Below are 461373 nucleotides of genomic sequence, written 5' to 3' on the forward strand. Positions count from 1 at the left end.
GACCGGGTGCCGGATGACGCCGACGCCATCGACGCCGGCCTCGACGACGTCACCGGGCCACAGCCATTCCTGCGGGCTCATCCCGGCGCCGACGCCTTCGGGCGTCCCGGTCGCGATGATGTCGCCGGGCTCGAGGGTCATGCCGGACGAGATGTCGGCGATCAAAGCCGGAATGTCGAAGATCATGTATTTGGTGTTGGAGTCCTGCTTCATGACGCCGTTCTTGGTCAGCCAGAGCCTGAGATCATGCGGATCAGGAATCTCATCCGCGGTCACGATGCAGGGGCCGAAGGGCGCGTAGGTGTCCATGCCCTTGGAGAAGATCCACTGCCCGGCACGGCGATTGTCGCGCGCGGAAATGTCGATCATCACGGAGTAGCCGAAGACATGATCCATCGCCTTCTCGACCGGGATGCGGGTCGCGGTCTTGCCGATAATGACGGCGAGTTCGACCTCCCAGTCGAGTTGCCGGGTCATCCTGGCATTGTGCTGGATCGCGGCGCCCGGCCCGATCACCGAGGTCGGCGGCTTGGAGAACACGACCGGCTGCTTGGGCAGATCCTTGTCGGTATCGAGGCTCCTGGCGGATTCCGCTACATGCGCGCGATAGTTCAGCCCGATGCCGAAGATGTTCTTGCGCGGGCGCGGGATCGGCGCTTGCAGCTTTACGTCCTCGACCGCAACCGCCGAGCCGGCCGGGAATCGGCCATTGGCGTCCTCCAGTGCATCGCTGAGCGCAGGCAGTAGGGTCACGCTGTTGTCGATGAACGACAGCATATCACTCGGCCATGTTACACCGCTGGACGCACCAAGGTGCTCGACATCGACGACCAGTCCATTGACGAGGGCTCCAAGACGGGCGCCGCTTGAGCCCAAAGTGTAGGTGACAAGGCGCATGAAAGCTCGATCCGCTTTTGGGTTGGGTTCTGCGAAATAATGTCAGGCCGCGACCGGCTGATGGCCGGCATTGTCGCCATAGGCTTCTTCCCGGTAGAGGCCGAGCCCTTCGATGACGGGGAGATCGTTGAAGCAAAACAGGCAGGCGTCTTCACTTTCGGACGCGTTGCCGTGCTCATGCCAGGCCCAGGAGGGAACGCAGAAGATGTCGCGCTCCCGCCATTCGAACCGCTTGCCGCCGATCACGGAATAGCCATGTCCTTTGGCGACCTGGTAGACGAAGCTTCCGGTGTGGCGGTGCGATTTGGTTCTCTCGCCCGGCCGCAGCAGCTGCATGCTCGCGCCGATGGTCTGCATCACATGGCCGCCGGTGACCGGATTGACATAGTTCATCAGGATGCCGTCATAGGGCGATCCGTCGGTGGCGGCGGCGTATTTCTGCAGGGATTCGTAGGTCGGCTCCCACTCATATTTGAACATCGGCGAATAGCCGTTCGCCCATCGCGAATCCGCCGGCCGCAGACCCGGATTGCCCCAGGTCCTGGTCATATCGTCGACGGGATAGCGGGAATCCTCCTGCTGTATTTTCGGGTGCACGACGAAGAAATTGGCCTCCAGCGCGTTGACCAGCGGAATGTCGAGCCCGTCCTGCCAGATGCACACCGAGCCGTCTGCCTCGACGCCATGCTCGTGCCAGGTGCCGTTCGGCGTCAGCACGAAATCACGCGCGCCGAGCGTCATCTTGTGGCCGTCGACGATGGTATAGGCGCCCTCGCCTTCCATGATGAAGCGGAGCGCCGAGGCCGAGTGCGCGTGGGCGGAGGCCACTTCGCCCGGGTGCATCACCTGCAAACCCGAATAGAGCCAGCCGACCGCGGCCGACACGTCGCGGCGACCGGGATTGCTGAGATAGATTACCCGCCGTCCCGCCTTCTCCGGCGAAACCAGCTCCACGGAGCGCAGCACGTGCTCACGCAGATCGCTGTAGCGCCAGAGCACAGGAACGGACGCCGACTGCGGCTGCCACGGCTCGATCTTGTTGGCGACCGTCCACAGCGCGCCGGCCTCGAACTTCTCGAGATCCCTGTAGTAGGCCTTGAGCTCCGGGGTATCCTCGACATTGGCCCGGCCGATGACGTTCTCGCCCATCCTGTCCTCCAGGTCTTATCTCAGTCTCATGCAGTCCTGTCGCCGCGTCCACGACTGTCGTCCTGGCCTTCGCCAGAACGACGGTGATGAGGGATCGCGCTTCAAGTCCCATCATTCCGTCCTGCCTGGGATTGAGACGAAGCTCACCTGCTCCGCGACGTCGGCCGCTAGGCGTTCGTCGTCCGAAAGGCCGAGCGGTGCCAGCGGCCGGCGATTGACCCGCAGATCGAAGATGTCGAACCGGTTATAATGCCCGACGATGTCGTGCATCTGCTTCGGCTGAATGCAGCGCTCGAGGTCGATATCGGCATAGACGACGCCTTCATCGTCGATCAGCGGCGCGCCGACGACGCGGCCATCGGGTCCGATCACGCCGGAGAATGCGCTCGACTTACGCTGCAGGCGCGCCCGCGCATCGTGCACGACGGTCTCCATCGCTGCGATGATCTCCTCGGAGACGGTCGAGCAGGAAACGATCGTGAAGATCTTTCCCTCGAAGGAATGGGCGATGGCGCGCAGCTTGATCGCCTCCGCCATGTCGTAGTCCGGCGGCGCGACGGGAAGCGAGATGTAGCTTGCGACGTGAACCAGCTCGCCCTGCCCGAGCAGCGCGAAGCGCGCGAGCGTGTTGGTGTTCTCGCCGCAGGCGAGCCCGCCGAGACGCCCGATCTCGGTGTCGTAGACGCGCAGGCTCGAGCCGTCGCCGCCGGTCCAGGTCAGCTTCTCTGCCCAGGTCGGCACCAGCTTGCCGTGCTTGCCGAGCAGCGTTCCGTCCGGGCCGATGAAGACCAGCGTGTTGTAGATTGCGCCGAGCGACACCGGACTGCGCTCATTGACGCCGAGGACGACGTAGCACCCGCTATCGCGCGCCGCCTTGCGTACGACGTCGATCTCGGGGCCCGGCACCAGCACCGACGCCTTGACGAGCTTCTCGAACCAGGCGCTTCCGGTGACGGGATCGGTGATCCAGTTCCAGTAGGGATAGCCGGGCACGAAGACTTCGGGGAACGCGACCAGCCGTGCACCGTTCGCCGCGGCCTCACGCACCAGTGAGGCAGCCTTGTCGACGGTCGCGGCAGCGTCGAGAAAGACAGGAGAAGCCTGGACGGCGGCGGCTCGAAAGCGCGGCAGCTTCAGCATTGGCCCTACCCTGTCGCCGGCTCATAATCGTCGCCTGGAGCAAAGCCCATGGCGGGCACAGCGTTTGACTTACTTTACATGTAAACGTATGCTATAGCATATTTCTGGAGGGTGCAATGGCTGAACGGTCTTTTGCTCGCGAGGTCGAGGATCTCCGGCTCGGCGACGGCGACACCTTCCGCGGCGAAGGCATCCTCGCCATCACCAAGGCACTTCTGCAATCCGGTGTCTCTTATGTCGGCGGCTATCAGGGCTCGCCGATCTCGCATCTGATGGACGTGCTGGCCGACGCGAAGGACGTGCTCGACGATCTCGGCGTCGTGTTCCAGAGTTCCGCCAATGAAGCGGCGGCGGCGGCGATGCTTTCGGCTTCGGTGATGTATCCGCTGCGCGGCGCGGTGGCGTGGAAGTCGACCGTCGGCACCAACGTTGCCTCCGACGCGTTGGCCAATCTCGCCTCCGGCGGCGTCACCGGCGGCACCATGATCATCGTCGGCGAGGATTACGGCGAAGGCTCCTCGATCATGCAGGAGCGCACCCATGCCTTTGCGATGAAATCGCAGATCTGGCTGCTCGATCCGCGCCCCGATCATGAATGCATCGTCAATCTGATCGAGAAGGGCTTCGAGCTCTCGGAGGTCTCCAACACCCCTGTGATGCTGGAGGTGCGCGTCCGCGCCTGCCACATGCACGGCAGCTTTGCCTGCAAGGACAATGTCAGGCCCGCCCACACCATCAAGGACGCCCTGAACAATCCGAAGCGCGACGTCGGCCGCATCGTGCTGCCGCCGGCGGCCTACGAGCATGAGCAGGAGAAGATCAGGACGCGGATGCCTGCAGCGATCAACTTCGTCCGCGACAACAGGCTGAATGAATGGATGGGGCCGAAGCAGGGCAAGGTCGGCATCATCATGCAGGGCGGGATGTACAACAACGTCATCCGCGCGCTGCAATATCTCGGGCTGTCGGATGCCTACGGCAACACGCAGGTTCCGCTTTACGTCATGAACGTCACCTACCCCGTGATCGACACCGAGGTCGCCGAATTCTGCCTCGACAAGGACGCCGTCCTGATCGTCGAGGAAGGCCAACCGGAATATCTGGAGCAGGCGATCAACACCGTGCTGCGCCGCAGGGATATCCAGGCGCGTGTCCACGGCAAGGACGTGCTGCCGATGGGCGGCGACTACACCGCGCAGGTGCTGCTCGGTGGCATCAGAGAATTCATCGAGAAAACCGAACCGCGGCTGCTCGGCAACCGGCCGCCGGCGCCGGACGCAAGCTCCGTGCTGGGCCAGCCCGAGGTCGAGAAGCTGAAGCACGTCGTGCCGGCGCGGCCGCCCGGGCTCTGCACCGGCTGTCCGGAGCGGCCGATCTTCGCCGCCATGAAGCTGGTCGAAAGCGAGCTCGGCGAGCACCATGTCTCCGCCGACATCGGCTGTCACTTGTTCTCGATCCTGCCGCCCTTCAACATCGGGGCGACCACCATGGGCTTTGGCCTCGGCCCGGCCTCGACCTCGGCCTTCAACGTCAAGGCCGACAAGCGCTCGATCGCCGTGATGGGTGACGGCGGCTTCTGGCACAACGGCCTGACCAGCGGCATCGGCAACGCCGTGTTCAACAAGCATGACGGCGTGTTCGTCATCGTCGACAATTACTACACCTCGGCGACCGGCGGTCAGGACATCCTGTCGTCGCGCGCGATCAGCAAGCGGCGCAACACCAACAACTCGATCGTGCAGGCCGTGAAGGGCATCGGCGGGCAATGGGTCCGGCAGATCGACCGCACCTACGATGTCGGCCGGATGCGCGACACGCTGAAGGAGGCGCTGACGACCAAGGAGCAAGGCCCCAAGGTCATCGTCGCGTCCTCCGAATGCATGCTGAACAAGCAGCGCCGGGTGAAGCCGCAGATCAGCAAGGCGATCAAGGACGGCGTACGCACCGTCAAGGAGCGCTTCGGCGTCGACGAGGACGTCTGCACCGGCGACCACGCCTGCATCCGCCTCTCCGGCTGCCCGTCGCTCTCGGTCAAGCAGCTCGACGATCCCCTGCGCGACGATCCCGTCGCGGCGATCGACAATTCCTGCGTCGGGTGCGGCAATTGCGGCGAGGTCGCGGACGCGGCGGTGCTGTGTCCCTCGTTCTACCGCGCGGACGTCATTCACAATCCGACCGGCTGGGACAAGTTCAAGTCCAAGGTCGCCATGGCCGTCATCGGCTGGCTGCAGCGGCGGCGCGATCGCCGGCGTCCGGCCCTCGAGGCTCTGGCGTGAGAGCTCTGGCATGAGAGACGAAACGGTCAAACTGGCGCTGCCCGCCGCAGGTGATGCGACCGAGCGGCCGATCTCGATCGCGATCGTCGCGATGGGTGGCCAGGGCGGCGGCGTGCTCACCGACTGGATCGTCCAGCTCGCCGAGAACCATGGCTGGGTTGCGCAGTCGACCTCGGTGCCCGGCGTCGCCCAGCGCACCGGCGCCACGATCTACTATATCGAGGCGATGCCGCCGCTCGACGGCCGCAAGCCTATCCTGTCGCTGATGCCGACGCCGGGCGACGTCGACGTGGTGATGGCGGCGGAATTCATGGAAGCCGGCCGCTCGATCCTGCGCGGCCTGGTGACGCCGGACCGCACCACGCTGATCGCATCCAATCACCGGACATTCGCGATCGGCGAGAAGATCGCACCGGGCAACGGCATCGCCGACCAGGGCGCGGTGACCGGCGCCATCGGGGTCGCCGCCAAGACCGAGATCATCTTCGACATGAACGCGCTGGCGATCGCCAACGGCAGCGTGATCTCGGCCGCGATGTTCGGCGCGCTCGCAGGCGCCGGCGTGCTGAGTTTTGGCCGCGAGAGCTATCTCGACGTGATCCGCGCCGGCGACAAGGGCGCACAGGCCAGCGTCCGCGCGTTCGAGGCTGCGTTCGACCGCGTGCAGTCGAAATCCCCGGAGCCGACGCCGCCTTTGAAATCGAAGGCGCCCGACACCGCCCCCGCTCCGGCTGCGCTGGATCCCCATCTTGCCGGCCTCGCCGCCCGGCTGACGCAGGAGTTGCCCGCGGCCGTGCAGGCGATGGGCCGCGCCGGGCTGAAGAAGGTCGTCGATTTCCAGGACGTCGCCTATGGCGGCGAATATCTCGATATCCTCGGCAAGCTTCACGCTGCTGATCGCAGCGCCGGCGGCGCCGAGCGCAACTTTGCCTTCAGCGAGATCGCCGCAAAATATCTCGCCAACGCCATGACCTATGACGACGTCATCCGCGTTGCCGATCTCAAGACCAGATCGGGCCGCCGCGCGCGGATCGAAGGCGAGCTCGAACTATCCGAGGGTCAGGTGCTCCAGACCACCGAGTTCATGCATCCCCGCATGGAAGAGGTGATGGGCATGCTCCCGGTGGGCCTCGGCCGCTGGCTTGAAGCGAGGCCGCGCCTGCTCGGTTGGCTCGATCGCCGAGTCAACAAGGGACGCCGGATCCGGACCTACTCGCTGCCCTGGTTCCTCGCGCTCTATGCCGTCGGCGGACTTCGCGGCATGCGCCGCCGCTCGCTGCGTCACGCCATCGAGACGGCGCATCGCGACGAATGGCTCACGGCCGCGACCGAGGCCGTCCGAACCAACTATCAGTTGGGCGTCGAGATCCTGCAGTGCCGACGCCTCGTCAAAGGCTATTCCGACACCCACAGCCGCGGCCTGTCGAAATTCGACAGGACGCTGGCCGCGATCAAGCTGGTCGCGCCGCGCGAGGATGCCGCCGACTGGGCGCGCCGGCTGAGGGAAGCCGCGCTGAAGGATGCCGCCGGCAACGAGCTCGACGGCGTGATCCGGACCATCAAGAGTTTTGCGTGATGCCGGCAGCACTCAAGGAGAGCACCGCCCCCGCATACGGCCAGATTGAAACCCGGCTGTGGCTGCAACTGCTGTCGCTGCACGGCGAGCTGTTTGCGTCGCTGAATTCGATGCTGAGCTCGGAATTCGGGTTGTCGCTGGCCAAGTTCGACGTGCTGGCGCAGCTCGACCGCTACCGGGAGGGCCTCGCGCTCGGACAGTTGTCGCAGAACCTGAAAGTGTCCGGCGGCAACGTCTCCGGCCTGGTGCAGCGCCTGGTGGCTGACGACCTGATCAGCAAGGAGATGTCGAGCGAGGACCGCCGGTCGTTCATCGTGCGCCTGACGCCGAAAGGCGAAGCCCTGTTCAGGAAGGCGGCCGACGTGCACAAGCGGCATCTCAGCGAACGGCTCGAAAGTATTCCCGCCCGGGAGCTGGAGACCGCACTGTCGGTGCTGCGGTCCCTCGCCTCGAAACTCGGCAGCGAAAGCAAGAAGCAGGGTCGCAGGACATAATGGCCAAAGACTCCAGGAGCAGATGGAAATCCGGTCCACCGCGGACACGGGACCAGCTGCAAAGCTACATTCCCTATCTCTTCAACCGGCTCGCCAATCGCTGGAACCTGGATCAGAACCGCGATCTCAGCGAGCACAACATCAACAACGTCGTGTTCCGGACGCTGTCGGTGCTGTTCATCTACAAGACCCTGACCGTCAACGAGATCGCCGTTTTGGCCGTCACCGAGCAGTCGACCGCGAGCCGCATGATCGAGTCGATGGTGTCATCGGGTCTCGTCAAGCGCGAGATCGCAGAAGAAGACCAGCGTCGCCGCGTCGTCGGACTGACCGCGGAGGGTGAGGCGCTGCTGCGCAAGATCTGGCCGATCATGGAAAAAAATTACGACCGGCTGACGGTGGGCATCGATCCCGACGAGATCGAGGTGTGCGCCCGGGTGCTGGCCAAGATGGTCGAGAACATCCGCCAAAACCAGATCTGATCGCCGCGATCAGGGACTGAGGCCGGCCAGGCTGGTGCCGCCGCAGACGTAGAGTACCTGCCCGGTCACGAAGTCCGAGCGCTCGTCGAGGAAGAAGCGGATCGCGTGCGCGACGTCCTCACGCGAGCCGAGCCGCCCGACCGGAACGTTGCGCGCCATCTTCTCCTGCTGCTCGGAGCCCTTCGGGACGATGCCCCAGAAATTGTCGGTCAGGATCGGACCCGGTGCGACCACGTTGACCGTGATCCCGCTCGACGCCAGCTCCAGCGCCCACGTCCGCGCCATGCCGTGCACGCCGGCCTTGGTCGCGGAATAGGCCGAGCGCGTGGCCGCGCCCATCGCGGCGCGCGAGCTCACGAACACGATCCGCCCGAACCGTCGCGACCGCATCCCTTCCATCGCGGCCTGGGTCAGCAGCATCGGCGCGCCGAGATGCAGCTGCGCCAGCGTCAGGATGTCTTCCGGCTTCGCATCGGCCAAGAGGTTCGGCAGGATGATTCCGGCATTGTGCACGAGGCGATCGATCGCATGGTCGCGGCAGATCTCCTCGGCAATGGCCCGCGTCTCCGCGATGTCGGTCAAATCGGCGCGATAGGCGGTGAGCAGCTCGTTGGTCCAGTCTGGCTTCTCCAGGCCGACCGAGATAACCCGCTGTCCCTCGCCGACGAGCTGCTTCGCCAACGCCTCGCCGATGCCGGAATTGCCGCCGGTGATGAGTGTGGTGCGGGTCTGGCTCATGATCACTCCTGCCGCCGCTTGAGGTCGCGCAGATCGAAGAAGGCGCCGTCGCGCATTAGTCTCGCGACGAAATCCTTCAATCCGCCGCGCTGGATCTTCTCGGTCGCGGTCAGCGGAAGCCGATCGACGAACGCGATCCAGCCCGGCGCCTTGTAATAGGCCATCTGCTCGAGGCTCCAGCGCACGATGTCCTCGGCGAGCGCGCGGTCCGCGCCCGGCTGCTCGGCGATGATGACCGCCGCGACCTCGTCGCCGCGCACTTGATCGGGCGTCGCTGCGACCGCGGCCTGGCGGATCGCGCCATGGCGGTTGAGCACGGACTCGACCTCGACCGCGGCGATGTTCTCGCCGGAGCGGCGGATCACGTTCTTCTTGCGATCGACGAAATGCAGATCGCCATCGGCATCGCGCGACACGATGTCGCCGGTATGCAGCCAGCCGTCCTTCCAGGCTTCGGCGGTGGCCTCCGGGTTCTTCAGGTATTCCCTGAAGAAGCCGAAACGGGGATCATCCCCCGCGTGCCGCACCAACAGCTCGCCCGGCATTCCCGCCGCCGCATCGCGGCCGTCGTCGCCGACGATCCGGACCTCGACCTCCGGCGCCGGACGGCCGAAACAGCTGGTGCCGACCTTGCGCGGCTCGGCATTGGCGGCGATCACGCCGCCGCTTCCGGTCTCGGTCATCGCCCAGGCCTCGAGCAGCGGGAAGCCGAAGCGCTCCTCGAACGGCGCATGCAGCAGCCTGTCGACGCCGGCGCCGAAGCCGAACCGCACGCTGTGCGCACGATCATCATTGGTCGGCGGCGCGCTCATCAGCATCGAAGGCATGACGCCGAGATAATGCAGGCAGGTCGCGCGGCTGTCGCGCACCGATTGCCACCAGCTGCGCGGATGGAAGCGATCGAGCATCGTCAGGCTGCCGCCGACCGTCAGCATCGCCATCAGCGACACCGCCATCGCATTCATGTGGAACAAAGGCAGCGGCGTGATCATACGCACGCTATCACCGCCGAGATCGATCAAGCCGCCGACGTCGCGATACCAGTCTCCAGAATACAGGAAATAGGTGTTGGTCAGCACGCAGCCCTTGGGCTGGCCCGTCGTCCCCGACGTATAGAGCAGCGCGCATTCGCTCGCACCGTCGCCGGCGTTCGCCGGCCGCGCGCCACCGAACGGGGCCGGGATCTCGCCGCCGTCGGTCGCGACCGGAATCGGCCGGCCGGCCTGGCGCGCCGCCGTCTCGACCTCGTCGCGCCGCCTGGCGAGCACGAAGGCAGCATTCATCTCGGAATGCGCGATGATGTATTCGAGCTCGCTGACCCGCAGATCCGGGTTGATCGGCACCACGGACACACCGAGCGCGTTCAGCGCGAACCACAGCTCGACGAACAGCGGCCGGTTCTGCAGCAGCAGCCCGACCCGATGGCCTTCACCGTAACCGCGGCTCGCGAACGCCGCGCGCCAGCGCTCGACCCGCTCCAGCATCACGCGATACGAGATCTCCCCGGCCGCGATGCCGTAGATCTCGGCCGTCTCGGGCAGCACGTTGAGGAAGCCGGCCTCGCCGCGGTAGAGGGCGGTCTCGCGGAAGCGGGCGTAGACGGTGGTCGCTGCGGTCAAGGCGCACTCACATGAAAAGCTGGATATTGCCGAACGGCGCGTCGAAATTCACGAGGTCGATGCGCTTGAGCCTGATCTTGAGGTCATCGCCGACCCGGACCAGATCGTGCGACGCCCATCCCGAAAAGCGTTCCAGCGCGTCGCCGCGCGTCTCGGTGTAGATGTAGGAGGTCTTTGCCCTGAAGATGCCGGCCGCCGGATCGCAGGCCAGGATCTGCGGCGCCTGGAGCAGATGATGGCAGCGGCTCTTCGGCTTCTGGCTGAAGGTGCGCTCGCCGGCCAGCCGCTCGATCCGTACCTTCATCAACAGCAGATCCTCGTACATCAGCGACGGCTGCAGCACCGGGTCCTGCTGCTGCCACTCCAGCGGCATCCAGTAACGCCCTTCGGGGTGGAACAAATCGAGCCACGCCTGCCACTGCATGGTGTCGAGCAGGTCGGCTTCCCGATAGATGAAATCGGTAATCGTCTTCTCGGTGATCATTCCGCGGCCTCGCCGGGCTGGTCCATATCCATGGTCATGAATTTGGCCCAGGCATGGAACTGGTTCCGCATCTGGCGCTCCGACGTGCCGTTGATGACGGCGGTGACGTCGGGCTCCTCGTCGCTCTCGTAGAGCCGGCGCAGATTGACCCACTGATTGCCGTTCGTCTTCAGCCCTTCCTGGGCCCGCTCATACATTTCGAGATCGTCGTGCCCGACGATCGAGGTCGGTGCGTTGATGAAGCGATTATACATCAGCGCACGCTCGTAGAGCTTGTCGGGCGCGCCGACCAGCCGATAGACCCAGCTCTCCACCAGCGTCCTGTCCACCGCGATCGGGATGAAATTGCGCAGGATCTGCACCGCGCCCTTGACCATGATGTTCGGGAAATAGACCGTGTTGTGCCGAACCTCGCCCAGAATCTCGTGCGCCCGCTTCTCGCCATAGGTTGCGATCATCTGGTCGAGATAGCCCTCGACGTCCGAATAGTTCGAATGGATCGAATTGGCGACGCCGGTATGGCCATGACCGTTGGGCCAGATCCGGATGCCGCTCTGCTCGTAGAACTCGTACGGGCTCATGAAGGGGCCATAGAGCTGCACCGCCATCGGCGTCTCCTTGGAGTCGCCCTGTTCGCGTTGCCAGACCTTGATGGCGGTGCCGGCCGAGCTCTCATGCGCCACCATGGGATGGCAGGTGTCGGTCTGGTTCTCGACCAGCATCTTCCAGTTGCAGGTGTGCATGTAGCGAATCGGCGCGGCCATGACGGCGAGCTTCCCTTCCGGCGAGCGGTCGACCATGTTGTCGATGGTCGAGAGGCTTTCGCCAAAATAGTCCTCGAAGCCGATGCCGTTTTCGCTCAGGCGCGCGAAGATGAAATCCCGATAGACCACGACATTCCTGATCCGCGACAGCCCGTCGTTCGCCTGGGTGTCGGTGAATCCGGTGCCCTCATAGCCCTTCTTCAAGGGGATCGCGAGCAGCGAGCCGTCGGTCTTGAACGACCAGGCATGATAGGGGCAGCGGAAGAACTTTCCGGTGTTGCCGCACGGTTCGGAGGCGATCTTGACGCCCTTGTGCGGACAGCGATTGTAGAACAGGTGGATCGAGCCGTCGGTATGGCGGCTTGCCACCACCGGCTGCCGGCCGACAGTCGCGGTGATGAAATCGCCGGGTTTCAACAACTGGCTGGCGTGCCCGACATAGATCCAGCTGTTGGGAAACAGATGCTCCATCTCGAGCTCGAAGATCTCAGGATCGACATAGACGTCGCGATGCACCTCGGCGTCGCGCACGAGCCCGCCGATCGCGCGGGCATCCTTTCCGTATCTCGCCATGGCGCCTCTTGCCTCCGCTCAGAGATCCAACACAAGCCGCTCCGACTTCGCACGCGACACGCAGATCTGCATGACCTTGTTGGACGCCTTCTCGTCGTCGCTGAGAATGACGTCCCGATGGTCGGGCACGCCCGCGATCACGCCGCACTGGCAGATGCCGCAATCGCCCCGCCGGCAATCATAGAGCACGTCGAGCCCCGCCGCTTCCAGCGCCTCGATGATGCTCTGGTCGGTCGCAACCGTGATGACCTGCCCGGTCGACTTGAGCTCGATCTCGAACGGCCGGTTCGCAGAGCTTGGCTGCTCCGCCTTGAACAGCTCGAAATGGATGCGGTCTGCCGGGATGCCCTTGGCAAGCGCCGCGGCCTTCACCGCGTCAATCATGCCGGCAGGCCCGCAGACATAGACGTGGGCACCTGCGGGCGCATCGCCGAGCGCAGCCGCGATATCGAGGCGGGACGCATCGCTGTCGTAGTGGACCGCCAGGCCCTCCGCACAGATCGCCTGCAGCTGCGGCAGGAAAGCCAGCAGCCCGGGCATGCGTCCGGCATAATGCAGGCGAAACCAGTTTCCTTGCGCCTTCAGCACCGCCGCCATCGATAGGATCGGCGTGACGCCGATGCCGCCGGCAAACAGCAACGCCGGCGCGGCACCCTCGTGAAGAGCGAAATTGTTGAGCGGCGCGGTCGTTCTGACGACGTCGCCGACCTGAAGGGCATGGATGAACTTTGAGCCGCCGGCTGAGGTTTCCTCGCGCAGTACCCCGAGCGCCACAGTGCCTTCGGGCAGGTCCGGCAGCGCCATCAGGGAATACGGCCGGTCCCCTCCGCCCGGCAGCAACACGCGAACATGCGCACCCGCTTGCCACTCCGGCACGGCACCGCCCTCCACGCCGAGCACCACGCTGCGAATGACCGACGTCTCCGCAACGATCGACTGCACTTTGAGCTTGAGCGGATGCGCGTCCATTCGGGCATCTCATATTATATGAATTTGCATATTTTTATACATGTAATAATTACCTGTCAATCGCCGCTATGGCGGCCGCGGATCCCGGTCCTGCCGTCGCGTCGCGCGGCTTGAAAGCGTGATCTGCGACCGACCGCTCAGAAGAACTACTTAGAAAGACCCTGGGAACACTTCGAACGGAAGCCGTATTTTCATCCCTTATCCGTGGACCCGGCCGCCGGCTCGCTCAGGTTGGCCGAGCCTTGTTTTCGCCACCTGGTTTTCGCACCTGGACCCAATCTCGGAGGTCGCCACATGACGCAAGGCCACGTCTGGTACGTCTCCTTCGTTGATCAACGCGATGCTCCACCCGACAGGCATGCGCGAAGGACTGCGACCTTCAAATCCGAGCAGGAAGCGAAGCAGTTCACCAGGACGCTGGCGCAGGACCAGAGAGTGAAGAGCCTTTCGGCCGGAACGATCAATCCGCACCAGCCAAAACGGATCGTCGGATCCAGAGAAATCGACCGGTGGCTCGGCGACATTTAGTACCGCAATCCCGCGGACGCCAATTGCGGTCAGTGCGAATGTTGCCGAGCGGCGGTCGCTTCAGCTTCCGCAGCAAGCTCACGACATTGATGCGACCACGTCCAGCATCACCTCGGTCGCGCCGCCGGCAATGGAGAGGATGCGAGCGTCGCGCGCCACACGCTCGATCGGGCTCTCCCGCATGACGCCCATGGCTCCGTGGAACTGGACGCACGCATACACCACCTCGTTGACGAGTTCGCCGCAGAGAGCCTTCAACATCGAGATCTCGCGCATGCAGTCGTCGTCCGCCGCCATGCGCCAGGCGGTAGCATAGAGAAGCGCGCGGCTTGCCTCCACCCTCGCAGCAAGCATCGCAAGACGCTGACGGATCGCCTGCAAGTCCCAAAGGACGCCTCCGAATGCGCGGCGCGTTTTCACGTAAGTGAGGGTCATATCGATCGCCGCCTCGGCCATCCCGATCGCCATGGCGGCGAGCACAAGGCGCTCGTTCTGCAAGTTGCGCATGATGGAGTAGAAGCCCTGCCCCTCCGCGCCGAGCACGTTCTCGGCAGGAATGCGGCAACCCTCGAAGACGAGCTCGGCCGTGTCGGAGGAGCGCCAGCCGAGCTTGTCCAGCTCGCGAGCCACGCTGAAGCCCGGCGTGCCCTTCTCGACGAGGAACATCGTGATCCCGTTGCTCCCTGCCGCAGCATCAGTCTTGGCCGCAACACAGTAGAGATCCGCACAGACGCCGTTGGTGATGTATAGCTTCGTACCATCGAGCACGTAGGAGTCGCCGTCTCGGCGCGCGCGCGTGCGAATGGCCTTCACGTCCGAGCCCGCATCCGGCTCCGTGATGGCGATCGCGGTGATCACCTCGCCGCTCACAATGCCCGGCATCCAGCGAGCGCGTTGGGATTTGGTGCCGTCGTGAAAGACATAGCTGGAAGCCATCTCGGCCTGGACCAGCATTGCGTCTGCGGCGCCGCCATAGGTGGAGCGCCCGAGTTCCTCTGCGAAGACCGTCGATGCGACGGCGTCCATCTCGGCACCGCCGTACTCGGCCGGATAGCGGATGCCGAAGAAGCCAAGTTCGCCCATGCGCCGCAGGACCGGACGCGGGATGCCCCCCGCCTCCTCCCAGCGATCTGCACAGGGCTTGATCTCCTCCTCGACAAAGCGGCGGACCTGGTCCCGCAAGAGCTCATATTCCGCGGCCGCCCAAGGCAGCCCCGGTTCTTGCTGCGGTACCCAAGCTTTGTCCATCATCGTCGTCCGTTCCATGAGTCCAACTCAAGGTCCAGACCGGATCGGCGCCCTGAGCATCAATTGCGGCCCTTGCAATAGACTAGAGTTCGATTTCCTCTCGCGGTCCGCCCGAGGGTGAAGCAGCTCTGGAATCGGCCACCCAGCGCATCCCGTCGATCACTTCCGCGAGTTCAGCTACGGTCGGGCGCTCGAACAGGTTGCGGAGCTGCACGTCGACGCCGAAGGTCTTTCGCATGCGCGCCACCGCTCTCACGACCAGGAGCGACTCCCCGCCGAGGTCGAAGAAGTTGTCGTGGCGTCCGATCGACTTGAGCTTGAGAAGACCGCACCACAGGGCGGCCAACGCCTTCTCGGTCTCCGTTGACGGGGCGGCGAACTCGTGTGCCGGCTGAATGCTGTCCGCCGTCGGCTCGGGAAGCGCCGCGCGGTCGATCTTGCCGTTGGACGTGAGCGGCATACGTTCGAGGCAGACATAGTGCGTCGGAACCATGGACTCCAGGAGTTCTTCGGCAAGGTGGGCGCGCAGCTCCGCCACGGTCAGAGGTTTCGAGGCGACATAGTAGGCCACAAGTCGCGTGATTGCGCCATCTTCCGCATTCCCCACCGGAGTGGGAACGGCGACGACAGCGCATTCCTGAACGTGGGGCTGCTTGAGAAGCCGCGCTTCGATCTCGCCCAGTTCGATACGCGTGCCGCCGACCTTCACCTGATGATCGACGCGGCCGAGAAATTCCAGGCGCCCTTCCGAGCTCCAGCGGGCAAGATCGCCCGTCTTGTACAGCCGCAGCCTCGAAAAGCCATCTCGGGGATCCGTAACCGTGCGGAAGCGCTCTTCAGTCAGATCGGGGCGATTGAAATAACCTCTCGCGAGACCATCGCCTGCGATGAACATCTCACCGATGACGTTGCGGCCGGTCGGCTGATATTCCTTGCTGAGAACGTAAATTCCCGCATTGGCGGCCGGAACGCCGATCGGCACCGACGCTGATTGATCCCGGTCTGAGTCGAACCGATGAATCATGCAGCCCACTGTGGCTTCGGTTGGTCCGTATTCGTTATAAATCTCGACAGGATGAGGGATGGCTTTCGTGATGTCGCGCGCCAGCTCGGTCTTGAAGTCCTCGCCGCCCACGATGAACTTGCGCAATCTCGTGGCCTCGAGATCGCGGTCGCGGATCATCGCGAGATGCGCCGGCGTCAGCTTGATGATATCGACGGCATTGTCATCCACGACCTTGAGCACGACCATGTTGCTCAACCCGGGATCGCCAAGATAGACCACGATTCGGCCACCGGTAATGAGCGGCGCGAAGAGCGTTGTGACGGTGAGGTCGAAGGCGAGAGATGAGAAAAGCGGCCAAGCGAGAGGCTGGCCGGAACTGTACACACGCGCGGCCCACCAGATGTAGTTCACAAGGCTGCGGTGCTCGATCTCGACGCCCTTGGGAGTGCCGGTCGAGCCTGAGGTGAAGATGATATAGGCGATGCCTGCCGACGTCGCGGCGGACGGTCGGGCCGAGCCTGGCTGATCCAGGATCGAAGCGAAATCAGCGTCGAGCACGAAAATGTCGGCAAGGTCCGGAGAGACGACCGACTGCAGACGCGTTTGAGTGATGACCACCGGCGTTCGCCCGCCGGTTCCGCCGGAAATGTCTTTCAGGATCGTAGCAATGCGCCCTTTCGGCGTCGCCGCATCAATCGGCACATAGGCCGCGCCTGCCTTGAGGACGCCCAGGATCGCGACAACGACCTCGATGGAGTGTTCCATGAAGACAACGACGATCCGACCCGGCCCCGTGCCTTTTGAACCCAGATGCGCGGCCATCTGGTTGGAGCGTTCGTCGAGTTGCCGATATGTCAGCATCGTATCGCCAAACCGGATCGCTTCAGCATCAGGACTGAGCATCGCTTGATCATGGAAAAGATCGACAATCGTCCTGTCCGATGGGTAGTGCGCCGACGTGGCGTTGTACTCGACGACCAGCGCCCGATGATCGGCATCTTGCAGCGCAGGAAGCGCCACACTTTCCGCTACGATAGGCAGGACTTCATTCATGAAATGCGCTCCCATCCGGCAAGCCAAAATCAGATCACGTCAATCGTTGAGCTTCTGCGTTGCCTGGCGATAAAGCTCTGCGACGGCAGGTGCGTCAGGCTCTTTCAGCATGGAGACTTCGTCGCAGTCGTCGGGGCCAAAATAGAATTCGGCATCGGGCGCCACCAGCCGCCATCGATGAGGTGCCGCGCCCGATCGCAGCCAGGCCCTGTTCGGAAGGAAGATGCATACGCGGCCTGAGTACGGAGTGGGAATATACCGCCGAAATGCCGCCATCGCCGTGGATTTCAGCAGAGCTCTGCTGGCCAGCACCGGATCCGTCGCGGCAGGCTCCTTGCGCACGAGGCGCATGAAGGCGCGCTCGCGAAGGCGGCTGCCGAAATATCGAAGACGCGCGCCAAATGTCGGCAACTTCGCCGTCGATCTCCGGACCGATCGGATCGTCTCCCAGGCAGTGAAGTACAGCAGTCGCGGCAATTCCTGATGGGTGGCGGGGTGAAGGGGACCAAAGAGAGCGACGCACGGAATATCCGCTCCGCGCTTTGTGAGGGCTTTAGCCAGTTCGAATGCTGTTGGACCGCCGGAGCAGTAACCAGCGATGACATACGGACCGACCGGCTGATACTGCAGGATCTGGCGGGCGAAGTACTCGGCGATATCTTCGACGCGGTCCATCGGCTTGCTCAGCCCGTCGAAGCCGGGCGGTTGAAGCGCATAGAACGGCTGATCGCCGCCCAGATGCTTCGACAGGTCCGAGAATGAGGCGGGCGCTCCGACATGCCCGGGTACGGCGTAAATTGGCGTGCGTGTTCCGCGCGACTGCAAAGGAATGATGGCAGGCTGTTGCGTGGCCGTGGCGGTGGCCAGGTTCAGAAACGCGATGATCTCACCCTTCCGCCCCTGCAATTGATCGCGAAGCTCCGCCGTCATCGCGCCTGCCGGAGCGCTGCACCGCAACCGATCGCCCTCGACCCAGACCTTGATGTCCTTGACCGCGAGGTCTGCAAGCAGTTCCGAAAACTGCATCACGCGCGCTTGCATAGGCTATTCCCGTGTTCTCGACTGCGACCGCGAAGTGTCTCAAACAAGCGCGGTTTGGAATGAAATTGCATGCTTTCGAGCAAGTTGGCCAAGCTTCTCGCTATCCTCGATGAATGATTACATCGGGGAAACTGCAGTCCGGAGGACCATTCATTTCCGAACAACGACGCACCCGAGATACCCCGTTTTGGGTATGAAACTTCGGACACCCCAATCCTTGTCGTCCGAAGAACCGGGATGTCCCAAGCCGCATCCCAGCCCCTTGGAAATAGCCTCCAGCCGCGTCCAGCGCCGGAAGAAGCCTGCCAGCCGGTCGTCCGGACCGAGGGCCGCATAGGACTCGTAGTCGGAGGCGGAAAAACACAGCGCGGCGATCTCGTCCGCTTCGGGCACGGGGCGAATTGCCTCGATGTCCACGCCGACCTCCTGCCCGGTCGAGAGCGCGATGACCGCTACATCTTCGGATCGAGAGACGCTGAAGCGCAAATTGCGAGAAGGCATCCGGTGTGAGAGGTGGGGTTTTCCCAGCTGTCCATATTCCAGTTCGACATCGGACGGCGCGATCCCCAACCTGGAAGCGAGGACCTGGCGCAGCTGTCCACGGCAAGCGATGAAGCGGCGGCGGTCCCGCTCCGACTTCAACCATTCAGCGCGCCTGCGTTCCGCTTCGCTGAGGAAGGCGCCCATCGCGCGAACGATATCGTGCCTCACTTCGAGCATGCATGCGAGAACCTCCAGGCGATCATCCCCGAGAACCGGCACGATGATCCCACCCGCAGGCTCAACTCCTCTATCAAGGAGGCCCGGAACGGGCGCTGCCGGCTCGACAAGAGTCTGACTGACGTCGAATTCGGCGGGCTGCAACCATCGAGGCCCCGAGCGGGCCAGGGCAGCATGAAAATTCTGGTTCGAAGCCGACGCGCCACGACCATCGGACCCGCCGGCACCGGAACGTCGGGTAAGGTCGAGCTCAGGCCAGTCAGGCGTCATACCTGAATTCCGATCGCAGGAGCGCTCGTGCGCACCGGAGCATTCCTTCTGGAGCGGCCGCTCCCGTTCACGCGAATTTTCTCCGATTGAACAATCACGCAAGCGCGAAAACAAGCAGCCCTGGTGGATATTTAGATGTATGGCTGACTACATCGAAAGGTACATCAAAAGACCTGTGCCCCCTGACGTTCGTTCGCCTTGGCTTCCGGCCCAATTGTCGCGTGACGGCGTTCGTGCGCTGTCGCACCCGAACGCCAGGTCGGTTGATATCCTGCCGAGTCAAAGAGCTCGCGCGTCAATCGGGAGGCAAGGCGCTTTGCCCTGCGTATGAGACCGCGAGCGTAGCAAGAGCCGTCCTGTTGCCGATCTCGAGCTTGCGAAAGATGTGGTGCAGATGAACCTTGATGGTGCCGTCCGTTACCCTCAAACGACGGCCAATCTCCTTGTTTGACAACCCCTCCGACACCAGACGCATGATCTGACGCTCCCGGTCCGTCAGTACGGCAAGATGCTTCTCTAAAATCGCGGACTGCCCAGAAGAGATCGCGACCTCGCTCGAAGGCGCAGGCAGCATCCTGTGGCCGTCCGCGACTTGCCGCAATGTCTGGAGAAGAGTTTCGGGCTCCTCGTCATTCAGGATGACGCCAAAGGCGCCCATTTCTGCCAACATGGTGAGGTCGCGATCCTCGACGGAGGTTGCGAGGAACACGAGCCGAACCGCAGGAGTCCGGGAATTTGCGATATCGAGCAATGCCTGCCCAAAAATGTCAGGCATCGACATGTCCAGAATGGCGATATCGGGCGCAAGAGCGCGAATTGCACTTAGGCAACTCGCACTATCGCTGCATCGAGCAGCGACCCCGAAATCACGTTCTGCTTCCAGCAGATAGTTCAGGCCTAATAAAACAACGGGATATCTGCTAGCAATAACTACGCGACTGAAATGCATTTCGGCCAATCCTCAGTTCCCACTTCAAATCGGCGCCCCCAATATCGATCCCCACGCTACTTCAATTTGGAGCATTCAACTAAAATTTTGGCATCGCGGCTAGGCCGAATTCCGCCGTTTTACAATCTTAGATTGCGCAGCGATATCGACGCCCCCCTAAGCGAGCGCTGTTCGACCGGTCTGCGGAGATCGCGCCCCGTGAAAATACGGACGTGATATTACGAGCGACATCCCAACGAATGTCTATAACCAACGGTATATAGGGATATTGGGGATTAGCATCTAATATTAGTAAATCTTTTGACGCATGCTCAGGGCTTTTTCGCCCCAAATTTCTGTCCAAGCGACCGGAATTTGAACAAGCAATTTTCAATGCGTCGCTCTGTTTTGGCTTGGCAAGCCATCCAAGAAACGAGTCGGATTCAACCGATGAGCCTGTTTCATTTTTTGTAGCGTCCAGGAGAGTTCCATGAGACGACAATATTCTTTTTCTATTGTGCTTGGTGGTGAAAACAGTCTTCGCAAAGAAGGTCTCGCCAGAATTCTAAATTCCGAAAATTTTCAAGTCTTTGCTTCAATTTCCGATGCAGACGATTTGCCTGGCAAGGCCAATGTCGGAAGCGATTCAGCCTGTCCGGCACTGTTCCTGGTTGTTCACAGTGGCGATGATTTCGCACCTACAATCGAGCAGATCGAGTGCTTCAAGCGCCGTCACGCGGATGGACGCATTGCTGTCGTCGCAGATCACTATCGATTGAGCGAGTTGACTGCTGCGATCCGAGCTGGCGTCACCGGCTATTTCATCGACGTGATGAACTGCGATGCGTTCATCAAGTCCATCGAGCTCGTCATGATGGGCGGAACGGTATTACCGACCGACTTTTTGACGTCCGCTCTTGAAATCGAAAAGCGCGACGCGGACGGTGTCCCTCCACGCCTCGATGATAGTCAAGCCACGGCGAACGGCGACAGCAGGCTCGCACAGCAGCTTTCGCCGCGAGAAATCTCCATTCTCCAGTGTCTGATCGAAGGCGATTCCAACAAGTGCATCGCACGCAAGATCGATATCGCGGAAGCTACGGTGAAGGTCCACATCAAGGCGATCCTCCGCAAGATTCGTGTTCAGAACAGAACACAGGCGGCGATCTGGGGGCTGAACCATCGACCTATAGCTCGGCCATCAAGCGCGACGGCGTACCCGGCCGCTGACGCAACCGAGCGCCTCCTCCCACCAAAGAGAGAACTTCCTAAAATCGCGAGGACAGGGCGGCCCGCGCCGCTCGGTTCAATTGACCATGCGGTCAATTACTTCGAAGTTCCTCTTACGAACGGCCACGCCCGCAAGGAAATCGGTTCGAAGGCCGAGGGAGCGATCCGACTGCGGAAATAGCCGAAATTGGTTCGGCCACCCGCCGGGGAAGCTTTCGACCGGATATCTCGAGCCGGAGTTCGTGCCACATCGATGGATGCGGCACCCATCGATGTGGCGATCGGCACCATTGGTGCCGGCCGCTTTGGTGTTGGCGCAAACGCCTGACGCGGGCGTTGCCAGGACAACCGCAAATGCCTGGTGATCGCGCGCGTGCAGGCGCGGAACGGAAATGGAATCAGAATGATCCTGTTGACCGGAGGCGCCGGCTATATCGGGTCACATATCGCAGTCGCCCTACTCGACTCCGGGCTAGATGTCGTTGCAGTCGACAATCTCTGCAACAGCAATCGCGCATCGCTCGAACGGGTGCAGGACATCTGCGAGCGATCGCTCGTATTCCGGCATATCGATATCTGCAACGAGGAGGCGGTCTACGAGGTCCTGCGCACCCACGGCGTGACCGCGGTCATTCACCTCGCCGGGCTCAAGGCGGTCGGCGAGTCCAACACTCAACCCATGACGTACTACCAGAACAACGTTGTTGGAACGATGCGGCTGGTGTCGGCGATGTCGCGTGCCGATGTGAAAACGCTGGTCTTCAGTTCCTCCGCAACGGTTTATGGTACGCCCGCATACCTGCCGCTGGACGAGAAGCACCCCGTCGGCCCAATCAATCCGTACGGTCGCACAAAGTATTTTGTCGAAGAGATTCTGAGGGATCTCCATGGGTCCGACAGCGATTGGCGGATCGCCATCCTGCGCTATTTCAATCCGGTCGGCGCCCACGAAAGCGGACTCATCGGAGAAGACCCGCTCGGCGTACCCAACAATCTGTTGCCACTCGTGGCGCAAGTCGCCATCGGGCGACGTCAGAAGCTGCACGTTTGGGGAAATGACTACGATACCCCAGATGGCACCGGCATCCGCGACTTCATTCATGTCGTCGATCTTGCATCCGGACATCTGAGCGCCTTGAGCGCGCTGAAACAACCCGGCGTTCTGACCATCAATCTCGGAACAGGAAGCGGCAGCAGCGTCCTGGAGGTGGTGAAAACATTCGAGACCGTGAGTGGCCGGCCAGTTCCTTACGTGATTGACCAACGCAGGAGCGGTGATGTCGCGATCTGCTACGCGGATCCGACGCTCGCAAAAAATCGGCTGGGCTGGACCTCAAGGCGATCACTCACACAGATGTGCACGGATCATTGGCGCTGGCAGATGCAGAACCCGAGTGGCTATCGCGGCAGCTAGACGGCAGCCTGCAAGAAGCGCCGATCCACTGCCGGCCACGATCCGAGCCGGCAGCTCGGCCGGATGTCGGCGGGACCGCCCTGACCTCCTCCAGCCCCGGTACAGCGGGCCGGGAGGCCGTGCCTGGCGTTCGCCGGTTGGTCCCGCTGAGTGGCCCTCTGCGGCGTGCTGCCAGCTGCGGACAATTCGACCTCGCTCGAGGAAACGTCGTGGTCAGCCCCTGGACTGGCTTACCGTCCCCTTACGGAGGCAGCCGATGCCACGAACAATATCTCCGGGGAATTTGTCGGTCCGGCGACGAAAACGAGCCAGCGACCGCCGCAGGCGCGGCCATGCCATTTCCAGAATATTGTCGCCGACGAGCGCCACTTCATTGGCGCGACTTCCACGCCGCGAGACGCTGCCCCAGCCGCGGTCCGTGCCCCGACTTGCGATGACGTGCACGCTCTCCGCGTAAGCGACATCAGGCCGGCGTGCCTGGCGCAGCAGATCATGCACGCATCGAGGCCCAAATGCCTCATTTTGGATTCCGGCGTGTTTCGATGAGTTCGCAAACGACGCTGCACGACCACGCTGCGCCGGTGAAGCGATTGATGACTATTGCAGTGCTGAGGCCTGAACTCGACACCGAGTAGACGCCGCCGCTCAGAAGCCCCGCGATTGCGATCGCGAGTGCGATGATAGCCAACCGGCCCACAGTCCTCTCCGGGGATGCTCCAAGTCAGCAGCGAGGTTTGACCGCTTTCGGGACGTTTTGCTGACCTAATATGCGGTACTCATTTTGGTAATCGAAGATCCGCACTGAAGGACGCCGAACAACGAGGCGGGCCGGCTCGGAAAGCGCTTCGCTTGCTGCCGGTCGCCGGACCGCTCGTGCCGGCACGAACACCCGTTCAGGCGCAGCTACCTTCGTGGCATTGCAGCGAACGGAATATTCGCGATCGACCGGATGGCTCGTAGCGCGAATGCGAAGAGAAGAGCGGGAACCACGCGGATCCCGAGGGGGCGTTCGCAGACCAATGCAGCCCACTCTCGAACGTTCGAGCCCGTCAGGATGGGCGGATCGACATCGTGAAGATCAATTGCTTCACGAGGACAACGTGACACAGGCCGACCATCGGGCCGGCCTGTGGTATCTACCCGAGGCGCCACGTAGGCGCGCCGGCGCAGACGAACCGCGCGCGGCCGAGCCGTCCTTTAGCTCTGGGGCTTGGTCAGGAACGAGTTCTGTGTCCACGCAGGGCCACTCATGGCCACGGCGATCATACCGCCATTGGCCCCACCCGAGCTGCCCGCCAGATACTGGTTCAGCAGCGCATAGCTGTTGCTCTGCTGAGACGCGGCGGCCGTGCCTTGGTCTCCCCACCAATTGGTCGTCTGCGGCGCGGCGCCTGCCAGCGTACCGGTGTCAAATCCGAAACGCGAAAAATCCATGCTTGGCAGGCTTGCAGCGCTTGCGCCGGTCACTGGCGCCGACCAACCGGACGCCGATGTCGGCGCCAGGCCCATCGCTCCCATGGCGCCCAGGACGCTGGGGTCGGTCGTTGTGGCAGCCGCCACCGGGCTCACCACTGCGGTCGCCGGCGAAGTGGCGTCCGGCGTTACAGTCGGCGCGACAATACCGGTTGGAGCTGTGGTCGCAGTTGAGGTAGTGGTTGGGTCGGTCGTGGTGCTCGTGGTCGGCTGCGTCGGCGCCGATGTCGCCGCCGATCCCGTCAACAGCGTCATGTTTCGGTAATCGACCGCAACGGTCTCCGGCGCCGTCGACCGATAGACCCCGTACTCCCAATTGGTGGCCTGCCCATAGCCCAAGGGGCCGCTGTAGTTCACGACCTGGGTCCCGTTGATCGAGACCTTCAAATACCCGCCACCGGTGTTCGAGACGTCGGCCTGTATTTGAATGTTGTTGTACACGCCCGTCTTGATCGGATTGGGATCAGTCCAGAGCGTGAGCATCTGCACATTGCCGGCCCCGTTGCTCGGATCCTGGCCCGGCTGCACATATCTGGCGACGACCTGCAGATGATCGCCGACAAGCTGGATCGCAAACGGCGGCGAGGTGCCGACGCCGCTCGCGTTATCATCATTGTGCATCTGGCCGACGATGAACCAGCCATCTGCCGTATTCGTAAATGACCCGTTGGGGCCATTTGCCTCCACCATGAACTGATAGTTCAAGTTGATCGGAGTGCCGCCCGGAATGTTGCCCGCGCCTGAAACCTCGGAGCGGTCGACAGATGAGTCGTCGTACCAGGCATGATCACCCTGGTGGACCTCGAAACGCAGAGTTTGCGGGTCAGGATTGGTCAGGCTGTAGCTCGTGCTCGCATCCTGCACGCCGTAGACGTCGCCCCCGATCGAAAACCTCGTCATCGGTGTGGAAGAAAATGATGTGATTGTCCCAGTCGTATCCAATTCAGACCTCCGTGGGTCGCAGAGATTCTTCTCTTTTGACGTTTACAAGGGAATTCCACTGCCGCGCAGCGCGAAGGCGCGCGACATACCACGCGCTCGCAACGCCTTGCGCCACGAGCGGATTTCCAATGTATCGCGGTGACCGCCACACATTCCGTTGCAGTGGGATTGCCCCCCGACTGCTAGGCTCGATTGGTTAATCAGGGAGTATGGCGAAAAAAATGAGCTAGCATGGCGACAATGAGAAGCGCGGCTCAGGCCTGCCGTTAAGCTAAAATTCCCCGGATAACGCAGAAGCCCGAGCGTTTGGGCGTCGCGCCGATGACGTGAAACGTCGGCGTGGAATGACAATGTTTCGGCCGCGAGATATCGTGTCGTGGTTGCCTCGCCCTGCCCACCGGTCGGACACCAGCAGCGCATCGTCGCGTTAGCCGGGGCCGAAAATCATATACAGCAGCATCGTGCCCACAACGGCTGTCCAGCCGATCGAAGCGGCAACGGCCCACACCTGTATCGGCATTGGACGGTCCTTTGCAATTCAGTGAGCAAAACGAAGAGGCCGCTGGCGCTGGACAGCGACCTCTTGGACCCGATCTCAAATGAACGTCTTGGAAATAAAATCACCCGCCGAAGGTCCGCCGTCATTAGACGACGAATTGGCAACGACGTGAAGCCCAGCACGCCCGATACCCAGCGAAACTATTGAGACGTTGCGAGATCGACACACCATCTGCTCAAGCACCGCAGCCTGTCGGGGAGCGAATCTCGACTTCCTCATTGAGCCTTCAGCAAAATCTGCCCTTTCCCAGGCAATTCGCAATTTGTCCCATTTGGCGCCCTCTTCGCGCCCACTTGGCGCCGTCTTGACCTCCCAGAACTGCTTCCTCCGGAGAGCTTTTACGCACGGTTAAAGCTTCGAATCGTAAATTCCGGGTGGGGACCTGTCGAGGAAAAGCGCATGGGACAATTACGCCACCGCGTGGTTCAGCGGGATACTCTCGAAGCGCGGCTTGCAGAGCGAGCCAGAGAGCTTCGGGACGAAGCTGCAGCGCTCGCCCCCTGTGCCGCCAAGGAAGCGCTGATCAAGCTCGCCCGGTACGCAGAGACAAGTGCACGTTTGAGCGCGAGGCCATCCTCGCCGCGACTCATGCCGAATTGAATGACGGAAACCAATCCCAGGACTGCAGAGCAAGGCCGCCTTATCTGGCGGCCTTCTTCATTTGGTTCTGCCCGGTCCGTTACACCGAGGCTTCATAGCCGACGTCCTCGATCGAGCAGACTGCGCCCGCGTCGCTCGTATCATACGGTAGGGCCAGGAAACTGTTGCGCTCCTGATGAGCGGGGTACCTGCCGCTGCTCCGCCGGAAAGAAACAGCCCCGATCTGGGCGATAGACCGGGGCCGTTACCGGGGTGCGAGACTCAGGGCCTGAACTCACCCCGTCTGAATTACACGGGGTGTTGTTGTCCCAATGATGGTGCGCCAATGGCCTAATCCGCTCCTGCGGGTGGCCTAACTTGGACGGCTCCGACCGTGTCGCTGTCCGTATTCAGCCGCCGTCGGTCAACCTCGACCAATGACTTTACGTCTCTCTCGAATTTCGTCACCAGCATTCTGCAATTGCTGCGGCGCGCTAATACCTTTGCGCCAAGAGGCGACGTGCTGTTGCACCTCTTGGTCGGGACTAGTTCAGAATGGCAATTTGCCGCAGGCGTTTGCCGATTTACCGTGTCCCCAGTCGTGCGGATTGGCGGACACCCACACCCCGACCAGACATATCGTGCGACAAGGGATCGCCGCTCCAGCCTAGGGAGCGACGGTCCCGCCCAGTTGAGGAGCGATCAGCTCACTCGAAAGTGGAGTTTTGGAATAGCAACCCTCACTAGCGCGAAAGCAAGATCGAGGCCCGCGTTGACCAATCGAGACGGCACGCTTGAGCGACAAACCATCAAGGGTTTTCTCGGGATCGAGAGCTCCGATGACGGGCTGGCATTTAGAGTTGATGTTGATGCCGATCATGGCTCGGCCATTTGGACTATTCCATACAAGCACGCGATCTGGTTGGCCCAGGCGATACTGGAGATTTCGCCAGTCGCTGTTGGCAGGCAGACTGCCGGCGGCGCTGTGGAAGGGACCAATCTCGTCGGTGAGCGTCTCAACGTAGAGAGAACCCGCGTGCTTGTGAAGGTGCGCTCCGATCATGCTGCGATCTCCGCTCAGGGCGTCTGGTCGTCCGACCAGACACCGGGCACCACAATTCTGATGGTCGACCAGTCGATCGCCGCAGATCTGGTCGAGCAACTCGGAGCGTTCCTGGTCTCGGCTCAGGCTCTATCTCGACCATCGTAGCCGTTCTCACAATTGCGGAAATGGTGCGCTCAAAGCGCGATGGCTGCCAGAGCGTATCGCGCCGGAGCGCCGGCGCCAGCCGAAAGCTAGCCGCTCGCAGCCCCCTCGGCACAGTCGCGCCGAAGGCGCAAGTCGCGGGAGTAGGTAACCAGAAAGGGTCCGCATATCGGTGGAATTCCAGATATAGTACCGCTATCCGCCCGCCCGAGGCGACGGTCGCAGGCGCCCAATGACGTGACCGCCAGAAGGATACGTGTGTGACCAGGCTCGCCCGATCATTGGACTATGCGCGATCGTTGCAGCAGGGCCCTTGTTCTCTCGTCAAAGCGCGCTTGCGGCCCCGCGGTGTTGAACAAGCATGAGCATGCCCGATGCCGTCACCGATGTGAGCCTGGAGGCCTTGAAGAGCATTGCCTGGCTTGAGACCGCGTGGAAGGAGCTCGAAGCTCGGGCCCCCCACTCGTTCTTTTTGTCTTGGCTCTGGATCGGCACCTGGCTACGGCATATTCCGGATGGCACGCAGCCGCACGTCCTCGTCGCACGGTCGTCAGGCAAGATCGTCGGGTTGGCGATCATTGGCCGGCGGAGAGCCTGGAGTCTTGGGCCGCATGCGCGGGCACGTTGGCTGCTCAATGAATCCGGAGATTCCCGTTTCGACCGGCTGTTCATCGAGTGCAACAGCATTCTTGCCGAGCAACCGGACACCATTATCCCGGCAGGTCTCGACGCGCTGATGTCCCACTTGCGCCGGTCGGACCAGTTGGTGCTTTCCGGAATTGATACTGACCTCGAGTTGGCCGCTTGCCGCGCGGCGGGCCAGACGGGGCTCGTCAGCGAGGAGAAGCACGCCGATACCGCCCTGTGGGTTGATTTCGCGAAAGTCCGTCAACAAAAGAAGGATTATCGCGCCACGCTGGGCCGCAGCACTCGCCAGGCCGTGAGCCGTGCCATGAGATTGTACGCCGAACGAGGTCCCCTTGAATTCCGGATCATGGAAACGACGAGGGAAGCCTTGGCTGCGTTCGATCTGCTGAGCGACTTTCATCGATCGCGATGGGGACGCAAGGGCGCTTTCGCCAATCCGGGCTTCCGCCCGTTCCACGAGGATCTCATCGCGCGCGGAATAGCCACGGGAGCGGTCCGCATCTCACGGACGCTGGTCGGAGGCCAGACGATTGGGGTGGTTTACAACTTCGTGCATGACGGCCGAGTCCTGAACTACCAAAGCGGCTTTCTCTATGAAAGCGATGGCCGGCTCAAGCCCGGACTCGTCAGCCATGTGCTGGCCATCGAGGACAGCGTCGCGCGCGGGGAACGCGGTTACGATTTCCTGGCTGGCGGCGCAGGGCACAAGGCCCACCTGGCAAATAGCGAGTATGCCATGAAGTGGATCGCGATCGGCAGAGACGGTCCTGAACGCCACATCGAGGCGAAGCTCCGCGAGGCCAAACGGACGCTACGAACGATCGTCACGAACCTGCCCAAAAAGAAGCTGCGGCTCTTCGGGGCAGCAAGTGCAAATTGAGCTTCCTGGCCACCCAGCTGCCTAAACGTTATCAATGGCCTCAATATGCACGCCCTTCACCGCCCTTCCAGATGGATCATCCATGCTCGCAAACTGCTGCGACCAGAGGAATGCGGTCGGCGTCGAACACGCGATCGAGGGACCGACCGGGACGGTCAGGCAGGCTGCCGGATTCCTGAAAATGCTGTCGAAGATGGTCCTGTAGAAATATCCCTCCTTCGAGGTCGGCGTCTGCTTCGGAAAGCGCTTGTCCGCCTCCGCGAACATCTGATCCGAGACTTTGCCTTCGGCATGATTCCGCAAGCACTCGATCCAGCTGTACCCGACGCCGTCCGAAAACTGTTCCTTTTGACGCCACAAGATCTCCTGCGGCAACAGGTCGGTAAAAGCCTCCCGCAGTATGCCCTTTTCGATCTTCGCACCGGGGCACATTTTTTCGGCAGGGTTTATCGACATCGCGTAGTCTAGGAATTCCTTGTCCAGGAACGGTACACGCGCTTCGACCCCCCAGGCAGCGGTTGCCTTGTTCGCGCGACAGCAATCGTACCTGCTCAGCGCAAAGAGCTTTCGAACGGTCTCCTCGTGGAATTCTTCCGCTGATGGGGCCATATGGAAGTAGAGATAGCCGCCAAACACCTCGTCGGCGCCCTCCCCAGACAGCACCATCTTGATGCCCATTGCCTTGATCTTGCGCGCCATCAGATACATCGGCGTGCCGGCACGAATGGTGGTGACATCGAAGGTTTCCAGATGCCGGATCACATCGGGCAATGCGTCCAACCCGTCCTGCACGGTGAATACAACTTCATGATGGACCGTGCCGATGTGAGCCGCCACCTTACGGGCATACTTCATGTCGGGCGAATTTTCCAAGCCCACGGAGAACGAGTGCAGCCTTGGCCACCAGGCCTCCTCGGTCTCGCCAGACTCGATCCGTTTGAAGCGGTGCCGCGCCGCGAGCGCTGCGATGAGCGAGGAATCGAGCCCACCAGAAATAAGTACCCCGTAGGGTACGTCGCACATCATTTGCTGTTTGACTGCGGTTTCGAGCGAAGTCCGGAGCTCGTGCAACGACGCCTTCTCGGTTGGAACCACATGCGCCCACTCCGGATCGTACCACCGAACGAATTCGCGGGCTTTGCCGCTATAGTAATGTCCCGGCGGAAACTCCTGGATCGTCTCGCACACCGGATCGAGAGCTTTCATTTCGCTGGCGACATAGGTCACGCCGTCCCCGCTCCATCCGATATAAAGCGGCACGATGCCGATGTGGTCCCGGGCGACGAAGAACTCGCCGGTACGTTCGTCGGAGAGGGCAAACGCAAAAATGCCGCTCAGCATCTTGCACAGAGCCGGTCCGTACTCGTCGTAGAGATATAGGATAATCTCGCAGTCTGATTTCGTTTTCCAATCGTGCGGCCGCTTCAGTGCGTCGCGCAGGGCGACATGGTTGTAGATCTCTCCGTTCACAGCCAACGCCCGCCCGGCGACGACGTCGAGGAGGGGCTGAGCTCCGTGCTCGACGTCGACGATGGAAAGGCGTTCGTGCGCGAGCATCGCGCGTTCGCTGGAATAAATGCCACTCCAGTCCGGCCCACGGTGCCTGACCGTCTTTGCCATTTCCAGCGCCCGGTTGCGCGCAGATTCTAACGGTTCTTTGAATTCGAATATGCCGACGAAGCCGCACAAGGTGACTAGCCCCTCCGATGCCGGCTGATCTATCCCGCCACAATCAGCGATCCCCAACAGTGGCATTGAATTCGCAAGCTGAACAGCACACCATCCGAAGTAACCAGAATGCGTTGAGAGGTTGCCCGGAGGTAGGCGCCGTGCCGCGCCTTCAGAGCGGCGACGAGATCGGTATACGGCAGACGATGCCGACGAACATTCCGGCGGAGCGAGGTACCCCCGGCGTGGCGTAGAGATTGTTCGCGGCGGATACCTCGCGCGCCGTGCCTATGTGTCAGGGTGTCCGAACGGATCCCGTGATCTGCGGGACAGTTAATGAGGCCCAGCCTCGATTGCCCGCAGACGAGAATGCCTGGTCGCTGGGCCGCTCAACAACGACGCCAAAAGCTGTTGCCTCAACGTCTGAGCTGCGATGCGCCGACCCGGATCGCGTCACCGTCGATCCGGGCCTTTCCAACTTCCGCATGGGGCCTGCCTAGCGCCCGGCTTGGTCCGGCGGCACAAGGCCTCGCCTAGCAAGACGGCTGCTTACCGTTCCCGCAACGCTTCCTGCTTGTACTTCGCCAGCGGCGAGAGCAGATAGCTGATGATCCTGCGCGTACCCGTCTTGATCTCGACCGTCACCGCCATGCCCGGGCTGAGCTTGACCAGCTTGTCCTCCACTTGCATGTGGGTCCGGTCAAGCGAAACCCGCGCAGCATATTCCAGCTCCTGACCTTTCGGCTCGCTGCTGCTCGACGTGGCGCCCGACGGGCGGTCATTCGCCCCCTGCATCTTGTCGCGCGTGATGGCATCCGTCGACACGCTGAGCACGTCGCCATGGAGCAGTCCGTAACGCGTGAAGTTGAAGGTATCGATCTTGATCTCCGCCGCCTGCCCCGGATGGACGAACCCGATGTCGCGGTTGGAGAGCATGGCCTCGATCTCGAGCTGACTTTCGCTGGGGACCACCACTGCGAGCGCCTGAGCCGGGGTCACCACGCCGCCCACCGTATGGACGGCAAGCTGCTGCACGACCCCGTCGACCGGCGCGGTCAGACGCTGGAGCTTGGTGCGCCGATCCGCCTTGATCACCTCCTGCGCCGCGCTCGCAGCCTTCTGCTCTGCCTTCGCAAGCGCATCATAGGTCGCGCGGCGATACTCCGCGGCAGCCTTTTCCTTGGTTTCCTTCAGGAGCGCGATCGCCGCATCGGCTTCGCGCAGCCGGCTCTTCTGCAGCACGAGATCCTGCTGCATGGCGACCAGCTCCTGATACTCGGACAGATAGACGACCTTGGAAGCCAAGGCCTTTTCGACGAGGCCCTTGCGGATATCGACCCTCTCCTGCAGCACGGGAATGGTTGCTTCCAGCTTGGCAACACTCGCCGATGTCGTCTCCCGCTCCGCTTCCTTCTGTCCTTGCTGCCGCTCGATTTCAGAAAGCTTGGCATTCTGCTCGGCGCGCTCGCTGATCAGGAACTGGCGATGCATCTCGATATCGGCGGCGCTGGCGTTCTGCGGAGCACGGAAGGCTGCGAGCGGATCGGGCGCGAGTGCCGCCCGCAATCGCGCTGCGTCGAGTTCGGCCGCCAGCAGATCGCTCTTCTGGCGCTCCTGGTCGGCTTCCGTCATCGTCGGATCGAGCTCGATCAGAACGTCGCCGGCCTTCACGCTCTGGCCGTCGCGGACCTTGATGGCGCGGACCACACCGGTTTCGAACGGCTGGATCAGCTTGGTGCGGCCGCCGGGCACGATCTTGCCGGTCGCCGTGGCGACGATATCAACGCTGCCGAGCGTCGCCCACAAGAGCGCGATGCAGAACATTGCGATGATGCTCGCTCCGATCGCACGCCCGATCGGTGACGGCGGCGATTCGGCGATTTCGAGCGCCGCCGGCAGAAATGCCAGCTCGTGCTCCCGGCGCCGGAGTTCGCGCCTCGGAAACGGGACGATATTGCGACTAGCGGACGTCATGGATACCAGCCTGCAGGTAATGAAGGTTCGCGTAACGGCCATTGGTCTGGATCAGCTCATCATGGCTGCCGTCCTCGACGATGCGGCCATGCTCGAGCGTGATGATCCGGTCGGCATTGCGCACGGTCGACAACCGGTGAGCGATAACGATGACCGTCCGGCCGGCGGAAATCCGCCTCATGTTCTGCTGGATCGCGCGCTCGCTCTCGTAATCCAGCGCGCTGGTCGCCTCGTCGAAAATCAGGATGCGCGGATCGGTGATCAGCGCGCGCGCGATTGCGATACGCTGGCGCTGTCCGCCGGACAGGCTGCTACCGCGCTCGCCCACGATGGTGTCGTAACCCTCGGGCAGCTCCAGGATGAAGTCGTGCGCGCCGGCCAGCATTGCCGCCTCGATGACGCGTTCCATCGACATGGTCGGATCGGTCAGTGCGATGTTGTCCCGGATCGTGCAGTTGAACAGCACGTTTTCCTGCAGCACGACGCCGATCTGGCGCCGCAGCCAGCTCAGGTCGACCATTGCGAGGTCGACGCCATCGACCAGTACGCGTCCGCTCTCCGGAACATAGAGACGCTGGATCAGCTTGGTGATGGTGCTCTTGCCCGACCCCGAGGAGCCCACGATGCCGATGACCTGGCCCGGCTCGATGCTGAACGACACGTCGTGCAGCACCTCGGGGCCGTCGATGCGATAGCGGAACGTCGCGTGCTCGAACCTCACCTGGCCGCGGATCGGCGGCAAGGCGGCGCGGGACGGAGTGAAGCTCGGCTCCGGAATGGTGTTGAGGATGTCGCCGAGACGATCGATCGACAGACGGGCCTGGTGGAAGTCCTGCCAGACCTGCGCAAGCCGCAGCACCGGCGTGCTGACGCGCGCGGCCAGCATGTTGAACGCGACGAGTTCGCCGACGGTCAGCTCTCCGCCAATCACCAGCCGCGCGCCGAAGTAAAGGGTCGCGGCGATGACCAGCTTGTTGATCATCTGAACGGCCTGGCTCGCCGTGTTGTTCAGGCTGAGCACACGGAAGCTTGCGGCTACATAGCCGGCGAGCTGCTCTTCCCAGCGGCGTTGCATCTGCGGCTCGACCGCCATGGCCTTCAAGGTCTCGACGCCGGTGACGCTTTCGACCAGGAAGGCTTGGTTCTCGGAGCCGCGATTGAACTTTTCATCGAGGCGCGCGCGGAACAGCGGCGCGGCTCCCGCCGATATGCCGATGTAGAACGGGAAGGACGCGAGCACGATCCAGGTCAACGTCGTCGAGTAGTAGAACATCACGACAAGGAAGACGACCGTGAAAAGAAGGTCGATGACCAGCGTGAGCGCCGAACTCGTCAGGAACTGGCGGATATTCTCCAGCTCCCGGACACGGGCTACCGAATCCCCGACGCGGCGAGTCTGGAAATAGGCGATCGGCAGTGCCATCAGGTGGCGAAACAGCCTGGCACCGAGCTCGACATCGATACGGTTTGTCGTATGCGCGAACAGATAGACGCGCAGCGTCTCGAGAATGGCTTCGAACACAGTCAACACGACGAGGCCGATGACCAGAACGTCGAGCGTGCTCATGCTTCGATGCACCAGCACCTTGTCGATCACCACCTGGAAGAACAACGGTGAGACGACGGCGAAGATCTGAAGGAAGAACGACGCCGCCAGCACTTCGCTGAGCAGACGGCGATACTTTTGCATGGCGCCGACGAACCAGGCGATATCGAAGCGTCGCGCGAGATCAGTCAGGCCGGCGCGCCGGGCCATCAGAATGAGGCCACCATCCCAGATGGCCTCGAGCTGGGCCTGGGAAAGCGTTTCAGGGCGCGGAGACAGCGGGCGCTGAACGAGAAGCTTGCCGTCGATGAGCTTGCCGAGAATCAGGAAGCTTCCGTCGCGCAGCAGTGCAATTCCCGGCAGCGGCGTGACTGCAAGTCTGTCCCAACTGGTCCGCTGCACCCTCGCCTTGAGCCCGAACTCCTTGGCGCAGCGCAGGATTTCAGTAACGCCGAGGCGCGCCGCGCCGACCCGGTGGTGGATTTGGCCGGGGTCGGCAGCGATTCCGTGGCAACGCAGCAAGATCGCGAGCGCAATGAGCCCGGATTCATCGGCGTCTTCGGGGTCGATGCCCGCGGCCGTGGATCCGGTATCCGCTGCCTCGTTCGCAACATCGGCGGAAGCTGCAAAACGCGACCGCATGCCGGACGCCTTCGTCAGCAAGGTATCGCGGGCCTTCGTCGAGCCGTCGCGGACACGCATCAGGAGGCCACCGGCGCGGCGCATCAGGCCGGCACCCAGGCCAACTGCCCGGGCGCGGATGTCGGCAATCGCGTGACGTGCGCGGTGCGCGAGGCCCTGTGAGCCGGGCGAGATCAAGCCGCCATCCCAGATCGCTTCAAATTCGGCGCGTGTCATCCGCCGCGGATGCGACGAGGTCGGGTGCAGCACAAGCGCCACCTGGTCCTCGATTTTTCCTAGAAGCAAAAATCCGCCGTCACGCAGCGATGCGATCCCAGGCAACTGGATCCCCGCCAGCCGCGGCCAATCCATCGTCGTTGCACGGACTTTGACCCCAAAGTCGTGCGCGCAGCGAAGCATTGCGCGGATGCCTATCCCATCGTCTCCGCAGCGATCGCGGAGCTGATCTGGTTCAGTGTTCACGCCATGAAGGCGCAGGAACAGAGCCAGCGCTCGAAACCCCAGATCTGATGGTGCGTGGGCATTTCCGTTCTGGATCGCCATTTCGTTACTCTACTCCTCGCGGCTAGCGGCCGCGTTCGTGGTCCTTTGCATGCACATGGAATTCCAATGACGCCTATCCGAGGATATGCGACACACGCGTGCTCGCAGCCAAAACGGCGCAAGCAATCATCAGAGCGTTAGGGCCTCGAACCGCGAGGAGATTTCAGCGCGACGGGATATTTGAAATTGCCCCCCCGACTGGCTGAGCAGGTTGGTTAACGAGCAAAAATGGCGAAAAAACTTTCGAATTGTGGATTTATGCATACGCAGGTTGTGCCCGAAAACTGACCTAAACTCAGGCGTTTTACGCTCACAATGAAGTATCGAATCGGAATCCTTGCGACGATTGTCCGCCAAACGGCGGCGGCCGGCAACTCTCCGTTGTGGATTGGTTTTTCAGCCTCCCCTTCGCTGCGCCCGCCAATCTTGCCGCGTACCGCCCAAAAATTGACGGTGCCGCACCCGGGCGCAAGGTGCCCGGGTGCGGCAGGTCGTCAGTGGTGCGGCTTCGTCAGGAACGCGTTCTGCACCCAGGCGGCGCCATTCGAAACGGCCGCCGCGATCTGACCGCCGTCGACCCGACCAGAGCTACCCGCCAGATACTGGTTCAGCAGCGCGAAGCTATGGCTTGCGTGGGACCCCTTGGCCGCATCGTAATTCGCCAAAGAGGTGGTCTGCGGCACGGTAGCTGCCAGCGTGTTGCTGGCCGAGCTCAGGTGATGGTGGTGCCCATGGGCCTGGCTTGTCGTGCTCCCTGAGCCCGTCGTGCTCCCCGAGCTCGTGGACGGCCGAGGATCCGTTACGGTGATGGTCTGCGGCGTCGCCGACGTCACAGCGCCGGTAGCCGGATCGGTCGCGCTCGCCGTCAGGGTGAGAGTCGCGACCGGATGAGAATTGCCGCGGTAGTAGGATGTCAGCGTCAATCCGCTGGCGACCTGCGCAGAGCTCAGCGTGATGTCGCCACCCCTGAACGTCGTACCATCGCCGGTCGTGATCGTCTCATATCTCGGCAGCCCTTTGATGTTCAGGCTGACTTTATCGTTGGGATCGGTCGTGGACAGCGTTGTCCCCAGGTCGACATGACCACCTCTGCCGTTCACCGTGAGCGAAGTGTCCGCGACGGAGAGCACCGGCGTAGTCACCGTCGGCGTCGACGGAGTTGTCGGAGTGGTCGGCGTCGTCGGTGTGGTTGGCTGCGTCGGCATGATGGGCGTGTTCGAGATCTGGAGACCGGAGAACGTCTTCACCGCGCCCGAGAGATCAGCGGCAAGTCCTCCGGAATCCTTGATGCTCACGCCGCTCGCGAGATTGACGCCGGTGATGGCGAGCGCCGAGGTGTTGGTATTCGTCGACGCGACCGTCGTCTGGAAGGTTAGCGTATTTGTCCCGGAGCCACCAACATAGGTGGCGCTGGCACCATCATTGAGCGACAGCGTCGGCTTGCCTGTGACGGTCACGGCCTCGCTCAAGGTGAGCGTCAACGTGACGACATCACCGACATGCTCGGTTCCGGTGCCCGGCGAAGCGGACGCCTGCGTCACCGTCGGTGCGACGTTCGGGGTGGTCGGCTGCGTCGGTGTGGTCGGCTGCGTCGGCGCCGACGTCGCCGCCGATCCCGTCAACAGCGTCATGTTTCGGTAATCGACCGCAACGGTCTCCGGCGCCGTCGACCGATAGACCCCGTACTCCCAATTGGTGGCCTGCCCATAGCCCAAGGGGCCGCTGTAGTTCACGACCTGGGTCCCGTTGATCGAGACCTTCAAATACCCGCCACCGCTGTTCGAGACGTCGGCCTGTATTTGAATGTTGTTGTACACGCCCGTCTTGATCGGATTGGGATCAGTCCAGAGCGTGAGCATCTGCACATTGCCGGCCCCGTTGCTCGGATCCTGGCCCGGCTGGACATATCTGGCGACGACCTGCAGATGATCGCCGACAAGCTGGATCGCAAACGGCGGCGAGGTGCCGACGCCGCTCGCGTTATCATCATTGTGCATCTGGCCGACGATGAACCAGCCATCTGCCGTATTCGTAAATGACCCGTTGGGGCCATTTGCCTCCACCATGAACTGATAGTTCAAGTTGATCGGAGTGCCGCCCGGAATGTTGCCCGCGCCTGACACCTCGGAGCGGTCGACAGACGAGTCGTCGTACCAGGCATGATCACCCTGGTGGACCTCGAAGCGCAGAGTTTGCGGGTCAGGATTGGTCAGGCTGTAGCTCGTGCTCGCATCCTGCACGCCGTAGACGTCGCCCCCGATCGAAAACCTCGTCATCGGTGTGGAAGAAAATGATGTGATTGTCCCAGTCGTATCCAATTCAGGCCTCCATGGGTCGAAGAGATGCTTCTCTTTGACGCTTACAAGGGAATTTACGGCCGCAGCGCGAAGGCGCGCGACATACCACGCACTCGCAACGCCTACGCCACGAGCGGATTTCCGATGCATCGCAGGATCAACTGCGTGCACATTCCAATGCAGTGCGAATCGCCCATCCCCAACTGCTGGGTCGGCTGGTTAATGAGCGAGTATGGCAAAAAAATTTTCTAAAATGGCGATAGTTTGAAACTGCAAAGCCGGCGGCGCAGGTGGCATGTACTTGTCGTTGCAGCCAAATTCCGCGTCATGGCAGTGACGGAGCAAAAAAGTTCTCCACTGATCAAATCCATCTCGGCAAGCGCCATCGCGAATGCTGCAGGTCGCGCAACAAAGCACAATCGAGTCGCAAACACTGCGGATCGCGGAGCGCTCGCAAACCGCGCCCACCATAATCAGTTCGACCGGGCGCCGTCGGCAGGCTCTTCCGCGTCGCGGTGATCCTTGCCGCCCGCTCGCGCCGCATCGGTAGCGGCACGATCAGCCGCAGACGAAACAAAACGTTCGAGGCCTATCATTCAAACCTTGCACAACCCGAATTCGGTTGCGCCACATCTCGCTTGAGCGGGTCCGCTCGTCGCTGGATGAAATCCGGTCCGCTTCTGCTGGCCGAGGCCGCGCCGGAAAAGATCCTCAGCATCTTCGCTGGGTCGAACATCACACGTCGCGGCGGAGCGCGCTGCGCAGCGACCTCGCGGCCAAGTCGAGAGGACAATATGACGCAATCTCCAAGGATTACTCCGCCTTACCCATTGAGGGTCATCCGCGGCCACAGCAATGTCCGGAAACAAGAAGCTGGCAGGGATCATGTGCGGGATTTTTGGCTGGGCACTTCGGGGTAAGCACCGACAAGATTACGACACTCTTGTCCGCCTCACCAACCTCATGAAGCACAGGGGCCCCGACGGCGCCGGCTACTGGCAAGGCGACACTGCCGGCGGATGCCATCAAATCAGCTTGGGGCATAGGCGTCTCTCGATCATCGATCTCGAGGGCGGCGCCCAGCCGATGTGGAGCGCTGATGGCTCGATCGGTCTCGTACTCAACGGAGAGATCTATAACTACGTTGAGTTGCGCGAGGAACTCGTCTCTCTCGGACATGCTTTTCGTACGTCCTCCGATACGGAAGTGCTGATCGAAGCCTACCGGGCATGGGGACTGGACTCGATCAGGCGTTTCCGCGGCATGTTCGCGTTCGGGCTATGGGATGCGAGGACCCAACAGCTTGTCCTGGCACGCGACCCGTTCGGCAAGAAGCCGCTGTTCATGGCCGAGCACTCAGGTCTTTTGTTCGCCTCGGAAATCGCCCCCCTGCTCAAGTTCCCGGGCATGAATACCCGGATCGACCCGCATGCCGTCGGGCATTATCTCCTCAATCGATATGTCCCCGGACCCGGGACATTCTTTCAAGCCGTGCGCAAGCTTCCCCCGGGCTGCTACCTGGTGTGGCGCGAAGGACGCACGAGCATCGCCCGGTACTTCGTACCGCCGTTGGCGACGGCAGAACCCGATATCACGGACTTCGGCGAGGCGGTCCGGTTGTTCAAGGCGACATTCGATGATGCGGTGCGCATGCGCACGCGGAGCGACGTTGCGTTTGGAGCATACTTGTCTGGCGGAATCGATTCGTCTGCCGTCGTTGCCGCTATGGTCCGTCATAGCCCTGAGCGCGTGCGGACCTTCTCAGTCGGCTTTCGTGAAGCCGGCTACTCCGAGCTTGATCACGCCCGCAGCATTGCCCGTAAATTCGACACCAATCACGAGGAAATCGTGCTGGAGCCGCACGACTTCCTGAAGAGCTGGCCGACCGCCGTGCTGCGGCGCGGCGCCCCTGCGGCCGAGCCGGCCGATATTCCAGTTATGATGCTGTCGCACATGGCCTCGAGCAGCGTGAAAATGGTCCTTACTGGAGAAGGAGCGGACGAACTTCTGGGCGGCTATCCCAAACATCGAGCCGAGTTGTGGATCGAACTCTACCAACGACTGGTGCCGCAGGCCGTTCACGACCGCATCATATCACCGGCAATGCGTGCGCTGCCGTACGATATGCGTCGCGCCAAGATCCTGTCTGCTGCAGCGGGCGAGCGGGATTGGCCGAGCCGGATGCAACTCTGGTTTGGCGGCGTCTCGCTTAACGAACGGGACCGCATTGTCGGACGCGCCCTGCCCGTAGCGCCGCCCGATTCCCATCCGTTCTCAATGGCCGTCGGGTCGAATGTCCGGCGAACGTTGTTCTTCGATCAGACGTCGTGGCTACCCGACAACCTCCTTGAACGTGCTGACCGAATGATGATGGCGGGCTCAATTGAGGGCAGGATGCCATTCATGGACACCAGTCTCGCCAGGCTCGTGGCGCGGTTTCCGGACAGCTTCCTGGTCGGTCGGAGCGGCGGCAAGTCCGTACTGCGAGCCGCGATGCAGCACGCTCTTCCACCGGGGATTCTGACGCGCAAGAAGATCGGATTCCGCGTGCCAATCGAGGAGTGGTTTCGCGGTCCTTATCGCGAATTCATCTCCGATTTGCTGGTATGCGACGGTGCGCGCGTGGCATCCTTCTGCAACAGGGATGTCTTGAGGCAGCTGGTCAACGAGCATCTTGCCCGCCGTCAAAACCACGAAAAGGTGCTTTGGTCGCTGGCCAACCTGGAGCTGTTCTTGCGCGCCTTCAAGCCGTCCAGTCTGGAAACTCTGGCGAGGCATTCCGTTCGGGAGCCGATTTGAACACCCAGGACACCGTCGATACCGCGATCGGAACCAAGCACAACATTAGACCGGGGCTTGGCCAGACGTTGCCGCGAATGAGAACGACCAAGCGATCAATCGACCATATCGCTCGTGGTCGCGCCGTGCCATGTCGCGCGCGCTCTCTTGCATGCCACTTTCCGATAAAGGCAGAGATATGCATCGCGCATCGCATCAAGTGAGAATGTCGTTTCAACGCGCCGACGTCCCGCGGCACCCAAACGATCGGCGAGTTCAGCATCGTCGAGCAGTTTAAGCACACGATCGGTCAAAGCACCGGCGTCATGACTCGGTACAAGAAAGCCGGTCTGCCCCTCCACAACCAACTCGGAAGTGCCCCCGTCGTCCGTTGCCACGACCGGCTTACCCAATGCCATGCATTCGGTGATTGCGTTGGAAATGCCCTCTCCGTGCAAACGGCTATTGGTGGCGAGAACACCGACGGTGAAGAGATTGGCGATGCTCTCTATGTCGTTCTGCCGCCCCAGGAACTTTATGCGATGCGAATGTTCGGTCGGAATGCTAGCGCGTACCTGCTCCAGCGTCGCACCGCTGCCGACAGCCAAAAACGTTACATCCTCCCGAAGACGGCAAATGCGGCCCGCCATCTCAACGAAGGTCGCATAGTCCTTTCTGGGTGTGAAGTTGGCGACCATCCCGACAATATGGGGCGTCGCAATCCCCAGAATGGCGCGAAGCTCGGTCTCATTCTTCAGGTTCGAGACCCTTTCCGGACTGAACCCGTTGTAGATGCATAGACCTTTGCGCTCGGGAATCCCGTAGGCCGCCAGGCCTGCGCGCGAGTTGGCAACAACAACATCGGAGAACGGGATCGTCAGCTTGCCTCTCAAGTACCCCTCAGTCCACAGCGTCATATGCGAGGGCGCATCTCGCACGAACCCATTTACGAAAGCGGTCCCGCACACCTTCGTAAGCGGCGCCGCATAGATCGAGCACATCGAGCCCCACGAGTGGACGATATCGATTTTCAGGTCGGAGACCAGCTCATACAAGCGCTTGAAAAGGCGCAAATCCTTCTTGCCTCTCCGATTGAGCTGAATGACTTGCGCATGTTCTCGATCAATTTCGAGGCAGACCTCGTCCTTGTCCATGACAGCGACGAATGACTCTATGTCGCGGTGAGCGGCAAGTCCTTTCAGCAATTCGACGACTTGTCGTTCCTTCCCTCCCGGGCCGAGACGTTCGATAAGGTGCAATATGCGCATCTCAACGCCCTCCCGAGTGAACTGAGTCAGTCCACCTCGCAGTGAGTGATTCAGCGCAACATTCAACGTTGCGACCCCAGAAGCATATGAGCTGCCGATTGAATGCCGCTGATGCGCGCCTCGAATCTGGCTGTCGTATCGAATTGCCCTCCAACGCCGATGCGAGGAAGCGCAAAATGATCCGATTTCGTATCAGACAGGTGCCCATGCCGCGTCGTCACTGCGGTTGAAAAGCCGATGTCCTTTGCAAAGCCCGCTTCCCTGGGGCCACATGCCTTGGAGTCACCGTAAGGATAAGCAAAGTGCTGGACTGGCAGCTGCAGCAATTGCTCCAGATAGCGGCGGTTATCTGCCATCTCAGCCCGTGCGGACTCGGTATCAAGGCACGACAAGGCGGCATGCGAGCCGGTGTGCCCGCCGATCGACACCAGAGGATGCCGCGCCAAGCCTTGAAGCTCGCGCTCATCCAGAAAATAGGCTTCATTTAAGGCCGACAACGACAAACCTGCCTTGTTGAACGTTGGAGCAAGCATTCCGATCCGGTTGTAGTCTTGATGAATCCACTCAGTCACCTCGTTCAAACCCGCCATCTTTTCGCGTAGTCGGGGGCAATGGACTCGCCGGTCCATCGCATCGATCGTTACGGTGTCTTCCGAGCGAAACATTTCACGCAAACCCAGCCACCAGGCCTGCAGCGTCCGCTTCGGCGCGCCAGTGGGAACGTAGATCGTGAACGGAGCGCTGTATCGCTCGAGAATTGGAAGCGCGGTCGCGACATTGTCCCGGTAGCCATCGTCAAAGGTAAGCACCGCATAGCGGCCGCCCGCCCCCGAATCTGACGCCAATCGATCGAGACACGTCGCTAGGCTCACAATCTCCCACCCTTCTTGCCGCAGCCAATTGAGCGAATATTCAAAGAGGGCGACTGAAGTCCCGGTCATCAGTTCCGAGCGGCTATCCTGCTGGATCTCGTGGAACATTAGAATAGCCGCCCGGCCGGCAAAGATCTTGCGGAATGCCGGCATCAGGCCAGACCAACGGGCCATTTCGATCATGCCGTTCGTGAGAACCTGCTTCACTCCAGCTCACCCTGTGAACAACGGCCCCCGCGTCGCGCTGGCCAAAGCGGCGCCCGAGGCAAACGACGTTTGCTCCGCGAAGCTCCTCGCCATTATCCGCTCCGCAGCAAGCGCCCGCCCTGCGCCCTTGCCCTAAAGCTGGAGATGACGTCGGCATATACCGCGACGATCCTTTCCACGGTGAGTGCCTGATCGTATCTCGCCACGGCCGCCCGCCCCTTAAACTCGCCGCTCAGCGACCAATCAAAGGCATCTCGCAGGCTGCGGGCAATCGTGCCGGCGTCCGGTGGACATATCCACGTCCCCGCGATGCCGTTCAACTGCTCACGGACGTCGCCGACATCGGTCGACACCACCGGAAGATTGCACCCCAGCGCTTCCTTGATGGAGGTCGGTGACCCCTCATAGTCCGAGCTGAGAAGCAGGGCGTTTGCCGCGCTGTAGTACCAGGGCATTTCCTCGTTCGGCACATTGATGACAGTCATCAACTGCGCGTCGACGCCTTCCTGCACCAGCCGGTCGACCGACGCGCGTGCCAGGTCATATCGCTTCTCAGGGCGTGCCGGATCGAACGGAAACATGACGATGAATTTGTCGTTGGGCCATCGCAGCCGCGCCCGCGCTTCGTGACGATCGTACGGCTTGAATACGCCGAGATTGACCCCGCAAGGAATCACGATTCCGGGAATCCGCTTCCGCATCTCCTCGGACACGACGACAATGGCGTCGGCGAAATGCGACACCAGTTGTGTGGACAGCCCTTCAAGGACATTCCCAAGTACGTCGGTCCCGTGCAGCGTGATGACGAGCGGCGCCCGCAGCCGAAACATCGCGGGATAGGCCGAATATCCATAGTGAGCATGGACGATGTCGTATGTCGTCACGCCTGTCATTCGCACGACGTCAAAGGCGCCCTTCAGATAGTTCAGCTTGGACCGGGAGCCGACAATATTGATTACGTCGACCGTGTGGCCGAACCGGCGCAGCTGCTCTACCTGCTGGTACACGAAGGCTCCGGAGCCTGGTCTCTCCGGGCTCGGATACATATTGGTGACACAGAGGACCCTCACGCCTACTCCCCCGATGCCGTGGCAGTGCCGCCGGCCCCGTTGAGCTTTCGTCGGATTTCCGCAGGGACGCCCGTCACGAGCGTGTTGTCAGGCACGTCCTTCGTCACCACTGCGCCGGCGCCGACGATAGCGCCAATACCGACTCTGACGCCCGGCAGGAGATTGGCTCCCACGCCGATCGCCGCCCCGCGCGCGATAGTGGGCCCGAGCATCGGCGAGCCGTCGTAGCCGTTCCGGCCGATCGCGTTGTCGTTCGAGGTACCGACGCAACCCGAGATGAACACGTCGTCTTCGATCCTCATGTTGCCGGCCAGCCAGGTGTGATCCTGCACCCGGACGCGATCGCCAATGCGCGTGTTGTAATTGACCGTAACGTAACGTCCGACAACCGTCTTCGAGCCGATCCGCGACTGTTCACGGATCGAGGCCCCGTCACCGATCAGCGTCCCCGCGCCGAGCGAGACGTCGTAGAAAATGACCGCGTGAGGTCCGATCGAACAATCTGCGCCGATATCGATCCATGCTTCAAAATGCGGTGCCCGCGACAGCGCGCCGGCCCCCTTGGGCACCTTCCCGATATAGGCTCCCGGGAAGATCTCGACGTTGTCCCCTATTCTCGCGCCGCTCTCGATCACGACATGCGGGTGAATGACCACCCTGTTGCCGATCGTGACATCTGATCGCACCACGGCGAACTCGGCGATCACTACATCCACGCCGATCGCCTCGGTCTCGACCACGGCCCGTGAACTAATCCGGTTCATCCTCACACCTTCCCGCCGTCGGCGTGCATCGGGACGGGCCTCCGCTGCAGTTCCTGGTGGCTGTCGCGGTCCGCAACGGCAAGCACAGTCGCGGCGATACGGCGCACCTGGTCGCGCGTGAGCTCGGGGAACATCGGTAGCGACAATGATCGAGCGGCCATCGCTTCGCAGCAGGGCAGGTCTCCCTGCTTGTAGCCGAGATAGGCGAACGCTGGCTGTAGATGCAGCGGCAACGGATAGTGGATTCCGCTCGCCACGCCGACCTCGTCGAGCCGCTTGCGCATTGCGTCCCGCTCGTTCGTGGTGATCACGTACAAGTGGTAGACGTGCGTGGATCCCGTTCGGACGAACGGTGTCTCGATGCCCGGGTGTCTCAATTCCGCAGTATACCACTCCGCAGCACGCCGCCGATGCTCGTTCCACTCGTCCAGGCGCCGGAGCTTGACCTGCAGAACTGCAGCCTGGAGAGCATCGAGCCGACTGTTGAAGCCGACCTCGGCGTGATGGTAGTGGGTCGTTCGACCGTGATCGCGCAACCGTTCGATCCGCTCGGCAATCGCTGCATTGTTGGTGGTGACGGCTCCCCCATCACCGTATGCCCCGAGGTTCTTTCCCGGGTAGAACGAAAAGCAGGCTACGTCGCCAAGCGCCCCGGTTCGGATCCCGTGATATTCCGCTCCATGCGCCTGGGCTGCGTCCTCAATCACAAAGAGGCCGCGCCGCCGTGCAATGTCCTTGATCGGGCCCATGTCGGCCGGCTGGCCAAAGAGGTGAACTGGAACGATCGCCTTGGTGCGACTGGTCAGGGCGCGCTCGATCATCCCCGGATCGATCGTCTGGGTATCCGGATCGATATCGACGAATACCGGCTGCGCTCCTGTCGCTACGATTGCCGCAGCGGTGGCGATGAAGGTATGGGCGGTCGTAATGACCTCGTCGCCTTGACCAACACCCAAAGCCCGCAGCGCAAGATGAAGCGCGTCCGTGCCGCTCGCCACGCCACGCGCATAGGACACCTGGCAAAACGCGGCAAAATCTCTTTCGAACGACGCAACCGCTTCGCCGCCGATGAACTGCGTGGATTCGAGAACACCGCGAATTGCGTCGGCCACCTCGTCCTTTAGCGTCGCATATTGTGCCTTGAGATCTACGAACGGAATTTTCATTTTCCAGCCTCACCAGGATTCATTTCTATCACTCGAAAATCTCATCGAGCACCACGGCCCCGCAGCACCGCGGGAACCGTCAGGGCAATCAGCTTCAGATCGGTCCACACCGTCCAGTTCATTGCATACTCGACGTCCATCTCGAGCATCGCGTCCGGGCCCAGGCGACCACGGCCGCGAACCTGACAAAGTCCGGTAATGCCGGGCTTCACGATATGCCGTTGATGATGCCAGTCGCGGAAGTACGCGAGTTCATAGGGAATCGCGGGCCGCGGACCGACGATACTCATTTCGCCTCGCAATACGTTGACCAGTTGCGGCAGTTCGTCGACGCTGGTTCTCCGCAGCAACCGCCCCACGCGCGTCACGCGAGGATCATCTGTCAGCTTGTATGGCGCATCCGGATCGTTCGAGAGGACCTCCTTCGCCCAAACCCGCCGGATCGCGTCGCGATGGATGTTTTCGTCGGCGTTGTGATAAAGCGTCCGGAACTTGAGGCAATTGAAGGGCTTCTCGTCTCGTCCGACCCGGCGCTGGCAAAAGATCGCCGGCCCGGGACTGTCGAGGCGGATCGCGATCCACACCGCTACGAGAAACGGGGCCAGCAAGAGGATCGCGGTGACGCTCACAGCGATGTCAAGCGCCCGCTTAACGAATTCCCGCGGGCTCGCCTTCCATCGCAAGGCTTCATCTAACGACAATTTCCGCAGCCCCCGCCGACGCGTTCCGCCGCAGAAACGCCGGTTGATGTGTTCCGTTGCCACGGTGCTCCTGGTTGAGGCGCAGACATTCCGATGCAGCTTCGAGCGCTTCGACGACGCGCAAGCCATGCGCTCCGTTCGCAACGGGCTGCGTCCCGGTCTTGATTGCGTTGACGAAGTCGAGCAACTCGAGCTTCAGCGGCTCGCTGCTGGATATCGCGGGGATATGAACGTCGCCATGGTGATAAGCCGACTGGAAGTCGGCGTATGAATCTCCGTTGATCCGCGGTCTGAAGCGCTTCTGGTAAACGCGGACCTTCTCGGACGGCTCGACGTCGTCGAACACCAGCATCGCATCGCTTCCGACGACCGTGATCTGGCGCACCTTGACAGGGTCCAACCATGAAACATGCACATGGGCGGTTGGCCCGCTCTTGAAGCCCAACTTGGCGTAAACGACATCCTCGACGTCCGGCAGAACGTGCGCGCAGCCCCAGGCGCCGATGTTGTGCGCGACCTCCTCGAGCAGGAAGAAGATGATCGAGAGGTCATGCGGCGCCAAATCCCACAGGACATTGGCATCGGGCCGGTAGAGACCGAGATTCAGGCGCCGCGAGTCGATGTAGTAGAGCTCGCCGAGAGAGCCGCTCCGGATCATCTGGCGCATGACACCCACCGCCGGATGGTACTCGAACGTGTGCCCGACCATCAGCACGCGCTTCCGTTCTTCGGCCATCGCGATCAGTTCGCGGCAATGCGCGCTCGTCATGGCCAACGGCTTTTCGACGAGCGCGTGCTTTCCCGCGTTCAGCGCTGCCCGCGCCAACTCAAAGTGAGTCACCGCCGGGGTCGCTATGATCACCCCATCGATCGAAGGATCATCCAGAATCGCGTCGAAATCGTGCGAAACAGCGACCGACGGATACTGTGATTTTACATATTCCAGTCTGTCAGACCGCGTGTCGGCGGCCATCGACACCCTTGCGCCGATATCGTGGCCAACGCGGATGTGTTTTGCGCCCCAGTAGCCGCAACCGATGACGGCGAGCGACGGGCCGGATTTTGCGGCATGAATTTCCGCGCCGGCGGTTTGGTCCTGAATACCAATCAGGCCCGGAACAAGCTTGGAATATAATTGGTTCGACATGTTTGTCACGATCACGCCAGAGGAAAGCAAGAGTGAATGTCAGTATCCTCACGAGCACGGTTATCTCGCCATGTTGGCTCCCTGTTTGAAGGCCTTAGCGTGCGTTCGTGCAGGATATCCGCTCGGGCGCGCACGCCGCTGTAGAACTCGGATTATGGCGCACGCCCATCGGGGGTACCCCGGCCCCTGCGCGGACTGCGGGCGAGCTTCGCACGCAGCGCAATGGCCGCACCGGGTGCATCAAGGAGTTGCGGCACCGCGTTGTAATTCATGAATTTTTTGACTTGCAGCGCCGGTCGCACGTGCCGACGGAGATCGGCTCGGCGCCGTCGTCCCTCGTTACGGCTGCCCGCCCGTCCCACGTGCGGAACTGGCCCCCGGCAATCCGATGCCCCAGGGCCGGAAGCGGCACGTTGCGTTCCGCCGAATGATAGTGCTGCGGATTGATGCCGCCGGATCTGCACGTCACCTCGTCACCCCGAGGAGGAGCCAATCCGATCACGATACGGCCGCCCTACCGCCTACCGCAGATTAGTTGGCGGCAAGCCCTATGCGCATCTGTGCTTCAGTGGAAACCCGGTCGCCTATCGTATAGGACTCCTCAAAACACGGGGTACAAGCGCGAGGTCAGGAACGATCGGCACGATGTCCCAGCCTTGCCCAAGAGTAGCCTTGCCCAAGAGTAGCCTTGCCCAAGAGTAGCCTTGCCGAAAGATGGCGCAAACCCAAGGATGAGACGTCGACGCTATGGACAACGGCTCTTCGATCGCGCTCCTGCTCCATGAGGACGCTCTATCGCCCAATGATTGCCATCTGTCGGAAATTCTCGATCTCTTTGAAATTCCGTGGACGACGCTGACAATCGCCGAAGCGAACGGGGACAATGTTGCCGCGCTGACAGCGGGTCATCTGCAATTCTCCATCCTGACTTCCGCACCCTGTCTCGCCGAAGTCCTGCAGCGCTGCAAGACAGAGGCGCTCCCGACCTGGTTGGCCGCCGCCGCTTCGATCTTCGTCTATGGATTTCAGGCAACGGATCCTTGCCAGGCCCTCCTGCGCCAAATCACGGGAGACCCCGCGGCGGAAGTCCGCGACTCCAATCCGTGGCCGATGAACGCATCGGTCACCGATGCTTTTCCGGAAATGTGCGGCCCAATGTCCGGCCTGCAGATCCGATTGGAGCGTGGCGCCGCCGATGCCGCGCTCGTCATCCGCAACAGCCAGTTACAAAGCATCGTCGGAGCGCCCGACGGACACCTGTTCGCCGGGTTCACCAATTGCGGTGTCCGCTTTTTTGTCGACTCTTCGCTGACGATGGTGGACATCCGCGAACGCACCGCAACCTACTTTGACGTGAAAAAGCGTTTTGCCGGCGCGGTGCCAATCGTGATGTATCTGAAGTGGGCGTTCCGCGACGTCTGCTTGGCGGCAACCGAAACCAGCGCTTGCCTGATCATTGACGATCCGCCTCTGTGGCCACGATACGGTCTCCTCGATTTCGACGAGCTGCTGCAGCTCGCCGACAAGCTGACATTCGCAACGACCGTTGCCTTCATCCCATGGAACTGGCGACGAACAAATCGCCGGACTGTGGCCGCCTTTCGGGAAAGCAAAGGGCGATTGTCCGTCTGCGTGCATGGCTGTGATCACACCCGTGGTGAATTTGCCGCCCGCTCGCTCGAGCTGCTCGACAAGAGGCTGAAGACCGCCAGACTTCGAATGCAGGCCCTTCGCAACACGACCGCGCTCGACCACGAAAACGTGATGGTCTTCCCACAAGGGGCTTTCTCGCCAGAGGCCGCCTCGGCACTCAAGCGGAATGGCTTCATCGCGGCAGTCAACACAGAGGTCGCACCAGCCAATAACGCGCCGAACGGAACGACGGTCGCAGACCTCTGGAGCGTCGCCATCGTCCGGTATGGCAGCTTCCCGATTTACACGCGACGCTACATTGATCACGGCATCGAAAACTTCGCATTTGACGGAATTCTGGGAAAACCGTGCTTCATTGCCGGGCATCACGACCTCCTCCGCGGCCACGGCAGCGAACTGGCGGCATTCCTTCGGCAGCTCGCGGCCTTGCGATGGACCCTTCGTTGGCGGCCTCTCGAGGAAGCCGTTTGCCGCAGCTACAGCATTCGCCCCAACGGTGAAGCAATCGCAGTAAGGATGTTTGCTGAACGGCTTCTTTTCGAAAACAGCGAGGAAGTGACGCGACGGATCTTGGTCACGAAGCGGGAACCACAGCTCGCCTCCCTGAAGGGGATTACAGTCAACCAAGACATGGTCCCTTATGAGCACCTGGACGGATGCGCTCGACTGATGGTCGATGTCCCTCCCGGTGGCTCGGCCGATATACGCGTTTATCACAGGCAGCTGGACGTCTCCCCCGATTCAGACTCCATCCGATACCGGCTCGGGGTGGCGCTTCGGCGTTACCTATCCGAACTCCGCGACAATTACGGTTACCTACTTCGCCTCCGCGTGTAGCGGTCGCGGTACGATTTGAATCGCGAGTTTCGTGGCCGCCCCTCCGCGAACAGTTCGGCGATTCCCACGTTCGATCCACTTCCGCCCGCGATCAACAATGAAAGGTCGGACAGCCCCCTTTCAGGCCGTCCTCTTCTTGCCAAAACCGGAATAGGTAGCCCGAAAAAGTTGCGGTTCTGCGGGCCTGAACGAATACAATTGCGACGTAGTTTGAAGTCCCTGGTGATTGCGATCCCCGGTCTAAAAGCCAACCCCCAAGCAGCCGTCAGCGTTGCCATCGCAACCTGTTGCGCATGATGGATCAGAATGAAAATAGCCGTGTTCGGACTCGGTTACGTCGGAATGACGACAGCCGCTTGCCTCGCCAGGCAAGGCCACGAAGTCATCGGCGTCGACATCAGCGATGAAAAGATTGCGATCGTCAATGCGGGCAAATCTCCAATCACGGAGCCCGGTCTCGATCAACTGGTCGAGTCCGCTGTCCGAAAGCGCCTGCTGAGCGCAACAAAGGACGCGAGCGGGCACCTCGACGCGTGCACGTTGGCCATAGTGTGTGTGGGAACACCGAGTGCGCCGGACGGGTCCCACAACATGAGCTTCGTCGCCGAAGTTTCCCATCAGATTGCCGACCTAGTCAGCCCCACTCGCACGACGCCGCTGACCGTCGTGTTCCGTTCCACGATGCGGCCCGGCACAATCGAGGATCTGGTCCTGCCGATTTTCGAAGGCGCATTGAACGGCAGAATGGACCTCGTCGAGGTTGTCTACAATCCCGAGTTCCTGCGCGAATCGGTTGCGATCGAAGATTTCTTCAATCCTCCAAAGATCGTGGTTGGAACGAAGGACGGAGAACGGTGCACGGCGCTTGACGAACTGAACGCAAACATCGCAGCACCCGTCTTTTTCACGACCTATCGTACTGCAGAGATGACCAAGTTCGTCGACAACTCGTTCCACGCTGTGAAGATTGCGTTTGCCAACGAAGTCGGCCGCGTCTGCGACAAGCTCGGCATCAGCGCAGCCACCGTTCACAAGATCTTCGTCTCCGACACCAAGCTCAACGTCTCGCCGTATTATTTAAGGCCGGGCGGCGCATTCGGCGGCTCCTGCCTGCCCAAGGACGTTCGTGCGCTCCAATACATCGCAAGCGACGTCGGGGCGCACACCTGGCTCGTGGATTCTGTGCTCAGATCGAACGACGAGCACAAGAATTTCCTGTTCGAAAATTGCCTGAAGGCAGTCCCGCCTGGCGGACGAGTGCTTATGCTGGGGCTCGCCTTCAAGGAGAACAGCGACGATCTTCGCGAAAGTCCGAATATCGACCTGGCTCGCAAGTTCCTCCGCTTGCACATCGGCCTGTCGATCTACGATCCACACGTCGAGCCATCGAAGCTGCTGGGGCAGAACCTCGGCTATGCGTTCTCCAATCTGCCCGCGCTCCGCAAATTGCTGATCCCCAAGTCCGCGGCCGAAGCGGAGCTATTCGACCTTGTCATAGATACCCGAGGGTGGGCGAAGCAAATGGCGCTGAACGCAAGACGGGTCATTGATGTCAACACTCTCTCATGACGACACCGTAACCGGCAGCTCCGAACAAGCGGGCGTCGGCTCGGTTCGCGGCCGGGTCCTGATCATCGTCGAGAATCTTCCAGTCCCGTTCGATGTCCGGGTGTGGGCGGAGGCGACCACGTTGGTACGGCATGGCTACGAGGTGTCCGTGATCTGTCCCAAGGGACCGGGCGCAACGGCCTCGTTCGAGATGCTCGAGGGAATAGCAGTCTATCGCCATTGGATGCCTGCAGAAGGTCGTGGCGTGCTGGGCTACGCAGTAGAGTACAGCGTGGCGTTGTTCTGGGAGTTCGTGCTGAGCTTGAAAGTTCTAGCAACGCGCGGATTTGACGTCATCCACGCGTGCAATCCGCCGGATCTCATTTTCATCGTCGGTGCATTTCATAAGTTTCTGTTCGGGAAGTCGTTTGTTTTCGATCAGCACGACGTCAATCCAGAACTCTACGAAGCGAAATTTGGGCGTCGTGGCTTTCTTTGGCGCGTTATGGTTGTGCTCGAACGCATCACATTCGCATTGTCGGACGTATCGATTGCTACCAACCAATCGTATCGTACTGTTGCGATAGAACGGGGCCGAATGAGCCCGGATCGGGTGTTCGTCGTTCGCTCCGCTCCGAATGTCGCCCGCGTTCGCTCACTTCCGCCGGACCCTGCCTGGAAGAAGGGGCGACAGTATCTTGTCGGATATGTCGGTGTTATCGCGCGACAGGAGGGGCTCGACCTGCTGCTGGATTCGATCAGGCACATCCGCAGGACGCGGAACCGCGACGATATCCAGTTCGTGATCGTCGGCGGCGGACGGGAATTGGAGGAGCTCAAGAAGCTTGCGACGGCGCTCGAACTGGATGACGTGGTCACATTCACCGGCCGTGTCGATGACGACACGCTGTTCACCATCCTGTCGACGGCCGACGTCTGTGTGAATCCGGACCGCCCCAGTGCGATGAACGACAAGTCGACGATGCACAAGATCATGGAGTACATGACGTTGGGTAAGCCCATCGTCCAATTCGACCTCACAGAGGGCCGCTTTTCGGCAGGAGATGCATCGCTGTATGTGCAGAATGCGGACACCGCCGAATTCGGCGACAAAATATTGGAGCTCTTGGAAGACCCGGCGAGGCGCGAAGCCATGGGTGCATTCGGTCGGGAACGGATTGGTGGCGAGCTCGCCTGGCATCATGCATCGACGAAGCTTTTGGCGGCTTATGAAAAAGTATTCAAGCTAAGGGATAGATGACGACAGGGACCGCTGCTTTTACATTTCGCTGGACGCCCCGTTCCCGCGATCAGGACGTTGCGCACCGTGGGTCACGGTTGCTCTGACGATACCGGCGTTAACGACCCGGTCGTTATCATCACATTTCGGTAGTTGACGGCAGTGGTCTCGGGTGCCGACGACCGATAGATTCCGAATTCCCAATTGGTGCCGACGCCATAGCCTAGCGGCCCGCTGTAGTTCACGACCGGTGTCCCGTCGATCCAGACTTTCAGGTGGCCAGTCGGGTCATTCGAGAATTGGGCCTGCACTTTCACGTCGTGATACTTGCCGGTCACGATCGGGTTGGGGTCGGTCCAGAGGGTCCTGGTGACGACGAAGCCTGCGCCGTTGCCCGGGTTCTTGCCCGGCGGGCAGTAGCGCGCAAGCACCTGCAGGTGATCGCCCCGCATGTTCAGCGCGACCGGAGGCGAGGTTCCCACGCCCGAGGCGTCGTCGTCATTGTGCCACTGTCCGACGATGAACCAGCCGGTCGCGCTGTTTACGAACGCCCCGTTGCTACCATTCGCCTCCACCATGAACTGGTAGCTGAGCGTGGTTAGCGTGGCGGCCGGATAGGTTACCGTGGAATTGATCTCGGAACGATCCACGGCCGAGCTGTCGTACCAAGCATGGTCGCCCTTGCGGACCTCGAAGCGCAGGGTCTGGGGGTCGGGATTGGTCAAACTGTAGCCCTGGTCTGCAACGTGAACGCCGTAGCTCACGTCGCCGATCCGAAAGCGGGTTCGCGGTTTACCGGAGAATGACGTGATCGACGAAGCAATTGCTCTACTGGTCGCCGTATTGCTGTCGGTGCCCGCAACATTGTCGGTCTCGACCGATGGGCCCTCGGCCAATAGCCTTCTCTGACCACCGGCATTGGCAAAGCTCGATGTCGATTCATTGGAGACTTCCGCCACGCTCCCAGCGAGCGCAAAGATAAGAGGTAAGACTATTCTCATTGCCATCCCGTTCGGTCCCGCAACCGCCACAAAACGGCGGTCATACGCAATCGTAACCCATTCAAATCTCGATACAATTTATCGGGGGACTCAATCGAGGGAAAATAAGGACTACCGCCAGGCGTCGCATCACGGCGGCTCAGTGCATAACAGCCGCACCCGGTTGCCTCGACCTGGCCACAAGGGGCGTCAAAGCCGACATCAACTCGTCAGTCTTCACCATCGGGGAATGATTTGCCTTGACATAGATCTGGCATCGCCGGCTGAGCGTGTCGTATTCACCCGCGTCCATGTTCCAAATCTCACTCACAGATCTTGAAAGCGTCAACTCGTCTTCAGCTGAAACGCCGAGAGCATGGCGCTCGACAATCGCGTCCGGATCGACATGCCGGCGCGTCACGATGGGTGCGCCGACGGCGAGCGCCTCGAGAAATGCGTTTGAGAAGCCTTCGAAATCCGATGTACAGAGAAGCATTGCCGCTTCTGATAGAAACTGTTGGACGTCGGCGCGCCGCACATAGCCAACCAACTCCACGTTTGGCAGCTGACGCAAGCCATTCAAGGCGTCCAACGTCGCTTGATCGGTATTGGGCGAGGTCATCCCCGCCACGCGAAACTTGACGGCCGGCAATGCCTTGGCGATCCGAAACAGCAACGGCAGATTCTTCGGATAGCGGAAGACACCGAGCCAGGCAACGTATCCGCGTTTGGCGCGCGGCAAAGGAGCGGCCGCGTCCTCCGCCACTGCAAACGGATTATGAAGGACGTGCACCGGCTTGTCCGGAAAGAGCGCGGCCAGCTTCCCGCGTTGGTACTCATTCTGACAGAGAAATCCGGCTGTATGATGCCGGGCCCACGAGTACGATATCCATTCATGAGCTGGAAGGAGCGCCTTGCATCTTTCATCGACATCTATGTCGCTTACAACGCGATAGACGAACGGAACCTTTAGTTGGTCGGCGACGAACGCCATGATGGCGGTATGTATCCCACATACTCCCTGGACCAGGATATCCGGGTGATAGCTGCGGGCGGCCGCCAGTACTTTCGGGATATACGAATAGAAATACTTCGCGACCCGAATCCCGCGATCGGGATCATAAGTTTCGATAAGCTTGATTTGCTGTCCCGAACCAACATGCTCCAACGCCCCCTTCCAGGTGAGGACGGCGGTCTCGTGACCGGCATTTTGAAGCGCGCGTAGCCATACTGCGAGCTCGATCGCCCACCCGCCGATCGGATAGTTTTCGTCTTTCATCAGATAAGGAATGGAAAAATCCATCGAGAGAATACGCACCCCGACACCTCGTGCCTAATGGGACCGCAACATAAAACGACGCTCGGCGACAGGTAGGTCGCCTTGCGCAGCGAAGGGGCGGGCACTTCCGTCATCGAGCACGAGATCGTCCTGCGTCAGGCTGACAACACGATATCCCCAATCTCGCTACCCTCCCCTAGCTCGGCCACCACCTCAAACTTGTTCGCGCAGCTCAGCCGGAAGAGCGTGCCGTGGTTAGTGCCGTTCGCAAGCGTTCGGTTCACGATGAGGAACGAACCGGCACCGACCAGGCGATCCCGCAGATTGTTGACGGCGCGGCGCAACTGCGCTTCGTTGAAATAGCCATGATTGAGCAGATTTGACACGCGGATCGCGTCGAACCGGCCGCGCAGTCGAGCAGGGTTCGGCGCCAGAATATCATCCTCGGCAAAACTCAGCCGAGCGTCGTCGCGCGCACGCGGGTTCACCAGAAGGACATCCCTTCCCCCTTCCCGCATGTTCGTCAGCGGCAGCAGCACGCCGGCAAGTGTGTTGAGCGCGGCGACCACGAATCCAGTGCCCTTGAGAAAATCCCGGGGACCATTCAGGTACCAACGCACCGGACGATTGGCAACGATGTGCTGAAGCACCTTGCCGTCACGATCGAGAAGAACCTCATATCCCGGCAACAGACGCACGAGGCTCCCGCGCATACACAGATCGGTCGCCAGAATCTTCGCATCGATGTCAGCGCGCGTTAGGGCATCGGCCCATTCGAGTGAGGAAATCCCTGATGATACGCCGACGTCCATGATCTGGCTCGGTTTGCTGCCCAGCTTCTTCCACTCACCGATAACCAGCATATTGAGATCATCGAGGCGATGATGATCAGTGGTCTTGTAGGTACCGTTCCGCAAGCGGATTGAGGCAAAGAACGCCGCCTCCTGTGTCTGCGTAAACGCATCAGCTTCCGTCAAGAAATTCCTTGCATTCAAAGCCACGCCGTCCCCAAAATCTCTGGAGAAGCGCATCAGGACCGCCATGTACCGCACCCTCGGCTCGTCTCTCTCAGGATCGCTCGAAATCTATCGACTGAAGGCACACGGCTCTCGGTGCGCCTCCTTTCGCTCGCAAGCATAAGCTTTTGGATCGATATGCAGCTCGACCCTTTCGGATTACCCATTCTCGATCACAGCAAGGGCCGGGCCAGCCGGATCCGAATGTGCGCAGACCAAGGAGAGCTCTGCAGCCCTCTGGAAGCGGCTTGTCTCGCTTGCAGATTGCAGCCGCATGCGGCGGCGGATGGCGCCGGCAGCGGCGGTGATTTCAACGGTTGACGACTTCGCTACCGGAACTGCCGTCTTCTTGCTAGAAATGCTCACATGGTCCAATCCACTGGCCACCTGCGGCACTCCACGTCAATGCTTCTCGACGCCGGCCGTATCGCGTTGCTCATCATCATGGGCAGCATCGCGACCCTCTCGGCTGCGCGTGCACAGAACGGCGCGCCCTCGGGCAGCAGCGACGGCTTCGAACAGCGCATGCAGCGTATCGTGAATGGACTGCGGGCTGACATCGCAGGCGCTGCCCCGATGAAGCTTGCGGATCGGATGAACGAGCTGCACGTTCCTGGCGTCAGCATGGCGGTGGTTCATGGCGGCGTCGTCCACGCGCGCGGGTTCGGGATTGCCACCATTGGTGGTCCGCCTGTAACGCCTGATACTCTGTTCCAGGCAGCGTCGATCAGCAAACCGGTGACCGCTGTAGCGGCGCTCGCGTTGGTTCAAGCCGCGAAGCTCGATCTCGACAGCGACGTCAATCTATTCCTCAATACCTGGAAGCTCCCTGCTAACTCGTTCACCGATCAGTCGAAGGTTACACTTCGAAGGCTGCTGAATCATTCGGCTGGCATAACCGTTCCTTATTTTCCGGGATATCCTGCCGGCACACCGATTCCGTCGCTCGTCGACGTTCTCAACGGCGCGTCGCTGTTGTGTCGCGACCTAACCCGGTTCCGGCCGCCATCGCACGATAGGTTTGCACTATGCGGCTCTGCAAATACCGCGCCTGTCGTTGTCGATCATGAGCCTGGCACACGGTTCAAGTACTCCAGCGGCGGCTATGCCATTGTGCAGCAACTGCTCGTCGACGTGACCGGCAAACCGTTTCCAGATTTGCTAGAGGACGTCGTCCTCAGGCCGTACGGGATGACCCACAGCAGTTTCCTGCAGCCGCTGCCCAAAAATGAAACTCCCATGGCCGCAACACCCTACCGAGCGACCGGCGAGCCGGTGCCGGGCGGTCCGCATGTCTATCCCGAACTGGCTGCCGCGGGATTGTGGACGACACCGACTGACGTTGCGCATTTTGCTCTCGGTTTGGTCCGCGCCTGGACCGGTCGCGATGCTCCCGTCCTGTCCCAGGCTACGGCTCTCCAAATGCTCACACCCGGCCTTGGCAACTACGGCCTTGGCCCGATTGTATTGGGGGTCGCGCCGCATCGACGAATTCTGCATGCAGGCGTCAACGATGGGTTCGTCAGCTTGATGACGATGTTCGAAAATGGAGATGGCGCTGTCATCATGACGAACGGAGATCAAGGCGGAGAGTTGGCCAACGAACTGATCCGCAGTATCGCAACCGAATACGATTGGCCGGATGGCCAGCCGAAGGCCCACTGACGAGTCGACGTTCCGCCTTGGCTCGTCACCGGGCTTCGCTCGCCGTCGCGCGCTCCCGCCAATACTCAGGCAACTCCACACGAAGCGGATCGCCGTCCGTCACGCACCGAGAACTCCCCATTCTCTCCGGACCTCGGCCAGTGTTCGATAGTATCCGGTCACAAACAACATCGCGACATAACCCACCAGAACGGCAACCGGACCAACCAGCGCAGCAACAGGCACCGGCGCGTGCAGCAGGTCAAATGAAAACCGCACCAGTATTGCCGCCGACACCGACGCGACCAGAATTAGTCCGAGATTCTTCCAATCTTGCAACCTTGCGATCGGAATGCTCATGACCTTTGAAAGTCTTCTCAGAAACAGAACGTACACAACGAAGGTCGTGAGTACCGACCCGATCGCCGCACCTGGCAAACCGTAGTACCAGACGCCGGCCAGGCTCGTTAGCACTGCAAACGGCAGGATCGCAGCTTCGTACCGCATGTTGGCCGATCCCTGCCCAAACACATTGAGCAGAGTGGTAATCTCGGTCGAGATCAACGTTTGTATCAAGTAGATGCGCAGCACGGGAGCACCACTCACGTACTCCTTCGTAAACAGCAACTGAATGACCTCGTCCGCAAAGACGAACAGTGCCGCGATCGCAGGGAACATAACCGCACTGATGATAACGTTGCCCTGATTGTTCAGCCGCAACAGTTCTTCGTGGCGTCCAAGCGAGTGGAAATGACTCATCCGCGGCAAGAGCAAATTCCCCAGCCCGCCTCTCAAGACTTCGAACGGCATAAGGAGCATGGTTGCAATCGAAAAAATGCCAAACATACCCGACGAGAACATCGTCGCGACAATCCACAGTTCCGCCTGCTTCCGTATGCTCCAAAGCAGACCGGCCACACCGAACGGAAGGGCGTAGCGAAGCTGCGCGCGGAACTGCTCCTTGTCGATTGGAAAAATTCGAATGCCGCAATTGCGCGCAATGAAGACAGCAAGAAGCACCAAGCGCACGCCAGCGGCTATCAGAGCAGCGATGAGTACCTCTTCAAATCGATGGAAAACGAGTGCTGCGGAAATTATCAGCACGGCTCTTAGCACGGATGAAGCCAAGATGGCCTGCGCTTGCCAGCGGATCTGCCCGACGGCGTTGGGGACCACATCCAGCAACAAGCCCAAGTTCCAGACAAACAGGAAAATCGCCAGTAACAGACCATGGTCGTGCAGCAGATCTTTCATGCCCGTTGGAAGGGCATGACGAAAGACAACGATGAGAAGCAGCGCAAACGTCGTCGTGGCGAGCAGGAACAGCACCGTCTGGCCGACGTAGATTCGGCGTCCCTCCGCATCCAGCCGGACAAAGAAGAAAAGCAGGCTTCGGGGCATATTGAAGGAAAACAACAGGGCTACCGTCGTCACAAGCAGCCAGAACAGCCTGTATTCACCGAACGCCGTGGGACCGATCGTTCGCACCAGAACGATCGGCGTCAACAGCATGATGACCTGCTCGGTGTACTGTGCAGCCGAGAGCAAGATTCCTTGACGCAGTATGGATGCCATGAATCAACGACCTCGCGACGGCGTCGACGACCAGAAGCGCGGATCGCGATCGGCAAACCTTCCAGGAAGACCGTCAGAACTCACTGAGTGACTTCCAGAAGCACGGGACAGCGCGATCGCACGAATCGCCCAACAGTTTGATGGCAATCGGATCACTCTCGCCTCACCCTTCTCGCACTACTCCTCGTTAATCTCGAACCGAGGGCAGCCATGACCGAACCTCTCGCGGCACTCATACCGAGGCCAACAGCGCATCCATGTCACGAGCGACCTTTTTCCACGTGTAGTGCTCCAGCATGACTTTTCGAGCACTCTGGATCATGGAATGCCGAAGGCCTTCGTCTTCGATCAGCAGCCCGATCGCTGCCGCGATCTTCTCGGGCTCGTCGGCTCGCATGTAATCGACGCCTTCTCGCGCCATGCCGAGCGCTTCAATGCCCACTCCCGTTGAAACCACGGCCAACCCCATGGCAAATGCTTCAAGTACCTTGTTCTTCAATCCACTGCCAATTCGCATCGGATTTACCATGATCGGGTACTCAGCGAGCACCGAGCAGATATCTTCGACGAAACCAGTGAGGCGAATGCCATCGTCCCGCTTCGCTTCCTCCAGAATCCAGCTCTCGGCATCCTTGCCCACCACGCACCACTCAATTCCGGCCGGAGCCAGGTACGGTCGATAGACGTACTGGTAGAAAAACCGGACCGCATCACTGTTTGGTTTGAAGGCAAGGTTGCCCCAAAATGCCACTCCCCTCCGCTTGGCGACACGCGCATTTGCGTCGAATGTGTCCGCCAGGTCCGGCGAGACCCCGTTCGGTACCGTGCTAACGTTCGCAGTCCTGCCAGACAGCCTGCAAACAGTATCAGAATCTGCATCATTGACGGTCGTGACGTGGTTGAACCAGACCGGCAAACACGCCTCCGCCCTTGCACGGCGCGCGAGCATCAGGCGCGCGTCGAGACGCGTTTTCAGCTGCGCGGGCCACGGCGGAAAGAACTGCATTTGTCTGGTCAGCGTCAGCACTTCACTGTCAATGAGATCAAAGAGTATTGTCTTATCGCCCGAAAACGGCCGGACGAACTCTGCAAGCACGAGGCAGAAGACGATCATGTGATCGATGCTGTTCTCTTCGCAGAAGGCGGCTATCGCTTTGATGACCGTTGAAAAGTGATCCGGATAAGAGAGCGAGAAGTAGTCGGACTCATTTCGACGGAAGTGCCTCCTCAGTGAGGGCCTGCGAGCCGGAAACTTCGGCGTTTCCGCAATCTTCTTGAAGACATCGGACAAGCCAACCAAGCTGGCACTGGACGCGTCTGTTGAACCGAGGTTCACCGTCAGAAGGTACAGTTCATGCAGCTTCGCCAATTCCCGGCACAAGTGCCACACACGCAGGTCATGGCCGTTGGTCAGGCTTGCGAGCGGCTTATGCGTTACGACCAGGATGCGCGTCACGACAATTCATCGACTTTCGACTGGGATAGGCGGAACCGGGCACAGCATGATGCGGCCAGGGCCTTGACCCATCTGGTGGAGTCGAGCTTTCCGGTTCGGATTTGAGCCCATTTGGCTTTCCGGTGCAACGGGAGGCGGCGCCCCAGTGGAGCGACCGGTCTCACTGCCTTGCTCTTTGTGAGTAGTACTTCGACGTCGACTGGTCCCGTAAGCCGGGAGCGGCCGCGAATCGGTGACCGACGCACCGCTCGCTCACAAACGCTATGGCGTGTGCGACGGGGATCAAGGCACTGGGGCAAGCGCTACTGGGGCAGCGGACATTCATCGGGGATGATGAAGAAGTTTCCTGTGAAGTTCTTGCGGCCGGATCCGGCGGGTTGGAGCGCGCCATGCTCGTAGCCGTACATGCGATAGCGCTCGCTTTCGAACATCGCACGAATCTCGTCGCGGTTCTCGGGCTTCCATATCTCGCAGAAGATGAGTGGCCGGCAGCGCCTTATCAGCTCCATGCCTCCTTTCAGCACCTCGGCCTCGAACTCCTCGACGTCGATCTTGATCGCGTGCACATCCGTGCGTGTCTTGAGCTCCGGGACATCGTCGAGAGGCTCTATCTTGATCTGAAAGCGGATGCCCTCCTTGTATTCGGAATGCCCGTCATCGACTTGGCACAGTGCGTGTCGTTTGATGCCGCCTATCACGGGCATGATCATCGGAAGCGCTGCAGCCTGACGGCCCAGGCCGCATTCGTGAACCGTCACGTTTGCGAGCGTGTGCTGCGCGACCACGCGCGTCAGACTCCGGAAGTTCTCGGGCCCCGGTTCGAACGCATGCACCCGGGAGCCCGGCTTCGTGGCCGCCAGAAAATAGGCGGTCACCCCGATATTGGCGCCGATGTCGAGAATCACGCCGTCGTTCGGCACCATATTGAGAAAGTACAGGAAGTCGGCCTCGTAACGGAACGCCTTAATCGTAGCGATGCGCGCTTGAGCGACGAAGAAGAGGTAGTTGTCAAACCCGAGCGCGCCGATGAGCAGACGCTGCGTGAGACGCTTGAGCGGCCCTATCACCGGAGCGTCCTCTGCTCGCCCAACCTGTTCGAGCGCCGGTCCTCTCCATCGAAGCCCTGTTGCCCCCGGTCGCACGACACCTCACTCGAGCCGTAGATGGCCGCGCCATGCCTCGTAATTTCGCATGACGGTGCCGTGTTCGTACCGTCCACGCCGGCGCGACCGCAAGAGAACGGGATCTCGATTGTTTCAGTCAGGCTGTTGCCAACCGTCCTCTCCCGCTCGGACATGGTCACGCTGAAATCCATCACTGTTGGAACGATACGAGGTTGAGTATCACCATTAGGCGGGCTCGATCACTTCGTTGCAAGTCGATCACCGGCTCGGAGACGGAGAACTTGAGCTACCTCCACTGGCTTGTCATCGCGGTTGCGGTGCCTGCGTCAATCACAGCCTCGACGAACGGTCTCCGGATCCCTCGGACCTGCTTCGTGCTGCACCAGCGTCAGGCTGCCGGGGCTTACCCAAAGCGACAATTCATCGGCAACGACCGTCGTCGTCAGCCGCTCATGCCGAGGTTTGGCGCGCGCGCGAAGACAGGCGCGCCAGGTTGACCATCATCGCGATGAGAGGAAACAGGTACATGTTCTCGAACGACGGAAACACCTCCCGCTCGGTAAACATGCTGATTCCATAGCCGACGATGCAAGCAAACAAGGCCCAGTAGAGGTCGTTATGCAACCGTCGGCCGACGCGCCAGGCGGTTGATATCCCGATGCACATGAAAACGAGAAGAATGCCGGTCGCTATCGCTCCACAGTCGAGAAAGAAGTCGATAATGGCGTTGTGTGCATGAGTGGCTTGGATGAGCGCTCCCGTGTACCAAGCTTCACTGGTTATGATTCCGGACCGACCAGCGCCGAACAGAAACAGGCCGAGATCGCTCGTCCATTCGTTGAGCAGCGGTATCCAAATGAAATCGACGCGGCCAGTAAGCAATTCATCAGCCGACACGTCCGACGTCCCGTCGAAACCAATGGAAAGGATGGCATCCATGGTTGGCGCGATCCAGAGAACGGATGCGATGACCACCATCGCGGCGCCGACAGCCAGGACGGCGAACTTGCGTTTGTAAAGCAGAATTAGAACATAAGAGCCCGCAACGGTTAGGAGCGCGCTGCGCGATGAGAGTAGAAGGAGCCCCAGAAGCGACAAGGCGACGGGCACTATCCAGAATGCGCTGCGCGTAAGCGCCTTGTACAGCAACAAAGGCGCCGTGCAGATGTATATAGTGCCCATCGTATTGTAGTGGATGCCGAAGTAGGCTTCGCACAGTCCATTAACGGATGCACGCCCTGAAAGTGCGGCGGAGGGATTCATGGCGGCGACGAAGATGAAGCTCGCAGATAGGAGTAGAATCGAAACGCAGATGACATTGACGACGGTCTCAATCTCCGGGAATGAGCGACATCGCTTCAGAATGAAAAGAAACGGCAACATGTAGAACGCCGGAACCATGCCGTATGACATGACGTAATCCAGATAGGACTCTGGAAATACATCCGGGAGGCGCTCATGGAGCAGAGGGGCGTTCGGGATCGATCTAGCGAAAGCAATGGCGAAGGTTACGAAGTAAAGCAGAAGAACGCGGATTGACGTTCGTTCAATCTTGTCGGTCGCTGACAGGATCGACACTCGGAATAGCAAATAGACCAAGACTCCCGCCGACAGCAGGTTGAAGGGCTTGCCGCCTTGTATGCCGAACAGGTTCGTATTGACAAACGGCACTCGCTGAAAGGGCAATATGAAAACAATCGCCAGAAAGAGCCATTTTGCACCTTCGCCGAGCGAGTACGCTGACGCGTGACGATAGGGAGTTCCGCCGCTATGTCTTAGCGCAACGCTCATGACGGGCCGGCTCCTTGCGCTCCAGCTTGACCGAACTCGGGCGCATGGCTTCGCGGTACGCAGCGGCGTCCGACCCGTTGAAACTCACCTCGGGTGCGGTCGGCACCACAAACTCTGCACCGTGCTCGCCGGGTCAAGGCGCCATCGTGCCAGATACCGATCACCCGATGGCGCCTGCCCGTCCGCCGTTCAACACAACGTATCTCTAGCATGTCTGAAAATGGCTGCTCCGCCCTCACCCCGCACCCGTAAGGCGTACCGGCCTGGTCTTCGTCGATGTTTCGGATTGATGATCCGGTCGAACCGTGTCCGGCGCGGGCCACTCGGCTCCATCATCGTGCCCGCGCAAGAGGTCCCACGCAGCGAACTGGATGTGACCTTCCATCAGATCCTGCAGCACAGCGAAGGCGAGGCCGAGAAGCAGTCCACCGAGGAGCGCTATTCCAAGCACGGTCTTGGGCTTTGGCGAAGCGGCCCTCAGGGGAGGCAACGCCTGGGTAATGAGACTCGCAGCGAACACCGGCGAGGACTGCTGTCGCGTAGCCTCCAGCCTGCGCAGCATGTGACGAAAATTGTCATAAGCGCTTTTGGTCGATTCCGCAGCGGCCGCCAGCCTATCCATATTGGCAGCGGACTCCGGCGCATCTTTTCTGCTTTTACTGAAGTCCTCGAGCGCCTTTTGCGCAGCTGACGCTTGGGTGCTCAAGCCATTCAGTCGATCCCGGACCCACGTCTCATCTTGCAACGAGCCGCCCTGGTCCATTTGATGAGTAATGTACTTTTCTGCGACGGCGTTCAGAATCTGCGCTGCCCGATCAGGATCTTTGCAGCTGAAGGTGAGTTCGACAAGGTAAGTCGGGCCGACGCGCTTGGCGGTAAGCCTTTGCCCGAAGGATTCCACGGCGTAACGCATGGCGCTACCCTGGCCTTCCGGTCTGGTCCAGCCGAGCAGATGCGATACGGACAGCACGCTACTACCCTGGCTTCCTGCAAATTCCGGATCCGTCGCCAGGCCAAGCTTCTCGATCACGGCACTCGCGATGCTCTCAGACCTTATGATTCCGATCTGGCTCTCGACAATCGTCGCGACTGCCGCAACGTCGCCGGGGGTCGCTTTCGAGTCGACGATAAGTTGCGCCTTGGCTGTAAAGGTGGGCACCGCCATGATGAGGTAGAGCACGGCAACGCCAAGCGCTGCGCAGCACAGCAGAAATATGGTCAACAGGCGTCGCCGTATGAAGGCCACAACCGCCAGCAGGGAAATGACCGGCGTAGTATGAAACTCCGGCGGCGGCGGGTTGTCCCGGTTCGCCCAATTGTCCGTTGTATTCTGCAACATAATCGTACCAGCGCTGATGATTGGAGTTCCGTTGCGGCGACCAGTTCAACAAGCGCAAGGGGGCTCACGGAAGGACGCAAGCTTAGAGGGAGGTGCGGCCGGCTGAATCACATCAATAGACATTCATGCACCTTTTCAGACAAGGTAGCTGGCCGAAGCCGGCGCATGGCCACGGCATCGACCTCTGATAGACGAAGACCGCAATATGCGCCGAAGTCACGCTGGCGACGAGTTCGGCAGCGGTCATAGCCAGTGGCGCCATTGCCCGGCCTGACGGCACTTGCTGAATTCACCCAGCTGCCGTGGACCGGATGCACCGGAAAATTGGCGGAGGCCGGCGAATTGGTGAAGAACGCATCGTTCATGGCACTCTACGGCCCAATCGCACATTTCCTGCTGAATCAGTACATTCCGGGTCATGGCTTGGGAAAGGCAATAAATGGGTAATTACGATGGTCCATTGAGCCGCGGCACTGCCGGACTAAATTCGGCTGCCGATCCGCTTGTTCGCACATCCCAATGGATCTGATGCAACTTCGAATTGACGATCAACAGGGCCGATCAATCGAAAATGCGGGCGGGAAGCCTGCCTTGCCGCAAATGAGGAAACGAACCCCAGGTTTTCCGATCGTCCGCCTCGATGGCCGCCTGAACGTCAGCGATGGTGACGTGTTGGTATGCCGACAGATTCCGAGGGTTTCATCCTGGTGACCACGTCGCAAAGAAAGTTGCCGTCATGCCGAACTCCACACCGCGCAAGCGTTTCAGGCCCACCATCCTGGGCAACGACCTCGGCGGTTGCATCAAATGGGGCTTGGTCGTCCTCGGCTTGACGATTTCAGTGGCCCAAGCGAAAGCCGAATATCTCGTCAATACCGGGGATGTGCTGGAGGTCGCGGCGGCGGGCGTGCCGGAGCTGCGATCTCGTGCAGCCGTGCAGACGGACGGGAACATATCGTTGCCGCTCGTCGGAGTGCTTCAGGTAGCCGGCCTGAGCCTACCGCAGATCCGAACCAAGGTCGGCGCCGCACTGGCAAACAAGGTGTTTCGACAGAGAAGTCCGGACGGGCGTGAAAGCGTCATCGTGATCGATGCGGATGAAATCACTGCGACCGTGGCGGAGTACAGGCCGATATACATCAATGGCGATGTCTCGAAGCCGGGTCAGTACCCTTACCTTCCGTCAATCACCGCACGTCAACTGATAGCGCTGGCGAGCGGTTACGACATCATGCATGTGAGAATGAACAATCCGTATCTCGATCTGGCGGACCTGAGAGCCGAATATGGATCGCTTTGGACGGAGTTCGCCAAAGAGCAGGCGCGGCTGTGGCGTATCAAGACGGAACTCGGAGATGCGACCCAGATCGCTCCAAACGCTGCGAGGGAGGCACCGATAGCTCGATCGGCGATTTCAGACATCTTCAACGCGGAAACGGAGTATCTGAAGGCGAAGCAAAGCGACTATCAGCAGGAGAAGGAGTTCATCCAGCGCGGCGTTCGGCAGGGAGACGATGAAGTGCGCGTGCTGTCCGAGCAGCAAAAGAGGGAGGAAGAGGGATTTCAGTCGGACCAGGAAGAGCTGCAGAAAGCGCAAGATATGTTCGCCAGAGGCACCCTGACCAGCCCGCGCGTCACGGATGCGCGTCGGGCGGTTCTGCTGTCGTCGACCAGGAAGTTGCAAACCTCTGCGCAACTGCTGCAGGTCAAGAAGCAGCAGGATGAACTCGTCAGAAGGCTGACCAAGCTCGATGATCAGCGGCGACTTGACCTCCTGCGTGAGCTGCAGGACACGAGCTTGCGGCTTAACCAGGTTCGCGAGAGGCTGCAGGCCGTGGGTGAGAAGATTCAGTACACCGCGATGGTTCGATCGCAGCTTGTGCGAGGAGCGGGCAGCAAGCCCGACATTACCATCATCAGGAAAGGCGCGAACGGGCCGGAACAGATTGTCGCGAGCGAAGACACCGAGTTGCAACCAGGCGACACGGTCGAGGTCTCCTTGCGATACCAGGATCTTCCAGACGTACCTTCGCGAAAGCTGAGCGGCTTGGGCCCGTCACCGGCGACGGGCCGAACTGCGGTGACGGAAGCTGAGCCGCCTTCAGTCGGTGTCAGATGACGAGGTCGGTCCGATCGGTCGTGTCTGCAGACATTAGCGATGCAGCGCGTCCAGCCGAGCTTTCGCATCCTTGATTCCAGCCGCATCGGCCCTGGCATACAGGGCTCTTGCTTTGCTCGCATCGCCGCGAGTGCCGTAAGTTCCCCATTTCGCCAAAACCAACGGATCGTAGGTTTCTGCCAGTGCGAAGCTCGCCTGGGCGCTGCCCATCTCGACGGCGCGCTCGAGCACAAGCCGCGCCGCGCCTACATCGCCCTGCCGGAGCAGGGCACTTGCACGCAGGACCAGCCCTGCCGCTTCGGTAACCTGCTCGGAAGCAGGCTGAGCAACAGCGGGAGCCGGATTGGCAACCGCTGCGATCGAGCTGGACTTGTCCGGGCCAGGCGAACCGGTCGTCAGGACATCCGGCGCAGCGCCGATCTCCTTGCGCCCCTGCGCCTCATACGCTTGGATCGCGCTCCGCGACAGGAAGAAGTTCTGCGCCTTCACGCCTGCGCTCTCGGCGCGCAATTGCCTCAGCTCGGCAGCGCCGGCTTCTGCTGCCTTCGTCTGCAGCAATGCATCCTCGCTTGCCTTCGCGGCCTTCGCCGCCTGGGCCTCATTATCGCGACGCGCTGCCGCCAGGTCCTGTTCCAGCCGCATCGACCGCTCGCGTTCCTTTTGCAGATCCGCCGCGCCGCTCTTCGCCGCAGATGTCAACCGGGACAGATCCTCGACCGCTTTGGCTACCAATGCAGTCTTGGACTCGACATCGCGCCGCGCCGTCGTCAGGTCCTGCTCCAGCCGTGCCGACCGCTCGCGCTCCTTTTGCAGATCCGCCGCGGCGGTCTTGCCCGCTGTTTGCAGTCGGGATGATTCCTCACCTGCCTGCGCCACCAGCGCGGTCTTGCTCTCGAGATCACGTCGCGCCGCCAACAGATCCTGCTCCAGCCGTGCGGATCGCTCACGCTCCTTTTGCAGGTTGGCTGCAGCGCTCTTGACCGCCGCTTGCAGCAGGTTCTGCACCTCTGCCGCGCCGTTCTCCTTCTCCCGTTTCAATCGGGCTGCTTCATCGCTTGCTTTCGCTGCCAGGGCGGCTTGCGCTTCGACATCACGGCGAGCCGCCGCGAGGTCCTGCTCCAACCGGGCCAATTGTCCGTCGGGTGAGGCCTTGTGAGCTGAAGCCGCGGCACCCTCCGCCGCGCGCCTGAGCTCCGCTACTTCTTCTCCAGCCTTAAGGGCCTGCGCCTCGTATGCGTATATCGAGCTGCGCGCCTGGGACAGCTCCAGGGCCAGCGCGTCGGCCTTCGCGCGCGACTGCTTCAGATCGACGGCCACGGCTTCCACCGACAGCTTCTGACGCGAGAGCTCCTCGCCCGCCTTTGCCGCCAGCGCCGTCTGGGCCGCCAGATCGCGCCGCGCCGCCGCGAGATCCTGCTCCAGCAGCGCGGACCGCTCCACCTCCTTCTGCAGGTCCGGCGCTCCGCGATCTCCCGCGGCTTTCAGGCGGGATGCTTCCTCGCTCGCTTTCATTGCAAGCGCGGTCTGAGTCTCCAGATCACGCCGCGTCGCCGCGAGATCCTGATCCAGCCGCGCAGACCGGTCGCGTTCCTGCTGCAAGTCCGCCGCGTCCCTCTCCTGCGACTGCCTGAGGCGGGACGCCTCTTCGCTTGCCTTGGTCGCGATCGTGGTCTGCGTCTCGAGCTCGCCTCGCGCGACCGCGAGGTCCTGCTCGAGACGTGCGAACCGCTCCGGGTAGCGATACGGACCGGCATCGCTCGCAGTCGCTTGTCCGAGTTCGGCTGGTTCTCCTTCAACCGCACGGACTTGAGCTTCGTAGGCCTGGACTGCACTCCGCGCCAGGGAAAGGCCGGGCGCCGGCACTCCGCCCCCTGCTGGCGCCTGGCTGGTCTCGGCCGCGCCGATCTTGCCCGACCGCTTCAGCTCTAGAACCTCCTCGCCTGCTCGCGCCGCCAGCGCGGTCTGGACCTCGAGATCGCGTCGCGCAGCCGCCAGATCCTGCTCCAGCCCTGCTGCCCGCTCGTGCGCCTGCTGCAACCCGTCCTGTACCCCCTCGCCACCCTGCACGGCCTGCTTCACCCGGGCGGCGTCTTCGATGGCCTTATTGGCCAAGGCAGTCTGGACCTCGACGTCGCGTCGAGCCGCGGCAAGATCCTGCTCCAACATTTCCGCCCGCTCGCGCTGGTGCTCGATGCGCTGCAACAAGCCAATGTCGAGCCTTGCGGCCGAGAGTTCGCAGGACAGGCTCTCACCCGAATTGGGCACCTGGTCCGAGGCAGGCCCGCTCTGGTCGCGCGCTCCCTGCACCGTCAGCACCCGCCGCTCGGTACTGCCTTCGTCTCCCGTCCCGACTTTGGAGTTGCCGCCCTTTGCCGCGGCGGCCGAATTGGTATTGCGAAGGGCCGTCGTTTGCTGCGCATCCGCCGCGAGACGAACCGCATCGGGCGACGCCCGTGTCACTTCGGGTACCCACGCAGTCGCGAGCATGGCGACGGTCGTCGTCCACAGGAGCACGGGCTGTGCAACACTGGGCAGACCTCGCGGCGGCGCGCCTGAGATGTCGCAGGCGGGGCCTACTTCAGCATCAGCGAGAACCGTGCGATCCATCCGCAATCACCTTTCGTATGGCAACACGATCTACCGAGGCGAGGCGTCAAGTCCCCCACCCTCGGCGCAAGGCCACAATTCCGCATTGCGGCCCTTTCCGGACAAGGTTGTGCGTCACGGCTTTACATAGGACCAACCCTTTTCCTGCAGCTCCATCACGCGCACGACGCCGGACTTCACCACCTCCGCCTGACGAATGATCGGGATGTCCTTCTTCTCGGCACTGTGCATTTTTTCCTGAGTATTGCCGCAGGCCTTGAACGAAATTTCCGGCGTGCTTAGCGCCATCTCCTCAATTCGGGCCTTCACGGGCGACGTGTCCTCGCGAAGCATGTGCAGGCCGGGTCCGAACGTGACCACCTCGATCTTCACCTTCTCGCCGAGTTCCTTGTAGTATTGCGCGACGTTGGTCGCATTGTTGAGTGCGAGATTCATGGCAGCAGGGTCGTTCGTATTCACTTGCAGGATCAGGTTGTGCGCCTTGGCGTCGGATGGAATCCGGGCGTTGGCGTTGAGAATGGATCGCTCTTTCTTGCGAGCGGCCTCCTTGCGCGCGACACGGGTTTTTGCCGTGACATGTTCTGCAGCGGTGCTCGCTGTCATTGGCGTCCAATAACGTCCGCCGCCCTGCTCAGCCGCAGCGTAGGGAGCGCCAAGCAGGATCGTTGCGGCTCCGATGGTCGCTATCGTCAAAATATGTTGAAACACTCGCATGATGCCTCTCCTATTGAGCACACGTCATTAAATCCTCTATCCGTTCGGCTTGGCGGCCGGTTGCGGCCACTTGCAGGCGGCGGAGATCCTCGCGCGCACCGTATCCAGACCAACCAACGGAAACACCGCGTCCAGCGCGGAACCAGCACGGGACGCAAGGTGAATAGCCAGAGTTCCGCGGTCCGGAAGCGACTGCAGCAAGCGCATCACGTCGCCGCCGAATGCTACGCCGGTCCCGGACGCCGGCACGGTTGCATCGATCTGCTGCGGTTGACCGTCGTTGATACGATAGGCAAGCGTATATCCGTCGGTGCGACCGGACACGTGCGATCCACCGACGATCAATTCGCTCCGTCCGCCACGGCAGCGGATCGAGAGCGTCATTCCGCTTTCGCCGATACCATCGCGAGACGCCGTCGTGGCAGTAGCAACGGGTGAATAGTCGAGAGGCGATGTCGTCACGCTAATGACCCAGTTGTTAGGCTGGGACGGCGTTGACGTTCGCGGCAGCTTGTCGGAGCACTCGATCCCTTCCGGGCGCTCCATGGAGGAGCAATCACGAAGCTGAGCAATGCGACGAGGTCCCTCCGCTTGTGCCGAGGCAATACCGCTTGCCAGCAAGACTCCAGCCACGATGCGGATCGCCGCGCGTCTCATTGCGATGGATTTGTGGCGGCGCGCGGCTCGCGATCGAGCCATGCCTGCGCCGCAGGGAAACGCGTCAGGCCAGGAACGGTCGCCGCGAGATTAATGGTCTTCCACTTCTGGTCGAAGCCGGGCTGCTGCAGCTTGTCAACTCGCGAGAACAGGGACTCCACGAAGCGCGCAAGGCGCTCGTAGCGGTTCGACTTGACCGGGAAGTTAAAGGCCACCAGCGCGGTCGGCACCGCGATTGTCGCGATGTGATCGCCCGGCTTGATAAGATTGGGATACTCCGCGGCGTCTAGCGAGGCGGGAAGATAGAAGTCCTCAAACTTCTTGTCATAGGGGACGGGCAGGAATTTGAATCCGGGCTCCCAGCGGCCGCGCACGAACGCGTCCACGGGCTTGGAGGTGATGAAGACGACCGCGGCCATCTCACCTTTGCGCATCTGCTCGAGCGCGACTTGATGAGGAATGAAGGTTTTTTCTACGTCGAGACCAAGCCGGCTGAAGATCAGCGGTCCCGAATAGGCCGCGGCAGTCCCCAGGTTATTGAAGTTGACCTTCTTTCCAACGAGATCGTTCAGGCTCTGAACCTCGGGGCGAACGAAGATATGGAGTTCGGACGGAAACAGGTTCAGCACGTAAGCCAGCCGTTGCTGGATGTCCGGCACCTGGCTCTTGTATTCATCGAGCACGTCGGAATTGATGATGGCGGCATCGATGCCGCGCAAATAGAGCAACGAGTTCACGTTCTCAGTCGGACCACGTGTCACGACCGGCAAGACGTGCAGCTTGTCGCCATCGTCCACAACGCGCGCCATTTCGGCTGCAAGGCGAATGGGTGCGCCCTCGAGCAGGCCACCGGCGAGGCCGATAGTCCAGGCATTCATCGTCACTTGCGGCTTCTCTGGCTGAGGCTCTCGCCGCAACTGACGAGATGCAGCAGGTTGCGCCTGCACACCCGCGCCGAATAGCGGAACGCTCGTGAGCACCAGCATCGCGAGCACGAGCAACGGACGCAATCCATCTCTTCCGGTCGGAGGCACTGCTGCACTCATTCTGCCCATCTGGCTCTGCCCTCGCCAATCCGAAATTTCCTCGTAGTTTCGTGCAGTTCGCCCTCGCGCGCCATTTCCCCTTGGAGGAGCCCGCCTAACCCTTCCGGATTATGCGCTGTGCCACCCGGACCTGACGCAGCAACCGAAGCGCTTTGCCTTCGGTGAGGTGATTTTCTTGGGCGATGCACGCGTGAAAATTGCATCCCGAACGAGAAAGATCGCCCGTTCCACCGGGCTGCTGTCGACGCAGATCTCATGATGTCTCGAGTTGATCGTGAGTCGGGGTGTCTCTGCGACGGACTTGCGCACACTGCATGTCCGACAGAATACCCCGGAATTTCCGACCCGCTCTCTGCAAACAAAGGTAACTAGTCTACGCCCGCTTCATTGCCGCGGGATCAGATTGTTCATTGCACGCCTTTGATCGCTCGCAAGATGCGGACCAAGGCATGAGCTTTTTACTGCGGGAGGCCTTATGGTCTTGGATAGGTCGCGCCGCGCGCAAGACCGATGACGATGCGAGTACGCATCGCAAGATGCTGATCCGCGCCTTTCCATGCAGAGCAGCTATTCGGTGCGCATCGTCGCCTTCCACGCTGCCAGGAGACTGCGCAAAGTCGCGACCGAAATCATTGAAGCGGCGCAGAGACAGCGGCGAGAGTCTTCCTTGATCTCTGCAATATTTTCTTGGGAATGGCCGGGGGCTGTCTGCCCGTCACCGGTCTCGCATGGAGACGAAGATGACCGACGAGCAGCTGATGCGGCTGAAAGTCTACGGGAACAATGTCGAGCGCTATCGCCGATTACTCAAGGGCAACCTGACCGAACAAGAAAGAGAATTCGTCGAACGGCGCCTCACCGAGGAACAGTTGGCGATCCAGAGGCTAAGGACGAATGGCCTCGTACATGGCGCGTCGAAGATGACGTGAACGGATTGCTTCCTCTGCAAGATCATCGCATCACGCTGATACTGACTGCAGTGCCGGTCTGCGGCTGGTAAATGAAAAACGAGCCTGTCGAGAAGTTCCTAGCTTGTTCCAAAGGCTCAGCAAGCAATGGTGGTCCTTAACGATCAGCAATCACAGTCGAATTCAGCAAAGGCTTGGTTTGCTCAACGAAGCCTCGTTCCCCGAGGTCTCTTTCTGTTCATATACCTTACTAGGTAACACTGGCGTCATTTGTTCGCGGTCTGTTTCGCCGACACGACGCGAGACAGTCGATCACGGCTAGTCTAGGCCGGCGCATTGTCCCCAGGCGTCGGCAGAGCTTCGGTCAACGCCTGCTTTATGCGTTCGGCCTGCTCCTTCGTAAGCTTCTCGGCAAAGCGGCCACCTCTTTCGAGCTGCGCCGGCCCCTTGAGTTTTCGGTCATAAACCATCCAGTCGGTGCTTCCCTTCCGAACGAGGAATCTAGGGTATACGGGCGCGGCGAGCTTCAACGATACCTCCCAATCGGTCAGTCCACGGGTCTCAAAAATGCACGCCCGGTGACGGTTCTTTCCTAAACTGGGACACTGAAATTCCCAGCATCACCTCTAGAGCAAGGGCTATGCCGATACACCCGATCTCGGCGAACCAAGCCACGACCTCTCACATGGCAAAGACCTTCAGGTCGCCGATCCTCCGAAGTCGCGCCTTGCATGACGTCGAGCCAGATCGTTTTTACGGCTCGGCCATCCGCGCTGCGGGGCCCGCGCGATGTCACCCGCTATAGGCAAGCGGTTGGCCAGTGCGGCCCTGAAACCCACTCCAAGATGAGAGCGATCGCGGGCTGTCGACTGGAGGTCGCAGTCAAAGCGTCTGCGGCCTCTCCGTGCTGCTTGTCGTGATGGCGGTCGCGCAGATCAGCGCACTGACCACGGCCATGCCGATGGTTGCGGCTTGTTGGCTTGCGGGCGCGCCGGCTTGTGCGCCTGTGTGACATTGGTCGGCCGCCGCGGACGCGGCAATGGTACTTCGGAGGTTGCTTTTGGTTGTTCTGACGTCTGCTCAGGCACTTCAGCATCCACCTTTGGTGGTGAGGCGTTAGCGATCAGACGGGCCAACTGCTCCTGGCTTGCGCTGAGCCGCTCGGTGAGCGTCTTGCTGTCTTGCGCCATCTGACTTTGGACAGCCTTGATCTCGTCGATGACATTGTTGTTGCGTGCTATTTCCGCCTGGCCCGCCGTGATTTGCCTTGCCACGCTATCATTGTCGCGGACCAGTTGGTCTTGCCTCAACTGCAGCCTTTCGACCGCTTGCCTTAAGGCAGCGAGGTCGCGCGCCATCGGTCCGAGCTGCTGTGCCAGGTCGGGAGAAAGTGCGACGGAGGTCGGCGCAATGTCTTTCGGCGGGACTTGTGTCAGCGGCGCAGGCCTCGAAGAGGGCACGACCGCCGTACCAGCGGAGGACCACCACCAGACACCGCCACCGATGGATGCCAGCAATACAAGACCGACGGAGGCAGGGTAGCGCCAGTCTCTCAATCGTCGAATAGTTGCTAGCGGCGCACGAGGCACCTTCATGCCGGTCGGCGGGCTCGAAGGGCTGACTCCCGCTTCGCGCGCGAGGTTCGAAAGCTGCTCGTCCAAACTCGCGAGCCGCCCTTCCGCAACCTTGTTGTCCAGCGTGGAGTCCATTTTTGGCGCTCCGTATCAAGACCAATCTGATCCGACTGAAAACAGAACCAAGGGCAATAGTTGTCCCGACTGAGCGGTCATCGAAGTAGCAAATGGGAAAGCGGGTAGCGTACTTCAGCTCAGGCAAGGAGGGAAGTGGCTCTGCCCTCGGTGATCATCAACCGGGAGAGCTCCTTGGCCTGGGTCAAGTCGCAACTTCCCGCTGCACGACCGTCGCTCGCTGGGCGCAGCCGCCCGGTAAAGACACGACCGACACGATGCTTAACGATCGATATGGACGCAGCTCGGCGGAACGTCACCCATCAGAACACTGCGCAAGCAATACTCCAGACGCTCGCAGCCATAACCATCCTTATCCCGTTCTGACGAACGTCCATTCGGGGACTTCAAACGGTAGCCCGCGGGCCGATGGGTAATGGGAATAGCCGCCGAGGAGATCGCTGAGCGCGGCCACTGCCGAGTGATACGATCCCAAATTCTCCTCCTCGAAGTAGAAGTGAAATCGCCCGTTCGATGGCACGATGCGAAACGTGCCACCCTTGGAGCGGAATTCCCAATAGCCTGGCGTCATTGTCGCAACCAGACACACGGCCGACCGGTCCTTGCGGCCGCGAGCATGTGAACCAACCTAACGACATCGCCAGGATGGAGGGACTGAGAAGACATATGAAGCGCGCCTCCGAATCGCGATGATTCTACGGCGGAGGGGCATTGTCAGCCAAAGCGTTGACCGACTTATCCATCGACTTTCAGAACGGGGCGTCTAACAGCGCCCGAAAGATTGTTGGTCGGTAGGAGCGCGGAATATTGCGAGGGCAATACGTGCCGTGGCATGCCCCGCGGGACATGCCTGGTTCGGCCAGGGCCCCAATGGCCGGCCGAGCATGCAGACGCCCGAGACCTCCGCCCGAGCCGCAGGCCTTTGCCGCGGTCCATGCCCAAGAGCTCGGTCAACTTGGTTGCGGCGCCTCTCAATCAGGCATCCACCTGATCGAGGCCGGATCGGCGGGACGCGTGGTGGTGTAAGTTACCAGATCGCATCCTCGCTCGACGAGGAGATCGGCAACTTCGATGAAGCCTTCGTCACCCCCGTCCTGCGAGCTATGAAAGGTAACATCGCTCATGGACACATGCTGGCTCGTCAGCGAAAGCCTGACCATTCCCTGATGGTCTCGAATTGGCCTGCAGATTGGGATGAGTCGTGCCTCGAAGTTGGTCGGGTGATAGGGCGTGAGACGCAGGTTCTTGTAGAAGGTTCGGTCACCCTCGATCGACAGCACGCCCTTGCACGCCGCCGAGTTCACCATGAGGCCGCGGATCGATGAATCCGACCCGATGTGGATCGGATACGTCTCGCCGCGTTCCAGCCGGACACCCGAAAACGCAATCAACCTCGACGAGTATTCGACCAGTCTGCCCGCTATTTGATCCTTGAGCGGCACGCGCTCGTAAGACGTGAACGCAAACGTGCGTTTGCACTTGGCAGTCTCCGCCGTCCCTATCTTAGTCAAGAAATTGCCAAGGTGCGTCGCTATCACACCCGACAGGAATTCGGCCGGATGACTGCCGTCTGCATATAGTTCCTTCGCGTCCACCTTCCCGGACTTGGCGACGGCGGCGATGACGTCCCGGACATCGAAGTAGTACCAGTCATGCTTCTGGCAGACGGAAATACAGGCGGAGATGATCGTCCTTGATGCGTTGATGTCGCTCACCGGTATGCAAACAAAAACCGGCTCGCAATTGGCGCGCTTGGCGGAATGCCCAATCCACTCGACCCACCTCACAACATCGTAGTAATCGATCGCATTGGCAGAAAGCAGCGAAAAATCGATCACGCACGTATCGACGATGCAAAACTCCGAGCCTTTGAAGAAGTCGCCCTGGGCGAAGTACGGACCGAGCAAGGACGGAGATGCACCGATCCTTGCTGATGATTTCACTTCAATTGTGTCATCGGCATCCAAGAGCTTCTGGAAAAAGCCTGCCTTCAAGATGCTGTTTGACTGTCCCACGATCGAAATGCTCAGCGACATCGGATTGACTGCCCTCAGATGGAACCGCGCAATGACATCGAAAACGCTTGATGGAGAACCTCGCAACGCCGCGTCAACGACATCAACCGTTTATGTCGCGGCGACGTTATCAATTGTCGCGGCGCTCTGTCTACCATCGGCGGGACGAGCGCAAAGTTCGAGAGCTGCATGCGACAAGACCGACACGCAATTTGCCGTAACGGCCGCCCTGCCGGACAACGCCGATGCCTTGCGCAAGTATGAACGAAATGTGTCGGGCCTGTCAGGCGATGTCTCGACGGTCTTGCTCGGCGACTCGCTGGTCGAGGCGTGGCCGAGGGAACTGGCTGCATCACTCGGCGCCGGCCCGGTGGCCAACCTCGGCGTCGGACGCGACAGGATCCAGAACACGCTCTGGTTCATCGAGCACGAACGCGAGCGGCTGCGGACGATCAAGCCAAAGTCCATCATCGTGCTGGTGGGGACCAACAACATCTATCTCGACAAGCCGTGCGGCGTGATGGAATCCTATAAGAAGCTGTTTGGGGAGATCAGGTCGCTTTGGCCGAACGGCAAGATTTTCTCGATCCAGATTCTTCCGCGCGGCGACCAGATGAAGGGAGCAGCCGAGAATATTGGATCCGTCAATGCCGAGCTGAGCAGAAGAAGCCGGGAACTCGGAATTAGAACCATCGATGCCTCCGACATCGCATGCGGACGAACAACGCCGTGCGCCAATTACAAGAGCGATCTCCTGCACCTGACGCCATCCGGATACGAGGCCCTTACCAGGATCGCCCGGGAAGGCATGGGCTCATCGTAGGCGCCCAACGAGGCTGCGCAGCAACGCGCCAACGCGGCCATCGGTGGCGCCTGGGCGCGATCCGGCCTTCTAGCTCAGCATCGAAATGATCGATTGAAGCTGATCAGACGCCGCCGTCACGAGCCCGTCGAACGACGTCTGGCCGTGCGCAGCCGTTCGCAAGATGCATTCGGCAACGGCTGCCTTGAGGCCGAACACGGATTGATCGGCCGGTACGCTTGCCATCACCGCGTCCAACGCATCACGCATCGTCTGGATCAGTTCGGAGCTGAACTTCATGGCTATCCTCCGCATGCTCAGGATAGAGCGGGCGCACGAAGCCGCACCTCACAAGCCCGCGATTCCAGATTGCGTTTTCTTAATGCGATGACAAGCCGGTGAACCAGCGAAGGGCTAGAGGTCCTTCTCGGCCAGCTTGCGGAAGTCGTCGGGCACCGAACGAACAGCCTCCAGCGCCGCCGAACCATATCCGATCGCATCCCAGCCAAAACGATCGCGGACCTTGTCGATGGCACAGTCCGCGGCCCAGCGCGCCATCCCTATCGGACTTCCAGGACGAAGCGCCTGATCGGCCAGTCCGAGCGGAAGCTCGAGCGCAAGATCCCAATGCTCCTCGAGATGCGACACCGAGATTGCCAGCAGCGAAATGATCTTCTCGCCTGGATGGTCAGCAAGAGCAGCGCGCACCAGCTTCTCGGCGAGCCTGGCGAGGATCACCGTCGTGCACACGGGCGCATCGAGCGTCATCGAGCGCGTCACCGATTTCAGGTCGGCGAAGCGAACGCGCACCGTCACGGTTCGTCCGGGCCGGGATTTCGCCCGAAGCCGCGTGGCGACGCGGTCGGCCAGATGAAGCAGCGTCGGCCGGATGACTTGCTCGGTCGCGGGCTTTCGGCCAAGCGCCGATTGTGCTCCTGCCGATCGCGCGCGCCGATGCGGCGTGAGCTGTCGGGGATCGCGATTCCAGGCCAGCGCAGCGAGCTTCTCGCCCGCCGCCGGTCCGAGCAACCGCGTCAGCGACCGCTCCGACAATTCGGCGAGTTGACCGATCGTCGTGACGCCGATCGCGTCCAGCCGTGTCCTGGTGACCGGCCCTACTCCCCACATCAATTCAACCGGCAGTTCGTGCAGGAATCCGAGCTCGGCGTCGGGATCGACGACGACCAGTCCATCGGGCTTTGCGACCTGGGAGGCGATCTTGGCCAGATGCTTGGTGCGCGCGACGCCCACGGAGATCGCAAGGCCGAGTTCTGCGCGCACGCGCCGCCGGATCGCCGCTGCTATTTCGGCGGGCGTTCCGAACAGATGCGTACAGCCGGCAACGTCGGCAAACGCCTCGTCGATCGAAATGCGCTCGACCAGCGGCGTGAAGTCGCCGATCACCTCGATGGCCGCGTCGCCCAGCCTTTGGTATTCACTGAAGTGGCCGCCGACGAAAATGAGTTGCGGGCAAAGCCGGCGCGCTTCCCGCCCCGACATGCCGCCATAGACCCCGAAAGCCTTGGCCTCATACGACGCGGCAAGCACAACCCCGCCGCCGACGGCGATCGGCTTGCCTCGCAGCGACGGCTCAAGCAGCTGCTCGACCGACGCGTAAAACGCATCCAGGTCCGCGTGAAGGATGGTGGCTGCGGTTGCCATCTCAACCGGTTCATCCCTGACCTGACCAAAACCGCTCGTCTCCGGACGCTACAATAGAGAATAGAACAAAACAAGAACATATTCAATCCCGGCCGAGAGGGAATGGTCGCGGGCGCCGGCGGTCGTCCGACGACCGTTGGGCATGCGCTGTCGTGCCAGGCATCGAAGCGGGCTGCCGGTCGCAGTCCAAGGAATCACCGCGAGGCAATCGACTAGTCGCTCGACGTCCACAGGCATTCTCTGCCGAGGACGAGCGCGACAACGCGCGGGTGTGCGTCCCGCCGCGCCAGCTCGCTCATCGGTCGCGTTGTTTGACGAACAGGCTTTTTCGGGTAGAGATCAAGGAATGACCGACCACTCGCATCAGGTGGACTTCCAGGCCGCGGCCTCCCTCTACAAATGGCCTTCTCTCAGCAATGCCCGGCGAGAGGATCGCGCGCCCTATATGATCGTCAACGGAACGCTCGACCAGTGCATTCGGGACTTCATGGGCAAGCCCGAGAAGACCCGGCATCTCTACGAGATCCGGACCACGTCGCAGCCTCCCCTCGTGCCGGATGTGCTGTCGCCCGAGCACGTGATCGAGCTCTCCAGGCTTCGCGAGTTTCTCTGAAGGGCTTCACGGATGTCGTGCGCCGGAAGGCGCATTGTTTGCCTCTGCGGGGGCCGCTAGACTTGCCCGGCTCACTGACTGACGGACGTCCGCGCCGGCATGATTGATCCGCTTCGAGGTCTTCTGCGCTCCGTACAGCGCCTGCACGCGAGCGCGGCGGCCACGCGACCGGTTGCCGGGGCATCGAGAGGCGCCACATGAGGTTCAATCTGGCGATCTTGAGCGTGCTGGCCGCAAGACCCGAGCAACGGATCCCGCTTCAAGAGGTCAGCCGCGAGGTCAAGCGCATGATCGCGGCGGGCGATGCAGCCACGAAGTTGAAGCGATCGGCAGAACTTGGCGACGCCGACGTCTTCCAATCCGGATGGGCTTCGATCAATGAGGCTGGGCTGCAGATCACGGACTCCGGCCTCGCATTATGGCGCGAGCTCGAAGCGTCCCGGATCGAACAGGAACTCGACGAGCAGGAGGCCGGCGAACCGCAGGCGGAGCACCTAGAGACCGTTGCTGCCGACCCGCGCGATGCGATCAGGAATGCCGTGATCGAACGGCCCGGCGTGATCGACCGGCCAGTCCCTTTCATGATGCAAGAGGGCCTTGACGGTCGCCCGACCTCGGGAGCAAGCCGCTCGACGGCAGCCCCCGACCTGCCCGCGCGCTCCCCGATCGTCCCCGAGCCGGCATTTGGCTCCATTCACGAGACTGACCGAAGCGCTTCCCGGCTCTCACACCTTGTGAAACGCCTCGGCACCAGCCTGCCGCGGTTTACCCGAGCGCGGCAGCGGCACTCCGACGGCGAAACGCCGGATCGGAAAAGGGTGAATGGCGCTGCAATGCCGGGGCTGGCCGTTGCATGCCTCAGCTTGATCTCGGTCGTTGCATGCGTTGCGGCAGCGATTGCACTCGGCCAGATCACTTCGCTGAAGTCGGACAACGCCGCGCTGCGGCGGGAGCTGGTCCCGCTGAGAGACCGTCTCACGCGGCTCGAACAGGACGCCGCGAAACGCGAGGCCGCGCAACAGGAGGCGCAGGACAAGCTTGGGGCGAACAAGAACGCCTCTGATGCCGGCAGCGAGCAGACTGCGCTCAACCTCTCGCGAGAGGAGATTCAGCTGATCAGGGAATACATCAAGGCGGCCCCTTCGGCCGCCGGCGGCGGGCCGCCGATCAACGTCGGCGATCCCGTCACGGGCGGAATGATTCCGTTGCCGTCGCCGCTGACGGAGAAGGCGCCACGACTGGTCGGAGCGAGATTTGCGATCCGCAACGGCGTGATCATCATCAGCACGCGAAACAGCCGCCGCATCGATGCCGTGCTGATGCCGAACTAGATCGACGCGGCGGCATCGCTTGCCGCCGCAACCATCCTACGGCTGATTGTTCGGCGGCCGCTCGATGAACTTGCGGCTTCCGTTGAGAAGTTCGAGATTGTTGGCGATGACGGGGTTGCCCGGATCGAGCGCATACGCCTTCTCGAACTTGTGTCGCGCGGCGCTGAGATTGCCGCGCAGCATCAGGGAATAGCCTTGATCGTTCAGGATCTGGACGGTCTCGCCGCCGATCCGGATCGCCTGGGCATAGGCCTGATCGGCAAGATCGAAGCGGCGCAGTCTGTCATAGCTCGCTGCGAGCCCGACCCAGGCCGTCACGTCCTTCGGCGCCTTCTCGACCGCGTCCTTGAAATAGCGCTGGGAGATCCCGTAGTTGCCGCGGTTGTATTGCTCGAGGCCCATCCGCACCGGCTCATCGGAGGGATAGTATTTGACGTCGGTCGGCTCCTGCACCGGATCGCCGCCGGGCGGATCCACCGGCGCGACGATCGCAGCTTCGCGCGTCGTGTAGTCACAGCCGGCAAGGCCGGTCGCCAGGCAGCAACAGATCAACGCTGGCGCGAGACGATGCAATCCTCGCCTCATTCCCCAATTCCAGCGCATCTCCTGCACCCTTCGAAACATCATCGCAAAACAACCTACAAAAACAGACCGCACGACCAAACACCGAGGCCGGCGCCAGAAACCCAACGTCGCATCTCCGCTTCCGAGTCCCTGCCCCATCATCCGGCCGACACCGCAGGGATTGATCGAGAAATCGACACCCCAACGGCAAATGCCAGCAGGCTGAGACCCGTCAGCTCATCACTGCTTGCCTCCAACCCCGACGGCTATCGAGCCTCCGGTCCCCGCTCCCAAGCCGGTTGTGTTGACATTCTGAATGGTGGTGACGGGCGGCGGCTGGCCCATCGCCTTGGTCGGGTCGCCCATGTCGGGAAGCTGATCGACCGGCCGCGTTGTGGTGCCGTAGCGCTTCACGGCCTCGCCTGTCCGCCGCGCATCATATGCGATCCTGCGGTCACCGACATAGGCCGGCCACGGATGGATCGTGTGGGTGACGGCATTGACCTCCTTGGCGTTGCCGGCACTCATCGTGATGGTGTCGGAACGCTGGACGTAGCGGTCCATCTCGTCATGACCGTATACGCCATAGCAGCCGCCGAGCATCAAGGGGGCGAGCAGAGCCAGATATTTGGTCGTCATCTCTCGCCTCCTCTAGTTCAGGGTTTTCACGACCGGCTGGTTTGCAGCGGCAGCCGGGAGCGGAACCGGTGCGACCGCATTGGGCGCGATGATGTGGCCGTAAGGCCCTTTCACCTCGCCGCCGGAATTGACGTAGTCGTCGTAGCGCTTGCGAACTTCCATCTGGCCATTGAGGAAGAAATCGACGTCGTTGGCCGGCAGGCGCGAGTCGAGCGGCGATGCCAGTTGCTGGCCGGGCGCCGCCGGCGCGACGAGACGCGGCGTCACGATAATGACCAGGTCGGTTTCCTCCTGCTGGTACGACTTGCTGCTGAACAAGGTTCCGAGCACCGGCACCGAGCCGATCCAGGGTAGCTGCGAAACGTCTTGCCGGTTGCGGGTCTGCAGCAAACCGGCAATCGCAAAGCTCTGGCCGTCGCGCAATTCGACCGTCGTGCGCGCGTCGCGGCGGGTCAGTGCGGGAACGGTGGTACCTTGGATCGTGATCGCATTGGCGAAATCAAGCTCGCTGACTGAGGGCTCGACGCGGAGGTTGATCACGCCGCGTGACAGCACGGTGGGTACGAAGGCCAGTTCGACGCCGAACTTCTTGTAGTCGATCGTGATGGTCGGAAAGCCATTCGTCGATTGGCTCGGGACCGGCACCGGAAACTCGCCGCCTGCCAGGAAGCGAGCGGCGTCGCCGGACAGTGCGATCAGGTTCGGCTCGGCGAGCCGGCGAAGAACCCCCTTGGTCTCCAGCGCATTGATCATCAGATCGAGCGTATTGCCATTATTGAGTTTCAATACGCTTGTGAGCAGGGTCCCGTAGGGAACGGCACCGCCGGCCAGGGTGGCAGCGGTACCGATCAACGGGAGGCCTCCGGGGGTCGGCACATAGCCGTTGCTCACCGGATCCTTGATCGGCGTGCCCGACGAGTCGGCCTGAATGCGCCCGGCTGAGGTGATCGCGCCACCCGGACCGTTTGGACCGAGGCCGGTATTGAATCCGCGTGATCCGCTGGCGTTCCCGCCGTAAAGATTGACTCCGAGATCGCGACCTGCGGACCGGGCGACTTCCAGGAATCGGACTTCGAGCATCACCTGCTGTGGCGCTGCAACGCTCATCGCGTTGACGACGACGCCGCCATCGGGAATGCTGCCCTTGGCAATCGTGAGCGCCTTCTCCGCAGCGACCGCATCGGTTGCCATGCCGCTCAGCACCACCTGGCCTTCGGATGCGGACACGCGGATGCCGCGCGTGCCGGTGCCGGCCTGGATGTTCTGCTGCAGATTTCCGATATCGAACGTCACCTCGACATCGAGAATACCGATCTGCTTCATCGAGCTGTCGAACAGGATGACGTTGGTGGTGCCGGTCTTCTTGCCTTGCACGTAGACGAGATGGTCGCTCAGCGACTTCACGTCGGCGATATCGGGCGAGCCGGCGACGATCGTCGAAAATGCAGTATCGACCCTGAAGGTGCGCGACTTGTTGACGGTCACCTTGACGCGCTGGACGTCGCTCATCTCGCTGACGAAGACGCCGCTGGACTGCGCAGCCCGCCGGTCCGCGGCGCTTGCAGATTCGGTGGAATGAAACAGGGCGATCGCAGTGCCGAACGCCATCGCGCTCAAGGCGACCAGCCCAAGTCCCGCATCAAACGAAACGCGACTTCCCATCATGCCAATCCCCTTCGTCGCGTCTCCGCGACGACCCCCGTAAATCTACGGCCTCGACGTCCCGATCACTCCCGTTAGCGCACCCACGCCGTAGAGCTTACAGTCTGTCCGACTACAAATAGTTACTTGCGAATTTCCATTCCCCGGCGCGCTGATCCGAAGCAAAAGCGCACCTCGCCCCAGACGCCAGGCCGCTAATGGCGGCTTGAAGATCATCCTCCGCTACGCCTCTTGATTGCAAGGAAAGAGCCCCGGCGGGCTGCGGCAATCCCTGAAAAAACTGTCCAATGTTGCCAGCGCGCACCACTTCCATGACCCACGCGAGCGGTCATGACCCCGCCTTGCAGCAGAGGCTGACCTGCCGGCTCTCGAACCCGAAGCATCCACCCACTCAGGATCAACGAATCGAGGCTCCTCAGAACGGAATCTTGGTCGTCACGCTCGGCGCGTTGAGCGTGGTGCCCCAGACCGGCATCAGCATCTTGAAGTTGGGCGAAGATGCCGTCACGACGAGCGGACTGCTTGTCGTCGCCGGGACGTTGAGCGTCGGCGAGAGGCCGCCATTGAACAGGAAGGGCGCAACGGCCTGTTTTGCCGCCGTCGTCGGCAGCGGATCCCCGCTGCAGCCGGTCGGCTGATTCTTCTGGATGACCGCGTTGGTGTAGCAATTGATCATCACCGCCCGGGCGCCGGCATTGGCGAGCGAGCGCAGCGACTGCAGCGTGATCGCGTAGCGTCCGAGATCGAAGATCGCGAAGATCAAAGTAAAAAGCGGCACGACGACGAGGCAGAACTGAACCGCAGCCACACCGCGCTGATCGAGCCTCCGCATCACTGCACCAACTGCACGTATTGGGGAGTCGAGGGCACCGAAGTAGACGGACACCCGCTCCCGTCGAGCGTCGCGTTGCCGTTGAAGGCGATCGAGGCAGCTATCAATTCACCACAACTGCTTCCGTTGCTCAGGGTGAGCGTCGGATTGCCTTGAAAGGTCACCGCCGCATTCGGAAAGTACATCGCCCCCGTCAAGTTGATGTTGCTCTTTCCACCAATGGTCACGGCCGTGCTGCTCAGATCATACATCGACATGTCAGCGAACAAGTATGCGTAGGGTTGCAGTACACTTGGAAGCTGCGAATTGCTTACCGATGAGTTGGCAGTGATATTGATGGTGCCTGTACCTTTCGTATCGAAACTTGCGCCGGGCAATAAAATGAACAGTGCTGAGCCCACATTGTTGGCAGCACACGCTGGCGTCGTGCTCGTCGTGCCCGTCTGGATCATCGAATTGCCCTTCAGGCTTATCGTGCCGGTGATGAAGTAGACGCCGGAACCGCACAAGGTGATTACGGTGTTTCCCGTCAGGCTGATCGTGTTCGCGCACTGGTTTGCTGTGACCGTTGAGCTGTAGGCGACCAGATTGTTACCATTTCCACAAGAAGGGAGCGTCGGCAGCGTCACGCTGTCCAACGCAGAGAACGGATTGGTGACCGGCGGCATATAGGTGTACGCGGTGTTGCAGAATGACGAGGCGCCCGTACAGCCGCCCGCGGCCGAGAGCGAACCGAGATTGATGGTCATCCCGCCGCCGGTGAAGTCGAGTGCGTTGCTGGCGGTGTCGTTCGAAGCCATGCCGCAATTGGGCGCATTGATGTTCGGGCTGCCCTGGAAGCCGATCGTGCCCGTCAGCGCCAGGGCGCATGGCGGCTTGTTCGCACCCTGCACCTTGGCAACGGCCATCGCGCCGATGGTGACGGTGGAAAGCCCGAGCATCTTCGCCAGATACGTCGGCTGCGTCTGGCTGACCTTTGCCTGAACGTAGGTTCCGGCTGTTCCGCCCCATGACGTGAGCGATGCAATCTGGACGCTCTGCGAGATACCACTCGGAAGGCTCGTTGGACATTTCGAGCCAGGATAGGATGTGTCGCCCGAATTGCAGAACGTGTTCTGCGCAGCGAACTGCTTGCCGCGATAGTCCACGGTATTCGACACGGAGCAGGAAGACGGGGCTTTCAGGCAGGCCGCTTGCAGACCGCCCGAATAGGCGGCGGCATCGGCAGCATTCTGCGCCCGCTGCTGGGTGACGTACCAGGACCCCGCCTCGCCTCCGAGCGCGAGCACGCCGATCAGGGGGATCATCGCGACCGTGGTGGCGAATCCGACCGATCCTCGGCGGCAACGGAGCACGTTACGCATGGCACACTCCTATTGAAACCGTTCGGTATAAGGCAACGTGAACGAGCAGGTATTGGTATTGCCGCTGGTGCACAACATCGTCTTCAGCACCATCGGCTTCAGAGTCACCGTCGTGCTGTACGAATAGTACTTCGGCGATGCAGTGTTGGTGCCCGAACACACGGCATTGCTGTCGCCACAAATGAGCTGGATGCTCGTAATCGGGTAACGGGAATCGGCCTTGGCGAGCGCGGCGGTCGCCCAGCTCGACGAATTCGTCACATCGGGCGGCGGCGAATACTGGATGGACTGCCCGAACGCACGCAGCGCGTCCCACGCCGATGCATATTGGTAGCCGGCGGCGGCGAGGTCGGCGAGCGGCAGAAAAACGATCATGAGCAGGAAAAGGTAGACGATCGGCATCTCCAACGCGACCGCGCCGCGCTGATCCGCGATCAGAGACCGCCTGAGGCTCACACGATTTTCCCTGCGAGGCATGGCCAATCACCAGACATAGGGGATCAATCTCCAGCGCGACGCCTCGTAGCTGGAGTATTCGGGAAGGTTGCGCCGAAGCACGTCCTCCTCATAGAGAATCCGGCAGACCTGGATGCCGATGTGCAGGATCAGCAAGGCCACGGTCACGAAGCTCAGGTGCTGCAGCACGACCCCGAGGAAAACGATCTCCTCCGAGAGATAGAGCGGATGCTTGATCCACCGGTACGGACCGGTCTGCACCACCGAACGCGCCTGCGGCACCAGACTGAACGATCGTCCGAGATGCCGGATGGTGACGAGGATCATGATCATGCCGGTCAGCACGCAGAGCGTTGACGCGAGGTTCGGCACCGCCCCTTCGGTCTTGGCGAAGAACGTGATCGTCCACGGCCAATAGGTGCCGACGAATGCGGCTATCCTCGGCAACAGGCCTTCGGCGTGTGCCTTGGCAGGCGCCCGGGTCAGAACCAGAACCGCCAGCATCAGGTAGAACACGGCGAGGCAAAGGCTCGACACGAGGGATGGCCACGGCTCGCCTGCCGACGCCCCGAGCTTGAACGTCACGGTCAGTCCCAGAAGAAGGAACCAGGCGCTGCCCAGGACCCGGGTGATCCGATCGTAAGCCGGGCCAGCCGGCAGTGTCATTGTCCTTGCACTCATCGCCTAATGACCGATGTTGGAGAATGTACGCATGAGGTGGAGGAACGGGCTCGCGCCCAGAATGATGAACATCGCCGGCAGCATGAACAGCACCATCGGGACGGTGAGCTTGGCGCCCAGCTTGTGCGCGCGCTCTTCCAGCTTGGTGATGCGCTCCCGGCGCAAGTCGGTTGCGATGCTGCGCAGCGCCTGGCTCAACGGCGTGCCGTATTGCAGGCTTTGGCTCACCATGGTGCCAAAACGACGGAGCCCCTCCGACGTGGACGCAAGCTTCTCGAATGCGTCGGCGCGGTTCGGCAGGATTCGGAGATCATCAAGAAGGCCATGCAGTACATGAGCGATCGCGGGATTGGTCTGCCGCATCTCGTCCGCCACGCGTTCCAGCGCGCTCTCCAGGCCCATGCCTGCCTCGCTGCAGACGACCAGCAGGTCGATCGTATCGGGCGTTCCAAGCCGGATCGCCGCATCGAAGCGCCGCTTCAGCACCGACAGGATCAGACGTGGGCCCACGATTCCAAACGCCACGCCAAGCAGCGTATAGATCATCGTGTCGCTGAACGGGCTTCCGATAATCTCCGCGACGGAGAAGGCTGCGATCGGAAGCATGAACATGCTGACCGTCTTGAAACCGATCCAGATCGGCAGCACGCGATAGTGATTGAACCCTGCCGATTGCAGGACCATCCGCAACTGGTCGAGGTTTTCCTGACCATAGAAGCGCCTGTAGCGCATGCCGAGCGACGAAAGCCAGCCGATCAAATCCCTTGACGAGGTCGTTTGGTCGGGAATGCCCAGCACCGCGTTCGAAACACGGGTGTTCAAGGCGCGCAGGTGCACCTCCCGGATGATCATCAGGAAGGTCGCAGCCGCGGTCATGACGGCAAGGGATGCAAGGGCGAGACCGACCGTCATAGCGCCGTCTCCCTTCTGACCATCCAGCGGATCACGAAATGCCCCATCAGGACCGAACACGCCGCATAGGCGAGCAGCACGTTTCCTTCGGGATCGAACAACAGCAGATCGATCGACTGCGGATTGATCCAATAGAGCAACCCGCCGACGATCAGCGGCGCGAATGTGAGAGCGCGCGAGGAGAAGATGACCTCTCCCGCCAACGCTTTCGCGCGAGCCGCCAGTGCAACCCGCTGGCTCACCGTCTCGCCCAGCGTCTGCAGCGTTTCCGCCAGACTGCCGCCGGTCTTCAGCTGCACCGCAAGCGTTACGGCAAACATCGCATATTCCGGCACTCGCGTTCGCTGATAGATCTCTTCCACGGCCTCCTCAGGCGACCTGCCCATATTCAGTTCGTTACAGACGATGGCAAATTGGCCGGATGTCGGTTGCGGCATCTCGCGGGCGATGGTGCGGAATGCTTCGTTGACTGGCAGCCCCGACCGCACGGTACTCGTCACCAGCTGGACCGCGTCGGGAAGTTGCTGGAAGAGTCGGTTTGCGAAGTTACGCTGCTGCCATCCGAACAGGCCGCGCACGACCAGGATGGCGACGACCGCCGCCGCAATAGCCGCTCGATAGCCGGGGAATTTCAGCACCTCGTTGAGGTAGAGGACACCGGCCGCTGCCATTCCTCCTGCAAGCAGCACGTAGACCGGGCGCACGACGTACACCATCTCGGGGCGATAATTGGTGAGGCGATTGAGCAGATTCCAACGCGAAGCCTTGGCCGCGCGGCGGATCGACACCAGGGCTGCCGCTTCAGCCGCCGGCAAGGCACTCTCGAGCCGGCGGTCCAAGCGCCGCTGGCGCGCGTCGAGCCACAGCGTATTGACCGTGGCACACAGCAGAAGCACCAGAACGATGACCAGGGGCGTCGACATCAGATCTGCCTCATCGCTTCGGCCCAGGCTCGCTCGAGCCCGTAATAGACGAGCCGGCTCTTGAATTTCGGAACCGCGTTGGTGGACCTGTAGGTGCCCGATATCCGCCCGTGAACGTCCTCATCCTTGTACTCGAACAGCGCAATGTCATTGGTGGTGATCACTTCGCCCTCGAGGCCGATCACCTCGCTGACCTGCACGATGCGGCGCTGGCCGTCCCGCATGCGTTCGACCTGAACGATGAGGTCCAGCGCTGCGACGATCTGCGCACGGATCGCGCGCGACGGCAGATTGACTTGTCCCATCTGCACCATGTTCTCGATGCGGGTCAGGGCATCGCGCGTGCTGTTCGCATGCACGGTGGAGATCGATCCGTCATGACCGGTGTTCATCGCCTGCAGCATGTCGAATGCCTCGGCGCCACGCACCTCGCCCACGACGATGCGGTCCGGCCGCATGCGCAGCGCATTCCAGAGCAGGTCACGCTGGGTCACCTGCCCCGTACCCTCGAGGCTCGGAGGCCGCGTCTCCAGACTGATCACGTGCGGCTGCTGCAGCTGCAACTCCGCGGCATCCTCGATCGTGACCACGCGTTCACTGTGATCGATGAACTGGCTCATCGCGTTGAGCAGCGTTGTCTTGCCGGAGCCGGTGCCGCCGGAGACCAGGACATTGAGCCGGCAGCGGGATGCGATCTCCAGAAGCTGCCCGATCGCAGGCGCCATCGAGCCGTTCTCGATCATTCCGGCGATGTTCAGGCGCCTGCTCGGGAATTTTCGGATCGAGATGCAGGGGCTATGCACCGAGAGGGGCGGCAAGATGATGTTGACGCGACTGCCGTCCGGGAGACGGCAATCGACCATCGGACTGGATTCGTCGACGCGCCGGCCGACCTGCGCGGCAATCTTCTGCGCGACCTGGACGATGTGGTCGTTGTCGCGAAACCGGACCGCGACCCGCTCGAGCCTGCCGCTGCGCTCGACATAGATGTTGCTCGGCCCGTTGATCATGATGTCGTTGATCGTCTCGTCGAGCAGAAGCGGACGAAGCGGCCCGTAGCCGGTCATGTCGTCCGCGATCTCCTCCGCCAGGAAGAGCTGCTCGCGGCCCGAGAGCTCCAGCCGTTCCTGGTTGGCGATACCGTGAATGATTTCCTCGATCTGCCGGCGAAGGACGTCGCGGGACACGGTCGCAGCCACCGACGGCTCGATCTGCTCGATCACGCGTTCGCGCAGCGACGACGGCATCGCCGGATGGTGCGTCACAGGCTCGTCCTGCTTCGGTGCCGATACGAACAGGCTGGACGCCGATGGCGCCACGCCCGGATCCGTCGGCGGCAAGGCCGGCGGTGCTGGCCAAACGTTTGGCGCCTCTGCCGGCGGGCTTGGCATCGCCCCGAGCATCCGCACCGGCATTTCGTCTGCGCGCCTGCCGAACTTCTTCATAGCCCGAGCCACCTCTTCCACCCCGCCTTCTTCCTGGAGCCGACACCGGTGATCTCCCGTACGATCGGAGCGAGGTGCCGCCGTAGTGCGGAGACATGCTTGAGCGCGGGAACGCCGAGGTTGACGGCCTGGGTCATTCCCTTGCCGAGGTCCGGGATGATCATGTCGGGCTCTGCGCCCAACGCCTTGACGATCGTCGCCCTGGGCAGACCGCCAGGACGATCGGCACGATTGAGCAAGGTAAAGACCCGATCCTTGCCGGCGATGTTGGTGACGGCGTTACGTAGCGCGTGCGCGTTGCGCAAGCCCGTCACTTCGGCCTCCAGCAGCACCAGCACATGACGGGACATCTGAATGACCGGATAGATCGATGCGGGGAACGGCACCGGCACATCGACAACGACGTAGTTGAACCGCTGGCGAAGCAAGCCCAGCACGTGCCGCACGCCCGCTTCGGTGATATCGAGCTTGGCATCGAGATCTTCGTCGCCCGAAATCAGGACAACCCGATCGTTCACCTCGATCGCCGCGCGCTCCAGGAACAGGGTGTCGGCCCGCATCGGATTCTCGAGCGCAATGCGGAGGCCGGGTCCAGGGCGGACACCCAGCATTACCGCGGTCTCGCCGCCCTGCAGATGCAGATCGAGCAGCGCCACCTTGGCCTTGGTGGTTTCGGCCAGTTGCAGCGCGAGGTTGATGGCGACGCTGGTCGCTCCGGCGCCGCCCTGCGCGCCACAGATCGACACCACATGCCCGCCACGGTCGTTCTGAGCGGGCGCGACCTCGCCAAGCAGCTTCGGCCGGAGCTGGTCCAGCACCATATCCCTTGTGATCGGCGTTGGGAGATACTCGGTAAGGCCGATCTCCATCAGCTCGCGATAGAAGGTGATTTCCCTGTTCTCGCCGATCAGGCACACCTTGACGTCGGGCGGGCAGACGCTGGCCAGACGCTCCAGTTCGGTAAAGGGATCGTCGATCCCGCTGATGTCGGTCACCAACGCCGACAGATCGGTGTCGGTCTCGAGCATGCGCGTCGCATGACGGATGGTGCCACGCCGGATGACTAAATTGCTGCCGTCGAGCCCCTTGCGCAGGGCTGCGGCGCTCAGCTCGTCGTTGACGAAGCAGACGATGCGGTTACGCGTGACAACGGACGTCGTCTCTTCGGGGGATTCCATCACTGCCATGTTCACACTCATCGACGTTTCTCCGGCCCCTTGCTCGCGTCACCCACCACCGCCGTCGCCTGACGGTCGACCTCCGTCACGCCGTCGCAGCCCGCAAGGACGTCGTCGTCGATATCCTGCTTCCGGACCGAGTATTGCTTGACTTCGCTGCCGGTGTAGATCGCGACCATGGTGCTTTGGCCGGCAAGCGCGCTTTGGCGCGCCAGCTCGGGCGACACATCGCAGCTCGACGTCACACCGGTATCTGCCTTGTCCCACTGCTCGGCCGCAGCGCGGACGACGAGAGAGAGCGTTCCGAGCTGCTTTGCGACGGAGACCTTCTTGACCTGATCCGGCTTGAGCTCCAGCGATACGGTCTGCGCCGTCTTGCCCGCGACCGCGTTGGTGATGGGTCGCCCGCCTTGCGCGATCTCCTGATCGATCGCGATCACGCGCACATTGGACAGAACGGTTTCGCTCACCGCCCGCCGCGCCAGATTCGCCTTCTCGAACACCTGGGTCAGCACCACATCAACGTTGTCGCCCGGCCTGATCAAACCCGAGACGCCGGTCTCCTCGTCGACCTTGATGCTGATGGCGCGGCTGTCCGGCGCCAGAACGCTGGCGAGGAAACCGCGATCCTTGGGGCGCAGGATATCCTGCAAGGTGATGGGACTGCCGGCATCGACGAACTTGCGCACCAGAGAACCGGGAAGTCCGGCCTTGGTATCGGGCGTTTCGAGGATCGCCCCTGCAGGGACACGATCCGACGCCGCCTGGCGCACGGCGAAATCCTCATCCCGGGCCAGCGCGCCTTTCGACAGCGGACGTGTCGCGACAAAGTAACCGACCGTCGCAGGCGCGGCGGGCCGCTTTTCCGCGACCGCCTCGGCAACAACCGTGTCCTTCGACTGGTTCGCACCATAGGCAATCAGCCCGAGCGCCGTAGCCGCAAGCAACAGCACCATGATGATCGAGACGCGCAGAGCGGATGACATATCAAAATCCTTTGCTCAAAATGGTCCAGATGCCGCCGCATGCGATGGCGACGCCGTAGGGCAGCGGCGCATGTCGCACGTGACGCCAGCGCTCGACCGCGTAAACCCGGCGCACCAGCGACGATCCGGCGGGTGCCAGCCTCGGATGCGGCAGACGGCGCATCAACAGATGCACCGCGGCCAGAACGCCGCCGGCCAATGCGGTTACCGTCAGCAGCTCAATCACACCGGCCAACGGGAGACCGATCGCCAGGGCAACCAGCAACTTGACGTCGCCGCCGCCGATCATTCTGCGCTGGTAGATCACGAACAGCGCCAGGAACAGGATTGCGGCGACGATCAGCGACTGGCCGAGCTGCATCGGGCTGGCCAATTGGCCGACGATCCCAAGCAGCGCGAGCGCCAGGCAAATTTCGTTTCGGATCAACCGTGTCGCGATATCGATCGTTGCGACATAGAACAACAATGCGATTTCCAGACACGAGGTCGTGGACGCAATCCAACTCATGAAAATATGTGCCTCAGAAGTGGTGGGGGGCATAAAATGATGCCCCCCTCCGAAGCGCGAACTTGCCGATTTAGGCCGAGACCGCGGTCGTAACTGCGGTTGAGATCGCGGTGATCGCAGTGCTCAACGCTTGCCCGATACCGCTGGCCGTACTCGTCCCGAATGCGGCGGCGACCGCGGCGACGACACAGGCGGCCACGATCACGTACTCGAACGACACGACGCCGTCCCTGTCCGTGCGCAGACGCAGCAGCACGTCTCTTGCCTTGATGCAATGATGCAACATGGAGCGAGCCTCCTCCTACCTTGCCGACACCTCAATCCTGTTGACGACCGTTGGCAGAGAAAATTCTGCCAACGCCGTCAATGATCGGATTTAGGCCGAGACAGCGGTGGTGAGAGCGGTGCTGATGCTGGTGATTGCGGTGCTCAGCGCCTTGCCGATACCGGACGAAGTGCTGGTACCGAACGCAGCCGCGACCGCGGCGACGACGCAGGCGGCGACGATCACGTATTCGAACGACACGACGCCGTCCTTGTCCGAGGCAAGACGCTTGACGGATTCCGAGGTCTGGATGAAGAGCTTCAGCATAGGAAAAAATCCCTTTTACGATGAATTTTACTTACGATTAATTTACGCAACTGGTTGGGGGCAAAATCCGCCAACTAAGATTTGCTTATAATCAGCCGAAAGAAAGCTGTCACCCGGTAATCCCTTGTTAACCCTACTGGCCTAGCGGCCAACACCCCTTTCCGAGCACGCCGCGCCGAAGCGCTGCGCATGAAATCCCTTAAATTATAGGAGATTTGGCATCTCACGACATTTCAATATGGCGCCCCCGTGTGAATACGGTGGCAGTCTCAGGAGCGCGCCAACGGGCAAGTTGCCGCGAAACCGACGTCCGGAATGACGGCCTCGTGTCAGGAGCAGGTCCGCGGAATCCCGCCGAGCCGGCCACAGTTCTCCGGGTGGGTTCGACGCAACTGGTCGACCGCCGGCATCGACTTGCCCGCCTCGGCCGGCGCGGCCGATAGCCTGCTGCGCTCGCCATCGAGGAGCTCTTGCCGCGCTCACGGCAAGCTCCCAACGCGAGCCTACCTGCCTCCTGCCGGTACGGACATCACACCGAGCAGCGGGTCGATCGCGACGGTTCGTATGAGGACGAGAGCATTGTCGAGGCGGCGCAGCAAACACAGCGCTGCGGATCCGCGCCCATCAGCAATCCACCCGGGGAAGCAAGGCCATCCCTCCGGCGACACTCGCAACGGCAAATCCGGTATCTGCAAAAAAGTGGTATCTCGAAATATCGCTATCGGCACAAAATGGCGCCGGTGCACCCGATTGATTTTGGATGTAGTTATGCTGGTGACGCAGTAGTCGCCTCTGGCGCAGCGGTGCGGCAGTTCGCCGACGCCGCCGCGCGGTGCGGCACTGCGCGGAGCGCCGCTCGCCCGATGAGTTCGAAACGCAACCGCGAGGGAATCCTCCGTCGCCGAATACACCGATGTGCGGCGCGGACGTAAGCGGCAGCATTCTTCTCGACGGCGACCGTTTCATCTCTATGCGGCGAGCCGGCGCCATGCTTGGACCTGGCCTTATCAATAGGCGCACGATCACTATGGCACCCGCCGCGATCGAAAATTCCGCTTCATCCCCGCCGAGTCCTTGCTCTAGGATCAGATATTTCAATCGAGCGCCTGGCATGCGCTCGAAAAGATTTTCAGGACCAATGCGTACTGCGACTGATCCGGGCCTCATGGGGACTTGAGATGACCGATCGTATTGCCCTTTTCATCGATGGTGCGAATCTGCACACGACGGTCAAGAATCTCGGCTTCGAGGTCGACTTCCGGCGATTGCTCCTGGAGTTCAGCAAGCATGGGCAAATCGTCCGCGCCTATTTCTACACGGTGGTGAGGGACGACGACGAGTTCAGCAGCCTTCGGCCGCTGGTGGATTGGCTCGATTACAACGGATATGCGGTGAGGAGAAAGGCTGCCAGGCAGCACGACGACGGCGAGGGCCGGAGGCGAATGAAGCGCAGCATCGGCATCGAGCTTGCGGTCGACGCAATGGAGATCGCGCCCCGCATCGATCATGCGTTCGTGTTCTCCGGCGACGGCGACCTGCGAGCCGTTGTTGAGGCCGTCAGGCGCAAGGGCGTGCGTGTCACCGTCGTTTCCAGCATTCGAACGAAACCTCCGATGATCGCCGATGAGCTTCGCAGACACGCCGATGCCTTCGTCGAACTCGAGAGCCTCAAGCCATCGATCGAGCGTCCAGCGCATCCGATCGCGCCGGAGTGACGTTGCGGGCGACTTTCGTCGTCGCCGGCCGGGATCGGCTCGAGACGAGGTCCTATACCGCGCGATTCTGCGTCGGCGAGCGGCCGCCGCCATCGGCGACCAGCACCGCACCGGTGACGAAGGACGCCTCGCCGGAGGCCAGGAACAGGCAGCATGCCGCGATCTCGGCGGGCTCGGCCATCCGGCCCAGCGCGATCCGCCGTTCGACGCTACGAAACTCGGCATCGGCCGTGGTGCCGTTCTGGTCCGCGAGCAACTGCATTTCATAGGCGCTCATCGGCGTCCGTACCCAGCCGGGCGCCACCGCATTGGCGCGAATGCCGTCGGCGCCGTGGGCGTAGGCCAGCGAGCGCGTATAGGCGACGACGGCCGCCTTGCTGGCGGCGTAGCTCGCGCTATCCGGGCTGGCGTTGAATGCGGCAACCGAGGCGACGTTGACGATCGCGCCGCCGCGCTGCCGGAGCAGCGGCAGCGATGCCCGGCAGACCCGCATGGTCCCCGTGAGGTTGACATCGAGCGTCCTGGCCCAGACCTCGTCCGAGACGCTGGCGGGCTGATCCGGCACGATCAGGCCGGCGGCGTTGACGACGATGTCGAGCCGCGCGCCGCAGGCGGCGACGGCATCGGCGATGTCGTCCGGACGCGTGACGTCACCCAAGACGGCCCGCCCTCCGCACTCCGCGGCGGCTGCCTGCAATTCGGCGTCACCGAGCCCGAACAGCACGACGCGCGCGCCGCTCAACGCCAGCAGCACGGCCGTGGCCCGGCCGATCCCGGTCGCTGCGCCGGTCACCAGCGCGGTTTTTCCGTCCAGCCGCGGCATCAGGGCATTATCCGGAAAAGTGGAAACCGGTTTTCCGAAGATGTCATGCTCATCTAGAGTCCCCACTGCCGTTCGACGGCAAATCCGGTCTCCGGCAGCGTCGAGCCGCCGTCGACGACGATGGTCTGCCCGGTGACGTACCTGGCCTCGGTGGATGCGAGAAAGAGCATCGCGCAGGCGATGTCGTCGGCGCTCCCCATGTGCCCCATCGGAATGAAGCGTTCGAGCTTCGGCTTGTTCTCCGGCGCGCTCATGGTGCCGCGGCCGGGCTTCTCGATGAAGCCGGCTTCGACGCCGTTGACGGTGATGCCGTCGCGCGCTAGCTCGAATGCGGCACCGCGAACGAACGCGTTGACGCCGGCCTTCGCCGCCGAGTAATGCGCACCGCCGCCCATCGCGACGCGCGCGGACACCGAGGAGGTCACCAGAATGCGACCGAAGCCGTTGGCGCGCATATGAGGGATTGCGGCCTGCGCCAGCCAGATGCTGGCGTTCAGGTTGAGCCCCAGCGTCTCGTCGAGCTTTGCTTCATCGAGCTGTTCAAGCGAGGCCCACGGACAACGGCCGGCATTGTGCACGACGATATCGAGCCGGCCGTGTTTGGCGGCGATGTCGTCAAGCATGGCACGCAAGCTGCCGCGATCGAGCCTGTCGAACGGGACACAATATGCGGCGCGTCCATCGGGTGCCAGTTCGCGCGCCAGTGCCTCGGCCACATCGAGCGTCCGGTTGGCGATCACCACGGTCGCGCCGGCCTGCGCAAGGCGCCTGACAATGGCTGCGCCGATCCCGCGGCCGCCGCCGGTGACGATCGCGACCCGGCCGTCGAGTTTGAACGGACGCGCCTGCATCAGATGGCTCCCGCGCCCCGCAGCAGTTCGATGAACTGCGCGAACACCGCCGTGTGCCTGTCGACGTCCCGCCCCGACGTCGCCGGACACATCAGCAGCATGCTGTGAAACGGCGTCACCAGGATGCCCTCGTTCATGTAGAACGCATGCAGCAAGGTCTCGAGATCGGGTTGCCGGCCGGCAATGAGGTCGGCGCCGCTGCGAGGCGGCTGTGGCATGAACATGATCTCGGCGCGCGCACCGATCTGGGTGACGTGCCAGGGCAGTCCGGCCGCCTCGATCAGCCGGCGCGCCTCCTGTGCGAGCCGGGTCGCGGTTCCGATCATCCGCTCGTAATTCGCTGAGGTCAGGACCTTATCCAGCACCGCGCGCATGGTGGCGACCGTCAACGCGTTGCCGGCGAGCGTGCCGCCGAAACCAAGATGCGCGGACTGTCGCTGGCGCGGATTGACGTGCGGCACGAGCTTCCAGAGCCGTTCGGCGATCTCCTCGCTGAGGCCGAACACGCCGGCTGGTATGCCACCCGCGATCGCCTTGCCGGCGACGAAGATGTCGGGCTCGAGCCCGTGGCTCCCGGTGTAGCCGCCCGGTCCGCAGGACAGCGTATGCGTCTCGTCGATGATGAGGACGATGCCGGTGCGGCGGGTCAGGTCGCGCAACGCCTCGTGAAAACCGGGATCGACCGGGATCATGCCGAAATTGGTCATCAGCGGCTCGGTCAGCACGCAGGCGACGTCGCCCTGCGCCAGCGCCGCCTCGAGCGCCGCGACATCGTTGAACTCGACCACCCGGCTCACGGCGTCATGATCGACGCCGTTGGGATGGATCATGTTGCGCAGGCCGACGCGGCCATCGCGAATCTCGACATGCGCCTCCTCGACGCCGCCATGGTAGCAGCCGGAGAACACCAGCACCTTGCGCCGGCCGGTGATCATGCGCGAGATGCGGATCGCGGCGCGGTTGGCATCAGTCGCCGATGTCGTCAAAGTCCAGTATTTCGGACCGAAGCGACGCGACAGCTCGGCGCCGACCCAGAGACTGTCCTCGGTCGGCAGCATCATGGTGGCGCCACGCTTGAGCTGATGCAGCGCGGCTTCCGTCACGGCCTCCGGCGCGTGCCCGCACATGCCGCCGGTGTCGCCGAGGCAGAAATCGACGTAGTCGCGGCCGTCGATATCCCTGATATGCGCCCCGTGCGCTTCCTCGACATAGACAGGGAAGCCGCCTGCCCAACGCCGCATCCAATGCGACGGGCCGCCATAGAGGAAATGTTGCCGGCCCTCTTGCCAGGCCGCGGCCGAGCGCGGATGCAGCGCCCGAAAGCGTTCCTGCTCGGCGTCGAGCAAGCGGTTCAAGACGCCCGCACGTTCGGCAGTTGCTGATGTCATAGCGCGATCCATGCGGTCTTGAGATCGGTATAGGCGTCCAGGGCGTGGAGCGACTTGTCGCGCCCGAAGCCGGATTGCTTGAAACCGCCGAGCGGCACCGTGATGTCGGCGCCGCCATAGGCGTTGACGTGCACGACGCCGGCCCTGATCGCGCGCACCATGCGATGCGCCGTCGACAGGCTTCCGGTCCACACCGCCGATGCAAGTCCATAGGGCGTCGCATTGGCGAGCACCGTGGCTTCTTGCTCGCCGTCGAACCGCGTGACCGTCAGCACCGGCCCAAACACTTCCTCGCGCCAGACCTCCATCGACGGCGTCACCTCGGCGAGGATCGCGGGCGCCATGAAATTGCCACCGCTCTCAGCGCGGATCTGCTCGCCGCCGATCAGCCGCTTTGCACCCTGCGCTTCCGCGCGGGCAACCGCATCGAGATTCTTGCGCAACTGAGCTTGGCTCGAAATGGCGCCGACATCCGACGTCAGTTCGAGGGGATCGCCGACACGGAGCTTGGCGGTCGCATCGAGCAGCTCATCCATAAAGCGATCGTAGACTTTCGACTGCACCAGCAGCCGCGAGCCGGCCACGCAGACCTGGCCCGAATTGCGGAAGATGCCGTTGGCCGAGACCTTGGCCGCATGCTTGATGTCGGGCACATCGGCGAATACGATGTTGGGTGACTTGCCGCCCAGCTCGAGATGGACCCGCTTCAGGTTTGAGCGTGCCGAGCATTCCAGCAGCCTGCGGCCGACTGCGCCCGAGCCGGTGAAGGCCAGCACATCGACATCCATGTGCAGCGCGAGCGCCTCGCCGGCCGATACGCCGCGGCCGGTGACGACGTTGAGCACGCCGTCCGGCAGACCTGCCTCGGTCGCGAGCTCGGCCAGCCGCAGCAGCGTCAGCGACGCCAGTTCCGGGGGCTTGACCACGACCGAATTTCCCGCGGCGAGCGCCGGACCGATCTTCCACGCCCCGATCATCAACGGGAAATTCCACGGCACGATGACGCCGACGACGCCGAGCGGCTCACGATGCACGAGCCCGAGCACGTCACCCGAGGTCGGCGCGATCTCGCCATACACCTTGTCGATCGCTTCGGCGTAGTAACGAATGGTACCAGCGGCCGACAGCGGTTCGGCCTTGTAGGCCATGCCGATCTCGGTGCCGTTGTCGCGCACGCCGAGCACCGCGATCTCGAGCGCGTGCTGCTCGATGAGTTCGGCGAGCCGCAGCAGCACCTTCTTGCGCTGCGCCGGTGCCGCGCGCGACCAGCTTCCCTGCTCGAAGGCCTGCCGCGCCTGTCTCACGGCAAGGTCGATATCGGCCGCATCGCCGTCCGCAATCGTCGTCAGCAGCGTGCCGTCGATCGGCGACACCACGTCGAGCCGTGCCTCGCCAAGCGCTTGCGCGGGCCGGCCGCCGATGAAGAGCTGCTGGGCCGGAATTGCGGCCGAACGTAACAGATCGATCTGGGCTTGCTGCATACGAGATCATTGTGAGGGTGACAAAAGCGGCTCCCGACCGGGGATCGCTGGCATGGCGCAATCCTCGCCAAATCAAGGCTTTGGCAGCAATCAACCGATAGGTGGATGTTGCCGCGGCCGGTGCCCTCATAGCGTGATCGCACGATGGCCGAACGCCCTGCCCGCTGGGTGCAGACCAACTCGTCCACATCCCCTCACGCCGCCGGCGAGCCGAAGGTCATGCCCGAGATCACGCAGCCCCGTATTCTTCTGATCGGCACTGGAGACACCAAGGCCGACGAACTGCTGTTCATGAGCGATTGCATCGCCCGCGCCGGCGGCACAACGATCATGATGGACATCAGCGTGCTCGGCGATCCGCCCTATCGGCCCGCGCACGACAAGCACGCGGTGGCGGCGGCTGCAGAGACCACGATCGCGGCGATTGCATCCAGCGGCGACGAAAACTCCGCGATGTCGCTGATGGCAATCGGCGCTGCGAATCTCGCGCGCCAGCTTGCGGCGCGCGATGCCATCGACGGCGTGATCGCGATCGGCGGCACGATGGGAACCGACCTTGCGCTCGACGTCGCGCAGGCGCTGCCGCTCGGCCTGCCGAAGCTGATCGTCTCGACCGTCGCCTTCTCGCACCTGATTCCGCCCGAGCGCGTCGCCGCCGATCTGATGATGATCCTGTGGGCCGGCGGCCTCTATGGCCTCAACGGCACCTGCACGGCCGTGCTGTCGCAGGCCTGCGGCGCGATCGTCGGCGCGGCCAGGAGCGCGATCAAGCCGAGCCGGGACCGGCCGGTCGTTGCGATCACCTCGCTCGGCAAGAGCTGCCTGCGCTACATGGTGGAGCTCAAGCCGCAACTCGAGCAACGCGGCTATGAGGTGGTGGTCTTCCACACCACCGGCATGGGCGGCCGCGCGATGGAATCGATCGCAGCCCAGGGCGGCTTTGCCGCAGTGCTGGACCTCAGCCTGCAGGAAGTGGCCAATCAGCTCACCGGCTCGGTGGTCAATTCAGGCGCCGACCGGCTGGAGAATGCCGGCAGAGCCGGCATTCCGCAGATCGTCGCGCCCGGGGCGATCGACATGGTCGACTTCCCGGCATGGCTTGGGGTTCCGAACGAGCTGGCGGATCGGCCGTTCCACGCGCACAACCGGCTGCTCGCGTCGGCAACGTCGGGAGCCGCCGATCGCCGCCGGATCGCTCACGCGATTGCGGAGAAGCTGGCCGGCGCCAGCGCACCGGTCGCCTTCGTGCTGCCTGCCGGCGGCATCCAGCAATGGGACCGCGCAGGCGAAGCCCTGCACGACCCCGAAGCCCTCGCCGCCTTTGTCGACGCGATGCGCTCGGCAGTCCAGCCGCCGGTCGAGCTGCACGAGATCAAAGACCACATCAACAGCGCGAAGTTCAATGAAACCGTGCTCGGCATCTTCGACCGTTGGGTTAAGGCCGGCATTGTCCGTCCCGGCCGCGCGACGGCTGCCGCATGAAGAGGCCGCTCGCAAAGGCGTTGGTGCTCGACTTCGGCGGTGTGATCTCGAAGACCCTGTTCGAGACCCATGATCTGACCGAGCGCGCGCTCGGGCTTGCTCCGTGCACGCTGAAATGGCTCGGACCATTCGCCCCCGACAGCGATCCGCTCTGGGCCGCGATGCAGCGCGGCGAGCTTTCCGAACGCGACTACTGGCTGACCCGCAGCCGCGAAGTCGGGCGCATGGTCGGCGAGGACTGGCGCGATATGGAGACTTTCGTGAAGCGTGCGCGCGGCGCCGATCCCGACACCGTGATCCGCCCGGAGGCCGTGCGCGCGATCACCCTCGCCGCCGATGCCGGGTTCCGGCTTGCGATCCTCTCAAACGAGCTCGACCTGTTCTACGGCGCGGATTTCCGCACCCACCTCTCCATCCTCAAGCGCTTCGACACCATCGTCGACGCGACCCATACCGGTATCCTGAAGCCCGATCCGCGCGCCTATCAAACCGTGCTGGACGAACTGGCGCTTGAGGCAGAAGATTGCGTCTTTGTCGACGACCAGCGCCGCAACATCACGGGCGCCGCGGCGTGCGACATGCGTACGGTGCTGTTCGATGTGCGCAATCCAGCCGCGTCCTACAGCGAAGCGCTGCGGCATTTCGGGCTGCAATTCCACTAAGAGAGCCAACATGCGCGACAGAAACTTCCTGGTTGAGAACAACGCCAAGCCGATCTGGCACCCGATGGCCCATCCTGCCGAGATGCGCGCGCAGCCGCCGCGGATCGTGATGAAGGGCGAAGGCGTCCACGTCACCGACATCGACGGCAAGACCGTGATCGATGCGGTCGGCGGCCTGTGGAACGTCAACCTCGGCTACAGCTGTGATCCGATCAAACAGGCGATCGCAGACCAGCTCAGCGCGCTGCCCTACTATTCTGGCTTCCGCGGCACCTCGAACGGTCCCTCCATCGAGCTCGCCTACGAGCTCACCGAATGGTTCAAGCCGGAAGGCATGGTGCGCGCCTTCTTCACGTCGGGCGGATCGGACTCGGTCGAGACCGCGCTGCGGCTTGCGCGGCAATACTGGAAGATCAAGGGCCACGCCGACCGCACCAAGTTCCTGGCGCTGAAGAAGGGCTATCACGGCACCCATTTCGGCGGCGCCTCCGTCAACGGCAACGCCAATTTCCGCCGCAACTATGAGCCGATGCTGCCCGGCGTATTTCATATCCCGGCGCCGTCGACCTATCGCAATCCCTTCAACGAGACCGATCCCGCCAGGCTCGCGCAGCTTTGCGCGGCGGCGATGGAGGAGGAGATCGCGTTCCAGGGCGGCGACACCATTGCGGCCTTCATCATGGAGCCGGCGTTAGGTGCCGGCGGCGTGATCGTGCCGCCGGACAGCTTCATGAAGCTGGCACGCGAGATCTGCGACCGTCACGGCATCCTGATGATCGCGGACGAGGTCGTCACCGGATTCGGACGCACCGGCGCGTGGTCCGGCTCGCGGCTCTGGGGCGTGAAGCCCGACATGATGACGGTGGCCAAGGCGATCACCTCAGGCTATTTCCCGCTCGGTGCGACGCTGATCGGCGAGCAGGTCGCGGAAGCCTTCGAAACGGACACCACCAATTTCGGCTCGATCGGCCATGGCTATACCTATTCGGGCCATCCGGTCGGCTGTGCCGCCGGACTTGCGGCGCTGGCCGAGACCCGCCGCCTCAAGCTCGACGAGAATGCCGCTGCACGCGGCAAGGACCTCGCACAGGCGCTGGCCGCGCTCAAGGCGAAGCATGCATTGGTTGGCGACGTCAGGGGCAAGGGCCTGATGGCCGCGCTCGAGCTGGTTGCCGATCGCGACAGCAAGAAGCCCGCGGACAAGAAGACGATGGCGAAAGTGGCAGATAGCGCCTACGAGGCCGGCGTGATGCTGCGCGTCTCCGGCAACAACCTGATCCTGTCCCCGCCCCTGATCCTCACCTCAGCCGACGTGAAGACGATCGCCGAAGGGATCGACGCCGGGCTCTCAGCGGCCGGCTGACAGCGCGCTGACGCAGGCCATGGCGCGCTCGAACGGCGCGCCGGCCGCCCTGTCATGGTCGAGGCAGTCGGCCAGCGATGCCGCCGACATTCGCTGGTCGGTGCAGAAGATCCGCATGAAGTCGGCCGCGAGCGCGAGCTTGCGCGGCGCAGATTGGCGCTCCCAGTCGCCGCTGCCCAGATAGAGCAAGGACGCATCGTCAGCGCCGCTTTCGGCCGCCGTGACCTTCTGCGCCACCAACAGCGTCAGCAGCGCGCCGGCTATCCCCCCGATGTGATGCGCGCGGCCCCTCATTTGGTGTCCCTGGCATTCACCATCGGCGGCACGTCGAGCGCGGGATTGCGGTCGAAGAAGTTGAATGGACGCAGCCGGAAGCCATGCCACAGCCCTGGCATGACCGGCCAATCCTCGGCGCGCGGCACGTGGCGGAAACCGACCGTATACCACAGCACGAGGTCGCGATCCTCGATCGGCCGTTTCGCCGCCGTCCATTTCGGTAGGCCATCGACGTCAGGGTTTTCGTTCGGATACATGCCTGCGGCGTAGCGCTCGTCCCTGGCGTAGGCCGAGGTCCACAGCGTGTAGGCGCTGAAGCCGGCGCGCAGCTGGATCGGATCGTCCTTGGCGAGCAATGACACGTCGGAGTGGCCGGGCATGATCTGGTAGCTCGTCCGGTAGCCGCGGCTGTTGGTCTTGCCCGTGCTCTCGATCCGGAACTGCGCGGCGTTCAATGGCATCGTGATGGGGCCTTCGGTCGCAACCGGCTTCGTTTCGATCTGCCAGAGGCTCTTGCGCTGGCCCTCATCCAGCCGGCGGACGCTGAAGCGGTCCTCGACCAGCCGGTTCGAGGTGCCGTCGACGTCCATGTCGATCCGAAAGGTCATGTAGTGATCGTGATTGACGGCGAGCAGCCGCTCGTCGACCAGCGTCCCGTAGGCCGTATCCTGCTTCGCCGTCGGATCGCTCAAGGTTCGGCTCGCGACCCCCTTGGTCGCATCGATGCCAAAAGCACCGAGCCGCACGTCGATGTTGCCGGCGCGGTCGAACACGTAGTCCACCAGATAGTCGTAATTGCCGACCACCGGCGCCATCCGCACCACCAGCTCATTGTTCGGCCGCACCTCGGCGGTGTTGTTGATCAGCTCGCTGTGGCGCCAGATCGGATCGCCGGTCGGGCGCTCGAAGATACAGACCGCGCCCTTGGAGACCACCGGATTGCCCTTGGTGTCCGAGATCGTCAGATCGAGAAAATGCGCACCCTCGGGGCAATCGATGCCGCGCTGCAATTCGCTGGAGAGCACGCCGAAACCGTACTCGCCGATGTCCATGTAGGCGCGGAACGACCAGGTCGGCGCCGGATCCATATAGGGCACGAACATCTCGCTCGCCGAGATCTGGTAGGCGATATCGCGGAACGTGCCGTGGTCGTCGTAGCGGATCAACGACAGCACCGCGCCGACACGCGGCTCGAGCCGGACATGGAACGACCAATTGTCCCAACGGACCTGGCCGCCCTCCACCTTGACATTGCTGCCCTCGGGCGCGGTGATCTCGATCGGCTTCGGTGGCTTGCGGTATTTTCCGGAGTCGGCATAGGCGTGCGATGGCGTCTGCGGCGGCGGCGGCACCACGCCGAGATCGGTCACCGACAGCACCGTCTTGCTCTTGAGATCGACCTGGGCGACGAGGTTCTCGATCGGCTTGCCCCAGAGATTGTTGACGGCGCCTGTGGTGTCGACGCAGGGCACGTTGAGCAGGCGGCGGCCCTTCATGGCGGGGTCGCTCACCGGACCGACCGTCAGCGGCAGACACATGACGTTGCGGAAATCGGTGATGCCGCGCTTGGCCATCGCGGCGATCCAGCGCGGGTCCTGCTTCGGCAGGTCGCCGGCCGACATCAGCTCGTCGATGGTCAGCGCGGCCTCATGGTCCCTGATTTCGTCCCAGCCGGCCAGGCTGCGCGCGGCGAGATCGATATGCGCCTCATAGAGATGTCCGCCGCTCAGCAAGGTCGCGGTCGCCCGGCGCGTGAACGGCTGGCCGGGCTTCCACGCCCGCACCTCGTCCTTGGGATCCTCGTCGACCGTCATCGAGACGACCCGCGTCGCATCGTCGAGCTTGCCGGCGCCGCGCAGGATTTCGGAGACCGAGCGGATTTCGTCCGTCGTGAGCCCATCCATCGGGTGCGTTGCGGCCGCCTGCGGCCACATCCTGCGCTCGGCCTGCGCGGGCGGCGGTGCCGTCATCGCCGCCGCAACCAGGCCGGCCAATACCCACCCGCCATGCCGGAAAATCAGAGCCATCACGCCCTCCACTCAAAGCCAGAACGACCAGAATACAAGCAATGGTGACGGCGTGAAGGCCAGCCTCATCCGGTAACCCGTTCCGACGCGCCCGGCAGGATGGTGGCCGCGGCCGGCCGTGGCGCGGCGCGGTGGACGTCGAGCAGCCGCACGCCGAGACGATCACGCAAGGCCGGCCAGATGCCGCGCGGCGCCACGATCATCACGACGACCGCAATGATGCCCAGCCCGACCAGATACCAGCCTCCGGACAGGCCGAGCGGCCCGGTCATCAGCTCACGCAGGCCGAAGAAGATGATGACGCCGAGGATTGGCCCTTCCAGCGTTCCGATACCGCCGATGATCACGATGAACATCATGTAGACCGACCAGTTGACGTCGAAGGCCGCGAGCGGCGCGATGAACAGATTGCCCATGAAGCTGAGCGCACCCGCCAGCCCGCATCCGGCCGCCGAGAGTACGAAGGCGACGAAGCGGTTATGGCGGACGTCGACGCCGACGCTCATCGCGGCAAGATCATTGTCGCGCACGCTCATCAGCCCGAGCCCGAAGCTAGAGGTCATCATCTTGTACAGCGCCGCGATCGTGACCAGCGTCAGGCCGCCGGCGAGCCAGAACATGGTCGGCTCGAACCAGTCGAAATCGATCAGCTTGCTGGTGGCGAGCGGCATGCCCGAGGTGCCGCCGACCGCCTGCGATTTCATCGTGAAGGCGCCGATGATCTCGGCGAACACCCACATCGCGATCGAGAAATAGGCGTCGCGCAACCGAAACAGCGGAAACGCGATGATCGCGGCGACCGCGCCCGCCACCAACGGCGCAACCGGCAACACCCAGATCGGCGTGACTTCGAGCCAGCCCGAGGTCAGGAACAGCGCATAGGCACCGAACGCGATGAAGACCTGATGGCCGAGCGACACCAGCCCGGCATAGCCCGCCAGCAGGTTCCACATCTGCGCCATCGTCAGCAGCAGCAGGCATTCGGTCGCGAGCCGCAGGAAGCCCTCGTTCAGCACGAAGGGCGCGCCGGCGATGACGGCGACCAGCACGATGACGCAGCCCAGGAGAATGGTTCGTGTCGGCATCGGCGTCACACCCTGCTCGACACGAGGCCCGACGGCCGGATCAGGAGCATGATGAAGAACAACAGATGTGCGTAGAGCAGCCCCGCGTTCGGATCGATCTTCAGGCCGATCAATTGCGCCATGCCGAGCGCGATGCCGCCGAGCAGCGCGCCCCAGAACGAGCCGAGCCCGCCGAGCACCACGACCTCGAATGCGATCAGGAGCCGCTCGGCGCCCGAGAACGGCGTGAAGCTCGACCGCACCGCGAGCAGTACACCGCCGATCGCGCCGAGCGCCAGCGACAGGCCCATCACGTAATTGTAGACCCGGTCCGGCTTGACCCCGGACAGCCGGACGATGTCGCGGCGGTCCGCAGTGGCGCGCACGATGCGCCCGAACTCGGTGTGGCGCAGCACCAGTTGCAGCGCCATGAACAGCAACGCGGCCAGCACCAGCGTCAGCAGCGGCATGATGCCGATGTTGAGCCCGCCGACCTCGAGACTGGCGCGCGACAGCTCGCCGACCTGGAGGCTGCGCACGTCGGCGCCGAACATTTCGACCATGACATTGCGCAGGATCACCGACACGCCGAAGGTCAGCAGCAGCGGCGACAGCGGATCGGGCGACGTCACCACCCGGTTGACGATGGCGGCCTGATAGAGCCAGCCGACCGCAAACGACAGCGCGATCACCGGGATCAGCATCAGCAGCGGCGAGACCTGCGGAAACAGGTTGGAAAGCAGCACGGCGCAGAACGCGCTGAGCACCATGAACTCGCCGTGCGCGATGTTGACGACGCGCATCACGCCGAACACCAAAGCGAGCCCGATGCCGAGCAGCCCGTAGAGCCCTCCCAGCAGGGCCCCGTTGATCAATGTCTCAACCCAGATCATGTTCGTTGCCGATCCTGGCTAGTTACCGAAATAGGCGTGCGTCAGCTGCTCCGGCTGCAACCCTTGCGCCGGACCGGTCAGCGACACCCGCCCCTTCAACAGGCAATAAATCCGCTCGGAGGTCGCGAGCGCGCGCTTGACGTCCTGCTCGACCAGCACGACGGCGGTGCCCTCGCGGCGGATATCGGCGAAGGAGCGATAGATCTGCTCGACCACCACAGGCGCGAGCCCGAGCGAGATCTCGTCGCAGAGCAAGAGCCGCGGGTTCGACATCAGCGCGCGGCCGATCGCCGCCATCTGCTGCTGGCCGCCGGAGAGCTGGCCCGGAAACATCCGCCGCCGCTCGTCCAGGATCGGGAACAGGTCGAACACCCGACGTAAGGTCCAGCTTCCCTTGCGCCGATTGACGCTGCCCATCAAGAGGTTCTCCTCGATGGTCAACGAGTCGAACAGCAACCGCCCTTCCGGCACCATGATCAGCCCGAGCCGCGACACCTCTTCGGCCGGCATCTGCGAGATGTCGATGCCATCGAAATGCACCGCTCCCTTGCGCTCCTCGTTGAGCCCGACCAGCGCCTTCAGGAAGGTCGACTTGCCGGCGCCGTTGGCGCCGACCAGCGCCACCGCCTCTCCGTCCGCCACGGTGAAGTTCATGTCGAACACGGCCTGGAGATCGCCGTAGAAGATCTGCAGGCCGTTCACATCAAGCAACGCCATCGGCCTTCAATCCCATATAGATCTCGCGCACCACGGCGCTGTCCATCACCTCGGCCGGCGGCCCTTCCAGCACCTTGCGGCCGAAATCGAGCACCAGGATACGATCCGAGACCGCGCGCAGCGCGTGCGGAATGTGCTCGATCCAGATCATGGCGTGATCGGCCTTCACCGACTTGATGACAGCGACGAGGCGCTCGACCTCGGGCTCGGTCAGCCCGGCGGCGATCTCGTCGAGCAGGATCAGCTTGGGCTTCGAAGCCAGTGCCTTGGCGAATTCCAGCCGCTTGCGATCGATCAGCGGCAAGGCGCCGGCGAGCTTGTCCGCCTTGCCGTCGAGCCCGGTGCGCTGCAACACCTGCATCGTCCAGTCCGACGCCGCCTCGCCATACAGGCCGGCGCCATAGGACGCCGCGACCAGCGCGTTCTCGTAGACCGACAGGTGCGGAAACGGCTGCGGGATCTGGAACGCCCGCCCGAGCCCCATCCGTGCCCTTTGGTGCGGCGGCAGCCCCGTTATCTCCTTGTCGTCGAGCATGATCGAACCGCCGTCGGCCGTGAGCAGGCCGACGATCAGGTTGAGCAGCGAGCTCTTGCCGGCGCCGTTCGGGCCGATCACGCCGAGGCATTCGCCCCGCGCCAGCGCGAAGCTGACGTTGTCGGCGACCACGATCTCGCCGAAGCGCTTGCAGAGCCCGCTGACGCGCAGAAGGGGTGCCATCTCAGGCCAGCTTGGAGAGCAGCTGGAGATCGGCCTGCTTCGGAATGAACGGCGCCGTTCCGTTGTGCACGATCAGGAGCTCGTATTTCGACTTGCCGCCCTTGGTCTTGCGCCACTGTCCGCCCGACAGCGAGGTCACCGCAACGTTCTTGATGGGCGTCCCCTTGAACTTCACTGGTCCGACCACGGTCTCCATGTCGAGGCCGGCGATCGCATCGCGCAGCGAGTTCTTGTCCTTCGGGTCACTGTTCTGCAACGCGGCCAGCGCGACTTCCCAGAGCGCGTGGGCGTAACCGATCGGCTGGGTCCATTGCTTGCCGGTGCTCTTCTCCCATTCGGCGGCGAGCTCGGCGGCGCTCTGCCCGGTCAGCGACGACTTGAAGGGATAGGCCGGCGTCCACCATACTTCGGTCGACATGCCGTCGCCACGGTCGCCGAGCGCGTTCACCGCGCTCGGGAACAGGAAGGCCGCCGCCACCGTGCATATCTGCGGCTTGAACCCGGCTTGCGCCGCCTGGTTCCACAGCGTCACCCAGTGATTGCCGTAGGTGAAGCCGGACACGATATCGACGCCGTTGTTCTTGAAAGACGACACCTGGTTGGTGAAGTCATCGGTCGCGATCTGGAATTTTCCGGCGGAGAATTCCTGATAGCCTGCCGCCGCAATGCCGCCCGGCAGACCGACCTTCGGATCGGAGAACGCTTGGCCGGCGGGATTGTCGATATAGAGCGTGCCGACCTTCTTGTTGGTATCGACCGACTGCCACATGCCGAGGAAGTTCTTGACGACGTCATCGGCGCCCCAGAAGAAATGGTAGCTGTAGGGGAAGCCCTTGTCCGGCGTCGACTTGCGCGGGAACATCCAGCCTTGCCACGGCACCATGGTCGAAATCGACGGAATGCCGCGGGCATCGGCGAGCTCCTGCACCGGAGCCTGCGCATCGCCGTCCTCGATCAGGATCAGGTCGCATTTCTCCCGCAGCACCAGCTCGCTGGCGACGACAGACGAGCGGTTCGGATCAGACTGGTTGTCCTTGAACACAAATTCGATCTGCCAGGTCTTGCCGCCGATCTTCAGCCCATCCTTGACGCGCGCCTTGATGCGCTCGTGGATCCAGGTGTCGGGCTCGGCAAACGGCGCGCGGACGCCCGAGAGGCATCCGACCCAGCCGATCTTGATGGTGTTGCCGGCGGCGCGCGCGATGTTGACCAGCGGCACATTCATGGCCGACGCAAGTCCGGTTGCGCCGGCTGCCTTCAGCAAGGTCCGCCGGTTGAGCCGGCTGGACGAGTTCGTCTTTGAGTTCTCAGTCATGTCCCTCTCCCTGAACAAAACTCTGAAGTAACTAGGCCGCGGATCGCTGGATTGCCGAACGGCTCACCGCCGCGAATTTGCACAATGTGTTTTCGATGATGTGGCGCGGGATGCCGCGCACGATGAAGACCAGCCGTGAGCGGCGGTCCGCCGACGGCCAGCCGGCAAGCGCGATCGGCGGATGGAACACGTGCTGCACGCCGTGCACCACGATCGGCGCATCGGGCTGCTCGGCGACATGCACGATCGCCTTGAAGCGCAGCAAGTCCTCGCCCCTGAGCGCCGCGACATAATCGAGCCAGCGCGCGAACGCCTCACGCTGGATCGGCTCGTCGATGATCAAGCTGTAGGAGGATACGCCGGCGTCGTGCGTGTGATGACTGTGATCACCGCAATCCGCGCCTTCGCAATCGTGATCGGCGTGATGATGCGGCGGGTTCGCCGCATGCGATGCCAGCTCGAACCAGCGCACGACGTCGGCCGAGCGGGCCGCCGGATCGAACAGCCCGGCATCGAGCACCTTTGCCGGCTCGACCATTCCATTCCGCACATGCGCGCGCGTCGCCACAGGATTGATCGCGGCGAGCCGCGCATCGAGCAGCACCAGCCCATCATCGGCGGCCAGATCGGTCTTGGTCACCAGCAGCCGGTCGGCGACCGCGATCTGCCTGATGGCCTCGTCGTGCGTCTCGAGGGTGCGCGCGCCATTGACGGCATCGACGGTCGCGACCACGCCGTCGATCCGGTAGCGGCCGACGAGCTCCGGCGCCGTCATCAGCGTATGCAGCACCGGTACGGGATCGGCGAGCCCGGTGGTCTCGACCAGCACGCGATGGAACGGCGGAATCGAGCCAGCAGCGCGGCGGGCGGCGAGATCGGTCAGTGTCTCGATCAGATCCTCGCGCACCGAGCAGCAGATGCAGCCATTGTCGAGCAGCGCCAGACGGTCCTCGCTGCTCTCGACCAGGAGGTGATCCAGCGCCACCTCGCCGAATTCGTTGATGATGGCGACGACGCCGCCAAGCTCCTTCTGGCGCAGCAGATGGTTCAGCACCGTGGTCTTGCCGCTGCCGAGGAAGCCGGTGAGCACCGTGACCGGGATCTGATCCACAGCAATCATCACGCGCTCCGCTGGTAGACCTTACGGCCCTCGAAGAAGGTCATCTCGACCCGCGTATCGGCAAGCTGATCCGGCGGGATGTCGAAGATCATCCGGTCGAGCACGATCAGGTCGGCCGATTTGCCGACCTCGATCGAGCCGATCGATTGGCCGAGCCCGGCCGCGCGCGCGGCATCGATGGTGTAGATGTCGATCACGGTGGCGAGATCGAGCGCCTGCTCAGCCCAGAGCGACTTGCCGGGAAAATCCCCGGTCGGATTTTGCCTTGTCACCATGCCCTCGATGCCCTGCCATGGATCGGGGATCGGGATCACCGGCCAGTCCGAGCCGCCGGCCATCAATGCGCCGGCCGCCTTCAGATCCTTGTTCGGCCAGAAGCGCTGCGCCCGCTCCTCGCCCATCGCGGCCTTGTGCGCCTCGAGGAAGACGGTCGGATACCAGATGATCGGCGACAGATCGGCCGCAACGCCGAGCTCGGCGAAGCGCTTGACGTCGTCGGGCGCGATATAGCTCGCATGCGCGATGTGGTGGATCAGATGGGTCGGGCCGTTGAAGCTGCGCACGACATCGATCGCGTCGAGCGCCTGCGTCACCGCGGCATCTCCCGCACAATGGATCTTCGCGGCAAGCCCAAGCTTCTCGCAGCGCCCCAGCCAGCGGATCAGATCCGGCACCGTCAGCATGGTCGATCCGCGGAAGCAGCAGCCGCGCACTGGGTCGGCCAGATAGGGCTCGTGGAAGGCCGCCGTCTTGGCGCCCGGCACGCCGTCGAGGAACACCTTCGCATAATCCGGCTTCACATGGGTGCCGCGATACTGCTCGCGCAGCGCAAACAGCTCCTCGCCGGCCTTGCCGAACATGAAGCCCGGCTCGACCACCGGCATCGCGCAGACCGCCCAGGCGGTGAGCTCGCCGCGGTCGTCGAGCCCCTTCAGCGCCGCCATGATCGGCTGCATGCTGGCGGCGTCGATGAAGGCGGTGACGCCATAGGTGTTCAGCACCGAGATCGAACGCGCCACCGCCGCGCGGTCCATCTCGGCCGTGTAGTGACCCGAAGCCGCGAGCGCCCGCTCCACCAGGCCCGAGGCGGCCTCGATCATGATCCCGGTCAGCGTCCCGGTCTTGAGGTCGCGGCCGATCTCGCCGTCGGTCGGATCAGGAGTGTCGGCCTGCACACCGGCAAGCCGCAGCGCCGCCGAGCTTGCCCAGCGATTGTGATAGGTGTCGTCGCGCAGCACGACGGGATGCCCGAGGCACGCGGCGTCGAGCAGCGCACAGGACTCCGCGGTATTCATCTCGTTCAGCAGATTATTGCCGAACTGACCGCCGACGATCCAGGCGCCGGGCGCCGCCGCTGACGCGGCCTTGTGCAAGGTCTCGGCGATCCTTGGCACGCTGTCGGCGTTGGAGAAGCGCAGCTCGTAGAGATCGGCCTGCCCGCCCATCATGATATGATTGTGGATGTCGACGATCCCCGGCATCGCCATCCGTCCACCGAGATCGACAGTCGCCGTCGCCTCGCCGATGAGCGACGCGACATCGCGCTCTTCGCCCACGGCGACGAACCGGCCGGCCTTGACCGCCGCGCACGCCGCCCAGGGCAGTTCCCGGTTCGACGTGTAGATCCGACCGTTGCGGAAGACCGTGTCGGCGAATGTCCTGGTCATGCGGAGCAACTTCTCGATTGGGGAAAGCCTGGAGCGCGCACTGTGCGGTGCACAGCGGCCGAACCGCGCACGACACCAGCGTGACGCCAAACGTTCGGCATGTCGGCATTTGGAACAATCCACCGTCCGGTGGATGCTCCGCCGCCTGCTGCGATGCTGGCCGCAGAGCCTCCCTTCGAATCCCAGCGCCAGACCGTCCTTGCGATGGTCGAAAGCGCCGAACAGGACGCCGCGCGCGTGGTCGACGGGGATCGCCTGGCAGCCGCTTGAGGAATATTTCTCGACATCCGTACCGGCCGGCGTGCGGCCTGAGCCGTTCAGCGCGATCGACTCGCCGGGCGCCAGGCGAATACAGCGCGAAGCAGTCGCCGCCGATTTCGGTCATCTGCGGCTCGACCACGCGCTGCACCGCGACCGCCGCCACGCGGCATCAATGGCGTTGCCGCAACCCGTCAACATCTCGACGGCGGCAAGCGTCGCCTGCGGATGCGAGGTTGCGGCCATGCCACGCTCGGCAACCGCCACAGAGCGGCCGATAGCCATGAAATCACGCGTGTCGGATCCTCTGATGTTGCGAGCGGGAGCCGCTCGCAACATTGTCGAATACGACACCGGTCCTTGGCGAACTGTCGGTCGGCGGCGCGGCAATCCGCAATCCACCCAACGGTGGATCGGCTGAATACGGATGGGTTCGGTTTCTCCGTCGTCGTTCCGGGGCGCGCGAGCGCGCGAACCCCGGAATGACGGGAGGGGTGCGAAAAATCAACCAGGCAGCCAAGTATTGGAGGTCGCCAGGTTTCATTCGGCTTTTCCGAATTTAACTTGACACCTGACCCAACTCAGATGTTCAATGCGCCCGTCTCACCCGACACAAGGGGCGCTTCGCGGTCGTCACGAACGCGGGTCGAGATGCGGTGGACGCTGGGTGCGCAGTTGACGAATGCGCATGAAGCGGACGGTGAAGTCGTGTGGTCCTGACGCCCTAACGGCAGGTGTCTCTTCCGATTGCGCAGGTCGCGCGTTGCGAAGACGGTGACAAGCAAGCCCAGTCTCGCCGGGGAGAGCACGAAGTAAGCCGTAGCCCATCGCGCAGGGAAAGCCGGGTTGTTCCGGTTACACCTGTGGTCCTACCCCCGAGCTTTCTACCCTTTTGCTCGGGGCCCATGGGTGCGATCGGCACCCGGCTTTCCCTGCGCCCTCTGTTCAAAAGAGGGCGGAACAAGATGCAAAGCTCGGGCAATTCATGTCGCGAGAATGCGGAGGCATGGCTCACCGGCCAGGCAACAAATTCAGTGTTATCCCGGCGGAGGCGGAATCCATAACCAGGAATGGCCATTGTTGAGCGATCGTGGAATGACGAATCCCGTTCACAACGGAGGCCGCCGAGTATCGGCCTTCGCCGGGACGACGGTGGGGGCCGCCCCCTAATGCGGCCGCGACATCAATGCCACGACGGCGGAGCGGGTCTCGACGCCGAGCTTCTCGAAGATGTGGATCAGATGCGTCTTCACCGTCGCGAGACCGATATTCAGGCACTCGCCGATCTCGCGGTTGGTGCGGCCGCAGCACAGCAGCTCGACCACTTCCATCTCGCGCGAGGTCAGTCCGTAGCGCGCCGGCTCGTCGGCGTTCGACGACAGGCGGCTGGTCAGGTTGAATTCGAGGTAGTCATGGATCTTCTCGGCAATGTGCATGCTGCCGTCGGGAATCGCGCAGCCCGGCGCCCAGAGCACGCTCATTCCGGCCACGATCCGGTCGTTGCGGCGGAAGAAGAACTCGATCATGTCGGCGACGCCGCACTGGCCGGCGAAGGCACGGTAGGTCGCCGCCTCCTGGGATGCGCATTGGCTGAGCGCGATGCTCAGCCGGGCAATTGGCCGGTTGCTCGCGGAGCGCGGATGCAACGGATCGAGCCGGTTCATCCCGGCGAGGTACTGGTCGTGGAAGCTTGGCGGAACGTTGCTCGAGAGCACGAAGCGGTTGAGGGTCAAATTGCCGTCGACCTCGTAGAACGCGGTCGCGGATCCCTCGAGAATTCCTCGCGCGAACTGAATGGCTTGCGTGGTTGCCGGATCCGGTCGGCCCAGAAGCGCGATCATGACCTACCTCCCGATGTTTCCCGATGGCGAACGTCTGCGCGTCGCGTAGCCCGGCACGCTGGGACAGACGCGGGACATAGTCAAGCAAATTGCGGGCCAAGCCGACGAAAGGCGCGTCCGGGATGCGGTTACGCCGGAGTAACCCGATGGCCCCCTCCACCATCCGGTTGATTGCGAGCGACGCGGCGCATGCGGAACTTGCAGGTCTTCCAATCTCATTGCTGGATCAAGAATGAATTCGCGTCGCATCATGGCCGCCTTCCCGTCAGCAGTCGACGAACAAGTCACGCTCGCCAACTGGCGTCAGCATCCGTTCAGCGAGTGGGGATTTCGCAACGTCCGGGAGCTGCTGCCCACCGCGAACATCGCACGCGCGCAGACGCCGACGCCGCTGTCCTTTGCACCGCGCTATCTCGACGACGTCAGCTTCGCCAACCCGCGCGGCGAGACGGTGGGCGTCGGCGAGGCGCTGCGCGCCAGCCACACCGACGGCATCGTCGTGTCGCATCGCGGACAGGTCGTCTTCGAATGGTATGCTCACGGCCTGACGCCGGACACCCCGCATCTGATCTTCTCGGTCAGCAAGTCGGTCGCCGGAACGCTCGGCGGCATCCTGGCCGATCACGGCAAGATCGATCCCGACGCACCGGTGACGCGCTACATCCCGGAGATGGAGGGATCGGTCTATGGCGGCAGCTGCACGGTGCGGCATCTGCTCGACATGAGCGTCGGCATCCGCTTCGACGAGGACTACATGGCGCGCGACGGCGATGTCATGAACTACCGGCGTTCGACCGGCTGGGAGCTGCCGGATCCGACCGTTCCGCCGAGCAATCTGCGCGACTATCTGCGCACGCTGCGGCCCAACGGCGCGCCGCATGGCCAGACCTTCCACTACGTCTCGACCAACACCGACGTGCTCGGCTGGGTCTATGAGCGCGCCTGCGGCATGTCCTATGCGAAGATCCTCTCGCAGCACCTATGGCAACCGATGGGCGCCGAGCATGACGCCTACATCACCGTCGACTCGCGCGGCGCGGCCCGCGTCGCCGGCGGCATCTGTGCGACACTGCGCGATCTCGCCCGCTTCGGCGAGATGATGCGCAATCACGGCATCAGCAACGGACGGCAGGTGGTGCCGGCCTGGTGGGTCGACGACATCAGGCAGAACGGCAATGCCGAGGCTTGGTCGCGCGGCGATCTGACCAAGGTGTTTCCAAACGGCAATTACCGCAACAAATGGTACACGCTCGACCGCGGCGAAACGCCGTTTGCGGCTGTCGGCATCCATGGCCAATGGATCTATGTCGATCCGACCCACGAGACCGTGATCGCGCGCGTCTCCTCGCAGCCGCTGCCGATGGATATCGATCTCGATCACATGTGGATGCGCGGCTATCGCGCGATCGCGGCCAGACTGGCCGGTAAGGCCTGACGGCTTGCGACGGGGGGGCGTCAACGACGACGCCCTATTCGATCGGCGGCCGCCGCGTGTGCCAGTCCGTCACCGATTGGAATGCGGCGCCGGCGCGGACCAGCACGTCCTCGGAAAGATGCGGGCCGACCAGCTGCATGCTGAGCGGCATCTGGTCCGACGCCATGCCCACCGGCAGCGTGATGGTCGGGCTGCCCGAGAAGTCGAACACCGCCGTGAAGCGCAGAATGTTCAGGAGGACGTTGGGGTCGGCGCCGTATTCGCTCATCTTGGTCAGCGTCGGGATCGGCACCGGCATCGTCGGGATCAGCAAGAGATCGATATCTTCGAACATCGCAGCGAGGCCGCCTGCGAACTTCAGGCGCTCGTGATGGATCGCCGCAATGTCGACGCCGCTCGTCGCCCTGCCTTGCTCGATCAGCTGCGCGAGGTCCGGCCCGTATTCCGACTTCCGCGACGGGTAGGTGTCCAGATGCGCCTCCGCGGTTTCCACCGAGCACATCGCAATCCACTGGCTGACCAGCTTCTGATAGGGTGGGAAATGCACCTCGCGGATGTCGGCGCCGAGATCGGCCAGCGTGCGCTCGGCCTGCACCAGCGCGGAGACGACCTGCCGATCGATGCCCTCCTGAGTGTACCTGCGATCGACGCCGATCCGGAGGCCCCTGATGCCACCGCCTGCCCCGGCCAGATAGTTCGGCACCGGCGCCCGCAAGGCGGTCGGATCGTTGACGTCCGCGCCCGCGATGACGCCGAGCATTGCTCCGGCATCGGCAGCGCTCCGGCACATCGGCCCGACATGGTCGAGCGAGTCCGCCAGCGGGAAGATGCCGTGCCGGCTGACGCGGCCCCAGGTCGGCTTGATCCCGGTCAAGCCGCAGGTCGCCGACGGAAACCTGATCGAGCCGCCGGTGTCGCTGCCGATCGAGCCGTAGCAGAGCCCCGCCGAGGTCGCGACGCCCGATCCGGTCGACGAGGAGCCAACCCAGTAGTTCACGTTCCACGGGTTGAGCGGGGCCTGAACGGCCGGATGGTGGCTGGTATAGGCCCCCTCCGTCATCTTGAGCTTGCCGAGCGTGACCGCGCCGGCGAGCTCGAGCCGGTCCACGATGGTGGCATTGAAGGTCGGCACGAACTTGGCGTGGATCGTCGTGCCGCCCGCGGTCGCCGCAAACGACGTGTAGCAGAGGTCCTTCAGGCCGATCGGAATGCCATGCAGCGGGCCGCGCCAGATGCCCCTGGCGATCTCCGCGTCGCGCTGCTTCGCCTGGGCCATCGCCCGCTCCGCCAGGACGAGCGCGTAGCCATGAAACCGGCCGTCCAGCTTCGCGATCCGGCTCAGGATTGCCTCCGTGATCTCCGAAGACTTCAGCTCGCCGCGGCGGATGAGCCCGGAGATCTCGGTGATGGACTTGTAGTGCAGTGGATCCGCTGACATGTCGTTGTGGCCGCGGCTAGAACTGGACGCCGCGCGTCAACGCGCCGTCCACGACGAGATTGGTCCCCGTGATGAAGCTCGCCGCCCTGCTCGCAAGAAACACCGCGGCGTTCGCCATCTCCTGCGGCGTGCCCATGCGGCCGGTCGGATTGAGCGCCAGTGCGGACTTGTACAGTTCGGGATTGCTGTCCTTGATCATGTTCCAGACGCCGCCCTCGAAATAGGTGTTGCCCGGCGACACCGAATTGGCCCGAATGCCCTTGGCCGCGAGTTGGTAGGCGAGCCCTTGCGTATAGTGGATGATCGCGGCCTTGAACGTGCCGTAGGGACCGCTGGCAAAATCGACCTCGCGTCCCGAGACGCTGGAGATGGTGACGATCGCCGCCGCCGTGCTCTTCTCGAGATACGGCATCGCGGCATTGACGAGCCGCACCGTGCCCATCATGTCGGTAGAGAATTCCTTCTCCCAGCTCTCCTCGTCCTGCCCGATCGAGAGCGCGCTGACATTGGCGACCACGACATCGATGCCGCCGAGCTTCGCCGCCATGTCGGCGACCCAGGCCTTCAGCGCCGGTCCGTTGGAGACGTCGACCGCACCGCCGAACGCCGCCACGCCCTTGGCCTTGATCGCGGTGACCGCGGCGTCGACGTCCGCCTGATTGCGCGCGCAGATGCCGACATTGGCACCTTCAGCCGCAAATGTATCGGCAATCGCCCGGCCGATCCCCTTGGTGCTGCCGGTGACGACAACCTTTGCTCCCTTGAGTCCCAGATCCATATCCATTCCCTCCGTTGTTATCGATTATGGAACGCACACTTCCTTGCCGCATGGCGCGGCCGGTCAAAGCAACAGCTGCGCGCGAACATTGTCCGCGTTGACGTCCTCACCGGCCAGCGATCGCGTGATCTTGCCCTTCTCCATGATGTAGCAGCGCTGGGCGATCGCCAGGATGGTGTCGAGGTTCTGCTCGACGAAGATGATCGTGGTTCCGAGCTCGGTGCGGAACGATTGCAGCGCCTCGCAGATGTGCTGCACGATCGAGGGCTGGATGCCTTCGGACGGCTCGTCGAGGATCATCAGGGACGGATTTCCGATCAGCGCCCGGCCGATCGCAAGCTGCTGCTGCTCGCCGCCCGACATGGTGCCCGCGATCTGCCGCCGGCGCTCCTTCAAGCGCGGAAAATACGTGTAGACGAGCTCCGGCAGCTTCTTGCCGTCGCGTCCGCCGATCAGCTCGCCGACCTGCAAATTCTCCTCGACGCTCATCTGCGGAAACACGTCGCGGCCCTGCGGAATGTAGCCGAAGCCGGCGCGCGCCCGCGCATCAGCCTCGAGCTGCGTCACATCCCGATCCATGAAAGTGATGGTGCCGCGCCAGCTCTGCAGCAGCCCGATCAGGCACCGCATCAGGGTCGACTTGCCGACGCCGTTGCGGCCGATCACACCGACGATCTCGCCGCGCGCAACCTGCATGCTGACGCCCTGCAGGATCGGCGTCGCGCCGTAGCCCGCCCAAAGTCCCGACACGTCCAGGATGCGATCAGTGGGCATGGGTCTTACCCAGATAGATTTCCGCTACCTTCTCGTCTTCCAGAATGGACTCGAGGCTGCCGCGAGCGAAGATCTTGCCAAGATGCAGAACGGTGACGCGCTGTGCGACCTGACGCACGAATGCCATGTCGTGCTCGACGACAAGAACCGTCATGCCCTCGGCATTGAACGACTTGATCAGTTCGCCGGTCTTGTAGGTCTCCTCCGGCGACATGCCGGCGGTCGGCTCGTCCAGCAGCAGCAATTGCGGCTGCAACGCCAGCGCCATCCCGATCTCCAGCCATTGCTGCTGGCCATGCGACAGCGCGCCGGCGAGCTTGCCGGAGTTCTCCGCCAGATTGAACAGCGCCAGCAGTCGATCCTCCTCGGCGCTGCGCTCGGCACCGGAAAGCCGCTCCTGCAGCGCGATCTGGATGTTCTGCCGCACGGGCAGTTCCTTGAACACGCTCGGCGCCTGCATCTTGATGCTCATGCCACGCTGCACCCGCGCGTAAGGACGCTCCGCGGTGATATCGACGGAGTCGAAGAAGATGCTGCCGGTGGTCGGTGGATAGAGGCCGACGATCAGTTTGAACAGCGTGCTCTTCCCCGCCCCGTTGGGCCCGATCAGGCAATGGACCTCACCGGCATTGACCGTCAGGTCGACGTCGGAGACGGCGGTCAATCCGCCGAAACGCTTGGATACGCCTTTCACGTCAACGAGGGCCATGGATCAGGTCTCATCCGATTGCAAGCGGCCGGCATCTGCCAGCGCGGGGGCCTCGTCGCGCCGCCGGCGCCTCGTCCACAAGTCGACCACGAGCTTGCCGATACCGAGCACAAAGCCCTGCGGCGCCAGCATCACGGTGGCAAGCAGCAGCACGCCCATCAGCACCAGCGCGGCCTGCTGGCTGTAGACGGTGATGGTCTGGAAGCCGAACAGCAGCAGGAACGACCCGACCAGCGTCGCGGTCAGATCATTGCGTCCGGAGAACGCGACCCAGACGATCGGCATCGCCGCCGCGGGGAGCCCGATGCTGGACGGCGTGATGAACTGCCCCCAGGACGTGTACAGCGCGCCGCTGAGGCCCGCGAGGCCGCTACCGATCACGAATGTCAGGAGCTGATACTTGCGGACGTCGTAGCCGAGCATCTCGGCGCGCTGCGGATTCTCCCGCGTCGCCACGATCACGTTGCCAATGCTCGAGTTCACCAGCATGCGCAGCGCGACGTAGACGATCACGATCAGCGCGATCATGAGATAATAGAGCGCCGATCCCTCGATGTCGAAATTGCCGACGGTGAGCGGATCCATTCCCTTCATGCCGTTGAAGCCGTTCAGCCGGGCCGGACCGATATGCCATTCCGGTCCTGCCGTCTGCCCGAGGAAGAAGGCCAGCACGAGCGTCGCCGACAGCGTCACGATGCCGAAGAAGATCCCGCTGATGCCGCCCCAGATCATGAAGTAACCGAGGATTCCCGCCGCGATCATCGCGATGACGACCGAGAGCACGAGCGCGGCGATGGTGGCCGTTCCCCCACCCATGTTGATGGCGAGCACGCCGTAACCATACCCGGCGATGCCGAAGAAGAAGGTCTGGCCGAACGACAGCATGCCGCCGTAGCCCCACATCAAACAGAGCCCGAGCGCCATGAAGATCCAGATCAGGAAGTAGGCAAAGTTGCCGACATCGTACGAATCGGCGAACACCGGATAGATCAAGGCCCCGGCCAGCACGGCAAGGAAGCAGGACCAGAAGGTCTTTCCGCGTCCGAGCGTCTGCGGACCGTCGAGCAGCTTCAACATCGGAAATTCCCGTCTAGCGCCCACGACGAACCAATACGCTGGATAGCCCTTCGGGCAGCACCCGTATGATCAGGATGACGGCAAACAGCATGCCGATCTGCCCGATGATCTGGCCATAACTTGCATTCAGCGCCATCCGGATCATGGCCAGGAATACTGCGGCTGGCGCGGTCCCGAGCAAGACGTTCGCGCCGCCGATCACCACGGTGACGAAGCTTTCGACCACGAAGGTCGCGCCCATGGTCGGGATCAGCGTCATGGTCGGCGCATAGAGCGCACCGCAGAGTCCCGCGAGCGCCGTGCCGATCCCGAAGCTGATGGAATAGATCCGCCCGGTGCGCGCACCGAGCGCCTTCGCCATCGCCGCATTCTGCATCGTGGCGCGCGCGATCACGCCAAAGCGCGTCTTCATGAAGATGATGTAGAGCCCGGCCAGCACCGCGACTGCGCAGCCGAACAGCACAAGCCGATAGGTCGAGAACGTGTAGCCCCCGATCGCAAAACTCCCTTCGGGCGTGCCGATGCCGCGCACCGCAGAGCCGACGATCAGCAGCATCGACTGCGTCACGATCAGGCTGAGGCCCCAGGTCGCCAGCAGCGAGTCGAGCGGGCGCTTATAGAAGCGGCGCACGATCAGGTACTCGACGATCATGCCGATGATCCCCGCGGTCAGCGCAGCCAGGAGCTGGGCGATCGGGAGCGGCACGCCGAGATTCACGAGCCCGACCGTCACATAGGCGCCGCACATGATAAACTCGCCATGCGCCATGTTGATGACGCCCATCATGCCGAATACGATGGCAAGGCCCGCCGCCGACAGGATCAGGAACGCAAAGACGTCGGCGAACTGATAGAATACCGAGAAGAGTTCAGCCGACATTCCACTCTCCGTGATCACGGCGCCGCATCGTTGCGGCGCCGGTTCGCCTCAAACCCGAGATGCAAAACACGAGCAAGATTCGTGCCCGCCTGCATCACGATTTGCTGGGAAGATGACTCGGCGTGTACTGGTCCTTGTCGTTCTTCTTGGTGAGATCGCAGCCGATCTCGCCCAGCCAATACGGCTGGATTGTCCCGTAGTCCTTCTCGACGGTTACCTCATGCTTGGGTCCGACAGAGATGAGGCGCATGCGGTGCGACGTGTGCTGGCTCTTCGGATCGATGCAGACCTTGCCCTCGGGGGCGTCGATGCAGGCATCGCCTGACGCGATCACCTTGCGCATGTCCTCGAGCTTGGTCGATTTGGCCTTCTCGACCAGCGCCTTGTACATGTAGAGCGCGTTGTAGGCGTTGTAGCCCATGTCGTTGATATAGAGCTCGTCGGGGAACTTGGCGTGCCAGCGCTTTTTGAACTCGTTGGCTTCGGGCGTGTCGATCTCCTCGAACCAGTTGGCCGTCGCATGCATGTTGTTGAGCGCCGGCGGCTTGAACCGCTTGTGCTCGAAGCCGAGCATGACCTTGATCGAGGACCCCATCGGCAGGTTGAGATTGGCGGCGGCCGCCTGCTCGAAGAACGAGTCCTGCGCCGCGCCGACATTGATGGTCAGCAGCCAATCCGGCTTCGCCTTCTGGATGTTCTGGATCGTCTGCGCGAACTGCGAGACGCCGAGCGGGATGAACTCCTCGCCCACGACCTCGCCGCCGAGATCCTTCATGATCTTGCGGTTCCACTCCGCCGAGATCTGGCCGAAATTGTAGTCGGCGGCGATCACGTAAACCTTCTTGCCGAACTTCTGGACCATCCAGGGGATCAGCGTCGAGAACTGCTGCTCCGGCACCGCGCCCATGCTGACCATCGAGGCATCGCAGACGCCGCCTTCATACTGGTTGGTGTAGAAGTATGGCGTGGTGGTGCGATCGACGATCGGACGCAACGCCTCGCGCGACGCCGAGGTGATACCGCCGATCAGCACGTCGACCTTGTCACGGTTGAGCAGCCGGCGGCCGAACTCCTGATAGCGGGCATTGTCACCCTGGGGATCAAGGTGAATCAGCTCGATCTGGCGGCCGAGAATGCCGCCGCTCTTGTTGATCTCCTCGACCGCCAGTTGCGAGCCGTGCAGCTTCGGCATGCCCATGAACGCGAGATCGCCGGAGACGTCCTCCAGCAAGCCGACCTTGAGCGGCGGGTCGGCCGCCTGAGCGCTACCTATTGCAGTCGTCCCGAGCACGGCACCAAGCAAAGCCATTCCCAATATACGCCCCGAATTCATCGCGATGTTCCTTGTTGAAAGATGTTGGACGTCACGCCTTGAGGTAATTCTTCAGGATCGACGCCCCCATCGTGTATTTGGGGTCGACCATGTTGCCGAGCCGCATGCGGCCGGCCTGGCTGAGCAGCATGTAGGCGTCGATCTCATCGAAGCCGTAATCGGCGCTCATCCAGCGCACGAGCTCGCGATAGGCGATCCGCGCTGCGTCCTCGAGCGGTCGTGCGCTGCCGATCGTCATGATGAAGTCGCGCGTCTCGAGCCGCGGCCAGGCGAAGCTCCAGTTCTTGATCAGATCGATCTGCAAGGTCACGGTGGCGCGCTGCTCGAGCGCGACGCCCGAGAGCTCGCCGTCGCCCTGCGTGGCGTGACAGTCGCCGACATAGAGCAGCCCGCCTTCGGTATGCACCGGAAAATAGATGATCGCCCCCGGCGCAACGTCGGGCAGGTCCATGTTGCCACCGTGATAGTCGGGTTGCAGCGAGGAGATCGCCTCGATCTCGGGCGACACGCCGATGGTGCCGATGAACGGCTCATAGGGCAGCGTGATCTTGTCGTTCCAGCGCACGCCGTTGCGGTCGACATGCAGTTTCTTGACGCGCTCCGGCAGCGGCGGATTGAGCAGCGCCGTCGATGCAGTCCCGACCAGGCCGCCGAACTCCGGAATGATGCAGGTCGTGCCGGCCGGCTGCGCGCCGCGGGTCTCGACGTCGCGGATATAGACCGCAAGGCAATCGCCCTTCCTGGCACCCTTGACCGCGATCGGCCCGCATTGCGGGTTCAGGTAGGGGAAGTTCAGCTTCGCCGTGGGGCTGTCGCTTTCGCTGGTGAGTACGCCGCCGAAGGCATCCTCGGTCTCGACGACGACCACCCCGCCCGGATCGATCGACAGCGTCGGCTTGGCATAGGGTCCATAGACGTAATGGAAGCCGCCCTGCTGCTCGATCGTCAAACTATGGGTCGTGCCGGTCGCGCCTTTGGCGACGGCCCGTCTGGCCATGATGGAACTCTTCAACCAGTCTTCTGTCATGCGAACGGCTCCTCAACTCAGATCGCGGGATGGCGCTTGTGCCAGTCGGTGACGCGCTGGAAGGCATCGCCCGCACGGACGAGACTTGCCTCGTCGAAGTGACGGCCAACGAACTGGAAGGCGACCGGACCGCCGTTCGGCGCAAAACCGCCGGGAAGCGTCACGGTCGGGCTGCCGGTCATGTCGAACGGACAGGTGAAGCGCAGCAGCCCGGTGATCAGCGACGGGTCCTCACCGAGCGCCGCCATCTTGGCCAAGGTCGGCGCGGCGAACGCCTGAGCTGGCACCGCGATCAGATCGACCGTCTCGAACAGCAGCCGCACCGCGCCGCGAAACGCTTCACGCCGCAGCACGATCTTCTGATAGTCCATGCCGGACTGTGCCCGGCCGAGATCGAGCAGGCCGGCGAGCGCCGGACCATATTCGTCCTTGCGCGCTGGATAGGTTTCTTCGTGCGCAACGGCCACCTCGATGCCGCACAGCGGGAACCAGTCCTCGATCACCGCCTTCGGATCGGGGAACGCAACGTCCTTGATCTTGGCGCCGAGATCGGCGGCAACCCGCAGACCTTCGCTGAGCACCTTGCCAGCAGCCTCGTCGGTGCCCTCGCTGGTCCAGCGCCGGTCGACCCCGATCGTCACGCCGCGCAAGTCGCCGGACAGACCACCGAGATAGTCCGGCACGGCGAGCGGCACCGACGTGGTGTCCTTGGGATCCTGGCCCGCGATCACGCCGAGGATCGCACCGCAATCGGCCGCGCTGCGCGCCATCGGCCCGATGTGATCCAGTGTTGCGGCGAGTTCGAACGCGCCATAACGGCTGACACGTCCCCAGGTCGGCTTCAGCCCGGTGATGCCGTTGGCCGCCGAGGGAAACCGGATCGAGCCGCCGGTATCGGTTCCAAGTGATCCGAAGCAAAGCCCCGCCGCGGTGGCGACGCCGGAGCCGCTCGACGATGCGCCGGACCACAGATCGGCATTCCATGGATTTTTCGGCGGATCGATCTTCGGGTGATGATCGGCATAGGCCCCCTCGGTCTGTTGCAGCTTGCCGAGAATAACTGCGCCGGCATCCTTCAGCCGCGCGACCACCGTGGCATCCTCGCTCGGACGGAAGTCGCGATGAATGGTCATGCCGTGCGCAGCCGGCGCGCCCTTGGCCCAGCACAGATCCTTGACGGCGATCGGCACGCCGTGCAGCGGCCCCTTGATCTTGCCGGAGGCGATCTCCTTTTCGGCTGCCGCGGCTTCGGCGAGCGCCGCATCACCCATCACATAAGCGTAGCTCTTGAGCTTGCCGTCGAGCTGCTCGATCCGCCCGAGCGTCGCTTTGGTCACCTCGACCGGCGAGAGTTTCCTGGCCTGGATTTGCTGCCCGATCTCAATGAGCCCGAGATAGTGAAGTTCCGTCGTCGGCATTTCTCATCCCCGCACTTGGCACGACTTGACACGACGCAAGCGCAGGCACTGCCCATCACCGCGCATGCGCCTCCGGCTTGACGACACGGACGTGTCGCCAATTTGTTTGGCGGCAAAAGCAAACAGCCACCCGCCCCTCCAAAACGAAGGTGACGAATGGCCCAAATGCCGCGGCTATGATCTATCGCGTGGGTCCGGGATCGAACGGAGCACTCTGCGCGGCGATCGGGACGTCATCGGCCAGATCGACGCGCGCAAGGTTCGACAGGAAGCCCTGTAGGAGAAAATTCTAAGGAGGTGTGCAGCGCGTTGTCAACGAGGCTGGCTGCACAAATTTCGCGAGGTGCTGCGCAGCAAATCGGCATGACCACTTGCGCCGGTCTCTGCGAAGATGGTTTCCTGCATGAAGTGCACTGAAAGTCCTCGATGACGAAGCCGTCCATTCCCGTTGGCATCATCTGCTCGCAGCACGGGCCCTATCAGGCCATGGGGCGCGAGATCCTCAAGAGCGCCATGATGGCGGTCGACGAGATCAACGAGCAGGACGAGTTCGACTTCGCGATATCGCCGCATGTCCGCGATCCCCGCGGCATCATTTCCGAATATCATACGGTCTGCGACGACCTCATTCGCAACGTCGGCGTCGAGCACATCATCGGCTGCTACACCTCGGCCTCGCGCAAGCAGGTGCTGCCGATCGTCGAGCGCACCGACCGCCTGCTCTGGTATCCGGCGCGCTACGAGGGCTTCGAATGTTCCGACAACGTCATCTATGTCGGCGCCTCGCCCAATCACAACGTGCTGCCGCTGGTACGCTACGTGCTCGACAATCTGTCGCGCGAGATCTTCTGCGTCGGCTCCAACTATGTCTGGACCTGGGAAACCAACCGCGTCACCCGCGAGCTGGTGACGGCCGCGCGGGGACGGATTCTTGCCGAACGTCTGCTCGAACTCGGCGAGAGCGCGGTCACGCACATCGTCGACGAGATCGTGCGACGCCGGCCGCCGGTCGTATTCAACACGCTGGTCGGCAGCTCGAGCTATGATTTCATCCGCGCCTTCCATGCCGCAACCCTTGCTGCGGGTCTCGACATCCCGATGCTGAGCTGCAGCCTGTGCGAGCCCGAGCTCAAGATCGCAGGTCCCGCATCGGCCGGCTGCATCACATCGTCGGCCTATTTCGAAAGCATCCGCCTGCCCGAGAACCAGGCCTTCGTCGCGCGCTGGAAGGCGCGTCACGGCGACCACAGCAGCCCGTCGGTGGACGGACAATCCGCTTATGTCGCGGTCTATCTTTTGGCCCGCGCGCTCCAGCGCGCCGGCACGTCCGATATCGGCGAGGTGCGGCGCGCCGCGGCCGGCTATCGCTACAATTCGCCGCAAGGTCCGGTCTGGATCGACGGCAGCAACAACCACTGCGTCCTGACGCCGCGGCTCGCCGTCTCCAATGCCGAAGGACAGTTCGACATCTTCTGGGAAGCCGAGGCTCCGGTTAAACCGGATCCCTATCTGACGCAGCTCGACATCGCCGCCAGCCCCGCAAGGGATGGAACGTTGCCGAATGCGCCGCATTTGCGGGTCGTGAAATGAGCAAACCATCGTCATTTTCGCTACGCGGACGCAGGGCGCTCGTCGCGATCAAGGACGAGCGTGACGCCACCATCGTCAAGCGCCAGTTCGAGCGTCTCGGGATCGACATCGTCACATGGGAGCCCGGCGCCAAGATCGACTGCCGGCCGGATGTGACGCTGATCGACGACGAGTTCCTGCCGCTGACCTCCCCTCCGCAGCGCGCATCGCTTGGACGAAGCCCGGTGATCGCCCTGCTCGGCACCGAGACGCCGAGCCGCCTGAAGCTGGTGCTCGAGCTCGATCCGGCCTCATTCCTGGTCAAGCCGCTGCGCTCGGCCGGCATCTATGCCGCGCTCGTCCTCGCCTTCGAGCGAAGCGAGCGCACCAGCGAGCTGAAGCAGCAGGTGCTCAAGCTCGAACAGCGTCTGCGGTCGCGCCGCGTCGTGCTCGCCGCCGTCCTTCAGATCATGCACACCCACGCGCTGGCCGAGCCGGCCGCCTTCGCGCTGATCCGGCGCGCCGCCATGGAGCAGCGCAAGACCATTGAGGAGCTCTCGGCCGAGATCACGGCGAACGGCGCGCTGCCCCGCGCAACCGGCTAGCGCCGGCGGCTATTTCTTCAGTTCCGCATAAAGCTGCATCACCCGTTGCGGCAATACCTCGATGCGCGGCACCCGGAGCGCATGGCGCTCGCCGAAAATGCGATCGAGCTGCGGAAATCTGTCCTCGCCGATGCCGAAGGCAAAAATATCGGTGCCGCGCCGGCGCAGCTGCTGAGCGGCACGCCGCGCGTCCTCGACCAGATAATGCGGGTCGGGCACGTCGACGTCGGACGGCTCGCCGTCGGTCAGGACCAGCAACACCCTGCGGAACGCACGTCGCCCCGCGAGGTAGCCCCCGGCGTGGCGCAACGCGGCACCGAGCCGGGTGGAATGGCTGCTGCCAAGGCCCGCGAGACGTGAACGCACGACGGCGTCCATCGGCTCCTCGAAGCCCTTGATGCGGAGATAGCGCACACGCTCGCGGCCGTCGGAGCTGAAACCGTGCACCGCGATCGCGTCATTGGCGGCCTCAACCGCCGTTGCCATGATCGCGGCCGCCTTGCGCTCGACGTCGAGAACCGTCCGGCCGCGACGATCGCGGTCCGCGGTCGATTGCGACAGGTCGAGCAGCAGCAGGACGGCAAGATCACGCGGCCCCGGCGCATCGCGCTGGTAGACCCTGGGCTCAGTGATACTGCCGGCACGTCGCTCGATCGTCAGCGCGATCGCCGCGTCGATGTCGAGCGCGTCGCCGTCGCGCTGGCCCTTGTGTCTGATGCGGCGACCGACCGAGGCGTCGCGGGTCAGCTCGGTGATCCAGCGCATCGCCTCGGCATCCGTCGAAGGGTCGAACGGCTGCGGGGAGACGGCGGCATCAGCCTCCAGGATCGTGGTCCAGTCCGCCCGCTCGGTGCGCGTGACATAGTCCCATTCCGGGTAGGTCGCGACCGGAAATCCGTCCAGCAGGGTCACCGTTGCGGCCTTCGCGCGCAGCGTCTCGTCGGGCTTCGCGTTGTCGTCGGTGGGCTGGCCATCGGCGTCGTCGCGACGCTCCATTCGCACCGAATCGACCGCAAGCTCGATCGTCTCGGTCGGGCTGTCCGGCTGATCGCCAAAATCCCACAGCGCCAGATTGTCGTCGCGATAGGCCGGTTCGACGACGTAGCTCCTGGCATTGAACTGCAGCCGCATCTGCCCGATGTCGTTGCCGAGCAGCCCGCCGATCTCGCGGCTGATGGTCGGATCAATCCAGCGGGCGGCGGCATCGGCAAACAGCGTGCGGCCCTTGGTCACCCACGCATCCGGATCCTGATAGTCCGAATCGATCAGCGCCCGCGCCAACCGCGTCATCAATCCGGCGGCAGTTGCCTGGCTCGTTGGCGTCGCACTGTGAAACGGCAACCACAGCCGGCGCAGCCCGGGCATCTCGCGCAGCGCCAGCGTCTCGACCCTTGCATCCTCGATCAGCGCGACCAGCGCGATCTGCAGCGCCTTCAGCCGTCCCACGGGAAAGCGGACCGTGGAATGCACCAGATGCGCGCCGGCATGCGCGACCGCGGCGAGATAGATGGTGTCAGTCTCCTCGCCCGCGTAACCAGGGAAAGTCTCCGGGAGCCCGATCAGGCCGGCGGCGAGCGAGGCACGCCGCGGCACCGGCGTCGGCGCTATGGCAAGCTTGCGGAAGCGCGGCTTCCTGTTCCACAGCGCGATCGTGGTTGCGGCGAGGCGCTTCTCCAGCCGTGCGAAATCATCGCCGGTCCGGCCGACCGCGAACAGCCGCACCGAGAGCGGATCGTCGAGCGCGAAATAAGAGCGCCGGCGCGATGCGCGGCCGCCGCTTGCGCGCAGGCCGGCCGAAACCCAGGCGGAAAAATCGTCGGCCCCGGCATGCGCGAGCAGCGGCTCCAGCCGGCCGATCGCAAGGCCCACCGATTCCGGGCCTGCATCCGCGAGTTGGCCAAGTGCAGCAAGAACGGCGGTGAGTTCTCCAGCGCCCGTAAGCCGGGGCAGCACTTTGGACAATTCGGTCAGCGCCCCATGGGCGGCGCGGCTCCCGGCGCTGCGGCCGATATCGCCAACAGCGCGGCCGATCGCGATCAGATCATCGATCGATCGCTGCGCCGGCCATTGCTCCGACAGTTTCAGAAAGCCGAGAACCACGGCCTGGCCGAGATTGGCCTCGAACAGGTCGTGCACCGACTCGTCCCAGGCCGCCAGACGACCGAACGGACTGATGCGCTGCAAGGCGGCCCGCGCTATCTGCACCGCCGCGGCGATCTCGTCGTGGCCGCGCAACAGTGCCGCAAGCCGGCGTCCGGATCGGAAACCATCGAGCGAACTGATTTGCGCGACCGCCACCTCCCGGCTTCCATTCACGCAGAGGCCGCAATCACGTCACGCAGCGTGTTCCTGGTGTCCACGTCGTCAGTCAGGGGAACGACGATCGTGGTTTCGCAGGCCTTTTCGAGGCTGATGCCGCATCCGATCAAGCGGCCTGCATTGACCAGCATCCGGGTCGAAGCGCCCTCGTCGAGACCCTGGCCCTTCAAGTTGCGGCTGTGCTGGGCGATCCTTACCAGGAGATCGGCGAGATTGGGTTCGATGCCGGCCTCGCGCGATACCACCTCGCTTTCCGCCGACCGGTCGGGGTAACCGAAATCCAGCGCCGCGAAGCGCTGCTTGGTGGATTCCTTGAGGTCCTTGATCGCGCTCTGGTAGCCCGGATTGTAGGAGATCACGAGCTGGAAGTCGGAATGCGCGTAAATCAACTCGCCGCGTTTTTCCAGCGGCAGCACGCGCCGATCGTCGGTCAAGGGATGGATCACGACCGTCGTGTCCTGGCGCGCCTCGACGATCTCGTCGAGGTAGCAGATCGCGCCGAGACGCACCGCCGTCGTCAGCGGCCCGTCGCTCCACACCGTACCCTCCGCATCGAGCAGCCAGCGTCCGACCAGATCCGCCGCCGTCATGTCCTCGTGACAGGCGACCGTGATGAGCGGGCGGCCGAGCCGCCATGCCATGTATTCGATGAAGCGGGTCTTGCCGCAGCCGGTGGGGCCTTTCAGCATCACCGGCATGCGGTTCGCATAGGCTGCACCGAACAGTTCGACCTCATCCTTCAGCGACCGGTAATACGGCTCCTGCCGGATGCGGTACTGGTCGAGCAGCAAAGCGGGATTGGACAAGCTCACGCCTCCCATGATCGCGCAGGCAGCCCTTCGCCACGGATTGACATCACGATGCAAGCAGTTCCTTGAGCTTGGTATCGATGAAGGCGACATCGACCGGGTTGGTCCCCGGCCCGCCCGCGAAATGGCCCCAGATCGACGGCACCGGCACGAACTTGGCGTTCTGCATGTTCGCCACCTCATTCTCGCTGTCTTCAGGCGGGAAGTAGAGATCGGTCTGCCCCGGCATGACATAGGCCTTGGCCTTGATGGCTTTCAAGGCAGCCTTGAAGTCGCCGTTATAGATCTCGTTGGCGCTGATGTCGCCGTTCTGCCAGGTCCACAGCATGGTCAGCAGGTTGTTGGGATCCTTCGGCAGGAAGAAGCCCTCCCAGAACGCCACCAGGAAATCCTCCAGCGACGAATAGCCCATCGTCTTGATGTCGAGCTGCTCGCGATAGAACGCCTGCGAGAAGCCCCAGCCGGCATAGACCCGCGCGGCGGCGCGCAGGCCGCGGGCCGGCTTGTCGGTGTACCAGCCCTCCTTCCACGCGGCATCCGCCGTGAGCGCGGCCTTGACGCCTTCGAGGAACACATAGTTGTGCCGCGAGCACTTCGCCGAGCCGCAGAACGGCGCGAGGAGATCCATCAAGTCGGGATAGAGCGCGCCCCAATGGAACGTCTGCAGCGCGCCCATCGACCAGCCGACGACCAGGCGGATGTGCTTGATGCCGAATTTCTCGGTCACTAGCCGGTGCTGGACGCGCACATTGTCGTAGGCCGTCACCTGCGGAAACCGCGGCCCGTTGTAAGGCTCCGGCGTGTTGCTCGGCGACGACGACAGGCCGTTGCCCAGCATGTTCGGAATGATGATGAAGTACTTCGCGGGATCGAGCGCCATGCCCGGGCCGATCAGCCATTCATTGTCGTAGTGCTGGCCGGAATACCAGGTCGGATAGACGATCACATTGTCCTTGGCCGCGTTGAGCTGGCCAAACGTCTTGTAGGCAAGCTTGCAGTCGCGGAGGGTTGCGCCGCGCTGCAACGTCAAATTGCCGAGATCATGGATCTGATAGTCGACGCTCATTGATGTACCCTTCTTGCTTGATTGAGCTGATCGCTTAGGCGGGACGCGCCACCTTTTCGGTCGAGGCGTCCACCCGCGCGATCGCCCCGTACACGATGCCGGCGACCAGCGCGGCTGAGATCGCAGTGGACAGCCCCGGCATCAGGTTTTCAACCGCAAAAGCGCACAGCGACCCGATGCCCCAGGCAATGAAGGGCTTCGCACGCCAGTCGACATCCGCACGCGCCTCGGTGCGCAGCAGATATTGATCGACCAGGATGATGGCGCCGATCGGCGGCACCAGGATGCCGAGCAGCGACAGCCACTGGATGAAGAACGCCCAGACGTTACCTGCCGCGACGACGATGCCGATGGCGCCGAGGATCACGGCCATCAGCCGCATATTGGTCCCGAGGATGCGCGACCAACCGGTCGCCGCATTGTAAAGACAGTGCGAGCAGACCGAGCCGAGATTGGTGTAGAGGAAGATGAATGCAAGGATGCTGAGCCAGGTCAGCTGCTTGCCGTTCATGAAGCCGAACATGTTGTCGACACCGAATGGATTGGCATTCGGCACGGCGAGCGCCGCCGTCATCACGCCGCCGACCAGCATCGCCACCAGATTGGCGAACGGAAACGCGCTGAATGTGGCGAACAACGACGCTCCCGGACTGGGCGCCCAGCGGTTGAAGTCCGCAGTCACCGTTCCGGCATCGATGAACAGCGCCAGCACCACGGTGAGGCCGACGCCCATCGACATGCTGGCCACGCCATTATTGCCGGCATAGCCAAAGATCGCAGCCGACGTCGTGGTCGACGCTGCGTCGGCGGCAACCCAGAGGCCGAGCACGACGAACAGCGGCACCGACGCCAGCCCGATATAGTGCAATCCCTTCACCCCGACGAAGGTGATCCCGATATAGAGCACGCCGGCGACGATGGTCATCGCGACATAGTTGAGGCCGTAGGTCGAGGAGATCAGCGCGCCGGTGATGCCGGTCTGCACCGCATACCAGCCGAGCAGCAGGGTCGACAGCAGGCCCGACGCCAGCACATAGCCCTTCCTGCCGAACACGATGCTGGCGATCAGCGCGAAGTTCATGCCCTTCCGCGTGCCGATCAGGCCGAGCGCACCGACATAGGCGAACATGATCAGATTGCCGATGATCATCGCCACCAGCGCATTCTTGAACCCCATGCCGAGTACCAGCAGCGATCCGGTCATCGCGCCGGTGATGATCATCGGAAAGCCCAGCCACACCATGGTGACCGAGAAGGCGCTGCGCCGGGCGCTGATCGGCACCGGCTCGTGCTCGAACTCATGACCGAGAAGATCGTCGATCTGTCCCTCGGTCTGGTGAACGATACCGCTATTCGCTTGGCTGCTCATGATAACCCCCGCTTCCCCTTGCAACAGTGTTGAGAACCGTGCCGGCGCATGATCGCGCCGGCACAGCCTGGCTTCTCAAATCAACGATGTGCGACTTTCTGGTTCGGGATGCCCTCGATCGGACACTCGTCGGTTCCGACGGTCGGACGGGTCATGGCCTCGACCATCTCCCGCGTCCCCTCCGGGTCCGTGATCCAGTTCTTGTAGAACGTGTACGGGCACACCGCGTGGCCACGGTCGCCGTCGCCGGAGTTGATCAGTCCGGTGTAGCCGCGGTGCATCAGCTTGAAGAGATGGTTCTGCGACTGCATATTGCGGCGGGCGTCGCGGATCAGCGAGACCGAGAGCTGGGCGTATTGGATGCCGTTCTCCTCGGTGCCGCACTCACCGAGCGTCCTTCCGTCGAATCCGATGAGCGCGGAATGGCCGAAGTAGGAATAGACGCCGTCGAAGCCGGAAGCGTTGGCGACCGCGACGTAGCAATTGTTCGCCCAGGCCATCGACTTCGAGATCTGGATCTGCTGCTCCTTGGCCGGATACATGTAGCCCTGGCAGCGGACGATCAGCTCGGCGCCGCGCATCGCGCAGTCGCGCCAGATCTCCGGGTAGTTGCCGTCGTCGCAGATGATCAGGCTGATCTTGAGGCCCTTTGGTCCCTCCGAGACGTAAGTACAGTCACCGGGATACCAGCCCTCGATCGGCACCCACGGCATGATCTTGCGATACTTTTGGACGATCTCGCCCTTGTCGTTCATCAGGATCAGCGTGTTGTACGGCGCCTTGTTGGGATGCTCCTCGTGGCGCTCGCCGGTCAGCGAGAACACGCCCCAGACCTTGGCCTTGCGGCAGGCGTCGGCGAAGATGCGGGTTTCCTCGCCCGGCACCGACGAAGCCGTCTCGTACATCTCCTTGGAGTCGTACATGATGCCGTGGGTCGAGTATTCCGGGAAGATCACGAGATCCATGCCCGGCAGGCCGAGTTTCATGCCCTCGACCATCTTGGCGATGTTGCGCGCGTTATCCAGCACCTCGGCCTTGGTGTGCAGACGCGGCATCTTGTAGTTGACCACGGCGACGCCGACCGTGTCCTTGCTGCTCGATATATCTCCATGCAACATGTCTCGACTCCCTTTCTGAACGATAGTTCCCGCTACACGGCCATGTGCAGCTGGATGAGATCATCGGTGAGCTCACCGATTGCGCCCTTGGCGACGACGCGTCCCTTTTCGAGCAACGCGAAGCGGTGAGACGCTCGCCGCGCGAGCGCGACATTCTGTTCGACCAGCACGACGGTGATGCCGCGCTCGCGGTTGAGGCGGGTGATCACGTCCTCGATCTGCTCGACGATGTTCGGCTGAATGCCTTCGGTCGGCTCGTCCAGCAGGATGACCTTGGGCTGGGCAAGCAGCGCCCGCGCGATCGCAAGCTGCTGCTGCTGACCACCGGAGAGATTGCCGCCGTAGCGGTTGAGAAAGTCCTTGAGCACCGGGAACAGCTCGAGCACCCACTCCTCGATGCCGTTGGCCGACTTCGCCGCAAAGGTTCCGAGCGTCAGGTTCTCACGCACGGTGAACTTCGGCAGGATGCCGCGGCCCTGCGGCACATAGGCGATGCCCGCCTTGGCACGCTGATAGGTCCGCAGCGGCGAGATGTCGGCGCCGTCGAGCGACAGGCGCCCGGTGCACCGGTCCATCAGGCCGAGGATGCTCCGCATCAGCGTGGTCTTGCCGACGCCGTTGCGGCCCAGCACCGAGAGGAATTCGCCGTTGCCGACCATCAGGTTGATGCCCTGCAGCGCGCGGCTGTTGCCATAAAACGCGTCGACGTCGGTCAGCTCAAGCATGGCTGATGCCTCCCGATCCGAGATAGGCGCGGCGGACTTCCGGATGCGCCTCGACTTCCGCCGCGGTGCCCTCGGCCAGCATCTGGCCCATATGCATCACCGAGATGATGTCGCCGATCGCCTTGACGAAGCCCATGTCGTGCTCGACCACGATCAGTGTGTGCTTGCCCTTCAGCCGTACGAAAAGCTCGGCGGTCTTGCGGGTTTCCTGTGCCGTCATGCCTGCGGTGGGTTCATCCATCAGGATCAGTTCAGCGTCCTGGGCGACCAGCATGCCGATCTCCAGCCACTGGGTCTGGCCGTGCGACAGATAGGCGGCCGGCCGGTCGAGCTGCTCGGTGAGCCCGACCAGCTCGGCGAGACGTTCAATGTCTTCCCGGCCGGAGTTGCCGATGTTCCAGCGCAGATTGCCCAGCACGGAGGTACGGCGCGCCCGCGCCACTTCGAGATTGTCGCTGACCGAGAGCTCCCGGAACACGCTCGGCACCTGGAACTTGCGGCCGACACCGGCGCGCGCGATCTCGTATTCCTCGAGATCCTGCAGCGCAGTGCCGTCGAAGCTGACGGTGCCGGCGCTCGGTTTGACCTTGCCGCAGATGATGTCGAGCGCCGTGGTCTTGCCGGCGCCGTTCGGCCCGATCAGGCAGCGTAGCTCGCCCTTGCGCACGCTCATGTTGAGCGAATTGAGCGCCTTGAAACCGTTGAAGCTGACCGAGACGTCGCGGAGGTCGAGATGCGAACTCATGTGCTGCCCTCCGTCTGGCTGACACCTCGTGCAACCGCGCTACCTGCAGCCCGTCTGCGCTGGGCAACCCAGCGCCAGGTGGCCTGCGCGAGGCCGGCGAGCCCCTTCGGCAGGAACAGCACCACAAGCACGAACAGCGCGCCCATCACCAACGTCCAGGTTTCCAGGAACGCCGCGGATTCCGACAGCGCGCCCTGCATGCCCGCGACCAGCACCGCGCCGAGGAACGCACCGACCAGGCTCTGCCTGCCGCCTACGGCGCACCACACCACCACCGAGAGCGAGAGCTGCACGCCGAGGAAGGTCGGCGAGGCGAACTCCATCACCACCGTGTAGAGCATGCCGGCGAGGCCTGCGATCGCGGCCGACAGCGCGAACACGAAGATCTGGTAGAGCGCGACGTCGTAGCCGAAGTAGCGCACCCTGCTCTCGTGATCGCGGATCGCCTGCACGATCAGGCCAGCCCTGGATTTGGTGAAGGCAAAGGCGACCAGCAGGCTGAGCAGCACACAGCCGGCGACGAGGTAGTAGGTCGCGCGGCCATAGGCATCGAACGCGACGCCGAACAGCTCGAGCTGGGCGAGATCGGTGATGCCGTTGAAGCCGCCGGTGTAGCTCTGCTGGTCGATGATCACGAGATTGATCACCACCATGGTCGCAAGCGTGATGATCGACACGTAGACGCCGGTGACCCGCCCCCGGAACATGAACCAGCCGAGCCCCGCCGCAACCAGCGCCGGCACGAGCAGGCCCGCCGCGATGGCAAAGCCGAGCGACCGGAACGGCTCCCAGAACCACGGAAGATGCTGGACGTTGTTCCAGACCATGAAGTCCGGCAGTCCGCTGACCCCCGTATGCACCGGCACGGTCTTGAGCTTCAGCGCCATCGCCATGGCGTAGGAACCGAGCCCGAAGCTCATCGCCTGGCCGAGATTGAGGATGCCGCCGAAACCCCAGGACAGCCCGAGCGATATCGTGAGGATGCCGAGCACCAGATAGCGCGCGACCTTATTGAGCAGGAAGTCGTTGTTGAGCAGCACCGGGAGCGCAAGCACCACGGCGCAGACGATCAGCAGGGGTGCAAGCTGCGCGATCAGGCGCTGCAATCCGTTGGAGTTGGAAGCATTCGACGGCATAGATGAGCGATCTGTCTCAGGCCCGCACGCGTGCGGTGAAAAGCCCCTCAGGGCGGAAACGGATGAGCACGACGATGGCGAGCAGCACGATGGCCTTGGCCACCGTGTCGTTCTGCAGGAAGGCGATGCCGCCGGAGAGTTCGCCGAGGATGAAGGCGCTCGCCACGGTGCCAGCGAGGCTCTGCACGCCGCCGAGCACAACCACCATGAAGGCGTCGACCACGTAGCCGGTGCCCATGTCGGGCGACACGCTCTTGAGCGGCGACACCAGCGCGCCGGCGAGCCCTGCAAGCCCCGCGCCATAGGCGAAGGTCAGCGCATAGACCCGCTTGGCGTTGATGCCGAAGGAAGCTGCGACCGAGCGGTCCTGGATGATGGCGCGCAGCTTCATCCCGACCGTGGTGCGGTTCATGAGCACCCAGGTCGCCCCGAACAGCGTGATCGAGACGACGAACAGGAACACCCGGTACGACGATATCGGGATGCCGAACACGTCCATGCTGTCGGACAGCGCCGGCGGCAGCTGCACATAGCGCAGCTCGCTGCCGACCATCAGCCGCACCGCCTGTTGCAGCATGATGCCGACGCCCCAGGTGGCGAGGATCGTGTCGAGCGGCCGGTTGTTGAGCAGGCTCAGCACGTAGCGCTCGATGACCCAGCCGAATGTTGCAACCACCAGGAAGATCGGAAGGAGGCTCGCGAGCAGGCCGAGCCCGAGATAGGTATGGAACACCCAGGCGGCGTAAGCGCCGAGCATCACGAACTCGCCATGAGCGAGATTGATGATGCCCATCGAGCCGTAGATGATCGACAGTCCCAGCGCCACCAGCAGCAGGATCGATCCGATGCTGAGGCCTGTGACGATTTGTTCAATGAATTGGTCCACGTCGGGATCCGCTTTCGATATTCGATTTGGTGCGTCCTGCGCCTCTCGCATGTGTGCGAGAGACCGCTTTCGTTGCCGGAAGCCGGCCGCCGGCGCCGCACGCCGACGGCCGTCGTCGGCCCCCGTCAGCTCTTCTCGACCAAGCCCTTCTCGGTGCAGGACTGCCCGGGATAGGCCGCGTAAGGCACCGGCTTCAGCCAATCCTTGGCCTCGACCAGAATCTCGAACTGGCCGTTCGACTTCGCCTGGGCGATCTTGGGCCACAGCCAGGTGTGCAGATTATCCGGCTCGATCTGGACCTTGCCCTGCGGCGCGATCATTCCTTCGCCCTTGACCGCATCGCGGATGTTCGGCGGCGTCAGGTCGCTGGTCGCGAGCTTTTCGACGGCCTGCTTGAACAGATAGGTCTGGAAGTAGCAGGCCTCCGAGACGAAATGCGTCACCTTGTCGGCGCCCCAGCGCTTCTTGTAGGCCTCGACGAACTTCTCGTTCTCGGGCGATTTGTGCACCATGAAGTACGGCGCCGAGGTGAAGTGACCGGCGGCGGCTTCGCCGCCCATCGCCGCGACCTCGTTCTCGGAGGTCGTCAGGCTCGCCATCGGCATCTTCTCGGGATCGAGACCGGCCGCCTTGTACTGACGATGCAGCGCCACCACGGAATCGCCGACCACGGTGGAGAAGATCACGTTCGGTTGCGTCGCGCGGATCTTGTTGATGACGGACGAGAATTCGGAATGGCCGAGCGGCACATATTCTTCCGCCACGACCTCGCCGCCGAGCTTCTCGAGCAGCTTCTTGCAGTAGTTGTTCTCTTCCTTCGGATAGATGTAGTTGGAGCCGATCAGATAGAACTTCTTGCCGAACTTCTTGACCAGCCAGGGTACGAACTCGTCCTGCTGCTGGTTCGGCACCGCGCCGGTGTAGATGACGTTCTTGGAGCACTCGCGGCCCTCGTAGAGCGTCGGATACCAATAGAGGTTGTTCTGCCGCTCGAACACCGGAAGCACCGCCTTGCGGCTCGCCGAGGTGTAGGAACCGAACACGCTGACGCATTTGTCGCCGACGACGAGCTTGCGCGCCTTCTCCGAGAAGGTCGCCGGATCGGACGCCGGATCCTCGACGATCGGCACGATCTTGCTGCCCTTGATGCCGCCGGCGGCGTTGATTTCCTCGATCGCAAGCAGCGTCGCTTTGTTGAGCGATTCCTCGATGATCGCAGTCGTTCCCGTCAGCGAGAACAGCACGCCGACCTTGATCTCGCCGCCCGCGGCGTAGGCGAGGTCGGCGTTCTTGATCCAGATATGCGGCAGTCCGGCGCCGGCAAACGCGCCAAGCGCCGCTGTATTCCTCAGCAAAGTCCGCCGTGAAATGCTCATCCTTAAGCTCCCTTCAGGACTGAAAAAACAAAAAGCCCTCCCGATGCGCGCTGACGCGAGCATTGGGAGGGCTTTGTTGCCGGTTGTGTCGAAGGCGGCGCTATCGCCGCCGGCCCCGCTATTGGGGCTTACTGTTGATGATCGTAGCCAAGCAGTTCGAACGAGTCAACAATCGCCGCGGCGACTGCACTTGCCGACACGCGACGATCCATCGCCTGTCGTCTGATGAATCCGTAGGCTTCGGTTTCCGGCATCTGGCGCGTCGCCATCAGAATGGCCTTGGCGCGCTCCACCGTGCGCATCGAGCGCAGATTGTCGTCGAGTTTCTCGATCTTGCTGCGCAGCCGCCGTTCGTAGCTGAACTGGCTGCGCGCCAGCACCAGGCTGGACAACACGGCATTCTGCGTGAACGGCCGCGGCAGCACCGCGTTGGGCGTCGCATGACACAGCGCGTCGGCGTGAACGGTTTCCGTCGCCGGCAGGATCACCACCAGCGCGGAACGCGCATCGCCCGGAATCCACGGCAGACGCCGCGCCAGATCCGGCGAGTATTCGCAGTACACCACGTCGGCATCGGCCGGTACGCTCTCCGGCATCGGCCAGACCTGACGCACCCGCATCCTGAACCGCTGCAACTCGCGCAGCAACATGCCGACCTGATCGTCGACCGGCGCAACCACGACGGCTGACAGATCGGCCAGTTCCTGCACCATGGTCTTGCGTCCGCCGACGTCTCGGCTCAGCGACGGCTTACGCGACTGCTCGTTCATTGGACGCTTCCTGTTTGCGTTGCACGACCATATCCGATCAGGAACGGATCCGCATGCACCGGCTCCTTCGACTGGCTGACGACATCGAACTGTCCCTGGCGGTTGGCGCGTCCGATGCGGGTCCACAGATCGGTATGACCCGACATCGGGTTGACGGTGACGGCACCTTGCGGTGCATCAAAGCTGGTGCCGAACACCATCGAGCGCAGCACTTCCGTGTCGAGCGAATTGACCTGCTCGAGCGCCTTCGCGAACAGATGCAGCTGGAAATAGGATGCCTCGGCGCACATGTTGGTGGAGATATCGGCGCCGAACCGCTTCTTGAAGCGCTGCACAAATGCGTTGTTGGCGCTGCCCTCGACACCCTGGAAATAGGAGGCGGCGGTGACGTGTCCTTCGCCGACGTCGAAGCCCATGGCGGCGATTTCGGCTTCCGTCGTGGTCAGGCTGGCGATCGGCACTTGCTTGGGGTCGAGCCCGACATTCGCGTAGGCCTGATAGAGGAAGACCGTGCCCTCCCCCACGACGGTCGAGAAGATCACATCGGGTCTGACCCGCTTGATGTCCTGGATGATCGGAACGAAGTCCTGCCAGCGTGCGTAGACGTTGACGTAGCGCTCGCCGACCACCGAGCCGCCGTTGCTCTTCAGCAGTTCCCGCATCACCCGGTTGGATTCGCGCGGATAGATGTAATCGGAGCCCACGAAATAGAATCGTGTTCCGAACGTATCCATCAGATAGCGGCACAGCGCGAGGCTGTTCTGATTCGGCGAGGCGCCGGTGTAGATGACGTTCGGCGACGCCTCGAACCCCTCATAGAGCGTCGGGTACCAAAGCAGGCCGTTGAGCCGTTCCACCACGGGCAGCACCGCCTTGCGGCTCGACGAGGTGTAGCAGCCGAAGATGGTGCTGACCTGATCCTCGACCATCAACCGTTTGGCATAGTGGCCATAGGCGGCCGAATCCGAGCCGGGATCATAGGCGACGGGAACCAGCTCGCGCCCGCAGACCCCGCCTCCCTCGTTCACCTCCTCGATCGCAAGCTGCGTGCCTTGATACTGGGTCTCCTCGATCACCGACATGAATCCGGTTCGCGAGAACAGCACGCCTATCCGCCACGGAGCGGAGGTCGCTTGAATAGGGTTCGACATGATCAGGCCCTCGACAGAATTGGAGGGACGAGAGGGATTATTGTTCTTGTTGCTCTCGAACAGCATTGCCGGGGGCGGAAGATTGCATGTCGCCTGCCGTGAGACAAGCGCCCAGGCAGCTCATCCTGTCAGCGCCGCTGACGCGAAAGCAGGCAATCGGGAAGTCGCCAGCGACGGATCACAGGTGCAGCGCACGGCGGGGCATCTATCTCAGGTAGCCCCACCGCAGGTCTGCCGCATCAAGCCTGCCGGTCACCTCGCGGACATCAACCAGAAGGTTGAGAGCCGCACAGCGATTGCGCGCTAGGCTATGCAGCTCCGATCAGGTGATGCGCCTGAATTGCAAGTGACTCCCGAACCAACGGCCGCCGTCAGCGCAGGCTCGGCAGATCGAGCCCGTTGGCGCGAGCGCATTCGATCGCGGTTTCATAACCGGAATCGGCGTGGCGCATGACCCCCGTCGCCGGGTCATTCCACAGCACGCGCTCGAGCCGGCGCGCCGCCTCCGGCGTGCCATCAGCGACGATCACCATGCCGGCGTGCTGCGAATAGCCGATGCCGACGCCGCCGCCGTGATGCAGCGACACCCAGGTGGCGCCGCTCGCACAATTGAGCAGCGCGTTGAGCAGCGGCCAATCCGACACCGCGTCGGAGCCATCGCGCATCGCCTCGGTCTCGCGATTCGGGCTTGCCACCGAGCCGCTGTCGAGATGATCGCGGCCGATCACGATCGGCGCCTTGAGCTCGCCGCGCGCCACCATCTCGTTGAAGGCAAGGCCCAGGCGATGGCGGTCGCCGAGACCGACCCAGCAAATCCGCGCCGGCAGTCCCTGAAACTTGATGCGCGCCTTCGCCATGTCGAGCCAGTTGTGCAGATGGCCGTCGTTGGGCATCAGCTCCTTGACCTTGGCGTCGGTCTTGAAGATGTCCTCGGGATCGCCCGACAGCGCCGCCCAGCGGAACGGCCCGACGCCGCGGCAGAACAACGGACGAATATAAGCCGGCACGAAACCTGGGAAATCGAACGCTTGCTTCAGGCCCATGTCCTTGGCCATCTGACGGATGTTGTTGCCGTAGTCGAGCGTCGGGATTCCCCGCGCGTGGAAATCCAGCATGGCCTGGACGTGATCGACCATCGAGGTCTTGGCCGCCGTCTCGACCGCCTTCGGATCGGCGGCGCGCCGCGCCTCCCAATCGGCGAGCGTCCATCCCTTGGGCAGGTAGCCGTTGATCGGATCATGCGCGCTGGTCTGGTCGGTGACGATGCCCGGGCGCACGCCGCGGCGCACCAGCTCCGGAAATATCTCGGCCGCATTGCCGAGCAGGCCGACCGAGACAGGCGTCCCGCTCTTCGTCGCGTCGGCAATCATCGCCAGCGCTTCATCGAGCGTCGTCGCCTGGCGGTCGAGATACCCTGTCCGCAGCCGCATCTCGATGCGGCTCGGCTGGCACTCCACGGCGAGCATCGAGGCGCCGGCCATGGTTGCCGCCAGCGGCTGCGCGCCACCCATGCCGCCGAGGCCCGCGGTGAGGATCCATTTGCCGGCGAGGCTGCCGCCGTAGTGCCGCCGGCCGACCTCGACGAACGTTTCATAGGTCCCCTGCACGATGCCCTGGCTGCCGATATAGATCCAGGAGCCTGCCGTCATCTGGCCGAACATCATCAGGCCCTGGCGGTCGAGCTCGTTGAAATGATCGAGCGTCGCCCAATGCGGCACCAGGTTCGAGTTCGCGATCAGGACGCGCGGTGCATCCGCATGGGTGCGGAAGATGCCGACCGGCTTGCCGGACTGCACCAGCAGCGTCTGGTCGCCTTCGAGCTTGCGCAAGGAGGCGGCAATCCGGTCAAAGCTCCCCCAGTCGCGCGCCGCGCGGCCGATGCCGCCATAGACCACGAGCTCGCTCGGACGCTCGGCGACATCCGGATCCAGATTGTTCATCAGCATGCGCAGCGGCGCTTCCGTCAGCCAGCTCTTCGCGCTGATCTCGCTGCCGTGGGGCGCGCGGATGATGCGTTCGTTATCCAGTCTGCGGTTCATGATGAATGTCCCTGTCGGCTACGCAAGTTTTGGAAACGGATCGGATGAAAGGGCCGCGATCGCAGCGGCTGGCAACGCGTCGGCTTCGACCAGCGATGCGGCCCGCGCGAGATCGTCGGCCATGTAGCGGTCCGCGGCGAGCGCCGGAACATGCTCGCGCAGCGCGGCAATGACTGCCGCGAGCGGCGCGCTGGTCGAGCGAGGCGCGCGCAGCGTGATGCCTTGCGCGGCGACCAGAAGCTCGATGCCGAGAATCGCCGCGAGGTTGTCGGCCATGTCGGACAGCCGGCGCGCGGCGTGCGCGGCCATCGAGACATGATCCTCCTGGTTTGCGCTGGTCGGCGTGGAGTCGATCGAGCACGGCATCGCGCGCTGCTTGTTCTCGGCATAGAGCGCGGCCGCCGTCACCTCGGCGATCATGAACCCGGAATTGATGCCGGGCTCGGGCGTCAGGAACGGCGGCAGGCCAAAGTTCAGCGCGGGATCGACGAGGGTCGCGATCCGGCGCTCGCTGGTCGCGCCGATCTCCGCGAGAGCGAGCGCGATCTGGTCGGCGGCGAACGCCACCGGCTCAGCATGGAAATTGCCGCCCGAGACGATCTCGCCGGTCTCGACCAGGACCAGCGGGTTGTCCGTCACGGCGTTGGCCTCGATCGTCAGCCCGCGCGCGGCGTGCACCAGCAGGTCGAGCACGGCGCCCGCGACCTGCGGCTGGCAGCGCAGGCAATATGGATCCTGCACACGCTCGTCGCCTTCGAGATGCGATTGCCTGATGTCGCTGCCATCGAGCAAGGCGGTCAGCGCCGCAGCTGCGGCGATCTGCCCCTCATGGCCGCGCAAGGACTGAATTTCGGGACGAAACGGCACGGTCGAGGCCATCGCCGCATCGACCGACAGCGCACCGGTCACCAGCGCGGCACGCGCCAGACGATGCGCGCGCAGCACGCCGGAAATCGCATAGGCGGTCGAAAACTGCGTGCCGTTGATCAGCGCGAGCCCCTCCTTGGGCCCGAGCGTCAGCGGCGCGAGCCCGGCAGCGGCAAGCGCTTCGTGACCCGGCACGATCTTGCCATCAAGGAATGCCCGCCCTTCCCCGATCATGACCGCCGTCATATGCGCAAGCGGCGCGAGATCGCCGGAGGCACCGACCGAGCCTTGCTGCGGCACCAACGGAGTGACACCGCGCACCAGCATGCCCTGCAGTTGCTCGATGACTTCACGCCGCACGCCGGATGCGCCACGCCCGAGCGAGATCACCTTCAACGTCATCATCAGGCGCACGATCGGCTCAGGCGTGGCGGGCCCAACCCCGCAGCAATGCGACAGGATCAGGTTGCGCTGAAGCAGCGCCGTCTGGTCGGGGGCAATACGCGTCGAGGCCAGCTTCCCGAAGCCGGTATTGATGCCGTAGGCGGGCACGTCGATCTGCGCCGCTTTGGCCACGATCTCCGCAGCCGCCTCGACGCGCGGCCAGAACGACGGATCGAGCACGATCGGTGCACCGTCGAGCACGCGTGCCAGCACGTCGAGACCGACCGTTCCGGGCGTTACGACAATCGGCGCTGCCGCATTCCTCATTGCCCCCTCCACACCCGCCGGTGCAACGGATTGAAGCCGATGCGGTAGACCAACTCGGCGGGACGCTCGATGTCCCAGATCGCGAGATCGCAGCGTTTGCCGACCTCTAGCGTCCCGGTCTCGGCGAGCAGGCCGAGCGCCCGCGCCCCTTCCCGCGTCACCCCGGCGAGGCATTCGGCGACCGTCATCCGGAACAGCGTTGCGCCCATGTTCATCGCAAGCAGCAGCGAAGTCAGCGGCGAGCTGCCGGGATTGCAGTCGGTCGCCAGTGCCATGTGGACGCCGTGGTTGCGGAACAGCTCGACCGGCGGCTTCTGGGTTTCGCGAATGAAATAGAACGCGCCGGGCAGCAGCACCGCTGTCGTCCCAGCCTTCGCCATCGCGACGGCACCGGCTTCATCGGTATGCTCCAGGTGATCGGCCGATAGCGCGGAGAATTTTGCCGCGAGTGCCGCGCCGCCGAGATTCGACAGCTGGTCGGCATGCAGCTTGACGGGCAGCCAGAGCGCACGCGCCGCGGCGAACACCCGAGCCGTCTGCTCTCCGGAGAACGCAATGCCTTCCATGAAGCCATCGACGGCATCGGCAAGTCCGGCCTTGGCCACCGCCGGCAGCATCTCGTTGCAAACCAGATCGATGTAGCGGTCCTTGTCGCCATCGGCTTCCGGCGGCAATGCGTGGGCACCCAGGAAGGACGTGCGGATCGCAATCGGGCGCAGGCGGCCGAGGCCGCGTGCCGCCGCAAGTTGCCGCATCTCGGTCTCGGCATTGAGGCCATAGCCGGACTTGATCTCGACGGTGGTTGCGCCCTCGCCGATCAGCGCATCGAGCCGCGGCAGTGCGCCGGCGACGAGCTCGGCCTCGGTCGCGCTGCGGGTTGCGGCAACGGTCGAGACGATGCCGCCGCCCGCGCGCGCGATCTCCTCATAGCTCGCGCCCTGCAGGCGCAGCTCGAATTCGTGCGCACGGTTGCCGCCATAGACGAGATGGGTGTGGCAATCGACGAGGCCTGGCGTGATCCAGCGGCCCGCGCAATCGATCCGCTCGACGGCGTCCGCATCCACGGGAAAATCCGACTGCGCGCCTGCATAGGCGATGCGGCCATCGCGCGCCGCGATCAGGCCCTGCTCGATCTCGCCGAGATCGGCGCGATCGCCACGCATCGTGGCGAGCCGGGCGTTGTGCCAGATGCGATCGAAACGCTCTGCCATGCGATCGTCCCCTTAAGGCGGGATGCTTGACTTATATGTCTAGACATATAATCGTGTCTCGGTTCTGTCCAGCCGGCATGGAAAAATGACACGACTGCATTTCGCATTCGCGCTGCTGCCCTCGGGCTGGGCCAGTGACGTGCAAATCGTGGTCGCCGACGGTGCGATCGCCTCAGTGACGGCGGGCGTTGCCCCGGCCGCCGGTGACGAGCGTCACCAATTGGCGGTTCCCGGATTGGCGAGCCTGCACAGCCACGCGTTTCAGCGCGGCATGGCCGGCCTTGCCGAACTGCGCGGCGACAGCACCGATACGTTCTGGACCTGGCGCGAGACCATGTATCGCTTCGCGCTGACGATGACGCCGGACGACGTCGCGGCCGTTGCGACTCTGCTCTATGTCGAGATGCTCGAGCGTGGCTTTACCCGGGTCGGCGAGTTCCACTATCTCCATCATGATCGCGACGGCTCGCCTTATGCCAATCCGGCCGAGATGGCCGTGCGCATCGCGGAGGCGACTGAGGCCTCCGGCATCGGGCTCACGCTGCTGCCGAGCTTCTATGCCCACGGCACATTCGGTGGCGCCGCGCCTCATGCCGGGCAGCGCCGCTTCATCTGCTCGGTCGATCAGTTCGCCACGCTGATGTCGGCGTCGCGCGAGGCGATCCGAGCACTCCCCGGCGCCAACATCGGCATCGCCCCGCACAGCCTGCGCGCCGTTGCGCCAGATGAGCTCGCGGCAATCATTCCACTTGCCGCGACAGATCCAATCCACATCCACGCCGCCGAACAGGTGCGTGAGGTGGAGGATTGTCTTGCCTGGTCAGGGCAGCGGCCGGTGGAATGGCTGCTCGAACATGCGCCCGTCGATCGACGCTGGTGCCTGATTCACGCAACCCACATGACGGATCGGGAAGTCGCCGCGCTCGCCAGCAGCGGCGCGGTTGCCGGCCTCTGCCCGGTGACTGAAGCAAGCCTCGGCGACGGCATCTTTTCGGCGCGCGAATTCCTCGCATCTGGCGGCCGGTTCGGCATCGGGACCGATTCCAACGTGCTGGTCGGGGTCGCCGACGAGCTTCGCCAACTCGAATACGGCCAGCGGCTGAAGCATCGCGAGCGCAATGTGCTCTCCGGGCGTCCGGGTGCATCCACCGGCCGCGCACTGTTCGACCACGCGCTCGCGGGCGGTGCGCAGGCGCTGGCGCAGAGCAAGGCGGGGCTCACGCCGGGCGGGCGTGCCGACATCGTCAGCCTCGACACTGCCCACCCATCCCTGGCGGGACGGTCGGGCGATGCCGTTCTCGACGGCTGGCTGTTTGCCTCGGCAAGCGACGCGATCGATTGCGTCTGGGCCGGCGGCGACAAGCTGGTCGCAGGTGGACGGCACAGGTTGCGCGACAAAGCGCGCGAGCGGTTCAATGCGAGCGTCCGGAGGCTCGTCGCATGAGCCTCGCCTCCGAACGGGCCAAACCGGGCGCGAGCAGCAAGCCGACGCTCTACAAGCGGATCAGGCTCGACATCGAGACGCGGATACTCACCGGCGAATGGCCGCCGGGCCACCGCATCCCGTTTGAGCACCAATTGATGGCGCGCTATCGCTGCTCGCGCATGACGGTCAATAAGGCGCTGTCGGAACTTGCGCAGGCCGACCTGATCGAACGGCGACGGCGTGCCGGCTCATTCGTCCGCCGCCCGCAGCATCTGTCGGCGGTGCTCAAGATTGCCGACATGCGCGCCGAGATCACCGCGCTCGGCCGCAGCTACGGCTATCAGCTGATCGATTGCCGGCGTCGCACCGCGACCGCAGCCGATCGCGCCCGGCTCGGGGTGAGCATGGCCGGCAAGGTGATCGCGATCACCTGCCGGCACAGCGCCGACAATGTGCCGTTCGCGGTCGAGGACAGGCTGATCGACCTCTCCACCGTTCCGGAAGCCGCGACGGCGGACTTTGCGCGTGAACCGCCGGGATCATGGCTGCTGCATCATGTACCGTGGACCGAGGCTGAACATACGATCAGCGCGGTTGTCGCCGACGATCGCACGGCGAAGGCGCTCGACATCGCGGTCGGCGCGCCCTGCCTCGTGATCGATCGCTACACCTGGCGCAGCGCGCGCACGGTAACGGCGGTGCGGCTGCACTATCCAGGCGAGACGCACCGGCTGGTCGCTCGCTTCAAGGGAGGCTGAGGACGTCTTGCGCGGCATAATTCATGCAATGCATCATGGGCCACCATCCACCGCCATGCGTCATGCGGCAATCCGCCGCGACTGACAAGACATCACTGAAGTGAAGACATCAACTGGGTTCAATCCATCGTTCAAGGGGTCGACAATGCGTTCCTTCAAGCTATTGCCCGCAATCGCGGCGCTGCTCGTGTCCACCACAGCGTTCGCGGATGACATCAAGGTCGGCGTCGGCATCTCCGGCTGGACCGGCTTCGCGCCGCTGACGCTCGCCAAGGAGGCCGGCATCTTCAAGAAGAACGGCCTCGACGTGACCTTGAAGAAGATCCCGCAGAAAGACCGGCATCTGGCGATCGCCTCGGGCGACATCCAGTGCGCGGCGACGACGGTGGAGACCTGGATCTCCTGGAACGCCAACGGCGTTGCGACCAAGCAGATCTTCCAGCTCGACAAGAGCTATGGCGCCGACGGCATGGCCGTGCGCAACGATGTCGCCGCGATCAAGGACCTCAAGGGCAAGACGGTGGCGGCATCGGCGCCGGGCACCTCGCCCTATTTCGCGCTGGCCTGGATGCTGAAGAAGAACGGCCTCTCGGTGAAGGACGTCACCGTGGTGAATCTGGAGCCCGCCGCCGCGGCGCAGGCTTTCGTCTCCGGCCAGAACGATGCCGCGATGACTTACGAGCCCTATTTGTCGACGGTGCGCGCCGCTCCTGACAAGGGCAAGATCATCGCCACCACGCTCGACTATCCGATCGTGATGGACACCTTCGGCTGCACCCCGAAATTCCTGACCGACAATCCGAAGGCGGCGCAGGCGCTGGCCGACAGCTATTTCGAGGCGCTCGACATGATCACCAAGGATCAGGCCAAGGCCTACGAGATCATGGGCGCGGACGTGAAGCAGTCCGGCGAGCAGTTCGGCAACTCGGCAAAGTACTTGCGCTGGCAGGACAAGGCCGCCAACCAGAAATTCTTCGCCGGCGACTTCCTCAGTTTCAACAAGGATGCCGCCGAGCTGCTGCTCGAGGTCGGCATCATCAAGGCCGCGCCGAAGGTTGAAGACATCTACGACGCCAGCTTCATCAAGTAACGCAGCCATCATTTCGGCCGGTCCCACCTCGCGAAGGCGGGCGGGATCGGCGCATGAGATACGCCTGGACAAATTGATGCGTCCCCTCGAGCCCACAACATCGAAGCAGCGCGTGGTCTACGGCCTCGCCTTCTTCGTGCTGTTCGTCGCCCTCTGGTCCTGGGCGACGTTCGGCGGCCATGTATCGAAGACATTCCTCGCCAACCCGCTCACCATGGTGCAGGAAGGCTATGAGTTGCTCGCCAAGCAAGGCTTCCTGTTCGACATCGCCATGACGATCTGGCGCGTCGTCGGCGGCTTTGCTCTTGCCGCCATCATCGCAGTGCCGCTCGGCGTGCTGATGGGCGCCTACAAGCCTGTCGAGGCCTTCCTCGAACCGTTCGTGTCCTTTGCGCGCTATCTGCCGGCGTCCGCCTTTATCCCGCTGTTGATCCTGTGGGCCGGCATCGGTGAGTTGCAGAAGCTGCTCGTGATCTTCATCGGCGCGGTGTTCCAGATCATCCTAATGGTGGCGGTCACCGTCGGCGCCACGCGGCGCGACCTGGTCGAGGCTGCGTATACACTTGGCGCGGGCGACAGCGGCGTCATCCGCCGCGTGTTGCTGCCCTCCGCGGCGCCCGAGATCGCCGAGATCCTGAGGCTGGTTCTGGGCTGGGCCTGGACCTACGTCATCGTGGCCGAACTGATCGGTTCGTCGTCCGGCATCGGGCACATGATCACCGACAGCCAGGCGCTGCTCAACACCGGCCAGATCATCTTCGGCATCATCGTCATCGGGCTGATCGGCCTGATCTCCGATTTCCTGTTCAAGGCGTTCAATGCCTGGCTATTCCCGTGGAAGCTCGCATGACCGCGCTCAGGATTGATCAGGTCTCGCGAACCTTCCCCGCTCGCGCCGGCCACGCGCCGACCCGGGCGCTCGAGCCGACCACGCTCGATGTCGGCGACAACGACTTCGTCACCATCCTCGGCCCCTCCGGCTGCGGAAAGTCCACCCTGCTCCGGATCATCGCCGGGCTCGACCGGCCGACCAGCGGCCGCGTCACGCTCGACGGGCGCGAGGTCACCGGCCCCGGCGCCGATCGCGGCATGGTGTTTCAGTCCTACACTTTGTTTCCTTGGCTAACGGTGCGCGAGAACATCGCCTTCGGCCTGCGCGAGCGCGGCGTGTCGCAGGCCGAACGCCACGACATCGCCGACGCGTTCATCCGCCAGGTCGGGCTCTCCGGCTTCGAGAACCACTGGCCGAAGCAGCTGTCCGGCGGCATGCAGCAGCGCACCGCGATCGCCCGTGCGCTCGCCAATGATCCGAAGATCCTGCTGCTCGACGAGCCGTTCGGCGCGCTCGACAACCAGACCCGGGCATTGATGCAGGAGATGCTGCTCGGGATCTGGGAGCGCGACCAGAAAACGGTGCTGTTCGTCACCCACGACATCGAGGAAGCCATCTTCCTCGGCAGCCGCGTCATCGTGATGAGCGCGCGTCCCGGCCGCATCAAGGCCGAGATCGCGGTCGACCTGCCGCATCCCCGCTCCTACAAGATCAAGACCACGCCCGAATTCGTCGCCCTGAAGGAGCGGCTGGTCGAGGAAATCCGCACCGAGGCCCTGAAGGTCGCCGAACAGGCCTGAGCGTCAGCGCCCGGTCAGTGGCTGATCATCCAGGGACGCGCGGTCGGAAAGCCCTTGGCGCCGCTCCTGGTCTTGGTCATCAGCCGCGCCGGCTTCTTCTTTCCCGAGGGAGAGCAGCAACCACAGCCCGGGCCGTGCGCGGCCTTGTATTGATCGAGCGTCTTCGGCGCGTGCCGGCTCTGCTCGTTGGTGGCATGCGCCTTGCGCTTGTCGGAGGGCATGCAGAAGAACGCCGGCGCGGTCAGGATCACTCGCGGCGACGTCGTCTCGCATTGCGGGCAGTCCTGCGGCAGGTCGCATTCCGCCATCGGCCGCATGTCGGTGAACGGGCCGCAGTCGTTGCAGAGATATTCGTAGATCGGCATTTCCTCAAATCCTTGCGCAGTCGTGTGAGATCCGGCGATGGATGCGGGGCGGCCAATACGCAGCCGTCCCGCACCCTTCGCGCAGGGATCACAGGATCACTTGTCGGGCGAGATCGGCATCTGCACGTCGCCCTTGATGTGCTTGATCGGTCCGGCAGACGACGGCATCACGTCAAAGTCGAATATCTCCGTCGGCAGCCACAGCGTGGCGCAGGCGTTGGGCACGTCGACCACGCCGGAGATGTGGCCCTGGCACGGCGCGGTGCCGAGGATCGAATAGGCCTGGGCGCCGGAGTAACCGAACTTCTTCAGATACTCGATCGCGTTCAAACAGGCCTGGCGATAGGCGATGTGGACGTCGAGATAGTGCTGCTTGCCGGCCTCGTCGACCGAGATGCCCTCGAAGATCAGATAGTCCTTGTAGTTCGGCGTGATCGGCGACGGCTTGAACACAGGGTTCTTGATGCCGTATTTCGACACGCCGTCCTTGATGACGTCGACCTTGATGTGCAGCCAGCCGGCCATCTCGATGGCGCCGCAGAAGGTGATCTCGCCGTCGCCCTGGCTGAAATGCAAATCGCCCATCGAGAGCCCGCCGCCCGGCACATACACCGGGAAATAGATCTTCGAGCCGCGCGACAGGTCCTTGATGTCGCAATTGCCGCCATGCTCGCGCGGCGGCACGGTGCGGGCGCCCTCGAGGCCGATCTTGGCCTTGACGTCGCCCTTGGCCTGGCCGGCATGCGCGGTCGGCGCGAACGGCGGATTGGCGAGACCGGGCACGCGGGTCGGGTTGGTTGCGATCAGTTCGGCCTCGCGCGCATTCCACGCCGCCAGCATCTTGGCGTCGGGCAGACAGCCGATCAGGCCGGGATGGATCAGGCCGGCGAAGTTGACGCCAGGGACGTGGCGCGACGAGGTATAGAGACCCTTGATGTCCCAGATCGACTTCTGCGCCAGCGGGAAGTGGTCGGTGAGGAAGCCGCCGCCATTCTGCTTGGAGAAGAAGCCGTTGAAGCCCCACAGGCTCTCCTTCAAGGGACCGACGTCGAGCAGGTCGACGACCAGGAGATCGCCGGGCTCGGCACCCTTGACGCCGATCGGACCCGAGAGGAAATGCACGATCGACAGATCGATGTCGCGCACGTCATCGGCGGAATCGTTATTCTTGATGAAGCCGCCGGTCCAGTCGACGGTCTCGATGATGAAGTCGTCGCCGGGGCTGACCCACTCGACGATCGGCACTTCCGGATGCCAGCGGTTATGGATCTTGTCGTTTTCGTAGGCCGATTTGCTGAGGTCGACCTTGATCAGTGTATCTGGCATCGCGATGCTCCCCTTGGGTTACTGATAGTTAGACGGACAAGTACTTGGAAATCTGCGCGGCATCGACGCTGGCGCGTGGATCGTCGCGGACGATCTCGCCGTTCTCGATGACCAGCACGCGATCGGCGATGTCGAGCGCGAAGCTCAGGACCTGCTCGGAAACGACGATCGACAGGCCCCGCTCGTCGCGGATCCGCTTCAGCGTGCGCGCCATGTCCTTGATGATCGACGGCTGGATGCCTTCGGTCGGCTCGTCCAGCAGTAGCACCTTCGGCTTGGTGGCGAGCGCGCGGGCGATCGCGAGCTGTTGCTGTTGTCCGCCGGAGAGGTTGCCGCCGCGGCGGCCCTTCATCTCGAGCAGCACCGGGAACAACTCATAGATATCGCCGGGCACTTCCGAGCCGCCGGAGACCACGAGGCCGGTCTCGATGTTCTCCTTCACCGTCATGGTGGAGAAGATCATGCGGCCCTGCGGCACGTAGGCGAGCCCCTTCGCCACCCGCTCGTAGCTCTTCATCGCGCCGAGCTCGGTGCCGTCCATGGTCACCTTGCCGCTCTTGGCCGGCAGGATGCCCATCAGCGACTTCATCAGCGTGGTCTTGCCCATGCCGTTGCGGCCCATGATCGCGACGATCTCGTTGGGCGCGACGGATACGTTGAGGCCGTGCAGCACCTCGCTCTGGCCGTAGGCGACGTGAAGATCATTGATTGCCAGCATCGCGTTGTTCCTCAGTGGCCCAGATAGACTTCGATCACCTTCGGATCGTTCTTGACGTGCTCCATCGTCCCCTCGGACAGGATCTGCCCCTGGTGCAGCACGGTGACCTTGTGCGCGATGTCCTCGACGAACTTCATGTCGTGCTCGATCACCAGCACCGAGCGGTCCTTGATGATGCGATTGAGCAATTCGGCGGTCTTGGCGCGCTCGGACACGCTCATGCCGGCGACCGGCTCGTCGAGCATCAGGAGGTCCGGGTCCTGGATCAGCAGCATGCCGATCTCGAGCCACTGCTTCTGGCCGTGGCTGAGCTGGTCGGCATAGGTGTTGAGGCGATCCTTGAGGAAGATCATCTCGGCGACCTCCTCGACCCGCTGCTTGACCGCGTCGTCGCGCTGGAAGGTCAGCGAGCCGAACACGGTGCGGCCGCGCGGGTAGGAAATCTCGAGGTTCTCGAACACGGTGAGATCCTCGAACACCGACGGTGTCTGGAACTTGCGCCCGACGCCGGCCTGCACGATCTCGTTCTCACGCAATCGCGTTAGCTCCTGGCCGCGGAACTGGATCGAGCCGGAGGTGGCGCGGGTCTTGCCGCAGATCAGATCGAGCACCGTGGTCTTGCCGGCGCCGTTCGGGCCGATGATGACGCGGATCTCGTTCTCCTCGACATAGAAGGAGAGATCGTTCACCGCCTTGAAGCCGTCGAAGGATACGGTCAGACCGGAGACCGCGAGCAGGAAGTCCTTGGGCTGGTGGCCGACGAGCATGATGGTCCCTCCTCACTCGGCCGGTGCGCCGTCGGCGATCATGCCGGCCGCCGATTTCGATTTGCGTGATGCGAACAGGCGATCGATGCGGGGCTGGATATGGTCCGCCCAGATGCCCGAGAGCCCGTTCGGGAAGGCCAGCACGACCGCGATGAACAGCGCGCCGAGGCCGAACAGCCAGAGCTGCGGGAAGGATTCCGAGAGGCTGGTCTTGGCGAAATTGACCAGCAGCGCGCCCCACACTGCGCCGAAGATCGACATCCGGCCGCCAACCGCGGTGTAGATCACCATCTCGATCGACGGCACGATGCCGACGAAGGACGGCGACATGAAGCCGACCTCGAGCGTGAACATGGCGCCGCCGATCGCGGCGAACACCGCCGCGGCGCAGAACGCGAAGATCTTGAAGTTGGCGACGCTATAACCGGAGAAGCGCACGCGATCCTCCTGCTCCCGCATCGCCACCAGGATGCGCCCGAGTTTTGTCAGCCGGATGAATTGCGCGGCGACGATGCATCCGAACAGCAGCACAACCTCGACGAAATACAGAATGAACTTGGCGTGATCGGTGCGGATGTCCCAGCCGTGCAGCGTGCGCAAATCGGTGATGCCGTTGATGCCGCCGGTGTAACCCTGCTGCCCCACGATCAGGATGGTGAGGATCGCGGCGATCGCTTGCGTGATGATCGCAAAATAGACGCCGCCGACCCGGCGCTTGAACATCGCAGCACCGATGATCAGCGCGAAGAACGCGGGAACCAGCAGGATCGCCAGCAGCGTGACGGGGAAGCTGTGGAATGGCTTCCAGAAGAAGGGCAGCGAGGTGAGCTGGTTCCAGTCCATGAAATCAGGAATGCCCGGCGTCGACTGGATCTTGGTGTTCGCGACCGACGATGCCTCGAGCTTGAGGTACATTGCCATGCAGTAGCCGCCGAGGCCGAAGAACACGCCCTGCCCGAGGCTCAGGATGCCGCCATAACCCCAGCACAGCACGAGGCCGATGCCGACGAAGGCGTAGGTCAGGTATTTGGCGACCAGGTTGAGGCGGAAGATATCCAGCGACAGCGGCAGGATGACAAGGAGCAGCGCCGCGAGCGCAAGGAAGCCGAGCAGTTCGGAGCGATTGAAAAAGCGCGAGTTGATGACCATGACCTGCCTGCTTGTTCTTATTTGCGGACCTTGAGCGCGAACAGCCCCTGCGGACGGACCATCAGGATCGCGACGATGGTGAGCAGCGTGATCACCTTGGCCATCGATCCCGACAGGAAGAACTCCAGCGTCGACTGGGTCTGCGAGATCGAGAAGGCGGAGGCGATGGTGCCGAACAGCGAGGCCGCGCCGCCGAAAACGACGACCAGGAAGGTGTCGACGATGTAGAGCTGGCCGGCGGTCGGTCCGGTCGAGCCGATCATGGTGAAGGCCGAGCCCGCGATCCCGGCGATGCCGCAGCCGAGACCGAAGGTGTAACGGTCGACCTTCTCGGTGTTGATGCCGACGGCGCCGGCCATCACGCGGTTCTGCACCACGGCGCGCACCTGCTTGCCCCAGCTCGACCAGAACAGCACGTAGGCGACCGCGATCGTGATCAGCATGGTCAGCGCCATCACGAACATGCCGTTGATCGGGATCTGGATCGAGTCGGTCGCCTGCAAGGAGCCCATCATCCATTCCGGCAGTTCGACGCCGACCTCGCGCGCGCCGAAGATCGAGCGATAGGCCTGCTGCAGGATCAGGCTGAGGCCCCAGGTCGCCAGCAACGTATCGAGCGGCCGTTTGTAGAGATGACGTATCAGCGCCCATTCGACCAGCATGCCGAGCGCGCCGGAGGCAATGAACGCCAGGATCATCGCGATGAAGAAGTAGCCGGGAAACAGCCAGGGCGCGACGTGCTGCACGGCGTTCGACGTCATCCAGGTGACGTAGGCCCCCAGGATCATGAACTCGCCATGGGCCATGTTGATGACGCCCATCTGGCCGAAGATGATGGCAAGCCCGAGCGCCATCAGCACATAGACGGAGAACAGGATGAGCCCGGCAAATCCCTGCATCGCAAGAATCGCGCCGAGGTCGCTGATCGAATAGTCGCCGAACATCTGGTCCTCCAGTCCAAGGGCATACGTCGCGACACGGCCGCGACGGCGGATCGTGGGCGTGGACGACTTCGTCCACGCCGCGATGCGTTTGAAGTGAAGTTGCGCCTTAGGCGCGCAGCCTCACTGGTAGCCCTTGGGGAACGGATCCGGCTCGACGAGATCGGCGGTCTCGTAGATCAGCTCGTACTGGCCGTCGGCCTTGGCGCGTCCGACGCGGGTCTTCGACCACAAATGGTGGTTCTCGTGGATCCGGACGTAGCCTTCCGGCGCGCCCTTGAACTCGACGCCGGGGGACGCCGCCGCGATCTTGTCGATGTCGAAGGAGCCCGCCTTCTCCACCGTCAATTTCCACAGCCACGGGCCGAGATAGGCAGCCTGGGTGACGTCTCCGATCACGGTCTTCTCGCCCCACATCTTCTTGAACGCGGGCACGAAGGCCTTGTTGTTCGGATTGTCGAGCGACTGGAAGTACTTCATGCAGGCGTAGGCGCCCGCGATGTTCTCGCCGCCGATGCCGTCGATCTCGTCCTCGGTGACCGAGATCGTCAGCAGCGTCTGCTTCGACAGGTCGATGCCGGCTGCTTTCAACTGCTTGTAGAACGCGACGTTGGAGCCGCCGACGATGATCGCGTAGATCACGTCGGGCTTGGTCAGCTTGATCTTGTTGATCACCGAGTTGAACTGGGTCGAGCCGAGCGGGAAGTATTCCTCGCCGACCACCTTGCAGCCCTGCAGATGGTTCTCGATGTGCTTGCGCGCGATCTTGTTCGAGGTGCGCGGCCAGATGTAGTCCGAGCCGAGCAGATAGAAGCTCTTGGCGCCCTTGGTCTTGTTGACCCAGTCGAGGCCGGCGATGATCTGCTGCGTCGCCTCCTGGCCGGTGTAGATCACGTTCTTGGACTGCTCGAGACCCTCATAGAAGGTCGGGTAGTACAGCATGCCGTTGTACTGCTCGAACACCGGCAGCACCGCCTTGCGCGAGGCCGAGGTCCAGCAACCCATCACGGCTGCGCATTTGTCGTTGACCAGCAGCTTCTTCGCCTTTTCCGCGAAGGTCGGCCAGTCGCTCGCGCCGTCCTCCTGGATGAACTTGATCTTGCGGCCGAGCACGCCGCCGGCGGCGTTGATCTGCTCGATCGCGAGCTTCTCGGCCTCGACCGATCCGGTCTCCGAGATCGCCATGGTGCCGGTCACCGAGTGCAGGATGCCGACCGTCACTTCGCTATCGGTGACTGCAAGACCTGTGGTGTTGACCGCAGAGGTTGCAGGAACGTCGGCAAAAGCGGGACGGCCCAGCATCGAAACGGCCGGCAAAGCAGCCATTCCCATCAAGAGCTTGCGCCGGAGCGGAGACTTCAGGCCTGGTTTTGTTTCGTCTGACATGAGCACCCCATTGGTTCGAGAACGCTTATTGATCGGGCGAGGATTGCTCACTTTTGTGCAGCGCACTGATACGTGAGATCGCGTATACTGCACCGCAAAATAGCGACGTAGGTTTTTGGTACGGGATTTGCCCGCGATCAAAGCATCGTGGACCAGGAGTTAGAAGAGTGGCAGGGCGGCAGCGGATAGACCGCGTCAGGCGCCAATACAATCAATGGGTCGCCAACCAGACGCTGGAAGACTACGCGCTGCGCTTCACCGCCAAGAGCGCGCGGCGCTGGTCCGCCGCCCGCGTCGCCAACACCGCGCTCGGCGCGATCTCCTTCCTCGCGCTGGAGGCGATCGGCGGCACCATCACGCTGAACTACGGCGCGATGAACGCCTCGGCCGCGATCCTCGTCGTCAGCGTCATCATCTTCCTCTGCGGATTGCCGATCGCCTACCATGCCGCCAAAAGCGGCATCGATATCGACCTGCTGACCCGCGGCGCCGGCTTCGGCTATATCGGCTCGACCATCACCTCGCTGATCTACGCCTCCTTCACCTTCATCTTCTTCGCCATCGAGGCCGTGATCCTGGCCAGCGCGCTCGACATGTGCTTCGGCATCCCGCGGCCGATCGGCTATCTGATCAGCGCTGTCGTGATCATTCCCCTCGTCGTCTACGGCATCACGCTGATCAGCCGCTTCCAGCTCTGGACGCAGCCGCTGTGGGTGATCCTCCACATCATGCCGTTCGCGGCGATCGCCTGGGCCAATCCGCATTCCTTCACCGAGTGGCGCAAATTCGCCGGCGAGCACGGCGATCCCGCTGGGAATCTCGACCTGCTGCTGTTCGGCACCGCGGCCTCGGTCGTGTTCGCGCTGGTGGCTCAGATCGGCGAGCAGGTCGACTTCCTGCGCTTCCTGCCGCGCGATCGCCGCACGTCGCGCAAGGCCTGGTGGATCGCGCTGCTGAGCGCCGGTCCGGGCTGGATCGTGCTCGGCGCGCTCAAGCTGCTGGCCGGCTCGTTCCTCGCCTTCTTCGCGCTCAGCCACGGCGTCTCGGCCGAGCATGCGGCCGAGCCGGCCAACATGTATCTCGAAGCCTTCCGCTACGTGCTGTCGCAGCCGGATCTCGCGATGGCGCTGACCGGGACGTTCGTGATCCTGTCGCAGGTCAAGATCAACGTCACCAACGCCTATGCCGGCTCGATCGCCTGGTCGAACTTCTTCTCCCGCCTCACCCATTCGCATCCCGGCCGCGTGGTGTGGCTGGTGTTCAACGTGGTCGTCGCGCTGCTGTTGATGGAGATCGGCGTCTACAAGGCGCTGGAGCAGACGCTGGCGCTCTACTCCAACGTCGCGATCGCCTGGGTCGGCGCGCTGGTCGCCGATCTCGTCATCAACAAGCCGCTCGGCCTGCGGCCGCAGCATATCGAGTTCAAGCGCGCCCATCTCTGCGACATCAATCCGGTCGGGGTCGGGGCCATGACGATTGCCACCGTGGTCTCGATCAGCGCGTTCTACGGCCTGTTCGGTCCGACCGCCAAGGCGCTGTCCGCCTTCGTGGCGCTCGCGGTCGCGTTCATCACGGCGCCCCTGATTGCCTGGGCGACCGACGGCAAGTATTACATCGCGCGCAAGCCGAAGCGGAGCTGGCAGAACCTTGAATCGATCCAATGCTGTATCTGCGAGCATGCCTTCGAGCCCGAGGACATGGCCGCCTGCCCGGCCTATGCCGGCCCGATCTGCTCCTTGTGCTGCTCGCTCGACGCCCGCTGTCACGACCTCTGCAAACCGCACGGGCGGATCGGCGCGCAGGTGTCGGACGCCCTGGGCACGGTGATGCCGCAGCCGATCTACGCCCGCATCAACTCGCAGCTCGGCCATTATCTCGGCGTGTTCGCGGTCTCGGCCGGTCTCGTGGCGCTGGTGCTCGGCCTGATCTATTTGCAGACCACCGCGGCCGTGCATGCCAACGAACTATTGGCCGACGTGCTGTGGAAGGTGTTCTTTGCACTGACCCTAATCATCGGTGTCGTCGCCTGGCTGTTCGTGCTGGCGCAGCAGAGCCGCCGTGCCGCCGAAGACGAAACCCGCCGGCAGACCACGCTACTGATCCAGGAGATCGACGCCCACAAGCGCACCGATGCCGAGTTGCAGCGCGCCAAGGAAGTGGCGGAGTCGGCCAACCTCGCCAAGAGCAGATACGTCGTCGGCCTCAGCCATGAGCTCCGCTCGCCGCTCAACGCGATCTCCGGTTACGCGCAGCTATTGGAGCAGGACGACAGTCTCCAGGTGCGTCCCCGCGAGCAGGTGCGCGTGGTCCGCCGCAGCGCCGATCATTTGTCGGGCCTGATCGACGGCATCCTCGACATCTCCAAGATCGAGGCCGGCCGCCTCTATCTGTCGCGCGACGAGGTGCGGCTGAACGATTTCCTCGAGCAGCTGGTCGGCATGTTCCGCCTGCAGGCCGCCGCAAAGGGCATCGACTTCGTGTTCAGACGGCCGGCCGTGCTGCCGGTCGTGGTCTATGCCGACGAGAAGCGGCTGCGGCAGATCCTGATCAACCTGCTGTCGAATGCGATCAAGTTCACGCAGACCGGCAAGGTGCAGTTCGTGGTGCATTACCGCAGTCCGGTCGCCGAGTTCGAGGTGATCGATACCGGGCCGGGCATCCAGCCCGACGATCTCGAGCGGATCTTCGCCCCGTTCGAGCGCGGCGCACTGGGCGTCAGCCAGCCGCAGACCGGTACCGGGCTCGGCCTCACCATCAGCCGCTTGCTCGCGGGTGTGATGGGCGGCGACATCAAGGTCCTGAGCACGGTCGGTGCCGGCAGCACGTTCCGCGTCAAGCTGCTGCTATCCGAGGTCACCAATCCGCGCCGCGATGCCCCGATCGATGCTCCCGTGTACGGCTATCACGGCCCGCGCAAGACCATCCTGATCACCGACGACGACCCGACCCACCGCGACCTCCTGCGCCAGATCCTGGCTCCGCTCGGCTTCATCCTGCTCAGCGCACCGGATGGGCCGGGCTGCCTTGCGCTCGCGCAGCATTGTCGTCCCGACATGTTCCTGCTCGATATCTCGATGGCGGGCATGGACGGCTGGACGGTCGCCGAGACCTTGCGCTCCGAAGGCCATCACCAGGCACGAATCCTGATGATCTCGGCCAGCGCGCTGGAGGCCCATGGCGCGCCGCTGGCGCAGCCGTTCCACGACGGCTATCTGATGAAGCCGATCGACATTCCGCGGTTGCTCGAGACCATCCGCCAGCTGCTCAAGATCGAATGGCAGTATGAGGCCGAGCAGGTTCCTCCTCCGCAATGGAAGCCCGACACGGGCTCACGCCCGCCGGTGAAATATGTCGAAGAGCTGATCAGCCTCGGCCAGCTCGGCTATATCAGGGCGATCCAGCTCAAGCTCGACGAGATCGGCAACGAAAGTCCCGAGCATACCGATTTCGTCAGCCAGATGCGCACGCTGATCGACCGGTTCGATCTTGATCAATATATGGCGACGTTGAAGACATTGCACAGCTATGACCATTGAACAGCGAAAGCGCGACGTCGCGCTCGTCGTCGACGACTCGCCGGAGACGTTGCGGCTCTTGACCGACGCGCTCGACGGCGCCGGCATGACTGTGATGGTCGCGCTCGACGGCGCCTCCGCGATGCGCATCGTCGACCAGATCACCCCTGACATCGTCCTGCTCGATGCCGTGATGCCCGGCATGGACGGGTTCGAGACCTGCAAGCGGCTGAAGCGCGACGCCGGGCTCGATGGCGTGCCGATCATCTTCATGACGGGGCTCGCCGAGACCGAGCACATCGTGCGCGGACTGGAGGCCGGCGGCGTCGACTACGTCACCAAGCCCATCGTGGTCGAGGAGATGTTGGCGCGGATCCGGGTCCACCTCGCCAACGCGCGGATGACGCAGAGCGCCCGCGCCGCGCTCGACGTCTCCGGCCGCTACCTGCTCGCGGTCAACAGCTCGGGCACGCTGTTGTGGGCGACGCCGCAGGCACAGCGGCTGCTGTCGGATACGCTCGCCGAAGCCGCCGACAATTTCGTGTTGCCGGAGCCGATGCCGCAATGGCTCGACCAGGCGCAGAAGGGCAAAGCCGGAGCGAAAACCGCGACGGTGGCGTCCTTCCCCGGCAACGAGCAGCTCCGCCTGCAATTCATGGGCAAGCTCGGCCCCAACGAATTCCTGCTGCGCCTCGCCAAGGACACCAGCGGCGACATGCCGGCCGAGTTCTCCAGCGAGCTCGGCCTGACCACCCGCGAGGGCGAGGTGCTGTCCTGGCTCTCCAAGGGCAAGACCAACCGCGACATCGCGCAGATCCTGGGTTTGAGCCCGCGCACCGTCGACAAGCATCTCGAGCAGATCTACGCCAAGCTCGGCGTCGAGAACCGCACCGCCGCCGCCGCGATCGCGGTCAACGCCAGGCACCGCAAGTCGTAGCCTGCCAGCTCTCCGCTACCGACCCGCGTCCGGAAATGGCCAATCGCCCCGGACCGTGACAGGATGGGCCGTATCGCTCATTCCTGTGGAGAATAGCCATGGATCGTCTGGCGGCGATGGAGACGTTCGTGCGGGTGGTCGAGACCGGCTCGTTCTCCGCTGCGGCGCGACAGCTTCGGGTCGGCCAGCCGGCGGTCTCGAAATCAGTCGCGCAACTCGAGGAATTCCTCGGGGTCAAGCTGCTTGCGCGCTCGACCCATGGTCTCACCCCGACCGAAGCCGGGCTCGGCTACCTCGAGCGCGCCAGGCGCGCGCTTGAAGAGGCGGCCGAGGCCGAGATCGCCGCGCGCGGCGCCGGAGCCGGGCTCAAGGGACGATTGCGGGTCTGCGCCGCCGTCACCTTCGCCCGGATCCATCTCATTCCGATGCGGCCGAAGTTTCTCGCGCAGCACCCGGAGCTGGAGCTCGAGATCGTGCTCGACGACTCCAGATCGATCTCGTGCAGGAAGGCATCGACGTCGCGCTCCGGATGGGCAAGATGACGGATTCGACGCTGACCGCGCGCCGCGTCGCGAGATGCAAGCGCCTCGTGCTGGGCACGCCGGCCTATTTCGACCGCGCCGGCACGCCGGCAACGCCAAGCGAGCTGAGCCGGCATCAGGCCGTTGTTTACCTCCGCGAGGGCAGCGTGTGGTCGTTTCAACGCGAGAGCACCGAACTCGCCGTGACGGTGCGGAGTCGATTGCGGGTGAGCGCCGCCGAAGGCGTGCGCGCTGCAGTGCTGGCCGATGCCGGGATCGCGATCGCCTCGGAATGGATGTTCACCCCCGAACTCCAGGCGGGCGCCGTGCGCGCAGTCTTGCCGGAGTGGAGCCTGCCCGCGCTCGATCTCTGGGCCGTGCTTCCGACCGGACGCGCCGCGACCGCCAAGGCGCGCACATTCGTGAACTTCTTCGAGCGCAGCTTCAATGCATAATCTTGCAACGTTTATTCCGAGCGGGAATAAGCGCTAGTCCTACGGCAGCGCTACCCTGCGCGGCCATCTCCTTTAGCTTCCTGCGTGTGAACTCAACAAGCGGACGGCGTGGCCGTCCTTCGCGCAGAAGCCCGAGGAGAACCGTCATGTCACTGCAAGCCAAGCTCGATGCCTTCAAGGCCGATTTCGAAGCCGGAAAGCCGCCCTACAACGTTCCGCCGGCCGTGATCGAGATCATGCACCGCGCCACCGCGGAGCTGATCGCATCCGGTGCCGCCCAGCGCGCCAAGAGGGCCGGCGACGTCGCTCCTGCCTTCTCGCTCCGGGATCCCGACGGCAATATCGTCAATTCGGCCGACCTGTTGAGGCGCGGCCCGCTGGTGCTCAGCTTCTACCGCGGCGTCTGGTGCCCGTATTGCAACATGGAGCTGCAGGCACTCGAAGCCGCCAAGCCGGAATTCGACAGGTACGGTGCGTCGCTGGTCGCGATCTCGCCGCAGACCGCGCCGAACAGCCGCAAATCAGTGCGCCAGAACAAGCTCTCCTTCCCGATCCTGTCCGACGCGAAGGGCCAGATCGGCGAGGCCTTCGGACTGCGCTTCCATCTGCCCGACTATCTGGTCGCGCTCTACAAGCAGCTGAAGAACGACCTGCCGACCTTCAACGACGATCCGAGTTGGACATTGCCGATGCCGGCCCGCTACGTCATCGGACAGGACGGCGTGATCCTCTACTCGGAGGTGAACCCCGACTATACCCGCCGCCCGGAGCCCGAGGACATGATCGCAGTTCTCCAGCAGGCCGCCGCCGTGAAGGCATGACAGCGCGCAGAGCAGCCGGTGGCAACCAGCCACCGGCCGCTTGCCTCGCGTAGATTATTCGCGCGCAGCCGGCGAACTCCCATCCGGATCGGCCGGCGCGCCAGAACCGGCCAACATCTCCTCCCCGGAGTGCTGCCCCTTTCGCCATTGCGCCGGCGTCACGCCGATATGGCTCTTGAAGGCGCGCTGAAAGGCAGCCTCGGACTGGTAGCCGACCATCTCCGCAATGGCGCCGGTCGAGAGCGATGATCTCTTCAACTCGTTCGCCGCAAGCGTCATCCTGATATCGGTGAGCAGATCGCTCGGCGATCGCCCGAGCTTGTCCTGGAATTGCCGGGCCAGCGTGGCGCGCGACATGTTGCAGAGACGCGCAAGCTCCGGCAGCGACCAAGCGCGCGCAGGCTGGTTGAACATGGCCGCCACCGCCGGCGCAAGGCGGGGATCGCCGACCAGTGCGAGCAGACCGTGTGACCTGTCATCGGTCTCGCTGGCAAGCCGCAGCACCAGCGCAAACATCGCCGTCGACAGCGCATCCAGCATGGCGCGGCCACCGAGATGATCGTCGGCCGTTTCGCTGCGCATCAGGGACACGAGGCCCGCAAGCTGTGCCGCCGTTCCCTTCCCCATCCGTGCGCCGGCATGCACGACGAGACGCGGCGGAAGATAGGTGCGCAACAGACGGTCGTGCGGCGGTGCAATCGCGAAATGTCCGCACAGCAAATCAAGCCGCTCGTCCGAACCCAGGTTTTCACTGATGGTGAAATTCTGTGCCGCCCGGTTGCGCGGCGGCAGCGGCGGCGCCCCGCTGCCGTCATGCATCACGTGTCGCGGATTGCCGGGCAACAGAAGAATGTCGCCGGTCTTCAGCAGCAACGGTCGGCCGCCCGAGGGATCGTCCAGGATCGCCGAGCCGGCAAGCACCGCATGATAGGGGATCTCGTTGGTCGCGCCCGGCCCCTGCTCGATGCGCCAGGGCACGCTGTAGCTGCAGCGAATATCGAGCCGCCCGCGCACCGGCATCACCTCGAATAGCCGGCTGAGCCAATCCATGGTTAATCCCCCGAGGCAGTTCATGAGACGATTGAGCATATAATCGAGCAATATGAACATTCAATGTCTCAGACCGCGATCCTATTGTCACTCCGCAATCGTTCACCACCCCAAAACAAGGAGTGCCACCATGTCCCGTCTCTCAGTTCCCAATCTCGAAGCCGATACCGGCCCGTCGGGCCAGATCTACGCCCAGATCAAGAAGGCAGCCGGCAGTGTCCCGAACGCCTATGCGGCAATTGCCGCCCATGGCCCGGCCGCGCTCAAGTCCATGCTCGCCGCCGATGCCGTGCTCGCCGGCGGCAGCCTGTCCAAGCGCGATCGGGAGATCATCAAGCTCGTGATCAGCGCCGCCGGCGGTTGCGACTATTGTGTCGCTGCGCATTCCCATCTCGCCAAGCTCGCCGGTGTGAAGGCAGACACACTGAAGCAGATCCGCGAAGGCGCGCCGACCGGTGATGCCCGTCAAGACACGCTGGTCCAATTCGTCCGCAAGCTTGCGCAGTCGAGCGGCACCGTCAACGATGAGGACTTCGCCGCGATCAAGGCCGTCGGCTACAGCGACGCGCAGCTGGTCGAGATCAGCCTGGCGTTCGCGACCATCGTCTTCACCAACGTCTTCAACCGCATCAACGACACCGACATCGACTTCCCAGCTGTCGCGTGAAGCGGCGGCGCGGTGTCCCACAGGGAATCACGACCATGACCACGCTTACCAGCACTGCTCACAATCCGCTTGTCCGTGCACTCGAACGGTCCGGCCTGCTTGCGGAGGATCTCGACTACTATCTCGTTCGGGCCGCGATGGTGATCATGTTCCTGTTTTTTGGCTACCAGAAATGGTTTCCGTACGAATTCGAACGGCTGGTCCCGTTCATCAGCAACGGGCCGCTGATCTGGTGGCTGTATCCGGCCTTCGGCCATGCCGGCGCCAGCTATTTTCTTGGCGCCTCGGAATGGACGTTCGGCGCGCTGCTGCTCGCAGGGTTCTGGGACAAGCGCTTCGGCGTTCTGGGCGCCCTCGGCTCGACCGGCACCTTCATCGCGACAGTCACCATCATCCCGTTCATGCCCGATGGTTGGGACGTTGCCGCCGGAGGCTTCCCTGCGATGACCGGCAACGTGCCCTTCCTGATGAAGGACGTCGTTCTGCTCGCCGTGTCGCTCTACCTGCTGAGGCAGGACGTGGTGCGCCTGATCAGGCAATAGATGGCGTCCACTGATCGCGATGGATCGCCGGCGCGCCTCGCGTTCGCCGGCGATCACGGATCGTAGGACCGCTGACTTCGCGACATCGCCGCCATGTTGCGATGCAGGCAAGGGCAGATCATGCTCCGACGTTACGCCATAAGCTGCTGGCGAGTTTGTGGAATGCGTCGCAGTTGCCGGTCCGTTCCTGGGCGAGATCGAACCGGCGGGGGGAGGTTCGATGTGGATCGCGTCGGGATTGCCATGCGGGAATGATCGGTCGCTCCGCCGGCCATGACCATGGTTCTGCCGTCCGGTCCGGGTTACAAGATACCGCCGGTGTTGTTCTGGGGTGGATTGATGAAGAAGGACGACGTCACGTGTCCGCGCTGCGGGGCTGGATTCCGGCGCCTTGAGCTGACATCCGGATCGGGTAGCAAGGGCGAGTATCGCTGCCCGGTCTGCGAGACGACGCTCGAGCAGTTCGGCGGTGACAAGCTCGTGGCCTACCGCCTGACGATTCAACCCTCGATCCGCGGATTGAAGGCCGGATAGCCGTCCTGCTGCGTGGACTGCCGACGCAATCCCGCCGATCACGAACGCCGCTTCAAGACATAGCTGTCCATGATCCAGCCGTGCTGCGCACGCGCATTCCGGCGCGCGGCGACAATGCGAGAGCCCACCTCGGCTAACTCACCCGCCATGATGATCTGATCCGGCATGCCGAGATAGGCGCCCCACCAGATCTTCAAGCCCACAGGATCCAGCGTCTGGAAGGCGGCGCCGCCGTCGAGCATCACGACGATGGTGTCGACGCCATCAGGCCATCCGCCCTCGCGGAGCCGCCGGCCTGTCGTGACCAGGAACGGCTCGCCAATCTCGTTGAGCGGCAGCGCATGCGCCGCGCACAGCGCCTGGATCGAGGTGATGCCCGGGATCACCTCGATCGACGGCCGCGGATCGAGCCGTTGCGCAATCCGCAGGCTCGAATCGTAAAGCGAGGGATCGCCCCAGATCAGCAAAGCAACGCGCCCCGCGCCACCGAGATGGCGCGCGATTTCCTGCGACCAGGTTGCGGCGACGGCATCGTGCCAATCGTCGACGCCCTTGCGGTAATCCTCCTCGCCGGCGTCACGCACCGGCAGGTCGAACTCGGCAATGCGCGTGCGATCATTGTTCAACGCCTCGGCGCAGATCGTTCGGCGCAAGTCGGCGAGATCCGACTTCGCGGTCCCCTTGCGCGGGATCAGGATCAAATCGGCGGCATTGATGGCAGCGATCGCAGCAAGGGTGAGCTGCTGCCTGGGATCACCACAACCGATACCGATCAGGGAAAGCGCCAGCATGGCCGTATCAACCTTGCTCCGGCGCCAGCGCGCCGAACAGGATGACCGCCGCCGCGGTGGCGGCGCCTGCATGCGCGAGCCGTTCGGCCAGCTCTGCGATCGTGGTGCGGACGATCCGCTCTTCGGTGTGGCCGAGCGACTCCGCGAGCAGCGCAGGCGTGTCGGGAGAAAGGCCATGCGCGATCAGCCTCGCGGTCAGCGCCGGAAAGGTGCGCCGGCCCATATAGACGACGGTGGTGGCCTCGGGATCGGTCAGCGCCGCCCAATTCAAATCCGCGGGCAACTCGCCGGTGACGTCGGCGCCGGTCACGAACTGGACCCGGCGCGCGGTCAGCCGTCGCGTCAGCGGAATGCCGGCCTGCGCCGCCGCGACCGAGGCCGAGGTTACGCCGGGAATGATCTCGTAGCCGATGCCGGCCGCGCGCAGCGCTTCGATCTCCTCTTCGAGCCGTCCAAAGATGCCGGCATCGCCTGACTTCAGCCGCACCACCCGCACGCCGGTCGCGGCATAGTCGACCAGCAGCCGGCTGACATGATGCTGCTTCGCCGAGAGGCGGCCGGCGCGCTTGCCGACCGCGACGAGATTGGCGCCAGCGCGCGCGAGATCGAGGATCGCGCCCGAGGCGAGATCATCATAGAGCACCACGTCGGCCTCGCGCAGCCGCGCGGCTCCCTTCATGGTCAGGAGCTCGGGATCGCCGGGGCCAGCCGAGACGAAGGAGACGAATCCGCTCATCGGTCCTCCGCAATCAGATGGAAGAACGTACCCGTGGCGTTGCCGCGCCACGATCCGGTTTCGGCTACGATCGCGCCGGTCGCATCGCGCACCACCGCAAGCGGCGTGTCCGGCTGCGCGACGATCGTCGAATAGTGAAATTCGTGGCCGCGCAAGCGTGCGCCGGGACCGTGCCCGGGCATCGCAGTGGCGAGCTCAGCGAGCCGGTAGCCGAGATGCATGCGCCGCTTGGCATAGCTGGTCTCGAGGCCGAGCAATCCGGCCATCGCGTGACGCACGCCGTCTGCATCGGTCAACGCGGCGCCCAGCACCATGTAGCCGCCGCACTCACCGTGCACCGGCTTCATCTCCGCAAAGGCGCGCAACTGGCCAAGAAATCGCGTGTTGGAAGCAAGCCGCGCCGCATGCAGTTCGGGATAGCCGCCGGGCAGCCAGCACACATCGGCGTTCGCCTCGGGGCCCTCGTCGGCAAGCGGCGAGAACGTCACGATCTCGGCGCCGGCCGCACGCCAGGCCTCGAGCATGTGCGGATAGACGAAAGAGAACGCGGCGTCGCGCGCGAGCGCGATGCGCTGGCCGGGCGGCGTGATGTCGAGGCTGCGCGCGGCCGATTGCGGCGACCAGTCGCGCACCGATCGCAACACCGCGTCGAGATCGACATGCTCGGCGACGAAGCGTGCGGCCTCGTCAATCAGACCGTCGATCTGAACCTGCTCTTCCGCCTGCACCAGGCCGAGATGACGCTTCGGCAACGCGATCTCCGCGTGCCGGGGCAGCGCACCCAGCACCGCAATGCCAGCGTCCGCCATGGCGCTGCGCACCAGTGCTTCGTGCCGCGGGCTGGCGACACGGTTGAGAACGACACCGGCAAGCCGCACGCCGGCGCGGAAGTCGCGCAATCCCGCCGCAACCGCCGCGGCGGTCTGCGCCTGGCCCGAGGGATCGATCACCAGCAGCACGGGCCATCCCATCATCTCGGCGATATCGGCGGTGGCACCGGTGCCCGAGACGCCGCGCGTTGCGACGCCGTCGAACAGTCCCATCGAGCCTTCGGCCAGCACCAGATCCGCCTCCGCGCCACGGCTTGCCAGATGCGCGATCGCCTCGCCCGACATCGCCCAGCTGTCGATGTTGACGGACGCGCGTCCGGTCGCGACGGCGTGAAAGGCGGGATCGATATAGTCCGGTCCGCTCTTCAGGCATTGCACCTTCAGCCCGCGATTGCGCCAGGCGCGCGCCAGCGCCAGGGTTAGCGTCGTCTTGCCGACCCCGGATGCAGGTGCAGAGATCACGAGCCCCGCGGTCATCGCGATGTTTCCGGAAAGCGCGGCTCGGGCCCCACCGGCCGGTAGCGGCGGTCATAGTCGGCCGCATAAAGGCGACTCTCGGCGAATTCGCCGGCGCCGAGCGTCTTGCCGACCAGTATCAGCGCGGTGCGTTCGAGCTCGGGGCCGAGCGCGGCATCGAGGCTCGCAAGCGTGGCGCGCACGATGCGCTGGTCCGGCCAGCTCGCGCGCCAGACGATCGCCACCGGACAATCCGCACCATAATGTGGCGTCAGCTCGGCGATAACCTTGTCCAGCAGATGGATCGACAGATGGATCGCGAGCACCGCGCCGGTCGCGGCAAACGCCGCGAGCGTCTCGCCGTCGGGCATCGCGCTCGCCCTGCCCGGCGTGCGCGTCAGCACCACCGATTGCGCAAGGCCTGGCAGCGTCAGCTCGGATTCCAGCGCCGCCGCCGCCGCCGAAAACGCCGGCACGCCGGGCGTGACCGAATATGGAATCTCCAACACGCGCAACCGGCGCAGCTGCTCCCCCATTGCCGACCAGATCGAGAGATCGCCCGAATGCAGCCGCGCGACGTCCTTTCCTTGCGCATGCGCCGCAGCGATCTCGGCGATGATCTCGTCGAGCGACATCGATGCCGTGTTGACGATGCGCGCATCCTTCGGGCAATGCGCCAACACGCCCGCGGGGACCAACGATCCGGCGTAGAGGCAGACCGGACAAGAGGCGATGAGATCGCGGCCCCGCAAGGTCAGGAGATCGGCGGCGCCTGGACCCGCGCCGATGAAATGCACCGTCATTCGCCGTCTCCTTCTGCGATCGCCGCAGTCGCCGCCCGATCCCGCGACACGGCCCTGACCGCGATCAAACGTGCACCGTGCCCGGCGGCTGCGACTGCCGCTGCCTCGGCGACCGAGCCCGTTCCAAACCTGGCCTTGACGAGGTCGGATTGCGTCGCGGTTTGTATCTCAGCCAACATTTCGGCGGGAATGCTCCGGATCGGCAATCCCAGTTCCTGTGCCAACGCTTGCAATGCCACCGCACCGGCCTTGTCGCTCACTGTCGCAACCGCCGCAAGGCCGTTGGGCCCGCCGGCGGCGTCGAGCGCTTCGCGCAACGACGCGACACTGGCATTGCTCCTGAATCCCAGACCCGCGACCTTCATCGGACCGCGCTCCATTGCACGATCGGCCGCGCCGCTTTCCACGAGCGATACCGGCCCAGCGGCTCGGCATGTGCGATCTCCACGCGCATCAGTTCGCCGCCAAGCCGCTGATGCAGATCGGCAAGCAGCGCCTCGGTTTCCAGCGTCACGGCATGCGCGACCAGTCGCGTTCCCGGCGCGATGCGCGACCAGATCGCATCGAACATATCGGCATCGAGGCCGCCACCGATGAACACGGCGTCGGGCCCTTCGAGGTCCGACAAGATACCCGGCGCCGTGCCCTCGATCACCGTGATCCGATGTGCCAAGCCGAAGCTCGCCGCGTTGCTGCGGATGTTGGCGGCGCGTTCGCCGCGGGCCTCGACGGCGATCGCCGTCCCGCCGCAGAGCGCCCATTCGATCGAGATCGAGCCGGAGCCGGCGCCGATGTCCCATAGCCGCTCGCCCGGCCGCGGCGCAAGCGCCGACAGCGCAAGCGTGCGGATCGGCCGTTTTGTCAGTTGTCCGTCGTGCACGAAGAGTGCCTCGGGAAGACCCGAGCTGCGCGCGATCCCCTGTGCGCCCGCCGCCTCCAGCGCAACCGCGACCGGGCTGTCGCTTGAAGCGCCGGCAAAATTGTCGGCGCAATGCTGTTTGATGGATTCGCGCGGGCCGCCAAGTGCGGACAGCGTCCATACTGATGACTGCCCCCAGCCGCGCTCGGTGAGCCAGCGCGCGAGATCGGAAGCCGCGTTGCCATCGCGCACCAGGCAGATGATCCGTGCACCACGCGCAAGATGTGGCAGCAGCCGTTCGAATGGTGCGGCGTGGAGGCCGAGACAGATGACGTTCTCGAGCCGCCAGCCCAACCGTGCCGCCGCCAGCGAGAACGTCGATGGCGCGGAATGCGCGACCCACTCGCCGGCCTGCAATTTCCCGACAAGGCTGCCGCCGACGCCATGCCAGAACGGATCGCCCGAGGCGAGCACCGCGGTCGGGCGGCCGCGGCATTCAAGCACGATGTCCGCATCGAACGGCACCGGCCAGGCGCGGCCACGATCGGTGATCCCGGCCAGCGCCAGATGCCGTTCGCCGCCGAACACCGTTTCGGCTTCACGAAGCGCCTTTCGGCTTGCGTCGGAGAGGCCGGCGAGGCCATCTTCGCCGATGCCGATGATGGTCAACCACGGATTACCCATGACGCGCGCCCTGATCCTGGGCGGAACAGCCGACGCCAATTTGCTTGCCGCGACAATCGCAAGCGCGGGCATCGACGCGGTCTATTCCTATGGCGGGCGCACCGCCTCTCCCGCCGAACAACCGCTGCCGACCCGGATCGGCGGCTTCGGCGGCGTCGGCGGTCTTGCCGACTATCTGCGTCGCGAGGGCATCACGCATGTCATCGACGCGACGCATCCGTTCGCCGCCGAGATGAGCCGCAACGCGATCGCCGCGTGCGCGCAAGCCGCAACGCCGCTGCTCGCGCTCGAACGCGCGCCCTGGAATAGAACATCCGGCGATCGCTGGATCGAGGTAGCGGACGCCGGATCGGCGGTCGCGGCCTTGCCGGAGAGCCGCGCCAACGTGTTCCTCGCGATCGGCCGCCAGCATATCGCCCCGTTCGGCAGCCGGCCGCAGCATGCCTATACGTTGCGCTTCGTCGACCCGCCCGGAGAAACGCTGCCATTGCCCGATGCCGAAATCATCGTCTCGCGCGGCCCATTCACGCTCGAGGGCGAGCTCGAAATGATGCGCACGCGCGCGATCGCGTGGATCGTCGCCCGCAATTCCGGCGGAAGTGGCGCCCGCGCCAAGATCGACGCCGCCCGTACGCTCGGCCTTCCCGTCATCATGATCACGCGGCCGCTGCTGCCCGAGAGGCCGCGGGTTGAACGCGTGCGCGAGGTGATGGAATGGCTCGGTCATCGGACCTGCCTCGGCGCATAGACCCAGCGGCCCACCCGCCGCGTCGTCGAGTTGCAGACGATCACCATCGTCCGCATATCGGCCATCTCGGGCCGCGCATCGCGCAACAGAACCGTCTCGATCCGCTGCTCGGGCGTGCTGACGGCGCGCGCGAAAATCACGATGCGCTCGCTGCAGCCCGCCTCTCTCAAGATCGCGAGCGTCCGTGCAAAGCCTTCCGGCCGGCTAGCCGAGCGCGGGTTGTACATCGCGATCGCGAAATCGGCCCCGGCCGCGAGCCGCAGGCGCTGCTCGATCAGCGGCCAGGGTTTTAGATTGTCGGACAGGTTGATCGCGCAGAAATCATGACCGAGCGGCGCGCCGGCGCTCGCCGCCGCCGCCAGCATCGCCGTGATGCCGGGCAGCACGCGGATCGGCAGGTCATGCCATTGCGGCACGCTTTCCAGCGCTTCAAACACGGCGGACGCCATCGCGAACACGCCGGGGTCGCCGGACGACACCACGACGACGTGCCGGCCCTCTGACGCCAGCCGCAGTGCCTCACCAGCGCGCTGCAGCTCGACGCGATTGTCCGAGGGATGCAGCGTCAACCCGTCGCGTGGCGGCACCCGCGTAACGTACGGCGCATAGCCCACGATGTCGGTCGCATTTCCGAGCGCTGCGGAGACCTCCGGGGTGATCAGCGCCTCGTCGCCCGGCCCCAGTCCCGCAATGGTCAGCGTGCCGGTCATGGCACCGCCTCCCTGCGCCGGCCCTGCCCGTGCACCAGCACGATCGCGAAATACGGAGCGTCGGCCTCGGCGAGATCGGCGAGCCGGGCGACGCGCTGATCGGGCATGGTGCCGCGCTCGACGAGCCATGCATCGCCGAGACGGCCCGCAGCCGCGAGTGCGCGACGGATTTTTGTCAGATTGCGGCCGGTCTTCATCACGACCAGCGCGTCGGAGTTCTGCATCCGCTGTACGAGCTCGGCCTCGGGCAGCGTGCCCATCAGCACCATGGTGACATCGTCGGCAAGCGCGATCGGCCGGCCGACCGCATTCCAGCAACCGACCATGCCGGGAATGCCGGCGACCACCTCGATCTCGATCCGACCCTGCAGGCGGGCATGCAGGTGCATGAACGAACCGTAGAAATAGGGATCGCCCTCGCAGAGCACGACGATGTCGACGGCGCGCGCAAGCCGCGCCAGCCGCTCGGTCCATTCGTCATAGAACCCGGCCAGCAGACGCGCATAGTCCGGACTGTCGAAGGCAATCTCCGTGGTGACCGGATATTCCATCGGATATTCGCTGACGCCGGCGGCGAGCATGCCTTCAACAATGCGGCGCGCCTGGCCGAGCTGCCCCCTCTTGCGAAAATAGGCGACGTGCTTGGCGGCGCGCACCACGCGATCGGCGCGCACGCTCATCAAATCCGGATCGCCTGGGCCGAGCCCGCAGCAGATGATGCGCCCCATCGCTATTCGCTCCGGCTCGCCAGCGCGTTGACGGCGGCGACCGTGATCGCCGAACCGCCGAGACGCCCCTCGACCGTCAGCGCCGGCACCGGCGGCGCAGCCATCAATGCCGCTTTCGACTCGGCCGCACCGACGAAGCCGACCGGACAGCCGATGATCGCCGCCGGCCGCGGGCAATCGGAGTGCTCAAGCATGTTGAGCAAATGAAACAGCGCCGTCGGCGCGTTGCCGATCGCGACGATGGCCCCAGCCAGATGCGGCCGCCACAGTTCGAGCGCTGCCGCGGAGCGCGTATTCCGCATCGATTGCGCCAGTGCCGGAATCTGGGGATCGCCGAGCGTGCAGATCACGGCGTTGCCGGCCGGCAGCCGTGCACGCGTGATGCCCTCCGACACCATGCGAGCGTCGCAAAGGATCGGCGCGCCCGCCTGCAAGGCGGCGCGCGCACATGCGGCCATGCCGGGCGTGAAGCGGACATGCGCTTCGAGACCCACCATGCCCGCAGCATGGATCATGCGCACGACCACCGGCTCCTCGTCGGGCGTAAACCGGGCGAGATCGGCCTCCGACCGGATCGTCGCAAAGGACTGACGATAGATCGCCGCACCATCGGTCTCATAGACGTGCGGCATCAATGGCCTCCCATCAACACGGCGGAATTTGCAACGAGGTACGAAGCGGTCAAGCCTCGCAAGACCGGCGCATCCCGCGTGGTGCCATGACGGATCAGGTCAAAGCCCTCGCATGACGCAACGAGGGTGACGTCAGCCGAACCGGACTGGGCACAGCCCTTGGCGCAGCCGGACACATGAAGCCGGGCATCGGCCGGGACAGAAGATGTGAGCACGGACGCCAGTGCGCGCGTATCGGCATGCGCCTCACGACAGCGCGGTGCGCCGCTGCAAGCGATCACGCGGAGTACGGGATCATTGGGATCAGTGACGAGGTCCGTTCCAAAGGGCATCTCATGCATCCCCTCAGCCAGCACCATCCGCCACGGCGTCATGCGGAAAGCCTGCGCGCAACCGGCGAGATGGCCGAGTGTCTGCTGCGTCAGTTGTCCGAAGGCCACGCCAACCATCGCACCGGTCGGATAGAGCCCGGGCACAGGGTCCGCCGATTGGGTTATGGGCTCGGCGTCGCCGCGAAGCGACTGCGGCAAGCTCGCACCGCCGGCGAGGTGAGCCGCCATTCGTCGCTTCTCGCCCCTGGCTCCGCCGGAGACGACGAACCATTCCGCCAGCGACAGTGCGATCTGCACGGCCTCGCTGCGCGCGACGGAAAGCCCGAATTGTGCGCCATCGGCCCGCACCAGCAGCCCGCCATTGCGACCGCGCTCGATCCGGACATCCGCCGACGCGCCGGCGAGCACGCGCTCGCTGCCATCGTCGATCGCAAATCCGAACTTGGTCGGAAGATCGAGCGACACGCCGGCGAGCGTCCGCTCGAGTTCGGCTGCGAGCGGGCGCGTGTCGTCTCCGGCACTCCAGAAGGGCGTCACCAGAATGTTGCGCTGCGCCTCAGTTTCCGAATCCGGGTCCAGCAAGCCGAACTCGGCGAGCCCGCCGATCAGAGCCGGATAACCCTCATCGTCGACGCCGCGGATCTGGAGATTGGCGCGACTGGTCAGATCGATCAGGCCGTTGCCGTATCGCGCCGCTAGCTCGGCGATCCCCGCCGCCTGCGCGGCATCCAGCCGTCCGCCGCGCGGACGGATGCGCACCACGAGGCCATCGCCCGACTGCATCGGCCGGAGCGCGCCGGGACACCAGCCCTTGATCGCGATCGCGCTCATGAGGCCTCCTGCAGCGCCGCCGCAATCGAATTGCGCCGCGTCTGCCACAGCGAGGCGTCATGCAACCGGGTGAAGCAGGTTTCGATCGCAGCCAGTGCCGCCGGGTTCTCGCACGCCATGAAAGCGCGAACGTCGTCATTGCCGAGCGTCGCGTCGTAATAGAGGTCGAACAGATGCGGCGGCACCGCGCCTGCAAGATGCGCGAACGCCGCCATATGTTCCAGCGTCGCCGCTATCTCGGCGGCACCGCGGAAGCCATGGCGCATCATGCCGGCGATCCATGCGGGATTCGCTGCGCGCGTCCGCACCACCCGGGAGATTTCCTCGGTCAATGAACGGGCATGGGGCTGATCCGGCCGCGTCGCATTGAGGTGATAGAGCGACGGGGCCTTTGCGCCGAGCCGCCGCGCCGCAGCGGCGATGCCGGCCTCGTGCGCGGCATAGTCCGCCGCCAGCAGCAGATCGGTCTCCGGCAAATCCTGGGTATGGACGAAGCTGTCGGCAGCAGCGAGCCGCGTCTCGATGCCGGCACGATCGAGCCGGATCTCGCCATCGGATGCAATGGCCCACGACGATGCCGACAGCCAGGCTTCACCGGCCGCCTCGCGTGCCTCCTGTGTGAAAACGTCAGGGACAGCCGCGATGCCGGCGCCATAGTGTCCCGGGCGAGGACCGAACACGCGCGAGATGCGCTGCCGGTAAGGATTCTCGTCCGCCTCATCGCTGCGTTCGGCCAACGCCTCGGTCGCCGCTTCGAACAGCTGCGCGAGCCCCGAGAAAACGTCGCGGAACAGCCCCGACACCCGCAGCGTCACGTCGATGCGCGGCCGGCCGAGCTCCGCCGGCGCGATGATGTCGTAGCCCGACACCCGGCCCGATCCATGATCCCAGCGCGGCGCGATCCCGGCGAGATGCAAGGCCATCGCAAAATCCTCGCCAGCGGTACGCATCGTCGAGGAGCCCCAGAGGTCGACGACGAGCCCTTTCGGCCAGTCACCGTGGTCCTGCAAATGGCGGCGCAGCAGTTCCTCGGCGAGCTTGACGCCTTGCGCATGTGCCGACGGCGTCGGCACCGCGCGCGGATCGACCGCAAACAGGTTGCGACCGGTCGGCAGCACGTCGCTGCGCCCGCGATAGGGCGAACCCGACGGCCCCGGCGCAACACGCCGCCCCGCGAGCGCATCGCGCAGCGCCGCCCGCTCCGCCTCGCCGCAAGCGCCCTGCCCGAACACATGCAGGCCGTCGCCGAACTGGCTCTCCTTGAGATCGCAGACGAAGCGATCAATCTGCGGAATCGCCTCGGCCGCGGAGACTGATGCCGCGAGACCGAGATCGTCCTCCAGTCCGGCGATGCGGGCTTCCTCGCGGATCGCGGCAATCAGGCGCTGCCGCCGCGCCGGATCGAGACCGTCCGCCGTCGAATATTCATCGAGCAAACGTTCAAGATTGCGCAAGCCCTCCGGCATCGTGGCCGGTGCCAGCGGCGGCGGCAGATGGCCGATCGTCACGGCACCGATCCGGCGCTTGGCCTGCGCGGCTTCGCCGGGATCGTTGACGATGAAGGGATAGATGACGGGCAGATCGCCGATCAGCGCATCCGGCCAGCATGCGGACGACAGCGCAACCGACTTGCCGGGCAGCCATTCCAGCGTGCCATGCGCGCCCATGTGGACGACGGCATCGATGCCCTGCCGCCTGAGCCACAGATGGAACGCGACATAGGCGTGGCGAGGCGTGCGCGACAGATCGTGGTAGTCGGCGTCGCGCTGACCGACGTCACCGCGCTCCGGCTGAACCGCGATGATCGACTTGCCGCTCCGGATCGCCGCGAAATGAAATGCGCCGTCGCGGCAATCGGGATCATCTTCCGGTGCACCCCACGCGCGCGCAAGATCGTCCTGGAGCGGCTGCGGGAGGTTCGAGATCGTCGCACGATACTCGGCCACGTCCCATGTCAGCTTCCGGTGCAGCAGCATGCCACCCAGCGACTCCACCGGCTCAAGATCAAAGCCCGCGGCCGCGAGATCGGCCAGCAACGCCTCGATCGAGGCCAGCGCATCAAGGCCGACGGCGTGCGCGATCTGATGCGGACGGCCCGGATAGTTCGAGAGCACGAGCGCAAGCTGCTTCTCCTGCACCGGTTTGCCGGCAAGTCGGTGCCAGGCTGCCACGCGCCCGACAACCGCCGCGACGCGCTCAGCATCCGGGCGATGCGCAAGATGGGCGAACTGCAGATCGGGATCGCGCTCGCCAGGCGACTTGAAACTGACGACCCCCGCGAACAGGCGGCCGTCAACCTCGGGCAGCACCACGTGCATTGCGAGATCGCCGGGCGACAGGCCGCGCAGCGACAAGGTCCAGTCCTCGCGCCGCGCCGTCGACAGCGCGACCTGGAACACCGGACAGGATGCAGCGTCGAACGGCGTCGTGCCATCGTCACCGGCCGCGGAGAACGCGGTCGCATTGACGACAGCGGTCGGTGGGCATTGCGCGAACTGTGCCCGTAGCCAATCGGCCACCCCCGCCGCCTTCAGCGAAGTAACGAACAGCCCATGGGCATCAAAGCCCTTTCCGCGCAACGCCTCGATCAGCGCATCGATCGGCGCCGTGTCGCCGGCCGCGAGATAGGAGCGATAGAAGGTTACCAGCACTCGCGGCCGGCGATCCGGTGCCGGCAGCGCCGCAACGACACCGCGCCGGGAATCATAGACCCCGATTTCGGGAAGATCGATCTCGCCGACAACCGGTCCCGCATAAAGTCCGGACGCCAGCGCCAGTTGCGCGATCACGGCCTGCGCGGCAACCGGGCCGCCCTTGTCGCACAGCAGCTTCAGGCGGCGCAGCGTCGACACCGGCAAGGTCGAGAATTCATCGAGCCGCGGATCGTCGCGGCCATCCGCCGGCAGCACGACCAGGGCGATGCCGCGCTCCTTCGCCAGCCGATGCACCGCGGCCAGTCCATATGACCAGTAAGGCTCGCCACCTATCAGCCGCACCAGGATGCCGCGTGCCTGCGACAGCGTGCGCTCGATATAGGTATCGACCGACAGCGGATGGCGCAGCTCGGCGAGATTTGCGAGCCGTAGCGACGGCAGCGCGGCGCGGCCCCGCCGCCAGCCGGCCGCGAACGCGGCGAGATCGCTGTCGGAAAACGACAAAACCACGAGATCGGCCGGATCCTGGCCGAGGTCCCTTGGCGTCGCGGTCTCCTCAAGGCCGCGGCTCTCGCGGAAGACGACGTGCATCAGACACCTAGTCGCGCCCTGATCGCGGCTTCATCGATATCGCCGTGTTCGCCGATCACGACGAGCTTCGACTGTCGCGCCCGCACGCCCCACGGCATGTCGAACTGATGTCTCACCCGCTCGCCGACCGATTGCACCAATAGCCGCATCGGCTTGCCCTCGACCGCGATATAGCCCTTGGCGCGCAGCACGTTCTGCTCGCGCGCCAGCCCCTTGATCGAGGCGACCAGCGCATCGACATCAACGATCTCCGGAAGATCGATCACCACGGAATTGAAATCGTCGTGCTCGTGTTCCTCTTCGCCGTCGTGATGCGATGGCCGCGACGCGAGATCGTTCTCCGCCGCGGCCTCAAGGCCCAGGATCACGCGGGCATCGATGGCGCCGTCGACGACGGGCAACATCGGCACCTCGCGCGGCATCTCGGCAGCTATCACCGCCTTCGCAGCGCTGATCCCCTCCGCTCCCGCAAGATCGGCCTTGGTCAGCAATACAATATCGGCACAGGCGATCTGGTCCTCGAACACCTCCGATAGCGGCGTTTCGTGGTCGAGATTGTCATCGGCCGCGCGCTGCGCATCCACCGCAACGGGATCAGGCGCAAAGCGGCCGGCGGCAACGGCCTCCGCATCAGCCAGCGCGATCACGCCGTCGACGGTGATGCGCGAGCGGATCTCGGGCCAGTCGAACGCCTTGAGCAGCGGCTTCGGCAGCGCGAGGCCGGACGTCTCGATCACAATGTGATCGGGCCGCACGGGGCGTGCGAGCAACTGCTCCATCGCCGGGATGAAATCGTCGGCGACGGTGCAGCAGATGCAGCCATTGGCGAGCTCGACGATGTTCTCGGTCGGGCAATTGGCGTCGGCGCACGACTTCAGGATCTCGCCGTCGACGCCTTCGCTGCCGAATTCGTTCACCAGCACCGCAAGCTTCTTGCCGTTTGCATTGCGGATCAGATGCTGGATCAGCGTCGTCTTGCCGGACCCGAGAAAGCCGGTCACCACGGTGACCGGAACCTTGGTGAGCGTGGTCATTCGGCGGCCTCCGGCACGACGGGAAGAGGTGGAATTCGGGCAAGCGATTGCTTGCGGAAGATTTCGGGACGGCTGCGCCACGGCACGATGCCGTCAGGCGCCGACGCATAGGCAGAGGCGCCGGCGATCACATCCTTGGCATTGGCTTCGGACAGGCGGCCGTAGACATAGGACCACCGCCCCGGCGCGCTGAGCGCGATCGAGCAGCCCTGGCTGCAAGCCGACAGGCATTCGACGGGAACCAGGTTGACGTCATCGGGCACGCCGGCCTCGACGAGGGCGGCATGCAGGCGCGCACCGGGCGCGAGTTCACCTTCGGCCAGCGTCTGGCCCGCGCGACAGGTGATACAGACATGAAGTGTAACGCTCATCGCCCTTCCTGGATTGACTGCGGGAAGCGATGAGGCACACGAACCTGACGTGAACAGATTCGTTCCCCGTCGCGGAACACCCCGTCCGCCGGTCTCAAACACACTGCGTCGGCAGGTCTCCCGGCTTGCGGAGCAGGATTTCTCCCTTGATACCCACCTTCCCGACTCCATCAGGGAATCAGTGGCTTGGGCATCTCTCCGGTCACGGTCGCGGGGGCGGCTGCGCTTTGGGCAAACCTTGCGGTCTGAGCCCTATCGCATTCCCTCTTCGCCTGTCGTAGGACAGGAACCAACGCGGGGTCACCATTCGGCCTAGCCTCGCACTTGTCAAGCCGAAGGAACGTGATGATTTCTGATGGAGATGACGCTGAGGACGGCGCCGTCGGCACCGACCCTGCACTGGATGCGCGCCATGCGGCCAAGATGGCGAAAAAGAAGGTCGCCCGCGACAAGATCATGGCGACCAAGAGCGGTGAAAAGGGCCTGATCATCGTTCATACCGGCGCTGGCAAAGGAAAATCCTCCTCCGCCTTCGGCATGATCGTGCGCTGCGTGGCGCATGGCTTCCCCTGCGCCGTGGTGCAATTCATCAAGGGCGCCTGGGATACCGGCGAGCGCCGTTTGCTCACCGGGCATTTCGGCGACCTCTGTCAATTCCACGCGATGGGCGAAGGTTTTACCTGGGAGACGCAGGATCGCGCCCGCGACATCGCGGCAGCGCAGGCCGGCTGGGAAAAAGCCAAGCAGCTGATCGCAGACCCGAGCCTGCGCATGGTCGTACTCGACGAAATCAACATCGCGCTGCGCTACGATTATCTTGATATCGCCGATGTCGTCGACTTCCTGACCACGTCGAAGCCGCCGATGACGCATGTCGTGCTCACCGGGCGCAACGCCAAGGACGAATTGATCGAGATCGCCGACCTCGTCACCGAGATGATGCTGGTCAAGCACCCGTTCCGCTCCGGCATCAAGGCCCAGCCGGGCGTCGAGTTCTGAAGCGATAATCGATCATGGCGCGCGCATTGATGATCCAGGGAGCCGGTTCGGACGTGGGCAAGTCGCTCATCGTCGCCGGCCTCGCGCGCGCAGCCAAACGGCGCGGCCTGCGCGTGCTGCCATTCAAGCCGCAGAACATGTCGAACAATGCTGCCGTGACCGTCGACGGCGGCGAGATCGGGCGCGCGCAGGCGTTGCAGGCGCTCGCTGCCGGCGTCGAGCCGCACACCGACATGAACCCGGTGCTGCTCAAGCCGGAAACCGATGTCGGCGCGCAGGTCATCGTGCACGGCAAGCGGATCGCGACCGCCCGCGCGCGCGAATATGCCGCCATGAAACCGTCGCTGATGGGCGCGGTGCTGGAGAGTTTTGAGCGCCTGAAGGCGCGCGCCGACCTCGTGCTGGTCGAAGGCGCCGGCAGCCCCGCCGAAGTCAATCTGCGCAAGTCCGATATCGCCAATATGGGCTTTGCGCGCCGGGCAGATGTGCCCGTGGTCTTGATCGGCGACATCGACCGCGGCGGCGTGATCGCGCAGCTCGTCGGCATCCAGGCGGTGATCGATCCTGATGATGCCGCAATGATCCAGGGCTTTGCGATCAACAAATTCCGCGGCGATCCGACCTTGTTCGACGACGGCTACCGCCTGATCGAAGCCCGCACCGGATGGCGCGGCTTCGGCGTGCTGCCCTGGTTCGCGCGCGCCGGCGAGCTACCGGCCGAAGATGCGCTCGGGCTGGGCGAGGCGCGCAGGCCCGGCCAATGCAAGATCGCGTTTCTGGCGCTGTCGCGGATCGCCAATTTCGACGACCTCGATCCGCTGAAACTCGAGCCCGGTGTCGATCTCGTGATGGTGCGGCCCGGCGAAGCCATTCCGGGCGACGCGCGCCTCGTCATCCTGCCCGGCTCGAAATCGACCCGCGGCGATCTTGCTTTCCTGCGCGCGCAGGGCTGGGACATCGATCTCTTGGCGCATCATCGCCGCGGCGGCCATGTCCTTGGCTTGTGCGGCGGATACCAGATGCTTGGGCAAAGCGTCGCCGACCCTGAAGGAATCGAAGGCCCGGCCGGCGAAACACGGGGGCTCGGGCTGCTCGACGTCACCACCACCATGTCCGAACAGAAGACGCTGACCCGCGTCAGCGCGGTGCATGCGGCGACCGGTCAGCCGATCAGCGCCTACGAGATCCACATCGGGCGCACCGATGGTCCGGATCGCGCGCGGCCCTTCTCGATGCTCGACGGCGCGCCGGAAGGCGCCATGTCGCGTGACGGGCGTGTTCACGGCAGCTATCTGCACGGCCTGTTCACCTCGGACGCCTGCCGAAAGGCATTTCTTGCGCAGCTCGATATCCCCGCGGCGGATCAGCCGTACGGTGCCAGAGTCGGGAGCGCACTCGACGCACTGGCCGAGCACATCGAGACTCATCTCGACGTCGACGGCCTGCTCGCGCTGGCGCGCTAGCGCCGAATGAAATCAGCTCGAACAGCGACAGCGCTGTGCTCCCTCTCCCGTTCTTCAGAGGACGTCTGCCTGATTTCGGAATATTGGAGCAATATCCGTGAGTTGCCCCAAGTCGCCTGGTCGAATGCCGGCCGCTGCCGGCTACTGTGCATGGGGTTGTTTTCGATATTTTGGCAACGTCCTCCCCGGAAGTGACCGCACGCGGGGCGAGTTGCCGCCAAGTTCGCCGCTAGACCGAAGACAGCACCGCGGAAAGGCGCGACCATTCGGTCTCATTGCCAGGCAGACCGAGGCGCAGCCATTCTGGCTTCTGGCGGAACACCCGCGACCAGATCAGCCCACGCGCAAGTCGCTCCTGCGCAGCCAGCGCATCGCCGACGTTATAGAGGCGAAACAGCGGCGTGCCGCCGAGCAGCGTCCACCCCTTCGATCGCGCCGCCATATCGAGCCTGACACAGTCGTCCGCCAGCCGCGCAATCGTCGCAATTGCCCAGTCGCGATCGAGCAAGGCCCGTCGCCCGATCGCAATCGCCGAACCCGAGACCGGCCACGGTCCCGCCATCGCCGCAAGCGCGGCGATATCCGGCTCGCTGCCGACGGCGAAGCCGAGCCGCAAGCCGGCAAGTCCGTAGAACTTGCCGAATGAACGTAGGATCAGGAGGCCTGGCTGTCCTGCTTCTGGCGCAAGCGAGATGCCGGGTACCGCGTCCGCAAAACTCTCGTCGATGACGAGCCGGCCAACGCGCGGCAGCAGCGCGAGCAGTTCGTGCCGATCATGTTGTCTGCCATCCGGATTGTTCGGATTGACTACGACGGCAAGCTCAGCCTCTGCAAGCGCGGCAAGATCGGACACTTCGGTCACGTCCCAACCGGCGGCCGATAACATCCCGGCATACTCATTGTAGGTCGGCGCAAGAATCCGCGCTCGTCCGCGCGGCGCCAGATGCGGCAGCAATTGAATGGCGGCCTGCGCACCGCCCACCGCCACGATCGGCGCGTCGGTGCCGTAGGCCTTGCGCGCCGCGGCGTGCAGCGACTCGACCTCGGATTGCGACGGCAACGCGCTCCATTGCCGCAGCTCGACATCGACGAAGGGATAAGGCACCCGATTGATGCCGGTCGACAGGTCGATCCAGTCTTCCGCGGCGCCGCCGAAGCGCTGCTGGGCGACATCGAGATTTCCGCCGTGCTCGCGCATGCGCCGCTCCTTCACGCCAGCGCCAGCGCCACGAACGCCGCGGCCAGCAGCATCATGGCGTAACGATAGAGTTTCAGCCCGGCGAGGATGTCGGCGGCGGCCGGATCGCGCGCGCCCTCGTTGAGCCAGGGCTCATCGGCGATGTGACCATGATAGATGCGGGGCCCGCTGAGCCGCACGCCGAGCGCGCCGGCCATCGCGGCTTCCGGCCATCCGGCATTCGGCGAACGATGGCGCCGCGCATCGCGCAACATGCACGACCTGGCCTGAGGGCGCTTCGGGGCAAGCAGCACGAACAGAACACCCGTCAGCCGCGCCGGAATGAGATTGGCGAGATCGTCGATCCGGGCAGCGGCCCAGCCGAACGCCTCGTGCCGCTCCGTGCGATGGCCGATCATCGAGTCCAGCGTGTTGACCGCCTTGTAGCCGAGAATTCCCGGCAGCCCGAACACCGCGCCCCAAAACACCGGCGCCACGATGCCGTCGGATGCGTTCTCGGCGAGGCTCTCGATGCTCGCGCGCGCGATACCGGCGTCATCGAGCGTTGCCGGGTCACGTCCGACAATCTGCGCGACCGCCGAACGCGCGGCCGCGACGTCGCCAGAGACGAGCGGATGAGCCACCGCCGCAACATGATCATGCAGCGAGCGCAGCGCAACCAGCGGCCACGCGAGCACACCGACAAGGACGAGGCGAATCCATCCGGATGGCAGCAATGACTGCACGGCCCAACCGACCGTCGTCGCGAGCGCGATCACCAGGATGGCAGCCGCAACACCGGCGATACGCCGAAGCGCCGGCGGATCGACGGCCCGGTTCCAGGCGGTATCGACGAGATGGATCAGCCAGCCGAGCCAGGTCACGGGATGGCCGACGCGGGCAAACAGCCAAGCCGGCCAGCCGATCAAGGCGTCCACAGCCATCGCCACCGCCATCGCTCCCGCAAAACCCACGCACCTCTCCTCACTACGATCCTCTGATGCGCAAGACGTCGGCGGAGTGCAAGCCCTCCGTGGCTGATTTCGGCTTTGTCTTTTGCCGCGATTGGTGGTTAGAGCGTTTTTGAGGCGAAACGGACACCGGTTCGCAACGGGAGACCACATGGCCGTCATTCTGATCACCGGCGGAGCCCGCTCCGGAAAAAGCCGCCGCGCCGAATTGCGCGCGCGCAGCTTTCCAGGTCAGCCGGTCTACGTTGCGACCGCCGAGGCGCTCGACACAGAGATGGATGAGCGCATCGCCAAGCATCGCGCACGGCGCGGCAGCGACTGGATCGAACGCGAGGTGCCGCTAGATCTCGTGGAGGCGCTGGCCGAGACCGATGGCGGCGGCGCAAGGTTGGTCGATTGCCTGACGCTGTGGCTGTCCAACCTGTTGCATGCGGAGCGCGACTGGTCGCGGGAAGTCGCGCGGCTGGCGGACGCTTTGCCCCGCCAGCGCAGCCCCGTCATCATGGTCACCAACGAGGTCGGCCTCGGCATCGTACCCGACAACGCACTGGCGCGGAGCTTCCGTGACGCCGCAGGCCTCATGAACCAGAACATTGCAGGTGCGGCGGACGAGGTCGAGTTCGTCGTTGCGGGCCTGCCGATGAAGCTGAAATGAGCAACACGATCGATCCCGGCAAAGGCCCCGCGATGGTCGCATTCGACGATGCGTTTCGCCGACAACTGCACGAGCTGTTCGTGTGGCGACGCGATGTGCGGCGCTTCCGGACTGATGCGCTGCCGGACGGCACGATCGAGCGGCTGATCGAGATCGCCTGCCTGTCGCCTTCGGTCGGGTTGAGCCAGCCCTGGCGGTTCGTCATTGTCGACGATGCAGCGCGGCGCCGCGCTGTCATCGAGGATTTCAAGACCTGCAACGCCGACGCGCTGCGATCCTATTCCGGCGAGCGTGCCGCGAAATATGCGGCGTTGAAGCTATCCGGCCTCGAAGAGGCGCCCGGTCATCTGGCCGTGTTTGCCGAGAAGAGCGACCAGATCGGCTCCGGCCTCGGACGTGCGACGATGCCGGAGACGACGGAATACTCGGTGGTGGCTGCGATCTGTTCGATGTGGCTTGCCGCGCGCGCGGAAGGCATCGGCCTCGGCTGGGTCTCGATCTTCAATCCAGTCCGCGTTCACGAGATCCTGGAAATACCGGCCACGTGGAAGTTTATCGGCTACCTCTGCATCGGCTACCCTCAGGGGGAATGCGACCGTCCGGAGCTCGAGCAGGCCAAGTGGGAATCACGGCGAGGTCCGGATGAATTCACCATCCGACGCTGACGGCGCACCGGTCAGTGGCGCCCCGAACAGCGCGGCCCACTGGCGCGCCGACATCACCTCCCTGGTCTTTCCGCTCCCGGAGCACGGCGTGATCTGCGCGGTGCACAGGGGCGCGTTTCGCCAGCACGAGACCTCGGCATCGGCGTGACGCCAGAGCCGTCGCGACAGGAATCATTTGAGATTCGGGGCGGAGCCTGATTAGGTTTGGTGATGCCGCCTGTTGCGCGCCGCAATTGGCGCGCCTGACCGCGGCAATGCCGAACCGACGGGGCCCGACCACCGATGATCAAAGCGCGACGGACACGACCGACGATTCGTGACGTCGCGGCCGAGGCCGGCGTCTCCGTCTCGAGCGTCAGCCGCACGCTCAATGGCGGCATCTATACCAGCGCGGAACTGCATGCGCGCATCATGCGCGCAGTGAAGCGCCTCGGATTCGAGCCCGATCAGGCGGCGCAGGCGCTGCGCTCGCGGGCCTCCAACACGATCGGTTGCATGGTGGCCGATTTTTCCAATCCGCACTACACCGGCATGGTGAGCGCAGCGGAGGAGGAATTCCAGCGCGCCGGCTTCCTCTTGATGCTGGCGGCGACCAAGCATGAGGAGGCGCGCGAGGCGACGTTCCTGTCGGCGGTGCGGCGGCGCCAGATGGACGGATTGCTGCTGTTCGCCGGCGACAATTCGCACAGGGATTTCATGAAGGGGCTCGCCACGCTCGACCTGCCCTGCGTCACCGTTGACCGCGAAGTGCCTGATAGCGTGATGGTTCGGGTCGATCACCGCGGCGGCGCGCTGGAGGCGACGCGCTATCTGATCGGCCTCGGCCATCGCCGGATCGCGCTGCTCACCGGCAGCGCCGCGGTACTGCCGAGCACGGAACGGCTCGCCGGCTATCGCCAGGCGCATCAAGAGGCGAAGATCGAGGTCGACCCGACCCTGATCCGTCCGCACATGCCGGGCGCCAACACCGCCTTCAGCTCGGTGTGCCAGTTGCTGCAGATGACGAGACCGCCGACCGCGATCATCTCGCTCGGCACCAGCATGCTTGCCGAAGTGCTCGAGGCGATCACCAGCAACGGCCTGCGCTATCCACAGGACGTCTCGATCGTGTGCAGCGGCGACACCGATCTCGCGCGCCATGCGACGCCCGCGATCTCAGCCTTGAGCTGGGACATGAACGAGGTCGGCCGCACCGCCGCGCGGCTGCTGCTGGAGCGCATCCGCGACAAGGACAAGTCCGGCAGCAGCGCCCCCGTGTTCCTGCCGACGCGCCTCATCCTGCGCCACTCCTGCGCCGCACCGGCGACAACCACGCGAGGACGGAAGTAGTCCGGCGAAACGCCTGAGTTCTGAAAACGGTTCCAGCTTTTCAGGTCGAATAGTTCCATCCACGTCATTGCGAGCGAAGCGAGGCAATCCACTGCCACCGAGTCTGCGGAACGATGCATTGCTTCGCTTCGCTCTGAATGACGGAGAGAGAGCACCCATAGCGCCGCTCTCAGCGGAGCACAAACCCTTCATATCCGCGCTGCGCGATCTGCGCGATGCGGTGGCGATAGCCCTGGCCGACATAGGGCATGAACACCCGCGGCTTGCCCGCGATATTGGCGCCCTGGTACCAGGAATTGGCCTTCGGATAGAGCGTGCGGCTGGCGGCGTCGGCGACATGCGCCATCCAGGCGCGCTCGGCGTCGGGCTCCGGCTCGATCCGCGTCAATCCCCTGGCGCGCATGCTGCCAAGACAGGCCGTGATCCACTCGACATGGTTCTCGCAGGCGTGGATCACATTGCCGATCACAGAGGGGCTACCCGGCCCGGTCACGACGAACAGGTTCGGAAACCCCGAAACCATCAGGCCGAGATAGGCGCTGGGGCCATCGGCCCACGCCTCCTTCAACGTCGCGCCGTTACGCCCGCGGATCTGCATCGCGGCGAGCGCCCCCGTCATCGCGTCATACCCCGTTGCCAGCACCAGCGCGTCGAGCGTGAACGACCGCGTCGCGGTCTCGACGCCGGTCTCGGTAACTGATGTCAGCGGCTCCGTGCGCAAATCGACCAGCTCGACATGCGGCAGATTGTAGGTCGCGAAATAGCCGGTATCGATGCAGATGCGCTTGACGCCGAGCGGATAATCCTTCGGCGACAGCGCCTCCGCCGTCGCCGGGTCATTCACGATGCCGCGGATCTTGTCGCGGACGAAATCGCAGGCGACGTCGTTGACGGCCGCGTCGGTCAGGATGTTCGGGAATGCGGTCAGGATGCCACCGCCGCCCTGTTCCCACAGCTGTTCATAGCGCGCCCACTGTGCGTCACGCTCGGGCACCGGCGCGTCGAATGCATTCGCAGGCACCCGCCCGAACTCCGGGCTCTCGAGGCTCTCGCGATATTTCGCGATCACGGGCTCGGCGGCTGCGATGTCGGCATCGGACAGCGGCGCGTTGCGCGCCGGCACCGAGTAGTTCGGCGTGCGCTGGAATACGGTGAGGCGGCGCGCCGCCTTTGCGACCATCGGGATCGTCTGCACACCCGACGAGCCGGTGCCGATCACGGCAACGCGCAAGCCGGAGAAGTCGATCTCCTGATGCGGCCACTGCCCGGTGTGATAGACCGGCCCGTGGAAACGCTCGAGGCCCGGCAGCTTCGGCTTGTTGGGCACCGAGAGATTTCCGGTCGCCATCACGCAAGTCGATGCGACGATGCAATCGCCGCGATCGGTACGGACGGTCCAGCTCTCGGCCGCCTCGTCCCAATCGGCATCAGTCACGCGCGTGTCGAAGCGGATCAGGGAGCGCAGCGCGAACCGATCGGCGACATGCTGCGCATAGCGCAGGATCTCCGGCTGGGCCGCGTACTTCTCGCTCCAGCGCCATTCCCGCCGCAGTTCCTCCGACCAGGTGTAGGAATAAAGCAGGCTCGGTATGTCGCAGCGCGCGCCGGGATAGCGATTCCAGTACCAGGTGCCGCCGACGTCGGACGCCGCCTCGATGCCGATCACCTTCAGCCCGAGTTCGCGCAACCGGTAGATCGCATAGAGCCCACCGAAGCCGGCGCCGACCACGACGACATCGCATTCGGCAACCAGCGGCGGCCTCGACCCATGATCCGGGCTCGTCTGCTCCAGTCTGCTCATTTGTCACATCTCTCCGGCCGCAGGAATATTGCCATCGGTGGGAACGCGCGCTAATCTGGAAACGTTTCCAGTCCGGAAGCGCATACGATAAACTTCGCCGGGCGTCAACGCGCCGGTCCCTCGAGGAGCGGGCCGGCGCGTACGTCACAAGGCGATCAGCGGATCATTAGGGAGTGACCCAGGGATGTTGGACGGATTTTGGCTTCGCGCATGCGTGGCGGTTGCGGCAACGATCGGTGCGCTGTCGCCGGCGCTCGCACAGACGAACTACGGTCCCGGGGTCTCGGATACCGAGATCAAGATCGGCAACATCATGCCCTATAGCGGTCCCGCGTCCGCCTACGGCGCGATCGGCCGGACCGAAGCGGCCTATTTCAAGATGATCAACGACCAGGGCGGCATCAACGGACGCAAGATCAACTTCGTCAGCTACGACGACGGCTTTTCGCCGCCGAAATCGGTCGAACAGGCGCGCAAGCTGGTCGAGGGTGACGAGGTGCTGCTGGTGTTCCAGCCGCTTGGCACCGCGCCCAATGTCGCGATCCAAAAATATCTGAACGGCAAGAAGGTCCCTCACCTCTTCATCGCATCGGGCGCGACGCGCTTCGGCGATCCCCAAGGCTTTCCCTGGACCATGGGCTGGCAGCCGAACTACCAGAGCGAGGGGCGGATTTACGCCAAATACATCCTGGACAAATTCCCGAACGGCAAGATCGCAGTGCTCTGGCAGAACGACGATGCCGGCAAGGATGCGCTCAAAGGGTTGCGCGACGGCCTCGGCGACAAGGCGAGCAGCATGATCGTTGCCGACAAGTCCTACGAGCTGACCGATCCGACGCTAGATTCGCAGATCGTGGCGCTGCGCGCCTCCGGCGCCGACATCCTGTTCACCTGGGCGGCGCCGAAGGGCGCGGCGCAGACCATCAAGAAGGTCGCCGAGCTCGGCTGGAAGCCGACCTTCTTCCTGACCTCGACGGCAACGTCGGTCGCCTCTGTGATGCGCGCCGCCGGCACCGAGCATTCCCAAGGCATCATCTCGGTCGCCTACCTCAAGGATCCGACCGACACGATCTGGCACGACGATGCGGAAACCAAGGAATGGCGGGCCTTCATGGACAAATACATGCCCGATGGCGACAAGACCAACGGCAATCACGTCTATGGCTACGCCGCCGCGCAAACTCTCGCGCAGGTGCTCAAGCAGTGCGGTGATGATCTCACACGCGAGAATGTGATGAAGCAGGCCGCCGGCCTGAAGGACTTTGCGCCGAAGATGATCCTGCCCGGGATCAGGATCAACACCAGTGCGAACGACTTCCGTCCGATCGAGCAGTCGCAGCTGATGCGGTTCGAGGGCGAGAGCTGGAAGCTGTTCGGCAACGTCATCACCGGCGAGGTCGGTAGCGAATAGCGCCGCGGTGGCCTCTGTTCAACGAGAAGTGGGACGAGACGCAAAGCCGGACAATCCGTGTCGCGAGAGCGTGCACGTATGACTCACGGACCGTGCAACGGTGCGGCCGACCTCGGCGAGGATGTTTCCGATGTTCAGCGCATCGGCATGGACAGCTTCACGCGGCATTCTCCTGCGTTGCGCGGGCATCCTAGCGCAGGATCATGACTGGGCGGCAATCAGCGGCGCTGGTTGTAGACATCGATGCAGACGGCACCCAGCAGCACGAGGCCCTTGATCACCTGCTGATAATCGATGCCGATGCCGAGGATCGACATGCCGTTGTTCATCACGCCCATGATCATGGCACCGACCACCGCCCCGCCGACCCGGCCGACGCCGCCATAGGCCGAGGCGCCGCCGATGAAGCAGGCGGCGATCACGTCGAGCTCGAAGCCGAGGCCGGCCTTCGGTGTCGCGGTGTTGAGGCGCGCTGCAAACACCAGGCCGGCGAGCGCGGCCAGCACGCCCATGTTGACGAAAGTGAAGAAGGTCAGCCGCTCGGTCTTGACGCCCGAGAGCTTCGCCGCCTTGGCGTTGCCACCGACCGCATAGACCTGCCGGCCGATCACGGTCCGCCGCGTCACGAAACCGTAGAGCGCGATCAGCACGGTCATGATGACGAGCACGTTCGGCAGGCCGCGATGCGAGGCGATCAGATAGGTGAAGTAGAGCACCGCGCCCGCCAGCGCGATGCTCTTCGCCACAAAGAACGCGTAGGGCTCGACCTCGATGCCGTGCGACTGCTCCCGCGCCCGGCTCTTGGCGCTTGCCAACACCAGCGCGAATGCCAGCACGACGCCGATCAGGAGCGAAGTCGGATAGAGCGTGCCGGCGCTCGGAAACAGCTCGGGGATGAAGCCCGACGACAGCTTCTGAAAGGTCGGCGGAAACGGCCCGACCGACCGGCCCTGCAGCACGGCGAGCGCAAGGCCCTTGAACACCAGCATGCCCGCGAGCGTCACGATGAAGGACGGAATCTTGAAATAGGCGACCCAGTAGCCCTGCGCCGCGCCGATCGCGGCACCGATCAAAAGACAGACGATGAAGGCGATCGGATAGTCGACATGGTAGGTCACCATCAGCACCGCCGCGACTGCGCCGACGAAGCCCGCGACCGAGCCGACCGAGAGGTCGATATGCCCGGTGACGATCACCAGCAGCATGCCGAGCGCCATGATCACGATATAGCTGTTCTGCAGCACGAGGTTGGTAAGGTTGACCGGCTGCAGCAGCGTGCCGTCGGTCACGATCTCGAAGAACAGCATGATCGCGAGCAGCGACAGCAGCATGCCGTAGTTGCGCAGATTGTTCTTGATGAAGCCGGAATGCCTGGGGGTCTCGGGAAGTGACACCGTCTTGTCGGTCATTGTGCTGTGCCTCCCGCCCGCGCCTCACTGGCAGGGGCGCCGCTTCCGGACATCCTGACATTGCGCATGATGGCCCGCATGATCTTCTCCTGCGTCGCCTCGCCCTTAGCGAACTCGCCGACGAAAGCGCCGTCATTCATCACACAGATCCGGTCGCAGATGCCGAGTAGTTCCGGCATTTCCGACGAGATCACCACGACGCCCTTGCCGGCCTCCGCGAGCTCGTTGATGATACAATAGATCTCGTATTTTGCCCCGACGTCGATGCCGCGGGTGGGCTCGTCCAGCAGCAGCACCTGCGGATCGGTCATCAGCCATTTCGACAGCACCACCTTCTGCTGGTTGCCGCCCGAGAGCTGCCCGGCCTCCTGATAGACGTCGGAACAGCGGATCCGCATCCGGTTGCGGTAATCGCTCGCGGCCTTCAGTTCGACGACGTCGTCGATCACGCCGCGATCAGCGACCTGACGCAGGCTCGCCAGAGTGACGTTCTTGCGGACGTCGTCGGCGAGGATCAGGCCCAGCTGCTTGCGGTCTTCAGTGACATAGGCGAGGCCGGCATGGATCGCATCCGGCACGCTGGTGAGGTTGGCCTCGCGTCCGTCAAGGCTGATCCTGCCGGAGATATTGTAACCCCAGGCCCTGCCGAACAGGCTCATGGCGAACTCGGTGCGGCCGGCGCCCATCAGGCCGGCGATGCCGACCACCTCGCCACGGCGCACCATGAAATCGACGTTCTTGATCACCTGCCGGGCGGTATGCAGCGGGTGATACACCGACCAGTTCTGCACCGTCATCACGGGATCGCCGATCGCGACGTTCCGCTCCGGGAAGCGATGCGCGAGATCGCGATTGACCATGCTGCGGATGATCCGGTCCTCGTCGACCTGCCCTGTCTTGCAATCGATACTGTCGACCGTGCGGCCGTCGCGCAGCACCGTGATCCGGTCGGCGACCCGCGCGACCTCGTTCAGCTTGTGCGAGATCAGGATCGAGGCGATGCCCTGCTCGCGGAACACCAGCAGCCGGTCCAGCAGCGCGGCACTGTCGGCCTCGTTGAGACTCGCGGTCGGCTCGTCCAGGATCAGGAGCCGCACCCTTTTCGAGAGTGCCTTGGCGATCTCGACCAGCTGCTGCTTGCCGACGCCGAGATCGGTGACGAGAGTGTCCGGCGATTCCCGCAGGCCGACCTGTGCCAGCAGCTCTGCCGTCCGCCGATACACTGCATTGCGGTCGACCACACCGAACCGCGACGGCGCGCGCGACAGAAAGATGTTCTCGGCAATCGACATCAGCGGGATCAGCGCCAGCTCCTGGTGGATGATGATGATCCCGAGCGCCTCGGAGTCGTTGATATCGCGGAACCGGCGCTCTTCGCCATCGAACAGGATCGACCCTTCGTAGCTGCCGGCGGGATAGACCCCGCTCAGCACCTTCATCAGGGTCGACTTGCCCGCGCCGTTCTCGCCGACCAGCGCATGGATCTGGCCGGCTTCCACGGTGAAACTGACGTCACGCAAGGCCTGCACGCCGGCAAAACTCTTGCTGACGTTGCGCATCTCAAGCATCGCCGTCATCGGATCATATTCCGCAACGTCACTCGGCCTCGGCACTATCAGCCCGCTCCGCTCGTCCGCCTTAGTCGAATTGCGCGCGCTTGTAGTAGCCGCTGTCAATCAGGACTTTCTCCCAATTGGTCTTATCCACCACGACCGGCTTGAGCAGATAGGATGGAACCACCTTGACCCCGTTGTTGTAGGTCTTGGTGTCGTTGACCGTGACCTCCTTCTTGCTCAGCACGGCGTCGACCATGTCGGCCGTGACCCTGGCGAGATCGCGGGTGTCCTTGAAGATCGTCGAGTATTGCTCGCCGCGCAGCATCGCCTTGATCGAGGGCACCTCGGCGTCCTGGCCGCTGATGAACGGCATCGGCTGGTCCTTGCTGCCGTAGCCGACGCCCTTCAGCGAGGAGATGATGCCGATCGACAGGCCGTCATAGGGCGACAGCACCGCGTCGACGCGCTTCTTGCCGTAGAAGGCGCTGAGCAGGTTGTCCATCCGCGCCTGCGCGGTCGCACCGTCCCAGCGCAGCGTCGCGACCTTGCCCATGCCCATCTGGCCGCTGGCGACCACGAGCTTGCCGCTGTCGATATAGGGCTTCAGCACCGACATCGCGCCATCGTAGAAGAAATAGGCGTTGTTGTCGTCGGGCGAGCCGCCGAACAGCTCGATGTTGAAGGGGCCCTTGCCGTCCTTCAGTCCGAGCGCCTTCTCGATCGATTGCGCCTGCAGCACGCCGACCTGGAAATTATCGAAGGTCGCGTAATAGTCGACGTTCGGCGTATCCCGGATCAGGCGGTCATAGGCGATCACGGTGATGCCCTGGGCCTTGGCCTGCTTCAGCGCGTCGGACAGCGTGGTGCCGTCGATCGCCGCGATGACCAGGACTTTGGCGCCCTTGGTCACCATGTTCTCGACCTGGGAGAGCTGGTTCGGGATGTCGTCGTCGGCATATTGCAGGTCAGTGCCGTAGCCGCGCTCCTTCAGCACCTTGACGATGTTGTTGCCGTCGTCGATCCAGCGCGCCGAGGATTTGGTCGGCATTGCGATCCCGACGGTCGGCTTGGCCTGGGCCATGGCGTCGCGATCGAACGCCGTCGCCGCAAGGCCGGCCAGCGCGAGCGCGAACAAGGTGGTTTTCAATTTGAACATGCTTCACTCCCTTGGTTTTTTGATTTTGGGGTACTGCCGCCTTGGACAGCGTCAATCGACCGCTATCGTTCGTGGGCCGGCGACAGATCTGCGGCGATGTCGGATCGGCGCCGGAGCCGTCACGAACCAAAACAGCGGAATGTCGGTTGAATCCATCAAGAGCGCCAAATGCTCACTCCCGCACGATCAGCTACCGGAATTGTCGGCGAGCGTCAGCGTCCGCCCGACTCTTTTTTGGTGCGGCACCGCCGCTCACAATCTTCGGTAGAAGACACCCCGAGTATCATATGGATGCAAGCATCGGCCAGCCATTTATTTAGTCAACAGAATAAATTTATTGGGGCTATGGGGATCATGAGGCGCTTTCTCCCGGAATTGCTGGCAAGTCCCGCGGTCAACCAAGTGACGCGGCACTCTTTCTGGCAACTTTCGGTAGGATTGTGCCCTCACTACGCAATGGACGCAAGAACCATTTATTTAAGCATCCGAATAAATTTCTCGGAGAGCCAGCCAGCGGCGGCAGCGGCCTTCAGGCATCGATCTGGGAGAGATCATCGACGACCAGCAGGGCTCCGGCGAAATCGTCGTCGCTGAAATAGGTGCTTCTTGTGATGACCACGGGGATGCCGGTCTGCGCGGCGGCGGCGAGACCGTTGCCGGAATCCTCGACCGCGATGCAATCCGCAGGTCCGAGCCCGAGCCGCGTCAGGACCTCGACATAGACGTCCGGGGCCGGCTTCTTCCGTGGCACGTCGTCGCCGGCGACAACAGCCTCGAACAGATCCGCCCAATCTAGCCCCAACGCGACCGACAGCAGCGCGTCGATATTGCCGTGCGAGGTCGTCGTGGCAATCGCGAGGCGCTGGCCGCAGCTGCGCGCGCCGGCGAGCCAGGCCCGCACGCCCGGCCGCAACGGGCAGCCGCCCGCAGCGATCAGCGCGGCGTAGCGCGCGGTCTTGATTGCGTGCAGGCCGGCGATGTCGGCGAATGTCAACGACGGTACCGCGTTCCTCTGGTCGAAGGCGCGAATGCGCTCCTTACCACCGGCGACCCGAAGCAGCCGCGCGTAGGTGACCTGGTCCCAGAACCAATCGAGGCCGGCCTCGGCGAACGCCTCGTTGAAGGCGCGGCGATGCACCTCCTCGGTCTCGGCGAGCGTGCCGTCGACGTCGAAGATCAAGGCACGCGCGTTCGCAATGATGTCACGCGTCCCGGCGCTCCTGATGACGGCCAGCGCCTGGTTCATCGTCCCTCGCCCGTCCCGCCGCCCCCCTTGGTGAACACGCGGCTGGCAAGCACGTCGCCGGCCTCGATCGACATCACGTCGTCGGCCGTGAGCGTGCGGTCGAGCTTCGCCACGATCCGGTTAGCCTGGCGCAGCCGGATGCGGTCGAGCGCGTTGCGGATCGAGCGCGCATTGGAGAACAACGGCTGCGCCTTGCGGATGCCGATGTACCGGGTGAACGCCTCGCGCGCTTCGGGGGAGAAACGATAATTCTGCTGCTGCAGCATCAGCTCGGCGATCCACAGCAGCTCCGCGTCCGAATAGTCCGGGAAATCGATGTGATGCGCGATGCGCGATCGGAATCCCGGATTGCTCTGGAAGAATTTCTCCATACGGTCGCCATAGCCGGCCAGGATCACCACCAGATCCTCGCGCTGCTGCTCCATGACCTGCAGCAGGATCTCGATCGCTTCCTGGCCGTAGTCGCGCTCATTCTCGGGGCGGTACAGATAGTAGGCTTCGTCGATGAACAGCACGCCGCCCATCGCCTTCTTCAAAATCTCCTTGGTCTTCGGCGCGGTGTGGCCGATATATTGCCCTACGAGATCGTCGCGCGTGACGCTGATGACATGGCCGCGGCGCACGAAGCCGAGCTTGTGCAGGATGCCGGCCATCCGCAGCGCAACAGTGGTCTTGCCGGTGCCGGGATTGCCGGTGAACGACATGTGCAGCGTCGGGAACGTCGTTGCCAGCGCCATCTTCTGCCTGATGCGTTCGACCAGCAGCAGCGAGGCGATCTCCCGGATACGCGTCTTCACCGGCTTGAGGCCGATCAATTCAGAATCGAGCTGGTCGAGCACGTCGCCGATGCCGAGGTCGGCGAATTCATGCCGGAGGTCGATGGTTGCGGGTGGTGTCTCGCGGATTTGCTCTTTAATTTGTTCTTGCGCTTGGGTCATCATCCTCTCGCTTCGAGAAAAGCTCCGTCGTCGCTGCGGCGACGACGGAGAAGTGCATCCGGACCAGACGGTCGAGGGAGCAACCCGCCTGGCTTATGAGCCCGGACGCGGTCAGTGATCGCTGTAGCGTTCACCCTCGGGGCGGCCAGCCGCGTAAGCATGCGTCGAGTAATGCAGGTTGCGTCCGGCCGCCTCCTGGCGGTCGAGCCGGAAGCCCGGTTCCTCGCGCGGCCGGTTGACAATGAAGGACAGCCGCACCGACTCCCAGCCGTGGCTGGAGTCGAAGCCGGAAATCCGGATATAGCGGTCGCCATAGACCCGCCGGCAGTCGGCGAGCTCCTTCATGATCCCTGCCGCATCGCGCAGGTCGAACATCGGAAGGCCCCACATGTCCCAATAGGTGTTGCGGGGGTGCGGATCGTCGGTGAACTCGATGTTCACCGCCCAGCCCTTGTCGAGGCAGTATTGCACCTGCGCAGCGATCTGCTCATCGGTGAGATCGGGCAGGAAAGAGAAGCAGCCTTGGGTCACGCGCATGAGAACCTCCTGTCAGACCGCCATGCTCGGCGTGGGAACGAAATCGGGCGCGTCGGTCGATTCGTAGTTGAAGGTGACGTCCTTCCAGACGTCGAGCGCCTCGCGCAGCGGCGTGCAGGTCTGCGCCGCCTTGGCCAGGATCTCCGGGCCCTCATGGACGTAGTCGCGGCCCTCGTTGCGAGCGAGGATCATGGCTTCCAGCGCGACGCGGTTGGCGGTGGCGCCGGCCTGGATGCCGCGGGGATGGCCGATGGTGCCGCCACCGAACTGCAGCACGACGTCTTCGCCAAGCAGATCGAGCAGCTGATGCATCTGGCCGGCATGAATGCCGCCGGAGGCCACCGGCATCAGCTTGTTGAGGCTGGCCCAGTTCTGGTCGAAGAACACGCCGTGCTCGAGCTGCATCGGGTTGAAGTCCTCGCGACAGATGTCGTAGTAGCCGCGCGTGGTGTTCGGATCGCCCTCGAGCTTGCCGACCACCGTGCCGGCATGGATGTGGTCGACACCGGCGAGCCGCATCCATTTCGCGATCACGCGGAACGAGACGCCGTGGCTGCGCTGCCTGGTGTAGGTCGAGTGACCCGCCCGATGCAGGTGCAGGATCATGTTGTTCCGGCGCGCCCATTTCGCCATCGACTGGATCGCGGTGTAGCCGATCACGAGGTCGATCATCACGATGTTGGAGCCGAGCTCATGGGCGAACTCGGCACGCTCGTACATGTCCTCCATGGTCGCCGCGGTGACGTTGAGATAGGTGCCCTTGATCTCGCCGGTCGCGGCCTGCGCGCGGTTGACCGCCTCCATGCAGTAGAGGAAGCGCTCGCGCCAGTGCATGAAGGGCTGCGAGTTGATGTTCTCGTCGTCCTTGGTGAAGTCGAGCCCGCCTTTCAGCGCCTCATAAACGACACGCCCATAGTTGCGGCCGGACAGTCCGAGCTTCGGCTTCACGGTGGCGCCGAGCAGCGGGCGGCCGAATTTGTCGAGCCGCTCGCGCTCCACCACGATACCGGTCGCCGGGCCCTGGAAGGTCTTCACATAGGCGGTCGGCAGCCGCATGTCCTCGAGGCGCAGCGCCTTCAGCGGCTTGAAGCCGAACACGTTGCCGATGATCGACGCCGTCAGGTTCGAGATCGAGCCCGGCTCGAACAGGTCGAGGTCGTAGGCGATATAGGCGAAGTAGCTGCCGGGCGAGTTCAGCACCGGATCGACGCGATAGCACTTGGCCCGGTACTTTTCCGCCGCCGTCAACCGGTCGGTCCACACCACGGTCCAGGTCGCGGTGGAGGATTCGCCGGCCACCGCCGCGCATGCCTCGGTCGGATCGACACCGTCCTGCGGCGTGACGCGGAACAAGGCGATGACATCGGTGTCCTTGGGCTCGTAGTTCGGCTCCCAATAGCCCATCCGCTTGTATTCCATCACGCCGGACTTGTAGCGATCCTTGCCGCGCACCGTGATCGACTGCTGCATGTTCATCGAAATCTCCTGTCGTTCGGCGCCGTCTGCTCAGGCGGCCTGGGTGATCTTTCCAATCTGCGGGTCGAGCGCGCCGGCGCGGTAGCGTCGGGCCATCTCCGGCAGCGCAACCACCTTGATCCTGGCGGCATTGCCGGCGGTGCCGAACTGCTCGAAGCGGTCACGGCAAAGCTCGCGCAGCGCATCCATCGCAGGCTTGAGGAATTTGCGCGGATCGAATTCGCTCTTCGACTGCACGGCGACCTTGCGGAAGGCGGCCGCCATCGCCAGGCGGCAATCGGTGTCGATGTTGACCTTACGTACGCCGTGCTTGATGCCGCGGACGATCTCCTCGACCGGCACGCCCCAGGTCTGCGGCATCTCGCCGCCGAACGCGTTGAACATGTCCTGCAGCGGTTGCGGCACCGAGGACGAGCCGTGCATCACCAGATGCGTATTGGGCAGCCGCGTATGGATCTCCTCGACCAAGCGCATCGCCAGGATCTCGCCGTCGGGGCGGCGCGTGAACTTGTAGGCGCCGTGCGAGGTGCCCATCGCGATTGCCAGCGCGTCGACCTTGGTGGCGCGGACGAAATCGACCGCCTGGTCAGGATCGGTGAGCAGCTGATCGCGGCTCAACTTACCTTCGACGCCGTGGCCGTCCTCCTGCTCGCCGCCGCCATGCTCGAGCGAGCCGAGCACGCCGAGTTCGCCTTCGACCGACGCGCCGACCCAATGGGCCATATCGACCACCCGGCGGGTGATATCGACATTGTACTCGTAGTCGGCTGCGGTCTTGGCGTCGGCCTTGAGCGAACCGTCCATCATCACCGAGGTGAAGCCGCAGCGGATCGCGGTGGCGCAGGCCGCCTCCTCGTTGCCGTGATCGAGATGCAGGCAGAGCGGGATCTGCGGATGCATCTCTTCAAGCGCATCGATCATCTTCGCCAGCATGATGTCGTTGGCGTAGGACCGCGCGCCGCGCGAGGCCTGGATGATGACCGGCGCATCGCAGGAAGCCGCCGCCTCCATGATGGCGAGGCCTTGCTCCATGTTGTTGATGTTGAAGGCCGGCACGCCGTAGCCGCGTTCGGCGGCATGGTCCAGCAATTGCCTTAGTGTGATCCGCGCCATCGTGGCGTCCTCCTTTCAATTCGCTCGTTGAATGAGCTGTCTTGCGGTGGCGGCGACCGCCCCTGGTGTGATGCCGAATTCGCGGTAGAGCACGTCGGCCGGCGCTGACGCGCCGAAGCCGGTCATGCCCACGAATGCACCGTCGTCACCGAGCCAGCGGGCCCAGTCGCCCTCGACCGCGGCTTCGACGCCGACGCGCGGCGCGCCGCCCAGCACTTTTGCGCGATAGTCGCTCGGCTGCTGGCGGAACAGGTCGAAGCACGGGGCCGAAACGACCGCGGCCTTCACCCCTGCTTCCGCCAGCAGCTTTGCGGCTTCGAGCGCGATCGCCACCTCCGAACCCGTTGCAATCAGGGTGACGTCACGCCCGAGGGCCGGCTCGACGAGAATGTAGGCGCCGAGCGCGACCTGGTTGTCCCTGCTGCCGTCGCGAACCGTCGGCAGCGCCTGCCGCGACAGGCAGAGGATCGACGGCGAGGTCTCTGCCTTCAGCGCGCAGTCCCAGGCTTCCGCCGTCTCGACCGCATCGGCCGGACGGAACACCAGCAGGTTCGGGATCGCCCGCAGCGCGGCCAGATGCTCGACCGGCTGATGCGTCGGCCCGTCTTCGCCGAGCCCGATCGAGTCGTGGGTCATCACATGGACGACACGGATGCCCATCAGCGCCGCGAGGCGGATCGCCGGCCGGCTGTAATCGGCAAAGCTGAGAAAGGTGCCGCCATAGGGGATGAAGCCGCCGTGCAGGGCGATTCCATTCATCGCAGCTGCCATAGCGTGCTCGCGGATGCCGTAATGGATGTAGCTGCCGTCGAGCTTGTCCGGCCGCACTGAAACCTGCGACTTCGCCAGCGTCAGGTTGGAATGCGTCAGGTCGGCCGACCCGCCCAGGAGATTGGGCAACGCTTCGGCGATCACGTCGATGACCTGCTGCGACGCCTGCCGCGTGGCGAGTTTCGGACGCTCGGTCGCGAACCGATCGACGAGCTTCGCCATCGCCTCGGCATAGGCGCAGGGCAACTTCCGGTTCAGCGCATCGTGGAACGGAGATCGCTCGCCCTTGCAGACGCTGCGCGAGCGCTCGATCCAGGCCCGCCGCGCGTCGCGGCCGCGACCGCCGAGCTCGCGCCACTCGGCAAGCACCGCATCGGGGATTTCGAAGGCCGGATACGGCCAGCGCAACGCGGCACGGGTCTTCGCTGCCTCATCGGCACCGAGCGGCGCACCATGCACCTTCTCGCTGCCCTGCCGGTTCGGAGCACCGAACCCGATCACGGTGCGGCAGGCGATCAGCGACGGACGATCGCTGGCGCGCGCCTGCCTGATCGCAGCTGTGATCGCCTGCGGATCGTGGCCGTCGATCCGGCAGACGTTCCAGCCGCTGGCCGCAAACCGCGCGCTCTGGTCGTCCGAGCAGGACAGCGAGGTGGCGCCGTCGATCGAGATCTGGTTGTCATCGAACAGCACGATCAGCCGGTTCAGCCGCAGATGGCCGGCGAGCGAGATCGCCTCATGGCTGAGGCCTTCCATCAGGCAACCATCGCCGGCGATCACGTACGTGTAGTGGTCGACGAGGTCGTCGCCGAAGCGGGCGTTCATCAAGCGTTCGGCGAGCGCCATGCCGACCGCGGTCGCGATCCCCTGCCCGAGCGGTCCGGTCGTGGTCTCGACACCCGGCGTATGGCCATACTCGGGATGCCCGGGGGTCTGCGATCCCCATTGCCTGAAAGCCCTAAGCTGATCGAGCGTCATGCGCTCGTAGCCGGTCAGATAGAGCAGCGCATAGAGCAGCATCGAGCCGTGGCCGGCCGACAGCACGAGGCGGTCGCGGTCGGGCCAGGCCGGATCGGTCGGATCGAACTTCAGGAAGTCGGTGAACAGCACGGTCGCGACATCGGCCATGCCCATCGGCATGCCGGGATGGCCGGATTTCGCCTGCTCTACCGCATCGATGGCGAGGAAGCGGATGGCGTTGGCCATCTCGTCGTGGCCGATTTCGGGGCGGCTCGCAACGGACGCAAGTGCGGTCATATCGTTCGCCTCTTTCGTTCGATCAATTGCAGGATCAGCGGGGTCAGGATGAGCTGCATCGCGAGGTCGAGCTTGGCGCCGTGAATCACGATCGAGTTGGCCCGCGACATGAAGCTGTTTGGGATCATCGAGAGTAGATAAGGAAAGTCGATGCCACGCGGGTTCTTCAGCCGGATCACGACCATCGATTCATCGGGCGTCGGGATCCAGCGCGCGATGAACGGGTTCGAGGTGTCGACCGTCGGCACGCGCTGGAAGTTGATGTCGGTCTCGGTAAATTGCGGGCAGATGTAATTCACATAGTCCGGCATGCGGCGCAGGATGGTGTCGGTCACCGCCTCGGTGGAGTAGCCGCGATGGCTGCGATCGCGGTGCAGCTTCTGGATCCATTCGAGGTTGATGACCGGCACGACGCCGATCTTGAGGTCGGCGTGCTGCGCGACGTTCACCTTGTCGGTGACCACCGCGCCATGCAGGCCTTCGTAGAACAAGAGGTCAGAGTTCTCCGGCAGCGCCTCCCAGGCGGTGAAGGTGCCGGGCTTCGCGCCATAGAGCCGCGCTTCCTCCTCGTCATGCACATAGTGCCGGGTGGTGCCGGTGCCGGTCTCGGCATAGTCGCTGAACAGCTTCTCCAGCTCCTCGAACAGATTGGTCTCGGGGCTGAAATGGCTGAAGTGCTTGTTGCCGCGCTCGGCCTCCTCAACCATCATGCTGCGCATCTCGGCGCGGTCGTAGCGGTGGAAGGCGTCGCCCTCGATATAGGCCGCGACCACGTTCTCGCGGCGGAAGATATTCTCGAACGTCTTCTTCACCGAGGTGGTGCCGGCACCGGACGAGCCGGTGATCGAGATAATGGGATGCCTGCGAGACACGCGTTCCTCCCTCAGCGGAACAGGCCGCGCCGCGCGAACAGCGGGGCATCGCTGCTCTCGAACAACGGCTCGACGGTCAGGTGGATCGCATCGACGTCGCGCACGGCGCGCGTCGATCCCATGATCAGCGGCACGCGCTGATGCGGTGTACGTGCCGAGAGTTCCAGAATGCGTGAGCGGCCGCTCGAGGCAGCGCCATTAGCCCATTCCATGATCAGCGCAATGGGATGCGCCTCGTACAGCAGGCGCAAGCGGCCTTCGCGGTAGCCCTGGCGCGCATCCGCCGGATACAGGAACACGCCGCCGCGCATCAGGATGCGGTAGGCTTCGGCCACCAGCGAGCCGATCCAACGCATGTTGTAATCCTGCCCGAGTTCGCCGTTCACGCCGGCGAGGCAGTCATCGATGTAGTTGCGCACCGGGCCGCTCCAGTGCCGGCGGTTCGAGGCGTTGATCGCGAATTCCGACGCCTCCTGCGGCACCCGCAGCTCACGTGCGGTCAGGACGAACGAGCCGGTTCGCGGGTCGAGCGTGAAACAGTCGACGCACTGGTCGAGCGCAAGCACCAGCACGGTTTGCGGACCATAGACGAAGCAGCCGGCCGCACATTGCGCCGTGCCGGGCTCGAAGAAAGTCGAGAGAACGTCGTTGCCCTTCGGCCGGATCGAGAAGATCGTGCCGATCGAGATGTTGTTTTCGAGATTGGCCGATCCATCCAGCGGATCGATCGCGACACAGAGCGGCGCATCGGGATCGAGCGTCTCTGGCAGTTCGACCTCCTCGGACAAGACAGCGGCGACCGGTGCAGTGCGCAGCGCGTCGCGCATCAGTCCGTCCGCGACGATATCGATGGTCTTCTGGCGATCGCCGTCGGGATTGATCCCGCCGCTTTCGCCGCCGATGCCGGCAAGCGGCCCGGCGGCGATGATGCGCGACAGTTCGATCGCGGCGCAGGCAAGGGCTTCGACCACCGCAACGGTCGCGGCGCGCAACGGGTTGTGCTGCGTCGGCCACTCCAGATGGGCATGCAATGCAGGACGAATCTCCACCGGCCACTCCCTTTGATCGCGCCCTCTGTCCCGAGGTGTCGAGCGGCACCGCAAGGAGTCGCCTTCGCCGTATCAACGCGCGATTTGCCGAATTAGGGAAATTTTATTATCTTTGGTCTTGGCAAAGTATTTCTTATGGAGCTTGCGATGGCCGGGAACTTCTCGCGGGACCTCACCATCCGCCAGCTGCGCGCGCTGTCCGCGGTGCACGAGGCCGGCTCGATCACGTCGGCGGCCAACCAGCTGAACCTGACGCAGCCGGCGGTGACGCTGCAGCTCCGCAACCTGCAGGCGCTGGCGGGGTTGCCTCTGATCCAGCGCACCGGCGACGGCATGGCGCTGACCGATGCCGGCGCGCATGTGCTGACGCTGATCGAACGGATCGAGGCGGCGCTGAAGGATTGCGAGCAGTCGCTCGACATGATCGCAGGCCGCAGCGGCGGCCGCGTCGCGATGGGCGCGGTCTCGACCGCGAAATACTTCGTGCCGTTCGCGATCGCGGCGTTCTCACGCCGCTTTCCCAAGATCGAGGTGACGCTGCGGATCGGCAACCGCGAGGAGATTCGCGATGCGCTGCGCGGCTACGACCTCGATATCGCGGTGATGGGCCGGCCGCCGGCCGATGTCGAGGTCGAGATGAAGCCGCTCGGCCGGCATCCGCACTTCATCATCGCCGCACCCGATCATCGGCTGGCGCGCCGGCGGCACGTCGCGACATCGGAGCTCGCCAATGAGACCTTCATCACCCGCGAGCAGGGATCGGGCACACGGATGCTGATGCAGCAATATTTCGAGCGGGTCGGATTGGAGCCGAAGCTCGGCATGGCGATGGACAGCAACGAGACCATCAAGCAGGCCGTCATGGCTGGGCTCGGCATCGCCTTCATTTCCCAGCACACCGTGTTCCACGAACTGGAGGATGGCCGGCTGGTGGTGCTCAAGGTGAAGGGCTTGCCGATCGTGCGGCAGTGGCACGCAATCAGGCGCACCGACAAGATCCTGCTGCCGCCCGCCCAGGCGATGCTGGACTTCCTGGGCAAAGAGGGCTGGCGCTATCTGCCGAACTCCCGCTAACGCCACGACATTGCGATGCCAGTTCGATCGGAAAAATCGAGTTAATGCCGTATGTTAACCATTGAAGTTCCCACGAGCGCGTGCCACATCTTGATTGCGGTCACTGGGGGACCGTATCCCTGCGAGGGAGGATGAACTGCAAAACCAGTCCCCGCCGATGCCTGACTTCAAGGCGTTATTCGAGGCGGCGCCCGGCCTCTATCTGGTGCTGACGCAGCCTGACTTTCGCATCGTGGCAGTAAGCGACGCCTATCTGCGCGCCACCAGGACCGAGCGCGCCGCGATCCTTGGGCGCGGGCTGTTCGAAGTATTTCCCGACAATCCGGACGATCCGGCGGCCGACGGCGCGCGCAACCTGCGCGCCTCGCTGGAGCGCGTGGTCCAGTTCCGCCGCCCCGACACCATGTCGGTGCAGAAATACGACATCCGCAAACCCGAGTCGGAGGGCGGCGGATTCGAGGAACGCTACTGGAGCCCGCGCAATACGCCGGTTTTCGGACCGACCGGACAGTTCACCTACATCATCCATCGGGTGGAAGACGTCACCGGCTTCATTCAGCTGAAGCAGCGCGGCGCCGAACAGGACAAGCTGACCGACCGGCTGCGCGAGCGCACCGAGCAGATGGAAGCCGAAATCTTCATGCGCGCCCGCGAGGTCGAGGCCACGCGGGAGCAGCTCGAGGCCGAGCAGAAGCTGCGCCAGGTGCAGAAGATGGAGGCCGTCGGGCATCTCACCGGCGGCATCGCGCACGACTTCAACAACATCCTGACCGTCATCACGGGCCTGATCGACATCCTCGCCGAGGCCGTGGAACATGACGCCGCGCTGTCGTCGGTGACAAAAATGATCAGCGACGCCGCCGTTCGCGGCGCCGAGGTGACCAAGCATTTGCTGGCCTTCTCGCGGCAGCAACCGCTGCAACCGCGTGAAGCCGACCTCAATACGCTGGTGCAGGACACCGCGCGGCTGCTGCGCCCGTCGCTCGGCGAGCAGATCGAGATCGATACCGCGCTCGAGCCCGACGCCTGGCCGGCCTTCATCGACCCCAACCATATGGCGACTGCGCTGCTCAATCTCGCCGTCAATGCCCGCGATGCGATGCCCGACGGCGGCAAGCTGATGCTGGAGACCAGCAACGTCATCCTCGACGAGGTCTATGCCGCCGCCAATCCCGATGTGCGGGCCGGTGAATATGTGATGGTCGCGGTCAGCGACACCGGCGGCGGAATCCCGGAGGGTATCCGCGAAAAGGTGTTCGAGCCGTTCTTCACCACCAAGGACACCGGCAAGGGCACCGGCCTCGGGCTGAGCATGGTGTACGGCTTCATCAAGCAGTCCGACGGGCATCTCAAGATTTATTCCGAAGAGGGCCACGGCACCTCGGTCAAGCTCTATCTGCCGCGCAGCATGGGCGACATGGTCGACGTCGAGCCGCCGCCTCCGGTCGACATGCGCGGCGGCCACGAATCCATCCTGGTCGTCGAGGACGATCCGCTGGTCCGCAATTACGTCAGCGCCCAGCTCGAGCAGCTTGGCTACCGCACCATGGTCACCGCCAACGGCCCGGAGGCATTGGCTGCGGTCGAGAACGGCTTCGTCTGCGACGTGCTGTTCACCGACGTCATCATGTCCGGCGGCATGAACGGCCGGCAGGTGGCCGATGCCGTGATCGCCAAGCTGCCCTCGGTGCGCGTGCTCTTTACGTCGGGCTATACCGAGGACGCGATCATTCATCACGGCCGTCTCGACCCGGACGTGACGCTGTTGCCAAAACCCTATCGCAAGGCCGATCTCGCCCGGATGATCCGGCAGGTGCTGGCCCAGCCTCCGGCATCGGCGGTGGCGGCCAAGTAACCCGACTTGTAACGCGGCTTGCTCAGGGACCAAAGCTCGAGCGGCTCTGGATCTTCCAGGTGCCGCCGAGCAGGCTCAGCACATAGAGGGAATCGTAGACCCCGATGACCGATCCGTCCTCGCGGTAGCGCGTATAGCGGACGGCGTAATGCGCCTTGGCCGGCGAGGACTGTACGAGCCTGGTCTCATTCCAGGCGCTGTGATGCCAGCCGTCCTGCTTGCGCAGCCGCTCGAACAGGTCCATCGGATTGTTGCCGGGCTGCTGATAGACGGTGACCACGCCGCCGGCGATCCGCACATGCGGGAAGTGCATCAACGCGTCCATGGCTGACGCGTCATAGCGATTGAGCGCCGCCATCCAGCGCGTCAGAATATCTTCACATCTGGCTTGGTCATCGCGCGAGATCCGCGCTTCGACGGTGTAGGTCGCGGCCGGCTCCGGCATCACGCGTCTCCGCTTTGCTTGTTGATCTGATCGGCCGGCACGGCGCACCCGAACAGGAACAGCCCGGCACAGGCCTTGGCGCGGGCCTCGATCTGCGCCCGCGACAGCGGTGGCCGATGGCCATACATCACGTCGCGTTGCGGCTGGAAGACCAGCATGCCAAGCAGCATTCCCGCGGCAGCCTGTGCGTCGTCCACTGCTAGCCGTCCCCGCCGCTGCTGCGTACCCAGCCACGCAGCCAGCGCGCCGAGGGTCCGCTGCATCGCCTTCTCGTAGAACATCTCGGCGATGTCGGGGAATTTGTCGCTGTCGGCCAGGATGATCCGCTGGAGTGCGATGACCTCGGCATCGAGTATGAGCTCGGCACAGGTCAGCAGCGCGGCCTCCAGCGCCGCCGCGATATCGCGGCCATCGCACGCGCCGAGATTAACGCTGGATATGAATCGGTCCATACGGTCCGTCACCGTGCCTTCGAACAGCGCCAACTTGGTTGGGATCAAACGATAGAGCGTCTTGGTGGAGACGCCGGCCCGGCACGCCACGTCGGCGATGCTGGCCGCCGCAAACCCGCGCTCTGAAAATTCACGCCGCGCGGCGTCATAGATCAGCGCACGCGTCTCATCGTCGGAACGAAGCTGCGGCCGCCCGCGGCCACGCCGCGCCGGCGCCGTTTGCTCTGTCTGGTCCTTGCCGTTTCGGTTCATGCGCGAGCCATGCTTTTAGATGACGACTGTCATTCTATTGACAGTCCAAATATGGGCTCTATTTTGGAAAACATCAAGTTTCCTAATTATCCCGGGTGACCGACCTCAAAATTCGTAAGGTTTCCCAGACGGATAGAGCATCAGGAGCGCCTGCCATGAGCCAACATGAAACGTCCTTCAAGGCCGAGAGCCAGGTTCCGGCCGGGGCCGGCAAGCAGTTGATCGCCAATCCGGAGGCCGCCAAGCCCCCCGCCGCCAAGGGCAAGCTACGCCGCCTGCTGATGACCGGCGCAGCTCTCGCCGTCCTCGCGGGCGGCGCCTGGTACGGCTGGGATTACTGGACGGTCGGCCGCTTCCAGGTTTCGACCGACGACGCCTATGTGAAGGCCGACAACACCACGATCGCACCGAAGGTCTCCGGCTATCTCACTGCGGTGCTGGTCGGCGACAATGAGCAGGTGCGCGCCGGCCAGATCCTGGCACGGATCGACGAGCGCGATTTCAAGGTCGCGCTTGATCAATCGAAGGCCGATGTCGCTGCCGCCGAAGCCGCGATCACCAGCAAACGCGCCCAGCTCGACGTGCAGCACTCCGTGATCGAGGCGGCGCGCGCGACGCTTGCGGTGGATACCGCGACGCAGACCTTCGCCGAGCAGGAGAACAAGCGCTACACCGACCTCGCCGGCACGGGCTACGGCAGCCTGCAGAACGCACAGCAGGCGCAGTCGCGCTACGCCAGCGCGCAGGCCGCCATCACCCGCGACACCGCAAACCTCGCCTCCGCCGAGCGCCAGGTGGAACTGCTCAAGGCCGAGATCGCCCAGGCGATCGCGGCATTGGGACGGGCCACTGCCCTGCAACACCAGGCCGAGCTCAATCTTAGCTACACCACCATCATCGCGCCGATCGACGGCGTCGTCGGCAACCGCACGCTGCGGACAGGCCAGTACGTGCAGGCCGGCACGCAGTTGATGTCGCTGGTGCCGGCTACCGGCGCCTATGTGATCGCGAACTACAAGGAGACGCAGCTTACCCATGTCCGCAAGGGCCAGCCGGTCGAGATCGAGGTCGACATGTTCCCCGGTCAGGTCGTGCGCGGCCATGTCGACAGCCTCGCGCCGGCAAGCGGTCAGGAGTTCGCGCTGCTGCCGCCGGACAACGCCACCGGCAACTTCACCAAGGTGGTGCAGCGTATCCCGGTCAAGATCGTGCTCGACGCAACCAATGTCGATTTGCGGCCGGGCATGTCGGTGATCCCCTCCATCGCGACGCTGTCGCATCCTGCCGGGGAAGCTCCGCGCTCCAGCACGTCTCCCAAGCTTGCTGTCGCCTCATTCAAATAGGTGATGTCATGTCCGACCTCGCGCTCTCCTCCCCCGCCGCGGCTTCCCCCGCTGCCACCGTGGATCCCAATCGCGCCAGCGTGACCGTCTGGATCTCGATCCTGGCGGCCATGATCGGTGCCTTCATGGCGATCCTCAACATCCAGATCACCAACGCATCGCTGCTCAACATCGAGGGCGGCATCGGAACCGGCGTCGACAACGGGTCCTGGATCTCGACGTCCTATCTGATCGGCGAGATCGTGGTGATCCCGCTCACCGACTATCTCAGCCGAGTGTTCTCGTTCCGCAAGATCATCATCACCTTCGCTACGCTGTTCGCGGCCTTCTCGGTCGCCTGCGCCTTCACCCACGATCTGCCCTCGATGATCGCGATGCGCGGCCTGCAGGGCTTCTTCGGTGGCGTGCTGATCCCGATGGCCTTTACGCTTGTCTTCACCAAGCTGCCGAAGCCGCAGCAGCCGATTGGGCTGGCGATGTTCGCGCTCGCGGTGACCTTTGCGCCGGCGATCGGCCCGACCATCGGCGGCTACCTGACCGAAAATTACGGCTGGCAAACCATCTTCTTCGTCAACGTGATCCCGACCGCTGTCATGGTCGCGACCCTGTATTTCACGCTGCAGCGCCAGCCGATGCGGCTGCATCTGCTGCGCGAGGGCGATTGGCTCGGCATCATCACGATGGCGATCGGCCTGTCGTCATTGCAGGCGGTGCTCGAGGAAGGCAACAAGGACGACTGGTTCGGCTCGCCCTTCATCGTCAAGCTCGCCGTGATCGCCGCGGTCAGCCTGACCCTGTTCATCTGGATCGAGCTTGTGGTCGAGAAGCCGCTGCTCCGGCTGCGGCTCCTGACCCAGCGCAGCTTCGGCTTCGGTACCATCTCGGCGGTGTTCGTCGGCTTTGCGCTGTTCGGCTCGGTCTATCTGCTGCCCGCCTATCTCGGCCAGGTGCAGCGCTACAATGCCGAGCAGATCGGCCAGGTGCTGGCCTGGACCGGCCTGCCGCAACTGATCCTGATCCCGCTGGTGCCGAAGCTGATGCAGCGCTTCGATGCCCGCCTGATCGCGTTCACCGGCATGACGCTGTTCGCGATCTCCTCCTTCATGAACATCCAGATGTCGCTCGACTATTCCGGCGACCAGTTTTTCTATCCGAACATCGTTCGCGCCGTCGGCCAGGCGATCACGCTGGCGCCGCTGTCCGCCATCAGCCTCGGCAGTGTCGCGCCGCAGGATGCGCCGGCGGCCTCCGGCATCTCCAACATGATGCGCAACCTCGGCGGCGCGATCGGAACGGCGCTGCTCTCGACCATCGTCACCAAGCGCGAGCAGTTCCACTCCAACATCATCGGCCAGTCCGTTCACCTCGGCCGCGACGAGGTGCGGACCCGGATCGCCGAGGTCACCAACTACTTCCTCAGCCACGGCATCTCGGACCCCGCCACCGCACACAGCCAGGCCATCGTGGCGATCGGCAACATCGTGAAGCGTCAGGCGCTGGTGCTTGGCTTCAGTGACGCCTTCGCCGTGATCGGCGTCGTGCTGGCGCTCGCCGCGATTGCGATCGTTCTGACCGGCAAGCCGAAAACCGCGGCGGGCGGCGCCGGTGCGCATTGAACGCGGAGGCGGCGGCCACGGCCGCCGCCTTGCCTCTAGCTCGCCTCGCGCAGCTTGAAGCGCTGGATCTTTCCGGTCTGGGTCTTCGGCAGCGCTTCGACAAAAGCGATCGCGCGGGGATATTTGTACGGCGCGATCGTCGCCTTGACGTGATCCTGCAACAGCTTGACCTCGACATCGTCGCTGCGCGCGCCCTGCTTCAGCACGACGAAGGCCGAGACGATCTGTCCCCGCTCCTCGTCGGGTGCGCCGATCACCGCACACTCCGCGACGTCGGGATGGCCGAGCAGCGCCGCTTCGACCTCGGGACCGGCGATGTTGTAGCCCGCGGAGATGATCATGTCGTCGGCGCGCGCCACGAATGACAGCCGGCCGTTCTCGTCGCTGACGAAGGCATCGCCGGTGATGTTCCAGCCATCGCGGACATACTTGGTCTGCCGAGAATCGGCGAGATAGCGGCAACCGGTCGGGCCGCGAACCGCCAGCTTGCCGACCTGGCCCGCCGGCAACTCGTTCATGTCCTCGTCGACGATCTTCGCCTGGTAGCCGCTCACGGGCGTGCCCGTGGTGCCGGCGACGGCGCTGCCGATTCGGTTGGTGATGAAGATGTGCAGCAACTCGGTGCTGCCGATGCCGTCGAGGATCGGCTTGCCGGTTTTCCTGGTCCAGCTCTCGAACACCGGCGCCGGCAGCGTCTCGCCGGCCGAGACCGCGAGCCGCAGCGACGACAGATCGGCGCCCTTGTCCATCGCGGCCAGCATCGCCCGATAGGCCGTCGGCGCGGTGAAGCAGATCGTCGCCTTGTAGGTCTCGATGATCCGGATCATCTCGCTCGGCGCCGCGTTCTCCAGCAGCGTCGCGGTAGCGCCGAAGCGCAGCGGGAAGATCGCCAGCCCGCCGAGGCCGAACGTGAACGCGAGCGGCGGCGAGCCGACGAACACATCGTCCGGCGTCACCTTGAGCACGTCCCGCGCATAGCCATCCGCGACGATCAGGAGATCGCGGTGGAAGTGCATGGTCGCCTTGGGCTCGCCCGTGGTGCCCGACGTGAAGCCGAGCAGCGCGACGTCGTCGCGGCCGGTCTTCACCGCATCGAACTTGACCGGTTTGTTCAGCGCGATCCGGTCGAGCTCGGCGTCGTGGTTCTGCGTACCGTCGAAGTTAACGACCTGCTTGAGGAATTTGCTGGTCTTGGCGCAGGCCACCAACTCGTCGGCGATGCGGCTGTCGGTCAGCGCCAGCGCAATCTCGGCCTTGTCGACGATCTTAGCCAGTTCGCCGGCGCGCAGCATCGGCATGGTGTTGACGACGACGGCGCCAGCCTTGGTCGCCGCAAGCCAGGCCGCGACCAGCGCCGGGTTGTTGCCGGAGCGGATCAGGACGCGATTGCCGGGCTTGACGCCGTAATTCTCCACCAGCGCGTGCGCCAGGCGGTTCGACCAGTCGGTCAATTCCTTGTAGGTGCGCTGGCGGCCGTTGCCGATCAGCGCGATGCGATCGCCCATGCCCTGCTCGACGATGCGGTCGGTCAGCTCGACCGCGGCATTGAGATAATCGGGATAGCTAAACTCGGGCCGGTCGAGCAGCAGCTTCGGCCACTGCGCGAATGGCGGCAGGTTGCGCCGCGCGAAATCGTCGACATGCCCAGATGGGCTGAGCCCGGGAAATTCACCTGACATTCGATTGCCCCTCGCTTTCCATCCAGAAAGGCCAAGACCAACATCGTATCGAGGACGCCCGGCAGCGTTCCAAACGCCAATCATTTTATACTTAAAATAATTTGGCGCAAGGGTGGAGAATGGCTGCGGCCCCTGGAATCTCAGATCTGCGTGAGCTGCTTCAGCCGCGCGACCATGTCCGACTCCGGGTCGGCGAGCGGAGCGATCGCGGTGAAATGATTGGCGTCGGGCAAGGTGCCGAATCGCGTCGTCACACCCGCTCTGCCCCAGACGTCGGCGATGGTCTGGCTCTGCCGGTGATATTCGGCACTCTCGGCGCCGCCAACCACCGCATCGAGCGTCGCGCCTGCGGGCGCTTTCCATAGCAACGGGCTCGCCGCCCTTGCCGCGTCGCGGTCGAGCCCAAGCGCCTTGTTGATGGAGGTGCCGACCAGCGGCTCGAGCTCGAACAGGCCGGAGATCGCGTAAGCAGCCCTGACCAGATTCGTCGGCAGCGACGTATCGTAGACCGGCCAATCGGTCGCGAGCATGCATGCGGCAAGATGCCCGCCCGCGGAATGCCCCGACACGACCAGCGGCCGGCCGAGTTTTGCAAGTTCGCGGCACGCCGCGCGCATCTCGCCGATGATGTCGCCGATTGAGACATTGGGGCAGAGGTCGTAGCTCGGCACCGCGACGCTGATGCCGTGGCCGTTGAGGCCCCGCGCGCAGTGGCTGGACGACGAGCCGTCCAGCGCCTGCCAATAGCCGCCATGGATGAAGACCACCAGCGGCCCGTCGCTGTTACCCTCGAACAGGTCGATGACGTTGCGGCTGCCGGCACCGTAGCTCAGCCGCCGCGGCGGGTGCTGTTCGCGATAGGCCGCGGAGTCCCGCGCCCAGCCGGCCATCAGCGCCGGGTTTTCCGGCACTCGCGCCCGGTTGTTATATTCGACCTCGTAATCGATCTCGCTCACGGCTTAAGCGGTCCTTGCCTTGGCGGAACGCTGGGCCGAGCCTTTGGCCTTGGCGAGCAGCCGCATCAGTTCGCGGATATCCTTCGGCGACAAATCGCCGAAGATATCGGCGATCCACTTCTCGTGCTCGGCCGCCATCTTGCGGAATTCGGCGCGGCCAAGCTTGGTCAGCCGGATGAACTGCACGCGGCGGTCGGTCTCCGAGGTGCGGCGATCGAGATGACCGGACTCGACCAGCCGCTCGACCAGCCCGGTGACGTTGCCGTTCGACACCATCATCCGCTTCGAAAGGTCCGACAGCGTCATGCCGTCCGGCACCTTGTCGAGCTGGGCCATCAGGTCGAAGCGCGGCAGCGTGACGTCGAACTTCTCGCGCAACTGGCTGCGTACCTCGCCTTCGATCAGCGTGGTGCAGGTCAAGAGGCGGAGCCACAGCCTGAGCTCGGTGCCGTGATCGTCCGGCAATTCGACGGCTTTGGTTTCGGAATCGAGGTTCATGCGGCGATCGTGCCTTCGCGGCGGGTCCCGGCCGGGCCGGTTGTTTTGAGCTTCAAGCAATTCGCGCTGCGCCGCAAGGACAATTGCGAATCCTGCCTGATAAGCCAGACCGATCCCTGCAATTTCTTTAAACCTCAAGCAATTGGCGCGACGCTTGCATGTGCCTCGCTGCATGGTGCTGGCTTGCCCTGGCACGACGCCACATCGCTTGCGGCGGTCGCGCGCGTCAGACTAAGCTGAGGCCAAACGGGCGGAAGCCGAAACATCACGGCGGTTGTTGGGGGAGAGACATGAAGCAATTGACGAAGCTCGTGGGATTGGCGGCGCTGCTGGGTATCGCGGCGACCCCGGCCATCGCGCAGGAGAAGATCAAGATCGGCGTGTTGGTGACGACCTCGGGCCCGGCCGCGGCGCTTGGCCAGCAAGTCCGCGACGGCTTTGCGCTCGCGATCAAGGATCTCGGCGGCAAGATGGCCGGCCGCGATGTCGAGATCGTCAACGCCGACGACGAACTCAAGCCCGATGGCGCGGTCGTCAAGGTGCGCGGCCTGCTCGAGCGCGACAAGGTCGATTTCGTAGTCGGCCCGATCTTCTCCAACATCCTGCAGGCGATCCATCGCCCGGTCACCGACAGCAAGACCTTCCTGATCAGCCCGAATGCCGGCCCCTCAAGCTATGCCGGCAAGGAGTGCAACCTGTTCTTCTATGTGACCTCGTACCAGAACGACCAGGTCCACGAGATCCTCGGCAAGGTGGCGCAGGACCGCGGCTACAAGCGCGTCTATTTGCTGGTGCCGAATTATCAGGCCGGCCGCGACTCCGTCGCAGGCTTCAAGCTCGACTACAAGGGCGAAATCGTCGAGGAATCCTACACGCCGCTGAACACGCTGGATTTCCAGCCCGAGCTGTCCAAGATCGCCGCGCTGAAACCTGACGCGTTGTTCACCTTCATGCCGGGCGGCATGGGCGTGAATCTCGTGAAGCAGTACAAGCAGGCCGGCGCCACCGTGCCGGTGCTCTCCGCCTTCACCGTCGACGAATCCACCCTGCCCGCACAGCAGGACGCCGCCGTCGGCATGTTCGGCGGCGCGAACTGGGCCCCGAACCTCGACAACCCCCAGAGCAAGAAGTTCGTCGCGGCCTATGAGGCGGCCTACAAGGGCGTGCCCGGCACCTACGCCATGCAGGCCTATGACGCGGCGCTGTTGATCGACAGCGCGGTCAAGGCCGTGAAGGGCGACCTTTCCAACAAGGATGCCGTCGCCGCGGCGCTGAAGAAGGCCGACTTCACCTCGCTGCGCGGTAACTTCAAGTTCAACAACAACGGCTATCCGATCCAGGATTTCTACCTCACCAAGGTCGCGAAGCGGCCGGACGGCAAATTCCAGACCGAGATCGTCGAAAAGGTGTTTTCGAATTATGGCGACCGCTACGCCAAGGACTGCGCGTCGAAGTAAAGATCAGGAGGAAACATGACGATGAAAGACGAGATCGCCGGCATCACACGCGCCAATGAGGGCATCCAGGGCATTTCCTGGAGCATCCTCGGCCAGACCTACGTGCCGAAGAGCCGCACCGAGCATTCCTTCTCCTGGCACGCCACCTTCCCGCCGGGCACCTTCGTGCCGCCGCACATCCATCCCGACCAGGACGAGTATCTCTATATCCTCGAAGGCAAGCTCGACTTCATGCTCGACGGCGCCGATGAATCAGCGACACCCGGCGATCTGGTGCGCCTGCCGATGGGCAAGCCGCACGGCATCTTCAACAAGTCCCAGCAACCGGCAAAGACGCTGTTCTGGGTGTCGCCGACCCGCCGGCTGTACGACCTGTTCTGGGCGATCCACAACATGAAGGAGCAGAACCCGGATGACGTGGTGCGGCTCGCCGCCGAGCACAACATCCACTTCCTGCCGCCGCCCCCGGCGTAGGACTTCGCCGTCATTGCGAGGAGCGAAGCGACGAAGCAATCCATCGTTACGCGATCGCTGAAAGATGGATTGCTTCGCTTCGCTCGCAATGACGAGGATAGGCCGCGGAATCCCCTACTGCCGCGCCACCACGCGCGCGGCGAAGCCGGCCTTCGCGGCATAGCCGCGCACGATCGCCTCGCGCGCCTCGTAGTTGAGAATGGTGTCGACGTCGGTAAAGCCCTGCGGCGCGAGTTGCTCGACGGCGTCGATCACGCCCTCCGGTCCGCCGCGCCGGTTGGAGGCGACGATGTCGGCGGTCATCGGCAGCCGCTGCCGCTCATAGGCCGCCAGGGCTTGGCGCGGATGCTCGGCCCGCGCCAGCATGTCGGCGAGGCAGCGTGCATCGAGAATGGCCTGCGACGCGCCGTTCGAGCCGACCGGATACATCGGGTGCGCGGCGTCGCCGAGCAGCGTGACGCTGCCGCTCGACCAATAGGGCAGCGGATCGCGGTCGCAGCACGGATACTCCCAGAACTCAGGCGTCGCGTTGATCAGGCCGGCGAAGTCGACCTGCGGGATCGTGAAGCTCGTGACATAGGGCATCATCTCGTCGCGCCGGCCGGGATTGGACCAGCCCTCGCGGCGCGGCGGCGGCGAGGAGCCGTCGCCGATCCGCACCAGCACCGCCCAGTTGGTGAGGCGGCTTGCCGGGCTCGAGCCCGGCGCGATCGGATAGATCACGGCCTTGGCGTTCAAGCCGCCCGCGATGATCATCGACCGGCCGGTCAGGAAGGCCGGCCAATCGGTGGCGCCGCGCCACAGCATCAAGCCGTTCCAGCACGGCCCGCCTTCATCCGGAAACAGAGTCTGCCGCACCTTGGAGTGGATGCCGTCGGCGCCGATCAGGATGTCGCCGCGCGCGGTGTGTACGTGGCTGCCGCTGCGATCGAAGAAATACGCCGAGACGCCGCCCTCGTCCTGCGTGAAGGAGCCGAGCCGGCAGCCGGTGCGGATCGCATCCGCGCCGAGCCGCTCGATCACGGCCTGATGGATCACGCTTTGCAGGCGGCCGCGATGGATCGAGAATTGCGGCACGTCGTGGCCGGCATCGAGCCCGCGCTTCTCGTGCCAGACCTGCTGGCCATGCCGCGTCAGATAGAACAGCTCATAAGTGCGGATCGCGACGTCGTCGAGCCTGTCGAGCAGACCAAGCCCCGCCAGTTCGCGGATCGCATGCGGCAAGGTGTTGATGCCGACGCCGAGCTCGCGGATCGTCTCCGACTGCTCGTACAGCTCGCAGCTTATGCCGCGCGAGCGCAGCATCAGCGCAGTGGTGAGGCCTCCGATGCCGCCTCCGACGATAATCGCCTTCATCGTCCCTTACTCCACTCACAACAGGACGCGTTTACGCTTGGATACAGGGTCGCATGGCCCGTTGCCCGACCGCAAGCGGCTTTGTCGCCCGGGACCTGGAGTGGCCTGCGATGATTGGGCTTAGGCTTAACGTTGCTTCAGCGAACTCCAATCTATCCCGTCACCCCCGCGCAAAGGCTCCGCCCTTGTCGCTGGAGGAGCGCGGAACGCGCGTCTCGAAGGGTCGACGGCCACAAGCCGGGCCGTGCATCCTTCGAGACGCCGCTTCGCGGCTCCTCAGGATGACGGGATTGGCGACGGCTCATCCTCATCAATCCGGCACCACGGCGATGGCCTGGATTTCCACCTTGGCGCGGTCCTCGATCAGCCCGGCAACCTGGATCGCGGTCATCGCCGGAAAGCGCCGGCCGATCACGTCGCGATAGACCGCGCCGATCTCCTTCAGCCGCGCGGAATATTCCTTGCGGTCGAGCAAGAACCAGGTCATCGACACGATGTGCTCGGGCCCGGCGCCGCCGGCGGCGGCGACCGCGACGATGTTGCGCAGGGTCTGGCCGATCTGCGCGACGAGATCGTCGGTCTCGAACACGCATTGCCCGTTCCAGCCGATCTGGCCCGCGATGAAAATCTGTTTGCCGCGCGCGGCCATGCCGTTGGCGTAGCCGATCGGCTTCGCCCATCCTTCCGGTTGCAGGATCTCGATCATCTCAATTGCCCTCGAAGGCGGGTTTCTGTTTGGCGGCGAAGGCCTCGAAGGCGCGGCGGAAGTCACCCGTCACCATGCAGATCGCCTGCGCCTGCGCTTCCGACTCGATCATCTCGTCGACGCCCATCGCCCATTCCTGGTTGAACATCGTCTTCGTCACGCCATGCGCGAACCACGGCCCGTCCGCGAGCGAGCGCGCCAGCTCGTGCGCGGCGGCGGCAAGCTCCGTTGGCGGCACCAGCCGGTTGTGGAAACCCCAGGCAAAACCTTCGTCGGCACTCATGGCGCGGCCGGTGTAGAGCAGATCGGCGGCGCGGCCCTGCCCGATCACGCGCGGCAACAATCCGCACGCGCCCATGTCGGCGCCGGCGAGGCCGACGCGGGTGAACAGGAAGGCGGTCTTGGCCTGCGGCGTCGCCAGCCTGAGGTCCGACGCCAGCGCCAGCATCGCGCCGGCCCCAGCGCAGATGCCGTCGATCGCAGCGACGATGATCTGCGGGCACTTGCGCATCGCCCGCACCACCTCACCGGTCATCCGGGTGAAGGCGAGCAGGTCCGGCATCCCCATCCGCGTCAACGGCTCGATGATCTCGAACACATCTCCGCCGGAGCAGAAATTGCCCTCGGCGCCGGTCAGCACGATGGCGCGGACATCGGAGGCGTATTTGAGATTGGTGAAGAGGTCGCGCAGCTCTTCATAGGACTCGAAGGTCAACGGGTTCTTCTTGTCCGGCCGGTTCAGCGTGATCGTCGCGACGCGGCCGCTGGCGTCGACCTGCCAGCGGAAGTGCTTTGCGGGATAATCCTTGAACGGACGGAGCTTTGCTTTCATCTCGGACATGATGTGTTCCTTCACCCGGTAAAGACCTCGCCGCCGGCGACAGCGACGGCTTGTCCGTTGATTGACGATGCGCCTTCGGATGCGAGCCAGAGGACGGCGTCGGCGACCTCCTCCGGCGTCACCAGCCGTTGCATCGGATTGACCTTGGCGAGCGCAGCCCGCGCCTCCTGCTCGCTGCGCCCGGTCTTGGCGACGATGTTGGCGGCGGCATCGGCCACCAGCGGCGTGTCGGTATAGCCGGGACAGACCGCATTCACGGTGACGCCGCGCCGCGCATATTCCAGTGCCAGCGAGCGCGTCAGGCCAACGACGCCGTGCTTGGCGGCGACGTAGGCCGACACATAAGCGTAACCCGTGAGGCCCGCGGTCGAGGCCACATTGATCACCCGCCCGCGACCGCGATGCGCCATCCCGGGCAGCACCGTCTGCGTCACCAGGAACACGCTGGAGAGGTTGCTCGCCAGCATATCCGCCCACAGCGCGGTATTCGTCTTGTCAAACGGCGCGCTGCCGGCCTTACCGGCATTGTTGACGAGGATATCGATCGGGCCGGCTGCAGCCTCGATATCGGCGATCCCCCTGGTCACCGCGGCCTCATCAGTCACATCGATCGACACAACGGCGCCAGCCTGCTTGCCGAGCGATGCTGCCGTCGCCTTCAGCGCATCGATCCGGCGCCCGGCAACGCTGACGCGCACGCCGGCCTTCGCGAGTGCGATCGCGGTCGCGGCGCCGATCCCGGAACCGGCACCGGTGACGAGCGCATGGGCGTTCGGCCAGAACCGTGTCATGCCTTCACTCCCGCAGCGGCGCGTTCGAGATGGGCCTCGTATTGCGACTTGCCCGACAGATACTGCTTCGGCCAGGCGATCTGCTTGACGCCGATCTTCGCGGCCTCATGCAGCGTCCATGCGGGATCGGCGAGATGCGGCCGCGCGATGGCGCAGAGATCGGCGCGGCCGGCGGCGATGATCGAGTTGGCGTGATCGGCCTCCGAGATCGCGCCGACCGCGATGGTGGCGATGCCGACCTCGTTGCGGATCTTGTCGGCGAACGGCGTCTGGTACAGCCGGCCATAGATCGGATGGTCGTCGGCCCAGACCTGGCCCGAGGAGCAATCGATCAGGTCGGCACCCGCCGCCTTGAACAGTTTTGCGAAAGCCAGCGCATCCTCGGGCGTGTTGCCGCCCTCGGCCCAGTCGTGACAGGACAGGCGGACCGACATCGGCTTGTCCTCCGGCCACACCGCACGGATCGCGCGAAATACTTCCAGCGGATAACGCGCGCGGTTCTCGATCGATCCGCCATAGTCGTCGGTGCGGCGGTTGGTCAGCGGCGACAGAAAGCTGGACAGCAGATAGCCGTGGGCGCAGTGCAGCTCCAGAATATCGAAGCCGGCGCTGGCGGCGCGCCTGGCGGCAGCGACGAACTGCTCGCGCACCTCGTCCATCTCGGCGCGGCTCATCGGCTCCGGGATCTGGCCATCGGGCAGATAGGGCACCGGTGAGGCCGACACCAGCGGCCAGTTATGGTCAGGCAGCGGCTCGTCCATGCCTTCCCAGGCGACGCGGGTCGAGCCCTTGCGGCCAGCATGGCCGAGCTGGATGCCGATCCGCGCCTCTGAATTGCGGTGCACGAACTCGACGATGCGCTTGTAGGCCACAGCCTGCGCGTCGTTCCACAGACCGCAGCAGCCGGGCGTGATCCGCGCCTCCGGCGAGACGCAGGTCATCTCGGTGAACAGGAGGCCGGCGCCGCCAAGCGCGCGGGAGCCGAAGTGCACCAGGTGAAAATCGTTCGGCACGCCCTCCTCCGCCGAGTACATCGCCATCGGCGAGACGATGATCCGGTTGTGCAGCGACAGGCCACGAATCTGGAACGGCGTCAGCATCGGCGGCGTGACGCGGTCGTTGGTGGCGGGCACGCCGCTGCGCTCTGCAAACCAGCGCTCATAGCCTTCGAGCCAGGTCTTGTCGCGCAGTCGCAGGTTCTCGTGGCTGATGCGCTGCGAGCGGGTCAGCAGCGAGTACATGAACTGCTCCGGCTCGAGCGTGTCGGCGTAGCGTGAGCCGACCACTTCGAACCATTCCATCGCGTTGCGCGCGGCGTTCTGGATCCGCGCCACGTCGACCCGTCGCAGCTCCTCGTAAGCCTTCAGCACGGCCGGAATGCTGTCCTTGGTCGCGCCGTGGATCTTGAACTGGTTGGTCAGCTCGATCGCATCTTCCAGCGCGAGCTTGGTGCCCGAGCCGATCGCGAAATGCGCGGTATGGGCGGCATCGCCCATCAGCACGACATGGCTGTTGCCGTTGAACGCGGTCCACTTGCCGCAGATCAGCCGCGGAAACGACAGCCAGGCCGAACCGCGCAGATGCCGCGCGTTGGAGACCAGATGATGCCCCTCGAGGATTTCCGCGAACACCTTCTCGCAGAAGGCGATGGACTCGGCCTGATCCATCTTGTCGAGGCCGTGGGCGAAATAGGCCTCCTCGGTTGTCTCGACGATGAAGGTCGCCGCGCCCTCCTCGAACTTGTAGATGTGCGCCTGGAACCAGCCATGCTCGGTCTTGCGGAAGTCGAAGGTGAAGGCATCGAAGGGACGGTTGGTGCCGAGCCAGATATAGCGGTTCGGCCGCATCAGCATGTCGGGCTGGAAAGTCTCGGCGTATTTGGCGCGGATCTTCGAGTTCACGCCGTCGCAGGCCACGATCAGGTCGGCGTCGGGGAATTCGAGGTCGGAATCGACCTCGCGTTCGAAGATCAATTCGACGCCGAGTTCCTCGGCCCGCGCTTGCAGGATATTGAGCAGCCGCTTGCGGCCGATGCCAACGAAGCCATGGCCGGTGGTGCGCATCCGCCGGCCCTTGATCAGGACCTCGATGTCATCCCAGTGGTTGAAGGCCTGCTCGATCGCGTCGGCGGTGACTGGGTCCCATTTGCGCATGTTGTCCATGGTCGCATCGGAAAACACCACGCCGAAGCCGAACGTGTCGTAGGGCCGGTTGCGCTCGACCACCGAGATCTGGTGCGCGGGATCCAGCATCTTCATCAGGACGCCGAAGTAGAGCCCGGCCGGCCCGCCTCCAATGCAAACGATGCGCATGGCGTTCTCCCGTTGGCTTCGGCAGATCGGGCAGGTTCCTGCCGTTGGCCGACGCGGCATATTATTTTATACTTAAAATAATTGTCAAGGCCGGGGTGAGCCACGCCCACGGCTGTCATCGCCCGGCCTTGACCGGGCGATCCAGTATTCCGGAGGCAGTCGTGATTGAACCGATAGGCCGCGGCGTACCGGATCGCCCGCCTTCGCGGGCGATGACAGCGGGGATACGCCGGTCATTGCGGGCAGCCCAAAGGGCTGAGCCCGGAATCCGTGCGCGGCGCAATGGATTCCGTACTCTCGCTTCGCGAGCCCCGGAATGACGAGAGGGAGAGGTCCGCCGCGCGGCCTCAATGCACCGCGGCGTACAGGATCTTGTCCTGGGTTGCATCCGCCGCGTCGAACTCGGCGACGATGCGGCCGGTGCGGGCAACCAGGATGCGGTCGGAGACGGCGAGGATCTCCGGCAGATACGACGAGATCACCACCACCGCCTTGCCCTCGTCGGCGAGGCGGCGGATTTCGCCGTGGATGTGCGGGATGGTGCCGACGTCGACGCCGCGCGTCGGCTCGTCGAAGAAGATGATCGACGGCTCCTGCACCAGCGTCTTGGCCAGCACAACCTTCTGCTGGTTGCCGCCGGACAGCTCGATGATCCTGGCCTTGCGCTGCAACGCGCTGATCTTGAGCCGGTCGACCCAGTAACTGGCGAGCTTGCTGCGCTTGGCTCGCGACAGCAGCAAGCTCCAGCCCTTCCGCGTGGCGAGGCTGCCGATATAGACGTTGTCGTCGACCACCATGGTCTCGAAGAAGCCGTTGGCCTTGCGGTCCTCGGTGATGTAGGCGATGCCGTCATTGATCGCCTGTCGCGGCACGCGATAGCGGATCGGTTTGCCGCGCAGCCGGATGGTGCCGCCATTGACCAGGTTGCGCTTCAGCGCGCCGTAGACGATCTTGGCGATCTCGGTGCGGCCGGAGCCGATCAGGCCGGCGATGCCGACCACCTCGCCGGCATAGACCGAGAACGACATGTTCTTGACCGCCATGCCCATGGTGACGTTCTCGACCGTCAGCACCTTCTCGCGACGCTGATGGGTCTTCGCTTTGCCGCCGTAGACCGCCTGCGCGACCTCGCGCCCGACCATATGCTGCACCAGCGCGTCGCGCGTGAGCTGCTTGGCGGGTGCCGTAATCACCAGCTTGCCGTCGCGCAGCACGGTGATGCGGTCGGCGATCTGCAGCGATTCCTCCAGCGCGTGCGAGATGTAGATGATCGAGACGCCGCGGGCGCGCAGGTCGCGCACCAGATGGAAGAAGTGGACGATCTCCTCCGGGGTCAGCGACGCGGTCGGCTCGTCGAAGATGATGATGCGCGCCTTGTTGTAGATCGCGCGCGCGATCTCAACCATCTGCTTCTTGGCAGTGCCGAGCAGCGCCACCGGCGTAGCCGGATCGACGTGGAAATTGAGCGACTGAAGCAGTTGCTGCGCCTGGATGTTCAGGGTGCGGAAGCGCGTCAGGAGCTTCTCGTTGCCGAGCTCGATGTTCTGCGCCGCGGTCATGGTCGGCACCAGGCTGGTCTCCTGATAGACCATGCAGATGCCGGCATCGAGCGCGTCGCGCGGCTGCTCGAAATTGGCGGGTTTGCCGTCGAGCAGATAATCGCCGGAGGTGAGGTTGATCGCGCCCGCGATCGCCTTGCACAGCGTCGATTTGCCGGCGCCGTTCTCGCCGACCAGCGCATGTACTTCGCCGGGATAAAGATCGAAATTCACTCCCTCGATGGCATGCACACCGCCGTATATCTTGGAGCCGTTGCTGATCCGCAGCACCGGCTCGCGGGTTGCGGATTGGGTGGCGGGCGCCGCCTGCATCACGCCGTCATTCATCGCAGCTCTCCCGTGTAGCGCAGCAGCCGTCCGGCGCCGCGCGCCGCGATCACGATGCCCGACGGCGTCGCGCAGGCGGCGGTGATACCGTGGAAGCGACCGCCGGCGCGGCTGTGCAGGCTGTCGCTGGCCTCCCCCTCGGCGTCGAGATGCACCAGCAGGCCATAGGAGCGCGGCGGCGCCCAGGGCTTCTGGATGCCGAGCGCCTTTACCCCGCCGATCTGCATCGGCTCCAGGCAATCGCTGCCGCCGGCGAGCGCCGGCGCCACCCAGTATTCGGGCGGCATCGTCGCCATCATCTCCTCGCGGAAGTCGTCTTCCTTGAGCACGAACTCGATCAGATGCGTGCGGCGCGCAAACATGCCGAGCAGCACCCCGCCATGGCCGTCCGGATGCAGCCGTGCCGGATAGCCCGGCATGTTGGCGGCGATGGTCTCGCGCGGACCAAGCCCAGCGCCAGTTAGTGCGAACCGGCTGAGGCGATGCCCCCAGCTCTCGGTGAGCCACAGGCTCTTGCCGTCGGCCGAAACCATCACGCCGTAGGGATATGGCAGGTCGCGCAACAGCACCTGGGGATTGTCGAGGCCAGCGCCGCAGCTGATCAGACGGCCACCGGCACGCTTCTCCATCAGGTCGTGCCTCCACTCGCTCGGGCGGCGGCCGGCGCTGCCTTCGACGGCGTAGATGCGGCCATCGGGTGCCGCGGTGACCGACAGCAGCCCGGCGAGCGCACCGCCGCCGGCGGCCTCCAGCCAGCGCGGCGCGGGCTTGGCGGGATCGATCGCGGCAAGCCCTCTGCCCGCGACGCAGACCAGAAGGCGGCCGTCCGGATGCAGCGCGAGCCCGCCGGCCTCATCCTCGAACTCGGCAATCACCGTGCGATTGGAGAAATCCGCGCCGCTGAGCTTCAGCACTTGACGGCCGGCGGAAACGAAGATCGCGCCGTCGCCGGCGGCGATGACGTCGTCGACGCCGGGTAGCGGCTCGCCGATCGGCATCGCGGTGTCGAGCCGGTCGTTCGGGCTCAGCGCGCCGTCGAGCGGCGGGATCGCGTTCTGGCCGCCGTCGCGGTCGATGACGCTGCGGATGTCGCGCAGCAGATGATCGAAAAAACCCATTACTTCGTCACCCTGCCTGTTACCCGACTCTTGGCGCCCCAATAGGCATCGTAGCCGGTCCAGCTGTCGTCGACGCCGTCGAGCTTGATGCGGCCGATGCGGTTGTTCTCGAGCCCGCCGAGATAGAGATAGCCCTGATGCTCGCGCATCGAGGTCAGGGTCGAGTGCGAGATGCCGGTCGGGTCCCACCACGACTCCAGCGCCTCGCCCTTCTCGTTGAACTTCAGCACGCAGCCATGGTTGAGCGCCGGCGCCAGCCACTCGTCGGTCGGCACCTGCTTGACCATGCGCAACCGGAAGCCGGGTTTTCGCGCCGCAAGGTCGAAGGTGGGCGTGCGGATGCCGACCAGCGCCAGCCAGTAGGTGCCGTCGGAGGCGCGGTTGATGTTGTCGGGGTTGCCCGGCAACTCGTCCATCAGCACTTCGGTCTTGCCCTTGTTCGGCCCCTCGATCCAGTGGCGGAAGATCTTGCATAACGAAGTCGACGCAATCAGGATCGACTTGCCGTCATGGGAGACGCAGATCCCGTTCGGGAAATAGAAGTGGTTGATCACCGTGCGCGTGGTCTTGGTCGCCGGATCGTAGCAGACGACGCGGCCGTTCGGCCGGCCCTCGAGGATGTCGAGGGTGTTGGTGGTCATCTCGTAGCGCGTGGTGCAGTCGCTGAAATAGATCTTGCCGTCGGGCGCGATGTCGAGATCGTCGGCCATGCGCAGGCGCGAGTCATCGTTCAGCTTGTACCAGGTGCGATTGGTCTCGTCGGTGACCTTGAAGATGCGACCATCGGGCGCGACGCCGTAGACGCCCATGCCGGCGACCGCGACGATCAGATTCTCGTCGCGATCGAACTGCATGCCGAGCGGCCGCCCGCCGATATGGGCGAACACCTCGCGGGTCTCGAAGTTCGGCCCGGAGAAGCGGATCACATTGCCGTCGCGGGTCGAGCCGTACAACCGGCCCTGACGGTCGAGGATGACATCCTCGGGCCCCTCGACCTGGTCGACGCCGATCGCCTGTGCGTTGATCAGCCGGTCGTTCTGCGCGTAGGGCGAGGCCGCGCCCGGCTGCACCGCGGGCGCCGAGGCCAGCGGCACGAAGGCCGGATTGACGTAGATCTTCTGGATCGCCTTGCCGCGGTTCTTCGACCATTTGACGTCGATGCCCACGGCCGCGAGCAGGATCATGCCGGTCACCGCCGAGGTGACGTAGCCCGGGATGCCCATGCGCACGAGACCATTGATCAGAAGGAAGATGATCAGCGCGCCGATCATCGCCCGCCACACCGTGCCCTTGCCGCCGGCCAGCGACACGCCGCCGAGCACCACGGCGGTCAGCGCCTGGAATTCCCAGCCCACGCCGGTGGTGGAATCCGTCGAAGCCTGGCGCGCGGCGTAGAAGATGCCACTCGCCGCGCACAGTGTGCCCGACAGCACATAGGTCATGAACAGCATCAGCCGGACGCGGATGCCGGCGTGGCGCGCTGCCTTGCGGCTGGCACCGATCGCGGTGAGATGCCAGCCATAGCGCGAGCGCGACAGGAAGATGTGGCAGATCAAAAGCACCACGAACAGCGTCGCGGCATTGACGGGAATGCCGAGCACGCTGCCGCCGCCGATGAAGTCCCAGGCGTCGCTCTCGACCGAATTGGTCGCGAACACCTGGGCGTAGCTGGTGTTGAGCAGATTGACCGAGGCGCGCAGGATGATCAGCGTCACCAGCGTGGTCAGGAACGGCCGCGTCTTCAGGAAGCCGATCAAAAAGCCGTTGATGCTGCCGAGCAGCGCACCGACCAGAAGCGTCGCCGGCACGGCCAGGCCCACCGGCCATTCTCGCACCAGCAGGAAGTAGAGCGCCGCGAAATTGCACAGCGCGAAGATCGCGCCGACCGAAAGGTCGATGCCGCCGGTGACGAGGCAGAAGCCCATCGCCAGCGCGACGAAGCCGAATTCGGCGAACAGCCGCAGCAGCGACACCGAGTTCTGCACCGAGGCGTAATCGGGAATGGTGAGCGCGAAATACGCCCACAGCCCGATCATCACCGTGAAGGGAACGACCGGCTCGAACCACTGTTTCAGCAACAGCTCCGACAGCAGGAGCCGGGGTGAGAACCGCCGCACCGATGCGGAAAAGGAATCAACTGCCATCGACATCGCCAAAGCACTCCCTGATCCGGTTTCGACGTTTCCGGATTCTGACCCTTGATACAGCCGGCGCGGGAATGCCCCCCGCGCCGGCTGTCTCGCGCCTTGTTAGTTTTTCTTGGGTAGCGCGAAGCAGGTGCCGCCGAGCGAGGCGTTCGACTTATCGATCCAGATCGGCCGCGTGTAATAGGACAGGTTCTTCGTGCCGGGCTTGTCGCCGGACATCAGCAGCGTCTCGGCTGCGAACATCAGGTCGTGGCCCTGCTCGGTCGCCTTGTAGCTGAGGAATTTGCTGAAATTGCCTGACGTGACCTGGTCGCAATCGAGCTGCGAGCCCTCGCCCGAGGCGAACACCTTCACATCGTCGATCTTGCCGGCATTGCGGATCGCCTGCGCGGCGCCCGATTCCATGATGCCCCAGAAGCCGATCGAGGCGCAGAGATCGGGATGCTGCTGGATCACGGTGGCGGTGACGTTGAGCGCAGTGTTGGCATCCCAGTTCGCCGCCTGGTTCGACACTACCTTGATGTTGGGATCCTTGTTCAAGATCTCCATGATGGCGCCGACCTGATCGACGCTGGCGGCTGCAGTCAATTCGCCCTGCACGATCTGCACCTTGCCGGACTTGCCGGAACCGGTGCCGCACGCCTTGACGGTTTCGTTCGCGAGCATCCTGCCGATCTCGCGCCAGTCGACGCCGACAAAGGCGCCGGACTTGTAGTTCGAGGCCATGTTGACCTGGATCACATGGGTGCCCTGGGCCTCGGCGCGCTTCAGATCCTTCATCAAGAGCGTCACGCTCGGATTCTGCACGATCAGGACATCGGGCTTCTGGTCGACCAGCGCGGTCAGCGCCTGCTGCATGGCGGACGGATTGTTGTTGGGGTCGCGCACGATGTATTTCATGCCGCGCCACTCGGCCTCTTCCTGCACCACGCGGCCCCACTCGTCGGAGAGCGGCACGCCGAGCGCGATCGGCAGGTAGGCGATGGTCTTGCCCTGCAGCGACTTGTCATAGGCGGCGCGCAGCTCGCGCCCGGCCTTGGTGCCTTCCTCCTGCGCCGATGCCGCAAACGGCATCGCGGCCACCGCCACCCCGGCAAGCAGCATCGTCCAGAACTTGATCGTCTTCATCGTCTCCTCCACACAAAATTCTTTTGATTGATTGGGTTTCTTTTTGATTGGCACGGCGCGCTCAGTCGCCTTGTTTCAGTCGCCTTGCCGCGCGGTCTCCTCGTCACGGGGGTGCAGCCAGTTGTCGAGCACGATCGCGGCAAGCAGCACCACGCCCTTGATGATGTTCTGCACCTCGCTGTTGACGTCCATGATGGTGAAGGCGTTGAGCAGCGTGCCGATCAGGATGCAGCCCACCACGACGCTGAACACGCTGCCGCGGCCGCCGATCAGGCTGATGCCGCCGATTACGACGACCAGCACGACGTCGAAGATCATGGTCCCTTGCGTGATCGCCATCTGCATGCTGCCCGTGGTGCCAACCCAGACCAGCCCTGCAATCCAGGCGAGCAGCGCAACCAGCACGTGCTCCAGCACGATCAGCGGACGGAGGGGAATTCCGGTCAGCCGCGCGGCCTCCGGATTGTCGCCCTGCGCATAGATGAAGCGGCCGATCGAGGTACGCGACAGGAACAAGTGCATCGCGATCGCGCAGACCGCGAACACCAGGATCGGAACCGGTATGCCGAACAGCCGTCCGGCGCCGAGATACATCAGGCCCGGCGCGTCCTTCGGCGCGTAGACCACCCAGGCCGGCGCGATCCAGAACGCGAGGCCATAGATCACGAAGCCGGCGGCCAGCGTCACGAACAGCGCTGGTGCCTCCACAAAGGCGACCATGACGCCATTGACGACGCCGATCAGCACCGCGATGGCCAGCGCCAACAGCACTGCCGTGAAAACAGGCATGCCGTTCTGCATGTAGATCAGCGCGATCGCCCAGGAACCCGCCATGATCGCGACCTCGGACAGATCGATGCCGCGGCTGATCACGATCAGCCCCATGCCGAGGCCGAGCACGCCGAGGATGGAAATGCTGCGCAGCAGATTCAGGAGATTGGAGACGGTGGCAAAACCGTTCAGGGTCAGGCCGAACACGACCAGAAGCGCGATCGTGATCAGGAGCACGATCTGCTCCTGGCTCGGTTTTGCAAACATTGAGCCCGAGCGAGATGATGCCGCAGGGACAGCAACGCCGCGCGATGGCGATTGCACGCTCATCGTTTCCTCCAGGTATTATTTTGCTTGAGACTTTAAGAGTGCCAACTCATATTCGTCAAATGCATTCGACGGATACGGATTGATTATTTCCATGCATGTACGCGACATCGATCTGAACCTGTTCGTCGTGTTCGACGCGATTTACACCGAGGGCGGCGTCAGCCGCGCCTGCTTCCGCCTCAACCTGACCCAGCCCGCTGTGAGCCATGCGCTGAGCCGGCTGCGCGCAATGTTCGACGATCCGCTGTTCGTGCGCCGGCATCACGTGATGACGCCGACCCCGCTGGCGCGCCAGATCATCACCACCGTGCGTCAGGCGCTCAACGGCCTCGAGACGACGCTGACCCACACCAACCGCTTCGATCCGGCGAAGACGCCAAAGCGGTTCGTGATCGGACTGCGCAACAATCTGGAAGCGCCGATGCTGAGCGCGCTGATCAACCGGATCAGCGCGGTCGCGCCGCTGGTCGAGATCGCCACCGTTCGCAGCGAGCGCAACAATCTGGAGCGCGAGCTTGCCGCCGGCACGCTGGACGTCGCGATCGATACGCTGCTGCCGCTCTCGACCGAGGTACGGCGCGAGCAGATCCTGACCGAACATATCGCGGTGTTCGCCCGGCGCGACCATCCCGAGCTCCGTACCCGGCTCGACAAGAAGGCCTATCTGCGCATGGAGCATGTCTGCGTGACGTCGCGGCGCAGCGGCGTGTCATTCGAGGACTTCCAGCTCCAGCGGCTAGGCCTGACGCGCACCGTGCGCCTGACCTGCCAGAATTTCGCGACCGCCTGCCATGTCGTGAGCCGCAGCAACATGCTGCTGACGGCGTCGGAGAGCGCCGCCTCGGTGCTGGAGGATCCCGGGCTGTTGCAGTGCTTCCCCTGCCCGTTCCCGATCAGCCCGCACGTCAACTATCTCTATTGGCATGCCACCGCCGAGGGCGACACTACCAATCAGTGGCTGCGCGAGCAGCTGCGCGCCGCGGCAGTGCTGCTCGCAGGCAGCCGCTTCAGCAAGAAGAACCGCCGCGCGGTCAAGGTGCGCCCCAAGGTGGGCATTCCGGTCCCGACCAGCCTCGCCGCGGAGTAGCGGCGGAGTCAGTTAGGCTAGAGTCCGCTCAGGCCGCTGTCCACCGCGAGCGTCTGCGCGGTGACATAGACGCTTTCGTCCGACATGAAGAACAGCACGGCATAGGCGATCTCCCACGCCGTCGCCTGGCGGCCGAACGGAACATTCCCCTTGCCGCGCGACGGCCGGCCGGCGCCGGCCTCGCGGCCATTCGGCGTGTCGACGAGGCCGGGATAGACCAGGTTGGCGCGGATGCCGCGCCGCGCGCCGCTATGCGCGATGTTGCGCATCAAGCCGCCGAGCGCGGCCTTGGAGGAATCGTAGACCGCCATCTGCGATCCCGCCTTCAGCGCCGCGATCGAGGAGATGAAGACGATCGAGCCGCCATCGGCGAATTTCGGCAATGCCGCGCGGCAGCACAGCATCGGGCCACGGACGTTGACGTCGTAGATCCTGTTCCATTCCTCCGCGCTGACATTGTCGAGCCCGGTCTTGCCGAAGGTGCCGATGTTCAGCACCATGCCATCGAGCCCGCCCATGGCGTGATGAGCTTCATCAATCATCCTGATGACGTCGGCCTCCCTGGTGACGTCGGCGGCGATCGCGAAGCCGCGGCCGCCGTCGGCGGCGATGCGCGCCACCGTGTCCTCGGCGGAGCCGCGGTTGAGATCGGCGACGGCGACATGCGCGCCCTCGCGCGCGAACAACAGGCTCATGGCGCGGCCGTTGCCGATCGGGTCGGTCGCGGCATCGAACACGCGCTGGCCGCCGCCGACCACCAGGATGCGGCGGCCATTCAGCCGTCCCCTGCCCGGCGCCGCGCCCGACGATTCCACACTCAGGGGGCGGACATAACGCTCCGGTTTGGGGTCTTGCGACGTCTCCGACATCCGGATCAACCCCGCTTCTTGCCGCCTTCGAACACGGCCATGCCGGCGGCCGGATCGAGATCGGTCTCGGTCGCCTCCGTCAGCCGCGCCATCATCATGTAGAAGCCGAGCGTGACGATCGCCTCGACGATCTCCTGGTCGCTGAAATGCTCGCGCATGGCGGCGAAGGCAGCATCGCCGACCCGGACCTTCTCGACCACCTCGCGGCCGAAGCCAAGCAGCGCGCGCTCGGCAGCGTCGAGCGCAGCGTCGTCGTAATTGCCGCGCTCGACGGCATCGATCTGCGCCTGCGTCACGCCGACGCCGAGCGCGATCGGCACGTGCTGGCGCCATTCATAGGCACCGCCCTCGAGCTGCGCCGCCTGCAGGATCAAGAGCTCGCGATTGACCGCCGACAGCTTCTGTTTGTGCAGGATCGAATTGCCAAGCCGCATCGCCGGGATCATGTTGGCCTCGGCATGAGCCATCATGCGGAAGATGTTGAGCTTGACCGGCATGCGGTCGAACGCAGCGCGGATGTCTCCGCTCGTGGTCTCCGGATCAATTAGAGGCAGCCTTGCCACGCGTCTCTCCCTTTTTTGCTTGTTCGTTGTTCTTGCTGTCCGTGCGTCCACCTAATGCACCGGGCCGACCGAGATCAAGCCGGCCGCCCGGCATTGCCCGAATTGCGGGGTTCAGCCATGCGGTTCCGCGCTTGAATCGACGCGCTCGGGCGGGCATAAGGGCTGCCATCTCCTTAAAAAATGGCCATAGCCCAAGGATTTGAGAAGGATTTACGATGCCCGCCTATCGCTCCCGCACAACCACCCACGGCCGCAACATGGCGGGTGCACGCGGCCTCTGGCGCGCCACCGGCATGAAGAACGAGGATTTCGGCAAGCCGATCATCGCGGTGGTCAATTCGTTCACCCAGTTCGTGCCCGGCCATGTCCATCTGCAGAATCTCGGCCAGCTCGTCGCGCGCGAGATCGAGAAGGCCGGCGGAGTGGCAAAAGAGTTCAACACCATCGCAGTCGACGACGGCATCGCGATGGGCCATGACGGCATGCTCTACAGCCTGCCCTCGCGCGAGCTGATCGCCGACAGCGTCGAATACATGGTCAACGCGCATTGCGCCGACGCGATGGTCTGCATCTCCAACTGCGACAAGATCACGCCCGGCATGCTGATGGCGACGCTGCGCCTCAACATCCCGACCGTGTTCGTCTCGGGCGGCCCGATGGAATCCGGCAAGATCCTGCTCAAGGGCAAGAAGCGCGCGGTCGACCTGATCGACGCGATGGTTGCCGCGGCCGACTCCAACGTGTCGGACGAAGAGGTCGAGGTGATCGAGCGCTCGGCCTGTCCGACCTGCGGCTCCTGCTCCGGCATGTTCACCGCCAACTCGATGAACTGCCTGACCGAGGCGCTCGGCCTCGCGCTGCCCGGCAACGGCTCGGTGCTGGCGACCCATGCCGACCGCAAGAGCCTGTTCGTCGAGGCCGGCCATCTGATCGTCGACCTCGCCCGCCGCTATTACGAGCAGGACGACGCCAAGGTGCTGCCGCGCAACATCGCGAACTTCAAGTCGTTCGAGAACGCGATGACGCTCGACATCGCAATGGGCGGCTCGACCAACACCGTGCTGCACCTGCTCGCCGCCGCGCGCGAGGGCGAAGTGCCGTTCACGATGGCCGACATCGACCGCCTGTCGCGCAAGGTGCCGGTGCTGTGCAAGGTCGCGCCCTCGGTGCAGGATGTCCACATGGAGGACGTGCATCACGCCGGCGGCATCATGGCGATCCTCGGCGAGCTCGACCGCGCCAAACTGCTCACGACCGACGGGCCGACCGTGCATGCCGCAACGCTCGATGACGCGCTGAACCGCTGGGACGTGGTGCGGACCACGAGCGACAAGGTGCGCAACTTCTACCGCGCCGCGCCCGGCGGCGTGCCGACCCAGGAAGCCTTCAGCCAGGACCGCCGCTTCGACGAGGTCGATCTCGATCGCGCCGAGGGCGTCATCCGCAACGCCGAGCACGCCTATTCCAAGGACGGCGGCCTCGCCGTGCTGTTCGGCAACCTCGCCGAGGACGGCTGCATCGTGAAGACCGCTGGCGTCGACCAGAGCATTCTGAAGTTCTCCGGTCCGGCTCGCATCTTCGAGAGCCAGGACGCCTCGGTCGACGCCATCCTGACCAACAAGGTCAAGGCCGGCGATGTCGTGCTGATCCGCTATGAAGGTCCGCGCGGCGGCCCGGGGATGCAGGAGATGCTCTATCCGACCAGCTATCTGAAGTCGAAGGGCCTCGGAAAGGCCTGCGCGCTGATCACCGACGGCCGCTTCTCGGGCGGCTCGTCCGGCCTTTCGATCGGCCACGTCTCGCCGGAAGCCGCCGAAGGCGGCCTGATCGGCCTCGTCGAGGAAGGCGATATCATCGAGTTCGACATCCCGAACCGCAAGGTCAACCTCAAGGTCGACGATGCCGAGCTGAAGCGCCGCCGCGCGGCGATGGAGGCCAAGGGCAATGCGGCGTGGAAGCCGGCCGCGCCACGCAAGCGTGCTGTCTCGACCGCGCTGAAGGCCTATGCAGCGTTCGCAAGCAGCGCGGCGAAGGGCGCGGTGCGCATCCTGCCGGAGTGATCAGCAGCGAGCTGAGCTCGACGATTCACCGCAGAGGAGCGAGGTGGCTCCTCTTGCGTCATTGCGAGCGCAGCGAAGCAATCCATCTGTCCGCACATGCGGGATCGTGGATTGCTTCGTCGCTGCTCCTCGCAATGACGACACGGCACATGGGGTCGCAGGCCAAGGCCCACGAGCAGAGGTCGGACCCGCACGGCCTGTCTGGTTCAAGCATGCAAATCGGCCGCTTCGATCCGGATGCGGTCGGCATGCAACGACCAGTCGCACAACGATTGTTCCTGGCAGAATTTGACCTTGGCCATCTCGGTCGCCTGCCCCTCGCTCAAGGCGTCGATCTCAAGCGCGCCCTGGCAGACCTCGCGCTGGCGGCCATTGCCGCCAAGCACGTCCTTCATGAACTGAACGACGAAGCGTGACATGGAACCCTCCCTGCTGCACCGGCAGAGCCCGGGGGTACCACGCTAGCACTAACGCGAAATGGGAGTGAGTTAATTCGGAAGGGCGCGTGCGAATGTTCGCAGCGGGGAAACTACGCGCCGGCCTGAGGCAGGCTGGCGGCCGCGATCGCGACGATCTGCGCGAGGCGACGGCCGATCTTGGCGGGCGCGTTGCGGAGCAATAACTGGACCTGTCGCATGACACATCTTCCTTCCGTGCCCGGAATGGTCGGGCACATCGGGAAGATGGCGATATCGGGCTAAGCCGTCGATATCTCAGGGAAAATAACAACGGACGCGTTGCCGGACGAACGCTTGGCAGAGGATTTATTGCCGCAATCGGGCTGACGGCGAAAGAGATATTCTCCGACATTTCTTAGACGCCGCCACGCCATGGGCGTTCACCACTGATACCGGACCACGCCTTTCCCGCCGTAGCTCGAGGTGGCATCGGAGAACTCGCCCTCGAACGTTGCCGCCGCCGACCAGCCGTTCAGCCATTTCATCTCGACCGACGCCGTGGTCAGTGCGGAGTCGGCGGCTTGCGCCGCGCCGTTGACGACAAAACTCGCGCCGGGCAGCGCCTGGAAGGTCGCGCCGATCGAGCGGTCGGGATCGAAATCATGCGCCCAGGCGAACCGGGTGCGCAGCGTCAGCACGCCGTCGGCCATCGCAAACGACTTGTCAGTGCGGAAGCCGAGCTCGCTGCGCTCGTCGGTGATGCTCTTGGCACCATAGGCGAGCGCGAAGGCCGCCGAGCCAACCAGCGCCCGCTCGGCATAGGCGGGCAGATCGAAGGTCGTGAACTGGCCTGCGGCATAGGGCGTGATGCCGACGCCGCCGGCCCATGGCGTGACGAAACGATAGCCGCCCTCAAGCCGGCCGGAATAGGCGTTGGCGTTGAACTCGGCACGGAGCTGGTCGAAGCCCGCGGCCGTCACGGTGCGATTGGTGGTGATGTCCTGCCAGCCATAGGCCAGGCCCGCCGAGATATAGGCCGGCCCCTCATTGTGGCGGACATAAGCGCCGGCCTGGAACAGGTCGGATCGGCCGGAGCCCATGCCGTTGACGTTGAAGTTGGTACCGCCACCAGCGAGCGCGAAACCGGCAATCGTGTACGGCGAGAACAGATAGTCGGCTCCGACGGCGGTCCCAAAGACGCTGCTTGTGGTGTTGTTCGATCCCACCGCAGAATTGCCGTCGGTGGTTTGAGAGCCGCCGAATCCGGCCGCCCACACGCTCCAGCGCGGCACGAACGGCGCCGGCGGCGCCTTGGTGAACATCGCATACGCGTCGTGTGCGCCGCTCGCGTAGCCTGGCGCTTCGTCGGCATAGCCGGCAGGTCCCGGGGTGGGCGTGGCCGATCCGGTTCGGTTCATGAAGGGATCGGTGAGGACCCCCATGAACCGGGTCATGGCGTCGAACGTGGTTTGTTGCGAGCCCGTGCCGAGCTCACCCGAACCTTGGGACAGTTGAGCCTGTGACAACGCGGCATACACCAACGGAATGCCACCAGTCGCATTGAAGTAATTGCTCAGCGCATTGCCGACCGCCTGCTGATTGGCATTGAGACCGCCGGGAATCGCGAAGTTCAGCACCAGGTTGAGATAGGCGTGGGTGGCGTCGTAGCTCAACGTATCGGTGACGTTTGCCGGCAGGTTGCTGTTGGCGAGTGTGCCAAAGGTGCCGGATACGCCGTTCGTCGCCGACAGGATCGTATATTGCTTCGAGATGTAGCTGCCATTGGCGAACGTCGCGTTGACCGTGGCCCCGCCGAGCGTCACGGCTCCGAGCACATTGGTCGATGCGGCAGCCGACGGCGTCACCTGCACGCCGTAGATCGCGCCGGATTGGAAGGCGAGATTGCCGGCGACTGTCAGCGAGCCCGTCGGGTTGGCGGCACTGCCGGGCGCCAATGTGCCGCCGATGGTGAGGGCGGTCCCGGAATTGATGTTCAGCACGATGCCGATCAGGTCGCCGACGTCTATCAGCGTAAACCTACCGTTACCCCCCAAAACGATGGCTGTGTTACCACCCAGAGCATTGACGGTCGCGGGACCGACGATGCCAGTACCACTCAAGGTGCCGCCGGCATTGACCGTCACGCTCGACGAACTGGCGATAGAGCCGTCAACCTCAAGCGTGCCGCCGTTGATAGTGGTTGCGCCGGTGTAAGAGTTGGTGCCTGACAGCGCCAAAGTGCCGCCGCCGACCTTGGTCAGCCCGCCGGCGCCGCTGATGACGCCGGAAAATGTCGTCGAGAGATTGTTGCCACCAACCGCGAGGGTCTTCGCGCCGAGATGGACATTGCCGTCGCCCTCGATCGAACCGGCCGTGGCGCCGAACAAGGCGCCCGAAATGTCGAGCACGCCGATCCCGTTCAGGATGAAGCGCGCGGTGCCGCCGCTGGCGCGGTTCTCGATGGTCGTTATGCCACCGTTATTGGTGATGGTGGCGTTGCCGGCCGTGCTCGAATCAAGGAAGTCCAAGAAGAGATTGTTGTTGATGACAGCATTGCCCGCCGTACTGCTGTCGCGGAATGTGAGGCTGAAGCGGTTGTTGATAGTGGCGCTGCCGGCCGTGCTCGCGTTCAGGAATTGTACCGCGCCAAATTGGTTACCAAATTGACTGATGTTGATCGTGGCGCTGCCGCTGTTGATGACAATGCCGGCGCCATTGAAATTGAGTGTCTGGCTCACGCCGAAACTATAGGCGGAAGCCCCGGCGTAGAAGGTCCAGCCACCGACGCTGGTGATGTTGGACGAGAACGACAGGCTGGTGACGTTCGAGACACCGAACGTGGCGGTGCCGGTCGGTACGCTTCCTCCAGTCCAGTTGATGCCGGTATTGAAATCGCGCGACCCGGGAAAGGGTCCCGCAAACGGGAATGTACTCCAACTCGCGTCCTGAGCAGCGGCCGGCAAGACCGTCACGACCAGCGCTAAAAGCGCAAACAGGCCAATCCAGTACGAAACGAGCGTTCGCCGCCCGCATAATCCTGTACCGAGGTGCCGATTCGGCCCAACAGCGATATTCCCCGACTTCACTTTCAGCCACCCCAAGCGTCCCCGCGAGACAAATTGCCGCAGTTGAGACCAAGGAGCAACGAAGGGAAGCGTTGCCTTGTGAGCTTTTCTACTACCCGTTGCGAGAAAGGCACAGCTTGAGGTTTAGTGGAGTTGCAACAGAATTGTGACCGCGCTCGATCGCATTCCGCCGCAACCAGCTACTCATAGCCCCACTCACGCCATTTGCGTGAGGGACGCACCGGCGGAAGTGTTCCCCTTGCGGCATCTCTCCCCATCAGGCCGGGCACTTGCACGATTTCTGTATATTGGAAATGTACCCCTGAGTTGCCCGACGCGTCAAGTTGCCTGGTCTAACGCCTGCAGCCGCCGGCTACTGTGCATGGGGTTGTTTTCGATATTTTGGCCCTGCCGGCCGCGGCCCGCGCAAGGGGGCAGCCTCCCCTTACCCCGGCATGAACCCGAACGCCTGCTCGAACCTTTTCGCATAGACCGGCCAGACCTCGGGATTGATGATGCGCGGCGGGCGCTTGCCGTCGAGCGCATGGAGGATCTGCTCGGCGGCGATCCGGCCCATGTTGATGCGCGCCTCGCGGGTGACGCCGGCGGTGTGCGGGCTCGCCAGCACATTGTCGAACTGCAGCAGCGGATGATCCGGCGGCGGCGGCTCCTTGGCCCAGACGTCGAGGCCTGCGCCGGCGATGCGCTGCTCTCGCAAGGCCTCTTCCAATGCCTTCTCGTCATGGATGAAGCCGCGTGCGGTGGTGACGAAATAGGCGTGCGGCTGCATCAGCGCGAATTCGCGTGCACCGATCATGCCGCGGCTCTTGCTGTCCAGCGGACAGGAGATCGAGACGAAGTCCGCGCGGCGCAGGAGGTCGTCGAGCTCGACCTTCTCTCCGCCCCGCTTCGTCATCTCCTCAGCGGTAAGATACGGATCGTAGGCGATCGCCTTCATGTGCAAGAGGCCCCTGCACAGCTCGGCGATGCGGCGGCCGACATTGCCGAGACCGACGATGCCGACGGTCTTCTCGTTCAGCTCGTTGCCTATCAGGTCGTTGCGGTTGACGTTGGCCTCGCGCCGCAGCCGGCGGTCGGACTGGATGATGCGCTTCGACAGCGTCAGCATCATGCCGAGCGCGTGCTCGGCGACCGAGTTGGCGTTGCCGCCGGACTGATTGACGACCAGCACGCCGGCTTTCGTGCAGGCATCGACATCGACGGGATCGAAGCCGGCGCCGTTCGACGACACGATCAACAGGTTCGGCGCGCGCTTCAGCAACTCGGCATGGGCATGGAAGTGCGGCGCCAGCTCGTCGCGGGCCGCGCCGATCTGATAGGCGTGCGCGTCGGCGAGAACCGGCGCGAACGTTGCCTCCGGCGTCTCGTTCTCCAGACGGTCGAGCCGGACATCCGGCCGCTTCTTCAGGATATCGACGTAGATCTCGTGGGCGAGGTATTTGACGTAGAACACGCGCTTGTTGTTGACGGTCATGTCGTGCAGCAGCTTTCAGTTTGGGAAGCCATAGAGTCGTGCGGGATTGTCGACGAGGATGCGGTGCCGGGTCGCGGCATCCAGCGTCCATTGCTGGAACAGCGTCAAAAGATGGCCGGCGTCGGGCATCTCGCCCTCGACGCGCGGATGCGGCCAGTCGCCGCCCCACACCAGCCGTTCAGGATTGGCTGATACCAGCGCCTCGTGGAACGGCCGCGCATCCGGATAATCCGGCGCTTGCCGGCTCAGGCGGTGCGCCCCCGAGAGCTTGGCCCAGCACCAGCCCTCGCCGACTGCCCGCAGCAGGCTCTGAAAGCCCGCGGTATGGATGCCGGCGGCCGCATCGGTGCGGCCCATGTGATCGACCACGACCGGCAGGCCCAGTGCCTTCAGCGTCGGGATCGTGTCGGGCAGATCCTTGACGTCGATCCAGAGCTGCAGATGCCAGCCGAGCTCCGCCATCACGTCCGCATGCATCTCGGCAACACCGAGCGGAATACCGCCGCGATAGTGCAATTGCCCGCCGCGGAAGAAATGGTTGAAGCGCAAGCCGCGGACGCCGAGCACATGCCATTGCCGCAACGTGCCCGCCGCAACATCGGCATCGGCTACTCCGACGCCGCGCAGCCGCGCCGGCTCGCGCTGCAAGGCGTCCAGCATCGCCGAATTGTCATGGCCATGCGCGCTGCCCTGCACTAGCACGCCGCGGGTAAAACCGAGTGCATCGAGCATGCCGAGATAGCTCGCGAGCGGTGCGTCGGGCGGCGTGTAGCTGCGATCGGCGGCATAGGGGAAGCGGTCGGCCGGGCCAAACACATGCGCATGGGTATCGCACGCCTTCGGCGGCAGCTTCTCTCGCGGCGGCGTCACCGGACGCGGCGGCAGGCAGGCGGGGATTTCGGACGCAGCCATCGGCTTACTCCGCCTTCATGCCGGCGGCCTTGATGATCGGCCCCCATTTGTCGTAGTCGGCCTTGATCTTGGCCGCGAATTGGTCCGGCGTCGAGCCGATCGCGATCGCACCGAGCTTGCCGAGACGCTCCTTCACCGCTTCGGTGTTCACCGCCGCGACGAAATCATGCGAGATTTTCGCGACGAGATCGGCGGGCATGTTGCCGGGTCCGAGCAGGCCCCACCACACCTCGGTGTCGTAACCCGGCACAGTCTCCGACATGCTGGGCACATCGGGCAGGAACGGCGCGCGCGAGCCCGTCGTCACCGCCAGCGCGCGCACCGTGCCGGCCTGCAACTGTCCGACCGATTCCGGCCCGTTGTTGAACGACATCGGAATCTGGCCACCGAGCAGATCGTTGATCGCGGGCGCGCCGCCCTTGTAGGGGATCGCCCTGAGTTCGATCTTGGCGAGACTGTTCAGCAGTTCGCCGGCCAGATGGGTCGAGGTGCCGTTGCCGGCATGGGCGAACGACAGGCTGCCCGGTTTGGCCTTCGCAGCAGTGATGACGTCGCCGACCGACTTGAACGGGGAGTCCGCGCGGACCAGCAGCACGTTGGGCGACGATGCCAACAGCGAGATCGGCGAAAAATCCTTGAACGTATCGTAGGGCAATTTTGGATAGAGGAACGGATTGGTGGCATGGCCGCTCGCCACCATGATCAGATTGTAGTCGTCAGGCGCGGAGCCCGCGATCGCCTGCGAGGCGATCACGCCGCCGGCGCCGGGCCGGTTCTCCACCACGATCGACTGCGTCCAGCTCTTCGACACGGCTTCGGCGAGCGTCCGCGTCAGCACGTCGACTCCGCCGCCGGGCGGATAGGGAACAAGAATATGAACGGCCTTTGCCGGGTACGGCTGCGCGGACGCGGCGCCGGCCATCATCATAGCCGCTGCCGCAATGGCGGTCCGCCAGACCCATCCGGCCATCGACGCCTCCCGTCCCGTTCCGTCCCTTGATCGTTACCGCCTGTATCGCACGCCGATCCGGCGCTGCGATGGCCGAATTGCGCAGATCGCGATGCCGCCGCGGCATGTTGACAATCGCCGGCACCACGTCAAGTTTTGGATCGCAAGCGATCATCAGCGTCGCGCGACAAGGGAGAGCAGGATGGCGGCCGCGGAACAAGCCTCGTCCCAGAAGACGGCGACCACCTGGCACGGCATCGTGCTGCAGACGCTGAAGCGGAACGAGATCAAGCTGGTGCCTTATGTGCCCGACCGGGTGCTGACCACCCTGATCAAGGACCTGCACGCCGATCCCTATTTCACGACGTTTCCGACCGCGCGCGAGGAAGAGGCCGTCGGCATCGTCTCCGGTGCCTGGATGGCCGGCACCCGCGGCGCGGTGCTGATGCAGACCTCGGGCTTTGCCACGCTCGCCAATGTGCTGGCCTCGCTCGCGGTGCCCTACCAGATCCCGCTGATCATGTTCGTCTCCGAGCGCGGCACGCTCGGCGAGTTCAATTACGGCCAGGCGCTGGTCTGCCGCACCATGCGCCCGGTGCTGGATTCGCTGGCGATGGAACATCACACCATCACCCGGCTCGACGAGCTCGAATTCATCGCCGACCGCTCGATCAAACAGGCCGTCACCACCCAGGCGCCGGTGGCGCTGATCCTCTCGCCGCTGCTGACCGGCGGCAAGACCTTCGACAAGTGAGATCAGCCATGACCAGCACACGCGCACGCAATACCAAGGTGATGAACCGGTTCGATCTCACCCAGCGCCTTGTCGCCGGGCTGAAGGACGAGGCCGTGATCGGCGGCATCGGCAACACCAACTTCGATCTTTGGGCCGCCGGCCATCGTCCAGAGAATTTCTACATGCTGGGCAGCATGGGACTGGCGTTTCCGATCGCGCTCGGCGTCGCGCTGGCGCAGCCCAAGCGCCGCGTGTTCGCGCTCGAAGGCGACGGCTCGCTGCTGATGCAGCTCGGCTGTCTCTCGACCATCGCGACCCTGGCGCCGAAGAATCTCACCATGGTGGTGATGGACAACGGCATCTACCAGATCACGGGCGCGCAGCCGACGCCGGCCGCAGGCCATACCGACCTCGTCGCGGTCGCGCTCGCCAGCGGGATCGCGAACAGCTCATGGGCTGCCGACGAGGACGATTTCGAGCGGCTGATCGCGCAGTCGAAACAGGCCCCCGGCCCGTCCCTGATCGGCGTTCGCATCGACGACAAGCCCGGCACCGGCACCACCCGCCGCGACCCCGTGCAGATCCGCGAACGGTTCATGCATGGGATGGGGGTTCGGCAGCTGCTGTAGCTAAAGCAAAGCCCCGGCGGCCCATCCGCTAACCCGCAATGTCAGGCATGCAGCAGAACGCCGCACCCATGTCGCCGGTTGCTCACTTGCGTGACGACAACGTGTGCTAGCGTCGAGTCGGCACGGTAAGCGAAGCGGCGGAATGCGGTTGTCTCACAATTTCAGGATCCTTGCAGTCTCGGCCGAGACGCGGTTTCGACACTCACAGTATCGCCGTTTGCAGAGCCGGTCGATCTTCTGGCAACTGACTTTCGTTACGCTGACGCTGATCTGCTGGGGAGAAGCCGCCACGCTGGCGGCGACCGAGCAACGACCGTCAGCGCCGATCGGCTCGGCCTGCCGACACAACGTTCCGTCGACCGAGATCGATCCAACATCTAGAACGCCCAACAGCGCGGCTCTGCCGCTCGCGATGGCTGCAGGCTCGGCGAGGGCCTTAGGCGCGCGTGAACATGCCATTGAGCTTTGGAGCCGCGCTGTGGAGCTCGACCCCGACAACCTTGCTCTCCGGATTAACCGCGCCTCGGCCTATGCGAGTGATCACAAGCTGGACAACGCCCTCAAGGATTATGATCGCGCGACAGCATTGGCTCCCGGCTCCTCGATTGTCTTCCTTGTCCGCGCTGAGATCCTGATGCGAATGACCGACTATGATCGCGCCATCGCGGATACCAGCAAGTCCATCAAGCTCACTCCCAGTAACGCCCGCGCATACCTGGTCCGTGGCCTGGCACATATGAGCAAACGCGATTACCGCAGCGCCATCTCGGATTTGGATCAATCGGTCAAGCTGGATCCCGGATGCTCAACCGGATACATGATCAGAGCGCGAACCTTCGATCTCAGCGGCGATCGTAGCCACGCCGACGCTGACTATGACAAGGCGCTTCAACTCGAATTCAGTCCCACCGATGCGATGGCCTTCTCGGGTCGAGCCGACGCCTATGCCGGCAAACGAGACTACAAGCGCGCCGAGGACGATCTCGGTCTTGCTTTGACGCTTGAGCCGCGCAACGTAGAAATGTTGCGCAAGCGCTGCGAATTCCGGGCCCTTCGGGGCGCGTTCGAGCTGGCCGACTGCGACGAAGCATCGCGAATTCGGCCTCAGGACCCCAACATTCTGGAGTCTCGCGGCCTTGTTTATCTTAAGAAAGGAGCGCCGGATCAGGCCATCGAAGCCTATGACGCGGCTGTGCGGCTCGATGCAAGGCAGCCGACCTCGCTCTACGGTCGCGCGATGGCCAAACGGGAAAAGGGAGATGTTGCAGGCAGCGAGGCCGACATCGCAGCCGCGCTGGCCATCAAGCCGAGCGTGGCAGACTACATGGCGACCATTTACGGCATCAAATAATCGAGCGTGCTGTCAACGACGTGCGCCGACCCAATCTGCTGCACCGGACGACGAGCCGTGGTCGAAATGCTGACATGGCCGACCGGTCGCAGCACATGCGTCGCTCAATTCAACCGCAACTCCGTGATGTGCCGCGGATCAGGCTTGAGTTCGCCGCGCTCGACGCGCTTGACGATGTCGGTCAGCGCGGCGTTGGCATTGCAAGCGATGCCGAGCTTCTCGCCCTCGCGCACCACAAGGCCGTTGAGGAATTCGATCTCGGTGCGGCGGCCCTTCTGGATGTCCTGGCCCATCGAGGGGCGCTGTGCCGAAGAGGTGCGCTTGCTATCCTTGAAGCGTTGCTCGTCGCAGGCGCGCATTGCGGCCTCGTCCCCCTCGCCCGCGCGTGCGATGGTCTCGGGCGGCAGGTGCAGGATCTCTTCCAGCTGATAGCCGTGCGCCTGGCCGACCCGGATCGCCTCGCTGCCAAGCCGCGTCGAGAAGCGGCGCAACGGCTCGCTTTGCAGCACCTCGCCGCCTGGGAGGCCCGTGCAGGCCGACAGCCCGTTGCCCATCACGTTGGCGACGAGCTTGGACCAGCGTTCGCCCCAGAGGTTCGAGGTCACCTTGGCGCTGTCGGAGAAGCCGACCAGGCGGCAAACTTCCTCGGCCCGCGCGGTGATGCGGCCATGCACCTCGCCGGCGCGGAACACGGTGTGGGCTGCGCCGCCCTTGCCGGCGCCGCGGTGGATGTGGCCGGGCTCGGGCAGGTTGACGGTGATGCTGCTGGCGATGCAGCCGAGCGTCTTGCCCCAGCCGACAATGCCGGCGATCGTCTCCTCGTTCATGCAGTTCTGCAGCGAGACGACGTAACCGTCCGGCGCCAGATATTGCCGGATCAGCATCGTCGCCCAAGCGGTGTCGTAGGACTTCATGCAGACAAAGGCGATGTCGACCGGCTCTTCCTTCGCCAGTTGCTGCGCGTCGGTGACGTGGAGCGCACGCACCGGCACCGAGAACTCGGCAACATCCATCGCGTGCGTCACGCGGAGGCCGTGCTTGCGCATGTGCTCGACATGCTCGGGCCAGGGATCGATGAAGGTGACGTCCTCACCCGCCTGCACCATATGCGCACCGGCATAGCCGCCGACCGCACCCGCGCCGACGATCGCGATCTTCCGACCCATGCTTCCGTCCCCTGCCCTCGACCGAGGCGGGCGCTGGCTGCGTCCGCCCATTGCCCAGCAGTCTAGGGGATCGGGCCGCCAGGCCAACCGGCCACCTCATGAAAAAAGCGTGCCCTTGCCATGCGAAAATCCCCGCAGGCGGCGAGCCCGCGAGGATCTTCGCACTCTGAAATATCGACGCGATCAGTCGATGATCTTGACGACGCGGCGGGTGCGCGGCTCCACGATCACGCGGCGATCATTGACGACCGCGTAGCGATATTCGCTGTAGCGCGGCACCGGGCGCAGCACGACGGTGTCGGGCAACGGCTCGCCGACCACGACGCGCTCACGCACCACCACCGAGGGTTCGTCGCGCGGGATCGACGTGATCACCGCATTGGGAATCTCGAGGCCGGCGCCGACCGCAGCACCAACCGTGCCGCCGACGATCTCGCCGACCGGGCCCGCGATCTCGCCACCGGTCCGCGCACCGTTCGCGGCGCCCGCTGCAGTCGTGGACTGTGCGAAGGCCGAACCGGACGCGAGCAGCGACGCAGCGGCGACAAGGGAAACGGCAAAACGCTTGTTCATAATGTTATCCTCCTCCGAGTGATGAGACGCCCCTTCAACATCGCAGGGAACGAGACGTTCCAGTTCCGGCACGGCAACTTGGGCGTAAATTCCAGTTCCGCCGCAACTTGCTTTTGTTCCAATGCAAATGAAATGCCGCTCCGGATCAGGTCCGAAGCGGCATTCATCGTTGGTTCAGATTCAAGGGTGGTTCAGCCGCTGCGCGCGGTTCATTCCGGCGGTTTTTGATCAGCGCGTCGCCTTGGCGTTCGCCGTCTCGGCGGCGGTGCGGCCACCTGCTTGATGCGGATTCGCGTCGTCCCGCCCTTGGACTCGATCTCGAACGCATTGGTCCTGCGCACCAGCTCGCTCAGGGTGCGGAAGCCGTACGTCCGCTGATCGAAATCGGACGCAAGATTGGCCAGCTGCCGCCCGACTTCGCCAAGCGTCACCCAGCCGTCCTCGCTGGCCATTTGGCCGATCACCTTCTTGAGGATCGGCGTCGCGGCATCGGGGGGCTGCAACGGCTGGGCACGCACGGCTGCGTCCTGATTGCTGGTCGCGCCGCCGCGCAAATTCTCGGTGTAGACGAACCTGCGGCAGGCCTGCCGAAAACTCTCCGGCGTCTTCTGCTCGCCGAATCCGAACACGTCGATGCCGTGCTCGCGGATGCGGGCGGCAAGCCGGGTAAAATCGCTGTCCGACGAGACCAGGCAGAAGCCGTCGAACCGGCCGCTGTGCAGCAGGTCCATGGCGTCGATCACCAGGGTGATGTCGGATGCGTTCTTGCCAGTCGTATAGGCGAATTGCTGCTGCGGGATGATGGCGTGCTTGGACAGGATGTCGGCCCAGCCCTTGGACCTCGGATTGGAGAAGTCGCCATAGATGCGGCGTACGCTGGCCTCGCCGATCTTGGCGATCTCCTCGAACAGCCCGTCGGCGATCCTTGCTGATGCATTGTCGGCGTCGATCAGGACCGCCAGACGGGGCGAACGGAGTTCGGAAGGCATGGTGTCTCTCTGCCGGGATACGATGGATCACGATTCCGCTGACGGCTCCGGAACCGGCGCGGCCGTCGCATCGGAGCACATCGCGCGTCCCAGGCATAGGGTCGCTGGCATCGCCGGGAGTTTCGCGGCGAATGCACCCTTGGATGTGATCAGATCACCTCGCCCAAATCGATCGCCCGCTTGGCGAACTCGATGGCCTTCTCGGCGGTGATCGCATCCGCTGTCGTCGTCGCCTCGTCGCGCACCGACGGCGGAGAAGCGATCCGGATCTTCTTGCCGTTCGACCGGCGGATCGTCGCACGCCAGCGATCGACATCACGCCGGTAGGCATCGATGACAAAATCCCGGTAGGTGACGCCGCTCATCAGCGGCTGAAGGGACGCCGCTTCAAAGCCGGCCGGCCGGCTTGCGACATCGCGCACCATCTCGACAATCATCTCGACGGCATGCTCGCGCGCAGCACCGGTCGCGTCCCTCAGCAAATAGCTCACCGCCGCGCCGATCTGCGCCCTCGCGCGATCGTCGCTCGCAAAATCCGAATCGACCTGAACTGACATGATGGGGAAAACGCCTCCTCCGGACCCAACACCGGATACCCCCAGGCGTCCGGCACGTTGCAACCACGAGACCTTTAGTCGGCCCCCCATTAAGGCCGAATTATCGGACAGGCCCCGATTTCTCGGATGCCGTTAACCGGGCCTTGATGCCGCTTCGAAGATGTCCGAAGCGGCATCGAACGTCGATCAGAGCAATCCCGCGCCGCGCGCCCACTTGTACTTGGCGCCCAGCACCTCGACCGGCAGCTCGGTCGAATAGGCATAGGCCGGAATGCCGTTCTGGTAGAGATATTCGGCGGCCTCCTCGACCTCGACGTCGCCGGCGAGCGAGGCGACGATCGGCTTCACGAAGCCCTTGGCCTCCATCTCCTTCTTCACCTCGACCATGTTGCGCGCGAACACCATCGGCGGCGTCACGATGGTGTGCCAGTAGCCGAGGATCAGCGCGTGGATGCGCTCATCGGACAGACCGAGCTTCACGGTGTTGACATAGGTGATCGGCGGCTCGCCGCCGGTGATATCCACAGGATTTCCGGCTGCGCCGAACGGCGGGATGAACTTGCGGAACGCCGCATCGAGGTCCGGCGGCATCTGCATCAACGACAGGCCGTTGTCGACCACGGAGTCCGAGAGCAGCACGCCGGAACCGCCGGCGCCGGTGATGATCAGGACGTTCTCGCCCTTCGGCGTCGGCAGCACCGGCACGCCGCGGGCGAACTCCAGCAGCTGCCGGAGCGAACGCGCGCGGATCACGCCGGACTGCTTGAACACGTCCTCGTAGATCTTGTCGTTGCCGGCGAGCGCGCCGGTGTGCGACGACGCCGCCTTGGCGCCCGCCGACGTACGACCTGCCTTGAGCACGACCACCGGCTTCTTCTTGGAGACGCGCTTGGCGGCCTCCGCGAAGGCACGGCCGTCCTTCAGATCTTCGCAGTGCTGCGCGATCAAATTGGTGTTGGGGTCCTGCTCGAAGAAGGCGAGCAGATCGTCCTCGTCGATGTCGGACTTGTTGCCGAGGCCAACGATCGCCGACACGCCCATCTTGGCCGAGCGCGAAAAGCCGATGATCGCCATGCCGATGCCGCCCGACTGCGACGACAGGGCGGCGTGGCCCTTGACGTCATAGGCGGTGCAGAACGTGGCGCAGAGATTGGCCGGTGTATAGTAGAAGCCGTAGATGTTCGGCCCCATCAGGCGGATGTTGTACTTCTTGCCGACCTCGACGATCTCGGCCTGCAATTCGGGCGCCCCGGCTTCGGCGAAGCCGGAGGGAATCAGCACCGCACCGGGGATTTTCTTCTCGCCGCACTCGACGAGCGCGCCGGCGACGAACTTCGCCGGGATCGCGAACACCGCGGTGTCGATCACGCCGGGCACGTCCTTGACGCTCTTGTAGGCCTTGTAGCCGAGAATCTCCGCGGCCTTGGGGTGGATCGGATAGATCTCGCCCTTGTAGCCGCCGTTGATGAGGTTCTTCATCACGGAGTTGCCGATCTTGCCGTCCTCGGCCGAGGCGCCGATCACCGCAACGCCCTTCGGCTGCATGATGCGGTTCATCGCCGCGACGATCTCTTCGGTCGGACGCGGCGCCGGGCGCGGCTTGTAGTCGAAGTCGACGACGATGCGGACGTCGGCGGCGATCGCGTTCTTGCTGGTGGCGAATACCGGATTGAGGTCGAGCTCGACGATCTCGGGGAAATCGCTGACCAGCTGCGACACCTTGACGATGACGTCGGCGAGCGCCTCGCGATTGACCGGCTCGCCGCCGCGCACGCCCTTCAGCATCTCATGCGCCTGGATGCCGTCGAGCATCGACAGCGCATCGTCCTTGGTCGCGGGCGCGAGACGGAAGGTGATGTCCTTGAGGATTTCGACCAGCACACCGCCGAGGCCGAAGGCGACCAGCTTGCCGAACGAGCCGTCGGTGATCGACCCGACGATCACCTCGGTGCCGCCGCCCAGCATCTGCTGGACCTGGATGCCCTCGATCTTGGCATCGGCCTTGTACTTCCTGGCGTTGGCCAGAATGGTTTCGTAGCTCTTCTCGGCGTCCGCGGCGCTCTTGACGCCGACCACCACGCCGCCGGCCTCGGTCTTATGGAGGATGTCGGGCGAGACGATCTTCATCACGACCGGGAAGCCCATGTCGGAGGCGATCCGCGCGGCCTCGGCGGCCGACTTGGCAACGCCCTCCTTCGGCACCGGGATGCCGTAGGCGTCGCAGACCACCTTGCCTTCGGGCGCGGTGAGGCTCGTGCGCTTGTCGGCCCTGACCGCATCGAGAATTTTGCGGACCGCATCCTTCGAATTTGACATTGGCTTCCTCCTGGGACAGATTTCGTGGCATTTGGTATGCCAAAAACGTAATTGTCAAGGTCGGCCAATGGCTAAAAATACCGAAAAATATGGGTAGCTTGACATTCTGGTATTTGGCATGCCAAAAATCTAAGGTAATTTCTTCTGCTAAGAAGACGTCTCCAAGAGGAGGAGACGAGTCGTGCCAGAACCGAAACAGACCAAGGCGTCGCCCATCATGGCTGACACAGATATCGCCATCGTCCGGATCGCCCCGGAGACGAGCTTCAAGAACAAGGCCTATGAGGCCTTGAAGGAAGCGATTCTGAAGATGGACATCTACGCGACGCCGGAGCCCGTGATGCTCGACGAGCGCGCATTGTCCGAGCGCCTCGGCGTCAGCCGCACGCCGATCCGCGAAGCGATCGCGATGCTCGAGCAGGACGGCTTCGTGAAGACCGTGCCGCGCCGCGGCATCGTCGTGGTCCGCCGCACCAAGGCGGAAATCGTCGACATGATCCGCGCCTGGGCGGCGCTGGAGAGCATGGCGGCGCGCCTGATCACGACCACCGCGCGCAAGAAGGACATCTCGGCGCTGCGCGACTTCTTCAAGGACTTCAGCGACGACCGCCTGCCGCAGGATCACGTCGAGGAATATTCCAAGGCCAACATCGCCTTCCACCAGGCGCTGATCTCGCTGTCGGAATCGCCTGTTCTGGTCGACCTCACCAACGACCTGCTGCTGCATGTGCGCGGCTATCGCCAGCTCACGATCGGCCGCAAGGACCGCACCGCGACTTCGTTGCCCGAGCATCTCGGGATCATCGAGGCGCTGGAGGCGCGCGACACCGAGCTCGCCGAAAAGCGCGCGCGCGATCACACACTCGGCCTTGCCGCCTATGTCGAGGCGCATGGCCAGGAACTGTTCACTTAACCACCCGCTTCAGACGACAACAGATCGTCCGAACAAGAACGATCAGGGAGACGATGCCGATGCTGAATACCGCTACGAAGTCCGAGGCACCGGGCACCGAGCAAGAGCTGACTGATGGCTTCCACCTCGTCATCGACGCGCTCAAGCTCAACGGCATCGACACCGTCTACGGTGTGCCGGGTATCCCGATCACGGATCTGGGCCGCATGGCCCAGGCGGCGGGCATTCGCGTGCTCTCGTTCCGCCACGAGCAGAATGCCGGCTATGCCGCTTCGATCGCAGGCTTCCTGACCAAGCGTCCCGGCGTTTGCCTCACGGTTTCGGCGCCCGGCTTCCTCAACGGCCTCACTGCGCTGGCGCATGCCACCACCAACTGCTTCCCGATGATCCTGATCTCGGGCTCGTCCGAGCGCGAGATCGTCGACCTGCAGCAGGGCGACTATGAGGAGATGGACCAGCTCGCGATCGCCAAGCCGCTCTGCAAGGCGGCATTCCGCGTGCTGCACGCCCAGGACATCGGCATCGGCCTTGCGCGCGCGATCCGCGCCGCGGTGTCGGGCCGTCCGGGCGGCGTCTATCTCGATCTGCCGGCCAAGCTGTTCGGCCAGGTCATGGACGCGGCGGCCGGCCAGAAATCGCTGGTCAAGGTGATCGACGCGGCGCCGGAGCACATCCCTGCCCCGTCATCCGTCAAGCGCGCGCTTGATGTCCTGAAGAACGCAAAGCGTCCGCTGATCATCCTCGGCAAGGGCGCGGCTTATGCGCAGGCCGACGAGGCGATCAAGAATTTCGTCGAGAAGAGCGGCGTGCCGTTCCTGCCGATGAGCATGGCCAAGGGCCTGTTGCCCGATCTGCATCCGCAATGCGCGGGTGCTGCGCGCTCGACGGTGCTGAAGGAAGCCGACGTCGTGATGCTGATCGGCGCCCGCCTCAACTGGCTGCTCTCGCACGGCAAGGGCAAGACCTGGGGTGAAGCCCCGAAGAAGTTCATCCAGGTCGACATCGAGCCGAAGGAGATGGATTCCAACGTCGAGATCGTGGCCCCCGTGGTCGGCGACATCGGCTCCTGCGTGTCCGCCTTCCTCGACGCCATGGGCGCCAACTGGTCGGCCGCACCGAGCGATTGGCTCGCGACCGTCGCCAAGAAGCGCGACGACAACGTCGCCAAGATGGCGCCGAAGCTGATGAGCAATGCGTCGCCGATGGATTATCACGGGGCGCTCGGCGCGCTGCGCACGATCATCGCCGAACGTCCTGACACCATCTTCGTCAACGAAGGCGCCAACACGCTCGATCTCGCCCGCGGCGTCGTCGACATGCACAAGCCGCGCAAGCGGCTCGACGTCGGCACCTGGGGCGTGATGGGCATCGGCATGGGCTACTCGATCGCGGCTGCGGTCGAGACCGGCCTGCCCGTGCTCGCAGTCGAAGGCGACAGCGCGTTCGGCTTCTCGGGCATGGAGGTCGAGACCATCTGCCGCTACAAGCTGCCGATCTGCGTCGTGATCTTCAACAATGACGGCATCTATCGCGGCACCGACGTCAACAGCGCCGGCGACGATCCGGCGACTACCGTGTTCGTCAAGGGCTCGCGCTACGACAAGATGATGGAAGCCTTCGGCGGCGTCGGCGTCAACGCCACCTCGCCGGACGAGCTGAAGCGCGCGGTCAATGCGGCGCTGGATTCCGGCAAGCCGACCTTGATCAACGCGGTGATCGATCCGGCAGCGGGCTCGGAGAGCGGCCGCATCGGCAACCTCAATCCTCAGAGCGTTCTGCAGAAGAAGAAGTAACCCCCTAATCCCCATCACTCCCTGCGGGTGCAGGGGCAGACCAGAGTACGGAGCAAAATATTATGACCAAGGCGCTCAAGGGCGTTCGCATTCTCGATTTCACCCACGTCCAGTCGGGTCCGACCTGCACGCAACTGCTGGCCTGGTTCGGCGCCGACGTGATCAAGGTCGAGCGTCCCGGCGTCGGCGACATCACCCGTGGCCAGTTGCAGGACATCCCGAACGTGGACAGCCTGTATTTCACCATGCTGAACCACAACAAGCGCTCGATCACGCTCGACACCAAGAATCCGAAGGGCAAGGAAGTGTTGACCGCGCTGATCAAGCAGTGCGACGTGCTGGTCGAGAATTTCGGCCCCGGCGTGCTCGATCGCATGGGCTTTTCCTGGGAGAAGATCCACGCCATCAACCCGAGGATGATCGTCGCCTCGATCAAGGGTTTCGGCCCCGGCCCGTATGAGGATTGCAAGGTCTACGAGAACGTTGCGCAGTGCACCGGCGGCGCCGCCTCGACCACCGGCTTCCGCGACGGCCTGCCGCTGGTCACCGGCGCGCAGATCGGCGACAGCGGCACCGGCTTGCACCTCGCGCTCGGCATCGTCACCGCGCTTTACCAGCGCACCCATTCGGGCAAGGGCCAGCGCGTCACCGCGGCGATGCAGGACGGCGTGCTCAACCTCGCCCGCGTCAAGCTGCGCGACCAGCAGCGCCTCGCCCACGGCCCGCTCAAGGAATACAGCCAGTTCGGCGAAGGCATTCCGTTCGGCGATGCCGTGCCGCGCGCCGGCAACGATTCCGGCGGCGGCCAGCCCGGCCGCATCCTGAAGTGCAAGGGCTGGGAAACCGACCCGAACGCCTACATCTACTTCATCACCCAGGCCCCGGTCTGGGAGAAGATCTGCGACGTGATCGGCGAGCCGACCTGGAAGACCGATCCCAACTACGCCAAGCCGGCGGCCCGCCTGCCGCGGCTGAACGAGATCTTCGCCCGCATCGAGCAGTGGACGATGACCAAGACCAAGTTCGAGGCGATGGAGATCCTCAACAAGGACGACATCCCCTGCGGCCCGATCCTGTCGATGAAGGAGATCGCGGAAGACCAGTCGCTGCGCGCGACCGGCACCGTGGTCGAGGTCGATCACCCGACCCGCGGCAAGTACATCTCGGTCGGCAACCCGATCAAGCTGTCGGATTCGCCGAGCGACGTTCAGCGTTCGCCGCTGCTCGGCGAGCACACCGACGAGATCCTGCGCGAGGTGCTCGGTTTCTCCGATCACCAGGTCGCCGAGATCCACGACTCCGGCGCCCTCGACCCGCCGCGCAAGCAGGCGGCCGAGTAAGGGCAGCCCTCAAGCAACACCATGAATGGCCGCGGGCAACCGCGGCCATTTTTCGTTTACTTGAAGGAAACGCCGCGGGGATCGGACACCAATATCGCCGTCGGCTGCAGACATCGATGAAATGGACGGCCCCGTCCGCGAGGGGCCGGAAGCCCGATCTATAGTCCCGCTTGGAGTTGGAACATTCCCAATAACATCCGGGTTCTAAAGACACCAAGCGAAGAAACCGCTGCGAGCGCGAAGGACGATGACCAATCTTTTCAAGCTGCCGACTTGGGCCGACAAAGGGCACATCCACGCCGTCGTCGAGACCCCTCGCGGGAGTTGCTGCAAATTGGAGTTCGATGGCAAGCTGCGCGCATTCATACTCTCAAAGCCCTTGATGACCGGACTGGCCTATCCCTACGACTGGGGGTTCATTCCTTCGACAAAGGCAGAGGACGGAGACCCCCTGGATGTGCTGATGATCCACGATGCCGCAACGTATCCCGGCACGGTGCTTCGCTGTAGGCCCATCGGTATTCTCGAAGTCGTGCAGGTCACCGGGCGCAAGAGGAAGAGAAACGACCGGATTTTCGCAGTCCCCGGACGCTCGCCGTTTGTTGGTAACTTGCCGGACATCCGTAGCCTTCCAGCGAGAGCCATTGTCGAACTGGAGAAGTTCTTCACCGCGACGGATGCACTCAAAAAAAAAAGAGCTCGAGTTTCTCGGATGGTACGGGCCAGGTCGTGCGATGAAGGCGATAAATCGATCTCGTTGTTAGGCATTTTCAACACTCGTACGATGGCACGTGTACGCTCGGAGGCTGTCTCTAAGAGGGCATAATCAACCGACGCGACAGCCGGCCGAGGGACGGCGCTGGCGCGTTGCAACAATTGCCCCCCCTCATAAACGTCTGATCACTGTGCTACCCTTCACTGTCCCGCTTCCGTGGGACAGATATTTTGCATCCATTTTTCAGGAGGGGAGTGCCATGCGAACTTACGTATTACCCCTATTGATCGCCACCTTTATGCCGTCCGCGTTTGCGGCCGAAGTGCCGAAGGAGGGCAACTACGACTACACCGCGTGCTGGTCCGGCACGAACAACATGATCACCTTTTCCAAGACGCACACCGCAGCAAGCTACGAAATGACGGGCGAGATCCGCAGCACGACTCCGGGTGGCATGTTTGACAAGCATACCTTCCGCTGCGTTGGCATGAATGCTTCGCTCGACGGCAAGAACACCGGCTCCACGGTGTGCGAGGCCGTTGATGCAGATGGCGACAAGCGCTTGTCGTACTTTACTCTTGGCAGCGACGGCAAGATCACCCGAGAGAATGTCGTCGGCACGGGAAAATACGAAGGCATGGTTGCAAGCGGCACGGTCCAGCCGCTCGGACCCTTTCCGGTTATCAAGGCCGGAACGTTCCAGGACTGCAATCACCAAATCGGCACCTATAAGCTGAAGTAAGACACCAGCTCCGAATGCCGCCGTTGCAGCATTGACAAGGCCGCCGGTGCTCCCGGCGGCCTTGCGCCTTGCTAGCACTTTCGTCCCTTGTCACCCGAATGCTAACGTGCGCGAACGAGATGGCACCGGGGTCCACCGATGCTCACTGACGCTGAGCCGATGGCTCCCGCCAAGGTGAGCTGGCAACCCATGCCGCAGCAGGAATTCCGGTCAGCCCGCCGCTGGCGGGTTCTCTTTTGCCCAGCGAGGAGACCCAGGTGACGGCCGAGCCCAACCCCAACCTATCCTCTCAACCGGCACGTATCCCTGCGGGAGTCTGGGCGCTGGGTTTCGTGTCGATGCTGATGGACGTCTCGTCGGAGATGATCCACGCGCTACTGCCGGTCTATCTCGTCACGGTGCTCGGCACCTCGATGGTGACGGTCGGCTTCATCGAAGGCATCGCCGAAGCGACCGCTTCCATCACAAAAATATTCTCGGGTGCGTTGTCGGACTGGCTTGGCAAGCGCAAGCTGCTGGCGGCGATCGGCTACGGAATTGCCGCCTTCACCAAGCCGGTGTTTCCGCTGGCGCCGACCGTCGGCTGGCTGATTGCCGCCCGTTTCGTCGACCGTGTCGGCAAGGGCATACGTGGGGCGCCGCGCGACGCGCTCGTCGCCGATATCGCACCCGCCGAATTGCGCGGTGCGAGCTTTGGGCTTCGGCAATCCCTCGATACCGTGGGCGCCTTCGTCGGCCCCCTGCTCGCCATCGTCCTGATGTGGATCAGCGCCGATAATTTCCGCGCGGTGTTCTGGCTTGCGGTGATTCCCGCCGTCCTCTCGCTCGCCCTGATCGTGTTTGCCGTCGAAGAGCCGAAGCGCCCCATCGACGATGACGGGACCAAAAATCCCTTGAGCTTCACCGCTGTGAAGCAACTCGGAAAATCCTACTGGCGCGTGGTCGGGATTGGCGTCGTCTTCACGCTCGCCCGCTTCAGCGAGGCGTTCCTGATCCTGCGCGCGCAAAACGTCGGACTTGGCGCGATGTGGGTCCCCGCGGTTCTGGTATTGATGAACATCGTCTATGCACTATCGGCCTATCCGGCGGGCGAGCTGTCCGACCGGATCAACCGCACCGGCCTGCTTGCCCTCGGGCTCGTATGCCTTGCTGCCGCCGATCTGACGCTGGCCACCCTTGCAAATCTCGGCGGACTGGCGCTCGGCGTAGTCCTTTGGGGCCTGCACATGGGACTGACGCAAGGCCTGTTCGCAACGCTGATCGCTGACAGCTCTCCCGTCTCGCTGCGTGGCACCGCCTACGGGTATTTCAACCTGTTGACCGGCGTCGCGATGCTTGGCTCAAGCGTCGTCGCAGGCGCACTGTGGGATGCACTTGGGCCCGCGGCCACGTTCCTTAGCGGTCTTGCCTTTGCCCTGCTGTCGCTCGCCGGACTGCTTGTCATTGAGACGAAGGTCAGGCAGGCGAGCAATCAGGATCTTTGAGGAGAGGTCAGACGACCTTGCACCCGTCTCGCCGCGTGCGTCTCAACCCTCGAGGCCACGCTTCCACAGCGGCGGCTGGTCGTCTGCGCAATGCGTTGGGCAAGTTCGGTGGCTTTTGGCTGCGGCCGATCAACCGCCCTCGCCGCCATCGGCCTCGCCTTCATCCCCCGGCACGTATTCCAGAATATCCCCCGGCCGGCAGTCCAGCTCGCGACAGATCGCCGATAGCGTCGAGAAGCGCATCGCTTTCGCCTTGCCGGTCTTCAGGATCGACAGGTTCTGGATCGAGATGCCGATCGCGTCCGCGAGATCTCCGAGGCGGCGCTTGCGCTTGGCGAGCATGACATCGAGGTTCACCACGATGGGCACAAGCATTCACCTCAGATCGTCAGGTCGTTTTCGGACTGCAGCAGGATGGCGTGCTCGAGCACGAATTTCAGCGCCATCAGGAAGATCCCGCCTGCGAAATTGCCGACGTCGACGCTGTAGCTCGGCAGGAAGAATTTGACGTCGCCGATCCGATACAGGGCATAGGCTACTACGTTGGTCGTGATCGTATCCACAAACGGCCAGACCACCAGGAAGATCCCCATCCACCAGACACCTTGCAGCGTTTCGGACACGAAGATCCGCCCATTGGCGAATCGGTTCACCATGCGATGAAGGATGCCGATCAACACCGCGTAAAACGATACCCCAAGCGCGAACAGCGACCAGAACAGCAGCTGGCCCATGGTCGACATGGTGAGCGGGTTGGCGACGATGCTGGCGCATTTCGCCTGCTCGCCGATGAGGCTTTCGGCAATCGTGGCCGAGGCCGTGATGGTGCGGTAATAGGCCAGCCACAGCACAACCAGCAACGCGGCCCAGATCACCCAGAACGCCCGATCGAGCCGGCGAAACCAAAGCTGGCGCTGCTCGCGAACCGATATCCCCATCGCACCCATCCGAAATTTTTTTGCCAAACAGCCCATTACAGCCGGGTCGCATCATGCCTTGGTAATGTTGTTGACTCAACCTTAAACGTGATTTATTTCATGTTTATCATGAAATTTTTCATGAAGAAGGTGGATGATGACCGCAATCCCAGACCAAAACGGCCCCACCAAGGCCTTGAAGCAATTGATCCACGCCCATCTCGCCCGCCGCCTGATCGTGGCCGCGTTCCACATTCCGCTGCTCGGCAGCGCCGCCGATGCCGCCAAAGCCAACGACAAGGCCAACGATCCGGCCGGCGTCTGGCTGACCCAGTCCGGTGATGCCAAGATCCAGGTCCAGCGCTGCGGCAGCGCGCTGTGCGGCCGCGTCGTCTGGCTGAAGGAGCCGACCGACAAGGCCACCGGCAAGCCGCAGCGCGACGACAAGAATGCCGATCCCGCGCAACGGACCCGGCCGGTGATGGGCATCTCGCTGTTCATCAACATGCAGCCCGCAGGCCCGAACAAATGGGCCGGCCGGATCTACAACGCCGATGACGGCAAGACCTATGAGAGCTCGGTGACGCTGGTGTCGTCGGGCACGCTGAACGTTCGCGGCTGCATGGGAACGCTATGCGCGGGCGAAGACTGGACGCGGTGAAGGGATCTGGCCCCGACCCTTCATCGGCCAAGAAGAAAAGCAAACCCAGTCACTCAAGGCCGCCGCCGCATTCGGCGGCCTTTCTTTTTTGCGGCGACGCCGACGTGAAGTCCAACGAACTTGCCCAACGTGCGGGCCGCAGACCAGCGTTGGCATCGCCTACGTCGGCCGGTACGCCGACCGGGTGCAGGTTCACTCGGTAAAGGCCAGTTTCAGCTGGAGATTCTGACCCACAGGTCCTGTGGCTTCCGCCTCCCTTTGCTCTGGTCTGGGATGCCAAGCGACGCGCCCTGTTGCATTGCACCATTCGGAATGCTGCTATGCAAACACTCCCGTTGTATCTGGCATCTGGTATACATAGTTTGACCCCAGATAGTGAGCCGGCCCATTACTGGCCTCCAGCGAAAGGGGACACCAATGTCCAAGACTACTGCCATCAAGACCACCGCCATCGCGCTCGCGCCCTCCTCCACCCTGTTCGGCCGCCTGCTGGCTTCGATCGATCGCCTCTTGATGAAGAGCGCGGAGATCTCGAACCGCAACGGCGACCTGCCGCGCTTCGGCCTCTGAGCCGGAACGATTCATCGGGGTGCGCATCGCGACATGCGACCTGGCATTCAACCTTCGACCAATGGTCCCGATTTTCGGGGCCATTTTTTTGCGCGCTGAATTACTCTCGCGATGACCGCCTGAGTCCTCTGCGGCATATTCGCACGCGACCTCCGCGACAGCTTGAACCTTGGCATATCAAATACCAAGATGACCGAGCCGCGCCACAAGCAGAATGACAAAGCGCGCACTGGGAGGATCAATGTCGGACATGGTTCAGGCAACTGCGGCCCCCGCGGCCGCGCGTGTCAGCGATACGTATCGCTGGACGCAACTTGCGATCGGCGTCGCCGCGATGGTGATGATCGCAAACTATCAATACGGGTGGACGTTCTTCGTCCCCGACATCCAGAAGAAGTTTGGATGGGATCGCGCATCGATCCAGTGGGCCTTTACGCTGTTTGTGCTGTTCGAGACCTGGCTGGTCCCGGTCGAAGGCTGGTTCGTCGATAAATACGGTCCGCGCCTCGTCGTGCTGATCGGCGGCATTCTCTGCGCGATCGGGTGGGCGATCAACGCGCAGGCGACCTCGCTGAACGGCTACTATCTCGGCATGATCATCGCCGGCATCGGCGCCGGCGGCGTCTACGGCACCTGCGTCGGCAACGCGCTGAAATGGTTTCCCGACAAGCGCGGGCTTGCGGCGGGCATCACCGCGGCCGGCTTCGGCGCGGGCTCCGCACTGACGGTGGCGCCGATCCAGGCCATGATCAAGGACTCCGGCTTCCAGACCACCTTCCTCTATTTCGGCCTCGGCCAGGGCATCATCATCGTGTTGCTCGCCTTCTTCCTGCTCGCGCCGAAGGCCGGCCAGGTGCCGGCGGTCGTGGCGAATGCCAACATCATCCAGACCCGGCGCAACTATCAGCCGACCGAAGTGCTGCGGCAGCCGATCTTCTGGCTGATGTACTTCATGTTCGTGATCGTGGGCGCCGGCGGCCTGATGGTGACGGCGAACCTGAAGCCGATCGCGGTCGACTGGAAGGTCGACAGCGTGCCGGTCACGCTGATGGCGGTGACGATGACGGCCGTGACCTTCGCGGCCACTATCGACCGCGTGCTCAACGGTCTGACGCGTCCGTTCTTCGGCTGGATCTCCGACATGATCGGCCGCGAGAACACCATGTTCATCGCCTTCGGTATGGAAGGCTTCGGCATCTGGATGCTCTACCTCTGGGGCCACGACCCGGTGTGGTTCGTGCTGCTGTCGGGCTTCGTGTTCTTTGCCTGGGGCGAGATCTATTCGCTGTTTCCCTCGACCTGCACCGACACGTTCGGCGCCAAGTTCGCGACCACCAATGCGGGCCTGCTCTACACCGCGAAGGGCACCGCGGCGCTGCTGGTGCCGATCGCCAACTACATGCAGCAGTCGTCGGGCCATTGGGACAACGTGTTCATCATCGCAGCCGGCGCCAACATCCTTGCCTCGCTGCTCGCGATCGCCGTGCTCAAGCCGTGGCGGAAAATCGTGGTCGAGAAATCGACGGCGACGGCTTAGGCAACCGCAACCCTTCAACTGACGAAAGCGCCCGGCCGACGCCGGGCGTTTTCATTTTCCGGCATCCCGTCGTCGCCAGATCAGCCTAAAGCATGCCAGTTTTGCTGCGGCGCAGTAGAAAGATGGGCTTGCTTTCTGGGATATAGTATACCAACCTCCCGCCAGCGATTGCGACGATACGCCACAAGAATTGCGACACTGGGTCACAAGAAGACCAGGCGCGCTCGGGAGGATTTGATGGTTTCCAGCAATGCTGCCGCAACACAAGCACAACCTTCGTCCAGTGGCTTCCGCTGGCTTCAGCTCGTGATGGGCATCGTCTGCATGGCGATGATCGCGAACCTGCAATATGGCTGGACGCTGTTCGTTGATCCGATCGACGGCGCGCATCACTGGGGCCGCGCGGCGATCCAGTTCGCCTTCACGATCTTCGTGGTGACGGAGACCTGGCTGGTGCCGGTCGAAGCGTGGTTCGTCGACAAATACGGCCCGCGGATCGTCATCATGTTCGGCGGCGCCATGATCGCGCTGTCCTGGGTGCTGAACTCCTACGCCGATTCACTCTCCCTGCTCTACGCCGCGGCCGTCATCGGCGGCATCGGTGCCGGCTCGGTGTACGGCACCTGCGTCGGCAATGCGCTGAAATGGTTTCCCGATCGCCGGGGCCTTGCCGCCGGCGCAACCGCCGCAGGCTTCGGCGCCGGCGCGGCGCTGACCGTGGTGCCGATCGCCAACATGATCGCCTCGAGCGGCTATCAGACCGCGTTCTTCGATTTCGGCATCGGGCAAGGCCTGATCGTGTTCCTGCTCGCCTTCTTCATCCAGAAGCCTGCGGTCACGATCCCGCCGAAGAAGAAGCAGCTCAATCTGCCGCAGACCAAGATCGACTTCACGCCGCCGCAAGTGCTGCGCAGCCCGATCTTCTGGGTGATGTATCTGGTGTTCGTGATGGTCGCCTCCGGCGGCCTGATGGCGGCGGCGCAGATCGCGCCGATCGCGCACGACTACAAGATCGCCACCACGCCGGTCTCGCTCGCCGGCTTCCAAATGGCCGCGCTGACCTTTGCGATCTCGCTCGACCGCATCTTCGACGGGTTCGGACGGCCGTTCTTCGGCTGGGTCTCCGACAATATCGGCCGCGAGCACACCATGTTCATCGCGTTCGGCACCGGCGCGCTGATGCTGCTGACGCTGTCGACCTGGGGCCACAACCCGCTGGTGTTCGTGCTGGCGACTGCGGTCTATTTCGGCGTGTTCGGCGAGATCTACTCGTTGTTCCCGGCGACCTCCGGCGACACATTCGGCTCGAAGTTCGCGACCACCAACAACGGCATGCTCTACACCGCGAAGGGCACCGCAGCGCTCCTGGTGCCGGGTGCCAGCATCGTGGCCGCCAGCTATGGCTGGCAGGCGGTGTTCGTGATCGCGGTTGCGCTCAATGCCACCGCGGCGCTGATGGCACTGTTCGTGATCAAGCCGATGCGCCGCGCCTTCATCAACGGCAACGAGGCGGCCGCAGCAGCCGAGACTGCGACGAACGCCAAGACAGCGTGAGATGCCAGCCTAATTTGACTGCCTGATTTCGGGACTTCCCGCTGAACGATGGAGGCGCACTTTGGTGCGCCTCTTCTTTTGTCGGACGGAGGGATGCCAGATACCAGAAACACCCAGAGAGCCGAATGGCCTACCCGCTCACACCGGGTCACAATCGTCTGAAACGTCAGCGTCTCTGCTATTTCGGCGATTTCCCAGTGGTAAATTCCTCTGACGGCGGCGTTGACAATTGGCATTTTGTATACCAGAGTCCTGTCAACGATAACCAAGGAGGTTGCCATGCAAGTCGGAGATATCCTGCGCAAGAAAACCCCTCGCGTTGCCACGGTGCGCATGAACGAGACGGTAGCGATCGCCGCGCAACTGATGCGCGCCAGCAATATCAGCGCGCTGGTGGTCAAGGATGTCGTTCGCACCGAGGGCAACACCGCCGTCGGCATGTTCACCGAGCGCGACGTGGTGCGCGCGATCGCCGAGCACGGCGCGGCCGGCGCCGGCATGAAGGTCTCGCAGTTCGTCTCGGTGCAGCAGCTGGTGTCGTGCACCTCAAGCGACACGCTCGAGCACATCCGTCATCTCATGACCAAGCACCACATTCGCCATGTGCCCGTGATCGACAATTACAGCCTGATCGGCGTCGTCAGCATGCGCGACATCGCGGCGGCCTTCGACGAGGAGACCGCCGCGTCGAAGAAGGACGCCGTGCCCGCGTAGCAAGCATCTCCGTTGTCGTATTACCAGTCGGGCGCTGCGTGTTCGATCAGCAGCGCCCGAACAAGGTCACGAAAGACCCCCGCCCGCCCTCGCCTGACCGCCGCGGCCCGCCATTTCCGCATAGGCGCGCCGCAGGTCGTCGGTAGACATTTGCCGGACCGGACTGCATCCTTCCCTCGACATCCAATAACAACACCGTGCGCGGCCATCCGCGTCACGGAAAATTTCGATGGAAACGAGGGCAGAATGATCAAGACACGCTTCACCGAAATGTTCGGCGTCGACCACCCGATCGTGCAGGGCGGCATGCAATGGGTCGGGCGCGCGGAACTGGTCGCCGCCGTCGCCAATGCCGGCGCGCTCGGCATGATCACCGCGTTGACGCAGCCGACGCCGGACGATCTGCGCAAGGAGATCGCGCGCTGCCGCGAGCTGACCGACAAGCCGTTCGGCGTGAACCTGACCATCCTGCCCGCGATCAAGCCGCCGCCTTACGCCGAGTATCGCCAGGCCATCATCGAGAGCGGCATCAAGATCGTCGAGACCGCCGGCAACAAACCGCAGGAGCATGTCGACGAGTTCAAGAAGCACGGCGTCAAGGTGCTGCACAAATGCACCAGCGTCCGTCACGCACTGTCCGCCGAGCGGATGGGCGCCGACGCGATCTCGATCGACGGTTTTGAATGCGCCGGCCATCCCGGCGAGGACGACACCCCCGGCCTGATCCTGATCCCCGCCGCCGCCGACAAGGTGAAGATCCCGATGATCGCCTCGGGCGGCTTCGGCGACGCCCGAGGCCTCGTCGCAGCGCTGGCGCTCGGCGCCGAGGGCATCAACATGGGCACCCGCTTCATGTGCACCAAGGAGAGCCCGATCCATCAGCTCGTGAAGGAGCGCATCGTCGCCAATGACGAGCGCGAGACCGAGTTGATCTTCCGCACCATGCGCAACACCTCGCGCGTCGCCAAGAATGCGATCTCGACCAAGGTCGTGCAAATGGAGAAAGAAGGCGCCAAGTTCGAGGACGTTCGCGAACTGGTCGCCGGCGCCCGCGGCAAGATGGTCTACGCCACTGGCGACGCCGACGAAGGCATCTGGTCGGCCGGCCAGGTGCAGGGCCTGATCCACGACATCCCGTCCTGCGCCGAACTGATCTCGCGCATCGTGAGCGAGGCGGAAGCGATCATCCGCGAACGGCTCGAGGCAATGATGTCCGGCGCCAAACGTCGGGCAGCTGAATAGACCTCCACTGGTGATCCGTCACCCTGAGGAACGCCAAGCGCGTCTCGAAGGGTCGACGGCCACCGATCGGGCCATTCATCCTTCGAGGACCGCGGAAGGACGGCCACCTCCAGCGACAAAGGCGACGCCTTTGCGCGGTGATGACGGAACTCAGAGCCATCTCGCGTTAGACGACAGCAACGAGAACAAGTCCATGAAAGCGTATGTCTACGGAACCAACGGCCCCGAAATCACCGAAGTCGCAAAGCCCGTGCCGAAGGGCACCCAGGTGCTGGTCAAGGTTCACGCCTGCGGGTTGAACCGCGCCGATCTCGGCATGACCAAGGGCCACGCCCATGGCGCGGCCGGCGGCGTCGGCACCGTGCTCGGCATGGAATGGGCCGGCGAAGTCGCCGAGCTCGGTCCCGATGCCAAAGGCGTCAAGGTCGGCGACAAGATCATGGGCTCCGGCGGCGCGGCGTTCGCCGAATACACGCTCGCCGATCACGGCCGGCTGTTTCGCAGCCCGTCGAACATGAATTTCGACGAGGCCGCCACCCTGCCCGTCGCGCTCGCCACCATGCACAACGCCGTCGTCACCAACGGCGCGCTGCAGGCGGGCCAGACCGTGCTGATCCAGGGCGCGAGCTCCGGCGTCGGCCTGATGGCGATGCAGATTGCAAAACTGAAGGGCGCAAAGCTCGTGGTGGGGTCCTCGACGGACGCGATGCGCCGCAGCCGGTTGACGGAATTCGGCGCCGATCTCGCCATTGATTCCAAGGATCCCGGCTGGGTCGATCAGGTATTGCAGGCGACCGGTGGCGAAGGCGTCGATCTGATCGTCGATCAGGTCTCCGGCCCGGTCGCGAACCAGAACCTGAGAGCAACCAAGGTCAAGGGCCGCATCGTCAATGTCGGCCGGCTCGGCGGCACCCATGGCGACTTCAACTTCGACCTGCACGCCGCGCGGCGCATCCAGTATATCGGCGTCACCTTCCGCACCCGCTCGATCGAGGAAATCCGCGCGATCTTCGACGAGGTGCGCAAGGACATCTGGCCCGCGGTCGAAGCGCGCAAGCTGCAGCTGCCGATCGATCAGGTCTACAAATTCGCCGACATCGGCAAGGCGTTCGAGCACATGGAAGCCAACAAGCACCTCGGCAAGATCGTGGTGACGCTGTAGCTGCGTGGCGACCATCAAGTTCGCGCGCGACGTTCAGCCGACCGGTCCGGGACTCCAATAATCCCCCGCAAGGGGGCTCACCTTCACGTCGCGAATGACTCCGAGCTCCAGGCCTGGATCGAAATAGCGCATCGTCCGCACGTTGAGGTCAATGATGCGGCCAGGCCGTAATGGCCCGACGTCGTTGATCTTGACGATGACCTTCTTGCCTACGGCCTCGACGAGCGCATATTTCGGCCTCGCGCCGAATTGGACCCCGCCGAACTTCTGACGCAAGCTCGTTTTGATGGCGGCCGCCCAGACCGAGCGATCATAGCGCTCGCCGGAAGCTGTGCTCGGACCGCCCTCCTCCCTGCCGGGCTTGAACGGATCGTACATGGATGCTGCGCCGACGATCGCATCCTCACAAGCGGCTTTGACGACAGCGCTTGAATGAACCGAATTGTTTTCACTTCGAGCAGCGGTGCCAGACATGGCAAGCGCAACCAGGGCGCCGCAAGTTGCGGCGCTCAAGCCGAACAGCATCATAACTCCTTGATTGATTTTCTGATCGTCGGTTCCCGATGCCGCAAGACATGATCGAGGCAACGCGGAGGCGTTCACTCGTGACAATTCGTTGCGGAGTCGTGCCAGTTCAGGCGACGGAACCATTGTGGGAACCAGAGGTCCCACACAGTGTCTTTAGTTCTCGTCGACTAAGACAGAGAATGCGTCAGCAAAATGACTGGATGGGCTGTCTTCGACAATGCGAGGCGAAACATCGATTGTATCCGCGCGGCGAGATGATGGGCTCCGCTACGTGCTACCCATCCTGCGCGCCAATCCGCCTTACGTGCTCGGCCTCACCTGCGTGATGGCGACGCCGGAGATCGCGAGCAGCCCGCCGACAATCAGCTTCGGCGTCGCGCTGTCGCCAAGAAACAACACGCTCGAGATCAAGGCGAACACCGGAACCAGCAGGCCGAAGGGAGCGATGCGGTCCATCGAACAGCGCGCGATCAGCCAGAACCAGAGGCCGAACCCGACAATCCCCCCGATAAAAATGGTGTAGGCCAGCGCCAGCCAGCCGTGTCTATCCGCCGTGACAAGGCTCGCCGCTTGTCCATGCTCGAGCAGCAACGACATCAGCAACACCTGCGGCACGGTGAGCAGCGACGACCACCCCATCAGCATCAGCGGATCAAACGGGCCGTGACGTTTGGTCAGGACGGTAGACACCGCGAATGCGAAGGCGGCTCCGACCACCAGCAGCAGCGGCAAGGCGTTCGCCGACCGGCCGGGTTCCGCTGTCAGCACCACGCCGGCGAACGCAAGCACCACGCCGACCGATGTGACGAGCGACGGCCGCTCCGCCAGCAGCGGCCAGGCCAGCAGCACGGTGAAGGCCGGCGCGAGTTGATAGGCGACCGCCGACATGCTTCCCGAGCCGAGCCCGAGGCCGACATAGAACAGCCCGAAGTTCAGCCCGCCGAGGAAGAGCGAGATGACCGCGATCGGGCCCAGTTGTTGGCGCGTCGGCGCCTTGACGAACGGGACAACCAGCAGCGCCATCGCCAAAAAGCGCAGCGCGAGGAAGAACAGCGGCGGAAACTCGGTGACGCCGACCTTGATGACCACGAACTGATAACCCCAGAGCAAGGGAACGGCCACCGCGCAGACGATCTGGATGACGGACATGGCTTCTTTCCTTTCAAGACCGATCGGTCTATATATAGGCACGCCAAACGCGAAGGCGTTCGCGGGTTCCTTACCTGAGGAAGCGATCGAGCAGCGCGTCGGCGGTGGCTTGCGAGGTGGCGCGCGCCGGAGCCGTTTTGGCGACCACGCGCAGCCCCCACAGGAAACAGATGACAATTCGGGCTGCACTCGAAGGCTCGACGCCAGCGGACAGCTTGCCCGCCCTCTCCGCACGAGAGAATGCATCCGCCACCCTGGTCTCCATGGTTTTGAAGAAGCTCGCGAAGCGACGACCGACCTCGGCATCCTGGCCAGCCAGCTCCATCGCCGTCGCCACCAGCAGGCAGCCGCGCCGGCCATTGGCACCGCACGCGCGCTCAACGTAGCCGGCAAGGTAGGCCCGCAGCCCGTCGACCGGATCTCTGCGGGGATCGAGTTCGTCATCCATCCGCGTCAGGGCATCGGCAATGTAGCGATCGAGAGCGCGCAGGAACAGCGAGTGCTTGTCGCCGAAAGCGGCGTATAGGCTGCCGCGCGAGAGTTTTGTCGCACGCAGCAGGTCCGGCAGTGCCGTGGCGTGATAGCCGCGCGACCAGAACACATTCATCGCGCGTCCGACGGCGGCGTCCATGTCGAAACTTCGCGGGCGGCCACGGGGCGCCTGCATGGTGGTTTGGCGGCTCATGATTGATATATAGACCATTTGGTCCATATATCGCAAGTGGTCGTTTCAGGTGATTTGGACGCGGAAGGCGGCTGGAGCGCGAAAGACGGCTGGGGTGGCGCACGGCGGACCACCTCCCCGTCGTCATTTGGCGTGACATTCATACAACTCTGCTGTTGCAAGTGAGTTGCGATTGCGCGTGACGACTGACACTTGATGTTCACGGTTGGCCTGCTACACCGCCGCTCATGAGCTCTTCCAGCACCAGCGCGCCCAACACCAAGACATCCGTCGCCGCGCTCTCGATCCTTGCCAGCGGCGGCATGGCCGCAGCGAAGCTCGTCGTCGGCATCGCCATCGGATCGCTGGCGCTGATCTCCGAGGCGCTGCACTCTTCGATCGACCTCGTCGCCACCATCATCACCTGGGCCGTGGTGCGGGTGTCGGACCAGCCCGCCGACGCCGAGCATCATTACGGCCACGGCAAGTTCGAGAGCGTCTCCGCACTCTTCATCATCGCCCTGCTCTACGTGCTGGCCGGCGGCATCCTGGTGCAGGCCTACAGCCATTTGCGCGAAGGCGCGCCGCCGCCTTCGATCTCAGCCATTCCGTTCATCGTTCTGATCATCGATATCGGCGTCAATCTGTGGCGCGCCCGCGCGCTGCACCGCGCGGCGCGCGACACCAAGAGCCAGGCGCTGGCCGCCGACGCGCTGCATTTCGCTTCCGACGTGATGGGCTCTGCGGCGGTGATCGTAGGGCTGGTGCTGGCGGGCTTCGGCTTCTGGTGGGGCGATGCCGCGGCCGCCATCGCGGTTGCCGTGATGATCGCCCTGCTCGGCCTGCGCATGGCGCGCGAGACGGTCGAGACCCTGCTCGACCGTGCGCCGGAAGGCGCGCTGGAGAAGGCCACCGCGGCGATCAGGGCGGTGCCGGGGGTCGTCGACGTCGAGCGGCTGCGGGTCCGCATGGTCGGCGCCACGCATTTCATCGATGCCATCGCCGCCGTGCCGCGCACCTATCCGATCGACCGCGTCGAGGACATCAAGCGCCGGGCGCAGCAGGCGATGACCAAGGCGTTCGGCGACGCCGACCTCACCTTCACTGCAGTGCCGGTGGCGCGCGACAATGAGAGCGTGCGCGAGCGCATCATGGTGATCGCGCGCAATTCCGGCCTTGCCATCCACCACGTCACCGTGCACGACATCGGCGGCAAGCTGATCGTCGGCATCGACCTCGAGGTCGACAGCGACATGGCGCTGGACGCCGCCCACGACATCGCCCACGAGCTCGAGCGCGCGATCCGCGAGGATTTTGGCGAGGACGTCGAGGTCGACACCCATATCGAGCCGCTCCAGCCGGAACTGCCCTGGGGAACCGACGCCGCGCCCGACCGCGTCGATGCCATCAAGACCGCACTGACCGGCTTCGCCGATGGCGGCGCGATCCATGACATCCATAATGTGCGGGTCCGCAACACCGACGCCGGCGAGATCGTCAACTTCCATTGCCGCGCCGAGCCCTCGATGAGTGTGATCAAGGTGCACGAAAGCGTCGACGAGATCGAACGCAAGCTGCGTCGCACGTTCCCCACCGTGAAGCGTGTGATCAGTCACGCAGAACCGGCGCGCGCGTAATTCTACGGAGCCGTTCCTGTTTCGGACTCACTTTGCGCGACCTGATTCCGTCTTGGACAAGAATTATTTCGCATTAACGAATCGTTGACTCTCGACAGGCTGCGAAATCTGGATTCAAATCATCATGATTCGGATGCGACGTGGGGAGCATCCGATCCGGGTAAAATCAGCTTAGAGCGGGGGTCTAAGGCATGGCGCGCGCGCATGCAGCGAACGCGTGCGTCCAATCCGATTCGATCAAGGGATTGGCGCAATCGATCGCAAAACCGGCCTATCACAGGCTCTTGACGGCCGAGCCTGCACTGCGCCGCGCTGTCCCTACGCTCATCATCGCCTTCCTCATCACGATCTGCCTCGGCGCCTTCGTCCAGGTGATCGACCAGAACCGGCAAAAGCGCGGTGCGATGAAGCGCGACCTTGCCGCGCTCTCCGACATCCTCGCCGAGCGCCTCGACCGCCTGACCTCGGTGCGCCGCGATCGGTTCGCCAATATCGAGCGGCTGCAGGAGCTGCTGCCCGACCTGATCCCGTCCTGGGGCATCGCCAACGGCCGCCACGTCATCATCACCAGCGCCGATCATCGCGTGCTGGCGCGCGTGCCGATGGACGGCGCCGGCGAGAACGACCGCGTCCTCGACATCGTCTCCACAGCCCAGCTGCTTGTCGCACCGAGCCAGCAGGGCGCGGTCAGCGACATGACGCTGCCGACCGGCGCCGGCGCGCTGGCGATCTCGCAGCTTGTCAAGTCGCTGCCCGGCCAGGTCGTCGTCATCCAGGAGATGAACGAGCCGATCTGGGGATCGGACGCCGCGCTCTCGGTGACGCTGTCGGCGACCACGAGCTTCGTGGTGCTGATCCTCGGCTTCGCGTTCCACTGGCAATCGACCCGCGCCCGCGAGGGCGACCTGATCAACGACGCCGTGCGCGGCCGGATCGACACCGCGCTCAACCGCGGCCGCTGCGGATTGTGGGACTGGGACCTGTCGCGCGGCCGGATCTTCTGGTCGCAGTCGATGTTCACCCTGCTCGGCCTCGACAGCCGCAACGACCTCCTCACCTTCGGCGAGGTCAACGCGCTGGTGAACTCCGACGACATCAACCTGTTCGACATCGCCGAGCAGCTGATCTCGGGCAAGATCGATCACATCGATCAGAGCTTCCGCATGCGCCATGTCGGCGGCCACTGGATCTGGCTGCGCGTCCGCTGCGAGCTCAGCCACGCTGCGGCCGACAGCGGCCTGCATCTGATCGGCATCGCGGTCGACATTACCGAACAGAAGAGCCTCGCCGAGAAGTCGGTGGAAGCCGATCTGCGACTGCGCGACGCGATCGAGACGATTCCGGAGGCCTTCGTGCTCTGGGACGCCGAGGACCGCCTCGTGCTCTGCAACTCGCACTTCCAGCGGCTGCACAAGCTGCCGGATAGCGCCGTCAGCCCCGGCACTTCGTATGAAACCGTGATCGAGGTCGGCAGCATGCCGGAAGTGCGCACCCGCCTGCACGAGAGCGGCGTGCCGGCTCCCGGTGCCCGTACCTTCGAGGCGCAGCTCGACGACGGCAGCTGGCTGCACATCAGCGAGCGCCGCACCAAGGACGGCGGCTACGTCTCGGTCGGCACCGACATCACCCGCATCAAGGCGCACGAGCAGAAGCTGGTCGACAACGATCTGCGCCTGCGCGCCACCGTGATCGACCTGCAGCGCTCGCAATCCGAGCTGGAGCGGCAGGCCGTCGAGCTCGCCGACCTCGCCGAGAAGTACTCGCAGGAAAAGACCCGCGCCGAGGACGCCAACGCCGCGAAGTCGAAATTCCTCGCCAATATGAGCCATGAGCTGCGCACGCCGCTCAATGCCATCATCGGCTTCTCCGAGATCATGGGCTCCGGCCTGTTCGGCACGCTCGGCTCGGACAAGTACGCGGAGTACTGCCATGACATACTGACCTCAGGGAAATACCTGCTCGAGGTCATCAACGACATCCTCGACATGTCGAAGATCGAAGCCGGCCGCATGAAGTTCGACATGGAGCCGCTCGACCTCTCCGGCATCCTCGCCGAGTCGCTGCGGGTGGTGTCCGGCCGCGCCGAGCACAAGGGCCTGTCGCTGGAATCGGATATCGAAAGCACCATCTCGGTCGTCGCCGACCGCCGCGCTGTCAAGCAGATCATCGTCAACCTGCTCTCCAACGCCGTGAAGTTCACGCCCGACAACGGCCGCGTGCTGGTGCGCGGCCAGATGCTCGACGACTCGATCGTGCTGCTGATCGCCGACAGCGGCATCGGCATCGCGCCGGAATCGCTGCGGCGGCTCGGCAAGCCGTTCGAGCAGGTCGAGAGCCAGCTCACCAAGAGCTATCAGGGCTCGGGGCTCGGCCTTGCGATCGCGCGATCGCTCACCAACCTGCATGGCGGCTCGATGAAGCTGCGCTCCAAGCTCGGCGTCGGCACCGTCGTCCGCGTCACCCTGCCGCGCGATCCGCGCTCGCTGCAGACGAGACTGCCGCAAGCGGCCTGAACCCCACGCTACTTTGCGAGCACCTCTTCCAGCAGGACGGAATCGCCGAGCACGGCCAGCGTCTCGCGCGGCGTGAGATGGTCGATCGCCTCATCGAAGCTGTCGCTGGCCTCGATCCGCGCACGGGCCACCGCGAGATGAAGGTCGATCTCGCCCGGGCCGCCGCGCTTCGCCGGCGGCAGCGACGACAAATGACGATGCAGCAGGCTGGAATCCTGCCGAAGTATTGCGAGTGCGGGGGCCGCGGCGCGCGCCGGCTGCGATGCCAGTTCGTTGGCGCGGACCAGCACGCGCGGTGGCTCGCTCTCCTCCGGCGTCACGAATAGCGCGCGCATCGCGGGCTTCGCCGTCCAGGCGCCAATCGGGATCGCGAACAACAGGCCGACGATGACCGGCGACATCCATAGCAGCAGCGGCAATGACACCGCCCAGGCACTTGCTGCCATCGCGACACCGCAGGCGGTCGGGACGCCGTACTTGCGATAGAGCTCACGCCGCTCGACCTCGCCGTCGTCGCGCCGCTGCGTCTGCCAGCCGGCATCGCGGCCGAGCAGGATCTCGACTACGGCAATCGACTGGAACACCATCATGACCGGCGCGATCATCGCCGAGACCAACACCTCCGCGGTGACCCCCGTCAGCGCCCGGAAGCCGCCGCCGAATTGCCGGCGCACGTCCCGCCGCGTCAGCAGCAGGATGAAGCCGAGCAGCTTCGGCACGATCAGGAGCGCCATCGTCAGACCAAACACCCACGCAGCGAGCACGGGATCCTGCGCCGGCCAGTTCGGGAATAGCGAGAAGCCCTTCGGAAAATATTCGGGGCGAATGAAGCGCGCCTGCAACGAGATCAGGATGCCGAGCAGCAGGAACGCAAGCCACATTGGAGCGGTGATGTAGGAGCCGATCCCGGTCACGAAATGCAGCCGCGAGATCCAGTGCAGGCGGCGCGTCGTCAGCACCGCGAGATGCTGCAGGTTGCCCTGGCACCAGCGCCGGTCGCGCGCAGCAAAATCCAGCAGCGACGGCGGCACCTCCTCGAAGCTGCCGCTGAGCACCGGTGCCATGTAGATGCCCCAGCCGGCGCGCCGCATCAGCGCCGCCTCGACAAAATCGTGGCTCAGGATATGGCCGCCGAACGGCTTGCGCCCGGAGAGTTCAGGCAATCCAGCCTGTTCCGCAAAGGCCTGGATCCTGATGATGGCGTTGTGGCCCCAGTAATTGCCCTCGGAGCCGTGCCACCACGCGACACCGGCGGCGACCATCGGTCCATAGAGCCGGCCGGCAAATTGCTGCAGGCGGCTGAACAGGCTGCGGGCGTTGACGATGACCGGCAGCGTCTGCAGCAGTGCCGCCTGCGGATTGCTCTCCATGGCGTGGACCATCCGCACCATGGTGTCGCCCGACATCAGGCTGTCGGCATCGAGCACGATCATGAACTGGTAGGCGCCGCCGAACCGCCTGATCCACTCCCCGATATTGCCGGACTTCCGTGCCGTGTTGTCGGCGCGATGCCGGTAGTAGAGCCGGCCACCACCGCAGGCGTCGTTGAGCGCGAGGAACGCCTGTTCTTCGGCGATCCAGATATCGGGATCGCGGGTGTCGCTCAGCACGAACCAGTCGAAGCTGTCACCCTGCCCGGTCGCCTCGATGGACTCGTAGATGGCGTGCAGGCGCGCCATCAATTGATGCGGATTCTCGTTGTAGGTTGGGAGCAGCACCGCGGTCCGGCTCGCGAGCTGTGGCAGCGGACCATCGTCGCGGATCGGTAAGGAATTCCCCTTGCGCCGAAGCAGCACGACGAAGCCGGCCAATGCCGAGGCGAACGAGAACGCGATCCAGGCGAGCAGCGCCACGAACAGCACCAGCACCATCCATTCCATGATCGTCACACCGCCGACCTGGACCACCATGTACATCTCGTAGGCGCCCGCGCCGGTCAGCGCGACGGTCAGCAGCAGCACGAACGCGCGGCGCATCAACATGCCCGCCCCAACCGACACCGGCCTGCTCACCGCGCACGGCGGCTGTCCGAGATCGGCCGCCGCCATCGCAAGCGGCTTCTCTTGCGGCAGGAAGCCGTCGGCCGCCGCCACGACGTCGGGACGCGACGAGGTGACTATGGTGTCCATCGATAGACCCAGATCTCCGAGAGCGGCTTGTCGTCCTGCGCCAGATAGGCGCGCAGCTCGATCGGATCTTTTTTGACGGCGCACTGGAAGCTGAGCCGCCAGCCGCCGGTATTCGGGTTCGGCTGCGTGACGATGTTGGTGATCTCGGCCTTCTCCGCCGTCACGACGCCCTTGATGCTGGCGGGATCGATCCCCTTCAAATTGTCGCCGAACAGGTCGAGCACGAACAGCTTGCCGTTCTCGCCATGCGCGCCGATGCCGCTGCGGGTGAAACGCGCCAGCGAATGCGGCTTCGGCGCGTCAGGTCCCCAATGCAGCCGGTAGGTGAGATTGGTTTCGCTCTTGGCCTTGAGCGGCGCCTTCGGCCGCCAGAACGCGGCGATGTTGTCGTGGATTTCCTCCTTGGTCGGGATCTCGAACAGGATCACCGCGCCCTCGCCCCAGTCGCCGATCGGCTCGACCCACAGGCTCGGACGCTTCTCGAAGCTCGATTCGATGTCCTGATAGGCGAAGAAATTCTTCTCCCGCTGCATCAGCCCGAAGCCGTGCGGGTTGATGTCCTGGAACGTGCTGATCTGCAGGTCGCGCGGATTGCTCAGCGGGCGCCACAGGCTCTCGCCCCTGCCGTTGTAGATTGCAAGCCCGTCGGAATCGTGCACCGACGGCCGGAAATCATCGACCTCGTTACGATCATTGGGGCCGAAGAAGAACATGCTGGTCATCGGCGCAACACCGGCATGCTCGAGATCGGCGCGCGGATAGAGCGAGGCCTCGACGTCGAAGACGGTGGTCTTCCCCGGTCTGATCGTGAAGCGATAGCTGGCCGCGCAGCTCTTGCTGTCGAGCAAGGCATGAATGACCAGCGAGGTCGCGTTGGGCACCGGACGTTCGAGCCAAAACGCCTTGAAGAACGGAAACTCCTCACCCTTGGCCTCGCCGGTATCGATCGACAGGCCGCGCGCCGACAGGCCATAGGTCTCGTCCTTGGCGACGGCGCGGAAATAACTCGCGCCGAGGAAGACGCAGACCTCGTCGTAATAGTCCGGTTTGTTGATCGGCGCGTGGATGCGAAATCCGGCAAAGCCGAGGTCGGTCTCGGTGAAGGCAGGCACGGTCTCGCCGAACGAGAACATGTCCTTGCTGTAGTTGACTTCGCTGACCTTGCCGTCAGCGACCTCGAATATCTGGACCTTGTTCTTGTAGAAGAAACCGCGGTGAAAGAACTGCGCTTCGAACGGCAGCTTCGCGCCGCGCCACAGCGCGCGGTCGGGCACGAAGCGGATCGAGCGGTACTGGTCGTAGTTCAGATCCGTCAGGCCATTCGGCAACTTCTCGTCCGGCGCCACGAATGACTTGGCTGCGAGGTTGCGCGCGAGCTCCCTCACCATCGATGGGTTGAAAGGCGCGTCCGACGTGTTCCCCGCGGCCGCGGCCTGCCGCTGCGGCAAGAGCATCAGTGCCGGCAACATGGCCGATCCGTGGAGTAACTGGCGACGATTCAAAGCAGCTCCTCTCGCTGACCGGGACGCCGGAAAGCAACCGCCGAACTGCTGCTGAGTTCCATATTGCCGCGCGCGGAACGATCGTCTAGCGGCGAACCATGTGCACGACTATCGCAAGCTTGAACTACGACGGAAGGGTCTCGGCTGGCTGCCGAGAGCTACTGCGTCTCCAGCTTCGGCGCGACCTCGCGCGCGACCTGCACCAGGGCCGCGATCAAGGGCGTCATCGGATCGCGCTGCGGGATCACGAGGCCGATGCTGTAGTCCACCACCGGATCGACGATCGGAATGCTCCGCACCGCATCGGCAAGGCCAAGCGTCTCGGCGAGCTTGGCCGGCATCACGCTGGCCCAGCGTCCGGTCTTCACATGGGTGTAGAGCACCAGCAGCGAGTTCGAGGTCAGCGTCGGCGTTGCCTCGGCGCCGACCGAGGTCAGCGCGCGGTCGATGATGCGGCGGTTCTGCATGTCCGGCGTGAGCAGGCACAGCGGCACGGTGCCGACTTCCTTCCACGTCACCTGCTTGCGGTCGCCGAACATCGCATCCGGCGCCGTCAGCAGCCGATAGCTCTCATTGTAGAGCGGGATGGTGCGAACCTTGCCGATCGGCTCGTTCTCGATATAGGTCAGCCCGGCATCGACCTCGAGATTTTCCAAGAGGCCGAGTACGTCGGCCGACGTGCACGACTGGATGCGAAACCGCACATCGGGATGGCGCGCCCGGAACGGCGTGGTGAGCGAGGCCACCATGCCGAGCGCGGTCGGGATCGCGGCGATCCGGATCTCGCCCGACAGCTTGTCCTTGAGGCTGTTGATCTCCTGCTTCATCGCCCGCGCATCGCCGACGATGCGCCGCGCCCAGTCCAGCGTCCGCTCGCCCTCCGGCGTGAAACCCTGAAAACGCGATCCGCGCTGCACCAGCATGACGCCGAGGATTTCCTCGAGCTGCTTGAGACTGGTCGACATGGTCGGCTGGGTGACGCCGCAGGCCTCCGCAGCCCGGCCGAAATGCCGCTCCTTGGCCAGCGCCAGCAGAAGTTCCAGCTTGTCGATCAAGGTTCACATCCCTTCGGAAGACGGCGCCCCAAATGGCAGCCCGCCGCGTCCATAGGTAGCACGATCGGGGTGCGATCCCGAAATCCAAAGCGCCCCGGAAGTGCGTGATTTCAGAACATTATTGCGATCCCGGATCGGTCCATTTGGCAACGCTATTAATCGCGTTTCGCAATCGCCGCATGAGACAGCTTTATTGATGTTTCGAAGGATTCCAACTCTCATGTGCAAAGCAAAAAACCGATCGTGAGAAGCGCGGATGACGGTGCGATACGAACCCTGGGACAAGGCGCGCGGCGCAGAAATCATCGCCGAGCATGCCGGGCTTGAAGGCGCCACGCTGGTGATCCTGCACGCGCTGCAGGAAGCCTTCGGCTATGTGCCGGAGCCTGCGATCCCGATGGTGGCCGAGGCGCTCAATCTGTCGCGCGCCGAGGTGCACGGCGTGTTCACCTTCTACCACGACTTCCGCAAGCAACCGGCCGGACGCCACGTCCTCAAGCTCTGCCGCGCCGAGGCCTGCCAGGCTGCCGGCGGCGACGCCCTTGCGGCGCGCGCAGAGGCCAAGCTCGGCGTATCCCTCGGCAGCACCACGGCGGACCAGCGGGTGACGCTGGAGCCGATCTACTGCCTCGGGCTGTGCGCCACCGCGCCGTCGGCGATGCTGGATGGCCGCCTGGTCGGCCGGCTTGACGAAGCGCGGATCGACGCCCTGGTCGCGGAGGCACAGCGATGACGGTGCGAATTTACGTCCCCCGCGATGCCGCGGCCGTCGCCGTCGGCGCCGACGATGTCGCCCTCGCCTTCGCGCAGGCCGCGGCCGCGCGTGGCGCGGCGATCGAGATCGTCAGGAACGGCTCGCGCGGGCTGTGCTGGCTGGAGCCGATGGTCGAGCTTGCGACCGCGCAAGGCCGCATCGCGTTCGGCCCGGTGGCGCCGGCGGATGTGCCATCGCTGCTCGATGCGATGGTCGGCAGCGGCCAGCATGCGCTGCGGCTAGGTGTCACAGATGAAATTCCCTGGCTGAAGCGCCAGACCCGGTTGACCTTCGTCCGCTGCGGCGTGGTCGATCCGCGTTCGGTCGACGACTACCGCGCCCATGGCGGCTACCGTGGCCTGGAGCGGGCGCTGACGCTGACTTCCGACCAGATCCTCGCCGACGTCATCACCTCGGGCCTGCGCGGCCGCGGCGGTGCCGGCTTCCCGACCGGCATCAAGTGGAAGACGGTGGCGCAGGCGCAGGCCGATCGCAAATACATCGTCTGCAACGCCGACGAAGGCGATAGCGGCACCTTCGCCGACCGCATGATCATGGAAGGCGACCCTTTCGTCGTGATCGAGGGCATGACGATCGCAGGTATCACGGTCGGCGCCACCAAGGGCTACATCTACATCCGCTCGGAATATCCGCACGCGGTCGAGGCGATGAACGCGGCGATCGTGGCGGCGCGGCGCGCCGGCTTCCTCGGCAAGCAGATCGGCGGCGCCAAGCATGAGTTCGATCTCGAGGTGCGGGTCGGCGCCGGCGCCTATGTCTGCGGCGAAGAGACCTCGCTGTTGGAGAGCCTCGAAGGCCGCCGCGGCATCGTCCGCGCCAAGCCGCCGCTACCGGCGCACAAGGGCCTGTTCGGCCGTCCGAGCGTCATCAACAACGTGCTGTCGTTCGCGGCGATCCCCTTCATCCTCGACAACGGCGCCAAGGCCTATGCCGATTTCGGCATGGGCCGCTCGCGCGGCACGCTGCCGATCCAGCTCGCCGGCAACATCAGACACGGCGGGCTGTTCGAGACCGCGTTCGGCGTCACGCTCGGCGAGCTCGTCGACGAGATCGGCGGCGGCACCTTCACCGGACGGTCGGTGCGCGCGGTGCAGGTCGGCGGTCCCCTCGGGGCCTACTTCCCCCGCGCGCTGTTCGACACGCCGTTCGACTATGAGGCCTTTGCGGCGCGCGACGGCCTGATAGGCCATGGCGGCATCGTGGTGTTCGACGACACCGTCGACATGGTCAAGCAGGCGCGCTTTGCGATGGAGTTCTGCGCGATCGAATCCTGCGGCAAGTGCACGCCGTGCCGGATCGGCTCGACCCGCGGCGTCGAGACCATCAACAAGATCATCAACGGCGAGCGCGTGGCGGAAAACCTCGCCGTGATCGAAGACCTCTGCAACACCATGAAGTTCGGCTCGCTGTGCGCACTGGGCGGCTTCACACCCTACCCGGTGATGAGCGCACTGAAGCACTTCCGGGAAGATTTTGGTCCCGCACCGGCCCGCCTGCAGGCCGCGGAATAACAGGAGATCACGATGTCGCTGATCCAGGAAACCGATTTCGGCACGCCCAAGTCCAAATCCGAGACGATGGTCACGCTCATCATCGACGGCAATCAGATCACCGTGCCCGAGGGTACCTCGATCATGCGCGCGGCGATGGAAGCCGGCACCCAGATCCCGAAACTCTGCGCCACCGACATGGTCGACGCCTTCGGCTCCTGCCGGCTTTGCCTCGTCGAGATCGAGGGCCGCGCCGGTACGCCCGCCTCCTGCACCACGCCGGTGATGCCCGGCCTCGTCGTGCACACCCAGAGCGAGCGGCTGAGGAAGCTGCGCAAGGGCGTGATGGAGCTCTACATCTCCGATCATCCGCTGGACTGCCTGACTTGCGCGGCGAACGGCGACTGCGAGTTGCAGGACATGGCGGGCGCCGTCGGCCTGCGCGACGTGCGCTACGGCTACGAGGGCGAGAACCACGTCTTCGCCAAATCGCATGGCTGCGAAAACGACAACTGGATGCCGAAGGACGAATCCAATCCGTACTTCACCTACGATCCCTCGAAGTGCATCGTCTGCTCGCGCTGCGTGCGCGCCTGCGAGGAAGTGCAAGGCACCTTCGCGCTGACGATCTCCGGCCGCGGCTTCGACAGCCGCGTCTCGCCCGGCATGAGCGAGAGCTTTCTCGGCTCCGAATGCGTGTCCTGCGGCGCCTGCGTGCAGGCCTGCCCGACCGCGACGCTGACCGAAAAATCCGTGATCGAGATCGGCCAGCCCGAGCATTCGGTCGTCACCACCTGCGCCTATTGCGGCGTCGGCTGCGCCTTCAAGGCCGAGATGCGCGGCGAGGAAGTGGTGCGCATGGTGCCGTGGAAGAACGGCAAGGCCAATCGCGGCCATTCCTGCGTCAAGGGCCGCTTCGCCTGGGGCTATACCACGCACAAGGAGCGTATCCTCAAGCCGATGATCCGCGAAAGAATCGAGGATCCCTGGCAGGAAGTGTCGTGGGACGAGGCGTTCAACTTCGCCGCCGTAAAATTCAAGGGCATCCAGCAGAGATACGGCCGCGACGCGGTCGGCGGCATCACTTCCTCACGCTGCACCAATGAAGAGACCTATCTTGTGCAGAAGCTGATCCGCGGCGGCTTCGGCAACAACAATGTCGACACCTGCGCCCGCGTCTGCCATTCGCCGACCGGTTACGGCCTATCGCAAACTTTTGGAACCTCGGCCGGCACACAGGATTTCGATTCGGTGGAAGACACCGACGTCGTCATGATCATCGGCGCCAATCCGGCCTCGGCGCATCCGGTGTTCGCCTCGCGGCTGAAGAAGCGGCTGCGTCAGGGCGCCAGGCTGATCGTGCTCGATCCGCGCCGCACCGAGATGGTGGAATCGCCGCATGTGAAGGCGCTGCATCTGCCGCTGATGCCCGGCACCAACGTCGCCGTAGTCACGGCGCTCGCCCACGTCATCGTCACCGAAGGGCTCGTCAACGAGAGCTTCGTGCGCGAACGTTGCGACTGGAGCGAGTTCGAGGAATGGGCGGCCTTCGTCGCCCAGGAGAAGTACAGCCCCGAAGCGACCGCGATCATGACCGGCGTCGATCCGAATGACCTGCGCGAGGCGGCGCGGATCTATGCCACCGGCGGCAACGGCGCGATCTATTACGGGCTCGGCGTCACCGAGCACAGCCAGGGCTCGACCACGGTGATCGCGATCGCCAACCTTGCGATGGCGACCGGCAATATCGGCCGGCCCGGCGTCGGCGTGAATCCGCTGCGCGGCCAGAACAACGTGCAGGGCTCCTGCGACATGGGCTCGTTTCCGCACGAGCTGCCCGGCTATCGCCATATCTCGGGCGACGCCGTGCGCGAGCAGTTCGAGGCGATGTGGAACGTGAAGCTCAACAAGGAGCCGGGCCTGCGCATCCCCAACATGTTCGACGCCGCGATCGAAGGCACCTTCATGGGGCTCTACGTGCAGGGTGAGGACATCCTGCAATCCGATCCGAACACCAAGCATGTGGTGGCGGCGCTGTCGGCCATGGAATGCGTCATCGTCCACGATCTGTTCCTGAACGAGACCGCGAACTACGCCCATGTGTTCCTGCCCGGCTCGACCTTCCTGGAAAAGGACGGCACTTTCACCAACGCCGAGCGCCGCATCCAGCGCGTCCGCAAGGTGATGACGCCGCGCAACGGCTATGCCGACTGGGAAGTGACGATCCTGCTCGCCAAGGCGATGGGCTTCGAGATGCACTACAACCATCCGTCCGAGATCATGGACGAGATCGCGGCGCTGACGCCGACCTTCACCGGTGTCTCCTACGCCAGGCTCGACGAACTCGGCTCCGTGCAGTGGCCCTGCAACGAGAAGGCGCCGGAGGGCACGCCGATCATGCATATCGGCGGCTTCGTGCGCGGCAAGGGCAAGTTCATCGTCACCGAATATGTCGCGACCGACGAGCGCACCGGGCCGCGCTACCCGCTGCTGCTCACGACGGGGCGCATCCTCAGCCAGTACAATGTCGGTGCGCAGACCCGCCGCACCGAGAACGTGGTCTGGCACGCCGAGGACCGGCTCGAGATCCATCCCCACGACGCCGAGCAGCGCGGCGTCCGTGATGGGGACTGGGTGCGGCTCGCGAGCCGCGCCGGTGAGACGACGCTGCGCGCCGAGATCACCGACCGCGTGGCGCCGGGCGTGGTCTACACCACGTTCCATCACCCGGACACCCAGGCCAATGTCATCACGACCGATTTCTCGGACTGGGCGACCAACTGTCCGGAGTATAAGGTGACGGCCGTGCAGATCTCGCCGTCGAACGGTCCGTCCGACTGGCAGAAGGCCTATGACGAACAAGCCCGCCATTCGCGCCGGATCGCGCCGGTGGTGGAAGCCGCGGAGTAACGATGCGCGAGCCGGTCCACAAGGCGAAGCGGAAAGTCTGGCGCGACGGCGTGTTCAGCGACGGCGCGCGCCTGATCCCGGAAGAGACGCCGCTGGCGCTGACCTATAATGGCGGCACCTACGCCGTGATGATGGGCTCGCCCGAGGACCTCGGCGACTTCGCCGTCGGATTCAGCCTGAGCGAAGGCATCGTGCAATCGGCCGACGAGATCGAGACCCTCGACATCGTCGAGCTCGATGACGGCATCGAACTCCGGATGTGGCTCAAGCCCGACAGGGCCGAGCGGATCGCGGAGCGACGGCGCAACATCGCCGGCCCGACCGGCTGCGGCCTGTGCGGGTTAGATTCCATCAGCGAGGCGGTTCGGCCGGCCGCGATCGTGTCCGCAAGCCGCATGTTCTCGCCGCGCGAGATCATGACCGCGGTGGCGGCAGTGGCGCCGCTGCAGGAGATCAACCACCAGACCCGCGCCGTACATGCCGCCGCGTTCTGGACGGCCGCGCGCGGCATTGTGGCGCTGCGCGAGGATGTCGGCCGCCACAATGCGCTCGACAAGCTCGCCGGCGCGCTGGCCCGCGATAAGGTGGTCGCAAGTGACGGCATCGTGCTGCTGACCAGCCGCGTGTCGGTCGAGATGGTGCAGAAAACCGCTGCGATCGGCGCGCCGCTGATTGCCGCCGTGTCGGCCCCGACCGCGCTTGCGGTCCGGATGGCGGATGCCGCCGGCATCACGCTCGCCGCGATTGCCCGGTCGGATGGATTTGAAATCTTTACGCATCCGGAACGCGTCACAGGCGCGGTGCCGGGCAAGGAGTCCGCCTATGTCGTCGTCGCCTGACAAACTGGTCTATATGGCGAACCAGATCGGAAAGTTCTTCCACAGCCAGGGCCACGACCGCGCCGTGCAGGGCATTTCCGAGCACATCTGGAAATTCTGGGACCCGCGGATGCGCAAGCAGATCTTCGCCCATCTCGATGCGGGCGGCGCCGGTCTCGACCCCGATGTGCTCGACGCGCTTCAGAAGCTGAAGCAGCAGGCGTAGCGGCAAGTAAGGTAAGGCGCGCAACCTCCTTCACCGTCACCCTGAGGAGCGCGCCCTTGCGCGCGTCTCGAAGGGTCGACGGCCCAACTGTGGCCGTGCATCCTTCGAGACGCGGCGAAGACGCCGCTCCTCAGGATGACGGTCCAACTTCCCTGCTACCCGCCGCCCACAATCGCGTTGAAGACGCGGCGCACTTCGCCCTGCGTCTCGCGCAGGCGAGCTTCCAGCGCAGAGAAATCCGGCGCGTCGCCGGCCCGCGCCATCACGCGCCGCAGGTCTTCGCCCGCGGTCTCCGGATTGAACTTCCCGGTGACGCACAGCCGCAGGATCTGCGTCAGGTCGTGATAGAGCCGCGCCGCCGAGCGCAGGATCTCGGCCTCGGACTGGCCGAGCAGGCCGAGCTTGGCGGCGTGGTCCAGCACTTGCAGCGTCGAGACGCTGAGGATCTCCGGCTTCACCGATGCGTGCGCGAGCTGGAGATATTGCGCGATGAAATCGATGTCGACGAGCCCGCCGGCGGCGAGCTTGAGGTCCCAGACATCGTCCTCGCCCTTCTCCAGCGCGATCGCCCGCCGCATGTCGGCGACGTCGGCCGCGGTCGAGGCCGCATCGCGCGGCCGGGTCAGCACGCTGCGGATGATCGCCTCGATCCTCTCGCGGAACTCGGGCGACGACGAGATCACGCGCGCACGCGTCAGCGCCATGTGCTCCCAGGTCCAGGCCTCGCGCTCCTGGTAGTCGGAAAACGAGTCGATCCGCGAGGCGACCGGACCGGCGCGGCCGGACGGCCGCAGCCGCATGTCGACCTCATACAGCACGCCGTAATTGGTCCGGGTCGTGAACGCGCTGATCAGGCGCTGTGTGAACCGGGCGAAATACTGTGCGCCGTGCAGCGAGCGCTCGCCGTCAGAGTCCGGCGCCTCGCTGTCGAAATCGTAGAGCAGGATCAAATCGAGGTCGGAGGACGCCGTCATCTCGCGGCTGCCGAGCCGGCCCATCGCGACGATCGCGGTCTCCTGCCCCTTGATCCGGCCATACTGCGCGGCGAACTGATCGGTGACGAGACCGTGCACGGTGTGCACGATGCCTTCGGCGACATCGGCAAACGCCGTGCTGGCGTGCTGCGCCGACACCGTGCCGGACAGGATCCGCGTGCCGATCAGGAACAGGCTCTCCTGGCCGAACAGCCTTAGACGATCGAGGAAATCCTCATAGGACGACGCATCCTGCAGCGTGGCGGCGAGCCGCTCCGACAGCTCCTTCTTGTCCGGCATTGCGCCGAAGAAGCGTGGATCGACCAGGCCGTCCATGATCTGCGGCTGCCGCGCCAGCATGTCGCCGAGCCGCGGCGCAGCACCGAGGATCAGCGCCACCAGCGCAACGAAATCGCGGTTCTGGCTGAGCAGCGAGATCAACCGCCCGCCCCGCTGCAGCGCGCCCAGGAAACGGTCGAACGCCGCCACCGCGTCATCCGGCTCCTCGGCATGCGCGAGGCCGTCGATCAGCCCGGGAATGAATTCGAGGAACGCCGCGCGTGTCGCCTCCACGCGCAGCGCGCGATAATCGCCCTCGATCCATTGCTGCACGGTGCCGGCGACCATCACCGGCTTCTTGAAGCCGAGACTGGCGAGATGCTCGATCAGGCGGCCGTCTTCGGGGCCTGCCCCGTAATCGACATCCGGCAGCTTCGCGCTCCCGGTCGGATCGTCGCCCTCGAACAGCTTGCCGTAATGGTTCTGCACGATGTTGAGCTGGCCGAGCAGGTCCCTGGCAAAGGCCTCGCGATTCTCGTAGCCGAAGAAATGCGCGAAGCGCTCGACGTCCTCAGGTGCTTCGGGCAGCGAATGGGTCTGCTCGTCGGCGATCATCTGCAGCCGATGCTCGACCCGGCGCAGGAATTCGTAGGCCGTGGTCAGCTCGTCGCGCGCGTCAAAGGTGATCCAGTTGCTGTCGGCGAGCACGTTGAGCGCTTCGAGCGTCGGCCGCACCCGCAATTCCGGATGGCGGCCGCCGGCGATCAGCTGTTGGGTCTGGGCGAAGAACTCGATCTCGCGGATGCCGCCGCGGCCGACCTTGACGTTGTGGCCCTCGACCGAGATCTCGCTCTGGCCGCGATAGGTCTGCATCTGCCGCTTCATGTCGTGGACGTCGGCGAGCGCGGCAAAGTCCAGATGCTTGCGCCAGACGAAGGGCGCGAGCTCGGAGATCAGCGCCTCGCCGGCCCTGGGATCGCCGGCGCAGGGCCGCGCCTTGATCATTGCGGCGCGTTCCCAGGTGCGCCCCTCGCGCTCGTAATAATGCAACGCCGCATCGGTCGAGATCGCGACCTGGGTCGAGGCCGGGTCTGGACGCAGCCTGAGATCGACCCGGAACACATAGCCCTCGCCCGAGCGCTGCTGCAGCATCCGCGCCATCGCCTGGGTGACGCGGACGAAGAACGGCTGCGGCTCGATGTCGTCGGCGAGCGAGGTGGCCGTGCGATCGAAGAACACGATCAGGTCGATGTCGCTGGAATAGTTCAGCTCGCCCGCGCCCATCTTGCCCATCGCCAGCACGATCAGGCCCGAACCCGCTTCCGGACGGTCGGGATCGACGGCAGTCATCCGGCCCCGGGCAACCTCCTGCCGCAATAGATATCTCAGCGCCGACTGCACCGAGTTGACGGCGATGTCGGTCAGCGCCGCCGTCACCCGCATCACCGGCCAGACGCCGCCGATGTCGCACAGCGCGATCATCAGCGCGGCCTCCGCTTTCATGCGGCGAAGCAAAACCATCACGTCGGCCTCGCTGCCGGCGGCAAGCACGTCGCGCGAGGTCGTCTCGATCAGATCAGCAAGATGCGACTCGGGGTCGCATGACAGGATCCGGATCAGCCGCGCGGCATCAGCGCGCGCGAGCTCGAACAGATAGGGCGAGAACTCGGCGATGCCGCGCAGGATGTCGCGTGCGAACGGGTGCTCCAGCAGCGCCGCGAGCGCGACCGATTGCGCCGGCTCGAGCTCGGCGAACCAGTCGGTCAGGCGCTGATCGGCAGATTGGGGCGCGGCGACACGCGGTCCGTCCGCGAACCGCGCGGCCAGAGCTTGTCGATCCGCGTTTCCCGGCGCGGCGGCATTCATGCCGCCTTCTGTGGCACATCCTGCGTTTGAGCCGCAAGCCTGTCACTGCCGCCGGCCCGCGCCGGCAGCACCAGGGTGGCCACCAGCCCCGGATGGGCGTCGCCGAGCCGCAGCTCGCCGCCGTGGAGCGTGGCAACCGCCGAGGCGAGGCTGAGGCCGAGACCCGACCCGGGTAAGGTACGGCTGGCCTCGAGCCGGACGAAGCGCTCCACCGCGTGCTTGCGGTCGCCCTCGGGGATGCCCGGACCGTGGTCGGTGACGCTGAGCAGCACCTGATCGCCTTCGCGCCGGGCCTCGATCAGGATCTCCCGCGCATCGGTCTTCAGCGGCTCCACGCCCGGTTCGGGCTTGCCATATTTGATGGCGTTCTCGACCAGGTTGGCGACCGCCTGGCTGATCAATTCACGGTTGCCGTGAATCGGCGCCGGCGCGGTCTTCACCTGCAGCGTCATGCCGTCGTCCTCGGCCAATGGCTCGTACAATTCGTGGATGCCGTTGGCGACGTCGGCACCGTCGAAATCGTCCATGTTGCCCCGCGCCTGGCCGGACTCGGCGCGCGCGATCATCAGCAGCGCGTTGAAGGTGCGGATCAGGCCGTCGGATTCCTCGATCGTCCGCTCCAGCGCCGCGCGATAGTCGGTCTCGCTGCTGGAGCGCGCCAGCGCCTCCTCGGCGCGGTTGCGCAGTCGCGTCAGCGGGGTCTTGAGGTCGTGGGCGATGTTGTCGGAGACCTCCTTCAGCCCCGTCATCAGCGCCTCGATACGCTCCAGCATGACATTGAGATTTTCCGCGAGGCGGTCGAGCTCGTCGCCGCTGCGGCCGACCGGCAGCCGGCCGGACAGATCACCCGCCATGATGCGCCTGGTGGTGCCGGTCATGGCGTCGATCCGGCGCAGCACGCGGCGCGCGACGAAGATGCCGCCGCCGATGCCGAGCACGACAACGACGAGGATCGACCATTGTGCGGCCTTGGCGACGATGCCGAACAGCCGCCGCCGCTCCTCGAGGTCGCGCCCGACCAGGAGGCGGAAGCCGTTGTCCATCTCGGTCACCAGCACCAGCGCGCGGTGATCGGTCTTGTCCTGGTCGTCGATCCGGCGATAGGCGGTCTCGCTCCAGCCCTGCACGCTCATCACGCCCGGCGCCAGCGAGCCGACATTGCCGGCCAGCGCCTGCCCGTTCGGCGCCGTCAGGAGATAGAGGTTGGCGCCCGGCCGCAGCGCACGATTGCCCATGGTGGTCAGCAGGCCGTGCAAGCCGCGGCGGTTATAGATGGAGGTGATCTCGCTGATCTCGACGTTGACGGTCGTGGTGATCTGCTCGGTGATCAGCCGCCGCGTGTTCCAGGCGAAATAAGCCAGCAGCGAGGCGGCAAACAGCGCGAACAGGAACAAATAGACCAGCGTCAGCCGAAACGCCGTGGTCCGGATCAGTTTACCGAATGCCGTCACGGATCATATACCCCGCGCCGCGGATCGTATGCAGCAGCGGCCGCTCGAAGCCTTTGTCGATCTTGGAGCGCAGCCGCGAGATGTGGACGTCGATGACGTTGGTCTGCGGATCGAAATGATAATCCCAGACGTTTTCGAGCAGCATGGTACGCGTCACTACCTGGCCTGCATGCTTCATCAGATATTCGAGCAGGCGGAACTCGCGCGGCTGCAAGGTGAGCTCATCCTTGCCGCGGGCGACGCGATGCGACAGCCGGTCGAGCTCGAGGTCGCCGACCCGATAAGTCGTCTCCTCGGCCGGCCCGACATTGCGCCGCGACAGCACCTCGACGCGCGCCAGCAGCTCGGCGAACGAATAGGGTTTCGGCAGATAGTCGTCGCCGCCGGCGCGCAGGCCCTTGATGCGGTCGTCGACCTGGCCGAGCGCCGACAGGATCAGCACCGGCGTCCGGTTGCCCTTGTCGCGCAGCATGCCGATCAGCGACAGGCCGTCCCGCTTCGGCAGCATGCGATCCACAACCATCACGTCGTAATCGCCGGTCTCCGCCATCGACAGGCCTTCCTCGCCGTCGGAGGCGAGATCGGCGATATAGCCGACTTCACGGAACGCCTTGACCAGATAGTCGGCTGACTCGCGGTCGTCTTCGATGATCAGGATGCGCATTTGCGGAGCGGTTGCGGTCACGGGAATGGGCCCTCTGTCAGCATGGCGCGGCCGGCCTGCACATGCAAGACGACCGCGGGTATTCCGGAATTGTTGGGAAAAGTGGGCGGTGGAGCTGGGGGACTCCACCGCCCTGAGACCTTCCGACGGAGGGGGGCATATTCCATCGAAAGGCAACATAGGGAGCGGGCAAGGGGCCCGTCCCCCGGAACGCGCCGTCGGCGGGGGCGACGAATGCCGGCGACGCGTTCCAACTCATAGATAGTTATCCCTTGGCCAGCGGCACTGCCACAAAGCGCGACGAACCGCCGCTCTTCACGCGCATGAGAACGCTGTTCTTGTTGTCATTGCGCGCCGCGGTGATCGCGTCACGCACCTCACCGGCGGTGCCGACGGACTTGCCGGCGACCTCGAGGATCACGTCGCCTTCCTTGAAGCCCCGCTCAGCGGCAGCACTCTTGGGATCGACTTCGGTCACGACCACGCCTTCCTTGCCGGCACCGGCCACGCTGTTGGCGGGCGCCACGGTGAGGCCTAGCTTCGGCACGTCGGTGCCGCGGGACGAATTGCCCTTGTCGCTGTTGTCGGTGTCAGCCTTGGCTTCCAGGTTGTTCGGCAACTGGCCGAGCGTGATGCTGACGGTCTTGTCCTGCCCCTTGTGCAGCACGTTCAGCTTCACGGCATTGCCGGGCGCGAGGCCGCCGATGGTGCGGGCGAGTTCGCGCGCATCCTTCACCGGCTCGCCGTTGACGGCGGTGATGACGTCACCGGACTCGATGCCGGCCTTGGCCGCGGGGCCGTTGGCCTGCGGTTCGGCAACCAGCGCGCCTTCGGCCTTCTTCATGCCGAGGCTGTCGGCGATGTCAGAGGTCACCGGCTGGATCTGGACGCCGATCCAGCCGCGGCTGACCGAGCCCTTGTCCTTCAGCTGGGCGACGACGCTCTTGACGGTCTGGGCCGGGATCGAGAACGCGATGCCGACGCTGCCGCCGGACGGCGAGTAGATCGCGGTGTTGACGCCCATCACCTCACCGGACACGTCGAACGCCGGGCCACCCGAATTGCCCTTGTTCACGGGCGCATCGATCTGGATGAAATCGTCATACGGGCCGTTGCCGATGTCGCGGCCGGAGGCCGAGACGATGCCCGCGGTCACTGTGCCGCCGAGGCCGAACGGATTGCCGACCGCCAGCACCCAGTCGCCGATGCGCGGCTTGGTGTCGGAGAGCTTGGCGAACTGGAAGTTGGAGCCGCCCTCGACCTTGATCAGCGCGAGGTCGGTGCGCGGATCGGTGCCGATCACCTTGGCGGAATAGGTCTTGCCGTCGTCGGTCGTGACCTCGACCTTGTCGGCGCCGTCGACGACGTGATTGTTGGTCACGGCATAACCGTCAGCCGAGATGAAGAAGCCGGAGCCCTGGCCCGTCACCACGCCACCGCCACGCGGTCCACCGCGCAGACCCGGGGGCAGGCCGTCCGGACCGCCGAAGCGGCGGAAGAAGCGCTCCATCGGCGAACCCGGCTGGAACGGCGAATCGTCGTTGCCGCTGTCGTCCTTCGCGACCTTCTCGCGAATATTGACCTTGACCGAGATCACCGACGGCTTCACCCGTTCGACGATGTCGGCGAACCCGACCGGCTGCTGAACCTTCTTGACCTCGTTGTTGACCTGCGCATGCGCGGGGGTCGTGAACAGGTCGGCCGGATTGTGGGTCGGGCTGAAGCCGTAGGTGGCGGCGCCGAGGCCGGCCACGACCGACGCCATCAGCGCGAGTTTGCGGGCAGAGAACAGCGAGCGCTTCGGCGCCTTGTAGGACGGAAGGGTCGAGAGGTCGGGACGTTCGGTCATGTCTTGAAATCTCCAGGGCCAGAATCATTCGGTGCGGGGCGAGCACCTGATGCGCCTGAACATGGGGTCATCAGCCTTACGGCGCGCTGGCTGCGGAATTAAACTTTGGTAATTGAGCCGGCCGGCGCTGCGGCAGAATAGCGCATGCAAATTAAGGGCTTAGAAAGGAACTAAAGCGGCTTGTCCGGCGCGGATTCGGCCGCCAGCAGCCGTTCCAGGCGCGACGCTTCGTCCGGCGTCAATTCGGGGCTGGAATCGGCCGCGCCGGCGGGCAGATTTGCCTTGCGCCGACCGAGCCGCCAGAGCGCGAAACCGCCCAGCAGAAGCGCCAGCGGCGGGGTCAGCCACAGCATCAGGGTGTGCTCGTTGAGGCGCGGCTTCAGCAGCACGAATTCGCCATAGCGGGCCACCAGGAAATCGATCACCTGGCGGTCGCTGTCGCCGGCCGAGATCCGCTCGCGCACCAGCAGGCGGAGGTCGCGCGCCAGCGGCGCCTCTGAATCGTCGATCGACTGGTTCTGGCAGACCATGCAGCGCAGCTCTTTCGAGAGCTCGCGCGCCCTCGCCTCCTTCGCCGGATCTGACATGATCTCGTCGGGCAGCACCGCCCGCGCCGGCATCGCGCCGAGCATCAGGCTCGTCGCAAGCACGGCGGCTGCAAGCGCGCGCGACCGCATCACTCGGCCGCCTGCAAGGCGCGCGCCGCGGCTTTGGCCGGCTTCGGCGCGCCGACCCGCAAACGGCGGTCGGACAGCGACAGCAAGCCGCCGAAGGCCATCAGCACCGGACCCCACCAGATCATCAGCACGAGCGGCTTGTGATAGATGCGCACCGCGATGGCGCCGTCGGCCGTGGTATCGCCGAGCGAGATATAGAGCTGGCTCGCACCGCGCGTCAGCAGCGCGGCCTCGGTCGTCGAGGCGCCGCGGGTCGTGAAGTTGCGCTTCGACGGCGTCATCACGCTGACCTTCTCGCCGTCACGGCTCACGGTGAATTGCGCGACCATCTCACGGAAGTTCGGCCCCTGCCGCGGGCTGAGGCCGTCGAGCCGCAGCTCGTAGCCGGCGACCCTGGCGATGTCGTCCGGCTTCATCGAGCCGATATATTCGCTGTTCCAGGTGGTCTCGCAGACGATCCCGATCAGGGCTATGCCGAGGCCGGCATGCGCGAACGCCGTGCCCCAGGTCGCACGCGGCAGGCCGCGCGCACGCCGCAGCGAGAGCGACAGCGGAATCCGGAACAGCGCGATGCGCTCGGCGAGATCGCACAGCGCGCCCATGATCACGAAGGCGGCAAGCCCGATCGCGAGCGGCGCCAGGGTCGCGCCGCCATAGGTCCAGGCAAACACCAGCGCGATCGCAACCAGCGCGACGATGCCGGCGACCATCAGCCGTTGCGCCGCGCCGAGCAGGTCGCCGCGCTTCCAGGCCAGCAGCGGCCCGAACGGCACCGCCAGCAGCAGCGGCACGAACAGCGGCGCGAAGGTGAAATTGAAGAACGGCGCGCCGACCGAGATCTTCTCGCCGGTCAGCACTTCGAGCGCCAGCGGATACAGCGTGCCGATGAACACCGTCGCGCAGGCGGTGGTGAGCAGCAAATTGTTGAGCACCAGCGCGCCCTCGCGCGAGATCGGCGCGAACAGCCCGCCCTGCTTCAGCGCCGGCGCGCGCCAGGCATAGAGCGACAGGCTGCCGCCGATGAACACGAACAGGATCAGCAGGATGAACACGCCGCGGGTCGGGTCGGTGGCGAAGGCGTGAACCGAGGTCAGCACGCCGGAGCGCACCAGGAAGGTGCCGAGCAGCGACAGCGAGAAGGTCAGGATCGACAGCAGCACGGTCCAGACCTTCAGCGCGTTGCGCTTCTCCATCACCAGCGCCGAATGCAGCAGCGCGGTGCCGGCCAGCCACGGCATCAGCGAGGCGTTCTCGACCGGGTCCCAGAACCACCAGCCGCCCCAGCCGAGCTCGTAATAGGCCCAGTAGGAGCCCATCGCGATGCCGAGGGTGAGGAATATCCACGCCATCAGCGTCCACGGCCGCACCCAGCGCGCCCAGGCGGCATCGATCCGCCCTTCGAGCAGCGCCGCCACCGCGAACGAGAACGAGATCGAGAACCCGACATAGCCGAGATAGAGCATCGGCGGATGCACCGCGAGGCCGATATCCTGCAGCACCGGATTGAGGTCGCGCCCCTCGATCGGCGGATTGGCGATGCGCAGGAATGGATTCGAGGTGATCAGGATGAACAGATAGAACGCGGTGGCGACCCAGGCCTGCACGGCCAGAACATGGGCGCGCAGCGATAGCGGCAGGTTGTTGCCGAAGGCGGCGACGAGGCCGCCGAACAGCGCCAGGATCGACACCCAGAGCAGCATCGATCCTTCATGGTTTCCCCACACGCCGGTGATCTTGTAGAGCAGCGGCTTGAGCGAATGCGAATTCTCGAACACATTGGCGACCGAGAAATCAGAGGTGACGTGCAGGGTTACCAGCGCCGCGAACGAGGCCGCGACGAACAGCAATTGCGCGAGCGCGGTCGAGCGCGCGACGTTCATCAACGCCGCATCGCGCCAGCGCGCGCCGACGATCGGCACGATCGACTGGATCAGCGCCAGCGCGAGCGCGAGCACCAGGGCATAATGTCCGCTTTCGGCGATCACCGCCTGGCTCCCTGGGTCGGCGCCGCGGAGGCGCTCGGCATGTTGCTTGGCTTGCCGTAATCGTCCTTCCAGTGGCCCTGCTTCTTCAGGGCATCGGCGACGTCCTTCGGCATGTAGGTCTCGTCATGCTTGGCGAGCACGGTGTCGGCCCGGAATACGCCGTTCGCATCGAGCGCGCCTTCGGCGACGACGCCCTGCCCCTCGCGGAACAGATCCGGCAGGATGCCCTTGTAGGCGACCGGCAGCGTCGCAGCACCGTCGGCGACGGTGAAGGTCACCGCGAGATTGTCGCCGCGCTTGAGCGAGCCCTGCTCCACCAGCCCGCCGAGGCGGAACCGCTTGCCCGGACCGAGATGCTTTTCGGCGACCATCGACGGCGTCGAGAAGAACACGATGGAATCGCGCAGCGCGTTCAGCACCAGGCCCGCGGCGATCGCGAGCACGACGAGCGCGCAGCCGATCAGTGTCAAACGCCGTTGCTTCCTGGTCATGGTCCATCCTTGCGCATGACGTTATCCGAAAACCGCTGTGCACTTTTCGGCGTCATGCTCTATCCATCCAGCCCGAGATTCTTCAGCCCTTCATTGAGCTGCCGCAACCGGTCCGCATCATTGGCCACCGCCTGACGGGCATCGGCCAGCGCGCTCATCGCCTTGTCGCGCTCGCCCATCACGAGATAGGCGCGGACCAGCCGCAGCCAGCCTTCGACGTCGTCGCCATTGGTCTTCAGCCGCGTCGCCAGCCGATCGACCATGCCCTTGATCATGGTGCTGCGATCGGCCTCGCTCATGTCCTTGGCCGCGGCCATCGCACTATCCGGCAATGCGGGCGCGCTGGCGCCACCGGGCGCGCTCACGCCGGCGGGGACGGTGCCGCCGACCCGAACCAGCGCGGCCTGCACCAGCGGCCGCCATGGCGCGTCGGAAGGCCCCTTCGCCAGCATCTTCTGCCAGAGCGCGGCGGCGTCGGCCTTGCGGCCGTCCTGCTCGGCGGCGAGGCCGAGGAAATAGTTCGCCTTGGCGTCGTCGCCATTCAGCGCGACCGCGCGCTCGAACTCCGCCTTGGCGTCGGCAGTGACGACGCCGCCGGCGCTGCCCATCAACGCCTCGCCGAGATCGGCGCGGCGGTCGGCGCTGTCGCCGGCATATGTGATGGCGTTGCGATAGGCGCGGACGGCATCATCGTAGCGGCCGAGCCGCGACAGCACCGGTGCCAGCACGGTCCAGCCGCGGCCGTCGGTCGGGTTCTTCTCCAGATGGGCCTCGACCTGCGCCACCAGATTGGTCAGCGGCTGGTTGGCATCGGCGACCCGGCTGCGCTCGGCGAGCGGAAAGTCGCCGAGCCGCGGCGAGCCGAGCGCGAGATAGAAGCTCGAGGCAATCACCGGCAACCCGACCAGCGCCACCACCGCGGCGGCACGCCGCAGCGTGATGCTGCCTGTCACCGGGACGTCACGTCCGCTCTGGTCGGCGGCCGCCAGCAGCCGGCGGCTGATCTCGACCCGGGCGGCATCGGCCTCGGCGGCGCCGATGATCCCTGCGGCCATGTCGCGGTCGATCTCGGCAAGCTGGTCGCGGTAGACCACGACCTCGCTGCCGCCCGCGTCCGCCCGCCCGCGCCGGCTGAGCGGCCACAGCACGGCGAAGATCGCCGCGACCGTCATCAGCGCGAACACAAACCACAGCGTCATCAAGCGGTTCCCGGATGGAACGGCGGCTTCCGGCAAGCCGCCTTAGAATCGCTTTACACTACCGGCGGCGAGCCCGGCAATTGACAATTGCTGGATCGACCGAAGGTCGAAATCAGCCGGTTTCCGGCGCCGTTCCGGCGGACTTGCAACGGCGTCTTCCGGGTGAAGGCGCGCGCGACCAAAATATCGAAAACAACCCCATGCACAGTAGCCGGGAGGCTTCCCGCCGGCGCTCGAATGCCGACTTGACACGTCGGGCAACTCAGCGGCACACTTCCATTATTCCGAAATCGTGCAAATGATTGCCGTCCCGACTTGGCGGGCTCGTCGGCTTGCCTCGAAAACGCTCGCGCGAAATGCGGTGCATTTGATCGTTTGCCCCATAAGATTGTCTGGCAGTGCTCCCCATCAGGGCACGACCTTGCAATCAAATGCACAGTCACCGTAATTCCAGAACTCCAAATACAAACATCACCATGAGAACAAACATACTCGTCAGGACACCATACGAGATGGCCTGCCGCATCGGCGTTCCGCGAGGAAAAATCCTCATAGAGCCAAGAAAATAGGCCATCGCTGGTAATACCATTGCCAGCAACGGCTCATATCGCCACAGCAGAAGCTCAATGCATGTTGCGCTTACAGCAGACAGAACAAACGCCAGCACTCGCGGCGCAGCCCCTTTTCCATGCTCGTCTTCCGTACTGCGATAGGGCCGTATCACAGTAGCTACCCCGCCCGCGACGACTTCCGCTCGCCGGTGACGGCATTCTCCGCCGCCCGGTTCATCAGCGAGGCGTAGTCGTGGCCGAACAGCACTTCGCAGAAGCGGATCGCGGCCTTGACCTGCTGCTGGCGGAAGGCGCGGACGCGGGGCTCGCCGCCGCGCAGCGACTGCACCAGCCCCTCGGTCGCCTGCTCGACATAATGTTGCAGGTCCGAGAAGGTCCGCAGCGTCACCTCGTTGATGGCGAGCTCGCTGGCATAGGTGCGGCACACCGCGACGAAATCGATCAGGGCGGCAGCGTCCTCGACCTCGGACTGGTCGATCCTGGCGCCGGCGGTGATGTCCTTGTCGGCGCGCTGGCGCAGGATGCGGCGGACCCGGCCGGGCACGCTGTCGATCTCCGATTGCAGCGCGTTGGAGGTATCGGCGCGAACTGACGTCAGCTGGCGGCCCCAGGTGGAGTCGTTGCGCAGGTCGAGCTCGGTGCGCAGGCCTCGGACGCCGTCATGCAGGGTCTTGAGCTGGTCGCCGACATAATCGAAATGCCCGCGCTTGATGTCGGTGCGCAGGCAGGCCGCGACGAATGACAAATCATGCAGCGCGATGGTGACGGCAATCCCGTACGGCGTTGCCGCGACCCGCAGCTCGTCGTCGGAGGCCGCCATCTTGACGGCAAGGCGGATGAGCTGCCACGGCGCGGCAAGGCGCTGCGCAATCAACGACAGCGCGAACGGCAGCAGTTGCGGCGTCTGCAGCGACGGCAGCTTGAGCGCCTCCATCGCCGAGGCGATCTGTGAATCGGAGAACACCCTGATCTGGCTCGGCAGCCGGCTGCCCAGGGTTTCCAGCGCCTCACGGGCCTGCAGGACGAGGCCGATCGGCAGCAGGTCCTCGACAACGCTTGGCGGACCGACACGCGCCAGCGCGCGCTGACGGTCGTCCTGCGTCGGCCCCGCGACCTTGATGATGGCTTCCGCGGCCGCGAGCTGGAACTTGCGCGCGGCGATCTCCATCGGACCGCTCTCGGTGGCCGCCGCCAGCGCCGTCTCGAATTCGCGGGCGGCCTCGGGCGCGCCCTCGCGGGCGAGCCACTGCCAGATCGGCAGCAGCGAGGCACGCCGCAGCTGGCCCGGTCGGGTCGGGAAATTGGTCTCGGCGAGGAACGGCTCGAGCGGCCGGAACAGCAGCCGCGCCGGATCGTCGCTGCGCGGCTGGATCTGCTCGTCCTGCTCGGCCCCGCGCACGATCTTGCGGAGCTGCTCCAGCACCAGATTGGCGATCGCGACGTCATCGCCGCGTTCGACGGCGCGCTCCAGCTCCCGCATCAACAGCGCCTGCGATTGCGGCGGAAGCTGCGCGAGATAGTCCCTCAGCCGCTCGGTCGATTTCTGGCTCATGCCCGGTCGTGAAAGCTCAAGTGCCCGGCAAACGCCGCAGCCCGTCCGCCCGCGATGATAGAGGGGGGCGCGTTAAGAACGCGTTTAGGAATAATGACGGCGACGCCGCCCGAAAGGCTGCGCCGCGTCCGCGCTGCAAATCGCATACGATGTCTGCGAAGATTGTCCGCGAGCTCTCCTCGCCTCCGCAAGCCGATGCCGTCCTCTTCGGACGCGGCTCTCGGGAACCAAGACACTTGTCAAACACCCGGGAAAAAGCGGCAATTTATTTACGATTGATTCACACAGGTGATTTCTGAAACCGCCCGCTGATTCGATCCTTTCGGGACTGGGCAGGGCGTTTCATTAAGGTCAAATTACAAGCCCAGAATGGGCCGTCAATTATAGGCAACCGGCGGTTCGGCGTGAGAATGGGAATAAAGAACGGCTCCAGCATCACCTCCAAGGGTGCTGGGGCCGTTTCTCTGCCGGCCACAGGACAGTGAAGTTGCGCGTCACGAGCCTTGGCCGGTTCGGCATCGGCGCGCGCGGCATTCAGCAAAGCGCCGATAGCCCAAACCCGCTCAGCAAAACCAAACGCGAGAGCTGGCGCCCTCCACTGCGCGTCATGCACGCGGCAGAAATTGTAATGAGCCACGTACGGCGCGCAGCAGCAGCGTGGTGATCCAGCTACGACGAAAAGCCGTGGGTGACGCGCACAAGGCGCTGCTGCGCCGCGTCCTGTTCAGCGCGATCCCCGTCGTCCCCTTCATCCGGGCAAGTTGCGTACGACGCGATTGACGGGTGACGTCGGCAAACGGCCTTCAGGCCGCGGATGATTGAAGCCCGCAGCGCGCAGCCATTCGGTCATGCTGGCGCCGGCCTCAGCCTGCCGGGCCAGCTTCAGGAGCGCTTCTCTCTCGATACCGGGGGCGAGCGCTGCGGCCTGTTCGCGTAGCTCTCTGGCTCTCCCAAGGAGGCGCGCTTCAAGTGAATTGGTGTGTCTGACCCGACGTCGAATTTGGCCCATGTGACCGTTTTCCTCCCTCAGCTCCTTACGGGGAACGGGGCGGTAAATCCACATGGGAGCGCAAAGTTCCTATCGGGATTCCTTCATGGTCCGCTCGACTTCATCGGCCAGAGTCCGGTGATGTGCGGCCAACTTGGCGAACAGTTCTTTCTTGACCTTATTGGTCGCCAGCCTGCTGATGAGTTCGCACTCTTCCGCCTCGACACGAAGCTTCTCCAAATGCGTCTGCATGTCCTTCATGAGCGGTCTCCCGAGACCAAGGGATGATTGCACGCACAATACGACTTCCGAAACTCCGTTCACCCACGGAGAACCCAAGGTTGGATCTAGATCCTTCGATCCAGATCAGGGGCAATCATGTCCTACACCGCCGGTAGCACGAGCTCGGCCCGCAGGCCGCCGATTGGCGCGTCGCCCAGGGTGAGCTTGCCGCCATAGAGGCCGGCGAGATCGGTCACGATCGACAGACCGAGCCCCGAGCCGGGCTTGGATTCGTCGAGCCGCTGGCCGCGCCGCGACACCTGGGCGCGCTCGGCCTCCGACAGGCCGCGGCCATCGTCGTCGACCACGATGCGCAGCCTGGGACCGGCGCCGGACGCCTCCGGCGGGACCACGCCGACCTCGATGAACACCTGGGAGGCCGCCCATTTGCAGGCGTTGTCGACGAGATTGCCGACCATCTCCTCGAGGTCCTGCCGCTCGCCGCGAAACCGCGCCGCCGGATCGGCCTTCGCCTCGATGGAAAGGTCGCGGTCGCGATGGATCTTCTCCATGGTCCGGCGCAGCGCCTCGATCACGGGGGCGACGTCGGTGATGGTGCTGACGATGGTGGCCCGCGCGGCGATCCGCGCACGCTCGAGGTGGTGGGCGACCTGATCACGCATCAGGTCGGCCTGCTCCAGCACCTTGCTGGCGAAGGAATCGTCGGCATGCGCGACCGCCTCGTTCACGATCACCGACAGCGGGGTCTTGATGGCATGGGCGAGGTTGCCGACATGGGTGCGCGAGCGCTCCACGATCTCCCGGTTGGCATCGATCAGGGCATTGGTCTCGCGCGCCAGCGGCGCGATCTCGACCGGAAACCGGCCCTCGAGCCGCTCGGCGCGGCCGGAGCGGATATCGGCGATCGCATCCGATATGCGCTTGAGCGGCGCCAGGCCGTAGCGCACCTGGAAGATCGTGGTTAGCAGCAGCACGATGCCCAGCGCAGCGAAGGTGCCGCCGAGGTAATAGTCGAAGCTCCGCGTCTCATCGAAGATCTCGGTGGCATCGCCGGCGACGCTGACCAGGAACTTGCCGTCGGCGCCGAGATCGACCGGCCGCTCGACCACGCGCAGGCTCTGGCCTTCGGGTCCGTCGACATAGCCGAGGCGGACGCCGGCGGCGGTCAGCTCGGCGCCGTGGTCTTCGAGCTTGGGCAGCTTCTTGTCCCACAACGAGCGCGAGGCGCGGGTCTCGCCCTTCTCGGTATCGGTGCGGGTGATCTGCCAGTACCAGCCCGACAGCGGCAGGTCGAACAGCGGTTCGCCGAGCGACTGGAACTGACGGTCCGCCGGCTCGTCAGGTGTCGCCACCTCGGCGATCAGGGTGCGCAGATAGAGGTTGAGCCGCCGGTCGAAGGCACGCTCGGTGGCGTCGCGATAGACCGACGACAGGATGACGCCGGTGATCGCCAGGATCACCACCACCCAGGCGGTCGCCGAGACGAACAGGCGGGTCGCAAGCGAGCTGCCGCCCATCAGAGCACGGGCTCGAACAGCGTGTCAGCGGCAACAGACGTCAGGGATTCAAACATCGGCGAATCCAGTTCTCCCGGCGCAGATCATGCCAATGCCCGTGCACGCCGATCAAGCGCTTCAAGAGCATGATCCGATTGAACAGGACATGCCCGCATCCTTTTGTTCAGTCGCGCTTTCTTCACGCGAGCGAACAAGCAGCCACTTCGCTCGAAAATGGTTTAGGTCGGCGCGGACAGCATATAGCCGAGGCCGCGAACAGTCTGGATGATATCGACTTCCAGCTTCTTGCGGATGCGGCCGACGAACACCTCGATGGTGTTGGAATCGCGGTCGAAGTCCTGGTCGTAGAGATGTTCGACCAGCTCGGTGCGCGAGACCACCCGCCCGGTATGGTGCATCAGATAATCGAGCAGATTGTACTCGTGCGAGGTGAGCTTGATCGGGTTGCCGTTGACGGTGACCCGCTTGGTCCGGGTGTTGAGCACCACCGGCCCGCAGACCAGCTCGACCTGGGCGTGCCCGGTCGCGCGGCGCAGCAGCGCGCGGATCCGCGCCAGCACCTCCTCCAGATGGAAGGGCTTGGCGACATAGTCGTCGGCGCCGGCATCGAAGCCCTGAACCTTGTCGCTCCAGCGGTCGCGCGCGGTGAGAATCAGCACCGGCATCACCCGCTTGTTCCGCCGCCAGGCTTCGAGCACCGAGATACCGTCCATCTTCGGCAGGCCGATATCCAGCACGACGGCGTCGTAGGGCTCGCTGTCGCCAAGGAAATGCCCCTCCTCGCCGTCGAACGCGCGATCGACCACATAGCCGGCGTCCGTGAGCGCGGTGGTGAGTTGGCGGTTCAGATCCGGGTCATCCTCAACGACGAGCAGACGCACTTTAGCCTCCGAGAGTGAGCATTGCGATATTCCGGCATCAAATGAGGCTTCCGGCCGTGAACGGCCTATGAATGGAGCCGCAGGCGAAACCTTATTTTTTCGTCAGGTGCACCATCCCGGGAACCCACGCAAGCGCGACGGGTTCCCGCTGGGAGATGCGCACCGAGTGGGACTGAGTTTCAGTTTAGGGTATTTTTATACCGATGACGTGGCAAGGAAACGGCGCGTCATGTCGGCCACAGTCGGCCGCCAAGTTAACCTTCGACGACCATTTCCATGTCGCGAACACGAGTGATGCGCTAATTCAGCGAGGGGGTCGTCTGCGGTACAGGACCGGAAATACTTTGTTGCATATTTCACAGATGCGGAAGTTCGGCGTGATTGCAGGCTGGCTTGCGCTCGCCTTTATTGCCTTCGTGACGCTGTCGCCGATCCAGGACCGTCCGTCGTTTTTTCCCCCTCAGACCGAACGCTTCGCCGCATATGCAGTGATGGCGATGGCCTTTGTCGTAGGCTACCCGCGGCGTACCGCGCTGATCGTGCTGTTCGTCGTCTTCAGCTCGTTCACACTCGAGGCGATGCAACTGCTGACACCGGACCGTCACGGCCGCCTGCTTGACGCGATCGTCAAGGTGTCGGGAGGTCTTGCCGGCATCGGCGCAGGTCACCTCATCCTGCTGGTGCTGCGCAGCCAGTTCGGCCGGCTCAGGTCGCGCACGGACACAGCCTAGTCTTCCGCCATTTTGCGGCATGATCTCCGCGCAAACGCGCTCCGCGTTGTCGTGACGGAAAACCGCTTCGCACTTTTCCGGATCATGCCCTATCGCCGGCGCGGATGCGCCTTCTGGTGCCAGGCCCAGGCCGAGCGAATGATGTGGCCGAGATCCGACCGGCTCGCCTTGAAGCCGAGGCCGCGTTCCGATTTCGAGGGATCGGCGACCAGGATCGGCGGATCGCCTGCCCTGCGTTCGCGCACCACGCTCGGCACCGCTTCACCGGTCTCGGCACGGATCGCGTCGAGCACCTCGCGCACCGAATAGCCGGTGCCGGTGCCGAGGTTGAACACGCCGCCGGCGTCGCCCTTCAACAAGAGCTCGAGCGCCGCGATATGGGCGGCGGCGAGATCGTCGACATGGATGTAGTCGCGCACCGCAGTGCCGTCGGGCGTGTCATAATCCTCGCCGAAGATCGCAAAGTCCGGCACGTGCCCGAGCAGCGCCATCAGCGCGCGCGGAATCAAATGCGTCTCGGGATCGCGGAGCTCGCCGATGGTGCCGGAGGCATCGGCGCCGCAGGCGTTGAAATAACGCAGGCAGACCGATTTGAACCGATAGGCGGCGCGATAATCATCGAGGATCTGCTCGATCATGAACTTGGAGCGGCCGTAGGGATTGACGCTAGGCCCCGCGGCGCTCTCGGGAATCGGATCGCGCCCGGCATTGCCGTAGACGGCGCCGGTAGAGGAGAACACCAGACGGTCGCAGCCGGCCTCGCGCATGCCGCGCAGCAGGCCGATCGTGCCGTCAACATTGTTGCTGTAGTATTTCTGCGGATCCGCGACGGACTCGCCGACCGCGCTGAACGCGGCGAAGTGCATCACGGCCAGCGCATCGTGCCCGCGGATGGTGGCAGTGACCCGCTCGTGGTCGGCGACATCGCCGGTTACGAGCGGCCCCCATTGCACGAAGTTGCGATGGCCGGTGGAGAGGTTGTCGTAGACGACCGGGATAAACCCGGCCTCGGCGACCGCCTTGGCGCAATGGGATCCGATGTATCCCGCGCCGCCCGTGATGAGGATCGAACCCCTGCTCGCCATTGAAAATGCCGTCCTGCGCAGACCGATCCCGCGCCTCAACAAACGCAATGATGGGTACGACATTCCGCCTGGCGCGGCAAAATGACGGTGAGAATAGCGTTAAGACCGAACGGATTTAGCGCCGCAGTGACGGTTAACGCGCCTCCGGCGGCGCGTCGGCCAACCCGGATGTCAGACGCCAGCCTGTGCGAGGGCGGCCCAGCGATCGGGGTTCGCGGGGGTTTGCATCCTGACCCAGCGATAGTGCGCCTGCGACCAGTTGCGGATCTGCGCGTTCAGATTGTCGAGCACGACATCGCCGCCCTGGGCGCGGACCACCAGCACGAGATGATGCTCGCCCCAGGAGGTCACGACCTCGCTCAGCAGCAAGTTGCGCATCGGCCAGCCGCGCGCCAGCAGCTCGTGGCGCTTGCTGACGGCATAGTCGTTGCAGTCGCCGCGTGCCGGATTGATCAGCCATTCCTCGCCGGCGAGGCCGCGCTCGTTGCGCTGTGGCGCGATGCTGCGATTGACCGCGGCATTGACCTCGATCAGGTCGGCCATGCGCTGCTTGGTCAGACGTGTGGCGCCGCCGCGGAACACCATGCGGGCGCGGGCTTTCGGCTTGCACTCGTCGGCATAGCGCATGCAAAACATCATGTAGGCCATCGGCGCCAGCGTCGGCTCGCTGAAGCTGATCTTCTCGACCATGCCGCGCAGCGGCAGCGGCGAGCCGATCATTGCAGCCCGGGTCTGCTGCGCGCTGGTCCCGAGCGCGACGATGGCCAGCAGCAAGGCCATCACTCTCTTGACGTTGTACATTCTTCCCTCCCACCGTGACGGGAAGCATGTACGGGAAATGTCTTGAGCCCACGCTCAAGCGCGCGGCGGCATTTGCCTCAAATGCCCGGATGCGCGCGAGCACTCGGTTAACCAAGCCGGATTGCCGCGCCGGCAAGCCCTTCGGCTGCCCAATGATCACGCGCGTACAGGTCGACGGATCGCGATTCTAGACCGTCACGCGCTGCCGGGGTGCGATCCCGCACCAGCTCATGACGAGGTCGGCGAGTTTCTTGATCTCGATATCCGCGGGCGTGCCGCTGGCGAAATCGGCGACCGATTGACCGAGCGCGACCGCGCGAACATAGGCCGAGCGGCTTCCGATCATCGGCCCGATCTCCTCGTCGAGCGCATCCAGCTCCTCGATCAGCTGCTGGCCTTCAAGCGTGCGCTGGTCGACGCGGTTCGGCACGATCATGGCGCGCAGCGCCGTGCGCCGCGCGGCACGCACCTCCCGCACGATGTCGATCGTCCGCGCGGTGGCCTCGATGTCGAGGCCGGAAGGCGTACATGGCATCAGCACGATGTTGGCGACCGCGAGCACGGCACCCAGCACCCGATCATTGGGCGCGGAATCGACGACGATGATCTGATGCGGAATCTGGCGCATCAGCCTGGCCCATTCGGCGACGGGCCGGGTTTCCGGATCGAGCTGGTAGACCGGAAACGACAAATTGCCGGGCTCGGCCCAGTGACAGGCGGAGGCCTGGGAATCGGCGTCGACCAATCCCACCACGCCGGTACGCCGGTCCAGTTCTGCGGCCAGCAGGACCGCAAGCGTTGTCTTTCCGACCCCGCCCTTGCGCTGGGCAACCGAGATGACAAGCGGCATCGCTAGCTCCTGGCGTTATCCGCCGTGCGTGCGCGGGAGGACACCTTCATCGACGAGCGTCAGCATCCGGGGCAGACAGACCCGCTTTGCGTCGTAATTGTCTCGCACAAAGCTCCTCGCCTTCATTCGCATCTTCTTGAAGGCTTTCGGCCGTGACAGCACCGAGACCACCTGATCGGACAGCGCACCAATGTCAAAGAACGGCGCCAGCAGGCCGTTGCCATCCGAGATGATATCGCGAAGCGGGGCGGTGTCCGATGCCACCACCGCACATCCCGCACTCATGGCCTCCAGCAGCGACCATGACAGCACGAAGGGATAGGTCAGATAGACGTGCACCGAGGAGATCTGCAGCAGCGCAAGATACTGGTCCCGGGGAATCCGGCCGAGGAAATGCACGCGGCGGAGATCAATGTCCGACCTGATCTCGTCCAGGAACATCGACTTCCAGCTAGATCCCTTCGGCGGATTGGCGCCGTAGGATGTCCCGCTGCCGCCGACGATCACCACCTGCGCATTCGGCCGCGCGGCCATGATCCGCGGCAACGATCGCATGAAGACATGGAATCCGCGCACCGGCTCCAGATTGCGCGAGACGTAGGTGATCACCTCGTCGTCCGCCGACAGCGTCGCGCCGTTCGGAAGCTGAAAGCTGGCGACCGGATTGGGCTTCACCTCATCGGTGTCGACGCCCTCGTGGATCACCTCGATCTTGCTCTGAAATTCGCGGGGAAAGGTCGACCGCTGCCATGGCGTCGGCGAAACGCCGGAATCGCATTCGGTGAGCGCCAGCAGCGTCGTCGCGTTCTTCAAGTGAAGTGCGACATTGCCGTCGAGGCCCGTCATCGGAAACTCGGGATCGAAGCCGACGTCCCTGCCTTCGGCGCCGTAATAGAATTCGCAATAGAGGATGATCCGCGCTTTCGGAAACATCGTGCGCAACGGCAGCGTCTCCCCCCAACCGGGATGCGCGAAGATCAGGTCGGGCACGAAGCCCTGCCCCGACAGCGACGACAGCGCATACAGCACCTCTTCGGCACGCCGCGCCTCGACATCGAAGCGGCGGGCAAAGGGATGCACCATCGCGGAGTCCGATTTGGTCGTCGAATATTTGAGCAGCCGGATATCCCGCGTCGTGCTGGCGGTCGACGATCCGACCGCAACGACCTTGTTGCCGGGCTGCTCCGCGAGCGCACGCGCAATGTGGCGGTACTGGGCTGGGAAGTTGTTGTGGACGAACAGGACGTTCATTGGCGGGCGGGCGCGCCCCCCGGCCGCGCGGTCTCCGATTGAGGTCAGATCCGAGATCATGACCGGCAGGGTGTCTTCGATATGCACGTGCGAACTATCTCACCGGATTAACATTAAGCCCCCTTCTATCACACCAATTTTTGGGGCACACTGTGTGAGAACCATCTCGACCCATTCCGTCAGGCTCGCAGGCGACCATGAACGAACAGATTCAGCAGAAAACCATTGACCTGGCACGGGGTCTTTTCCTGGTTCGCTACAATGGCGCGGACGACAAGACATCACCTCCGGTGGTGCGCGTCTACGCCGATCGCGCCAGCCTTAACAATTGTAACATTATTACCGGACCCGATGCGGCCAATGGAACCCTGTTTGCGCCCGAGACCGCGCTGGTCGTGTCGGTGGCCCGGCCCAGCCGCCTGATCGTCGAGGTCACGGCGGGGCGCGCCGGTGGCTCGACCGCCGCCAATATCAAGATCGAACCGCTGACGCAGGGACAACCGGCCGTGCAGCCGATCGGTCAGCCGGCCGGCCAGCCATTCGGCACCTACGAGCCCGACGCTGGCCCCGACGAATTGAGCGATCTCAAGCTGCTCGCGCATGTCGCGGGTCTGGGTGACGTGACGGTCGGCCCGAATACGTGGATTGCAGGGCCCGCCGCACCCGCCCGAATCGAGGGGATTGCGCTCGATTGGCCGAACAAGCCGCACGACCTCAATCTGCAATATGCCGTCAAGTTCGCCAGGCCGCAGCGCGGTGACAACCAGTTCGTTCCGCTCGGAACCTTTGCCGGAACCCGGGGCCGCGCGCTGGCCATCACGGGGCTCTCGCTGGAGGCCACGGGACCCGGCGCGGATCGCTACGCCATTGCCGCCGAGACCATCTTCCTCGGGGCTCCCGCCTTGCGCGTCACCGGGAACCGGATTGTCGTATCGGGCCCTTCGGGCCGGGAACCGCTGGTGGGCCTCAAGCTCAGTCTCGAAGAGCACCGGGTGCAGGCAGCGCCCCTCGCGCCCCGACAGCCAAGGCCCGCTGAACCCGCCGCCCCGATGCCGCGCCAGGAGGCACCGCGCCTCGAGGGACGGGTGCGCGTGTTCCGGAGCCGGCAGAACGCCGTCAAGACGGCGGGCTGACCATGCGGGCAGATAAGGGCGACACTTGACCGCCGACGCGCCCAGGCCCGCCTTTACCTCCAGAACGCTCCACCATGTCGATCTCGAGCGGGCCGCGGTCGGGGCGCTCGAGGCACGAGATTTCCGTCGCGCATTCGCGCTCGCCGACCGCCGCTGCCGGATCTTGCCGCATCCGGGCGCCCGCGCCCATTTGCTGCGCGCCGAAGCGCTGTTTCGCCTCGACCTCATGGATGCGGCGGTCGCCAGCATCGCCAAGGCGCTCGAACTGGAACCGGACGATCTTGCCGCCGCGCGGCGCATGATGGCTTGGGGCGACGGCCTTGCGCAGATCGAAGCCGCGCGAAGCGTCGCACGGCGCGATGACGATCCGGACTCAGTCAGGAGCGCGCTGCTGCTGCTGGAGCAGAGCGGTCAGGACGCCTGCGCCCGTATCGACTTCCGCGATGAGGAGGTGAAGGGATGGGTGACGTGGCGAGGCGAAGACGATCCACACCTCTCGCTGGCGCAGGCGGATCAATCCAGCACCGTCCGGCTTCCCGCCGATCCCGGTCACAGGTTTGCGCTCAACGGGCGACGCGCTGCGAGCTTCCGTCTGATGCGGCCGGCGTCCACGACCTCGCAACGCCTCGAGATCGCACAGGCGGGCCGCGTCATCGCGAGCATTCAGCTGCCGGCCAACCGCGCGCCGGATCGCCGCAACGCGCCGCAACGGCCGCCTCGCGCCGAGAGCGCCGAAACGCCTCCGCTCACCATCATCATCCCGGTCTACCGGGATTTCGCCGCGACGCGCGCCTGCATCGAGAGCGCATCGACTGCGGTCGCCTGCACGCCGGGCGCGACCATCGTCGTGGTCGATGATGCCTCGCCCGAGCCCGACATCAAGCACCTGCTCGGCGAGCTGGCGTCCGAGCAGCGCATCCGGCTGCTGACCAACGCGCACAATCTCGGCTTTGTCGGCGCGGTCAACCGGGCGCTTGGCGAGACTGATACCGGCGACGTCGTGCTGCTGAACTCGGATACGATACTGCCGAAAGGCGCGCTGCAACGCTTGCGAAGCGCCGTGCAATCGACGCCGGGCGTCGGCACCGCGACCCCGCTCTCGAACAACGGCGAATATACCAGCTTTCCGGTTGCGAACCGGTCGAATCCCCTGCCCTTGCCCGACGAGCTGGAATTGCTGGACGAGCTTGCGGGCACTGCAAATTCCGGGATCGCAATCGACATTCCCAACGGCATCGGGTTCTGTCTCTACATCACCCGCGAATGCCTCGACGCCGTGCATGCGCTCTCCGACGACTTCTATCGCGGCTATCTCGAAGACGTCGACTTCTGCCTGCGCGCCGCGGAGGCCGGCTTCCGCAACGTGTGCATCCCTTCGGTCTTTGTCGGCCACGAAGGCTCGCGCTCGTTTCTTGGCGAGAAGCGTTCGCTGGTGCTGCGTAATCTTCGCGTGCTCGAGCACCGGTACCGGCGCTATGCGACGGAGTGCGCGGCATTCCTGCTCGCCGATCCGCTGCGCGATTGCCGCGCGGCGCTCGAGCTCAAACTGCTCGCCAACGAACAGCACACCGCCGCCCCGCATGTCATCCTCTGCGGTTCTGCCATCGGCTGCGAGATTGCCACCAGGCGGTGCAGACAGCTTGCGGCGCAAGGCACGCGCGGTCTGATCGTGCACTTCCGCGGCGACGGACGACGCCAACCGGCTGCGATCTTCGCCCCGGATGGCGGAGCTCCGCAGTCGATCGCACTCGACGTTGCGACGCCAGAGGGCCGCGACGCTCTCCTGAAGCTGCTCGTCGATCTGCGAATCCGTTCGCTGGAGATTGCGGAGCCGAACCGCATCCCCGGCGCATGTCTCGCGCAGCTCACGCAACATTTCGCCTACGAGCTCCTGATCACCGACACCAGACTTGCCGCGCGCGCCGCGATCGGATCGGGCCTCCATCCGGAATGGACCGGTCTCGTCGAAGGGGCCCGACGCGTGATCGCGATCGGCGAAGCCGCGGCCGCCTTTTCAGTATCGGTTCTCGGCCTGGAAGTGGTCAGGCCTAGCGACCCGTCGGCGCGGCCGGCGCGATATTCTGCCGTCAGCGGCCCGGCGCGCCTCGGCCTGCTTGCCCTGCACGGCAACGCGGCGGAATTTCGTTTCGTCAGAGCGCTCAGCGATCAAATGGCCGATGCCGATGCAGACGCCGGGATCATCGTGCTCGGCACCACCCTCGACGATCTCAAGCTGATGCAGCGGACAAACGTCATGGTCACCGGCGCAATCGCCGTCGACGACGTCGCCACCCTCATCGAAGGTCACGGCATCACGAAACTGGTGCTCGACGTCGGCGAACCGGCATTTGGACATCCGCTGGTGGACGCGCTGCTGGCGACCGGATTGCCGGCGGCCACGACGGAATGGCTTCCAACGCCACCGGGACGTGGCCGAACGACCGACCTGAAGCTGCAGCCCGGCCTCGACGCCGGTGATGCGGCTGCCGCCGTCCTCGACTGGGTGGTCGAGGACGTGCGGCTACATCCCGATCGGAGGAGTGGTCGGCACCGGCTTGAGGTTGGCGCGCGGCTTCCATGACCGCGGCGGCCATGCCATCGAAGAGAACGGCGTCGAATCCAGCCCCAGCAGCGGGCTGTAATAGGGATCGTCGAGCAGCACCTCGCCCCACTTCGCGCGCAGCATCGCCAGCTCATGCCCGAAGCGGGCCTTGCGGTCCGGCGCGGAATCGCGGCCCCGGCTTGCCGATTCCAGGTGAACGAGTTTGGCGTCCGGCGTGAATACGATCCGCTTTCCGAGCTGGCGCAGCTTCAGGCACAAATCGATATCGTTGAAACTGATCGGAAAGCGGATCTCATCCATGCCGCCGACCGCCACGAAGTCGCGCTTGCGCATCAAGAGGCACGCGGCCGTCACCGCCGAACATTCGTGCGCCACCTGGAGCAGATCACCATAGCCGGGATCACCATCCATCCGGTCGTTGAAGGCGTGCGCGGCGGAGAAATTGGCGCCGAGCACCACCCCGCCATGCTGCACGACGCTGCTCGGCCAGAGCAGCTTTGCGCCGACGGCGCCCACATCGGGAGCGGCGAGCCGCCACAGCATCTCCGCCAGCCAGCCGTCGTCGAGCGCCTGCACGTCGTTGTTGAGGAAGCAGATGTTGTCGGTATCGACGCAATCGACGGCAGCATTGTTGATGGCTGCGAAGTTGAACGGACCCTCGACCGAAATGACATCGATCTCATCCGCCGAAAGACCCTCCAGATAGTCCAGCGCCTCCGGCTCGCTCGAGCTGTTGTCGACGACGAGAATCCGGGCGTTGGTCTCATGCGCGGCCGGCAAGACCGTCTCGATGCACCGCTTGAGCAGTTCGGCGCGATTTCTGGTCGGGATGATGATGGTGGTGCGCTCGTTCCAATCGACCGCACGTTTGACCCGAACGGCCGGAAGAAGACCAGCTTTCCGCGGCTCGACATTCGCCTCGACGCCGGTCCTGGCGAAATAGGCTTTGCTTGCCGCGACCAGTTCGGCGGTTGCGGCGGACGCATCGATGGGCGGCAACGCCGCGACAGATCCCGGCAGGTGATAAGTTCGCTCACGCTCCATGCAGCCAATGAAGATGTCGTAGAGCGACGCCGCCGATCGCAGCGCTGCCACGGCGCGTTCCCGGCGCACCGCAAAGCAATACGCGCCATAGCCCTGCTCGAGCGCACGTTCGAGATCGAATGCCGAAAGCAGCAGCGGCCAGACCGCGCCGGCGCCGGCCGAAACCTCGACGTCGCCATAGACGAGATCGCAACTGGGCTCGGACGCGAACACATCAGCGAAGCGCTGCAAGGCATCTTCCGCGAGAATCGTTCCGCTCAGGCAGAACACGAAGAACGCGCTGCTCGCGGCATCGCCGTCGACGAACTCGCGCGCGGCGTCAGGGGCGAACTGACTGAATCCACGCGCCGGCAGGCACACCGCCGACCAGGCCGCGTGGCGTTGCGCCTCCAGGCTCTCGATGCTTTCGTCCACCCTGGCCTCGCCGATCAGGACGACCGCGGCCTCGGACAGCACATCGGACTGTGGTGGCGGCGTCGGCGGTGAGAACCGCTCTTTCCAGCCAGGATAGCTGTGAAACGGCACCGAGGCAGGCAGGAGCTGATCGAACAATCGTCCGCGCAGCCGCTCGCTGTCCCAGCGTCCGAGCTCCGCGATGGTCTGCTCCAGGCCGCGCTCGAAGGCCACGAATGCAACCGGCTCCGCGATCAGGCTCCGTCCCGAAACCGTCCGCGCGGACAGCCCGCGCACGCGACCGTCGGCAAAGTGCTCAGGCAGATGAAAATCGATCCGACGGCCGACGCCGAACTCGCTGCCGCGCGCAACGTTGGTCCACCCGGTCGGCTTCACGGTCATCACCGGGCGCTGCGCGATCAGGATCTCGATGTCCTCGTCGACGTCCTGCGCAAGCCAGCCCTCGAAGCGCAAGCCGCCGGCCCATTTGATCTCGCCGATACGGTGCCACTGCGCGTCCGGTGCAGCGACATCGCAGCGAATCGGAGCACCGACGGGACTTCCGATATTGGCCAGTCTTGCCTCGATGATCGCAGCATTCGAGCTGACCTCGTCCTGCACGTTGAAGGTAAAGCCAAACCGGCCGTCGCCGATTCCGGCGTCGGCAAGCTGTGTTACAAACTCGTCACACAATGATGACATGTATGGCTCGCCGTCGACCAGCAGTTCGACGGCATAGCGTCGGGTCGGATCGGCGCGATCATAAACAAATCCAGAAAACGTCGTGCGATCGTATCTGGAGAATTGCGTTTGCAACGACGCGTATTCAGCTCCTGAGGGCCTCTGCTTGCCAATCGTCTTCGTGCTCATGTCCACCCCTCAAACGTCGGCTCGATTGTCGGTCGATTTCAAGTTGAGAATGTGTCCATGGCGCGCCCAAGGTGATTAGCGAGCGCTCAACTGCACTCGCGCCATCACCGCTTGCACAAAAAGCCGCCGAGCTCCAACACAAACCATACGTTATAAAACTTGGCGTTATCGGCGCCAATTGTGCTAGTGCTAACTCCTCCTCTCCACACTGATCGACGAGCGGATTCATGAAGATTGCAATGGTTGGAACGGGATATGTAGGTCTCGTATCCGGAGCGTGTTTCGCCGATTTCGGCCATCAGGTCGTTTGTGTCGACAAGGACGCCGGCAAGATCGAGGCCCTGAAGCGCGGCAAGATCCCGATCTACGAAACCGACCTCGATAAGCTCGTCGAGACCAATGCCGCCGCCGGCCGGCTGACCTTCACGACGGAGCTTGCGGGCGCCGTCGGCGACGCCGATGCCGTGTTCATCGCGGTGGGAACGCCCTCGCGGCGCGGCGATGGCCATGCGGACCTGAGCTACGTCTATGCGGCCGCCAAGGAGATCGGCGCAGCGCTCAAGAAGTTCACCGTGGTGGTGACGAAGTCGACCGTGCCGGTGGGCACCGGCGACGAGGTGGAGCGCCTGATCCGCGAGACCAGTCCTGACGCGGATTTCGCGGTTGCTTCGAACCCCGAATTCCTGCGCGAAGGCGCCGCAATCCAGGATTTTCGCCATCCCGACCGGATCGTCGTCGGCACCGAGGACGAGCGGGCCAAGAAGGTGATGGGCGAAGTCTATCGCCCGCTCTATTTGAACCAGGCGCCGATCCTCTATACCGCGCGACGCACGGCGGAATTGATCAAATACGCCGCAAATGCGTTCCTCGCCACCAAGATCACCTTCATCAACGAGATCGCCGATCTCTCTGAAAAGGTCGGGGCAAACGTCCAGGAAGTCGCGCGCGGCATCGGGCTCGACAACCGGATCGGGACCAAGTTCCTGCATGCCGGCGCGGGCTATGGCGGCTCGTGCTTCCCGAAGGATACCCGTGCGCTGTTCAAGACGGCGCTCGATCACGACGTCCAGCTGAAGATCGTCGAAGCCACGCTGACCGCCAACGACAACCGCAAGCGCGCGATGGCGCGCAAGGTCGCCAACGTGCTCGGAGGCGAGCTGCGCGGCAAGACGATCGGCGTGCTCGGCCTGACGTTCAAGCCCGATACCGACGACATGCGCGAGGCACCCTCGATCCCGTTGATCAACGGCCTGATCGACTTCGGTGCGAAGGTTCGGGCCTACGATCCGGTCGGCATGGAGCAGGCCCGCAAGGAATTGCCCGAGATCGAGTACTGCAAGGACGCCTATGAATGCGCCCGTCAGGCCGACGGGCTGGTGATCGTGACCGAGTGGCGCCAGTTCCGCGCGCTCGATCTCAAGCGCATCAAGCAGGAAATGAAGCATCCTGTCGTCGTCGACCTGCGCAACATCTACCGTCCGGACGAGATGGCCGCGCACGGCTTCACCTACGACAGCATCGGCCGGCCGCGCTGAGCGGCCGTTCAACGCCGTCCAACTCCAAAGCGCGATGAGGTTGAATCCTCATCGCGCTTTTTGCTTGTCGTCTCGGCATCGTCCCGGCGCAAACGCCTCGTGTTTGGTGCGGAGAATTCGCTTCACATTCCGAGCGCTAGGCGTGAGCTGGCGCGCAAAGCTGGACATATGCGTCGAGCTCGCGCGCGAGCGCTTCCTGCCACGTCGGCATCGTGACCCCGAACTGCGTCTTCAGCCGCGTCAGATCCAGCCGCGAATTGCCCGGACGCACCGCTTTGGTCGGGAAATCGGCCGTTGCGATCGGCACGATATTGTCGACGGCCAGCGTGACACCACGCGACCGCAGCCCGCCGACAATGGCAGTTGCAAAGCCGTGCCAGCTGGTTTCGCCGGCGCAAACGAGATTGACCACACCGCCGCTGCGCACGAGTTGATCGTGCAGCGTGGTGATGTTCGGCAGGACGATGCCGGCGACCGCGCCGGCGATCGCCTGCGCCGTCGTCGGCGCGCCGATCTGGTCGGCCACGATCCGCAGCTCCTTACGCTCGCCGGCAAGCCGCGCGATGGTGCGCAGGAAATTCGTGCCTGTTGCGGCATAGACCCAGGAGGTGCGCGCGATCAGATGCGCCCCACCCGCCGCCTGAATCGCAAGATCGCCGGCAAGCTTGCTGGCGCCGTAGGCCGACAATGGTTCGGTCGGACTGTCCTCGCGCCACGCCCGGTCGCCTGAACCGTTGAAGACGTAGTCCGTGGAGAAATGCACCAGCGGCACGCGGTTCGCTGCCGCCCATTTCGCCAGCTTTCCGGGTCCCTTGGCGTTGACCAGGAACGCCAGCTCGCGCTCGTCCTCGGCGCGATCCACGGCCGTATAGGCCGCGGGATTAATGATGAGATCGGGCTTCAGTCTCTCGAGCTCCGCCGTCAACGTCTCCGGCTTCGACAGATCGAACTCCGCGGTTGGCGGCGCGATGATGGTGCCGTGGCCCTCCAGCAGAGGCTTCAGCGCACTGCCGACCTGGCCGCGCGTTCCCGTCAAAAGAATCCGCATCAGATTTGTCCATAGGTCGGAAGGTTGCTGGCGTCGGCGAGCAGCGGCGCATCCGCATCCTTGGCCGACAGCTGCGGCTTGTCGACGCCCCATTCGATCCCGATCGCCGGATCGTTCCACCGGATCGAGAGCTCGTCCTTGGGGCTATAGAAGTCATCGCATTTGTAGAAGAAGTCGGCGGTTTCCGAGAGCACCACGAAGCCGTGGGCGAAGCCGCGCGGTACCCATAATTGCCGGCGGTTGTCCTCGCTCAACTCGACCGCGACGTGCTTGCCGAAATTCGGGCTGCCGACACGCACGTCGACGGCGACGTCCAGCACCTTGCCGCGCAGCACGGTCACGAGCTTGCCCTGGGTGAGCGGGTTTTGCAGATGCAGCCCGCGCAGCACGCCGTAGGCCGAACGAGACATGTTGTCCTGCACGAAGGGCCGCGCGATGCCGTGCTCGACATAGCGGGGCAGCTGGTAGGTCTCGAGGAAGAAGCCGCGCTGGTCGCCGAACAGCTTCGGCTCGACGATCAGGACTTCAGGAAGCTCGGTCTTGATGACGTTCATTTAACATTTGTTCCAGTTTGACGCGCCTGAAATGTTAATTTCCATCTCATAACAAACTTGTGCGGCGCACGCTATATGTTATGTTTTGATAGTCAAATTGTGAGGGACCATGAAAGGCATTATCCTTGCCGGTGGCACCGGCTCGCGCCTGTATCCGGTGACCACCGTCGTCTCCAAGCAGCTGCTACCCGTCTTCGACAAGCCGATGATCTATTATCCGCTGTCGACGCTGATGCTCGGCGGAATCCGCGATATCCTGATCATCTCCACGCCGCAGGACAAGCCGCTGTTCCAGCGCCTGCTCGGCGACGGCAGCGAGATGGGTGTCCGGTTCGCCTATGCGACACAGGAGACCCCGCGCGGCCTCGCCGACGCCTTCATCGTCGGACGCGAGTTCATCGGTGATGACTCCGTCGCTCTTGTGTTAGGCGATAACATTTTCTACGGCCACGGCCTGCCCAGCATGCTGTCGGCCGCCTCGGTCCGCAGGAAAGGCGCCACCGTGTTCGGCTACGTCGTGAACGCGCCGGAACAGTATGGCGTGATCGAGCTGGACGGTACCGGCCGTGCGCTGTCGATCGAGGAGAAGCCGAAGCGGCCGAAATCCAATGTCGCCGTCACCGGTCTCTACTTCTACGACAATGACGTGGTCGACATCGCCGCCGGCATCAAGCCGTCCCCGCGCGGCGAGATCGAGATCACCGACGTCAACAAGGCCTATCTCGAGCGCGGCGACCTCTTTGTCGAGGTGCTCGGCCGCGGCTTTGCCTGGCTCGATACCGGCACCCACTCCTCGCTGGTCGAGGCCAGCCATTTCGTCCAGATCCTTGAGCAGCGCCAGGGCCTGCGCATCGCCTGCCCCGAGGAGATCGCGCTGCGGCAGGGATACATCTCGCTGGAAGCCTTCGCGCGGGTGGCGCAGAAGACCGCCAAGAGCAGCTACGGCGAGTATCTGCTGTCGGTCTACCGCTCGTTCCAGGGTCAGCCCCGCACAGCCGAGGTATTCAAACATGCGGTTTAAGGGATCGACGATCTTCGTCACCGGCGGCGCGGGATTCATCGGCTCGGCCGTGGTCCGGCACCTCCTGCGAGACACTCACGCCCGCGTCGTCAACATCGACAAGCTGACCTATGCGGCGAACCTCGCCTCCCTGCCCGGCTCGACCGAAAGCCTGAACTACAGCTTCGAAAAGGCCTGCATCTGCGAAGCACAGGTGCTGCGCCGGCTGTTCGAGAAATATCAGCCCGACGCGGTGATGAATCTTGCGGCGGAAAGCCATGTCGACCGCTCGATCGACGGGCCCGGCGAATTCATCCAGACCAACATCGTCGGCACCTTCACGATCCTGCAGGAGGCGCTGCGCCACTGGCGCACGCTCTCGCCCCAGAAGCGCGACCAGTTCCGCTTCCTGCACATCTCGACCGACGAGGTGTTCGGTTCGCTCGGCGACGAGGGGCTGTTCACCGAGACCACGGCCTATGCGCCGAACTCGCCCTATTCGGCCAGCAAGGCCTCGTCCGATCATCTGGTGCGCGCCTGGCGCGAGACCTACGAGCTGCCGACCCTGGTGACCAACTGCTCCAACAATTACGGCCCCTACCACTTCCCGGAAAAGCTGATCCCGCACATGATCATCAAGGGGCTCGCCGGCGAGCCGCTGCCGGTCTATGGCGACGGCCAGAACGTTCGCGACTGGCTGTTCGTCGAGGACCACGCCAAGGCCTTGACGCTGGTGCTGGAGCGCGGCGAGGTCGGCGAGACCTACAATGTCGGCGGCCGCAACGAGCGCACCAACCTGCACGTCGTGGAAAGCATCTGCGACCTGCTCGACGAGGTCACGCCGACTGCGGCAGGGCCGCGGCGCCAGCTGATCAATTTCGTCGCCGACCGGCCCGGCCACGACCGCCGCTACGCCATCGACGCCACCAAGCTCGAGACCGAGCTCGGCTGGCGCGCCGAGGAGAATTTCGAGACCGGCATCGCCAAGACAGTGCGCTGGTATGTCGACGAGCAACCCTGGTGGCGCGCGATCCTGGAGCGCGGCTACAAGGTGGAGCGCGTCGGGCTGAACCAGTAGCCGCCGCTCTCTCAAAGCCGTCGGCGTGGACAGCGAACAGGAAGCCGGCAAGCGCGATGAGGTTTCAACCGGATCTCATCGCGGCCTGACGAGCCGCGACCGCCTTCCGACGGTGGATTGGCAACCGCCCGCCAGACAACAGATCGAGAAACCAGGGGATCCCGCCATGAATATCGCAATGGACGGTCAGGAACAGACATTGTTCAAAAGCTTCGTGGATCTCTCGACCCGCTATCTGGAATTCGGGTCGGGCGGAAGCACCTGGCTCGCCTGCCAGACCAGGAAGGACTGGGTCATCTCGATCGATTCCTCGTCGGAATGGCTCTCCAAGGTCGCCGACGCCACGCGCGGTGCGAGCACCCAGCCACAGCTGCTGCACGTCGATATCGGCAAGCTGCGCGAGTGGGGTTACCCTGTCGAGAAGGAGAAAGAGAGCTCCTGGCCCGATTACCACGAACGCATCTGGGAACGCCCGGAAAGCAGGACGGCCGACCTGTACTTCGTTGACGGCCGGTTTCGCGTGGCTTGCTTCGTGCAATGCGTGCTGCACGCCGCACCGGGCGCTTTCATCGCGATCCACGACTTCGAGAACCGCCCCCATTACCATTCGGTGCGGACGGTCGCGCGCGAAATCGCGCGCGCCAACAATATGTCGGTCTTCCAAAGGCCAGCAAGGATCGACATCGATGCCGCACAAGCCCTGCTCGCGAAATACCGCCTGGAGCCGCTGTAGCTGACCAGAGCCTCCGTAGCCGGTCGCTACTGCCACGATCAGTTCAATGCACCAAACAAGAAGGGCGCGCCAATTGGCGCGCCCTTCTACTGCTTCCAGGTTTCAACCCTGGACCAGCTTCTTCAGTTCCGGAAGAAACCGCTGGATCGTCGTATCTTCGATATCGTTGCGATCCCGCAACGTGAAGAACTCCATCGCGCGGATTTTCTCGGGATCTCCATCGGCGAGCGGCCGGCCGCGCTCACGCTTCTTCAGCAATTGTTGCCGTGACTTCGTGTAATAGTGATTGATCACGAGCTTGTCCCGCTTCGGGGCCGTGCAGCGGCCGTCGATCGGGAAGATGGGCGTGCCGTCTTCGGCGACATAGCAGCCCAAAACGAGCGATTGATGGGGATGCAGGTAGGACACGATGGTGTCGGGCCGCACGATTGACTTCATGATGAAATGATCCGGAAAGTCGTCCGGAGCGCGACGCGTGAACGACTCGATACACAGGCCGGCCGGCCTCGCGTCGTGACCGTTCGACCCGAAGTTCAGCCAATGCACCGCCACCGCCGGCGCCGGCCCAACCTCCGCCAGGACGTCCTTGACGTTGCCGGCCTTTGTCGGAAACAGGTACTCATCGGCATCGATGAAGGCGCACCATTCCGAACAATTGCGATAGCTGTCGATCGCATGGGAGAACGCGCGCATCTGGCCGAATTCCCCCTCCACGAAATGATAGGTGATCATTTCGGGCCACGGGAAGGCTTCGATCACGGCGCGCGTATTGTCGGTGCTGCCGTTGTCATAGAGATAGAAGTGATCTACCCCGACCAATCTGTGAAAGTGCAGCCATTCCAGCAGGTCGTCGCCCTCGTTCTTGATGGCGCACACGACGGAGAGGCCATGCTTCTTCCGATCGACCCCGACATAGAGTTTCTTCGCCTCCATCACGCGCAGGAGGCCTGCAAACTCCCGCCGCAGATTTTCACTGGTCGGGGCCGCAGCGAGCGCGGAGAGATAGACATCCAGCGCCTCGTGGGCCGATCCCATGCTGAGATCCGCGACCGCCAGACGATGCAACATCCGCGAGTCGGATGGCAGCTGCTTGACCAGATCAAGAAGAATTGCGCGCGCTCCGGCGAAATCACATGCCTGCACAAGCGCTGCCGCCTTTGCAAACTGGAACTCCTTGTAGTGGCCGTATTGCTGCTCCAACTGCTCGACCGATTGGATGAGGTCGTCGGGCTTCGGATTTGCGATCCGCCCGGAAAAGAAATCTCGAAGCCTTGTCTCGATCTCGCTTGCTGGAAGCGCATCGAGATTCACGCCTGAGCTGAAACTAGACGATGCAGGAATTTCCATGTCCAACCTGAGTCGCTCCCCACGAGATCAACAAGCAATTACCATTGGTTCGCACCACGAATTCCCTATTAGCGCACTTATCCTACAAGAATAAGGCTATAACACGCGGCGCTCACATTTTAACTGTTGTAAGGTTATTTCGAGGGAAATCAATATAATAGAGCGCCAGGGATCGCTGTCATTTGCATGAAACCGTAGCACCGGACGAGAACGATCGGAGATCGCCAATGGACAATGGGAACGAAGCAGTCCGTAAGCCGTTCGCGCTTACACGACGGATGTTTTTGGCATCGTTATCAGCAAGCCTGCTGCCCGGCTCGCTCGGCTTGCTGGGTTCCAGCAATCCTGCTGCGGCCGCCGCAGCTTCCCGCCCCCTCGTCGGAGCCATTCGATGGGACGCCTGGTACGCGCCGGGCTCCCAGCCGACGGAGGCCATGAAGCAATCGCTCGGTCCGGAAAAATATCGTTGGCGGACGCCGTTCTTCGGAACGCAGATGAACCGCGATCCCAACGCGCTCGATTTTTCGGCTTCGATCGAGGCCGAGATGGACAAGGAGATCGACCAGGCCATCTTCGCAGGACTGGACTATTGGGCATTCGCCGCCTACGGCGCCAACCACCCGATGTCGAAAGCCCTGTACGCCTTCAGAGCGCGGCCGAAGGCGGCCGAACTGAGATACTGCATGTTTACCGAGCTCGGGCGATGGGGATCGGCGGCCAAGCTGTCCTCGCTGCCCCAGGAGCACATCGGCCTCATGGCGGACAAGAATTATCTGAGGGTGGAGAACGATCGGCCGCTCTACTTCCTGGGCTTCATCAAGGGTGCGGATGTGCAGCGGAGCTGGGGCGGCGTGCAGGGTCTGCGCACTCAGCTGAGCAAGTTCAAATCCGACGCCAACGGTGCCGGGCTTGCCAATCCCTACATCGTGCTGGCGGGAGACGCGAAATTCCTGAGCCAGGAGGCCGTCAATCTGGGCGCCGACGCGGTAGGCTCATATGCGATCACGACCGGCAACGGCCGCGGCAGCTTTGCCGATCTTGCGAAGTATGCGGAGAAGGGCTGGAACGATCTTTCCGCAAGCCAGGTCCCGGTCGTGCCCACGGTGATGACCGGATGGGACCGCCGCCCGCGCATCGAACGTCCGGTGCCCTGGGAAAAGTCGCAGCGTCCCGGCGATGGCGTCGCCAATTTCTACACCGCCCCGACCAAGAAGGAATTGGCCGGCCATCTGGCGCAATCGATCAATTGGGTGAACAGCCGTGCGCCCGATCGCCGGGCCCCCGCGGTGCTGATCTATGCCTGGAACGAAAACGACGAAGGTGGCTGGCTGGTCCCGACCGTGCCCTGCCAAACCGATCGCCTGGAAGCGCTGCGCGAAGTTCTCAAGGCGACCGCAAAGACGGCGTCGAAAAACCTCTGCTAGATTGGCTACGACGAAGTGTGTCGCGGCGTGCACGGAGCCGCGGCGCACGCTCGATCAAGGCGCTGTTCCGATTGCATCGGAACGGACAACGCGGCTCTCTCCCGATCAACGCCAGCGAATCGGCATGGTCCGATCGTTCGAGTCCACCGTCCGATGCTCCGGATGATAGGGAGCGTAGATCTGCTTGACCCAGTAGTTGAAGTTCGGGTGCAGCTTCACGAAGTCGTAGAACGAATCGCCGAAATTGGACGGGCTGAGGCAGGTCTTGTTCTGCGGCCGCGACGAGATCGCGTTCAGGCAGTACGATTCCATGCACGCCTTCGTCTCGCTCTCCGCCACCTTGCTCAGGCTTCGGAAACTGTTGGTGGAGTGGAGCCGATACAGATAGCGGTCGGTCTCGAGATAGGTCGGCTCGACCTTGGTGACGGCGCGCAGCGCGAAGTCCCAGTCGTGACAATATTTGAGGTCAGCGAGCCAGCCCACCTGTCGCAGCAGTTCACGGCTGAAGACGAAGTTTCCGGTCGACGCCGCAATCTGGGAGTCCAGGAATGTCCATGACAGCGGCGCACCGGCAATCTGCGCCCGATCGATCGCATAGCGCAGGCGTGTGGGAAACTGGTAGTTGCTGATCGACTTGCCGTGCTCGTCGATCGGCTCAACGGCCGAGAAGCCGAAGAACAGCCGCTCATTGGCATATTGATCCGCGAACAGCCGCACTCGCTCCTTCGAGAAAGCATCGTCCGAGTTCAGAAGAAAGATCATGTCGCCGTTCGTCAGCGACAGCGCCCTGTTCCAGGTGTAGTGGGCGCCGAGATTCTGGGGGTTCTTGAGCAGCTTGCACGAGACAAAGCGCTTTCCGAACGACCTCTTCTTGATGACCTTCTGCGCGACCTCAAAACTCTTGTCCGGCGAATTGTCGTCCACGATGACGAGTTCAATGTCGGCAAAGGTCTGCTGATAGACCGTCTCGAGGCACTCCTCGAGATACTGCTCGTGCTTGTAGCACGCGATGACAACGCTTGCGAGCATCGGCGGCGACCTCAACGTCTCACGATGATCGAGTGGCGGGACCTTACGAGTGCGCTGGCTCCGTCACCGACCTCCAGGACCGCGAGTTGATATTCACCATCCGGCAGATCCTGAATCGAGAACGACAGCTGGAAGCCGAAATAGCAATCCCTGCTTTCGGCCTTCATGTACTCCTTGACGTCGACGCGCTCGTGCCAATCGACGATCAGGCAGTACCCGTTGTTGGCCGCGCTCCCCGGAGCAAGCGCCGACAGGATCAGGAATCCCGTCCTCTGTCGGCTGGCTTCGAAAGCATTGCCCGCGCAAATCCATCCCCGCACCAGGATCTCATAGCGCGGATCGACGATCACACGTTCGCCGGTTTGCGAATTGATGTTCTCGATGACCAGCAACGACCCTTCCGGATTGTCTGACGCCCCTTCTGCCTCGACCGGAATGCCGCTTCTTGCGCGTTGGACCCCGGAATGCGTCAGGCCGGATCGGTGCAGGCTTGCAAGCACCTCGACATGCGTCGAGGCTTCTTTCACCGCCCACTCGAGCTCCTGCCTGCTCAGGCAATCCAGCAGATCCGGACTATTGCGAATCTGGGATGAGATGGGCTCCGCCGAAGCGACCCTTCGCACGACCTCGAGGAATGCGCGTCCATGACGCGAATCCGGCTCGAGATGGGCACCCTCGGCCCACTCGTTCCAGGAATTGATGAACACGAGCGACTCGGAGAAGCTGTTGCCCTTGGCCCGCAGCGTCGCGTCGCGCAGCCAGACCTCGAAGGCCTCCGGACTGGACCGGGTGAAGACATGACCGCGCGCGCCCTTGCGCGGCGTATTGTCCCAACGCGGCATCACGGCAGGAAAGAACGGGAAATCGTAGGTCTTGCCGATCGACGATCGCATGGCATCGACATAGTCGTACACCTTACCGGCGAAGGTCGGCGGCGCATCGACTTCGGCCGGCGGCACTTCCCGCGTCGAGACCGTGTGCGGCGGAAACTCGATCGCCGCATCGCAATTGACGTCACGCGGGTCGAACTCGCCGAAGGTCATCGCATTGCAGATCAGCAGCTCGCCGATTCCAAGTTCTCTGGCCCTCTGGCGCCAGATCTCGAACAGGCGCTGCTTGTCCGGCAACAATGACGGCCTGTAGATCACGATGACCTTTCGGCCATCGACGGCGATGTAGCGCTCATCGAGCAGCAGGTCGGCCATGTCGTCGATAAAGCGGACGTCGTCGTCCAGCGAGTGATTTTGTCCCAACAAGAGCTCGGCATCCGAGCCGTCCCACCGGCGGGACCAGTTCTCGTTTGCCCAGCAGATGCAGAACGGCAGGTTCGGCTCGCCGTCCTCGAGCAGCAGCTGAAGCGGCTTCTCCAGCAGCCGTCTCCCCTGAAACCAGTAGACGTAGTAGCAAAATCCATCGATGCCGTACTTGCGCGCAAGGTCGCCCTGCTGACGGCGCGTCTCCGGCAGCCGGACATCGTAGAATCCGAGATCGGCCGGCAACCACGGGGACTCGTGAGCCGGAAACTGGGCGCGCATGCGCGCGACGTTGGTCCACTCGGTGAACCCCGGTCCCCACCACCTGTCATTTTCCTCAAATGAATGGAATTGCGGCAGGTAGAAGCAGATGTAGCGCACCTCTTTGGTGGCGGCGTCCGCCACTCCGGCAACGGTCCTGTTGTCGTTGTTCGGAAACAGCAGATCGTCGTAGTCCTCGATCGAGAAACCCAGCGCAACGACCACTTCGCTCGCGGTGAAGTTCTCGAACAGCGGTATCTCGTAGTACTCGCCGTCGCTCAGGCTGATACGGAGATAGATCTGCGCATGCTTGGGCTCCACCAGCGTGTTTCTCAGGGCACGCGCCAGCCGCCGCCGCACGCCCGGCGTCGATAGATCGATCCGAAATCCCGGACGTCCGATCACGCTCCGTGGGCCGACGCGGGCCGGCATGGATCGGCCGGTGCGTCCCTCTTCAACACAGTGGGAAGCGATGAAGAGCGCTATCGAAACGGTCGAAGCAGGCGACTGGGCGTCGACAATCCAACCCGAAATTCCTCGCCCGGAATATTCGAGGATTGCGCCGCGCAACCGCGATCCCGACTGCAGATCGCTGATATCGGGATCCAGGAACAGGCTCTGCGGATGGTCGTCCTGCTGAACCGGACTGGCAACGGGCAACATATCCTTCGTATCCCTGACGCTCCGTTCGACCATTTTGTTCATTGCCACTCAATCTCCTGCCAACGTTTAACGCCGGCTCCAGTTTCTTTCCCGATCACGCGGACATTCGATCCCGGGATCACACGCTCCAGATCGCGACCTCATGGTTCTTATCGATCATCTTCCCACAACCAGAGGTGCAACGAGCATTTATTCCGCGGACCCACATTAACGCAATCTCTCTATCGTCGATATGAAAGCCATTGTTAGTTCTGCCTAGATTGTCACGCGGACGTGCACGCTTCCGAGCCTTCGCGCCCAAAAACAAAGCCGTTCACCGTCTCTGCAATTGCCTGCGCGCGAGGTGATGTCCGCCTCCAACAATCTCAGCCGACGCTCTCGCCCATCGCCTCGAGACGACGCAGCGCACCTTCGTTGTTCTGCTGCGCCGCCTGTCGATACCAGCGCAGCGCCTGATCGCGGTCCTGCGCGACGCCGTTGCCGGCACGCAACGCATCGCCAATGGCGAGTTGCGCTTCGGCCATGCCTTGCTGCGCAGCGGCCGCGAACCACTCGGCCGCCTTCGCCGGATCGGCGTCGCAGCCCTGGCCTCGTCCGAGCATCACGGCAAGGTTGTATTGCGCGGTCGTGTGACCCTGGCGCGCAGCGGCCTCGTACCATTTCACGCCCTGGACAAGATCCTGCTCGACGCCCTGCCCGGTGCAATACATCACCGCGAGCTTGAATTGCGCTGCGGCGCTGCCGCCATCGGCCGCCTTGACGATCCAGCCGGCGGCCGCCTGCGGATCCTTGAGGCTGCTGTTGGGATCGGAATACAGCAACGCCAATGTGTGCTGGGCCTCGACATGGCCGGCGCTTGCCGCCCGCTTGAACCATTGCACCGCGGCCGGAAGATCGACGGCGCCGCCGGACCTTCCCATGTGAAGCCCGCCCAACTGGAATGCTGCGGCAGAATGCCCCGCCTCGGCGGCATCGGTGAGCAGCGTGCGTGCCTGCACGAGACCGGCTTCGGACGGCTCCTGCTGGATGAGAAACACGGCATAGGCCGTCTTTGCATCGGCATCGCCGCCGTTGGCATTGGCCGCCTTGCTGAGCCATTCGGCAGCGCGCGCCTGATCGCGCGGCACACCGTTGCCCGCCGAGTAGAGCCGGCCGAGTTGTACGCCTGCGGCGCTGATGCCTCCCTCGGACGCGCGCTCGAACCACTTGATCGCGGTCGCGACATCGCGCGTCACGCCGTTGCCGTTGAGATAGAACACCGCGATGTTGTGAGCCGCCGTGGCATGGCCACTCTCGGCCGCGCGCTCGAACCATTTCGCAGCCTGGCGGATGCTGGGCGGAACGCCGGTGCCGGTGGCGTAGAAGCGCCCGGTAAGGAATTGCGCCTGCGCATCGCCGCGTTCGGCCGCCTTCTCATACCAATACGCCGCTTCGCGCAGGTCCGGCTCCGCAGCGGTGCCGAGCGCATAGAACTCGGCCAGCGCCTGGATCGCCGGCAAATAATCCTTCCGCGCCGCCTTGCGCAGCGCGGTCTCGGCCTTGTCGAGGTCCTTGGCCACCCCTTTGCCGCTCAGCCGCAACAGCGCGATGTTGTAGAGCGCGATGGCATCGTCATGGGCAGCTGCACTCTGGAAAAGCCGCGCGGCCTCTTCGACATTCTCGGGAAGCCCGGTGCCCTTGAGGCACATGAAAGCGAGCGCAACCTGCGCGCGGACATGCCCCTGCGCCGCGGCCTTGTGATACCAGATCGCGGCCTGCGCAAGATCGACGGCAACGCCGCGCCCCTGATAGTACACGTCGCCGAGCGCGAATTCGCCGGCCGCGGCCTTCTGCTCGGCCGCAGCCTCGTACCAGCGCAGGGCAACGGCGTGATCCTTGGTGCAGCCTTGCCCGTTGGCGTACATGTCGCCCAGCAGCGCTTGCGCGTCCGCCTTGCCGGCTTCCGCCGCCAACGACATCCAGAGGAAGGCGGCGTCGAGATCCCTCGGCACGCCGATTCCGTTCGGGAACACCAGATCGTGGAGGTTGGTCGCCTTGTCACCCAGCCGCGCCGCCGTGGATTGCCGCCACATCTCGGGCCGGTTCGGTCCGAGCGCGGCCTGAAAGCCGTGGAAGTGGATCAAGCCGAGCTGGAATTGCGCATCGACATGTCCATGCAGCGCGGCGCGTTCGTACCACGCGACCGCGTCCGGAATGTTGCCGATGACGCCCTCGTTCTTCGCATAGAGCAGCCCGATCCGGTAATCCGCCTCCGGGTTGCCCGCGCGCGACGCGAGCCGCCACAAGCGGAGCGCCTCGAGGTATTGCCGGTTCTCGTAAGCCTGCATTCCCCGTTCAAACTGCGATGAGTCTGAACCGGACGAACGGGGCCGGAGCAGGTCGAGAAGGGATCGCGCCGATACCGTCATGGCTCGCGCATTGCTTCTTTTGCGCTGCGCAGCATGCCGCCGAGCAGATACATCGCAACGGACCGGGTGCCGACATTGACATCGCCCTGCAATGTCATGCCGGGGATGAGGCGGAAATTCTTCGGAACATCCTTGAAGTTGGTCTCGTCGACGGAGCATCGCGCCTTGTAGTAGGCATCGACCGGCTTCCCGTCATCATCGGTCGTGAAGGCGCCTTCGCTGATCCAGCGAATCCTGCCCTGCGCCGTACCGTGCTCCGCCGCGTTGAAGGCATCGACCTTCATCGTGCAGGGGTCGTTGGGCCGGACGAAGCCGACATCGCGCGACAGGATCTGGATCTCGGCCTCGAGCCGGGTCTTGAGCGGCATCAGCGTAATGAAGGGATCGCCCGGCTTCAGCACCGATCCGACCGAGAGCTTGGCGAGGGTCAGGACGACCGACGGCTCGGCTGCCGTCCACCGCACCAGATCCTGATGCTTGATGGCCTTGTCATAGTTCGAGCGGGCCGTATCGAGGCTGTTGCGCGTCGTGACCAGATCCTGGCTCAGTTGCGCATTCCATTGCTCGATGAAAGCCTTGCGATCGGCCTTCAGCGATTCCAGCTGGTGTTGCGCTTCCAGCAGCGTGTTGTGCGTGTTGTCGATCTGGCGCAACAGCTCCAGGCGATTGTCCTGGGACAGATACAGGTTCAGCTTGGACCCGCTGCCGCTTTCCGCAAGCGTCGAGCGCATGTCCTCGATCTTGCCGGCGATCTCGGCGCGTTGGCTGTAGCGTTCGTCGTCTTTCTTCGACTTCTGGATCGTCGCTTCGGTCTGGCTGATCTTGGAGTCGTAGCTGTTCACCTGCGCATTGTACTGGGCGACGCGCTGATCGTAGAGTGCCTTTTGCAAGGCGTTGTACCTCGTCACTTCCGGATCGTTGGACTGACCATATGTCAGCGGCTTTCCGGACAATTCGGCCTCGTCGCGGGCAACCTGTGCATCGAGGCTCGCAATCTGCAGCTTGTACTGGGTGACATCGGCCGCGGTGAAGGTCGAGTCGAGGGTCGCGAGCAGCTGCCCGGTCTCGACCTGCTCGCCTTCCCGAACATCGATGGTCTTGATGATCGAGGCGTCCAGGGCCTGCAGCACGTTGATCTGATCGACCGGGACGATCCGGCCGCCGACGCTCGTGATGACCCGATCGACGCGCGTGAAGCACATGATCGCCACGACGGAGACCATGAACGCCGACAGCAAGAACAGCGTCGCCCGAGCCAGCAACGGCTCGGCCGCCTCGCGGATTGCGTCGGTTTCGGACTGGAACTGGCGAACGGTCGCGAGCGAAGCCTGATTAGGAGACAAGGGTCGGACTCCTGAAGTTTTTCTCATTGCGGCCTGTCGGCACGAGATGCGTGTTCTGCTGGTACCAGAGCGAGCTATAGATGTCGTTTCGTTCCAAAAGCTCCTCGTGACGGCCGATATCGTTGACCACGCCGCGATTGAGCACGAGGATCGCATCGGCCTTGGTGAGCGACGACAGCCGGTGCGAGATGATGATCAGCGTGCGCCCCTGGGCGATCCGCGAAATATTCGCGTTGACGATCGTCTCGCTCTCGGCATCGAGCGCACTGGTCGCTTCGTCGAGGATCAGGATCGGAGGATTGACGATCAGCGCTCGCGCGATCGCGAGACGCTGACGCTGGCCGCCGGAAAGATTGGTGGATCCCTCGTAGATATAGGTCTCGTAGCCGCGCGGCAGCTTGTCGATGAACTCCTCGGCGCCCGCCAATCGCGCCGCCCTGACGATATCGTCGAAGGTCGCATCGGGCTTTGCGGCCGAAATGTTTTCGCGAATCGTGCCGCTGAACAGGAAGTTCTCCTGCAGCACGACACCCACGTTGCGGCGGAGATGGTCGACGTCGTATTCGCGGACATCGATGCCGTCGACCTTGATCAAACCGCCGTAGTCGGAGTGCAGGCGCTGCAGCAGCCGGGTGATCGTGGTCTTGCCCGAGCCGCTCTTGCCCATCACGCCCAGCGTGGTGCCGAGCGGAATCTCGAAGGAGACGTTGTTCAGTGCCGGCGACACCGCCCCCTTGTACTTGAAGGTGACGCCGGAGAATTCGACCAGCCCCTTGAGCGGAACCCGCACGCCGTGGCCGGAACGTCCCTCCTCAGGCGGCTGATTCACCAGCCTGCCGACGATCGTGACGGCCGTGCGGGCCTCGTCGTACTGATTGATGAGCTGGGCCATCTGCATCAGCGGGCCGGCGACACGTTGCGACAGCATCAGAAAGGCAAACAGCGCCCCGACATAGACCGGATCGCCGCTCGACACGGCCATGTAGACACCGAACGCATAGGGCGCACTCACCGCCAATCGTTCCAACGGACGCACCACCGTCTGGATGGCGGTTCCGGTCAGGCCTTCGGCAAGACGCGCCTTGGCGACGCGCGCCACAAGCACATCCCACATGTGCCGCTGCCGCTTGTCGAGCGCCAGCGATTTGATGGTCCGCATGCCGTTCAGGCTCTGGATCAGGAAGGCGCCCTGCGCGCCTTCGGCCGCCAGGGTTGCCGAGGACTTCTTCCGGTAGGCCGGCAGCATCAGGACAAGCCAGGTTACGATCACGCCGGCAAAGCCGAGAACCATCAGCGTCATGATCGGGCTGAAGAAGAACATCACGGGCAGGAAGAAGAACAGCGTCGTCGAATCGAGAATGGTTCCGAACAGCTGCCCGGTGAGGAAGCCGCGAATTCGGAACACTTCGCGGATGTCCCTCGAAATCAGGCCGACCGGGTTCTGCTCGAAGTAGTCGATCGGCAGATTGAGCACCTTCTCAAACACGTAGGTCGACAGCTTGACGTCGAGGCGGGCCGTCAGACGCTGCACCAGATACTGCCGCAGGAACGTGAACGCCGCCTCGAACAGGATGAGCACAAGCATGCCGATGCACAGCACGTAGAACGTGTTGTAGGCCTTGTAGAAGATGACCTTGTCGGAGAGCAGCCGCCAGAACATGATCGGGCCGAGGCCCATCAAGCCCAGGATCAACGCCGCGATCGCGACGTCGCGCAGGATACGCCGTTCGCGGAACAGCAGGGCGGTGACAAAGCCGAAGCTGAACGGCTGGGTCTCGTCGGAAATCTCGTAGTCGCGCTTGGCCATGACGACGTCGCCCGACCAGATGTCCTCAAAGCGCGGCTGGTCGATGACGAGCAGCGCATCCTCGCTCGCGTTCGGATCCTGCAAGACCACCCGGGTGCTGTTTTCATCGCCTTCAAGGCGCAGCAGGACCATGTGGCTGCCATCGCGCAGGCGAACGATGGCCGGCAGCGCCCGCTTGAGATGGCTCAGCCCCGTCCAGTCCAGCGTGACGGCCTTTGCCGTCATTCCGGATGAGTTCGCGCACTTCAGAAGTTCCGGAAGCGTGACCTCCTGGTCACCCAGGAGATTGTCGTGGATGAGCTGGGAAGGCGTCAGATGCAGGCCATGCTGCCTTGCCACGAGGACGAGACATGCAAGACCCGAGGGTGGCAGCCCTTCCACCGAAGGTGCGCCGACGAGCGAGAGGTGTTTGGTCATGGATGCCTCGAAGTTTCGACTGCGCAGATCCTGGCCTTAGCGAACTATAACTTATCATTGTTAGTTCGCTAACGCAGCATTTTCAGCACATCGCACCAAAAAGATATATTTCGCGACCGGCACAAAGCCGATTCGAGCGTTGTCACAGACCGTTTAACCACGGAACTTTATAACATTATTTAACATCGACATCACGGCGCGGCGGTCACGGTCTCCCGGAAGTCGAAGCCGCAGGCCTCCAGCTGCGGCCGGATCCGCTCATCCTCGGCCTCGGGCATCAGCGCCAGCGCGCAGACCTCGAAGTTCCCGCTGCGCACGGAAACCGTCGGAAAGCCGGCGCTCAGCAGCAGGTTTCCCATTCGCTCGGACGAGAAGCCGGTCTTGTGCGCCATGTGATGGCGCCCCTGCTCGATTGCGCCGGAATGCCCGTAGATCATATCCAGTGGCCGGATCGGGCCCGCCGGCGAGACATACGCCACCGCACCGAGACCATGGATCAGCATGTGCTGGGCCACCGCCTCAAGGTCGGGCGACATGATCAGCGCAAAGCCATCCGGCTTGAGAACCTCGCGGAACTGCACGAATGTAGGGTGAATCTCATGGGCATAGAGATGCTCCATGACGTGAGAGCACCAGATCGCGTCGAACGAGGCCAGCGGGAACAATCGAGAGAGATCGGTGATCGATCCGACGACGTCCGGATTAACGCCTCCGTCGACATCGAGCCGGACCTCCTCCCACTCCTGCGAGGTCATGAGCGGCTGGATGCGCTTGGTCACCGTCGATCCAGCACCGGCATTCAGCATTTTCTTCTTGGCCAATTCGAGAGCTCCGCGGGTTGGCGCATCAAGCGGCTGAATTCTGCAGCGATCGTTCGTCTTGACCGAACGTGCCGGGGCCGCAGAAGGCGATCGGCCACGGTTCCCATCGTATCAAGCGAGCACCACGCATTTACAAAAGCTACGTGGTCCGAATGTGACCAACTAACGTCTAACATCCGTTGGCGAACATGCCCCAGGCGGAACTTGTGATAGAGGCTGCTGATCTGGGTCATCTGGCCATTGCTGAAGTTGACGTCCAGAGAGCCGTCCTTGCCCGCGGCAATGCCGGTCAGGTCGGCCAAGGCGTGATCCAGAAAGGTCGATCACAACACCATCTGTAATCGCAAAGAAACGCCACCTCAACCAGGGTTGAGGCGGCGCCTTTGATTAGTGGAGACCTAGTTCAGGCCTAGGATCTTACAGCTTGGTCGAGTGACCATCGTTGAAGATCAGGTATTCGATGTTGCTGATCTGGGTCACCTGGCCATTGCTGAAGTTGACGTCCAGAGAACCGTCCTTGCCCGCGGTGATACCAGTCACATCGGTCGAGGCATGATCCAGGAAGGTCAGCGAGTCCTTGCTGCCTGCGCCACCGTCAATGGTGTCGTTGCTGTGGAGGTTGGACAGGTAGAAGTAATCCTGACCCGACCCGCCGACCATCGAGGCCGTGCCGGTGGCGGAGCCCACGAACGAGTCGTTGCCGCCGCCGCCGAACAGCGTCTGCGTGCCCGAACCGGCGACCAGCGTGTCGCTGCCGGAGCCACCATACAGCGTGTCGTTGCCGGCGCCGCCGTAGAGCGAGTCGTTGCCGTCACCGCCAAACAGCTTCGTCGCGTGCGACGCATCGCTGCCCGAATAGAGCACGTCATTGCCGGCGCCGCCGTACTCGGCAACAGTGCCCGTACCGCCGACAATCAGGTCGTTGCCGGCACCGCCATACAGCGTGTCCGCACCGGCGCCACCATACAGCGAGTCGTTGCCGGCACCGCCGTCGAGGATCGAGCCGTGCGAGGCATCCGAGTTCGAGTAGAGCGCGTCGTTGCCGGCGCCGCCGAACAGCTCGTTGTTACCCGAACCGCCGATCAGGACGTCGTTGCCCTTGCCGCCGTCGAGAATCTGGTTGCCCGAACCGCCGGTCAGCGTGTCGTTGCCGTCGCCGCCGAACAGGCGATCGTTGCCGGCACCGCCGTACAGCGCGTCGTTGCCCGTGCCGCCAAGCAGGATGCTGGAATTGCCGGCAGTGCTGCCGGACACCAGCACGTCGTTGCCGCTGCCGCCCAACAGGGTCGACGAGCTGCCGCYGTAAAGCGTATCGTTGCCGGAGCCACCGATCAGGGTGTCGGCACCGATGCCGGACAGCAGATCATCGCCCTTGCCGCCATCGAGCGTGCTGTGACCGGAAACGTTGTCGATCAGGACATCGTCGCCGTTGCCGCCGGAGAGCGAGTCGTGACCCGCGCCACCGAAGATCGTGTCGTTGCCGTTGCCGGCGAGAACTGTGGTGTCACCGGTGCTGTTGACGAAGATCTGATCGTTACCGTTGCCGGTCGCGACCAGCACCGGGGTGCTGCCGTTCACCGTCAGCGTGACGTCCTGGTTGGTCGCCTCGATGATCGCCTTCAGGTTGGCGTCGGTGTTAACAGTGTTATTGGCGTTGGTCTCGATGAGAACGTTGGTGTCCGGGTTGGGGTTGCTGATGCCGGCACCCACCTGCACCGGGATGGTCGCGCCGTTATCCGGGCTGGTGTACCCGATTCCTGCGTTGATCAGATAGTCAAGAATCTGTTGCTGGGTTGCGTGATCGATCGTGGAGTTGATCGCATGTTTGAGGTCGGTCTGGTCGAGATTGTAAGTCGCCATCGATGTAGCCCCTGCTTGGGATACGAGGATTCAAGCCGCTCGCCCACACGTAAGCTGTTGATCCGCAACTGGTTTGTTGCGACGCAGCTCAAATGTGGACACACGTTACGAACTTGTTAAGTCCATTGTTAAGTCCGCAATATCGGGGTGTCAATCAGCAAAGCGCCATTAACGCTTGGTTCCACGAGACTTATGCGAGACTTAGCGCAATTTCGGGCATCGGCTAACATTCCGCGCAGGTCATTCACAAATGTTAGCCGCGGCGCAAAAAAGGGTAGTGATTATACGGGGTTTCATCCGGTGCCCCGGTGGCGCCAGAGCACGGAATTTCGTAGCCTTTGCGCATGGTTCGACGCGATTTTCTGATCTGAAAAAATATTTCTGCGTCACGAGAGGGCGTTTTCAGAAAAGCGTCAAACTTCGCTACCGGCCGACAAACGGAGCGACGCTCTGGCAGGCTCTGGTCATGGCTTAAGAGCGCCAAGCAGGCAAAAATCCGGTAGAATCGGGGCGAATGAGCCGCCCGGCCAAGGCCGCACGAGAGCCAGATCGAGCGTGTGATATAACAAATTAACATCAGATTCGCCGCAATCCATTAATGGCGCGAGCGCCGCAACGAGGCCTGATCCGCGGGCCAGGTAACCGTGAGCGGCAATCATCCAGCGGCGGCGCGTGCGTAAATGGCCTCGAGCAGCCGCAGATTCTCATCCGGCGCGTAGCGCTCGAGATAGGCGGCCCGTGCGGCCTTTCCCCAAACCGTCGCGCGAGCAGGCGCGTCCAGAAGCTCGGCAATCCGCTGTCCGAGCGCGGCCGCATCGCCCGGCGGCACCAATGCGCCGGTCGTGCCTGCGGTTACCACCTCGGCAAGTCCGCCGATCTCGGATGCGATCACCGGCGTACCCTGGGCGAAAGCCTCGACCACGACCATCGGAAATCCCTCGTACCATAGCGACGGCACGACCAACGCCCGGGCGCTCGCCATTTCCCGAAGCACCTCTGAGCGCGAGAGCGCGCCGAGCAACCTGACATTGGCGGGCGCCCGAGCCTCAAGCGCAGCGCGCTCCGGTCCTTCACCGACGATCCGCAAGGGCACGCCGGTCCCCGCAACAGCGTCGAGCAGCACGCCAACGCCCTTCTCGCGGCTCAGCCGTCCGACATAGAGCAGCCCTGTGCGCGGTATGGCCGGATCGGGTGCACCGGGATCGGCCATGAAATTCGGCTTCACGTCGATCCGTCCGGCGTCGAAGCCTGCCTGCGTGAACAGCGTTCGGGCAAACTGCGTCAGCGCGATCAGGCGCACACCGGGCCGCGTCCAGGTGCCGCGGCGCCGGTGCTGCGCGATCATGTAGGCCGAGGCCAGCGAGCCCGGCAGCGATCCGCGGTAGCAGCGATGGGCAACACCCCAGAGATGGCTGCGGTCCAGGCATTTGTGGCAAATGCGGCCGTCGCGCAACAACATGCCGCCGGTGCAGATGGTGCGATAATTGTGCAGCGTCACCACCGCGGGCACGCGCTGTTGCCGGCAGACATCGAACACGGCGGGCGAGAGCAGCGGGAAAAAATTATGGACGTGCACGATGTCGGGGCGGAAGCGGTCGATCGCTTCCGCCATGGCCCGCTTTCCCTCCGCATTGTCTGCGATCGACAGCGTCGTCGCGATCCGCGCGGCCAGCGAGTTGATCGCCTCGTTGCTGACCGTGAGCGTCTCAACATCGTGTCCAGCGCCGCGCAACAGGTCGACTTCCGCTTCGAACACGACGTCTTCGCCGCCGCGTCCTTGATACCTGTTGTGAGCGACCAGGATCTTCATGATCGGCGCGCCGGCTCGGAAAACCAGCGCAGCTCCGTCACCAGGCTTTGGCCGGCGGCGAGCGTTCCAGAGCCGATCAGCGTCGTCGCCGGCACCTTGAGATCGAACGAAGGCGAGTACCAGCCGGCCAGCATGGCTTCGTCACCGCGATGCGGCGTCCAGCCGAGCGCCGCCGGCAGCTCGAGCTCGCCGCGTCCGCCGGGCCATGCGAGCTGCGCAATTCGCCCTTCGAGCTTGCATTCGACCTCGGGACCGAGGTGCCAGCTGAGGCTCGCCGGCACAGCAAGGCCTTCATCGGCAAGGACGATATCCGTGACGACGAGCCGCGCCGCCCGACGCTGCAATTGCACCGAACGGCGGTGCACGAGACCTGCTGCGTCCTGATACCCTGAATGCTCCGCGACCCAGCTTGCGTCCGCGTCACGATCGTCCAGCCCGCTCGATGCGATCAACCGGCTCTGCGCATGCCGCGTCCAGAGAAACGGCCCGCCCGATACCGATTGGTCGCGCCCGAACAGGCAGAGCGTGTTGTGCGCCAGCGTGGAACGGAAATAGGCCCGCCATCGCGGATCACCGTGATAGCAATAAGTGCCGGGGTCGGCGAGGATATCGACCCCGCCGATCCGGCATTCGAGCGACAGCGCATCCGCATGGGCATGCCCCGCAATGCGGCCGAAGCCATGCGGACCGTGATCGCAGCGGCACCACACGGCTCGGTCGGCATCGACGAGAAAAGTCTGTCCCGCCTCAACAAGCAAATGCGGGCGGCGCGCAGGGCGCGCGGCGATCGCACGCGCCTTGATGCCGTCGGCCAGAAAAAACGTGCGCAGATCGGGCTCGAGCAGTTTGGGCCACCACTCCAGCTCGCCGAACAGGCGCGTCCCGGTGGCGAGCAAACCGAGCCAGCGATTGCTGGCGTGATCGTCGAGCAGCAGGCCGATACCGTCATCGCCATCACCCTGACGGGGAGGACGAGCGCGATCGTCGAGCATCGCGGCGATGACGTCGCCCATGCGGCACATCGTGGTCCAGACCACGTCGTCCAGCTGGTGCCCGGACGCTTCGCCCTGCACCGCCGCGGCCAGCAGCAGTTCAAGGACGAAGCCGTGGTAATCGGTCGCGAGCTCACGATTGCTGCCGCAGGCGAAGGTCTGTGCAACAGCTTCGTCTGCCAGCGTCCTGGCGGCATCCTGGCGCCACAGCGCGCTGTCGCGGAAGAAGGGAAACACGCAGGCCGCCACGAACTGCCCGGCAGCCTCTGCGATGATGTGGTTGTTGGCGGAGGAGCCCCGGCTCGGAAACTGCGACAGCCAGTATTGATGGGCATAAAGCTGCGTCAGGAACTGGTCGTTGTCCTCGAACAATGCTGGCGCGCCGGGCCAATTCCGCAGCAGCTGGCGCACCCACGCCCACGAGATCAGCCGAACGCCAAGCTCGATGCCGCTGATCCAGTGCGGCCCGCACGGAAACGGATTTTCGCGCCACCAGCTTGTGAGATGCGCAGCCACGCGCCTGGCGTAGCGCTCGTCAGAGGTCAGGTCATACGCGGCCGCGAGCACCGTCAGATGGTGGTGACGCGACGGCTCCCAGATGTATTTGATGTTCCCGACCGCGGCTTCGTCGCGATAGGGAACCGCAAACGCGTACATGTCCGCGGGCGCCCGCTTGCCGCTTCTGATATCGACGAACCAGTCGGGCCGCTCGCCCAGGGCATCATGATCTCGGGCGAAGACCCGCCAATGTCCGGCGAGAATCCGCTCGGCAGCATGGATCAACCGCCCGGTGGCCTGCTGCGGAGCGTGCGCCGGCAAGGGCAGCGGCTTCAGCCGCGGCCGCCGCGGGCCTGGGGTTAGCCTCGCGCTGGCGTGTCGGGCGATATCTGGCGGAGTGATGCGCCAGAGCAGGCGCAGCAGCTGGTCGTTCACCCGTCCCGCAACCTCGGACGGCTCCATACGCTGCAGCCTGCGCAGGTACCAGGCCGGGTTCATCTCAACGCAGTCGCCGCGCGCGCGACGCCTTGCTCTGCTGCGCCGATCGTCAGATCGACCGGCATTCCGGCGGCCGCGCTCTCCTGCACCGCGAGGGTTGCGCGGGTGGTCGCAAGCAGAGAATCGAGAGCGATCGGCATCGCGGCCCCCGATGCGACCGCCGCAACGAAGGCGTCCAGCATCGGCCGCTGCCCCTTGTCGAGCCGCGCTTTCTTCGCCGTCCGCTGTCCGGCGTGCCAGACCTCGAAGCCCGCGAAATTGTCGAAGGCGGCAAAGCCGGTGCTGGCCGATATTTCGAGCGCCTCCTTCGGCACCCGCGGGTCGCCGCCGGTAAGATAGCTGAGGCTCGCAACCGAGCCGTCGGCAAAGTCGAACGTGGCGATGAGATTGTCGACGTCCTTGCCGGCAGCACGCGCGGAGACGCGCACCGGCTCGGCGCCGAGCCACCAGGACAGCACGTCGATGAAATGCCCGCCCTCGCCGACAAAGCGGCTACCCTCGCTCCCGGACTGCAGATACCAGGATGATTTCTCGAGCGGGCCGGCGATGACGCGATATTGCAGGGTCTGCGGCCCTGCCGGCGCGAACACCGCCCGCATGCCCTGCAGCAGCGGCGAGAAGCGGCGGTTGAAGCCGACCATCAGCCTGTCGTTGCCGCTCTCGCGGATCACCTGCTCCAATTCACCGAGCTCGTCTGCATCGATCGCGAGCGGCTTCTCGACAAACACCGCCTTGCCGGCGCGCAGCGCTTGCGCCGCAAGGCCGGCGTGGGAGGCATGGCGCGTCGCGATTAGCACGGCGTCGATATCGCCAGCCTCGAGCACCGCGGCCGCATCGGTCGAGGCACGCGCGAAGCCGAACTTGCGCACCGCGGTGGCGCCGCTCAGGCCGGTGTTGGTCGAGACCTCGACGAGATCGACGCGCGCGTTATTTGCAAGCTGCGGCAACAGCATGCTGGAGGCATAATTGCCCGCGCCGATGACGCCGAGCCGCACCCGGCCGCTGCGCAACGCGACAGCCGGACGATAGACCATCTGCATCGTGCGGGGAGCGGCGTCCGGATAGGCAAACACCATGCCGAGGCCGACCTCGCCCCGGCTCATGCGCTCGAATGCTGCCGTCGCCTGCTCCAGCGGCACCATTTCGGAAATCAGCGACGAAAAATCGAGCCGCCCGTCGGCGAGCAGCGCGACAATCGCCTCCATGTTGCGTTTCTCGGTCCAGCGCACATGGCCGATCGGGTAGTCGATGCCGCCCTCCTCGTAGAGCGGATCGTAGCGGCCGGGGCCGTAGGAGCGCGAGAATCGAACGTCGAGTTCCTTGTCGTAGAATTCGTTCCACGGCAGGTTCAGCGTGCATTTGCCGATATCGACGATGCGGCCGCGGTCGCGCAGCAGCGCGGCCGAGCGCGAAGCGAGATCGGGATCCTCGCTCCCAGCCGTGATGAACACGCAATCGACGCCATTGTCCGCGGTCAGCTGGTCGATCCGGGCGCGAAACCCGGCCGCGCCATCATCCGATGCGACCGCGCAGACCGCGGCCCCCGCAGCCTCGGCCTGACGACAGCGCGGCTCCAGCCTGTCGAGCCCTGTGACCACGACGCCGGCGCTGCGCAGCAGGCGTACCATGATCTGCCCGATCAGGCCGAGGCCGACCACGCAGGCCGTCTCGCCGAAGCGGATCTCCGACTGGCGCATCGCCTGCAGCGCGATCGATGCGATCGTCGTGAACGCGGCCTGATCGAGCGCGGCACCGTCCGGCAGCGGCACGCAGAGGTTCACCGGCACCCAATTGTATTCAGCGTGGGTTGCATATTGATTGCCGCCGCAGCAGACCCGCTGTCCGACCGAGAAGCCGCCGACGCCCTCGCCCACCTCCACGACGGTGCCCGACAGCGAGTAACCGAGCGGCGTGTAGGAATCGAGCCGGTTCATCACCTTCTGATAGGTCGCAAGCAATCCCTGCTGGCGGACCGAGCGTGCCACCTTGGCAACCTGGTCGGGGCGCGCACGCGCCTTGCCGAGCAGCGACAGCCGGCCCTCGGTGAACTTCATCATCTCGGTGCCGGTCGACACCGCCGAGAACGCGGTGCGCACCAGGACCCCGCCGGGGCGGCACCGCGGCGCCGGCACATCGACCAGCCTGAGCTCGCCGCTCTTATAGTTTTGCGCGATCTGCTTCACAGTCGGTCAACCGCCTCAAGTTAACAGCGCCCGTTGTATCGTGCCCGCCGCCTGCAACGGGGGTAAGAACGTCGTGATCGTTATCCCATGGTTCGGGGATTTAACATCATTATCATTCCAGCAACAGGACCGGTTTGGGCGATATCTCGACCTCGCTGTTAGCGACAGACCCTTCACCACCGTCGAGGCCCTGGTACCGGCCAAAACGGGGGTCGACCCGATAGATGGACCGCCCCTTGGTGGTCCAGAGAATCAGACCGCTGCGGCCATCCTTCATGCGCAGATCGACGCGCCAGATCGACGGCGACGTCCTGGCCGCGGCCACGACGCTGGCGCCGACCAACCAAGACTGGACGGTGCGATAGGCGATTCCGCTCGGAAGCAACCCGCGCGCCCGATCCCATAATTTGCCGAAGTCGCCGCCTCCGCCGGCGAACTCGTACCAATAGAACCGGTCGACACCGTTGATCCATTTCAGGATATAGGCGCGTGCCAGACAGCCATCCGGGTTGTCCTCATGCGACGGCCAGCCGGCCTCGGTGTCCCAGATCGGCCGTGTGGCGAGATCGTGCGCGCCGAGGATCTGCCTGAAGCGCGCGATAATTCCGATCACCGCTTCGGGCTCGCTCGCATAGCCATGGAAGGCGAAGACATCGGCATATTGGCCGCCGCCTTGCGCCATGAAGGCCGTTTGCCAGCGATAGCCGTCCGGCGTGCCGTTGGACGCCGGCGTCAGCACGGTCAAGGTGGGATCGCTGGCCTTGATGATCTCGTAKGCCSGCTTCTGCATCTGGACCATGGTCGCGATGTCGCCCGAGTAATATTTGGGATCCTCGGGCTCGTTCCAGATTTCCCAGTATTTGATGCGGCCGGCGGCGCGCGCAACGGCCGCATGCACCCATTCATCCCATGATGCGAGATCGGCAGGCGGCGAACTTGCGCCGGGCGCGAACGCCGGCGGCGCATCCTTCACGGACGCGGCCCAACGCGGCGTGAAGGCGAGATTTAGAACGACATCGACGTGCTCGCGCTCGGCCGCCGCAAGAATGGCGTCGAAGCGCGCCCAATTGTAGATGCCGGGCGCCGGGTTGACCTGCGCCCAGTAGATCGCGCCCCAAAGCCGAACGCCGTCAAATTTGAGCGCCGGCCACGGTTGTGACTGCCCGATCGCATTGATCGTCATGCCGAAAAGCGTCGGCGGTATCACCACGTTCACGCGGCTCACATTGAGCGCATCGTTTGCCGCCGCACCCGCCCACTGCAGCGGCCATTTGTGAGCCAGTGGCGCCAGCGCACTCAAAACCAGCGCAATCAACGCCGTTTGCACCCAATCCCTCACTTTGCCTGCCATGTCGGTGTCTCGCCGCCGTCACATCCGCCTCGGGATTGCATAATGGGAGTCGCTCATGTTAATGCCGATGTTAGTCCGATTGTGATGTTGTTAGGTCAATGATATAGATCATCGCAGATGTCGAGAGCTGAACCATCACCGCGGCGGATCCTGATCATCGTCGAGAACCTTCCGGTTCCTTTCGATCGCAGGGTGTGGTGCGAGGCAACGTCGCTGCGCCAGGCGGGCTATGAAGTTTCGGTGATCTGCCCGAAGGGCCGCGGTCATGACGAAGCTTACGAATGCCTCGACGGCATTCACATTTACCGCCATCCGATGCCGGTGGAGGCGCGCGGGATCGCCGCCTACCTCATTGAATATCCGGTCGCGCTGTTCTGGGAGACGTGGCTTGCGATCAAGGTGGCATGGAAGCACGGCTTCGACGTGATCCATGGCTGCAATCCGCCCGACCTGATCTTCCTGATCGGCCTGCTGTTCAGGCTCGGCGGCAAGCGCTTCGTGTTCGATCATCACGACGTCAATCCCGAGCTCTACGAAGCAAAATTCGGCCGTCGGGATTTCTTCTGGCAGCTGCTGCGGCTGGTCGAATATCTCACTTTCAAGACCGCGAGCATCTCGATCGCGACCAACGAATCCTATCGCGAGATCGCGATCACCCGCGGCCGGATGCCGGCCAATCGGATCCACGTGGTGCGCTCCGGCCCCAATCTCGAACGGGTGCGCTCCCGCCCCGTCGATCCGGCCTGGCGCCGCGGCCGGCGCTACAGCGTCGGCTATGTCGGCGTGATCGGCCAGTCGGAAGGCATCGATCTGCTGCTGCAGTCGATCGGCCACATCGTGCACGATCTCGGCCGCACCGACATCCAGTTCAACATCGCCGGCATCGGGCCGGAGTGGAATGCAGTGGTCAAGCTCTGCGCGGAGATGCAGCTTTCCGACTACGTGAATTTCACCGGCGCGATCGCCGACGAGGCGCTGTTTACGATGCTCTCGACCGCAGACGTCTGCGTCAATCCGGATCGCGTCACGCCGATGAACGACATCTCGACCATGAACAAGATCATGGAGTACATGGCGCTCGGACGGCCGATCGTTCAGTTCGACGTTCGCGAAGGCCGGCGCTCCGCGCTCGAAGCCTCGCTCTATGCGGCGAAGAACGATCCGCAGGATTTCGCCGGCAAGATCGTCGCGCTGATCGACGATCCGTCGCTGCGGCAGACGATGGGGGCATTTGGCCGCAGCCGCGTCGAGCGCGAATTGTCCTGGACGCACGAGGAGCCGAAGCTGCTCGCCGCCTATGAGGCGTTGTTTGCCAGGAAGCTCCCCTGGCGGAGCCGCCTACCGCGCGCGAACGCCGCCGCGGAGCGGCCAGCCTCGCAGGCGTCCGGCGTCCGCGCCAATGCAGCCGCCGGGCGGGCATCGCGTTGAACGCCCTGCCGCCTCACTCACGTCAAGCGCGACGCGACCGCCGCCAGATGCAGGTCGCTGGATTGTTGAAGGGCGAAGCATGAACGTCAGCATTTTCGGCCTCGGCTATGTCGGAACGGTCTGCGCCGTCTGCTTCACTGAACTCGGTCACCAGATCATCGGTGTCGACAAGAGCATGGCGAAGGTCGACTTGATACAAAGGGGCCGATCGCCGGTCATCGAACCCGGCATCTCGGACAAGGTGGCGCACGCCGTCGCGACAGGTCAGCTGACCGCAACCACCGACGCCACCGAGGCGATCGTCAACAGCGACATATCGATGGTCTGCGTCGGCACGCCGTCGTCCGGCAACGGCAATCTCGACCTGACGGCGATCCGGCAGGTCGCCATCGAGATCGGCCGCGGGCTGCGGGCGAAGAACGCGCCGCATACCGTGACGATCCGCTCCACCGTGCTGCCCGGCACCACCCGCAGCACCGTCGGACCGCTGATCGAGGAAGCCTCCGGCAACAAGATCGGACGCGACTTCGACCTCGCCTTCAATCCGGAATTCCTGCGCGAAGGCAGCGCCATTGCCGATTTCAACGCGCCGTCCAAGACCGTGGTCGGCGCCTTCAATCAGGAAACCGCCGACCGCGTCATGGCGCTCTACAAGGATCTGCCCGGGGCCAAGATCACCCCGCCGGTCGAGACCGCCGAGCTGGTCAAATATGTCGACAACAGCTGGCATGCGCTGAAGGTCAGCTTCGCCAACGAGATCGGCACCATCGCAAAGACGCTCGGCATCGACGGCCGCGACGTCATGAACATCTTCCTGCAGGACACGCGGCTCAACATCTCGCCGGCCTATCTGCGGCCGGGTTTCGCCTTCGGCGGCTCCTGCCTGCCCAAGGACGTCAAGGCGCTGAGACATTTGGCGCACAGCCGCGGCCTGTCGACGCCGGTGCTCGAAAGCATCCTGCCGAGCAACGACATGATCATGTCGCGCGGTGCCGACTGGATCCTGTCGCATGACGGCCGCCGCATTGCCTTCCTTGGCATCAGCTTCAAGGCAGGCACCGACGATGTTCGCGACAGCCCCTTCGTCGAGCTCGTGAAAAGCCTGCGCGGCGAGCGGCGCGACATCCGGATCTACGACCCCAACGTGCAGCTCTCGCAGCTGATCGGCGCCAACCGCGACTTCATGATGCGCAACCCGGAGCTGGTCGGCCTGCTGCATGACGATGTGACGGCGACGATCGAATGGGCCGACATCATCGTGCTGACGACGGCCGATCCGCGCTTCGTTGCGGCGCTGACGGCAACCCGGCCCGACCAGGTGGTGCTCGAACTGTCTGATATCGGATTGCCCGACGAGGTGCGCGCCAAAGTGAGCGGCTTCCACTGGTAGGGAAAACCATGGCCACCATGGCCCAGACCCGCGACCGCCCCGAAATCCGCTTTCACGACGAGATTTCGTCGGAATGGGAGAGGCTGCATCGGAGCCGCACCTTCAGGGCGCGCACCGCCGCGATGTTCGAGCTGCTCGGGAATGCGGACCTCAATGGCCAGCGCTGGCTGGATGCAGGTTGCGGCACCGGAACGCTGTCCCGCCTGCTCGCCGCACGCGGCTGCGACGTCATCGGCGTCGACGCCTCGTCGGAGATGATCGCGGCGGCACGCCGCCGCCCCGGTGACGGCCCGCCGGCGGACCGGCTCACATTCCGGCAAATTCCGACCGTCGCAAACCTGCCGTTCGCCGATCGATCCTTCGACGGTGTGCTCTGCGCGAGCGTACTGGAATATGTCCCCGACGTGGGGCAGTGCCTCGGTCAGATCCATCGCGTGCTCAGGCCCGGCGGGCTATTGCTGGTCTCGATCCCCAACCGCGGATCGCTGCTGCGCCAGGGCTACAAGCTCGCGCACGCCGCCTCCTCACGCGTGTCTTCGCGGCCGCTGTTCCGCTACCTCGCCTTTTCCAAATTCGACACCACGCCGGCCATCATGCAAGGCCTGCTGCGACGACAGGGTCTCACCATGCTCGGCGCCAGCTTTGCCGGCTCCCCACTCCCGGCGGCGCTCGATCGCCGGCCCGCGGTCGGCACGCTGATCAATTTCCTCGCCCGGCGCGACGATTGATGCGGCAGGCAGATGCCCGCCTCATGCCTTGATCGCCATCAGCGACTTGGTCATGCCGAAATATCGCTCGGGATAGATCTTCGCATCCGGAAAGGTTTCGGCCATCTCGCGCCAGTCGAACAGGTGCCAGTCTGGCGCGGTCCGCTTGAACCAGAAACGGTTGAATAGTTCAATCAGCGTGATTTGCAGCCGCCTCGGTAGCAGCACGATGATTCCGGGCAGCCAGGTATGGCTTTCGATCGGAAAGTACCGATACGGCGTCTGCACGTAGAACGACTTCGCAACCCGCGAGATCTCACCGGCAAAGCGGTTCTGGTGCTCGCGCGCGACCGTCCGGAATGCCGCGTCGTTCGCGATCGTCACGACGTCCTGCTTCGGCCCGGTAACGTGCTCGATCACCGACGAGCAGAAACAGAAGTCGAACGCCTGATCCTTGAACGGCAGCCGCTCGGTCTCCTGCAGCAGCACCGTCTTGAACCCGAAGCGCTCGCGCGCGGCCGCCAAATCGCTGGCCGAGATGTCGCAAACCGTGATGTCGGTATGAAACGGCAGGATCGCGCGAATGTGCCGGCCGGTACCGCCGCCGAGATCGAGGATTTTCGCATCGAGCGGCAGGTTCACGGTGCGGACGAGAAACTCGCCGCGCCGCCGGCGTGCCGCCCCGGAGAATCGGGCTTGGATGGCGCCGAGCAAAGTCAGTCTCCCGCTACTTGATGGCCTCGAAGAAGATCGACTCGTCCGGCCGGTTGTCGAGCCGATCGATGTCGGGGCAGATGCCCTCGCGATAGGCCCGGGTATGGGTTTCAGAACAGCCCGCGTCGCGGAACAATGCGGCGAGCGAGGCGCGGGTATATCCCCAGTGATGCGCGAAGGCTGCCTCCCTGCGGCGCTCGATCTCGAACACGCCCTTGAGGAAGGCCTGCGGTGCAGTCGGATCGTAGAGCGCGACGATCCGTTCCATGTCGGGGACGACGATGCGGCATACCCCGCCCGGCGCCAGCACCCGCGCGATCTCGTGCGCCAGGCGCTCGACCTCGTCCGGAAACAGATGCTCAAAGACATGCGCGCTGAACACCGCTGACAGGCTGCGATCCGCGAACGGCAGCGGCTTTGTCAGATCCATGTAGCGAAGCCCTGCGAACTTCCCCTGGCGATGCTCGGCATAGCGGGCGTCGCTCAGCAGGCCGGCGAGATGTAGCGCTCTCGCCGCGAGCGGAAGACGCGCGATCCACAGATGCATCGTGATATCGGTGTTGATCCAGCCCGCGATGCCGCAGTTGAAGGCGCCGATATGCAGCTTCGAGAGCGAACGGCCGGATGCGTCGTCGATCATGTCTGCTCCCGCACCGAATTGGTCAGCACGACAACGGCCACCGATGCCGCGCTGGAGGCCACCATCGCCGCAACCGCCCCCATCACCTGCCAGGCCTCCGCAGCGAAAGGCAGGACGCAGCACAGTGCAACGAGGCCGGCGATCCGGCTCAGCATGAACCGTTGCGGCCTGCCGGTCGCAAACAGCGGCAGCGCGAGCCCGAGCCACACCGCGTCGAGCGCCATCGCGGCCCCCATCAAGGCGAGGCTGCCGGTGCCGACCTCGTAACTCTGGCCGTGGATGACGAGGGCGAGAATGAGCTCGCGGAACAGCACGACCACCGCGCCATAGGCAGCGGCGATCGAACCGAGCAGCACGGCATTTTCGCGTGCAGCAGCGACGACCGCGCTGCGCCGGCCGGCGCGCAGCTCGGATGCGATCTCCGGCAGACGGACGGAGAACATCGTCGCGCAGAACTGGCTGAGCGGTGCGAACACCAGGAGCAGGATCCGCAGCGACGCGCTCGCGTCCAGCCCGATCAGGAGACCACAAACCGGGATCAGCCCGATGCTGCCGATCCAATAGGTGAGCGAGGTCGCGACAAACCAGCGGCCGTTCCTGAACAGCCGCCGCAGCGAGCCGCCGAAGATCCTGGTCTGCGGCCAAGCCAGCTCGCTGGTGTAAAACAGCAGCAGGCTGCCGGCGAGCGCTGCCGAGATCGCGATGCACGCCATCGCCGCCGCAGCGCCGGTCAGCTTGGGCGCGATCATCAGCCCGGCCGAGGCGGCGAGCGCCACACAATAGGTCAGCGACGATGCCACCGCGCGCGGCAGCCGCCCGTCCAGATAGGCGATGCGGCGGAACATGCTTTGCAGCCGAACCGCAGGGATCGCGAGCCCGGTTGCGATCACGAGCCCGCCCGCGGCCCCGCCGATCGCAACGATCACGATACCGGCGACGACCAGCAGCAAGCCAAGTGCCGCCGAGACCAGCAGCGACGACAGATAGAGGCCGAGCCGCAGCTGCGGCCACCGCGATTTCGGGATGCGATGCGCGGTCGCCGGCAGCCCGTCGTCGAACAACCCGCGCAGAAACACCGCCTCGATCAGAATCGAGAACGACCAGGCGACGCTGAACCGGCCGAACGAATTGATATCCAGCACATTGGCCAGCACGATCGTCAGCACGAAGGCCGAGCCGCTGAGCAGCGCCTGATCGACCAGGCCGAGCGCGACATTGCCTCCGGCGCGCCGCAGCCGGCGGAGCAATCCGGTCACAGGACCGGCGATCCGGGTCTGGGCCGCCATTCGATCCAGCCTGTCGGTCAACGCAGTCATGCCTCACTCGCACGCAGTCTGGTGAACGCCCGCCGCGGCGCCATTTGCAGCCGGGCTTCCGGGCCGAAATAGCACCAGAACACCAGCACGCAGCCGAAATAGTTGTGGAGCAGCTGACTGGAATCGTTGGCTGACGCGATCACGACGAACAGCAGCATCGCGAACGGCGCCGGCCAGTACATCCCTCGCCGCTCGAACGCGAAGACGATGGTGTTCCAGAGTGCCTGCGCCAGCAGCAGCATATAGAGTACGCCGCCGATCAGGCCGAACTGGAGGAAGGCATCGAGATAAGAATTCTCGAACGAGCCGAACTCGGTGTTCCATGGCGCCATGCTGGTCAGCTCGTTCACCGGTGAGTTCGGCAGCTCGTTGAAGAATCCCGAGAAGCCGTAGCCCAGCCAGGGATGTTGCCAGAAGAAGTGTGGCCAGACCGCCCACAGGAACGAGCGGCCGGTCAGATTCCCACTGCGGCCGACCAGCCCGTACAACTCGTCGCTCGGCACAGTGAACATGACAAGCGTAACAAAGGCGAGGCCGAGCCAGTAGATCGAGGCAGCTCCCCTGCGCCCAACCACCAGCAGCAGCAGACCGAAAGTCACGGCGAGTGCCGTCAACATGCTGATCAGCGGTCCGGCGGCGCCGGCCGCCGCGAGCGCAAGAAGATGACACCCCATCAGCAACAGCGACCAGCCGAATTGCCGCCGCGGCCCCGCCAGCATGCGTACGAAACAGATCAGCACCATGAGACCGAAGAAGGCGCCCGCGAGATTCTTGTGACCGAACACGCCGGCATAGGCCTGGGTCCCGAGCACGGTCGGCCGATGCAGCGGGTCGTAGTCCCATTGCGAGCCGATCACCGGGAACAGCAGGACGTGAACGATCAGCACCACGATCCCGATCCGGAACAGGGTGTCGACGAGCCGATCGACGGGGCAGCTGATCACGACCCATGCCGAGAACAGCGTGGTCAGGAGATACATCGCGAACTTGATCGACGAACCCGCGGGGTCGACGCTCAGCACCAGCGACACCAGCGCGAAAGCAATGAACGTCAGATAGAGATGCGATTGCAGCATCACGAGGCCGAAGCGTTTCCGGTCGACCGCAATGTGCAGCATCAGCAGGATGTAAAGCAGCAGCCACGCGCCGCGGAACAGCGTGGACTCCCCGGCCCGCTCCGCAAACGAAATGCCCTCGATGAAATTGAACAGGAAGTAGATGCAACCGAGCACCATCACCAGATAGGCGTGCAGAAAGATGTCGGCTCGAAACCCCCATCTGTCTATCATTGCGCGGCTTCCTGCCGGCCCGGCGCCCTCAAGAGATGATCGACCGAGGCTGTAAAGCGCGTCGCGGCGTCGGAAAGCGCATCCTTCCGCACGCTCTGCCGGGCGCGCCGCGACATCGCCTCCCAGCGCGCGGGATGTTCAAGCAAGCCGCGCGCCGCGTCGACCCAGACCTGCTCATCGAGCGCGCAAACCTGGCCATTGTCGTTGTCGCGCACCAACTCGTCGCCCGCTCCGACATGGGGCGACACCAGGCAGGGAACTCCGCACTGCAAGGCCTCGTTGCACACCAGCCCCCACGGTTCCAGCAACGAGGGCAGCAGCAGCAGCCGTGATTGCAGATAGACCTCCGATATGGCCTGCCACGGCACATAGCTGTCGTGGCTGACGTCGATGCCGGCGCCAGCAAGGCGCGCCAGCATGCGCTGCTCGGCAGCGCCGGACCCGACCACGCGCACCTTCAGCTGGGGCACGACCCGGCCGAGCGCGATGGCGACGTTCTCGAAGAAGATCGCGTTCTTGGCATCGTCGTTGATGCGGGCGCACCACAGCAAGTGAAAGGGACGGTCGTGGAAACCCGGGACGGTCTCCGGCGGATCCCATGCCGGCACCAGCGGCACCACGAACAGATCGTCGTCGGCAACGCCCTCATCACGGAAGTACGCCCTACCCTTGTCGCTGCAGCAGACGACCGCGCCGCACTGGCGCAGCAGCCATGGCCGCGCCAGGCGATGATAAGCCGTGTTGGGCATCGTCTCGCGCCAGCCGTCGATCGTCAGTGCAACCGCCCTTCCGTTGGCGCGTGCCCATGCCGCGCCGGCCAACATTGAGGGGTAGAGCCCATTGACGAACAGCAAGTCGGGCGCGAGCGCGTTCAGGGCGCGCCCGATCCCGATATTGAGATGGGTGTGACGCGACCGCGACAGTGGGATCGAGACACCGGGCACCGTGCGCGTCGTGTAGCGCGGCGTGAACGAGCCCGCCCAGGAGCGATCGGCCTCCTGCGCGGTACAGGACAGCACCGCGAGATTGAGCCCACGTCTAACCAGCTCGTTGTAGAGCCGGTTGGTATAGGGTGTGATCATGTTGTTGAAGACGACCACGCGCGGCGCCATGGCTTAGCGGTCCTGCGGCGGCGCCGCGGTCTCGGCGCGCCGGCAGAGCGCCCCGCAATGATAGGTCGCAAGCCGGGTCGCGAGCCCGGGGCTGACCGACAACAGCGACTTCCGCACCAGGCTCTTGGCAATCCCTTTCACCCGCGACGAATGAAAGGCGTGCACCGGCAGGCTGTGATCGTAGGTGCCGAAGCCGGCAACATGGAGCCCCGCGGTCTCCAGCACCAGGCGAAACGTGTCGGGTGTGTAGAAATTGATGTGGCCGATGTCGAGCGTCGATTGCAGCGCGCGGCGATTGGTCCGCGCATGGAGCTCGCACGGCACTTCGAGATAGATGAAATTCCGCGCCACCCGCACCAGCTCGTGCAGGAACGCGCGCGGTTCAGCCACGTGCTCGAGCACGTGGCTGGCATAGACGAGGTCGAACCATCCGTCGGCGAACGGGATCGTTGCGCCGTCATAGCTCGACCAGTGGAACGGCGCCGACGCGGCGCCGTCGGTCTCCAGGTTGGTCGCGGGATCGATGACGTCGATGCCGGTGAAGTCGCGGCCGATCCCGATCGCGGACAGCCGCGCCAGCACGGCACCGGTGCCGCAACCGACCTCGAGCACATTGCCGACACTGGCGGCGGAGGCGCCGAGCAAGCCTGCGATATGATCGGCCTTGTCGACCGCGCAGACGCGGCGCCAGTCGCGCTCCCGCCTCGAATAGACGCCCTCATAATGCGCGTTGTGCTGTCCGATGCTGAATTCCATCGTCATGGTCTAGCCATCGCTGTGGGCGGCATGCCGGCAAGCCAAGCGGCGCGCCGGAGTATCCCGCCTCGTCTCACTCGGTGTAGCCATATCGTCCATAGTGCGCGTTGTAATAGTAGTTCTTGCCGCCATAGCCGCTATAGCGGCTCATCGCGGCGATGTCGGCCTTGTTGAGCACGACGCCGAGCAGATTCTCGTTGACTGCGCGCGCACTGCGCAGCGCCCGCTCGACCACCTGCACCTGAGTCTTGCCCCATTCCACGATGAAGACGAAGGAATCGACGAAGTGCGCGGTGATGCGGACATCGACCACCGGCGTCAACGGCGGGAAGTCGACGATCACGTAATCAAAATGGCTGCGGACACCATCGATGAAATCCTTCATCTGGTCGGAGGCCAGCACCTCGTGCGAATGCGCGATGCGCGACCGCGTGGCGCCCGGCAGGAAAGCTAGGCCGGTCTCGGGATCGCGCCACAGCGTGTCCTGCAGTGTCGCATTGTTCGACAACACGTCCAGAATGCCGCGCTCGGCGTTGGCGGCGATCTTGCGGCTGAGCGAGGGATTGCGCAGGTCGCAATCGACCAGCAGCACGCGCGCCCCGCTCTGGGCGACCAGCTGCGCGAACACGAAGGCCAGCGTCGACTTGCCCTCGTTGGGCAATGCCGAGGTCAGCCCAAGGATCTTCGACGGCTTGGTCACGTTGAGGTCGGCATTGACCTTGATCGAGCGGATCGCTTCCGAGAACCGAGAGAAAGGTGAATCGATCGCCGCCCACAACACCCGCTCATCGCCGCGCAGGATCATGCGCGCGCCGACCGGCAGGTTCGGCCGACCGGCCGCCGGCGCCTTGAGCTGGCTTGGCGAGACGCGGGGAACGATTGCGACGCAATCGGCGTCGAGGATGGTCTCGACCATTTCAGCGGTACGGAACACCCGGTCATAGAGGTCGCGCAACACGCCGAGCGCGAGCCCGGCAATCAGGCCGCCGAGCCCCGAGAGCGCGAGCACGACGAAGGTCTGCGGGTGGCTGTTGCTGAGCGGACGCGAGGCACGGGTGATCACCCGCGCTTCGCTGACCGAAAACGATTGCTGCTGCACATTCTCCATGTAGCGCTGCAGGAAATTGTCATAGAGCGAGCGGTAGGTCTGGGCCGAGCTCTCGAGCTCGCGCAGCGTGACTTGTGCCTGGTTGGTGGATTGCGACTGCGACACCGAATCGTTCACGGCGCGCTCGATCTCGTTCTGCCGCTGCAGGGCGATCGCATAGTCGCTCTTGTAGCTTTCGGCGAGCCGCTTCAGCTCGTCGATGATCGACGACTGGATCTCGCGCATCTGGTTGCGCAGATTGACGGCGGCCAGGTGATTGTAGCCGTAGCGCGACGACCAGTCGGCCTCGCGGTTGGCAAGCTCGAGATATTGCGAGCGCAGCTTGGTGATGACCTGGTTGTTCAGGGTATCGGCAACCGTCGCATCGGGGACGCCGCCCTTCACCACCGCCTCGATGCGGTCGAGCTTGGCCTTGGCGTCGGTGACCTGCGACTTCACCTGGACCAGCTGGGTGTTGAGCTCGCCGAGCTGCTGCTCGTTGAGCAGCTTGCCGCTGGACGTGACGATGTTGTTGGTCTTCTTGTAGTCGAGCACCGCGCGCTCGGCGTTGGATGACTGGGTGCGCAGCTCCTGGATGCGGTCCTGCAGCCAGATGCTGGCGCGGCGGGTCGCCTGATACTTGGAATCGAGCTGCTCGACGATATAGGCGTCGGCAACGGCGTTGGCGATCTGTGCCGCGCGCTCGGGATCGAGCGAGCGGAAAGAGACCTCGATCACATAGGTCATGCCGCGGCGGCGGACGTCGAGCTGCTTCTCGAAGGTGCGGACCGCGCGCCGGGTCCGGTAGAACTCGGTCGGCGGCGTGCTGCGGGTAAACAGGCCGGACACGAAGTCCAGCACCGCTCCCGCCGCACCGGACCTGGAACCGATGAATTCTGGATCCTCGTTGAGCTTGAGGTCGCGGATCACCGCGAGCGCCACGTTCTCCGACTTCAGGATTTCGACCTGGCTCTCGACCGCGGAGGAATCGACCGGGACATCATTTGCCGGCGATTGCGGCTGGACGGCCTGGAATTTGCGCGTGTCGATGATCATCGTGGCGAGCGCGGTATAGCTCGGCGCTGCCGTCATCAGGTAGCAGATGCCGCCGAACAGGCAGAGGCCAGCCGTCCCGAGGATCACCCAGTACTGCCGCAGCAGATAGGTGACGAAGGCGTCGAAGGTTTCCGCGAGCGACGGCAGTTCGGCCGGACGAGTTCGCAGATCGACAGACGTCGAAATCTGGTTGCGCTGAAGCATCTCGGCCTATCGCTGCGCCGGCAGAATGCGTCCTGCCGGGCGCGCCGCCGAAAGACCGCCGGGTCGCTCAAATGTGAACACCGCTATCTCCCTAACGAAAGATAACAGTTAGTTAGCATAGCCAGAGTTATCGTGCCAATTAAAACCCCCTGCCCGACCGCGCCCCAGGCTGGCCCCGCCGACCATTAGCATTCCGCTGTCGAACGCCAGCTCGAGCCCGCTTTCCGACGTTCCTGCCACGGAATTGGGCGTTTCCATTGCACCGTGACTGCACGCCGCTTCATGGCGCCACCGGCCGCATGGCCGACAGATTTGCGACGACCGGGTTAACTCCGGCTTAGGACCCTGTCCGGTAAGATGCGGGTGCAGGGTTTGGTTATGTTATTTGTTTTGCTTGGCAATTTGATCGGCGGCGCCGTACTTGGGCTGCGCCAGCACTGTCTGGTGCTGGTGCCGGTGATGCTTGTGGAACTCATGCTGCTGGCCGCCATCGGCGTAGCGCGCCTCTCGTTGTTCGAGACTGCGCTGCTCATGATCATCGCCATGGTATCGCTGCAGGTCGGATATCTCGCGAGCGCCTTCGCGCCGTTGCTCAGGTCCCGCGCCTCGACCCCACTCATCGCGCTGCGCCGGCCGCAGTAGCGCGTTACGCGGCCGCGCGATCCGGTGACCGATTTCCATTGACCTCGCGGCGGGCCCGGGGCATCCCGCTGGCTTGCGTTCTCATCGTCCGCAGGACCTGCTTCCCAAGGATTTCCCCAAGGATTTGTGCCTCCCGTGTGGAACGTCACGGCTTTCATCCGCATCTTGATCGGGGCGTCGATTCCGGTGGGTCTCCTCGACGCATCGCTCGCCATCGGTCTGGTCGGCGCCGCGACGTCGCTCGGGCTGCTGGCAAGCCTGACCGCGATCCGTCCAGGTGAATTGTCTTTCCTGAAGCGGGTCGCCGGGCCCGCCGTTGCGGCGGCGCTGGTGCCGATGCTCTGGATCATCCTGCAGATGCTGCCGCTGACGTTCTGGGCGCATCCGGTGTGGAAGTTCGCCGGCGAAACACTGGGGACACCGCTCAGCGGCAGCATCACGATCGATACCGGTGCAAGCCTTGGTGCGCTGCTGCTCTGGCTGTCGCTGCTCTCGGTCATAATATCAGCCGCAGCGATCGCGATCGATGCCCGCCGCGCCGACATGGTGGCCCGCAGCATTGCAGCGACCGCGGCCGCAGCAGCGCTGATCCTGCTGTTGTATAGCGATCCGGTCAGAGCCTGGCTTGGCGCGGCCGACGCTGCGCATGACGGGACGGCAAACGGATTCCTCGTCGTCGTTCTCATTGGCGTCCCGCTCGGCCTTGCGCGCGCGCTCGACACCGGCGGATATTTTGGCGGCCGCACGGCGGCCCAGTCGACCCGATCGCGCCGGCTGCTCACCGCCGGCGCAATGTTTTGCGCCGCCAGCGCCTGCTGGTACGGGCGGCGTGGCGCTGCGATCGCGATCGCAGCGGGCATCGCGCTCGTCCTGATGACCTTCGCCGCGCGAAAACTTCATCTGCCTCGCTGGAGCAGCGCCGCCGCTGTAGCTGCAATCGCTCTGATCGCGCTGGTAACGGCAATCGCCAACCGTCACCCCGACGTGGCGCTTGCCATAGCCTTCGCCGATGCGCCGGACGAGCTCGTGCAGTCGACCCAAAATCTGCTTGCCGACCTGCCGGCGCTCGGCGGCGGCGCCGGCACCACAGCCACGCTGGCATCGACCTACATGGACTGGCAAGGCGCGACCGCAAAGCCCGTGGTGGCAACCAGCGCTGCCGCCTTGATCGGGCAATTCGGTTCCGCCATGTTCTGGACTTCAATCGCGGTCACGATCGCAGGCATCGCGGCGTTCACGACCGGCGCACGCAATCGCGGCCGTGACTGGTCGCATCCCGCGGCGGCCGCGGCGGCGTTGCTGACGCTGCTGCTCGCCGCTTTCACCTTGCCGCAATTGCCGGCGCTGCCCGGAGTGATCGTGTTGGGAGCCGTGATCGGAACAGGACTGGCACAGCGGATCAGCCGTTCACGGTTGCAGTCGGGCTAGATCACAAATGCGCAACCTCCTCCGGCGGATGGTCGGCCAGACCGGCGACCTCGAACATGACGAGAGCGACGAGGCCTGCATCTATGCGGTCGGCGACATCCACGGACACGCCGACCTGCTGCACGAGCTCTGCGCGCGGATCGATGCCGATATCCGCACGTCGCGTCCGGCGCTGCCCATCCAGGTGTTTCTTGGCGACTATATCGATCGCGGACCGGATTCGCGCGATGTGATCGCGATGCTCGACCAGCGCCGCCGCACCCACAGCATGGTCTGCCTCCTCGGCAATCACGAGGCCTGCCTGCTGGAGTTTCTCGTCAATCCCGACATGCTCGCGCAATGGCGGCAGTTCGGTGGCTTGCAGACGCTGACGTCCTATGGACTGACGCCGTCGCTCAATCCCGACGCCGCGGAACGGCGTGCGCTCGCGCAGGCATTGGTCCGCCAGATGCCGCCGGCGCATCTCGCCTTCCTGCGCTCGCTGCCGATCAGCTATTCCCGCGGCCGCTATTTCTTCGTGCATGCCGGCGTCAGGCCCGGCGTCGCGCTGAAGCAACAGCGCAAGGAGGACCTGCTCTGGATCCGCGACGACTTCCTGGTGTCGGAAGATGATTTCGGCAAGGTCGTGGTTCACGGCCACACGCCGGTGCAGGAAGCCGAGCTGCTGCGCAACCGCATCAATGTCGATACCGGCGCCTATGCGACAGGCCGCCTGACCTGCGTCAAGCTGGAGGGCGCGCAGCGAACCCTGCTGATGACCGGCAACCGGGCAGCGCGTCATGGCTAGCGCGAAGGCAGACGCGCGGCTGTTGTCGCCGGCCTTCGTGCCGACCGCAATCGTGATTGGCGCTGCGACACTGGCCCTGTCGACCTGGTGGCTCGCCGCCGATGCATTGCGCGGCAAGCCTTCGCTCGCGGCCGGCCTCGGCGTCGTCAGGAGCGAGCTGTGGCTCGCCGACGGCTGGAGCGAATTGCAGACCTCGCCCGAGGCCGCCGAGGCCGCCTTCACCCGCGCGCTGCGGCTCTCGCCGATGGATGCCGGCGGCTGGTTCGGCCTCGCCTGGGCGACCGGACGGTTCGACTGGTTGAACCCGACCGCATCGAAGGCGCTGAAGATGTCCTACTACACCGGCTTCAACCGCGGCGACCTGATCGCGCCGCGCCTGATCCTGCTGGCGCAGGTCGATACCACGCGCGACGTGGAGCTGGTGGATCTGCTGCAGCGGCAAGTCCGCCTGGTCCTCACCCGCGCGCCGGAGCTGAAGGGTGCGATCGGCCAGGCCTATCGCGTGGCGACGGACGCCAACCGGCGTATCATCGAAGCGGAATTCAAGGATGCCAACCAGAACATCCCCGAGTAAGGCGCGTCGGCCTGCCAACGGCCGTCAGGTACCCAACCGTCACACACCGTTGTGACGCAGCACCGCGCCGACCGTGCGCAGCAGGATGCGCAGGTCGAGCATGAAGCTCCAGCTCTTGATGTAGATGAGGTCGTGCTCGACGCGCAGCTGCATATCCTCGATCGCGGGCGTCGCGCCGCGCAGTCCCTGCACCTGTGCGAGACCGGTGATGCCCGGCTTGACGTGCTGCCGCTGCGCATAGCTTGCGATCAGCTTCGAATATTTGTCGTCATGCGCCAGCGCATGCGGCCGCGGCCCGACCAGCGACATGTCGCCGCGCAGCACGTTCACCAGCTGCGGCAGCTCGTCGATGCTGCGGCGGCGCAGCGTCGCGCCGATCCCGGTCAGTCGCGGATCGTTGGCGCGGGCCTGTGTGATGACATCGCCGTCCTCGAGCACATGCATCGAACGGAATTTGAGGATGGTGAATTGCCTGCCGTCGAACCCGTTGCGGCGCTGCCGGAACAGGACCGGCCCGCTGGAGTCGAGCTTGATCGCAATCGCCGTCCCGATCAGAAGCGGCGCGAACAGCACCAGCAGGCCGATCGATGCCACGATGTCGAACAGCCGTTTGCCGGCGCGCTCGAGCGAGGTCAGCGGCGAACGCTGCATTTCCAGCGTCGGCATCGGGCCAGACGCCACCATCCGCAGCGCCAGGAATCGCTCCGCCGTCCGATCCGGCAGCAGCCGCACCGGCAGCGGCGACGCCCGCAGCTGATCGCACACGAACTGGATGCGCGGTTCCTGCTGCCAGGGCATCGCCAGGATGATCTCGTCGGCGCCGCACTCCCGTGCCGCGCGAATGGCCGACGCGACGGCGGTGCGATCGCCCTCGTCGTCGGACAGGCCGGACAACTGGATCCGTCGCACCTCGCTGAGGCCGAAATCGCGCAGCAGGCTCGATTGCCGCATGCGCGACAATTCGTCCGCCATCCCAACCACGACGGCGCGGCGCGTCGCCAGCATGCCGCGGTCGATCGCGCGTTGCAGCGGCGCCTGCAGCAGCGTCCGTCCGGTCACGAGCCCAAGACCGCCGATCAAGCCAAACGACATCACCGATCCGCGCGAGACGCCGGAGCCGACCTTCAGAAGGAAGATGATCAGGGTCATCAGCAGGACCACAAGGAGCCACCCGCCGAGCAGGCTGCTCCAGCGCCGGTCGAGACCGGCCAGCACCTGCGCATGGTAGAGGCCCTGCGACTTCGCCACGAACATGTGAAGGATGGCGGCGAGGACCCCGATCCCTAGAAAGCCCTCGAAGCTGTTGCTATAAATCGTGTGGTAGTAAAACAGGTGATAGGCCGCGCCACCAATGATGCTGGATAACACGACAATGATCATCTCGGAGGCGACGGCAAACGCCTCGAGCGAGACAAATGCGGACGAGAAGGCGCCGAAGTAGACCGGCACTTTCGCCAATCGAGCGTCCGAAAGGTCGGCCATCGGGAATTAACATTCGTGTTAACAATTCACATGTTTAATATCAGGCAGGTCGTGAGCTCGCAAGGCCTGCCGGCAATGTCAGGCAGGGAGCATCCATGAGTTCATCGGCTGGCGAAACCGAGGCCGCGCTGGTGGCGCTGCTTCACTTGATACGCCTGATGGGCGCCGAGCTCGTCGCGGGCCAACACCGCGACGACGTCGAAGTGCTGGTCAAGGCGGTTGAAACCAAGCTGCGATCGGCCCGGTTTCCGGCTGAAATGCCGAATCAGGACATCGTCAAAGGTCTGGACCTCGCACAGGCCAGACTACGCCCGATCCTCGAAGATCTGCGCGCAAGATCAGAGAAAGCGCATCTGAGCGACCAGCTGCTGCTGGCGCCCAGGCCGTCACGTATCCACTAACGGAAGAGCTTCGTCAGCTCTGGACTTCACCGCGGCGAGGCAACCCGCTCCCGCCGCTGGACCTGAGCGCAAGCTTCTCCTCGATCTTCATTTTCTCGAGTAGCAGGTCGGTCACGATCCGCCGCAGCCGTTCATTTTCCAGCCGCAATTCGTCAATACGGGTGGGGACAGGCGGAGCCCCATCCCGATCTTCGGCGTGGGCGGCGAATTCGGCGACAGTACCATTCGCCTGACGGCCGCGTGCCGCCTCCTGCTTACGCCAGCGATGAAATGTCATCACGCTAACGCCCAGCACTTTGCACGCCTGGGCCTGTGACTGCCCCCGCGCCATCAGTTCCTCGGCCTGTTTGACCTTGGAAGTTATCTCGTCAGTTGAATGACGCCTCATTGGTCATCTCATTGCCCCCTAGATTGGCAAACATCGCATGGCCTATAAGCTATATAAATGCAACAGGAAATTCAAATTGAGGATTTCCGCGGGGGCGTTTCGGGAGCCTCGAACTTGCCGTCGGCAGCGCCACATTGCGCGAAGAAATGCCGGAGCTGCAAGCTAGTTAGCGGAATATGTGAGCGATTATTCCCGCGCGGGAGGCTCTGACAGAAAAAGTTATACGACTTTTTGTGTATGAGAAGTTAGTCCTCACAACTGGCGCACCCTTTGCATTGACAAATGAGAACACCCAATCGGTTCTCCGACGGATTGCGAGTGCGCCATGACAGTCGATGACAATTACACCGCAAATCAAGCAAATATTTCGCAAAATTCCAGCGAATTAATCCCGCACCCCATGCAGCCGACGGCTTGCGGGCGGGGCTTCGCAGCGATAGTTACACATGCGTTAAACCTCGTCAGAACCCCCGCATACTCGAAAAACTTCCGCGCTCCGCACCTTCATAGCTCGACCTCAAAGTTGTTAATTAGGCGCTTTGCTACCGTTAGTCATCAGGCGGAAGCCACAAACCGCCCGATCATCCACGAACAGTCCAGCGCTGACGCCATTCAGAGCCCACCTCTGATCAACACTTTTTGCGAGGATCGAACCTATGGCGCATCTCAAGGTCTTCGAAGGGAATCAGTCAGCATGCAGCGAGGCGAGCGATGCCTTGGAACGCCTTGTCGCCGAGAATTTCGAGTTGCGAAATACGGCCATCGAGCTCGTGTTGCAGACCTGGATCCTGCGTGAGCGTCTTTCTGACGTCGTGACACGCAGCGCCATGCGGCAACACTGACTGTATCGCCCTCGCCGGTGCCGATTTGCGCGAAGAGCCGCGGATAATCTGATCGTGCCGGAATTCTTGCTCGATCAGATTTTCGATTTTAGATTGAATTTGCGCACCCTCTCGCCCATTGGCTTGGATGTGGCGGCAATTTCTGCTCGGCGAGAGAATAGGCTGACGGACTTTAGCTGTGGTGAACCCGGCGCAATGCGACGCGTGGGGCGTTCTGCTCATGCGACATGCCGAACGAACGAGAGGCGGCTGGACGCTCATGGATTTCACGCAACGCGGCGATATCAAGCATCAGCGCAACGACTTCGTTGCGCAGCGACTGATTGGTCGCGAGCAACGCCTCTTCGATCGGCTGATGCGAATGTTGAACTTTGTGCTGCTTCATGGCGCGCCCTCGCTCTGCGGTTAAGGGTATGAGCGATGTGATTGAAGTTTCGATGACAGTGTTAGATCACACACATGGAATGCGGTTAATGGGGCAGGTTTGCGACGAACGTGGCTCCGCGCTAAATTTTCTCAATCAGGTTCCACAACCTGATCGCGAAATGTTCGATCGATGGTCTTATATGTGTCGTCGCGATGGGATGTCGACGGCAGCGACGAGGCGCGCGACCGAAGAGCGCAACCGGAACGGACCGCGAGGCGCGACCAAGAGCATGAAATCATTTGACGATCGTTGATCGCCGCGATCGCGCGTCGAAACCGGCGATGCGCCTGCGGGCAATCACAATGTCGCCGCGTCAAAGGCCGGGACTTGGTACGGTGTTCCCGCCTCGAACCAGATATTCCACCAGACACAGCATGCACACACTAAATCTGCTGCTTTCGATCGATCAGTTTTCTTGTCGCGCATAACAGGTTAAACCGGGCAGCATGGATCGCGGTGTCTTCTGCATTGATCATAGAATGTTTCGATCCGTTTCGAACATCGAGGCCGCGCAGACGTGAGCGCTCGGACCGCCTGGCAATGTGGCGAACGAATCAACGCCAATATCCGATCATGGAAGATATTCGCCTCGACCGCGGGCGAACGCGACAACGCTGTTCTAATTCAAAATGAGTGGTAGTGATGCGTTCGGCTTCAGCAGAAGCAGCGAAATGCATTCGCGCTCCTATCTCACATGCGCCTGCACGATTTGCCGCGCGGACAGCGGATTCGACCAGCCGCCATAAGCATCGCTAATTCGCAACGCGCGTGACGATCGCGCGCTATTCGATTTGGCGGCTTGTCGTCGGCCGTCTTGCCATCATTGGCGAGGCAGTTGTTGCAATAGGTTGCGCAAATCCTTCGCCGCGTCCCTCTGCCGCCGGAAGCAGGATTGCCCGACTGTCGCGACCGAAACGCCCTCGCGATCAAAGCATTCAGGCGCGTGCGACCTGGGCATCGATCGCGTGCACTGGAACGATTGCGCTGGACATGATCGCCGCTGACGCGAACGCAAAACCATCGATAACTCTCGTTGCCGCACTCCGTTCCACGCCGAGCCCGGTTTTTCACGAGCTGGAATTCGCAAACGGCGCACTACGTCCGATCGACGTCGTGGTAAGCACGATACCAGGCGACAAATTCGGCAATGCCGTCCTCGATCCGCGTCTGCGGCCGAAAGCCGATCTCACGCTCCAGATCGGAAACGTCGGCCGACGTCTCCAGGACATCCCCAGGTTGCATTGGCAACAACTGCTTTTCGGCCTGCCGGCCGAAGCCCTGCTCGAGCAGTGCCACTACGTGCACCAGTTCTTCCGGCCTGGAGTTGCCGATGTTATAGATACGCCACGGCGCCTTGCTCGAACCCGGATCGGGATGCGCTCCCGACCAGTTGACGTCGCCCTCGGGCGCGCGGCCGATCAGCCGCACCATCGCCTCGACCACGTCATCGACATAGGTAAAGTCGCGCCGCATGTTGCCGTTGTTGAACAGCTGGATCGGCTTCCCGCTTGTGATCGCATCCGCAAACGCATAGAGCGCCATGTCCGGCCGATACCATGTCCCGTACACGGTGAAGAACCGCAGCCCTGTCGTCGGGATGCGGTAGAGGTGGCTATAGGAGTGAGCGAGCAGCTCGTTGGCCTTCTTGGTAGCCGCATACAGGCTGACCGGATGATCGACGTTGTCGTGGACCGAGAACGGCAGCTTGGTGTTGGCGCCGTAGACTGATGATGACGACGCAAACAGCAGGTGCCGGCACGCAGTATGCCGGCAGCCCTCGAGGACGTTGAGGAAGCCCTCCAGATTGGAATCCATGTAGGCGTGCGGATTCTGCAAGGAGTAGCGCACGCCGGCTTGCGCCGCGAGATGTACCACGACCTCGAAGCGATAGCGCTCGAACAGCGCCTTCATCCCGGCACGGTCGGCGAGGTCGAGCTCCAGGAAGGTGAAGCCACGGTGCTGCTTGAGCAGATCGAGCCGCGCGCGCTTGAGCGCGGGATCATAATACTGGTTGAGATTGTCGATGCCGATGACCGGCTGCCCTGCCCGCAGCAAATGCTCCGCCAGATGGAAGCCGATAAAGCCGGCGCAGCCCGTGACGAGTAGATTGCCTGCGATCACCACGTTTTGCCTGTGCCTTTCGCTGCGCCGGACCGGCCGCACACGCCGTCGGGAGCGGGCCGCAGCCTCTGGCTTCGCGTTGCGGCCGCGGGGCGCGTCAGTTGCTGGCGGCCGGAGGTTTGTAGTCCGGAAAGCGGCTCAGGACCGCGGCCTTCATGAACTTGAAGTGCGCAATCTCGGTCGCCAACTCCTTCAGCCGACGCTGGCCGTTGGAGATCTCGGCGTCAAACAGGTCTTGATGATAGTTGTCAAGCGCCTCACGCTCCAGATATTCGTCGGTGCCGTTTCCCAGCGTCACCGCCGCGCGGGCCAGAACATCGTCGACACGGCGGCCAAGGCCGGATTGCTCGCTCTCGGCTGCCTGCAACGCGGCCTCAATCGCGGCCATGATCGATCCGATCCGGGCGCGATCGGTCTCGGCATCGCGCTCGGCCGAACGCGCCTTGAAACCTTCCTCGCCACGCCGCGACCTGATCAGGTCATGCGCGCGAGCCCGCAAAAACAGCTGAAACATCTGTCAGTATCCGGTTCGGGCCCACTCAGGCAGTATCGCTTAAAATCGCCCGGTCTTAGTTAAAAAATGGTGAATTGCCGCCTTGCCCGGCCCTCAGGTCGGCCTTCCACTTGATCCAGGCCTTGTCGTGCTTGTCATAGAGCTCGAGCCAGCGCCCCTCGACGGCCGACGGCATCAGTTCCGCACCCGAGGCTTCGCCGCCCAGCACCGGCAGCGAGGTGTCCAGTCCTTCGAATTCCGAGGTCTCTTCAAGCGTGAGACCGACCAGCACGCGCCGTCCACTGACATCGACGACATACCGCCTTGGCGAATGCCCCCTGAGATCACTCATGCGTGCAGGTTCCCTCGCGATGCGCAGGCCAGCGGCTGCACCCGGCCGGCACGCGAACCTGGCCCGGCTGCCGCATTGAAGACAAGATGACCGATTGCATGTCGCCCGCCAATCCCAACTCACGACACCGCGCTACCTCTGTCGAGCTAGCCCGCTAGAATGCGCGGCGCATGTGGCCGAATGCGGTAACCGGCTGTTCCCGTTTCGACGGTCTGGCGGCTGACGGCGCCACATACGGCGCATAGATCCGGTATTGCGCGCGACGCTTGCGCGAGCGCCACGCGCGCGCGGCGAAACCGGAGAAGAAGCCGGCAACGAACGCCGCCGCAAGGATGAGTACAGGAGAAAGCATCACATTCGCCCATGTTAGACTTGATGTTATTAACATTCGAAGTTGTGACGACATCATGATTGCGTGCGCCGAAAGAATATTCAGCCACGGGAATTTTATGTGCAATCGAACGGCGCAACAATAACCAGGCGCCCACATCGGTTGTTCTCGAGAGCGAGGCGCCTCAGGAGAACCACCACAGCATGAATCTCAGGAACATCGAGCTGAGCAGATAAATCCACCCTGCCATCGCCAGCAGCGTCAGTCCGACGAACGCACCTGAAACGCTTCTCTCCTTGAGGCGCGCCAGCAGCGAGTGCTTTTCTTCTTGCGGATAGAACATCTCAAGCTCAAGAGGTATCTGATTCAAATCAGCTAGCAGCCAATTTCGATGATCTCATGACGGGTCACGGCAGCTACGCGCCCCGCACGTCACATGTCTCCGCTGCAAGATCTCGTGAAGGCGCGGGCCGTCGCAGAGACACGTCTCGCCATAAAAGTCTTGGCTCGGGAAATTCAGCTCGACAGGGTCAGCGATCAACTCCCGCGATCGAGGGGTCCGTGCGCCGGAAATTTCTCTTGCATGAAATTCTTGCATGAAATTCGATTTGCGCCGCGGATCGCGCGTCGCGGACCGAGCCGCTCGTCGAGCCCGGCACAGCCATGCCGGCACACGCAGGGTGGCCCTGGCGAGGCGCAGCCGTGAACCACCGCATGTCACCAGGCGCGTGCCCGCCGCATCTCAGTCCAACGATCAAGACCTCGCATGCGGAAAGACCCCCGCTCGCAGCGTTACACCCGGAAGAAGGCAAACCAGACAATTCCGAGGATCAAGACTGCAAGTCCAATGGAGGCCGTGAGCAGCGCGAGAACCGAAGGTCCGGGTTCGGCCTGGCGCGCCTCGGTCGGGGTTTCGGTGATCTGACCGTGTCGTTCAGTTGCCATGGTGACCTCATTGCTTAAGTGCCTGAAACTCCGGCGATTGCCGCTCCCCTTCGCAAGGCCAACGCGTGATCCGAAGCGATGTTCCGAGCGGTCCGGCGGCCTTCCGCCAGCGCGTCAAACGCGCGCAGCCCGAAGCTACGGTTAACGCCGTTGCGAGATTCACCGCGCCGCGTTGTTTCAAACCGGGGTTCCCGGTGTTATCCTTCACGTTCCGTCGGTTGCGTAATCGGAGTTTTCCCTATGGCCCCCCGCGCCAACTGGAAAGGCTTTTTGCGCCTTTCGCTCGTGACTTGCCCGGTTGCCCTGTACCCGGCGACGTCGGACACCGAGAAGGTCTCCTTCAACCAGATCAACCGCAAGACCGGCCACCGGATCAAATACGCCAAGGTCGACGCGGAGACCGGTGAGGAAGTCGCCGCCGACGACATCATGAAGGGCTACAAGGTCGACACCGACACTTATATCGAGGTCACCAAGGAAGAGCTCGACGACATCGCGCTGGATTCGACCCGCACCATCGAGATCGACGAATTCGTGCCGCGCAGCGAGATCGACAGCCGCTATCTGATCCGCCCCTATTATCTCGTTCCCGACGGCAAGGTCGGTCACGATGCCTTCGCGGTGATCCGCGAGACCATCCGCAGCATGGACAAGGTCGCGATCGGCCGCGTCGTGCTGACCAACCGCGAGCACATCATCGCGCTCGAGCCGCTCGACAACGGGCTGATGGGCACGCTGCTGCGCTACCCGTATGAGGTGCGCAGCGAGAAGGAATATTTCGACGATATCCAGGATGTGAAGATCACCAAGGATATGCTCGATCTCGCCAAGCACATCGTCGAGCAGAAATCCGCCGAGTTCGATCCGGAGGAGTTCGAGGATCGCTACGAGCAGGCGCTGATCGATTTGATCAACCAGAAGCGCAACGGCATCAAGATCGCCAAGCCCGCGGCGAAGGCGAGCGGCAATGTCATCAACCTGATGGACGCGCTGAAGAAGAGCCTCGCCAACGAGAAGCAGGCCGCGCCCGCCAAGGCGGAAGCAAAGGCGGCGAAAGGCAAGAAGCCGAAGAAACGCATCGAGGGCCAGCGCGAGATGCTGCTGCCGATCTCGGGCAGCGGCAAGCGCGAGCCCAAGGAGGCCGTCAAGCCCGAGCCGAAGAAGGCCGAGAAGGCAACGCGCGCACAAGGCAGCGCGGCGCGCAAGAAGGCGGGTTGAGGTCGCGGCGCTGCCGCAGGGCGCCGACTACATCTTGAAACTATGGGAGGACGCCCGGCGGGAGGTGCGTTGGCAGACCGCGGCCGAGCATCTGATCAACGCGGCAGAACCAGGTGCCGGCTGGCTGATGTTCGCGCATCGCGATGCTTCGCGCGCCGAATGGAGACGGCGGAGGAAACTGAATCCGAAAGTGAAGCGTGTGTCCGGCGATGCTACTTGAATGCCGAACTGACGGCAGTGAATTGGCCGCTCACAGTGGTGCCGATGCCTTTGACGCCGGCGACGATCACAATGCTGATGCCGCCGGCAATGATGGCGTATTCGATCGCCGTCGCGCCGACGTCATCACGCAGAAATCTTGCAAGCAACGCGCGCATGGAAAGCTCCTGTCCGACGCCCGCGGCCCTTTTCTCCCGCGCCGTAGTAATATGCCAGCAAAACTAGGCCACATTGGTTGACGGCCCATTGACGGACAGGATGAACGGTCGCTTAAAGGTTGCAGAGAAACTCGCTGCTAGTTCTGCCTGCATCCGGATCTCGCCCCGCGAGGCGGCAGGCCGCGATTGGGCGTAAACGCATATCAGGACTACCCGATCCGGCCCCGGCGGCGCTTTACCGGTTGGCGGAATCCTGTTCCTTTATCGGTCAGGACGACAACGAGGCCGGACCGAACCGGCCGCATCCAAAGGGAGTGACCGTCATGAAGCTCGGCACCGCGATCGCGGAAATCATGAAGCGCGAGGGGATCGAGATCCTCACGGGCTACCCGGTCAACCATTTGATCGAATACGCAGCCGCCGCCGACATCCGCCCGGTGATGGTGCGCCAGGAGCGCATCGGCGTGCACATGGCGGATGCGATCTCCCGCGTCACCTCGGGCGAGAAGATCGGTGCGTTCTGCATGCAGCACGGACCGGGCGCCGAGAACGCGATGGGCGGCGTCGCGCAATGCTACGGCGAATCCGTACCCGTGCTGGTGTTGCCGATGGGCTATGCGCGGCGGCTCGCCAATATCGACCCGAACTTCAATTCGAGCCAGGCGATGAAGGCGTTTTCCAAATCATCGGAGCCGATCAACATCGCAGCCGAGGTCTGCAACATCTTTCGGCGCGCGTTTACAAAACTGAAGAACGGCCGCGGCGGCCCGGTCATCGTCGAAATCCCCGCCGACATGTGGAACGAGGACGTGCCGGAGCCGCTGAACTACACGCCGGTGCTGCGCACCCGCTACGGCGCCGACCCCGTTCATGTGAAGGAAGCCGCCGCCCTGCTCGTTGGCGCCAAGCGCCCGGTGATCTATGCCGGCCAGGGCGTGCATTACGCAAAGGCCTGGCCGCAGCTCAAGCGCCTCGCCGAGCGGCTCGCGATCCCCGTCACCACCAGCCTCGGCGGCAAGTCGTCATTTCCGGAGACACATCCGCTGTCGCTCGGCTCCGGCGGCCTTGCCGTGTCGCGCGCGGTGCCGAAATTCCTCGGCGAAGCGGACGTGATCTTCGGCATCGGCTGCTCGTTCACCGAAACCTCGTTCGGCATCGCGATGCCGAAGGGCAAGACCATCATCCATTCGACGCTCGATCCGAACCACATCAACAAGGATGTCGAAGCCAAAATCGGGCTGGTCGGCGACGCCGGCCTGGTCCTCGACGCGCTGCTGGAGGAGGTCGGCAAGACCGTGACCTCCGATCGCAACGCCAGCGCGGTCGCGGAAGAGATCGCCGCGTCCCACAAGGAGTGGCTCGCCAAGTGGATGCCGAAGCTGACGCATAACGATGCGCCGCTCAATCCCTACCGCGTGCTGTGGGACCTGCAGCACACCGTCGACATTCATAACACCATCATCACCCACGACGCCGGCAGCCCGCGCGACCAGCTCTCGCCGTTCTGGAAGTCGGTCGAGCCGCTGTCCTATATCGGCTGGGGCAAGACCACCCAGCTCGGCTACGGTCTCGGCCTCGCGATGGGCGCCAAGCTCGCCAAGCCTGACAAGCTCTGCATCAATGTCTGGGGCGACGCCGCGATCGGATTCACGGGGATGGATTTCGAGACCGCGGTGCGTGAGCGGATTCCGATCATGTCGATCCTGCTCAACAATTTCTCGATGGCGATCGAGTTGAAGGTGATGCCGATCTCGACCGAGAAATATCGTTCGACCGACATCTCCGGCGACTACGCCGCGATGGCCCGCGCCTTCGGCGGCTATGGCGAACGGGTGACCAAGCCTGAGGACATCATCCCCGCGATCAAGCGCGGCATCCAGAAGACCAGGGAAGGCGTGCCGGTGCTGCTGGAATTCATCACCAGCAAGGAGACCGAGGTGTCGCGGCCGGGGACGTGAGGGCACCTCACGCGCCCTCGCCCACTTGATTTGACCTCGCCTGCGCAGGCAAGCTCCCTCCGACCCGAGATCGGAGGGAGAGATGGCGCGCATCCTGGTGCTGGGGGCCGGCTTCGCCGGTCTGTGGGCGGCGCTCGGTGCCGCCCGTAAGCGCGACGAGATCGGCGCGCGGGCGGCGAACACCGAGATCCTGGTCGTCGATCGCAACGCCTATCACAGCATCCGGGTGCGCAATTACGAGGTCGATCTCGGCGATGTCGCGCTGCCGCTGCAAGGCCTGCTCGATCCGGTCGGTGTCAGGCACGTGGTGGCCGAGGTCGCGGCCATCGACCCGGCAAAGCGCGAGGTGGTCGTCAGGACAGGCTCCGGCGCTGGCACGCTGACCTACGACCGGCTGGTGCTGACCACCGGCAGCGAACTGGTCCGCCCTCCCGTCCCGGGCCTGGCCGCGCATGGCTTCGACGTCGACACCTTCGAGGCGGCGATGCGGCTCGACGCGCATCTGGCGGCGCTCGGCAAGCAACTGCCGCCGCAGGCGCGTTCGACGGTCGCGGTCGTCGGAGCAGGGTTCACCGGGATCGAGGTTGCGGCCGAGATGCCGGCCAAGCTCGCCCATGCCGGCATCAGCGGCGATCACCGCGTCATCCTGATCGATCCCAATCCGGTGGTCGGCGCGACGTTCGGCGCACATGGCCGTCCGGTCATCGAGGAGGCGCTGGCCGCGCTCGGCGTCGAGTCGCGGCTGAACGTCAGGGTCAGCGCCGTCGGCGCCGACAGCATCACACTCGACAGCGGCGAGATCATTCCGGCCGCCACCGTGGTGTGGTGCGGCGGTATGCGCGCGAGCCCGCTTGCCGCTCTGCTGCCGGTCAAGCACGACGCGCTCGGCCGCATCGCCGTGGATCACTACATGCGCGCTGAGGGCCTCGATGGCGTGTTCGCTGCGGGCGACGTTGCGACCTGCCTGATCGATGGCGAGCATCCGACCGTGATGTCGTGCCAGTTCGCGCGGCCGATGGGCCGCTTCGCCGGACACAATGTGGTCGCGGATCTGTTCGGCGAGCCCCTGCTGCCGCTCGACATCGACTGGTACGTGACGGTGCTCGACCTCGGCGCTTGGGGCGCGCTCTACACCACCGGCTGGGACCGTGAGGTGCACACGTCGGGCGCTGCTGCCAAGCTCACCAAGCAGACCATCAACCAGCAGCGCATCTATCCGCCGCGTGACGGCGACCGCGCCGCACTGCTCGCGGCGGCTGCGCCGACGATCCAGACGGCGCCGCCGACGCGCAAATAGCAGCAGGGGCGGTCACCGCGCGACCGCCCCTGCTCATCTCGCGATCGCTCGCGCGTCGCTTACTGCGACAGCTTCACGAAATCCGGAAACTTCAGCTTCCCTTCCGCGATCGCCTTCGGCCAGACCGTGATCTGCTTGCCGCTTTGCCACTGGAACACAAGGCCGGTGACGGCGCCCGGGCCGGACTTGATGCCGTGGGTGAACTCGTCGTTCTTGCCGTAGAACTGGATCTTGCCGATCGTGCCCTCGAAATCGGTCTTCTCGAGCTCGGCGACCATCTTGTCGGGATCGGTCGAGCCGGCGCGCTGGATCGCTTCCGCGATGATGTAGACCTCGTCATAGGCGGTGTAGCCGGTGTAGGCCGGCGGCGTGCCGAACTTGGCCTTGAAGGCGGCCGCGAACGGCTTCGTCTTCGGCGTCACGGCGACGTCGGGCGTCGCCACCGCGAGCGAGGGCACGCCTTCGGCCGCGCCGTTGGTGTCGCCCCAGAACGTCGGGCTCAGCGCCTGCGCGCTGATGCCGAACATCGGGACGGGCACCTGCTGGTTCTTCCACTGCACGGTCGGCTGCACGCCGACATGGGAGATGCCGGTGACGATCACGTCGGGCTTGGCGGCTTCCATCTTGTTGAAGATCGGCGTGAAGTCCGTGGTGTCCGGCGAGAAGCGGATGTGCTCGACCACCTTCAGGCCGGCCTTGGGCAGGCACGCCTCGTAGCCGACGTCGAGCGGCTTGGTCCAGGCCGCGTCCTCGCTCATGATCGCAACCGACTTGAACTTGAGCTGGTCGACCAAGAGCTCCTTGGCCGCGTCGCAGACGAGCTGCGCCTGTGCTGCCGAGGTCAGGTAGCCGTGGAAGGTGTACTTGTTCTTCTCGTAGTCGTTGTGGATCGCCTTGGTGATCTCGTTGGATGCGGCGCCGGGCGTGATCAGCGGCATCTTGAGCCGCGAGGCCCACGGCTCGAGCGCCAGCACGACCTCGCTGATGTAGCTCGCGATCACGGCCGAGACCTTGTCCTCGCTGACCGCGCGCTGGAACGCGCGCACCGAATCGGCCGACGAGCTCTTGTTGTCGTAGGTGACGATCTCGATCTTGCGGCCCATCACGCCGCCCTTGGCGTTGATCTCGTCGGCCGCGATCTGTGCGCCGCCCGGCGTTGCCGCGCCGGCGATCGACTGCACTTCGGCGATGACGCCGATCTTGATCGGATCGTTCGACTGCGCATAGGCCGGCGCCGCGAGGCACAGCGCGAGCGCAGTCGCCAACAGGCTCGTACGGGTCGTGGTTGAATAGCGTGACATGATGATCTCCCTTGCATTGCTTTCTTGTTTTTGAATCTTCGAACGTCAGAGAAAGTCCTTGCCGGCCTCCGCGGCGAACCGGCCCGGATCGCCCTCCCAGACGATCCGCGCGTGCTCCAGCACGTAGACGCGGTCGGCATGCGGAAGCGCAAACGTCACGTTCTGCTCGCCGAGCAGCACCGTGATCCTTGTGGTCTGGCGCAGCTTCTCGAGCGCCTTCGACAACAATTCGAGGATGACGGGCGCAAGGCCCAGCGTCGGCTCGTCCAGAATCAGGATCTGCGGCTGCATCATCAGCGCGCGACCGATCGCCAGCATCTGCTGCTCGCCGCCGGACAGCGTCTGCGCCATCTGGCCCTGACGTTCCTTCAGGATCGGGAATAGCTCGAACAGCCAGGCGAGTTGCTTGGCCCGCGCCGCGTCGTCGAGATGCTGGCCGCCGAGATCGAGGTTTTCCCGCACCGTCATCTCGCCGAACAATTCGCGCGATTCCGGGCACTGCACGAGGCCGGAGCGGGCGATCTTCGCCGGCCCGGTGCCGCGCAGCCTCTCGCCGCCACGCAGGATCTCGCCGGTGTAGGGCAAGAAGCCCGAGATGGTGTTGAACAGCGTGGTCTTGCCGGCGCCATTCAGCCCGACGATCGAGACGAACTCGCCCTCGTGGACGTGGATCGAGACGTTCTCCAGCGCCTGCGCCTTGCCGTAATGCACGCTGACATTCTCGACCTGCAGCAGCGGCACCTTGTCCTTGAACGAGGTCTCGGGCCGCGCGTGGGTCTCGATCGCGCCGCCGAGATAGACCCGCCGCACGGTCTCGTTCTTCATCACGTCCTCGGCGCGGCCGGTCGTGATCTCCTCGCCGAGATACATCGCAAGCACGCGATCGACCAGCGCGGCCACGCTCTTCACGTTGTGGTCGACCAGCATCACCGCGCGGCCCTCGTCGCGGAAGCTGCGGATCAATGCGGAGAATGTGCCGACCTCGGCGCTGGTGAGGCCGGCAAAGGGCTCATCGACCAGCACCACTTTTGGGTCACGTGCGATGGCTTTCGCGAGCTCCAGCCGGCGCAGATCGGCGAACGGCAAGGTCGGCGGACGGCGGTCCATCACCGCGCCAAGGCCGACGCGCTCGGCAATCCATCTGGCGCGCTCGGTCAATGCCTTGTCGGGAAACAGCATGAACAGGCTGTCGGGCAGCAGCGCGACCATGATGTTTTCCAGCACGGTCTGCCGGTTCAGCGGCCGCGAGTGCTGGAACACCATGCCAAAGCCCTTGCGCGCGATCTTGTGTGCGGGCAGCCCGGCGACGTTCTCGCCGTCGAACAGCACCTCGCCCGCGGTCGGGCGCTCGATGCCCATCACGCTCTTCATCGCGGTCGACTTGCCCGAGCCGTTCGGCCCGATCAGGCCGAGGATCTCGCCGGGATGCAGGTCGAACGAGAGGTTCTTCACCGCGGTCAGGCCGCCGAATCTCTTGGTCAGTCCACGAACGGTGAGCGTTGCAGTGGTCACAGTCTGATCCATTTAGGAGCGCGCCTCGCGTGACAGGGCCGCTCCGAGGAAACCGCCGGGAAAGAACAGGACGACGAGCAGCGCCACCGCCGAGACGATGAAGGTCGCAAGCTCGCCGGTCGGGCGCAGGAACTCGCCGGCCACGATCAGGAAGATCGCGCCGAGCGCCGCGCCCAGCACCGTGCGCCGGCCGCCGAGCACGGCGGACACGATCACGTTGACGCCGACCGCGACGTCGACCACGGTGCCGACCGAGGCGGTGCCGAAGTAGAACACCAGGAGCGCTCCCGACAGCCCCGAGAAGAAGGCGCTGACGATGAAGGCCGCGAGCTTGTGCTTGACGATGTTGAAGCCGAGCGCGCCGGCCTGTACCGGGTCCTGCCCGCTGGCCTGCAGCACCAGGCCGACCGGCGATTGCGACAGCCCGTACAGGATCGCGGCGCTCGCCGTCATGAAGCCGAGCGCGATCCAGTAGTTGGCGCCGGCATTGATGGTGATGACGTCAGGGATGGTGAGCCCGATCTCGCCGCCGGTCAGATCAGCGAACACCACGACGAAGTTCTGCAGCATCAGCACCGCAACCAGCGTGGTCAGGCCAAAATACGGTCCCCTCACCCGCAACGCCGGCAACGCCAGCACGAAGCCCGCGACCACCGACGCCAGCGCGCCGAGCAGGATGCAGACATAGACCGACCAGCCGTACTGGTTGTTGAGGATGCCGGCCGTGTAGGCGCCGGTGCCGATCAGGAAGGTCGGCCCGAAATTGACCTCACCGGCGAAGCCGAACAAGAGGTCCCAGGCCATCGCGAACACGCCGAAATAGAACGCGACGGTGAGCAGCCCGAGGATGTAGCCGGAGACATAGAGCGGCAACGTCGCGGCAACCACCACGCAGACCAGCGAAATGAGGAAAAGGCGCGAGGTGAAGAAGCTCGTCATCTCAGCGCCTCCCCAAGAGGCCCTGGGGCCGGATGTACATCACGAACACCAAAAGCAGCAGCGCCGGAATGGTGCGGTAGGCCGGCGAGATCATGTAGGCGGTGATCGTTTCGAGATAACCGACCACGAAGGCCGCGATCAGCGAGCCGGAGACGCTGCCGAGGCCGCCGAGCACCACGATCGAGAACGCGCTCGCGGTCAGCGGCCCGACGCTGTAGGAGCTGACGCCGAGGAACATGCCGAGCAGCACGCCGGCGATGCCGGCCAGGATGCCATAGATGCCCCACACCACGATGTAGATCTGGGTGAGCTCGAGCCCGAGCAAGGTGACGCCGCGCGGGTTCATCGAGGCCGCCAGCACCGCCTTGCCGGTGCGGGTGCGGTTCACCAGCAGCCACAGCAGGCCGATCACGAGGCAGCACACCAGCGCGGTGAAGATGTTGTTGCGCGGCGTGCGGTTGCCGAAGATGTCGACGACGCCTTCGACGATCGGCAGCACCGTCTTGGCGTTGTTGGTGAAGAAATACGCGATCAGCTCCTGGATCATGATGCCCCAGAGCAAGGTGCCGGTGAGGACGAAGATTTCCTTCTCCTCGTTGGGGATCCGCCTCGAATTCTGGATCGGCTTCACCACCGCAAAATAGGTTGCGAACGCCATGATCAGCGCCACGCCGACACCGAACAGCGCGCCGGTGTAGATGTCGAGGTGCAGCACGCTGGCCGCGGCCCAGGCCGCGACCGCCGCAGCCACCATGATGGCACCGTGGGAGAGGTTGAGGACGCCGGAGACACCGAAGATCAGGGTGAAGCCGGTGGCGCCGAGCGCATAGAGCGCACTGATGGCGAAGCCATCGATCAGGATTTGTAAGGCAAGCATCTCAAATCGGCCGCGGCAGCAAAGCTGCCTGTTGTGGAGGACGCGGAACTGAATACGGATGCTCCCGGGACCGGCCCGGGAGCATGATCATCGGTCAGTTGGTGGTGAGCTTGATGAAGCTCGGGAACTTGAGATCGCTCTTGGCGACCTCCTTCGGCCAGACCGCGACCTGCTTGCCGCCCTGCCACTGCAGCATCAGTCCGGTGATCAGACCCTTGCCGTACTTGATCGAATGGGTAAACGGATCGTCCTTGCCATAGAACTGGACGCGTCCGATGGTGCCTTCCCAATCGGTCTTCTCCAGCGCATCGACCATCTTGTCGGCTTCGACCGAGCCGGCGCGCTTCACGGCATCGGCGATGTAGTAGACCTCGTCATAGGCGGTGTAGCCCGCGTAGGACGGATAGTTGCCGTAGCGTTTCTTGAAGCCCTCCGCGAACGGCACCGACTTCGGCGTCACCGCGACGTTCGGGCCGGACACGCCCTGATACAGCACGCCTTCCGCCGCGTCGTTGGTGTCCTTGCCGAAGGTCTCGTTGGTCGCCTGCGAGGAAATGCCGAACATCGGGATCGGCACCTGCTGGTTCTTCCACTGCACCGTCGGCTGCACGCCGACATGCGAGATGCCGGTGATGATCACGTCGGGCTTCGAGCCTTCGACCTTGTTGAAGATCGGCGTGAAGTCGGTGGTGTCGGGCGAGAAACGGATATGGTCGACGACCTTGAGCCCGATCTTGGGCAGGCACTCCTCGTAGCCGACATCGAGCGGCTTGGTCCAGGCCGCATCCTCGCTCATGATGACCGCGGTCTTCATGTGCTTCTGATCGACCAGCAGTTCCTTGGCGGCGTCGCACACCGACAGCGCCAGCGCCGCCGAGGTCAGGTAGCCGTGGAAGGTGTACTTGTTCTTCTCGTAGTCGGCGTGAACGCTCTTGCTGATCTCGTTGGAGGCAGCGCCCGGCGTGACGAACGGCGTCTTGAGGCGCGAGGCCCAGGGCTCGAGCGCCAGCACCACTTCGCTGATGTAGCTCGAGATGACGACGTTGACCTTGTCTTCGTTGACCGCGCGCTGGAATGCCCGCACCGAATCCGCCGAGGAGGAGTGATTGTCGTAGGAGACGATCTCGATCTTGCGGCCGTCGATGCCGCCCTTGGCGTTGATCTCGTCGGCGGCGAGTTGCGCCGCCTGCGGGATCGACGCCCCGGCGATCGCCTGCGCTTCGGCGATCACGCCGATCTTGAGGGTGTCAGCCGCCAGCGCGCCGCTGGGGCTGGTTGCCAAAAGGCCCAACACGGCCGCTCCGGCAAGTTGCTGCATCGCATGAACGGGCAGTCGCGATGTTCTTTTCACCCTGTTTCTCTCCTCTTTTTGTCGGCTGCTTCGAGCTCTTGGGCCGGACTATAGCTGCGACAAAACGCGCAGCAAGTGAAACTGCGCGCAGATCGCCATGCATGGACGGCAACTAAAGTAGTGGGTGGGCGCTTTGCGGCTGAATAAATATGAGGCAGCGCGGGAATAAAAGACGTGAGGCGCAGTTCTCTCAGATCGTCATTCCGGGGCGAGCGAAGCGAGAGCCCGGAATCCATTCATCTACGCGTTTTGCGGCCCAATGGATTCCGGGCTCGCGCCAAGAGGCGCGCCCCGGAATGACGAGAGGATAGGGAGCAAAGCTCGGGTTATTCATGTCGCAAGTGGGCGAGGTTGTGCCCCAACCCAAGCTGTCATCGCCGGGACGACCGCGGTGAGCCTGGCTACCGCCCCTACTCCGCCATCTCCACCGGCTGTGCGGCGGGACCCGCGAGCGGACGTTCTTCCATCGCGATCATGCAGATCGAGGCGGTGGTCAGCAGCACGGCGGCAGCGCCGAACACGTAGCGGAACGCAGTGATCATGTCGGCCATCGGGATCGCGCCCACGGCGGTGGCGGCAGAGGCATGATGCTCGCCGGCGAGCGAGATGTCGGTGCCGAGCGTCATCAGCAGGATGGTGGTGAAGGCGGCGACCGTGAACGAGGCCATCATCGCGCGGAAGAAGTTCATCGCGCCGGTCACCGTGCCGACCTGCGGCCGCGCCACCGCGTTCTGCAGCGACACCACGCTGATCGGGAATGTGGTGCCGAGGCCGAGCGCGAACACGCTCATCAGCAGCAGCAATCCCCACAGCGGCAGCGTCGTCACTGCCATACCGACAGCACAGATCGCAGCGACCGACGTACCGACGATGGCAACACGCTTGTAGTGCTTGGCCTTCGCCATGGTCCGGCCGGCGATCGCGGCGCCGAAGGTCGAGATCGCCGCGAGCGGGATCAGCGCAAGTCCGGCCTCGCTGGCGGTGAGGTGATAGACCACCTCGTAGTAGAGCGGCAGATGCACGGTGAGGCCGACCATGGCGCCGAGCGCGCAGCCGCCCGCGCCCATTGCGAACGGCACCACCGAGCCGCCGAGCAGCGACAGCGGCAGGAACGGCTCGTCGGCGCGGCGCGCGTGCCAGACGAAGGCGCCGGCGAGCGCGATCGAGGCGCCGATCATCGCCGTTATCGTCGGCGACAGCCAGGACAGCTTGGTGCCGCCCCAGGTCAGCACCAGCATCAACACGACGGCCGAGGCCATCAGCAGCACGCCGCCGAGCCAGTCGACCTTGCGCTTGCGATGGAACACCGGGATTTTGCCCATCTTCGGCAGCAGCAGCGCCAGCGCTGCCGCCGCGAGCGGCAAATTGATCCAGAAGATCATCGACCAATGCAGATGCTCGGCGAACACGCCGCCGACCACAGGGCCGAGAATGCCGCCGGCCATCCAGACGCTGGAGAAATAGGCCTGGTAGCGGCCGCGCTCGCGCGGGGTCACCACGTCGGAGATCACGGTCTGGACCACCGGCATGATGCCGCCGCCGCCGAGGCCCTGCAGGCCGCGGGCAACGATCAGCGTGGTCATGCTGGGGGCGACCGCGCACAGCACCGAGCCGACCACGAACAGGCTGAGCGAGGTGATGATCATGACGCGGCGGCCATAGATGTCGCTCAGCGTGCCGAACACCGGCGCCACCGCGGTCGAGGCGAGCAGATAGGCCGTGATCACCCAGGACAGGTTGGTGACGTCGTGAAACTGGCGCCCGATCGTCGGCAGCGCGGTCGCGACGATGGTCTGGTCGAGCGCGGCCAGGAACATCGTCAGCATCAGGCTGATCACGATGGTGCGGACTTCGTCCGGATTGAGCGGTGCCGGGGGCGCCAGCGGCGGCGCGCCGTTCAGTTCGATCACCTCGCTCGGGAGGTGAGACAGCTCTGCGGCAATGTCGTCAGGCAACGTCTCTTGGTCGGCAGGAAAACGGCTCTGCCGTTCATACTTGTTCATTGGGGCGTAATGCTGCTGCGCGGGCGCGGGCCGCGATGGAATCATTCTCTGGTCCGCAACTTATGCAGCAATTCACTGCTGAGGCAGGCACCTCAGCGCATGGGTGCATCCCACGGCACCGTTCTCGCGGTGACGTGATTGCGGCAGCACCGGCACCAGCCCTCGCGCCCGGCATCGCTGCGTCTTGGAAATCTACTTGGAGGCCGTCGGCCGCTTCTTCAATTGCGCCCGTTTCGGCAGCAGGGCCGGCCAGCGCACGATGTGGTCCTCGAGATCCGCGTCGTTGACGTCGAGTTCGGTGCCCTCCACCCGACCGCGCACCGAGACGCCGGCCTCATGCACGGTATTGGGATCGCCGGAGATCAGGGGATGCCACCAGTAGAGGTCCCGCCCCTCGGCGACGAGGCGGTAGCCGCAGCTCGGCGGCAGCCAGTTCAGGGTCCGGACGTTCTCGGGCGTCAGGCGGACGCAATCCGGAACCTGGTCGGAGCGGTTCGCATAGTCCTTGCAGGTGCACAGGCCGGAATCGAGCAGCTTGCAGGAGATATGGGTGAAATAGATCTTGCCGGTGTCCTCGTCCTCGAGCTTCTCCAGGCAGCACCGTGCGCAGCCGTCACACAGACTTTCCCATTCAGCGTTGGACATCTCTTCCAACGTCTTGGTTTTCCAGAAGAATCCCTCCTGGCCCGACGGGCGTTTGGGCGGTGCGGTCATGATATCCCTGACATGGCGGTAAAGCCCTTCTTGGGACGCCGGCGCTCCCTCCGCAAGGGGGTGATATTGCGGGGTCGAAAAAGCCGGTGGGCAGCGTTAGGGCTTTCATTAAATTCACAAGCCGCGCCATTGGTTTATGGCAGCCGCTCGGATAGAACAACGAACGAGTCCCCAACGACGCAAAAGCGCCTTGGGATTGCCGCAACATCGAAGCAAGACGTTAGCCTGTGCCCGATTTGGGCGCCCGCAGCGCTCTCAAATTGATCAAGGGACCTGGTGCCGTCGCATTGGAAACAGAAGGTCCGGAATTTCTTCCTGGACCTCGATGCGCGTATCGACTCGACGCTGTTCTCGTCGGGCAAGGGCCTGCGCGAACTCTACGAGCGCTATTCCACCTTCATGGACCGCTTCTATGTCGGCCGCTGGAAGCGCTGGGTGTTCATCGAGCCGCTGTCGGAAGCCGCAACGCTTGGGCTCGGTGGCATGATCCTGATGCTGACGCTCGCGATCCCCGCGTTCCGCGAGACCGCCGACGAGGACTGGCTGAAGAAATCCGACCTCGCGGTGACCTTTCTCGACCGCTACGGCAACCCGATCGGCAGCCGCGGCATCAAGCATAATGACTCGATCCCGCTGGAAGACTTTCCGGACAATCTGATCAAGGCGACGCTCGCGACCGAGGACCGCCGCTTCTACGACCATTTCGGCATCGACGTGCCGGGCCTCGCCCGCGCGCTCGTCACCAACGCGCAGGCCGGCGGCGTCCGCCAGGGCGGTTCGTCGATCACCCAGCAGCTCGCCAAGAACCTGTTCCTGAACAACGAGCGCACCATCGAGCGCAAGGTGAAGGAAGCGTTCCTTGCGATCTGGCTGGAGACGCGGCTCACCAAGAACGAAATCCTGAAACTCTATCTCGACCGCGCCTATATGGGCGGCGGCACCTTCGGCGTCGACGGCGCGGCGCATTTCTACTTCAACAAGTCGGTGCGCGACGTGAACCTCGCGGAAGCCGCGATGCTCGCCGGCCTGTTCAAGGCGCCGACGAAGTACGCCCCGCACATCAACCTGCCCGCGGCGCGCGCCCGCGCCAACGTCGTGCTCGACAACCTGGTCGATGCTGGCTTCATGACCGAGGGCCAGGTGTTCGGCGCCCGCCGCAATCCGGCGGTCGCGGTCGATCGGCGCGACGAGAACTCGCCGAACTACTATCTCGACTACGCCTTCGACGAGATGCGCAAGCTGGTCGACACCTTCCCGAAATCCTACACCGAACGCGTCTTCGTGGTCCGCACCGCGATCGACACGAACGTGCAGAAGGCGGCCGAGGAAGCGATCGAGAACCAGCTCCGCCAGTTCGGGCGCGATTATCACGCGACGCAGGCCGCAACCGTGGTGTCCGATCTCGACGGCGGCATCCGCGCCATGGTCGGCGGCCGCGACTACGGCGCGAGCCAGTTCAACCGTGCGACCGACGCCTACCGGCAGCCCGGCTCGTCGTTCAAGCCTTACGTCTACACCACGGCGCTGCTGAACGGCTTCACTCCGAACTCGAAGATCGTCGACGGCCCGGTCTGCATCGGCAATTGGTGCCCGCAGAACTATGGCCACTCCTATTCCGGCTCGGTGACACTGACGCAGGCGATCACCCGCTCGATCAACGTGGTGCCGGTCAAGCTCTCGATCGCGCTGGGCGGCAAGGAAGGCCCGAAGGCGGGCCGCGCCAAGATCGTCGAGGTCGCGCGCCGCTTCGGCCTCAAGGCGCCGCTGCCCGATACTCCGTCGCTGCCGATCGGCTCCGACGAAGTCACGGTGATCGAGCACGCGGTGGCCTATGCGACCTTCCCGAACCGCGGCAAGGCGGTGACGCCGCATTCGGTGCTCGAGGTGCGCACCGGCGCCGGCGATCTGGTGTGGCGCTGGGACCGCGACGGCCCCAAGCCGCGGCAGGCCATCCCGCCGAACATCGCCGCCGACATGGCCGGCATGATGAGCCACGTGGTCAGCGAAGGCACCGCGCGCCGCGCCGCGCTCGACGGCATCCCGACCGCGGGCAAGACCGGCACCACCAATGCCTATCGCGACGCCTGGTTCGTCGGCTACACCGGCAACTTCACCTGCGCGGTCTGGTACGGCAATGACGACTATTCGCCGACCAACCGCATGACCGGCGGCTCGCTGCCGGCGCAGACCTGGCACGACATCATGGTCGCCGCGCATCAGGGCGTGGAAGTCAAGGAACTCGCCGGCGTCGGCATGGGCCAGAAGCTGCCGCCGCAGCCGGCGCAGGCCAATGCCCAGGCGAGCGCGGCGCCGCGGGTGCTGGAGACCAAGCCGGGTCCGCCGCCGGTCTTGACCAAGCGCGGCGCGGATATCCTGGTGCGGGTCGAGAAGCTGCTCGACGACGCGGCCAAGACCGCTGAAAAGACCACCGGCAAGACCACGCTGGGCGAGCCCTCGAAGACCGGCAAGGCGGAGTCCTCGAGCGCGCTGGCGTTCCCCGAAAACTACGTTGCCGCGGCCGGGCCGGACGGCGCGACACCAGCTTTGCCACGCAAGAACTGACGTGCGGCTCCTCCTCTCCACCTTGCTGGCACTCGTCATCGCCACGGCCGTCGGCCTCGGCCTGACCTATGCGACGGCGACGCGCGGCACCGATATCGGCACGCTGAAGATCGGCGCCTGGACCGCGCGGCCGAAGAACGGCACCTCCGATGTCGATCCCTATTCGCGAGCGACCATCGCGCGCAGCGGCGAGCTGCCGATCGGCACTGGCGACGGCATCGCGTTCTCGGCGACCTCGGACGACAAGAACAAGCCGCTCGACGGACGCTGCGACGTCGTGGTCTCAGGCGTGACGCCGGCGGCGCGGTTCTGGACGCTGACGCTGTTCGACCGCAAGGGTCATCTCGTCGCGAATTCGCTGCAGCGCTACGGCTTCACCAGCCAGGAGATCGTGCGCGCGTCCGACGGCACGTTCGAGATCCACATCGCCTCGCGCTCGCGCGCCGGCAACTGGCTGCCGACCGGCGGCATCGAGCGCTACGCGCTGATGTTACGGCTTTACGACACGCCGGTCGGAGTCGCGACCCGCACCCAGCGCGACGCGCCGATGCCCTCGATCGCAACGACGGGCTGCCCATGATCCGCGTGCTGTTCACCATCCTCGCAGGCGTGCTGCTCGGCGGCGTGGTGCATCTCGTCAGCGTGCTGGCGCTGCCGCGCATCGCCTCGCAGGACGCCTATTCGCGGCTGACACCGATGACCAAGCTCAACGAGGTGACGCAGCTGCCGCTGGCCGACCCGAGCAACTCGCCGATGCCGCTGATGGATCCGGCCTTCGCGGTGGCGATCTGCCGTTACGATCTCTCCACCGGGCCGCTCAAGCTCACCGTGCCGGTCAGCCAAGCCTATACTTCGGTGTCGTTCTACACCCGCAACGAGGTCGCCTATTACGCGATCAACGATCGCTCCGCCGGCAAGAAGGTGATCGAGCTCGACTTGATGACCGAAGCGCAGCACAACGAGCTGCCGGAGGACGAGGAGGTCACTGCCGCCGACCGGCTGATCATCGACTCGCCGACCGAGACCGGCCTGATCCTCTTGAAGGCGCTGGCGCCGGAGCCCGGCCTGATGCCGCAGGCGCAGGCTTCGCTTGCGGCCTCGTCGTGCAAGGTGCAAGCCGAGCCGGTCGCGGCCAAGCAGGAAGCACCGCCGCCGCTCCCCGCCCCCGCACCCCCGCCCGCGGCACGCAAGCGTTAGTTGGCTGCGAGCGCGTGCCGGCCGCAACGGCAGGTCTCGTAATCGACGGGATCGTGGCTGTTGACGATCGTGACACTGTCGCCATGCGCTGCCTTCAACTGGCGCAGCCGCTCCTGATTCTGGATGCGCGTTGGCCGATCCATGTCCGCCCCGCGCTGGAACATGCCGAGCACCAGCGGGACCCGCGGCCGGGGAGCGAGCTGCGCGTGGTGGAAGTAGGCATCGCCGGCGTGCAGCAGCCATCCGTCGTTGGTACGCACCGCGATGCCGCAATGGCCGAGCGTGTGGCCCGGCAGCGGGATCATCAGGATGTCAGGCTCGCGATCGCCGAGCGCGCGCACGCCCTTGAAGCCGAACCAGTCCTCGCCGCCGGCACCATAGAAGGTCCAGTCCGGCCCATGCTGCCATTGCGCCGTGATGTAGCGTCCTACCGGCGGCGCGAGCTGATGCGTCACCGCCATGTCGTACTCCTTGCGATGGACATGTACCTTGGCGCTCGGAAAGTCCGGCACGCCGCCGGCATGGTCGCGATCGAGATGCGTCAGCAGCAGATGCCGCACATCGTCGGGCGAGAGGCCGAGCGCCTTGACCTGGCGAACGGCGGTCTCGGCCGGATCGAGCCGCGGCGTGGTCTGCCGCACCCATTTGCGACCGAGCCGCGGCGGGTTGCCGATGTCGTCGAGCCCGATGCCGGTGTCGACCAGCACGAGACCGTCATTGCTCTCGACGAGCAGGCAGTGGCAGACCATCCGCGCGCGCTGGAAGATGCTGCCGCTGCCGTTCACGAGCCGCTTGCCGATCGGGCACATCGTGCCGGTGTTGAGATGATGGATGCGCATGACCAGTCCTCCGCTGTAACAAGCGCAGACTTGCCACTCGTCTTTCCATAGGTAAAATATTGTCTTTCTATCTATGCGATAGGATAGGCCTATGGATATCCGCGAACTCCGCTATTTCGCCGCGGTCTACCGCGAGCGCAACCTGACCGCCGCGGCGAAGCGCTGCTTCATCTCGCAACCGTCGATTTCGGCAGCGATCACCAATCTCGAGGCCGAGCTCGGTACCACGCTGTTCATCCGGCACAAGAAGGGCATGGCACCGACGGAGTCCGCCGCGCGATTTCACGGCATCGCCCGCAGGATCATCGACGAGGCGGACGCGGCGCGAAACCTGTTTCGCAAACCCGCGACGAGGCAGGCGCTGACGCTCGGCCTGTTGCGCACCCTCGATCAGGCGCGCACGGTCGCGCTGCTGAGGCCGCTAACGGCCAACGCCGATCTCGCGCTCCGGCTGGTCGGCGCCAATGAGAAGGCCGACGCGCGGATCGTCGCAAAGACCATGACCCACGCCGGCGAGCACTTCATCCCGCTCTGGAGCGAGCGCTATGTCGCGGCGCTGCCGCCGTCACATCCCCTCACCCTGAAAGAGACGCTGCGGACCAGCGACTTCGCGGGCGTTCCGATGATCGACCGCTGCCATTGCGAGCAGCAGGAATTCTTCAAACGAACGTCGCCGCCGCGCAAGCCGGTAGCGATCGCGGAATCGGAGGAATGGGCGATGGCGCTGGTGGCGGCCGGGGTTGGCGTTGCGATCGTTCCCGAAGGCGTGGCGCGCGGCAATCCGGATGTGGCGGTGCGCGCGATCGATATCGACGTCACGCGCCAGGTCGGCCTCGCCTACCCCTCCGCCCAGCCGCCCTCCGATGCGCTGAAGGCGTTCATTGCGAGCCTGCCGCGGCAAGCGAACAGTCGACGCGCGAGGTCCGCAATCAGGAAGGTGAAACGGGCTTAGCCCTTGGTCACCACGGCCTGGCCTGTGACGGGACCTGAGATCAACGGCGCATTGGCGGTGAGCCGGGCAAGCTCGTTGATCTGGCGTTCGGCGTCAGCCGCCATGCCGTCAGGTGCCTGGATCACCAGCCGCTCCAGCGCCCAGCGATAGGACGCGATCCGCCGCTCCAGGGCCTGCTGGACCCATTGCACGATCAGCGTGTTCTCTTCCATCCGCGCGACTGCGTCTGCCTTCTCGCGCGGCGACACGTCGGCGATCATCCTGAGGCTGGCACTGCGCTTGCGGTCGAGTTCGATCACCTGGATCGCGGTGGCGAAGAACGGCTCGAACCGCGTGATGTCGTCGCGCACCTCGTCGATCAGGAGCGAATAGCGCGAGGCGAACGAGCGATGCGGCTCGTCGATCAGATTGCGGCCATACGCAGTGCGATCGAATAAGACCCTCTGCCGCCACGGCGAGGGCAGCGGCTGGTAGTCGCCGAACACGCTCTTCCACGCCGGGCGCGACAGCGGCGGCTCGACGAATTGATAGGCGAGATCGCGCAGCTGACGTTCGTGTTCAGTGAGCTGGAATTGCGAGGCGTTCTTGCCGACGCTGCCGGTCGCCTCGGCGCCCATCCAGCGATGCATGTCGTCGTTGCGGAAATCCGCGCGGGTGCGGCCGAAGTCGCCGCCGCTGCAGCCGGCGAGCGCCGAGCCTGCGAGCAGCAGGATCAGCGCCGGGAGTGACCGCCGAGCGGCGGTCCGCTGCACGAGCTGCGACATTGCACGATGTCCGCGATCAGGAGCGGCGTCGGCGTCGGCGACCCTGCGCAGTGCCCTGCTCCGGTCCGCGCCCCCCGCCGGTCTCCTCCGTCGTTCGCTCAATCCGGACGACGGGAAGGATCAGCACGGTCCCCATGCCTTCGCCGGCAGCACCGACAGTGCTCGGCCGCCGTGCAGCCGCATCCGCCGGAAACTCAACGATGGTGCCCATGTTCCGTTCTCTCTGGCCCCGCACGGACATGATTTGCCCCGCGCACGCCGAGTTAAGAACGCGCATGGTTAACGATATCTTAAGCCGCCGACAGGGACGGTTACGGATATGGCGCTGTGCCTTAATGGACACGCGCAAATTCGAGCGTTCGGCTTCACGGCTTGTTTTCCTTAACTGCGTCTTAAAACAGCCTGCGTAGGCTCGCGCCCAGAAGGTTTTCAACCTGAGTCTTATTGGCAAGTCGCGTACGCCCGAGATGAGCGCAGCTCCGCTATTTCCTGGTTTCGATGGGCTGATGACGCTCTCCCGCCGCGAGGGCGTCGACATCCGTCCGACTTTGCTGCGCGTCCTGACCGACCTCTATGTGCAGGCGAGCGCGCACTCCGCAGATGAAGAACGCCAGTTCGTCGAGCTCACGTCGCGCCTGATCGATGAGGTCGACGACGCGACCCGCGCCGCCGTCCGTGCGCGGCTTGCGATCTATCCGGCTACTCCGGCCAGGATCATGGACAAGCTCGGGCTGCGACGTGTCGGTCCCGACCAGCCGATGCCGGCTGCCGCTCCAGCTCCTGCGCCGGCACCGTCCGCGCCCCAAGCCAAGATCCCGACCGAGGCCGAGCAGCGGATGGCCGCGAGCCTTGCGATGCGGCCGAACGATGCCGCCGAACTCTCCGACATGTTCTTTGCCGCGGGCGCCAAGGAACGCGTGCAGATCCTGCACAATCTGCAGCAGACGCCGCTGAAGGCCGCCGCGCGGATCCCGGCCGCACGCGCCGCGCGCGCGATCCATATCCTGGAGATGGCGGCCTTTGCCGAGGATGTCGACAACTTCACGCGCGAGCTCGGCGAGGCGCTGATCCTACCGTCGCGGATCGCGGCGGAGGTCGTCAACGATCCCGGCGGCGAGCCGCTCGCCTGCGCGATGCGGGCGCTTGAGGTCTCGAGCGCCGCATTCCAGCGCATCCTGATGTTCCTCAATCCGGAAGCCGGCTCGTCGGTCAACTACGTCTATCGGCTGTCGCGGCTCTACGATCGCCTCAGCGAGCGCTCGGCACTCGTGATGCTGGCGGCGTGGCGCGGCTCGACCATGGCGGTGGCGCGGGCGAAATATCGCTCACAGCTCTACGACGACGAGCGCCATCGCGTTCGCGCGACATCGTCGCAGACACGCCCCGTCGTGCTGCCCGGCAGCGCATCCGGCATTCGCAACCAGAAATCCGGAAGTTAGCTCTTCGCCAGATCGAGAAAGTGCCGTCCGGCGCGATCTTCGGTCTCGACGATCCAGGCATCGGGATCGAAGCGCAGCTCCCTGGTCAATCGCTCCTCGACAGAAGGCTCGGACACCGGCTGCGGCGCCGTCGGCACGAACAACCGCTCGGCCGGGCGGCTGTCGTCATAGACCGTCTGCGGTGCCGGCGCATACAACATCGCGTTGCCGTCCATCAGCGCCACCTTGACGAACACGGCGCCGGCTTCCTCCGCGCCTTTCTTGCGGACGGCGCCGAACACGCCCTCGGTCTGGCAGCGGCGCAGATACGCCGCGACCCATATGCTGGTTTTCAATCGCATGCGCCGACCTATAGGCCAGCGGCACGGCCACGTCCAATTGTGACAAATGACATCACGCAGCGGCGGGTTGACCGAGCCAAGCGTCGCTCATATCGTTGCATTTGCGGTGCAAGCCGCACCCGGGTCCACGGGAAGGGTTGAACCCACTTGCACCCGACATGCGGCCAACCAAGCCTTTGTGCAGCCGGTTTTGTGGACCATCGGCGATGGATGCACGGAGGTTTCCATGGACCGATCGCCCGCGCGATTGAATCTCGAACATCTGAAGAAGCAGGCCAAGGAGCTCATGCGCCTTTACCGGCGGCAGGCGCCGGAGGCTTACGCCCGTTTCCGGCAGGCGCTTCCGGCTGCCGCCGGGCTCAGCGACCCGCAAATCGCCGCGCTCGATCTGCGGCTCCATGACGCGCAGTCCTGCATCGCGCGCGATCTCGGCTTCGCCTCGTGGCCGGATCTGCGGCGCTATGTCGAAGCGCAATTGCCGCCGGGCAAAAGCAAGGCCGAGCGGGTGCGGCGCTGGCTGCAGCTGGTCTACGCCGCTGATGTCGACGGCACCACCGATCGCGCCCATCCGCGCGTCGCGGTGCGGATGCTCGCCGAGGATCCCGATCTCGTGGCCGATGATCCCTATCTCGCCTGCGCCATCGGCGACGAAGCGACGGTACGGCGCACCGCGACCAACGATCCGGCATGGGTCAACCGTCCCGGAGGTCCGTTGAGACTGCCGCCGCTGGTCGCGGTCACGCATTCCAGCCTGCTGCAGATTCCGGAGTTTCAAGCACGGCTGCATCGCTGCGCGCGCCTGCTGCTCGAGGCCGGCGCCGATCCGGACCAGCACATCAGCAGCCGCTGGCCGCCCGGATCGCTCGACGCACCCGATGACGGCAATCCGCTGTCGGCGCTGTATGGCGCCGCCGGACGCAACCACGATCTCGGCCTGACGAAACTGTTGCTCGATGCGGGCGCCGATCCGAACGACAATGAATCGCTGTACCACTCGCTCGAAGGCTCCGTGACCACGGGCCTGCTGCTCGAGCATGGCGCGCGGATCGCCGGCACCAACGCGATGTACAAGGTGCTCGACGACGAGAACGTGGCGACGCTCGAGTTGCTGCTGCGGCATGGCGGCGATCCGAATGAGCCAGCCCGCAACGCGCCAATTACCGACTACGGCTCGCCGTTGATGTGGGCGATCCGGCGGCGACGCTCGCGCCAGTGCATCGCAACGCTGCTCGATGCTGGTGCGGATCCGCAGGTCACAACGCCCGATGGCGCCAGCGCCTACGAACTGGCCCTGAGGTATGGACTGCCGGATGTCGCCGAGCTCTTGCGCGAGCGAACGGGAGCCAGGCCGCTTCCCGACGACGAACGGTTCATCGCCGCGTGCGCCAGCGGCGACGAGCGCGAAGCGCGCCGCATCCAGACCCGGCGGCCCGATCTGCCCGGCGCGCTCTCGCCGCAGCAACTGCGCCTGCTGCCCGAACTTGCGGCCGCCGGTGCAGACGCCGGCGTACGGCTGATGGTCGAGCTCGGCTGGCCCATCGCAGTGCGCGGCGGCGACTGGGATGCCTCGGCGCTCAATCACGCGGTGTTCCGCGGCAATGCCGGGCTGACGCGCTTCCTGCTCGAGCACGGCGCTGACTGGACCGAGCAGCACGGCTTCGGCGACAACGCATCCGGCAGCCTTTCATGGGCGTCCTGTAACGAACCGGTCGAGGGCGGCGATTGGGCCGCTTGCGCGCAGGCCCTGCTCGACCACGGCATGCCGCACGCCGTTCCGGATCGCGACGATGCGGAATGGGTGCTGCTGGCCGGCCGCAGGAAGCTGTTCTCCGACGAGGTCAGGGACGTTCTGCTGGGCGAGACGACCTGAGCAAGCCGTAGCGAAAACGCAGATGGCCGGGACATGCCCGGCCATCACGAAAGTGGAATCAATCTCGCCGCAAAGAGCTTACTCGATCGAATGCCCGATCATCGTGCCGAGCTCGCGCACCAGGCGATCCGACATCTGGCCGGTCACCGGCAGCTTGCGGGCACGCTCGAACTTCGCGATCGCGTGCTGGGTGTCGGCGCCGATCGTGCCGGTCGGCTTGAGCTGGCCGTAGCCATATTCGGTCAGCGTGCGCTGGACCGCTGCGATGCGCTTGCCGGCCGGGCTCAGATGCTGTGTCGGGATCGGCGCCGGCGGACGAATGACGCTGGAGGGCGCGGCAGCCGCGGACGGTGCAGCGGCCGGCGGGGCGGCGGTCGACTTCAGCACCAGATTGGCCATCGGATCGACCGGCTTGGCCTCGAGCCTGGGTTCGGCCGGCTTGGCTTCAACGGACCTGGTCTCGACCGGCTTGGTCTCGACAGGCTTCACATCAACCGGCCTGGCCGGCTCCATCGCGGCGGGCTCGACCGACCGGGCGGCGGCCTCGGCCGGGCGTGGACGCGGCAGCGGGCTGGTGGCCGCGGCAAGCGGGGCCGGCGGCGGCAGCGTCACCACCGAACCGCCGAACATAGGCGACGGATGCCGGCCAGCCTGCAGGAACAGGGCGTTGATCAGGATCGCAACAATGGCAGACGTCGCCAGCAGGCCCGCAACCAGATCCTTCGGACTGTGCAGCAGCAGGCGCAGGAAGAGGCCGCGCTCCTCCTCGGCCGCGATGGCCACTGCCTTGGCGCCGCGGCGACGGCGCGGCGTTTCGTCATCATCCAAAGTCTGTCTAGGCACTCTTCTTCACCTGTTGGGTTTGCTCTTGCAGTCCGGACCGCAGCGCGGGCTTCAGGGTCGCGACATTGCTGGACGGCCCGACCGCGGCCGGCGGGGTGAACGACAGCGGCAGCGCGACCGACACGGCGGTGCCCTCGCCGACCTTGCTCTCCACATTCATCTCGCCATTGTGCAGGCCGACCAGCCCCTTCACGATCGACAGGCCAAGGCCGGTGCCCTCGTGGCGGCGCTGATAGGTCTTGCCGGCCTGGAAGAACGGATCGCCGATCCGCTTGAGGTCGTCGGCAGCGATGCCGACGCCGGTGTCCGAGACCCGCAGCAGCAGCCGCGATCCCTCGACGCCGGCCGACACGGTGACCTTGCCGCCGCGCTCGGTGAACTTGATGGCGTTGGAAACCAGATTGAGGACGATCTGCTTGAACGCGCGCGAATCGCCGTTCACGATCGGCAGGTCGTCAGGCACCCGGGTCACGAGGTCGACGCCGCTCTCGCGCGCCTTCAGCGCCACCAGGTTGCAGCAATTGAGCAGCGCCGGCCGCGGCGCAAACGGCTCCGGCGAAATCTCGAAATTGCCGGACTCCATCTTCGACATGTCGAGGATGCCGTTGACGACCGACAGCAGATGCTGGCCGGAGTCGTTGATGAGCTGCGCGTATTCCTTGCGGCGGGTCGCATCGAGGCCGAGCACATCTTCCTGCGCGATCATCTCGGAGAAGCCGATGATGGCGTTGAGCGGGGTCCGCAACTCGTGGCTCATGGTGGCGAGGAAGCGCGTCTTCGACGCATCGGCCTGCTCGGCCGCATGGCGGGCCTGTTCGAGCGCCTGCTCCTGCACCTTGCGATCGGTCACGTCGCGGATCACGGCAACCACCTCGGCATCGGCCGAGGGCTGCTCGAGCGCACGGCAACGCATCTCGACCCAGATGAATTCAGCGGCGGCATCGCCACGCGCACCGTCGCGGCGCACCCGAAACTCGACGCTGCGGGACTCGCCGCGCGCGGCGTCCGACAGCGCGGTCAGATAGGCCGGACGATCGGCGACATGGACGCGGTCGAACAGACCGTGGCCGGACAGCCGCGCTGCCGGCACGCCGAGCATGATCTCGGCCGCGGGCGAAATGAAGCGCACCGCGCCGTTGCGGCTATGGCGCGACAGCACGTCGCTCATGTTGTGGGCGAGCAGGCGATAGCGCTCCTCCTCGACATAGAGCAGCGCCACGCTGGTGCGCGCCAGCGACTCCGCGCCGAAGGCAAGCCCGGCTGCATAGAAGATCGCCGACACGACGCCGAAGCCGGCCAGCGTGCTGTTCATGGCACCCGCGGGATCGACCGCCGGCAGCACGTGGTAATGGCCAAGCATGCTGAGCAGCGCCGCGCAGATCATCGCCAGCGCGAACGCAAACGCCACCACACGCCGCGACGCCGACAACGCGGCCTCGATCGGTATCACGACGAGCCATACCGCGGCGAACGACGCGATGCCGCCGGTGGACGCCGCGATCATCATCACGAGACCGGCGAGCGCCAGCGACGACAGCACATGCGCGCCTTCATAGCGGCCGGTGCGCGACAGGAACCAGGACAAAAGGATCGGTGCGATCAGCCATGCGAAGGCCGCGACCTCGATCGCCGTCGGCGCCCCGCGCATCGCCAGAAAGGCGGGGAACGAAGCCAGCGCCGCCAGACTGCCGAGCAGCCGCGGCGCCATGAAGGCACGGTGGCGCGCACGCGTCAGCGCATCATACTGCGCCGACGGATGCAGCAGCGCATCCAGGCAATCGCGGATCAGACTCAAACTACTCACAGCACTCGCGCTTCGGCTTAATCGTCAGACAGACGCGCCGGAACGCCTCCTTTGTGATTGCAGGCCAACGTGTCAGAGCGAACTTAAGCGAACGCTAAGGCGAGGCGGCCTGCTGCCAAACACCGTGCATTGGCGAGGCTGCGCCGCTGTCATTCACCGGTCATTTGTCGGGGATGGTGAACGGCTGGTTTCCGGGTGCGACAAACTATGGTTTCGAAATGGTGGACGCGGCGCATCTTGGCGAATTTGGCACCCCTCGGCCGTCATCAATCGAAAATTTACGGCGAATCAATTCAGGCGGATTTTCCGCGATTTTTCGGCGGATTTACCTCAATGCAGATACTTCCGATTTATCGACCGATGCTAACCGTGAAGGCAACAGCGGCATCGACCGCGCAAGAAGCAAAGACAAGATAGACGACCGGGATCGCGCCATGTTCTTCCTGCTGCGTTTGGCATTCTGGCTCGGGCTTGTGCTCGTGCTGCTGCCGAGAGACAAAACACCTGAAGCGGACAAGACGCCGCAGATCAGCGCATCGGACGCGGTATCGGCTGCGACCGCGACGATCAACGACATGGGTCAGTTCTGCAAACGGCAGCCGTCCGCGTGCGAAGTCGGCGGCCAGGCCGCGACCGCGATCGGCCAGCGCGCCACCGATGGCGCGCGCAAGCTCTACCAGATCATCACCGACAAGAAGCCGCCCGACCACACCGGCTCGATCGACAAGGATGATACCGATCCGAGCGCGTCCCGCGACACGCTGACGGCGGACGATCAGATGATTGAATTCCGCCTGCCGCCGACGCAGTAAGCGCGAGATCGAGCGCTGTCGTGTAAGGCGGGCGCCGGCTCGCGTGAAGAAAACCCGCCAAAACAACCGGGAACCGGTTCCATTTTCGTCGCTTTCGCGGCCCGCCTTCCTATATAAGCCGTTGAGAATAGGACGCGGACCACGATGACGACGATCGACGAAATCAGGGACAATTTTGCGCTGCTGGACGAGTGGGACGACCGTTATCGCTATGTCATCGAGCTCGGCCGCACGCTGGAGCCGTTGTCGGAGGCGGAGCACTCGGCCGAGAACAAGGTGCAGGGTTGCGTCAGCCAGGTCTGGCTGTCGAAGCGGATCGATCACGATGCCAACGGTGAACCGCGCCTGAACTATATCGGCGACAGCGACGCCCACATCGTGCGCGGCCTGGTCGCGATCGTGCTGACGCTGTTTTCCGGGCGCACGCCGAAGGAAATCCTGGCCACCGACGCGCTCGCGCTGTTCGACGAGTTCGGCTTCCGCGACCATCTGACGCCGCAGCGCTCCAATGGCCTCCGCTCAATGGTCGATCGCATCCGCAACGATGCGCGCGAGGCACTGGCATCCGCCGCGTAAGCCGCTTACTTCCGCTTCCGTGCCTGCTGGCCGAGCCCCATCTTCTTGGCGAGTTGCGATCGCGCCACCGCATAGTTTGGCGCCACCATCGGATAGTCGGCCGGCAAGCCCCATTTGTCGCGATATTGCTCCGGCGTCATGTTGTACTGCGTGCGCAGGTGGCGCTTGAGCGACTTGAAGCGCTTGCCGTCCTCGAGACACACCAGATATTCCGGCGTGATCGACTTCTTCATCGACACCGCAGGCTTCGCCGGCTCGCTCGGCGCGTCGGTGCGGCCGGCCGACACCCGCAGCAGCGCCGCGTGGACCTGGCTGATCAGGCTCGGAATATCCGCGGCCGGCGTCGGATTGTTGCTGAGATAGGCCGAAACGATGTTTGCGGTCAGTTCGACCGGCGTCTTGCCTGACATATCGGACATGGCTCAATCTTCCCCGTGCTAGCGACGGCCCGGCGCCCCACCGGACAGTATCCACGTGCAGCAATACATCAATGGAATCGCGTACTACTTCGCGAATATGAGCGAATTACAGCAATTCTGACAAGAACGCCCGTGTTTTAGATTTCGGGCCGCCCGCCCGCAAGTATTCCCGTAGATCTACGGCCGCTGCTCCAGATGCGAGCGGAGTTCGTCGATCGAGGCAAACCGCATCATGCCCTCCGGCATCTGCGCTTCGATCGATCCGTCCGAATAAAGCGAATAGGCCATGCCGTCCACCACGCCCGATTTGAGCACGGTCACCGGCGGCTGCTCCTGGGGCGGCGGCGGGTGGCCTGATGATGGGGCCGCGCCGGCTGACTGGGTCTCGCCGAAGGTGGATGGCCGTGGCGTACGCCGTGGGGCGACATCGACCGACCGCGGCCGTTCAGCTTTCGGCCAGGCATCGTCGAATGTTGCCGGCGCGGGCTCGGCCGCTGCGGCCGGACCAGGACGCAGCTCCGGCGACAGCAGATCCGGCGTCAGCGGCTCGGCCGTACGGCTCTGGGCCCGCTCCCGTTCTTTCCGCGAGGACGAAAACAGCAGGTTGCGCCGCTTGGGCGCGGCTTCGCCCTCGGGGGGCGCGCCACCCGGCACAGCCGGCGGCGCCTCGCCCGGGGCGCCACGTGGAGCGATTTCGTCGTGCCAGGGCGGCGGTGCCGCGGACGCGGATGGCGAGACGGGCGGGGCCAGCGGCGGAGGCGCGGCAACCTTGGGCTCACGCGGCGGCGGGAAAACAGGATCCTCAAGGGCATTGCGCGGAGAAGTTGCGGACGGCAGCGGAACCTCGGCCCGGGCGCCGGCGGCAACCGGATCGAGTCGCCGCGCGATGATCTGGAGTTCCCGAAGGATGGCGGCGAGCGCCAGCACGATCGCGCCGGTGCAGACGCCGGTCACACCCGTCGTGATCAGCGCACCGCCGACGCTGAATTCCTTGTAGGGGATTCCCAAGCCGATCGCCGCCAGGCCCGCCACGACCAGGCCCACGCCGACGACCAACAGACCAACCATCATCGAACTAACCCCCGGGAGACCCGACCGAAAATCGACGCCGGCCACCAGCGCCACGATACCGTCATATTGCCCATACCGCCAACCGCCAATTGTAGGCGGAGTTCCCTAAAATCCCGCTTAACCGGGCCTGGCGCGCGTCTTGATCGCGGCTGCAGCCGCGGCCAGGAAATCGCCTCCCGTAGATTTACTGGCTACGAATTGCTGCCAATTTATTGCAACGCATCTGGGAAATTACGCCACAATTACCAATTACTCGGAAACGGAACTGCGCTATGGATGCCGGGGAATGAGGCCCTAAAGCGCCAAACTGGGCCACAGGCACGCCGGTATCACTAGCTATGTCATCGATTACGACGTCTGCCCTCGAGGCGCCTGCGCGGCGCTCGGTGGAGAAGACCTGCGACGATCTCGCATTCCTCGTCCTCGGCGTGGTCGCCGTGGTCGCCGGCCTCACGTTCCGCGATTACGGTCTCGGCTGGGACGACTACACCCACGCTGAATACGCCGACCTCCTGCTGCGCATGTACGGGTCCGGGTTCAAGGACACCGGCGCGCTCTCCTTTGCCAATCTCTATATGTACGGCGGCGGCTTCGACATGGCCGCGGCGCTGCTGCACAAGGTCATTCCCCTCGAACTGTTCGAGACGCGCCGCCTGCTCGGCGCGATCGTCGGCGTCATCGGGCTTGCCGTAACCTGGCGCCTGGCGCGCCGTGTCGGGGGCCCGCTGGCGGGACTGGCGGCGCTGTTGCTGCTGGCACTGTGCCCGACCTTCTACGGCCACATGTTCATGAACCCGAAGGACGCGCCGTTCGCCGTGGCGATGGTGGTCCTGATCATGGGCCTGGTCCGCCTGATCGAGGAATATCCGGCACCCTCGCCGCGCACGATCCTGATCGTCGGCCTCGGCGCCGGCCTGTCGATCGGCTGCCGCGTCCTTGGCGGCCTCGCTTTGATCTACGCAGTCATCGGTTTCATCCCGCTCTGGATCGAGGAATTCCGCAAGCAGGGCCCCCGCGAGGCGGCCCATCGCTTTGCCCATGTCGTCTATGTGCTGCTGCCGGGGCTCGTGCTCGGCTACCTCGTGATGGGCCTGATCTGGCCGTGGTCGATCATGGAGCCCGGCCATCCGCTGGAAGCGGTGACCTATTTCTCGCACTTCTTTGAGAAGCCGTGGAAGGAGATGTTCGACGGCGCGCTGGTGTCGGTGCCGGACATGCCGTGGTCCTATCTGCCGACGCTGTTCGCGCTGCAGCTTCCCGAAGTGCTGCTGGTGCTGTTGACCGCGGCCGTCATCACCACCTTGACGTCGCTGTCGCGCATCGATGTGCCGGCGAAGCGCAAGACGATCATGCTGATGCTGACGCTGGCGGCGACGCTGCCGCTGGTGATCGCAATGGTGAAGCGGCCGGCGCTCTACAACGGCATCCGCCACTTCATCTTCGTGATCCCGCCGATGGCGGTGCTCGGCGGCGTCGCCTTCGCCCGCGGCATGGACTGGCTCGGCGAGATCCGCCGCGCCTGGCAGCCCGCGGCGCTCGCCGTGTTCGCGTTCGGCCTGCTGCTGCCGCTCAGCGAAATGATCCGCCTGCATCCGTATCAGTACACGCACTTCAACCACATCGCCGGCACGGTGCGGACCGCCGACAATTTCTTCATGCTGGACTATTGGGGCCTGGCGCTGAAGCAGGCGTCCGACGGGCTGCGCGAGCAGCTCGCGGAGCGGCAGGAAGTGCCGCCGCAGCACCGCAAGTGGAAGGTTGCGGTGTGCGGACCGCAGCGCCCCGCGCAGGTCGCGCTCGGGCCCGACTTCACGATCGGCTGGGACAGCCATGCCGCCGACTTCGCGATGACGCTCGGCGAGTTCTACTGCAAAGGCCTGGCCGCGCCCGTGATGGTCGAGATCAAGCGCGACGACGTCGTGTTCGCCCGCGTCTACGATATCCGCGGCCGCAGCATATCGAGCCTGCTGGCGATCCCGGCGCCGTAACGCAAAGCACGCCTGTTACGCTCCTGCCCACTGCCGGAGCATGATCTTCCCGCATCGTGGGCCAGCCGTCGCATGCTGGCATGACTGTCACGCCGTTACGCCGCCTTGCCGCGATCCGGCGGCGGCGCTACGCTTGGATCAAGCAACAACATCAATGGAGCATCGGCCATGTCGCCAGCGGAAGCGCGCCTGAAGGAAGTGCCATCGGATATCAGTGCGGCGGAATGGGAGCAGCGGATCAATCTGGCCGCCTGCTACCGGCTGGTCGCGCTCTACGGCTGGGACGATCTGGTCGACACCCACATCTCGGCGCGCGTGCCGGGACCGGAGCATCACTTCCTGATCAACCCCTACGGGCTGATGTTCGACGAGATCACCGCCTCGAGCCTGGTCAAGGTCGACCTCGACGGCAACCAGCTCTCGAAGAGCGATTACAGCATCAACCCGGCCGGCTTCACCATCCATTCGGCGATCCACGAGGTGCGCGAGGACGCCGGCTGCGTGCTCCATCTGCACACGGTCGACGGCACCGCGGTGTCGAGCGGCCCCGATGGATTGCTGCCGCTGAACCAGACCGCGCAGCTCGTCACCCACGATCTCGCCTATCACGACTATGAGGGCATCGCGCTCGATCACGACGAGCGCCCGCGCCTGCAGCGCGATCTCGGCAGCAAGAACCATATGCTGCTGCGCAATCACGGCACGCTGACGGTCGGCCGCTCGGTCGCCTCAGCCTTCGAGCGGATGTACCATCTGGAACGCGCCTGCTCGATGCAGGTGGCAACCCGCGCGCTCGGCGGCAGCGCGTATCCAGTCGATCAGCACGCGATCGACAAGAACACCGAGCTGCTCTCCAACCCCGATCGCGCCGAGCTGCGCTCGACCCAGCTGGTCTGGCCACCGCTGCTGCGCAAGCTGGACCGGGTCAATCCCGGATATCGTGATTGAAATTTCATGATTTTCGGGTAGGCTGACCGCCAACACCCTCTACACGACCTGAATCAAAACGCCGCCCAATTCCGGGCGGCGTTTTTACGTACGGCCCTCATCCGTAGCCCGGATGGAGCGCAGCGCAATCCGGGGATGCACGCCACCATCCGCGGATCGACTATCCCGGATTTCGCTTCGCTCCATCCGGGCTACAGCGCGCTCGCCCTATTTCGCCTCGGCGAAGGCGGCGAGAATGCGCGCCCAGGAGCGGATACCCTTGTGAAAACTCTTGAGGTCGTATTTCTCGTTCGGCGAGTGGATGTTGTCGTCGTCGAGCCCGAAGCCGACCAGCACGCTGTCAAGGCCGAGCGTGCGCTTGAAGTCGGCGACGATCGGGATCGAGGCGCCGGAGCCGATCAGCAGCGCCTCCTTGCCCCATTCGTCGGTCAGCGCGCGGCGCGCGGCCGCCAGCGGCTTCATGTTCCAGTCGAGCGCGATCGCCGGCGCAGAGGAATGATCGATGAACTCGGCCTTGCAATCCGCCGGCACGCGGGCCTTCACGTAGTCGCGGAATGCCTGGCGGATCTTCTCGGGATCCTGCCCCTCGACCAGGCGGAACGAGACCTTCGCCGACGCTTCCGCCGGGATGACCGTCTTCGAACCCTCACCGGTATAGCCGCCGACGATGCCGTTGATGTCGCACGTCGGACGCGACGAGACCTGCTCGATCAGCAGACGATCCTTCTCGCCGGCCGGCACCGACAGGCCGATCGGCTTGAGGAAGCTCTCCGGCGTCAGATTGAGCTGCTTCCACTGCGCCAGGATGTCCGGCGGCAGATCCTTCACGCCGTCGTAGAAGCCGGGGATGGTGATGTGGCCGTTCTCGTCGTGCAGGCCGCCGAGTATCTGCGTCAGCACGCGGATCGGATTCTGCGCGCCGCCGCCGAACACGCCGGAATGCAGGTCGCGATTGGCGGCCTTGATCTTGACCTCATCATAAACGAGGCCGCGCAGCGAGGTGGTGATCGCCGGTGTGTTGGGGTCCCACATGCCGGTATCGCAGACCAGCGCGAAGTCCGCCTTGAGCTCGGCCTTGTTCGCTTCCAGGAACGGCACGAAATTCTTCGAGCCGATCTCCTCCTCGCCCTCGATGACGATGGTGATGTCGATCGGCAGCGATCCCGTCACATTCTTCCAGGCCCGGCACGCCTCGACGAAGGTCATCAGCTGTCCCTTGTCGTCTTCGGCCCCGCGCGCGACGATGATCTTGCGTCCGTCAGCATGGTCGGTCACGACAGGCTCGAACGGCGGACGATGCCAGAGATTCAGCGGATCGACCGGCTGCACGTCGTAGTGGCCGTAGAACAGCACATGCGGCCGCCCGTCGGTCGCGCCGTTCAGCTTGCCGACCACGGCCGGATGGCCGGCGGTCGGCCGGACCTCGGTCTTGAAGCCGAGGGTTGCGATATCCTTGGCGAGGTGATCGGCGGCCGCCTTGCAGTCGTCGGCAAAGGCCGGATCGGCCGAGATCGATTTGATCCGCAGCAGCGTGAACAGCCGCTCGAGACTGTTGTCGAAATCGGCGTCGATACGGTCGAGGACGGGCTGCAGCTTGGCGTTGGACATCGCTCATATCCTTTTTGTTTGGACATTGCCGACGTTGTAGCGCGCCGGCCGCCCGAGGCAAAGCCGGCTGTCCATTCCGATCGGGTGATCGCGATGCTACCTGCGCAGGATTCCACCGAGCGCGCCGCGCACCAATGCGCGACCGATCGAGCCGCCGACCGAACCACCGACCGACTTGCCGAGATCTGCGACCACGCCGCCGACCACCTTGTCGGTCACCGAGCGCGTGACGTTGCGCGCGATCACCTGTCCGGTCGAGAGCCGGCCGCGCTTGACATTGGTGCCGAAGATCGTGGCGACGATCGAGCCGATCTGGCCGAGGATGCCGCCGCCTTCGCCAGGCGCGCCGTCCGCCGGCGTCGCCGTGCCGGCGAGGCGCTTCTGGATGATCTCGTAGGCGGACTCGGCATCGATCGCGGTGTCGTATTTGCCCTTCACCGGGCTCGCATCCATGATCGCCTTGCGTTCCTCCGGCGTGATCGGCCCGATCCGCGCCGATGGCGGCCGCACCATCACGCGCTCGACCATCGACGGCGTGCCGCCGCCCTCGAGGAACGAGACCAGCGCCTCGCCCTTGCCGAGCTCCATGATCACCCGCGCGGTATCGAGCTTCGGATTGGGCCGGAAGGTCTGCGCGGCGGCGGCAACCGCCTTCTGGTCGCGCGGCGTGAAGGCGCGCAGCGCGTGCTGCACGCGGTTGCCGAGCTGCGCCAGCACCTTGTCCGGCACGTCGATCGGATTCTGCGTGACGAAATAGACGCCGACGCCCTTGGAGCGGATCAGGCGCACCACCTGCTCGATCTTGTCCATCAGCGCCTTCGGCGCGTCGGTGAACAGCAGATGCGCCTCGTCGAAGAAGAACACCAGCTTCGGCTTCGGCAGGTCTCCGGCCTCCGGCAATTCTTCGAACAGTTCCGAGAGCATCCAGAGCAGGAACGTGGCGTAAAGCCGCGGGCTCTGCATCAACTTGTCGGCGACGAGAATATTAACCATGCCGCGGCCGTCGCGGTCGGTCCGCATGAAATCCTTCAGCGTCAGCGCCGGCTCGCCGAAGAACTTGGCGCCGCCCTGGTTCTCGAGCACCAGGAGCTGGCGCTGGATCGTACCGACGGTCGCCTTGGACACATTGCCATAGCTCTGTGCGGCCTTGCGGATCGGCGCCAGCGGATCCTCTTCGCCATCGGCAGCCTTCTTGCTGCCGTCGGGCGCGATCGCATCCAGCAGGGCGCGCAGATCCTTCATGTCGATCAGGGCGAGGCCGTTCTCGTCGGCGACGCGGAAGGCGACGTTGAGCACGCCTTCCTGCACGTCGTTCAGATCGAGCATCCGCGACAGCAACAGCGGTCCCATTTCGGTGACGGTGGCGCGCACCGGATGGCCCTGCTCGCCGAACACGTCCCAGAACACGGTCGAGAACTGATCCGGCTGGAAGGTCAAGCCCATTTGCTGGGCGCGCTTCACGATAAAGTCCTTGGCCTCGCCGACCTCGGAGATACCGGAGAGATCGCCCTTGATGTCGGCTGCGAAAACCGGAACGCCGGCGCGCGCAAATCCTTCAGCCATAACTTGAAGCGAGACGGTCTTGCCGGTTCCGGTTGCACCGGTGACGAGGCCATGCCGGTTGGCCAGTGCCAGCGTCAGCCAGGCTGTCTCCTCACCCTTGCCGACAAAAATCTTCTCGTCGGTATCGGCCAACTTGTTGTCGGAGGTCGCCATCGCTTCGCCTCTTCACGCAGATTCAGATCGTTTCGATCATCGCACCCGGTTCGATACTCGAACCCGGTTCGAAACCGCGAACCCGGCTCGATACCGAACCAGTGCCATCATATTGCATCTTGCCGGTCGATTGAAACCGTCACCGCAAGCTGACGTATATTGCCGCGCCACAGGTTCCTGATATTTATTCTTGGCGAAGTGACGAAAGGCATTGCGCATTGCGACGAGATGGTGTGAATCCGCCGCTCACTCTTGCAGCGAGGCCACAGTCAGGACGCGATCGAAAAAGAAAACCAACTGAAATGCGCGGATCGCTTGTATTTCGTGACACAGGCGCTCAAGATAAATTCCGAAGAACAACCCGGCAAAGTCCGGTTGAGGCGGGGCAAGATGGACGAATTGGTTGGACAGCTGGCCGCGAAGGCCGGCATCGACGGCGCTGTCGCTGAAAAAACCATCGGCATCGTTCTGGGTTTCCTCCGTAGCGAGGGACCGTCCGATAAAGTCCAGGCTCTGATCGACCAAATGCCCGGCGCCGAAGCGGCAATCGCCGCCTCCAACAACAGCGGTGGTCTATCGCGGTTGATGGGCGGCGGCTTGATGGCTGTCGGCACCCGGCTGATGGCGCTTGGCCTGAGCATGGGTGAAATTCAGAACGTTGCGCGTGAACTTTTCAGGTTCGGCCGCGACAAAATCGGAGCGGATCAAATGGGCGAGATCATCTCGGGGACGCCGGGCCTCAGCCAGTTTGCCTGAAGCGCTGTCCCAACGGCCCTGCACGCGCGCTCCCTTCTACCTGTTACCTGCATACGAGTATCATGACATACCCCCTCTCCGAGATCGAAGGCCTGTCCGCCTATTGCGCCACCAAACTGAAATCGCAGGGTATCCGCACGACCGACGCACTGCTTGAAGCCGCCCGCACCGTCAAGGGACGCAAGGCGCTCGCCGCCAAGACCGGGATCAGCGAACAACAATTGCTCGAGTGGGCCAACATCTCCGACTACATGCGGATTCCCGGCATGGGCAAGGCGAAGGTCGGGCTGGTCCGCGCCGCCGGCGTCACCACCGTACGAGAGCTCGCGCACCGCAACCCGTCGCGGCTGGCGCAAAGCATGAAGGACGCCAATGTGCGGCGTAAGCTCGTCCGGGTGATGCCTTCGGAGAAGTCAGTCGAGCTGCTGATTGAAGAGGCACGCAAGCTGCCTCCGAAAATCACTTATTAGCATCACTACTAGGCTGCCCTGACCGGACCCGCTGCCGCCGGCACCCGACATCGTCGCGACACCTTGACTTGCCGCTGCGGTCAGCGCAAAGCCACCGCATGATGGCAACCAGCCCCATAGCATCGGCGGTGACCGGTCCGGCCGCATCAGCGGTGCTGCCGGCACTGCTGTCGCGGGCCTATCCGGCGGTGATGGGCATCCTGAACGTGACGCCGGACTCGTTCTCCGACGGCGGCCGGTTCATCGCGCCCGAACAGGCGCTGGCACAGGCCCGCAGGCTGATCGCCGAGGGCGCCGACATCATCGATATCGGCGCGGAATCGACCCGCCCCTATGGCTCACGGCCGGTCTCCGCGGAAGCCGAAATGGCGCGGCTGAAGCCGGTGCTGGCCGAGGTGGTCGCGCTCGGCGTGCCGGTCTCGATCGACAGCATGAAATCGGAGGTCGTGGCCTTCGCACTCGACCAGGGCGCTGCGATCGCCAACGACGTCTGGGGTCTGCAGCGCGATGCCGGCATGGCGCCACTCGTCGCCGCACGTGGCGTGCCCGTGATCATCATGCACAATCGCGAGCAGGTCGATCCTGCGATCGACATCATGCAGGACATTACGGCGTTCTTCGAACGCTCGCTCGAGATCGCGACGCGCGCCGGCATCGCGTCGGGCAAGATCGTGCTCGATCCCGGCATCGGCTTCGGCAAGACGCCGGAGCAGAGCATGACGGCGCTGGCGCGGCTCGCCGAGCTCGACGCGTTCCGCCTGCCGGTGCTGGTCGGGGCCTCGCGCAAGCGCTTCATCAGCACGGTCGTGGCCTCCGAGCCGCAACAGCGGATCGGCGGCTCGATCGCGGCGCATCTGATCGCGGCGCAGAATGGCGCCCGCATCATCCGCGCGCACGACGTCGCGGAAACCGTTCAGGCGCTGCGGGTAGCCGCGGCAATCGAGGGACAGCAATGACCGACACGATCTTCATCACCGGGATCGTCATCCATGCCCGTCATGGCGTGATGGAACATGAGACCGAGGTGGGGCAGCGCTTCGTCATCGACCTCGAGCTCTACACCGACCTCTCGGAATCCTCGCGCACCGACCGTCTCTCCGACACAGTCTCCTATTCCAATGTCGTCGCGACCGCGACCTCGGCATTCAAGAACACCAACTACAAGCTGCTGGAGCGCGCCGCCGGCGCGGTGGCAGAAGACATCCTGGCCTCGTTCCCGCGCGTCCGCGCGGTCAAGGTCACCGTGCACAAGCCGCACGCACCGATCGCCGCGATCTTCGACGATGTCGGCGTGGTGCTGACCCGCTCGCGGCATCCGCTGCCACATGGCTAGCGTGCTGATCGCACTCGGCGGCAATGTCGGCGACGTCCGCGCGACGTTTCGCAAGGCGATCGCCAATATCTGCGGCATGGCGCAAGCGGCGCTCCTTGCGCGCTCGTCGGACTATTCGACGCCCCCCTGGGGCGAAGCGCAGCAGGATAGCTTCATCAACGCCTGCATCGAGATCGACACCAGCCTCGATCCGCACGCGCTGCTGTTCACGCTGCACAAGATCGAGAGCAAATTCGGCCGCGATCGCAAAAACGAGCAGCGCTGGGGTCCGCGCACCCTCGACCTCGATTTGATCGCCTATGACGACGTCACACTCAACAAGCCGGAACTGACGCTGCCGCACCCGCGGTGGTTCGAGCGCGCCTTCGTGCTGGTGCCGCTGGCCGAGATCGTTCCCGACCGCGTCATCGCCGGGCGCCGTGTCGCGGATGCGCTGGCGGGGGTCTCGACGGAAGGTATTTTCCGTCTAGCGGACCTCGACTAAAAGTCCGGCGGCCGCAAACAAAAGTTTGGCTTGGCCGCCCGCCCGTGGCAATTTCCGGCCAAATCAAGGAGCCCCGTCGGGGGGCCGATGAAGGACGATTTGGGCGGATGACGACCTCGACTGACGATTTGGCTCTGGCTTCGGATTTTGCTCCAGCGACATATGACGACTGGCGCAAGCTGGTCGACGCCGTGCTGAAGGGTGCCCCGTTCGAGAAGCTGGTCAGCAAGACCTATGACGGTCTGAAGATCGATCCGATTTACCGCCGCGCCACCAACGTGAGCCCGCTTGCCGGCCGCGCCGCCGCGACCCCCTGGCACATCCTGCAGCGGGTCGACCATCCCGACGCCGCAGCGGCCAATGCGCAGGCGCTGCAGGATCTTGAGAACGGAGCGACCGGCCTCGAATTCGAGTTCGCCGGCGGTCCCGGCGCGCGCGGCTTCGGTCTTGCCGATGCCAGCAAGAAGACGCTGGCGCGGGCCTGCGGCGGCGTCCATCTCGATGCCGGCATCATGATCGCGCTCAACCCGGTGATCGGACGCGAGAACGCTGGCGAGACCTTTGCCGAGATGGTCGAGGCCCGCAAGCTCGATCCCGCCAAGCTCGACCTGCATTTCAATTACCAGGCGCTCAGCACGATTGCCGTGCGCGGTGCTGCGACCACAGCCTGGGCCGACTACGCGAAGCCGTTCGGCCAGGTGGTGAGCGGCCTGATCAAGCGCGGCTTCAAGGGGCCGTTCGTGCTGGCCGACGGCCGGCCGGTGCATGATGCCGGCGGCTCCGAGGTGCAGGAGCTCGCCTTCACGCTCGCGACGGCGCTCGCCTATCTGCGCATGCTGGAAGCCGCAGGGCTCGATCTCGATGCGGCCCGCGCAGCCGTGTCGTTCCGCCTCAGCGCCGATGCCGACCAGTTCCTGACCATGGCGAAATTCCGCGCGCTGCGTCGCTTATGGGCAAGGATCGAAGAAGCCTGCGGCCTCGCGCCGAAGCCGATCTTCGTCAACGCGCAGACCGCCTGGCGGATGCTGACCCAGCGCGATCCCAACGTGAACCTGCTGCGCGCGACGATCGCGACCTTTGCCGCCGGGCTCGGCGGCGCCAATGCGATCACCGTGCTGCCGCACACGCTGGCGCTCGGCCTGCCCGACGATTTCGCCCGCCGCGTGGCGCGCAACACGCAGCTCGTGCTGCTCGACGAGTCCAATCTCGCCAAGGTCACCGATCCCGCGGCCGGCGCCGGCGGCATCGAGACGCTGACCTCGCAGCTTTGCGAGGCGGCGTGGGCGCTGTTCCAGGAGATCGAGAAGGCCGGCGGCATCTTCACCGCGCTTGAGCAAGGGTTGCTGCAACAGAAGGTCGCCGCAACGCGGGCCCAGCGCGAGACCAATGTCGCGAAGCGCCGCGACGTGCTGACCGGCGCCAGCGAATTCCCCAACCTGCACGAGACCGACCTCGCAGTGCTGGATGTAAAACCATCAGCGCAGATCTCCACCGCCGGTGCCAAGGTCAAGTTCGACGCCCTCGCGCCGATGCGGCTCGCCGAACCGTTCGAGGCGCTGCGCGACAAGTCCGACGCCGCGCTGAATGCCCATGGCGCGCGGCCGAAAATCTTCCTCGCAAACCTGGGCACGCCGGCGGATTTCACGGCCCGCGCCACATTTGCAAAAAGCTTCTTCGAGACCGGCGGGATCGAGGCCATCGACAGCGAGGGCTTTGCCGACGCGGCGGCGCTGGCCGCGGCCTTCAAGGCCTCCGGCGCCGCGATGACGTGCATTTGTTCCTCGGACAAGGTCTATGCCGCCCGTGCCACGGAGGCCGCCAAGGCCCTTCACGGCGGCGGAGCAAGGCATATCTATCTGGCAGGACGGCCTGGCGAGCTGGAAGCGGCGCTCCGGGCAGCCGGCATCGGTGAGTTCGTCTTCGCCGGCGGTGACGCGCTGGCGACATTGCGCGACGCCTATCGGCGGATGGAGCAGGCATGACGGCAGAGGCACCAGCGAAACCCGTTCTGACCGGCGGTTGCCAGTGCGGCGCCGTGCGCTTTGCGGTATCCGCGGCACCGAACCGGGTCAGCATCTGTCACTGCCGGATGTGCCAGAAGGCCTCCGGTGCGCCGTTCGCCTCTTTCGCCGACATCAACAAGGAGGATTTCGCCTGGACCCGGGGCAAGCCGGCGTCGTTCAAATCATCCTCGATCGCCGAGCGCGACTTCTGCGCCGCCTGCGGCACGCCGCTCAGCTTCCGCCGGATCGACGGTCCCCGCATCGAGATCATGACCGGCGCCTTCGACCGGCCCGACCGGGTGATCCCGACCCAGCAATTCGGAACCGAGTCCCGCCACGGCTGGGTGGTCGGCATCGCCAACCTGCCGAGCCAGACCACGATGCAGAATTACGGACCGGACAAGATGGCGACCATCGTCAGCCATCAGCATCCGGACCATGACTAAGGAATCCAAGGAATGACCCGCATTCCCAATTTCGCCGATGTCGCCTTCCAGCCCGTGGCGGCGGCCATGCCGGCCACGAGCGCCGAGCCGTGGCTGACGCCCGAGGGCATTCCGGTGAAGTCCGTCTACAGCGAAGCCGATCTCGAAGGCATCGATTTCCTCGAGACCTGGCCCGGCATCGCGCCCTATCTGCGCGGCCCCTACCCGACGATGTATGTCAACCAGCCCTGGACCATCCGGCAATATGCAGGGTTCTCCACGGCGGAGGATTCCAACGCCTTCTATCGCCGCAACCTTGCGGCCGGACAGAAAGGCCTTTCGGTCGCGTTCGACCTCGCCACCCACCGCGGCTATGACTCGGATCATCCGCGCGTCTCCGGCGACGTCGGCATGGCCGGTGTCGCGATCGATTCCATCTACGACATGCGCACACTGTTCGCCGGCATCCCGCTCGACCAGATGAGCGTGTCGATGACCATGAACGGCGCGGTGCTGCCGATCCTCGCGCTGTTCGTCGCCGCCGCCGAGGAACAGGGCGTGCCGCCGGAGAAGCTGTCGGGCACCATTCAGAACGACATTCTGAAAGAGTTCATGGTGCGCAACACCTACATCTATCCGCCGGCACCCTCGATGCGGATCATCTCCGACATCTTCGCCTACACCTCGCAGCGGATGCCGAAATACAATTCCATTTCGATCTCCGGCTATCACATGCAGGAGGCCGGCGCGACGCAGGACCTCGAGCTCGCCTATACGCTGGCCGACGGCGTCGAATATCTGCGCGCCGGGCTTGCCGCAGGCCTCGACGTCGATCGTTTTGCCCCCCGCCTCTCCTTCTTCTGGGCGATCGGCATGAACTTCTTCATGGAAGTCGCCAAGATGCGCGCGGCGCGGCTGCTCTGGGCCAAGCTGCTCAAGCAGTTCAACCCGAAGGACCCGCGCTCGCTCAGCCTTCGCACGCATTGCCAGACCTCGGGCTGGTCGCTGACCGCGCAGGACGTGTTCAACAACGTGATGCGCACCACGATCGAGGCGATGGCGGCAACGCAGGGCCACACCCAGTCACTGCACACCAACGCGCTCGACGAGGCGCTGGCGCTGCCGACCGACTTCTCGGCGCGCATCGCCCGCAACACCCAGCTGTTCCTGCAGCAGGAGAGCGGCACCAACCGCATCATCGATCCCTGGGGCGGCTCCTATTATGTCGAGCGGCTGACCCACGATCTCGCCAGAAAGGCCTGGGGTCACATCCAGGAGGTCGAGGAACTCGGCGGCATGGCCAAGGCGATCGAGGCCGGCGTGCCGAAGCTCAGGATCGAGGAAGCTTCGGCCAAGACCCAGGCGCGGATCGATGCCGGCCGGCAAGCGGTGATCGGCGTCAACAAGTTCAAGCCGGAGAACGAAAAGCCGATCGACGTGCTCAAGGTCGAGAACTCCACCGTGCGGCGCTTGCAGATCGACAAGCTGGCGCGACTGAAGAAGGAGCGCAACCAGAAGGACGTCGATGCGGCGCTGGCTGCGCTGACCCGCTCGGCCGGCGAAGGCAACGGCAATCTCTTGGCGCTCGCCATTGATGCCGCGCGCGCCAAGGCCACCGTCGGCGAGATTTCGGACGCGATGGAAAAGGTGTTCGGCCGCCACCGCGCCGAGATCAAGTCCATCACCGGCGTCTACAAGCGAGAGGCAGCGGCGATGTCCAACAAGGTCGAAAAGGTCCAGGCGCTGATCGACGCCTTCGAAGAGGCCGAGGGCCGCCGCCCGCGCATCCTGGTCGCGAAGATCGGCCAGGACGGGCACGACCGCGGCCAGAAGGTGATCGCATCCGCCTTCGCCGATGTCGGCTTCGACGTCGATATCGGGCCGCTGTTCGCAACCGCCGACGAGGCCGCGCGGCAGGCGGTCGAGAACGACGTCCACATCCTCGGCGTCTCCTCGCTCGCAGCAGCGCATCTCACCGCGGTGCCGGAACTGAAGGCCGCGCTGAAGAAGCACGGCCGCGAGGACATCATGATCATCATCGGCGGCGTGGTGCCGCCGCAGGATTACGACGCGCTCTACAAGGCCGGCGCCGAAGCGATCTTCCCGCCGGGCACCGTGATCTCGKATGCCGCCGAGGAGCTGATCCACAAGCTCAATACCCGGCTCGGCCATAGCGCGGCGGCGGAGTAACGCTGCCGCATCCCCTCTCCGGTCAGGAGCTTCCATGCGCGCCGCCCGCTCGATGACGCCTGTCCGCATCATTGGCCTCGCCGGCCTGCTGGCATGTCTCTGCCTTCCTGCTCGCGCCGCCGATCCGAAGCCCGACGCCACGATCAAGAATGCGAGCATCGAGGCCCACGTCTATCTCGACGACAAGATCAAGGCAGATGACGCGCTGGCGGCCGATTGCCTCGCCGAAGGCAGGACGTGGATCGACAAAAACGCGGCGGAGGCAGCTTCCGCGCGCAAGGACGAGCCTGAGCTGTTCAAGGATCGCGGCGGCTATTCGTTCGAGCGCAAATATTCGGTGCGCTCGATCGTCGACCGCCGCTATGTCAGCGTGCTGCGCGACGACTATATGGACACGCTGGGCGCGCATCCGAACACCGACGTCAACACCATCCTGTGGGACATGGCGGCGAAGAAGCGCATCAGTATCCGCCCCTTCTTCACCGAGACAGCCGACAGCGGCCCGACCCTAACGGCGATGCGCAAGGCGATCGTCTCGGCGCTGAATGCCGAGAAGAAGCGGCGCGGCGCCGGCGAGACGGCAAACGCCGAATGGTACAAGGAGCTGAAGCCGACCCTGCTCAAGATCGGCGCCGTGACGCTGGCGCCGTCGACCGTGTCAGGTAAGAGTTCCGGCCTCACCTTCCACTACCCGCCCTATGCTGTTGGCCCCTATGCCGAAGGCCAGTATGTCGTCTTCGTGCCGTGGGAGACGCTGAAGCCGTATCTGGCGCCGGAAGGCGCCAGGATCTTTGGCGGAGCGCGACCGAAGGCCGACGCGGACGATCAGTCGCAATAGCTGCTTCGGCAGGCTCAGCCTGGCTGACGCGCCAGCGCTCTGACCAGGGAGCCGGTCCAGTCCGGAATCCACGCTTGGAACTGGCTGTGCCAGCGATCGGCGTCAGCAGGCGCCGTGTCGAGCTTGACCGACCATTCGATGAAAGTGCGGTTGCCTTCGACGACCGGCAGCAGATGCATCGTGCCCTCGTAATGGGTCGGCTGCGGCGCGTCCGAACCGGCATCCGAAAGAAACGGCAGCGGCTCGATGCTGGCATAGGTCAGCGAATGCTGCGCGTCCGAGTGGCCGGCAAGGCGTTGCCTGACCCACAGCCCGAGATAGCAGAAGCGCCTGACAGCACCGACCTGGTCGCCGCGCTTGTCGTCCTCGATCACGCTTTCGCTGACGCCCTCGATATAGGCGGGGTAATTGTTGAAGTCGCGGATCAGCGACCACACGGTGTCGAGCGGATGGTCGAGGACGGTGCTGTAATAGGCTTGGGTCATGGCAGGCTCCGGATGTTGGTCCGCAGTGATGCGGAACGCGCCCTGATCAACCGCATGGCATCGGCCGCGCCCACCCGATTTCCGATCTCGCGATTGATCGGGGACGAGTGCGGACTCCGCCCTCGCCTGCAACCGACAGCCGTTGTAAACCAAGGCCATGACCTCGCCGAAACCTGCCGCTCCCGACATCAGCGCCCTCGCCCGTGACCTCCGCGCCGGCCACCGCGCCGCGCTGGCGCGGGCGATCACGCTGGTCGAGAGCAGGCGCAGCGACCACCAGGCGGCGGCGCGCGAGCTGGTGCAGGCGCTGCTGCCCGACACCGGCAAGGCGGTGCGGGTCGGCATCACGGGCTCGCCCGGCGTCGGCAAGTCGACCACCATCGATGCGCTCGGCATGTTCCTGATCGAGCGCGGTCACAAGGTCGCGGTGCTGGCGGTCGATCCCTCCTCGGCGCGCACCGGCGGCTCGATCCTCGGCGACAAGACGCGGATGGCGCGGCTCGCCGTCTCCGACCAGGCCTTCATCCGCCCCTCGCCGTCCTCGGGCACGCTGGGCGGCGTCGCGGCCAAGACCCGCGAGGCGATGCTGTTGTGCGAGGCCGCCGGCTTCAACGTCGTGCTGGTCGAAACCGTCGGCATCGGCCAGTCCGAGACCGCGGTCTGCGACATGACAGATTTCTTCCTGGCCTTGATGCTGCCGGGGGCCGGGGACGAATTGCAGGGCATCAAGAAGGGCCTCGTCGAACTCGCCGACATGATCGCGATCAACAAGGCCGACGGCGACAACCTCAAGCGCGCCAACCTTGCCGCCGCCGACTATCGCAGCGCGCTGCATATCCTGGCGCCGCGCTCCGAGCACTGGCATCCGCCGGTCGAGACCTATTCGGCGCTGACCGGCGCCGGCCTCGACCGGCTCTGGCAGAAGATTCTCGAGCACCGCACCGCGATGAGCGCCTCGGGCGAATTCGAGACCCGCCGGCGCGAGCAGCAGGTGAAGTGGATGTGGTCCATGCTGGAGGGCCGGATGATGGCGCGGCTGCGCAGCGACGCTGCGATCCGCGCCAAGGTCAAGAAGATGGAGGCCGAGGTCGCCGGCGGCCGCATCTCACCCGCGGTCGCCGCCGAGCAGATCTCGGAGATGCTGCATTGAGCGGCAAACTGCGCATCCTCGTGACCGGCTTCAAGCCGTTCCCGGGTGCGCCGTTCAACCCGACCACGCCGCTGGTCAAGCGGCTGATCGCCCTGCGCCGGCCGGCTTTCGACAACGTCGTGCTGACGAGCCACATCTTCGACGTCACCTATGCTGCCGTCGACCGCGAATTGCCCGAGCTGATCGCACGACATCGGCCGCAGGCGCTGTTGATGTTCGGCCTCGCCGGCCGCAGCTCGCATCTGCGGATCGAGAGCCGCGCCCGCAATGCGATGACGACGCGCTTCCCCGATGCCGGCCGCCAGCATCCGCGCAAGGGATCGATCGCCGGCGGCGCCGAGGCGAAGCTGTTCGGGCCGCACAGCGAAAAGCTGCTGCGTGCCGCGCTGGCCACCGGTATCGATGCAGGGATGTCGCGCGATGCCGGCAGCTATCTCTGCAACTATCTGAGCTGGCGCGCGATCGAGGCCGTGAACAAGAACAACGGCCTGCACCTCGCACAATTCGTCCATGTTCCGCCGCTCGCTCGTGACGGCGCGGCAGCGCCTGGCAAATCAGACATCACGCTGGATGCGCTGGTCGATGCCGGCGAAGCCATGCTGATGGAGCTGGTGAAGCTGACGAGGCAGGCCGTGCGCCCGTGAGCGCGGACAGACCTCGAACAGCTTTTCATCGATCCTGCAACGAACGGCTAACCACGTGGCGACGGTTGCATGCGCGAGGCATGGGAAACGCCTATCAACCAGTGATAGCATGCGCCTCGTTGAACCTATCAAAGGGAACTGCCGTGGCCGGAACGACCAAAACCCGCTCTTGGATTCTGTTGGTTGCGATCTGGGTCGCGCTCGTCGGTGCTCTCCTCGTATGGTTCACGTTCATGAGTAAGCCGGGCGGCGGTTCGCCGTCTTCGGCGATCGGTCTGATTGTGTCCTGGTTACCATTCTTGGCGCTGATAAGCGTCTGGATTTGGCTCACGCGCAGGAATTCGCGCACATCATCCGGAACAGGTTGGGTCGATCTCTATGAGCAGCAGGTCGCAGAATCTCAACGCACGAATGCGTTGTTGGAGAGGATCGCAACGGCTCTGGAAAAGTGCTCGCCGTCTCCGGTTTAGCTCGAACATTAGCGTATCGGCGGAGGTAAGACATGCGCTCCGGGACGTCCGCGCCTCTCTGGATAGTTGCTCTGGCATTCGCCGCAGCCGTCAGCCGGCCAGCGGCGGCTGACGATCGACAGGAGTGCCTGAAAGGATCGAAGGAGACCGCTGCCGCGACGATCGCCGCCTGCACACGGGCGATCGAAAGCGGAGACTACAGCGAGGGGAACCTGTCCAGGCTGTATTATCAACGCGGTTGCTCCTGGTCATGGACAAACGCCGCCGATGGTGTCGACCACGCCTTCAAGGACTACACTGAGGCGATCCGGATTAATCCGAAAGATGCCGACTCGCTGCTCAACCGATCGCATATCTACAACCAGCGGCACGACTACGACCGCGCGATAGCCGACGCTAACCAAGCGTTCGAAAGCGGTTTGTCACGCTATGGAAAGCAGGTCGGATACGGCGAGCGCGGCGACGCCTATCAAGCCAAGGGTGACCACGACCGTGCCATCGCGGACTATACCAGCAGCCTCCAACTGAATGCGAACAACACCGCTGCCCTCATAGCACGGGGCAACACCTACTGGGCCAAAGGCGACCTTGATCGTGCCATCGCCGACTACGACCAGGCGATTGCGCTCGATCCGAAATATGCGCTCGCCTACTACAATCGCGCCGCTGCATACCGGGCGAAGGGTGATTTCGATCGCGCCATCGCAGATTCGACTGAGGCGATCGCTCTCTATCCGAAATACGCGCTCGCCTACTATAACCGCGCTTCTGCATTTCAAGCGAAAGGTGACCTCGATCACGCCATTGCCGACCTGAGCCAGGCGATCGATCTTTATCCGCGATACAGAGACGCTTACTTCAGCCGCGCCTACGCTTACCAAACCAAGGGCGACTACGATCGCGCCATCGCCGACTACGATCAGATGATCGCGCTTGATCCGAACGACCGGGACGCCTACGGCAATCGCGCCGGTGCGTACCTGCTGAAAGGCGATTTCCGTCGCGCCCTCACGGACTCCGGCCTGGGTCAGGCGCTGCTATGGCTTGTTGCTGCCGCCTTCCTGGCAACCGGGGTTTGGCGTTATTGCCGAACGGGCACGCATGCAGGCGGGTGGTTGTCCGGCCCGGGAACGATTGGAATTCTAGATCGGGAGCTCGCCGAAATGCAGCGCAAGAACGCCGCCCTGGAGAAGATCGCGGTGGCTCTGGAGACGCGCTCGCTGGGTTAGTTCGAATTCCCGGCTCCACGGTCAGGTCCCACATGTCGCGGATATTGGTAACCGACCGCCCTTGCGAAGTGCCGGAGCGCATTATTTCGGAATAATAGAAGAATATCCCTGAGTTGCCCGACGTGTCAATTGCCTTGTCGAACGTCGGCAGCCGCAGCCTACGGTGCATGGGGTTGTTTTCGATATTTTGGCAGCGCGCGCCTGCGGCCGGGAGTTCCTTCGCCGTCACCCGCAGTCACGAGGCAGGCCCCATCTCGTTAACGACGCGCTCTGACCTGCTGCACCCGAGATTAACCCTACCGCCAACAAACAGCCGGCTGCGGCGGCCTGTTCACCAGGCAGCGGCGCATTTCGCGTTACCTAATCGGCAACGAAGGTCACCGCTCGCGCCTTCAGCGAGGGCCATGCCCATGGACGTCAACCGCCGCCATTTGATCGGAGTCTCCGCCGCCGGCGCAGCCGGCGCGCTTGCGATGTCGCCGGATGCGGCGCGCGCCGCGCAGTCGGCCGGCACGCTCGGCCGCGACGTGACGCAATATGGCGTTAGTCCCGGCAGCCCCGACGACCAGACCCGCAACCTCCAGCGCGCGATCGATGACGCCGCGCGGGCGCAGGTGCCGCTGGCGTTTCCGCCCGGCGTCTACCGCACCGGGCTGTTGCGGCTTGCGCCCGGCAGCCAGCTGATCGGCGTGCGCGGCGCCAGCCGGCTGGTGTTCAACGGCGGCGCCTCGTTGCTTGAGGGCGAAGGCGCCGGCGGCATCGTCCTGATGGGCCTTGCCTTCGACGGCGGCAACGTCCCGCTGCCTGCGCGCCGCGGCCTCGTGCATTGCCTGTCCGGCCGCGACATCCGCATCACCGACTGCCAGTTCATCGGCAGCGGCGGCGCCGGCATCTGGTTCGAGCAGATGTCGGGCGACGTCAGCAACAACTTCTTCAGCGATATCGCGAGCACCGCGCTGGTGTCGTTCGACGCGCTCGGCCTGATGGTCGCGCGCAACACCATCAAGGGCACCAACGACAACGGCATCGAGATCCTGCGCAGTGCGATCGGCGACGACGGCTCGATCGTCGCCGACAACCGCATCGAGGACATCAAGGCCGGCCCCGGCGGCTCCGGACAGTACGGCAACGCCATCAATGCGTTCCGCGCCGGCAATGTGATCGTGCGCGGCAACCGCATCAGGAACTGCGACTTCTCCGCGGTGCGCGGCAACTCGGCCTCCAACATCCACATCACCGACAACAGCGTCAGCAATGTCCGCGAGGTCGCGCTCTATTCGGAGTTCGCGTTCGAGGCCGCCGTGATCGCCAACAACACCGTCGACGGCGCTGCGATCGGCGTCTCCGTCTGCAATTTCAACGAGGGCGGCCGCATCGCGGTGGTCCAGGGCAACATCATCCGCAATTTGCTGCCGAAGCGCCCTGTTGGCACCGACCCGAACGACGGGGCCGGCATCGGCATCTATGTCGAGGCGGACAGCACGGTAACCGGCAATGTGATCGAGAATGCGCCGACCTTCGGCATCGTCGCCGGCTGGGGCAAGTACCTGCGCGACGTCGCGATCTCGGGCAATGTCGTGCGCAAGGCGTTCGTCGGCATCGGCGTCTCGGTGGTGCCCGGCGCGGGCACAGCGCTGATCAACAACAACATGATCGCCGAAACCCCGGGCGGCGCGGTGGTCGGGCTCGACCACGCGCGCCCGATCACGAGCGACCTGTCGGTGGGTGGCGCCCAGCAATACGTGCAGCTGACGGTCGGGGCGAACGCGGTACGACGCTAAAGCGCATTGCGCAGCAGCGGATAGCGGCGCTGGATAGTGTCGAGATCGAGCACCGGCGGGGTGACCGGAGGAGGCATCTCCAGCGGAGGCGCCTCGGCCATAACGGGCGGCTGCTCGAGAACCTCTGCCGCCGTTTCCAGCGCGGCCGCGACTGCGGTCATCGCGGCCTCCGCCAATGCGGCTGCCTCCGGCTGCGGCGCCGGCGAGACGTAGGGCGCCGACGACATGTAGGGCGGCGGCAGTTTCGACTTGCCGCGACCGAGCCAGGACAGATCGATCGGCGAATTGTCGAGCGAGGCTTCGCGGGTCAGCAATTCCCGCCAGATGTCGACGGCGGCCCGGGCTTCCCTGATGTTCTCGAGAAAGGACTGCTCGCTGTGATAGCGGCGCCAGCGTCCGGATTCGAACAGCTCGTTGAGGTGCTCCAGCCTTTGCTCGGCGAGGTTGCACCAGCGTGCAACGATCTCCTGGCCTCTGGCCACGTCGGTCCGATGTGTCATTGAAGGTGCCCGCAGGGAAAGAAACGGACGCAGACGCAACCGAACCGAATCAACTGGACGTGACGCTGATATTCTGTGGAAAAGGTAAATAAAGTCTAACTAAATTCTTAATCGCGGACAGGCGATGAGAGAAGTCCGCTCGACGACGGAGTTTCTTGCCCGAACCCTCGTCAAGTCATCGACTTGCATGGTTGCGATGTGCGTGTCTTTCGAACGCCGTGCAGCCGAACGATCCACAACAAACAGCCGCACCCGTCGCGCGAATCGGCCCAGTCCGCCACGTAGGGTCACCCCCAAAATGAAAGACCCGTCCGGGGGGACAACCGGACGGGTCAAAGCCATATGGGCGCTTGGGGTGGATGGGCGCTCGCGCCTGATATAGCCGGGGAGGGATAAACCGCTCCCACACATATAAGTCGTGAGAGGGCGGCACACGTTCAAATCGCCGGCGTTTTTTTTAACCTTTTCGCCGCCCGGTTCCATCGCACCGTTGCAGACGCCCGATGCCGAAAATCACCGCGCAGCACCGTGATTTGCAGCGGAATCGTCCGATGCGATCGACGGCGCTGGTTCATTCAACGCACGGCTCACGGAAGTGTTATTGCCGTCCGCCGCCTGTGCAGGCTGCGACGGTTTGTCCGCGATCGCTTCACGATCTGCGCGCCGTGCGCCACCGCGTAATCGAGGCTCTTGAGGATCACATAGGACGTGCTCTCGGCGCCGCCGCCGGCCGCGCCAAAGGCGCGGATCGCCAAGATCCCGCACTTCCGGCGTGCCCCCCGTCAGCCTGACGCGCGCCGCGATCACGCCGGCGACGGCGGTGCCGTGGGCATGCGGGCCATCCTTGCTGTCGAGCGCATCGAACGCATCCGCGACCGTGTTGGCCAGTTCCGGATGTGCGGCATCAATGCCGCAGTCGATGACGGCGATGGTTGACGTTCATGCCGCGCGCCAGCTTGTGCGCCCCGGGCAGATGCAACTGCGCCTGGGCACATTGCGCCGGGTCACTGCCGCCCGCCGCCGGTTTCTGGTCCTGCAGCGCGTAACGGTAGTTGGGCTGCACGGAGCGGACGCTGCTGTCACTCGCGAACTCGCGTGCCACCGCATCGACGGGGCGATTGCCGGCGGTGCGGATCAGGCCGATCGTGCACGGCGGCTACAATGGCCGCTCTTTCCGTCGATCTGTCCGGCCGTTGGCGGTCATCGTGACCTCGACTCGGCGCAGACCGTCAGCCGCTGACTATGGCGTCTCGACCGCGAGGCTGACGATCTTCTCTTTCTGCAAACGGGCAATCAGCGCCGCGACGCCGTCCTTGTCCAACGCGCGGAACTGCAAGCGGAACATGCCACCCTTACCGTCGACGATCGCGCCCTGGTAATTGTCGAGCAGCGACGTGATATCGCCGATCCTGGCATCCGGCGTGAAGCGCACCAACAGCCGCGTCGGCGCGGCCGACACGCTGGCGCCGAGGTCGCGGGTGATCGGCGCACTGGGTGCGACGGCTGCGCTCGGCGCACTGGGGGCACTGCGCTGTTCGGCGGCATCAAGCGAGGCGGTCTGGAACGAGGCCGGCTCGTTGCGCATCAGCACCGCACCGATCACGCCGGCCTGCAACAGCACCACAAGCGCACCGAGGCTGGACGACCAGGCCAGCGTCCGCGGCGACAATTTCGAAAAGAACTCCGAGACGGAGGCCGACACGCGCGCGCCCGCCGACGGCTTGCGCTCCGGCTCGGCATCGATCGCGGCGAACAGCTTCTGCATGGCGCGCGCAGACGGCGCACCGAGGCTCTCGTTGAGACCGATGGTCTCGGCATATTCATCGCGGATGACGGCATACTGCCGGGCCAGTTCGGGATCGGAAGCGAGCGCGTCCTCGACGCGGCGCGCGTCGCGCGCGTTCAACGTGCCGGCCGCGTGCCAGGGCAGCAGCATCTCGACATCGTCAGGATCTGGACCCTGCACTTTCTTGTTGCTCGCAGCCGTCATGGCCAACCTCGCTCGACACCGGCTGCCTTCAGCAACTCGGCAAGTTTCTTGCGCGCATAGAACAGGCGCGTCTTCACGGTGTTCTCCGGAATCCCGACGATCTCTGCGACGTCTTCCACGGATTTCTCGTGATAATAGACAAGATCGACAATTTCCCGGTGTTCCGCCGATAGTCCCGTCAGGCACTTGCGCAGCGTGTCACCCGTGTCCTTCTTCTGCACCGCCGTTTCCGGATCGTCGGACGTGTCCTCGATCGCGTTCGCGGCCTCATCGTCCAGTTCGGCGTCCTTCCTTCGCCGCAGCGAAGACAATGCCTTGAACCGGGTAATCGCCAGAAGCCAGGTCGAAACGGCGGATCGTCCCTCGAATTTGCCCGCCTGACGCCACACGTCCAGAAAGACCTCGCTAATGAGATCCTCCGCCACCTGTTCGTCCCGCACGAGCCGAAGCCCGAAGCGGTACACCCTGACATGATGCCGTCCGTACAGCACCTGCATGGCGAGCCGGTCGCCTTGAGCGATCCGAGCGATCAGAACCTCGTCTGAAGCCGCCTGTGTCGCGCTCAATGGCCGTCTCGCAAAGTTGGTCTGAGGGGGGTGGTGCGTGGTTCGACGCGAGAGCCAAGATTCTTCACATTACGGCAATGCCCGGACCGCATGTGTGATCTATGACACAGTCGACGATCCCAATGAGGAAAAATCGCCGGCGACTCGATAAACGGTATCATAATAGTGAAAACTCTCGCGGACTCGCACCATCCGGCGCGACCATATCAAGGCTTGGCCGGCAAGCCAGCGCTGTTGCGAAGCGGACGTCGCCGCAAGTCCCCCGCCCCAATCGTTCCCCGTCCGCTTTGGCGAACAGATTCCCCTTACGAAACAAGGGTGATGACCGGGTTCCACCGGCGCAGATTCGGTACCAAAAGATACCAAACCTAAAGGCTTTCCCACTTAGATTTTCGCCGGATTTCAGAAATGGCGAGACCATGGGCAGCGCTGCGTCGTCACTTCCCAGCCCGATCGCGGGCGCATCGGAAAGCGGCCGTCCCAGGCTGACGCAAGAGCGCCTGACCCGCCGGGCCAGGCAGCGCCGCCAGATCCAGTCGATGATCGCCGCCTGCTTCGTGCTCGATGCCGTCGTGCTGCTGATCTACGCGCATGCCGGCACTACGTCGGTCCTGGTCGCGGCCGGCTATGCCCTGACCGGCCTCGGCCTCGTCGCCATCTATGTGCTGCTTTCGGAACGCGGCTTTCACGAGCGCTTCCGCGACCACTACCTGGTCGCGCCGCAATCGGCCGTCAACATGGTGAACCTGCTGGTGTTCACCTACATCGCGCCGGAAGTCGGCGTGCTGTTCCTCTGCAATCTGTTCGTGGTGTTCGGCTTCGGTGCGCTGCGCACCTCGGCGCGGCAGACAGCGGTCGTCTGGACCATCATGGTGGTCGGCCTCGCCGCGCTGTTCCTCGGCACCGACAAGGCGATCGGGATGCCGACCGGCACCAGGATCGACCGTCTCGCCACCATGCTGGTGTTCGCGCTGACGATCGGGCGCTGCATGTATCTCGGTATCTTCTCGAGCTCGATGCAGCGATCGCTGTATCAGAGCGGCGTCAAGCTCAAGGAGGCCTACCGGCGCATCGAGGAGCTCGCCGAGCTCGATGAGCTGACCGGCACCTCCAATCGCCGCAGCATCATGCGCACGCTCGAGGAGGAGATCGCGCGCTGCGCCCGCAATGGCAGCTCCTGCGCGGTGGCGCTGATCGACCTCGACCATTTCAAGCGCATCAACGACGTCTACGGCCATCCGATCGGCGATGAGGCGCTGCGCACCTTCGCCATCGGCATGTTCGCCAATCTCCGCAGCATCGATCGCTTCGGCCGTTATGGCGGCGAGGAGTTCCTGCTGGTGCTGCCCGACCTGTCGCAGGATCAGGCGATGCGCGCGCTCGAGCGGCTGCGCGCCATCATCGCCGGCCTCGACTGGAGCGCATTCTCGCCCGGCATGCAGGTGACGATCTCCGCCGGCGTGACGACGCTCAAGCCGCACGAAAACTCCGACACGCTACTCGCCCGCGCCGATGGCGCGCTTTACGCAGCCAAGGCGAGGGGACGCAACCGCATCGCCAGTGCCTGACATCCTTTCATTCCATATTCGGCGCCGGAGAATCCGTCGCCACCGCTCCAGGACAGAGTCATGAGTTCGAAGCCCGAGACCGCCCCCGAAAGTCTGCTCGACGAGTTGCAGACGACCCTCGCGCACGGCACCGTCGCACGCCGCGTCGAGACGCTGCGCCGCGTGACCGACCTCTTCATCAACGGCTCGGTCAACTATTCGGACCAGCAGATCGTGCTGTTCGACGACGTCTTCCAATGCCTGCTCGAGCACATCGAGAATTCGGCCAAGGCGCTGCTCGCCAACCGCCTCGCCCCGATCGAGACCGCGCCACCGCAGACCATCCGCACCCTTGCATTCGACGACCTGATCGAGGTCGCAGGCCCCGTGCTGACGCTGTCGCCGCGGCTCGACGACGACACCCTGATCGAAACCGCGCGCAGCAAGAGCCAGGCGCATCTGCTCGCGATCTCCAACCGCAAGACGCTGAGCGGCGCCGTCACCGACGTGCTGGTGCTGCGCGGCAATGACGAGGTGATCCAGAGCGCGGTCAACAATCCCGGCGCTGAATTCACCGAGCGCGGCTTCACCCGGCTGGTCAGCCGCGCCGAGGGTGACGACAACCTGTCGACCTGCGTCGGACTGCGCCCGAACATCCCGCGGCACCTCTATCTCAAGCTGGTCGCCAAGGCCTCGGATGCGGTCAGGCAGCGGCTCGAGGCTGCCAATCCGCAGCAGGCCAAGGAGATCCCGATCGCGGTGAAGGAAGCCACACGACGCGCGCGCTCGGCGCCCGCCGCCGTGACGCCGGATACCACGATTGCGCATGCGCTGGTCAAATCGCTCTACCAGGACGGCCGGCTCGACGAATTCCAGCTCGCATCCTTCGCCGAGGCCGGCAAGTTCGACGAGACGAATGCCTCGCTTGCCGCGCTCGCCAATGTCTCGGTCAGCATCGCGGAGAACATGATGATCGAAACCCGCGCCGAGGGCGTGATGATCCTGGCCAAGGTTTCGGGCCTGTCATGGTCGACGGTGCGATCGATCATCAATCTGCGCGACGACATCTCGGGCGGTGAGCCGACCGACTTGCAGGCCTGCAAGGACACCTATGAGCGGTTGCGACCATCCACCGCGCAGCAGGTGCTGCGCTTTCATCGCATGCAGCAATCCGCGCCCGCCGCTTAGTATCTCACCCTGTTTCTCGTAGCCCGGATGCAGCGCAGCGCAATCCGGGACCGATCCGTCCGCGGATAGAAACCCGGATTTCGCTTCGCTGCATCCGGGCTACATCGCGTCAATACCTGAGCGCCCGCTTCCCCATCAGCGCGCCGACGCTTGCGACGATCGCCGTCGCCAGCGTGTACCAGGTGGCAACGAACAGCGGCGAGTCATCGGTGCAGTGCGACGCATAGACGGTCGCCGCAAGGCCCGCCGAGAGCAGGCCTGCCACCGCGCCGGCGACTGCCGGCCGCGCCGGCGCGCCCTGTCGCAAGCCATACAGCGCGCCGACCAGGAGCGGCAGCGACATCGCGGGGATCGCGGTCATGCACGCCATCGAGTTCTTGCCGATCAGGCGCGTCATCATCGGCGTACGCTGCGGCATCATCATCTCGCCACTGATCGCGGCAACGAGGATGCCGGCAGGAATCAGCAGCCACCAGCCGAAGCCGCGCAGCGAGGCTTCCGGCCGCGTCAGATGCAGGCTGACCGCGATCGCCGAGGCGGCGAGCGCCAGCGTCACCGCGAACTTCAGATCGAAGAACGGATTATGCATCGCAGTCATCACGTCCGGGCGCACGCCGAGTTCGGCAAAGAAGATCAGCAGCGAGACCGGCGCCGCCGCCAGCAGCGCCATCATCAGCGCGAGGCCGATCGGACGAGGCCGGTACGCATTGTCGGCGGTCAGGGTTCGAATGAGTTGATCGGTGTCCATGCTCATCGGTCCCGTAATTTCGCGGTCAGGCTCGCAAGCCCGCGATGCAGCGCGACCCGTACCGCGCCCTCGGTCATCGCGAATTTCGCAGCAGTATCCTTGATCGAGGCGCTGTCGACCGCGATCGATTGCAGCACCTCCCGCTGCCGCGCGGGCAACGCCTGCAACTGGGCGGTGACCTCGCCGGGCGACGCCGTCGGCTCCGGCGTTTCCCCCGGCAGCGTCTCGGCGAAATCATCGATGTTGACGAAGATGCGCCTGCCGCGGCGGCGCAGGGCGTCGATCAGCTTGTTGCGTGCGATCGCGAACAGCCACGGCGCGAACGGCGCACTGGTGTCCCAGGTCTGTCGCTTCAAATGCACCGCCAACAAGATGTCCTGCACGATGTCCTCGGACTGATCGACCGGTTGTCCCGCGCGCGCCAAGCCGCGTCGCGCCGCGGCACGGAGTACCGGCGTGATGGCCTTGAGCAGGCGATGATACGCCGCGTCATCGCCTGAAATGGCCGACCGCATCAGGTCGGTCCATTCATCCTCACGTTCGCGCACGCAGGCTCCTGAATTGCAATTCGGCCGATCTTTCAGTTTGTTACGCGGCAAGCCAAAGACGTCACGAATTCGTGATCGTCATCCAGGCAACGCCGCGCCGAGCATCAGCCTCAAAGAATCGCTCCGGCGGGTTTCCAGTCGTCAGGGCTCATAACACCGATCGGTCCGACAAGCATCGGGGTGCTGCCGCTCAAGCCCCTATGGGATGGAAATTGCCCAGCTTTCGCCCCCTCAAGCCCGAAGATTCCCTTTTTCTGCCCCGGTGTGGACACGCAGCGGGGGCTCTTTTCGCCTTTGGGCGGGCAAGATGGGGAGATCATCAGAATGAAGATCAAAGCCAGCGGGCGCTTGGCCTTGATGGTTGCAACAGGGCTGACAGGGTTTTTCGTGTGTCTCGCCGGACCGTTGCCGGCGCATGCGGCCGGTTCGGATCCCGCCACGGCGAAATCCGACAATGCTTCGACCGACAAGTCCGCGGACCAGAGTTCGCGGCATGGCCGGCGCCACGCGCGCCACCAGTCTTCCAGGACGGCTGACAAATCCGAGAGCAGGAAGGTCACGAGCGGTGCCGGCAGCGTGACGTCGGCGGGCATGCCCGCCACGGTCGCCAATGCCAATGCGGAGCTGACGTCCGGCGACGGCAATGCGAGCACTGCGCCCGCCGGCGCCAATCCGGTGATGGCCGCCTCCGACAAGCCCGGCGACGCGCAACCCGACGGCAGCGTGGTCGCATCCGACCAGCTCAATGACCTCGACCGGGCCCTGCAGCAGGAGCAGCCGGCGGAACAACCGCAGCCGGTTCAACCCCAGACCGCCCAACAGGAGGCGCCCCCGACGCAGCCACCGCCTGTCGCCGTAGCGGCACCCAAGCCGGCCCCGGTTCTGGCGAGCAGCGACAGCGCGAGCCTGGACCAGACCTCGCTGATCGGGAAGATCTTCATCGGCTTCGGCGCCCTGCTCACGGTGGCGTCCGCCGCGCGTATGTTCATGGCTTAAGCCAAGGTCCCGCGGCTTGCGGCGCGGATGCGCCGTACCGCGGCCCAAAGCTCCTTTCAGCCACTTGAAGCGCATCCCGTCAGCGGGCACATTGCCCGGCAAATCAGGCACGGGGTTTGCGTCATGGCTACTTTCGAATTCATCATCGTCGAAAGCAAGGGACCGGTCGGCGTCATTACGCTGAACCGGCCCAAAATGCTGAATGCGCTGTCGTTTGGCGTGTTCCGCGAGATCGCCGCGGCGGTGGACGACCTCGAGGCCGACGACAAGATCGGCTGCATCCTGATCACCGGCAGCGAGAAGGCCTTCGCGGCCGGCGCCGACATCAAGGAGATGCAGCCCAAGGGCTTCATCGACATGTTCAATAGCGACTTCACCGCCATCGGCGGCGACCGCGTTGCCCGCTGTCGCAAGCCGACCATTGCCGCGGTCGCGGGCTATGCGCTCGGCGGCGGCTGCGAGCTTGCGATGATGTGCGACATCATCATCGCCGCCGACACCGCAAAGTTCGGCCAGCCGGAAATCACCCTCGGCACCATCCCGGGCATCGGCGGCACGCAGCGGCTGACCCGCGCGATCGGCAAGTCGAAGGCGATGGATCTCTGCCTCACCGGACGCATGATGGATGCGGCGGAAGCCGAACGCTCGGGCCTCGTGTCGCGGATCGTTCCGGCCGACAAGCTGCTGGAAGAGGCGCTCGCGGCGGCCGAGAAGATCGCCTCGATGTCGCGTCCGGCCGCCGCGATGGCCAAGGAGGCCATCAACCGCGCGTTCGAGACGCCGCTGTCGGAAGGCATGAATGTCGAGCGCAACCTGTTCCACTCGACCTTCGCGCTCGAGGACCGCTCCGAGGGCATGGCGGCCTTCATCGAGAAGCGCAAGCCGGTCAACAAGAACCGCTAGAGCCTTTTCCGTTCCGATGAAATCGGAACGGGGCTCTAGATTCTTGTTTGACGCGTTTTCTAGACGCGAACCGGTATCCACTTCGCTCGAAAACGCTCTAATTCACGCGGCTTCGTTGCAATGCCGCGGTGACGAGCGCGCGATAGGCGCGCTCGGCAAAATGCGTCGGCTTGTCGAGGCCGAGCCGCGCCAGGCATTCGCGGTCGCCGGCATCGGGCGGATACCGCATCCCCTGCCATAGCAGGCCCGCGAGTTGCAGCGGCGTGCGCTGCGCCTGCTGCAGGATCTGCAGCGCCGGGATCAGCCGTTGCTCGACGTGGGTGAAGTCGCTGCTGAACGGGAATGACGGCAACAGACCTGCGTCGCGGGCGGGCTTCAGCGCCGTGCTGATCCGCTCGGGATAATTTTCGCGGTGAGCGGCCGGGATTTCGTGATCACGCGGCAGCTTGCCGGCATCCTTGGCCTGCCGCATCAGCTCGCCCTGGAAGCGCGAGTCCGACACCTGCAACATCGCGGCGATCACGTCGGCGTCGGATTTCCCTCTGACGTCGGCGATGCCGTATTCCGTGACGAAGACATCGCGCAGATGGCGCGGAATGGTCGCGTGACCGTAGGACCAGCGGATGTTCGACTGCGTCTGCCTGCCGGATTGATGGGTTGCCTCCAGCGCCAGCACCGAGCGCGCGCCTTCGAGCGCAAATGCCTGCGCCACGAAATTGTACTGGCCGCCGACGCCGCTCACGACCTGGCCGTTGTCGAGCCCGTCGGAGATCGCAGCGCCCAACAGCGTCGCCATCATCGCGTTGTTGACGAAGCGCGCATCGACGCGGGCGCGGCGCTTGCCGTCCTCGTCGCCGAAGATCTCGTTGGTGAAGGACACCGGCATCATCTGGATTCGCGTCAGCTGCTCGGGTGTCATCTCGCGTAGCGCCCGATAGAAGGATTGCGGCCCGAGGAAGAATGCGCCGTGCAGTATCACGCCGTCGACCTCGCGCTTGAGGATGCCGGCGTCGATCAGCCCGAGGAATGCCTCGAACAGCATCTCGCTGACGCCATAAAGGCCCTTCTCGAACGGCCCCGTCTCGGCCGCCGCGAGCTGTTCGGTACCAGGTGCGAGGCGCTGCATGATGCCGTGGAATTGGGCGTTGTCGCGGTGACGCACCACGAGCCCCTGCGCCAACGCATCGCCGACCTGCCCGATCCCGATCTGCAGCGTGCCGCCGTCGCGGACCAGACCCGCGGCATGCAGTCCGATCGCATATTTGGTGTCGCTGATCGGCTCCGACGGCGGCGCGAACAGCGGGAAATCGGTGTCGGGACTGTCGAGCACCGCAGCGAATTCATCCGCCGGCAGGTCGCCGGGCCCCTGCATGAACGGCAGTTCGGAATTGACCTGGCCGATCAGCTTGAATGAAGCCCGCCCCTGCGCGCGGGCGCGCAGCACGTCGAGCGTCGTATCGGTGTTGCAGCTCAGGCTGTAGCGCGGCACGCCATCGACCATGCGCTTGGCGACGAGCTGGGGCACGACATTCAGGCCGCGCGACAATAGGTATGAAGCCGCGTGGGTGTAATTTGCGGAAATGTAGTTCTGCTGAGCGAACGGTTGATACAACCACTGCCCTGCGAGGAAGAAGAATTCGATCACCTTGATGTTGGGCGGAAGCGCGCCGCGATGCAGCGCATCCGCATAGGCGAGATCCGGGTAGCCGCCGAACAGGCGATCGATCACGGGGCCGATGAAGCGCTGTTCGAGCAGGCTCTTCGGCTTCGGCTTTTCCAGCGTCAGCGCCGAGAACAGCGTCAGGTTGATAGAGCGGTCGGCGACCGCCCGCGCATACAGCGCGTTGACGATGTGGTTGGCCTTGCCGAGGCCGAGCGGCAGCCCCACCACAAGTTCGGTTCCGACGTCACGAACAATGTGCTCCGCGATCGCCTCGGGGTCGGAGAAGAATATGGGCATCAGCAATGGACCCGGAGGAGACAGTGGGTAACCGGCGTCGCTGAATCGGCGGCCGGCGGTTCAAACTTATACTTCATATGACAGTTGCGCTCGCCTGTGACGAACCGGCAACAGACAAGACGTGAAATGATGTGCAGATGTCGTGTGGCGGTTTGCCTGTGGCGGCGTCGCCCCGTAAACAGGTAGATATGTGCCGACGGCGTCCGCGGGAGCGGACTGCCGGGGTTTTGGTTTGCGGGATCACATGGTTGAGCGTGCCGCGAGGGTTAGCGACGTGGCGAGGCGTGTGCTTTTGTCGGGCATCTGCCTTAGCGGTCTGGCATGCGCGCTGCTGACTGACACCGCAGCCCACGCCGAGAGCCTGCCCGAGGCCCTGGTCAAGGCGTACCAGACCAATCCGCAGCTCAATGCCGAGCGGGCGCGCCAGCGCGCGACCGACGAGAATGTGCCGCAGGCGCTGGCCGGTTACCGCCCCCAGGTCAGTGCCGGCCTCTCGGTCGGCCTGCAGGCCGTGCGCGACCAGCTTCCCGGCAACGTGATCCAGAGCGCGACGCTGAAGCCCTGGCAGATCGGCGTCACGGTCACCCAGACGCTGTTCAACGGCTTCAAGACCGCCAACAGCGTCCGCGTCGCCGAATTGCAGGTGCAATCCGGCCGCGAGGCCCTGCGCAATGTCGGCCAGGGCGTGCTGCTCGACGCCGTCACCGCCTATACCAACGTGCTGGCCAACCAGACCCTGGTCGAGGCGCAGCGCGCCAACGTCGCCTTCCTGAAGGAAACTCAGGCGATCACCCAGCGCCGCCTCAATGCCGGCGACGTCACGCCGACCGATACGGCGCAGGCGGAGGCCCGGCTCAACCGCGGCCTCGCCGATCTCAACGCCGCCGAGGTCAACTTCGCGATCAGCCAGGCGACCTATGCGCAGGTGGTCGGCAACGCGCCGTCGCAATTGCGTCCGGCCGACACCATCGACCGGCTGCTGCCGCGCAGCCGTGAGGATTCGATCGCGCTTGCGGTACGCGAGCATCCGGCGGTGATGGCCGCAGGATACGACGTCGACGTGGCCTCGACCTCGATCCGCGTCGCCGAGAGCAGCCTGATGCCGAGCGTCACCGTGCAGGGCAGCGCCAGCAAGAACCGCGACTCCGATACCTCGCTCAGCACTTTCGGCACCGATCAGGTCTCAGTGATCGGCCAGATCACGCAGCCGATCTATGACGGCGGCACCGCGGCCTCGCAGACCCGACAGGCCAAGGAGGTCGCTGCGCAGAGCCGGCTCGTGCTGGACCAGGTCCGCAACCAGGCCAAGACCGCCGTGGTCAGCGCCTGGGTTGCCAATGAGGGCGCCAAGATCGCGGTGTCGGCCTCCGAATCCGAGGTGAAGGCCGCGGAGGTTGCGCTCGCCGGCGTGCAGAAGGAAGCTGCCGGCGGCCAGCGCACCACGGTCGACGTGCTCAACTCGCAGCAGGATCTGATCACGGCGCGGGCCCGGCTGATCGGCGCGCAGCGCGACCGCGTGATCGCGTCCTACACGCTGCTCAGCGCGGTCGGACGCCTCGACGTCAAGACGCTCAATCTCAAGACGCCCGACTATCTGCCCGAGGTGCACTACCATCAGGTGCGCGACGCCTGGCACGGCCTGCGCACGCCGTCGGGACAATAGGCGTTGCGGAACCGGCCGCACCGCGGACCGGCTCTTTCCGCCCGCTCTCTCCGCCGATAACCTCCGCCCCGCCGGCCATCAACAATGCCGGTGCGCGGAGTGCGCGCATAACAGCCGAGCACGCAGGGAGACGTCCAATGCTGACGCGACGCAGTATGATGCTGGCTTCCATCGCAGCGGGAGTGACCATGACCGGCGGCAACGCATTTTCCAAGGCATCGCAACCATCCACCCCCGTGAACTTCGACGTGCCCGCCGGTGCCTGCGACTGCCACACCCACATTCATGGCGATCCCGACAAGTTCCCGTTCTTCGCCGGCCGCGTCTACACCCCGGAACCGGCCTCGCCGGAGGAGATGAGCGCGCTGCACAAGGCGCTGCATGTCGAGCGCGTGGTGATCGTGACACCGAGCGTCTACGGCTCCGACAATTCGTCGACCCTGTTCGGTATGACGGCGCGGGGTCCCACGGCGCGCGGCGTCGCGGTGATCGACGACAAGACCAGCGAGAGCGATCTCGACGCGCTACAGAAGGCCGGCTTTCGCGGCATCCGCCTCAACCTCGCGACTGGCGGCGTCAACGATCCCGATGTCGGCCGGCAGCGCTTCACGGCCGCGGTCGAGCGGATGAAGGCGCGCGGCTGGCACGTGCAACTGTTCACCAGCCTCGCCATGATCTCGGCGATCAAGGACCTGATCGCGGCCGCACCGGTACCCGTGGTGTTCGACCATTTCGGCGGCGCCGAGGCCGCGCTCGGCACCGGCCAGCCGGGTTTTGCCGACCTGCTCGCGCTGGTCAAATCCGGCAAGGCGTATGTCAAGATCTCCGGCGCCTACCGCGCTTCGAAGCTCGCGCCCGACTATGCCGACGCGGCGCCGCTGGCCCAGGCCCTTATCGCGGCGAATGCCGAGCGCATCGTCTGGGGCACCGATTGGCCGCATCCGGATTCGGTGACGCCCCAAGGCAAGAAGGTCACCGACGTCACGCCGTTGTACCAGATCGACGACGGCCGCCTGCTCAACCAGCTTCCGGTCTGGGCACCAGACGCCGCGGTGCGCAAGACCATCCTGGTCGACAATCCGGCGCGGCTCTACGGCTTCACCTGACGTTGTCCTTCGGCCGACGCGAGAAGTAGGAGATCAGCACCGGCAGGGTGATCAGGATCACCAGCGGCGCCAGCATCATGCCGGTGACGACGACGATGGCGAGCGGCTTCTGCACCTGCGAGCCGATGCCCTCCGACACCGCCGCCGGCAACAGGCCGATGCCGGCGACGACGCAGGTCATCAACACCGGACGAAGCTGCAACTCGCCGGTGCGGATCACCGCGCGCATCCGGTCATAGCCCTCGTCGATCAGCTGGTTGAACTGCGACAGGATAATGATGCCGTCCATCACGGCGATGCCGAACAGTGCGATGAAGCCGATCGCCGCCGACACGCTGAACGGAATGCCCGAGATCAGGAGCCCGAGCACGCCGCCGAAGATCGCCATCGGGATCACGCTCATCGCGAGCATGGTATCGACCATCGAGCCGAAATTGAAGAACAGCAGCACCGCGATCAGCACGAGGCTGATCGGCACCACGATCGACAGCCGCTTGATCGCGTCCTGCAGATTGCCGAACTCGCCGACCCATTCGAGACGCGAGCCGGGCGGCAACTGGACCTGCTCGTTGACCTTCTGCTGCGCCTCCAGGATCGCGCTGCCGAGGTCGCGGTCACGCACCGAGAACTTGATCGGCAGATAGCGCTCCTGCTGCTCGCGATAGATGTAGGCCGCTCCGGAGATCAGCTTGATCGAGGCCACCTCAGAGAGCGGTATCTGCGTGACTCCGCCATTCGGATTGTTTGCGCCGATCCGCAGGTTCTGGATCGCCTCCGCACTCTTGCGATATTCCGGCGCGAGGCGGACGATGATCGGGAAGTGCCGGTCGCTGCCGGGTTCATAAAGATCGCCCGCGGTGTCGCCGCCGACGGCGACCTTGATGGTGGCGTTGATATCGCCGGGGGACAGGCCGTAGCGCGCCGCCCGCGCCCGGTCGACGTCGATCTGGACGGTCGGCTGGCCGAGCGAGGTGAACACCGCGAGGTCGGTGACACCCTGCACCGTCGACAACACGGATTTGATCTTGTTGGCGGTGTCGGTCAGCGCCTGCAGATCGTTGCCATAGAGCTTGATCGAGTTCTCGCCCTTCACGCCGGACACGGCTTCCGAGACGTTGTCCTGCAGATATTGCGAGAAGTTGAATTCGACGCCGGGGAACTTGTCCTGCAACTGCGCCAGCAATTGTGCGGTCAACACGTCCTTGTCGTGCGTGTCGGGCCATTCGCCGGCCGGCTTGAGCGGCGCGAAGAATTCGGCGTTGAAGAAGCCGGCGGCGTCGGTGCCATCGTCGGGACGGCCGTGCTGCGACACCACCGACACCACCTCGGGACGGCTGCGGATCAGCTTGCGCATCTCGTTGACATAGGCGTTGCCCTCCTGCAGCGAGATCGTCGGCGGCAGCGTGGCGCGGATCCACAGGTTGCCCTCTTCCAGCTTGGGCAGGAATTCGAGGCCGAGGAACCGCACGAAGATGATGGTCATGACCACGAGGCCGGCCGCCCCAGCCATCACGATCTTGCGGTTGCCGATCGCCCAGTTCAACGCCGGCAGGTAGATCGCGTCGAGCTTCTTGACGATCCAGGTTTCGGTCTCGTGGATATGCGCCGGCAGGATGATCGCGCTCAGCGCCGGCGTGATCGTGAACGTCGCCAGCAGCCCGCCGGCCAGGGCATAGGCATAGGTTCGCGCCATCGGCCCGAAGATGTTGCCCTCGACGCCGCCCAGCGTGAACAGCGGCAGGAACGCGGCGACGATGATGGTGGCGGCGAAGAAGATCGAGCGCGACACGTCGGCCGCGGCCGACAAAATTGCGTGGCTCTTCATCCCCATCACGGTGTCGTCGGAGATGTGCTCGCGTTCGGCTTCCGACAGCGCCGTGGTCTGCGACAGCCTGCGGAAGATCGCCTCCACCATGATCACGGTGGCGTCGACGATCAGGCCGAAATCGATCGCGCCGACCGACAGCAGATTGGCGGATTCGCCGCGCAGCACCAAGATGATCACGGCGAAGAACAGCGCGAACGGGATCGTCGCGCCGACGATCAGCGCGCTGCGCAGATCGCCGAGGAATATCCACTGCAGCAGCACGATCAGCAGGATGCCGACCACCATGTTGTGCAGCACGGTGTGGGTGGTGAGCTCGATCAGGTCCTTGCGGTCGTAGATGCGCTCGATCTTGACGCCCGGCGGCAGGATCGAGGAATTGTTGATCTGGTTGACCAGTTGTTCGACGCGGGCGATGGTCGGCGAGCTCTGCTCGCCGCGACGCATCAGCACGATGCCCTGCACGATGTCGTCGTCATTGTCGATGCCGGCGATGCCAAGCCGCGGCTTCTCTCCAATCGTCACAGTGCCGATGTCCCTAACCAGCACCGGATTGCCGCCCGACTGCGAGATCATGGTGTTGGCGAGATCGTCGATCGAGCGGATCAGGCCGACGCCGCGCACCACGGCCGATTGCGAGCCGATGTTCACGGTGTTGCCGCCGACATTGATGTTGGCGTTGGAAACCGCCTGCAGCACCTGCGGCAGGGTCAGGCCGTTGGCGACCAGCTTGTTGAAGTCGACCTGGATCTCGTAGGTCTTGGTCTTGCCGCCCCAGCCGGTGACGTCGATCACGCCGGGCACCGCGCGGAAGCGACGTTGCAGCACCCAGTCCTGCAACGTCTTGAGGTCGAGCACGCTGTAGTTCGGCGGTCCCTTCAGCCGATAGCGGAAGATTTCGCCGATCGGGCTGGTCGGGGAGATGCCGGGCTGCACGTTGCCGGGCAGCGGCGCGAGCTGCGACAGGCGGTTGAGCACCTGCTGCAGCGCCTCGTCATAGGTGTAGTCGAAGGAGAACTGCAGCTTGACGTCGGACAGGCCGTACAGCGAGATGGTCCGGATGGTCTTGAGGTTCTTGATACCGGCGACCTGGGTCTCGATCGGGATCGTGATGTAGCGCTCGATCTCCTCGGCCGAGAGGCCCGGGCTCTGCGTCACGATGTCGACCATCGGCGGGGTCGGATCGGGATAGGCCTCGATGTTGAGCTGCTTGAACGCAAGCAGGCCGCCGATGAAGACGGCGACGAACATGGCCACCATCAAGTAGCGGCGATTGACGGCAAGGGCGACGAGGCGATCCATTCAGATCGGCACTTTCAACGGTGAGGATTTTTCTTGGGTGGGCATGGTCGATCCGGAAAGGCCGGTTCCCCCTGTTCCGGATCGCGCGTCTTAAGTGCCGGATGCGGCGCGGTCTATGAAGAGGCTTCCCTTCGTCACGATCTGCTCGCCCGGCTTGAGATTGCCGGCGACCTCGACCAGGTCGCCATTGATGAGGCCGGGCTTGATCTGGCGCAGCTCGATGGTCTTGTCGTCGGCCTTCGCGACCCAGACGCGAACCTGATCGCCCTCGTAGATCAGCGCCTGTTTCGGCACGCCGACCGCCGGGTGGTCGCCCCTCGAATACAGCGTCACATTGGCGAACATCTCGGGCTTCAGCCGATTGTCGGCATTGTCGATGGTGGCGCGGACCAAAAGCCGGCGCGAGGTCGCGTCGATCGCGGCGGCGACATAGTTGACCCGGGCGGTCAGCACCTTGCCCGGCAGCGCCATCACGCTGAAGCTGAGGTCCTGCCCGACCGCGACATTGTCGGCGTCGGACTCGCGGACGAAGGCGATCAGCCACACCGTCGAGAGATCGCCGATCACATAGACCGGGTCGCTGGCGCCGGTCGAGACATACTGACCGGGCCCGGCCTTGCGCTGGACCACCGTGCCGCCGATCGGCGCAAACACCGTCGTCTCCGGATTGAGGCGGCCCTTCTGCTGCAGGGTCGTGATGGCGTCGTCGCCGAAGCCGAGGATGTGCAACTTGTTCTGCGCGGCCTCCAGCAGCGTCTGCGCCGAGCGCGCATCGTTCTGCGCCTGCACCAGCGCGGCCTGCGCGGTCTGATAATCCTTCAGCGGGATCGCCTTGCCCTCGGACAGGTCCTTGGCGCGCTTCTCCTGGATCTGGGCCAGATCGAGCGCCGACTGGGCCTTGTTGAGGCCGGTCATCGCGGCGACATAGTCGTTCTGCGCCTGCACGGTGTCGGCCGCTTCGATCACGAACAGCGGCTGTCCCTTGACCACGGTATCGCCCGGCCGCACCAGCAGGCGGGTCACGCGCCCGGTATAGGGCGAATAGACCGGGGTGGAGCGATCCTCGTCGATCCCGATCTTGCCCTCGGTCACCAGTTCGGAGCGGAAGGTGTGCTCGGACACGGTCTGGAAGGTCAGGCTGGCCCACTCGGCCGCCGACGGTGCATAGCGCGCGCCGCCCTTGCGGGACTGGCTGGAGACTTCCGACGGCTTCTGCTTTTCTGTGCCGAACCGCGTGTAGCCATAGGCGCCCGCGCAGGCGGCGACCAGCACCGCCGCAGCCACGAGCAGACGCGGACGGCTAAAGCTCTGCATTCTCTTGGTAAACTCGTTCAGCATGCGGTCCGCTAGGTCGATCGTTGCAGCTTCCGGCGGGACGGCCCCAGCGGTGCGCTAATAGTGCCGAATTGGCGTTGCAAACAACCTAAAAATCGCACTTCGGCGGTGCGCGTCGTTAAAGTTCGGATAGCCTGAACGGCGACTGAATGTCTCATCCGGGAAACTCCGGGGCAGGAAACTCCGGCTGGTGACTGCCGAGCGGCATGGCCGGGCGGGACCAATGGGCCGGGGTGCCCGACAGGACGGCGGCATGCCGGACCGAGCTCAGCGTGCCAAATCCGGACGGAAGCCGCTCGATGAACGGCTGCACCGCGTCCGCCTTGAGGTCTTCGGTGGCAAAGCCGCCTTCGAGGCGGCCGAGATTCCACAGCCAGCGCCCGGTCTGCGCCAGCGATACCCGGACATGCCAGCTGCCGCCCTCGCGCGCCTGGCGGGCCCTGGCCATGATGGCGCCGAAAGCCATGAAATATCCGGTGGCATGGTCGAGCATCTGGGCCGGCAGTTCCTTCGGTCCATCGACGCCGGCGGCTTGCCCCTCGGCATGATTGAAGCCGGTCGTGGTCTGCACCAGCGAGTCGAAACCGCGGCGCTGCGCCCACGGACCGGCATGGCCATAGGCCGAGAGTGTCACATAGACGAGCCCGGGATTGATGTGGGCCGCCTCCTCCGGCGAAAAGCCGAGCCGCGCAATCGCCTGCGGACGATAGCCCTGCGAGAAGATGTCGGCCTGCGCGACGAGGCCGCGCATCACGGCCCGCCCCTGCTCGCTGCGCAGATCGAGAAAGCTCGTCAGCTTGCCGCGGCCGGTGTCGATGGTAAGCCAGGGGATATCAGGCAGATCGGGACCGGAGATCAGGAGCACGTCGGCGCCGTGCGCCGCAAGCGTGCGACCGGCGACGGGACCGGCGATCACGCGCGACAGGTCGAGCACCCGGATGCCAGCCAGCGGCCGCTTCCCCGCCGGCCACGGCTTTGGCGCGGCGTCGCCGATCTTCTCGATCGAGATCAGCGGCAGCCTTGCAAGTTCGCCTGCATGCGGCGTCGCCGCCCACTCGTCATATGAGCGCATCAAGGCGACAACGCCGCCGGCCGCATAGGCCGCGGTCTCGAACGCCTCGCCGTCCCATTGCAGCAGCGCGGCCTGGACGTCGTCACGCTCGGCGCTGCAGCCCAGCACCTTGCAGACGGCGTCGCGGTGATGCGGGAAATTGGTGTGGAGGCGGACGAAGCGGTTGTCGCGGACGCGGTAGACGCCGGCGATCTTGTCCCACGCCGGCGGCGGCGGCTTGTCGTCGACCCGCAGGTAACGCTCGCTGCGGCATTCGACGATGGCATGGCGCATGTCGACCGCGACGTCCTGCTGCTCGCCGCTGCGGGCTTTCCAGACCTCGGCCGCGGCAAGGCCTGCCGCGGCAATCGATACCTGCGCAGCTGCTGCGACCCGAAACGACGACGGCAATTGCGGCTCGCTGCCGGTCAGGGTGACCGCATCAAGCGCGGACGGCGCGCCACCGGCGCCGGTCCAGACATCGGAAAGGATTTCACGGATGTCCTGCATGCGCATTCCTGTTTGCGATTAATCTATGCCCGAGCATGATGACAAAATGGCAATGCCCGATCTCAACCCGTATTTGGCATCATCTTCTGGGAAGACAGCTTCACGCGTTTCCAGACCATGCCTTTTTGGGCATGATCTTTTCGGAAAACCATTTCCTGGACCATGCCTTAGCTCTGCCCGACCCAAACAGGAGTTGCAATGGCTGCCATCGATCCCCTCACCGCCGGCGGCGTCTTCCTCGCGACCGCGGCGACCGACGCGGTCTACGTCATGTTCACCTCGGCCGTCGTCGCGCGCAAGCGCGTGCCGGCGGCGACCTGGAGCAGCGTCTGGTACGTGCTCTCCTCCTACGCGGTGATCAGCTACACGGAGAACTGGCTCTACGTCGCCTTCGCCGCGGCCGGCTCCTGGGTCGGCGCCTATGCGTCGATCACCTTCCTGCATCGCCCGCCGGGCGGCCCGCCGGTCGGGGCCGCATTGGAATAGTGTGCAGCTGCGCAAGGATTGAACAATCGCTGGTGCTGGCGACGAGGAATGTTGCGCGCCTCGATCTCGATCCGTCGTCCCTGCGAAGGCAGGGCCCCATACGCCGCAGCGGGTGTCGTAAACGGGACTCGTAATCCCGACGAAGCACACCAATCAGCATTTGTGGTTATGGGTCGCGGCTCAAGGCCGGGACGACACTGAATTTGTTGCACGGTCTGTGAGTCACACATTCGCATTCTCGCGACATGAGTTGCCCGAGTCTTGCTCTTCGTTTCACCCTCCTCTCTCGCAGAGGGCGCAGGGAAAGCCGGGTGCCGATCGCACCCATGGGCCCCGAGCAAAGTGTAGAAAGCTCGGGGGTAGGACCACAGGTGTAACCGGAACAACCCGGCTTTCCCTGCGCGATGGGCTACGGCTTACTTCGTGCTCTCCCCGGCGAGACTGGGCTTGCTTGTCACCGTCTTCGCAACGCGCGACCTGCGCAATCGGAAAAGACACCTGCCACCAGGGCGTCAGGACCACACGACTTCACCGTCCGCTTCATGCGCACTCGTCAGTCGCGCAATCCGCGTCCACCGCATCTCGACCCGCGTTCGTGACGACCGCGAAGCGCCCCTCGATCGGGCGAGACGGGCGTATTGAACATCTGAGTTGGGTCTGGCGTCAAGTTAAATTCTGAAAATCGGAACAACTCGTCGGCCGTTTGAAGACCGACAGGATGGGGGTAGAGCGAAGCGTTCCGCCCGGCCGAAGCCCGGCAGAAGCATCACTCCGTGACTTCACTTCAGCGCAGCTTGTCCCGCGAGCGAGATCACATTGTCCTGCGAGCCCGAGCCGCCGCTGACGCCGATGGCGCCGACGATCTTGCCGTCGACCATCAGGAGGTTGCCGCCGCGGGAGGCGATCACGTCGTCAAGGGTCATGAGATAGTTGAAGTAGGCGCCCTTGCCGATCAGGTTCTCGAAGGTCAGCGTGGGCCGACGATAGCGCGTCGCGGTGCGGGCCTTGTGCTGGGAGACGCCGATCGAGGCGTATTGGCAATTGTCCTGCTTCTCGAAATAGACGAGCTCGCCGGCCGGATTGACAATCGCGATGCAGAACGCATTCCAGTTTCGCTTCTGGGTCTCGGCGACCGCGGCGGCGGCGACCTTCTTGGCGGTTTCGAGGTTGATCGGCTCGCCATAGGGCGGCGGCGTCAGCGCATCGGGGACGACGTCGTTGGGGTTGTCGGGATTGGAAGGCACCTGGGCGAATGCAGCGGTGGCCGTGACGAACGCGACGCATGCCGCGCCGATGAGCGCAGAGAGATAACGCATATAGTCCTCCCCAGTTGTTGTTGCAGACCCCGGATCGATCGCCCGGGCGGCGGGACGATAGCAATTGGCGTAGGGCGCACAAGGCGGGATCGGCTGGTTGCGGTGCACATTATCGCCGTGAGGAAGGCTGCAATCCGCACCCCTCGCTCCGTGTGCTACGGGCGCATGAATGCGAAGTCCGTATCAGGGTCGCAATTGTCGGCGACGAAGCGAAGTTCCGACTGGACGTCGGCGACGCTCCGGTTTTCAAGGTATTTCGCAACGACGAGGCCGAGCAGCGAGCGGCAGATGCTGTCGTGATCGAGTCCAGCGGTCTCGGCTTCGGCAAGCGCGGCCGAGAAATGAAGTTTCGCGATCTCGGTTGCTGACATCCCGGTCTCCTTCTTGTGCCTTGTCTTACGCGAGCTCCGTGATGGCTTTGATCTGCATCAACCTCAATGAAAATCGCGTGACGGCGGCAGGATGCGGACGTTGCGGGGGTGCCGGATCCTTTGTGACGAGTTGTCGCCGTGATCGCGACGATCGTCGTTGAGCGGCTCGATCAGCGCCGGGCCCGCCGGCACCGGATGCTTGCTGACAGGGGATTCGTTGGCGAGCCCGATCAGATCGTGGGAGCGATCGGTCATGCGCTGCGCCACCAGATGCGTCACGCCCTCCGGGCTGCTCTGGATATAGCCTTCGACCAGGATCAGGCGCGCACCCATCACCTCTTTCCGATACTGCTCCATCACCTTCGGCCACACCACGATGTTGGCGATGCCGGTCTCGTCCTCCAGCGTCATGAACACCACGCCCTTGGCGCTGCCCGGCCGCTGCCGCACCAGCACGACGCCGGCGCAACGGACGCGGCGGCGGTCGTTGCTGCGGTTGATGGTGTGGCAGGCAACGACCCGCTCTGTGGTGAACATCTCGCGCAGGAATTCCATCGGATGGCCCTTCAGCGACAGGCGGATGGTCTGATAGTCGGCGACCACCTGCTCGGGGCGCGGCATCTCCGGCAGCGGTTTTGCACCCTCATCCGGCTGCTCGCGCGCGGTGGCGGCCTGAAACAGCGGTAGCGGCACGTCGTCGGGTAGCCGCCGCACCGCCCACAGCGCCGCGCGGCGGTCGAGCCCGAGCGAGCGGAACGCATCGGCGTCGGCAAGCAGGATCAGCGCGCGCTTGGGGAGCGCGGTGTCGCGGGCAAAGTCCTCCAGCGAGGTGAAAGGCCGGCGGCTGCGCGCGGCGACGATGCGGTCGGCCCAGTCTTGGACGCCGTCATTCCGGGGCTCGCCACTTGGCGCGAGCCCGGAATCCATCAGGCCGCTGTTGCGCTGAGAAATGGATTCCGGGCTCGCGCTTCGCGCGCCCCGGAATGACGACTGGAGAGCTTTCAGCCGCTCCTCGTCCTCATCCAGCCAGTGAAAACCGTCGATCTGACGAAAGCCGAGCCGCACCGCGCAATATTTCCCGTCGCGCTCCTCCAGCGTATTCTGCGCAAAGCTGAAGGAGACATCGACGTCGCGCACCGTGACGCCGTTCTTGCGGGCGTCGCCGACGATCTGCGCCGGGGCGTAGAAGCCCATCGGCTGCGAGTTGAGCAGGCCGCAACAGAACGCATCGGGATGATGGTGCTTCAGCCACGAGGAGATGTAGACGAGCTGGGCGAAGCTCGCGGCATGGCTCTCCGGGAAGCCGTAACTGCCAAAGCCCTTGATCTGGTCGAAGCAGCTGCGGGCGAAATCCGGATCGTAGCCGCGCGCCACCATGTTGCCGACCAGCTTCTCCTCGTAGCTGCCGATGGTGCCGACGTTGCGGAAGGTCGCCATCGAGCGGCGCAGGCCGTTGGCCTCTTCCGAGGTGAATTTTGCTGCCTCGATCGCGATCCGCATCGCCTGCTCCTGGAACAGCGGAACGCCGAGCGTCTTGTGCAGCACGTTGTAGAGCTCGTCCGGCGGGCCGTGCTCGGGTGAAGGTGAAGGATAGCTTTCCTTCTCCTGCTTGTTCCGCCGCCTGAGATAAGGATGCACCATGTCGCCCTGGATCGGCCCGGGGCGCACGATCGCGACCTCGATGACGAGATCGTAGAAGGTGCGCGGCTTCAGGCGCGGCAGCATGTTCATCTGGGCGCGGCTCTCGACCTGGAACACGCCGAGCGACTCGCCGCGACACAGCATGTCGTAGACGTTCTTGTCGTCCTGCGGGACCGAGGCGAGCTCCCAGCGCTTGCCCTTGTGGTCATCGATCAGGTCAAAACATTTGCGGATGCAGGTCAGCATGCCCAGCGCCAGCACGTCGACCTTCATCATATGAAGCGCGTCGACGTCGTCCTTGTCCCATTCGATGAAGGTGCGGTCGTCCATCGCCGCGTTGCCGATCGGCACATAGGTGTCGAGCCGGTCCTGGGTCAGCACATAGCCGCCGACATGCTGTGAGAGATGGCGCGGAAACTCGATCAGCTCGGTGGCGAGCTCGACCGCGAGGTTGATCATCGCATTTTTGGGATCGAGCCCGGCCTGGCGCACCTGCATGTCGTTGAGGCCCTTGCCCCAGCTGCCCCACACGGTGTCGGCCAGCGCCGCGGTGACGTCCTCGGTCAGCCCGAGCGCCTTGCCGACGTCGCGGATCGCGCTGCGCGGGCGATAATGGATCACGGTCGCGATAATAGCAGCGCGATGGCGGCCGTAGCGGCGATAGACATATTGCATCACCTCCTCGCGCCGCGAATGCTCGAAATCGACGTCGATGTCGGGCGGCTCCAGCCGCTCCTTGGAGATGAAGCGCTCGAACAAGAGATCGACCTTGGTCGGATCGACCGAGGTGACGCCGAGCACGAAGCAGACCGCCGAATTCGCCGCCGATCCCCGCCCCTGGCACAGGATGTTCTGGCTGCGCGCATAGTGCACGATGTCGTGCACGGTGAGGAAGTAATGCGCGTATTTCAGCTCGGCGATCAGCGCGAGCTCCTTGTTCAGGGTGACGCGAAGCTTGTCGTCGATCACGCCGCCGAAATATTTGTCGACGCCGGCCCAGGTCAAATCCTCCAGATGCTGCTGCGCGGTCTTGCCCGGCGGCACCGGCTCATCCGGATACTGATATTTGAGCTGATCGAGCGAGAACGAGATGCGTTCGGCAAAGCGCATGGTCTCCGCGATCGCATCCGGCAGATCGCGGAACAGCCTCGCCATCTCATGCGCCGGCTTGAGATGCCGCTCGGCATTGGCCTCAAGCCTGCGGCCGACAGCCTCGATCGTGGTCTTTTCGCGGATGCAAGTCAGCACGTCCTGCAACGCACGGCGCGCGGGATGGTGATAGAGCACCTCGTTGGTGGCAAGCAGCGGCACGTCGGCCTCCGTGGCGAGGCCATGCAGCCGCGCGAGACGGCGCCTGTCGTCGCCGCGATAGAGCAGGCTTGCCGCGAGCCAGACACCGTCAGCGGCGCTGGCTTTCAGTTGCGCGAGCAGATCAAGCGCTTTCTCCGCGTCGAAACGATGCGCCAGCGTCAGCACCAGAAGCTGGCCTTCGGCGAAATCGAGCAGATCGGACAGACTGAGACGGCAATCGCCCTTCTCGATCCGCTCGATGCCGCCGCCACGCTTGCCGCGGGTGAGCAACTGGCACAGCCGGCCGTAAGCGGCGCGGTCGCGCGGATAGACCAGGATATCGGGCGTTCCGTCGATGAAGACGATGCGGGCGCCGATCAGAAGCTTTGGCGGATGGGCGACCTTGTCGCTGTCGAGCTCCTTCCAGGCGCGCACCACGCCGGCCAGCGTGTTGTGATCGGCAAGCCCGATCACGGGAATCCCGAGTTCGCTCGCCTGATGCACATAGGCGCGTGGATCGGAGCCGCCGCGCAGGAAGGAGAAATTACTGGTGATGCCGATCTCGGCATATGTTGGCCTGGGTGTCGTCATGCGAATAGCCCGTGCACATACCAGTTGGCGGGGAGCGGCCTGCCCTGCTCGTCCCGCAGCTCGCTCTCGTAGAGGCCGTCGCGAAAGATCCAGAAGCGCTGGCCCTCGGTGTCCTCGACGCGGAAGTAGTCGCGCGTCAGCGCCGCGCCGTCCTGCTTCCACCATTCCATCGCGATCCGTTCGGGGCCCTCGACCCGCGCCACCGCATGCAAGGCGCGCCGCCAGGTGAACTGGTGCGGCGGACCATCCGGCACGCTCGCGAACGGCACCTTGATCGGCTCGGGCCTCTCGAACAGCCTGAGCGGCCGCAGCGGCGGCTCGCCGGCGACGCGGTCCGGCCAGGCGGCCGCGCTGGCGGCGGCCAGATGATGCTGCGCCGGCAGCGCGAGCGTCGCGCGTTCGGGGATGTGGCTCTCGAGCGGCAAATGCACGACGACGCGTTTGCCCCCGATGCGGGCTGCGATGCGGTCGATCAGCGCCGAGATCTCGTCATTGTCATGCACTGACGTGTCGAGGTCGCGCTGCTGCTGCACCACGATCTCGGTACGCCCGGCGGCGAGGCGGATGAGATCGAAGCCGAAGCCGGGATCAAGGGGATCGTTGAGCGCATCGAGCCGCTCGCGGAACAGGCGATCGATCATCTCCGGCCTCGTCACCGGACGCCCGGTCTCGACCATGATCGTGCGCACCGCGCCATCGGTGCGGAAGAAGCTCGCCTCCAGCTGCCGCGCACCCTTGCCCTGCTTGTCCATCGCCGCAACCAGCATCTTGGCGAGGCTCGAGAGCGTCAGAGCGATCACGGTGTCGGTCGCGATGGGCTCGGGGAAACGCTTCTCGACGATGTAATCCGGTAGCGGCTTGCGTGGGCTGATCGGGGCATCGCCCTGCCCGAGCGCGTAACCGAGCAAGGTGGTGAAGGCCGAGCCGAACCGCGCCGATATCTCGTGCGGCGCGCGCGAGGCAACATCGCCGATGGTCTTCAACCCGGCGCGGCGCAGGCCGGTGGTGACGGCAGGATCGGCGCCGAGCGCCGACACCGGCAGCGGGCCGACCGCCTGCGCCTCCGCGCCATCGGCGATGACCTGCCCCGAGGCATGACGCGTCAGCGTGCGCGCCGCGATCGAGGTGCCTGATATCGCCGCGCTGACGGCAAAGCCGCGCCGGTTCAGCGCATTGATGACGATCTGCAGCAGCGCGCGCTCGCCGCCGAACAGATGCGCGCAGCCGGTGATATCGAGGAACAGGCCATAAGGCGGATCGAGCGCGACCAGCGGCGTGAAGCGGTCGCACCAGTCGGCGATGTCGTTCAGCGTCTTCAGGTCGGCCGCGGGATCGGCGTCGTAGACCGTAAGCTCCGGACAGATCGCCCGCGCATTGGCGAGCGGCAGCCCGATCGACAGCCCCGCGCGCACCGCGGCCTCGTCGATGGCATGCAGCAGGATCGCGTTGTGGTCCTTTGCGACGACGACGCTGGGGAGTTCTTTGCTATTCGTAAGGGACGCATCGGCAGACGGGTTCCCTTCCCCCTTGCGGGGGAGGGTGAGGGAGAGGGGTAAGCCGCTTACGCCGTCGTTCGTGGTCCCCCTCTCTCCAACTCTCCCCCGCAAGGGGGGAGAGAGCCCTGCCAATGTGCCCGCCTCACTTGACGGTTCTCTCAGCTCGCCTGCAACAAGTTCAGCTTGCGAGGCGATGTCCTGCGCGAGCTTGCGCTTGATGCGGTCGATGGGCAGGCGCGGCAGCCACAGGCTGAGGATACGCCGACGGTTCACTGAATTGGCACTCATCACATTTCCATTCCATGATCCATCGCCCGACCGGGCCATGACGGTTACGCACGAGTTCGGCCTCGAAGCGCGGCGCGCCCCAGGCGCTTGCGGCATTGCCCGGCGGCGAATGCGCCGCGCGCACGATCCAGCGCGTCTCCGCGGTCGAAGGGATCGGCGTCGCCGCGATCCGCAGCAGCAGCGCGGTGACGCCGGAGGCTTGCGCGGCCAGGGTCAATTTGCGGCTGGCGACGAGATCGAGCTGGCGCGCATCGCCCCAGATTTCGAGCACCACGGCGCCGAGCGCATCGCAGGCGAGCGCGTCGGCCGCGGTGCGCAGAGCACTGTCGACATCGGCGGCGCGCACGGTGACCAAGAGGCGCGGATCGAGGCCGAACTCGGCGAGCCCGTGCATCGACAGCGCGCCGTTTTCGCGATCGGAAAAATCCTGCCGCACCCAGACCAGCGGCTTGCGCGCTGATATCCGTCCGGCGAGCCCCGCGATGAAGCCGGTCGCCGCGCCGCCTTGATGGCCGGCCGCGAACACCTCGTGCAGCGCAGCCGGAACAAGCCCGCCGCGCAGCATCGCGTCCGCGCTGGTGTGTCCGAGCGCGAGGCGGCTTGGCATCGCCGCCTCCGATGGCGCCTCGATGCGCGCGATGCTGCCGCGCAGAGACGCAAGCGTACCCGTGCGTGCGCCATTCATATGCGCCGCTCCTTCAACTTGAAAATTTGAGGCCGTCACTGCCTGAACAGAGAACCAGCGACTGGCTCAATTGTTCATGGTATGTTCTAATATAAAGCTAACAGCCCCTGATGAGTCAATCGGATTGCGAATTTTTCTGATTCATCAGCGGAATCAAAGGGATTCACGATGGACGTGCAACGCAAGCTGGAAATCCTGGCGGACGCCGCGAAATACGATGCCTCCTGCGCCTCCTCGGGCACCGAGCAGCGGGATTCCAGCGATGGCAAGGGTCTCGGCTCGACCGCGCCCGGCATGGGCATCTGTCATTCCTATGCGCCAGACGGCCGCTGCATTTCGCTGCTGAAGGTGCTGCTCACCAACGCCTGCAACTACGACTGCCTGTATTGCGTCAACCGCGCCTCCTCCAACGTGCCGCGCGCCCGCTTCACCATCGACGAAGTGGTGAAGCTGACGCTCGACTTCTATCGGCGCAACTATATCGAGGGACTGTTCCTCTCTTCCGGCATCATCCGCAGCGCCGATTACACGATGGAACAGGTGGTGAGCGTCGCGCGAAAACTGCGCGATGAGCATCACTTCCGCGGCTACATCCATCTGAAAACCATTCCCGAAGCCGATGACGCGCTGATTGCGGAGGCCGGCAAGTATGCCGATCGCCTTTCCATCAACATCGAGATGCCGGAGGAGACCAGCCTCGCCAGGCTTGCGCCGGAGAAAGACGTGCGTGCGATCCGCCGCACCATGGGACGACTGCGGCTGAAGCTCGACGAAGCCGCGGAAAGGCCCGCGACGAAAGCGAGGCCGCCACGCTTTGCGCCCGCCGGCCAGAGCACCCAGATGATCGTCGGCGCGGACAGCGCAAGCGATCAAACCATCCTCAAGACCAGCGCCAATCTCTATGGCGCCTATCGGCTCAAGCGCGTCTATTATTCCGCATTCAGCCCGATCCCCGATGCCAGCCGCGCCTTGCCGCTGATCGCGCCACCGCTGGTGCGCGAGCACAGGCTCTATCAGGCCGATTGGCTGATGCGGTTCTACGGTTTCGATGTCGGCGAAATCGTCGATGGACACGGAAGCGGCATGCTGCCGCTCGACATCGATCCGAAGCTCGCCTGGGCACTGCGCCACCGCGAGCGCTTTCCGCTCGACGTTAACCGCGCCAGCCGCGAGGAATTGCTACGCGTGCCCGGCTTCGGCCGCAAGGCAGTCGACCGTATCATCGCGACGCGCGGCGTCACCTCGATCCGCGTCGCCGACCTGGCTCGGTTGCACATCCCAAGGAACAAGGCGCTGCCGTTCATCGTTCTCAGTGACCACCGCCCCTCGGTACGCTTGCTCGACGCTGCCGGATTGGCGGAGCGGTTTCGTCCGCCGGCGAAGCAATTGGGATTTGGGTTTTGATGCATACCATCACCCTCGACAGCGAAACCGATTTCGACGGCTGGCGACAGGCCGCACGGCGGCTGGCGCTGAACCAGGTGAAGCCCCAGGACGTGACCTGGACGGTACGCGGCGGTACGCCGGAATTGTTTTCAACCGAGACGAATGACCTTCCTGAAGCGACGGAAGGCACTTTCAACGTGCCAGCCAAATTCGTCGAACTGGCGAAAGCGGCGATCCTGCATCGCGACCCCGAGCGGTTCGCCCTGCTCTATCGCCTGTTGTGGCGGCTGCGCAGTCACCATGACCTGCTCAGCGTCGCCACCGATCCCGATGTTGCCGGGGTCAGCGCCATGGCGCGCGCAGTGCATCGCGATGAGCACAAGATGCACGCTTTCGTCCGATTCCGTGAAGTCGGCCGCGTGAATACGCATTTCGTCGCCTGGTTCGAGCCGGAGCATCACATCGTCGAACTCGCCGCGCCGTTTTTCGCCAAGCGCTTTGCCGACATGCCTTGGTCGATCCTCACGCCCGATGTCTGCGCACATTGGGACGGCCACGAGATCGCGTTCACGGCAGGCGTTGCCAAGTCCGAGGCGCCGACGGAGGACCGGCTCGAGGAAACCTGGCGGAGTTATTACGCAGCAATTTTCAATCCGGCGCGGCTGAAGGTGAAGGCGATGCAGACCGAGATGCCACAGAAATACTGGAGGAACCTGCCCGAGGCCTCGATGATTAAGCCATTGATCGCAAGCGCGGAGCGCACCGCCGGCGCTATGATCGCGAATGAGGCGACCGAACCGCACAAGCCGCAGAAGCGGCAGGATGAGCCGATGGCCCGCAAGCAAACTCACGACACGCAAGCTCGCGGCACGATCGCGGCCTTGCGCGAAGAGGCCACAGGCTGCCGCGCCTGCCCGCTATGGAAGGGCGCAACCCAGACCGTGTTCGGCGAAGGACCGCAAAGTGCGACGCTGATGCTGGTCGGCGAACAGCCCGGCGACAAGGAAGATCTCGCAGGCCATCCCTTTGTCGGACCGGCCGGGCAGATGCTCGATCGCGCACTCGAGGACGCCGGCATCGCGCGCGCCAAGGTCTACATCACCAACGCGGTGAAGCACTTCAAGTTCGTGCCGCGCGGCAAGATCCGGTTGCACCAGAAGCCGAACACACCGGAGATCCGCGCCTGCCGTCAGTGGTACGAACGCGAGCTCGCCGCCATCAGGCCGGAGCTCGTGGTGGCGCTCGGCGCCACGGCAGCACAGAGCGTGCTCGGCAGGATTACCCCGATCAATAGAAGCCGCGGCCGCCTGATCGATCACGACGGAACCAAGGTGCTCGTCACCGTACACCCGTCCTACCTGTTGCGGCTGCCCGACGAGAAAGCCAAAGCGCTGGAATATCAACGTTTTATCGACGACCTGAAAATTGCCGCAGATCAGTTGCGCAATTCAGCCCGCGCGGCCTGAGTTGCGCCAAAACCGGCGGAACCGGACTTACACTTCAACGTGAAATTGTCTCTGGACGCGGACAAATACCTACAACCTTTAATTGATCCGTGGTACGGTGACGTGTTCCGCAGGTATCGGGCGTCATGTTCACGCCATGGCGTACCCTGAGGCGGGCGCGCTGCGCGGTTTGCTAGCCCCAATCGTGCGGCGCGCCACCTCGTTTCACAACCCTCACCCGTCAGCAGCACGCACCGAATTTCTGGCTATTAGAATTTTTTGCTGCAGGGAGTTCCGACGACTTGGGTTGCTGATGATCCGGCCTCGCGGGCCCGATGTCTCGCTGCCGACGTCCCCACCTCCCGAACGTCTCGCCCCGCCAAAACCCGGCGACGAATTCGATCACGATCATTGCCCGACCGGCGATCGTCTGTTGCTGAAGATTGCCACGAGGCCGCGAGGGCGCGTGGACCTTCAATGCGTTGCACAAAAATTCGGCGCGATGTCCGCTGTCGTAGGGGCCGCCTCATTTCCCGGGCGGATTTCAATTGCCTGTCATATGCATCGATCAAAATCCGAGGCATTGGGACAGGAGTTTACCATGAGCGATATGGCGTTACCCGGCTCGATCGAGCCCGCCTTGAAAAAGGGGCCGGACCTCGACAAAGGCTTTCACCCCATGACGGGGATCATCTATTTGGGCGTGGTTGCGGCCGCGCTGCTGTTCGTTGCCTACAGCATCTATGCCGACGTCGACGCCACCGGCACGCGCGTCACGTCGTTCCTGCCCTACATCATGCTGTTCGTTGCGCTGCTGATCGCGCTCGGCTTCGAATTCGTCAACGGCTTCCACGACACCGCCAACGCGGTCGCCACCGTGATCTACACCCGCTCGCTGCCGGCGCATATCGCCGTGGTCTGGTCGGGCATGTTCAACCTGTTCGGCGTGCTGCTCTCGAGCGGCGCCGTTGCGTTCGGCATCGTCTCGCTGCTGCCGGTCGAACTGATCCTGCAGGTCGGCTCCAGCGCCGGCTTTGCGATGGTGTTCGCGCTGTTGATCGCTGCCATCATCTGGAATCTCGGTACCTGGTGGCTCGGCCTGCCGGCCTCGAGTTCGCACACCCTGATCGGCTCGATCATGGGTGTCGGCATCACCAACGCGCTGCTGCGCGGCCGCGACGGCACCTCGGGCGTTGACTGGTCGCAGGCGACCAACATCGCCAAGGCGCTGCTGCTGTCGCCGCTGTTCGGCTTCGCGCTCGCCGCGGGCCTGCTCTACATCCTCAAGATCGTCCTGCAGCGCGCCACCCCGGCGCTGTTCGGCGAGCCGGTCGGCGACCAGCCGCCGCCGTGGTGGATCCGCGGCATCCTGATCCTGACCTGCACGCTGGTCAGCTTCTTCCACGGCTCGAACGACGGCCAGAAGGGCATGGGCCTGATCATGCTGATCCTGATCGGCACCGTGCCGACCGCCTACGCGCTGAACCGGGCGCTGCCGGCGAGCCAGATCGAACAGTTCGCCGCGCACTCGACCGCGGCCAGCAAGGTCATCGAAGGCAAGGCCGCCGGTTACAACGTGATCGGCAACCCGCGCCCGGCCGTGACCAACTATGTCGCGCAGCACCAGATCAACGAAGGCACCTATCCTTCGCTCGCGGTGCTGGTGCGCGACATCGGCCAGCAGGTTGCCCAGTACGGCTCGCTTGCCAAGTTCCCGGCCGACGCGGTCGGCAACACCCGTAACGACATGTATCTCGTGTCCGAGGCGATCCGCTTCCTGATGAAGGACAAGGAGGCCGAGCTGACCGCGGCCGACGTCGCCACGCTGAACGAGTACAAGGGCTCACTCGATGCCGCGACCAAGTTCATCCCGAGCTGGGTGAAGTTCGCCGTCGCCATCGCGCTCGGCCTCGGCACCATGGTCGGCTGGAAGCGCATCGTCGTCACCGTCGGTGAGAAGATCGGCAAGACCCACCTGACCTACGCGCAGGGCGCCTGCGCCGAGATCACGGCGGCCGCGACGATCGCGGCAGCCGACGGCTACGGCCTGCCGGTCTCGACCACCCACGTGCTGTCGTCAGGCATCGCCGGCACCATGGCCGCCAACGGCTCCGGCCTGCAATGGGCGACGATCCGCAACATTGCGATGGCCTGGGTGCTGACCCTGCCCGCCGCGATGATCATCTCGGGCATCCTGTACTACGTGTTCTACCACGTGTTCTGACGCCGACACGCTTGCGGCGCGACACCGCGCCGGACGCAAGGCCCGCACCTCAGGTGCGGGCCTTTTCTTTTAGCCGCGTGTCAGACGTATCCATTCGCGATCTCGGCCAGCAGGCCGCGTGCCCATTTGTGCAGCCCGGATTTGGCCGTCCTGGCGCTCCAGTACATGTCGATCGAGATCGGCACCCGGAACGGCAGCGCAGCTGTGTGCAGGCCGCCGCGCATCGCCCGCGCAAGATAATGCGGGATGGTCGCGACAAGCCGCGTGCCGGCGACGATGCGCTCCAGACTGTCGTGGTTCGGAAGGCTGACCGCGGGCTCGATTTCGATCTCCCTCGCCTTCAGCGCCTCGAGATAAAGCGGCTGCCACTCGCCGCTATGGGTGATGAAAACATGCTCGGCCTTGGCATACGCCGATAAAGAGATCCGGCCGCGCGCCAGCGGATTGGTCGGGTCCATCACGCAGACATAGTGATCGGTCAGGACATGGCGCCGAAAGAAGCTTTCGCCGACGATCCCGACCGGACCGAGCACGATGTCGCACTGGTTCTGCTTGAGATGGATGTCGCCATGGCCGGCAGCATCGAGCAGGACGAGACGGACTTTCGGTGCGCCGGCACGCAGCCGTTCGCTGAACTGCGGCATCAGGGTCTGCCGTTCGTGATAGTTGCAGGAGATCGTCACGCTGCCCTGCGCCGTCGCCGGAGCGAATTCGACCGGTGCGGCAAGCCCGTCGATCTCGCCGATCATGTCCCGCGCCCAGCCGACCAACGCCGCGCAGCGTTCGGTGGCGGACACGCCATTGCCGCTGCGCACGAACAGGGGATCACCGAGCGCGCCTCGCAGCCGCTCGACCGCGTAGCTGATGGTGGACTGGTTGACGTCGAGCCGCCTGGCAGCCGCCGAGAACGACTGCAAGTCGTAGACCAGCACCAGCGTCCGCAAGGTCCCGATGTCGATCGGATCGATCGAGGAATTGGCCGCCAAGTTGCACCTCCCGCCTTGCCGGCGGCCAGCCTATCACGATGTCATGGAATATTTCGATGGCTGATATCGAAGCCATCGAATTGAGCGATTGCGGTCCCGGGCCCTAGGCTGGGCAAAAAAGCGCTCCCGGGAGGACCAATGACCTGCACCGTGCCCGTCGTCATTGACATCGCGTATCACGATCTGCTCGACGATCCCTATCCGATCTTCCGCCGCCTGCGCGAGCTGGCGCCTGCGGCGTTCGTCGAGGCCGCGAAGCTGACGCTGGTGACGCGCTTCGACGACATCGTGCGGATCGAGCGCGATCCGGCGACCTACTCAGCCGACAATCCCTCCTCGCTGGTCAACAAGGTGATGGGGCCGACCTTCATGCGCAAGGACGGCGCCGAACACGCCATCGGCCGCAAGGCGATCGAGCCCTCGTTCCGCCCGGCCACGATCAAGGAGTATTGGGCGCCGAAGTTCACCGCCATCGCGGCAATGCTGATCGATGATTTGTCCGCTGCCGATGAAGCCGATCTGTTCCCGGCGCTGGCCGCGCCGATGGCCTCGCTCAGCCTGATGGCAATGATCGGCTTTCGCGCGATGCCGTGGCAGACCCTGGCCGACTGGTCACAGGCACTGATCGACGGCGCCGGCAATTACGCCGCCGATGCCGAAATCGAGCGCAAGGCGATGCAGGCCAGCGCCGACGTCGATGCCGCGATCGACGCGGTGCTCGATGACCACCGCAGCCACCCCAACCCCTCGATCCTGTCCTCGATGGTCAACGCCGATCCGCCGATGCCGATCGAGAGTATCCGCGCCAACATCAAGGTGATCATCGGCGGCGGACTGAACGAGCCGCGCGATGCGATCCTGACCCTCGTGCTTGGTCTGCTGCAGAACCCTGCGCAGAAGGACAGCGTGTTGTCGGAGCCGGGGCTATGGCCCGCCGCGCTCGAGGAAGCGGTGCGCTGGATCTCGCCGATCGGCATGTATCCGCGCCGCGTCACCCGCGACGTCGACCTTTCGGGCACCACGCTGCCCGAGGGCCTTCAGATCGGCCTTTGCGTCGGCGCCGCCAACCGCGACGGCAATCGCTTCGCCGAGCCCGACCGCTTCGACGTGACGCGACCGAAGCAATCGCATCTGGCATTCGGCGCCGGACCGCATTTCTGCGCCGGCACCTGGGTGTCGCGGCTCACCGTCGGCAAGATCGTGGTGCCGATGCTGTTCGCGCGCTTGCGCAATTTGCGCCTCCGCGCCGAGGCGCCGCCCGTCGTCCGCGGCTGGGTGTTCCGCGGCCCGGTGACGCTGCCGGTGCGATGGGATGCGTGAGGATCGCGCCTCCCACCATTCGTCATTGCGAGGAGCGAAGCGACAAAGCAATCCATCGTGCCGCGCACGCGGATAGATGGATTGCTTCGCTTCGCTCGCAATGACGGTCGAAGAGTGACGGCAACGGCGAGCTTCACGCCGCCAGCGCGTCCTCCACGATCTTTACGAAGTACGACGTCCCGAACACGATCGCCTCGTCGTTGAAATTGTAGGCGGGGTGATGCAGGCCGGCGCTGTCGCCGTTGCCGCAGAAGATGAAGGCGCCGGGCCGCGCTTCCAGCATGTACGAAAAATCCTCGCCGCCCATCAGCGGCGGCATCGTATGCACGTTGCCGTCGCCGGCGACTTCCTTGGCGATGCGGGTCGCGAATTCGGTCTGCGGCGCGTGGTTGACGGTGACGGGATAGCCGCGCTTGTAGTCGAGATCGATCCGGGCGCCGGTCAGTTGGGCCACGCCCTTGACCACTTCACCGATGCGCTTCTCGATCAATTGCCGGACCTCCGGGGTCAGGGTGCGGACGGTGCCGCGCAGGACCGCGGTCTGCGGAATCACGTTGCGGGCATTGCCGGCGTGAAATTCGCAGATCGAGATCACGGCGGAATCGAGCGGATCGACGCTGCGCGACACGATCGACTGCAGCGCGGTGATCAACTGTGCGCCGACCATCACCGAATCGATGCATTTGTGCGGCCGCGCGGCGTGGCCGCCGAGGCCTTCGATGTTGATATTGACCTCGTCGGTGGACGCCATGATCGGGCCGGAGCGGATCGCGAACGAGCCGATCGGAATCCCCGGGCCATTGTGCATGCCGTAAACCTGCTGGACGCCGAAGCGGTCCATCAAGCCGTCCTTGATCATGGCGGCAGCCCCAGCGCCACCCTCCTCGGCCGGCTGGAAGATCACGACCGCGTCGCCGGCGAAATTGCGCGTCTCGGCGAGATAGCGCGCCGCGCCGAGCAGCATTGCAGTGTGGCCGTCATGGCCGCAGGCGTGCATCTTGCCCGGCGTCTTCGAGGCGTAAGGCAGATTGGTTTCCTCGTGGATCGGCAGCGCGTCCATGTCGGCGCGCAGGCCGATCACCTTGATGTCGCCCTTGGCCGCGCCCTTCTTGCCCTTGATGACCCCGACCACGCCAGTCTTGCCGAGCCCGGTCACGACCTCGTCGCAGCCGAATTCCCGCAGCCGGTCCGCCACGAATGATGCAGTGCGGTGCACGTCGTAGAGCAGCTCGGGGTTTTCATGGATGTTGCGGCGCCAGGCCTGGATATCGGGTTGCAGATCGGCGACGCGGTTGACGATGGGCATGAGAATTCTGGCCTCGGAGGTTGGACGTAAGTCCTCTTTAGCATGCAAGAGACGGTCCACCCAACAGATGTGGCATGCCTCCGGCTTGGGCCCTGCATTCGCAAAATGGGATGCCGAATGTTCCGAGGACGTCGGGCCGAGTGACCTTGCGTACGTTGGCCAATGTATGGCCGGACGGGATCGCGTCCGACCAAAGCCTAATAGTGCCGTGGATATCCCATGCGGATACTATCTGAGGTTTCCGCACCGAAATCCTCCAGCCTTCAAAGAAGGGCGCGGCTGCATGACGCCGGATCAAGCGGTCTTGTTCTCCACCATCATCCTGCTGGTGCCGATGGGCTACTTCCTGCTCGCGGCTCCTGCGTTCCTGCTCGTGAAGCTCGACCTCCCGCCAGTCATCCGCCTGCTGCGCGGGATGTTCAATGCCTACTTCCTGGTGCTGACGGTCTCGGGCGTGATCGGGACGCTCGCCTTTGCCGCAGCGGGCCGGCCGGCCGTCGCGCTCGGCATCGCCTTGATCGCGGCTTTTGCGGTGCTGGCACGCCGCTGGTTCCTGCGGCGGCTCGACGCCGAGGCCGAGGCGCGAGACTCAGGTGATCCGACCGCCGTGCGGCGCCTCCGCCAGTTGCACTGGGGCGGCATGCTGTGCAATGCGGTGCAGGTTTTCGTCCTGGTCGGCAGCATTCCCTACATGGCGCCGCTGCCCTGATCGGGTTTCCGATGCGGATCGTATTTTGAAAGCACGTCCTTCAGGTAATCGCGGCTTTTCCATTCCGGCGCGGGCGGCTCGTAGCCGGGCCGAGGAACGAACGGATTCGCCGGCACATCCGCTGACGCGCCCGTCAGGTCCGGAATGTAGCGCGGGCAGTTTGGAAAGATTTCGCATTTGACGCGCACGACGACCTTCGCGCCGTGATGCCGGGCAAGCGTCTCCGCGCTGTCGTCGATCGTTGCCTTGCCCCGAACGCGCGCGCGAAACGTCTTGCCGTCGAGGCGTACAAACAGCAACCCGACGTTCGGGTTGCGGTGAATGTTGCCGAGCGTGCGGTACATGTTGTTGCCGTCATACTCGGGATATTCAAGCGTGTCGGGCCCGGTGATCTTCACGAAGCCGGGATCGCCGCAACGCATCGAACAATCGACATTGTCCCGATAGCTCGTCGCAATGAAAAAGAATCGCGTCTCCTCGATGAGCTTGCGCTCTTGCTCCCAGAACTCGAAGTGGAGGCGATGCTTCTCGAGGCCGTCGGCGACACGACGGCCGTCGAAGCGGTCCTGCAACTCACGCATTCCGTCGTGGTAGAAAGGGGCGCGGACGGGATCTGCCACGTGACTTCTCCAACAAGTTGATCAAGCTATCTGCGAGCCTTGGCCCAGCCAGATTGTTCGGCAGAGCGGCAGCAAATTATCCGGGCCTGCCCGGCCGCAGTCGGCTAGTTTCCCTTCGCCTGCCGATCGAACGCGCTCAGCACGGCCAGCGTCATGGCCTCGACACCGGTCTTGATGGTGGGCTCCGGCACCGGCGCGAACAGCGCGGAATGGTTGCTCGGCAATGGCGGGCCGTTGCCCGCCCGCGCCGCGGCGACGCGCTCCGGCTCGTAGACACCGATGTTGAAGAACATCGACGGCACCCCGGCGCTAACGAACTCCGAGTAATCCTCGCTGGGCGTGCCCGGCGGCGAGGTCGCGAACTTGTCGCCAAACGCCGCCTTCAGCACCTTTTCCGCCGTGCCGACCACGTCCGGATCGTTGATCACGGCCTTGGTCCCTTCGGCCAGGTTGATCTCGGGCTCCGGCGCATTCGACATGGCGGCGACCGCCTTTGCCGTCCGCTCGATACCTGCAAGCATCCTGGCGCGGACTTCGGGCTTGAAGGTGCGAATGGTGCCGAGCAGCACCACATCGTCAGGAATGATGTTCGACGCGGTGCCGCCGTGAATTGCGCCGATGCTGACCACGCCGAATTCGGTCGGGTCCTTTTCGCGGCTGATCACGCTCTGAACGTCGACGACGAATCGCGCGGCCATCATCACGGGATCGATCGTCGCCTGCGGCACCGCACCGTGCCCGCCGCGGCCACGGAATTTGATGTAGAGGCCATCGGCGGCGGACGAGCCGATCCCGACGCGATAGCGCACCGTTCCATAGGCGAACGGACCATCGTGCAAGGCGAAGCCGAAATTCGGCTTTGGAAATCTCGTGAACAGACCGTCCGCCAGCATCGCCTTGGCGCCGGCCACGATCTCTTCAGCCGGCTGGGCGATGAACATCAGCGTGCCGTGCCACTGGTCTTTCAAGCCGACCAGCATCTTCGCCGCGCCGACCCAGCTCGCCATGTGGATGTCGTGGCCACAGCTGTGGGCCACGAAGGTTTCCCGTCCCTGCCAGTTGGTCTTGTCGTGGCTGGCATAGGGAAGTCCGGTCTTCTCTTCCATCGGCAGCGCATCGAGCTCGGTGCGCACCATGATGGTGGGGCCCTCGCCGTTCCTGTAGAGCGCGACCAGCCCGGTCTTGCCGACGTGCTCCGTCACCTCGAAGCCCAGCGCCCGCATTTCGGCAGCCAGCTTGGCCGCGGTCTTCTCCTCCTGAAACGCGATCTCGGGGTGGGCGTGAATATCCTTGTAGAGCGCGTCGAGTTTCGGATAGCCGGCCTCGACTGACTTCTCGATTGCGCCCTTCAGCGCGGCGACGTCGAGTTCAGCGTTGGCGCGGTGCGGCAGTAAGGCGCAGAGCGCGGCGGACGCAAGCAGCGTGAGAACAATCCTGTTCATGGCGATCGCTCCAACCGAAACCCGGATATTGCAACCCGGGCAACCCTTGCATCGCCAGCCCCGGCTTTGCTGCGCAATTTAAGCAGGCGCGCTGATGGGAAACAATGACTGATCCAGAGCGCGCGCCTAGCCCGAGGTGAGCATCTGGCTGCGGATCTCCTGTGCGGTGCGGCGCAGCGGCAGCAGAAATTTCTTGCGAGCGCCGGCCTCGCTGACCGTGCCGGAGATCGTATTGACGCTGAGCGCCGCGACCACCGCGCCGGCCGGGTCGCGCAACGGCACGGCGATGCCGCAGATCGCGGGATCGAGCTCGCCGTCGACCCAGGCATAGCCGTCGCTTTCGACCCGCGCGAGCAGTTCGCCGAGACGCTCCGGATCGGTCACGGTGCGCGGCGTGACTTGCTTGAAGCCGCCGCTCGCAAGATAAGCTTCCCGGCTGCCAGGCGGCAGCGCCGCGAGCATGACGCGGCCGAGTGACACCAGATGCGCGGGCAGCCGGCTGCCGACGCCGAGATTGGCCGAAAGGATCCGCCGCGCCGGCAGCCGCAGCGCATAGACGATCTCGTCCTCGTCGAGCACGGCCATCGCGCAGGACTCGCCGATCTCGTTGCGCAAATTCTCCAGCGCGCGCTGCGCATGCGCCCAGTACGGCAATGCATTGAGATAGGACAGGCCGAGCCCGAGCGCGCGCGGACGCAGGCTGAAATAGCGTCCGTCGGACGCGCAGTATTTCAGTGCCACCAGGGTCGCGAGGATGCGGCGCGCGGTGGCGCGGTTGAGACCGGCAGTGTCGGCGGCCTCCGCCAACGTGTGCCGGCCCGGCGGCTTGCCGAGGGCTTCGATGATCGAGAAACCGCGCGCGATCGCGCGCACGAAGCCGTCACTCTCTTTGCTCATGGCACCATTCTGCCGCGTTTGCTCGTCACGTCGCAGCCCGCATCGCGGCCTGCGCATGACGCGGCGCTGCCCGCTTGTCAGGGACACCCGACCGCGCTAGCGTCAATTCACGCAGCGAATGAATTGTTCGCCTGACGAACCAAATAGCAGGAGGATCCTCGATGGCGCAAGCAGAAAGTTCTGCGGCCACCCCGTTCGAAACCGATTTCTGGAAGGACGCGAAGCTGCGCAAGGTATGGGACGACATCGTCCCCGGCGAGCCGCGCAAGACGTTGCCCTACCTGCTCACGCAGGACGCGATCGCGCTGTACTGCCGTGCAGTCGGCGAGACCAACCCGCTCTATCTGGATGAGGCGGCAGCGAAGGCCGGGCCCTATGGCGGGCTGATCGCGCCGCCCGCGATCCATATCCTCCTGATGTTCGCCTGCACGCCCGCCGACGACTGGATGCGCTCGCCCGGCACCGTCAATGCGGGCCAATCGTGGAGCTACAACATCCCTGCCCGCCCCGGCGACACCATCACGCTGCAGGCCCGCGCGCTCGACAAGTTCATCAAGCGCGAGCGGCTGTTCGTGGTGCACGACAACGTCTTCTTCAACCAGCATGGCGACGTGATCTGCTCGGGTCGCGGCCAGACCATCCGTCCGATGTAAAGGGAATCATGATGACATATGCGAATTTCGAAACTCTCAAGGCCGGCGACACCATCGACGGCCCCGCCTTCGCGGTGTCGCGCGAATCGATCCGCCTGTTCTGCGACGCCTCGCTCGACTACAACCCGCTGCATCTCGACGACGACTACATGAAAGGCGATTTCGGCAAGACCAATTTCGGCGGCATCATCATGCACGGCATGAACAATTTCGGCCTGATCTCGCGCATGCTGACCGATTGGGCGCTTCCCGCCGGCGCGATCCATCGCCGGCTCGAGACGCGCTGGCTGAAGCCGGTGAAGCCCGGCGACACCATCCGCCCGGCCGGCACCATCAAGGCCAAGCAGACCACCGCCAAATCGCGCTGGGTGCTGGTCGATGTCGCCGTGCAGAACCAGCGCGGCGAGACCGTCGCCGCCGGCGAAGCGATGCTGGAGTTTCCCAGCGCGAAGGCGGGCTAGCAGCGTATTCAATCAGAACAACGGGCTCCGCTTCGCCTCTCCCCGCGCGCGGCGCGGGGCCGGAACGCGTCGCAGATGCGTTCCGGGTGAGGGGGAGCCCCCGTGAACTCGGCTATCGCCGCATTATGCGGAGACAGCCCCTCACCCCAGCCCTCTCCCCGCAAGAACGGGGCGAGGGAGCGCGCCTCCTTCGCGGCGCCAACCGACTCAACAATCAAAAGAATCACTTGGAGGTTTCGATGCAGGATGCGGCCCATTCGCGGCTTTATGGACGGATCGCCTGGCGCCTGATCCCGTTCCTGCTGGCGTGCTATACGGTTGCGATCATCGATCGCTTCAACATCGGCTTTGCCAAGCTGCAATTCCTGCACGACCTCAACATCGATGACGCGGTGTTCGGGCTTGCCGCCGGCATCTTCTCGGTCGGCTATGTCGCGCTCGAAGTGCCGAGCAATCTGCTGCTGGTCAGAATCGGCGTGCGCAAGACGCTGCTGCGGATCATGGTGCTGTGGGGCGCCGTGACCGTGCTGCTCGCGCTGGTGCAGAACCAGTATCACCTCTATCTGCTGCGCTTCCTGCTCGGCGCCGCCGAGGGCGGCTTCTTCCCCGGCATCCTGTATTACCTGACGCTGTGGTTTCCGGACCGCGTGCGCGGCCGCATGACCAGCCTGTTCGTGATGGCGGTGCCGCTCGGCGGCGTCATCGCGGGACCGTTGTCGGGCCTGATCATGGACCACATGCAGGGCGTCCATGGTCTGCATGGCTGGCAGTGGTTGTTCATCCTCGAGGGTGTTCCCGCCGTGCTGCTCGGCATCGCCGCGTATCTTTATCTCGCCGACGGGCCCCGGGCCGCGAGCTGGCTCAACGCCGACGAGCAGCGGCAGGTCGCAAGCGATCTCGCTCGCGATCGTGCCGCCGCCCCTGGCACCACCCGCAACTTCGCGGCGGCGCTGCGCGAGCCGCGCGTCTATCTCTTGTCCTTCATCTATTTCGCTTTCTTCTGCTCGCTCAACACCATCCTGCTGTGGACGCCGACGCTCCTCAAGCGCGTCGGCGTCGTCACCACCACCGAGATCGGCTGGTTGAGCGGCGCGATCTCGGTGGCGTCGGCGATCGGCATGGTCGCGATCGGCTACAGTTCCGATCGCACGCGGGAACGACGTTGGCACGTGGTCGCTTGCGGCCTGGTCGCGGCGGCGTGCTTCATCGCGCTGCAGGCCGCGCAGGGCAGCATCCTCTTGACCGTGACCCTGCTCGCCATCGCATCGATCGGCATCTTCGCGATCCTCTCCCTGTTCTGGACCATCCCGAACGCGATGCTGGAGGGCAGTGCCGCGGCGGGCGGTATCGCGTTGATCAGCGCGATCGGCTCGTTCGGCGGCGCGGTGTGCCCTGCCCTGATCGGATGGATGAATGTCGCGACCGGGAGCATCTACACACCGCTCGCCCTGGTCGGCGCCGTGCTCGCGATAGGTATGCTGACCCTGATTCTCTGTGTGCCGAGGCCCGGCCCCGAGGTCCCACTCGCCGAACCGAGCCGTCCCTGATCATCCAGCACATGCCCGGCGCCATCGGCCGGACTTGTCTCGACCCGCTGCCTCTGCCTAATAGGCAATAACAAAAGACGCTTCCCGGGAACGAGGACATGCCGCGAAGGCTCGAGGGTGATTTCGACTACATTATCGTCGGCGCAGGCACGGCGGGCTGCATCATGGCCAACCGCCTGTCGGCCGATCCGAAGAAGCGCGTGCTGCTGCTGGAGGCCGGCGGCAAGGACAACTGGATCTGGTTTCACATCCCGGTCGGCTATCTCTTCGCGATCGGCAATCCGCGCTCGGACTGGATGTTCAAGACGGAGGCCGAGCCCGGTCTCAACGGCCGTGCGCTCGCCTATCCGCGCGGCAAGGTAATCGGCGGCTCGTCGGCGATCAACGCCATGATCTCGATGCGCGGCCAGGCCGCGGATTACGATCACTGGCGGCAGCTCGGCCTCGCCGGCTGGAGCTACGAGGACGTGCTGCCGGCGTTCAAGCGCCTGGAGGATCACTTCCTCGGTGAAAGCGAGCATCACGGTGTCGGCGGCGGCTGGCGCATCGAGGCGCCGCGGCTGTCGTGGCAGATCCTCGATGCGGTCGGCGATGCCGCCGAGGAGATGGGCATCAAGCGCATCCCGGACTTCAACACCGGCGACAATGAAGGCACCTCCTATTTCCACGTCAACCAGAAGCGCGGGCGGCGCTGGTCGTCGGCGCGCGGTTTCCTCAAGCCGGCGCTGAAGCGCAGCAACCTGCGGCTCGAGACCGACGTGCTGGTCGACCGCCTGATCATCGAGAGCGGCCGCGCCGCCGGCGTGCTGTTTCGCCAAGGTAATGAGGCCGTCGAGGCGCGCGCCAAGGGCGAGGTGATCCTCTGCGCGGGCGCGATCGGATCGGTCCAGGTGCTGCACCGTTCCGGCATCGGCCCGGCCGAATGGCTGTCGCCGCTCGGCGTCGACATCGTGGCTGACGTGCAGGGCATCGGCCACAATCTGCAGGACCATTTGCAGCAGCGCGCGATCTACAAGGTATCGGGCGTGCGCACGCTGAACGAGACCTATTACAACCTCGTGCGCCGCGGCCTGATGGGCCTCGACTACGCGTTCCGCCGCCGCGGACCGCTGACCATGGCGCCGTCGCAGCTCGGTATCTTCACGCGCTCGGATGCGACGCGCTCGCGCGCCAACATCCAGTTCCACGTGCAGCCGCTGTCGCTCGACAAGTTCGGCGACCCCCTGCATCGCTTCCCCGCGATCACGGTGAGCGCCTGCAATCTGCAGCCGACCTCGCGGGGCACCGTGCGCATCCGCTCGACCGCGCCGGACGACAAGCCGTCGATCGCACCGAACTACCTGTCGACCGAGGACGACCGCCAGGTCGCGGCCGACGCGATCCGCACCACGCGCAGGTTGATGAAGCAGAAGGCGCTGGAGCAATATCGTCCCGAGGAGTTCCTGCCGGGTCCTTCCGTCGGCGACGACGACGCCTCGCTCGCCAGGGCCGCCGGCGACATCGGCACCACGATCTTCCATCCCGTCGGCACCGCGAAGATGGGAACGGCCAACGATCCGATGGCCGTCGTCGACGAGCGCCTGCGCTTCTACGGCCTCCACGGCCTGCGCATCGCGGATGCCTCTGTCATGCCGACCATCACCTCCGGCAACACCAACACGCCGACCGCGATGATCGCCGAGAAGGCGGCAACGATGATCCTGCAGGATGCGCGATAGAACGACGATGAACTCGAGCAAGCGCATTCTCGTTGGCGATGCCGGCGCGCAGATCGCGCTGGCACGATGGGGCGAGCCTGCCTCCGGCAAGCCGCCGGCGCTGCTGCTGCACGGCACCGGCTTTGTCGCCGAAGTATGGACCGAAGTCGCGGAAGCACTGGCCGCTGACTATACCGTCTACGCGCTCGATCGCCGCGGTCATGGCCTGAGCCACAAGCCTCCGGCCGACCGCTATCAGTTCCAGGATTTCGCCGACGATGTCTGCATGGTGGTCGAACGCCTCGATCTCCAGGACATCTACGGCATCGGTCACAGCGCCGGCGCGACCGACCTGATGCTCGCCACGAAGCTGATGCCGGATCGCTTCGCGCGGCTGTTCGTGACGGAACCGACCGCGATGGATCCACGCACGCCGCGCACCGGCGGCCTGAGCGAGATCGCGAACGGATCGGTGCAGGGCGTGCTGCGCCGCCGCGCCGAATTCGACAATGCCGACGATTTGTTCCGACGATTGCGCGCCGCGCCGGCGTTCGCGCCGTGGACCGAGCCGTCGCTATGGGCCTATGTTCATCATGGCTTTGCGCGGCTCGACGACGGCCGCATGCGGCTGCGCTGTACGCCCGAGATCGAGTCGGCGCTGCTCGGGCCGATCTTCCAGGCCATGGAGCAGATCTACACCGGCGATGCGCGCGGCAATCCGTTCCCGTGGTTCTCCGAGATCGCCTGCCCGGTCCGCATCGCCACCGCTCAGCAGTCATGGCCGATCTACAAGGAGATGGCCGACCGCGCCGCCGCCCTGATCCCGCACGCCAGCCGCTGGACATTCGACAATGTCGGGCACTGTGTCGCGCAGGAGGCGCCGGAGTTGATGGTCACTGCGGTCAGGACGTTTTCCGAGCGCTCCGCTTAGAGCACCTGCTCATCGGCAAATTGGGGTCCGCCTTGCCTCAAGCGCGCCGATGACAATCGATCACCACGTCATCATCGGTAGTCAAAGTGCCTCATCGAGTAAACCGGTGCGCGCACCGGCTGGATCGTCAGCCGGTAGACGATCAGGTTGGTGCCATCAAATGCCTCAAGCAGGTAGTCGCAAACCGGACAATGATACTCACCCTTGACGCCGGGTTCGGACCATAGCTCCAACCGCCGGAAACCCGCACCACAGCACGCGCACGTTACATCCGCTTTCCGCAAGTTCGTTTTCTCCCTGAAGCAATGCCACTGTGCAGAACACGGCCAAAGCGATGGAGATTGGAGAGAAGCCCGGCGGAATGTCACTGCGAGGCTGATGTCTCCGACTCCGTCCTCATCATCGCCGCTGCAAATCGCGGGGTCCTGCTGCTGCAGAACGCCTCGAATCAAGGTTGGTTCAACAATTCCGGCTGCGCAGCGGGCGAAAAAAGTTAGTGAAACTCGGCAATGAAGGGGGCTGTCGCCTGACTGAGGATAACACGACAAGTCGCGCAGCCTCCCCCGTCTCGTAGTCTAGGCAATGCCGCTTCGACAGCAAAGTGCAGATTGTGCCTGAGTAATTTGAAGTAGGCGCCTGTTGCTGGCGCGGGAGCGCCCGCGGAACCGTGCATGCTTGGCGTTCCGTTGATCTACATCAACTCGGCGTCCCGCGAGCGACGCAGTTTGACGGTTCGCAACATCGTCCACTAGGGAGGGACACGCCATGCTTCGTTGTATCCTCGCCGCTCTGGCAGCTCTGCTTCTCGTTGCTGTCTCCCTGGCTCCTGATGACGCCTATGCCCGCCGTGGCGGAGGCGGCGGCTTCCGCGGCGGCGGAGGCGGCGGATTTCATCGCGGCGGCGGCATGCATGCCGGCGCCGGAAGGATGCATGCAGGAAGGAGCCATGGCGGAGGATATCGTGCTGCCGGCCGCGCGCGTCCCTCACACCCGATCGCGGGTCGTCCGGGCTATCCGGGCCGTCCGATTGCCGGGCGCCCGGGCTATCCTGGCCGACCGATTGCAGGACGCCCTGGCCGTCCCGTCGCCGGCTATCCCGGTTATGGCGGAGGCTACTATCGACCCGGTTGGGGCTATGGCGCTGCGGCGGCCGGCGCCGCGGCCGCAGCCGGAGCGTATTACGGCAGCTATGGCTACTACGGCAACCAGGGCTGCTATTATAATCGATACGGTCAAATGGTCTGTCCGCAACAGCAGTATCAGTACTGATCCGGCCGACCCGTCGTCGACAGATGGTTCATGCCGTCGCGGCGCCAGGTCGGGCTGCTCGGATTCGGCGAGGCCGTCCAGAATAGGTCACGCGCCAATGGAGGCTACGATCGCAATTGTGGCCCGGTCGAGCTTGCGCCAAGGGCTTGATCCAGATCAACGGCTCCACGCGCTGACGGCTTTCAAATTGGATTGATCGGGAGCTTTTGCTTGGAGGAGAGCGATGAAGACAATTTCGCGGACATTCACGCTGGCAACGGCCGTCTTCGCCTGTGCCATGCTGCTATCCCTTGACCGCTCGGAACAGAGTGGCGTCTCGATTTCCGTCCAGAGCGCGCAAGCGCGCGTCGGCCGTCCTTTGACGCCCGTGAGCGTCGCGGGCGTCGCGCGTCGCCAGACGCGAAGGGCGGTGTACGGAACCGCTGCCGTGGGCGCTGCGGCGGCAGCCGGCGCGTATGGCTATTACCACTATCCTTCGAACGGTCAGGGTTTCGTCTGCCAGCCCGGCACGTATTTTCGTGGCGAGGATGGCCGCCAACATCTCTGCCAGTAGCCGGAGCGCGAACGCTCTCGACGAGGAACAAGACGCATGAGCGTATAGAGGCTGCGTCCGGAGCGGTCGGAACAGCTCACGATCGAGCAATTCGACGCTGGTCAAACCGGAGCATGCGATCCCGGCGGCACCATGTACAGCGTCATGGCGAAAATCGCGTAGATCAGCACGAGCAAGGCGCCAATGAACCATGCCGACCGTCCGCTGTTGGTGATGAAGCAGGACGTGACGGAGGCGATCATGACCATCGTCACGGCACCCGGCCAGAACTGCAGGTCCATCGGCTTCGGGCCGATAACGTAGCTTAGAAGAACCAGCGCCGGCGCGACGAACAGCGCGATTTGCGAAGCGCTCCCGAGCGCGATGCTGACGCTCATGTCGAGCCGATTCTTGCGCGCCGCGGCGAACGCCACGGCCATTTCCGCTGCGGCGCCGACCAGCGCGACGATGATGAAACCGACGAATGCCGGGCTCAATCCCAGCGTCTCACCGGCTTTCTGCACCGAACTCACGAATATTTCGCTGACCAGGGCAACCAGCACGGTGACCGCGAGAAGTGTACCCAACGCAAGTCCGATCGGCCAGCCGGCGCTGGCAGCCTCGCCATGCTCCTCACTTGCGAACAGCTCCTTGTGCGTCTTGAGCGAGAACAGCAAGCCGAGCCCATAGGCGCAGATCAGCAGCACCGCGAGGCCCGTGCTGAGTGTCAGCGCCATGGCCTCGCCGCGTGCCGGATCAAGATCGGCGACGGCAGAGGGGGCAAGCAGCGCAATCGTTGCCATCAGCAGCAACGCTGCGTACATCCTCCCACCAGCCCGATTATACTCCTGAACATGATGGCGGAGCCCGCCAAGCAGGAACGATGCACCAAGCATGAAGAGCGAGTTGGTGACGATGGCACCGGCGATCGATGCCTTGACCAGCATGTATTCTCCCGCATGGAGCGCCGCGATCGCGATGATCAGTTCGGTCAGATTTCCCAGCGTTGCGTTGAACAGGCCTCCGATCGCGTCGCCGGTCTTCTCCGCGACGCTCTCCGTCGCGTGGCTGAGAAGAGCAGCCAACGGCACGATGGCGAGGACAGCGAGCACGAACAAGGCTGTGTGGGCGGACGGAGCTGCCGTTTCGACCACAAGCACGATCGGCACGAAGATCAACATCCAAAGCAGCGGATTATGTCGAATTTCCTTGAGCAGAAGATGCATGGTACTGCCCGCTGAAACGAGTTGGGCAGCAATTTCTGATCACCAAGGGCGGCTCTGTCTTGATCTAGCTCAATCCCTCTTCGCCGTCTCGCCGGCAGCGGCGTGCGCCATGGCGCCCTGTCCGAAGTCCCGGCCATTTTTCGAACGGTCAGAAGCATGTCCCTATCTCGGCTCCTTGCCCCTTTGACCTAGATCAACCTGCGCCGGATCAGCCTGTGCGTTTCTTCTCTGGGAGATCCACGACAGCGCCCAGGAGCCCGCAATGACGAGGAACGCAGCCGCCGCAGTGATCGCACTTTTGATGACAACCTCGTCTCTCACCTTCGCAGCAGAGACATCCCCGACCGTCGGTGTGGCGTCACCCAGTGCCGCCGACCTCAAGAGCCTGACCGACATGCGCGTCGGCATCGTAAAAGCCGCCCTGCAACTCACCCCCGATCAGGAGAAATACTGGCCGGCCATCGAGGATGCGATCCGAACGAGAGCGCAAAACCGACAGGCTCGGCTGACGAAGCTTGCCGAAATGCACGACAACGATCCGATGGACGGCCTTCATGACGGCAATCCGGTCGAGATGATGCAACGCAGAGCGGACCGGCTAATTCAGCGTGGGACCGACCTCAAGAAGCTCTCCGATGCCTGGGAGCCGCTCTACAAGACATTGAGCGATGACCAGAAGAGAAGGATGGCCTTCGTGTCGTTCGCCGTCATGCGGGGCATGCGAAATGCGATCGAGCAGCACGGCGGTCCGGAGGACGAGGACGAATAAGCCCCGGATGGCGCGGTGCGCTTCGGACGACATTCCGCAGCGCGGTCTGCCTTGCCAAGGCTTCTCGAGCGTCACGACCTGACGTTTGCGCTGCCTCGTTCAGACGACCTTCAAGTTTCGCCATCCGTCCCGCGTCGCTCTTCGCTCGCGAATTCCTGAACCCGCATGGGGGTTGAAGCATGTATCGGCATATTCTCATTCCGACGGATGGGTCGGAACTGGCGAGGCATGGGATCGCACAAGGGTTGGCGCTCGCCAAATCCATCGGAGCCAAGGTCTCCGTGATCTTCGTCGTGGAACCTCTTTCAGAATTGACGGGACATTTCCGCGAAACAGTCGCCAACTTTGCTGCCATGCGCAAAGAGCAGGCGACCAACGCGCTGAACGACGCGGCCAGGTCGGCTAAGGAGGCCGGCGTGTCTTGCGAAACAATGCTGGCGGAGAACGAGCAACCCCATCAAGCGATCATCGACGCGGCCGCGGACAAACGTTGCGACCTGATCGTCATGTCGTCGCATGGACGCAGCGGACTCTCCATGCTCCTGATCGGCAGTGTGACGAACAAGGTGCTGGCGCAGGCGAAGAGCCCCGTGCTGGTTTGTCCGTGAATGGTCAGACGTTTGACGAATGAAATCATCAGC

Annotated in this window: 398 protein-coding genes, 3 pseudogenes and 1 riboswitch (2 of these 402 running past the window's edge); of the genes and pseudogenes, 146 read left to right on the forward strand and 255 right to left on the reverse strand. The window is 64.1% G+C overall.

What is annotated here, in order from left to right:
• The 3 genes from AKN83_RS04795 to AKN83_RS04805 form a co-directional block, all read right to left on the reverse strand.
• On the reverse strand, positions 1-897 hold the 5' portion of the coding sequence (locus AKN83_RS04795) for a fumarylacetoacetate hydrolase family protein (protein WP_050400242.1). 12 nt of this gene lie to the left of the window's left edge; only the first 897 of its 909 coding nucleotides appear in the window; it begins with the start codon at positions 895-897; its stop codon lies off the left edge, out of view.
• A gap of 42 nt (positions 898-939) precedes the next feature.
• Complete coding sequence (locus AKN83_RS04800) at positions 940-2046, reverse strand: cupin domain-containing protein (protein ID WP_050400240.1); 1107 nt, start codon at positions 2044-2046, stop codon at positions 940-942.
• Positions 2047-2157: 111 nt separating this feature from the next.
• On the reverse strand, positions 2158-3186 hold the full coding sequence (locus AKN83_RS04805) for a carbon-nitrogen hydrolase family protein (protein WP_050400238.1): 1029 nt from the start codon (positions 3184-3186) through the stop codon (positions 2158-2160).
• Positions 3187-3302: 116 nt separating this feature from the next.
• On the opposite strand from AKN83_RS04805, the gene AKN83_RS04810 reads away from it, so the two are divergent.
• From AKN83_RS04810 to AKN83_RS04825, 4 genes are read left to right on the forward strand one after another with little or no spacing between them, the layout of a single operon-like run.
• On the forward strand, positions 3303-5462 hold the full coding sequence (locus AKN83_RS04810) for a thiamine pyrophosphate-dependent enzyme (protein WP_050400237.1): 2160 nt from the start codon (positions 3303-3305) through the stop codon (positions 5460-5462).
• A gap of 10 nt (positions 5463-5472) precedes the next feature.
• Positions 5473-7038, forward strand: coding sequence for an indolepyruvate oxidoreductase subunit beta family protein (locus AKN83_RS04815; RefSeq protein ID WP_050400235.1), 1566 nt, complete (start codon positions 5473-5475; stop codon positions 7036-7038).
• A complete protein-coding gene (locus tag AKN83_RS04820; RefSeq protein ID WP_050400234.1) occupies positions 7038-7532 on the forward strand; it encodes a MarR family winged helix-turn-helix transcriptional regulator in 495 nt (164 codons plus the stop codon). The genes AKN83_RS04815 and AKN83_RS04820 overlap by 1 nt, the downstream gene beginning before the upstream one ends.
• The gene (locus tag AKN83_RS04825; RefSeq protein WP_050400233.1) at positions 7532-8014 is read left to right on the forward strand and encodes a MarR family winged helix-turn-helix transcriptional regulator; all 483 of its coding nucleotides are present in this window, start codon (positions 7532-7534) and stop codon (positions 8012-8014) included. Before AKN83_RS04820 ends, AKN83_RS04825 begins: the two co-directional genes overlap by 1 nt.
• A gap of 9 nt (positions 8015-8023) precedes the next feature.
• Here AKN83_RS04825 and AKN83_RS04830 read toward each other — a convergent pair whose 3' ends face one another.
• From AKN83_RS04830 to AKN83_RS04850, 5 genes are read right to left on the reverse strand one after another with little or no spacing between them, the layout of a single operon-like run.
• Positions 8024-8752: an SDR family NAD(P)-dependent oxidoreductase gene (locus AKN83_RS04830; protein WP_050400232.1), complete on the reverse strand. Its 729-nt coding sequence runs from the start codon at positions 8750-8752 to the stop codon at positions 8024-8026.
• Between the two features lie 2 nt (positions 8753-8754).
• Positions 8755-10371: an ATP-dependent acyl-CoA ligase gene (locus AKN83_RS04835; protein ID WP_050400229.1), complete on the reverse strand. Its 1617-nt coding sequence runs from the start codon at positions 10369-10371 to the stop codon at positions 8755-8757.
• A gap of 7 nt (positions 10372-10378) precedes the next feature.
• On the reverse strand, positions 10379-10855 hold the full coding sequence (locus tag AKN83_RS04840) for an aromatic-ring-hydroxylating dioxygenase subunit beta (RefSeq protein ID WP_050400228.1): 477 nt from the start codon (positions 10853-10855) through the stop codon (positions 10379-10381).
• Positions 10852-12192, reverse strand: coding sequence for an aromatic ring-hydroxylating dioxygenase subunit alpha (locus AKN83_RS04845; RefSeq protein WP_050400227.1), 1341 nt, complete (start codon positions 12190-12192; stop codon positions 10852-10854). Before AKN83_RS04845 ends, AKN83_RS04840 begins: the two co-directional genes overlap by 4 nt.
• Positions 12193-12210: 18 nt before the next feature.
• A complete protein-coding gene (locus AKN83_RS04850; RefSeq protein WP_050400226.1) occupies positions 12211-13161 on the reverse strand; it encodes a PDR/VanB family oxidoreductase in 951 nt (316 codons plus the stop codon).
• Positions 13162-13455: 294 nt separating this feature from the next.
• Here AKN83_RS04850 and AKN83_RS04855 point away from each other — a divergent pair, with 294 nt between their 5' ends.
• Complete coding sequence (locus tag AKN83_RS04855) at positions 13456-13689, forward strand: hypothetical protein (protein ID WP_050400224.1); 234 nt, start codon at positions 13456-13458, stop codon at positions 13687-13689.
• 78 nt (positions 13690-13767) lie between these two features.
• On the opposite strand, the gene AKN83_RS04860 is transcribed toward AKN83_RS04855, so the two are convergent.
• From AKN83_RS04860 to AKN83_RS04880, 5 genes are all read right to left on the reverse strand, one after another.
• On the reverse strand, positions 13768-14955 hold the full coding sequence (locus AKN83_RS04860; RefSeq protein ID WP_244521884.1) for an acyl-CoA dehydrogenase family protein: 1188 nt from the start codon (positions 14953-14955) through the stop codon (positions 13768-13770).
• 64 nt (positions 14956-15019) lie between these two features.
• Positions 15020-16996: a non-ribosomal peptide synthetase gene (locus AKN83_RS04865; protein WP_244521885.1), complete on the reverse strand. Its 1977-nt coding sequence runs from the start codon at positions 16994-16996 to the stop codon at positions 15020-15022.
• A 39-nt stretch (positions 16997-17035) separates the two neighbouring features.
• Positions 17036-18037 carry a thioesterase domain-containing protein gene (locus AKN83_RS04870; RefSeq protein WP_050400221.1) on the reverse strand — a complete coding sequence of 334 codons (1002 nt, stop codon included), beginning with the start codon at positions 18035-18037 and terminating at the stop codon, positions 17036-17038.
• A 150-nt stretch (positions 18038-18187) separates the two neighbouring features.
• The gene (locus AKN83_RS04875) at positions 18188-19027 is read right to left on the reverse strand and encodes a 4'-phosphopantetheinyl transferase family protein (RefSeq protein WP_083991923.1); all 840 of its coding nucleotides are present in this window, start codon (positions 19025-19027) and stop codon (positions 18188-18190) included.
• Between the two features lie 295 nt (positions 19028-19322).
• Positions 19323-19976, reverse strand: a complete 654-nt coding sequence (locus tag AKN83_RS04880; RefSeq protein WP_050400219.1) for a LuxR C-terminal-related transcriptional regulator — start codon at positions 19974-19976, stop codon at positions 19323-19325.
• Between the two features lie 469 nt (positions 19977-20445).
• Between AKN83_RS04880 and AKN83_RS04885 the strand changes: the two genes are divergently transcribed.
• Positions 20446-21366 carry a LuxR C-terminal-related transcriptional regulator gene (locus tag AKN83_RS04885; RefSeq protein ID WP_050400218.1) on the forward strand — a complete coding sequence of 307 codons (921 nt, stop codon included), beginning with the start codon at positions 20446-20448 and terminating at the stop codon, positions 21364-21366.
• Positions 21367-21588: 222 nt separating this feature from the next.
• Complete coding sequence (gene galE / locus AKN83_RS04890) at positions 21589-22599, forward strand: UDP-glucose 4-epimerase GalE (RefSeq protein ID WP_050400217.1); 1011 nt, start codon at positions 21589-21591, stop codon at positions 22597-22599.
• A 1197-nt stretch (positions 22600-23796) separates the two neighbouring features.
• On the opposite strand, the gene AKN83_RS04895 is transcribed toward galE (AKN83_RS04890), so the two are convergent.
• A complete protein-coding gene (locus AKN83_RS04895) occupies positions 23797-25014 on the reverse strand; it encodes a heparin lyase I family protein (RefSeq protein ID WP_157113211.1) in 1218 nt (405 codons plus the stop codon).
• A gap of 1910 nt (positions 25015-26924) precedes the next feature.
• On the opposite strand from AKN83_RS04895, the gene AKN83_RS04900 reads away from it, so the two are divergent.
• On the forward strand, positions 26925-27362 hold the full coding sequence (locus AKN83_RS04900) for a hypothetical protein (protein WP_050401263.1): 438 nt from the start codon (positions 26925-26927) through the stop codon (positions 27360-27362).
• Between the two features lie 358 nt (positions 27363-27720).
• Positions 27721-28887 carry a GNAT family N-acetyltransferase gene (locus AKN83_RS04905; RefSeq protein WP_083991924.1) on the forward strand — a complete coding sequence of 389 codons (1167 nt, stop codon included), beginning with the start codon at positions 27721-27723 and terminating at the stop codon, positions 28885-28887.
• A 21-nt stretch (positions 28888-28908) separates the two neighbouring features.
• Here the strand turns inward: AKN83_RS04905 and asnB (AKN83_RS04910) are convergent, their stop codons facing one another.
• The 5 genes and pseudogenes from asnB (AKN83_RS04910) to AKN83_RS04925 form a co-directional block, all read right to left on the reverse strand.
• The gene (asnB, locus tag AKN83_RS04910; RefSeq protein WP_083991925.1) at positions 28909-30642 is read right to left on the reverse strand and encodes an asparagine synthase B; all 1734 of its coding nucleotides are present in this window, start codon (positions 30640-30642) and stop codon (positions 28909-28911) included.
• Positions 30643-31104: 462 nt separating this feature from the next.
• Positions 31105-32529 (reverse strand): HlyD family type I secretion periplasmic adaptor subunit, encoded by a 1425-nt coding sequence (locus AKN83_RS04915; protein WP_050401264.1) that lies wholly within the window; start codon positions 32527-32529, stop codon positions 31105-31107.
• A complete protein-coding gene (locus tag AKN83_RS04920; protein WP_430641502.1) occupies positions 32516-34717 on the reverse strand; it encodes a type I secretion system permease/ATPase in 2202 nt (733 codons plus the stop codon). The genes AKN83_RS04915 and AKN83_RS04920 overlap by 14 nt, the downstream gene beginning before the upstream one ends.
• A 231-nt stretch (positions 34718-34948) precedes the next feature.
• A pseudogene (locus tag AKN83_RS42015) lies at positions 34949-35260 on the reverse strand (cysteine peptidase family C39 domain-containing protein); the annotation flags it as partial.
• A gap of 494 nt (positions 35261-35754) precedes the next feature.
• Positions 35755-37500, reverse strand: coding sequence for a heparin lyase I family protein (locus tag AKN83_RS04925; RefSeq protein WP_172803483.1), 1746 nt, complete (start codon positions 37498-37500; stop codon positions 35755-35757).
• A gap of 912 nt (positions 37501-38412) precedes the next feature.
• Here AKN83_RS04925 and asnB (AKN83_RS04935) point away from each other — a divergent pair.
• Entirely contained in the window at positions 38413-40356 is a 1944-nt protein-coding gene (gene asnB / locus AKN83_RS04935; RefSeq protein WP_244521886.1) for an asparagine synthase (glutamine-hydrolyzing), read from the forward strand.
• Positions 40357-40451: 95 nt separating this feature from the next.
• Here the strand turns inward: asnB (AKN83_RS04935) and AKN83_RS04940 are convergent, their stop codons facing one another.
• The 7 genes from AKN83_RS04940 to AKN83_RS04970 form a co-directional block, all read right to left on the reverse strand.
• Positions 40452-41603: a glycosyltransferase gene (locus tag AKN83_RS04940; RefSeq protein ID WP_050400211.1), complete on the reverse strand. Its 1152-nt coding sequence runs from the start codon at positions 41601-41603 to the stop codon at positions 40452-40454.
• 62 nt (positions 41604-41665) lie between these two features.
• A complete protein-coding gene (locus AKN83_RS04945; RefSeq protein WP_244521887.1) occupies positions 41666-42682 on the reverse strand; it encodes a polysaccharide deacetylase family protein in 1017 nt (338 codons plus the stop codon).
• Between the two features lie 92 nt (positions 42683-42774).
• Complete coding sequence (locus tag AKN83_RS04950; protein WP_157113212.1) at positions 42775-43752, reverse strand: glycosyltransferase; 978 nt, start codon at positions 43750-43752, stop codon at positions 42775-42777.
• Between the two features lie 2 nt (positions 43753-43754).
• Entirely contained in the window at positions 43755-44492 is a 738-nt protein-coding gene (locus tag AKN83_RS41695; protein ID WP_206600777.1) for an acyltransferase, read from the reverse strand.
• A 26-nt stretch (positions 44493-44518) separates the two neighbouring features.
• A complete protein-coding gene (locus AKN83_RS04960) occupies positions 44519-45682 on the reverse strand; it encodes a DegT/DnrJ/EryC1/StrS family aminotransferase (protein ID WP_050400207.1) in 1164 nt (387 codons plus the stop codon).
• Between the two features lie 41 nt (positions 45683-45723).
• Positions 45724-46383: a sugar transferase gene (locus AKN83_RS04965; RefSeq protein WP_050400293.1), complete on the reverse strand. Its 660-nt coding sequence runs from the start codon at positions 46381-46383 to the stop codon at positions 45724-45726.
• Positions 46370-47530 carry a Gfo/Idh/MocA family protein gene (locus tag AKN83_RS04970; protein WP_063695187.1) on the reverse strand — a complete coding sequence of 387 codons (1161 nt, stop codon included), beginning with the start codon at positions 47528-47530 and terminating at the stop codon, positions 46370-46372. Before AKN83_RS04970 ends, AKN83_RS04965 begins: the two co-directional genes overlap by 14 nt.
• 747 nt (positions 47531-48277) lie before the next feature.
• Between AKN83_RS04970 and AKN83_RS04975 the strand changes: the two genes are divergently transcribed.
• From AKN83_RS04975 to AKN83_RS04985, 3 genes are all read left to right on the forward strand, one after another.
• Positions 48278-50020: a hypothetical protein gene (locus tag AKN83_RS04975; RefSeq protein WP_050400204.1), complete on the forward strand. Its 1743-nt coding sequence runs from the start codon at positions 48278-48280 to the stop codon at positions 50018-50020.
• 306 nt (positions 50021-50326) lie between these two features.
• On the forward strand, positions 50327-51589 hold the full coding sequence (locus AKN83_RS04980) for a nucleotide sugar dehydrogenase (RefSeq protein WP_050400203.1): 1263 nt from the start codon (positions 50327-50329) through the stop codon (positions 51587-51589).
• Complete coding sequence (locus AKN83_RS04985; RefSeq protein WP_083991929.1) at positions 51570-52829, forward strand: glycosyltransferase family 4 protein; 1260 nt, start codon at positions 51570-51572, stop codon at positions 52827-52829. The genes AKN83_RS04980 and AKN83_RS04985 overlap by 20 nt, the downstream gene beginning before the upstream one ends.
• A gap of 71 nt (positions 52830-52900) precedes the next feature.
• Here AKN83_RS04985 and AKN83_RS04990 read toward each other — a convergent pair whose 3' ends face one another.
• The 3 genes from AKN83_RS04990 to AKN83_RS05000 all read right to left on the reverse strand — a co-directional run bounded on the left by AKN83_RS04990 (position 52901) and on the right by AKN83_RS05000 (position 56110).
• Positions 52901-53767: a heparin lyase I family protein gene (locus AKN83_RS04990; RefSeq protein WP_172803484.1), complete on the reverse strand. Its 867-nt coding sequence runs from the start codon at positions 53765-53767 to the stop codon at positions 52901-52903.
• Between the two features lie 181 nt (positions 53768-53948).
• The gene (locus AKN83_RS04995; protein ID WP_157113213.1) at positions 53949-55106 is read right to left on the reverse strand and encodes a glycosyltransferase family 4 protein; all 1158 of its coding nucleotides are present in this window, start codon (positions 55104-55106) and stop codon (positions 53949-53951) included.
• Positions 55107-55222: 116 nt separating this feature from the next.
• Complete coding sequence (locus AKN83_RS05000; RefSeq protein ID WP_050400198.1) at positions 55223-56110, reverse strand: hypothetical protein; 888 nt, start codon at positions 56108-56110, stop codon at positions 55223-55225.
• 339 nt (positions 56111-56449) lie between these two features.
• Here AKN83_RS05000 and AKN83_RS05005 point away from each other — a divergent pair, with 339 nt between their 5' ends.
• A complete protein-coding gene (locus AKN83_RS05005; protein ID WP_050400197.1) occupies positions 56450-57748 on the forward strand; it encodes a serine hydrolase domain-containing protein in 1299 nt (432 codons plus the stop codon).
• A 99-nt stretch (positions 57749-57847) separates the two neighbouring features.
• Here the strand turns inward: AKN83_RS05005 and AKN83_RS05010 are convergent, their stop codons facing one another.
• From AKN83_RS05010 to AKN83_RS39460, 6 genes are all read right to left on the reverse strand, one after another.
• A complete protein-coding gene (locus AKN83_RS05010) occupies positions 57848-59302 on the reverse strand; it encodes an oligosaccharide flippase family protein (protein ID WP_050400195.1) in 1455 nt (484 codons plus the stop codon).
• Positions 59303-59534: 232 nt separating this feature from the next.
• Positions 59535-60758, reverse strand: coding sequence for a glycosyltransferase family 4 protein (locus AKN83_RS05015; RefSeq protein ID WP_050400194.1), 1224 nt, complete (start codon positions 60756-60758; stop codon positions 59535-59537).
• Between the two features lie 302 nt (positions 60759-61060).
• Positions 61061-61825 carry an FkbM family methyltransferase gene (locus AKN83_RS05020; RefSeq protein ID WP_050400193.1) on the reverse strand — a complete coding sequence of 255 codons (765 nt, stop codon included), beginning with the start codon at positions 61823-61825 and terminating at the stop codon, positions 61061-61063.
• A gap of 507 nt (positions 61826-62332) precedes the next feature.
• Entirely contained in the window at positions 62333-63673 is a 1341-nt protein-coding gene (locus tag AKN83_RS05030; RefSeq protein WP_050400190.1) for an O-antigen ligase family protein, read from the reverse strand.
• Positions 63674-63908: 235 nt separating this feature from the next.
• Entirely contained in the window at positions 63909-65012 is a 1104-nt protein-coding gene (locus tag AKN83_RS05035) for a GumC family protein (protein WP_050400189.1), read from the reverse strand.
• 107 nt (positions 65013-65119) lie between these two features.
• A complete protein-coding gene (locus tag AKN83_RS39460; RefSeq protein WP_157113214.1) occupies positions 65120-65377 on the reverse strand; it encodes a hypothetical protein in 258 nt (85 codons plus the stop codon).
• A gap of 371 nt (positions 65378-65748) precedes the next feature.
• Between AKN83_RS39460 and AKN83_RS05040 the strand changes: the two genes are divergently transcribed.
• The gene (locus AKN83_RS05040) at positions 65749-67131 is read left to right on the forward strand and encodes a polysaccharide biosynthesis/export family protein (protein WP_083991931.1); all 1383 of its coding nucleotides are present in this window, start codon (positions 65749-65751) and stop codon (positions 67129-67131) included.
• A 33-nt stretch (positions 67132-67164) separates the two neighbouring features.
• On the opposite strand, the gene AKN83_RS05045 is transcribed toward AKN83_RS05040, so the two are convergent.
• From AKN83_RS05045 to AKN83_RS05060, 4 genes are all read right to left on the reverse strand, one after another.
• Positions 67165-69738, reverse strand: coding sequence for a coiled-coil domain-containing protein (locus tag AKN83_RS05045; protein ID WP_050400188.1), 2574 nt, complete (start codon positions 69736-69738; stop codon positions 67165-67167).
• Positions 69739-69852: 114 nt separating this feature from the next.
• Positions 69853-70452: a DsrE family protein gene (locus AKN83_RS05050; protein WP_050400187.1), complete on the reverse strand. Its 600-nt coding sequence runs from the start codon at positions 70450-70452 to the stop codon at positions 69853-69855.
• A gap of 36 nt (positions 70453-70488) precedes the next feature.
• Positions 70489-70836, reverse strand: coding sequence for a hypothetical protein (locus AKN83_RS41060; protein WP_050400186.1), 348 nt, complete (start codon positions 70834-70836; stop codon positions 70489-70491).
• A 269-nt stretch (positions 70837-71105) separates the two neighbouring features.
• Complete coding sequence (locus tag AKN83_RS05060; protein ID WP_244521889.1) at positions 71106-72155, reverse strand: TAXI family TRAP transporter solute-binding subunit; 1050 nt, start codon at positions 72153-72155, stop codon at positions 71106-71108.
• A 740-nt stretch (positions 72156-72895) separates the two neighbouring features.
• On the opposite strand from AKN83_RS05060, the gene AKN83_RS05065 reads away from it, so the two are divergent.
• The gene (locus tag AKN83_RS05065) at positions 72896-73084 is read left to right on the forward strand and encodes a hypothetical protein (protein WP_157113215.1); all 189 of its coding nucleotides are present in this window, start codon (positions 72896-72898) and stop codon (positions 73082-73084) included.
• 302 nt (positions 73085-73386) lie between these two features.
• Here AKN83_RS05065 and AKN83_RS05070 read toward each other — a convergent pair whose 3' ends face one another.
• The 3 genes from AKN83_RS05070 to AKN83_RS05080 all read right to left on the reverse strand — a co-directional run bounded on the left by AKN83_RS05070 (position 73387) and on the right by AKN83_RS05080 (position 76808).
• Positions 73387-73593 carry a hypothetical protein gene (locus AKN83_RS05070; RefSeq protein ID WP_244521890.1) on the reverse strand — a complete coding sequence of 69 codons (207 nt, stop codon included), beginning with the start codon at positions 73591-73593 and terminating at the stop codon, positions 73387-73389.
• A 405-nt stretch (positions 73594-73998) separates the two neighbouring features.
• Positions 73999-74772 (reverse strand): type IV pilus inner membrane component PilO, encoded by a 774-nt coding sequence (locus tag AKN83_RS05075; RefSeq protein WP_050400181.1) that lies wholly within the window; start codon positions 74770-74772, stop codon positions 73999-74001.
• Positions 74773-75743: 971 nt separating this feature from the next.
• On the reverse strand, positions 75744-76808 hold the full coding sequence (locus AKN83_RS05080; RefSeq protein ID WP_050400179.1) for a hypothetical protein: 1065 nt from the start codon (positions 76806-76808) through the stop codon (positions 75744-75746).
• Here AKN83_RS05080 and AKN83_RS38140 point away from each other — a divergent pair.
• Positions 76795-77610, forward strand: coding sequence for an SGNH/GDSL hydrolase family protein (locus tag AKN83_RS38140; RefSeq protein ID WP_172803485.1), 816 nt, complete (start codon positions 76795-76797; stop codon positions 77608-77610). The genes AKN83_RS05080 and AKN83_RS38140 overlap by 14 nt on opposite strands.
• Positions 77611-77679: 69 nt before the next feature.
• Here the strand turns inward: AKN83_RS38140 and AKN83_RS05090 are convergent, their stop codons facing one another.
• Together AKN83_RS05090 and dinB are read right to left on the reverse strand one after the other, a co-directional pair.
• On the reverse strand, positions 77680-77889 hold the full coding sequence (locus tag AKN83_RS05090) for a hypothetical protein (RefSeq protein WP_050400177.1): 210 nt from the start codon (positions 77887-77889) through the stop codon (positions 77680-77682).
• A gap of 114 nt (positions 77890-78003) precedes the next feature.
• Positions 78004-79251: a DNA polymerase IV gene (dinB, locus tag AKN83_RS05095; protein WP_050400176.1), complete on the reverse strand. Its 1248-nt coding sequence runs from the start codon at positions 79249-79251 to the stop codon at positions 78004-78006.
• Positions 79252-79597: 346 nt separating this feature from the next.
• Between dinB and AKN83_RS05100 the strand changes: the two genes are divergently transcribed.
• Entirely contained in the window at positions 79598-79864 is a 267-nt protein-coding gene (locus AKN83_RS05100; protein ID WP_050400174.1) for a hypothetical protein, read from the forward strand.
• 197 nt (positions 79865-80061) lie between these two features.
• Positions 80062-81195 (forward strand): hypothetical protein, encoded by a 1134-nt coding sequence (locus AKN83_RS05105; RefSeq protein ID WP_050400173.1) that lies wholly within the window; start codon positions 80062-80064, stop codon positions 81193-81195.
• A gap of 36 nt (positions 81196-81231) precedes the next feature.
• Here the strand turns inward: AKN83_RS05105 and AKN83_RS05110 are convergent, their stop codons facing one another.
• From AKN83_RS05110 to AKN83_RS05180, 15 genes are all read right to left on the reverse strand, one after another.
• The gene (locus AKN83_RS05110) at positions 81232-81780 is read right to left on the reverse strand and encodes a tetratricopeptide repeat protein (protein ID WP_244521891.1); all 549 of its coding nucleotides are present in this window, start codon (positions 81778-81780) and stop codon (positions 81232-81234) included.
• 219 nt (positions 81781-81999) lie between these two features.
• Positions 82000-82398 (reverse strand): hypothetical protein, encoded by a 399-nt coding sequence (locus AKN83_RS05115; RefSeq protein WP_050400172.1) that lies wholly within the window; start codon positions 82396-82398, stop codon positions 82000-82002.
• A gap of 12 nt (positions 82399-82410) precedes the next feature.
• A complete protein-coding gene (locus AKN83_RS05120; RefSeq protein WP_050400171.1) occupies positions 82411-84063 on the reverse strand; it encodes a type II and III secretion system protein family protein in 1653 nt (550 codons plus the stop codon).
• Positions 84064-84475: 412 nt separating this feature from the next.
• A complete protein-coding gene (locus AKN83_RS05125) occupies positions 84476-84892 on the reverse strand; it encodes a TadE family protein (RefSeq protein ID WP_244521892.1) in 417 nt (138 codons plus the stop codon).
• Positions 84892-86256 (reverse strand): pilus assembly protein TadG-related protein, encoded by a 1365-nt coding sequence (locus AKN83_RS05130; protein WP_050400168.1) that lies wholly within the window; start codon positions 86254-86256, stop codon positions 84892-84894. Before AKN83_RS05130 ends, AKN83_RS05125 begins: the two co-directional genes overlap by 1 nt.
• A gap of 9 nt (positions 86257-86265) precedes the next feature.
• Positions 86266-86712, reverse strand: coding sequence for a hypothetical protein (locus AKN83_RS05135; protein ID WP_050400167.1), 447 nt, complete (start codon positions 86710-86712; stop codon positions 86266-86268).
• 27 nt (positions 86713-86739) lie between these two features.
• On the reverse strand, positions 86740-87378 hold the full coding sequence (locus AKN83_RS05140) for a methyltransferase family protein (protein ID WP_050400165.1): 639 nt from the start codon (positions 87376-87378) through the stop codon (positions 86740-86742).
• 18 nt (positions 87379-87396) lie between these two features.
• Positions 87397-88305, reverse strand: a complete 909-nt coding sequence (locus AKN83_RS05145; protein ID WP_050400164.1) for a type II secretion system F family protein — start codon at positions 88303-88305, stop codon at positions 87397-87399.
• Entirely contained in the window at positions 88302-89228 is a 927-nt protein-coding gene (locus tag AKN83_RS05150) for a type II secretion system F family protein (protein ID WP_050400162.1), read from the reverse strand. The genes AKN83_RS05145 and AKN83_RS05150 overlap by 4 nt, the downstream gene beginning before the upstream one ends.
• The gene (locus AKN83_RS05155) at positions 89228-90475 is read right to left on the reverse strand and encodes a TadA family conjugal transfer-associated ATPase (protein ID WP_430641503.1); all 1248 of its coding nucleotides are present in this window, start codon (positions 90473-90475) and stop codon (positions 89228-89230) included. Before AKN83_RS05155 ends, AKN83_RS05150 begins: the two co-directional genes overlap by 1 nt.
• Before the next feature lie 194 nt (positions 90476-90669).
• Positions 90670-91872 carry a CpaE/TadZ family protein gene (locus AKN83_RS05160; protein ID WP_244521893.1) on the reverse strand — a complete coding sequence of 401 codons (1203 nt, stop codon included), beginning with the start codon at positions 91870-91872 and terminating at the stop codon, positions 90670-90672.
• Positions 91869-92837, reverse strand: a complete 969-nt coding sequence (cpaB, locus tag AKN83_RS05165) for a Flp pilus assembly protein CpaB (RefSeq protein ID WP_050400160.1) — start codon at positions 92835-92837, stop codon at positions 91869-91871. The genes AKN83_RS05160 and cpaB overlap by 4 nt, the downstream gene beginning before the upstream one ends.
• 1 nt (position 92838) lies before the next feature.
• Entirely contained in the window at positions 92839-93378 is a 540-nt protein-coding gene (locus AKN83_RS05170; protein ID WP_157113217.1) for a prepilin peptidase, read from the reverse strand.
• A gap of 37 nt (positions 93379-93415) precedes the next feature.
• Positions 93416-93631, reverse strand: coding sequence for a hypothetical protein (locus tag AKN83_RS05175; RefSeq protein WP_050400156.1), 216 nt, complete (start codon positions 93629-93631; stop codon positions 93416-93418).
• Positions 93632-93721: 90 nt separating this feature from the next.
• On the reverse strand, positions 93722-93937 hold the full coding sequence (locus AKN83_RS05180; protein WP_050400155.1) for a hypothetical protein: 216 nt from the start codon (positions 93935-93937) through the stop codon (positions 93722-93724).
• A 992-nt stretch (positions 93938-94929) separates the two neighbouring features.
• On the opposite strand from AKN83_RS05180, the gene AKN83_RS05185 reads away from it, so the two are divergent.
• On the forward strand, positions 94930-95652 hold the full coding sequence (locus AKN83_RS05185; RefSeq protein WP_430641491.1) for a LabA-like NYN domain-containing protein: 723 nt from the start codon (positions 94930-94932) through the stop codon (positions 95650-95652).
• Positions 95653-95704: 52 nt separating this feature from the next.
• Here AKN83_RS05185 and AKN83_RS05190 read toward each other — a convergent pair whose 3' ends face one another.
• Genes AKN83_RS05190 through AKN83_RS05205 form a run of 4 tightly spaced genes read right to left on the reverse strand, consistent with a single transcriptional unit; the run spans position 95705 to position 100195 of the window.
• Complete coding sequence (locus tag AKN83_RS05190; RefSeq protein ID WP_050400152.1) at positions 95705-96475, reverse strand: SDR family NAD(P)-dependent oxidoreductase; 771 nt, start codon at positions 96473-96475, stop codon at positions 95705-95707.
• Between the two features lie 53 nt (positions 96476-96528).
• On the reverse strand, positions 96529-97326 hold the full coding sequence (locus AKN83_RS05195) for an SDR family oxidoreductase (protein WP_050400149.1): 798 nt from the start codon (positions 97324-97326) through the stop codon (positions 96529-96531).
• Entirely contained in the window at positions 97326-98714 is a 1389-nt protein-coding gene (locus AKN83_RS05200; protein ID WP_050400147.1) for a transaminase, read from the reverse strand. Before AKN83_RS05200 ends, AKN83_RS05195 begins: the two co-directional genes overlap by 1 nt.
• A complete protein-coding gene (locus AKN83_RS05205; protein WP_050400145.1) occupies positions 98711-100195 on the reverse strand; it encodes an aldehyde dehydrogenase in 1485 nt (494 codons plus the stop codon). The genes AKN83_RS05200 and AKN83_RS05205 overlap by 4 nt, the downstream gene beginning before the upstream one ends.
• Positions 100196-100414: 219 nt before the next feature.
• On the opposite strand from AKN83_RS05205, the gene AKN83_RS05210 reads away from it, so the two are divergent.
• From AKN83_RS05210 to AKN83_RS05220, 3 genes are read left to right on the forward strand one after another with little or no spacing between them, the layout of a single operon-like run.
• A complete protein-coding gene (locus AKN83_RS05210; RefSeq protein ID WP_050400287.1) occupies positions 100415-101677 on the forward strand; it encodes a Tm-1-like ATP-binding domain-containing protein in 1263 nt (420 codons plus the stop codon).
• Positions 101674-102339 (forward strand): HAD-IA family hydrolase, encoded by a 666-nt coding sequence (locus tag AKN83_RS05215; RefSeq protein ID WP_050400144.1) that lies wholly within the window; start codon positions 101674-101676, stop codon positions 102337-102339. Before AKN83_RS05210 ends, AKN83_RS05215 begins: the two co-directional genes overlap by 4 nt.
• A gap of 10 nt (positions 102340-102349) precedes the next feature.
• On the forward strand, positions 102350-103702 hold the full coding sequence (locus tag AKN83_RS05220; protein WP_050400143.1) for an aminotransferase class III-fold pyridoxal phosphate-dependent enzyme: 1353 nt from the start codon (positions 102350-102352) through the stop codon (positions 103700-103702).
• On the opposite strand, the gene AKN83_RS05225 is transcribed toward AKN83_RS05220, so the two are convergent.
• The 9 genes from AKN83_RS05225 to AKN83_RS05265 form a co-directional block, all read right to left on the reverse strand.
• Entirely contained in the window at positions 103688-103996 is a 309-nt protein-coding gene (locus tag AKN83_RS05225) for a hypothetical protein (RefSeq protein WP_050400142.1), read from the reverse strand. The genes AKN83_RS05220 and AKN83_RS05225 overlap by 15 nt on opposite strands.
• Entirely contained in the window at positions 103993-106005 is a 2013-nt protein-coding gene (locus AKN83_RS05230; RefSeq protein WP_157113218.1) for a copper amine oxidase, read from the reverse strand. The genes AKN83_RS05225 and AKN83_RS05230 overlap by 4 nt, the downstream gene beginning before the upstream one ends.
• Before the next feature lie 65 nt (positions 106006-106070).
• On the reverse strand, positions 106071-107090 hold the full coding sequence (locus tag AKN83_RS05235) for a branched-chain amino acid ABC transporter permease (RefSeq protein ID WP_244521894.1): 1020 nt from the start codon (positions 107088-107090) through the stop codon (positions 106071-106073).
• Positions 107091-107095: 5 nt separating this feature from the next.
• Positions 107096-107962, reverse strand: coding sequence for a branched-chain amino acid ABC transporter permease (locus AKN83_RS05240; protein WP_050400135.1), 867 nt, complete (start codon positions 107960-107962; stop codon positions 107096-107098).
• 18 nt (positions 107963-107980) lie between these two features.
• Positions 107981-108679, reverse strand: coding sequence for an ABC transporter ATP-binding protein (locus AKN83_RS05245; RefSeq protein ID WP_050400134.1), 699 nt, complete (start codon positions 108677-108679; stop codon positions 107981-107983).
• Positions 108666-109397, reverse strand: a complete 732-nt coding sequence (locus tag AKN83_RS05250; protein WP_050400132.1) for an ABC transporter ATP-binding protein — start codon at positions 109395-109397, stop codon at positions 108666-108668. The genes AKN83_RS05245 and AKN83_RS05250 overlap by 14 nt, the downstream gene beginning before the upstream one ends.
• 1 nt (position 109398) lies before the next feature.
• Positions 109399-110712, reverse strand: a complete 1314-nt coding sequence (locus AKN83_RS05255) for an ABC transporter substrate-binding protein (RefSeq protein WP_050400130.1) — start codon at positions 110710-110712, stop codon at positions 109399-109401.
• Between the two features lie 31 nt (positions 110713-110743).
• The gene (locus AKN83_RS05260) at positions 110744-111832 is read right to left on the reverse strand and encodes a CobW family GTP-binding protein (RefSeq protein WP_050400128.1); all 1089 of its coding nucleotides are present in this window, start codon (positions 111830-111832) and stop codon (positions 110744-110746) included.
• Positions 111832-113499, reverse strand: a complete 1668-nt coding sequence (locus tag AKN83_RS05265; RefSeq protein ID WP_050400127.1) for an amidohydrolase — start codon at positions 113497-113499, stop codon at positions 111832-111834. Before AKN83_RS05265 ends, AKN83_RS05260 begins: the two co-directional genes overlap by 1 nt.
• Here AKN83_RS05265 and AKN83_RS42020 point away from each other — a divergent pair.
• Complete coding sequence (locus AKN83_RS42020) at positions 113498-114178, forward strand: hypothetical protein (RefSeq protein ID WP_157113219.1); 681 nt, start codon at positions 113498-113500, stop codon at positions 114176-114178. The two genes, AKN83_RS05265 and AKN83_RS42020, sit on opposite strands and share 2 nt — an antisense overlap.
• Before the next feature lie 745 nt (positions 114179-114923).
• Here the strand turns inward: AKN83_RS42020 and AKN83_RS05275 are convergent.
• Positions 114924-115598: a helix-turn-helix transcriptional regulator gene (locus tag AKN83_RS05275; RefSeq protein ID WP_050400123.1), complete on the reverse strand. Its 675-nt coding sequence runs from the start codon at positions 115596-115598 to the stop codon at positions 114924-114926.
• Between the two features lie 232 nt (positions 115599-115830).
• Here AKN83_RS05275 and AKN83_RS05280 point away from each other — a divergent pair, with 232 nt between their 5' ends.
• Positions 115831-117033, forward strand: a complete 1203-nt coding sequence (locus AKN83_RS05280; RefSeq protein ID WP_050400122.1) for a serine hydrolase domain-containing protein — start codon at positions 115831-115833, stop codon at positions 117031-117033.
• 34 nt (positions 117034-117067) lie between these two features.
• Here the strand turns inward: AKN83_RS05280 and AKN83_RS05285 are convergent, their stop codons facing one another.
• The 9 genes from AKN83_RS05285 to AKN83_RS05325 all read right to left on the reverse strand — a co-directional run bounded on the left by AKN83_RS05285 (position 117068) and on the right by AKN83_RS05325 (position 126467).
• A complete protein-coding gene (locus AKN83_RS05285) occupies positions 117068-118471 on the reverse strand; it encodes an amidase (RefSeq protein WP_050400120.1) in 1404 nt (467 codons plus the stop codon).
• A gap of 16 nt (positions 118472-118487) precedes the next feature.
• Entirely contained in the window at positions 118488-119249 is a 762-nt protein-coding gene (locus AKN83_RS05290) for an SDR family NAD(P)-dependent oxidoreductase (RefSeq protein WP_050400118.1), read from the reverse strand.
• A 63-nt stretch (positions 119250-119312) separates the two neighbouring features.
• Complete coding sequence (locus tag AKN83_RS05295; RefSeq protein ID WP_083991936.1) at positions 119313-120023, reverse strand: ABC transporter ATP-binding protein; 711 nt, start codon at positions 120021-120023, stop codon at positions 119313-119315.
• The gene (locus tag AKN83_RS05300; RefSeq protein WP_050400117.1) at positions 120013-120732 is read right to left on the reverse strand and encodes an ABC transporter ATP-binding protein; all 720 of its coding nucleotides are present in this window, start codon (positions 120730-120732) and stop codon (positions 120013-120015) included. The genes AKN83_RS05295 and AKN83_RS05300 overlap by 11 nt, the downstream gene beginning before the upstream one ends.
• 3 nt (positions 120733-120735) lie before the next feature.
• A complete protein-coding gene (locus AKN83_RS05305; protein ID WP_050400114.1) occupies positions 120736-121809 on the reverse strand; it encodes a branched-chain amino acid ABC transporter permease in 1074 nt (357 codons plus the stop codon).
• Positions 121810-121822: 13 nt separating this feature from the next.
• Positions 121823-122689, reverse strand: a complete 867-nt coding sequence (locus AKN83_RS05310; RefSeq protein ID WP_050400113.1) for an ABC transporter permease subunit — start codon at positions 122687-122689, stop codon at positions 121823-121825.
• 94 nt (positions 122690-122783) lie between these two features.
• Positions 122784-123998, reverse strand: a complete 1215-nt coding sequence (locus AKN83_RS05315; RefSeq protein WP_244521895.1) for an urea ABC transporter substrate-binding protein — start codon at positions 123996-123998, stop codon at positions 122784-122786.
• Between the two features lie 55 nt (positions 123999-124053).
• A complete protein-coding gene (locus tag AKN83_RS05320; RefSeq protein WP_050400109.1) occupies positions 124054-125049 on the reverse strand; it encodes an acetamidase/formamidase family protein in 996 nt (331 codons plus the stop codon).
• A 17-nt stretch (positions 125050-125066) separates the two neighbouring features.
• Positions 125067-126467 (reverse strand): amidase, encoded by a 1401-nt coding sequence (locus tag AKN83_RS05325; protein ID WP_050400107.1) that lies wholly within the window; start codon positions 126465-126467, stop codon positions 125067-125069.
• Between the two features lie 426 nt (positions 126468-126893).
• Between AKN83_RS05325 and AKN83_RS05330 the strand changes: the two genes are divergently transcribed.
• Entirely contained in the window at positions 126894-128057 is a 1164-nt protein-coding gene (locus AKN83_RS05330) for a transporter substrate-binding domain-containing protein (RefSeq protein ID WP_050400106.1), read from the forward strand.
• Positions 128054-128641: an ANTAR domain-containing response regulator gene (locus tag AKN83_RS05335; RefSeq protein WP_050400105.1), complete on the forward strand. Its 588-nt coding sequence runs from the start codon at positions 128054-128056 to the stop codon at positions 128639-128641. The genes AKN83_RS05330 and AKN83_RS05335 overlap by 4 nt, the downstream gene beginning before the upstream one ends.
• Before the next feature lie 9 nt (positions 128642-128650).
• On the opposite strand, the gene AKN83_RS05340 is transcribed toward AKN83_RS05335, so the two are convergent.
• The 15 genes from AKN83_RS05340 to hutI form a co-directional block, all read right to left on the reverse strand.
• Positions 128651-130939 carry a nitric oxide reductase activation protein NorD gene (locus AKN83_RS05340; protein WP_050400103.1) on the reverse strand — a complete coding sequence of 763 codons (2289 nt, stop codon included), beginning with the start codon at positions 130937-130939 and terminating at the stop codon, positions 128651-128653.
• A gap of 14 nt (positions 130940-130953) precedes the next feature.
• On the reverse strand, positions 130954-131766 hold the full coding sequence (locus AKN83_RS05345) for a CbbQ/NirQ/NorQ/GpvN family protein (RefSeq protein ID WP_244521896.1): 813 nt from the start codon (positions 131764-131766) through the stop codon (positions 130954-130956).
• Positions 131767-131815: 49 nt separating this feature from the next.
• The gene (locus AKN83_RS05350; protein ID WP_050400100.1) at positions 131816-132835 is read right to left on the reverse strand and encodes an alpha/beta fold hydrolase; all 1020 of its coding nucleotides are present in this window, start codon (positions 132833-132835) and stop codon (positions 131816-131818) included.
• A 34-nt stretch (positions 132836-132869) separates the two neighbouring features.
• The gene (locus AKN83_RS05355) at positions 132870-134204 is read right to left on the reverse strand and encodes a purine-cytosine permease family protein (RefSeq protein ID WP_050400098.1); all 1335 of its coding nucleotides are present in this window, start codon (positions 134202-134204) and stop codon (positions 132870-132872) included.
• A gap of 80 nt (positions 134205-134284) precedes the next feature.
• On the reverse strand, positions 134285-135322 hold the full coding sequence (locus tag AKN83_RS05360) for an aliphatic amidase (protein WP_016845713.1): 1038 nt from the start codon (positions 135320-135322) through the stop codon (positions 134285-134287).
• 32 nt (positions 135323-135354) lie between these two features.
• Positions 135355-136047 carry an urea ABC transporter ATP-binding subunit UrtE gene (gene urtE, locus AKN83_RS05365; protein ID WP_050400095.1) on the reverse strand — a complete coding sequence of 231 codons (693 nt, stop codon included), beginning with the start codon at positions 136045-136047 and terminating at the stop codon, positions 135355-135357.
• Positions 136040-136792 (reverse strand): urea ABC transporter ATP-binding protein UrtD, encoded by a 753-nt coding sequence (urtD, locus tag AKN83_RS05370; protein WP_050400094.1) that lies wholly within the window; start codon positions 136790-136792, stop codon positions 136040-136042. Before urtD (AKN83_RS05370) ends, urtE (AKN83_RS05365) begins: the two co-directional genes overlap by 8 nt.
• Complete coding sequence (gene urtC, locus AKN83_RS05375; RefSeq protein WP_050400092.1) at positions 136789-137928, reverse strand: urea ABC transporter permease subunit UrtC; 1140 nt, start codon at positions 137926-137928, stop codon at positions 136789-136791. Before urtC (AKN83_RS05375) ends, urtD (AKN83_RS05370) begins: the two co-directional genes overlap by 4 nt.
• A gap of 16 nt (positions 137929-137944) precedes the next feature.
• Positions 137945-138814 (reverse strand): urea ABC transporter permease subunit UrtB, encoded by an 870-nt coding sequence (gene urtB, locus AKN83_RS05380; RefSeq protein WP_050400091.1) that lies wholly within the window; start codon positions 138812-138814, stop codon positions 137945-137947.
• Between the two features lie 125 nt (positions 138815-138939).
• Positions 138940-140190, reverse strand: coding sequence for a transporter substrate-binding domain-containing protein (locus AKN83_RS05385; protein WP_050400090.1), 1251 nt, complete (start codon positions 140188-140190; stop codon positions 138940-138942).
• Between the two features lie 128 nt (positions 140191-140318).
• Entirely contained in the window at positions 140319-140903 is a 585-nt protein-coding gene (locus AKN83_RS05390) for an ANTAR domain-containing response regulator (protein WP_244521925.1), read from the reverse strand.
• Between the two features lie 53 nt (positions 140904-140956).
• Complete coding sequence (locus AKN83_RS05395; RefSeq protein ID WP_050400285.1) at positions 140957-142111, reverse strand: transporter substrate-binding domain-containing protein; 1155 nt, start codon at positions 142109-142111, stop codon at positions 140957-140959.
• A 371-nt stretch (positions 142112-142482) separates the two neighbouring features.
• Positions 142483-144150: a urocanate hydratase gene (hutU, locus tag AKN83_RS05400; RefSeq protein ID WP_050400087.1), complete on the reverse strand. Its 1668-nt coding sequence runs from the start codon at positions 144148-144150 to the stop codon at positions 142483-142485.
• A gap of 18 nt (positions 144151-144168) precedes the next feature.
• Positions 144169-145728, reverse strand: a complete 1560-nt coding sequence (hutH, locus tag AKN83_RS05405; RefSeq protein WP_050400086.1) for a histidine ammonia-lyase — start codon at positions 145726-145728, stop codon at positions 144169-144171.
• On the reverse strand, positions 145725-146939 hold the full coding sequence (hutI, locus tag AKN83_RS05410) for an imidazolonepropionase (RefSeq protein WP_050400085.1): 1215 nt from the start codon (positions 146937-146939) through the stop codon (positions 145725-145727). Before hutI ends, hutH begins: the two co-directional genes overlap by 4 nt.
• Positions 146940-147024: 85 nt before the next feature.
• Here hutI and AKN83_RS05415 point away from each other — a divergent pair, with 85 nt between their 5' ends.
• From AKN83_RS05415 to AKN83_RS05435, 5 genes are all read left to right on the forward strand, one after another.
• A complete protein-coding gene (locus AKN83_RS05415; RefSeq protein WP_050400083.1) occupies positions 147025-148383 on the forward strand; it encodes a formimidoylglutamate deiminase in 1359 nt (452 codons plus the stop codon).
• Complete coding sequence (gene hutC / locus AKN83_RS05420) at positions 148380-149123, forward strand: histidine utilization transcriptional repressor HutC (RefSeq protein WP_050400081.1); 744 nt, start codon at positions 148380-148382, stop codon at positions 149121-149123. Before AKN83_RS05415 ends, hutC begins: the two co-directional genes overlap by 4 nt.
• A gap of 145 nt (positions 149124-149268) precedes the next feature.
• Positions 149269-150213, forward strand: a complete 945-nt coding sequence (locus tag AKN83_RS05425) for an ABC transporter substrate-binding protein (RefSeq protein WP_050400080.1) — start codon at positions 149269-149271, stop codon at positions 150211-150213.
• A 76-nt stretch (positions 150214-150289) separates the two neighbouring features.
• Positions 150290-151063, forward strand: a complete 774-nt coding sequence (locus AKN83_RS05430) for an ABC transporter permease (RefSeq protein WP_050400078.1) — start codon at positions 150290-150292, stop codon at positions 151061-151063.
• A complete protein-coding gene (locus AKN83_RS05435; RefSeq protein ID WP_050400077.1) occupies positions 151060-151845 on the forward strand; it encodes an ABC transporter ATP-binding protein in 786 nt (261 codons plus the stop codon). Before AKN83_RS05430 ends, AKN83_RS05435 begins: the two co-directional genes overlap by 4 nt.
• 14 nt (positions 151846-151859) lie before the next feature.
• On the opposite strand, the gene AKN83_RS05440 is transcribed toward AKN83_RS05435, so the two are convergent.
• The 7 genes from AKN83_RS05440 to urtA form a co-directional block, all read right to left on the reverse strand.
• Positions 151860-152210: an FmdB family zinc ribbon protein gene (locus AKN83_RS05440; protein WP_050400075.1), complete on the reverse strand. Its 351-nt coding sequence runs from the start codon at positions 152208-152210 to the stop codon at positions 151860-151862.
• Positions 152211-152306: 96 nt separating this feature from the next.
• Entirely contained in the window at positions 152307-153536 is a 1230-nt protein-coding gene (fmdA, locus tag AKN83_RS05445) for a formamidase (RefSeq protein WP_050400074.1), read from the reverse strand.
• A gap of 28 nt (positions 153537-153564) precedes the next feature.
• Complete coding sequence (gene urtE, locus AKN83_RS05450) at positions 153565-154254, reverse strand: urea ABC transporter ATP-binding subunit UrtE (RefSeq protein WP_050400072.1); 690 nt, start codon at positions 154252-154254, stop codon at positions 153565-153567.
• Positions 154255-154265: 11 nt separating this feature from the next.
• Positions 154266-155021 (reverse strand): urea ABC transporter ATP-binding protein UrtD, encoded by a 756-nt coding sequence (gene urtD, locus AKN83_RS05455; protein ID WP_063695194.1) that lies wholly within the window; start codon positions 155019-155021, stop codon positions 154266-154268.
• Between the two features lie 12 nt (positions 155022-155033).
• Complete coding sequence (gene urtC / locus AKN83_RS05460) at positions 155034-156170, reverse strand: urea ABC transporter permease subunit UrtC (RefSeq protein ID WP_050400070.1); 1137 nt, start codon at positions 156168-156170, stop codon at positions 155034-155036.
• 17 nt (positions 156171-156187) lie between these two features.
• Entirely contained in the window at positions 156188-157114 is a 927-nt protein-coding gene (gene urtB, locus AKN83_RS05465) for an urea ABC transporter permease subunit UrtB (RefSeq protein WP_050400069.1), read from the reverse strand.
• Between the two features lie 120 nt (positions 157115-157234).
• Positions 157235-158497, reverse strand: a complete 1263-nt coding sequence (urtA, locus tag AKN83_RS05470; RefSeq protein WP_050400067.1) for an urea ABC transporter substrate-binding protein — start codon at positions 158495-158497, stop codon at positions 157235-157237.
• A gap of 167 nt (positions 158498-158664) precedes the next feature.
• On the opposite strand from urtA, the gene AKN83_RS05475 reads away from it, so the two are divergent.
• From AKN83_RS05475 to AKN83_RS05490, 4 genes and pseudogenes are all read left to right on the forward strand, one after another.
• Positions 158665-162033, forward strand: a complete 3369-nt coding sequence (locus AKN83_RS05475) for a hybrid sensor histidine kinase/response regulator (protein WP_050400066.1) — start codon at positions 158665-158667, stop codon at positions 162031-162033.
• Entirely contained in the window at positions 162023-162949 is a 927-nt protein-coding gene (locus tag AKN83_RS05480; RefSeq protein ID WP_050400064.1) for a response regulator transcription factor, read from the forward strand. Before AKN83_RS05475 ends, AKN83_RS05480 begins: the two co-directional genes overlap by 11 nt.
• Before the next feature lie 116 nt (positions 162950-163065).
• Positions 163066-163925 (forward strand): annotated as a pseudogene (locus tag AKN83_RS05485) (LysR family transcriptional regulator).
• A gap of 146 nt (positions 163926-164071) precedes the next feature.
• Positions 164072-164746, forward strand: a complete 675-nt coding sequence (locus AKN83_RS05490; RefSeq protein ID WP_050400063.1) for a peroxiredoxin-like family protein — start codon at positions 164072-164074, stop codon at positions 164744-164746.
• Between the two features lie 54 nt (positions 164747-164800).
• Here the strand turns inward: AKN83_RS05490 and AKN83_RS05495 are convergent, their stop codons facing one another.
• A complete protein-coding gene (locus AKN83_RS05495) occupies positions 164801-165796 on the reverse strand; it encodes an AraC family transcriptional regulator (protein WP_050400061.1) in 996 nt (331 codons plus the stop codon).
• A gap of 130 nt (positions 165797-165926) precedes the next feature.
• Here AKN83_RS05495 and AKN83_RS05500 point away from each other — a divergent pair, with 130 nt between their 5' ends.
• The 3 genes from AKN83_RS05500 to AKN83_RS05510 all read left to right on the forward strand — a co-directional run bounded on the left by AKN83_RS05500 (position 165927) and on the right by AKN83_RS05510 (position 167539).
• Positions 165927-166463: a carboxymuconolactone decarboxylase family protein gene (locus AKN83_RS05500; protein WP_050400059.1), complete on the forward strand. Its 537-nt coding sequence runs from the start codon at positions 165927-165929 to the stop codon at positions 166461-166463.
• A gap of 35 nt (positions 166464-166498) precedes the next feature.
• Positions 166499-167005, forward strand: coding sequence for a YkgB family protein (locus AKN83_RS05505; protein ID WP_050400057.1), 507 nt, complete (start codon positions 166499-166501; stop codon positions 167003-167005).
• 273 nt (positions 167006-167278) lie between these two features.
• Positions 167279-167539: a hypothetical protein gene (locus AKN83_RS05510; RefSeq protein ID WP_244521897.1), complete on the forward strand. Its 261-nt coding sequence runs from the start codon at positions 167279-167281 to the stop codon at positions 167537-167539.
• Positions 167540-167577: 38 nt separating this feature from the next.
• Here the strand turns inward: AKN83_RS05510 and cobF are convergent, their stop codons facing one another.
• The 6 genes from cobF to AKN83_RS05540 are packed head-to-tail and all read right to left on the reverse strand — an operon-like array spanning position 167578 to position 172698.
• Complete coding sequence (gene cobF / locus AKN83_RS05515) at positions 167578-168330, reverse strand: precorrin-6A synthase (deacetylating) (protein WP_063695195.1); 753 nt, start codon at positions 168328-168330, stop codon at positions 167578-167580.
• 7 nt (positions 168331-168337) lie between these two features.
• The gene (gene cobA / locus AKN83_RS05520) at positions 168338-169066 is read right to left on the reverse strand and encodes a uroporphyrinogen-III C-methyltransferase (RefSeq protein ID WP_050405040.1); all 729 of its coding nucleotides are present in this window, start codon (positions 169064-169066) and stop codon (positions 168338-168340) included.
• A complete protein-coding gene (locus AKN83_RS05525; protein WP_050405041.1) occupies positions 169063-170373 on the reverse strand; it encodes a cobyrinic acid a,c-diamide synthase CobB in 1311 nt (436 codons plus the stop codon). Before AKN83_RS05525 ends, cobA begins: the two co-directional genes overlap by 4 nt.
• The gene (gene cobM / locus AKN83_RS05530; RefSeq protein ID WP_050405042.1) at positions 170370-171155 is read right to left on the reverse strand and encodes a precorrin-4 C(11)-methyltransferase; all 786 of its coding nucleotides are present in this window, start codon (positions 171153-171155) and stop codon (positions 170370-170372) included. The genes AKN83_RS05525 and cobM overlap by 4 nt, the downstream gene beginning before the upstream one ends.
• A complete protein-coding gene (locus AKN83_RS05535; protein WP_050405111.1) occupies positions 171152-171520 on the reverse strand; it encodes a cobalamin biosynthesis protein in 369 nt (122 codons plus the stop codon). Before AKN83_RS05535 ends, cobM begins: the two co-directional genes overlap by 4 nt.
• Complete coding sequence (locus AKN83_RS05540) at positions 171517-172698, reverse strand: bifunctional cobalt-precorrin-7 (C(5))-methyltransferase/cobalt-precorrin-6B (C(15))-methyltransferase (protein ID WP_050405043.1); 1182 nt, start codon at positions 172696-172698, stop codon at positions 171517-171519. The genes AKN83_RS05535 and AKN83_RS05540 overlap by 4 nt, the downstream gene beginning before the upstream one ends.
• Between AKN83_RS05540 and AKN83_RS05545 the strand changes: the two genes are divergently transcribed.
• The gene (locus AKN83_RS05545; protein WP_050405044.1) at positions 172697-173446 is read left to right on the forward strand and encodes a cobalt-precorrin-6A reductase; all 750 of its coding nucleotides are present in this window, start codon (positions 172697-172699) and stop codon (positions 173444-173446) included. The genes AKN83_RS05540 and AKN83_RS05545 overlap by 2 nt on opposite strands.
• On the opposite strand, the gene cobJ is transcribed toward AKN83_RS05545, so the two are convergent.
• Genes cobJ through AKN83_RS05580 form a run of 7 tightly spaced genes read right to left on the reverse strand, consistent with a single transcriptional unit; the run spans position 173422 to position 181329 of the window.
• On the reverse strand, positions 173422-174156 hold the full coding sequence (gene cobJ / locus AKN83_RS05550) for a precorrin-3B C(17)-methyltransferase (RefSeq protein WP_050405045.1): 735 nt from the start codon (positions 174154-174156) through the stop codon (positions 173422-173424). The genes AKN83_RS05545 and cobJ overlap by 25 nt on opposite strands.
• Positions 174153-174884: a precorrin-2 C(20)-methyltransferase gene (locus AKN83_RS05555; RefSeq protein WP_063695196.1), complete on the reverse strand. Its 732-nt coding sequence runs from the start codon at positions 174882-174884 to the stop codon at positions 174153-174155. Before AKN83_RS05555 ends, cobJ begins: the two co-directional genes overlap by 4 nt.
• A gap of 2 nt (positions 174885-174886) precedes the next feature.
• Positions 174887-175516 carry a precorrin-8X methylmutase gene (locus tag AKN83_RS05560; protein WP_063695197.1) on the reverse strand — a complete coding sequence of 210 codons (630 nt, stop codon included), beginning with the start codon at positions 175514-175516 and terminating at the stop codon, positions 174887-174889.
• Positions 175516-176679, reverse strand: coding sequence for a precorrin-3B synthase (gene cobG, locus AKN83_RS05565; protein ID WP_050405046.1), 1164 nt, complete (start codon positions 176677-176679; stop codon positions 175516-175518). Before cobG ends, AKN83_RS05560 begins: the two co-directional genes overlap by 1 nt.
• A complete protein-coding gene (cobN, locus tag AKN83_RS05570) occupies positions 176676-179924 on the reverse strand; it encodes a cobaltochelatase subunit CobN (protein WP_050405047.1) in 3249 nt (1082 codons plus the stop codon). Before cobN ends, cobG begins: the two co-directional genes overlap by 4 nt.
• Complete coding sequence (gene cobW, locus AKN83_RS05575) at positions 179924-180958, reverse strand: cobalamin biosynthesis protein CobW (RefSeq protein ID WP_050405048.1); 1035 nt, start codon at positions 180956-180958, stop codon at positions 179924-179926. Before cobW ends, cobN begins: the two co-directional genes overlap by 1 nt.
• Positions 180955-181329 carry a DUF1636 family protein gene (locus tag AKN83_RS05580; protein WP_050405049.1) on the reverse strand — a complete coding sequence of 125 codons (375 nt, stop codon included), beginning with the start codon at positions 181327-181329 and terminating at the stop codon, positions 180955-180957. Before AKN83_RS05580 ends, cobW begins: the two co-directional genes overlap by 4 nt.
• A gap of 93 nt (positions 181330-181422) precedes the next feature.
• Positions 181423-181638: riboswitch (cobalamin riboswitch) on the reverse strand.
• Positions 181639-181674: 36 nt separating this feature from the next.
• On the opposite strand from AKN83_RS05580, the gene cobO reads away from it, so the two are divergent.
• Positions 181675-182328, forward strand: coding sequence for a cob(I)yrinic acid a,c-diamide adenosyltransferase (gene cobO / locus AKN83_RS05585; RefSeq protein WP_050405050.1), 654 nt, complete (start codon positions 181675-181677; stop codon positions 182326-182328).
• Positions 182329-182342: 14 nt separating this feature from the next.
• Entirely contained in the window at positions 182343-183791 is a 1449-nt protein-coding gene (locus AKN83_RS05590; protein ID WP_050405051.1) for a cobyric acid synthase, read from the forward strand.
• A gap of 229 nt (positions 183792-184020) precedes the next feature.
• Here AKN83_RS05590 and cobD read toward each other — a convergent pair whose 3' ends face one another.
• Together cobD and cbiB are read right to left on the reverse strand one after the other, a co-directional pair.
• On the reverse strand, positions 184021-184989 hold the full coding sequence (cobD, locus tag AKN83_RS05595; protein WP_050405112.1) for a threonine-phosphate decarboxylase CobD: 969 nt from the start codon (positions 184987-184989) through the stop codon (positions 184021-184023).
• Between the two features lie 11 nt (positions 184990-185000).
• On the reverse strand, positions 185001-185942 hold the full coding sequence (gene cbiB, locus AKN83_RS05600) for an adenosylcobinamide-phosphate synthase CbiB (RefSeq protein ID WP_063695198.1): 942 nt from the start codon (positions 185940-185942) through the stop codon (positions 185001-185003).
• Positions 185943-186090: 148 nt separating this feature from the next.
• Between cbiB and cobU the strand changes: the two genes are divergently transcribed.
• From cobU to AKN83_RS05615, 4 genes are all read left to right on the forward strand, one after another.
• Positions 186091-186594 (forward strand): bifunctional adenosylcobinamide kinase/adenosylcobinamide-phosphate guanylyltransferase, encoded by a 504-nt coding sequence (gene cobU / locus AKN83_RS05605; protein ID WP_050405053.1) that lies wholly within the window; start codon positions 186091-186093, stop codon positions 186592-186594.
• Between the two features lie 32 nt (positions 186595-186626).
• Entirely contained in the window at positions 186627-187259 is a 633-nt protein-coding gene (bluB, locus tag AKN83_RS05610; RefSeq protein WP_050405113.1) for a 5,6-dimethylbenzimidazole synthase, read from the forward strand.
• Entirely contained in the window at positions 187237-187407 is a 171-nt protein-coding gene (locus tag AKN83_RS39470) for a hypothetical protein (protein WP_157113223.1), read from the forward strand. Before bluB ends, AKN83_RS39470 begins: the two co-directional genes overlap by 23 nt.
• A gap of 134 nt (positions 187408-187541) precedes the next feature.
• Positions 187542-188588: a LacI family DNA-binding transcriptional regulator gene (locus AKN83_RS05615; protein ID WP_050405054.1), complete on the forward strand. Its 1047-nt coding sequence runs from the start codon at positions 187542-187544 to the stop codon at positions 188586-188588.
• Between the two features lie 169 nt (positions 188589-188757).
• Here the strand turns inward: AKN83_RS05615 and AKN83_RS05620 are convergent, their stop codons facing one another.
• Entirely contained in the window at positions 188758-190389 is a 1632-nt protein-coding gene (locus AKN83_RS05620) for a flavin-containing monooxygenase (protein ID WP_050405055.1), read from the reverse strand.
• A gap of 184 nt (positions 190390-190573) precedes the next feature.
• Here AKN83_RS05620 and AKN83_RS05625 point away from each other — a divergent pair, with 184 nt between their 5' ends.
• Positions 190574-191800, forward strand: a complete 1227-nt coding sequence (locus AKN83_RS05625) for an ABC transporter substrate-binding protein (protein WP_050405056.1) — start codon at positions 190574-190576, stop codon at positions 191798-191800.
• Between the two features lie 218 nt (positions 191801-192018).
• On the opposite strand, the gene mmsB is transcribed toward AKN83_RS05625, so the two are convergent.
• The 11 genes from mmsB to AKN83_RS05680 form a co-directional block, all read right to left on the reverse strand.
• Positions 192019-193209: a multiple monosaccharide ABC transporter permease gene (mmsB, locus tag AKN83_RS05630; RefSeq protein ID WP_050405057.1), complete on the reverse strand. Its 1191-nt coding sequence runs from the start codon at positions 193207-193209 to the stop codon at positions 192019-192021.
• Entirely contained in the window at positions 193206-194786 is a 1581-nt protein-coding gene (gene mmsA / locus AKN83_RS05635) for a multiple monosaccharide ABC transporter ATP-binding protein (RefSeq protein WP_050405058.1), read from the reverse strand. Before mmsA ends, mmsB begins: the two co-directional genes overlap by 4 nt.
• A 61-nt stretch (positions 194787-194847) precedes the next feature.
• On the reverse strand, positions 194848-195921 hold the full coding sequence (chvE, locus tag AKN83_RS05640) for a multiple monosaccharide ABC transporter substrate-binding protein (protein ID WP_050405059.1): 1074 nt from the start codon (positions 195919-195921) through the stop codon (positions 194848-194850).
• A gap of 529 nt (positions 195922-196450) precedes the next feature.
• Positions 196451-197167, reverse strand: coding sequence for an HAD family hydrolase (locus tag AKN83_RS05645; protein WP_050405060.1), 717 nt, complete (start codon positions 197165-197167; stop codon positions 196451-196453).
• Positions 197164-198105 carry a CbbX protein gene (cbbX, locus tag AKN83_RS05650; RefSeq protein WP_050405114.1) on the reverse strand — a complete coding sequence of 314 codons (942 nt, stop codon included), beginning with the start codon at positions 198103-198105 and terminating at the stop codon, positions 197164-197166. Before cbbX ends, AKN83_RS05645 begins: the two co-directional genes overlap by 4 nt.
• A 111-nt stretch (positions 198106-198216) precedes the next feature.
• A complete protein-coding gene (locus AKN83_RS05655; protein ID WP_050405061.1) occupies positions 198217-198642 on the reverse strand; it encodes a ribulose bisphosphate carboxylase small subunit in 426 nt (141 codons plus the stop codon).
• Positions 198643-198654: 12 nt separating this feature from the next.
• Positions 198655-200112, reverse strand: a complete 1458-nt coding sequence (locus tag AKN83_RS05660) for a form I ribulose bisphosphate carboxylase large subunit (RefSeq protein ID WP_050405115.1) — start codon at positions 200110-200112, stop codon at positions 198655-198657.
• A gap of 36 nt (positions 200113-200148) precedes the next feature.
• The gene (gene fba, locus AKN83_RS05665) at positions 200149-201231 is read right to left on the reverse strand and encodes a class II fructose-bisphosphate aldolase (RefSeq protein WP_050405062.1); all 1083 of its coding nucleotides are present in this window, start codon (positions 201229-201231) and stop codon (positions 200149-200151) included.
• Between the two features lie 15 nt (positions 201232-201246).
• Positions 201247-203259, reverse strand: coding sequence for a transketolase (gene tkt / locus AKN83_RS05670; protein WP_050405063.1), 2013 nt, complete (start codon positions 203257-203259; stop codon positions 201247-201249).
• Positions 203256-204131, reverse strand: a complete 876-nt coding sequence (locus AKN83_RS05675) for a phosphoribulokinase (RefSeq protein ID WP_050405064.1) — start codon at positions 204129-204131, stop codon at positions 203256-203258. Before AKN83_RS05675 ends, tkt begins: the two co-directional genes overlap by 4 nt.
• 11 nt (positions 204132-204142) lie before the next feature.
• Complete coding sequence (locus tag AKN83_RS05680; RefSeq protein ID WP_430641504.1) at positions 204143-205174, reverse strand: class 1 fructose-bisphosphatase; 1032 nt, start codon at positions 205172-205174, stop codon at positions 204143-204145.
• A gap of 153 nt (positions 205175-205327) precedes the next feature.
• On the opposite strand from AKN83_RS05680, the gene AKN83_RS05685 reads away from it, so the two are divergent.
• Positions 205328-206254: a LysR family transcriptional regulator gene (locus AKN83_RS05685; RefSeq protein ID WP_050405116.1), complete on the forward strand. Its 927-nt coding sequence runs from the start codon at positions 205328-205330 to the stop codon at positions 206252-206254.
• Between the two features lie 157 nt (positions 206255-206411).
• The gene (locus tag AKN83_RS05690) at positions 206412-208109 is read left to right on the forward strand and encodes an ATP-binding protein (protein WP_157113224.1); all 1698 of its coding nucleotides are present in this window, start codon (positions 206412-206414) and stop codon (positions 208107-208109) included.
• Between the two features lie 22 nt (positions 208110-208131).
• Here AKN83_RS05690 and AKN83_RS05695 read toward each other — a convergent pair whose 3' ends face one another.
• Together AKN83_RS05695 and AKN83_RS05700 are read right to left on the reverse strand one after the other, a co-directional pair.
• A complete protein-coding gene (locus AKN83_RS05695; protein ID WP_050405066.1) occupies positions 208132-208554 on the reverse strand; it encodes a DUF6841 family protein in 423 nt (140 codons plus the stop codon).
• Entirely contained in the window at positions 208554-209258 is a 705-nt protein-coding gene (locus tag AKN83_RS05700) for a TetR/AcrR family transcriptional regulator (protein WP_050405067.1), read from the reverse strand. The genes AKN83_RS05695 and AKN83_RS05700 overlap by 1 nt, the downstream gene beginning before the upstream one ends.
• 155 nt (positions 209259-209413) lie before the next feature.
• On the opposite strand from AKN83_RS05700, the gene AKN83_RS05705 reads away from it, so the two are divergent.
• Both AKN83_RS05705 and AKN83_RS05710 read left to right on the forward strand, forming a co-directional pair.
• Positions 209414-210601: an HlyD family secretion protein gene (locus AKN83_RS05705; RefSeq protein ID WP_050405068.1), complete on the forward strand. Its 1188-nt coding sequence runs from the start codon at positions 209414-209416 to the stop codon at positions 210599-210601.
• An 8-nt stretch (positions 210602-210609) separates the two neighbouring features.
• Positions 210610-212217 carry an MDR family MFS transporter gene (locus tag AKN83_RS05710; protein ID WP_063695199.1) on the forward strand — a complete coding sequence of 536 codons (1608 nt, stop codon included), beginning with the start codon at positions 210610-210612 and terminating at the stop codon, positions 212215-212217.
• Between the two features lie 35 nt (positions 212218-212252).
• Here AKN83_RS05710 and AKN83_RS05715 read toward each other — a convergent pair whose 3' ends face one another.
• The 3 genes from AKN83_RS05715 to AKN83_RS05725 all read right to left on the reverse strand — a co-directional run bounded on the left by AKN83_RS05715 (position 212253) and on the right by AKN83_RS05725 (position 215350).
• Positions 212253-213896 (reverse strand): benzoate-CoA ligase family protein, encoded by a 1644-nt coding sequence (locus tag AKN83_RS05715; RefSeq protein WP_050405069.1) that lies wholly within the window; start codon positions 213894-213896, stop codon positions 212253-212255.
• A gap of 140 nt (positions 213897-214036) precedes the next feature.
• The gene (locus AKN83_RS05720) at positions 214037-214852 is read right to left on the reverse strand and encodes an alpha/beta hydrolase (RefSeq protein ID WP_063695200.1); all 816 of its coding nucleotides are present in this window, start codon (positions 214850-214852) and stop codon (positions 214037-214039) included.
• A gap of 3 nt (positions 214853-214855) precedes the next feature.
• On the reverse strand, positions 214856-215350 hold the full coding sequence (locus AKN83_RS05725; protein WP_050405070.1) for a MarR family winged helix-turn-helix transcriptional regulator: 495 nt from the start codon (positions 215348-215350) through the stop codon (positions 214856-214858).
• Between the two features lie 290 nt (positions 215351-215640).
• On the opposite strand from AKN83_RS05725, the gene AKN83_RS05730 reads away from it, so the two are divergent.
• Together AKN83_RS05730 and AKN83_RS05735 are read left to right on the forward strand one after the other, a co-directional pair.
• A complete protein-coding gene (locus AKN83_RS05730; RefSeq protein WP_050405071.1) occupies positions 215641-216807 on the forward strand; it encodes an ABC transporter substrate-binding protein in 1167 nt (388 codons plus the stop codon).
• A gap of 21 nt (positions 216808-216828) precedes the next feature.
• A complete protein-coding gene (locus tag AKN83_RS05735; RefSeq protein ID WP_026192554.1) occupies positions 216829-217281 on the forward strand; it encodes a cupin domain-containing protein in 453 nt (150 codons plus the stop codon).
• Between the two features lie 114 nt (positions 217282-217395).
• On the opposite strand, the gene AKN83_RS05740 is transcribed toward AKN83_RS05735, so the two are convergent.
• The 10 genes from AKN83_RS05740 to AKN83_RS05785 form a co-directional block, all read right to left on the reverse strand.
• Positions 217396-218637, reverse strand: coding sequence for a flavin-dependent oxidoreductase (locus tag AKN83_RS05740; RefSeq protein WP_050405072.1), 1242 nt, complete (start codon positions 218635-218637; stop codon positions 217396-217398).
• A gap of 310 nt (positions 218638-218947) precedes the next feature.
• Entirely contained in the window at positions 218948-219343 is a 396-nt protein-coding gene (locus AKN83_RS05745; RefSeq protein ID WP_050405073.1) for a RidA family protein, read from the reverse strand.
• Between the two features lies 1 nt (position 219344).
• Positions 219345-220184 carry an enoyl-CoA hydratase family protein gene (locus AKN83_RS05750; RefSeq protein WP_050405118.1) on the reverse strand — a complete coding sequence of 280 codons (840 nt, stop codon included), beginning with the start codon at positions 220182-220184 and terminating at the stop codon, positions 219345-219347.
• A gap of 11 nt (positions 220185-220195) precedes the next feature.
• Positions 220196-220975, reverse strand: a complete 780-nt coding sequence (locus AKN83_RS05755; protein ID WP_050405074.1) for an SDR family NAD(P)-dependent oxidoreductase — start codon at positions 220973-220975, stop codon at positions 220196-220198.
• Complete coding sequence (locus tag AKN83_RS05760; protein WP_050405075.1) at positions 220972-223287, reverse strand: bifunctional salicylyl-CoA 5-hydroxylase/oxidoreductase; 2316 nt, start codon at positions 223285-223287, stop codon at positions 220972-220974. The genes AKN83_RS05755 and AKN83_RS05760 overlap by 4 nt, the downstream gene beginning before the upstream one ends.
• Positions 223288-223634: 347 nt before the next feature.
• Entirely contained in the window at positions 223635-225158 is a 1524-nt protein-coding gene (locus tag AKN83_RS05765) for a sugar ABC transporter ATP-binding protein (RefSeq protein ID WP_050405119.1), read from the reverse strand.
• An 11-nt stretch (positions 225159-225169) separates the two neighbouring features.
• Positions 225170-226291: an SMP-30/gluconolactonase/LRE family protein gene (locus AKN83_RS05770; RefSeq protein WP_050405076.1), complete on the reverse strand. Its 1122-nt coding sequence runs from the start codon at positions 226289-226291 to the stop codon at positions 225170-225172.
• Positions 226291-228435, reverse strand: coding sequence for an ABC transporter permease (locus tag AKN83_RS05775; RefSeq protein ID WP_347336814.1), 2145 nt, complete (start codon positions 228433-228435; stop codon positions 226291-226293). Before AKN83_RS05775 ends, AKN83_RS05770 begins: the two co-directional genes overlap by 1 nt.
• Before the next feature lie 105 nt (positions 228436-228540).
• On the reverse strand, positions 228541-229566 hold the full coding sequence (locus AKN83_RS05780; RefSeq protein WP_063695242.1) for a sugar ABC transporter substrate-binding protein: 1026 nt from the start codon (positions 229564-229566) through the stop codon (positions 228541-228543).
• Between the two features lie 75 nt (positions 229567-229641).
• On the reverse strand, positions 229642-230667 hold the full coding sequence (locus tag AKN83_RS05785) for an ABC transporter permease (protein ID WP_244521899.1): 1026 nt from the start codon (positions 230665-230667) through the stop codon (positions 229642-229644).
• A gap of 91 nt (positions 230668-230758) precedes the next feature.
• Here AKN83_RS05785 and AKN83_RS05790 point away from each other — a divergent pair, with 91 nt between their 5' ends.
• Positions 230759-231754 (forward strand): LysR family transcriptional regulator, encoded by a 996-nt coding sequence (locus AKN83_RS05790; protein ID WP_050405079.1) that lies wholly within the window; start codon positions 230759-230761, stop codon positions 231752-231754.
• A gap of 17 nt (positions 231755-231771) precedes the next feature.
• Here the strand turns inward: AKN83_RS05790 and AKN83_RS05795 are convergent, their stop codons facing one another.
• Both AKN83_RS05795 and AKN83_RS05800 read right to left on the reverse strand, forming a co-directional pair.
• Positions 231772-232623 (reverse strand): SDR family NAD(P)-dependent oxidoreductase, encoded by an 852-nt coding sequence (locus AKN83_RS05795; protein WP_050405080.1) that lies wholly within the window; start codon positions 232621-232623, stop codon positions 231772-231774.
• A gap of 5 nt (positions 232624-232628) precedes the next feature.
• Positions 232629-233186: a carboxymuconolactone decarboxylase family protein gene (locus AKN83_RS05800; protein WP_050405081.1), complete on the reverse strand. Its 558-nt coding sequence runs from the start codon at positions 233184-233186 to the stop codon at positions 232629-232631.
• Between the two features lie 215 nt (positions 233187-233401).
• Here AKN83_RS05800 and ilvD point away from each other — a divergent pair, with 215 nt between their 5' ends.
• Positions 233402-235246, forward strand: a complete 1845-nt coding sequence (ilvD, locus tag AKN83_RS05805) for a dihydroxy-acid dehydratase (protein ID WP_063695201.1) — start codon at positions 233402-233404, stop codon at positions 235244-235246.
• A 206-nt stretch (positions 235247-235452) separates the two neighbouring features.
• On the opposite strand, the gene AKN83_RS05810 is transcribed toward ilvD, so the two are convergent.
• The 5 genes from AKN83_RS05810 to AKN83_RS05830 form a co-directional block, all read right to left on the reverse strand.
• On the reverse strand, positions 235453-235665 hold the full coding sequence (locus AKN83_RS05810) for a hypothetical protein (protein WP_050405082.1): 213 nt from the start codon (positions 235663-235665) through the stop codon (positions 235453-235455).
• 419 nt (positions 235666-236084) lie between these two features.
• On the reverse strand, positions 236085-238616 hold the full coding sequence (locus AKN83_RS05815) for an autotransporter outer membrane beta-barrel domain-containing protein (RefSeq protein WP_244521900.1): 2532 nt from the start codon (positions 238614-238616) through the stop codon (positions 236085-236087).
• A 538-nt stretch (positions 238617-239154) separates the two neighbouring features.
• Positions 239155-240204: a hydroxyacid dehydrogenase gene (locus AKN83_RS05820; protein ID WP_050405083.1), complete on the reverse strand. Its 1050-nt coding sequence runs from the start codon at positions 240202-240204 to the stop codon at positions 239155-239157.
• 15 nt (positions 240205-240219) lie between these two features.
• Positions 240220-241116: an amidohydrolase family protein gene (locus AKN83_RS05825; protein ID WP_050405084.1), complete on the reverse strand. Its 897-nt coding sequence runs from the start codon at positions 241114-241116 to the stop codon at positions 240220-240222.
• A gap of 4 nt (positions 241117-241120) precedes the next feature.
• Positions 241121-242086 (reverse strand): Bug family tripartite tricarboxylate transporter substrate binding protein, encoded by a 966-nt coding sequence (locus tag AKN83_RS05830; protein WP_050405085.1) that lies wholly within the window; start codon positions 242084-242086, stop codon positions 241121-241123.
• A 181-nt stretch (positions 242087-242267) separates the two neighbouring features.
• Between AKN83_RS05830 and AKN83_RS05835 the strand changes: the two genes are divergently transcribed.
• The 3 genes from AKN83_RS05835 to AKN83_RS05845 all read left to right on the forward strand — a co-directional run bounded on the left by AKN83_RS05835 (position 242268) and on the right by AKN83_RS05845 (position 244781).
• Positions 242268-242819, forward strand: coding sequence for a thiamine pyrophosphate-binding protein (locus tag AKN83_RS05835; protein WP_050405122.1), 552 nt, complete (start codon positions 242268-242270; stop codon positions 242817-242819).
• 8 nt (positions 242820-242827) lie between these two features.
• Entirely contained in the window at positions 242828-243430 is a 603-nt protein-coding gene (locus AKN83_RS05840; RefSeq protein ID WP_050405086.1) for a thiamine pyrophosphate-dependent enzyme, read from the forward strand.
• Positions 243431-243572: 142 nt separating this feature from the next.
• Positions 243573-244781: a tetratricopeptide repeat protein gene (locus AKN83_RS05845; protein ID WP_083991940.1), complete on the forward strand. Its 1209-nt coding sequence runs from the start codon at positions 243573-243575 to the stop codon at positions 244779-244781.
• Between the two features lie 104 nt (positions 244782-244885).
• Here AKN83_RS05845 and AKN83_RS05850 read toward each other — a convergent pair whose 3' ends face one another.
• The 5 genes from AKN83_RS05850 to AKN83_RS05870 all read right to left on the reverse strand — a co-directional run bounded on the left by AKN83_RS05850 (position 244886) and on the right by AKN83_RS05870 (position 250382).
• Positions 244886-245947, reverse strand: coding sequence for a ketopantoate reductase family protein (locus AKN83_RS05850; protein ID WP_050405088.1), 1062 nt, complete (start codon positions 245945-245947; stop codon positions 244886-244888).
• Positions 245948-246130: 183 nt separating this feature from the next.
• The gene (locus AKN83_RS05855) at positions 246131-246520 is read right to left on the reverse strand and encodes a DUF1236 domain-containing protein (protein WP_050405089.1); all 390 of its coding nucleotides are present in this window, start codon (positions 246518-246520) and stop codon (positions 246131-246133) included.
• Positions 246521-246729: 209 nt separating this feature from the next.
• Positions 246730-247509 (reverse strand): NYN domain-containing protein, encoded by a 780-nt coding sequence (locus AKN83_RS05860; RefSeq protein ID WP_050405090.1) that lies wholly within the window; start codon positions 247507-247509, stop codon positions 246730-246732.
• Positions 247510-247658: 149 nt separating this feature from the next.
• Positions 247659-248066, reverse strand: coding sequence for a hypothetical protein (locus AKN83_RS05865; RefSeq protein ID WP_050405091.1), 408 nt, complete (start codon positions 248064-248066; stop codon positions 247659-247661).
• Positions 248067-248252: 186 nt separating this feature from the next.
• Entirely contained in the window at positions 248253-250382 is a 2130-nt protein-coding gene (locus tag AKN83_RS05870; protein WP_050405092.1) for an acetate--CoA ligase family protein, read from the reverse strand.
• Between the two features lie 217 nt (positions 250383-250599).
• Here AKN83_RS05870 and AKN83_RS05875 point away from each other — a divergent pair, with 217 nt between their 5' ends.
• The 6 genes from AKN83_RS05875 to AKN83_RS05900 all read left to right on the forward strand — a co-directional run bounded on the left by AKN83_RS05875 (position 250600) and on the right by AKN83_RS05900 (position 257369).
• Positions 250600-251295 (forward strand): GntR family transcriptional regulator, encoded by a 696-nt coding sequence (locus AKN83_RS05875; RefSeq protein WP_050387017.1) that lies wholly within the window; start codon positions 250600-250602, stop codon positions 251293-251295.
• Positions 251296-251354: 59 nt separating this feature from the next.
• The gene (oxc, locus tag AKN83_RS05880) at positions 251355-253088 is read left to right on the forward strand and encodes an oxalyl-CoA decarboxylase (protein WP_050405123.1); all 1734 of its coding nucleotides are present in this window, start codon (positions 251355-251357) and stop codon (positions 253086-253088) included.
• Positions 253089-253150: 62 nt separating this feature from the next.
• Positions 253151-254428, forward strand: coding sequence for a formyl-CoA transferase (gene frc / locus AKN83_RS05885; protein ID WP_050405093.1), 1278 nt, complete (start codon positions 253151-253153; stop codon positions 254426-254428).
• Positions 254429-254675: 247 nt separating this feature from the next.
• Positions 254676-255254 carry an inorganic diphosphatase gene (locus AKN83_RS05890; RefSeq protein WP_244521901.1) on the forward strand — a complete coding sequence of 193 codons (579 nt, stop codon included), beginning with the start codon at positions 254676-254678 and terminating at the stop codon, positions 255252-255254.
• 148 nt (positions 255255-255402) lie between these two features.
• Positions 255403-255885, forward strand: a complete 483-nt coding sequence (locus tag AKN83_RS05895) for a hypothetical protein (protein ID WP_157113225.1) — start codon at positions 255403-255405, stop codon at positions 255883-255885.
• 338 nt (positions 255886-256223) lie between these two features.
• Positions 256224-257369 (forward strand): MFS transporter, encoded by a 1146-nt coding sequence (locus AKN83_RS05900; protein WP_083991942.1) that lies wholly within the window; start codon positions 256224-256226, stop codon positions 257367-257369.
• A gap of 129 nt (positions 257370-257498) precedes the next feature.
• Here AKN83_RS05900 and AKN83_RS05905 read toward each other — a convergent pair whose 3' ends face one another.
• Both AKN83_RS05905 and AKN83_RS05910 read right to left on the reverse strand, forming a co-directional pair.
• The gene (locus AKN83_RS05905) at positions 257499-257738 is read right to left on the reverse strand and encodes a helix-turn-helix domain-containing protein (RefSeq protein ID WP_050405125.1); all 240 of its coding nucleotides are present in this window, start codon (positions 257736-257738) and stop codon (positions 257499-257501) included.
• Between the two features lie 11 nt (positions 257739-257749).
• The gene (locus AKN83_RS05910) at positions 257750-258307 is read right to left on the reverse strand and encodes a DUF2975 domain-containing protein (protein WP_172803489.1); all 558 of its coding nucleotides are present in this window, start codon (positions 258305-258307) and stop codon (positions 257750-257752) included.
• Positions 258308-258440: 133 nt separating this feature from the next.
• On the opposite strand from AKN83_RS05910, the gene AKN83_RS05915 reads away from it, so the two are divergent.
• From AKN83_RS05915 to AKN83_RS05940, 7 genes are all read left to right on the forward strand, one after another.
• On the forward strand, positions 258441-258947 hold the full coding sequence (locus AKN83_RS05915; RefSeq protein ID WP_157113226.1) for a DUF2147 domain-containing protein: 507 nt from the start codon (positions 258441-258443) through the stop codon (positions 258945-258947).
• A 417-nt stretch (positions 258948-259364) separates the two neighbouring features.
• The gene (locus AKN83_RS40450; RefSeq protein ID WP_172803490.1) at positions 259365-259517 is read left to right on the forward strand and encodes a hypothetical protein; all 153 of its coding nucleotides are present in this window, start codon (positions 259365-259367) and stop codon (positions 259515-259517) included.
• Between the two features lie 241 nt (positions 259518-259758).
• Complete coding sequence (gene oxlT / locus AKN83_RS05920) at positions 259759-261054, forward strand: oxalate/formate MFS antiporter (RefSeq protein ID WP_050405096.1); 1296 nt, start codon at positions 259759-259761, stop codon at positions 261052-261054.
• Between the two features lie 237 nt (positions 261055-261291).
• Complete coding sequence (oxlT, locus tag AKN83_RS05925) at positions 261292-262608, forward strand: oxalate/formate MFS antiporter (protein WP_050405097.1); 1317 nt, start codon at positions 261292-261294, stop codon at positions 262606-262608.
• A 279-nt stretch (positions 262609-262887) separates the two neighbouring features.
• Positions 262888-263322, forward strand: coding sequence for a CBS domain-containing protein (locus AKN83_RS05930; RefSeq protein WP_016846946.1), 435 nt, complete (start codon positions 262888-262890; stop codon positions 263320-263322).
• 246 nt (positions 263323-263568) lie between these two features.
• Entirely contained in the window at positions 263569-264564 is a 996-nt protein-coding gene (locus AKN83_RS05935) for an NAD(P)H-dependent flavin oxidoreductase (RefSeq protein WP_050405098.1), read from the forward strand.
• Between the two features lie 193 nt (positions 264565-264757).
• Entirely contained in the window at positions 264758-265726 is a 969-nt protein-coding gene (locus AKN83_RS05940) for a zinc-binding dehydrogenase (RefSeq protein ID WP_050405099.1), read from the forward strand.
• 33 nt (positions 265727-265759) lie between these two features.
• Here the strand turns inward: AKN83_RS05940 and AKN83_RS05945 are convergent, their stop codons facing one another.
• From AKN83_RS05945 to AKN83_RS05955, 3 genes are all read right to left on the reverse strand, one after another.
• Positions 265760-266254 (reverse strand): RlpA-like double-psi beta-barrel domain-containing protein, encoded by a 495-nt coding sequence (locus AKN83_RS05945; protein ID WP_172803491.1) that lies wholly within the window; start codon positions 266252-266254, stop codon positions 265760-265762.
• 300 nt (positions 266255-266554) lie between these two features.
• Positions 266555-267403: a DMT family transporter gene (locus AKN83_RS05950; protein WP_050405100.1), complete on the reverse strand. Its 849-nt coding sequence runs from the start codon at positions 267401-267403 to the stop codon at positions 266555-266557.
• Positions 267404-267473: 70 nt separating this feature from the next.
• Positions 267474-268070, reverse strand: coding sequence for a TetR/AcrR family transcriptional regulator (locus AKN83_RS05955; RefSeq protein ID WP_050405128.1), 597 nt, complete (start codon positions 268068-268070; stop codon positions 267474-267476).
• Positions 268071-268315: 245 nt separating this feature from the next.
• On the opposite strand from AKN83_RS05955, the gene AKN83_RS05960 reads away from it, so the two are divergent.
• Entirely contained in the window at positions 268316-269704 is a 1389-nt protein-coding gene (locus AKN83_RS05960; RefSeq protein WP_050405101.1) for a cation-efflux pump, read from the forward strand.
• Positions 269705-269895: 191 nt separating this feature from the next.
• Positions 269896-272217, forward strand: coding sequence for a sensor histidine kinase (locus AKN83_RS05965; RefSeq protein WP_050405102.1), 2322 nt, complete (start codon positions 269896-269898; stop codon positions 272215-272217).
• Between the two features lie 8 nt (positions 272218-272225).
• Here the strand turns inward: AKN83_RS05965 and mdoH are convergent, their stop codons facing one another.
• The 3 genes from mdoH to AKN83_RS05980 all read right to left on the reverse strand — a co-directional run bounded on the left by mdoH (position 272226) and on the right by AKN83_RS05980 (position 276903).
• Positions 272226-274346: a glucans biosynthesis glucosyltransferase MdoH gene (gene mdoH, locus AKN83_RS05970; RefSeq protein WP_050405103.1), complete on the reverse strand. Its 2121-nt coding sequence runs from the start codon at positions 274344-274346 to the stop codon at positions 272226-272228.
• Positions 274334-275800: a glucan biosynthesis protein G gene (locus AKN83_RS05975; protein WP_083991970.1), complete on the reverse strand. Its 1467-nt coding sequence runs from the start codon at positions 275798-275800 to the stop codon at positions 274334-274336. Before AKN83_RS05975 ends, mdoH begins: the two co-directional genes overlap by 13 nt.
• A 206-nt stretch (positions 275801-276006) precedes the next feature.
• Entirely contained in the window at positions 276007-276903 is an 897-nt protein-coding gene (locus AKN83_RS05980) for a LysR family transcriptional regulator (RefSeq protein ID WP_050405105.1), read from the reverse strand.
• A gap of 256 nt (positions 276904-277159) precedes the next feature.
• On the opposite strand from AKN83_RS05980, the gene AKN83_RS05985 reads away from it, so the two are divergent.
• The 5 genes from AKN83_RS05985 to AKN83_RS06005 are packed head-to-tail and all read left to right on the forward strand — an operon-like array spanning position 277160 to position 283122.
• Positions 277160-277636, forward strand: coding sequence for a formate dehydrogenase subunit gamma (locus AKN83_RS05985; RefSeq protein WP_050405106.1), 477 nt, complete (start codon positions 277160-277162; stop codon positions 277634-277636).
• Complete coding sequence (locus tag AKN83_RS05990; RefSeq protein ID WP_050405107.1) at positions 277633-279189, forward strand: NADH-ubiquinone oxidoreductase-F iron-sulfur binding region domain-containing protein; 1557 nt, start codon at positions 277633-277635, stop codon at positions 279187-279189. The genes AKN83_RS05985 and AKN83_RS05990 overlap by 4 nt, the downstream gene beginning before the upstream one ends.
• A 12-nt stretch (positions 279190-279201) precedes the next feature.
• Positions 279202-282078 (forward strand): formate dehydrogenase subunit alpha, encoded by a 2877-nt coding sequence (gene fdhF / locus AKN83_RS05995; RefSeq protein ID WP_050405108.1) that lies wholly within the window; start codon positions 279202-279204, stop codon positions 282076-282078.
• A gap of 2 nt (positions 282079-282080) precedes the next feature.
• Positions 282081-282917 carry a formate dehydrogenase accessory sulfurtransferase FdhD gene (fdhD, locus tag AKN83_RS06000; protein ID WP_050405109.1) on the forward strand — a complete coding sequence of 279 codons (837 nt, stop codon included), beginning with the start codon at positions 282081-282083 and terminating at the stop codon, positions 282915-282917.
• Positions 282901-283122, forward strand: a complete 222-nt coding sequence (locus AKN83_RS06005) for a formate dehydrogenase subunit delta (RefSeq protein WP_050405110.1) — start codon at positions 282901-282903, stop codon at positions 283120-283122. Before fdhD ends, AKN83_RS06005 begins: the two co-directional genes overlap by 17 nt.
• A 155-nt stretch (positions 283123-283277) precedes the next feature.
• Here AKN83_RS06005 and AKN83_RS06010 read toward each other — a convergent pair whose 3' ends face one another.
• The 9 genes from AKN83_RS06010 to AKN83_RS06050 all read right to left on the reverse strand — a co-directional run bounded on the left by AKN83_RS06010 (position 283278) and on the right by AKN83_RS06050 (position 296681).
• Positions 283278-286241 carry a bifunctional [glutamine synthetase] adenylyltransferase/[glutamine synthetase]-adenylyl-L-tyrosine phosphorylase gene (locus tag AKN83_RS06010; protein ID WP_063695204.1) on the reverse strand — a complete coding sequence of 988 codons (2964 nt, stop codon included), beginning with the start codon at positions 286239-286241 and terminating at the stop codon, positions 283278-283280.
• Positions 286238-287692: a sensor histidine kinase gene (locus AKN83_RS06015; RefSeq protein WP_050400806.1), complete on the reverse strand. Its 1455-nt coding sequence runs from the start codon at positions 287690-287692 to the stop codon at positions 286238-286240. Before AKN83_RS06015 ends, AKN83_RS06010 begins: the two co-directional genes overlap by 4 nt.
• Complete coding sequence (locus AKN83_RS06020; RefSeq protein ID WP_050400807.1) at positions 287676-288356, reverse strand: response regulator transcription factor; 681 nt, start codon at positions 288354-288356, stop codon at positions 287676-287678. The genes AKN83_RS06015 and AKN83_RS06020 overlap by 17 nt, the downstream gene beginning before the upstream one ends.
• A gap of 265 nt (positions 288357-288621) precedes the next feature.
• The gene (locus tag AKN83_RS06025) at positions 288622-290205 is read right to left on the reverse strand and encodes a Do family serine endopeptidase (RefSeq protein WP_050400808.1); all 1584 of its coding nucleotides are present in this window, start codon (positions 290203-290205) and stop codon (positions 288622-288624) included.
• Between the two features lie 170 nt (positions 290206-290375).
• Positions 290376-290882, reverse strand: coding sequence for a cytochrome c-type biogenesis protein (locus AKN83_RS06030; protein WP_050400809.1), 507 nt, complete (start codon positions 290880-290882; stop codon positions 290376-290378).
• The gene (locus AKN83_RS06035; protein ID WP_050400810.1) at positions 290882-292867 is read right to left on the reverse strand and encodes a heme lyase CcmF/NrfE family subunit; all 1986 of its coding nucleotides are present in this window, start codon (positions 292865-292867) and stop codon (positions 290882-290884) included. The genes AKN83_RS06030 and AKN83_RS06035 overlap by 1 nt, the downstream gene beginning before the upstream one ends.
• Positions 292864-293358 carry a cytochrome c maturation protein CcmE gene (ccmE, locus tag AKN83_RS06040; RefSeq protein WP_050400811.1) on the reverse strand — a complete coding sequence of 165 codons (495 nt, stop codon included), beginning with the start codon at positions 293356-293358 and terminating at the stop codon, positions 292864-292866. Before ccmE ends, AKN83_RS06035 begins: the two co-directional genes overlap by 4 nt.
• Before the next feature lie 59 nt (positions 293359-293417).
• Complete coding sequence (gene ccmI / locus AKN83_RS06045) at positions 293418-294557, reverse strand: c-type cytochrome biogenesis protein CcmI (protein WP_050400812.1); 1140 nt, start codon at positions 294555-294557, stop codon at positions 293418-293420.
• A 729-nt stretch (positions 294558-295286) separates the two neighbouring features.
• On the reverse strand, positions 295287-296681 hold the full coding sequence (locus tag AKN83_RS06050) for a hypothetical protein (protein ID WP_050400813.1): 1395 nt from the start codon (positions 296679-296681) through the stop codon (positions 295287-295289).
• Positions 296682-297495: 814 nt separating this feature from the next.
• Between AKN83_RS06050 and AKN83_RS41860 the strand changes: the two genes are divergently transcribed.
• Entirely contained in the window at positions 297496-297618 is a 123-nt protein-coding gene (locus AKN83_RS41860) for a hypothetical protein (protein WP_347336816.1), read from the forward strand.
• A 141-nt stretch (positions 297619-297759) separates the two neighbouring features.
• Here AKN83_RS41860 and AKN83_RS40455 read toward each other — a convergent pair whose 3' ends face one another.
• The 3 genes from AKN83_RS40455 to AKN83_RS06060 all read right to left on the reverse strand — a co-directional run bounded on the left by AKN83_RS40455 (position 297760) and on the right by AKN83_RS06060 (position 300310).
• On the reverse strand, positions 297760-297930 hold the full coding sequence (locus AKN83_RS40455) for a hypothetical protein (RefSeq protein WP_172803493.1): 171 nt from the start codon (positions 297928-297930) through the stop codon (positions 297760-297762).
• 122 nt (positions 297931-298052) lie between these two features.
• Positions 298053-299429 carry a sensor histidine kinase gene (locus tag AKN83_RS06055; RefSeq protein WP_050400814.1) on the reverse strand — a complete coding sequence of 459 codons (1377 nt, stop codon included), beginning with the start codon at positions 299427-299429 and terminating at the stop codon, positions 298053-298055.
• 218 nt (positions 299430-299647) lie between these two features.
• A complete protein-coding gene (locus AKN83_RS06060) occupies positions 299648-300310 on the reverse strand; it encodes a response regulator transcription factor (RefSeq protein ID WP_050400815.1) in 663 nt (220 codons plus the stop codon).
• Positions 300311-300672: 362 nt separating this feature from the next.
• Here AKN83_RS06060 and AKN83_RS06065 point away from each other — a divergent pair, with 362 nt between their 5' ends.
• A complete protein-coding gene (locus AKN83_RS06065; protein ID WP_063695205.1) occupies positions 300673-301041 on the forward strand; it encodes a hypothetical protein in 369 nt (122 codons plus the stop codon).
• Between the two features lie 89 nt (positions 301042-301130).
• On the opposite strand, the gene galE (AKN83_RS06070) is transcribed toward AKN83_RS06065, so the two are convergent.
• The 4 genes from galE (AKN83_RS06070) to AKN83_RS06085 all read right to left on the reverse strand — a co-directional run bounded on the left by galE (AKN83_RS06070) (position 301131) and on the right by AKN83_RS06085 (position 305028).
• Positions 301131-302126 (reverse strand): UDP-glucose 4-epimerase GalE, encoded by a 996-nt coding sequence (gene galE, locus AKN83_RS06070; RefSeq protein WP_050400816.1) that lies wholly within the window; start codon positions 302124-302126, stop codon positions 301131-301133.
• 171 nt (positions 302127-302297) lie between these two features.
• Positions 302298-302927: a transglutaminase-like cysteine peptidase gene (locus tag AKN83_RS06075; RefSeq protein WP_050400817.1), complete on the reverse strand. Its 630-nt coding sequence runs from the start codon at positions 302925-302927 to the stop codon at positions 302298-302300.
• A 187-nt stretch (positions 302928-303114) separates the two neighbouring features.
• Complete coding sequence (locus AKN83_RS06080; protein ID WP_050400818.1) at positions 303115-303777, reverse strand: ParA family protein; 663 nt, start codon at positions 303775-303777, stop codon at positions 303115-303117.
• Positions 303778-303792: 15 nt separating this feature from the next.
• Positions 303793-305028 carry a glycosyltransferase family 4 protein gene (locus AKN83_RS06085; RefSeq protein ID WP_050400838.1) on the reverse strand — a complete coding sequence of 412 codons (1236 nt, stop codon included), beginning with the start codon at positions 305026-305028 and terminating at the stop codon, positions 303793-303795.
• A gap of 197 nt (positions 305029-305225) precedes the next feature.
• Here AKN83_RS06085 and AKN83_RS06090 point away from each other — a divergent pair, with 197 nt between their 5' ends.
• A complete protein-coding gene (locus AKN83_RS06090; protein WP_050400819.1) occupies positions 305226-306161 on the forward strand; it encodes a hypothetical protein in 936 nt (311 codons plus the stop codon).
• Positions 306162-306186: 25 nt separating this feature from the next.
• Positions 306187-308742, forward strand: a complete 2556-nt coding sequence (locus AKN83_RS06095; RefSeq protein ID WP_050400820.1) for a glycosyltransferase family 2 protein — start codon at positions 306187-306189, stop codon at positions 308740-308742.
• On the opposite strand, the gene AKN83_RS06100 is transcribed toward AKN83_RS06095, so the two are convergent.
• Complete coding sequence (locus AKN83_RS06100; RefSeq protein WP_244521902.1) at positions 308683-310863, reverse strand: glycosyltransferase family 2 protein; 2181 nt, start codon at positions 310861-310863, stop codon at positions 308683-308685. The genes AKN83_RS06095 and AKN83_RS06100 overlap by 60 nt on opposite strands.
• 395 nt (positions 310864-311258) lie before the next feature.
• Here AKN83_RS06100 and AKN83_RS06105 point away from each other — a divergent pair, with 395 nt between their 5' ends.
• Positions 311259-312566 carry a UDP-glucose dehydrogenase family protein gene (locus AKN83_RS06105; RefSeq protein ID WP_050400822.1) on the forward strand — a complete coding sequence of 436 codons (1308 nt, stop codon included), beginning with the start codon at positions 311259-311261 and terminating at the stop codon, positions 312564-312566.
• A gap of 136 nt (positions 312567-312702) precedes the next feature.
• Here AKN83_RS06105 and rfbD read toward each other — a convergent pair whose 3' ends face one another.
• Both rfbD and rfbC read right to left on the reverse strand, forming a co-directional pair.
• The gene (rfbD, locus tag AKN83_RS06110) at positions 312703-313614 is read right to left on the reverse strand and encodes a dTDP-4-dehydrorhamnose reductase (protein WP_050400823.1); all 912 of its coding nucleotides are present in this window, start codon (positions 313612-313614) and stop codon (positions 312703-312705) included.
• The gene (gene rfbC / locus AKN83_RS06115; protein ID WP_050400824.1) at positions 313614-314168 is read right to left on the reverse strand and encodes a dTDP-4-dehydrorhamnose 3,5-epimerase; all 555 of its coding nucleotides are present in this window, start codon (positions 314166-314168) and stop codon (positions 313614-313616) included. The genes rfbD and rfbC overlap by 1 nt, the downstream gene beginning before the upstream one ends.
• 109 nt (positions 314169-314277) lie before the next feature.
• Between rfbC and rfbA the strand changes: the two genes are divergently transcribed.
• From rfbA to AKN83_RS06130, 3 genes are read left to right on the forward strand one after another with little or no spacing between them, the layout of a single operon-like run.
• Positions 314278-315189 (forward strand): glucose-1-phosphate thymidylyltransferase RfbA, encoded by a 912-nt coding sequence (gene rfbA, locus AKN83_RS06120; protein WP_050400825.1) that lies wholly within the window; start codon positions 314278-314280, stop codon positions 315187-315189.
• Entirely contained in the window at positions 315179-316246 is a 1068-nt protein-coding gene (gene rfbB, locus AKN83_RS06125; protein WP_063695206.1) for a dTDP-glucose 4,6-dehydratase, read from the forward strand. Before rfbA ends, rfbB begins: the two co-directional genes overlap by 11 nt.
• A gap of 25 nt (positions 316247-316271) precedes the next feature.
• Positions 316272-316979: a hypothetical protein gene (locus tag AKN83_RS06130; protein WP_244521903.1), complete on the forward strand. Its 708-nt coding sequence runs from the start codon at positions 316272-316274 to the stop codon at positions 316977-316979.
• A 102-nt stretch (positions 316980-317081) separates the two neighbouring features.
• Here AKN83_RS06130 and AKN83_RS06135 read toward each other — a convergent pair whose 3' ends face one another.
• Entirely contained in the window at positions 317082-318014 is a 933-nt protein-coding gene (locus AKN83_RS06135) for a glycosyltransferase family 92 protein (RefSeq protein ID WP_244521904.1), read from the reverse strand.
• Positions 318015-318038: 24 nt separating this feature from the next.
• On the opposite strand from AKN83_RS06135, the gene AKN83_RS41075 reads away from it, so the two are divergent.
• Positions 318039-318296 (forward strand): hypothetical protein, encoded by a 258-nt coding sequence (locus AKN83_RS41075; protein ID WP_244521905.1) that lies wholly within the window; start codon positions 318039-318041, stop codon positions 318294-318296.
• Positions 318297-318760: 464 nt separating this feature from the next.
• Positions 318761-319750: a glycoside hydrolase family 71/99 protein gene (locus AKN83_RS06140; protein WP_244521906.1), complete on the forward strand. Its 990-nt coding sequence runs from the start codon at positions 318761-318763 to the stop codon at positions 319748-319750.
• 105 nt (positions 319751-319855) lie between these two features.
• Here the strand turns inward: AKN83_RS06140 and AKN83_RS06145 are convergent, their stop codons facing one another.
• The 12 genes from AKN83_RS06145 to AKN83_RS06195 all read right to left on the reverse strand — a co-directional run bounded on the left by AKN83_RS06145 (position 319856) and on the right by AKN83_RS06195 (position 338944).
• The gene (locus AKN83_RS06145) at positions 319856-320779 is read right to left on the reverse strand and encodes a glycosyltransferase family 2 protein (RefSeq protein WP_050400828.1); all 924 of its coding nucleotides are present in this window, start codon (positions 320777-320779) and stop codon (positions 319856-319858) included.
• A gap of 11 nt (positions 320780-320790) precedes the next feature.
• Complete coding sequence (locus AKN83_RS06150; RefSeq protein ID WP_050400829.1) at positions 320791-322998, reverse strand: glycosyltransferase WbsX family protein; 2208 nt, start codon at positions 322996-322998, stop codon at positions 320791-320793.
• Between the two features lie 323 nt (positions 322999-323321).
• Positions 323322-325364, reverse strand: a complete 2043-nt coding sequence (locus tag AKN83_RS06155) for a tetratricopeptide repeat protein (RefSeq protein ID WP_050400830.1) — start codon at positions 325362-325364, stop codon at positions 323322-323324.
• Complete coding sequence (locus AKN83_RS06160; RefSeq protein ID WP_050400831.1) at positions 325361-326707, reverse strand: HlyD family type I secretion periplasmic adaptor subunit; 1347 nt, start codon at positions 326705-326707, stop codon at positions 325361-325363. The genes AKN83_RS06155 and AKN83_RS06160 overlap by 4 nt, the downstream gene beginning before the upstream one ends.
• Positions 326697-328931 carry a peptidase domain-containing ABC transporter gene (locus tag AKN83_RS06165; protein ID WP_050400832.1) on the reverse strand — a complete coding sequence of 745 codons (2235 nt, stop codon included), beginning with the start codon at positions 328929-328931 and terminating at the stop codon, positions 326697-326699. The genes AKN83_RS06160 and AKN83_RS06165 overlap by 11 nt, the downstream gene beginning before the upstream one ends.
• A 191-nt stretch (positions 328932-329122) precedes the next feature.
• Positions 329123-329737, reverse strand: a complete 615-nt coding sequence (locus AKN83_RS06170; RefSeq protein WP_050400833.1) for a class I SAM-dependent methyltransferase — start codon at positions 329735-329737, stop codon at positions 329123-329125.
• Positions 329731-330054 carry a hypothetical protein gene (locus AKN83_RS39475; RefSeq protein ID WP_157113228.1) on the reverse strand — a complete coding sequence of 108 codons (324 nt, stop codon included), beginning with the start codon at positions 330052-330054 and terminating at the stop codon, positions 329731-329733. The genes AKN83_RS06170 and AKN83_RS39475 overlap by 7 nt, the downstream gene beginning before the upstream one ends.
• 115 nt (positions 330055-330169) lie before the next feature.
• Positions 330170-331612: a calcium-binding protein gene (locus AKN83_RS06175; RefSeq protein WP_063695207.1), complete on the reverse strand. Its 1443-nt coding sequence runs from the start codon at positions 331610-331612 to the stop codon at positions 330170-330172.
• A 655-nt stretch (positions 331613-332267) separates the two neighbouring features.
• The gene (locus AKN83_RS06180; protein WP_050400835.1) at positions 332268-333422 is read right to left on the reverse strand and encodes a glycosyltransferase family 4 protein; all 1155 of its coding nucleotides are present in this window, start codon (positions 333420-333422) and stop codon (positions 332268-332270) included.
• Positions 333419-335410: a heparinase II/III family protein gene (locus tag AKN83_RS06185; protein ID WP_050400836.1), complete on the reverse strand. Its 1992-nt coding sequence runs from the start codon at positions 335408-335410 to the stop codon at positions 333419-333421. Before AKN83_RS06185 ends, AKN83_RS06180 begins: the two co-directional genes overlap by 4 nt.
• Positions 335407-337593 (reverse strand): bi-domain-containing oxidoreductase, encoded by a 2187-nt coding sequence (locus tag AKN83_RS06190; RefSeq protein ID WP_050400837.1) that lies wholly within the window; start codon positions 337591-337593, stop codon positions 335407-335409. Before AKN83_RS06190 ends, AKN83_RS06185 begins: the two co-directional genes overlap by 4 nt.
• A gap of 112 nt (positions 337594-337705) precedes the next feature.
• A complete protein-coding gene (locus AKN83_RS06195) occupies positions 337706-338944 on the reverse strand; it encodes a glycosyl hydrolase (RefSeq protein WP_244521908.1) in 1239 nt (412 codons plus the stop codon).
• Between the two features lie 117 nt (positions 338945-339061).
• Between AKN83_RS06195 and AKN83_RS06200 the strand changes: the two genes are divergently transcribed.
• The 3 genes from AKN83_RS06200 (at position 339062) to AKN83_RS06210 (ending at position 342490) form a co-directional block, all read left to right on the forward strand.
• Positions 339062-340372, forward strand: a complete 1311-nt coding sequence (locus AKN83_RS06200) for a glycosyltransferase family 4 protein (protein WP_050404951.1) — start codon at positions 339062-339064, stop codon at positions 340370-340372.
• 79 nt (positions 340373-340451) lie between these two features.
• A complete protein-coding gene (locus tag AKN83_RS06205) occupies positions 340452-341762 on the forward strand; it encodes a nucleotide sugar dehydrogenase (protein ID WP_050404952.1) in 1311 nt (436 codons plus the stop codon).
• 8 nt (positions 341763-341770) lie between these two features.
• Positions 341771-342490: a class I SAM-dependent methyltransferase gene (locus AKN83_RS06210; RefSeq protein WP_050404953.1), complete on the forward strand. Its 720-nt coding sequence runs from the start codon at positions 341771-341773 to the stop codon at positions 342488-342490.
• A gap of 21 nt (positions 342491-342511) precedes the next feature.
• Here AKN83_RS06210 and AKN83_RS06215 read toward each other — a convergent pair whose 3' ends face one another.
• The 7 genes from AKN83_RS06215 to AKN83_RS06245 form a co-directional block, all read right to left on the reverse strand.
• Positions 342512-343183 carry a class I SAM-dependent methyltransferase gene (locus tag AKN83_RS06215; protein ID WP_050404954.1) on the reverse strand — a complete coding sequence of 224 codons (672 nt, stop codon included), beginning with the start codon at positions 343181-343183 and terminating at the stop codon, positions 342512-342514.
• Between the two features lie 13 nt (positions 343184-343196).
• On the reverse strand, positions 343197-343823 hold the full coding sequence (locus AKN83_RS06220; RefSeq protein ID WP_050404955.1) for a class I SAM-dependent methyltransferase: 627 nt from the start codon (positions 343821-343823) through the stop codon (positions 343197-343199).
• Entirely contained in the window at positions 343820-345139 is a 1320-nt protein-coding gene (locus tag AKN83_RS06225) for an MATE family efflux transporter (RefSeq protein ID WP_050404956.1), read from the reverse strand. The genes AKN83_RS06220 and AKN83_RS06225 overlap by 4 nt, the downstream gene beginning before the upstream one ends.
• On the reverse strand, positions 345136-346428 hold the full coding sequence (locus AKN83_RS06230) for an O-antigen ligase family protein (protein ID WP_050404957.1): 1293 nt from the start codon (positions 346426-346428) through the stop codon (positions 345136-345138). Before AKN83_RS06230 ends, AKN83_RS06225 begins: the two co-directional genes overlap by 4 nt.
• A complete protein-coding gene (locus AKN83_RS06235) occupies positions 346425-347540 on the reverse strand; it encodes a glycosyltransferase family 4 protein (protein WP_050404958.1) in 1116 nt (371 codons plus the stop codon). Before AKN83_RS06235 ends, AKN83_RS06230 begins: the two co-directional genes overlap by 4 nt.
• A 3-nt stretch (positions 347541-347543) precedes the next feature.
• Positions 347544-348302 carry a class I SAM-dependent methyltransferase gene (locus AKN83_RS06240; protein ID WP_050404959.1) on the reverse strand — a complete coding sequence of 253 codons (759 nt, stop codon included), beginning with the start codon at positions 348300-348302 and terminating at the stop codon, positions 347544-347546.
• A 67-nt stretch (positions 348303-348369) separates the two neighbouring features.
• Entirely contained in the window at positions 348370-350643 is a 2274-nt protein-coding gene (locus AKN83_RS06245) for a polysaccharide biosynthesis tyrosine autokinase (RefSeq protein ID WP_050404960.1), read from the reverse strand.
• Positions 350644-351000: 357 nt separating this feature from the next.
• Here AKN83_RS06245 and AKN83_RS06250 point away from each other — a divergent pair, with 357 nt between their 5' ends.
• From AKN83_RS06250 to AKN83_RS06265, 4 genes are all read left to right on the forward strand, one after another.
• Positions 351001-351285, forward strand: coding sequence for a hypothetical protein (locus tag AKN83_RS06250; protein WP_157113229.1), 285 nt, complete (start codon positions 351001-351003; stop codon positions 351283-351285).
• Positions 351286-351420: 135 nt separating this feature from the next.
• Positions 351421-352713: a hypothetical protein gene (locus AKN83_RS06255; protein ID WP_050404962.1), complete on the forward strand. Its 1293-nt coding sequence runs from the start codon at positions 351421-351423 to the stop codon at positions 352711-352713.
• Between the two features lie 7 nt (positions 352714-352720).
• Positions 352721-353500, forward strand: coding sequence for a metallophosphoesterase family protein (locus AKN83_RS06260; RefSeq protein WP_083991945.1), 780 nt, complete (start codon positions 352721-352723; stop codon positions 353498-353500).
• Complete coding sequence (locus AKN83_RS06265) at positions 353493-354074, forward strand: hypothetical protein (protein WP_050404964.1); 582 nt, start codon at positions 353493-353495, stop codon at positions 354072-354074. The genes AKN83_RS06260 and AKN83_RS06265 overlap by 8 nt, the downstream gene beginning before the upstream one ends.
• 39 nt (positions 354075-354113) lie before the next feature.
• On the opposite strand, the gene AKN83_RS06270 is transcribed toward AKN83_RS06265, so the two are convergent.
• Positions 354114-355556, reverse strand: a complete 1443-nt coding sequence (locus AKN83_RS06270) for an undecaprenyl-phosphate glucose phosphotransferase (protein ID WP_050404965.1) — start codon at positions 355554-355556, stop codon at positions 354114-354116.
• Positions 355557-355651: 95 nt separating this feature from the next.
• Between AKN83_RS06270 and AKN83_RS06275 the strand changes: the two genes are divergently transcribed.
• Positions 355652-355957 (forward strand): hypothetical protein, encoded by a 306-nt coding sequence (locus tag AKN83_RS06275; protein ID WP_050404966.1) that lies wholly within the window; start codon positions 355652-355654, stop codon positions 355955-355957.
• A 13-nt stretch (positions 355958-355970) separates the two neighbouring features.
• Here the strand turns inward: AKN83_RS06275 and AKN83_RS06280 are convergent, their stop codons facing one another.
• Positions 355971-356345 (reverse strand): helix-turn-helix domain-containing protein, encoded by a 375-nt coding sequence (locus AKN83_RS06280; RefSeq protein ID WP_050404967.1) that lies wholly within the window; start codon positions 356343-356345, stop codon positions 355971-355973.
• A gap of 656 nt (positions 356346-357001) precedes the next feature.
• On the opposite strand from AKN83_RS06280, the gene AKN83_RS06285 reads away from it, so the two are divergent.
• Positions 357002-357187 carry a hypothetical protein gene (locus AKN83_RS06285; protein ID WP_050404968.1) on the forward strand — a complete coding sequence of 62 codons (186 nt, stop codon included), beginning with the start codon at positions 357002-357004 and terminating at the stop codon, positions 357185-357187.
• A 172-nt stretch (positions 357188-357359) separates the two neighbouring features.
• Here the strand turns inward: AKN83_RS06285 and AKN83_RS38155 are convergent, their stop codons facing one another.
• From AKN83_RS38155 to AKN83_RS40465, 7 genes are all read right to left on the reverse strand, one after another.
• Complete coding sequence (locus tag AKN83_RS38155) at positions 357360-357572, reverse strand: hypothetical protein (RefSeq protein ID WP_083991946.1); 213 nt, start codon at positions 357570-357572, stop codon at positions 357360-357362.
• 1137 nt (positions 357573-358709) lie between these two features.
• Positions 358710-359738: an NAD-dependent epimerase gene (locus AKN83_RS06290; RefSeq protein WP_430641495.1), complete on the reverse strand. Its 1029-nt coding sequence runs from the start codon at positions 359736-359738 to the stop codon at positions 358710-358712.
• Positions 359739-359832: 94 nt separating this feature from the next.
• Positions 359833-360249 (reverse strand): hypothetical protein, encoded by a 417-nt coding sequence (locus AKN83_RS06295; RefSeq protein ID WP_050404969.1) that lies wholly within the window; start codon positions 360247-360249, stop codon positions 359833-359835.
• 55 nt (positions 360250-360304) lie between these two features.
• Positions 360305-360580 (reverse strand): hypothetical protein, encoded by a 276-nt coding sequence (locus AKN83_RS06300; RefSeq protein ID WP_050404970.1) that lies wholly within the window; start codon positions 360578-360580, stop codon positions 360305-360307.
• Between the two features lie 154 nt (positions 360581-360734).
• The gene (locus AKN83_RS06305) at positions 360735-360932 is read right to left on the reverse strand and encodes a hypothetical protein (RefSeq protein WP_050404971.1); all 198 of its coding nucleotides are present in this window, start codon (positions 360930-360932) and stop codon (positions 360735-360737) included.
• A 163-nt stretch (positions 360933-361095) separates the two neighbouring features.
• A complete protein-coding gene (locus AKN83_RS40460) occupies positions 361096-361254 on the reverse strand; it encodes a hypothetical protein (RefSeq protein WP_172803494.1) in 159 nt (52 codons plus the stop codon).
• Between the two features lie 449 nt (positions 361255-361703).
• Positions 361704-361856 (reverse strand): hypothetical protein, encoded by a 153-nt coding sequence (locus tag AKN83_RS40465; protein ID WP_172803495.1) that lies wholly within the window; start codon positions 361854-361856, stop codon positions 361704-361706.
• A 240-nt stretch (positions 361857-362096) separates the two neighbouring features.
• On the opposite strand from AKN83_RS40465, the gene ku reads away from it, so the two are divergent.
• Entirely contained in the window at positions 362097-363074 is a 978-nt protein-coding gene (ku, locus tag AKN83_RS06310; protein WP_050404972.1) for a non-homologous end joining protein Ku, read from the forward strand.
• A 212-nt stretch (positions 363075-363286) separates the two neighbouring features.
• On the opposite strand, the gene AKN83_RS06315 is transcribed toward ku, so the two are convergent.
• Positions 363287-363451, reverse strand: coding sequence for a Flp family type IVb pilin (locus AKN83_RS06315; RefSeq protein WP_050404973.1), 165 nt, complete (start codon positions 363449-363451; stop codon positions 363287-363289).
• Between the two features lie 263 nt (positions 363452-363714).
• On the opposite strand from AKN83_RS06315, the gene AKN83_RS06320 reads away from it, so the two are divergent.
• Both AKN83_RS06320 and AKN83_RS06325 read left to right on the forward strand, forming a co-directional pair.
• Positions 363715-365409 carry a thiamine pyrophosphate-requiring protein gene (locus AKN83_RS06320; protein WP_283807356.1) on the forward strand — a complete coding sequence of 565 codons (1695 nt, stop codon included), beginning with the start codon at positions 363715-363717 and terminating at the stop codon, positions 365407-365409.
• 82 nt (positions 365410-365491) lie between these two features.
• Positions 365492-366706 (forward strand): NAD(P)/FAD-dependent oxidoreductase, encoded by a 1215-nt coding sequence (locus AKN83_RS06325; RefSeq protein ID WP_063695209.1) that lies wholly within the window; start codon positions 365492-365494, stop codon positions 366704-366706.
• 59 nt (positions 366707-366765) lie between these two features.
• Here the strand turns inward: AKN83_RS06325 and AKN83_RS06330 are convergent, their stop codons facing one another.
• The 7 genes from AKN83_RS06330 to AKN83_RS06360 all read right to left on the reverse strand — a co-directional run bounded on the left by AKN83_RS06330 (position 366766) and on the right by AKN83_RS06360 (position 375403).
• On the reverse strand, positions 366766-368007 hold the full coding sequence (locus AKN83_RS06330; protein ID WP_050404974.1) for an ABC transporter substrate-binding protein: 1242 nt from the start codon (positions 368005-368007) through the stop codon (positions 366766-366768).
• A 45-nt stretch (positions 368008-368052) separates the two neighbouring features.
• Entirely contained in the window at positions 368053-369531 is a 1479-nt protein-coding gene (locus tag AKN83_RS06335; RefSeq protein ID WP_050404975.1) for an ATP-binding cassette domain-containing protein, read from the reverse strand.
• On the reverse strand, positions 369532-370458 hold the full coding sequence (locus tag AKN83_RS06340; RefSeq protein WP_050404976.1) for a branched-chain amino acid ABC transporter permease: 927 nt from the start codon (positions 370456-370458) through the stop codon (positions 369532-369534).
• Between the two features lies 1 nt (position 370459).
• Positions 370460-371335: a branched-chain amino acid ABC transporter permease gene (locus AKN83_RS06345; RefSeq protein ID WP_050404977.1), complete on the reverse strand. Its 876-nt coding sequence runs from the start codon at positions 371333-371335 to the stop codon at positions 370460-370462.
• A 94-nt stretch (positions 371336-371429) separates the two neighbouring features.
• On the reverse strand, positions 371430-372653 hold the full coding sequence (locus AKN83_RS06350; RefSeq protein WP_050404978.1) for an ABC transporter substrate-binding protein: 1224 nt from the start codon (positions 372651-372653) through the stop codon (positions 371430-371432).
• Between the two features lie 443 nt (positions 372654-373096).
• Entirely contained in the window at positions 373097-374689 is a 1593-nt protein-coding gene (locus AKN83_RS06355; protein ID WP_050404979.1) for an MDR family MFS transporter, read from the reverse strand.
• A 192-nt stretch (positions 374690-374881) separates the two neighbouring features.
• Entirely contained in the window at positions 374882-375403 is a 522-nt protein-coding gene (locus AKN83_RS06360; protein WP_050404980.1) for a YcgN family cysteine cluster protein, read from the reverse strand.
• Between the two features lie 276 nt (positions 375404-375679).
• Between AKN83_RS06360 and AKN83_RS06365 the strand changes: the two genes are divergently transcribed.
• Genes AKN83_RS06365 through AKN83_RS06375 form a run of 3 tightly spaced genes read left to right on the forward strand, consistent with a single transcriptional unit; the run spans position 375680 to position 379162 of the window.
• A complete protein-coding gene (locus AKN83_RS06365) occupies positions 375680-377965 on the forward strand; it encodes a transglycosylase domain-containing protein (protein ID WP_244521909.1) in 2286 nt (761 codons plus the stop codon).
• A 1-nt stretch (position 377966) separates the two neighbouring features.
• On the forward strand, positions 377967-378545 hold the full coding sequence (locus AKN83_RS06370; RefSeq protein WP_050403293.1) for a DUF1214 domain-containing protein: 579 nt from the start codon (positions 377967-377969) through the stop codon (positions 378543-378545).
• Positions 378542-379162, forward strand: a complete 621-nt coding sequence (locus tag AKN83_RS06375; RefSeq protein WP_050403294.1) for a DUF1254 domain-containing protein — start codon at positions 378542-378544, stop codon at positions 379160-379162. Before AKN83_RS06370 ends, AKN83_RS06375 begins: the two co-directional genes overlap by 4 nt.
• On the opposite strand, the gene AKN83_RS06380 is transcribed toward AKN83_RS06375, so the two are convergent.
• Positions 379159-380001 carry an MBL fold metallo-hydrolase gene (locus tag AKN83_RS06380; RefSeq protein WP_050403295.1) on the reverse strand — a complete coding sequence of 281 codons (843 nt, stop codon included), beginning with the start codon at positions 379999-380001 and terminating at the stop codon, positions 379159-379161. The two genes, AKN83_RS06375 and AKN83_RS06380, sit on opposite strands and share 4 nt — an antisense overlap.
• Positions 380002-380092: 91 nt before the next feature.
• Between AKN83_RS06380 and AKN83_RS06385 the strand changes: the two genes are divergently transcribed.
• Positions 380093-380953, forward strand: coding sequence for a LysR family transcriptional regulator (locus AKN83_RS06385; RefSeq protein WP_050403296.1), 861 nt, complete (start codon positions 380093-380095; stop codon positions 380951-380953).
• On the opposite strand, the gene AKN83_RS06390 is transcribed toward AKN83_RS06385, so the two are convergent.
• Positions 380950-381717 carry a hypothetical protein gene (locus AKN83_RS06390; RefSeq protein ID WP_050403297.1) on the reverse strand — a complete coding sequence of 256 codons (768 nt, stop codon included), beginning with the start codon at positions 381715-381717 and terminating at the stop codon, positions 380950-380952. The two genes, AKN83_RS06385 and AKN83_RS06390, sit on opposite strands and share 4 nt — an antisense overlap.
• Before the next feature lie 16 nt (positions 381718-381733).
• Positions 381734-381928, reverse strand: coding sequence for a hypothetical protein (locus AKN83_RS41080; RefSeq protein WP_050403343.1), 195 nt, complete (start codon positions 381926-381928; stop codon positions 381734-381736).
• Positions 381929-382184: 256 nt separating this feature from the next.
• On the opposite strand from AKN83_RS41080, the gene AKN83_RS06400 reads away from it, so the two are divergent.
• The gene (locus AKN83_RS06400; RefSeq protein WP_050403298.1) at positions 382185-383156 is read left to right on the forward strand and encodes a DUF2336 domain-containing protein; all 972 of its coding nucleotides are present in this window, start codon (positions 382185-382187) and stop codon (positions 383154-383156) included.
• On the opposite strand, the gene AKN83_RS06405 is transcribed toward AKN83_RS06400, so the two are convergent.
• Positions 383153-383497: a DUF1491 family protein gene (locus AKN83_RS06405; protein ID WP_050403299.1), complete on the reverse strand. Its 345-nt coding sequence runs from the start codon at positions 383495-383497 to the stop codon at positions 383153-383155. The genes AKN83_RS06400 and AKN83_RS06405 overlap by 4 nt on opposite strands.
• 226 nt (positions 383498-383723) lie before the next feature.
• On the opposite strand from AKN83_RS06405, the gene AKN83_RS06410 reads away from it, so the two are divergent.
• Positions 383724-385367 carry an ankyrin repeat domain-containing protein gene (locus AKN83_RS06410; protein WP_050403300.1) on the forward strand — a complete coding sequence of 548 codons (1644 nt, stop codon included), beginning with the start codon at positions 383724-383726 and terminating at the stop codon, positions 385365-385367.
• A 78-nt stretch (positions 385368-385445) separates the two neighbouring features.
• Here the strand turns inward: AKN83_RS06410 and AKN83_RS06415 are convergent, their stop codons facing one another.
• A complete protein-coding gene (locus AKN83_RS06415) occupies positions 385446-386210 on the reverse strand; it encodes a peptidoglycan-binding domain-containing protein (RefSeq protein WP_172803496.1) in 765 nt (254 codons plus the stop codon).
• A complete protein-coding gene (locus AKN83_RS06420; RefSeq protein ID WP_050403302.1) occupies positions 386203-388014 on the reverse strand; it encodes an ATP-binding protein in 1812 nt (603 codons plus the stop codon). The genes AKN83_RS06415 and AKN83_RS06420 overlap by 8 nt, the downstream gene beginning before the upstream one ends.
• A 434-nt stretch (positions 388015-388448) precedes the next feature.
• Between AKN83_RS06420 and AKN83_RS06425 the strand changes: the two genes are divergently transcribed.
• Together AKN83_RS06425 and AKN83_RS06430 are read left to right on the forward strand one after the other, a co-directional pair.
• Positions 388449-388826 carry a DUF5330 domain-containing protein gene (locus AKN83_RS06425; protein ID WP_050403303.1) on the forward strand — a complete coding sequence of 126 codons (378 nt, stop codon included), beginning with the start codon at positions 388449-388451 and terminating at the stop codon, positions 388824-388826.
• Between the two features lie 144 nt (positions 388827-388970).
• The gene (locus AKN83_RS06430) at positions 388971-389402 is read left to right on the forward strand and encodes a SufE family protein (RefSeq protein ID WP_050403304.1); all 432 of its coding nucleotides are present in this window, start codon (positions 388971-388973) and stop codon (positions 389400-389402) included.
• Between the two features lie 5 nt (positions 389403-389407).
• On the opposite strand, the gene AKN83_RS06435 is transcribed toward AKN83_RS06430, so the two are convergent.
• Positions 389408-389821 carry a Ros/MucR family transcriptional regulator gene (locus AKN83_RS06435; protein ID WP_063695211.1) on the reverse strand — a complete coding sequence of 138 codons (414 nt, stop codon included), beginning with the start codon at positions 389819-389821 and terminating at the stop codon, positions 389408-389410.
• Between the two features lie 177 nt (positions 389822-389998).
• Positions 389999-390892, reverse strand: a complete 894-nt coding sequence (locus AKN83_RS06440) for a hypothetical protein (RefSeq protein ID WP_050403305.1) — start codon at positions 390890-390892, stop codon at positions 389999-390001.
• A gap of 338 nt (positions 390893-391230) precedes the next feature.
• Between AKN83_RS06440 and AKN83_RS06445 the strand changes: the two genes are divergently transcribed.
• Positions 391231-392880 carry a glycosyltransferase family 39 protein gene (locus AKN83_RS06445; RefSeq protein WP_063695212.1) on the forward strand — a complete coding sequence of 550 codons (1650 nt, stop codon included), beginning with the start codon at positions 391231-391233 and terminating at the stop codon, positions 392878-392880.
• Positions 392881-393048: 168 nt separating this feature from the next.
• Positions 393049-393828, forward strand: a complete 780-nt coding sequence (locus AKN83_RS06450) for a class II aldolase/adducin family protein (RefSeq protein WP_050403306.1) — start codon at positions 393049-393051, stop codon at positions 393826-393828.
• Between the two features lie 207 nt (positions 393829-394035).
• On the opposite strand, the gene AKN83_RS06455 is transcribed toward AKN83_RS06450, so the two are convergent.
• Together AKN83_RS06455 and AKN83_RS06460 are read right to left on the reverse strand one after the other, a co-directional pair.
• A complete protein-coding gene (locus tag AKN83_RS06455; RefSeq protein ID WP_050403307.1) occupies positions 394036-395436 on the reverse strand; it encodes a M20/M25/M40 family metallo-hydrolase in 1401 nt (466 codons plus the stop codon).
• A 96-nt stretch (positions 395437-395532) separates the two neighbouring features.
• Positions 395533-397152, reverse strand: coding sequence for a helicase HerA-like domain-containing protein (locus AKN83_RS06460; RefSeq protein ID WP_050403308.1), 1620 nt, complete (start codon positions 397150-397152; stop codon positions 395533-395535).
• Between the two features lie 390 nt (positions 397153-397542).
• Here AKN83_RS06460 and AKN83_RS06465 point away from each other — a divergent pair, with 390 nt between their 5' ends.
• The 9 genes from AKN83_RS06465 to AKN83_RS06505 all read left to right on the forward strand — a co-directional run bounded on the left by AKN83_RS06465 (position 397543) and on the right by AKN83_RS06505 (position 405651).
• On the forward strand, positions 397543-397908 hold the full coding sequence (locus AKN83_RS06465) for a hypothetical protein (protein ID WP_050403345.1): 366 nt from the start codon (positions 397543-397545) through the stop codon (positions 397906-397908).
• A 62-nt stretch (positions 397909-397970) separates the two neighbouring features.
• Positions 397971-398378: a DUF4332 domain-containing protein gene (locus AKN83_RS06470; protein WP_018270650.1), complete on the forward strand. Its 408-nt coding sequence runs from the start codon at positions 397971-397973 to the stop codon at positions 398376-398378.
• 101 nt (positions 398379-398479) lie between these two features.
• A complete protein-coding gene (gene folP / locus AKN83_RS06475) occupies positions 398480-399334 on the forward strand; it encodes a dihydropteroate synthase (RefSeq protein ID WP_050403346.1) in 855 nt (284 codons plus the stop codon).
• The gene (gene folB, locus AKN83_RS06480) at positions 399331-399711 is read left to right on the forward strand and encodes a dihydroneopterin aldolase (RefSeq protein ID WP_050403309.1); all 381 of its coding nucleotides are present in this window, start codon (positions 399331-399333) and stop codon (positions 399709-399711) included. The genes folP and folB overlap by 4 nt, the downstream gene beginning before the upstream one ends.
• Positions 399704-400195, forward strand: a complete 492-nt coding sequence (gene folK, locus AKN83_RS06485; protein WP_050403310.1) for a 2-amino-4-hydroxy-6-hydroxymethyldihydropteridine diphosphokinase — start codon at positions 399704-399706, stop codon at positions 400193-400195. The genes folB and folK overlap by 8 nt, the downstream gene beginning before the upstream one ends.
• Positions 400196-400302: 107 nt before the next feature.
• A complete protein-coding gene (locus AKN83_RS06490; protein ID WP_050403311.1) occupies positions 400303-402177 on the forward strand; it encodes a methylmalonyl-CoA mutase subunit beta in 1875 nt (624 codons plus the stop codon).
• Positions 402174-402644 (forward strand): GFA family protein, encoded by a 471-nt coding sequence (locus tag AKN83_RS06495; RefSeq protein WP_050403312.1) that lies wholly within the window; start codon positions 402174-402176, stop codon positions 402642-402644. Before AKN83_RS06490 ends, AKN83_RS06495 begins: the two co-directional genes overlap by 4 nt.
• A gap of 12 nt (positions 402645-402656) precedes the next feature.
• Complete coding sequence (gene scpA, locus AKN83_RS06500) at positions 402657-404813, forward strand: methylmalonyl-CoA mutase (RefSeq protein WP_063695213.1); 2157 nt, start codon at positions 402657-402659, stop codon at positions 404811-404813.
• Between the two features lie 34 nt (positions 404814-404847).
• The gene (locus AKN83_RS06505) at positions 404848-405651 is read left to right on the forward strand and encodes an RsiV family protein (protein ID WP_083991947.1); all 804 of its coding nucleotides are present in this window, start codon (positions 404848-404850) and stop codon (positions 405649-405651) included.
• Between the two features lie 14 nt (positions 405652-405665).
• Here AKN83_RS06505 and AKN83_RS06510 read toward each other — a convergent pair whose 3' ends face one another.
• A complete protein-coding gene (locus tag AKN83_RS06510; RefSeq protein ID WP_050403314.1) occupies positions 405666-406136 on the reverse strand; it encodes an SRPBCC family protein in 471 nt (156 codons plus the stop codon).
• A gap of 157 nt (positions 406137-406293) precedes the next feature.
• Here AKN83_RS06510 and meaB point away from each other — a divergent pair, with 157 nt between their 5' ends.
• The 5 genes from meaB (at position 406294) to AKN83_RS06535 (ending at position 411410) form a co-directional block, all read left to right on the forward strand.
• On the forward strand, positions 406294-407286 hold the full coding sequence (gene meaB, locus AKN83_RS06515; protein ID WP_050403315.1) for a methylmalonyl Co-A mutase-associated GTPase MeaB: 993 nt from the start codon (positions 406294-406296) through the stop codon (positions 407284-407286).
• Entirely contained in the window at positions 407283-407930 is a 648-nt protein-coding gene (locus tag AKN83_RS06520; protein ID WP_050403316.1) for a pyroglutamyl-peptidase I, read from the forward strand. The genes meaB and AKN83_RS06520 overlap by 4 nt, the downstream gene beginning before the upstream one ends.
• A 143-nt stretch (positions 407931-408073) precedes the next feature.
• Positions 408074-408400, forward strand: a complete 327-nt coding sequence (locus tag AKN83_RS38160) for a hypothetical protein (protein ID WP_244521910.1) — start codon at positions 408074-408076, stop codon at positions 408398-408400.
• A 32-nt stretch (positions 408401-408432) separates the two neighbouring features.
• Positions 408433-409629: a tetratricopeptide repeat protein gene (locus AKN83_RS06530; RefSeq protein WP_050403318.1), complete on the forward strand. Its 1197-nt coding sequence runs from the start codon at positions 408433-408435 to the stop codon at positions 409627-409629.
• A gap of 410 nt (positions 409630-410039) precedes the next feature.
• The gene (locus AKN83_RS06535) at positions 410040-411410 is read left to right on the forward strand and encodes a TIGR03808 family TAT-translocated repetitive protein (protein WP_063695214.1); all 1371 of its coding nucleotides are present in this window, start codon (positions 410040-410042) and stop codon (positions 411408-411410) included.
• Here the strand turns inward: AKN83_RS06535 and AKN83_RS06540 are convergent.
• From AKN83_RS06540 to AKN83_RS06560, 4 genes and pseudogenes are all read right to left on the reverse strand, one after another.
• Positions 411407-411910 carry a TIGR03809 family protein gene (locus AKN83_RS06540; RefSeq protein ID WP_050403319.1) on the reverse strand — a complete coding sequence of 168 codons (504 nt, stop codon included), beginning with the start codon at positions 411908-411910 and terminating at the stop codon, positions 411407-411409. The genes AKN83_RS06535 and AKN83_RS06540 overlap by 4 nt on opposite strands.
• 641 nt (positions 411911-412551) lie before the next feature.
• Positions 412552-413057, reverse strand: a pseudogene (locus AKN83_RS41085) (S8 family serine peptidase); the annotation flags it as partial.
• 93 nt (positions 413058-413150) lie between these two features.
• Positions 413151-413900 (reverse strand): hypothetical protein, encoded by a 750-nt coding sequence (locus AKN83_RS06555; RefSeq protein WP_050403322.1) that lies wholly within the window; start codon positions 413898-413900, stop codon positions 413151-413153.
• Positions 413897-414466 (reverse strand): sigma-70 family RNA polymerase sigma factor, encoded by a 570-nt coding sequence (locus AKN83_RS06560; RefSeq protein ID WP_050403323.1) that lies wholly within the window; start codon positions 414464-414466, stop codon positions 413897-413899. Before AKN83_RS06560 ends, AKN83_RS06555 begins: the two co-directional genes overlap by 4 nt.
• A 419-nt stretch (positions 414467-414885) precedes the next feature.
• On the opposite strand from AKN83_RS06560, the gene AKN83_RS06565 reads away from it, so the two are divergent.
• Both AKN83_RS06565 and AKN83_RS06570 read left to right on the forward strand, forming a co-directional pair.
• Entirely contained in the window at positions 414886-416034 is a 1149-nt protein-coding gene (locus tag AKN83_RS06565) for a GGDEF domain-containing protein (RefSeq protein WP_050403324.1), read from the forward strand.
• A 60-nt stretch (positions 416035-416094) separates the two neighbouring features.
• Entirely contained in the window at positions 416095-417201 is a 1107-nt protein-coding gene (locus AKN83_RS06570; protein WP_050403325.1) for a DUF2336 domain-containing protein, read from the forward strand.
• Between the two features lie 109 nt (positions 417202-417310).
• Here the strand turns inward: AKN83_RS06570 and AKN83_RS06575 are convergent, their stop codons facing one another.
• Both AKN83_RS06575 and AKN83_RS06580 read right to left on the reverse strand, forming a co-directional pair.
• Positions 417311-417949, reverse strand: coding sequence for an NrsF family protein (locus AKN83_RS06575; RefSeq protein WP_050403326.1), 639 nt, complete (start codon positions 417947-417949; stop codon positions 417311-417313).
• Between the two features lie 2 nt (positions 417950-417951).
• Positions 417952-418497 carry a sigma-70 family RNA polymerase sigma factor gene (locus AKN83_RS06580; protein WP_050403327.1) on the reverse strand — a complete coding sequence of 182 codons (546 nt, stop codon included), beginning with the start codon at positions 418495-418497 and terminating at the stop codon, positions 417952-417954.
• 324 nt (positions 418498-418821) lie between these two features.
• Here AKN83_RS06580 and AKN83_RS06585 point away from each other — a divergent pair, with 324 nt between their 5' ends.
• Together AKN83_RS06585 and AKN83_RS06590 are read left to right on the forward strand one after the other, a co-directional pair.
• Positions 418822-419493, forward strand: a complete 672-nt coding sequence (locus AKN83_RS06585) for a hypothetical protein (RefSeq protein ID WP_050403328.1) — start codon at positions 418822-418824, stop codon at positions 419491-419493.
• 123 nt (positions 419494-419616) lie between these two features.
• The gene (locus tag AKN83_RS06590; RefSeq protein ID WP_050403329.1) at positions 419617-420396 is read left to right on the forward strand and encodes an enoyl-CoA hydratase; all 780 of its coding nucleotides are present in this window, start codon (positions 419617-419619) and stop codon (positions 420394-420396) included.
• 97 nt (positions 420397-420493) lie between these two features.
• On the opposite strand, the gene AKN83_RS06595 is transcribed toward AKN83_RS06590, so the two are convergent.
• Positions 420494-422356: an acetyl-CoA hydrolase/transferase C-terminal domain-containing protein gene (locus AKN83_RS06595; protein WP_050403348.1), complete on the reverse strand. Its 1863-nt coding sequence runs from the start codon at positions 422354-422356 to the stop codon at positions 420494-420496.
• A gap of 244 nt (positions 422357-422600) precedes the next feature.
• Here AKN83_RS06595 and AKN83_RS06600 point away from each other — a divergent pair, with 244 nt between their 5' ends.
• The gene (locus AKN83_RS06600) at positions 422601-424019 is read left to right on the forward strand and encodes a TolC family outer membrane protein (RefSeq protein WP_083991948.1); all 1419 of its coding nucleotides are present in this window, start codon (positions 422601-422603) and stop codon (positions 424017-424019) included.
• 137 nt (positions 424020-424156) lie between these two features.
• Positions 424157-425125, forward strand: coding sequence for an amidohydrolase family protein (locus AKN83_RS06605; RefSeq protein WP_050403331.1), 969 nt, complete (start codon positions 424157-424159; stop codon positions 425123-425125).
• Here the strand turns inward: AKN83_RS06605 and AKN83_RS06610 are convergent.
• The 3 genes from AKN83_RS06610 to AKN83_RS06620 all read right to left on the reverse strand — a co-directional run bounded on the left by AKN83_RS06610 (position 425118) and on the right by AKN83_RS06620 (position 431148).
• The gene (locus AKN83_RS06610; protein ID WP_050403332.1) at positions 425118-428252 is read right to left on the reverse strand and encodes an efflux RND transporter permease subunit; all 3135 of its coding nucleotides are present in this window, start codon (positions 428250-428252) and stop codon (positions 425118-425120) included. The genes AKN83_RS06605 and AKN83_RS06610 overlap by 8 nt on opposite strands.
• A gap of 90 nt (positions 428253-428342) precedes the next feature.
• On the reverse strand, positions 428343-429590 hold the full coding sequence (locus AKN83_RS06615; RefSeq protein WP_050403333.1) for an efflux RND transporter periplasmic adaptor subunit: 1248 nt from the start codon (positions 429588-429590) through the stop codon (positions 428343-428345).
• A 151-nt stretch (positions 429591-429741) separates the two neighbouring features.
• Positions 429742-431148, reverse strand: coding sequence for a CoA transferase (locus AKN83_RS06620; RefSeq protein WP_050403334.1), 1407 nt, complete (start codon positions 431146-431148; stop codon positions 429742-429744).
• Positions 431149-431346: 198 nt separating this feature from the next.
• Between AKN83_RS06620 and AKN83_RS06625 the strand changes: the two genes are divergently transcribed.
• Positions 431347-431634 carry a hypothetical protein gene (locus AKN83_RS06625; protein WP_050403335.1) on the forward strand — a complete coding sequence of 96 codons (288 nt, stop codon included), beginning with the start codon at positions 431347-431349 and terminating at the stop codon, positions 431632-431634.
• Between the two features lie 779 nt (positions 431635-432413).
• Here AKN83_RS06625 and AKN83_RS06630 read toward each other — a convergent pair.
• The 5 genes from AKN83_RS06630 to AKN83_RS06650 form a co-directional block, all read right to left on the reverse strand.
• Positions 432414-432950, reverse strand: a complete 537-nt coding sequence (locus AKN83_RS06630; RefSeq protein WP_050403336.1) for a GlcG/HbpS family heme-binding protein — start codon at positions 432948-432950, stop codon at positions 432414-432416.
• 155 nt (positions 432951-433105) lie between these two features.
• Positions 433106-433321, reverse strand: a complete 216-nt coding sequence (locus AKN83_RS06635; protein ID WP_050403337.1) for a hypothetical protein — start codon at positions 433319-433321, stop codon at positions 433106-433108.
• Between the two features lie 63 nt (positions 433322-433384).
• A complete protein-coding gene (locus tag AKN83_RS06640; protein ID WP_050403338.1) occupies positions 433385-436843 on the reverse strand; it encodes an error-prone DNA polymerase in 3459 nt (1152 codons plus the stop codon).
• Positions 436840-438627: a Y-family DNA polymerase gene (locus AKN83_RS06645; protein ID WP_430641496.1), complete on the reverse strand. Its 1788-nt coding sequence runs from the start codon at positions 438625-438627 to the stop codon at positions 436840-436842. The genes AKN83_RS06640 and AKN83_RS06645 overlap by 4 nt, the downstream gene beginning before the upstream one ends.
• Positions 438518-439312, reverse strand: coding sequence for an ImuA family protein (locus AKN83_RS06650; protein WP_050403340.1), 795 nt, complete (start codon positions 439310-439312; stop codon positions 438518-438520). Before AKN83_RS06650 ends, AKN83_RS06645 begins: the two co-directional genes overlap by 110 nt.
• Before the next feature lie 168 nt (positions 439313-439480).
• On the opposite strand from AKN83_RS06650, the gene AKN83_RS06655 reads away from it, so the two are divergent.
• The 3 genes from AKN83_RS06655 (at position 439481) to AKN83_RS06665 (ending at position 444367) form a co-directional block, all read left to right on the forward strand.
• Positions 439481-440716: a putative DNA modification/repair radical SAM protein gene (locus AKN83_RS06655; protein WP_050403341.1), complete on the forward strand. Its 1236-nt coding sequence runs from the start codon at positions 439481-439483 to the stop codon at positions 440714-440716.
• Positions 440716-442164: a UdgX family uracil-DNA binding protein gene (locus tag AKN83_RS06660; protein WP_050403342.1), complete on the forward strand. Its 1449-nt coding sequence runs from the start codon at positions 440716-440718 to the stop codon at positions 442162-442164. Before AKN83_RS06655 ends, AKN83_RS06660 begins: the two co-directional genes overlap by 1 nt.
• 580 nt (positions 442165-442744) lie before the next feature.
• Positions 442745-444367, forward strand: a complete 1623-nt coding sequence (locus AKN83_RS06665; protein WP_063695215.1) for an inorganic phosphate transporter — start codon at positions 442745-442747, stop codon at positions 444365-444367.
• Between the two features lie 80 nt (positions 444368-444447).
• On the opposite strand, the gene AKN83_RS06670 is transcribed toward AKN83_RS06665, so the two are convergent.
• On the reverse strand, positions 444448-445353 hold the full coding sequence (locus AKN83_RS06670; RefSeq protein ID WP_050406688.1) for a LysR family transcriptional regulator: 906 nt from the start codon (positions 445351-445353) through the stop codon (positions 444448-444450).
• 138 nt (positions 445354-445491) lie between these two features.
• Here AKN83_RS06670 and AKN83_RS06675 point away from each other — a divergent pair, with 138 nt between their 5' ends.
• On the forward strand, positions 445492-446673 hold the full coding sequence (locus tag AKN83_RS06675; RefSeq protein WP_050406689.1) for a cytochrome P450: 1182 nt from the start codon (positions 445492-445494) through the stop codon (positions 446671-446673).
• A 133-nt stretch (positions 446674-446806) separates the two neighbouring features.
• Here the strand turns inward: AKN83_RS06675 and AKN83_RS06680 are convergent, their stop codons facing one another.
• Positions 446807-447979, reverse strand: a complete 1173-nt coding sequence (locus tag AKN83_RS06680) for a M20 aminoacylase family protein (RefSeq protein ID WP_050406690.1) — start codon at positions 447977-447979, stop codon at positions 446807-446809.
• Between the two features lie 283 nt (positions 447980-448262).
• Here AKN83_RS06680 and AKN83_RS06685 point away from each other — a divergent pair, with 283 nt between their 5' ends.
• Positions 448263-448688 carry a hypothetical protein gene (locus AKN83_RS06685; RefSeq protein WP_050406691.1) on the forward strand — a complete coding sequence of 142 codons (426 nt, stop codon included), beginning with the start codon at positions 448263-448265 and terminating at the stop codon, positions 448686-448688.
• Here AKN83_RS06685 and AKN83_RS06690 read toward each other — a convergent pair.
• From AKN83_RS06690 to AKN83_RS06700, 3 genes are all read right to left on the reverse strand, one after another.
• The gene (locus tag AKN83_RS06690; RefSeq protein WP_157113233.1) at positions 448667-449308 is read right to left on the reverse strand and encodes a pyridoxamine 5'-phosphate oxidase family protein; all 642 of its coding nucleotides are present in this window, start codon (positions 449306-449308) and stop codon (positions 448667-448669) included. The two genes, AKN83_RS06685 and AKN83_RS06690, sit on opposite strands and share 22 nt — an antisense overlap.
• Before the next feature lie 104 nt (positions 449309-449412).
• The gene (locus AKN83_RS06695; RefSeq protein ID WP_050406693.1) at positions 449413-450750 is read right to left on the reverse strand and encodes an amidohydrolase; all 1338 of its coding nucleotides are present in this window, start codon (positions 450748-450750) and stop codon (positions 449413-449415) included.
• 126 nt (positions 450751-450876) lie between these two features.
• Positions 450877-451647 carry an IclR family transcriptional regulator domain-containing protein gene (locus AKN83_RS06700; protein WP_050406694.1) on the reverse strand — a complete coding sequence of 257 codons (771 nt, stop codon included), beginning with the start codon at positions 451645-451647 and terminating at the stop codon, positions 450877-450879.
• Between the two features lie 161 nt (positions 451648-451808).
• Here AKN83_RS06700 and AKN83_RS06705 point away from each other — a divergent pair, with 161 nt between their 5' ends.
• The 7 genes from AKN83_RS06705 (at position 451809) to AKN83_RS41090 (ending at position 458758) form a co-directional block, all read left to right on the forward strand.
• Entirely contained in the window at positions 451809-452300 is a 492-nt protein-coding gene (locus AKN83_RS06705; RefSeq protein WP_050406695.1) for a MaoC family dehydratase, read from the forward strand.
• 11 nt (positions 452301-452311) lie between these two features.
• Positions 452312-452761, forward strand: coding sequence for a MaoC family dehydratase (locus AKN83_RS06710; protein WP_050406788.1), 450 nt, complete (start codon positions 452312-452314; stop codon positions 452759-452761).
• A gap of 239 nt (positions 452762-453000) precedes the next feature.
• Positions 453001-454308 (forward strand): MFS transporter, encoded by a 1308-nt coding sequence (locus AKN83_RS06715; protein ID WP_050406789.1) that lies wholly within the window; start codon positions 453001-453003, stop codon positions 454306-454308.
• 98 nt (positions 454309-454406) lie between these two features.
• Entirely contained in the window at positions 454407-456026 is a 1620-nt protein-coding gene (locus tag AKN83_RS06720) for a GMC family oxidoreductase (protein WP_050406696.1), read from the forward strand.
• A gap of 7 nt (positions 456027-456033) precedes the next feature.
• Entirely contained in the window at positions 456034-456936 is a 903-nt protein-coding gene (locus AKN83_RS06725) for an alpha/beta fold hydrolase (RefSeq protein WP_050406697.1), read from the forward strand.
• A gap of 765 nt (positions 456937-457701) precedes the next feature.
• On the forward strand, positions 457702-458205 hold the full coding sequence (locus AKN83_RS06730) for a hypothetical protein (protein ID WP_083991951.1): 504 nt from the start codon (positions 457702-457704) through the stop codon (positions 458203-458205).
• 223 nt (positions 458206-458428) lie between these two features.
• Positions 458429-458758 carry a hypothetical protein gene (locus AKN83_RS41090; RefSeq protein ID WP_063695217.1) on the forward strand — a complete coding sequence of 110 codons (330 nt, stop codon included), beginning with the start codon at positions 458429-458431 and terminating at the stop codon, positions 458756-458758.
• 101 nt (positions 458759-458859) lie between these two features.
• On the opposite strand, the gene cax is transcribed toward AKN83_RS41090, so the two are convergent.
• On the reverse strand, positions 458860-459963 hold the full coding sequence (cax, locus tag AKN83_RS06740; RefSeq protein WP_050406699.1) for a calcium/proton exchanger: 1104 nt from the start codon (positions 459961-459963) through the stop codon (positions 458860-458862).
• A 286-nt stretch (positions 459964-460249) separates the two neighbouring features.
• Between cax and AKN83_RS06745 the strand changes: the two genes are divergently transcribed.
• The 3 genes from AKN83_RS06745 to AKN83_RS39480 form a co-directional block, all read left to right on the forward strand.
• On the forward strand, positions 460250-460732 hold the full coding sequence (locus AKN83_RS06745) for a Spy/CpxP family protein refolding chaperone (protein ID WP_244521911.1): 483 nt from the start codon (positions 460250-460252) through the stop codon (positions 460730-460732).
• A gap of 179 nt (positions 460733-460911) precedes the next feature.
• Complete coding sequence (locus AKN83_RS06750) at positions 460912-461340, forward strand: universal stress protein (RefSeq protein ID WP_050406701.1); 429 nt, start codon at positions 460912-460914, stop codon at positions 461338-461340.
• A 12-nt stretch (positions 461341-461352) separates the two neighbouring features.
• Positions 461353-461373: the start of a hypothetical protein gene (locus tag AKN83_RS39480; RefSeq protein WP_172803497.1), read on the forward strand. 357 nt of this gene lie beyond the right edge of the window; the window shows 21 of its 378 coding nt (coding positions 1-21); the start codon lies at positions 461353-461355; the stop codon falls past the right edge of the window.

Source organism: Bradyrhizobium embrapense (assembly GCF_001189235.2).
GTDB lineage: Bacteria > Pseudomonadota > Alphaproteobacteria > Rhizobiales > Xanthobacteraceae > Bradyrhizobium > Bradyrhizobium embrapense.

Coding starts and splice junctions, on each gene's coding strand:
- AKN83_RS04800 (WP_050400240.1), bottom strand. CDS start 2,046: ATGGGCGAGAACGTCATCGGCCGGGCCAATGTCGAGGATACCCCGGAG.
- AKN83_RS04805 (WP_050400238.1), bottom strand. CDS start 3,186: ATGCTGAAGCTGCCGCGCTTTCGAGCCGCCGCCGTCCAGGCTTCTCCT.
- AKN83_RS04810 (WP_050400237.1), top strand. CDS start 3,303: ATGGCTGAACGGTCTTTTGCTCGCGAGGTCGAGGATCTCCGGCTCGGC.
- AKN83_RS04815 (WP_050400235.1), top strand. CDS start 5,473: ATGAGAGACGAAACGGTCAAACTGGCGCTGCCCGCCGCAGGTGATGCG.
- AKN83_RS04820 (WP_050400234.1), top strand. CDS start 7,038: ATGCCGGCAGCACTCAAGGAGAGCACCGCCCCCGCATACGGCCAGATT.
- AKN83_RS04825 (WP_050400233.1), top strand. CDS start 7,532: ATGGCCAAAGACTCCAGGAGCAGATGGAAATCCGGTCCACCGCGGACA.
- AKN83_RS04830 (WP_050400232.1), bottom strand. CDS start 8,752: ATGAGCCAGACCCGCACCACACTCATCACCGGCGGCAATTCCGGCATC.
- AKN83_RS04840 (WP_050400228.1), bottom strand. CDS start 10,855: ATGATCACCGAGAAGACGATTACCGATTTCATCTATCGGGAAGCCGAC.
- AKN83_RS04845 (WP_050400227.1), bottom strand. CDS start 12,192: ATGGCGAGATACGGAAAGGATGCCCGCGCGATCGGCGGGCTCGTGCGC.
- AKN83_RS04850 (WP_050400226.1), bottom strand. CDS start 13,161: ATGGACGCGCATCCGCTCAAGCTCAAAGTGCAGTCGATCGTTGCGGAG.
- AKN83_RS04855 (WP_050400224.1), top strand. CDS start 13,456: ATGACGCAAGGCCACGTCTGGTACGTCTCCTTCGTTGATCAACGCGAT.
- AKN83_RS04860 (WP_244521884.1), bottom strand. CDS start 14,955: ATGGAACGGACGACGATGATGGACAAAGCTTGGGTACCGCAGCAAGAA.
- AKN83_RS04865 (WP_244521885.1), bottom strand. CDS start 16,996: ATGAATGAAGTCCTGCCTATCGTAGCGGAAAGTGTGGCGCTTCCTGCG.
- AKN83_RS04870 (WP_050400221.1), bottom strand. CDS start 18,037: ATGCAAGCGCGCGTGATGCAGTTTTCGGAACTGCTTGCAGACCTCGCG.
- AKN83_RS04875 (WP_083991923.1), bottom strand. CDS start 19,027: ATGACGCCTGACTGGCCTGAGCTCGACCTTACCCGACGTTCCGGTGCC.
- AKN83_RS04880 (WP_050400219.1), bottom strand. CDS start 19,976: ATGCATTTCAGTCGCGTAGTTATTGCTAGCAGATATCCCGTTGTTTTA.
- AKN83_RS04885 (WP_050400218.1), top strand. CDS start 20,446: ATGAGACGACAATATTCTTTTTCTATTGTGCTTGGTGGTGAAAACAGT.
- galE (WP_050400217.1), top strand. CDS start 21,589: ATGATCCTGTTGACCGGAGGCGCCGGCTATATCGGGTCACATATCGCA.
- AKN83_RS04905 (WP_083991924.1), top strand. CDS start 27,721: ATGAGCATGCCCGATGCCGTCACCGATGTGAGCCTGGAGGCCTTGAAG.
- asnB (WP_083991925.1), bottom strand. CDS start 30,642: ATGCCACTGTTGGGGATCGCTGATTGTGGCGGGATAGATCAGCCGGCA.
- AKN83_RS04915 (WP_050401264.1), bottom strand. CDS start 32,529: ATGACGTCCGCTAGTCGCAATATCGTCCCGTTTCCGAGGCGCGAACTC.
- AKN83_RS04920 (WP_430641502.1), bottom strand. CDS start 34,717: ATGCGGTCGCGTTTTGCAGCTTCCGCCGATGTTGCGAACGAGGCAGCG.
- asnB (WP_244521886.1), top strand. CDS start 38,413: ATGTCCGGAAACAAGAAGCTGGCAGGGATCATGTGCGGGATTTTTGGC.
- AKN83_RS04940 (WP_050400211.1), bottom strand. CDS start 41,603: ATGCGCATATTGCACCTTATCGAACGTCTCGGCCCGGGAGGGAAGGAA.
- AKN83_RS04960 (WP_050400207.1), bottom strand. CDS start 45,682: ATGAAAATTCCGTTCGTAGATCTCAAGGCACAATATGCGACGCTAAAG.
- AKN83_RS04970 (WP_063695187.1), bottom strand. CDS start 47,530: ATGTCGAACCAATTATATTCCAAGCTTGTTCCGGGCCTGATTGGTATT.
- AKN83_RS04975 (WP_050400204.1), top strand. CDS start 48,278: ATGGACAACGGCTCTTCGATCGCGCTCCTGCTCCATGAGGACGCTCTA.
- AKN83_RS04980 (WP_050400203.1), top strand. CDS start 50,327: ATGAAAATAGCCGTGTTCGGACTCGGTTACGTCGGAATGACGACAGCC.
- AKN83_RS04985 (WP_083991929.1), top strand. CDS start 51,570: ATGTCAACACTCTCTCATGACGACACCGTAACCGGCAGCTCCGAACAA.
- AKN83_RS05000 (WP_050400198.1), bottom strand. CDS start 56,110: ATGGCGGTCCTGATGCGCTTCTCCAGAGATTTTGGGGACGGCGTGGCT.
- AKN83_RS05005 (WP_050400197.1), top strand. CDS start 56,450: ATGGTCCAATCCACTGGCCACCTGCGGCACTCCACGTCAATGCTTCTC.
- AKN83_RS05010 (WP_050400195.1), bottom strand. CDS start 59,302: ATGGCATCCATACTGCGTCAAGGAATCTTGCTCTCGGCTGCACAGTAC.
- AKN83_RS05030 (WP_050400190.1), bottom strand. CDS start 63,673: ATGAGCGTTGCGCTAAGACATAGCGGCGGAACTCCCTATCGTCACGCG.
- AKN83_RS05035 (WP_050400189.1), bottom strand. CDS start 65,012: ATGTTGCAGAATACAACGGACAATTGGGCGAACCGGGACAACCCGCCG.
- AKN83_RS39460 (WP_157113214.1), bottom strand. CDS start 65,377: ATGAACGATGCGTTCTTCACCAATTCGCCGGCCTCCGCCAATTTTCCG.
- AKN83_RS05040 (WP_083991931.1), top strand. CDS start 65,749: ATGCCGAACTCCACACCGCGCAAGCGTTTCAGGCCCACCATCCTGGGC.
- AKN83_RS05045 (WP_050400188.1), bottom strand. CDS start 69,738: ATGGATCGCACGGTTCTCGCTGATGCTGAAGTAGGCCCCGCCTGCGAC.
- AKN83_RS05050 (WP_050400187.1), bottom strand. CDS start 70,452: ATGCGAGTGTTTCAACATATTTTGACGATAGCGACCATCGGAGCCGCA.
- AKN83_RS41060 (WP_050400186.1), bottom strand. CDS start 70,836: ATGACGCTCTCGATCCGCTGCCGTGGCGGACGGAGCGAATTGATCGTC.
- AKN83_RS05060 (WP_244521889.1), bottom strand. CDS start 72,155: ATGAGTGCAGCAGTGCCTCCGACCGGAAGAGATGGATTGCGTCCGTTG.
- AKN83_RS05065 (WP_157113215.1), top strand. CDS start 72,896: ATGACCGACGAGCAGCTGATGCGGCTGAAAGTCTACGGGAACAATGTC.
- AKN83_RS05075 (WP_050400181.1), bottom strand. CDS start 74,772: ATGGACTCCACGCTGGACAACAAGGTTGCGGAAGGGCGGCTCGCGAGT.
- AKN83_RS38140 (WP_172803485.1), top strand. CDS start 76,795: ATGCTCAGCGACATCGGATTGACTGCCCTCAGATGGAACCGCGCAATG.
- AKN83_RS05080 (WP_050400179.1), bottom strand. CDS start 76,808: ATGTCGCTGAGCATTTCGATCGTGGGACAGTCAAACAGCATCTTGAAG.
- AKN83_RS05090 (WP_050400177.1), bottom strand. CDS start 77,889: ATGAAGTTCAGCTCCGAACTGATCCAGACGATGCGTGATGCGTTGGAC.
- dinB (WP_050400176.1), bottom strand. CDS start 79,251: ATGGCAACCGCAGCCACCATCCTTCACGCGGACCTGGATGCGTTTTAC.
- AKN83_RS05100 (WP_050400174.1), top strand. CDS start 79,598: ATGACCGACCACTCGCATCAGGTGGACTTCCAGGCCGCGGCCTCCCTC.
- AKN83_RS05105 (WP_050400173.1), top strand. CDS start 80,062: ATGAGGTTCAATCTGGCGATCTTGAGCGTGCTGGCCGCAAGACCCGAG.
- AKN83_RS05110 (WP_244521891.1), bottom strand. CDS start 81,780: ATGAGGCGAGGATTGCATCGTCTCGCGCCAGCGTTGATCTGTTGCTGC.
- AKN83_RS05115 (WP_050400172.1), bottom strand. CDS start 82,398: ATGACGACCAAATATCTGGCTCTGCTCGCCCCCTTGATGCTCGGCGGC.
- AKN83_RS05120 (WP_050400171.1), bottom strand. CDS start 84,063: ATGATGGGAAGTCGCGTTTCGTTTGATGCGGGACTTGGGCTGGTCGCC.
- AKN83_RS05125 (WP_244521892.1), bottom strand. CDS start 84,892: ATGCGGAGGCTCGATCAGCGCGGTGTGGCTGCGGTTCAGTTCTGCCTC.
- AKN83_RS05130 (WP_050400168.1), bottom strand. CDS start 86,256: ATGCGTAACGTGCTCCGTTGCCGCCGAGGATCGGTCGGATTCGCCACC.
- AKN83_RS05140 (WP_050400165.1), bottom strand. CDS start 87,378: ATGACACTGCCGGCTGGCCCGGCTTACGATCGGATCACCCGGGTCCTG.
- AKN83_RS05145 (WP_050400164.1), bottom strand. CDS start 88,305: ATGACGGTCGGTCTCGCCCTTGCATCCCTTGCCGTCATGACCGCGGCT.
- AKN83_RS05150 (WP_050400162.1), bottom strand. CDS start 89,228: ATGTCGACGCCCCTGGTCATCGTTCTGGTGCTTCTGCTGTGTGCCACG.
- AKN83_RS05155 (WP_430641503.1), bottom strand. CDS start 90,475: ATGCCGTCGTCGCTGCGCGAACGCGTGATCGAGCAGATCGAGCCGTCG.
- AKN83_RS05160 (WP_244521893.1), bottom strand. CDS start 91,872: ATGAGTGTGAACATGGCAGTGATGGAATCCCCCGAAGAGACGACGTCC.
- cpaB (WP_050400160.1), bottom strand. CDS start 92,837: ATGTCATCCGCTCTGCGCGTCTCGATCATCATGGTGCTGTTGCTTGCG.
- AKN83_RS05170 (WP_157113217.1), bottom strand. CDS start 93,378: ATGCCCCCCACCACTTCTGAGGCACATATTTTCATGAGTTGGATTGCG.
- AKN83_RS05175 (WP_050400156.1), bottom strand. CDS start 93,631: ATGTTGCATCATTGCATCAAGGCAAGAGACGTGCTGCTGCGTCTGCGC.
- AKN83_RS05180 (WP_050400155.1), bottom strand. CDS start 93,937: ATGCTGAAGCTCTTCATCCAGACCTCGGAATCCGTCAAGCGTCTTGCC.
- AKN83_RS05190 (WP_050400152.1), bottom strand. CDS start 96,475: ATGCCGCGGCTGGACGGAAAAACCGCGCTGGTGACCGGCGCAGCGACC.
- AKN83_RS05195 (WP_050400149.1), bottom strand. CDS start 97,326: ATGCAGGCGCGTCCGTTCAAACTCGACGGCCGGGTCGCGATCGTCACC.
- AKN83_RS05200 (WP_050400147.1), bottom strand. CDS start 98,714: ATGACATCAGCAACTGCCGAACGTGCGGGCGTCTTGAACCGCTTGCTC.
- AKN83_RS05205 (WP_050400145.1), bottom strand. CDS start 100,195: ATGCAGCAAGCCCAGATCGATCTGTTACGTTCGGCCGCAATTCCGGCC.
- AKN83_RS05210 (WP_050400287.1), top strand. CDS start 100,415: ATGCCCGAGATCACGCAGCCCCGTATTCTTCTGATCGGCACTGGAGAC.
- AKN83_RS05215 (WP_050400144.1), top strand. CDS start 101,674: ATGAAGAGGCCGCTCGCAAAGGCGTTGGTGCTCGACTTCGGCGGTGTG.
- AKN83_RS05220 (WP_050400143.1), top strand. CDS start 102,350: ATGCGCGACAGAAACTTCCTGGTTGAGAACAACGCCAAGCCGATCTGG.
- AKN83_RS05225 (WP_050400142.1), bottom strand. CDS start 103,996: ATGAGGGGCCGCGCGCATCACATCGGGGGGATAGCCGGCGCGCTGCTG.
- AKN83_RS05230 (WP_157113218.1), bottom strand. CDS start 106,005: ATGGCTCTGATTTTCCGGCATGGCGGGTGGGTATTGGCCGGCCTGGTT.
- AKN83_RS05235 (WP_244521894.1), bottom strand. CDS start 107,090: ATGCCGACACGAACCATTCTCCTGGGCTGCGTCATCGTGCTGGTCGCC.
- AKN83_RS05240 (WP_050400135.1), bottom strand. CDS start 107,962: ATGATCTGGGTTGAGACATTGATCAACGGGGCCCTGCTGGGAGGGCTC.
- AKN83_RS05245 (WP_050400134.1), bottom strand. CDS start 108,679: ATGGCGTTGCTTGATGTGAACGGCCTGCAGATCTTCTACGGCGATCTC.
- AKN83_RS05250 (WP_050400132.1), bottom strand. CDS start 109,397: ATGGCACCCCTTCTGCGCGTCAGCGGGCTCTGCAAGCGCTTCGGCGAG.
- AKN83_RS05255 (WP_050400130.1), bottom strand. CDS start 110,712: ATGACTGAGAACTCAAAGACGAACTCGTCCAGCCGGCTCAACCGGCGG.
- AKN83_RS05260 (WP_050400128.1), bottom strand. CDS start 111,832: ATGATTGCTGTGGATCAGATCCCGGTCACGGTGCTCACCGGCTTCCTC.
- AKN83_RS42020 (WP_157113219.1), top strand. CDS start 113,498: ATGCGGAGCAACTTCTCGATTGGGGAAAGCCTGGAGCGCGCACTGTGC.
- AKN83_RS05265 (WP_050400127.1), bottom strand. CDS start 113,499: ATGACCAGGACATTCGCCGACACGGTCTTCCGCAACGGTCGGATCTAC.
- AKN83_RS05275 (WP_050400123.1), bottom strand. CDS start 115,598: ATGATCGCGCTTCTGGGCCGACCGGATCCGGCAACCACGCAAGCCATT.
- AKN83_RS05280 (WP_050400122.1), top strand. CDS start 115,831: ATGAATTCGCGTCGCATCATGGCCGCCTTCCCGTCAGCAGTCGACGAA.
- AKN83_RS05285 (WP_050400120.1), bottom strand. CDS start 118,471: ATGTCAGCGGATCCACTGCACTACAAGTCCATCACCGAGATCTCCGGG.
- AKN83_RS05290 (WP_050400118.1), bottom strand. CDS start 119,249: ATGGATCTGGGACTCAAGGGAGCAAAGGTTGTCGTCACCGGCAGCACC.
- AKN83_RS05295 (WP_083991936.1), bottom strand. CDS start 120,023: ATGCCCACTGATCGCATCCTGGACGTGTCGGGACTTTGGGCGGGCTAC.
- AKN83_RS05300 (WP_050400117.1), bottom strand. CDS start 120,732: ATGGCCCTCGTTGACGTGAAAGGCGTATCCAAGCGTTTCGGCGGATTG.
- AKN83_RS05305 (WP_050400114.1), bottom strand. CDS start 121,809: ATGTTGAAGCTGCTCGACGGTCCGCAGACGCTCGGACGCGGAAAGACC.
- AKN83_RS05310 (WP_050400113.1), bottom strand. CDS start 122,689: ATGTCGGCTGAACTCTTCTCGGTATTCTATCAGTTCGCCGACGTCTTT.
- AKN83_RS05315 (WP_244521895.1), bottom strand. CDS start 123,998: ATGGCTTTGCTTGGTGCCGTGCTCGGGACGACTGCAATAGGTAGCGCT.
- AKN83_RS05320 (WP_050400109.1), bottom strand. CDS start 125,049: ATGACAGAAGACTGGTTGAAGAGTTCCATCATGGCCAGACGGGCCGTC.
- AKN83_RS05325 (WP_050400107.1), bottom strand. CDS start 126,467: ATGCCGACGACGGAACTTCACTATCTCGGGCTCATTGAGATCGGGCAG.
- AKN83_RS05330 (WP_050400106.1), top strand. CDS start 126,894: ATGACGAAGCCGTCCATTCCCGTTGGCATCATCTGCTCGCAGCACGGG.
- AKN83_RS05335 (WP_050400105.1), top strand. CDS start 128,054: ATGAGCAAACCATCGTCATTTTCGCTACGCGGACGCAGGGCGCTCGTC.
- AKN83_RS05350 (WP_050400100.1), bottom strand. CDS start 132,835: ATGAGCGTCGACTATCAGATCCATGATCTCGGCAATTTGACGTTGCAG.
- AKN83_RS05355 (WP_050400098.1), bottom strand. CDS start 134,204: ATGAGCAGCCAAGCGAATAGCGGTATCGTTCACCAGACCGAGGGACAG.
- AKN83_RS05360 (WP_016845713.1), bottom strand. CDS start 135,322: ATGTTGCATGGAGATATATCGAGCAGCAAGGACACGGTCGGCGTCGCC.
- urtE (WP_050400095.1), bottom strand. CDS start 136,047: ATGCTTGAGCTGACCGACGTCGACGCGTTTTATGGCAACAGCCGCGCG.
- urtD (WP_050400094.1), bottom strand. CDS start 136,792: ATGAGTTCGCATCTCGACCTCCGCGACGTCTCGGTCAGCTTCAACGGT.
- urtC (WP_050400092.1), bottom strand. CDS start 137,928: ATGCCGTCGAATGCTTCCAACTCCAACGGATTGCAGCGCCTGATCGCG.
- AKN83_RS05385 (WP_050400090.1), bottom strand. CDS start 140,190: ATGAGCATTTCACGGCGGACTTTGCTGAGGAATACAGCGGCGCTTGGC.
- AKN83_RS05390 (WP_244521925.1), bottom strand. CDS start 140,903: ATGGTGCAGGAACTGGCCGATCTGTCAGCCGTCGTGGTTGCGCCGGTC.
- AKN83_RS05395 (WP_050400285.1), bottom strand. CDS start 142,111: ATGTCGAACCCTATTCAAGCGACCTCCGCTCCGTGGCGGATAGGCGTG.
- hutU (WP_050400087.1), bottom strand. CDS start 144,150: ATGAACCGCAGACTGGATAACGAACGCATCATCCGCGCGCCCCACGGC.
- hutH (WP_050400086.1), bottom strand. CDS start 145,728: ATGAGGAATGCGGCAGCGCCGATTGTCGTAACGCCCGGAACGGTCGGT.
- hutI (WP_050400085.1), bottom strand. CDS start 146,939: ATGGCAGAGCGTTTCGATCGCATCTGGCACAACGCCCGGCTCGCCACG.
- AKN83_RS05415 (WP_050400083.1), top strand. CDS start 147,025: ATGACACGACTGCATTTCGCATTCGCGCTGCTGCCCTCGGGCTGGGCC.
- hutC (WP_050400081.1), top strand. CDS start 148,380: ATGAGCCTCGCCTCCGAACGGGCCAAACCGGGCGCGAGCAGCAAGCCG.
- AKN83_RS05425 (WP_050400080.1), top strand. CDS start 149,269: ATGCGTTCCTTCAAGCTATTGCCCGCAATCGCGGCGCTGCTCGTGTCC.
- AKN83_RS05430 (WP_050400078.1), top strand. CDS start 150,290: ATGCGTCCCCTCGAGCCCACAACATCGAAGCAGCGCGTGGTCTACGGC.
- AKN83_RS05435 (WP_050400077.1), top strand. CDS start 151,060: ATGACCGCGCTCAGGATTGATCAGGTCTCGCGAACCTTCCCCGCTCGC.
- AKN83_RS05440 (WP_050400075.1), bottom strand. CDS start 152,210: ATGCCGATCTACGAATATCTCTGCAACGACTGCGGCCCGTTCACCGAC.
- fmdA (WP_050400074.1), bottom strand. CDS start 153,536: ATGCCAGATACACTGATCAAGGTCGACCTCAGCAAATCGGCCTACGAA.
- urtE (WP_050400072.1), bottom strand. CDS start 154,254: ATGCTGGCAATCAATGATCTTCACGTCGCCTACGGCCAGAGCGAGGTG.
- urtD (WP_063695194.1), bottom strand. CDS start 155,021: ATGCTCGTCGGCCACCAGCCCAAGGACTTCCTGCTCGCGGTCTCCGGT.
- urtC (WP_050400070.1), bottom strand. CDS start 156,170: ATGGTCATCAACTCGCGCTTTTTCAATCGCTCCGAACTGCTCGGCTTC.
- urtB (WP_050400069.1), bottom strand. CDS start 157,114: ATGTTCGGCGACTATTCGATCAGCGACCTCGGCGCGATTCTTGCGATG.
- urtA (WP_050400067.1), bottom strand. CDS start 158,497: ATGTCAGACGAAACAAAACCAGGCCTGAAGTCTCCGCTCCGGCGCAAG.
- AKN83_RS05480 (WP_050400064.1), top strand. CDS start 162,023: ATGACCATTGAACAGCGAAAGCGCGACGTCGCGCTCGTCGTCGACGAC.
- AKN83_RS05490 (WP_050400063.1), top strand. CDS start 164,072: ATGTCACTGCAAGCCAAGCTCGATGCCTTCAAGGCCGATTTCGAAGCC.
- AKN83_RS05495 (WP_050400061.1), bottom strand. CDS start 165,796: ATGGATTGGCTCAGCCGGCTATTCGAGGTGATGCCGGTGCGCGGGCGG.
- AKN83_RS05500 (WP_050400059.1), top strand. CDS start 165,927: ATGTCCCGTCTCTCAGTTCCCAATCTCGAAGCCGATACCGGCCCGTCG.
- AKN83_RS05505 (WP_050400057.1), top strand. CDS start 166,499: ATGACCACGCTTACCAGCACTGCTCACAATCCGCTTGTCCGTGCACTC.
- AKN83_RS05510 (WP_244521897.1), top strand. CDS start 167,279: ATGACCATGGTTCTGCCGTCCGGTCCGGGTTACAAGATACCGCCGGTG.
- cobF (WP_063695195.1), bottom strand. CDS start 168,330: ATGCTGGCGCTTTCCCTGATCGGTATCGGTTGTGGTGATCCCAGGCAG.
- cobA (WP_050405040.1), bottom strand. CDS start 169,066: ATGAGCGGATTCGTCTCCTTCGTCTCGGCTGGCCCCGGCGATCCCGAG.
- AKN83_RS05525 (WP_050405041.1), bottom strand. CDS start 170,373: ATGACCGCGGGGCTCGTGATCTCTGCACCTGCATCCGGGGTCGGCAAG.
- cobM (WP_050405042.1), bottom strand. CDS start 171,155: ATGACGGTGCATTTCATCGGCGCGGGTCCAGGCGCCGCCGATCTCCTG.
- AKN83_RS05535 (WP_050405111.1), bottom strand. CDS start 171,520: ATGAAGGTCGCGGGTCTGGGATTCAGGAGCAATGCCAGTGTCGCGTCG.
- AKN83_RS05545 (WP_050405044.1), top strand. CDS start 172,697: ATGACGCGCGCCCTGATCCTGGGCGGAACAGCCGACGCCAATTTGCTT.
- AKN83_RS05540 (WP_050405043.1), bottom strand. CDS start 172,698: ATGGGTAATCCGTGGTTGACCATCATCGGCATCGGCGAAGATGGCCTC.
- cobJ (WP_050405045.1), bottom strand. CDS start 174,156: ATGACCGGCACGCTGACCATTGCGGGACTGGGGCCGGGCGACGAGGCG.
- AKN83_RS05555 (WP_063695196.1), bottom strand. CDS start 174,884: ATGGGGCGCATCATCTGCTGCGGGCTCGGCCCAGGCGATCCGGATTTG.
- AKN83_RS05560 (WP_063695197.1), bottom strand. CDS start 175,516: ATGCCGCACGTCTATGAGACCGATGGTGCGGCGATCTATCGTCAGTCC.
- cobG (WP_050405046.1), bottom strand. CDS start 176,679: ATGAGCGCGATCGCGATCAAGGGCTGGTGTCCCGGCGCGCTCCGGCCG.
- cobN (WP_050405047.1), bottom strand. CDS start 179,924: ATGCACGTCGTCTTCCGCGAGAGCCGCGGCCTTGAGGAGACCGCGACG.
- cobW (WP_050405048.1), bottom strand. CDS start 180,958: ATGACCACGCTCACCAAGGTTCCGGTCACCGTGGTGACCGGCTTTCTC.
- AKN83_RS05580 (WP_050405049.1), bottom strand. CDS start 181,329: ATGAGCGTTACACTTCATGTCTGTATCACCTGTCGCGCGGGCCAGACG.
- cobO (WP_050405050.1), top strand. CDS start 181,675: ATGATTTCTGATGGAGATGACGCTGAGGACGGCGCCGTCGGCACCGAC.
- AKN83_RS05590 (WP_050405051.1), top strand. CDS start 182,343: ATGGCGCGCGCATTGATGATCCAGGGAGCCGGTTCGGACGTGGGCAAG.
- cobD (WP_050405112.1), bottom strand. CDS start 184,989: ATGCGCGAGCACGGCGGAAATCTCGATGTCGCCCAGCAGCGCTTCGGC.
- cobU (WP_050405053.1), top strand. CDS start 186,091: ATGGCCGTCATTCTGATCACCGGCGGAGCCCGCTCCGGAAAAAGCCGC.
- bluB (WP_050405113.1), top strand. CDS start 186,627: ATGGTCGCATTCGACGATGCGTTTCGCCGACAACTGCACGAGCTGTTC.
- AKN83_RS39470 (WP_157113223.1), top strand. CDS start 187,237: ATGAATTCACCATCCGACGCTGACGGCGCACCGGTCAGTGGCGCCCCG.
- AKN83_RS05615 (WP_050405054.1), top strand. CDS start 187,542: ATGATCAAAGCGCGACGGACACGACCGACGATTCGTGACGTCGCGGCC.
- AKN83_RS05620 (WP_050405055.1), bottom strand. CDS start 190,389: ATGAGCAGACTGGAGCAGACGAGCCCGGATCATGGGTCGAGGCCGCCG.
- AKN83_RS05625 (WP_050405056.1), top strand. CDS start 190,574: ATGTTGGACGGATTTTGGCTTCGCGCATGCGTGGCGGTTGCGGCAACG.
- mmsB (WP_050405057.1), bottom strand. CDS start 193,209: ATGACCGACAAGACGGTGTCACTTCCCGAGACCCCCAGGCATTCCGGC.
- mmsA (WP_050405058.1), bottom strand. CDS start 194,786: ATGACGGCGATGCTTGAGATGCGCAACGTCAGCAAGAGTTTTGCCGGC.
- chvE (WP_050405059.1), bottom strand. CDS start 195,921: ATGTTCAAATTGAAAACCACCTTGTTCGCGCTCGCGCTGGCCGGCCTT.
- AKN83_RS05645 (WP_050405060.1), bottom strand. CDS start 197,167: ATGAACCAGGCGCTGGCCGTCATCAGGAGCGCCGGGACGCGTGACATC.
- cbbX (WP_050405114.1), bottom strand. CDS start 198,105: ATGACCCAAGCGCAAGAACAAATTAAAGAGCAAATCCGCGAGACACCA.
- AKN83_RS05655 (WP_050405061.1), bottom strand. CDS start 198,642: ATGCGCGTGACCCAAGGCTGCTTCTCTTTCCTGCCCGATCTCACCGAT.
- AKN83_RS05660 (WP_050405115.1), bottom strand. CDS start 200,112: ATGCAGCAGTCGATCACGGTGCGCGGCAAGGATCGCTACAAGTCCGGC.
- fba (WP_050405062.1), bottom strand. CDS start 201,231: ATGGCGCGGATCACACTAAGGCAATTGCTGGACCATGCCGCCGAACGC.
- tkt (WP_050405063.1), bottom strand. CDS start 203,259: ATGACCGCACTTGCGTCCGTTGCGAGCCGCCCCGAAATCGGCCACGAC.
- AKN83_RS05685 (WP_050405116.1), top strand. CDS start 205,328: ATGGCCGGGAACTTCTCGCGGGACCTCACCATCCGCCAGCTGCGCGCG.
- AKN83_RS05690 (WP_157113224.1), top strand. CDS start 206,412: ATGCCTGACTTCAAGGCGTTATTCGAGGCGGCGCCCGGCCTCTATCTG.
- AKN83_RS05695 (WP_050405066.1), bottom strand. CDS start 208,554: ATGCCGGAGCCGGCCGCGACCTACACCGTCGAAGCGCGGATCTCGCGC.
- AKN83_RS05700 (WP_050405067.1), bottom strand. CDS start 209,258: ATGAACCGAAACGGCAAGGACCAGACAGAGCAAACGGCGCCGGCGCGG.
- AKN83_RS05705 (WP_050405068.1), top strand. CDS start 209,414: ATGAGCCAACATGAAACGTCCTTCAAGGCCGAGAGCCAGGTTCCGGCC.
- AKN83_RS05710 (WP_063695199.1), top strand. CDS start 210,610: ATGTCCGACCTCGCGCTCTCCTCCCCCGCCGCGGCTTCCCCCGCTGCC.
- AKN83_RS05715 (WP_050405069.1), bottom strand. CDS start 213,896: ATGTCAGGTGAATTTCCCGGGCTCAGCCCATCTGGGCATGTCGACGAT.
- AKN83_RS05725 (WP_050405070.1), bottom strand. CDS start 215,350: ATGAACCTCGATTCCGAAACCAAAGCCGTCGAATTGCCGGACGATCAC.
- AKN83_RS05730 (WP_050405071.1), top strand. CDS start 215,641: ATGAAGCAATTGACGAAGCTCGTGGGATTGGCGGCGCTGCTGGGTATC.
- AKN83_RS05735 (WP_026192554.1), top strand. CDS start 216,829: ATGAAAGACGAGATCGCCGGCATCACACGCGCCAATGAGGGCATCCAG.
- AKN83_RS05740 (WP_050405072.1), bottom strand. CDS start 218,637: ATGAAGGCGATTATCGTCGGAGGCGGCATCGGAGGCCTCACCACTGCG.
- AKN83_RS05745 (WP_050405073.1), bottom strand. CDS start 219,343: ATGATCGAGATCCTGCAACCGGAAGGATGGGCGAAGCCGATCGGCTAC.
- AKN83_RS05750 (WP_050405118.1), bottom strand. CDS start 220,184: ATGTCCGAGATGAAAGCAAAGCTCCGTCCGTTCAAGGATTATCCCGCA.
- AKN83_RS05755 (WP_050405074.1), bottom strand. CDS start 220,975: ATGACACGGTTCTGGCCGAACGCCCATGCGCTCGTCACCGGTGCCGGT.
- AKN83_RS05760 (WP_050405075.1), bottom strand. CDS start 223,287: ATGCGCATCGTTTGCATTGGAGGCGGGCCGGCCGGGCTCTACTTCGGC.
- AKN83_RS05765 (WP_050405119.1), bottom strand. CDS start 225,158: ATGCAGGCGGCGCCCGCCACCCAATCCGCAACCCGCGAGCCGGTGCTG.
- AKN83_RS05770 (WP_050405076.1), bottom strand. CDS start 226,291: ATGGGTTTTTTCGATCATCTGCTGCGCGACATCCGCAGCGTCATCGAC.
- AKN83_RS05775 (WP_347336814.1), bottom strand. CDS start 228,435: ATGGCAGTTGATTCCTTTTCCGCATCGGTGCGGCGGTTCTCACCCCGG.
- AKN83_RS05780 (WP_063695242.1), bottom strand. CDS start 229,566: ATGAAGACGATCAAGTTCTGGACGATGCTGCTTGCCGGGGTGGCGGTG.
- AKN83_RS05785 (WP_244521899.1), bottom strand. CDS start 230,667: ATGAGCGTGCAATCGCCATCGCGCGGCGTTGCTGTCCCTGCGGCATCA.
- AKN83_RS05790 (WP_050405079.1), top strand. CDS start 230,759: ATGCATGTACGCGACATCGATCTGAACCTGTTCGTCGTGTTCGACGCG.
- AKN83_RS05795 (WP_050405080.1), bottom strand. CDS start 232,623: ATGTCGGAGACGTCGCAAGACCCCAAACCGGAGCGTTATGTCCGCCCC.
- ilvD (WP_063695201.1), top strand. CDS start 233,402: ATGCCCGCCTATCGCTCCCGCACAACCACCCACGGCCGCAACATGGCG.
- AKN83_RS05810 (WP_050405082.1), bottom strand. CDS start 235,665: ATGTCACGCTTCGTCGTTCAGTTCATGAAGGACGTGCTTGGCGGCAAT.
- AKN83_RS05820 (WP_050405083.1), bottom strand. CDS start 240,204: ATGACCGTCAACAACAAGCGCGTGTTCTACGTCAAATACCTCGCCCAC.
- AKN83_RS05825 (WP_050405084.1), bottom strand. CDS start 241,116: ATGGCTGCGTCCGAAATCCCCGCCTGCCTGCCGCCGCGTCCGGTGACG.
- AKN83_RS05830 (WP_050405085.1), bottom strand. CDS start 242,086: ATGGCCGGATGGGTCTGGCGGACCGCCATTGCGGCAGCGGCTATGATG.
- AKN83_RS05835 (WP_050405122.1), top strand. CDS start 242,268: ATGGCGGCCGCGGAACAAGCCTCGTCCCAGAAGACGGCGACCACCTGG.
- AKN83_RS05840 (WP_050405086.1), top strand. CDS start 242,828: ATGACCAGCACACGCGCACGCAATACCAAGGTGATGAACCGGTTCGAT.
- AKN83_RS05845 (WP_083991940.1), top strand. CDS start 243,573: ATGCGGTTGTCTCACAATTTCAGGATCCTTGCAGTCTCGGCCGAGACG.
- AKN83_RS05850 (WP_050405088.1), bottom strand. CDS start 245,947: ATGGGTCGGAAGATCGCGATCGTCGGCGCGGGTGCGGTCGGCGGCTAT.
- AKN83_RS05855 (WP_050405089.1), bottom strand. CDS start 246,520: ATGAACAAGCGTTTTGCCGTTTCCCTTGTCGCCGCTGCGTCGCTGCTC.
- AKN83_RS05860 (WP_050405090.1), bottom strand. CDS start 247,509: ATGCCTTCCGAACTCCGTTCGCCCCGTCTGGCGGTCCTGATCGACGCC.
- AKN83_RS05865 (WP_050405091.1), bottom strand. CDS start 248,066: ATGTCAGTTCAGGTCGATTCGGATTTTGCGAGCGACGATCGCGCGAGG.
- AKN83_RS05870 (WP_050405092.1), bottom strand. CDS start 250,382: ATGTCAAATTCGAAGGATGCGGTCCGCAAAATTCTCGATGCGGTCAGG.
- AKN83_RS05875 (WP_050387017.1), top strand. CDS start 250,600: ATGGCTGACACAGATATCGCCATCGTCCGGATCGCCCCGGAGACGAGC.
- oxc (WP_050405123.1), top strand. CDS start 251,355: ATGCTGAATACCGCTACGAAGTCCGAGGCACCGGGCACCGAGCAAGAG.
- frc (WP_050405093.1), top strand. CDS start 253,151: ATGACCAAGGCGCTCAAGGGCGTTCGCATTCTCGATTTCACCCACGTC.
- AKN83_RS05890 (WP_244521901.1), top strand. CDS start 254,676: ATGACCAATCTTTTCAAGCTGCCGACTTGGGCCGACAAAGGGCACATC.
- AKN83_RS05895 (WP_157113225.1), top strand. CDS start 255,403: ATGCGAACTTACGTATTACCCCTATTGATCGCCACCTTTATGCCGTCC.
- AKN83_RS05900 (WP_083991942.1), top strand. CDS start 256,224: ATGCTGATGGACGTCTCGTCGGAGATGATCCACGCGCTACTGCCGGTC.
- AKN83_RS05910 (WP_172803489.1), bottom strand. CDS start 258,307: ATGGGGATATCGGTTCGCGAGCAGCGCCAGCTTTGGTTTCGCCGGCTC.
- AKN83_RS05915 (WP_157113226.1), top strand. CDS start 258,441: ATGATGACCGCAATCCCAGACCAAAACGGCCCCACCAAGGCCTTGAAG.
- AKN83_RS40450 (WP_172803490.1), top strand. CDS start 259,365: ATGTCCAAGACTACTGCCATCAAGACCACCGCCATCGCGCTCGCGCCC.
- oxlT (WP_050405096.1), top strand. CDS start 259,759: ATGTCGGACATGGTTCAGGCAACTGCGGCCCCCGCGGCCGCGCGTGTC.
- oxlT (WP_050405097.1), top strand. CDS start 261,292: ATGGTTTCCAGCAATGCTGCCGCAACACAAGCACAACCTTCGTCCAGT.
- AKN83_RS05930 (WP_016846946.1), top strand. CDS start 262,888: ATGCAAGTCGGAGATATCCTGCGCAAGAAAACCCCTCGCGTTGCCACG.
- AKN83_RS05935 (WP_050405098.1), top strand. CDS start 263,569: ATGATCAAGACACGCTTCACCGAAATGTTCGGCGTCGACCACCCGATC.
- AKN83_RS05940 (WP_050405099.1), top strand. CDS start 264,758: ATGAAAGCGTATGTCTACGGAACCAACGGCCCCGAAATCACCGAAGTC.
- AKN83_RS05945 (WP_172803491.1), bottom strand. CDS start 266,254: ATGATGCTGTTCGGCTTGAGCGCCGCAACTTGCGGCGCCCTGGTTGCG.
- AKN83_RS05950 (WP_050405100.1), bottom strand. CDS start 267,403: ATGTCCGTCATCCAGATCGTCTGCGCGGTGGCCGTTCCCTTGCTCTGG.
- AKN83_RS05955 (WP_050405128.1), bottom strand. CDS start 268,070: ATGCAGGCGCCCCGTGGCCGCCCGCGAAGTTTCGACATGGACGCCGCC.
- AKN83_RS05960 (WP_050405101.1), top strand. CDS start 268,316: ATGAGCTCTTCCAGCACCAGCGCGCCCAACACCAAGACATCCGTCGCC.
- AKN83_RS05965 (WP_050405102.1), top strand. CDS start 269,896: ATGGCGCGCGCGCATGCAGCGAACGCGTGCGTCCAATCCGATTCGATC.
- mdoH (WP_050405103.1), bottom strand. CDS start 274,346: ATGGACACCATAGTCACCTCGTCGCGTCCCGACGTCGTGGCGGCGGCC.
- AKN83_RS05975 (WP_083991970.1), bottom strand. CDS start 275,800: ATGCTCTTGCCGCAGCGGCAGGCCGCGGCCGCGGGGAACACGTCGGAC.
- AKN83_RS05985 (WP_050405106.1), top strand. CDS start 277,160: ATGACGGTGCGATACGAACCCTGGGACAAGGCGCGCGGCGCAGAAATC.
- AKN83_RS05990 (WP_050405107.1), top strand. CDS start 277,633: ATGACGGTGCGAATTTACGTCCCCCGCGATGCCGCGGCCGTCGCCGTC.
- fdhF (WP_050405108.1), top strand. CDS start 279,202: ATGTCGCTGATCCAGGAAACCGATTTCGGCACGCCCAAGTCCAAATCC.
- fdhD (WP_050405109.1), top strand. CDS start 282,081: ATGCGCGAGCCGGTCCACAAGGCGAAGCGGAAAGTCTGGCGCGACGGC.
- AKN83_RS06005 (WP_050405110.1), top strand. CDS start 282,901: ATGTCGTCGTCGCCTGACAAACTGGTCTATATGGCGAACCAGATCGGA.
- AKN83_RS06010 (WP_063695204.1), bottom strand. CDS start 286,241: ATGAATGCCGCCGCGCCGGGAAACGCGGATCGACAAGCTCTGGCCGCG.
- AKN83_RS06020 (WP_050400807.1), bottom strand. CDS start 288,356: ATGCGCATCCTGATCATCGAAGACGACCGCGAGTCAGCCGACTATCTG.
- AKN83_RS06025 (WP_050400808.1), bottom strand. CDS start 290,205: ATGACCGAACGTCCCGACCTCTCGACCCTTCCGTCCTACAAGGCGCCG.
- AKN83_RS06030 (WP_050400809.1), bottom strand. CDS start 290,882: ATGCGGTCGCGCGCGCTTGCAGCCGCCGTGCTTGCGACGAGCCTGATG.
- ccmE (WP_050400811.1), bottom strand. CDS start 293,358: ATGACCAGGAAGCAACGGCGTTTGACACTGATCGGCTGCGCGCTCGTC.
- ccmI (WP_050400812.1), bottom strand. CDS start 294,557: ATGACGCTGTGGTTTGTGTTCGCGCTGATGACGGTCGCGGCGATCTTC.
- AKN83_RS06050 (WP_050400813.1), bottom strand. CDS start 296,681: ATGAGCCAGAAATCGACCGAGCGGCTGAGGGACTATCTCGCGCAGCTT.
- AKN83_RS41860 (WP_347336816.1), top strand. CDS start 297,496: ATGATTGAAGCCCGCAGCGCGCAGCCATTCGGTCATGCTGGCGCCGGC.
- AKN83_RS40455 (WP_172803493.1), bottom strand. CDS start 297,930: ATGAAGGACATGCAGACGCATTTGGAGAAGCTTCGTGTCGAGGCGGAA.
- AKN83_RS06055 (WP_050400814.1), bottom strand. CDS start 299,429: ATGGGCGGCAGCTCGCTTGCGACCCGCCTGTTCGTCTCGGCGACCGCC.
- AKN83_RS06065 (WP_063695205.1), top strand. CDS start 300,673: ATGCGGAAGTTCGGCGTGATTGCAGGCTGGCTTGCGCTCGCCTTTATT.
- galE (WP_050400816.1), bottom strand. CDS start 302,126: ATGGCGAGCAGGGGTTCGATCCTCATCACGGGCGGCGCGGGATACATC.
- AKN83_RS06075 (WP_050400817.1), bottom strand. CDS start 302,927: ATGTACAACGTCAAGAGAGTGATGGCCTTGCTGCTGGCCATCGTCGCG.
- AKN83_RS06080 (WP_050400818.1), bottom strand. CDS start 303,777: ATGCCGCTTGTCATCTCGGTTGCCCAGCGCAAGGGCGGGGTCGGAAAG.
- AKN83_RS06085 (WP_050400838.1), bottom strand. CDS start 305,028: ATGAACGTCCTGTTCGTCCACAACAACTTCCCAGCCCAGTACCGCCAC.
- AKN83_RS06090 (WP_050400819.1), top strand. CDS start 305,226: ATGAACGAACAGATTCAGCAGAAAACCATTGACCTGGCACGGGGTCTT.
- AKN83_RS06100 (WP_244521902.1), bottom strand. CDS start 310,863: ATGTCATCATTGTGTGACGAGTTTGTAACACAGCTTGCCGACGCCGGA.
- AKN83_RS06105 (WP_050400822.1), top strand. CDS start 311,259: ATGAAGATTGCAATGGTTGGAACGGGATATGTAGGTCTCGTATCCGGA.
- rfbD (WP_050400823.1), bottom strand. CDS start 313,614: ATGCGGATTCTTTTGACGGGAACGCGCGGCCAGGTCGGCAGTGCGCTG.
- rfbC (WP_050400824.1), bottom strand. CDS start 314,168: ATGAACGTCATCAAGACCGAGCTTCCTGAAGTCCTGATCGTCGAGCCG.
- rfbA (WP_050400825.1), top strand. CDS start 314,278: ATGAAAGGCATTATCCTTGCCGGTGGCACCGGCTCGCGCCTGTATCCG.
- rfbB (WP_063695206.1), top strand. CDS start 315,179: ATGCGGTTTAAGGGATCGACGATCTTCGTCACCGGCGGCGCGGGATTC.
- AKN83_RS06135 (WP_244521904.1), bottom strand. CDS start 318,014: ATGGGATCGGCCCACGAGGCGCTGGATGTCTATCTCTCCGCGCTCGCT.
- AKN83_RS41075 (WP_244521905.1), top strand. CDS start 318,039: ATGCAACATCCGCGAGTCGGATGGCAGCTGCTTGACCAGATCAAGAAG.
- AKN83_RS06140 (WP_244521906.1), top strand. CDS start 318,761: ATGAAGCAATCGCTCGGTCCGGAAAAATATCGTTGGCGGACGCCGTTC.
- AKN83_RS06145 (WP_050400828.1), bottom strand. CDS start 320,779: ATGCTCGCAAGCGTTGTCATCGCGTGCTACAAGCACGAGCAGTATCTC.
- AKN83_RS06150 (WP_050400829.1), bottom strand. CDS start 322,998: ATGAACAAAATGGTCGAACGGAGCGTCAGGGATACGAAGGATATGTTG.
- AKN83_RS06155 (WP_050400830.1), bottom strand. CDS start 325,364: ATGACGGTATCGGCGCGATCCCTTCTCGACCTGCTCCGGCCCCGTTCG.
- AKN83_RS06165 (WP_050400832.1), bottom strand. CDS start 328,931: ATGACCAAACACCTCTCGCTCGTCGGCGCACCTTCGGTGGAAGGGCTG.
- AKN83_RS06170 (WP_050400833.1), bottom strand. CDS start 329,737: ATGCTGAATGCCGGTGCTGGATCGACGGTGACCAAGCGCATCCAGCCG.
- AKN83_RS06180 (WP_050400835.1), bottom strand. CDS start 333,422: ATGAAGATCCTGGTCGCTCACAACAGGTATCAAGGACGCGGCGGCGAA.
- AKN83_RS06185 (WP_050400836.1), bottom strand. CDS start 335,410: ATGAACCCGGCCTGGTACCTGCGCAGGCTGCAGCGTATGGAGCCGTCC.
- AKN83_RS06200 (WP_050404951.1), top strand. CDS start 339,062: ATGTCGAGAGCTGAACCATCACCGCGGCGGATCCTGATCATCGTCGAG.
- AKN83_RS06205 (WP_050404952.1), top strand. CDS start 340,452: ATGAACGTCAGCATTTTCGGCCTCGGCTATGTCGGAACGGTCTGCGCC.
- AKN83_RS06210 (WP_050404953.1), top strand. CDS start 341,771: ATGGCCACCATGGCCCAGACCCGCGACCGCCCCGAAATCCGCTTTCAC.
- AKN83_RS06220 (WP_050404955.1), bottom strand. CDS start 343,823: ATGATCGACGACGCATCCGGCCGTTCGCTCTCGAAGCTGCATATCGGC.
- AKN83_RS06225 (WP_050404956.1), bottom strand. CDS start 345,139: ATGACTGCGTTGACCGACAGGCTGGATCGAATGGCGGCCCAGACCCGG.
- AKN83_RS06230 (WP_050404957.1), bottom strand. CDS start 346,428: ATGATAGACAGATGGGGGTTTCGAGCCGACATCTTTCTGCACGCCTAT.
- AKN83_RS06235 (WP_050404958.1), bottom strand. CDS start 347,540: ATGGCGCCGCGCGTGGTCGTCTTCAACAACATGATCACACCCTATACC.
- AKN83_RS06240 (WP_050404959.1), bottom strand. CDS start 348,302: ATGACGATGGAATTCAGCATCGGACAGCACAACGCGCATTATGAGGGC.
- AKN83_RS06245 (WP_050404960.1), bottom strand. CDS start 350,643: ATGCTTCAGCGCAACCAGATTTCGACGTCTGTCGATCTGCGAACTCGT.
- AKN83_RS06250 (WP_157113229.1), top strand. CDS start 351,001: ATGCGGGTGCAGGGTTTGGTTATGTTATTTGTTTTGCTTGGCAATTTG.
- AKN83_RS06260 (WP_083991945.1), top strand. CDS start 352,721: ATGCGCAACCTCCTCCGGCGGATGGTCGGCCAGACCGGCGACCTCGAA.
- AKN83_RS06265 (WP_050404964.1), top strand. CDS start 353,493: ATGGCTAGCGCGAAGGCAGACGCGCGGCTGTTGTCGCCGGCCTTCGTG.
- AKN83_RS06270 (WP_050404965.1), bottom strand. CDS start 355,556: ATGGCCGACCTTTCGGACGCTCGATTGGCGAAAGTGCCGGTCTACTTC.
- AKN83_RS06275 (WP_050404966.1), top strand. CDS start 355,652: ATGAGTTCATCGGCTGGCGAAACCGAGGCCGCGCTGGTGGCGCTGCTT.
- AKN83_RS06280 (WP_050404967.1), bottom strand. CDS start 356,345: ATGAGGCGTCATTCAACTGACGAGATAACTTCCAAGGTCAAACAGGCC.
- AKN83_RS06285 (WP_050404968.1), top strand. CDS start 357,002: ATGGCGCATCTCAAGGTCTTCGAAGGGAATCAGTCAGCATGCAGCGAG.
- AKN83_RS38155 (WP_083991946.1), bottom strand. CDS start 357,572: ATGAAGCAGCACAAAGTTCAACATTCGCATCAGCCGATCGAAGAGGCG.
- AKN83_RS06295 (WP_050404969.1), bottom strand. CDS start 360,249: ATGTTTCAGCTGTTTTTGCGGGCTCGCGCGCATGACCTGATCAGGTCG.
- AKN83_RS06300 (WP_050404970.1), bottom strand. CDS start 360,580: ATGAGTGATCTCAGGGGGCATTCGCCAAGGCGGTATGTCGTCGATGTC.
- AKN83_RS06305 (WP_050404971.1), bottom strand. CDS start 360,932: ATGCTTTCTCCTGTACTCATCCTTGCGGCGGCGTTCGTTGCCGGCTTC.
- AKN83_RS40460 (WP_172803494.1), bottom strand. CDS start 361,254: ATGTTCTATCCGCAAGAAGAAAAGCACTCGCTGCTGGCGCGCCTCAAG.
- AKN83_RS40465 (WP_172803495.1), bottom strand. CDS start 361,856: ATGGCAACTGAACGACACGGTCAGATCACCGAAACCCCGACCGAGGCG.
- ku (WP_050404972.1), top strand. CDS start 362,097: ATGGCCCCCCGCGCCAACTGGAAAGGCTTTTTGCGCCTTTCGCTCGTG.
- AKN83_RS06315 (WP_050404973.1), bottom strand. CDS start 363,451: ATGCGCGCGTTGCTTGCAAGATTTCTGCGTGATGACGTCGGCGCGACG.
- AKN83_RS06325 (WP_063695209.1), top strand. CDS start 365,492: ATGGCGCGCATCCTGGTGCTGGGGGCCGGCTTCGCCGGTCTGTGGGCG.
- AKN83_RS06330 (WP_050404974.1), bottom strand. CDS start 368,007: ATGTCACGCTATTCAACCACGACCCGTACGAGCCTGTTGGCGACTGCG.
- AKN83_RS06335 (WP_050404975.1), bottom strand. CDS start 369,531: ATGGATCAGACTGTGACCACTGCAACGCTCACCGTTCGTGGACTGACC.
- AKN83_RS06340 (WP_050404976.1), bottom strand. CDS start 370,458: ATGACGAGCTTCTTCACCTCGCGCCTTTTCCTCATTTCGCTGGTCTGC.
- AKN83_RS06345 (WP_050404977.1), bottom strand. CDS start 371,335: ATGCTTGCCTTACAAATCCTGATCGATGGCTTCGCCATCAGTGCGCTC.
- AKN83_RS06350 (WP_050404978.1), bottom strand. CDS start 372,653: ATGCAGCAACTTGCCGGAGCGGCCGTGTTGGGCCTTTTGGCAACCAGC.
- AKN83_RS06355 (WP_050404979.1), bottom strand. CDS start 374,689: ATGAACAAGTATGAACGGCAGAGCCGTTTTCCTGCCGACCAAGAGACG.
- AKN83_RS06360 (WP_050404980.1), bottom strand. CDS start 375,403: ATGACCGCACCGCCCAAACGCCCGTCGGGCCAGGAGGGATTCTTCTGG.
- AKN83_RS06375 (WP_050403294.1), top strand. CDS start 378,542: ATGATCCGCGTGCTGTTCACCATCCTCGCAGGCGTGCTGCTCGGCGGC.
- AKN83_RS06380 (WP_050403295.1), bottom strand. CDS start 380,001: ATGCGCATCCATCATCTCAACACCGGCACGATGTGCCCGATCGGCAAG.
- AKN83_RS06385 (WP_050403296.1), top strand. CDS start 380,093: ATGGATATCCGCGAACTCCGCTATTTCGCCGCGGTCTACCGCGAGCGC.
- AKN83_RS06390 (WP_050403297.1), bottom strand. CDS start 381,717: ATGTCGCAGCTCGTGCAGCGGACCGCCGCTCGGCGGTCACTCCCGGCG.
- AKN83_RS41080 (WP_050403343.1), bottom strand. CDS start 381,928: ATGGGCACCATCGTTGAGTTTCCGGCGGATGCGGCTGCACGGCGGCCG.
- AKN83_RS06400 (WP_050403298.1), top strand. CDS start 382,185: ATGAGCGCAGCTCCGCTATTTCCTGGTTTCGATGGGCTGATGACGCTC.
- AKN83_RS06405 (WP_050403299.1), bottom strand. CDS start 383,497: ATGCGATTGAAAACCAGCATATGGGTCGCGGCGTATCTGCGCCGCTGC.
- AKN83_RS06410 (WP_050403300.1), top strand. CDS start 383,724: ATGGACCGATCGCCCGCGCGATTGAATCTCGAACATCTGAAGAAGCAG.
- AKN83_RS06425 (WP_050403303.1), top strand. CDS start 388,449: ATGTTCTTCCTGCTGCGTTTGGCATTCTGGCTCGGGCTTGTGCTCGTG.
- AKN83_RS06430 (WP_050403304.1), top strand. CDS start 388,971: ATGACGACGATCGACGAAATCAGGGACAATTTTGCGCTGCTGGACGAG.
- AKN83_RS06435 (WP_063695211.1), bottom strand. CDS start 389,821: ATGTCCGATATGTCAGGCAAGACGCCGGTCGAACTGACCGCAAACATC.
- AKN83_RS06440 (WP_050403305.1), bottom strand. CDS start 390,892: ATGATGGTTGGTCTGTTGGTCGTCGGCGTGGGCCTGGTCGTGGCGGGC.
- AKN83_RS06445 (WP_063695212.1), top strand. CDS start 391,231: ATGTCATCGATTACGACGTCTGCCCTCGAGGCGCCTGCGCGGCGCTCG.
- AKN83_RS06450 (WP_050403306.1), top strand. CDS start 393,049: ATGTCGCCAGCGGAAGCGCGCCTGAAGGAAGTGCCATCGGATATCAGT.
- AKN83_RS06455 (WP_050403307.1), bottom strand. CDS start 395,436: ATGTCCAACGCCAAGCTGCAGCCCGTCCTCGACCGTATCGACGCCGAT.
- AKN83_RS06460 (WP_050403308.1), bottom strand. CDS start 397,152: ATGGCGACCTCCGACAACAAGTTGGCCGATACCGACGAGAAGATTTTT.
- AKN83_RS06465 (WP_050403345.1), top strand. CDS start 397,543: ATGGACGAATTGGTTGGACAGCTGGCCGCGAAGGCCGGCATCGACGGC.
- AKN83_RS06470 (WP_018270650.1), top strand. CDS start 397,971: ATGACATACCCCCTCTCCGAGATCGAAGGCCTGTCCGCCTATTGCGCC.
- folP (WP_050403346.1), top strand. CDS start 398,480: ATGGCAACCAGCCCCATAGCATCGGCGGTGACCGGTCCGGCCGCATCA.
- folB (WP_050403309.1), top strand. CDS start 399,331: ATGACCGACACGATCTTCATCACCGGGATCGTCATCCATGCCCGTCAT.
- folK (WP_050403310.1), top strand. CDS start 399,704: ATGGCTAGCGTGCTGATCGCACTCGGCGGCAATGTCGGCGACGTCCGC.
- AKN83_RS06490 (WP_050403311.1), top strand. CDS start 400,303: ATGACGACCTCGACTGACGATTTGGCTCTGGCTTCGGATTTTGCTCCA.
- AKN83_RS06495 (WP_050403312.1), top strand. CDS start 402,174: ATGACGGCAGAGGCACCAGCGAAACCCGTTCTGACCGGCGGTTGCCAG.
- AKN83_RS06505 (WP_083991947.1), top strand. CDS start 404,848: ATGCGCGCCGCCCGCTCGATGACGCCTGTCCGCATCATTGGCCTCGCC.
- AKN83_RS06510 (WP_050403314.1), bottom strand. CDS start 406,136: ATGACCCAAGCCTATTACAGCACCGTCCTCGACCATCCGCTCGACACC.
- meaB (WP_050403315.1), top strand. CDS start 406,294: ATGACCTCGCCGAAACCTGCCGCTCCCGACATCAGCGCCCTCGCCCGT.
- AKN83_RS06530 (WP_050403318.1), top strand. CDS start 408,433: ATGCGCTCCGGGACGTCCGCGCCTCTCTGGATAGTTGCTCTGGCATTC.
- AKN83_RS06535 (WP_063695214.1), top strand. CDS start 410,040: ATGGACGTCAACCGCCGCCATTTGATCGGAGTCTCCGCCGCCGGCGCA.
- AKN83_RS06540 (WP_050403319.1), bottom strand. CDS start 411,910: ATGACACATCGGACCGACGTGGCCAGAGGCCAGGAGATCGTTGCACGC.
- AKN83_RS06555 (WP_050403322.1), bottom strand. CDS start 413,900: ATGACGGCTGCGAGCAACAAGAAAGTGCAGGGTCCAGATCCTGACGAT.
- AKN83_RS06565 (WP_050403324.1), top strand. CDS start 414,886: ATGGGCAGCGCTGCGTCGTCACTTCCCAGCCCGATCGCGGGCGCATCG.
- AKN83_RS06570 (WP_050403325.1), top strand. CDS start 416,095: ATGAGTTCGAAGCCCGAGACCGCCCCCGAAAGTCTGCTCGACGAGTTG.
- AKN83_RS06575 (WP_050403326.1), bottom strand. CDS start 417,949: ATGGACACCGATCAACTCATTCGAACCCTGACCGCCGACAATGCGTAC.
- AKN83_RS06585 (WP_050403328.1), top strand. CDS start 418,822: ATGAAGATCAAAGCCAGCGGGCGCTTGGCCTTGATGGTTGCAACAGGG.
- AKN83_RS06590 (WP_050403329.1), top strand. CDS start 419,617: ATGGCTACTTTCGAATTCATCATCGTCGAAAGCAAGGGACCGGTCGGC.
- AKN83_RS06595 (WP_050403348.1), bottom strand. CDS start 422,356: ATGCCCATATTCTTCTCCGACCCCGAGGCGATCGCGGAGCACATTGTT.
- AKN83_RS06600 (WP_083991948.1), top strand. CDS start 422,601: ATGGTTGAGCGTGCCGCGAGGGTTAGCGACGTGGCGAGGCGTGTGCTT.
- AKN83_RS06605 (WP_050403331.1), top strand. CDS start 424,157: ATGCTGACGCGACGCAGTATGATGCTGGCTTCCATCGCAGCGGGAGTG.
- AKN83_RS06610 (WP_050403332.1), bottom strand. CDS start 428,252: ATGGATCGCCTCGTCGCCCTTGCCGTCAATCGCCGCTACTTGATGGTG.
- AKN83_RS06615 (WP_050403333.1), bottom strand. CDS start 429,590: ATGCTGAACGAGTTTACCAAGAGAATGCAGAGCTTTAGCCGTCCGCGT.
- AKN83_RS06620 (WP_050403334.1), bottom strand. CDS start 431,148: ATGCAGGACATCCGTGAAATCCTTTCCGATGTCTGGACCGGCGCCGGT.
- AKN83_RS06625 (WP_050403335.1), top strand. CDS start 431,347: ATGGCTGCCATCGATCCCCTCACCGCCGGCGGCGTCTTCCTCGCGACC.
- AKN83_RS06630 (WP_050403336.1), bottom strand. CDS start 432,950: ATGCGTTATCTCTCTGCGCTCATCGGCGCGGCATGCGTCGCGTTCGTC.
- AKN83_RS06635 (WP_050403337.1), bottom strand. CDS start 433,321: ATGTCAGCAACCGAGATCGCGAAACTTCATTTCTCGGCCGCGCTTGCC.
- AKN83_RS06640 (WP_050403338.1), bottom strand. CDS start 436,843: ATGACGACACCCAGGCCAACATATGCCGAGATCGGCATCACCAGTAAT.
- AKN83_RS06645 (WP_430641496.1), bottom strand. CDS start 438,627: ATGAGTGCCAATTCAGTGAACCGTCGGCGTATCCTCAGCCTGTGGCTG.
- AKN83_RS06650 (WP_050403340.1), bottom strand. CDS start 439,312: ATGAATGGCGCACGCACGGGTACGCTTGCGTCTCTGCGCGGCAGCATC.
- AKN83_RS06655 (WP_050403341.1), top strand. CDS start 439,481: ATGGACGTGCAACGCAAGCTGGAAATCCTGGCGGACGCCGCGAAATAC.
- AKN83_RS06660 (WP_050403342.1), top strand. CDS start 440,716: ATGCATACCATCACCCTCGACAGCGAAACCGATTTCGACGGCTGGCGA.
- AKN83_RS06665 (WP_063695215.1), top strand. CDS start 442,745: ATGAGCGATATGGCGTTACCCGGCTCGATCGAGCCCGCCTTGAAAAAG.
- AKN83_RS06675 (WP_050406689.1), top strand. CDS start 445,492: ATGACCTGCACCGTGCCCGTCGTCATTGACATCGCGTATCACGATCTG.
- AKN83_RS06680 (WP_050406690.1), bottom strand. CDS start 447,979: ATGCCCATCGTCAACCGCGTCGCCGATCTGCAACCCGATATCCAGGCC.
- AKN83_RS06685 (WP_050406691.1), top strand. CDS start 448,263: ATGACGCCGGATCAAGCGGTCTTGTTCTCCACCATCATCCTGCTGGTG.
- AKN83_RS06695 (WP_050406693.1), bottom strand. CDS start 450,750: ATGAACAGGATTGTTCTCACGCTGCTTGCGTCCGCCGCGCTCTGCGCC.
- AKN83_RS06700 (WP_050406694.1), bottom strand. CDS start 451,647: ATGAGCAAAGAGAGTGACGGCTTCGTGCGCGCGATCGCGCGCGGTTTC.
- AKN83_RS06705 (WP_050406695.1), top strand. CDS start 451,809: ATGGCGCAAGCAGAAAGTTCTGCGGCCACCCCGTTCGAAACCGATTTC.
- AKN83_RS06710 (WP_050406788.1), top strand. CDS start 452,312: ATGACATATGCGAATTTCGAAACTCTCAAGGCCGGCGACACCATCGAC.
- AKN83_RS06715 (WP_050406789.1), top strand. CDS start 453,001: ATGCAGGATGCGGCCCATTCGCGGCTTTATGGACGGATCGCCTGGCGC.
- AKN83_RS06720 (WP_050406696.1), top strand. CDS start 454,407: ATGCCGCGAAGGCTCGAGGGTGATTTCGACTACATTATCGTCGGCGCA.
- AKN83_RS06725 (WP_050406697.1), top strand. CDS start 456,034: ATGAACTCGAGCAAGCGCATTCTCGTTGGCGATGCCGGCGCGCAGATC.
- AKN83_RS06730 (WP_083991951.1), top strand. CDS start 457,702: ATGCTTCGTTGTATCCTCGCCGCTCTGGCAGCTCTGCTTCTCGTTGCT.
- AKN83_RS41090 (WP_063695217.1), top strand. CDS start 458,429: ATGAAGACAATTTCGCGGACATTCACGCTGGCAACGGCCGTCTTCGCC.
- cax (WP_050406699.1), bottom strand. CDS start 459,963: ATGCATCTTCTGCTCAAGGAAATTCGACATAATCCGCTGCTTTGGATG.
- AKN83_RS06750 (WP_050406701.1), top strand. CDS start 460,912: ATGTATCGGCATATTCTCATTCCGACGGATGGGTCGGAACTGGCGAGG.